Below are 323,204 nucleotides of genomic sequence, written 5' to 3'. Positions count from 1 at the left end.
AAAAGGATGTGCTCGCGGGTCTGCGGCATCGGGCCGTCGGCGGCCGACACAACCAGGATCGCGCCGTCCATCTGCGCGGCACCGGTGATCATGTTCTTCACATAGTCGGCGTGGCCGGGGCAGTCGACGTGGGCGTAGTGGCGGTTCTCCGTCTCGTACTCGACGTGAGCCGTCGAAATCGTGATGCCGCGCGCCTTCTCTTCCGGCGCCGCGTCAATCTGGTCATAGCGCTTGTATTCGCCAAAATACTTGGTGATCGCTGCCGTCAAAGACGTCTTGCCATGATCAACGTGGCCAATCGTGCCGATGTTCACATGCGGCTTGGTGCGCTCGAATTTACCTTTTGCCATAGTCTCTTTCCTTGGACGGCCTGGACCTTCAGTTCAGTCGAATGCGGGGCGATTAGCGACAAAGGCCAAAAAACACAAGCGTCTTTTGCCCGGGCGCCTTCTCACTCGGTCCGAACCCGTGATCCGATTGCGGGGATATGGCGCTGATATAGGAACGTGCCGCATGAAATGGAATGGCCTAAACCCCTGCGCAATCGCGCCGGCCTCCCGCGCCCCGCTCATCGGTCGCTGTCGGATTTGTCGGCGCTTCATGGCCCATTGCGGCGGTGTTCCCGCTCTGATTTGCTGCACCGATGCATTTCATCCCGACAACCGTTCGCGGCCCCCTGTTCATGATCGTCTCGACCGGGTCGTATCTCGTCAACGATACGATGATGAAGCTCGCCACGGCGGGCCTGCCGTCCTATGAAGTGCTGTTCCTGCGCGGCGCAGCGGCAGCGCTCTGGGGCTTTCCGCTGCTGCTTGCGCTTGGTTATGGCAAACAGATCCCGCTGATCTTCGACAAGCGCGTGCTGCACCGCAACCTGCTCGAACTGGCCGCCATCCTTTGTTACGTCGTGGCGCTCGCCAACATGCAGATCGCCGATTCCACCGCCCTCGGACAGGTCACGCCGCTCTTGATGCTGGTCGGCTCCTCCATCCTGTTCGGCGAGCGGATCGGCGGCCAGCGCATGGCGCTGATCGGTCTCGGCTTCATCGGCGCGCTGATGGTGGCGCAACCGACCATGCAGGGCATCTCGGTCTACGCCTTGCTGGCGCTCGGCAATGCGGCATTGTCGGCCGCGCGCGATCTCACCGGCAGGCGGGTTCCGGCCGAGGTGCCGGGAATGATCGTGGCGATTTCCGCCGTCGTCGTGGTGCTGATCGGCGCCGGTGCGGCACACCTGGTTTCAGAGCGCTGGATCATGCCCGGAGCACATCATTTGCTGCTCATGGCCGGAGCCGGGTTTTTCCTGATCTTCGGCCATTTCTTCATCTTCATGGCCTATCGCGTCGGGCCGACCAGCGCGGTGGCGCCGTTCTACTACTGCTTCACCGTCTGGGCGATGATTTCGGGCCTGCTGGTGTTCGGACAATTCCCGAACGCGCTGGCGATCTGCGGCATCCTTCTGGTTGTCGGCAGCGGACTGGCCATCGTCTCGCTCGACCAGCGCAGGCGCCGGCTGACTGTCGTCGCCTAAGTCGGCTCCAGCGGTCCCGATAGCGGCCGTCCTTGCCCGCTTGTTGGCACTCTTGCCGCACCGGAAGAGATCAAATATGCGGCAAACGCCATGGTCAAACAGCCAAAGGAGCTTGCGCATGACTGATTTTGACCAGAACAAGCGTTCCGACGCCGAGCACAAAGCCGCCATCCGCAAGTCGCTGGTCGGCTGGGCCGTGTTCATCGCTGGAACGCTGATCTTCTTTGCCGCCGCCGATGCTATTTTCATGCCATGACCGGCGCCTGATGCTGTCCGCGCATCGGTTGCCACGAACTCCCGTGGAAACAAACGCTCGATCAGTTGCGGCCGTTCATCGCCAGGGCTCTCGCCGCAGGGCTCAACACGCTGGTCCGCGAGATCCTCAAGAGGGTCGGATAGGGGCTGGACAGCGCTCCGCGGTGGCAAACACCGCCGATGATGGACAGACGACCGCGCATGACCCGAAAGGCGGGATCCGGTTTCGGGAAAGGTCATGGACAAGCGAACGGATAAAATCCCATCCCGAACCTTCGGAATGGGACTGGTGCTAAATAGTCCGCTTGCCGGCGAACTGGTGGTAAGCCCACAACACGACCACGGCGCCCACCACCGCGACGATCAGGCTGTATATGTTGAGACCGGTCACGCCCGACGCGCCGAAAGCGCTGAAGATCAGGCCGCCGACAATGGCGCCGACAATGCCGAGCACGATATCCATGATCATGCCCTGGCCGCTCTTGTTGACGATCTTGCTGCCAAGAAAGCCGGCGATGACTCCCAGAATAATCCAGCTGATGATTGACATTTTTCCTCTCCAATCCCCTGCCGCGTCCATCATTTTCATATGATTGTCAAAAGCTCAAGCCAGCTTGAAATTCCGCCCGATTGCGTCATTGTGACGATGGGACGGGCTTGGTTGACAAGGAGATCCACGATGGGACTGTTTGACAATGCCGTTCCGGGCGGCAACATCACCAAACCCCTGATGATCGCGCTCGGCGCGCTGCTGGTCGGAAAGATGCTCAGCGGCAGGAGTGCCGAACAGCCGGAGCAACCCCAAGCTCCCGTACCGGCCGAGCCCAGTGAAACCACTGCCGGCGATGGCGGCCTGCTTGGCGGACTGGGCGGCCTGCTCGACAAATTGAAGAACTCCGGCCACGGCAACGTCGCCGATTCCTGGGTCGGCACCGGCCAGAACCAACCGATCAACGCCAACGACCTGGGCAACGCGATCGGACCGCAGGTCATCCACGAGATCGCGCAACGGACGGGGCTCGACGAGCAGGAACTGCTCAAGCAATTGTCCGCAGCCTTGCCTGGCATCGTCGACAAGCTGACGCCGAACGGCCAGGTGCCGCAGCAACATCAGGTCGCGTCGGCCTTCAACAGCTGAAGCCAGTGGACAGCCATCCTCTGGAGCGCTGCGCGACTTGGCCGCGCAGCGTTTCAGCTTACCGATGGCATGGGGTTGGAAATCTGGAGCGGGTAGCGGGAATCGAACCCGCATATTCAGCTTGGAAGGCTGCTGCTCTACCACTGAGCTATACCCGCGCCGTGCACTGAAGTACCGGATTCCACGGAAAAGCGCCATGCGCTTTTCGCCTCCGATGCTTTCACGTTTCAGGGCTTCCGGGCCGGCAGTGGTGGAGAGGGTTGGATTCGAACCAACGTAGGCTAAGCCAACGGATTTACAGTCCGTCCCCTTTAACCACTCGGGCACCTCTCCAGTCTGCCGCCGGAGCCATGCAACGAGGCATTCTTGCCGATCCGGACCCGAGTATCACTTCTCCGAAATCAGCGAAGCGCCTTATGGCGGCAAGGCCAGTGGGTGTCAACCGCGTGGGAAGGGTTTTTCGATGTTGTTCGCCGGCTGCGGCGACGGGCCATATCCCTGGCCGCCGGAGACCGCTATAGAAGCCGGCCATGAGCAACAAGACCGGCACCCCGAAAGACACCCACTACGCCAAGCTGCGTCGTGCACACCGCGACGAAAAGAGCGGCGGCGCGCCGGCATTCCGGCCGCGCCAGCCCATGCCGCCGGGCGAGAACGCAGCCGACGGGCTGGTGCGGCTCTATGGCCTGCATACGGTGCGCGCGGCACTCGACAATCCGCGCCGCAAGATCCGGAAAATGCTGGTGACGCGCAATGCCGCCGAGCGGCTGGGACTGGCCGACTTCGCGGCCCTGCCCTTCAAGGCGGAGCTGGTCGAACCCAGGGACATCGACAAGATCACGGGTTCGGATGCCGTGCATCAAGGCGTGCTGATCGAGGCCGAGCCGCTGAAGCCCAAGCGCCTCGACGCTCTTGGCGACACAAAGCTGGTGCTGGTGCTCGACCAGATCACCGATCCGCACAATGTCGGCGCCATCCTGCGCTCGGCGGTCGCCTTCGATGCCGGCGCGCTGATCACCACGGCGCGCCACAGCCCGCAGGAATCGGGCGTGCTGGCGAAATCAGCCTCCGGCGCGCTCGAACATATCGACCAGATCGAGGTGAAGAACCTGGCCGACGCGCTCGCGCAACTGCACGAGGCCGGCTTCCAGACAATCGGTCTCGATTCGGACGGCCCGGCCGAACTCGAAACGAGCTTTGCCGGCGACAAGCTTGCCCTGGTGCTGGGCGCGGAAGGCAAGGGCCTGCGCCAGAAGACGCGCGAGACGGTGACGACACTGGCTCGCCTCGACATGCCCGGCGCCATCCGCTCGCTCAACGTGTCGAACGCGGCGGCGGTAAGCCTTTATGCGGCACGGAAATTCTTGAGGCAGTAGGGCAGTACGGCAATAAGGCAGTAGGTTTTCCTAAGCGGCCCCAGAGGGGCGTGCCCTACTGCCCTACTGCCCTACTGCCCTACTGCCCTACTGCCCTACTGCCCTACTGCCCTACCTCATGCCCGGCCATCCGCTCCAGCGCCCTGACCAGGGCCGAGTGATCCTCCCTGGCGCCGCCATTGGCGGTGCAGGAATTGAACAGTTGCTGGGTGGTCGACGTGTTGGGCAGGGAGACGCCGAGCGCCCTTGCGCCTTCCAGGGCGAGGTTGAGATCCTTCTGGTGCAGTTCGATGCGGAAACCCGGCGCGAAGGTGCGCCTGACCATGCGCTCACCATGGACTTCGAGGATGCGCGAGGCGGCCAACCCGCCCATCAGCGCCTGCCTGACCTTGGCGGGGTCGGCGCCGGCTTTCGAAGCAAAAACAAGCGCTTCGGCGACGGCTTCAATGGTCAGCGCGACGACGATCTGGTTGGCGACCTTGGTGATCTGGCCGACGCCGTTCGGTCCGACCAGGGTGATGTTCTTGCCCATCTTCTCGAAAACGGGCCTGGCGCGCTCGAAGGCCTTCTCCTCGCCGCCGACCATGATGGTCAGCGATGCGGCCTTGGCTCCCACCTCGCCGCCCGAGACCGGCGCATCGAGATAGTCGCAGCCCAGTTCGTTGATTTTTTTGGCGAAGACCTTGGTCTCGATCGGTGAGATCGAGCTCATGTCGATGGCCAATTTGCCTTTGGAAAGACCTGATGCGACGCCGTTGTCGCCGAACAGCACCTCGGCCACCTGCGGTGTGTCGGGCACCATGGTGATGATGATATCGGCGGCCTTCGCCACGGCGGCATCGCCGGTGACAGTTTTCAGTCCCTTGGCCACCAGTTCGGCCTGTGGCCTGGAGCGGTGGTCGCTGGCGATCACCGTGTAGCCGGCGTCCAGCAAATGTCCCGCCATCGGCGCGCCCATGATGCCAAGGCCGATGAAGCCGATGGTTTCCACTGTGGTTCTCCGTCTTGTTGAGGTTGCGTTCCTTCACGCCCCCCTCTGGCCTGCCGGCCATCTCCCCCACAGGTGGGGAGATTGGCAGTTTCGGCGCTGGCCCCAACTTTCCCGGTTCAAAATTTGGCGAAGCCGCCGGTGACATCCAACCTCCGCCCTTGGTGGGGGAGATGGCCGACAGGCCAGAGGAGGGCGTGAAGGAACGCGAGTTCGATTTCGACAGCTAAGCCGCCGCGCTTCCCTGCCCGGCCAGTTCCCGGAACCACCCCAACCCTTGCTCAGTTCCGGCCTTCGGCTTGTATTCCGCGCCGACCCAGCCGGAATAACCAATGCGGTCGATATGCTCGTACAGGAAGGGATAGTTGATCTCGCCCGTCCCCGGCTCGTGACGGCCGGGATTGTCCGCAAGCTGGATATGCGCGATGCGGCCGAGGTTTGCCTCGATGGTACGGGCGAGATCCCCCTCCATGATCTGCATGTGGTAGATGTCGTATTGCAGGAACAGGTTCTTCGAGCTGACGCGGTCGATCAGCGCCAGCGCCTGGTCGGAATAGTTGAGGAAGAAGCCTGGAATGTCGCGCGTGTTGATCGGCTCGATCAGCAGCCTGATGCCGGCCTGCTCCAGTTTCTCCGCCGCGAAGGCGAGGTTCTCGGCAAACACATCCTCGAGCACCTTGCGGTCGACGCCGGCGGGCGCGATGCCTGCCAGGCAATTGACCTGTGAGCAGCCGAGCGCCTGCGCGTAGGCGATCGCCTTGGCGATGCCCTGGCGGAATTCCGGCACTCGGTCCGGCAGCACTGCGATACCGCGCTCGCCCTTGCCCCAGTCGCCGGCCGGCAGGTTGAACAGCACCTGCGTCAGACCGTTCTTCTTCAGCCGCGCGGCCACCACCTCGGGCGCATGGTCGTAGGGGCCTATATATTCAACGCCTTTGAAGCCCGCGCGGGCAGCTGCGTCAAAACGTTCGAGGAAGTCATGCTCGCCAAAGAGCATCGAAAGATTGGCTGAAAAACGCGGCATTCTTTTTGTCCTTCTTCCGTCCTAGTCGAGCATGACGATCGCTGTCGGGGCATCCTCTTGATGTTCGGCAAGGTCTTCGAATTCGGTGATCTTGTCGATCTCGGTGCCCATCGAAATATTGGTGACGCGTTCGAGGATGAATTCGAGCACTACGGGAACCTGATGCTCCTTCATCAGCCGCTGCGCCTCCATGAAGGCACCGGCGAATTCTTCCGGTTTGCGCACCCTGACCGCCTTGCAACCCATCGCCTCGGCAACAGCGACGTGGTCGACGCCGTAGCCGGCCTCGGGATCGTCCGATCGGTTGATATTCTCGAAAGCAAGGCTGACCTCGTAATCCATCGAGAAGCCGCGCTGCGCCTGGCGGATCAGGCCGAGATAGGCATTGTTCACGACGACGTGGATGTAGGGCAGCCTGTGCTGCGCGCCGACCGCCAGTTCTTCGATCATGAACTGGAAGTCATAGTCGCCCGACAGCGCCACGATGGTGCGGTCGGGATCGGCGGCGCGCACGCCAAGGGCTGCCGGCAGTGTCCAGCCGAGCGGGCCGGCCTGGCCGCAATTGATCCAGTTGCGCGGCTTGTAGACATGCAGGAACTGCGCGCCGGCGATCTGCGACAGGCCGATCGTGGTGACGTAGGTGACATCGCGCCCGAACGCCTTGTTCATCTCTTCATAGACGCGCTGCGGCTTCAGCGGCACCTGGTCGAAATGCGTCTTGCGCTTCATGGTCTTCTTGCGGCCCTGGCATTCCTTCGCCCAGCCCGACCAGTCGCGCAGTCTTCCGGCCGTTTTCCACTCGGTGGCGACGTCGAGCAGCATCTTCAGCGCGGCCCCCGCGTCTGAGACAACGCCGAGATCGGGTGCGAACACACGGCCGATCTGCGTCGGCTCGATATCGACATGGATGAACTTTTTTCCCTTGGTGTAGACATCGACCGAACCGGTGTGGCGGTTTGCCCAGCGGTTGCCGATGCCGAACACGAAGTCGGCCTCGAGCATCGTCGCGTTGCCGTAGCGGTGCGATGTCTGCAGGCCGCACATGCCGGCCATCAGCCGGTGGTCGTCGGGGATCGCGCCCCAGCCCATCAGCGTCGGGATGACCGGCACGCCCGTGATTTCGGCGAACTCGATCAACAGGTCCGACGCGTCGGCATTGATGACGCCGCCGCCGGCGACGATCAGCGGCTTTTCGGCGGTGTTGAGCATCGCCAGCGCCTTCTCGGCCTGGAGGCGCGTCATTGCCGGCTTGAACGGCGCCAGCGGCTCATAGGCGTCGATGTCGAACTCGATCTCGGCCAATTGGACGTCGACCGGCAGGTCGATCAGCACCGGTCCCGGGCGCGAAGACCTCATCAGGTGGAATGCCTTCTGAAGCGCCATCGGCACGAGATAAGGCTCCATGACCGTGACCGCCCATTTGGCGACGGGCGACGCGATGGCGGCGATGTCGACGGCCTGGAAATCCTCCTTGTTCAGCCGCGCCCGCGGCGCCTGGCCGGTGATGCAGAGGATCGGGATGGAATCGGCTGATGCCGAATAGAGCCCGGTGATCATGTCGGTGCCGGCCGGGCCTGACGTGCCGATGCAGAGCCCGGTATTGCCTGCCTTGGCCCTGGTAAAACCTTCGGCCATGTGCGACGCGCCCTCGACATGACGGGCCAGCACATGGCGGATCGTGCCCCTCGCCTTCAGGGCCGAGTAGAGCGGATTGATCGCCGCTCCCGGCACGCCGAAGGCGCAGGCGATGCCTTCCTTTTCGAGAACGAGAACCGCAGCATCGACAGCGCGCATCCTGGCCATTGTTCCGACCCTCCACAGGGTTGTGATTGTTGGATGACCGAGAATGTCAGCAAGCCCGCTATTTTTCAATTTTTTCAGAATATTTTTTCATTTCCAGGAAGCTGCCGTTGCCAATTGATTTCCTTTCTCTTTTTGTTTTCCAAAAAATGGCAATGCAGAAGGCGTGAAAAACTTTTTCATTGTCCATTCGGGAAAATCGGGCATGATGGCGTAAATGGAAACCGCTGAAAAACGCCAGCGCGGCCGGCCGCGCGCCTTCAACGGCCCCTCGGAAGCGGCTTCGGTGCAGTCGTTGGACCGGGCCTTGCGCATCCTGGCCATCGTTGCCGAAGGCAGCGGCCTATCGCTGAGCGAGATATCGGCTCACAGCGGCCTGGCTGCCTCCACCGCCTACCGTATGCTGACGACGCTCGAAAACCACGGCATGGTCGAGTTCGATAGTTCGGACCAGCTTTGGTCGATCGGCGTCGAGACCTATCGGATGGGCGCGGCGTTCCTGCGCCGCCGCAAGCTGGTCGACCGCGCGCGCATCGTCATGCAGGAGCTGATGGAGAAAACCGGCGAGACCGCCAATCTCGGCGTCGCCGAGGACGATTGCGTGGTGTTCGTCAGCCAGGTCGAGACGCACCAGGCAATTCGCGCCTTCTTCCGACCGGGCACGCGCAGCCCTTTTCACGCATCCGGCATCGGCAAGGCGGTGCTGGCCCATCTCGAGCCGGAGCGCGTCGGAGCCATCCTGCGCAAGGCCGGCCTGCAGCGCTTTACCGACAGGACGCTGTCCGACATCCCTGCCCTCGCGCATGATCTCGCGACGATCAAGCTGCGCGGCTGGTCGGTCGACGACGAGGAACGGCACCCAGGCATGCGCTGCGTGGCATCAGCCATCTTCAACGAATTCGGCGAGCCGATCGGCGGTGTCTCGGTGTCGGGGCCGACCGTTCGGGTGACGCCTGAGAGGCTGGCCGAGATCGGCCCGCTGGTGCACAGCGCCGCGGCCGAGGTCACAAAGATGATCGGCGGCGTGCAAACCGGATGATCAACCTGCTCCGGGCAGCGCGCTTCTGCTCGCAAGATCGAAGAAATCGAGCAGGATCGCCATGCCGACACCGCAGGCGGTGAAGACGAGGCCGGTGATGAAGATGCGGTTGGCGCGTTCATAGGCGCTCAGCCGCAGGCACTTTGTGTCGAGCAGAAGCGACAGTGCCCGCATCTGTAAGGCGATGCCGGCCAGGATGGGCAGCACGGCGACGAGATGATAGGTCTGCCACGGGATCGGATTGGCGGCCCAATGCGTGATGAATCCCAGCGAAAACGCCAGCAGGATGCCGACGGCCGTGACCGTGCCGTTGCGGAAAATAATCTCGATCTGTTCCTCTTTCGGGTCCTGCTCGTCCAAGGATCACCCTCCCCCATATCGCCCGCAGATTATCGCCAAGCAGATTAGGCCTTCGGGAAATGCCTGTACATTGCCGATCGCATCGACAAAAGCCGATGACCGAGGGTTCAGGCGTCTCCGTGAAAGTCGGCTAATCCAACAGGTGTGCCGCCATCCAAGCGTAGAAAAGGGGCTCGCCTGAGCCCCTCTTCTGGTGCTGAACGGTGCTCCTCCTCTCAGAGACGGCAGTAATGGCGATAGCCGTCGTAACCGATGTAGGTGTCGGAGTCCGGATCGTAGCTCGAATAGCGATCGAAGCAGCGGCGGACGTGCCACGAGCCGCCGTCCTCATCCACATAGACAGCGCGGGGCTGGGCAAGCAGGCTGCCCAGGACAAAACCCCCGACGCCGGCGGCGATGCCGATGCCGAGGCCATGGTGGTGGTGATGCGAATGAGCCGCCGAGGGCTGAACGGTGCCGACCAGAGCGGTGGCGGCGACAGTGGTGGCGATGAGGCTGGAAACGAGTGCGCGCTTGAACATGATGATCTCCTTGCTTCGTTTGGAGAGGCGACCCATCCGCCTCTTGATCTTCTGTCGTTCGGCACAAGAAAAAGGTTCGAATCTTTTTTTTGGGCGTGAACCGAGGAGGTCGCGCTGACGGCGACCTGCAAGAGCCTGGCTAGACATTGATGACCGGTCCCATTTCGCCCAACGAAAAAGGACGGCCGAAGCCGCCCTTTCGGGAGAATTGGGTCCCTCCATCAAAGGAAGATGATCACCCTGCCGTGCTTGTGGTGATGATGGTTGTGGTGCTTCCACCAGAACTTCTTGAAGTGCTTCTTGTGATGATTGTGGTGGTGGTGATGATGGCTGTGCATGGCGTGGGCTGACGACGTGCCGACGGTGCCGACGAGCGCGCCGGTGGCGACGAAGATGGCAATGAGGCCTGAGGTGAGAGTGCGCTTGAACATGATGATCTCCTGGATCTTTTGATCGAGGCGACCCATTCGCCTCTGACCATCAGTCGGCGCGGCGCGGGAAAAGGTTCGAAAGGTGGAGGAGATTTTTTTCGGCAAGGCCGGAGACGGGATGAATCGTGAGTAGTGAGTAGTGAGTAGTGAGTAGTGAGTAGTGAGTAGTGAGTAGTGAGTAGTAGGCTATGAGCAGCAGGCTGACTACTGACTACTGACTACTGACTACTGACTACTGACTACTATTCACCACCCCATGCCCGTGACATGGCGCAGCCAGAAGGCGAGCGCGATGAAGCCGATGATGGTGGTAACGCCGGTCCAGTCGATATTGGCGTTCTTGAGGTTCCTGATGAGCTTCACCAGCAGCATCCAGGCTATGACGACGATCGGCAGGATGATGACAAATCTGATCATGCGACGGCCTCGCCCGAGCGATTGCACCTGCCGTAGGATATAGGAAGCGAATTGGCCGTTTTCAGGATGCCGTGTCTGTTGCTTCGCAGCGGCAGGAGCACCTCAAAACGGACATTTGTCTTTACTGGCGCCGCAAATATGGCTAACCGGTGCCGCATGCCCTTGTAGCTCAGCTGGTAGAGCAGCGGTTTTGTAAACCGAAGGTCGCGGGTTCGATTCCTGCCGGGGGCACCACCCTTCGCTCTTCGAGCTTCGGGTGGCAGGCCACCCAGAGCCCGTTATAAGAACACCAGATCTCGCGAAACGAAGAAGTGTCCTCCGAAACCCAGCGGACTCTCGCTAGGCGGCCGTCGCGACCTGGCCGGCTGCCACTTCGCCGCAGAACATGTTCTTCACCCTGACGGATTTGTAGACGTAGGCGACCCAGGCTCCGGTGAGGATGAACGACAGAACGGGTGTCATCAGCGCATCTCCAGCAAAGATTTGGCTCACCGGGACGCCTAGAGTTGATGAGATCAAGATCGTGTCCAGGACGAGCACAACCGGTATCGCAATCCACTGAAACAGAAACAATTGTGGAAAGCGTCGGCTTCGCCGCAGCATCGAAATGAGCACAACCAGTTGAAGCGCCAGAAATGCCAGATTTAGGGCAACCTCGCTATACACCGCAACCAGTCCATTTGGCAGGGACATGAGTTGCCGGTAACCCTCGGCCGAATTGGCCAAGTCGGCGAGCGTGCGCAGCGGCGGCAACACCTGACCGATCGCCAGCAGCATAAGCCAGCCACCGAATCCTATAAGAGCCGCCGGGCCCTGTGACGGCTTCACGGCTGAGCGAACCGCAAAGAAAACAGACACGCCGATGATCAGCAGTACGATCGCCCAATGCCAGATTGAAAACGTCCCCATTTACCATCTCTCCCCTTCGTTTGCCCCTATAAGTTGTATCAGATTTTAAACTCAACTCAAGAGGTGAACTCGCGTACAATGAGGTCGATGCCGAAGCGGCGACTTTCTCCTGCCTGTTCCTGGCTCTCGAGCCGGTAACCCGGAACCAAACCCGACCGGAGGCGGTTAACAATCGAAGGGACCGCAAACTCTGTAGCGGAACAATGATCGAACTCTTGGACATGGAACTGGCCCAAGCCAGGCAGCGAATTGGCCGAGCTGAACTTGCCCTCAAACGCGCGGAAGAAATGTTGGACCGAGACTGTGGCGTCGGCATCAATCTCGCGCTTTGCAGCAGGATAAGGTCCGCGCAGCGGCGCGTCACCGAAGCGCGAGAGCGCCTGACGAAGATCGATCCGACCGATCACTGATTTTACCTGCGTCACTGCGGCCGCGCGTCTGCTTTCCCTTCGGTCGATGCTTCGAAGGGATCGCTGGTTAGGCCAGCGGCTACGCTGTCAATCCCCGCAACGTCAAGCCGCTAGGACGCGAGCCCTGCGGTGTAGACGGGCGCCGCCGTTGGCACTCATCGTCAGTCACACTGGCAGCGGAAGCTGGTTTCATGCCGCGGTCGCTTCCATCCTCACATCCCGATCGCCGCCACCAGGATCCGGTTCTGCCGTCGGATCGCCGCGCGCAGTTCCGCTATCCTTGCCTCGTCGCGCTTCACGAACTCGATGAACATCATGTTCATGTTGTTGAAGACCAGCTCACCCACCGCCTGCCCGTCGATGTCGCGCCGCACCAGGCCGATCTCCTGCAGCCTTGCGATCAGGGCGCGGATCTGTTGCGTCAGAGCGCGGTCGAGCGCCGTGTAGGCCTGGCCGAACGGGCTGTCGGGCAGTTGCGTCGAGATCGCCATCGCCTGGCGCCACATCTCCTTGCTGAGATAGTGCAAGGAGTGCTCGATATAGATGCCGATCAGCGTGTCCAGCGCATCGCCGACATTGGCCGGTGGGCTGTCGACCACGCCTCGCCCGGCATTCAGCACCTCGTTGACCTCCATGGAGACGATGGCGCCGAGGATGTCGCCCTTATTCTGGTAGTAATTGTAAATCGTCCCGATCGACACTTCGGCCTGGGCCGCGATCACCTCGATCTTGGCGCCTTCATAGCCGGCCTCGCGGAAAAGCTCGGCCGCCGCCTCGATGATGCGGCGGTGCCGGTCGGCCTTTTGCCTTGCCCTCAATCCATTCATACCGGCTGTCTGCCACAAAAACAGAATTGACTCAATTTTAGAATTGGTTCAACTTTTTGCAAGAAGCCACAAAGGCAAGGGAGAACACTCGATGTCCGCACGATCCGCAGCCAACAATCCGCTTTCAATCCTGAAGAGACATCTGGGCGCCGCTTGCGGCGCCACGGCACTGATGCTCTCACCAGCCGGCGCCAGCCAGGCCGCCGATCTCAACGCCCTGATCTGGTGCGATCACGCCGATCCGGCGCTGCTGCAGCCCTTCGAAGAGGCCAACAACATCAAGGTCAACGTCAAGGAATTCGAGGGCACCGGCGCAGGGCTCGCCATCGTCGAGCAGTCGCAACCCGGCGACTGGGACGTGATGGTGATCGACAGCATCGACGTGCCGCGCGGCGTGGAAAAAGGCCTGTTCGAGCCGCTGCCGGAGGACAAGCTGCCGTTGGGCGACCTCTTTCCGCAGGTGAAGATGGACAACTCCACCGTGGTCGGCGGCAAGCGCTACGGCATCACCGAAAAGTTCGGCTACAACACGATCGGCTTCAACAAGACCAAGGTCGACCCGGCCGACATGCAATCCTTGGCGTCGCTGACAAGCGACAAGTACAAGCGCAAGGTCGCCATCTACGATTATTACCTGCCGGTCATCGGCATGGCGGCACTCGCCATCGGCAAGAAAACGGCTGAACTCACCGAGGCCGATCTTCCCGCCCTCAAGGCCGAACTGCTCAAGATGAAGGCCAACGCCAAGCTGGTCGGCGAGGTGACCGCCAGCCAGACAGCGCTCGCCACCGGTGAAGTCGATATTCTGGTCGGCGGCGGCGAATGGGTGACGGCGGGCCTGGCCAAGGAGAACCCGGCGCTGGACTTCTCGATCCCCAAGGAGGGAGCGGTGCTGTGGTCGCAGTCGCTGGCCATGTTCAAGGACTCCAAGAACAAGGACGTGGCGCTGAAATTCATCCAGTACATCATGAGCCCGGAAGGCCAGGCGCGGCTTGCCACCTCGTCCTGCTATTGGGGCATGCCGGCGAACAGCAAGGCGGAACTCACCGACGACCAGAAGAAGATCCTGCGCTTCGACGAGCAGCCCGAATTCCTTGCCCGCGCCCAGGCCTATCCGGCGCCGAACGCCGACCTCGACAAGAAGATGCAGGACATGTGGACCGAGATGCTGCAGGCGCAGTAGACGGGCGTCGTGAGCAGCACCGCAAACAAGGCCCTGCCCTGGGCGCTGGTTACGCCGGCGCTCGGCTGGACCTTGCTGTTCTTCGTGTTGCCTTTCATTGCCATGGGGCTTTCCAGCCTGACGTCGCATGAGGGCGGCGGCTTCACATCAGCCAATTACAGCCAGTTCTTCACCAATCCTGCCTATTGGCAAGCGATGGTGAATTCGCTGGAGGTGACGGCGATCGTCACCGTGGTCTCGGTGCTGCTCGCCTATCCTTTCGCGTGGATCCTGGCCGAACAGGTGCCGGAACGCTGGCAGCGGCAGGCGCTGATGCTGGCCGTGCTGCCGTTCTGGACGTCCTATGTCGTGCGCTCCTATTCCTGGCTTCTGGTGCTGGCGCAGAACGGCGTCATCAACCGGACGCTGACCGGCATCGGCTTGACCAGCGAACCGCTGCAGCTCGCCAATACGCGCTTCGCCACCGTGACCGGCTTCGTGCATTTCTTCGTCATGCTTTTGACGCTGACGATCTTCGCCAATTTGAAGCAGCTCAGTCCGAGCTACCGCAAGGCCGCCGCTGATCTCGGCGCCGGGCCGGTGCGCACCTTCCTGCATGTCATCCTGCCGCTGACCTTGCCCGGCATCATGGTCGGCGCCTTCCTGACCTTCGTGCTGTGCATCGGCGACTACATCACGCCGCAGATCCTCGGCGGCAACAACGAGCTGGTCATGCCGCAGCTGGTGATGATGCAGATCGGCCGGCGCGGCGATTTTCCGCTGGCCTCCGCCCTGTCGATTATCCTGATGGCGGTCGTGACCATCGCCTATCTCGCCTGCGCCCGCTGGCTGAAGATCGAGCGGGCCTGAGATGCGCCTGATCGTCCGAACCGCTTCCTGTCTCTACGCGATCGCCATCTATGCCTTCATTTTCCTGCCGGTGATCGTGCTCGTGCTGTTCTCGCTGCAGGCAACCTCTTTCCCCATCCCGCCCTTCACCGGCCCGTCGCTGCGCTGGTACCAGGCCGTCCTGTCCGATACGCGGCTGACCTCGGCGCTGGTGAACTCGCTGCTGGTGGCCGTCCTTTCGTCGCTCGCGGCCGTCACGCTCGGCTTCCTCAGCGCCTGGGCGTTCGCGCGCTTCGTGCTGCCGGGCTCGGCCCTGCTGCGAGGGTTGATCACGCTACCGCTTACCGTCAGCTATCTCATCATCGGCATGGGGCTGCTGGTGCTGTTCAACTGGGCCGGCGTGCCGAAATCGCTGATGGCCGCCGGCATCGGCCATGTCGTGATCAACCTGCCGCTCTGCTTCGCCATCGTCTACAGCCAGATGGGCGACCACCAGATCAACATCGAGCGCGCCGCGCGCGATCTCGGCGCGCCGGAAAGGAAAGTGCTGCTCTTGATTACTGTGCCTGTCATGGCGCCGGCCATCTTCGCCGGCTTCTTCCTGTCGATGACCTTTTCCTGGGACGAATTCGTGATCTCCTTCCTGCTGACACGCTTCGAAACCACGCTGCCGGTCGAAATCTGGAACCTCTTACGCTCCGGCCTCAACCCCAAGACCAACGCAATCGGCTCGCTGGTGTTCGCCGTCTCCATCGTGCTGGTCGTGCTGTTCGAACTGACATTGCTGCGGAGAAAGCCGGCATGAGCGCGCCCCTGGTCGACATCCGCGGGATCTCGCACCGTTTCGGCCAGCTGACGGTGCTGAAAGACGTATCGCTGCGGATAGAGCCCGGTAGCTACACCATCCTGCTCGGACCGTCGGGCTCCGGCAAGACGACGCTTTTGTCGATTTTGGGCGGCTTCGTCACACCGAGCGAAGGCAAGGTGTTCATCCGAGGCGAGGACTGCACCGCCGTTCCGCCGGCAAAGCGCCCGACAACGACGGTGTTCCAGGATTATGCGCTGTTTCCGCATATGAGCGTCGGCGGCAATGTCGGTTTTGGCCTGCGCATGCAAGGCGTCGATGGCGCGACACGCGCCGCGCGGGCGCGTGAGACGCTGGCGCTGGTCGGGCTGGATGCCGCCTTCGACAAGAAGCCGCACCAGCTCTCCGGCGGCCAGCGGCAGCGCGTAGCGCTGGCGCGCGCACTGGTGATCGAGCCCGCCGTGCTGCTGCTCGACGAGCCGCTCGGCGCGCTCGACCTCAAGCTGCGCCGGCAGATGCAGGACGAATTGAAAGCGATCCAGAAGCGCGTCGGCACCGCCTTCATCCATGTCACCCACGACCAGGAAGAAGCGATGGCGCTGGCCGACCACTGCGTGGTGATGAGTGACGGCCGCATCGAGGACGAAGGGCCGCCCGAACGCGTCTATGCGCGCCCAAAGACACGCTTTTCGGCGACTTTCATGGGCGAGAGCACCATTCTTCGCGGAACGGTGGCGGAGATGATGGACAGGACAAGCACTGTCGCAACACAGGTCGGGCCGGTCTCGGCGTCCGGAGCGTTGCCGGTGGGATCGGCGGTTGCCTTGGCCATCCGGCCGGAGCACCTTGCCCTGGGCGCGACCTCAGGCGCCACAAAGCTGGGCAAGGCGCAGGTCAGCGATGTCGTTTTCCAGGGCAGCTTCAAGCGCGTGCTCGCGGTCTCCACTGAAGACGCCACGCTGCAATTCATCGCCAAACTGCCCGCGACGTCCGTCGTGCAGCCGGGCGACACGGTCTCGGTTTCCTGCGATACAGACAAGATCATCCTGCTGACGGATTGAACATGGGCATGCTTGCGGTCGTCGACGCACCTGACTGGTACGAAACCATCCGCATGGGCGACGGTGTCACGCTGATCCACGAGCCATGGATCAAACCGTTCTTCCGCTGTAATATGTGGCATGTGCGCGGTCGCGACCGCGACCTGCTGTTCGATACCGGGCTTGGCCATTTCAGCCTCAGGCGCCATGTGCCGCTGGTCAGCGAGCGCAAGCTCACCTGCGTCGCCAGCCACACGCATTTCGATCATATAGGCTGCCACCATGAATTTCCCGACCGCTGCGTGCACCGCGCCGAGGCGGAGATTCTGACCGATCCGCGCAACGAATGGACGGTGGCTGACCGCTACGCCAATGAAGAGATGTTCGATCGCCAGCCACAAGGTTGGGATACGGCGCGCTATCGCATCATGCCCGCCCCGGCGGACCGCCTGCTCGAACATGGCGATATCGTCGACCTCGGCGATCGCGCCTTCGAGGTGATCCACACGCCCGGCCATTCGCCAGGCGGTATCGCTCTGTACGAGAAGAAGACCCGCATCCTGCTTTCCGGCGACATCATCTATGACGGCCCGCTGATCGACGACGTCTACCATTCCGATATCGATGATTATTTGCAGACGCTGCTTGCCATGCGCGACCTCGACGTCTCGGTCGTGCATGGCGGCCATTTCCCGAGTTTCGGCAAGATGCGCTATCGCCAGCTGATCGACGAGTATCTGGCACAGAAACGCCAGGCCGGCTGCCATCTGCAACCACGCTCCTAGCAATCAGCTTGTTTTGATCTACAGCGCCCTTTGCGGACAAGGCATTCCGGCAGCATCGCCGCAGCGCGAGGCCGTGGGCAAGGGCCTGAGGCTTGTTTCTTCCGAGCGGCGCACCAGTTCGGCGAAGACAAGCGCGAAGCTTCCCAGCACGACGGAGATGATGATCAGGCGTGTTACCAGCAATATGTTGGTCCCGGCTGGCGCGTGTCCCCGGAATCGGGCTCGACTCTCGAAGGATTCACGCACGATCAAAAGTGCCACAGCGTCTTTCGTATCCTGAAAGGCATAAAATCGCTGTGGGCGCCCCCACGCCACCATGCCGGCTAACATGATCGATGCGGCTTTACGAGAGTTTAAGCCCGGCCTTAACCATCACATTGGCTCGTTCCCTGATATGATTCGCGACTGCCGGTTCGAACCGCACGTCTGTGGGCTCTCTTTGCACACAGGCCCGCCCATGCTACCCCGGCCCAGCCGCCAACCGGTCACCGTCGGGGAGCCATGAGCAAAGCCGCCAACAGCATCGCCTTCGTCTCGTCCGGCACGCCTGACGCCAAAGCGGCGCTGGAAAGCCTGTCGGCGCGCTATGGCCAGCATTCGGTCGCGGAAGCCGATATCGTCGTGGCCCTGGGCGGCGACGGTTTCCTGCTGCAAACTTTGCGCGATACAATGGGAACCGGCAAAAAGGTCTACGGCATGAACCGTGGCACCATCGGCTTCCTGATGAACGAATATCGTTCCGGAGGTCTCGCCGAGCGCATCGCGGCCGCGGTCGCCGAAACGATCCGTCCGCTGGAGATGCAGGCCGTTACCTCGGATGGCGAAACCGTCTCGGCGCTGGCCATCAACGAAGTGGCGTTATGGCGCCAGTCCTATCAGACGGCCAAGATCCGCATCACCATAGATGACCAGGTACGGCTCGAGGAACTGAATTGCGACGGCGTGATGATCGCCACGCCGGCTGGCTCCACCGCCTACAATCTTTCGGCGCATGGGCCCATCCTGCCGCTCGACGCGCCGCTGCTGGCGCTTACCCCCGTCAGCCCGTTTCGCCCGCGCCGCTGGCGCGGCGCTTTGCTTTCCAACAAGGCGACCGTGCGCTTCGACATATTAGAGGCGGAAAAGCGGCCGGTGAACGCCGCCGCCGACCATACGGAGGTCAAGGCCGTAGCTTCCGTGACGGTGAGGGAATCTGCGACGGCGACCGCAACTTTGCTGTTCGATCCCAATCACTCGTGGAACGAACGCATACTGGCGGAACAGTTCCGTTATTGAGCCGATATTGAGCCGGCGCGCGGATAAGCGGCCGGATCACACATAGTAATTAAGGTTACGACTTCACAATCGAGCCATTGCCGGCCGTTTGTGTTGACAAATCGCGGGCTTGCGCCTAGTTGCAGTGATGATCTTGCGGGCGCGCGGCGCCTGCCGCGACGGATGCCGTTGCGCTTCCCCGAACAGCCAAAGACAGCCAGAACTTGTCCTCAGACACCCAGACCGCTCAAGAAGCGTTGACTTTCGCGGACCTCGGCCTATCGCCGAAGGTCCTTTCCGCAGTCACCGACGCCGGCTACCTCAAGCCGACGCCGATCCAGGCCGGCGCCATTCCGCACGCGCTTCTGGGCAAGGATGTGCTTGGCATAGCACAGACCGGTACCGGCAAGACGGCCTCCTTCGTGCTGCCGATGCTGACACGACTGGAAAAGGGCCGCGCCCGCGCCCGCATGCCCCGCACGCTGATCCTGGAGCCGACCCGCGAGCTTGCGGCGCAGGTCGAGGAAAACTTCATCAAATACGGCAAGAACCACAAGCTCAACATCGCACTGCTGATCGGCGGCGTGTCGTTCGACGAACAGGACAAGAAACTGGAGCGTGGCGCCGACGTGCTCATCGCGACGCCCGGCCGCATGCTCGACCACCGCGAGCGCGGCAAGCTCTTGCTCAACGGCGTCGAGATCCTCGTCATCGACGAAGCCGATCGCATGCTCGACATGGGCTTCATTCCCGATATCGAGCGTATCTGCGAGATGATCCCCTTCACCCGGCAGACGCTGTTCTTCTCGGCGACGATGCCGCCCGAGATCACCAAGCTGACCGAAAAGTTCCTGCACGCGCCGGTGCGCGTCGAGGTTTCAAAGGCCGCCTCCGCCGCGACCAACATCATCCAGCGGCTGGTGAAGTCCGGTTCCAAACCCTGGGACAAGCGCGAGACGCTGCGCAACCTGATCAAGGCCGAGGATGCGGAGCTGAAGAACGCCATCATCTTCTGCAACCGCAAGATCGAGGTGTCGGAGCTGTTCCGCTCGCTGCTGAAATATGACTTCGACGCCGGCGCGCTGCATGGCGACATGGACCAGCGCGCGCGCATGCAGATGCTGGCCAATTTCCGCGACGGCAAGCTGCGGTATCTGGTCGCCTCCGACGTGGCCGCGCGCGGCCTCGACATTCCCGATGTCAGCCACGTCTTCAACTATGACGTCCCGATCCATGCCGAGGATTACGTCCACCGAATCGGCCGTACCGGCCGCGCCGGGCGCTCCGGAAAATCCTTCACCATCGCGACCAAGTCCGACACCAAGTACATCGACGCCATCGAACGGCTGATCGGCACCAAGATCGAGTGGCATGACGGTGACCTGTCGACGGTGGTGGCCAGCGAAGGCGAGGACGAAGCACCGCGCCGTGGCCGCGGTGCGCCGCGGCGCGCCGGCCGCAAGGACGACGACCGCAAGGACAGGGGCGAGCGCAAGAGAGGCGGACGCCAGGCCAAGCACGGCGAAGACGCGGCACCGGAAACCGTGCGCGAGGAACAGCCGGTCGCGACCGAGGAAACGGTCGCCGGCACTGGTGAGCGGCGCACGCGCAAGGACGCTATCCGCTCGGAAAATTCCGAGCGCAAGAGCTCCGCGGCGCGCAGCGAGCGACGTGCACCGGAGCGCGGCGACACCAGGCCGCAGCGCGATGACCGTCGCCCTGCCCGCAACCGAGAAGACGAAAACGACGCCACCGTTGGCTTCGGCGACGACATGCCGGCCTTCATGCGCATCGTCGCCAAGGGCTGACCGACGAGTGGTTCCAAGACAAGACGGCCATCCGGCTTGCCCTCCCGGCAAGCTCCTGGCTGGGCTGGCCGTTACATCGGCCCAGGCATCATCTTGGTCGGTTTCTCCAACATCGGAAACTCGGCCTTGTTGCATTTCACGTTCGGGTTCGTCGGACTGAACATGCCGTTCGGATTATCACCCAGCCAGGCGTGAAGATCGTAGTGGACGAACTCCCTCGGGATGAGCGGATAGTGTCCCTCCATCGGACCCATGAAGGTTTGGCCAAACAGCTTCGGTGGCTCTTTGACGTCCGGCGTCAGCGGCACAAGCCATTCCGCCCCGACCAGGCGCAGACCGTTTTTCGTCGGCTCGTAGATCAGCACATTGGGGCGCATCGGGTCGAGTTTTTGGCCGACACTTGGGACGTTGACGAAATGGATGCCCATGGCGCCTTTCGGGTAGTACATCGCTCCGGATATCTTTTCTCCGCTATAGTAGACGCAGCCGACCGTCGACAGATAAAGGTCGCGGACGGCCGCAGTGTAGTCCTCATATTTGGCGAGCGACTTTTTCAAGGCGCCGATGTCAGCTTTGTTGGCATCCTCGGCCCGAGCCGCCGCGACGCCCAACCATGCGCTTACAAGACCTGTTAAAACGAGGACGCCGCAGCGCCCGAGGCTGGCTGTTCTTGTCATGCATTCCTCCCAGATTTTTTTGATCTGGCCGTGCAAGACCGAGGCTGAAAAAGAAATGCTTATTGCGCGGCCAGGTGTACCGCCTCATCCCCTCCGGAACAGCGACGATGCTATTCCTTTCCATGGCTGCGGGAAAGCGGTTATTTAGGACTGGCTAATTCTCTGGCGCGCCAATCTCAATCTGAGAGCGGCGGGTCGCGGCCGGTGAAGCTGTTGCCGTCATCGCCGAGCGACGCCACCGTTGGCTTCGGCGACGACACACCGGCATTCATACGCATTGTCGCCAAGGTCTGATATCGTCGTGTGTTGCAAGGACGCACGGCCTCGCCGAAGATGGCGTGATGAAGCGTCTGGTGGAAGATTGGGTCTATGGTGGCGTGCTCGCCGGCCTCACTCTGTGCGTGGTGGCGATCGGGCTGGCCGCTCAATTGGAGACAGCCGAGCTCACCGTCTTCCTGCTGATTCCGATTTACATGCTCCACCAATACGAGGAGCATGCCGAGGACCGGTTCCGGCTTTTCGTCAACAAGATGCTCGGCGGTGGGGCGCCGCTGCTTACCCGCTTCGATGTCTTTGTGATCAACGTACCGGGTGTATGGGGCATCTATTCCCTGGTTTTCACCCTCGCTGTCACGGTCAATGCCGGGATAGGGCTGATCGCCGCCTACACCACCCTGATCAACGCTTTGGTTCACGTCGCGCAGGCCATCAGGATGCGCAGCTACAACCCCGGGCTCATCACCGCAATTGTCTTGTTCGTACCCGCATCCATCTGGTCGATCCTGACGCTTTCCGGTTCGGGAACGGGCTTCCATATCCTTGGACTTGCGGTCGGGCTGCTCATTCATGGACTGATCGTTGCCCATGTCGTCCGGCGGCAGCGCCTGACCCAACGAGCGACGGTCGATAAGCCGACCTCACCGTAAGATCATGGAAGAACCCGGGGGCCGCAGGCCTGGCCGTCGGTCGCATTTTGCAAACAAAAACGGCCCCTTGCGAGGCCGTTTTTGCATTCTGATCGATGCTGCTCAGGTGAGCGGCGAAAGCTGGATCTCGACGCGACGGTTTTGAGCGCGACCCTCGGCGGTGGCATTGGACGCTACCGGACGGGTCTTGCCGAATCCCGTGACGGCGAAGCGGCGCGAATCGACGCCCTGGCCAGCCAGGTAGTTGGCGACCGCCAGCGCGCGGCGCTGCGACAGATCGAAATTATGCTGGTCGCCGCCGGTCGAATCGGTATGGCCGAACACGTCGACCGTGGTCTGCTTGAACTTCTTCAGCACCAGCGCGACCGAATTCAGCACCTGGTAGAAGCCGGGCTTCACCGCATCCTGATCGACGTTGAAGGTGATATCGGACGGCATATTGAGGATGATCTGGTCGCCGGAGCGGGTGACGCTGACGCCTGTGCCCTCCAACTGCCGGCGCAGTTCGGCTTCGTTCTGGTCCATGGTGGCGCCGATGGCGCCGCCGGCCAGCGCCCCGATGCCGGCGCCGATCAGCGCGTTGCGACGATCATTGCCGCCCGCAAGCAGGCCAAGGCTGGCGCCGGCCAAGGCGCCGAGGCCGGCACCGGCCGCCGTGTTGGAAATTTTCTGGTCGCCGGTATACGGATCGGTGGTGGTGCAGGCGCTCACCAGCACAGCCGTCGCCACGACGACGAGCACGGTCTTCTTCATAGGATTGTCCCTCTCCAAGTCACGCCTTGCGATGGCGCCAAATCAGCCCTTCGCGCGACTTGTACCATGAAATGCGGCGAAAAGCGGAACGGGAAAACACCGGCAACGGCTTTTCCCCGGGGCACGATTTTCCCGATTGGGCGTCCAGGAATCTACCAGAGATTCTTGCCGTCGATGGCCACCACTTCGACCTTGTCCAGGTCGAAATCGTCGAACAACCGCGAGTTGACGCTGATCTTGGGATTGTCGAAATCCGGCTCTCCGCTCGACCAGTCCGGTGTTTCGGTGAAGGTCCCGCAGCCGCAGGTGTCGCAAAAACCGTGCTTAACGGTCTTCGATCCCCACTGATAGAAGGAAACATTCTTCTGCGGCGTGAGGAGTTTGAACTGCGCAGGAGTGTAGTAGGCCCAAAGCGAGCCGCGTTTCGAGCAGAACGAACAAGTGCACTGCGTCAGCGTCTGCGGCGCTTGCGAAACCTCGAATATCGTCGCCTTGCAGTGGCAGCTTCCCTTGATGGTCATGGACGTCACCTCTCCCTTGTCCGCCGCCCGCAGGCAACGCAACACAAAGGAGCGGTCCTGGCAACCGTCCGTCAGCAGGCCCCCGCCCATCGCGGTCCGGGCCGGTCGCCGCTGCGCCTTTGGGGCTTAGTAGGAACGCGGCGGCACGAACAGGCAGATCGTCTTACCCGCGTCGAGACCCGCTTGATGCGCGCACCAGTGGAATTCGCCGTCCGGGCTGTCCTTCACACGCTTATCGGTCATGGGGACAACTTCCCCCGTGCCGGCGATCACATAACCCTCGGGTTTTTCCAAAACCTCGCCCGTATGGGCCGTGCGGCAATCGTAGTTAGCGCAGCATGCGAATGGATAGCTCCAACCCAGCGGCTTCGCCGCTGTAGGCTTGGCGTCGTGGGCGAAGGCAGGCGCCATCGGCAACGCAATCGCTGCGATTGCAAGCAGGCAGAGCATGAGTCGGCCCACCGCGGCCCGAGCCGATTTTGATGGGGCAGCAGACATGGAAGCGCTCCTTTCGACGAGCATCAAGCGTTTCGCTTGCCCGTTCCTGAAACGTGTCTTCCCAGCGGCCGGATCGTCAGCAGGCATTTCTGCCGCGCCCGGCCATAGATGCTTTTGTCTCCCCTCGACCATGGATGGTGGGCCGATTTGTGAGTCGGCGCAAGAAACCACTGCATGCCGATGTCGCAGGCTGAATGCCGCGCATCGGCAACAGAAAACAGGCGCCGTCTCTCGATTGGATAGGCAGGCACAACCATGCCCAGCAGACGGGATCGCAGATAACGAGATTCAGCGAGAGAAGTTCCGGCCTATTCGCCAGCAGGTCCTGTGATCACGTGTTCGTCATACTGCGGCAGGCCGTCGCTGATCGTGTACCACGGCGCCTTGGAACCGACGAAGATATGCTCGGTCGGGCGGATGCTCGGGTTGTCGACGAGCGTTCCCATCGCGACATGGACGAAGGCGCCCTGGCGCACGACCGAATAGAGCAGCGAACCGCACCGCTTGCAGTGCGCGTCATGGCCGTTGTCGTCGCCGAAGACCAGCAACATGTCGTGGCCCTTGGTCAGGACAAACTTGGCGCGTTCGATGCCCGCGAAGGGCTTGAAAGCCGAACCTGTCGTGCGCCGGCAGTTCGAGCAATGGCAATTCGCCGCGTACAGGAACTCGTCAGCGACCGCATAGTGCACCGCGCCGCAGAAGCACTTTCCAACAAGCTTGCGAGCCATCATCCAATCCAAATGTGTGGCACTGTAGGCGCCGGCCCTAATCCAGGTCCGCCACCGCTTCCCCAGCACCACCCTCGATGCGTTGCGACAGCGAGGCTTCCATGAAGTCATCGAGGTCGCCATCGAGCACGCTCGACGGGCTGGTGCTTTCGACGCCAGTACGCAGATCCTTCACCAGCTGATAGGGCTGCAGCACGTAGGAGCGGATCTGGTGACCCCAGCCAATGTCGCTCTTCGATGCTTCGGTGGCGTTGGCGACGGCTTCGCGCTTCTTCAGCTCTTCCTCGTAAAGCCGCGAGCGCAGCATCTCCCAGGCCTTTGCCCGATTTTTGTGCTGCGAACGTTCAGCCTGGCAGGCGACCGCTATACCGGTGGCGAGATGGGTAATGCGCACCGCCGAATCGGTGGTGTTGACGTGCTGGCCGCCTGAACCGGACGAACGATAGGTGTCGATGCGCACGTCGGATTCGGAAACGTCGATCTCGATCGTATCGTCGATGACGGGATAGACCCAGACGCTGGCGAAGGACGTGTGCCGGCGCGCGTTGCTGTCATAAGGTGAAATGCGCACCAGCCGGTGGACGCCGGACTCCGTCTTCAGCCAGCCATAGGCATTGTGGCCCTTGATCAGCAGCGTCGCAGACTTGATGCCGGCCTCTTCGCCGTCATGCACTTCCAGCACCTCGACCTTGAAGCGGCGGCGCTCGGCCCAGCGCGTGTACATGCGCAGCAACATCGAGGCCCAGTCCTGGCTTTCGGTGCCGCCGGCGCCTGCGTGGATTTCGAGATAGGTGTCGTTGGCGTCGGCTTCGCCCGACAGCAGCGTCTCGACCTGGCGGGCCTTCGCCTCGCCTTGCATTGAGCGGATCGCTGCCTCAGCCTCGGCAACGACGCTCTCGTCGCCCTCTTCCTCGCCGAGTTCGATCAGGCCGATATTGTCTTCCAGCGCCTGGGTCAGGCCCCTGACCGCCGCGATGCCTTCCTCGAGGCCCTGGCGCTCGCGCATCAGCTTCTGCGCTTCCAGCGGTTCGTTCCAGAGGCTGGCGTCCTCGGCGCGGACGTTGAGATATTCAAGCCGCTTTATGGCCTGATCCCAGTCAAAGATGCCTCCTCAGCAGGGTAATCGCCTGCCTGATCTCGTCGACAATATTCTGCGTTTCCGCGCGCATGGCCTGATGTTTTATCCTGTTGCTGAAAGTGACGCCTGGTCGGCGCGATACATAGGGACGCCGCCGCCGCCTGTAAAGCAAATTGGACCGGCCCAGGGCCGGCCCAATCCTGCATGCATACCCGTCAGTAGAGGCCGCCGCCGCCCGACTGGATGGCCTGGTTGGCCTGAGGCGACAGCGCGCCGCCGGAGGCATTGGACCCGTCGGCGCCCATGCCGATCACCCAATAGCTGTCGGCTGGCCCGGTGCCCGGCTTGAAGGCCTCGATGATGGTGCCGGGATCGCCCGAATTGGCCCGCATGCCGGTCTTGCGGTTGATGGCGACCAGATTCATGCCTTCGGGAACCTTGAAGTCGACATTGGGCGTGCCATCCAGCGCCACGCGCATGAAATCCTTGAAGATAGGAGCGGCGAGGCCGCCGCCGGTGGCGCCATGGCCAAGGCCGCGCGGCGTGTCGTAGCCCATATAGAGGCCGACGACGAGGTTTGGCGTGTAACCGATGAACCAGGCGTCCTTTTCGTCGTTAGTGGTGCCGGTCTTGCCGGCGATGTGGCGTCCGAGCTCGGCGATGGTGGCGCCGGTGCCGCGCTGGACGACGCCTTCCATCATCGAGGTGATCTGGTAGGCGGTCATCGGATCGAGAACCTGTTCGGAATTATCGACAAGCTCAGGTTCGGGCTGGTTCTGCCATTCGGCCGCGTTGCAGCCTTCGCAGCCGCGTTCGTCCTGCTTGAAGACGGTCTTGCCGTAGCGGTCCTGGATACGGTCGATCAATGTCGGCTTGATCGACTTGCCGCCATTGGCCATGATCGAATAGGCCGAAACCATGCGCATCACCGTCGTCTCGCCGGAGCCCAGCGCCATCGGCAAATACGGCGCCAGATGGTCATAGACGCCGAAACGCTCGGCATATTCGACGACCAGCTTCATGCCCATGTCGTTGGCGAGGCGCACAGTCATCAGGTTGCGCGACTTTTCGATGCCGGAGCGCAGGGTTGCCGGACCAGCGACCGTGCCGTCGTAGTTCTTCGGCGTCCAGGTCGTGTTGCCGCTCTGGATGGTAATCGGCCCGTCCATGATCACCGACGCCGGCGTATAGCCATTGTCGAGCGCCGCGGAATAGACGATCGGCTTGAACGAAGAGCCGGGCTGGCGCATGGCCTGGGTGGCGCGGTTGAACTCCGACTGCGCGTAGGAGAAGCCGCCGACCATGGCCAGCACGCGGCCGGTGTGTGGATCCATGGCGATCAGGCCGCCTTCCACTTCGGGGACCTGGCGCAGGCTGTAGGCGTCGTCGGAGCCTTCGTTCTTCTGGACGAAGACGACGTCGCCCGGCTTCAGCACATCGGCCGGCGACTTGGCCCTGACCGTCTTGCCGCCGACCACATGGCGCATGGCAAAGCCCATGTCTTCCTTGCTGATGGTGCCTTCGACGCGCTCCTTGACGATGTCGCCCGACGCCTGGCGTGCCGGCTGCAAGCCAATCGACAGGCCGGATGCCGAACTGTCGAGCACGACCGCGAGCTTCCATTCGGGAACGTCTTCCAGTCCCTTCACATTGCCCAGCGGCACACCCCAGTCGCCGGACACGTCGATCGTCTTTAGCGGCCCGCGGTAGCCGCGCAGCGTGTCGTATTTGATCAAGCCGTTCTGCATCGCCTTGCGGGCGATGAGCTGGATCTTCGGGTCGAGCGTGGTGCGGACGGACAGGCCGCCTTCATAGAGCGCGTTCTCGCCGTAGCGGGCGATGATCTGGCGGCGCACCTCCTCGGTGAAGTATTCGCCGGCGAACAGATAGGTGCCGTTGCGGCGCGGCGTGACGCCGAGGGGCTCCGCCTTGGCCTTGTCGCCTTCCTCGCGCGTAACGTAGCCGTTCTCGACCATCTGGTCGATGACCCAGTTGCGGCGCTCAAGCGCGCGGTCGGCATGCTTGAAGGGGTGATAATTGTTCGGCCCCTTGGGCAGCGAGGCCAGATAGGCGGCCTCGGCCACGGTCAGCTCGTTCACCGACTTGTCGAAATAAGTGAGCGCGGCACCCGCCACGCCATAGGCGCCGAAACCGAAGAAGATTTCGTTGAGGTAGAGTTCGAGAATGCGGTCCTTGGAATAGGCCTGCTCGATGCGGAAGGCGAGGATCATTTCCTTGATCTTGCGCTCGTAGGTCTGGTCCGAGGTCAGCAGAAAATTTTTCGCCACCTGCTGGGTAATCGTCGAGGCGCCAACCTGACGCCTGCCCGAGCCGAAATTCTGCAGGTTGACGATGATAGCGCGGCCCAGGCCGGTCACGTCAATGCCGGGGTGGTTGTAGAAATTCTTGTCCTCGGCCGACAGGAAGGCCGCCTTGACGCGGTCGGGGATGGCCTGGATCGGCAAATACAGGCGCCGTTCGCGCGCGTACTCGGCCATCAGCGCGCCGTCCGAGGCATGGATTCGGGTGGTCACCGGCGGCTCGTACTTGGCCAGCACCTCATAGTCGGGCAGATCCTTGGACAAATGCCCGATATAGATGGCAACCCCCGCCGCGACCAGCAGGGCCAGCGTCGTGCCGATACCGAAGAAATAGCCAATGAGACGAATCATGCCCGCTCCAGTCCTTGGTTCGGGAATTTCCTAAACGAAGCCGCCTTCCGCGCAAGCATTCGAGCCGGTCCCAACCCGTAATCGAAAACCCATGTCGCTACCATGTGGGCAAAATACGGCAAGGCCGGATTTCGCGGCCGTGAGTCGGAAATAAAAGCGTCGGGTGTTGTCGCCGCGCAACGCTGCCTGTGGTTGCAGGCGTCGTCAGGCATTTCAGCCCCCGGTTCCCGTTCCGGCACGCGCGGAAGCGAACAGCGCGACGGCGTTGGTGATACTTTGCGCCGCCTTGCCGCGCCAGTCGGCGTCGAGCAGTTGCGCCTCGTCCTTGGCATTCGAGAGATAGCCTAGTTCGACCAGCACGGAGGGGACGTCAGGCGCTTTCAGCACCTTGAATCCCGCGGAACGCTGCGGATTGTTGATGAGGCCGACGCTGGTCGACAACTGGCCGACCAGCGTGTGGGCGAAACTCATCGAAAAGGTGTGGGTCTCGCGGCGGATCAGGTCGATCAGGATATCGGTGACTTCCTTGTTGTCGTCCTTGATCACCATGCCGGCGAACTGGTCCGAGAGATTTTCACGGTCGGCAAGCGCCTGCGCTTCCGGATCCGAAGCCTTGTCGGAAACGGTATAGACGGTCGCGCCACGGATGCCCTTGAGGCTGATGGTGTCGGCATGAATGGAGATGAGCAGGTCGGCCTCATGCTGGCGAGCGATGCGCACGCGGTCGTCCAGCCGCAAATATTCGTCGGTGTCGCGCGTCATGAAGACATCGTATCTGCCGACGGCGGCGAGCTTGTCGCGCAGTTCCGTGGCGAAAGCCAGCGTGACGTTCTTTTCGACGGTGCCGTTCAGGCCCTCGGCACCGCCATCGACGCCGCCATGGCCCGGATCGATGACGACGGTGAAGCGATGGCCCGGATTGGAGACCGGCCCGGTGCCGACCCGCCCGCCCTTGTCGGTCGAAACCGTGGAACCGGTGGTCAGCGCCTGATTGGCAAGGGCAGTGTCGAACTCGCGTTCGGAGGCCGCCGACATGTCGATGGCGATGCGGTAGCCCGCGCCGTCCTCGTTCTTGAGAACATCGAGCTTGTCGACCGCGAACGGCCCCTTCCCGGTGAGAACCAGCCGCGACACGCCTGCCTCCAACTCACCCAGGCGCACGCCCTTGACCAGCCCGCGAGGCTTCAAATCCTTGGCATCGATGGCTAACTTCGTATTCGCCAGATCGATGACCAGACGATTGGGCCCGCGCAAAAGGAACCATTTGACGTCGGGCTCGCGGTCGAAATCCATGACGATGCGCATCTTGGTGGCATCGCCCGCCATCTTGTAACCGGTTGCCGTGAGCGGGGCATCGGCGGCGTTGGCGACCAACGAGATGGTCATCGACAGCAGGAGGCAGAAGATCGCGAGCAAACGGCCGCCGGCACGACTGCCCTTGTCTGTGAAGCCTGCCAGTCCCATCTCTTTGCAGTCGCTCCCGGTTTGGCGCCAAGGCGCCCGGTCATGTAGTCGAAGTGCCGGTTAGGCCGCGAACTCGATTAACGATTGGTATCCAGAGAAGGTTAACCAAGCCTTTTCACGCGAGGCCCGGACCCGTGCTTACGTCGCGGAACCGCTTTTGCCGGCGTCGGAAATCGGGGTTGCCTTCCAACCCGCCAAATCATAAAAGCGATAGTGGATCACTGCAATCCTGGAACCGCCCTCCTCCGCAGCTTCCCGCTACAGGTGAGACGAAAGGCGGCTCCTTTCGCTTCATGCGAGAAAGGTTCAGGTGATCGCGACGAATTTCGCAGGTGTGCGCCCGTGGCGGGGGAATCGCCTGCGTGAGGAAAACGGCCGGGTTTGTCCCGCGCCGGCTCTGTATGAGCAAACAAGCTGGTCCGGTTTCCGGGCTTTGGTTCAAAAGGTTCTGCTGGTGACGATGGCTTCAAGCGCAATCATGGAAAGGTCCGCATCAAACCGCGCCAATATGGCTGCGGGCGGCACCGCCATGGCGCGCAGGCACCGTCCGGCGGACATTCAGACATCCGGCACCCACATTCATCCAGACACACAGCAGCGGCCCTTGCGCCGCAAGCTGCGGCTGACGGCTGCCGGGGGGAAACGAAATAATGCCCAACAAAATGCTGATAGACGCCTCCCACCCGGAGGAAACACGCGTTGTCGTCGTACGCGGTAATCGTATCGAAGAATTCGACTTTGAATCACAGGACAAGAAGCAGCTCAAAGGAAACATCTATCTCGCCCGCGTAACGCGCGTCGAACCCTCCCTTCAGGCAGCCTTTGTCGAATATGGCGGCAACCGTCACGGTTTCCTCGCCTTCAGTGAAATACACCCCGACTACTACCAGATCCCCGTCGCCGACCGTCAGGCGCTGCTGCGCGCCGAAGCGCAGGAAGCCGAGGACGAGGACGATGAGGACGGCGAAGGCGACGACCGCCAGAGCCGCGATCGCGGCCGGCGCGGGCGCCGGCGCGGCGGCAAGGGCCGCGACCGCGCAGAACACAAGCGCGATGCGAGCGGGGCCGATGCCGACGAGGCAACCGAAACGGCCGGCGAGGCAGGCGACGCCGACAATGGCAACGACGCCGTCTCGGAGAACACTTCCCACGGTTCGGAAACCATCGAACATGCGGCCGATATCTCGGAACAGGCCGCGGATGCATCCAATCGTGGCGAAGCCTCCCCCGAGCAGGGCGACGAATCTTCTGGGCAGAACGAAGGCGAGACCCGCGAGGGCGGCCCGACGTCGATCGCCGCCTCCGTCGACGCCGATGTGATTTCCGAACCCGTCCCGCTGACGGAACAGGGCAGCGAATCCAGCGACGATGATCGCGGCATGCTGGAAGAGGTTCAGTCTTCGCATCCGGACGATCACGAGGTTGAATCGGTCGGTGCCGAGGATGCCCTGGAGGAAGCGCGCAACCGCCGTAAGCCGATGCGCCGCCAGTACAAGATCCAGGAAGTGATCAAGCGCCGCCAGATCCTGCTGGTGCAGGTCGTCAAGGAAGAGCGCGGCAACAAGGGCGCAGCGCTCACCACCTATCTGTCGCTTGCCGGCCGCTATTCCGTGCTGATGCCGAACACGGCGCGCGGCGGCGGAATTTCGCGCAAGATCACCAGTGCTGTCGACCGCAAGCGCCTCAAGGAAGTGGTCGCCGATCTCGAAGTGCCGCAAGGCATGGGCGTCATCCTGCGCACCGCCGGCGAGAGCCGCACCAAGGCCGAGATCAAGCGCGATTACGAATATCTGATGCGGCTTTGGGAGAACGTGCGCAATCTCACGCTCCAGTCCACGGCCCCTGCCCTCGTCTACGAGGAAGGCAGCCTGATCAAGCGTTCGGTGCGCGACCTCTACAACAAGGACATCGACGAGATCCTCGTCTCCGGCGAAGAGGGCTACCGCGAGGCCAAGGACTTCATGCGCATGCTGATGCCGAGCCACGCCAAGGTGGTTCAGCCGTTCCGCGATACGACGCCGATCTTCGTACGCAACGGTATCGAGGCGCAGCTTGACCGCATGCTGCAGCCGCAAGTGACGCTCAAGAGCGGCGGCTACATCATCATCAACCAGACCGAGGCGCTGGTCGCCATCGACGTCAATTCGGGCCGCTCGACCAAGGAGCACTCGATCGAGGACACCGCGCTCCACACCAATCTAGAAGCGGCGGAGGAAGTCGCCCGCCAGCTCAGGCTGCGCGACCTTGCCGGCCTGATCGTCATCGACTTCATCGACATGGAGGAGAACCGCAACAACCGTGCCGTCGAGAAGCGGTTGAAGGATCATCTCAAGAACGACCGCGCGCGCATCCAGGTCGGCCGCATCTCGCATTTCGGCCTGATGGAGATGTCGCGCCAGCGCATCCGCGCCAGCGTGCTGGAATCGACCATGAAGCCTTGCCCGCATTGCGGCGGCACCGGCCATGTGCGCTCCGATTCGTCTGTCGCGCTGATGGTGGTCAGGGCGATCGAGGAGTTCCTGCTCAAGGATTCGCGCAGCCACATCACAGTTCGCACGCCCGCGGCGACCGCGCTCTATGTGCTCAACCACAAGCGCGGCACGCTGGTGGAACTGGAAAGCCGCTTCGGCCTGACCATCACGCTTGAGGCCGACGACACGGTCGGTTCGCAGCATTATGCGATCTTCCGCGGCGCGCTGGCCGAAAAGCCTGAAGGCTTCGTCGAGGCACGCACCCTGCCGGCCTATGTCGAACCGGAAGAGCTCGAGGATGAGACCATCGTCGAGGAGGAAGACGAAGCACCGGCCCAGGCCGAACAGCCGCGTCAGCCGCAGCAAGGTCAGCACCAGCAGAGGCCCGGCGAAGAGGGCGAAGGCCGCGACCGCAAGCGCCGCAAGCGTCGCAGACGCCGCGGCGGCAAGGATCGCGATCGAGAACATGGCCACACCGACGGTGCTTCCGTGTTGGCGCAGGCCGACGAGTTGTCCACATCGGAAAACCTGTTGAGCCGTGACGAGGCGGAAGCCGGCGACGAGGCTCCGGTCCCCGCGGCCGGAACTGCCGAAACGGCGGAAGCATCCGACGAGGGCCAGGGCAAGAAGCGTCGCCGCGGCAAGCGCGGCGGCAAGCGCAACCGGCGCGAGGACGGCGAAGGCGAGGCCGAGGCAAGCGCCGATGAAGCGACCGAACCTTCCGGGGTCGATGCTTCCGAAAGCGAGCCTGCGATCGAGCCGGTAACCGTCGTGGCTGCGGAAGAGCCGGTGGCTCCAGTGAGCGACGAGGCGACGACCGCCGAGAAGCCCAAGAAGCCGCGGCGCGCAGCCAAGCCGAAGAAGGCAGCCGCCGAGGCTGTCGCCGAGGAGCCGATCGCTGAACTGGCCGTTCCGGCACCCGCCGAGACGCCAGCCACGGCATCGGACGAGGCAGCGGCAGCGACCGCCGAGGAAACACCGAAGGCCCGTCCGTCACGACGCAAGCCGGCGGCCATCGATGCGCCGGTCGTGCCGGTGGTTTCCTCGACCGTCGCCGAAGAGCCGGAAACCAAGACCGAAGAGAAGCCGAAGCGCGCCGGCTGGTGGCAGCGGAAAGGCTTCTTCTGAGATTTCAGCCCGTTGAACTGACTTCCTGAACAAAAAATCCCGCGCCGGTCGAAAGACGGTGCGGGATTTTTCATATCCAGCTTTTCCGACAGAGCGTTACGGCGCGAAGATCGACCAGTTCATCATCCTGGCGAGCTTCTCCAGGGCGATCGAGCCCAGCTTGGAATTGCCGTTGGCGTTGAGGCCGGGCGACCAGACGGCGAGCGAGGCGACGCCGGGCACGATGCCCAATATGCCGCCGCCGACGCCGCTCTTGCCCGGAATGCCGACGCGGAAGGCAAAATCGCCGGAGCCGTCATAGTGGCCGCAGGTCAGCATCATGGCGCCGATGCGGCGTGCCCGCTCGACCGACACCACGGAATGTCCGGTCGCCGGATTTTTGCCGCCATTGGCGAGGAACCGGCCGGCCATCGCCAGCTGCCGGCAGCTCATGGCGATGGCGCAATGATGGAAATAGACGCCGAGCGCCAGCTCCGGCGCATGATGAAGATTCCCGAAGGATTTCATGTAGTTGGCGAGCGCGAAGTTGCGATAGCCGGTGGCGCGCTCCGACGCCGCCACCTCGCGGTCGATGATGATGGTCTCGTCGTCAGCGAGGAACTGGATGAAGCGCAGGATCTCGCCGATCGCCTCGCGCGGCTGGTGGCCGGCAAGCAGGATGTCGGAAATGACAATGGCGCCGGCATTGATGAAGGGATTGCGCGGAATGCCGTTCTCATGCTCGAGTTGCACGATCGAGTTGAACGGATTGCCCGAAGGCTCGCGCCCTACCCGCTTCCACAGCGCGTCGCCGACATTGCCCAGCGCCAGCGTCAAGGTGAACACTTTCGAGATGCTCTGGATCGAAAAGGGCTGGTCGGCGTCGCCCGCCATCAGCACACGGCCGTCATTGGTGACGGCTGCGATGCCGAATTTCTTCGGATCAACCTTGCCGAGCTGCGGGATATAGGTGGCGACCTCGCCGCGATCGGTGCGTTCGGCCATTTCGACCGCGACTTCGGCCAGGGCCTGCTCGAGTTCCGGCATGGATCTACCTCAGCCAGCGTTCGATGCGCGCCAATGCCTCGACCATGTCGTCATGGCTGCCGGCATAGGAGAACCGCATGGTGCGGTGCCCGGCCTGGGTGTCGAAATCACGGCCGGGCGTGGCCGCGACATGCGCCTCGGCCAGCATCTTGCGGGCGAAAGCCATGCTGTCATTGCTGTGCCGGGTGACGTCGCAAAAGGCATAGAAGGCGCCATCCATCGGTGCGGCCAGCGGAAAGCCGAGCTCCGGCAGACGCTTCATCAGGAGCTCGCGGTTCCAGGCATAGCGACCCTTGACCGCTTCCAGCTCCTCGGTAGCGGCAAAGGCCTCGATTGCGGCGACCTGCGACAGTTCCGGCGGCGAGATGTAGAGGCTCTGCGCAATGCGCTCGATGGGCCGCACCAGCGCTTCCGGCAGCACCATCCAGCCGATGCGCCAGCCGGTCATGCAATAGTATTTCGAGAAGGAGTTGATCGCCGTGACACCGGTGCCAAAGGCGAGTGCCGTGGTGTCGGGCGCCGCATAGGCCAGCCGGTGGTAGATCTCGTCGGAGATGACGGCAATGCCGAGCGCCTCCGCCGTCCGGACCAGGTCCGCGAGATCATCGGCCGGAATGACCGCGCCGGTCGGGTTGGCGGGACTTGCGAACAGCACGCCCTTCAGCGGTTTTTCGCGATGCGCGGTCTCCAGGTGAGCGGCATGAAGATAGGCCGCGTCGCCGAGCTCTATCTCGATCACTTCGATGCCGAGCGCCGCCATGATGTTGCGATAGGCGGGGTAGCCCGGCGCTGCGATGGCGACCCGGTCACCAGGATCGAACATTGCCAGGAAGGCGAGATTGAAGGCGGCCGAGGATCCCGTGGTGACCGCGATCCGGTCGGGCGCGACATCAAGCCCATAGTGATCCCCATAGTGTTCCGCGATCGCCTTGCGCAATCCAGCCAGGCCCAGCGCATCGGTATAGCCAATGCGCCCGTCCTGCAAAGCCCTGGCCGCCGCGGCACGAACGCGGGCCGGAGCCGGATCGGACGGCTGGCCGACGGCCATGGAAATGACCGGCGCGCCCGTCGCTCTCAGCCGGTTCGCCTCGGCCAGCACATCCATGGCGTGGAAGGGTTCGACATTGCCACGGCGTGAGAGCGAAACGACCATTTTGACCTCGATCCGACGATTGAGCGCGCCACATCCTGGCGCATGCGCCGCACAAATGCCCGATTGGTGTGAGGATCACAAGTTGAGGAAGTTTTTCCGGTGCCGACTTTTCATCTTTCGCCCGCTCGTCTACCAGTGGACACGTCATGTTGAGCCGACCCAAATCGATGGTTGCCCGGGCAGCGCGCGTCGTTGCGACGCTTTCGCTTGGCGTCGCCGTCGCGGTGTCTGGTTCCATCAGCGCCTTCGCCCAGAACGTGCCGGTGGTGCGCGATGCCGAGATCGAGGCGCTGGTGCGCGACTACGCCCGCCCGATCTTCAAGGCCGCCGGTCTGGCGAATGACGGCATCGACATCGTCCTGGTCAACGACCAGAGCTTCAATGCCTTCGTCACCGGACGCCGGCTGTTCATCAACACGGGCGCCTTGATGGAAGCCGAAACGCCCAACGAGATCATCGGCGTCATCGCCCACGAGGCCGGCCACATCGCCGGCGGCCACCAGCAGAAACTGCGTGACCAGCTCGAGCGCGCCAAGACGATGGCCATCATCGCAACCTTGCTGGGCGCTGGCGCCATGGTCGCCGGGGCGACCACCAACAGCCGCGGGCTTGCCGGCGCCGGCGTGGGCGTGGCGGCTGGCGGCGGCGAGATGGCGCAGCGCAGCATTCTCGCCTATCAGCGCACCGAGGAGATGACGGCCGACCGCTCGGCGATCACCTATCTCAACGCCACCGGCCAGTCCGGCATGGGCATGCTGAAGACGTTTCAGCGTTTCCAGACGGCCTTGTCGCTGTCGGGCGCGCAGGTCGATCCCTACCGGATCAGCCATCCAATGCCGCGCGATCGAATCTCCAACCTCGAAGTGCTGGTCAAGCAGAGCCCCTATCTCGACAAGGTCGATGCGCCGGCACTGCAATTGCGCCACGACATGATGCGGGTGAAGATCGCTGTCTACATGGAAGGCCAGGCCGCCGCGTCGCGGCTGATGCGAAAGATGCAGGGCAGCCTTGCCGCGCAGTATGGCGAGGCCCAATCGGCCTATCTTTTCGGCAACATCGCCACCGCACTCGCCAAGACCAACGCCTTGATCAAGGCCCAGCCCGGCAACGCCTATTTCCAGGAATTGCGCGGCGATATATTGATGAAGGCGAACAAGCCCAAGGAAGCTGCCGATGCCTACGCCAAGGCGGTCAGCCTCGACAAGGCGCGATCCGGATTGCTGCCGGTTTCGCTCGGCCAGGCGTTGATGGCGACGGGCACCCCAGACGCTCTGAAAAAGGCCGTGGTGCAGATCAACAACGGCTTGCGACGCGACAAGGAAAATTCCGTGGGATACCGCTATCTGGCGCAGGCCTATGGCGAACTGGGAGACATACCAGGCGCCGAGCTTGCCACGGCCGAGGGTCATTTCTATTCCGGTAACTACAAGGATGCGAAGATCTTCGCCATGCGAGCGCAGCAGCAACTCAAACGCGGCGAGCCGCGATGGATTCGCGCCCAGGACATCATAAACTACAAGCCGTCGGGCAAGGTATAATGAACCTTCCGGCCGTGCGCTGCGACGCAGCCAGGCCAGAAAACAGGCAAAGGAACGGAACGATGAAAAAGGCACTGCTGCTGGGCACCACGGGAGTTGCGATAGCCCTTGCCATGCTGGCGTTCGGTTTCGTGGCCGGCAGCCCGCAAATCGCGGAAGCCGGTGCGGCGCAACCGCTTCAGACGGCAGCGGACGATACCAAGATCGACCGCACCGAGGTCGAAGGTATCATCCGCGATTATCTCCTGAAGAATCCGGAAGTGCTGCTGGAAGTCCAGGATGCGCTCGAGGCCAAGCAGAAGGAAGAGCAGCGCATTGCCCATCTCGGCGTCATCAAGGGCGCCAAGGAGCAGATCTTCAACTCCTCCTTCGACGGCGTGGTCGGGAACCCGAACGGCAAGGTCACGATCGTCGAGTTCTACGACTACAATTGCGGCTTCTGCAAACGCGCCATCGAAGACATGCAGGCGCTGACCAAGGCCGATCCGGACCTGCGTTTCGTGCTCAAGGAGTTCCCGATCCTCGGCCCGGATTCGCAGAAGGCCAGCGTCGTTTCGATGGCCTTCCACCTGATGATGCCGCAGAAGTACGGCGAGTTCCACAATGCGCTGCTCGGCGGCCAGGGTCGCGCCACCGAGGCGGCGGCGATCAAGGTCGCGCTTTCGCTCGGCGCCGATGAAGCGACGCTGCGTGAAAAGATGAAGGACCCGTCCATCACCGAAGCCTTCTCCAAGACCTACGATCTCGCCAACAAGCTGGCGATCACCGGAACGCCGTCCTATGTCGTCGGCAACGAGGTCGTGTTCGGGGCGCTCGGACAGGAAGTCCTGGCGGAGAAGATCGAGGCGGCGAAAGCCGCGCTTTGATCGGCCGCGGGTTTTCTTCACGGGCGCATTTCCGCCTGTTGTGGACAGTGAAAGAACGCACTTGCGCTCTTTCCGCGGGCGTCTATGCCCATTATAGAGGGCCCAGCGCCGGTTTGACGCCGGTGCCGGAAAAGGTCGGCATTTTTTGAAAACGGTTTTCGTCCTGAACGGTCCCAATCTCAACGCGCTCGGCAAGCGCGAGCCTGGCATCTATGGCGGCAAGACGCTTGCCGCCATCGCGGAGGACTGCAGAGAGGCGGGCGCGGCGCTCGGGCTCGAAATCGATTTCCGCCAGTCGAACCACGAGGGCGACCTCGTCGACTGGATCCAGGAAGCCGGCGACAAGGCCGTCGGCATCGTCATCAATCCCGGCGCCTATAGCCACACGTCGATCGCGATTCACGACGCCATCCGTTCCGTGGCGCCGCTGCCGGTCGCCGAGGTCCATCTTTCCAATATCCATGCGCGGGAACCATTCCGCCACGTCTCCATGGTCGCGCCGGTCGCTGTCGGCATGATCTGTGGCTTTGGGCCGCTCGGCTACACGCTGGCGCTGCAGGCGCTGGCCGCACGCCTATGACCGGCCAACAAACAGAAGGCTCGAAAATGTCGATAAAGAAGACCGGTGTTGACCAGCAGCTGATCCGCGACCTCGCGGGCATACTGAACGACACCAATCTCACGGAGATCGAAGTCGAGCTGGGTGACCTGAAGGTGCGCGTATCGCGGCAGGCGCCGGCGGTTCACGCGATAGCCGCGCCGCAGCCGGCCTTTGCGCCGGCGCCGGCGGCGCAATCTGCCACCGCAGCCGTTCCGGCCGCGGCCGACGTGTCGAAAAACGCCGTGGCCTCCCCCATGGTCGGCACTGCCTATCTAGCGCCCTCGCCGGATGCCAAGCCGTTCATCGAGATCGGCCAGAACGTCAAGGAAGGGCAGACGCTGCTGATCATCGAAGCGATGAAGACGATGAACCAGATCCCCTCGCCACGCGCCGGCACGGTGACGGCGATCCTGTTCGAGGACGCACAGCCGGTCGAATACGGCATGCCGCTCGTCGTGATCGAGTAGAGCGGCCCTAATGTTCCAGAAGATTCTCATCGCCAATCGCGGCGAAATCGCGCTTCGGGTGCTGCGTGCCTGCAAGGAGCTTGGCATCCAGACGGTGGTGGTGCACTCGACCGCCGACGCCGACGCCATGCATGTTCGGCTCGCCGACGAGAGCGTATGCATCGGGCCACCGCCATCGCGCGACAGCTACCTCAATATCCACCAGATCGTCGCCGCCTGCGAGATCACCGGCGCCGACGCCGTGCATCCCGGCTACGGTTTCCTGTCGGAGAACGCCAAGTTTTCAGACATATTGGCCGCGCACAACATTACCTTTATCGGTCCGACCGGCGACCATATCCGCATCATGGGCGACAAGATCGAAGCCAAGCGCACCGCCAAGCGCCTCGGCATTCCGGTGGTTCCCGGCTCCGATGGTGCGGTGACCGAGGAAAAGGAGGCCAAGCGCATCGCCGCAGAGATCGGCTATCCCGTGATCATCAAGGCGTCGGCCGGCGGCGGCGGACGCGGCATGAAAGTGGCGCATACCGAGGCCGACCTCGAAGTCGCCTTGCAGACGGCCCGCTCGGAAGCGGGCGCGGCCTTCGGCGATGACGCCGTCTATATTGAAAAGTACCTGCAAAAGCCGCGTCATATCGAGGTTCAGGTGTTCGGCGACGGCTTTGGCCGGGGCGTGCATTTCGGCGAGCGCGACTGCTCCTTGCAGCGCCGCCACCAGAAAGTCTGGGAAGAGGCCAACTCACCCGCCCTCAACGCCGAGGAACGCTCGCGCATCGGCGATATCTGCGCCAACGCCATCGCCGACCTCGGCTATTCCGGCGCCGGCACGATCGAGTTCCTCTACGAGAATGGCGAGTTCTATTTCATCGAGATGAACACGCGCCTGCAAGTCGAGCATCCGGTGACGGAGGCTATCACTGGCATCGATCTGGTGCATGAGCAGATCCGTGTCGCCTCGGGCGGCGGTCTTTCGGTCAAGCAGGAAGACATCCGCTTCCAGGGCCATGCCATCGAGTGCCGCATCAATGCAGAGGATCCGCGCACCTTCACGCCCTCGCCCGGCACGATCACCCATTTCCACACGCCAGGCGGCCTTGGCATCCGTGTCGATTCCGGCGTCTATTCAGGGTACAAGATCCCGCCTTACTACGACAGCCTGATCGGCAAGCTGATCGTGCACGGGCGCAACCGCGTCGAATGCATGATGCGGCTGCGCCGGGCGCTGGACGAATTCGTCGTCGACGGAATCAAGACGACGTTGCCTCTGTTTCGCGACCTCGTCGGCAACGCCGACATCGCCAATGGCGACTATGACATCCACTGGCTGGAAAAATATCTGGCCAAAGGCGAATAGCCCCGGACTTGCCGCTATAATGAAGCGATGACTCGCCCCTACGCGCCAGGCTATCGTATCCCGACCGACCTTCTGCTCAAGGCCTACGCCTCGGGCGTCTTCCCGATGGCCGAAAGCGCCGCCGATCCGGAAGTGTTCTGGGTGCGGCCGGAGACGCGCGGCATCATTCCGCTCGACCGCTTCCACACGCCGAAAAGTCTGAAGAAGGCGCTTCGGCGAAACCTCTTCGACATCCGTTTCGACTTCGATTTCGAGGCGACGATCGATGGCTGCGCCGAAAGGCGCGAGGAGCGCCGTTCCACCTGGATCAACGCGCCGATCCGCGAGGCCTATGTGCAGTTGCATCGCATCGGCCATTGCCATTCTGTCGAGGCCTGGCGCGAGGAGCGGCTGGTCGGCGGCCTCTACGGTGTCTCCCTGGGGAGGGTGTTCTTCGGCGAAAGCATGTTTTCCCGGGAAACGGATGCTTCGAAGATCTGCCTTGTGCATCTCGTCGAACGCCTGCAGGCGCGCGGTTTCGCGCTGCTCGACACGCAGTTCACCACCGAACACCTCAAGCGCTTCGGCGCAATCGACGTGCCGCGCGGCAAATACGAGAAGATGCTGGCCGACGCGCTGAAGGGTGAAGCGGTGTTTTTCCCCTGATGATCCAGCCCGTCAGCGGACCTTCGTTTCCAGCGGAGCCTGCGAATGGAACATCATCTTCCAGCCGTTGACGCGATGGACATAGCCGGTGCTGACCAGCGCCGCGTAGGCTTCGCCATTGCCCCTCACGGCATGCGCCTCATAGGCCAGGATGACGATGTCGCTGCCTGGTTCGACCACGCCTTTGAGATCGATCTCGAGATCACGCCATCGCTTGGGATCGGCGGCGGTTTCGGCGAGATCGGCATTGCTCATGGTCTGGGCCATCTGCGGAAATGCTACGAGGCACTCGGTGTCGGCATTGGCCGCGAAAAATGCCGAATCGCCTGTCCAGAAGCCCTTTTCGAGCTCAAGCAGTTCCTTGATGCTGGCGGTGATCCGCTTTCTGGCAGACATCGGAAAATCCTCCCGGCGCGCATCGTATGGCCGTCAGGGCCCCAACGCGTTGCCGTCAGGGCGGTTCCGAAGGATCAGTTGGTGCTGGTCGTAGGCGGTTCCGTTGCTTCCGGCTCGGTCGCAGCCGGAGCGGTCGTGGCATTCGGCTGGGCGGTATCGGACTTGGCCGCGTCGGTCTTGGCCGCATCGGGCGCTGGCACATCCGACTTCTGCTTGCAGGCCTTCAGCCAGACGTCATAGACGGCATGCTCGACGGCATTGAGACCAGGGCTTTCGGCAAACATCCAGCCGGTGAAGATGCGGCGGATCTTGCGGTCGAGCGTGATCTCGTCGACTTCGACAAAAGAATCGGTCTTCGGTTCCTCGTTCTGCGGCCGGGAGTAGCAGACGCGCGGCGTCACCTGCAAAGCACCGAACTGCACCGTCTCGTCGATATAGACGTCGAAGGTGATGATGCGGCCGGTGATCTTGTCGATGCCGGCGAATTCGGCGACCGGGTTGGTGATTCGGTCCGATCCCGGCGCCGGCGCGGGTGCGGCCGGCGTTGGCGAAGCGGCAAGTGCCGCGGTGCCAACGGTGAGCCCGGCGGCTACTATCAGTGCGCCCATCGATGTCAGGCTGAAAATGCTCATGCAGGGATACCGGTGGTTAGCGCCCGGGTGATTCTCTCTATCACAAAGGCTAGTCGCCGTTTTCTGATGAGCAAGCTGCTAGACACCAATTGTGGCGATAAAGGACCGACGCCCGCTTATGATCCGGGCGTCCAGGCGTCGTAGTCGCCGGTGACCTGCGGGCGGTGCTGGTTGGTCAGCACCGAGCCCTTCGGACGATAGGCTGAGGGCGAGCCGGTCAGGTTCGGTTGATGTGGCTTCTGCCAGTCGCGCGGCTTGTAATCGTCGCTCGGCGGCGCGACGTCGACGCGGTGATGAATCCAGCCGTGCCAGCCGGGCGGGATAGAAGAAGCCTCGGAATAATCGCGATAGATGACCCAGCGGCGCGTGCGTCCTTCGGAATCGACACCGCCTTCGTAGTAGACGTTGCCCACCTCGTCCTGCCCGACCTTCCTGCCGTGCCGCCAGGTGTGCAGGCGCGTGCCAAGCGTCTGGCCGTTCCACCAGGTGAAAAACTGCGTAAGGAAAGTCTTCATCTTCAAACCCTCGCGCCGATGGCGTCCGTTTCCTGCTTATGGCGTCAGCCCTTCGTGAAGGCAAGGGGCTTGCCGCCAAGAGGGCGCAAATGGCGCGCCGGTAAGGCGACACAAGCCGGTGATGCATTGCCGGCGCCGTATGGTGCTTGCCAACCACCCTCAGCCTTTCTAAAGCTCTGCGCGCGCGCCCCGTGCGGGTATCCGGCCGACCGTTGGCCGAGGGAGGTGACGATTGGCCAGGAAATCGCCGACCGCCGACATTCGCATCGGTGCCGACGCCATTCGCCGCCGAAAGCGTGACGTGCCGATCGTCTGTCTCACCGCCTATACCTACCCCATCGCCCGCCTGCTCGACGAGCATGTCGATCTGCTCCTCGTCGGCGACAGCGTCGCAATGGTCCTGCATGGCCACAAAACGACGCTGGGCGCCTCGCTGGAGATGATGATCGCGCATGGGCAAGCGGTGATGCGCGGCTCGGCCAGGGCTTGCGTCGTCGTCGACATGCCAGCCGGCAGCTATGAGGATTCGGCTGCCCAAGCGGTTGCCTCGGCGCGGCGTATCGTTGGCGAAACCGGCTGCCAGGCTGTGAAACTCGAGGGCGGCGTCGGTATGGCCCGGCAGATCGCCGCGGTCGTCGATGCCGGCATCGCGGTCATGGGCCATATCGGCCTGCTGCCGCAATCCGTCGAGAAGGATGGCGGCTACAGGATCAAGGGCCGGACCGACGAGAATGCGGCAGCGCTGTTTGCCGATGCGCGCGCCGTCGAAGAAGCCGGCGCCTTTTCGATGGTCATCGAGGGCACGGTCGAAGCGGTCGCGGCCGAAATCACCCGCCGCATCGCCATTCCGACTATCGGCATCGGCGCGAGTGGCGTTTGCGACGGCCAGATCCTGGTCATAGACGACATGGTCGGGCTCACCGTCGACCGCGTGCCGAAATTCGTCAGGGAGTACGCCGATTTGCGCAGCGTGGTCTCGCAGGCGGCCGCACGTTACGCCAGCGAGGTACGAGACCGGACATTCCCCGGTTCCGAAAATGTGTTTTCGGCCACCTTGGGCAAGGACAACCGATGAGCCGGCCCCTCGTCGTCGACACGGTCGCCGGCCTTCGCGCGCGGATCCGCGACTGGCGGCGCGACGGCCTTCGCGTCGCCATGGTGCCGACAATGGGCGCCTTGCACGAAGGGCACCTATCGCTGGTCAGGATCGCGCTTGAAAGAGCCGAGCGCTGCATCGTCTCGATCTTTGTCAACCCGACGCAGTTCGCGCCGAGCGAGGATCTCGACAAATATCCACGTCAGCTCGCCCGCGATCTCGACCAGCTGGCTTTGGCCGGAGCCGATCTTGCCTACACGCCTGGGGTTGGTGAGATGTATCCTGCCGGCTTTGCCACCAAAATCTCGGTCGGCGGTCCCTCCGCCGGGCTCGAATCGGATTTTCGACCGACTTTTTTCGAAGGCGTCGCCACCGTCGTGGCGAAGCTGTTCCAGCAGGCGTCGCCCGACGTCGCGGTCTTTGGCGAAAAGGATTATCAGCAATTGTGCGTCGTCAGGCAGCTCTGCCGCGACCTCGACCTGCCCGTCGAAATCATCGGCGCGCCGACGATCCGCGACGCGCATGGCCTCGCCATGTCATCGCGTAACGCCTATCTCGGCGAGGCCGAACTCCAGATCGCCCGCCGGCTCAACGTGATCCTCCGCAAGGCAGCCGCGGCGCTGGCGGCCGGCGCCGACCAGAACGGCGCGACAGGCGAAGCCAGCCGCGCCCTACTCGCGGCCGGCTTCCACAAGATCGATTATGTCGAAGCTCGCGAGAGCCGGACGCTGACGCCGTGGCGCCGCGGGCACGAGGGCCGCCTGCTCGCCGCCGCCTGGCTGGGCAAGACCAGGCTGATCGACAATGTGGACGTCTCCACCAGTTAGGCTGCGGCTCGATCGCTGAATTCGACCGCCGGATTGCGCACCCGAAAGGTCCGCCGCTATGCGGCAAGCGGCCTTTCATAGACGAGCGCCGGGATAGCGGATTGGGCCGAACCGCAATTGTCGGTGCGGCCGGTCTGGACGAAGCCGTTCGCCTGGTAGAAGGCAATTGCGCGCGTGTTCTTCTCTTCCACTTCCAGCCGGATGGCGCGGGCCTCAGGGAAGCTTTCGATGATCTCGTCGAGAAGCATGCCGCCGATGCCCCGGCCCTGCAGGCCGGGCTGCACGTAAAGCTGCTTCAGCATGACCACGCCGCCGCCATCGAGCGCTTCGGCAAATGCCATGCCGCCAATGCGCTGGCCATCGTCGGCGACGAGGAACTCGCTGTTTGGCTTCGCCAGCCGCGCCTTGAGCGAGGCGATCGAATGCCACGCATCGGTGATCTCTGTCACCCGTTCGGCGCCATAGATGGCGTCGTAAGTCGCATGCCAGGTCTCGACCAGCAGCGCCCGGATGGCGGCGAGGTCGCGATCCCCGGCGGTGCGCACGAACATAGCCTACTCGATGCCCAGCCTGGCCTTGACCAGGTCATTGACGGCCTGTGGGTTGGCCTTGCCGCCGGTCGCCTTCATCACCTGGCCGACGAACCAGCCGGCCATGGTCGGCTTGGCGCGCGCCTGCTCGACCTTGTCCGGGTTGGCCGCGATCACCTCGTCCACCGCTTTTTCGATAGCGCCGGTGTCGGTAACCTGTTTCATGCCGCGGCTCTCGACCAGTTGGCGCGGGTCGCCGCCCTCGTTCCAGACGATCTCGAACAGGTCCTTGGCGATCTTGCCGGAGATGGTGCCGTCCTTGATCAGATCGATGATGGCACCGATCTGATCCGGCGAAACCGGAGCATTTTCAATGTCCTTTCCAGCTTTGTTCAATTGCCCAAGCAGGTCGTTGATAACCCAGTTGGCGGCGAGCTTGCCGTCGCGGCCGGCGGCCACCTTCTCGAAATAGTCGGCGATCGGCTTTTCCGACACCAGGATCGAAGCATCGTAAGTCGAGAGGCCGAGCGAGGAGATCAATCGCGCCTTCTTGTCGTCGGGCAGTTCCGGCAGTTCCTTGGCCAGCGCTTCGACATAGGCCTGGTCGAACTCCAGCGGCAACAGATCGGGATCGGGAAAATAGCGGTAGTCGTGCGCCTCTTCCTTGGTGCGCATCGAACGGGTTTCGCCCTTGACGGCGTCGAACAGCCGCGTTTCCTGGTCGATCGTGCCGCCATCCTCGATGATGGCGATCTGCCGGCGCGCCTCGAAATCGATCGCCTGGCCGATGAAGCGGATCGAATTGACGTTCTTGATCTCGCAGCGCGTGCCGAATTCGCCGCCCGGCCGGCGCACCGAAACATTGACGTCGGCGCGCATGGAGCCTTCGTCCATGTTGCCGTCGCAGGTGCCGAGATAGCGGACGATGGTGCGCAGCTTGGTAACATAGGCCTTGGCTTCGTCGGCCGAACGCATGTCCGGTTTCGACACGATTTCCATCAGCGCCACGCCGGAGCGGTTGAGATCGACATAGGACATGGTCGGATGCTGGTCGTGCATCGATTTGCCGGCATCCTGCTCCAGATGCAGGCGCTCGATGCCGACCTCGATGTCCTCGAACTCGCCCTGGCGGTCGGGCCCTACGGAGACGATCACCGTGCCCTCGCCGACGATCGGCTGCTTGAACTGCGAAATCTGGTAGCCCTGCGGCAGGTCCGGGTAGAAGTAGTTCTTCCGGTCGAAGACGGACTTGTGGTTGATCTGCGCCTTTAGCCCGAGGCCGGTCCGGATCGCCTGCTTGACGCATTCCTCGTTGATGACGGGCAGCATGCCGGGCATTGCGGCATCGACCAGGCTGACATTGGCGTTGGGGGCGGCACCGAACGACGTCGAAGCGCCGGAAAACAGTTTTGCTTCCGATGTCACCTGCGCATGGACCTCGAGCCCGATGATGATTTCCCAGTCGCCGGTGGCGCCGGGGATCAGGCGTTTCGCGTCGGGCGTGCGGGTATCGATGATGCTCATGGTGGCCTGCGTAGTAGAACGATGGAAACGTGCGTTTTGCACATCCTGATTTGCAACTTCGCTAGTGCAAACCGCCTCCCGAGACAAGCGTAAAGCCGCCCGCTGGCCTTTTCCGCCGCTTTCGCCTATAGGCCATCCATCCCAATGGAGAGTGGATGTCCACTTACGCTCAGTCCCGGTAAGGCCCTGACCTCATAGCGAGGCAGGGCAGAAAACCTGAAACCCCGCGCCGCGAAGCTTCGCGGCGGCGGCTTTTGTTGTTTTCCCGGATACTCTCCCATGGATATTTCGCGTATTGAACAACGCGTTCTGCACCTGCTCGCGCAGGGCGGACGCATTGAGATCGAAAAAAGTGAGAAGAAACGGATCGCCTCCGTCAAATGCCTGACCCGCGACGGCTGGCACTACCCCGACGTCGATCTCGACCTGTTTCGGAAGCTGAAGCGCAAGAAGGCGGTTTCGTCGTCGGGCGGCGGCCCCTACCGCATCACGCGGCGCGGGCTCCAACTCGTCCGCTCCGAACTCGACAACAGGTAACTATCGCCCCGCCGACCGTTTGCGCGGCCGGCGGTTGCTTGCCGCTCAGGCGGTAGCGATATAGGCGCGGATTTCCTCAGCCTCGCGCTCGACATCCTCGATACGACGCTTGACCACGTCACCGATCGACACGATGCCGTCGAGCATGCCGTCCTTTTCCACCGGAAGATGGCGGAAGCGGCCCCGGGTCATGATCTCCATCACCTCGTTGACGGTGTGGTTCTCGTTGCAGATCTTCACTTTCGGCGTCATCGCGGAACGAACGGCTATGTCGAGCGCGGCAGCGCCTTCCCTGGCGACGACGCGCACGATGTCGCGCTCGGACAGGATGCCGACGATCTTGCGGTCTCCATTGGTGATGACCAACGCCCCGATCCTGTGTTCGGCAAGGATACGGATGGCTTCGCTCAGTTTTTCGTTCGGCCCGAGCGTCAACACGTCGTGGCCTTTTTGCTCGAGAATGGCCTTAACCGTCATGGCGTCCTCCTCTACTCTGCCAACCGGTTCCTGCCGTGACCGGCTTTCACGTAAGAGTGAACATCGTGCGCCGCGATCGGTTGCATTTCAAGTGCGGTGGTCGGTCGTCTCCCAGTCGAGCGGCTGCCAGCGCCTGTCGAACCAGCGCAAGCTGAAGAAGCCGGCGACAAAGCCGCCAATGTGAGCCTCCCAGGCGATCTGGCTGTCGACCCCGGGGGCGAAGCCGACAAGGCCGGTGACAAGGTTGATCACCATCCAAACGGCAAGGAAGATCATCACGCCACGCGAGCGCAGCACCATTGCGATCGGCAGCACGGGGCCGGCGAAAGCGGCTTTGCCCGCCGAACGATCCGTACGGAAGCCAAAGCGTGCCGCCGCTCCCATCATGCCCGATATCGCACCGGAAGCGCCGACCAGCGGCGCTTCGCCATATGGATGCATGGCCCAGAAAAGCGCCACTGAAGCCAGTCCCGTCGCGGCGAAGAACAACGCGAACCAGAAGGCTCCGAGCCGATTGGCCAGCGGCGAGCCAAAGGCAGCGAGCCAGACCATGTTGATGGCGATATGGGCAAATCCACCATGCATGAAGGCATAGGTGAAGGGCCGCGTGAACAGGAACCAGTCGAAGCCGTATTGGCCAGTGTAGAGGACAGGGATGAAGGCTCCGTCGTAAAGCAGTGTCATTTGCTGAGCATCACTCAGCACGTATTGCTGCAACAGGTAGATGGCCACGCAAATGGCGATCACCGCCAGCACGATCGGCGGCAGGTTGAAGATCGGCTCGCGACGCGGCTCGGGCTCGCGATCCGCCTGTTCTATTTCCGGTGGGCTTACAGGTTCACTCATGTGCACTAGCACTCGGTCCAGGATTCGTTGTTGCGAGCATCTAGACCACTGCCCGCCGGACCACAAAGGGCGAATCGCCGAGCGCGAATCAAAAGTGCCGAATCAAAAGAAAGCCGTCCAAGGTTTCCCTTGAACGGCTGTCGAGTCCCCTGTTCCCCCGAACTCTTGACTGAAGTGCTGCCGATCGTCGCGAAACGACCGCTTCTGGAGTGGTTTTTGTGTGCCACGCGGCTCGACCGGGCGCAACGTAAACCACTTGTTAACCTTAACGGCCCCGACCCGTGAACAAGTGTTAACGACGCTGGCACGCTTCCTGCTCCGCAACGCATGTAGGTCATCGGAGGGCGCCCTTCTGTTCACCGATGGGACATCAGACGACAGAATGCGCGGAGCTGCTTAGCATGAACCAGAACGGATCGATCACGCTGTTCCAGTATTGGAACCGCTTGCGTGATGGACGCCCTGCCCCGAAGCGCTCGGAAGTGGAGCCGGCCGATATCAAGTCGCTGCTGGCCGACACCTTCATCCTGGAAAGGGACACGCGCGGGCAAGCGGTGTTCCGGCTGGCCGGCACAAGGCTCTGCGCCTCCTATGGCCGCGAACTCAAGGGGTTCTCCTTTCCCTCGCTGTGGCGCGAGAAGGACCAGCGGCTGGTCTCGAAGCTGATCCATGGCGTGTTCGACCAGAAATCCGTCGTGCTGATCATGTTCGAGGGCTTCAGCCGCAACGGCCGTTCCAACAAGTTCGAACTGCTTGCCTTGCCGCTGGATGGCGGCGTCGAAAACCCGCGTTGCCTTGGCGTGATCAGCGCTGTGGAGAAGCCGTTCTGGCTGGGCGCCGACCCGCTCACGGACGCGTTGATCGATTCGATCCGTGTCATCGATCCCGAAAAAGAGTTGCTGGCGAGCCGGCCGGCGATCGACGTTCCCTCGCTTGTTCCCGCCGAACTGGAGGCGCCCGACACCATCTCCGCGCTCGGCCGAGCGCGCCGCATCCGCCACCTCGTCGTCTTCGATGGCGGGCGCGAGGAATAGTTGACGATCCTACAGCCCCGCCTGCCCGTTTTTCCCCTTTGTTAACCCGCTTTGCTGTAGTTCTGGGATGAAGTCCCTGACATCGGCGCACGGGGATGCCAAATGGGGTGTAGGCAGTCATGAGGTTAGCGGCGGTCGACTACGCGCCGTCCCAAGCTGAGAGACGTAACTTTCAGCGCGTCCGGGTCAAGATATACGGGCGCTTCATGCTGGAAGACCGCACCGAACATCCTTGCCAGGTCGTCGATATGTCGCCGGGTAACGTCGCGTTTCGCACTGACCGCATCGGCATGCCCGGTGAAAAGGTCATCGCCTATATCGACCATATCGGCCGCATAGAAGGCGTCGTCACCCGCACCTTGCAGGACGGTTTCGCAATGACGGTGATTGCGTCGGACCGCAAGAAGGACAAGCTCGCCGCGCAATTGACGTGGCTCGCCAACAAGCACGAGCTCGATCTGCCGGAAGACCGCCGCCACGAGCGCGTCGCCCCCCGCAACCCGACCAGCATCCTGCAGCTCACCGACGGGCGTCAGTACCAGTGCCGCATCATCGACCTGTCGCTCTCCGGCGCCGCGATCGAGATCGATGTCAAGCCGGCGATCGGCGTCCAGGTCATGCTCGGCACCATGCGCGGACAGATCGTGCGGCATTTCGAGGATGGCGTCGCCATCGAATTCGCCGTCATCCAGCGGCCTGAGACGCTCGATTCGGAATTCAACACGCCGCGCGCCTGACAAGGCCCAACAGCGTCCAGATCAAAACCGGCCGCGCGGCCGGTTTTTTGTATTTTACGACAACGATTGACCACTCAAAAGTTTCAAATTTGATACCTATTCTAGGGACGTTTTACTCAATATCTACTGCGCGCTTTTGCGTCGAATAAATCCACCTGTGGCAATGTCTCCCTCGAACGGGGAGACAAAAACAATGAAGAAAACGAGAGGCAAGCTGTTGCTGATGGCAATGGCGATGCAGCTTTCCGCTTGGGGATCAGCATATGCCGCGGGACCGGCCTATATGCACACCGGCGGCCGCACCACACAGCCTGTCGGACACTATGAATTCTGCCAGCGCATACCGGGCGAATGCAGCGAGCGGACACCCAAGGGGGCGCCGGTCGAACTGACCCGCAAGCTGTGGGCGACGATCCTCAGCATCAACAATTCGGTCAATACCCGCGTCAAGCCGCGCACCGACATGGAAAACAACGGCGTCGAGGAATATTGGGCCTATCCCGACAACGGCTATGGCGATTGCGAGGACTACGCGCTGGAAAAGCGCCGCGAGCTGATGGACGCCGGCGTTCCGGCCGGCAACCTGTTGATGACGGTCGCGCGCCAGCCGAACGGTGACGGCCACGCGGTGCTGACCGTGCGCACCAGCCTCGGCGAATTCATCCTCGACAATCTGGAAACCAAGGTCCTGTCCTGGACGGACACCGACTACACCTACCTCAAGCGACAGTCGGATACCAATTCCGGCGTCTGGGTGACGATCAACGACGGCCGCGCCGACGCGGTCGCCAGCGTCCGCTGACGGCGTCGATCCGGCACGCGTGAACCAGAGACCAGGCGCTACGCATCAACGCGATGCGCCTAAGGAGAAACCCGGTCGAGTCCCCACCCTCCCCGTCCCAACGACCGGGTCTAAGGAGCCGGCCCCGTCCCCGGGCCGGCTCCGCCATTTCTGGCGGAGGCCTAGACCTTCTCCAAACCCGCCTTGAAGCGCCTGCCGTTGGCGACATAGTGCGCGGCCGAGGCCCGCAACCTTGCAATCGCAGCCTCGTCCAGAACCCTGATCGCCTTGGCCGGCGAGCCGACGATCAGCGAATTGTCCGGGAATTCCTTGCCTTCGGTGACCAGCGCGCCGGCGCCGACCAGCGAATTCTTGCCGATCCTGGCGCCGTTGAGCACGATTGCGCCCATGCCGATCAGGCTGTTATCGCCGATGGTGCAGCCATGCAGCATGGCGCGGTGGCCGATCGTGCAGCCTTCGCCAATGGTCAGCGGGAAGCCGGGATCGGTGTGCATGACCGTGTGCTCCTGCACGTTGGTGTCGGCGCCGATCACGACAGGCTCATTGTCGCCGCGAATGACGACGCCGAACCAGAAGCCGGCATTGCGGCCGATGCTGATGTCGCCGATCAGCGTCGCATCGGGCGCGATCCAGTTTGAGCCCGCATCCGCGAAGTTCGGTTCGGTGCCATCGATCGCATAAAGCGGCATTTCTGGTCTCCGATTCGTCTCAAGCCTGGAAGTCGAACGACCCTAGGTTGGCACCTCCCAACACGCAACGGCCACAAGAACTATGCCGAGCGCCAGCGTCCAGGCGACCGCCGTGCAGCCACAGGAAATCAGCGCCACCGACGAAATGCGACCGTCGCGGCGGGCGTCCAAGGCATCGTTGAGCAGCATGAACGGCCCGGCGCACGCGGTGGCGGCGAGCGAACGCAGTACGTGCGCGGAGGACACATAAGGCTCGGTGAACGCGACCTTGCGCCCGACAACCAACTCCATCGCCGATCCGACCAGCCCGCAAGCCGTCAACCCGACAAGAAAAGCGAACGCAGTTAGCTCAACCGGGCCCATCTTTACCTTCCGTTTACCATGAAATCGCACAGTCGCTGGAAGGACTGCAAGAGCCGTGCCGTGCGATGCGTGCCGTCACGGGACAGGAATCCGGGGACAGAGATGAAGCAGGCAGCGATCGCCGACGACCCCCAATTCACCGTGGTCGATTCCACGCTGATGAAGCGGGTGTTCTACGCCTTCGCAGCACTCGCCCTGCTGTCGGTCGCAATCAGCCTGGGCGGCAAATGGTTCGGCCATTCGATCGCCATGGCCGGCTACACGGATGATGCGACGATGCGCAAGGTGGTGATCGGCAACAATGTCATCGCCGTGCCTGCCAACTTTATCCGTTTCGAACAGGCGCGGCGCGACGGCATCGCCTCGCGGCTCGACCTCTACCTGCGCTATCCCCAGATGGATGGCTACAGCGAAGCTGCCCGCGGCGATTTCAATCACACGGGGCCAGCCAAAAGCATCGTCTTCCTGTCCTTCGAACAGCAGATGATGTCTCGCGACATGAGCGGACGTTTCGGGCCGATCTACAGCGCGTTGATCGTGCAGCCCGGCACGGCAGGTCCGGGCGGCACGACGATTTACGGTTTCAACGCGAAATCAGGTTACCTCAACGAGGTGCTCGTTGTCGGCAACCGGCCCGGCAAGGACCCGTTCGTGGCCCGCTGCCTGAGTGGGCCGGCAGCCGAACAATCGCTGGCGCCTTGCGAGCGCGACATCCATGTCGGCGAGGATCTCAGCCTCACCTATCGCTTCCCGAAGGAATTTCTGGGGGATTGGCAGGCGCTTGACGCGGCAATCACCGCCGAGGCCGGGCGTGTCCTGAAGGCGGGACAGTGACGGGAAGGCCGGCCGCGTTTGCGTCCGGCATCGCCATGGGCGTGGGATCAGCCCAGATCGATGTCGAGGATCGCCATCGAGAAATTGTAGTCGCCGTCATCCTCGTCTTTGAAGACGATGCCGAGGAATTCGTCGCCGACGTAGACTTCGGCCGAATCCTCCTTGCGCGGCCGTGCCTTGACCTCGAGCTTGGGGTTCTGGAAGACGCGCTTGAAATAGGCGTCCAGCTTTCTGATTTCGTCAGGCTTCAACAGTCTTCTCCGATCATCGGGCTTGCTCGTTTGAACGGCGCTTCTGACACGTCGACGATGGCCATGTAAAGGCAAGCTCGCCGTATTGCACGGCAATCGAAGCCGCCGGCGCGAGCAGTGCGAAACTCCGCGACGCCCCTCAGTAAAACTAGATGTCGAAGCTGACGACCTGGTCCATCGTCTGCGACGGCAGAAGCTGGTCCATCTGGCGCGACGGCTGGTCGCAGCCGGTCTCGCCGACGACGCGAGCCGGCACGCCTGCGACCGTCTTGTTATGCGGCACCGGCGACAGCACCACCGAACCGGCGGCGATCTTGGAGCAATGGCCGATTTCGATGTTGCCGAGAATCTTGGCGCCGGCACCGATCAAGACGCCACGACGAATCTTGGGGTGACGGTCTCCGCCGGCCTTGCCGGTGCCGCCGAGCGTGACACCGTGCAGGATCGACACGTCGTCCTCGATGACCGCTGTCTCGCCGACGACCAGACCGGTGGCGTGGTCGATGAAGATGCCCTTGCCGATGCGGGCCGCCGGATTGATATCGGTCTGGAAAACCGAGGACGAACGGCTTTGCAGATAGAGCGCGAAATCCTTGCGCCCCTGGTTCCACAGCCAATGCGCCAGCCTGTGGGTCTGGATGGCGTGAAATCCCTTGAAGTAGAGCACCGGCATGATGAAGCGGTCGCAGGCCGGATCGCGGTCGTAATAGGCCTGGATATCGACACGCACGGTGGTCGGCCAATCCTTGTCGTCGGCCAGCATCGACTTGAAGGTCTGGCGGATGAGATCGGAACCTATGTCCTGGTGCGCCAACCGCTCGGCCAGCCGGTGGATGACCGCCTCCTCCAGGCTCTCCTGGTTGAGGATGGTCGAATAGAGGAAGGCGGCGAGCAGCGGGTCGCGATTGACCGCGTCCATCGCTTCGTCACGGATCGAGCGCCAGATCGGATCGACCGGCTGCAACGCGCTGTGTCGGGAAATGCTGATGCTGTTCATCGACGTCGTCCTGCCGCCTTGCCTAATATCGGGCCGCACATATAAGCCAGATCATAGCACGATTGAACTCAATTTTCCTTAGTGCTCTGTCAAATGGATTTGGTTCGCGGGAATTCAAGCCGCCATGGAAAATGAACTCTTGCTCGACAATGCCCTCAAACGCGAGCTTTCCGCCCACTATAAGGGACAGGATCGCCACTACCACAACCTTGCCCATATCGAGGCGATGCTGGCGCTCGCCGGCGAGTACCAGAAGCTGCTCGGCGATCCCGAGGCCGTCGAGGCGGCGATCTGGTTCCACGACGCCGTCTATGACAGCCGGGCCAAGGACAACGAGGCGCAAAGCGCAGCGCTCGCGGAAAAAAAGCTCGCGGGCCGCATCGACGCCCAGCGCCTCGGCTGCATCTGCGCCATGATCCTTGCCACCGCAACACACCAGTTGCCGGACTTCGAAGACACGGCCGCGGTGCGTGACGCCGCTCTTTTCCTGGACATGGACCTGTCGATCCTCGGCGCAGCGCCGGATGCATTCGATGCCTATGAGCGCGCGATCCGCGCCGAATATCAATGGGTGGAGGAGCCGATATGGCGGGCCGGACGTGGCGCGGTGCTGAACAGCTTCCTGACACGCCCGCACATCTTCCACAGCGAGGAATTCCGCCGGCGCTTCGAGCAGCAGGCTAGGCTGAATCTCACCCGGTCGCTCGAAGCGCTGCAAAAACCGGCGTGATATCGGGCTTGTGCCTTTCGGTTTATCGGGCTCTTACGCCGGGTCAAAGCGGATTTTCGGCGTAGAATTCCAGCACACGCCGCTTGAAGGTCTTGTCGCCGACGGCCAGCATATGGTCACGGCCTTCGATGTGGAAAGCCTTGGCGTTGGGCATCAGTGCGGCAAGTTCGTCGGGCGAGCCGCCAATGTCATCGGTGGTGCCGACGGCGATCAGCGTCGGCTGGGCGATCCGGGCAATTTCATCCTCGCTCAGCAACTCGCGGGAGGTGGCGATGCAGGCCGCGAGCGCCCGGCGGTCGCTGCGAGTCTGGTCGGCGAAGGCGCGAAACGAACGGCCGCGGGGATGAGTGGTCTTGGCCGGATCGTCGGCAAGAAGGGCTGCCGCGATCGGATCCCAATCGCCGACGCCGTCGATCATGCCGATGCCGAGACCGCCGAAGACCAGCGTCGCCACCTTGTCGGGATCCGACAGCGCCAGGAATGCCGCTATCCTCGCGCCCATCGAATAGCCCATGACATGGGCGCGCCCGATGCCGAGATGATCGAGCAAAGCAGCCGCGTCCGAGGCCATCCGGGCCGGGGTGTAATCTGCCTCTTCGTAGCTTTTCGATGACGAGCCGTGGCCGCGATTGTCCAGCGCAATGGCGCGGTAGCCGTCATCGTTCAGCGTCTTGAACCAGCCGGGCGAAACCCAGTTGACGTAATGGCTGGAGGCAAAGCCATGGATCATCAGCACAGGATCGCCCCGGCCCGATTCCGGCTGGCGGTCGAGGAAGGCGATATCGAACCCGTCATGGGAAAAAAACTGCATCGGCTATACTGCCCGCGTCCTCAACCGCCACCGCCGTTCGGCGCATCGCCATTGTCCGATGGCGGCACCTCGGGGCCTGATATGGTGCCAACGGCCGGATGGCGCACCAGGTCGCCATAATCGATACCGTTCCTGGCGGCGGTGCCCGCCTTGAGCTCAAGCACGAAGCGCACCGGCACGCCGGGCGAAATCAGCGCCTGGGATTGCGGCTCGCCGTGCTTGACCGCCCGGATCTTGCCATCCTGGCCGATAAAAACCAGGTCAAGCGGCATCGGCGTGTTCTGCATCCAGAAGTTGACCTGCTGCTGCATGTCGAAGACGAACAACATGCCGTGATCGTCCGCCATGTCCTGGCGATACATCAAGCCGGCCTCGCGTTCAGCATCGGTGTCGGCGATTTCGATGGAAAAGGAGCGATCTCCGCCTTTCGTCGCCACGACCAGCGGCGTCGGGTCCACCGGCAGGGTCATCACCCGGCTGTCGGCCGCCGTCGGTGCAGGCAAATAGAAATAGGCGCCCGCGGCGACGATGACGGCAGCCAGGACGCACATTGCGCCCGCCGTCAGCCAGTTCCTATGTGTCATGCGAAAATCCTCGGCAACCGCCCTAATGCGCGACCGGCAAGGTTCCCATATCGGGGTGGATTTCGGCAGCCATAAGGCCTTTGTCGCCGCGCCCGAAGCGGACAAGCACGACCTGCCCCGGCCGAAGCTCGGTGATGCCGTAGCGACGCAAGGTTTCCATATGGACGAAGATGTCCTCGGTGCCCTCGCCCCGGGTCAGGAAACCAAACCCCTTGGTGCGGTTGAACCACTTCACCAAGGCACGTTCCAGCCCGCTTTCGGGTGTCACCGAGACATGGGTGCGCTGTTCCTGCATTTCCGCGGGATGGACCGCTGTGGTGACATCCATCGAGAGAACCCGGAAAGCCTGCAATCCGCGCTCGCCCTGCTTGACGAGGCAGACAACGCGCGCTCCCTCCAGAGCAGTCTGGAAACCATCCCGTCTAAGGCATGTCACATGGAGGAGGATGTCGCCTGAAACGCCGTCATCCGGGAGGATGAAGCCATAGCCCTTGGCTACATCGAACCACTTGATGGCGCCGGATATTTCGGTCAGATCGACGGCATCGCCGCCTTCGTCGCGCTTCATGGCGTCGCCAAGGGTTTCGGACCGCCCCGTCAAAGAGGCTTTTTCCCCCATAAGAATGCCCCCTTTTTTCAAGAACACCGCAACTGATTCTTGACACCAGATTAACACTGCGGCTTCCGGTGAGTGCAAGACCTGACGTGCCTTTTTTCACGGTTCATTATGCGAATACCGGATTTGTTCTTGGGCGGCGCCGGCAGCCGCCTGGGATTTGCCCTTTGGACGGCCCACCCCTATGTTGCGCCGCAACCCAACAAGTCGAGGAAATCACATGCGCTATCTGCACACCATGGTTCGCGTCGCCGACATCGATGCTTCGCTCGATTTCTACTGCAACAAGCTCGGCCTGAAGGAAGTGCGCCGCTACGAGAACGAGCAGGGCCGCTATACGCTGATCTTCCTGGCCGCGCCGGAAGACGAGCAAAGCGGCATCGACGAGAAAGCACCGCTGGTCGAGCTCACCTACAATTGGGACCCGGAAGACTACAAGGGCGGCCGCAATTTCGGCCACCTCGCCTATGAAGTCGACGACATATACGCCACCTGCCAGCGGCTGATGGACAGCGGTGTCACCATCCACCGGCCGCCGCGCGACGGCAACATGGCTTTCGTCAAGTCGCCGGACGGAATCTCGATCGAACTTCTGCAGAAAGGTCCGGCGAAGGCAAAGGCCGAACCGTGGGCGTCGATGCCGAACACCGGAAGCTGGTGATCGATCACCTTTTCGAGCGGTCGGCAGCCGGCCTATGGCGGCGGGCGAGCTTGCGCCTATCTATGCGGCGATAGCGCCCGCCTCGAAAGCGGGCACCGTTTCGTGCGTTTCACCCTCGGAGATCCCTTCATGACGATCAGCCATGCCGATGTCACCACCGCACATGCAAGCCGTTATCTGCAGCAATTGTGCAAACATTGGGCGCACAAATTCCCCGTGGAATTCGATCCCAATCATGGCGCCATCGACCTTTCGCTCGGCCGCACCATCATGGATGCCGATGGAGCTGCGCTGCACATCACCGTATCGAGCGACGACCCCGGCTCTATCGAACGCCTCGAAAGCGTCGTCGCCGACCACATCAAACGCTTTGCGTTTCGCGAGGAGCTGACGTTCGACTGGAAACGCGCCGAGGCGGCGTAGGCTCTTGTCCGCGCATTACGGCAGGCATTAATCAGCCGCCGCCGGGCTTGCCGGCCATCTCCAGCAGCGCCAGCACCGAGCGCCAGTTGCGCGCAGTGCCAGGTACCTTCAGTACGCGTGGAATGAGATTGGCAAACACCGATTTGCCCAGTCCGTCGGGTGCATGCAGGTAAAGCACGTCGCCCTTGATCTCGAACCGCTCCGGACCCGTACATCTTTCGGCCAGCCGTGCCGCCTCCTCGGCGGTAGGCGCGCGCTCCAGCGCATACGCGTGCAGCTTTGTCGGCTCCTCGGCAATCTCCGGATAGGGATTTTCCCTGACCAGCCGTTCGACCCAGCCGAGATCGCGCACCATGATGCGCGAATGAAAACCCCATTTCTCCTCGAAAGCCGCTTCGATCTGTTTGGTTAGCGTGGCGGCGTCTCCCTCCTTCGCCCGGAACACCGCGTTGCCGCTCTGCACGTAGGTAGCGACATCGCAAAACCCGAGATCCTCGAAGAACGCCCGCAACTCGGCCATCCTGACGATGCGGTTGCCGCCGACATTGATGCCTGAAAACAGGGCGATGAAGACGTTTCCGCTCATATGATGAACCCGGCCAATGTCTCGTTGTCGGTGATATCCTGATACTGGACGCCTTCGGCCTCGAAATTCGCTTTCAGCAGGTCGAAATTGCGGCGATCCTTGGTTTCGATGCCGATCAGAACCGAGCCGAAATTGCGTGCCGACTTCTTCAGATATTCGAACCGGGCGATGTCGTCGTCAGGCCCCAGCATTTCAAGGAAGTCGCGCAGCGCGCCCGGCCGCTGCGGAAAGCGGATGATGAAGTATTTCTTCAGGCCCTCGAAGCGCAGTGCCCGTTCCTTGACGTCCGGCAGCCGTTCGAAATCGAAATTGCCGCCCGAAACCACGGCCACGATGGTCTTGCCGCGGATTTCCTTCCTGGAAAAATCCTTCAGCGCATCGATAGCCAGCGCGCCGGCCGGCTCCAGCACCACGCCCTCGACATTGAGCATCTCGATCATGGTCGCGCAGAGCCGGTTTTCCGGGATCAACCGCACCGTGTCGGCGGCGAAGTCCTTGAGGTGACGCAGGGGCTCACGGCCGATCTCGGCGACCGCCGCGCCGTCGACGAAATTATCGACCTTGGCGAGTTTGAGCCGTTTTCCCGCCGCAAGGCTCTCGCGCAGGCTTGGCGCCCCTGCCGGTTCGCAAAAGACGAAGCGCGCCTCACGCCCCTGATCGGCGAAGTAGTGCGTCACCCCCGCGGCCAGACCTCCGCCGCCGACCGGCAGCATGACGATGTCGGGCATGCCCGCGCCGGGCATCTGGTGGGCGATCTCATAGGCGACCGTCGCCTGTCCCTCGATGATGTCCTTGTGGTCGAAGGGCGGCACCATATGAGCGCCGGCGCTTTCGGTGAATTCGATGGCGGCGCGATAGCAATCGTCGAAGAAATCGCCGACGAGCCTGATCTCGACGAAGTCGCCGCCGAACAGCCGCGTCTTGTCGATCTTCTGCTGCGGCGTCGTCACCGGCATGAATACAACGCCCTTTTTACCGAAATGACGGCAGACGAAGGCGAAACCCTGCGCATGATTGCCGGCGGAAGCGCAGACGAACAGTTCGGCCTGATTGCCTTCGCCAAGTGCCTTGCGGAAGAAGTTGAAGGCGCCGCGGATCTTGTAGGAGCGCACCGGGCTCAGGTCCTCGCGCTTCAAAAGCACCCGCGCGCCGGTCTTCTTCGACAGATAGTCGTTCTCCTGCAGCGGCGTTTCCGGAAAGATCCGGCGGATCGCGGAAGCAGCGGTGGCAACACGGGAAGAGAAGCTGGTCATCGGAAAGCCACCTTGAACGCATGTCGTTTGAAAACGTCTATCATCGATTGGCTGCGGAACGCCCTTTTGTCGCGAGCCTTGCCGCCAAGCAACCCGATTCCGTCTATTGCACAGGCGACCCCGTGAAACCATTGCCCCGTCACTCATGTTCCCAAGCGGTCGGCATTTAGTGACGCATTTGCCGTTAGTTGGAGGCGATTGTTAATGTAATTCTTGAAATTCATGCGGGTGCCAAGCCCCGAAAGGGCCCGCCCTGATGCAGTCTGGCTTTCGTGCAACACTGCGGCGGCGGTCGCGAGACGCCGACCGCTTTTCGGCTGGGCACGACTTACTTCCGCCGCACTTGCGCTGTCGGGGGAGACTTGCGGAGGCGATTGGCCTTTTCGGGCCGGAGTGGAATTTCAGACGTGCCGTTGAAGACGATTTTTGCCATTGGCCTAGCCTTGCTTGTCGCGGGCTGCGCGGGACAGCAGACCCAGGAACTGCTCGGCAGCGCCATCGTGGCAGCGCCGGTGACCGAGATCGCCGGCAATCACAGCATCTTCATCGCCACCACGCGCAAGAAATCCGACGATCCGAACAAGGTCTTCGACGGCGAGCGATCGGCCACGCTGAACTACGCCCGCGTCAACGTCACCGTGCCCGGCATCCACCAGACCGGGCAGATCGAACGCCGCTCGCGCGGCAAGTCGAACGATCCGGCCAAGTATTTCATGGCCTCCGAGGTCGTCGGCTACGACACCCAGCCGAAATTCGCCAATGCGCTAAGTGCTGACATCGCGGCGCGCGGCGACCGCGTCATGGTCTTCGTCCATGGCTACAACACCGGCTTTGACGACGCCGTTTACCGCCTGACCCAGATCGTCCACGATTCCGGCTATCCCGGCACACCCGTGCTGTTTTCCTGGGCATCCGGCGCCAAGACCACCGACTATGTCTACGACAAGGAAAGCGCCAGCGCCGCGCGCGACCAGCTCGAGGTGACGTTGCGCATGCTGGCGCAGACCGGCGCGCGGCGCATCGACATCGTCGCCCATTCAATGGGAACCTGGGTGACCATGGAGACGCTGCGCCAGCTCGCCATCACCGGCGACCGTGATCTCGGCGGCAAGCTCGGCGACGTCGTGCTCGCATCGCCCGACATCGATGTCGACGTGTTCAAGAGCCAGATGCGCCGCTATGGCAAACCCAACAAGCCGTTCATCCTGTTGTTGTCCGATGATGACCGCGCGCTCCGGCTCTCCGGTCTGATTGCCGGCGCGCGGCCGCGCGTCGGCGACTACAAGGACGCCGCCGACCTTGCATCCTACGGCGTAACGGTCGTCGACCTCTCCAAGATCAAGGGAGCGGACAGTTTCAACCATACGAAATTCGCCGACAATCCCGCGCTGGTGAAGATGATCGGCCAACGGCTGCGCGAAGACGATGGATTTGCCAGCGACCGCGACGTGACCGACCGCATCAGCCTGCTCGGCCAATAGATGCATCGCCGCGGGTTCGCGTGGCCCGCTCGGCCTTGCGACAGAGTCGACCAACTTTGAACTGGACCGCGCCGGCCTCTGGCCTTATCGAAATATCCAGCGACGTCACGCGTTTGACGTCCTCCTTTGCGGGAGCCGGCGTGTGACGGTGCATTCGAAGAGTTTCGTCGTCATTGCGTTCACGCTGCTGGTCGCAGGCTGCGCCGGCCGAAACACGCACGATCTGCTGAACAGGACGACGGTTGCCGTACCCGCGTCCGACATCGCGGCCACCCACGAGATATTCGTCGCCACCACCCGCCAGAAGGCGACCAAGGACCCGCGGCAGGTGTTCGACGGCGATCGCTCCTTGACCACCAGCTTCGCCCGGGTCGACGTCACCGTGCCGAAAAGTCACAAGGTCGGCATGATCGAGCGTGTCCGGGGGTCTGCCAACAGCAATCCAGCCAAGGATTTCACCGCCAAGGATGTCGCGTTCTATGCGGATGCGCCGCAATTCGCCAAGGCGGTCGGTGCCGACATCGCCATGCGCGGCGACCGTGCGCTGGTTTTCGTGCACGGGTTCAACAATGGTTTCGACGACGGCATCTACCGGCTGACGCAGATCGCGCACGACACGAAATATCCGGGCACGCCGGTGCTGTTCTCCTGGGCCTCGAGCGGCAAGACGACGGGCTACATCTATGACAAGGAGAGCGCCAACGCGGCGCGTGACGACCTCGAGGCAACGCTCAGGATGCTGGCCAAGACGCGGGCCAAGAGTATCGACATCGTTGCCCATTCGATGGGAACATGGGTGACCATGGAGGCGCTGCGCCAGCTTGCCATCACCGGCGACCGCGATCTCGACGGCAAGCTCGGTTATGTCGTCCTGGCCTCGCCCGACATCGACGTCGACGTGTTCAAGAAACAGATGATCCGCTACGGCAAGCCGGACAAACCGTTCGCCATCCTGCTTTCAGCGGACGACCGGGCGCTCAAACTGTCTTCCCTGATCTCGGGCGACAAGCCCCGCGTCGGCGACTATGGCGACGCGGCCGATCTGGCCAGCTATGGCGTGTCTGTGGTCGATCTCAGCCAGACCAAGGGTGGCGACCGGCTGAACCACGCCAAATTCGCCGACAATCCGATCCTGGTTCAGTTGCTCGGCGACCGGCTGCGGGCCCCGGCCGGCCTGGCGTCGGACGAACCTCCAGTGCAGCTCAACAATCTCGGCCAAGGCCTCGGCAAGGCCGTCGGCTCGGTTGCCGAGATCGTCATCACCACGCCGTTCAAGGTGCTGACGATCGCCACCGGCGGATGAGCGAAGCGACCGCAACTGCTCTTATACGAAGAGGTCGACCTTCTGGAAGGTCGTCACGTCGATCAGGCCGACATCGGAAATCCTGAGCTCCGGAATGACGACCAGCGCCAGCAGCGAGTGCTGCATGTAGGCGTTGTTCAGCGAGCAGCCCATCTGGCGCATGGCCTCGGTCAGTTTGTCGGCCTTGGCCGCGACGATTTCGGCCCGCTCGTCCGACATCAGCCCGGCGATCGGCATTTCGACCAGTGCCAGTTCCTTACCCTTGGAAAACAGCACGACGCCGCCACCGACCTCGCCCAGTCGGTTGACCGCCAGCGCCATATCCCGCTTGTTGGTGCCGACGACGATGATGTGGTGGGCATCATGCGCCACGCTCGACGCCATCGCGCAATCGCCGATGTAACCGAAGCCGGAGACAAAGGCATTGGTGACGCCGCCGGTACCCCTGTGGCGCTCGACCAGCGCGATCTGGCAGACGTCGTTGCGGCGATCCATGGCGACCAGCCCGTCCTCGACGGCGAGATCCGCTTCCAGCGCCCGCGTCGGTGCCTGATTTTCGATGACCCCGATGACCCGGACCCGGACTTCGTTCGCGCCGTTGGGTGCCGTGATGTCGAAATCGTGGGCCTTCAGCTTCTTGCCGAGCTTGACGGTGTTCTTCGCCGCCTTGGGATAGTCGTAGACCGGAATGTCGATGTCGAGCTTGCCGGCCTTGGCCAGCCTGACGCCACGCGCATAGACCTCGTCGATGGTCATTTCGGCGAGATCCGAGACGATTAAAAGGTCAGCCAGCCGCCCCGGCGCGATCGATCCGATCTCGCGCTCCAGCCGGAAATGCTGAGCGGTGTTGAGCGTCGCCATCTGGATCGCGGTCACCGGTTTCAAGCCCTGGCTGATGGCGTGGCGGACCACGCGGTCCATATGCCCCTGGTGAACCAAGGTGCCGGAATGGCTGTCGTCGGTGCACAGGATGAAATTGCGCGGATCGATGCCGCCCTCGGTAACCGCCTTGATCTGCGAGGCGACGTCGTACCAGGCCGAGCCCAGCCGAAGCATCGCCTTCATACCCTGGCGCACGCGGGCGATGGCATCTTCGGCGCGCGTGCCCTCATGGTCGTCCTCCGGGCCGCCGGCGACATAGCCATGGAACGGCAAGCCGAGATCGCGCGAGGCATAGTGCCCGCCGACGGTCTTGCCGGCTTTCACGGTCGCGGCGATCTCGCCCGACATCACAGGATCGTTGGCGGCTACGCCAGGGAAATTCATCACCTCGCCCAGCCCGATGATATTTTCCCAGCCCATCGCCTCGGCGACGTCGGCGACCGTCAGTTCGGCGCCGGCATGTTCGAGCCCGGGGGCCGAGGGCACGCAGGACGGCATCTGGACATGCACGTTGATCGGCATGGCGACGGCCTCGTCATGCATCAGCCGCACGCCGGGCAGGCCGAGCACATTGGCGATCTCGTGCGGATCGATAAACATCGAAGTCGTGCCGTGCGGGATCACCGCGCGGCAGAATTCGGTCACCGTCACCATGCCGCTCTCGACATGCATGTGCGCGTCGCAAAGACCGGGCACCAGATAGCGCCCGCCGGCATCGACCACCTTGGTGCCCTGCCCGATGGCATGGCCGGCATTCGGGCCGCAATAGGCGAAGCGGCCGCCGGCAATGGCGATGTCGGTGCCGGCTACGATCTCGCCGGAGTGGACATTGACCCAGCGCCCGTTGCGGATGACGAGATCCGCGGGTTTCCTGCCCATGGCGACATCGACCAGATGTGTCGCCATTTCAGTCCATGGTCTGGGTTTGCTGCCCGACGGCGTGTTCGCCATGAAGCGACTCCTGTTTGCCCGACTGTGCCAAGCCGCCACGGTTTTGACCAGCCTCACACTTTCTCCCGATTGTTCCAAGACCGACGGAGAGCGTAAATCGGCCGCACAGAAATGCGATTCCGTTTTGCCGCAAATCGGGTTACCGTGCCTGCCAGGATCTTCCAGCTCTTCGTTCGGGCAGTTCGATGCGTCGCCTAATGCTTGCAAGTGTCGGTTTTCTTGCCGCTCTGGCCGCACCGGCTTTCGCAGCCGAACCTGTGGCCGATGTGCCGATGACCGCGCCCGGTTTCGACTGGACCGGCCACTATGCCGGCCTGCAAGGCGGTTATGGCTGGGGCAGTTCCGACATCTCGGGAACCGAGGGCGAGCCGTTTGCCGCCTCGCCAGACCTCGACGGCGGTTTCGTCGGTGGCCATGTCGCCGGTCTGTGGCAATTCGACCAGGCTGTGCTCGGCGCCGAAGCAGAGCTTAACTATTCCTCGGCAAAGGGCGCCGAAGAACTGGGTGCGGGAAATCTGCTCGGCACGGATGTCAAGTGGTTCGGTTCCATCAATGCCAAGGCCGGCTATGCGATGGATCGGTTCCTGATCTACGGCATCGGCGGCGTCGCCTTTGCCGGCATCGAAACCTCGCAAGATGCCGGTACCTCGTTCGACAACACGCGAACCAGCATAGGCTGGACGGTTGGCGCCGGCATCGACTATGCGCTGACCGACAGGTTCGTCGTCGGGGCGCAGTATCGCTACTATGATTTCAGCAAGGAGCATTTCGATGCGCCGGACGATTTTCTCGATCGCGACCAGAATGTGAAGCTGAATACGGTCGGCATCAATCTGAGCTACAAGTTCTGAGCCCCATCGCCGCGCCCGGTCACCGGGCAGGATCATGCTCGATCTCGCATGGTCCGTGACGGCAATTCTACGGCAATTCCAAGGACTGAGGGGCCGGCGTCCCCAGTGGGCGGGGGGATGGGTTGGGCCTGGTAGACGCCGGCCTCGACGGATCAGATCCGCCGCGCAGACACCGTATCATTGCCTGCGGCGCGCGGAATTGCGTGATCGCACCAGTATCACCATGCCCGCTTGTCTGAACGTCACCGGCGCAGAACTTGATGCCGCGTGCCGTTTATGATCCTGCCCTCGCACGCAGGCGCGCGTCCGCCATCGCAGTACCCGCGCCCGATCGCGCAGTGAACACTCAAAGAATTGCATCGAGAAAAGAGCCATCGAACCGCAAGTGCGGACGAAGGTCCAAGAACATCAGCAAGACCTTGGTCCGAATACCTACAGCAGAGGTCCGATCAGCTCTCCTGCAAGGAACGTACTCGCATTCCTTTCATTTGTTGAACGGGTGCAGCAATGGTCCTTCATGTGCCCACGAGAGCAGGGTTGCCATCATTGCACCCTCAACCCCCTGCTCATTTCGCAGGCAGAAAGCTCAAATCGAGACCTCGTGCGGCTTGAGCTGTCGTGAAACTACCCCCGAGGGATCTGGAATGGAGAAACACTTATGAAAGCGATTTTTCTGACAAGTGCCATGGCGCTCGTTTTCGTTGCAATGCCGGTTGTCGCTTCGGCGGCAGAAGCCGACGTCGTCATCAAAACCCATCGCCATCATCACCGTCACGTGGCAGTGATCAACGATCAGGGCCATCGCCTCCATCATCGGCGCCATGGCACGGTGGCTTTCTATGACCAAGGTCGCCGGCATCATCGCCGCGACACCGTCGTCATAACGGGCTCAACTGAACGCCGTCACCACCGGCGTCACCCAGTGGTGATCTACGACAGCAACGACTAATATTGTGCAATCCGGCCCGGCTGATCGCCAACCCTGCCGGGCCGTGCCCGCGAGCGGCGGACCGACAACAAGGGAAGTGGAGGCTGAGGAAGCCAGGCGGGTCTTCCCTGTTGAAAATGAGTGCTTAATCGCAGCCCGGGTATGAGAGGCCGGTCGTGCTCTCCAGCTTGAGCTTCTGGTCCCTCAAGAGGGCGCCAGTAAAAAATAAACGCCGGCGACCAGTGTCGATGTCAAACAAATCGCCATTGCCACGACCACCTTGGTCGCGAACCGCTCGGCTCTCGCGCAAAGCGCGTCAGCAAAATCGTCGCTCTGGATACTTTTCAAGAGCGGCTTGGTGTCGACGCCAGCCATGTGATTGTCGTTGTCGGGGATTGTGACACGGTCACGGCCATCAGTTTTGATGGAACCAGGGGGCATGCTTTGCCTCACGAAGCGTCGGATTGACATCAGCCACCGTTCGACGGAGCTGCCGGATTCGCCGATGCGGACGGCACTTTGGCTTTGGGAGCGTCAATCTTGACGCCAAATATTTTTTCCGCCTGCCAGAACAATGGCCACGGCAGCGCTGCCGCCAGAATTTACCACAGCGGGGCCGGCTGCCATGATCGGCCTCCAGTTGAAGATCATTAGCAAACGCAACGCACGCTTCCTACCGGCGGTTCCACTGCTGGGGCTTGGGTCCTATTGAACATGCGACCAAAGTCAGATCGTGGCGCGCAAAAGGCCCAAACCCACGGTTGTTTGGAACCCACGCGTCTAAGAGCGATTGCCTGACAGGCCATTGAACGATGGTTCCCCTGATCGATGGCCAGCATTGGGAGCCCTTGCCAACCCTGGCAATCCTTCGGGCGCCACCGCGCTTCGCGTCAAGCCCAACGAGAGAGAAAGGAAGCAACAATGAGAACCGATCTTAGAACCGTCGTAGCGGGATTCCTGCTGCTTGCCGGCATCGGTGCCGCCGCCGCACAGGATGTGGTCATTCAGCCGCAGGACGAAACCGTCATACAAGAATACGTAAAGAAACAGCCTCTGGCCTCAGTCAAGATTCCCGGCGTCGAGCTCAACGTCGGGACCGCCCTGCCCGACACGGTCGAGCTTCATGAAATTCCCAACGTCAAATATCGCTACGTCGTCGTGGACAATCACACCGTCGTCGTGGATCCCGGCACACGCAAGATCGTAAAGATTATCCAGTGAGCGCTTGAACGCCACGATCCGCCGTTTCAGGTCGGCGGATCGTGGCAACGTTCGCCGAGGGCCCATAGCCGACGGCGTGCCTCGGCGCACGGTCGCCGAGCCGCCGCTAGAAGACCCGGGTGGCACCCGTTGGTGGCGGCTAGGCTCTGCAGAGCATTGAAGTAGAGTTAAGGTGGTGCGGACGACGGGAATCGAACCCGTACGATCAGAGATCGAGGGATTTTAAGTCCCTTGCGTCTACCAATTCCGCCACGTCCGCGCGCCTTTCGTTTCAACTACCTAGGCGATCTCGTCAATTAGGGCCATGCAGTCCCAAAAAAGCGTTGTGCAAAACACGTTCGTTTTCATTCGCCCCGCACCGATTCTTCGTCCCGCAGGGGCGACCGGTATCGGTCAAACAGCGATCGGATGGAGCTTCAGATGCTGGATCAGGATGATGGTCTTGGCGTCGATGATGCGGCCATCGGCAATGCCGGCCAGAGCCTCGTCGAGCGGCATTTCCAGCACCTCGATGTCCTCGCCTTCGTCCGCTGCGCCGCCACCGGCCGAAATGCGGTCGGCGGGCGAATAGAGGGCGGTGAAGAACCAGAGCCGCTCGGTGACGCTGCCCGGGCTCATATAGGGCGAAAACAGCCGCTCCACATGGTTCAGCCGATAGCCGAGCTCTTCCTCCGCCTCCTTGCGGATGCAGGTCTCCGGATCGTTTTCGTCGAGCAGTCCCGCGCAGGCCTCGACCAGCGGTTCGCGGTGGCCGGTGACATAGGCGGGATAGCGGAACTGGCGCACCAGGAGCACGGTTGAACGCTGGGGATCATAGGGCAGGATCACCGCGCCATCGCCGCGATCGTAAGTCTGGCGGATTTGTGTCTCCCATTGTCCGTCGCGGCGACGGTAGTCGAGGACGGTCTTCTTCAGAACAGCCCAGTCGTCGGATAGGATTTCTTCAGAACGGATGCGGATACGATCTTCCATCGGCTGCCTCCACGTTACCCGGGAGGCGTAGCCGCGAACCGGCGTTCACGCAATCGGGGCAGCGGTTGGTCCAGTAAGCATTTCACTCTCTCGTGTGTGGCATGGCGGCGATCGATCGCCTAAATAGCGCATCCTATTCCCGGAGTGTCGTTCATGACCACATCGCTTTTCCAGCCGATCACGCTCGATGGCTTGAGCTTTCCCAACCGCATCGCCGTTGCGCCGATGTGCCAGTATTCGGCCGAGGACGGCTCGGCGAGCGACTGGCATCTCCACCACTGGATGAACCTGGCAATGTCCGGCGCCGGCATGGTCACGGTCGAGATGACCGATGTCGAGCGGCGTGGCCGCATCAGCCATGGCTGCCTCGGCCTCTATTCCGAAGACAATGAAGCCGCTGCGCGCCGCGCCCTGGACGCAGCAAGGCGCGTGGCCGCACCCGGCACCAAATTCGGCACTCAGCTTGCCCATGCCGGCCGCAAGGCCTCGAACCGCAAGCCCTGGGAGGGGGGCGGACCGCTGCAGCCGAACGAGGATCCCTGGCAGACCGTCTCGGCCTCGGCAATCGCCTACGATACCGGCTGGAACGTGCCGCGAGCGCTGGAGGAAGAGGAGATCCTCCAGCTCATCGAGCGGTTCGCCGAGGCGGCGAGGCGGGCCGAACGCGCGGGCTTCGACTTCATCGAGCTGCACGCGGCGCACGGCTACCTGATCTTCCAGTTCCTGTCGCCGCTCTCCAACCAACGCACGGACAGTTGGGGCGGCTCGCTGGAAAATCGCATGCGTCTTGTCGTCGAGATCGCCAAGGCGGTGAAAAAGGCAGCGCCAAAACTGATGCTGGGCGCCCGGCTGTCGGTCAAGGATTGGGTCGATGGCGGTTTCGACGTCGAGGATGCGATCGAAGTGGCGAAAGCGCTGAAGGCCGAAGGCGTCGCTTATCTCTGTTGCTCGAGCGGCGGCAATTCGCCCTTGCAGAAACTGCCCTCCGGCCCCGGCTATCAGGTACATCTGGCGGAAGCCGTGCGCAGGGGCGCCGGCATCCCTACCCGCGCGGTCGGTCTGATCGACGATCCCAAGCAGGCAGAGGCGATCATCGCCGAAGGCCGCGCCGATATGGTTGCGCTGGCGCGCGCCTTCCTCGCCGACCCGCGCTGGGGGTGGCGAGCGGCCGCCACGTTCAGCGAGACGATCCATCCCGCGCCGCAGCTCGCGCGCTCGGTGACGACGATGCAGCACTGGATGAAGGCGGCGGGCTGAGCGGCCCTTCCGAGAAGGCGGAACGCGTCGTCGGACGACCGCCGCAATAGAGCTTCCAAGGAGGTCTGGGACGTTTGGGCGCAGGCTGAAGACACGGTTGCAACCAAATTGACTGCTTTGCGTTGCGGCCATGATGGACAACAAGCCTTTTGAAACACCGGTCGTGGTCGAACTCGGCCATGTCGGCAAATATCGCCACATCCGCAGTACCCAGGAGGCGGCGGAGTGCCTGATGACGGTTTGGCCGCTCAATCGCGGCCCCCGTCATCGTGATGCTCTCGACACTTGCCTCAAAGTGCTGGAAGGTTATCGTTCGACAGCGGATGCGCGCCGGGCCCTTATCGAAGCCGCCAGGGAATCGGAAGTGCTGGTGCCAGACGACAAGCTGTCCGACGACCGCCTGCATTGAGCGGACGGACCTTTAAACCGGAGGTTTTTGATGGCGAAGCTGACTTACAAGATAGTCGAGCATGACGGCGGCTGGGCCTACAAGGTCGGAGCGACCTTCTCGGAGACGTTTCCCACGCATCAGGACGCGTTGCGGGCCGCCGAGATCGCTTCAGCCGAGCAGCAGGTCGCGGGGTCGACGGACGGCATCCAGTACGAGGATGCCGACGGCAAATGGCATGAGGAACTGGCTGATGGACGCGACCGGCCGCAGACCGAGGTTTCCGACTGATCTTTCAGCCCAAAGCCCCGATCGCCCCAAAGGCCGGCCGCCCCGGAGCGCCGACCGCGGACGTCGGGAGAGAAAACGTCCTACGGTCAGCAGGGAGCTTACGGCTGATTATTTGCCGCAGTACTGGTCATTGACGTTGCCTTGAGCATTGGCGTCCGGACCTGGAGTGTTGTGAGCACATGGGCCCATCCCACCGGTATTGCCTTGGGTGCTCAACCCGGAGCCGTATGCGTTGATGCTCCCGGTGGTGCTCTGGTCGATGGCTGATGAATCCTCATTGCCGAACAGCGACCAATTGTTCCACCAACTGTCATGGTTGTAATACCTGCCGTCAGTCGACTGCGCCATCGCCGATGTGGCAAGACCGGCCGTCAGAACGAATGCCGCGAAAAGTTTTTTGTACATTGGATCACTCCGTTTTGTCTTCGTCGCCTTGGGTGCGACACGGGGCAAACCAGTCATCAGCCGAATGGTTCCTTGAATTCCTTGTGAAGCGTCGGTGAAGCGACGATCCACGGCGTGGACCACAAGCATCGCCAGCAGGAGCAACGCCGGCAGGCACCGGCGGCACAACGATCAGCCGTGCAGCTTCGCGGCGATTTCGGCGACGCGCCCGCCCTGGAACTTCGCGCCTTCGAGTTCCTGCGCCGAAGGCTGGCGCGAACCGTCGCTGTCGCTTGTGGTGGTGATGCCGTAGGGCGCCCCCCCACGCACGACATCTTTGCCCATCTGAGCCTGATAGGCATAGGACAGGGGAACGATGATCATGCCGTGGTGCTGAAGCATGGCCTGGGTGCTGATCAGGGCCAGTTCCGCGCCGCCGTGCTGGGTCGCGGTCGAAGACATCACCGAGCCGATCTTGTTGATCAGCGCGCCCTTGACCCACAGCGGGCCGGTCTGGTCGAAGAAGTTCTTCAGTTGCGCGCACATCATTCCGTAACGCGTCGAGGCGCCGACGATGATCGCGTCATAGTCGCTCAGTTCCAGCGGGCTGGCGATCGCCGCTTCCTGGTCGAGCTTGTAGTGGGCGGCCTTGGCGACCGCTTCGGGCACGAGTTCGGCGACGCGCTTGATGGTCACCTCGGCACCGGCTTCGCGAGCGCCTTCGGCTGCGGCCTTGGCCATCTGCTCCATGTGACCCCAGCTCGAATAGTAGAGAACAAGTACTTTGACCATTTGCGTCTCCTTGACGTGATGATCCTCGCCCGCCCAGCCACGCCAGGGTACTTAGGGCGCCAATATTCGGGGAATACCGCGTATGCGGGCACAGTTTGTTCACCGGTCGGATGGCATTGCCGCTGGCCGCGTGCCGCGCTATTTCAGGCGACCCGTTTTTGCCGGAGCCGTCGATGTCCGAAATCATTACCGCCGCCATGCTCGTCATCGGCGATGAGATCCTGTCCGGCCGCACCAAGGACAGAAATATCGGCCATCTGGCTGACATCATGACGGCCATCGGCATCGACCTGAAGGAGGTGCGCATCGTTCTCGATGAGGAAGACGAGATTGTCGCCGCGGTAAATGCGGTGCGGGCTCGCTATACCTATGTGTTCACAACCGGCGGCATCGGCCCGACCCATGACGACATCACAGCCGATTCGATTGCCAAGGCCTTCGGCGTGCCGTGCGAATACGATGCCAAGGCCTATGCCCTGCTGGAAGCAAGCTATGCCGCTCGCGGCATCGAATACACCGAGGCCCGCAAGCGCATGGCCCGAATGCCGCGCGGCGCCGACCATATCGACAATCCGGTGTCGGTCGCGCCCGGATTCCGCATCGGAAATGTCCACGTGATGGCGGGCGTGCCCTCGATCTTCCAGGCCATGCTCGACAATGTCGTGCCGACGCTGAAAGCCGGCACGAAAATGCTGTCGGCAGCGGTGCATTGCCCGTTCGGCGAAGGTCTCGTCGGCGGGCCGCTGGGCGAGATCCAGAAAGCGCATCCGGACACGATCATCGGCTCCTATCCGAAATACGGCGACGGCAAGTTCTGGACCGAACTGGTGGTCCGTGCCCGCAGCCAGCAGGCCCTGGACGCCGCGCGCGCCGATGTCGAGGCGATGGTGGCCGGCTTTGCCAGCAGCGCGAGCTGATCCGGTCCAGGCCGGAACCAAGCACAACGCGGCGACGTTTCCTTGCCGCGGGCGGATCGCTCGCAAAATGAGGGGATCACCATGCGCTTCAAGACCATCGTCGCCATTCTGCAGAACGAGCAGGACGCGGAGCGCGTGCTCGACTTCGCCATTCCGCTTGCCGGCCGCTTCCAGAGCCATCTGATCGGCATCCACGCCGAAGCGCTTCCGGTGCCCTACACGTCGGCCACCGGCTTTCCCGACACCGAGTTCCTGCAGGTTTCGGCCGACATGAACCGCGAACGGGCCGAAAAGCTGCGGGCCGCGTTTCTCAGGCATATCGAGAATTCCGGCCTGTCCTTCGAATGGCACAGCCTGGAGAGTTTTTCCGGCGACAGCGCCCTGACCGGCATTTCAAGCGTGCGTGCCGCCGACCTGATCATCGCCGCGCAGCGCGAGACGGGCGGCGATGCGAGCGCCGACGTCGACACACTGGTCTACGACGCCGGACGGCCGGTGCTGGTAGTGCCGCACCTGGGTCCGCTGATCACCACCTTCAAGCGTGTGCTGCTTGCCTGGAACGGCAGCAAGGAGGCCGCACGCGCCGCTTTCGATGCGCTGCCCTTCATCATCGAGGCCGACAAAACCGACATTCTGGTCATCGATCCGCCGGACACGCTCGATGAACGCCCCGAGGCCGCCGGAGCGGAAATCGCTTCCGCCTTGTCGCGTCATGGCGCCAGCGTGAGTGTCTCGGTGCAGAGATCGGGCGGCACCTCGGTCGACGAGGTGATCCAGACCAGGATCGCGGAGACCGGCGCCGATTTGCTGGTGCTTGGCGCCTACAGCCACTCGTGGCTGCGCCAGCTCCTGTTCGGCGGAGTGACGCGCTCCGTGCTGCGCACCGCGCCGGTGGCGGCTTTCCTGTCGCGGTAAGTTCACAGTGTCGTTTGCGGCCGCTCTTGCCAAGCGCGAGGTTTTCCAGTTACTTCCGCGCGCATTCCCCTGTTTTCTGCGCGCGACCGCGCGTGCTGCGGAGTGCGCGAAAGATGTCCCTTCCCGAAAAAGCCTTTCCGGTCTCCTGGGACCAGTTCCACCGCGATGCGCGCGCGCTCGCCTGGCGGCTTGCCGGCACCAACAAGGCGCAATGGAAAGCGATCGTCTGCATCACGCGCGGCGGCCTCGTGCCGGCGGCGATCATCTCGCGGGAGCTTGGCATACGCGTTATCGAGACCGTCTGCGTCGCCTCCTATCATGACTACAGCAGCCAGGGTCAGCTGCAGGTGCTGAAGGAGGTCACGCCGGCCCTGCTTGCCGACGACGGCGCGGGCGTGCTGATTATCGACGACCTGACCGACACCGGCAAGACGGCTGGCATCGTGCGCGCCATGATGCCGAAGGCGCATTTCGCCACCGTCTACGCCAAACCGAAGGGGCGGCCGCTGGTCGATACTTTCGTCACCGAGGTCAGTCAGGATACCTGGATCTATTTTCCCTGGGACATGGGCTTCACCTACCAGAAGCCGATCGCCGACGATCACGCCGGCTGATTCGCGGCAAGCAACCTGCTGCAAATCGAGCCGCAGGGAAGTCTCATCCACTAGGCAAAGGGTCTCGCGAGGCTGGCTGGCGCGCGGAAATCGGCGTCTATTGGCGAAAATCGGCCATCCTGATGAAAGTTTTTACTTTTATTGCCGATAATTAGCCGTAAGATTCGTGAGACGGCAAACGATTCTGGAGGCTGGGGCTAGCTTCTCCGATGCTGACGAGGCCAACGACGCACAACCATCTGGCCGAAAGGGTCCGGCGACTCTTCGGCACCGCGCCGTGCCGTCTGCAGGTAGCCGCCCTGCCCTGGCGCGAAACCGGAAACAGCGTCGAGATCATGCTGATTACCAGCCGCGATACCGGCCGCTGGGTGCTTCCGAAGGGCTGGCCTGAAGCCAGGGAGCCGCTTTGCGAAGCCGCGGCGCGCGAGGCTGTCGAGGAAGCCGGACTGCGCGGGACGATCTCGCATCTCGAGGCCGGCCGCTACTTCTACGCCAAGGCCCTGGCCTCCGGCGAGGAAGTGCCGTGCGAGGTATTGGTGTTCCCGCTGCATGTCAACAAGGTCGCCGACCATTGGAAGGAAAAACGCTCCCGCACCCGCAAATGGGTCAGTTCGAGCGAAGCGGTGCGCATGGTCAACGAACCGGATCTTTGCCAGATCATCGCCTATTTCTGCGCCGACCCGCGTCGGTTTGCCTGAACCGGGACCGGCCGCGCCACCAAGCAGCTCGGACGGGGGCGCCTGCGGCGTGAATGCTTTTCTAATGAAGACGTAATAGGATCTGATCCGATCCTGGCGTTTTACCGATGACAAATCCCGCAAATCCCAATCCAGAGAGATCCGACGAGCACAAGCGCGAGCATCGCCAGCGCGTGCTCAAGGGCGGCACGATCATCACGGGCATCTCGAATTCGGAAGTTGGCTGCACGCTGCGCAATCAAAATGAAGGTGGCGCCGAACTCAAGGTTCCGCCCGAAGCAACGATTCCGGATCATTTCCTTCTCTATGTGCCCGTCGACGGCATCGGCTATCGATGCGAGGTCCGCTGGCGCCGCAACGGCCGGATCGGGGTGCACTTCACCGGAACCGAGCCGAAGCCCAGGACGCATTACGGCTGATCCGCGACGTCGGATGCGCCAGATGGTCTGTGCCTGGATCACGCCCCGGAGCCGTCGCGAAGCCTGACAAGCGCGTCTTTGTCCCCTCGGCCGGGGGCTACCGCGGCAGCTCCATTCTATCCCCGTTATCCACATGTGTGACACACAAGATGTTGAGGTCACAAAAGCTACGCAAACGAATCCTTGACGGCGCAAAACGAGTCGCCTTTTATAGGCCATGCGCTCCTGTTGAGAGCGCGACCGGAAAGTTCTGAGCCCGGTCTTTTTCCCGGATTATGTGCGTTTTTCCCCACATTTCCGCCTGTTTACGAGGCTGGCGGAAGCGTTGGGATTGTGGGGCGTGGGCGATAAAAGGGAGAATTGTCGGACTGGAATAAATTGTCTGTTAACACTATATTTAGTGTTTGCAGGCAGGTTCGACGCTAGATAATGTGAATTTCCCTCGAGTGAGGGAATCGGAAAAAATCAGTTTTGAGGGACCCGCGGGTTCGTCGGTGAGTTGGACAGGCGCTTCGCAAGAAGTTTGACCAGCAAGGCGGACGAAGACCGCGAAAATGGAGAGCCGGCCGTTTTCGAACGCCGGCAGACGGCGGACATGCGCGTTTCGCATTGGGAGCAGAAATCTCCTGACGAAAGCGCTATATATAGACAAAAGGGACCGGACCAATGCGCATCGAGCGTCGTTTCACCAGACAGGGACAATCGGCTTACGCGGAGATCGAATTCCGCAAGGCGCTCTCCGAGATCAAGAATCCGGATGGCTCGGTGGTGTTCCGCTTGGACAATATCGACGTGCCGGCGCAATTCTCCCAGGTCGCCGCCGACATCCTGGCGCAGAAATATTTCCGCAAGGCCGGCGTCCCCGCGCGGCTGAAGAAGGTCGAGGAGAACGATGTTCCCTCCTTCCTGTGGCGCTCAGTCGCCGACGAGGCCGAACTTGCCAAGTTGCCGGAAGCCGAGCGCTACGGGTCCGAGATCGACGCCCGCCAGGTCTTCGACCGGTTGGCCGGCACCTGGACCTATTGGGGCTGGAAGGGCGGCTATTTCAAGTCGGAGGAAGACGCGCGCGCCTTCCGCGACGAGCTTGCCTACATGCTGGCCACCCAGCGCGTGGCGCCGAACTCGCCGCAATGGTTCAACACCGGCCTGCACTGGGCCTATGGCATAGACGGCCCGAGCCAGGGCCACTTCTATGTCGACCCGTTCACCGGCAAGCTGACGAAGTCGAAATCCTCCTACGAGCACCCGCAGCCGCATGCCTGCTTCATCCAGGGCGTGCAGGACGACCTCGTCAATGAGGGCGGCATCATGGATCTGTGGGTGCGCGAGGCGCGCCTGTTCAAATACGGCTCGGGCACCGGCTCCAATTTCTCGCTGCTGCGCGGCGAGGGCGAAAAGCTGTCCGGCGGCGGCCGTTCGTCCGGCCTGATGAGCTTCCTCAAGATCGGCGACCGCGCCGCGGGCGCCATCAAGTCGGGCGGCACGACGCGCCGCGCCGCCAAGATGGTCATCGTCGACGCCGATCACCCCGACATCGAGGAATTCATCGACTGGAAGGTCAATGAAGAGCAGAAGGTCGCCTCGCTGGTGACCGGCTCCAAGATCGTCAAGAAGCATCTCGAAGCGATCATGAAGGCCTGCGTCAACTGCGAAGGCCATGACGACGACTGCTTCGACCCCGCCATCAACACGGCGCTGAAGCGCGAGATCAAGGCGGCCAAGAAGGACGCGGTGCCGGAGAACTACATCTACCGCGTCATCCAGTTCGCCAAGCAGGGCTACACCTCGATGTCGTTCAAGACCTACGACACCGACTGGGATTCCGACGCCTACCTCACCGTCTCCGGCCAGAACTCCAACAATTCGGTGTCGCTGAAGGACAATTTCCTGCGCGCCGTCGAGGATGATGCCGACTGGCATCTCACCGCCCGCAAGGACGGCAAGGTGCTGAAGACGCTGAAGGCCAGGGATCTCTGGGAAAAGATCGGCTACGCCGCCTGGGCGTCGGCCGATCCGGGCCTGCATTTCAACACGACGATGAACGACTGGCACACCTGCGCATCCGCCGGTGCGATCCGGGCCTCCAACCCGTGTTCGGAATACATGTTCCTCGACGACACGGCCTGCAATCTCGCCTCGATCAATCTGCTCCCCTACCGCAATGCCGACGGCACGATCGACATCGCTGCCTATGAGCATACGGTGCGGCTATGGACCATCGTGCTGGAAATCTCGGTCATGATGGCGCAGTTCCCGTCGAAGGAGATCGCCAAGCTCTCCTACGACTACCGCACGCTGGGCCTCGGCTATGCCAATATTGGCGGCCTGTTGATGACCTCGGGCATTCCCTACGATTCCGATGAGGGCCGCGCCATCTGCGCCGCGCTCACCGCCGTCATGACCGGCACCGCCTACGCCACCTCGGCGGAGATGGCGTCCGAGCTCGGCGCCTTCCCCGATTACGACCGCAATGCGCAGAACATGCTGCGCGTCATGCGCAATCATCGCCGCGCCGCCTATGGCGACAAGGACGGCTACGAGAAGCTGGCCGTCAACCCGGTGCCGCTGGTCGCTTCCGACCTCAAGCAGCAGGAGTTGGCGACGCACGCCAAGGCTGCTTGGGACCGCGCCATCGAACTCGGCGAGGAGCACGGCTATCGCAACGCGCAGGCGACCGTCATCGCGCCGACCGGCACGATCGGGCTGGTCATGGATTGCGACACAACAGGCATCGAACCCGACTTCGCGCTGGTGAAGTTCAAGAAGCTCGCCGGCGGCGGCTATTTCAAGATCATCAACCGCGCCGTGCCGGAAGCGCTGCGCACGCTGGGCTATTCGGAAAGCCAGATCGCCGAGATCGAGGCTTACGCCGTCGGCCATGGCAATCTCAACCAGGCGCCCGGCATCAACCCCGGCTCGCTCAAGGCCAAGGGCTTCACCGACGACAAGATCGCGGCGCTCAACGCGGCGCTGAAGTCGGCCTTCGACATCAAGTTCGTCTTCAACCAGTGGACGCTGGGCGCCGACTGGGTGAAGGAGACCTTTGGCTTCACCGACGAGCAGCTCAACGACTTCTCGTTCGAGATGCTGCCGGCGCTGGGCTTCTCCAGGAAGGACATCGAAGCCGCCAACATCCATGTCTGCGGTGCGATGACGCTTGAGGGAGCGCCCTTCCTAAAGGCCGAACACCTCCCCGTGTTCGACTGCGCCAGCCCCTGCGGCAAGATCGGCAAGCGCTCGCTGTCGATCAACAGCCACATCCAGATGATGGCGGCGGCACAGCCCTTCATTTCCGGCGCCATCTCCAAGACCATCAACATGCCGAACGACGCCACGGTGGAGGACGCCAAGAACGCCTACATGCTGTCGTGGAAGCTGGCGCTGAAGGCCAACGCGCTCTACCGCGACGGCTCGAAGCTCTCGCAGCCGCTCAATGCCTCGCTGCTCGCCGATGGCGAGGAGGACGAGGACGAGGCGATCGAACAGCTGGTCGCCGCGCCCGCCGCGCAGCGTGCGGTGCAGGTTACCGAAAAGATCGTCGAGCGCGTCGTGGAGCGTCTCTACCGCGACCGCGAAAAGCTGCCGAACCGCCGCAAGGGTTACACGCAGAAGGCAGTCGTCGGCGGCCACAAGGTCTATCTGCGTACCGGCGAGTTCGACGACGGGCGTCTCGGCGAGATTTTTATCGACATGCACAAGGAAGGCGCGGCCTTCCGGGCGATGATGAACAATTTTGCCATCGCCATCTCGCTCGGCCTGCAATATGGCGTGCCGCTCGAGGAATTTGTCGAAGCCTTCACCTTCACCAAGTTCGAGCCGGCCGGCATGGTGCAGGGCAATGACGCGATCAAGAACGCGACGTCGATCCTCGATTACGTGTTCCGCGAACTTGCCGTGTCCTATCTCAACCGCCACGATCTCGCCCATGTCGACCAGTCGGATTTCGACAAGACGGCACTTGGGCGCGGCATCACCGAAGGCAAGGCCACGCCCTTCTCCAAGGGCCTCTACCGCGGTGCCTCGCCGGTCAAGCTGGTGTCGGGCGCCGAACCCAAGGGATTCGGCGGTTCCGCCCCGGCCACGGCCCCTGCCCGCGTGGCGCCGACGGCCTTCTCCGGCTCCAACGTACTGGCGCTGAAGCCGGCGAGCGACGAGGCCATCGCCTACAAGCGCGACTATGAGGAACGCGCCAGGGAACTGGTCGAGGACATCGCCGAGGAGGAAACCGAGGCTTCGGGTGCCGAGGGGCTATTCTCCGACGCCGCCGCGCACGAGGCCGCCGAGGCCAAGGCACTCGCCGCCACCCGGCGCCAGCAATCGCTGATGCAGGGCTACACCGGCAACGAATGCTCGGAATGCCACAACTTCACCATGGTGCGGAACGGCACCTGCGAGAAGTGCGATACGTGTGGAAGCACGAGCGGGTGCAGCTGAGAATCTGAAGCGCTGGTGCCACACCCAAAGTTGGGTACCTGAAAGCCAATGTTGTGTACTTGGAGCGGCCAAACGGCCGCTCCCGAGGAAGCCGGAGGGACTAGCAACCAAAACAAACTGTCGTCCGGACGCATGGCGTCCGAAAAATGCTTTTCAGAACAAATCAGGAATTAAACGTATTCCGAGCGATTAGAAGATCGTACAACCAACCGCGTCGTCGCCGTCCGACCTCCCGGTCATCTCACCTGATTCATTGCGAAGTAGCTGGGCGATCCCAAGCGCCCTTTGTCGATAGGAGTAGGTAGGTATGTCGAACAACTGGAAATATGATCGCGCCAAGGACGCGATCGACTCCCGCATTAAGGAAGTCGAGTCCGTGACCGTCGTGGACTACAAGCGGGACACGTCGCTGAAATCGATACCGACAAACAAGGCGTACCGCATGGATGCGGTTCACCTCTATGTCGACATCCTGAACCTGAAAGGCATGCTGGAAAGCACGCAATCTGAAGGCGAAACCTGCCATAAGCGAACGCTGCGCTTCCTCAATCTGCATTATCGGGCCGTCCATCGCATCTTGGCCGCATCCGACGCAATTCGCGTAGACTTCCATAACCAGCGGCTCCACGCCGTCGTCGCCAAGCCTTATGGCGGCGACGCGGAAGGAGATCGCGTCAACCGTGCTGTCGCCATCGCGCAGCTGATCAGCGACGTCCTGCTCGAGACTGGCGATGACGACGAGAACATTCCGGCAGCTGAGGTTCGAATTGGCATCGACAGTGGCCGGGCGCTAGCCGTTAACAATGGTCGGAGCGGCAACCGCGAACCGCTGTTCCTGGGGCGCCCCGCCAACATGGCAGCGAAGATCGCATCGAACGGGAGCGACATCGGCATATATCTGAGCAACGAGGCGAGGAAGGCAATCGGGCTTGAGGAGCTTGACGACGAAGACGTCCCGCTCACACCGCTCACCGAGGCCGAGATCGAGGATTGCCAGAACACCGCCAACCTTGGACTGAGCAAAGACTCCGTGGTGTCCGACTGGCGTGTTGACAACAAGAATAACCCGATCGGCGCCTTCGCGTTCACCCGGGCGACTCCTCCTTTGCGCGACCTTGATATTTCGGCTCTTACGCCTGGAAACTCGAAGCGGATGGACACGGTTTCGGTGTACGCCGATATTGACAATTTCACGGCGTATGTCGACGCGCATATCGATGACGATCCGGAAGACGTCGTCCGCTGTCTCCACGTCATCCGTTCGGAACTCGACCGGGTCCTTTCCTCCGATTTCTCTGGGCGGCGTATTCGCTTCATCGGCGATTGCATCCACGGCCACGTGATGGAGGGAACGGCCTACCACACGTACACCGAGGATACGGTCTCTACCTCGGCCCTGTGTGCCGGAGGATTGCGCAGCAGCTTCGATCTGGCGCTCGAAAGGCTTGGAGCTAATGACGTCGACACCGACGATCTCGGGCTAGCCATAGGCTTCGAATTCGGCCCGACAGCGATTACACGACTTGGCATACAGGGCGAACGTGTTCGCTGCTCCACAGGTCGCGCCGTTCTCGATTCAGAAGCCGAGCAGAAGCGCTGCAATGGCGAGCAAACCGCGATCGGAAAGGCAGCGTATGATGCTGGCCCGGAATCTGTACGGACACTCTTCGGGACAACGCGCCGGAAATCCGGGCTGACCTACGACGTGGTGCTTGAGGCGCTCACGGCCGAAGGCGACAAGGTGGCCAAAGCAGCGCATGCCGCCGCTTATGCCGCGAAGAGCCCGGCGATTGCCAGGGCTGCCGAGGAACCGTTCCGCCCACACTCGGAGGGGCGCTGACGGCAATGTCGGCCCTCGCCCTTCTGACCGAAACTGCGCGCGACAATCACTCGGATCTGTTGAGCCTGAACGACAATGTTGCGATCTTTGCCGTTCAGCCGGTCAACGCGTCCGGCGCACCCGCAACCCGGTTTCTTATCAAGGTCATCGATACCGGAGACAAGATAGTCGCAAAGGAGGCAAAAAACGAACACCTCCCGTCCTTCTGTCCGGAGCGCCACATCAACTTTGACGGCACGTTCTGTCTCTATTGGGCGGAGGCAGAGCCGCATGAAATCAGCGACGCGGAGGCCGCCGGGCGATGGTGGGGGAAGCTGCTCATCTTTCTTCTGAGGCAACGCACGGCGGCAGCGCTTCGCAGTTGGCCCGGAAAAGGCGAGGCACGCGCTCACGGACCCGAAGCCGCGAAGTACCAAGCGGTGGCTGAAGCAAGCACCTTAAGGTTCGGTGGGGCTTTCGAGAAGGCATTGAAGGAAGGGCGCCTAACGACATTGCGAAGGAGGCTTGGCGGCCAAGATCGATTGCGGCTACTGCTCGACGGCAGGAAGCTGCTTACAGTCGACATGGAGAGCGGCCGAGTGATGACTCGGCGCCAGAGGTGCAAGTGTGACCGAGGAAACACCCGCGGATTGCCGCTGTTGGCATGCTCCGACCATGCGCAGGTGTTTGCCGACCTCGCGGCGGCGCTTGAAGGCTGGCGCCTAGCCGAGGCAAGATTCTTCGACAGTTTCAAGGATACACCCTTCAAGTGCTGCGGAACGATGGACGAGTGTCCCCTCCGGGACCTCGTCGGCAATGAACTGGCAGAAGCCGCATAGGATTGCGATGGCTAAGAACGATCAGCAGGAAAGCTATGAAAAGGCCTTAGCTGCCAACCACGGACGAATGATGGACCTCGTAAAATTCGCGGAAGCCAAGAACGCCGCACTGCTGACGTTTTGCTCCGTTTGGATGGGATCCATTATCGGAATCCTTCGTTCCACGGATGAGCCCCCAATGGGGTTTCGGACTGCCTTCATGGTGGCGTTACCGCTGCTGGCAGTGGCAGCGGTGGTGACGCTCACGTCCTTCCTTCCACGATTGCTGCATCATCTTCACCCTGAACGGAAGGAAACTAGCAACCTTCTTTATTTCGGCGACATCGCATCCTTGGGGATAGAGGATTTCGGTCCGGCCGCCAGACAACGGTACTACCCTGCAGAAGGCCAATCCGTCACCGAGGAATATCTGGATGACCTCGCGGTTCAGGCAGCAGTGCAAGCACGCATCGCTAATCGCAAATTTAACACCTTCAACGCAGCCGGCCGCTTGGTCCTGGCTTCGTTTATCTGCATGGCAGTTCCCCCGGTTGTCTGGGCTGTCGAGGTCGTGTGGGAAGCCGGCCGGAACTGGGTGTCCTTTCTCCACTAAGCTACGGGCTCGTCAGCGCTTGTGTCGAAGCCGCAGCCCTGGGTAGTTTCGATGGGTCTTGGTCGGAAAGCCCCTGGCAAAGCTGCAAAGAAGTCGACACGCCCAAGGCTCGCCGATAACTTGAGACTTGAGGCAATGGAGGGAGGACATCGGTGGAAAGGGCTTCACGCTTATTTGCCGCAGCTTTCCGTGGTTTTGCGCTAGCCGCCATCCTTCCCGTGACGGTGGCTCGCGCCGATTGGCAATTCACCAGATGGGGGCAGTCGCCAGACGAGGTTTTGAAATCGAGCAAGATCGCATTGAGCCAATCGACGCCGGAGGACCAAGCTGGGCACGCTATCTCGCTAATCCGCGGCGCCGCGCTTCTGAATGGCATCTACGCGGCTCCGGAATTCAAGGCCCCGTTCTGGCTATACTTTGCCGACAACAAGTTAAGCGGTGTCTACCTTGAGATTGCCGATGGCGAAACCGCTTCGCTCATCGGAGGCCGACTTTCGAATCAATACGGAGCGCCAGCCGAGAAGAACAGTGGCTCCCAAGGTGACTGCAAGTATTCAGCCAAGACATGGAACGACGCGGACCGAGGAAACCGGGTGCATTTCTCGCGGGACGTTTGCGACAGCGGCTTCCATAATTTCGTACTGATCTACACCCCAATCGAACAACCAGACAGCAGACTCTAGAACAGCGATCAAGCCGATGCAGCCGTCAGCATCGCCATCTACGGCCGCTTCCTGGGCTTCAGCTGCCTGATGTCGCTCATGCACGGTGCGTCAAACAGCATAACTTTACGTCAAACCTCAAAGAGAAGATGGCGACTGTTCTCCCTTGGACCCGGAACACGGCAACAGAATAATCGGCCTGCCCTGACGGCAGCCGTTTACGGAAGACGTCGACCAGGTTCTCGTTGTGATCGCTGCCTCCACCTCGATCAACAAGATCAAGGACCATCAGCGCGCAGAACCTCACGCTTGTCCCCTGATAGGAAACCGTCCGGGTGGCGCAGCCAGACGTCGATCGCGAGTGCGCGCTTCTCGCCCAAAAAACTCGGTCCCAGCCGTCCTGTGGCGTCTCCATTGGAATGCTGCCGAGCACGAGAACGAACAGCAGCCGCAACGCCTGTGGCGACTTCTTCGCGAGGCTTAGATTGACGCTCTATCTCCCCGGGTGGAAGCATCAAGGTCATGCGCAAATGCAGACGAGAGACTGTTTTATCCGGCTGAGGCGAAATACCCGGACCCCATTCCGACGACCAACGACTTTCGAGTGCCGAGCCGGCTGGGAACGGGCTCTGGATCAATACTTCTGAGAGGTAACTCAGGCGCCCATGCCCCGAAGGCGACCTTCGCAGACCTAATCCTGAATGGCTGCTTTACGCCTGATATCGGCCGTAGCGGGTACCTTTTGCAGTTGCCTGAAACCTGACGTTCCAATCGCTGTGAGCGAAACGGTGACCTAGCGACGCGGTGGAGCGGTCGTGCCGCGGACCACCAGACGCGGGCCATCAAGCCGTTCTCGTGGCCTGTCTCAGATGCCGCCCGGACTGGCGGAAGCGGATTCGTGTTCAGCGCCCTCGTGCTGTTCATCGAACGCCTTCAACAGGGCCAAGGCCTCCGCAAATGGCATGGGCCCGTTAACTACCAGACTCTCGTTTATGGCGATTGCCACCTTTCGGTGGCGGTCTTCCAGATAGGCTTCTTCGCGTAACTTCATTCGCGCGCGAACCTCCGCCATTGGTTGCCGCGCATTGCTCATCTGCTGCCACGTCCCATATCGTGATCGTCAAGCATATTGAGCATGGAAAGATGAACACCCGGTTCCGGGGCGGCCGCTGCTGAGTCAGCTCGCCTGGACTGTTCATCCGTATGGCCATCGAAGCGAATTTAAGAGAAAACCAATGACCTGTCGGTAAGCGTCGCTCCGAAAGGAACCCGCTTGCCTCATACCACCTACGCCATCGGCGACGTCCACGGTCGGACCGATCTCCTAGAATCCCTGCTTGCTGCGATCGCTGGAGACGCAGATGCGTCCGGTGTCGAACCTCGGGTGCTGTTCCTCGGCGATATCGTCGATCGCGGCCCTTGCAGCCGTGAAGCGATGGATCTCGTCTGCGACACCCTCGCTCGGTGGCCACTGTCACGGCTGATCCGGGGCAACCACGACGCCTATTTCCTGGACTTCATGACCGCCGACCATGTTGACGAGCAGAGGTTCGAGAGATGGCTGATGCGGATCGGCGGCTACCAGACGATGGAGTCCTATGGCCTCCTGTCCGTTGGTAGGATCCGGGATGCCGCGACGATCTTTCGCGCCAACCATCCGCATCACCTGCAGGCGCTGACGGATGCTTCACCGATCGTCGTCGACGATCGCTTCGCTTATGTTCATGCAGGAATCGATCCTTCCCGTTCCATCGGAGACCAGGCTCCAAAGGACTTGATGATGATCCGGGACAGGTTCCTCGATCATGAGGGGCAGCTGTCGCACATCATCGTGCACGGCCACACCCCGACGTCGGACAGCATGCCGGACTCGAGGCCATACCGGATCGCCATAGACACGGGTGCCTATGCCTCTGGCCGGCTGACCTGTCTGGCGATATCCGCCGATGAACGGAACCTTCACTTCCTGTTTGCTACGGCTTCGGGCGCAAGCATCGAGGTCACGTTGGACAGGCAGACGAATGACCGATTTTATCCGGCTGAAAGCGAAATATCCGGACCTCATTCCGAGGACGATGACATTCCAGTGCGGTGTCGGCTGGGAACGGGTTCTGGATCAATATTTCGGTGAGATAGCCCAGGCATTGCCTGTGGGCACTCGACTGAACCTCGATCGGGTTTTTGAGAAGTACGGGAGCTTGAGGATCGAAGCTACGGCAGCGGGCATTGTCACCCCCGAGATTAGGCTGGCGCTGGACAAGGCAGAGGTACTCGCAGACTCGCGCTCCTATCGATTCTGCGAGTCTTGCGGCAAGCCGGGAAGTCTTCGCGACAAGCAAATGCTATACGTCGCATGTGAAGACCATGCTGACGGAGCGGCGGCCCTGCCGCCAGACGAGGGCGGGGTCAAGCTGGACGGAATTGCCTACGAGTACGATGAAGAGGCCGACGATCTGGTCGTCGTCAAGGTGGAGCGCGAAGGCGACTAGGGCCATCCGGACTGTTGGCATCTCCCCCGAGAGGCATCCGGCCTTTCGGCCCGTCTGCAATGCGACCGACAAATTAAAATACTGTCCGAAGGTTCCCCATCAATCGTCTGCAGCCGGCGCTGAAGGGGTGACTTGCACCATTCGGTGATTTCCCTGATGCTCCTGCGCGGGGGACCAGATTATGCAGCTACCAGAGCGCCTGCTGTTCGTTGATGTAGAGACGACAGGGTTTTTCAGCTCCGATCGTGTTGTCAGCCTCGGTCTAGTGCAGCTTAGAACGGCCTCGTTACCTTCCGGAAAACTCGATCTACAGCTGGGGCACTATATCTTCGATCCCGGCAGGAAAAGTCATCCTCGCGCCGAAGAGGTTCACGGTTATTCCGATTGGCTTCTAAGACATCAAGATCCCTTCGACATGCACGCTGCCGACATTAGGCAGCTATTTGAGGAGAGCGGAGTGATCGCTGCTCACAATGCCAGTTTTGATCAACGTTTTGTCGAAGCCGAATTTGAGCTTGCCGGAGCGCCGCTCTCCAGGCGGCCATTCTTCTGCACCATGCAGGATTTTCGCCAGAAGATCGGCGGGCGCTCCGGGCTCAACGCCGTGCTGGCCCAAATCGGTCTGGCTCGGGCGGACAAGACGCATGGAGCGTTTGAGGACGCATGGATGGCCATGGAGGTCTTCCTGTGGCTCCAGGGCCTTCCCCGGCCATCCGCCGGCGCAATGCCAGCCTATATGCCGACAAACCTCAGAGAGGCCCCTCCCTTGCCGGATGGTGCCCTGCCGCGCCGAAAGCGAAGAACTACACCAACGCCTAGTGCGACAATCATACTGGAGAAGCCAATCCCTGCTCCAGTCATTTCAGTCGAGATCAGATCGAAGCTGATGACCGCCACGCGTGCGACAGCCGTGTTGATGATGTGGATCGCAAGATCGGATGGGATCGTCGATCCCGAGATCGATGCACTTGCGGCCATGGTTGGAGCGACAATGGACCGGCTGGCGATTCCTCCCGATCCTATCCTTCAGAATGACACAGCCGCGGCGCTTTCCGAGATTGAGCCGTCCCCGGAGATGGTTGACGTTGCCGCCAGGCAGATTGTCGGCGACGCGTCGGCGCTTGACAGCCTCGGGTATTGGCTGAAGTTCGTAACCTATGCCGACGGAAAAGGTACAGAGCATGAGAGGCTCGCTATCGCCCGGATCACCGAAGCCTTCTTGAGAGCCAGGCGCTGAAGGCCTGCGTCCAGGGAATAGAAAGACACCTGCCAGGAAAACAGCGCGAGCGTTATTGCTTTCGTCGAGCCCGCAGGGAAACGGGCCTATAGCAGCGGTAAAGGCCGTCAACATACCGGCGAAAAGTTCGCCTCGCTAAGTGCCAACGAACACCATGGATTGACCCGCTACGGTGATCGGAGGACTTATGACCGCACGGCAGAAATGCGCCTCATGTCAGCCGTAGAAGCAAATTTTGCTTCCACCTGGAAGCTGACATCAGTAGGCCGAAGGTCGCGCTAGGCACAATTGCCGCAATTTCTTTCGCGGCCAGGCGACGGCAAAGTCTCGAGAGCGGCCGTTCCTAGCGGCGCTTCGTTCAGCTCCTTAGCTGCGGGTGTAAGGTGCGGTCAAATGACGTGGACGGCAGGAGATCATCAGGGCTTCACGCAGGGACATCTACGACAACGGAAATCTCTTCAGGCGGTGCTGTTCGGCCCTCAATCCGATCAAGCTGGTAGGTACTCTCGTCGAGAATCTGGGCGACATATTCATCATGTGCGGGAAGAAACCCGACCGGAATTGAATGTTTAGCTCCGGGATTGTGAACTGCGACCATCTTTGCAGGCCGATCCAGAAGTGTGAATTCATCAATGTCGGTTGCCCAAATCGCGCTGATCGGAGCGAATTTCGCATCGAGGAAGGTATCCGCCGGAACAGGTAGTCCTTTGGGCTTGTGAATTTCATAGCGGCGCTGGTGTTCCGGCTCTGAGGCTTCAAGCGTCTCACGGTCAAAGCGTACTTGAAGTGGGCCGACAGCCAAGGTCGCCTCCACCGCAAACGGGAATTGGCTGATTCCGTAAAGCGCATCGAACGCGCCATCATACCCCCTCATGAGCCGGCCATTGACCGCGATCACGTAACAGTCTTCTGGCGCTACAACGCCACTTGCCACATAACCGGCATTACCGAGCAACACGTCGGCCTTCGCCTTGATCGCTGCAGTCCAGCGCAGAAGGATTTCTTGATGAGGAAAATCGCGCACGCCATTATCCGCCGGGGCGAGCCACGCCGCGGGGACATTTGCGGGCGTCGGCGTGACAACCTCGATCCAGATTCGTCGACCATTATCGTCGATCCGGAAGTCTGGTCCTGCGGCTTGGTGTGAGAATTTGATGCCAGCCACCGTTAGCTGTTGGGCAAGCAAAACCTCAGAAAGTTGTTGCCAATAAATATGGAGATCGGCTGAGCTAAGCCGCTGTTCGGCGTTTCCGTCGCCATAGCCGTTCGCCAGATACTCTTCACACACGCTGATAAGCCGCTCGCGCATGGCGGGAACGAGTCCGCCGGTATGGGGATAGCGCTGCTCAATGGCGTCTCGTAGTGGCATAGCGATCACCCCGCGGTAGCGATTAACAATACACTTGAGCCGGTTAGCCGGCGTTCCGCTTATCAAAAGATCTGTTTTCCAAGGCTTTGCGAACCCGGAAACTGCCAACCCATATGGCTCACAGAATTTATTACAGCGCAGGCGAGTTCAACGACGTGCTGGCGAACCTGATCGAGATAGGCAACATCGATCGGCGTTTCGAAGACACGATTCTTGCGGTCAACGTAGTGTGGGATTGATCGGCCTACGGCGTCCGGCACGCGCCACGACCCATGGCACAGCACATTGCGCAGCTCGGCGGCTTTCCGCAGATCGTCGAGAAGATCCTGAAGGTTGCTAAGTGTCGCATCAGGATGCTGGCGCACGGCCTTGCCGTAAACGTCAATTAGACCTCCCAAGGGATCGCTGAGCGCCTTTTGCAAGGTTGACAGCCACTTCTCGAACTCCGCCTCGATCTTGTCCGCAGGAATCTCGCGGGTGCCCGTGAACGCGAAAATCGCTTTAGCGATCGTCTCCTCGAGAAAGCCAAAAGTCGCGACAGTGCGCCCTAGTGCCTCCCAGAAGGCTCCTGCATGACGATTCGTGGGGAAGTTTTTGGGGAGTACGTCCTGATTGATGATTGAGCGTCTTACGTCAGAGGGCATGCTGTGGACCTTAGTTGAGAATTATGAGCTTGGCGCCTTTCGGCAATCGAAAGTGTCCGGGGCTGCGGCTCAGGTTTTACGGCCATCCGGCAGCAGACCGCTCCCAACCTGTGACCTCAGCCGTCCCAATTCCGTTTGCTCGCCGACGATCCAGCGTCGCGAGCGGGCGGCGCTCTCGAGATTAAGATTTGTGACGTCATGATCTGCCGCCGAGACCGACAAAATGTCCGGCTTCGGGCTGTCGGATGGCGTGAGATACAAGGCCGCGCCGCGAGACAGGGGCGCCGAAAGGCTTTGCACGTCTCCTCTGTTGTAAAGCACCCCTGCGTCACCCAGGATGAAACGATCCGAAGGGTCTGTTTTCAGAGTCCAGTCGAGGCCCAGCAGCTTGTCGCGAATGATTGTGCGACCATCGGGGCTTCGCACTGCATCGGTGAACGGAAGCTCGGGCAAACCTTCGGTCGCATCAAGTGCGATAATGATGAGTTCCAGCGCATCCTCGGCGCCCCGCAGGCCTAGGGAGCGAATATGCTCGAATTCGTCCTTAGTGACGAAGGTGCCAGGATATTTGGCCTCCCACCACTGACGGAACGCATCAAAGTCGGGGACGTCGAACACCTCTAACAAGCTCAAGGTCAGGTCTTGGGCCCTCGGATTATATGACGTTACGACATCCGGGTCGCGCAGAACCTGGGTGGCGAGAAACGAGGCAAGCTCTTCCTTTGCGGACTGTGAACGATCGCCTTTTAGTACGCGGTCGAATATTGAGCTGCCCTCGGAGTCGATCCTGTTGAGGTCGACGGTCTCCAGGGTCGTATCGTCGGCACCCGACGGTTGCAGCGTGTACAGATTGAAGATCTGCATCAGTTGTTTCGAGGAGCGCTCGCTGATCCGCCCGGTGTCGTGATCATAGGCCCAGAGCCTGCCGTCAGCGCCAGCGAAGCGACGTATCCAGAATTGTGGGACAAAGTGATGCTTGCGCGGCTTGTCGGTCACGGTCTTTCCTCAGGGAAGGAGATGGCACGGTTGGATTTCAGGCGTCATGATGGTCACTGCGCGCCGAGCGCGGGTGGCGGCGACGTGGAGGTTGAAGCGGGCAGACCGCTCGCCATCGGCGCCGGGTCGTTGGACGTAGCGCGAGAACAGGCCTTCGAAGACGATCACCTCGTCGAATTCCTTTCCTTTAGCCTTGTGGATGGTCATCACGGTGACGCCCTGTTGTGGGCGGGTGGTCGCCGCGAATTGGTCGTCAACAACGGCCGCGGCGAGCAAGGCGCGGGCGTTGTTGTAGCTCCCATGGGTACGCCAAGCCTCCGCGAACTTCGATTCGATTTGGGCTCCGCGCCTTAGAAGCCGCATATGGCGGGCTTCCTTCGCGATGGCCTTGAACTCAGCTCGGTCGCTCGCATCGAGCTGGGTGCGGATGGCGCGCCAATCCGTCATGGGATCTCCGGTCAGCTGGACGGCCGCAACGTTGGTCAAGAGGCTTCGAACGCCCGGACCGATACCGCGAGCCCCGAGCGCGTCCAGACCCCGGGCACGAGCGGCCTGGGCCATTTCCCCGTACCGGCGCGCCTTTCGAATCGCCGTCGCAGAAGCCTCGTCGGTACGCCCGAGTTCGAATGCGGCCAAGCCGTCCAGTATCGCGGCGGCATGGTTTTGATCGCTTGGGCGCGGCTCCATTAGAAGAGCAATCAAGTCCGCGGCGAGCATTGGACCCTCGGCCGCGACCAGAATGTCCACCGGATATGCAGGAAGGCCATTGGCTGCATCGGCCATGTAATCGAATACGCTCACCGCCAGGACGTTCGCTGGCACGAGAACCGCAAGAGACCAATCGGCGTTACGGCGTAGCCGGCCGACGCCTCTGAGGATTTCTTGTTTCAGCGGCCGAAGGCTGCGGCCGCGATATCGGGAGACGGCGACACCTGTATAGGCGGCAGCCGTGTATTCACCCGCGATGATGTCATTGGCGAACTGCGCGATCGCCGTGCCTGGACTTCGATTGTTCTCGCCGGCGAAATCAAAGAGCGTGGGGTTGAAGGTCTCGATGAATTCATCGAACCGGCGCGGGTGTGCGCCCTTGAAGTCGTAAATCCTCTGCTTGGGATCCCCTAGCGCGATGAGGCGGCTGTGCTGTCCGAGTTGGCTGATCATCTGCCACTCTTCGGTATTTGTGTCCTGAAATTCGTCGACGATGATCAGGGGATAGGCTCTAGCGTAAGCCCTCGCTAGCGTCGGAACTGCCCGGAATAGCTCGGTCAGTAGGGTCGGGAAGAGATCGAAGGCAACCAAGCCGTTAGTGCTGAACAGCTCTCGTTGCCGAGCTGGTCGGGCATTGGCATCCAGACCCGCGAGGTGCGCCCGGGCCTGCGCCGGGAGAAGCAGAGACACTCCCTGTTTGGCGCATAAGAGATAGCCGTGGCTCTTCAATATCGTCCAGGCGAAGCCGTGATAAGTGTTGATCTCGATGCGTGACATTAGTCCGCGGGGCAGCGTGGCGGTCGCCTGTTCGGCAACGCGTGCCACAGTCGCTCTCGCGAAGCTGAGGAAAAGAGCCTTTCCCCACGGCCCCATTCGAGCTCCATCGAGATCAGCACATGCCTTGGCAAGCGCGATGGTGGTTTTGCCCGATCCAGCGCCACCCCGAACCAGAATGTTGCCCTCTGTGCGGAGCAGACGTTGTCTCTGTTCGCATAGGACCAACGCCACTGCGATCACCCGAAGATATTGGCTGGTGCTGGCGGCATTGGCGGAGGGGGCGCGGCCAGATTCTTCAGCGCCGTGATGACACCCAACATTGTTTGCGGAAAATGCCAGACCTGACACTGATCGAAGAAGACGGTCAGATAGTCGTCCCCCTTCTTATGCTTGAACAAGGCCATGAAGGCTGCGCGGTAGGTCTCATCTGGCGATCCTTGGGGCGGCACGAGATTATTTAGAGCCTGGGGCCATTCACCGGCGCCGACGAAGAAGCGCACGAACCAGGCTTGCATCTGAACCGATACTTCGGCTGCAAGAAGGTGTTCAAAGCCCGCATAAGGCTGTTCGAATGCCGCGTCACAGGACGCGACGATCGCTTGGCGTTCGGCTTGGGCTTGCTGATCGAAGATAGTGGCAACGGTCTTTCCCAGGCTTCGGAAGAACGCGGCGAATGAGGGAACCGCTGTCTGACCACCCGCGTCGAACGGAACCCACCCGAGCGTGTCCAGCCGCTGGTAGTTCGCTGGCGCAAGTTCAGCGGCTCGACGGGCGACTGCGCTGTAGGCGACGAGTTCGGTCTTACCCTCGACGACGATGACGCGACGTGCAAGGAGAGCCTCGCAAAAACGCGTACGAAAACCATCGCGGAACGTCTTGAGCTTCAGATTGTCGGGAAGCGCGATATTTGACGCGGTGAGAACCCCTGCTGCATTGCGGGTCATCACCATCATCTGTTCCGGCTGGAACTGCTCGATCACGTAGGGCGAGTGTGAAGTGAAGAGGGCTTGAGCGGCGATGCCTCTGACCTTGTCGACAACACGTTTTTGCACGTGGGGCGGAAGCGAGAGTTCGGGCTCCTCCATCGCAAAGATGACGCGACCGTTGCGACGCTCCGCGATGAGCCCCAGCATTGCTAACACCAGCGCATTGATTGTTCCTGACCCCTGATGCTGGAAGGGGGCTGCATAACCGGGTACGCCCGTCGCAAGGAAGGATTTCAGGACGCGCCGGAGATCCTCGCGCGTCAGTTCTGAGACGCGAAGATGAGGAGCATCGGCCCATTCACCCGGAACGATATCGCGCATGGCGTCGCGTATGGCGGTCAGGATGCGGCCGAATTCGGGGTCGTTGGCGCCTACGACATCGAGGTCGCGGAGCTGCCGTAGCAGCCCTTCCCACATGCGGGTACGGACCTCGTAGGTTTTGAGAATGATGTCCAGGAGCGAGCCACGCTCCATCGACAGCGCACGATTTCCGGTTCGTAGTGCGCGAAGGTGAAGAAACCCGAACTCACGTTTGTCACTGGATCGGCACTCGTTGATGGGCGCGCCGTCTTCGTGCCGCGGCACTGCGAACCATGTCTTGGCGGTGAAATCATCATTCTCGGGGTCGTAGTCACCTTCGAAGCGGATACGGACCGCGGGTTCTATCCCTGGCTGACCTAGGTTTGCGCCCTGGCCGGGCCCGAGGAGCGAGCGGTCGGCCTGCCGCCAGAACTCGAGATTGTTGCGGAACTTTGTGCAGTGCTGCTCATCGAGGTCCGCGATGACAACCTCAACCACGATGTGCTTTGGCGGCGCTCCTTCCACAGGCAGATAGTCACCGCCATAAAAGTCGTGCTCGTCGATGGCTTGAGTACGCGCCAATCGGTCGGGACCAATGGCGAGTTCTATCCCCTCGAATACTGTTGATTTACCCGTATTATTGTCACCAAGCAGGACAGATGTTCCAGAAAAATGGACCTCGGCCCGCTTAATTCCCCGAAAATTCTCGATATGAACGCGAGCGATTCGCACAATACCCCCCGAGGCCCCGCTTATTGTTCATCACACGCATAGCATCCTGCGCAAGCCATGTCTGCCGAAGCAAAGCCATCGAGCCGGCAATCACGCTCAATGGAACTCTCCATCTTGACGCCTCCGGGAAATAACTGTCTTGCCTCCCCAATATGCTGCCTTGGTCGGCGCCTCGCAGGTCCTTTTTTCGGGAGCGCTCACCCGTATCTGAATGTCTGAGATGAGGTCGTCCGCTGAACGACGGCTATCCGATAAGCGCTCGCCCGATTGCGGAAGGGCCGCTTGAACGAGCAGCAGCATTTCGACCATTGCGGACCTTAAGCCAGTAGTCAAAAGCGGCGTTCTCAGAGGACGACCGCCAGTGGACTGGTCTGGCTCTTTCAAGGACATCGAGGCGCATGTCCTTGACGGGCAAAGCCGCTCCAAACGGTCGTTCAGAACTGGATCGTCCGCTGAAAGAACCGTTCTAGAGGCCAAGCGCCTTTCGGAAAGTAAGCTCTTCCACGAAATGTATGCGGCCGCCACTCTCGCGAAGCTTCCGGGCTTCGATGATCTTAGTTCCCTGATGACTGTGAAGCCAATCGCGCGAAGCGATGGCGGCTACGATCAGGTAGTCGGTGCTGCGAGAGACGCTCCTGGAGACCATTCCTCCCCGCTCCACGATCCATCCTTCGATAATTTTTCTAGGCCCCAGGCTGAAGGTACCAGTCACTACAAATCCCGCGTTCTCGAACACCAACAAGCTCGCGTCTCTCAGAACTCCGTCTATGGATGGCGTGCTCCCGTACGTTGGTAGCCCGGTGTCTGCGCAGCTATCGCCGACCAATCGAACTATCCATTCGCCGATGTCTTCTTCTTCTTCCATCGACAGGTGCCCATCTGATATCGCCGCGACGGCCACCGCCTTCAAAGCCGCAATCCTGGCGTCCTCGAGGAGTTGGAAGTTCTGGTCGATGCGGTCGATCAGCTTTTCGACCTCCTTGATTTTCAGGCGATTGTCGCAGGCGATCCCAGCACAGAAGCCGAAGAACCTGTTGCAGCAGTCATTTGGGCTGCTCTCGGAGAACGGTCTCAACCGATAGTCGACGATTCCGGAGATGATTCCGAAAATTTCCCCGTGGTAGTCACTATATGCAGTGTCCAGGTCCTGGATAAGATCGGCAGCGTCGGCGTCACCAAAAAGCTGGAGGAACTGCTCAGCTTCTGCGCGGATCGAAGCGACCTCTAAGCTCTCAATGGATTCGCTGGCAAGAACCCCTTCAAGAAAACCCAGCCAGTATGCCTCGACCTTCCGGCGGTTGCTCTTGGCGTTTATTCGCCCAAGCTCAGATCCGCCGTACTTCAACTCTACCATCATCCCCTCCCTGAACAGCAGTTGAAACATATTGGCGACTGGCCCTCGGCGCAATGACATCAGTTCACAAGACCTAACTTGTCTCCAGATAGACATCGGGAAAGGCGACAGCATTCAGCCCGACCTGAACTCGCGCAAGCCAAGTCGTTCCTTTGCCATCGACGATGCGCAAAGGAACGACAATTGTGCAAGACATCTGCGGCCGGCTATGGCGTACTCAGGAACCGGGAACAGCTCGTTCGCGGCTCGATCGCAGACAAGGTCGATGATGGTCTTCATCGAACTGGACCCGGTCCGCACCTGACGGCCACGAAAATGAACTGGCAGCGTACGCAGCCCGGCCGTGGAGGCTTTGACGAACGCGCAGCAAGCGAATGGCTCAGCGGTCCGAAGCCGACTGAATCGGACCTGACAAACATGCCAGATATAGGACCCGCAGCGAGAACTGAACGCCTGATCGGCCGCCTAAACCACAGCCCATGCAGCAAGGGACAGACGCCCAATGTCTGCCACGGCGAGCCCCTGAAGCGAAAGCCCGGGAGTATCTTCTGCCTTAGGTGATACTGTCACCTTGAGTAAGCTGATCTTCCCGTCCATGAACGTGAAGGCGTGGTTGCCTGTAACCTCGAACCCGCGTTTGTCCCCGGTTCCGATCACCGTCGTCCAACCCACGGCCACGCGTTGACCACGGCTGTTCGTCCTGCTCTTCGATGTAGGCCGCCCTGGCACAAGTGTTCGCATGCGATTGACCTTCGTATCCACGACGCCGAGCGCGATCTCGGCAGCGAGAGCCGACGCCGAGGAGCTATCACCGACTAGGGATAGCGGCATTCCACAGGCTGCAACTCGATTTTTGTAGAGGACGTGGATCGCGTTCTTGCCCTTATAGGTGCCGGTGACGGGCGGTGCGCCCGCGAACTCGAATACTCCCTCGTCATCCCAGAGATCGACAAGCTTGTCGACAGCCTCTCGTTGTCCGTTGCGCAACTCCCGGATGTACTCAAAGTAGCGTGTGACAACGTCCTCTGGGTCGAATGTCATTTCCTGTACCATATTCCTCTCCTCCTCAGTGTTGAACGCAGCCGACGGCCCGGCGATCGGGTAGCCAGCAGCGTGGGTCGGCGGCGAAAAGCCGGCGGGTCTTGGCGAACGCGACAGCTCGGCAACCACCGCAGCGGGACCGCACCGCGCAGGAACCGCAGCGGCCCTCAAGATTGTCTCGGTCCTGGAGCGACCGAATGATCGGAGACGTGCTCCAGATCGAGGCAAAGGTGGCCTGCCGGACGTTCCCGACCGCTACTGGTAGTAAGACGCAGGGAAGCACGGTGCCATTCGCAGTAATGCATCCCTGTCCGCGACCAGCTTGGCAGCCGATGAAGCCCGGCATTTCGGTGACCTCGTCGTCAACAAGAATTTGCTGAGCAAGATGGCTGACGATTTCGAGCCGGCCTTTGTAGTGGGCCTTCAGCCGGCTAGTCGTTTCGATCACAAAGCGCCACTCGTCATCGGTAAGATCCAGCGAGTCTGTCCCGCGACCGGTAGGCACGTAGCGCGAGAAGTTCAGACGCTGAACGTCGAAGCCAGCGAGACGCTCGACGAACGCTTCGAGGTGATCCACGTTGAGCCGGTTGATCGTGCAGCAGACATGCACGCGCAAGCCGACTTGGCGGGCCGTTGCGATGCTGATCAGCACCCGATCGAAAAGTCCGGGCCAGAGGCGTAAAGCATCGTGGGCGTGCGGGAGACCGTCGAGGCTCACCTGAAGCCGATTCAGGCCGAGATCGGCAAGCTTGCGGGCGACGCGCTCGGGCAGCTTCGCCCCGTTGCTGGCCACGCCAACCGACATCCCGCGTAATTTCGCATGCGCGATGATCTCGAATAGGTCGCGACGTATAAGAGGCTCGCCGCCGGAGATACCGAAGTCGACCACACCGGCCGCCGCAAGCTGATCAATCAGGTCGATGACCTCCGGAGTTGCGAGTTCGTCCGATTTTCGCTTCGCCGAATTGGACGAGCAATGTAGGCAGCGGGCGGTGCATGCGTCAGTGGCGAGCCACACCATATGGAAAGGCATGTCAGGTCGGAATCCGCCGCCTGTCGTCAGGTCACTGCGCATGGACCGGCTCCACAATGCCGCGGGTCACTAGCTTGTCGAGGAACTCAGTCAATGCGCCGTGAACAGCGACGCGATCGCTATCAAGCGCGCCGGCCAACTCGTCTTCGATCTCGTTAACACTGCGCAACCCATCACAGAGGTGGAAAACGAGCACGCCAGTTGGCGGCACCAGGTGCATCTCGTCGGTTCGAGAGTTGTAAAAGAGATGACCATCCTTCTGCGGCCGCGCCACGCACCATTCAGTGGGCTGCAGGACAGTGTCGGGTTCGACCTTTTTCATAGCGGCCTCCTTAAATCGGCAAGCCTTCGCCGGCGGCTATGCCGGCGACCTCGTCAATTTGCATGGTGTTGACCCAGCAGTGCGGGTCGCCGGCGAGCGGGTCGCCGTCACTATATGCATAGGCGACGGCTCGGCAGCCACCACATGTCTTTAAGTGACTGCACGTTCCGCAATTGCCGCTGACGTGGCCCTGTCGATCACGAAACTGGGCCAGCAGGAACGAGCGATCCCAGAGGTTTCGGAAGCCGTCCCGCGGGATGTTGCCGATCGTAGTTGGAAGAAATACACAGGGCGTGACCGTTCCATCGGGCATAATGCGCGCGATCAATCGTCCGGCGCCACATCCGACGTATTTGCGCTGCTCCTCTTCGGTGACGAGGAGGCCAACGCGGCAGTCGTGCCACATTATCTCAAGGCGGCCCTTGTACTCTTCCCGAGCAGCGACCCATTCGCGCAGAACGGCGTGAAGTTGATCCGGCGCGAGCGCCAGGTCACGCGTCCCGCGGCCTGCCGGCACATACTCGGAGAGATTCACCGCATCCGCTCCGAGGTTCTCCGCCAGCGCGATAACACGGCGACCATGCTCCCAGTTGATCCGGGTTGGCGTGAAGCCAACGACGACCCGCACGTCCCGGGTGATGAGCCGCTCGATGGCGCCCACTGCCTTGTCGAAACACCCGGGAAGTTGGCGAAAATAATCGTGCGTCGCGGGATCATGACTGTCGAGACTGATGGTAACGCTCTTGACACCAAGTTCCTTCAGTAGATCTGCATTACGATCGTTGATGCATGACCCGTTGCTGCCGACGTTGACATTGAGCCCGCGTCCAACCGCGTGGCCGACAAGCTCGCGCCAATGCCGATGCATGAGTGGCTCTCCGCCAGAAAAAGCCAGCACTAGCACCCCTGCATCCGCCAACTGGTCGATGAGGTCGAGGGCATCTGGCAGCGGCAATTCACGCGACGGGACCTCGGGTCCGGACGCAGAATAGCAATGGAGGCAGCGAGCATTGCAGTGGTGGGTTATTTCCCACGCGACGTACAGCGGAGCCGCAAATTCTGTCACTGCAGGCTGATTCATCCCCATCTGGGTTCCCCCTTGTTTAGATCAGGCTTGTCATGTCCTCATAGGTTTCGATTTCCGCGCCCTCGGCGAGAAGTGACCGCCACTCTCGGAGCAGAATCTGCATTTGCGGATCGTCTCGAACGCGGGCTTCGTCACTCCGGAACGCCTCAATCGTTTTGTATTCGATCACCTCAATGAAGCAGCGAGGATCATTGATGTTTCGGAGCAATCGCACCCGAACACCTGGCAATGACTCATAAAAGGGGATCGCGTGCTTGAGAAAAGCGATGAGTTCGCTGCCATCCTCGGTTCGAGTCGCTATCTTGAGATGCAGTGTGCGCTTCGTGATAGCCTCCCATTTTGAGCGCGATTCATGAAACCATCGTCCGCCTGTGAGGAACTTGATCTAGATCAACCTGATCTGGTCTGTTTGTGACGGCTCATCACACGCTGATGTGGGTCCGCTCTCAGACTCCGCTCGGACGTTGTTTTCGCGACAACGCGGGAGCCAGCGCGACTTCGTACATATCTCATTTCTCGAAGGTGGGTAGCGGGAGAGCCAGTGGCTTGAATAACATCACATCATTCGCCACGGACGAAAGCAGAGGTGAGCCGTTGAGCGGCACCTTTCCCAGCCGCGAATCCAAGGGGTAGTCGCCTGCTTTGTGCGGCTCCGGAGCCGACAGGATAGCCATAAATTGAAACCAAGAACGGCCAGAGAGACTTGGAACAGCACAGGCAGGACTCTCAGTGAGAAGAGATAGCTCGTTCCGCGGGCCAACTTCTTGCGCCATCCGTCTTTCCCCAATACGAATGCGGAACAGAAACTGGAGTTTCATACATTGAGCGAACAAACTGATCGCCCGAACGTGGACCTGATAGGACTGACCGCCGATATTGTTTCAGCGTTTGTCCAAAACAACGCTGTGCCAGTGGCTGGTCTGCCGGATCTAATATCGTCAGTGAACGCCACTCTCAAAAATCTTGGTCGGCCGGATATCGTTGAACAGCCGCCACAAACACCAGCGGTCAATCCGAAAAGATCGGTGTTTCCCGATTACATCGTCTGCCTAGAGGATGGAAAAAAGTTCAAGTCGCTGAAGCGGCACCTCAGAACGGACTTTGGGCTCACCGCTGACGAATATCGCGCGAAATGGGGGCTTCCGCGTGATTATCCAATGGTGGCTCCGAGCTATTCCGCAACCCGCTCTGTGCTCGCAAAATCATCGGGCCTAGGCCGCAAACCGTCGGCACGTGTCAAGAAATCGACGGCGAAGCGAAAGGCGAAAGCTTAACTACTTCGCCAGTTCTGCGGTTGTTACAGTCCTCCTCTAGTGCCGCGACAAGCTTTCTGTCGGGAAGTTCGGTCTGTTGCCGGTTGAACTGCCGTGTCCACGCACAGGCTCGCCGGATGTCTCCAAACTGTTGCCGTCGTGCATATTCCGGTGATGCAAGTTCCCGCGTATGGCTGGGCTCCGCGTAATCTGGTTTGCGCCCGCGCAAAGATCGCGCGCCATTTGTCGGGTACGGATGGCCACGATCGTTTCGACATGGGCGCAAGAACAGCAGGTCCAATTCTGCAGCACAGATTGGAAAACCGTTCCTGCCCGCAAGCGGGGACTGGCAAATGGAACACCGAGAGCACGATAGGCACGGCCTCCATGAGGATGCCTTTGCAATGTTCCTGGGGACGCTCTTTGTCGCACTCGGCACGGTGATCTACGCCAAAGCGACGCTTCTGGTCGGCGGAATGGCCGGAATGGCCCTCCTACTGCAATACGCCACCGGCATGCAGTTCTGGGTAGCATTTTCTCTTATCAACCTACCCTTCTACTATCTCGCGATGAAGCGAATGGGCTGGCGTTTCACAGTCAGGACGTTTCTCGCCGTCAGCCTCGTTTCCCTGTTGTCGCGATTATCGGCACGCTGGGTCGAATTTTCCCTGCTAGACCCCACCTACGCAGCCGTGGTGGGCGGTGGCCTATGCGGGACGGGGCTTTTGATTCTCTTTCGCCACCGTACTGGTCTTGGCGGCATCAATATCCTGGCCATCTTTCTCCAGGAGACCTTGGGGATTAGGGCTGGCTACTTCCAGCTTGCCGTTGATCTCGGAATCCTCGGCGCCGCCTTGTTCGTCCTGACACCCGATCATCTGGTGCTGTCGATCCTTGGCGCGGCGATCTTCAACATGATCATTGCCATCAATCACAAGCCTGATCGCTATCTTGGCGTCACCTAAGGTTCGGAAGGGCAGACCGCGGGCAAACGCCCCAGCCAAACCGAAGTCATTAAGTACGTGTTGGGCGTAAGCCAGCGTGAGGCTCTCACTTCGCACCAAGCCCCGACCGAAGCACCGCATTGCCATCGGATGGAAGCGGCGGTAGGCATTGGGAACTCGCTGACGCGGAATTCATGCAACCTCTATCTTCGTTTCGCTCATCGGCGACCAATGCGACAGCAGACGTTCCGCTGCCGTAAGCGGATTGGATACGATCTCGGACAGGTCCATTTCTCGTGCCAGCCCAGCAGAGAATTCACGGAACGGCGATAGGTTGATGAGGGGAACACCGATCAGGACGGGAACGGAAAATTCGAGCGCCCTGGCGATCAAAGCTCTGAAGCCGCCGCCTTCGACCTCGGTCTTTCCGAATTTGCAGAGGACCAGAAGGTCGGTCTGGTTAGACAACTCTGCTTCGGCAGCCGTGCAGGCGCGGAGCAGCCGATCGGCATTCAAAACGCAGCCTCGTGCTTGAGGACCTCGATCATCTGATATCCCGTGAAGCTCACCTGTTGCGAGGTCGCGCAGATACATATCGCATTTCAGGCGACCTGGTTTCGGCTCACTGCGCTGGATAAGGCCGGCCAGTTGCACGCCTTGTTCGGCCATGGCGCTGGTGAATTCCTGCAAGAAAGCTTCGAACTGGGAACCGTTTGAATAGACGATTGCGGTGATTGGATAACCAGGTCTACCGATCTGCATGCGAGAGTTCCTTCCGATAGGAATTTGCGTCAGTTAACCGCGAATCGCGGCTGGTCGAACGGAAGAACTTCCAGGAGCGAGCCAACTTCGACGGGCGTTGATGCGCCAGGCACAACAGCAACGGCGTCGGCGCACACCATCGGCATTATTCTGTGCGAGCCATCCGGCCCGCTGCGATGTGCGGTCAATCGACCCTGGTCGACTTTCAAGCGGACCGGCAGCAGTTCCGTGCGATCCGGCTTGCGGGGATGTGTGAAATTTATCTCGGCCGTGATGCGGTTCGCTGGAGCTTGGCCGAGAAGAGCTTTCATCATCGGGCGCACGAAGGCGAGCGCGCCGAACGCTGCAGCTTGTGGGTTGCCGGGCAGTCCTATGAAATACGCGCCTGCAAGCGTGCCGAAAGCCAGCGGCTTTCCGGGCTTCATCGCCACCTTGACGACGTCGAGGCCACCCCCGGCACGTACGACGGCATTGCGCACATGATCTTCTTCGCCGACCGACATACCGGCGGTGACGATAACGAGGTCGGCCGTTCCCGCGATGGTTTCGAGTGCTTGCGTGATGGCAGCCAGGTCGTCACGAACGGTTAGGGACGTGACATGCGCGCTCGGCTCCGCCAGCAGCGCGCCAAGCATGGGTCCGTTGCTGTCGTAAACGGCGCCAGGGGGAAGCGGTTCGCCTGCATTGCGAAGCTCGCTTCCGGTCGCGAGAACCGCGACCCGCAGGGGACGGGCAACCGAAACCGTTGCAATGCCAAGCGCGCTTAGCAGCGCAACTTCTGTCCAGCCGATAACGCGGCCTGGCCGAAGGATAGCCGTGCCCTTTGTTACGTCCTCGCCAACCCGTCGAATGTGGGCACCGGCTTCGACGTCGAGCCCGAACTGCACGATATCGCCCCTGCGGGTTGCATGCTCCTGCATAACGACTGTATCCGCGCCGCCTGGCAATGCGGCACCAGTCATAACGCGACGGGCTGTCCCCGGTGCCAACACGTCCGGTTTGTCGCCAGCACACGTGCGCCCGGAAATAGGCAGGACCAAAGGCACGCCCTTCTTGCCCGACAGGCGGAAGGCATATCCATCCATCGCCGCCTGATCGAATGGCGGAAGGGCGCAGGGAGCTTCGATCGTCGCTGCCAGGATGCGTCCGACCGCCCGCACCAACGGCACGTCTTCCTGCCTGTTGAGCGGTTCAGCAAGCGCGACGGCGACGGCTCGAGCGGTTTCAAACGACATTGTCTGGGCGCCTGAGCGGAAGCAGTCGTTGCGCAGCGCACCCATCGTCAGACAGCCTTCGCCGCTGGCAGGGACTTTTCGAGAATTGCGCGCATGGCCGCCAGGCCGGGATCTTCCGCTCGATTCATGATACCGATGAGCTGTGTCCAATAATCATCGGTCGCGGTGTCCACAAAATTGCGAACGGCCGAGCCGACGATCTCGGCTGGCAAACGACCAGACGCATCAGCCGCCGCAGCCAAACGGGTCAGCAAGGCGGGCTCGTCGAACGCTGCGACGAGACCCATGGCGACTTTCGGATCGTCCAGCGAGGCAATGAGGTTTCCGAGCATCGCATCGTCCTCACTGCACCAACGGCGAAGATGGGCCGCCGATCTCAATGCCGCTGATATCCGCCCGACCGACAAGCAGGGAGACGTATTGCGCCGTAGCTTGCCGAGTGACGTGCTCGGTCAAGTAAGCGGCGATGCGCTCCCGCACGACGTCAAACGGGAGCTGGCGGCCGTCGATCCTTCGCGTCAGGCGAATGAGGTGGACTCCGTACCGTGTCTCCACTGGCGGCGAGATGTCACCTGGGGCGAGTTGAATCAGGGCGGCTTCGAATTCCGGAGTCGTGTCGCCTGGCCCGATCTGGCCGAGGCTGCCGCCAAGCGCTCTCGATGGACAATCCGAACAGTCCTGCGCCAGCGCTGCGAAACGCTCCGGCGCAGTTGCCAGCGCCGATCTGAGCGACAGCGCCTTTTCTCGCGCTACGGCGAAAGCTTTGTCTTCGTCGCGGCGTGCGCCGATGAGGATGTGATCGGCTTCGTAGAGCGATGGCGTCACGAAGCGGCGAAGGTTGTTCTCATAGAAGCGACCCAGCACCTCCTCGTCCGCCTCCGGCACACAGACTTCGCGTTCGATGAGGCCGCGCACCAGCGCATCCTCAATGGTCTCCCGGCGTCCGTCTTGGTCGGTCTTTTGTTCCGCGGCGATATCGAGACGCCGTGCTTCCTGCAGCAGCAATTCGCGAATGACCAGCGCTCGGGTTGCCGCCCTCCAGCCCTCGCCGGGGTTGCGCGCAGGAAAGTTCTGCACCTCGGCGGCAATCGCCTTACGCGAAACCGTCACACCATTCACTGTTACTGGCGGCATCGCCACGCGCTCGCGCGACGGAGTCGTGTCAGGTGTCGCCGGCCGGTGCTCGTGCGGATGTTCGGAGGACGGTGCGCGGCTGGCCGCGTGATCGATGATAAGAGCGGTCATGACTTACTCCGCAGGCTGGGGGGCAGGAATTGCAACAGGCCGCACCGGCGCAGGCGACGGGACCGTTGACACAGGCGCAGGTGATCGGCGGGTCGCCAGGCGGGTGCGCACCACCTGGTAGCCGGGGCGACCGAGATACCAGATCGGGGCACTCCAGACGTGGACCAGCCTTGTGAACGGAAACACCAGAAAGATCGTCATTCCAAGCAGGAGATGCGCCTTGAAGATCGGGTTGACGTCGGCGACATAGTCTGCGGCCGCTGGCTGCAAGGTGAGAATTCGCTGCGCCCAGTTCATGAATTTCACCATCTCGTGGCCATCCATGTGACCGAGCGAGACGAAGATCGTCGAAAGGCCAAGAGCAAGTTGCAGCCAGAGCAGCAACAGAATGGCGATGTCGCCGGGAGCGGACGTATTGCGAATGCGGGCATCGAATAGCCGACGATGGGCGAGAAGCGCGATACCGACGAAGCAGGCAACGCCGGCGATGCCGCCGACGGTGATGGCGAGCCCCTGCTTGAAACTGTGAGAGATGCCGAGCGCATCAAACACCCAGATCGGCGTCAACAGGCCGACGAAATGCCCGCCGAAGATCGCCAGGATACCCACATGGAAGAGATTGGAACCCCAGCGGAGCTGCCGCCGTCGCAAAAGCTGGGAGGAACCTGTCTTCCAGGTGTACTGCTCGCGGTCGAAACGGATCAGGCTCCCAAGCAGGAAGACGGTCAGGCAGAAATAGGGATACCAACCAAAGAGCACGTCGTTAATTGCGTTGGACATCGCTTGCCTCCCGGTCAGGCCACGTTATGCCGCGCGTCGCGGTTCGCCGCGCGCATCTGGATTCTCAACCGATCGACGGAACAGCCATCGGTCGCATTTCCTGGACCGAAAGTGACGGCGGTTTCTTCCCAGGCGGCATCGATGGAAGCCAGGTCGTCGGGCTCGTCATTGATCTCGACCGTGTCGGCGATCACAGCGGTTTCGTTTATGATCGAGAGCGCGGCCGTGAACACGGCGGCATAACCTCCGGTTCGCTTGGCCAGCCTTTCCTCAAGCAGCGAGAAGATATGGGCGGTTTCCTTGAGCAGGCCACGCGCCTCCTCGAGCGGGCGAGCGGACAGAAACTCAAGGAAAAGCGGGATGAAATCGGGCAACTCGTTTGCCGCGATAAGAAGTCCGCCGCGTTGATAGTGCTCGAGCAGATCGACCATCGCCTGTCCACGGTCACGGCTTTCGCCGTGGATGTGCTCGAAGAGATGCAGCGAGTGGCGACGCGTCTTGTCGAACAACTCCACATAGCGCTCCTGGAGATCGTACAGATCCAATGTGCCCAGATCGGCAAGCAGAGGGCGCAGTTGCTCCCTTGCTTCGACCGATATCAGCCCCTCGGCCTCGATAGCCGCGATAATTTCCGGAATTGCCGGGGAAAGATCCTCCGTCGGATAGGCAAGGAGTGCAGAGAGCGCTCTGAACGTCCTGTTCGAGACCGGGTTGATCATCATGCGATCTCCATCGGATTGGTTGGTCGCTTGGTCTGCTTGGTGCCAAAGAGGTTCGTCTCGGTGGAGCCGCTCGAGCAGCCGTTTCCAAAGGAGAAGCCGCAGGAGCCTCGCATGTCCTGCGCGTCCTCACTCCATTCGCGGTGCGCCGTCGGGATGACGAAACGGTCCTCGTAATTCGCGATCGCCATCACCTTGTACATTTCGTCGATCGCCGTTCCCGTCAGGCCGACCCGTGTCGCGATCGACTCGTCGAGGCGACCGTCGATCGTTTTTGCCCGCATGTAGCTGCGCATCGCGAGCATGCGTTCGAGCGCGAGAGCAACAGGCTCCTCCTTGCCCGCCGTCAGCAGATTGGCGAGATACTGGAGCGGGATGCGCAGGCTGCGCACATCAGGCATGTCGCCGTCGACGCCCATCTTGCCTGCGGCGGCCGCTGACTGGATGGGCGAGAGCGGCGGCACATACCAGACCATCGGCAAGGTGCGGTATTCCGGGTGCAGCGGGAAGGCTATTTTCCACTCCATCGCCATCTTCCAGACGGGCGACAATTTCGCCGCTTCCAGCCAATTGTCAGGAATCCCGTCAGCGCGGGCTTGGGCGATGACGGCCGGGTCGTTCGGATTGAGGAAAATGTCGAGCTGCGCCTGATAGAGATCCTTCTCGTCGGGAGTGCTGGCAGCCGCCTCGATACGGTCCGCATCGTAGAGGATCACGCCGAGATAGCGGATACGCCCGACGCAGGTTTCCGAGCAGACCGTCGGCTGCCCCGCCTCGATGCGGGGGTAGCAGAAGATGCACTTCTCCGATTTACCCGACGACCAGTTGTAGTAAATCTTCTTGTAAGGGCAGCCAGAGACGCACATGCGCCAGCCCCGGCATTTGTCCTGGTCGATCAGGACGATACCGTCCTCTTCGCGTTTATAGATCGCTCCCGATGGGCACACCGCCGCGCAGGTCGGGTTGAGGCAGTGCTCGCACAATCGCGGCAGATACATCATGAACGTGTTTTCGAACTGACCATAGATGTCCTTCTGGACACCCTCGAAATTCACGTCCTTGGAGCGCTTCTCGAACTCGCCGCCGAGGATCTCCTCCCAGTTGGGACCCCACTCGATCTTTTCCATGCGCTCGCCGGTGATGGCCGAACGTGGACGGGCCGTAGGGAATGCCTTCGATTCCTTTGCCGTGTGCAGATGTTGGTAGTCGAACGTGAACGGCTCATAGTAGTCGTCGATCTCCGGCAGGTCGGGGTTGGCGAAGATGTTGGCAAGGATGCGCCATTTGGCGCCCATCTTCGGCTCGATGCGGCCGTTCTTCTTGCGCCGCCATCCGCCATTCCATTTCTTCTGGTTTTCCCATTCTTTTGGGTAGCCCACCCCAGGCTTGGTCTCGACATTGTTGAACCAGGCGTATTCGACGCCTTCCCGGTTGGTCCAGACGTTCTTGCAGGTGACGGAGCAGGTGTGGCACCCGATGCACTTGTCGAGATTCAGCACCATCGCGATCTGAGCACGGATTTTCATTCTGCAGCCTCCTTCGGCGCTTCGGACGCGAGCGGCCCTTCGAGCCAATCGACATTGGCCATCTTGCGGACGACGATGAATTCGTCGCGGTTGGAACCCACCGTGCCGTAATAGTTGAATCCATAGGCCTGCTGGGCGTAGCCACCGATCATGTGGGTAGGTTTCAACACCGTTCGGGTAACCGAGTTGTGGATGCCGCCGCGGTGGCCGGTCATCTCCGATCCCGGCGTGTTCACGATCTTCTCCTGGGCGTGATACATCATCATCATACCCGGCTTGACCCGCTGGGAGACGACAGCACGCGCGGTGAGCGCGCCGTTGATGTTGAAGACCTCGACCCAGTCATTGTCGACCAGGCCGGCCGTCTTGGCGTCGGTCTCGGAGATCCACACCACCGGGCCGCCGCGGTTGAGCGTCAGCATTAGAAGATTGTCCGAGTAGGTGGAATGGATGCCCCATTTCTGGTGGGGCGTGATGAAGTTGAGGACGATTTCCTTGTGCCCGTTGGGACGGACATCCTTGATACCCGGGATCGTCTTGAGATCGACTGGCGGCTTCCAGGTGACGAGCCCCTCGCCGAAGGCCCTCATCCACAGGTGATCCTGGTAGAGCTGCTGGCGGCCGGTCAATGTCCGCCACGGGATCAATTCGTGGACGTTGGTATAGCCGGCGTTGTAACAGACCTTCTCGCTTTCGATGCCGGACCATGTCGGCGAAGAGATGATCTTGCGCGGCTGTGCCTGGATATCGCGGAAGCGGATCTTCTCGTCTTCCTTCGGCAAGGCAAGGTGTGCATGTTCACGGCCGGTGATTTCCGACAAGGCCTCCCAGGCCTTGATCGCGACCTCGCCATTGGTCTCCGGCGCCAGCATGAGAATGACCTCGCAAGCGTCGATGTCGGTCTCGATCTTCGGCAAGCCCTTGCCCGCACCATCGAGATGGACGCCGTTCAGCGCTCCGAGCGCCTCGACTTCGTGCTTGGTGTTCCAGGCGATGCCTTTGCCCCCGTTGCCGATTTTTGTCATCAACGGCCCCAGCGCCGTGAACTGGGCGTAGAGATTGGGGTAATCGCGGGTTACGAGCATCACCGACGGCATTGTCTTGCCCGGGATTGGCTCGACTTCGCCGAGCTTCCAGTCCTTCACGTCGAGGGCCTGGGCCATCTCGGCCGGGCTGTCATGCTGGATCGGAGTGAGAACCACATCCTGCTCAACGCCTAACACCTCGCGGGATACTTCCGAGAAGGCCTTGGCGAGGCTCTTGTAAATCTCCCAGTCGGAGCGCGACTCCCAGGCAGGATCCACCGCCGCCGACAGCGGATGGATGAAGGGATGCATGTCGGACGTGTTGAGGTCGTTTTTCTCGTACCAAGTGGCAGTTGGCAGTACAATGTCGGAATAGACGCAGGTGGTCGACATGCGGAAGTCGAGCGTGACCAGGAGGTCGAGTTTTCCCTGCGGCGCCGTCTCGTGCCAGACGACTTCGGTGTTGCGGACCGCCCCTTCCGCGCCGAGGTCCTTACCCATCACACCATGGGTGGTGCCGAGCAAATGCTTGAGGAAATATTCGTGACCCTTGCCGGATGAGCCGAGGAGATTTGAGCGCCAGACGAACATGTTGCGCGGCCAGTTGTCGGGATCGTCGGGATCATGGCAGGAGAGTTCCAGTTCACCGGATTTCAGCGCCTTGACGACATAGTCCTTCGGCTCAAGGCCGGCGGCTTTGGCCTTGGCAGCGATCGTCAGCGGATTCTGCTTCAACTGGGGCGCCGAGGGGAGCCAGCCCATACGCTCGGCGCGAACATTGTAGTCGATGAAACTCTTGTTCCAATCACCCTCGGGCGCGGTCGGCGACAGTATTTCGGCAGCCGTCAGGGTCTCGTAGCGCCACTGGTCGGTCTGCGCGTAGAAGAAGGACGTCGAGTTCATGTGCCGGGGTGGCCGGCTCCAATCGAGCGCGAAAGCAAGCGGTGTCCAGCCTGTCTGCGGCCGCAGTTTCTCCTGTCCGACATAGTGCGACCAGCCGCCGCCCGACTGGCCGATGGCGCCACAGAAGACCAGGAGATTGATGATCCCCCGGTAGGTCATGTCCATGTGGTACCAGTGGTTCACGCCGGCGCCGAGGATCACCATCGAACGGCCGTCGGTTTTCTCCGCGTTGGTGGCAAACTCACGGGCAACGGTGATGATCGCGTCGCGCTTTACCCCGGTAATGCGCTCCGCCCAGGCGGGCGTGAACGGCACGTCTTCGTCATAGCTCTTGGCCACGTGATCGCCGCCGAAACCCCGGTCGAGGCCGTAATTGGCCATCATCAGGTCGTGGACGGTGGCGACTGCGACCTGGGAGCCGTCGCTCAGCTTGATCCGCCGGACCGGAAGGTTGCGGGTGAGAATTTCACCGTGATCGGTCGACACGAAATGCTCGGTGGCGCGTCCGCCAAAATACGGAAAATCGACAGGCACGATCTTGGATTTCTTGCCAGCAAGCGTCAGCCTGAGCCGAATGCTCCGGCCTTCGCCATCCTTCTCCTCAAGGTTCCATTTGGCGCCCTCGCCCCAGCGATAGCCGATCGAACCGCGCGGCGAGACGAGTTTATCCGTAGTCTCGTCGATCGCGACTGTCTTCCATTCCGGATTGTTGCTCTCGCCCAGACCACCAGCGATCTCGGAAGCCCGTAGGAGCCGTTCCGGAACGAACCGACCATCGCGTTCCGTGAGGCGAACCAGGAACGGCAAGTCGGTGTACTTGCGGGCGTAGTCGTCGAAATACGGAACCGTGCGATCGAGGTAATATTCGCGAAGAATGACGTGGCCCATGGCCAGAGCCAGTGCAGCGTCAGTCCCCTGCTTCGGGTTGAGCCAGATATCGGCAAATTTGGTCGCCTCGGCGTAGTCTGGGCTGACGACCGCACTTTTCGTGCCCTTGTAACGCACTTCGGTATAGAAGTGCGCATCGGGGGTGCGTGTTTGCGGGACGTTGGAGCCCCAGACGATGATGAAGCCTGCATTGTACCAGTCGGCGCTTTCAGGAACGTCGGTCTGCTCGCCCCAGGTCTGGGGGCTCGCCGGCGGCAGATCGCAATACCAGTCGTAGAATGACATGCATACGCCACCCATCAGCGACAGGTAGCGGGAGCCTGCTGCATACGAGACCATCGACATGGCCGGGATCGGCGAGAAGCCAATGACACGGTCGGGACCATGAGCCTTTACTGTATAGGCATTGGCCGCCGCGATGAGTTCGTTCACCTCGTCCCAAGTGGCGCGCACGAACCCACCGTGGCCGCGGATGGAGATGTAGGATTGCCGCTTGTCAGCATCCTTGACGATCGAGGCCCATGCAGCAACGGGCGGCATCGTGGAACGAGCGGCCCGCCACAGCTTTAGCAGCCGACCGCGGATCATCGGGTATTTCACCCGCGCGCCGGAATAGAGGTACCAGCTATATGAGGCACCACGCGCGCAGCCGCGCGGTTCATGGTTGGGAAGATCGGGCCGCGTGCGTGGATAGTCGGTCTGCTGTGTCTCCCAGGTGACGATGCCGCCTTTGACGTAAATCTTCCACGAGCAGGAGCCGGTGCAGTTTACGCCATGGGTGGAGCGCACGATCTTGTCGTGCTGCCAGCGCTTGCGGTAGCCGTCCTCCCATGAGCGATCCTCGTTGGTGACGATGCCGTGGCCGTCGGAGAAACTGTCGACGGTCTTCCGGAAGAAGGTTAGCCGGTCGAGAAAATGCGACATTGCTTTTGCCTTTGATTATTCGGCTGCGGCCGGTTGGACGGATGCGCCACGCTTGGCACGCTCGATGTCGTGAAGAAGGCCGCCCTTGCGGGTGTAGACGGCCCAAGTGATGACGAGGCAGCTGACGTAGAAGATCAAGAACCCCCAGAGCGCGGCGCTCGGCCCGCCCGTCAAGGCGATCGAACTGCCATAGCTCTTCGGGATGAAGAAGGCGCCGAAGGCTGCGATCGCTGACGTAAAGCCGGTGATGGCGGCGGACTCCTTCTCCGCCTGCCGACGGCGCGTCTCTGCATCTGCCGTGGGCATTAAGCGGCCCATCTCCTTGGCCATGATCACCGGGATCATCTGGAAGGTGGAGGCATTGCCGACACCGGTGGCGAAGAACAGCAGCAGGAACGCAGCGAAGAAGCCAAGGAATGCGCCAGGTTGATCCTTGATGCCAATGAACCACAAAACCCCTGCTGCACCCGCGATCATTAGGACGAAGACCCAGAATGTGACTCGCGCGCCGCCATATTTGTCTGCCAGCCACCCGGTGCCCGAGCGCGACAGGGCGCCGACAAGCGGGCCAAGAAAGGCGAACTGAAGCGCGTTGACGTCTGGGAACAACATTTTCGTGAGCAGCGGGAATCCGGCCGAATAGCCGATGAAAGACCCAAAAGTTCCAGTGTAGAGCCAGCACATGATCCAATTGTGCCGGCGCTGGAAGATCACAGCCTGTTCCGTGAAGGATGCCTTGGCCGAAGCGATGTCGTTCATGCCGAACCAGGCTGCAAAAGCCGAGATCGCAATAAACGGCACGAAGACGAAGCCGGCATTCTGCAGCCATAAGGGCGCCTCGCCCGTCGGTCCCTTGACCATGGCCGGATCGCCACCGAACCAGCCGAATATCCCGGCGGTGATAGCGAGCGGCACGACGAACTGGACGACGCTGACGCCGAGATTGCCAAGGCCAGCATTGAGCGCAAGCGCATTGCCTTTTTCCGCCTTCGGGAAGAAGAAGGAGATATTGGCCATGGACGAGGCGAAGTTGCCGCCGCCAAGGCCGCAAAGCAACGCCAGCATCAACAGCACGACATAGGGCGTGTCAGGATTCTGCACTGCATAACCTATCCCGACCGCCGGGATGAGGAGCGACCATGTCGTTAGGGTCGTCCAGAGCCTGCCGCCGAAAATCGGCACCATGAAGGAATAGAAGATGCGCAGCGTCGCGCCCGAGATTCCGGGCAGAGCTGCAAGCCAGAAGAGCTGGTCGGTGGTGAAGGTGAAGCCCACAAGCGGAAGCTTGGCGACGACGACGGACCATACCTGCCAGATGGCAAAAGAAAGGAGAAGCGCCGGGATCGAAAGCCATAGGTTGCGGCGTGCGATGCGGTGGCCGCTTTCAGCCCAGAATACCTTGTCCTCCGGACGCCAGTCCGTGAGAGCATCACCCGATCGGGCTCCTGTCACGGGCTTGGGCATGCCCTGCATTTCGGGGAACGGCGGGAGCTTGGCGAGGGCTTCACCGGCGACTCCACGTTCCATCTGGCGGATGGCCACGTGCATCCACAGGAGTGCACCAGTGACCAGCACAAAGAGCGCCATGAAGCAGCTCGTCCACAGGCCGGTGAGGTCAAGCAGCAAACCGAACAGGATCGGCAGCAGGAAGCCGCCCAGGCCGCCGATCATCCCGACGAGGCCGCCGACCGAGCCCACATGCTCGGGATAGTAGACCGGGATGTGCTTGTAGACCGCAGCCTTGCCGAGAGCCATGAAGAAGCCCAGCACAAAGATCGTGATGACGAAGCCGACGAGACTCATCTCCAGGTGGAAGGACGTCGCACCCTTGAGGCCATGAATCACGTAGTCCGTCGGCGGATAGGACAGGATGAACGTCGCCACGACCGAGACCAGGAAGGTCCAATAGAGCACGCGGCGCGCGCCAAAGCTGTCGGACAGGTGTCCACCATAGGCCCGAAAGAGACTCGCCGGCACCGAGAAGAAAGCTGCAATCATGCCGGCCGTCTTGATGTCGAGGCCGTAGACGTTGATGAGATATTGCGGCAGCCAGAGCGCGAGCGCGACGAAGGCGCCGAAGACGAAGAAATAGTAGAGCGCGAAGCGCCAGATCTGCACGTTCTTCAGGGGTTCAAGTTCGAGCCAGGCACTTTTTGGCTTTATGCCGGACTGCCGCCGCTCGACGATAATGGGGTCGTCCTCCGTCGTTAGCCAGAAGATGACGGCCATGACAACGAGGGCTGCGGCCCAGACTTGCGCCACGACCTGCCATCCGAAGGCTACGAGCACGAAAGGGGCAAGGAACTTGGTGACCGCGGCACCGACATTGCCCGCGCCAAAGATGCCAAGCGCTGTCCCTTGCCTTTCCGGCGGGAACCAGCGCGACACATAAGCAACGCCAACGGCAAAAGAGCCGCCGGCTATGCCGACGCCGAGGGCAGCCAACAGCATTTGCGGATAGGTGTGAGCATAGGACAGCAGAAAGGTCGCGACAGCGGCGGCGAGCATGTTCGCCGTGAAGACGATCCGGCCGCCATAGCGGTCCGTCCAGATACCCAGCACGACCCTAATGAGAGAGCCCGTAAGAATTGGCGTGCCGACAAGCAAGCCGAATTGCGTTTCGCTGAGGCCAAGTTCCTGGCGCATGCGAATGCCGATGATGGAGAAGATGGTCCAGACGGCGAAGCAGACCGTGAATGCTGCCGTGCTCGCACCCAGGATTTGACCGGACTTCGGATACACAGTCGTTTGCATCGTCGACGGCCCCTTTGACAGTTGGTCCATGGGAGCGGAAACATGTCCGCCCAAAGCCAAAATGGCCAAACTGGCGCCCTGCGACATTGATCTAGGTCAAGGACTGCTGTGACTTCTGTCACGAATGATGCGGCAGTGTGGGAGAGCCGCGATCGAGGGGACAATCTGTTGCATGGAATGACGGATGAGGAAGTGGCACCGGAAGCGCTGCGGCTGTTTCGGGCGCTGTCCGTAGCCATGCGCACCGACCTGCTACGAAACGCCGTGGTGCACAGTGTAGCCTCAGGCACCGTTTTGTTCGAGCAAGGCGATGTGCCGACCTTCCAGCTGATCGTGCTGGCAGGATCCGTGCAATTGTTTGGACGATCAGCCGACGGTCGAGAAGTGCTGATCGAGGCCGTTCGGTCCCAGGACCTCGTTATCCCTGCCGCTGTCTTGACCGGGGCGCCCTACCTCATGCAGGCCCGGGTGCCTGAGCCTTCGCGCCTTCTGTTGATTCATGCGGCGGCGTTTCGGGCGGCCGTGGAGACGAACCCCCTGCTGGCACAGGCGGTGATCGGAAGCCTCGCACAACAGTTTCGACGTATGGTTCGGCAGATCAAAAGTCTCAAGTTGAGGACCGCGATACAGCGTGTCGGGTGTTACCTCTTGGCCCTGTCACAGAAGCAGCGTACTCCAGACAAAGCGGTCCTGCCGTTTGAGAAGATGCTGATTGCCTCCGAACTTGGCATAACTCGAGAATCCTTTTCGCGTGCGTTGTCCAGCCTGAGCAACTCAGGCATTCAAGTCCATGGCCAAATTGTCGTAATTCATGACGCTCTTCGGCTGGCTGCCGAATGCGGATACGACCCCGTTACCGACGGGCCAGATACCGATGACTTCGTCGTCTGATTGACCAAAGTTGCGGCAATCACCGCTTTCGGTTGATCCAAGTCAACGCCTGTCCGTCACTCTTGCCGTCACCTCAACCAGTTGAGGGAGGAGAACAGGTGTGCCAACGGACAGCTCGACGATCACCATCTTAGTGTTGGATGTCTTTGCCTTCCTCGCGGTGCTGGCGTACGCCTCTTTCGAATCGCGTCATAAGTCACGCAAACAGCGCCGTGCGACGATCAAAACGGATTTGGACAAAGAACCTCGCCAGAATTCAATCAAGCCGAAAGTCTGAAGCGCCAAAGATGAGATGGCGACCTGTTATCAGGGGAACCTTAAGGATAGGTCCTTGCTCATCCCACTCCTGCACCGGTGGCCCTGCAACGTACGGATGCATCTTCAACACGGTCTGCCAGATGGTGGGAAAGTCCGCACCTTTGCTGCGCGTAAAGTTGCACTCCCTGACTAGCCTGGAAACGACATCGGCCATTGGGCGCGACCTCTTCGATAAACTGCTGAATCTTCGAAGACACTTTGATCTCGGTCACCGCATTGATCTCGATCAAAATGAGCCGACATTTCTCGCCCGAGCGGCCTAACTTCACTCGCGTCTTTGATGCGCATCAAAGACGCGACTGTCATCGGCTGCCACTGTTTCGGCGATGAAGCGGAGCTCCATCCTATCGAAAGAACTCGAGATTGCAGGCGACACATGACTACGAACAGCAACGGCACTCTTTCCACACGCACAGGATTTCGCTTCGAGATACGCCGCGCACGGCCCGAAGACGAGCCTGCTTTGGCAGAGTTCTTCTCCCATGTGACGCCGGATGATTTGCGGTTTCGCTTTCTCGGCGGGCTGAAGGTGGTCTCGCATGAGCGGCTCGTCGCGATGACGCGTTCGGACGATGCGGATATACACAACTTCCTTGCCTTTTCGATGAACGGGTTGCTGATCGCCGTTGCGATGTTGGCATGCGATCAGCCTCGTCGGCACGGAGAAGTCGCGATCTGCACTCGCGAAGATCACAAGCACCTGGGCGTCAGCTGGGAGTTGCTCTCATACATCGCGAAATATGCCGAGGGGCTAGGCCTCGACGCTATCGAGTCGATCGAGAGCCGCGAAAACCGCGCCGCGATCGAACTCGAGCGCGATATGGGCTTCACCGTGACGGCCTACCCCGATGATCCGACGCTTGTTCTGGTTCGGCGACAGCTGGGTTGCGCGGCACCTTGTTGAAGCAACGGCCAGCAGAATACCCGTCGAGTTGGGGATGAAACATGGGGCCATTTCGCAACCGGCGCGATCGGCTGACATCAGAGGCGGCCCCCAGTTTCAACAAAACGTTGTGTTCTTTGCGCTGGCGCAAAGAAGCGGCTGATCCCGCAAATAAGTAGACAACTCCGATCATGTTTGTCGGTTCACCTGACCCGGTTCCGGGATATGTCGGAACCCGTTTCGTTGCCGATCCGGAAATATCAGCCGAAGGCAAGGATCGTCGCCGTCGATAGCAAGGAGCAGTCAATGTCTCGTCAGTTGATCATATTTTCATCCATCGCAGCTCTGCTGGTGGCCGCTTCAGGAGCTTGCGCGCTGGAATACCCCATCGGCCAACCTAACCTGATGAACGGCATGGAGGTTGCCGCCGTCTATCTGCAGCCGATCGAGATGGAGCCAGCTCACATCATGAGGCCCGCGGCCGATTCCGATATGCATCTGGAGGCCGATATCCATGCCACGCGTGACAATGCCAATGGCTTTGCCGAAGGCGATTGGATCCCCAACCTTAGAATCGAATATCTGCTGACCAAGCTCGATGGCAATCAGAAGGTGGGCGGCGTTTTCATGCCCATGGTGGCCAGCGACGGTCCGCATTATGGCGATAACGTGAAGCTGATGGGACCAGGCAAATACAGCCTTCAACTTAGCGTTACCTCTGAAGGGTCCGACGCGTCCTCGCATTTCGGAAGACATGTCGACAAGGAGACGGGTGTCGGAGTTTGGCCCGAGACCTTTCACGTCGAATACGAATTCACCTATGCCGGCGTCGGCAAGAAGGGCGGTTACTAGACCCTGGGTCAGCTGCCCGCTTCGAAATTTGTAGCTCCTTCTGCATTGCAATCTTCCGGCTCCTTGAGCGCAACGCAGAGCGACAAAACAGGACAGACAGCCGAAAATGACCGCCTTCCTCCATTCGACGCTGGTCGCCATTGCGATCTGCCTTCTGGCAACCGCGCACCCCGCATCCGCTGATGAATATCCGAGCTTCGTCGTCGAACTCAGCGATGGCGCGATCACGCCGCGATCAATCGAGGTGCCGGCCAACGCACGCTTCAAACTGGAGCTTCGCAATACCGGCTCCAGTCCTGCCGAATTCGAAAGCGTTGAGCTGCGCAAGGAGAAGGTGCTGGGACCCGGCGTCACATCCTTCGTCGTCATCCAGCGTCTTGATCCCGGCGAGTATCGCTTCTTCGACGATTTTCATCCCGGCATGCCGCCCGCCATACTCATCGCCAAGGAGCCTGCGATCCAATGACCGCTCTCTTCGGACAGGTCGCCTTCGTGGTTTGGCGCGAGAGCATGGAGGCACTTCTGGTCGTCGGCATCCTGCAGGGATGGCTGACGCATCACGCTGGCGCGAGAGCCACAACCGGACGATATTTCCTTTGGGCCGGCGTCGCCGCAGGCATCGCCGGGGCCGCCCTTCTGGCTTTGGTCATCCTGTCCTTGGCGAGCCTGCTCGAAGGAGACCGAGAAGATTATTTTCAGATCGCCATGGCCGGACTGGCCGCCCTGCTCATACTGCAGATGGTCGTCTGGATGCACAGGCAAGGCAGGGGACTGAAGCAGGAACTTGAACGCGGCGCAGAGCGCGCGCTGACTGGCCGCAACTGGTTGGGGCTTTTCTTCCTGGCTGCTATCGCTGTGATGCGGGAAGGCAGTGAAACGGTTGTTTTCCTCTACGGCCTTTTGGCATCGGCGAGCGAAACGACATTGCCCGGGACACTTATGGCCATCGTCGCGGGGTTCGCTTTTGCTGCCGCGCTCTATTGGCTGATTCAAGTGGCCGCCAGGCGCTTCCCCTGGTCTATATTCTTCCGCGCCACGGAGATCCTTCTGTTGGCGCTGGCCGCATCATTAATGATGGCTGCTCTTGACCGCGCCATGGGGCTGGAACTCATCCCGCCGCTATCCGGATCTCTGTGGGACACGTCCTGGCTTCTGGACGATACGGGTAGGCTCGGCGGCATTGTTGCCGCCATGACAGGCTATCGCGCTCGGCCCGAACTGATGACGGTCCTGGTTTACGCGCTTTACTGGATCGCCACCGTCGCACTGCTGCGATCAGCGCGGCCTCATCCCGCAGAACGCGCGCCATGACGATACGGGTCGCGCCGCAACGACACGTTCAGCCCGTCCCGCCGAGCGACGTCTGGCAGAGGCTTGCGGATTGGCTGCGTCGCAATCAACGGTCGATCCGGGTCGCACAATGGTCCGTCGTGCTGATCTACGCGATCCTGCTCGTCGTTCCCGTCTTCCTGCCTCTTCCGGACGACATGGCCTATTTGTGGACCAATTTCACCCGCTTTGCGCAGTTTGCCTTCTGGGGTGTCTGGTGGCCGCTCGTGCTCTTGAGCACCGCGCTCGTCGGGCGGATGTGGTGCGGCATTCTCTGTCCGGAAGGAGCGATAACCGAATTCGTCAGCGGACGTGGGCTTGGGAGAGCGATCCCGCGCTGGATGATGTGGCCCGGCTGGCCCACGATCGCCTTCGCCTGCACAACGTTGTACGGCCAGATGACGAGCGTCTACCAGTACCCCGGTCCAACGCTCCTGATTCTCGGCGGCTCGACTTTGGCGGCCGCCGTGATCGGTTATCTCTACGGGCGCAACAAGCGCGTGTGGTGCCGCTATCTCTGTCCGGTCAGCGGTGTCTTTGGCCTACTGGCTAAGCTGGCTCCGCTGCATTTCCGTGTAGATCCGCAGCTCTGGCAACAGTCCCAGCTCTCCGGGATCAAGCCCGGGGCTGTCAATTGCGCGCCGCTGGTGCCGTTCCGTACCATGCGCGGTGCCGCCGACTGTCACATGTGCGGACGGTGCAGCGGTTTTCGCGGGGCAATCCGTCTGGCTCGCCGTTCGCCGAACCATGAGATTGTTCATGTTGCCGGGAACGCAGCCAAACCCTGGGAGACGGTACTGATCGTCTTCGGCCTTATGGGTCTGGCCGTTGGCGCATTTCAATGGTCTGTCAGTCCTTGGTTCGTTACCGCCAAGCAGTGGATAGCGGGGTGGTTGGTCGATAGCGGGGTGATCTGGCCGCTCGAAGCCACGGCGCCTTGGTGGATGCTCACCAACTATCCTCAGAGGAGCGATGTGATGACGCTCCTCGACGGGGCGCTGCTCGTCGGCTACGTGCTTGCGACGGCTATCGCCTGCGGCACGTTGACGGCATCGATGCTGGCATTTGCCACACGTAGCCTCGGTCCATGGCAGCCAGCCCGATTTCATCACCTTGCCCAAGCACTGATACCCTTGGCCGGCGCTGGGGTCTTTCTCGGCCTGTCCGCGCTAACGGTCAGCCAGCTTCGTTCGGACGGCATCGGACTTTCATTCGTCGGCCCCCTGCGCGCCACGATGCTCGCGCTGGCGACTATCTGGTCCGGAGTGCTTTGTTGGCAGGTGACGGGTCTCTACAACCGGGAACCTGGCCGACGAGTGCTCGCGATATTCTTCATCGGGTTGACCATGATCGTCACCGACGTCGGCTGGCTTCTGCTTTTCTGGGTCTGGTGAGCCGGCATCATCTCACATGTGCGGTATGAGCACTCCACGAAAGGCCACCAGAAACAGACCGAAGGCGATAACCCAAAAGGTGCTTGAAAGGCTGGTTAAAGCGGCGCCATAGCTGGGCAGCAAGTCGACCAGAAGGCGCGACAGGCAGCAAATCGTCATCGCCACGAACGCACCGGTCGCCAGCGCCGAAGCCGCGAAGGCGCGGCGGCTGTGCTTGCGGATCATGCTCGCCATGACAGCGAGGGCCATCGTGCCGATGGCACCGATTGTCCATGCATGAACCGCAGCCGCCTGTCCCAGCCATTCCGGTGCTAGAATGTGGATCGCCAGAAGTCCGAAACCCACGATGATCCAGCCATATCCTATATGAAGGGCAAGAACCGTCGCCGAGGCTGCGCTTCGCCAGCCGTTCCATTGGGCGGCTCGCATGGTCTGACCGCAGGCGGCAAGCGCACACGCAACGCCGGTGAGTTGTGCCTGCGGCGCAACAATCCACAAACCAAAGGCGCACGCTGCCACGACCGCCACCGCGCACTCCAAAACGGCGGACCGATCGATGAATATCCGGCCGCCGGCGCTCTCGACATAGGCCACCGTCAAAGCCGGCACCACCCGTCCTCCGATGATCATGATGAGGCCGATGATCGAAGCCAAGGCCAACCGCAGCGCGAATTCTACTTGATAGGACGCTGCTACAAGCGTGTTGCCACCGCAAAAGACAAGCAGCAGAAACAGTATCTTCAGGTTGCGGCGGTCGCGGCTCGCGATCACCCGTCCCGCCGCGATCAAGAGGAGCGTCAGCACCAAAAACGCAGAGAGGGCAAGGCCGGCCGAATGCGACAGAAACAGGAAAGTCCCCCGGCTGCACAGCCATAGAGCAACCAGCAAACGCGTGGTAAGTGGGGAGACTGCGCGTCGTCCTGTCCATCGGGGCAGCGCCGTCAACAAAAAGCCAGTCAAAATGGCTGGAACCATTCCAAAAAAAAGCACGTCGCGATGCCAATCGCCGGGAGATATCCCGGTCGGGCCGATGGCCTGTATTCCGAACGCTGACGGCAGCCAGACCGCCGCGCCTACAATCGCGTCCAACCCCGCGATTAGAAAAAATGGCCGAAACGGCGCCGACATCTGCCTCTGCTTCGCGTCGAAAGCAAGCACACTCCCGTCGGCAACCATGCAACAATTCCTCTACGGGGATGACTGACACGACACCCTCGTGCCGCTTCTCAACTCACAAGATCGGCGGTCGGAAAAAACTCAATCCGAAGGCAATACCGTCGATGATCGGTCTGCGTGTTTGCTCCAGCGCAAACAGGCTGCAAAATGGTCGATTATAATCAAAACAATTTTCGAGACCGCGTCTGCCCACTGACAAGGCGCACGGCGTCCGGTCGCGTTGCGACCGGCTGCGAAATGTCTGCCCTAGGAGCGAAGAAGATGAGACAAAACGTTCCATTGAGTAGTATTGACGACGGTTCCCGGCGCTTTGCCGACATGGCCGTTGTCGGCAGGCTGGCAAATTTGATCAAGGACGCCCGGCTCGATTGTGAGTGCCGTTCCAGGCTCGACGAAACGCTGGCGCGATTTACGGCTCTGGAAGTCCGGCGCGCGGCACGCGAGCATCTTGCCAACGCCCGCAGTCAGCGCGAGCGCATCGAAGCCATTCTCTTCTTCCTGCAGGATCTCGATGAAATGGGCGCAGCCGAACGGGATCGCAGCGTCTACATGGATCTCGCTCTCCTGTTTGACGATATCGCGAGCACCGCAAAGGAGGGTGCATTTTCGATGCGGCAACTCAGTTTATCTCCGGTGCAGACGGGCCATAGGTGATCAGCGGCAAGAACTGGTGAAGGCTTGAGGCGGCCCTGCCAACCCGGTTCCGCCGATCGCGGTCCAAAACAGGGCCCGCGGCCACCTCCGGCATGGGTGAAACTCAACACATTTCACAAAGGAGAAATCGCGTGAAGAAATGCATGATGCCAACAGTCGCCATGGTCCTCTTCGCCGCACCGGCGCTTGCGACGGGAATGCATTCCGGCACTCATGACGGCCATGAAATGATGATTATCGGTCAGCCGGGCATGGCGGCCAAAGCAGACCGTACCATCGCGATCAGCATGGTCGAGAACGAAGATGGATCGATGGCGTTCGATCCGGTCTCAGTCACAGTGAAACAGGGCGAGACGGTGCGCCTGGCCTTCACCAATGAAGGCGAATACGACCACGAATTTGTCATGGACACGCATGAGCAGGTGATGGAGCATAAGGCCGGGATGGAGAGGCTTCCCGACATGGAACACGCCGACCTCAATGCGATCCGCATCGGTCCCCAAGGAAAAGGCGAGATCGTCTGGGCCTTCACCAGCGTTGGCAAGTTCGAGTTCGCCTGCCTGATGCCGGGTCATTTTGAGCTTGGAATGAAGGGGGCCCTCACGGTCACTGCCAACTGAGTCTTGAGGTGACAAGATCGGTCGATCGACGTGTGCGACCTCTTTTCGTAGAGCTCGACATCACTGCGCAGGTTGAGGTCTTCCTATCTCGATCAGCCATTCTGGTGGCCCCGTTCTAAGGCAAACCCAGATGTGTTCGCCAGCAAAGAACGCTTCGAACTGACGCCTGAGTCTATCAGGATCGAAATCGAGAACGACCACAAATGTCTGACCGGGTTTGAGTCCGTCGAACATTGACAATACAGCGGACTGCTTCCTTTCAGGTGGAAGTTTCCGTACGTCATATGTCGCGCCTTTCGACGTCTGCAAATTCATTGCTATCCTTGCACGTTGAGCCAATCCATCAGGATGATCACGCGGCGGCGACTTTCTTTTCGCCCCAACGCGTAAGCTTGTCGCCCGGGTCAACGCCCGCCCAGCCAATCAATCGGGCAGCCATCTCGACCACCATTTCCTCGATCGAGGCAAGCTTGACATAGAACGGCGGTACTGGCGGTGCGATGACTGCGCCCATCCGTGCTAGTCTCAGCATCGCGTCGAGGTGCCCTTCATGGAGCGGCGCCTCGCGTGGAACAATGACCAGCCGGCGCTTTTCCTTCAGGACGACATCGGCGGCCCTGGTGAGAAGATTGTCGCCTAAACCGTGCGCCATAGCCGCCAAGGTCCGCATCGAACAGGGAACGACGATCATGCCATCCGTTCTGAAAGAGCCGCTGGCGATTGGTGCGGCCAGGTCCTGATAGGAATACGCGTGGTTGGCGAGGGAGGTCAGTTGGGCAAGGCCGTCGGTGCCGAGCTCATGTGGGATGGCCAATCGCGCGCCCTTGGAGACGACGAGATGCGTCTCCACCCCGGCCCTGACCAGCTGACGTATGGTCTCCAGCGCGAGCACGGAGCCGGATGCACCAGTGACACCGACTATCAACCGTTTGGTCATTGTTGCCCCTGAGCGATTGTCTGCGAAAAAAACTCGTTCCATCGTTGGGATACCTGCTCCTCGATATGAGTTGACATCGTCAGCTCCTTTCCCCATTCGCGAGAGGTCTCGGACCCAATCTTGCGCGTCGCATCGAACCCGATCTTTCCCCCAAGCCCTTCGAGCGGCGACGCGAAATCGAGCTGATCGATAGGGGTTCGATCCACCTGCATCAGATCGCGCGAGGGATCCATCCGGGTGGCGACCGCCCACATCACGTCCGGCCATGATCGAATGTCGATATCGTCATCCACCACGATGACCATCTTGGTCATCGAAAACTGCGGCAGCAGGGACCAGAATCCCATCATCACGCGCCTGGCCTGTCCGGCATACTTCTTGGCGATCGAGATGACCGCAATCCTGTAGGAGCAGGCTTCCGGCGGAAGCCACACATCAACGATTTCCGGTATCTGCTGGCGCAGGAGCGGCTTGTACACATCGAGCAGTGCCTCGCCGAGAACCGAGGGCTCGTCGGGCGCGCGCCCGGTGAACGTGGTCAGGTAATTTGCCCCGTCGCGAACGCGAACGCGCTTGAGGTTGAATACGGGGTATCGCTCCGGCGCGTTGTAATATCCCGTGTGATCGCCGAAAGGGCCCTCCAGCGCAGTTTCCGTTGAAGAGACGGCACCTTCAAGCACGATTTCCGCACTGGTTGGCACGTGAAGCATGATGCTCTTGCAGGGCGCCAATCCGACTCGGCGATTATTGATCATTCCGGACAGTGCCAGCTCCGACACGCCTTCAGGCGCCGGCATCACCGAGGCGATCAACGTCGCGGGATCTGCCCCGATGACGACCGCCACCGGCGTCTCTAGGCCCCTCGCCTGCCATATCCGATGGTGGGCTGCTCCGCCTCGCATGGGAAGCCATCTTATGATCGCACGATCACGGGCTAGCACCTGCATCCGATATATGCCCAGATTGTATGTGCTCGGGTCGTCCTCGCCAGGCGGGCGAGTAATGACCACTGGCCATGTTATTAGGGGGCCGGCGTCTCCCGGCCAACAAGTCTGGACGGGAAGAAGCGAAAAATCCGGATCGGCATCTCGCCACTCTCTAGGCGGGGAGACTATCTTCGGCCGCGCCACAAGTGCACCGCGCGCTGCAGGCAACATCTGTCGAGCCTGACGAAGGTTCTGTGGGGCCTGAGGCGATCTCATCCACGCAAGGAGAGCGCCCAGGGTCTCCAGACCGTGGAGGTCGGTGCCAAGGCCCCAGGCTACACGTTCCCGGGTGCCGAAAAGATTTGCGACGACGGGGAAGGCTGACCTGACGCCGCGATCGTCGACAGGCGCCGTCAGGCGGAGCGCCGGGCCTTTCGAGGCAATCACCCGCTTGTGTATCTCGGTCAGTTCGAGTCGGGTCGAAACAGGCACGCCAACCTCACGAAGCTGTCCGTTCCGATCGAGGAACGAAAGGAATGAGCCGAGATCTGAAAACAAGGGAAGGCAGCGGTGATGCATGGCGAGATCCGGCCCGACCGGTTCGTCGGCGAACAATTCTGGCATCAGGTCTGACGAAGAACTTTGCGCTAGCGCAAAGAGCGAACGATCCGTCCACGCTATTTTCCCTCTCACAACGTTCCGAGGAAGGCGATCGAGGCAAAGGATTTCACATGGCAGGCAATCTCATCAGCGGAACTGTCGAAGCTTGGCGGTCCGTAATTTCCCTTCTCACGGATCGCCGGCGGAGCAGAGCAGCGACAAGAGAATTTTGGGCAATGGGTTTGGATGAGTGCACAGGCATCTTGAATGACATCGGTCTATCGCGAAGCGAATTCGACGAAGCCATGCGGCTACCTTACGCTTCGCAAGACCTGCTTTCTTCCGCGATGCGTTCGATTGACATCGATCCTGACAGCTTTCAATCGCTGGAAGCTGCGCACCGTTTCATGTCACGCATCTGCATCACCTGCCAGCATCGCCGCCAGTGTCATGGCCACCTGGCCGCCTTCGATTTCGAAAGTCACTATCAGGATTTCTGTCCCAACAGTGTGAATTTCGCGGACTTGCAGGCAGACGGACGCAGCCAGTCGATGGCCGGAAAGACCTGCTGAACGGTCTCATGTGGATAGGATGTACTGAATGGTGACGATTAGCACGGAACCGACATTGCCAGCGGTCATTCGTCATCTTTTCCCACCTTTTGCCGGACTTCCCCTCGGGCCGTTGCTGACGCTATCGTTGCGCTCGATGGCTAGGCGACAGCCCCGATTGTTCGACCGCCTGGGCGAACATCGAACAGCTTGCTATTTCATCAACCCGGTCGACCTCGCCTTCGCATTTGCCGTCGTACCGGACGCAGAGCGTTCGATCGTTCGTGTCGTCAGGAAAAGTGAGGCTGCGACATCAAGCGTCCAGATCAGGGGACCTATTCTAACACTGTTGAGCCTGCTCGACGGCACGCTGGATGGCGATGCGCTTTTCTTCAGCCGGATCATCTCGATCAGCGGCCGCACGGAGGCGGTGCTCGCGCTGAGGAACACAATCGAGGACGCCGAGCTTCGCCCCGCGGACCTACTCGGCCTGCGTGGCTTCCTAGCTCGTCTCGCCGATACGGGCATTCTCGGCGCATTGAGCGTTGCACGCCAAATGGCCAATCGAAATTCCAGACGCGAGGCGCCGGAGGCATGACAAGCGAACGCATGGAACTTGTCTGCCCGGCCGGAACCCCCGCTACATTGAGGGCAGCCGTCCAGGCAGGCGCGGACGCAGTCTATTGCGGATTTCGCGACGAAACGAATGCCCGGAATTTCCCGGGGCTCAACTTCTCCGGGGAAGAACTGGCCGAGGGCGTCCGCTTCGCGCATGACCACGGCAGCAAGGTTCTCGTCGCCATCAACACATTCGCGCGTGTCAACGATGTCGACCTGTGGAAAAAGGCCGCGGATACCGCGGCCGAATGCGGCGCAAATGCCATCATCGCGGCGGACATAGCCGTCCTTGATCATGTCGCCAAGAACCATAAACAAATTCGTCTTCATCTGTCGGTACAGGCTGCGGCAGCAACGCCGGAAGCAATCGGATTCTACGCGAAAAGTTTCGGAGTTCGTCGCGTCGTGCTGCCGCGGGTCCTTTCGGTTCAGGAGATCGCGGCGCTCAACTGCGCGATCGACGTGGAGACGGAAGCATTCGTGTTCGGCGGCCTTTGCGTGATGATCGAAGGCCGATGCTATCTCTCTTCATACGCGACGGGAAAATCGCCAAATCTGAATGGCGTCTGTTCGCCACCCGAAATGGTGAGTTACGACGACGAGCCGAACGGCACGGCGGCACGGCTTTCAGGGTTCACGATCGACCGCTGCGAGCCCGGCGAGCCAGTAGGCTATCCCACTTTGTGCAAGGGCAAATTCAAGGCCGGCGGCAAAACCTCCTATTTGTTCGAGGATCCCGTCAGCCTGAACGCTGGCGGGATGATTGCCGGGCTGAAGGCCGCCGGCGTAACCGCCTTGAAGATCGAAGGACGCCAGCGCGGCAAAGGTTATGTGACGGAAGTGGTCCGCGCCTTCCGGAAGGCCGTTGACGCGGTCGAGCAAGGCGGCGACGCCATCGAGATCGATCGGATTCTTGCTGGCCAGTCGGAAGGTTCCCGGCAGACGGCAGGAGCGTACAGCAAGAAGTGGAGATAGCACCTTGTCCGCAATTGCGTTGACGCTTGGGCCGGTCTTCTTCCACTGGTCGCCCAACCGCCTCTCGGACTTCTATCGCAGGATAGCAGACGAGGCTCCGATCGATCGGGTCCATATCGGCGAAGTCGTCTGCGGCAAGCGGATGCCGTTTTCCGACCCCGTCTGGCCTGAGATCATCGAACGCCTCGAGCGTGCCGGAAAGGAAGTGGTGCTGTCTACACTGGCAGCACCGGCGACCGTTCGGGAGCGCAGAAGCATCGAGGACCTCTGTGGCGACGATCGGCTGATCGAGATCAACGACGTCACCGCCCTGCCGTCACGCTCCGGCAAGCCCTTCGTGACAGGCCCGTTCCTGAACGTTTATAATGAGGCTTCCGCGCAATTCCTCATTCATCGCGGTGCCAAAACGATATGCCCGCCAGTGGAATTGTCGCTCGCCGCCATCGGCGCCATGGCCGGCGCATGTCCCGAGGCGGAATTCGAGATTTTCGTCTTCGGTCGGTTGCCGCTCGCGCTTTCCGGCCGATGCTACCACGCGCGCATCCACGGCCTTCACAAGGACTCCTGCCAGTTTACCTGCGAGAAAGACCCGGACGGTCTCGCTGTCGACACGCTCGACGAGCAGCAGTTCCTCGCGATCAATGGCGTGCAGACGCTCTCCAACCAGGTGCAGGCCTTCTGCCCCGCACCCGCGGATCTCATCTCCAGAGGCGTCCGGCGCATCCGCCTGTCTCCGCACACGTGCGACATGATCGAGGTGTCGAGCACCTATAGAGCGCTTGTCGACGAGGCGGAGGATCCCAAGGCTGCTCGCTTCATCCTCTCGTGCCTCGATCTGCCCGGCACGCTCGTCGATGGATACGCCCATGCCAGGCCCGGATGGCAAGCGACCGCTTCGATCTGAAGTTGGATCTCGAACGGAAAAAATGACCCAGATTGCAATCGTTACGGTGTCAGACCGTGCAAGCCGCGGCGACTATGAAGATCTTGGCGGGCCTGCCATTGAGCGCTGGCTTCGACGTGTCGTGGCGTCGCCGTGCATCTTCATCCGTCGCATAGTCCCTGACGGCGTGGAAAGTGTCCGGAATGTGCTCATCGAGCTTTGCGACCAATGCGGCGCCGATCTTGTCCTGACGACAGGAGGGACCGGTCCATCTCCGAGGGATCTTACCCCAGAGGCGATGCAGCAGGTCATCACCAAGGAACTTCCCGGTTTTGGCGAACTCATGCGGCAGGCCAGCTTGCGGCAAGTCCACACTGCCATTCTTTCGCGTCAGACTGCGGGAGTGCGCGGCCGTTCGCTGATCATTAACCTGCCAGGCAAGCCGGCTTCGATCGACGTGTGCCTGAACGCCGTCTTTCCTGCCGTGCCTTACTGTCTCGAACTGATCGGCGCAGCGCCAATCATACCCAAGCGATGTTCGGATGATCCCGCGTCGACAGCGCCTTTAGATTAGGAGCTGCGGCCAATCACCTGATCCATGGATCGTAGCTGCGAGAGGGCGACAACGAGAGAGTTCCTGACTGTTTTCTCAAGCGAGTTGCGATGCGTCACACCTGTTAGAGCTTTGAGACGCAACATGCGAGCAGGGCGGCTTGGCATGGCACGGCGTCTTTGCGATCACATGGCGCAGGCGATCGGCATCGTCGGCCATTGCGGCTTTGGCTGGCCGCCGATCAGGGCATAAGCCTGCGGCCTGTGCGCGACGGCCGGATGAAGCGCACCGGACACCCTTATGCCTCCTGCGGCTGAAACAGCGGAAAACTCTGTTCAATCGCCGAAGACATCGGGCCTTATCACGCTAGGCGATCAGGTGCGCACCCCTGCCCGGACACGCAGGATCCGAACTTGAGAAATTGGTATGTTCTTTGAGCCAAATGCCCTGAACTCAGCCGCGCCGCACGCACTCAGGCTTCCCGCTGGGAGGCTGACGGCGATAGCTTGGTGATCTGCTCCTCTTTGTTCCAGCGCAAAGACGCGGACCTTTATCTGGGCAATTCATGGTCCAACGGTTGGCACGATTTCGTCCTCGAGACATTGCGTCGCGTCGAATGGACCCGCTTGGAGTTTCAAAGCCGTTGTGTCGAAAATGCATGGAGCTTCGTCATGAACACTCAATTCCCAGTTCCAGAACTATGGGAACGCACCGTCGGCGACATAGCCGCAACGCTGCCTGGCGCCACCGCCGTTTTCCGCAAATTCAAGATCGACTTCTGCTGCAATGGCGATCTCACCCTCGATGGCGCCGCGCACCGGCGCGGAGTCGATCCCGACGACCTTGAGCGCGCGTTGGAGGCGCTTGGTACCGACACTGCGGGGACAGCGGCGCCGGCTGCGATGGACAGCGACGAACTGATCAACCACATCGAAGCCTGCTACCACGAAGCGCACCGGCGCGCTCTGCCCGAGCTCATTGCACTGTCGCGTAAGGTTGAGGCGGTGCATCGCGAACATCCGAAGGCGCCAGCCGGCCTTTCGGATGCGTTACGGCAGATGCAGAGCGAACTGGAGCAACACATGGCCAAGGAAGAGGCCATTCTGTTTCCGGCAATGCGGCAATGGGGCAAAGGCAAGTTCGATATCCCGATTTCGGAACTGCGGCACGAGCATGACGACCAGGGCACCTTGCTTCGGCTTCTCGAAAGCCTCACCGGTGACTTTGCCACGCCCGACGGAGCCTGCCGCTCCTGGCAGGCGCTCTACGTCGGCACGGCTCAGTTTGCCGAAGACCTGATGGAACACATCCATCTGGAGAACAACATCCTGTTCCCACGGTTCGCGGCAACGGGAAGCCGCGTCTAGCCGCCTAACGTCGACGACGACTGCAGCTATGCGGATCTCTTAGCGAATCCTGGGCTTGGTGCTGGGTGAGGTAGCGACTGTGTTGTCGTCAACACCAACTCGCTATGGACCGACGCGCCTTTCCAGTTCGTCCAGCCTGTCCCTGATGTCGTTGGCATCGGCCAGGTCTTCGCCCTGCCCTATCCTCGTTTGGGCTGATCTCACAACGGCCAATGGCGTGGCGGAAAAACCTAGTGGCGGTCGCTAAAATAGCTACGGGCTCGCGATAACACTTCCTCAGCGGTGACCGCATCGACGAATTCCACGCCAACGACACGACCTTCGGTCTTCTGACGGCATATGCGCTCGAGCAAGCCGACACAGCTCGATCTATTTCCGATTATAACCCATTTCTTCCTAGCTTCCAGAAAGCCAAGAATCTCCCCGAAGAAATCATCGTCTCGACGTTGGCCTTTCTGACCATCATGCATCAGCCGCTTGTCACCAATGAATTCAGGTTCTCCAGCGACTGACGGCGTTGCAGCGTCTTCAAAAAGAAACACTTTTGCTGTTCGGAATTCCAGCCACACAACAGCGTGATCGATTGACATGCCTACCCCAGCTATCCTGCGAGATATCCGGTGTGGGCGTTTGCCGCGCATTTGATATCGTTCGGCGGCATCGGCAGTGCACAGGCATGGAAGGGATGCACGGCCGGAAAGCGCAGGCGCACCCTAGGCTTCGGACCGAGTGCAATACCACAGTGGCTTAGATGTACCTCCATGACCATTGTCCCTCAACTCAATCCAGCGAGGACTCGCTCGGGTATTAGCGGCAAATCTGTCAGTTCGGTGCCCAGGGCATCATTGACGGCGTTGACCACGGCCGCCGCGACCGGGATTGTCGCGATCTCTCCGACGGCTTTGGCGCCGAAGGGGCCGGTCGGCTCATCCTCTTCGATGAGCAGGACACGCATCGGCGGCATCTCGGAGGCATTGGCCAATGTATAGCGGCTGAAGCTGTCGCCACGCATTCGGCCAGTGACAGGGTCGATCGCAACATCCTCGTAAAGGGCATATCCGATACCGATCTGGATTCCCCCATGGATTTGGCCTTCCACCAGCATGGGGTTGATCGCTCGGCCGACGTCATGGGCGGCTAGATAATCTGTCACGCGTACGCGACCGGTGAGTCCGTCGACCTCCACCTCAGCAAAATGCGCTGCGTATGAGCCTGGATTGGCCTGGGCGCGATAGGTCTCGGTCGCCGTGGGCAGTTCCAGCCCGCGGACCGTCAAGCGGGCAGCGAGTTCTGAAAGCGCCAGGCCCGAGCCGTCCGGGCGGCGCACTGCGCCCGCCTCCAGCCTCAATTCATCAACTTCTGTATTCAATTCCAGGACCGCCGCAGCCCGGATCACTTCCGAGAGTGCCACGCCTGCAAGTCGGATTGCTTCGCCGCAGATATAGGTCATGCGACTGGCCCGTGTGCCGAGATCATATGGACAGCTATCGGTGTCGGCGGGAACGATGGCTATGTCGCACGCCCTGAGACCCAACGTCTCGCCCGCGATCTGCGCAAGCGTGGTGTCGGCCCCACAGCCGAGGTCGTGGAGCGCGCAGACGAGTTCCGCTCGCCCGTCGGGCAAGAGGCTCAACCTCGCCGTCGTTTCCTCGTGGAAACCGGGATAGCAGCCGTTGATGTGAGTGGCCGAGGCTACCCCCACTCCTCGCCGCCACCGGCCTCGTCCGGCATCCGTCTGCCTACGCGCCTGCCAGCCGAATGCATCGGCCCCGCGTAGCAGACATTCTCTCCCCCGAGCGTTGCCAACGCTGAGCCCTTGCCAAGGTTCAATCGCATTAGGCTCAACCAGATTCCTCAGCCGCATCGCCACCGGATCCACCCCCAGCCGCCGCGCGGATATATCAAGCGTGATCTCGGCTATCGTGTGAATCTGGGGGGAGCCGTAACCGCGAAAAGCGCCTGCCGGGGCGGTGTTGGTGTAGACTGCGCGGCCCGTGTAGCGCTCGGCGGGAATGTCATAAAGCCGAACCAGTCTCTGAAGCATCGAACTGGGCAGATAGTTGCCGCCGGTGCAATAAGCGCCGATGTCCACCAGCGTCTCGGTGTCGCGCGCCAGGATTCGGCCGTCGGAGCTAAGCGCGATCCGCATCCGGCCGACAACGCTCGACCGCGTGCGGGTCGCGGTGAAGGTTTCATGCCGGTCGTAGCGGATCATCACAGGCCGCCCTAGCACCAGCGCAAAGAATGCACACAACGGATCGAGAATCGGCTCGGCCTTGCCGCCGAAGGAGCCGCCTATGGGAGTCTTCACTACGCGTATCTGATCTTGTGGCACTCCCAATGCCTGGACAACGACAGCCTGCACGGCAAAAACGCTCTGACACGGCGAAAGGATCAAGATTCGGCCATCGGGTTCAGGTTTGGCAATGCAGGCGTGAGGCTCAATCGCACAGTGATGGCTGCGCGGAGTCGTGACATGTGTTTCCACCACCAGGTCAGCCGCAGCAAATCCGGCATCAAGATCGCCATGCGTGAAGCTCTCGTCGGCCACCGGGTTCATGAAAGCGGGAATGCCATCGTCGCGCATCACTGGTCCGGCGTGAACGAGCGCGGCTTCAGGATCAAATATAGCGGGGAGATCTACGTATTCGACTACGACCAGCCGTGCCGCGTGCCGCGCAATCTCCTCCGTATCCGCAACCACAGCCGCAACCCGATCGCCAATATGGCGCACCACCGCCGGGAACATTCGCTCGTCTGCCAGCGCCTCTTGTCCGGCGAACCAGATCGAGCTGTTGTAGTATCGTGCGGGCGTGTTTTCATGCCAGAAGACAGCGTGTACGCCCTCAACCGCCAATGCGGATGCAGCATCGACACAGGCGACGCGGGCATGTGGATGCGGGCTGAAAACGAGCGCGCAGTGCAGCAATCCTTCGACATGCAAATCGGCCGCGAAGCGCAATGCGCCCGTGACCTTTGCCACGCCGTCAACGAGCGGCACCCGATGGGAGATTTGGTTCATCCCGCTGCTTCCTCGAAGAGCCGATCACGTGGGCTGAGCCCCAGGGCCTGCGCGATCAGGTCGAGCCCGAGCCCGGTGATCGCGCGGCGCTTGTATATCTGCGAATTCCGGCCGGGAATGGCCGTATCGACCTCGTCGATCAACGCAGCAATGAAGTCGCGTAACGTGGCGGCGCCGAGCTTACAGCCCGCGAGCGCCACTTCTGCCCGGTGTAGTCTGCTAGAAACGGGACCAAGCGCTCCGGCTGCGATCCGCACGACGCCGAAATGGTTGCTCTGAAACTCAGCCAGCATCGCGAGATTGAGGCGCGAGATGGTCATGTCCTGCCGAGATCCGAGCTTGACGAAGGCGCTTCGCGGCAGAAGGCCGCTCGCTGGCAAGATCACTTCCGTAATCAGATGACCGGAGTTTGGAAGGTATTCGCAGAGCGCGGCCTCGTATTGTGTCCCGTTGTGTTTGAGCAGCACCAGTCTTGTTCCCGCGGCGACCAACACGGGCATCAAATCGGCGGCTGGGGCGGCATTGGCGATGTTGCCACCGATGGTGGCCCGGTTGCGGATCTGGACAGACCCGCACTGTGCGGCAGCCTCGCAAAGGGCCGGAATCCGTACTCGCAGCCTGCAATCCGCGGCAAGCGCCGCGACAGTGGTGGCACCTCCGATGCGAACATCCGAGCCATCTGTGGAAATGAAGGCCATGCCCGCCACACGGGCGAGATCAACCAGCAGTCCGGTTTCAGGGAGCGGGCGGCCCGCGATCAGCATGTCCGTCCCTCCGGCGACGAAATGCACCGGCCCCGCTTCCGCGGCGAGCGTCGCCCGCAACTCGGCCATATCGACAGGCGCTGAGACCGTGAGCGCATTCATCGCCCTGCCCCCTGGCGCGCGGCAGCTGCGGTAGCGACCGCCTGCACGATGGTCTCGAAGCCGGTGCAGCGGCAGATATTGCCTGCTAGTGCATGGCGGATTTCGGCTTCGCCTGGGCTGGGATTGGCATGCAAGAGCCCCTCGGCGGCCAGCACCATCCCCGGCGTGCAGTAGCCGCATTGCACGGCACCCATCTTCAAGAAGGCCTGCTGCAGATCGTTGATGCCGCTCCCACAGAGTCCCTCGATGGTGGTGATCTCGCGCCCTGCGGCTTGAAAGGCCAGCATCAAGCAGGAATCAACCGGCTGGCCATCCAGCAGCACCGTGCATGCGCCACACTCGCCCTCGCAACAGCCTTCCTTGACACCCGTCAGGCCAAGGACGTCGCGAAGAAACCCGCTCAATCGGGAGATTGGCGAAATCTCCGTCTCGATCGCCTGACCGTTAACCTTCAGCGACATTCTCATGGCGAGGAACCCTCCTCGCGTTTGATGTTTCGAAGGTTTGACCTAGGCGGTGGCCAGACCAGTCGGTGGCGACGAAAAAGAATGCTTGCAAAGTGCCGCCGGACGTTGGGCTGGTCATCAGCTGCCGCAGCAACAATCGCAGCCAGACGATTGCGGTCTGCTGATTTCGACGCGCCAGACCTCCGGCCCTCGCTCAAGGTATTCCCAGGCGAATACGCCGGGGTATCTGGCCTCGATCTGATAGTGCAGAGGTCGTGGGTCGTGGTCGTTGACGATGATGAAAGAAGAACCCTCGGCCAACGCGGTCGCTACCCCGAAGATTCGCGGGTGCCGATCTATCGGGGCGATGGTCCGCACGTCGATCAAGAGTGTCGATGCAAGTTCTGGGTCTGCCATGTCGATTGAATTCCCGGCCGCCAGAAACGTTGGAGCCAGGAGACGGCGGCGATGGTCGATCCCGGCGCGAAAATTTACCCCGTGGTCAGTCGGCCTATTTGTCGAAACGCAAACAATTCCGAGAATCCTGGAGGAACTGGGAAATTGCCGTTTGTCGGCATTCCGCAAAGAGCCGTACAGGCGAACGGCTAGCATGACTGACGCTCCGTCCGTCCTGAGAAAATAGATGCCCGTCCTTCGCGGTTGTACCAGTGACCCAGCGGCTCCGCGTTCTCGCCCGCGGTGGGAAGCCAGGTACCGGTGCCGACTGGCTGGCGATTTCTAAAGGTGAGCCAGTATCCCTTTATCCCCACATCCCGTTCTGCCGATTGGTGTGGTTGGTATTGCCGTCGCCACACCACGATCACGAGAAAGGACGAGCCTATTCTCGATTATCTCGCAGTCTGGCGGGAGGAGACTCACTTGGTAACCGATCGTGGCAGAGCCGCCTGACAACGCGGGCAATTGGGCTTGTTCCTTTGCCGCCTATCCGCGCTCCCCGATTTAAGACTTGACGTGCGTCCATAGAGCGTCTTGCGACAGAACATACGCGTCTACGCCATCGAGGCGTCGGACCGCACCGGCAATTGTCTCCATGTCCATCAGGCTGAAGGCGGTCGACAGTGCATCCGCAATCGTGGCAGTCAGCGCGACGACGCTCAGGCTCGCATGGCGTTGTGGAGTGGATCCGGTTCGCGGATCAATAATATGGGTGAACCGGCCGTCTTCATCGAACTGAAAGCCGGCCGGGCTCGAGGTGGCGACGGCGCTGTCCGTCAGCGGCAAGACTTTCAGAATCGAATCGGGATTAGAGGGATCAGTTATGCCAATGCGCCAAGGCCGGTCCTCTGGCGCCGATCCGATCGCACGGCCCTCGCCCATGTCGACGAGTGCGTGCTCAACGCCGCCGGCGCGCAGCAGATCGACAACCTTATCCGTTACGTAACCCTGCGCGATGCCGTTGAGCGTCAGCGCCGATCCGGCTGCTGGCAGTTCGATGCGGTCTTCCGAGTAAGCCATCTTGTCAAACCCGACCCGATCAAGGGCCTCCTGTATGATCTGGCGCGAAGGCCCGGCGGCAGTGGCTCGGGGATCGGAAAAGTGGCGTTTGTAGGCTAGCCACAATGGTTGCACCGTAGGATCGAAGGCGCGCTCGGTGAGACGCCAGACGTCGTAGCAACGGCGAAGGATTTCGACGAGATCCGTTGACGGCGAGACCAGGAATCCTTGGCGATTCAATCTCGAAAGGTCCGAATCCTCGCGATAGAGGCTGAAAATCCTTTCCAAGCGGCGAACTTCGGCGGCAACTTGGTCAACGAGCCTCAAGGCCAAGGCTCGGTCGGGATGGTTGATGAGCAGTGTTGCCTGGGCGCCCATAGCTTCTCCGCGCCACGAGACGGCCGACGGTGTCGCCAGAGCTTTGCCACCGAGCGGAAGCAGGGCCATTCCGGCAGCAGCAGCGGTTATGCCAATGAACCGACGGCGAGACATATGGGAGATCATAGCGCCCTCAATTTGCGTTGTCGGGATCAAGCGATTGCGGGTCCGAGCTGCCATAGGAAGCCGTCTCGGACTCCTGCCCCAGAACGTAACCACGCGGCAGGTCGGCGAAGTCCAAGACCTGACCACCATGCTCTTTGGCAAAAGCCCGCGCGGATTCGCTGGAGGAGAAAGGCACCGCTTCCGCCGTTCCCATGCCACCTTTCCTGTCACTGCCGATGACGAAAAATGCGTCCTTGGCATTCACCCAGTTGTCGATACCTGGATTATCCCAGTTGGGTGCCTTCGCCATGTCGGACACGTAGACCGCCCGTATGTCCTTGGGTTCCTCCGGCAGCATGGTAAAGGCGATCGCGTCGCGGGCCGAGGAGAACCAGATGGGCTCGTCATACTTGGCAAGGATAACCTGCCCTTTCGGACCCGGATGTTCGAGGATGTTCATACCGCAATAGCGGCCCATCGCATCTTCGGTCATGGCGAACGGCGCCGGCATCTTGTCCGGGCCTCGCTGACAGCCGGCTATGGCTATGAGGCTTCCGGCGAGGAGGGTCAGTCCCAAGCGCATCCTCACAGCTCCCTCCTCGAAAACATGAAAGCGGCGGCGGCCATCGGCGCGACCGTCCACGCTGCTAATGCCGCCACGAGCGAAAAAGAACCGAGCGCGACACTCTGGACGGTTCCAGCCATGCCGGATGCCGAACTGATGTCGGCAGTACCCATAAGGTTCAGCAACCTGTACGCATCTGTCGGATTGAGAAGAAGCAGTGCATTTAGCATGCCGGCGGTCACGAACCGCCCCTGATCGGCTACCAGCAATCCCAGCAACCCCATGTCGTAGATCAGCACGAACAGGAGCCAGATACCGATCGCGATCCCACTCGCGGTTCCGTGGTCGCGTGAGACCGCGCTGACCAGATAGCCGATCGCCACGAACACGGCTCCGAGCAGCACCGACGAGGCCGTCATTGTTGCGAAGGCGAACCAACTGGCGCCGCCGATCGACTTTCCAGTCGCCGCCAGCGCAATCGCGGCAACGCCATACCCAATGAGGGTCGCAAATGCCAGGATCGCAAGATGGCCAAGGAACTTGCCGAGAAGCACTTGCCAACGCCGGACGGGATAGCTCAGCAACAACGTCATCGTGCCGCGCTCGATCTCGCCGACAATCGCATCATAGGAGATCAGTAAGGCGATGAGCGGAACGATGAATATGGTGAGACTGGCCAGGCTCACCACGACCACATCAAGAGCGCTGGCCCCGACATTGCCAGTTGGCGCACTGCCTAGAAACGTCAAGGTTAGCGCGAGCGCCGCCAACAGTGCTGTCGCTGCCACCACCCAGCGGTTTCGCAGCCCTTCGCGGATTTCCTTGACGGCCAGAAGCGCGATCGTACTCATGCTGATGGTCTCCCGCCGAGGAAATGGGCATAAAGTTCATCGAGGCCGGGCGGCACCATCTCGATGTCGTCGAACGGCACTTCGGCGCCAGCTGTCCGGCGCAGGAACGCGATCTTGCTATCGGGGGACGCGTCCAATTCGATGGTATGGCCGTTCACCTGTCGGAGATCCGGCCGATTTCCCATCCAGTCCCTGATGCGCTGGACGCCGCCGTCGGTAGCCCTCATCCGAATGACCGTCGGCAGGCGAGCGATCCGCCGCAATTCTTCGAGTGACCCGTCCGCGATCTTCTTGCCTTCGTTCATTATAATGACGCGCGTGGCGTTTCCTTCGAGCTCGTTGAGCGCGTGCGACGACAGAAGGATCGTTGTCCCCGCATCCCGCATTTCACGCACGATCCGATAGAATTGCTGGCGCAGTTCTGGATCGAGGCCTGTGGTCGGCTCATCCAGCAGAAGAACCCGCGGTGTTCCGATCAGCGCTTGCGCCAATCCCAGCCGCTGCCGCATGCCCTTCGAGTAGGTTCCAATGCGTCGGTCCGCAGCATGCGCGAGACCGATTCGATCCATCAGCTCGTTCACGGAGCGCAGGCTCTCGCCCTTCAATCCAACGTAGAAACGAAGCATTTCGCGGCCGGTCAGAACCGGATTGAATGAAACGTTCTCCGGCAGATAGCCAAGATGTCTGCGAACGGCGGAATTTCCGGCTGAAGTATCCTCCCCCAGCACGGTCACGGAACCTGATGTGGGGCGGCTCAGCCCAAGCATGAGCTTGATCAGGGTCGTCTTGCCCGCACCGTTATGTCCAACGAGGGCGACGGTTTCAGCATCGCTCAGTGCGAATGAAACTTCATCGACGGCCCTGACTCCGCCAAAGTGCTTGGCAACGGAGTTCAATTGAATGTTGACGCTCATGGGCTCTCCTCCGTGGCGGCCGGCTTCATCAGTGGATGGCTGTCGACGACGCCGCCGGGAAAGACTGCGGGAAATCGGGCCTGCGCCCAGCGGATCACCTGCACCGCGGGGCTGTTGACGAGAACCTTCGCCGCCGGCGCTGTCCAGAGGACTTTGTCGATCATATCGTTCGGTCGGTAGGAGTTATCGCCGATGCCGTCGCCGTTCAGGTCGAAAGCCGGGTTGTCGCTCCAATAGTTACCTCGGCCGCCGCTCGACCAATCGAGGTCGCGCGTACCGACATATTTCACCTGGTTTCGATTGCGGATGAAGGCGTTTCCGGCCATCTCGTTGCCTTCCGAACCGGCCGTAAAATGCACGCCGATCTCGCAACCCTCGAATCGATTGCCGCGAAAGCGGTTCTTGTTCGCATTGTAGATGAACACGCATTTCTCGGGGCCTAGGCGGGCAATGGCCCCTGTCGGAGTCACCACCCCGTCCGCGTCGCCCACAGGAAGTCCGTCCGTGTCGGCGAAACGCTGTCCGTTGCTCGCCCATCTGCCGATCGGCTGCCTTCGGCCGCGAACCACGTTGCCGCTTATCTCTGAGCCATTGGCATAATTGAACAGTAGCCCGTTGTCGCGGTCGCCATCGGACAAATTGCCTGTGACCCGCAGCCTACTGGAATACATGATGGCATAGCCAACGACATTGCCGACTGAAACGTTGTCGCTGATCACGCTGTCGTTTGTGTACATGTAATGGATCGCGAACCGCACATCGTGGAATATGTTCGCGCTGAATTCATTGTGTTTGCTGGCAGTCGCAAAAATGCCATCGCGTCCAAAGCTGATCTGGTTGCCGACGACCTTGGCGCCAGGCGCGTTCCAGACGGAGACGCCATTTCCAGCCTGGTTCGTCCGCCCTGTGCGCATACCCTCTATGCGGTTCCCCCTAGCGACCGCGCCCGCAGCGCCATGGAGATATATTCCGTAGAGGTTGCCGAGGATCGCGTTCCCCTCGACGATTGCGCCCTTGGCCGTCTCTTTCACGAACACGCCGGCGTCCATCGAATCCAAGTCGGACCCGGAACCAACAATCTCCAGACCGAGCACGGCGGCATTTGCGGCCTCGACGGTGATTACGCTCCCTTGGCCATCACCCTCGACGATTGCGCCTGCCTGGCCTTGCAGAGTCATCCGTTTGGTGATGGATACCGGACCGCGGTGCCTGCCGGTTGCGAGCAACAGCACGTCGCCTGGGGCGGCGGTATCGACGATCGTTTGAAGGCGCGTCTCATCGGCCGGCACGGCGATTTCCGCCGCCCCGGCATTGTTACCGGGAATGGCGACAAGAAACGCCGCCATTCCCAAAGTTGCGAGGGTGGCCAATCGAGCCATGCCGTCACGCAGCCTGCGGCTCGACGAACATGCGGCCCTGCATCTCCATGTGCATGGCATGACAGAACCAGGAGCAGTAATACCAGTAGACGCCTGCCCGGTCCGCCGTAAACGTCACCGAAGCTGTCGCCTGGGACGCAACCTCCATGTTGATCCCGTAGTTGACGATGGCGAAGCCATGGGTGAGGTCTTCCACCTCATCGATGTTGGTGACGTAGACCGTTACCTCGTCGCCTTGCTTGACGGAGAAGCTCTCTAGTCCGAACGCCGGTGCAGCCGACGTCATGTAGACGCGAACCTTGTTCCCGTCGCGGATGACTTCGCTATCCGCCAGCAGGTCGATGCCGTCAGCAGCTGCCTGTTTTACGGCGTCAGCGAAGAACGGGTCCGCTCGATCCCATGCGCTGACGGGATTTATTTTTGACCGGTGGACCAGGGTTGCGTCATGCGGTTCGGCAAAGCTTGGCCCGTCATGGACGAGCGCCATGGTATCGCCCGAGATATCGATGAGCTGGTCGTTCTCCGGCTTGAGCGGGCCAACGTTGAGGAATCGATCCTTGGAGAACTTGTTGAGGGAGATGAGCCATTTCCCGTCCGCCTCCTTGGTCTGTCCCATCGAGGAATGGTTGTGGCCGGGCTGATAATGGACGTCGAGCTTCTGACGGATCGGATCGACCTTCTCGCCGGCGAAGGAGCGCTTGGCGTCGTCGATATTCCATTTGCAGATCTGGCTGTCGATGAACAGGGTGGTGTAGGCATTGCCTCGGCCATCGAAAGCTGTGTGCAACGGTCCAAGACCGAGCTGGGGTTCCGCCACGACGGCATCGCGGGGCTGGATCTTGTCGTCGAAGAGGTCGTCGAACTTGCGCACATCGAAAACCGTGCAGGTGGGCGACAGCTTGCCGTTGGCCACCACATGGATTCCGTCTGGCGCGGTATTGATGCCATGCGGGCTGTTCGGAACGGGAACGTAGCGCGTATAGGGCGAACCGTGGCGCCCGTCGATGACCGGCACGCCGCCGATTTCCTTGAAATCCCCCTTGGCGACGGCTTGCTCGATGCGCTTGAGATTGAAGATGACGACCCAATCCTGCTCTTTCGCCATCGTCTCGGCCAAATTGACGCCTTCTTCGGAATTGTAGCAGGTGGCATAGCAATATTTGCCCTGGTAGTCGGCATCGACGTTGTCGAGATTGCCGTCGACCATCACCTGCCATGCGACCTTCATTGTCTCCCCGTCAACGGCGGTGAAGATGGCGTGGTACTTCGTCTTGTCGTCGAGGACTTTGCCGTCGTTCGGGATCGGCACCCGGTCCTCGCCATTGCAGAAGACGTAGCCTGTCTTCGGATATTTCTGGACGCGCAGCCCGTGCACGGTGTGCTGGTTCGGCAGCTGGATGATCTTGTCGCATTTCATTACGTCGAGGCGGATTCGGGCCACGCGGGTATTGGCCTTGTCATTCGCGAACAGGTAGCGGCCGTCATAGGTGCCGTCCGTAAACGAGAGGTGCGGGTGATGAAGATCGCCGTTGAGGTAGATGCCGCCCTTGTCCTTCAGGAATTCCTTGGTTTCCGGCAGCAGCCCTTCGGTCAGCACCTTGCGGCTTTCGTTGGTCAGGCCCCATCCGGTCGCGCTGCAGCGGTTGAAGACGGGGACCCGCATCAGTTCGCGCATCGAAGGTGCGCCAACAATGCGGACTTCGCCGCTTTGGCCGCTCGAAAAGAAAACATAATATTCGTCGAGCTCGCCTGGCATGACCTCGAACTTTTGCCCTCCCGTCGCAGCGCTCTGTGCCGCTGCCGGCGACACCATGCTTCCGCCCAAAGTCAGCGTGCCGCCAATGCCCGACGCGCCGGCGGCCGCCACGATTGCCGACGTACCCAGCAGCTGGCGCCTGCTCAGGGTTCTCTTGCGGTCTTCTTCCGACATATTCCTTCTCCTTCTGATTGAGTCTTAGGTCGTTGAACTGGGAACCGGGCTGGTTTGCTCGATTGGCTTGCCTTTGAAGGCGATCACCGGCTTGGCCGGCCCCTTTCCCCGGCTCGACGGCGACGAGAGCGCCTCGAATTTTTCGCGCTTCAAGCGCACCTGGATCATGTGCGGGCAGCGATGGTCGTCGTGGTAGAGTTCCTGGCAATGCATGCAGTAAATGCATTCATTGACGTTGATCTGACCTTCGGGATGGATTGCCTGAACGGGGCATTCCTTTGCGCATCGCTGGCAGGGCGAGCCGCATTCGGGGTAGCGCTTCAGCCACTCGAACATGCGGATGCGCCCTGGTATGGCGAGGGCGGCGCCGAGCGGGCAGAGATAGCGACAATAAAAGCGTTCGATGAACAGGCCTGCGACAAGAAGCGCCAGCGCGAAGATCACGAACGGCCATTCGCGGGCGAACTTCAGGATGATCGCGGTTTTGAACGGCTCGACCTCGGCGTAGGTCTCGGCCATGCCCGCCGAATAGAGCGAAAGGCCAAAGAGGCCGAGGAAGATGATGTACTTGATTGGCCACAGCCGCTCGTGCAGGCCGAAGGGCAACGTGATCTGGGGCACTTTCAGCCACTGCGCCAGATTATTGGTCAGCTCCTGGAGCGCGCCGAACGGGCAAAGCCAGCCGCAAAACGGCCCACGGCCCCAGAAGAGCAGCCCGGCCGCAACGGCACCCCAAAGGATGAAGATGAGAGGTGCAGACAGAAAGAATTCCCAGCTGAAGCCGCTGACCAACGAGTTGAAAAATGTCAGCACATTGACCACGGAGAGCTGGGCATTGGCGTACCATCCAAGCCAGACCAGTGTGAAAAGGAGATAGCCGCGTCGCACCCAACCGAACAGGCGCGGCCGCCGAACCAGCCAGTTCTGGAAGAAGAAGATGGCGGTGAGGACAAGGAGCGCGGCCACGGTGATGGCGACCGAAGCCGTGTCCATCCTCCAAATTTTCATCCAGAGCGGTTCCTGGTCGGGGAAAGTCGCGCCTGGCTCTTCAGCCGACGCAGGTGCCGGCGCGACCGCTTCCGAAACCGATTTGACGGCCTCCTGCACCGGTGGCCCTTCGATCGTCAGGTAACGGTCGGGAAGAGTATAGCCGACATTGAACGGAAGCACCGCCTTGTCCCGCGCACCATAGCTGCGCTGAGCTAGCAGCTGCAGTTCCCAAGGCTGCGTGAGATCGAGCGAAAATTCCTCCGGTACGGAAAACAATGCTATTTCGCGCAGGCTCGGCGCGCCCTTCGCCGCCAGATCGCCGAGTCTGGTGTGGTTTCGATCGCGAAACCTGACGCCTTGGCCGTCTTGCAGCAGTTCGATCCGGTCAAAAATCCCGCCCCGCACATAGCCTGAACCCTTGAAGGAATAAGTGCCGTCACCGGCAACAACGATTGCCTGCTGCCCGGGCTTGAGCTTCCTTTGCAGCCGCTCATAGGCGGCATCTCCCAGAAGGCTTCGACCAATCGTCGGCACACTGACCGCAGCCACATACAAGTCGATGAAGCGATCGCTTGGATTGGCTGTCTCTGGCTTGGCGGAAGCTTCAGGATGGCCGGCTTGAGTGAAAGCGTCGGAGACCTCGCCGACGCTGAGGCGAAGGCTGCGAATTGAGCCATCGCCCAGGAGCGAAGCCCAATCGCGGATTTCAGATTTGGACAAGTCCGGTTTCTTGATCAGCCCTTGGGCGACTGGTGAGGTGGTCGAACTGGTTGCACCAAGACGGTTGCTCCGGATTAGTTTGACGGCGGAGCGGACGACGCTGTCGCTCATCACCAGAACTGTCACGGTGGCACCGCTGACGATGTCGACCTGCGGGAGTTGTTCTGCCCCGGCAGCAACGCGGCTGAGGTCCTTGCCGATCAATGAGTTGAGCGCCGCGACGACCTTTGCCTGCGGTATGCCTATGAGGACGATCGGTTCCTTGTGCTCGACCAGCTTGATCCCACGGATAATCCCCGCAGCATCAATGCCGACAAGGATCCTGATCGGTTTTCCCGAATATCCAACCGCGCTGGAAAAGTCGGTGTTGAGGTAGGCGTACCCGATTTTTCGGGTTCCCGAGTAGATTGGCGCCAGCGGAGGGACGCCTTCGAATTCCCCGTATCGATCGCCACCCTGGATCAGCTCCCCCGGCTTCGTGCTTGCCAAGTAGTCCTGGAGTGTTCCGGCATGGGTGGGTGCCGACCAGACAGCTAGGATTGCCAGCGTTGCAATTGCCCACGCAGCAAGACGGCGCCAGTTCCTCGAGAGTCGTAAGGAAGCGGTTGACGTATATCGTTTGGAAATGCTCCCCGGCATCGGCTTCCTTCATTGCGTTCTCAGGCTGGGAGCTAGCTGGTTTCGTCCGCCAGCGGCCTCTGGCGTGTGTGTCGGCGGTTTTGGAGGAGAGTTCTTTGACGCAGCGCAAATAACTTCCAGGCAGTCGGCCTAGTGTTGAAAAAACTGGCATAGGAGGAACGTCATGTCTCGTTTGGGAGCAGAGCCGGCGGCGCCGGTAAGATCGATGGCCGAACTTCTGGCAATCGCTTTCGCGATGGAGAAGGAAGCTGCTCAACGGTACGCAGAACTGGCGCAGCGAATGCGCGATAAGGGTCAGGCGAGATTGGCCGAGGTCTTCGAGCGCCTGGTCAAGGAGGAAACGGGCCATATCGAAAACGTCACTCGCTGGTCCCGACAATCCAGTAGCAATGATCCGGATCTGAGGCAGCTCCGATGGACACCGAAAGGTGTTTTCGATGACGAGAACACGGCCGTGGTCTCGCCGGAACTTGTGGACCCTTACCATTCGTTTGCGATGGCAGTGAGAAACGAAGAGCGCGCTTTTGCCTTTTGGTCCTATGTGGCTTCGAGCGCACCTTCAACCGAGATCCGATCCGCTGCCGAGCAGATGGCCAGGGAGGAACTGGAACATGCCCGTGTTCTGCGGATCGAACGCCGGCGTGCATTCTCTTCGCGTCGTGAGGCCAACGCGACATTTGCCAGCGCTGGCGATCTTGCAATGATGGAAGAACAGGTCGCGATCCGGCTGAAAGCATTTGCTGCGTTTCGCGGGGAACATGACAAGACCGCGCTTAGCGATCTGGCGGCAGAGGCGCGAGACCTTGCGCAACAACTCACTGCCAGTCCGCTCGGAACGAACACTTCAATCAGCGACCGATCGCCGGAATCCTTGGATGCTCTCTGCGAGCTGCTGGCCGAATCCTACCTCAACGCGGGGGAAAAACTTCCCCTCCAGGCCGACCGCGACCGAGCTCAAATCCTAGCAACGACTGCCATCAAGCGCTTGGCTACCTTGAGATATCTCGACGAACAGCCGATATGATTGTTGGCGCGATTAGTGTGTGGGTTCAACGCCGAAATTTTGCCCATTGCACTGCTCCAATGTGATGCGAAGTTCGGATTCGCCACACCAGCCGGGGCCGACGGCACTCCGTTTGCTGGATCGAAGCGGTCCTGATCCGCGCGTCAAGACGGCGCCTTGTTCGGCTGCCGCAGCCGTAATTTGGGCCGAACGAGCATGCCGCCGAAGAGAGCCGCGTAGCCGAGGAAGGCCGCCACCCACAACATCGCCGATATGTGGAGAAGCATTGCTTGCGCAGGTAGGAACGCGGCGCCGATGCGCATGACGGCCGCAAGCACGATCGCGACAAAGACCACGCGCGTGCCAATGTTCGCCTGCAATTCGCGCCCTGTGTGCCCAAGCGTGGCGCGGGTCATGACGGCGAGCGTCATGCATGCCACCGCTCCTACGCTGAACGCGTGAATGCCCGCCGCGGAAGGGACAGTCTCCGGCAGGACGACGGCAAGTCCGGCGAGCAGAAGACCGATCGGCACAAAGGCAAACGCGATGTGCAGGATCACCACCAGCGGATCACGAAACGTGCGATCACCCGCCCAGCGCACAAGCCGGATAGCGTTGAGAGCCGATCCGGCGATCAGCATTGCGCCTGTCGCGCTGCTTTCAGGAACGAAGGCCCAAGCCGCCAATGCGGCCGCGGACAGCGCGATCGTTGCTACGTCGAAATGGCTGAACGGGGCAGGCAGGCGGCCCTGATTTTCGCGAGCCAACCAATTGCGGGTGAAACTGGGAACAATGCGTCCGCCTATGGTCATGATGAGAACGACGGCAGCCCCGAGGCCGAGCCGGCGGCTGATATCCGAGACGCCCTGGTAGTGTGCTTCGACATGAAACATCACGTTGGCCGCCAGAAGCGCGGCGACCGGCAACAGCACCTTGAGGTTCCACCAGTTTCGGCCCGCGATGATTTCGGTCGCGGCGGCGGCCGCTACCGCCAGGAGAAAGGCGCAGTCGACTGCGGCTCCGACGAGCCAGCCGGTCTCCACCGAAAAGAACACCGCAACCCGCCCCGCAAGCCACAGCAGGACGAGCGCCAGCAGCGGCAGGCCTTGCACCGGCAGACGTCCGGTCCAATTCGGGATCGCGGTCAGCAGGAATCCCGTGACGATCGCCGCGAGATAGCCAAACAGCATCTCGTGGACATGCCAGTCTACGGGCAGGAAGGCGCTCCAGGTTTCGAGCCGGCCGTAAAACAACGGCAGCCAGAACAGGATCGCCCCTCCGGCATACAGCGAGCCAAGCAGGAAGAACGGCCGGAAACCGTAAGAGAGAACCGCCGGATATGCGCCCGGCCGTGTGCGTGGAATTGCCATGGGATGCATTTTCCAAAACGAGGAACCCCAGGCGGACTCATGTCCGTCCCGAGGATCCTGCCGGTTATCTGAATAATATATGCTATGCCTTCAATTGCCCGCTGGAACTTCAGCCAACAGGGTTTCGAACACTTTCTTCGCCTTTCCTGACTGTTTAACCGCGGCTGCCTTCGCCAGATTGACCGGCTTGCCGACCACGATCAGCGCCACCATGCCCATCCCGTAGTGGGGCGCGCACTTCACGCCGTAGACACCTTCCTTGTCGAGTGTAACGGTGATTTGTTCGCCCGGCTTGCCCTTGAAAGTCTTCGCGCCGTCCGGGATCATGCCGTTGATCGTCTCGGCATCGTGGCCCTTATCGGTTGGCACGAACGTGACAGTGTCACCAGGCGCTGCCTGGACAAAGTCAGGCTGGAAGACCATCACGCCTTTCTCGCCCTTGTTGAGCATCTGGACCTCATGGTCGGCGGCGTGCGCCGCTCCAGCCAACACCGACGCCGCGAGCGCGGCGGCGATTACGATTGCATTTTTCATGATCTTACCTTTCTGGTCAATTATGCTCGACGGCGTTTACCGCTTTGGCTTTTCTAAGCTGTGTCCGGCCTGAGAACTTTGCTGCAGCGCAAACAAAGTTGGGAAATGAGGAAAAAGGCCGCGGTGTGTGCCACTTGCCGCCCGTCGGTGGCCTATGACATTGTGTGGCTCGACAGATACGGAATGCCTTTCATGGTCACAGTAAAGTTTCGGAAGGGGCGCTGCAGTTGAGCCGCCTCGATCGCTCATTGATTGCCGGGCTATCTGCCTTTCAGGGTATGGCCCCCACGGATCTCGACTACATGATCGGTCAAGCCCGGTCGTTGCGGATTGCCAAAGACCAGCCCGTGTTCGAGCAGGAGCAGGAAGCGCAGTCTTTTTTCTTGCTGCTCGACGGACATGTCCGCGTCGTCAAAACAACGCCCGATGGCCAAGAGGTGACGGTACGATATATCAGCCCCGGCGAACTGCTGGGCATCGCCCACGCGATAGGCCGCACCACCTATCCAGCCAGCGCGATCGCCGCCGCCGACTGCGTTGTGCTTGCATGGCCGGGCCACCTTTGGCCAAAATTTGCGGAAGCTTTCCCCAATTTTGGTGCCAACACCTATAAGACCGTAGGCAGCAGGTTGCAGGACGCTCACACGCGCGTCGTCGAAATGTCCACCGAACAGGTGGATCAACGGGTCGCCCATGCGCTGCTTAAGCTGGTCAAGCAGACGGGCCGGAAGACCGATGAAGGAATAATGATCGACTTCCCGATCTCACGGCAGGACATTGCCGAGATGACAGGAACGACGCTGCACACGGTGAGCCGGCTGCTCTCATCTTGGGAGGAGAAGGGGCTCGTCAAAAGCGGGCGGGAGAAGGTGACCGTGGTTGAACCTCACCGCCTACTTGTGCTGGCTGAAGGGCGGACTGGGAAGAACTAATCCGCTCCGGTTCGCTCGATAGCGGCATCCAGATCGAAGCGAAGTGATTCCTCGCTAAGCCCGTGCTCCCGCGCAGCCTCGGAAATGGTGTGGAACGGAGCAATAGGGCAGCCTACGCAAAGCATGCCGTTCTGTAGAACGACGCGGATGGTTGCCGGCCACTCGCGCATGATTGCGTCCATCGTAACATCGTCACTGTATCGAGGTTTCATGCCTTTTGTCCGCGTTTGCAATGCGAACATCATGCTACCGTCTTACAAGATGATCGTTGCGTTGAAGCAAAGAGGAAGGCGGCTAGTCCCCGCAGCCTGCTGCAAGACGGACGGGGTGGAGAGCCTTGTCAGTCGCATGAAGGACCGATCTCCCAGATGGTCAAATCGGCATTGCGATCACTCCGAAGCTCTGTCTGAGCAAAGGCTTTCCTCGAGGATTGGTTTGACGTGAATGGTGTCTTCCCCGCGGTTGAAAGCGACTGCAAGACGGAAGCTGTGGGCAATGCGCAGCGCCCGGGACATGAACAGTGCCGCGGCTTCGGGCGGGCAAACGCGCTTCACGGTCGCTCGAAACAGCGTCAGCCAGCGCCGGAAATGCGCCTCGCCAAGGCCCGATATCGTCAGGTGCGGCGGCAGCGGCCGGCCCTCATAGCGGGAGGTCCGCAGCAGCGTTGCGGACCAGAAGTCGCACATCTTCGCCAAATGACGCGGCCATGCCTCAGGTGGGATCGCGGCGTTGAAGATCGGGCCCAGGAGGTGATCGCGACGGATTTCTTCGTAAAAGCCGTGGACGACCCGGTGGATCATCGTCTCATCAAGCGCGCTCGACAACGGCATGCCGTCGACGACGATCGTTGGCTTGTTTCGCTGCTTCCCGTTCATGCATTGCTTCCTGTTTCGACCAGGCCAAGACTGCGCTTGGCGTCGGCATTCATCATCTCGGGCGTCCACGGCGGTTCGTAGGTGAGCCGGATCTCGACGTCGTGGATTCCGTTCACGATCCAAGCCGCCGACTGTACGGCGTCCTTGAGATAGCCTGTGGCTGGACATGCACGTGTCGTGGTCGTCATTTGGATCTGCGCCGTCCCGTCATGTCCCACTGAAACCTGGTAGATCAGTCCGAGATCGACGACATTTTCTCCAAGCTCGGGATCAATGACCATGCGTAGCGCTTCGCGCACACCAGCCGCCAGTGTCTCGTCCTCTTCGTCGCTCATGACCGTGGTCCCCCCGGTCCACCAGAGCGGATAACGATGCGATAATGCCCTTCCGGTTCGAAGCCGCCGCGCCAGCGGTGGCCTCGCGCCTGTAGTTCCTCGAACAGGAACACCGGTTCGCGCGGCAGCAGCACGACTATCGTTCGGCCGGGCGCCAAGGATTCGACTCCTTCCAAGGCCTTGACCATCGGTTCCGGTGGCTCGAGGTCGCGGTTGTCGAGTTCCATGACTGGCTCAGGCCAGTCGTCTCCCCAGGCAGAGCGCGAGGACCGTTCGGTTTGTTCCGGCGCTGGCGGCACAGCATTGACGGGTGTGAAGATCACTTCCCAATCGCCGTTGCCTATCTCACGGGCCGAAGGCTCGAACCCCCTCGCACCAAGCACCTGGAACAGGGGAATCGGCTTGAAGGAAGCGAGCAAGCGCAGGCTTTGACCGGGGGCGAGCGCGGCCACGGCTTCCATGATAGCGCCGAAGGGCTCGCCGCCTTCGCTGAGGATCGGCCGAACGTCGAGGTCGTAATGCGGGGAATTCATTTGAATCTCCTTTGTATCTAACGCCAGGAAGGCAGGAAAAGACGCGGGCGCGAAGCTCCCTCGGGCAGGCGCAGGGCAGCTGCAACATTGACAAGGCGGCGCGCCAGAACGAGTTCCACGACGATTGCCGTGGTGGCAAACAACGTCACAGCCGTCGCCATCCGGAACAGGACCGCCACCTCGGCCAGAAGCGCGCCGGTTCCGGCCAGTACGCCGACGTAATAGAGTGCGAACCAGAACCTGTCGCGCGTTTCGACGACAAGATCCTGGACGCGGGGCGTCGGTTTCCTGCCCATCACCGGTCCGTAGCATTCGAGCCAGGTCAGGAACGGCACGATCTTGTAGAGTTGTGAAAGCCCCAGCCCCGTCAGCCAGCCGAAGGCGACGAGATAGACAATCGCGCCTACATGCTGCGCAAGCGTTCCGCTCGCCAACAGCGCGAGCAGAAGCAGGACCGAAAGATAGAGGGCCGCGAATGCACCGATCGCCGACCTGCTGTTCAGCTCGATCTTGCGCCGCTTGCGGTTGCGATAGAAGAACACGAGATCGATGCCGTAGAAGACGGTCGCACCGAGCCCCGTCAAGCCAGCAAGAACAGTAGGCAACATGATTGTCCCTGAAAGAACCTCCAGCGGCTCTGCCAGGACGATCAGTCCCAAGGCCATCGCCCCAGTCCACAGCGCCAAATGGCCTGTGGTGCGTTCATTGTCCGGGGAAAGCATGAACATCGGCAGCAAGCGGTAGCTGACACCGATTGCCGTGAAACCCAGCCAGCCACCTAGCCCGACCGTCACATGGATCGGAAGAGCCAGTGTTCGCAGGTCGAAATTAGCCCATCCTGGCGCCTGGCCTGAAAGCACAAATGCAAACGAAGCACCCAACGCGGCGGTGACCGCGATGCAGGCGAGTCCTCCGGCTACGAAACGTGCAGGTAGCGGCAGGCTGGATGGCCGGATGCTCCACAACGTCCGCCCGAGTACCCATACGATCAATGAGAAACCAGCCGGAAGAGAGAGGCCCGCCAACGCGAGAACGGGGATATTGACGTCGATCGCGCCTGAAAGCTGGAGGAAACCGGTGAGCAAGCAGAACAGCCCGATAAGCAAACAGATCAACGCCGGCAAAGCCAGGGACTCGTCGCGAAGGGGCTGCGCAACGAGCACTGGTACGAACTGGAGCAACGCTCCGCACATCAATAGGCTGAGCCAGCCGATCGTAATCATGTGGACGATCACAAGCGTTTCTGGAGCTTCCACGCCAACGGTCGGAAAACCGTAGCCGGCGATCATCAGCGCTTGTGCCGCGATCAAGAAGGCCAGCGCCACGGCAAAGTATGCCATAGTCCATCGAGAGAGGGCTGACCCGTTCATCGCCAGTCATCTATATGACGATATCTGCAAGTTTCGGACATACCAGAACTCATCGCAATCGCTGCAAGGGGATGTCGCCAAGAGACGGCGTTAAACTTCTTTTTTCTACACGAAGGCCATCACCACCACGCCACCCAGGACAATTAGGACGAGGCCAGCGATAAGCATGGGAAGCAAGGTATTGTCCGCTTTTGCGCCGCTTGCTGCTTCGATGGTGAACACAAGGCTTGGCCATTCCTCGATCACTTTTTCACTCTCCGAATCCATTTTCATTTTCGTCTCGCTTCTCTCAGTTCCGCGACCATTGAGGTTCCAGCAAAGCACATCCCATTTTGCTCAGTGGCCGATGGCCTTTCCCAGCAGCTTGATGCCGGGAGCGGGCAATTCGAGGTCATCGTCTGATTGCCCAACGGCGGGGATTTCTATCCAGCGCTGCACCTTGCCTTCTGCGCATTCCTGGACAATTGGGAAGTACATTGTTTTACCAACCTCGAGAACAGGGGTCAGATAGCTGCGGAAGATGAACTCGTCATATTCGTCATCGCCGAGATTTCCGCCACTCCAGACTATCTCTTTCACGCCTTCGCTGGCCGGCGCGCCGTAGTAGTCGTAGGACTTGGAATAGGCGGCCCTGATCTTTTCCAGCTTCCATCCGGCTTTCGGCTGCGGCTTGACTGCGATGACGCCTTCGGGGACCTGGACCCGCACCGTATTGGTGGGCGTGCCTTCGCAGCCATGTGGGACACGCAAAACCGCTTTGTAGGCGGACCCCACCGAGGCCTCTCCGTTTTCTAATGTGATATGGGCAAACGCCGTCCCGGTTGCCAGCACGCAAACCGCGCCCGCCGTGATTAATCTCTGCAACAATGGTTTCTCCTTTCAAGATGCCTACATGCCAACGGCAGGCGTGAGCGGACTTCACTTCGGGGTTTCGACCCCGTCTCAGGATGCTGGCTTGCCTGGCACCGCGAAGGCAGCAGTGCCAATCGCTTCTCTGAAGAGGGTCGCGATCATCTTCGATGGAGAGAAGCTACTGGATACGGAACGTCAGTTCTTTGCGCTCGCGCAAATTGAACCGCGATGCGTTCATTGGGCGGGCTGGTCACTGAACCCTCGGAGTATGAACCTCCAATGCCTGGAAATGGATTCTGCTTGCGTCAAAGCAAAGAACGATCCGAATGCAGCAGTAAGGTTGGGCCGCCGTGAAACGCGTGGTTCAGAAATCCGTGGCGATCCCGACGATGCAGAACTGGTGACCAAAGTCTCGCTTTACCGATGGAGCCGGATGGTGATCAGCTACTCGAATCAGAAGGCTTGCGACAACATGCGGGACAAAGGTCTGGCAGGGATTCCTTCTGGAGGTTTGAATGATTTCGGTTAGATGGGCGGATGGTGCGCCTGAGATCGATGCCGCAGTGGCCGCTCGGGCGATGAAGTTCGCTGTCGAATATTTCATGAGGCAGATGCAGCGCGGTAGCATTAAGGGGCGGGTCGAGCGTGGGATCGGTGAGGACGAGGGCAGATACCGCCTATCCTTGCGTTATCATGATCGGGAGTTGACGATGATTGTCGGTCCAGGCGGCGAGATCATCAGCCAGGAACTGATTATGGTGGCGCCGAAGTTTCGGTGGAAGCGGGCATGAACCCTGCGCAGCACAATTTGGGGCACTCGGCGAATGCATGAAATGGTCTGCCGGTTGGCGGCGCCGAAGCTAAAGTACCATGCCACCGCCCCTGTAATCGGCATGCCGAGAATGAACAGGTAGAGCGAAATAGGTTGCCGCAGCTAGCCGAACAGCATCTCGTGAATGTGCCCGTCGACGGCAACGAACGCACTGTGGGCATCGAGTTCGCCAGCATACATCGGCAGCCAAAGCAGAATGGAGAGCGCGGCATATAGCGACCCGAGGAAGAAGAAGGGCCTGAATCCGTAGGAAAGAAATGCGGGTCCCGTCCCCATGATTTGCGTCTCCAAATGAACAGGGCCGGATGAACCGCCGCCCTCGGTCCGTCCGGCCCTCGCCTGCCCTTCATGCGGCAGGCATGGCTGTATCGATTGCCGGTCAGTTGGCCGGAACCTGGGTGAACAGGTCGGCGAACACCGTCTTTGCCTTCCCGGGGTGCTTGACCGCTTTGGCGGCATCGAGATTGACCGGCTTTCCGACAACGATCAGGGCGACCATGCCCATGCCGTAGTGAGGCGCGCATTTGACGCCGTAAACGCCCTCCTTTGTCAGCGTAACGGTGATCTCCTCGCTGGGCTTTCCCTTGAAAGCCTCGGCGCCATCCGGAAGCATGCCCTTGATAGACTCGGCATCATGCGTCTTGTCAGTCGGCACGAACTTGACGGTGTCGCCGGGAGCTGCCTTGACGAAGGCCGGCTGGAAAACCATGGCGCCCTTTTCGCCCTTGTTGAGCATCTGCACCACATGCTCTTCGGCGCTTGCACCGCCGGCGAGCGCCACGAGGGAGACTGCGACGGCGAGGATAGAGAGTTTCATCAATTTGTCCTTTGTTACGTCTTCGCGGCACTGCGCCGTTCCATGCCATTTAGCCCGATGCGGCCGAGGACAATTTGCGCTGGCGCAAACTCAAGATAAGAAAGATCTCCCGCACGACTGATGCAGAACCCTAAGGCCGTGGGATTCCGCTTGGCTGCGCTGGACCGATCGCTGATTTCGCGACTACCGCCCTTCACACCGTCAGCCGGCTGCTCAGCAAGTGGGAAGACAATGGGATAATCGTCAGCGGACGCCAGAAAGTCACGGTCAAGGATGCGCATCGCCTTGTGGTTCTCGCGGAAAACCGGGACAAGCGCTGATCCTCACCGTTCTCCTCGAACAGCCGCTTCGAGTTCGACAAGAAAGTCGCCCTCGTTGATCCGATGTTCCCGGCACGCTTCAGCCACGGTATGGAATGTGCCGATCGGGCAGCCGACGCACAGCATCTTGTATCTCAGCACCACAGCCACCGTTGCCGGCCATTTCCTCATGATTTCGTCAACGACCATGTCGGGGTTGATCGAACTGGGTTGCTTCACGATGAAGTCTCCGCAATTTGCGAAGCCTCTTCATAAATCGCGTTCGGACCGCTCTCGTTGCGCTTTCGCAATCTGAAAATGATTCAGATCAAGACACGGCGCGCGTGACCTCGATAAGCAAAGGGATAAAGTGTCTGAGGAGGTTGGCATGCAAGCCAAAACCATGATGACCACGCCGGTCGTTGCAATAGATCCGTCTGCGACGATCGCCGATGCAGCCGGATTGATGCTCTCCAGCAAGATCAGCGGGCTTCCCGTCATTCGCAGCGACGGCGCGCTGGTGGGCATTACCAGCGAGGGTGATTTCCTGCGCCGCGGAGAGCTGGGCACTCAGCGCAAGCGCCCACGCTGGCTGGAGTTTCTTGTCAGCCCGGGAAGAGTTGCCGAAGAATATGTCCTGGCCAACGGACGGCGGGTCGAGGACGTGATGACCGACAGCGTTGTCACGGCATCCCCCAATGCATCGCTTGCCGAGGTCGTCGAGTTGATGACGCATCACCGCATCAAACGCGTCCCGATCGTCGACGGCGATAAAGTTGTCGGAATGATCGCCCGCTCCGATCTTCTTCGTGCGCTGCTCCACACGCGGCCGGTCTCGAGCCCGACGGCCATTGACGACGAACAGATACGCCAGAGCATCGTCGCGGAGCTTGCAGCGCAGAAGTGGGCTGGAAATGATCTGATCAATGTCAGTGTCGACAAAGGGAGCGTAAAACTGAGCGGCGCCATCTTCGACGAACGCGAGCGCCGGGCAGCCATCGTCGCGGCCGAAAACGTCGCCGGCGTCAAAGGCGTTGAGGACAATCTATTTTGCGCCGAGCCGTTGTCCGTCATCCTGGTCTCGTAGCCAAGGGCTACTACCACCATTTTCCCAAGGCGAACTGCGTGCGTAGCCGCTCGACGACTAACGCTGGCCGGCCGCATGCTGCAGCCGTGCGATCAGGTCGCGGTTGCGACAATAGTCTGGCGGAGCATCGGCTTGCTCGTGTTGATCGAGCCAAGTCGAGCATTCGTCCTGATGGCCGCAGGATCGGCAACGGTTGACCGCCCGATCGGTTACTGCTGCATGGTCCGGCACCACTTTCAACTCCCTGTCGACACCCCCCGTCCGCATCATGCGACCCATCAACGCTGCCCTGGCGTCGACTGAAATCAGGTAATCGAGGAAGCTCATCTTGGACACTCCTACCTTTGAGACTCATAGCCATGCAGACAGCCGATGACTTGATCTCGATCAACAGACGGAGCCGTTGCCACACCAAGGCGGCGAAGGGGGTAGATTGAAGTTCCTGAACCCACCGCCGCGCATTCGGCTGCTGGGACGTCGACCCATCAATACGACATGAAGCGGTTGATGCCGCTTTCCTCGATCAGCGAGCGCGTCACCCCGCCGAACGCCCATTCCCGCAGACGGCTGTGCCCATAGGCCCCCGAGACGATCAGGTCCGCATGGATCAACCGCGCAAATGTCAGCAACTTATCGCCGTCAGCCTCGCCGGCAATGAGTTCGGTTCGCGCCAATATGCCGTGATGTTCCAGAAAAACCGCGACATCGGCGAGACTGTCGCGAATGCTTTCGTCGCGATCGGTATCGATTGTGGCAACGACGACTTCGTTGGCCTTGGCCAGGAATGGCAATGCATCTGTTATCGCCCGTCGCGCTTCCCTGGTGTCCTTCCAGGCAACAAGAGCGGTTTTTGCCATGACATGTTCGACATTGCTCGCGGCAACCAGGACCGGCCGACCAGAACCGAGTACCAGGCTGCCGACATCCACTGCGCGAAAGACATTTTCCCCTGTTCCGCTGCCGGTAACGATAAGATCGGCCGCTCTGGCAGAAACACTGAGGAAACGGGTTGGGCTGCAGACGGCTTGCCCCCATTCGCTGAAGATCGAAGCCGGAACCAATCTCTCGAATTCGGCGCGCAGTTCGGCAAGCCGTTTTTCGATTTCCGTGCGCTGAACCTGCATGATCTCGCCTTCGTAGACCATGCCGTCGCCTGTCGCGACCAGTGGCGGGACATCCGCTGCCGCCAGACCGATAAGACGGGCTCCAAATCGCTCCGCAAGCTCGATCCCCAGCTTTACAATAGGTGCGGGAGGCGCATCGATGGCGAGGTTGACGATGATTGACTTATAAGACATTGCGGGCGCCTTTCACTGAACGATGGAATGCGTGATGAATTGCATTCGACAGCGTCCAATGCCTTGATGCGCATCAAAGGCCCGACAACTGCATCTGCGTTCGAAAACCTCGGCTCGATTCGTTTTGCGTGTGCAGCGAGAAGTGATAGTTAGCCCCGGTAGCACCGTCTCGAAGCTAGGAACTTCAGGTGATCAAAGACGAAGCGCTCAGTTTGTCACCCGGCGGGACGACACTGAAATCATTGTTGTCTCAAATGTTCGATCAGGCTCCAGGCTTTATAGCGCTGCTGCGCGAGCCAGGTCACATTTTCGAGCTGACCAATGCCGCCTACCAGCGATTGACTGGCCACAGGCAAGTGATTGGAAAGTCAGTGCGGGACGCCTTTCCCGAGCTCGAAGGGAATGAGTTTTTCGAACATCTGGACTATGTGTACACGACCGGCGAGCCCTACATTGGCCACGGGGTCAAGGTTGGCCTTCGCAACATAGCCGACGGCCCGGTCGAAGAGCGCATCCTCGATTTTGTCTACCAACCAGTCAAGGCTGACGATGGCCGTATCACCGCGATCTTCATTGAAGGTACTGATGTCAGCGAACTCTCCTTTGCAAACGCAGCACTTCGGCTGCGTGAGGACCATTTGCGGTCGATCCTCGCAACAGTGCCGGACGCGATGGTCGTCATCGACGAGCAGGGTGGGATTCAATCCTTCAGCACCGCTGCCGAAACCCTGTTCGGCTACCAGTCAGGCGAAGTCATCGGTCAAAACGTGAAAATGCTGATGCCCTCGCCCTACCGCGACGAGCATGACGCCTATTTGCTTCGCTACCTGACGACGGGAGAGCGCCGGATCATCGGGCTCGGCCGCACCGTGACCGGGGCACGCAAGGATGGCACGACTTTCCCGATGGAGCTTTCCGTTGGCGAGATGCATCCGGGGACCGGACGTTTCTTTACCGGCTTCTGCCGCGACTTGACCGAACGCCACCGGGCAGAAGCAAGAATCCAGGAGCAGCAGCAGGAGCTGCTGCACATGGCGCGGTTCACCGCACTCGGCGAGATGGCCTCGACGCTTGCTCATGAGATCAACCAGCCGCTTACCGCCATCACGAACTACCTCAAAGGCAGTCGTCGGCTGCTTGAGAAGAGCCGGGACGAGAATGCGCCCATGCTTCGCGATGCCGTGGAAAAGGCAGCTGAGCAGGCCTTGCGGGCAGGCGACGTCATCCGTCACCTGAGGGATTTTGTAGCCAGGGGCGAAAGCGAGCGCCAGGTCGAACGACTGCCAATGCTGATCGAGGAAGCCGCATCCCTAGCCTTGGTTGGTGCGAGAGAGATAAATCTCCTCGTCAGCTACAAGCTTGACCCAGTCGCCGAACTGGTCTTGACCGACCGCATCCAGATTCAGCAGGTTTTGCTCAACCTGATGCGCAATGCGGTGGAGGCTATGCAGGACTCGCCGCGCCGCGAATTGAAAGTCGCAACAATTGCCCGGGATGATGGGATGGCCGAAGTAAGCGTGATCGATACCGGCCCGGGTCTCGCTCCGGAAGTCTCGGCTCAACTCTTCCAGCCGTTTGTAACCACCAAGAAGCAAGGCATGGGTGTCGGTCTCTCCATTTGCCGCACCATCGTGGAATCGCACGGTGGTCACATATGGGCCGAGGCGATGCCGACTGGCGGGACCGCCTTCCGATTCACCTTGCGCATTGTGGAGCAGGAAGAGGTCACAAATGGCCGGCAGTGATCTGGTGCACGTGGTTGACGACGACATGGACGTGCGCAAGTCGCTCGGTTTTCTTCTGGCGACTGCAGATTTTGCAGTACGCCTGCACGAATCGGCCACAGCTTTTCTCTCGACGGCAAAGGGCGACCTCGACGGCTGCATCGTCACCGACGTGCGCATGCCGGGCATAGACGGCATCGAGTTCCTGCGCCAACTGAGATCCGGCGGGCATACAATTCCAGTTATTGTCATGACGGGCCATGCCGATGTGGCGCTCGCCGTTCAGGCAATGAAGGAAGGCGCTTCCGATTTCATTGAAAAGCCGTTCGATGACGAGATGCTCATCGACGCGATCCGCTCCACGTTGGCCAACCGCAACCAGGCGAATGCAACGCATCCACAATCCGCTGAAATCCACGGGCGCCTGGCTACACTTTCGGAGCGGGAGCGGCAGGTTCTGGACGGGCTCGTGTCGGGTTTGCCGAACAAGACGATCGCCTATGATCTGGGTATCAGTCCGCGCACCGTCGAGATTCATCGTGCCAATGTGATGAGCAAGATGGCCGCGGGCAGCCTGTCGCATCTCGTGCGCATGGCGTTGATCGTGGAATCCAAACCCTAGCAAGCGTCCCCGAGAGACTTGCCGTCGTCTGTCGGCACTATCTTCGACTGCCAGTAGCGCCAATGGGTCGGGCGGATATCGACGCGCACGCCAGTCCCGGCGTGCTTCCAACCCTGCCGGCCTTTTATACAGGGAAATACGAGCGCATGTTCGCCGTCCTCGTCGAAGACGGCGAGTTCGAGTTCGCGACCAAACGGAGCGCTGAGGATCGGCTTCCACATCTCCCCATGATTGGGGAAAGCGGCGAGCAGCGCCTTGATTTAAATCATTTTCCGAAATTGCCGCTTATGCCGCTGCGGGCGAGCGGCAAGCCTGCCTTGATCGCGATCAATGACAGCCCAGGCGGCTGGGCCAACAGTCTGTGGGACGATCAATAAACTCAGGAGATCACACATGCTGATCCGCACATTATCCGCCCTGGAATGCACGAAATTGCTGACCGCCAACCGTGTCGGTCATCTGGCATGCGCGAAGGATGGGCAGCCCTACGTGGTGCCGGTGCACTATGCACACGCCGACAATCATCTCTACGCGTTTTCCATGCCCGGCAAGAAGATCGACTGGATGCGTGCCAATCCCCTGGTGTCCGTCCAGGTGAGTGAACGCGGCCAGGGCCGAGGCTGGAGAAGCGTCGTCGTCGATGGCCGATATGAGGAACTGCCGGACCGGATTGGCCACAAGCTCGAGCGCGACCATGCATGGTCGGTGTTGAGCAAGCATGCCGATTGGTGGGAGCCCGGCGCCCTCAAGCCAGTCATGCCTCCGGTGTCGGACAGCGCACCCCACGTTTTCTTCCGTATCTCGATCGAACAGGTGTCGGGCCGCGAAGCAAGTGAATAGCTGTCTTCACTGCGGCGACCAGCGCTGGACCGATTCAGGAGGAGCGGCTCTAGGTAGTTTCCCGTAGGGACATAACCGAATTTCGCGCCTCGCGGATTTGCGCGATTGCTGTGTCACGGATCAACCGGGAAAACAGCCATGCACGCCTACGCCGCCTCCAGAATTTCGCTGCCGTCACGGTCTACCCTGCCCAACCTGCCGGAGGCTTTCGAGCCCGCACCGCTGCAACCACTCAGCTTCTATCCCGCAGGCGCGGAAATCTACGCCCAGGGCGAAAAGGCCGGAGCCTTCTACCAGGTGGAATTCGGCGCCGTCCGCGTCTACCGCCTGCTTGCTGACGGCCGCCGGCAGATCAGTGCCTTTCACCTCGCCGGAGAGACATTCGGCTTCGAAGCCGACACAACGCACCATTTCTTTGCTGAAGCGATCAATTCCACCGGTGTCCGCGTCTTCCGCCTCACAGCTGGAGCGGACATGTCCCATCAGTTGCTGCCCCTGGCGCTCAAGGGGTTGACCAGAGCCCAGGAACACCTGCTGGTCCTCGGTCGCCAGAGCGCCATCGAACGCGTCGCCGCGTTCCTGATCGACCTGGCGGAGCGCCAGGGCGGATTGCGGCAGGTCGAACTTCCGATGTCGCGCATGGACATCGGCGATTATCTCGGCCTCACCATCGAGACGGTATCGCGGATCTTCACCCGGCTGAAGGACAAGGGCGTCATCCGCCTGCTCAGCCTACGCAGCATTGAAATCGTCAGGCATGATGCGCTTCATGCGATGAACGAATGAGTTGCGCTCCGGCTCCTAGATGGTTCTAGCACTTCAGACCAATTGACAGCGGGGCACCAAGACCAAGATAGCTGCGCGGAGGACATCTATTTTTTTGCCGCTGGAGGACTGAGGAAACAGCGGGCAAGTCTATCGGCGTTCAGGCTTCGGGAGGAAGGCATGGACCGGCACATGGCCACTTTGCATGCGGACCGTGTTCAAGCATCGATCGCATCGGATGCCGCTGCAAAATCGGCGCTGGTCGCTTCGTGGCGGCGCTCGGCCTCGTTGCACAGGCTTGATCCTGCAGGCCAGAAATCACCCCGGCGGTTGACGGACATCGAATTGAGCGTCGCCCGGCAGAAGGTCGAGCCTCTGCTCGCTGCCGCCCAGTCCAGTCTCGACAGGCTCTATCTTGCCGTCGGCGGTGTCGGCTGCTGCGTGTTGCTGGCTGATCGCGATGGTGTCCCGGTCGATCGCCGTGGCGCACCGGTCGACGACGAGACCTTTCATTCCTGGGGCCTGTGGACCGGCTCGGTGTGGAGTGAACACAGCGAGGGCACCAACGGCATCGGAACGTGCCTGGTTGAGCAGCGCGCACTCACCATCCACCGTGATCAGCATTTCTTCACCCGCAACACGCTGCTCAGTTGCACCACGGCACCAGTCTACGATCATCTGGGCAACCTCGTCGCCGCGCTCGACGTGTCGTCCTGCCGGGCCGACCTGACGGAGAGCTTCGTCAATCTCATCGCAATGGCCGTCAATGAAGCAACCCGCCGTATCGAGGCCGACAATTTCCGCATGGCGTTTCCGAAGGCGCGCATCCTGCTGGCGCCGGTTGCCGACAGGAGCACGGGCGCGCTGGTGGCGGTCGATGCCGACGATCTCGTGGTCGGGGCGACCCGCGCCGCGCGGCTGGCGCTTGGCATCACGCCGGATTGCCTGGCGAAGCCGTTGCCCGCCGCCGACCTCCTGGGCGACGCGCCGGCGGCATCGGAAGACTTGACGGAAGCCGAGCGTTCCGCCATCCAGCGCGCGCTTGCCCGGTCAGAAGGCAACGTTTCCGCAGCCGCGCAGAACCTCGGCATCTCTCGCGCCACGCTGCATCGCAAACTCGCCCGGTTCGGCATCCGCCGCCCACATTGATGTTCGCGCCCCAACCTGTAGCAGTTTTGCGACAGGTCGGCCTGGTCCGGCGCCCGGACGGGGCTGACATTGCGGCATCCATCCTGCAACGCTTTCAACCAGAACGTCCGCATCTCGCGGCGTCGCTTCGGGAGGAAGACATGAACAAGGTAGAATTTTCGCGCGCGGTCAAGGTCCCCTTTGCCAAGCGCTATGGCAACTTCATCGGCGGCAAATGGGCCGAGCCTCGCGCCGGCCGGTACTTTGACAATCATTCGCCGGTGAACGGCCAGCTGTTGTGCGAAGTCGCTCGTTCCGACGCCGCCGATATCGAAGCCGCGCTCGATGCCGCGCATGCCGCCAAGAACGCCTGGGGCCGCACCAGCGTTGCCGAGCGTGCGCTGATCCTCAACCGCATCGCCGACCGCATGGAGGACAATCTAGACCTCCTCGCCCTCGCCGAGACTTGGGACAATGGCAAGCCGATCCGCGAAACGACCGCCGCCGATGTGCCGCTCGCCGTCGATCATTTCCGCTATTTCGCCGGCGCACTGCGCAGCCAGGAGGGCAGCCTCTCCCAGATCGACGACGACACCGTTGCCTATCACTTTCACGAGCCTCTCGGCGTGGTTGGCCAGATCATTCCCTGGAACTTCCCGCTGCTGATGGCGTGCTGGAAGCTGGCGCCCGCGATTGCCGCCGGCAACTGCGTGGTGCTGAAGCCGGCCGAGCAGACGCCGGCCTCGATCCTTCTCTGGGCCGATCTGATCGGCGATCTTCTGCCGCCAGGGGTCCTGAACATCGTCAACGGCCTCGGCCTTGAAGCCGGCAAGCCGCTGGCGTCGTCGCCGCGCATCGCCAAGATTGCCTTCACCGGTGAGACGAGCACGGGCCGGCTGATCATGCAATATGCCGGCCAGAACCTTATCCCGGTAACCCTCGAACTCGGTGGCAAGTCGCCCAACATCTTCTTCCAGGATGTGCTCGCGGAAGACGACGAATTCTTCGACAAGGCAGTCGAGGGCTTCGTCATGTTCGCGTTCAACCAGGGTGAGGTCTGCACTTGCCCGAGCCGTGCACTGATCCACGAGTCGATCTACGACCGCTTCATGGAGACGGCGCTGAAGCGCGTCCAGGCGATCGTGCAGGGCGATCCGCTCGATCCGGCCACCATGCTCGGCGCGCAGGCGTCCTCAGAGCAGCTCGAAAAGATCTTGAGCTACTTCGACATCGGCCGCCAGGAAGGTGCCGAGGTGCTGACCGGCGGCGGCCGCGCCGAACTGCCGGGTGACCTTGCCGGCGGCTATTACGTACAGCCGACCGTGTTCAAGGGCCACAACAAGATGCGCGTGTTCCAGGAGGAAATCTTTGGGCCAGTGGTCTCCGTCACCACCTTCAAGGAAGACGAAGAGGCGCTGTCGATCGCCAACGACACCCTCTACGGCCTCGGCGCCGGTATCTGGAGCCGTGATGCAAATCGCTGCTACCGCTTCGGTCGCGCCATCCAGGCGGGCCGCGTCTGGACCAACTGCTACCACGCCTATCCGGCGCACGCCGCGTTTGGCGGTTACAAGCAGTCCGGCATTGGCCGCGAGACCCACAAGATGATGCTCGACCACTATCAGCAGACCAAGAATATGCTGGTCAGCTACAGCCCGAAGAAACTCGGCTTCTTCTGATCACTCCAGCGCTCTGTCACAGCGGCGAGGTCCGTCTGGACCGCGCTGCTGTGCAGATCTTCTTTAGCGTTGTGCCAGATGGCCGCAGGTTTAGGAAGAAGCTCAGCCGTCAGGAATCACGGCCGTTCGCATGGTCCCGAGGATTACACGAACATTATGAGCCCAAGGCGCACTCGGTCTCGCCGGCGCAGATGATGCATGTGATCGCGCGGCGCACCCGAGAGACAGAGTCGCGAAGCGAGGGGGCAGCAGGCGTTCCGACTACTTCTTCGCCCGAAGACACCACGCTTCATCCTGAGCGCTTCATCCCCTTCGTCAGCTCCTTGGCGCGCTCCGTTTGATGGTCAATTGCCAGCCAAGCACGGATGGGCGGGGTGTACCGTCGCGGTACTGGTGAGCGGTGCCGGCCCATCGCAAGAACGGAGATGGGGGCAATCCCCAGCTTTTTCTACATGCATATGACACGCACATTCAACGGTCGCGGTTTGCAGCATACCATGAAGGATTTGATCTCGCACAAGGACCAAGGCTTCTGGATGGCTACGTTCCGCGCATGGTCCTCAATCTGCTCATCGGCACCATCGTCATAAGTCTGACGGTCTTGGTCCATACGTTTGGTCTGATCGCCGTCACGCATGCGATGGGATACCTGGTCGCCCGGTTTCGCATGCATGGGCGCCGCAGCCGGATCGTTGCGATGATCAGTGTGGTGATGGGGCTCTTCGCTGTCATGACAGCGGAGGTATGGCTGTGGGCAGGGCTATACCGGTTGCTCGATATCTTCGCCGACTTCGAGACTGCACTCTATTTTTCGACCATCACCTTTTCGACGGTCGGCTACGGCGACATCGTGCCCGCTCACGCATGGCGCGTGCTGGCGGCGCTCGAGGGCGTGAACGGATTTCTTCTTATCGGCTGGTCGACCGCCTACCTGATCGCAGCGGGAACGCGCATCGGTCCATTCGAGGTGGGCAAGCATTTCTGAGCCGGACAGGACTCACACCGCCACCGAATGCCTGGCTTTGCCGGTTTCGAGATATCTGTCGAACTTCGCCGCGATGCTTCTGACAAAGGGGCGGCTTTGCGGCGGCACGACGAAGCGGTCGCAATCAAGCTCGAGCAACCCGTCGGGATCGCGAAGCGCGATGGAACTTGCCTTCAGCAGAAGCCGTTGGCCGGCATCGCCAAAACGTTCAACCAGGTCGAGCGCGGAGAAGCCGAAATCACACATCAAACGCTCGATGATCCAGCCGCGGACACGATCATCTTCGGAAAGCGCGATACCGCGCACGGCGGCCAGGCCGCCCGCCTTGACCATGCGGCCGTATTCGGCGGTCGCCGGCATGTTTTGCAAATAGCCCTGCCGGAACCGGCTGATCGACGACGGGCCAAGTCCGATCAGCGTCTCGCAGCTATCCTCGGTGTAGCCCTGGAAGTTACGATGCAAGGCGCCCGTTCGGGCCGCGATCGCCAGTGCGTCGCCGGGTTTGGCAAAATGATCGAAGCCCACGGCTTCATATCCCGCCCGCAGCATCAGGCCAGCGGCGATCCGCGACTGGGCGAACCGTTCGACCGAATCCGGCAGCCAGGCTTCATCGATCATCGTCTGATGCTTCTTGAACCAGGGCACGTGCGCGTAGCCGAACAATGCAATCCGGTCCGGTTCCAGCGTCAGTGCCTGCGCGACGGTGGACGAGACGCTCTGCCTGGTCTGGTGCGGCAGGCCGTAGAGCAGATCCAGGTTCACGGAGCCGACGCCGCGCGAGCGGACTCCGTCGACGACTGTCTTGGTCAGCAGAAAGCTCTGCTCGCGGTTGATCGCCTGCTGTACCTTCGGATCGAAATCCTGGACGCCAAGGCTTGCCCGCGTCATGCCGATCTCGGCGAGTGCGTCGAGACGGGCATCGTCCATGTCGTTGGGTTCGATTTCGACGCTGATCATGGCATCCGGAAGAAAGTCGAAGCTGCCTCGCAATGCCGCACCCAGCGCCACCAGGTCCTGGGGCTTCAGCATCGTCGGAGAGCCGCCGCCGAAATGGACGGCGCGCACGCCGGCCTTGCCGCCGACGATACGCGCAATCGTGGCGATCTCGGCGTGCAACGAGCGCAGATAGGCGGTCACCGGTTCATAGTGACGTGTCTGCTTGGTGTGACAGGCGCAGAACCAGCAGAGCCTGTCGCAATAGGGGATATGCAAATAGAGCGAAATCTCGTCGCCGTTTTCGAGCGCCTCCAGCCAGCTTCGGCCGACAGCGGCATCGATCCCCGGATGGAAATGCGGCGCGGTCGGATAGCTGGTGTAGCGCGGTACGTTCTCGCCAAGCCTGGCAGCCAGTTCCGGTCGCATGTCGCCATCCGTTAGGTTTTGCATGGTCAAGAAAATGACCGTAACGGCACGCCAATGCCTTGATTTCGGTCAAAGCCCTTGCACCGGACAAACTGCCACAAGGCTTTTTCCATGGCTGATGCTATCTTGCCGGTACACTGGATCCTCGGAAGATCGATGACAGCACGTCAGGATATTCATAGCGCCGGCATTCCCGTGCTTTGCCAATCTTGCGAGGCAAGGCATCGCGGGGTCTGCGGTGCGCTTGCTCCCGACCAATTGGTCGGGCTGGCCAAGACCTCGTCGAAGCACACGATCGGACCGGGGGTGGAACTGATTGGCGACGCCGAGACCGTTGACAGCTATTCCAACGTGCTTTCCGGCGTGGTGAAGCTAACCAAAAGCCTTTCGGACGGACGCCAGCAGATTGTCGGGCTTCAGTTTGCCCCCGATTTTCTGGGGCGGCCGTTCAAGGTGGAAAGTGCGATCAACGCGGAAGCGGCAACGGCCGTCTCGCTGTGTTCGTTTCCAAGAGCGTCCATCGAAAGGATGATGGGGGAATCGCCGGAACTCGAGCATCGCCTGCTCAAACAGACACTGAACGAACTCGACGAGGCGCGCGACTGGATGGTGACGCTGGGGCGCAAGAGCGCCGCGGAGAAGGTGGCGAGCTTCCTGCTGATGATTGCCAGGAATATCGATCCGACGCTTGATCCAAACACCAATTCGACGAGTTTCGAGCTGCCGCTGACGCGCGCCGACATCGCCGATTTCCTCGGCCTGACGATCGAGACGGTGAGCCGCCAACTGACACGGCTGCGGACAGACGGCGTGATCCGGATCGAGAACAACCGGCATGTGAGCGTGGACAGCCTTGCCCGGTTGGCGAGCCGCTCCGGCGCCTAGGCACTTTCTTCCCTGAATTGCTCAGTCAACGATCCCGATCATCGGCAGGACGTGCTCACGCTCAAACGCGATGTGCCGGCGCAGGTTCTCGAACAGGCCGCGCAACATGAAACCGATGGCTTCGGGGTTCTGGACCGTTTCGCCGTGACCGATAGCCAACAGAATTTCGGTCACCTCACCGGCAAAGCATTCGTCCTCCATATGTTCGGCCCGCAATCGCCGGGTTGAGGCCGGGTTCGCATTGCCGCCGGACAAGGCCTCCTCGTAGGCCGGAAAAATGACCGTCTCTTCATATCGATGAATGTCGCGCAGCAGCGGAACGATCGCGTTGGCGGTCCCGAGACACTTCAGGCGATCGACGCTGGGCAAGGCGTCGGCTATCCCTTCCAGGGCGTCGCAGAGTTGCAGCTTTTCCCTGTGCGCGCGCTTCATCACCGCAGCCGGGAGCGCTTCCCTGCTGGATCGATCAGCCGGTGCGGGATTTTCATCGCCTGCTTCGAACAGCGACGATCCCGGCCCTTGCTTCCGGTTCAATGGCGGCCTCCGTCCGTTTGCAGACCACGTTGCCCAATCAGAAAGGGCTGAGCTTTGACATGGATCAAGGCGGCGGCCTGCCGGCTGCGGAATTGGTGTTGCCGCGGATTGGCGTCCGCGCATCGGAATCCGAAGTCGGGGGCATGTCATGAAGTTCGGCACACAAATCTTCGCCTTGGGGCTTTGTGCATTCGCGGCCCTGGTGGCCGCGGGCTTCGGCGTCGACGCGCCTTTCCGGCAGCATATGTGGGTGCTGTTCCTAGTGCTGCTCGGTTTTGTCGCCATCCTCATCCGCAACACGAATTTCGAAGTGGCCGCTCCGATCGACCCATCCGCCTACATGGATGGTCCAATCCGCTATGGCGCCATCGCCACCATGTTCTGGGGTGTCGTCGGCATGCTGGTCGGGGTGGTCATCGCGCTGCAGCTAGCCTACCCCGATCTCAACATCCAGCCCTGGTTCAATTTCGGCCGTTTGCGGCCGCTGCACACGTCGGGCGTCGTCTTCGCTTTCGGCGGCAACGCGCTGCTGTGCACGTCATTGTACGTCGTGCAACGTACCTGCCGCGCCCGCCTGTTCGGCGGTGATCTCGCCTGGTTCGTCTTCTGGGGCTACCAGCTTTTCATCGTAATGGCCGCGACAGGTTACCTGCTCGGCATCACCGAGAGCCGCGAATACGCCGAACCCGAATGGTATGTGGACATCTGGCTGACCATCGTCTGGGTCGCTTACCTCATCCTGTTCCTTGGCACGATCCTGAAGCGCAAGGAACCGCACATCTACGTCGCCAACTGGTTCTACCTGTCCTTCATCGTGACCATCGCGATGCTGCATGTGGTCAACAACCTTTCGATGCCGGCCTCTCTCCTCGGCTCCAAGAGCTACTCCGCCTTTTCCGGGGTCCAGGACGCGCTGACGCAATGGTGGTACGGCCACAACGCGGTCGGCTTCTTTCTCACGGCCGGCTTCCTTGGCATGATGTATTATTTCGTGCCCAAGCAGGCGAACCGTCCAGTCTATTCCTACCGGCTTTCGATCATCCATTTCTGGGCGATCATCTTTCTCTACATCTGGGCCGGGCCGCATCACCTGCACTATACCGCCCTGCCCGACTGGGCGCAGACGCTCGGCATGGTGTTCTCGATCATGCTGTGGATGCCGTCCTGGGGCGGCATGATCAATGGCCTGATGACGCTGTCCGGCGCCTGGGACAAGCTTCGCACCGACCCGATCATCCGCATGATGGTGATGGCCATCGCCTTCTACGGCATGTCGACCTTCGAAGGCCCGATGATGTCGATCAAGGCGGTCAACTCGCTATCGCATTATACCGACTGGACCATTGGTCACGTGCACTCCGGCGCGCTCGGCTGGGTCGGCATGATCTCGTTCGGCGCGATCTACTACATGGTGCCGAAGCTCTGGAACCGTAACCGGCTCTATTCGTTGCGGCTGGTTACCTGGCACTTCTGGCTGGCGACACTGGGGATCGTCGTCTACGCCGCCGTGATGTGGGTTTCCGGCGTCATGCAGGGCCTGATGTGGCGTGAATACGACGAGCAGGGCTTCCTGGTCTACTCCTTCGCCGAGACCGTCGCTGCCATGCACCCCTACTATGTCATGCGCGCCATCGGTGGAGCCATGTATCTCTCCGGCGCCATGATCATGGCCTGGAACATCGCCATGACGATCCTCGGATATCAGCGCGAGGAGCAGCCAATGCCCGGCTCCGTTCCCACCCTTCAGCCTGCCGAATAAGGAGCCAGAACATGGGCTTGATGGACAGACACGCAATCATCGAGAAGAATGCCACGCTTCTTCTCGTTGGCTCTCTTCTTGTGGTGACCGTCGGCGGCATCGTCGAGATCGCACCGCTCTTCTATCTCGACAACACGATCGAGAAGGTGGAAGGCATGCGCCCCTACTCGCCGCTCGAGCTTGTCGGGCGCAACATCTATGTGCGCGAGGGCTGCTACCTCTGCCACAGCCAGATGATCAGGCCGTTCCGCGACGAGGTCGAGCGCTACGGCCACTACAGCCTGGCGGCCGAGTCGATGTACGATCATCCTTTCCAGTGGGGATCGAAGCGCACCGGGCCGGACCTCGCCCGGGTTGGCGACCGCTACTCGAATGTATGGCACGTCGAGCACCTCACGGATCCGCGTTCGGTGGTGCCGGAATCGATCATGCCGAGCTACGCGTTCCTGAAGGACACGCCGATCGAGGTGAAGGATTTCTCGACGCATCTGGTCGCCAACAGGCGTGTCGGTGTTCCCTACAACGATGACATGATTGCGCATGCCAATGCAGATTTGATGACGCAGGCTGATCCCAACGCCGACACATCCGGCCTCGAGGCCCGCTACCCCAAAGCCAAGATCGGCGACTTCGACGGCACCCCGCAGCAGGTCACCGAGATGGATGCCCTCGTCGCCTATCTTCAGATGCTCGGCACGCTGGTCGATTTCAAGAACTATGACGAGGCCGCCGGCTACCGCTGAGGAGTTTTATCCATGGATTACAATTTGATGCGAGAATTTGCGGACAGCTGGGGTCTGGTCGCCATGGCGCTGTTCTTTGTTGGCGCAATTGCCTTCGCGCTCCGCCCCGGCAGCCGCAAACTGGCCGATGAAGCTGCCCGGATTCCCCTTGAGGACGAGTGATCATGAGCGACGAGCACATCGATGAAATCTCTGGCGTCTCGACCACCGGCCACGAATGGGACGGCATCCGGGAGCTGAACAACCCGCTTCCGCGCTGGTGGGTCGTAACGTTCTACGTCACCATTGTCTGGGCAATCGGCTACACCATCGCCTATCCGGCATGGCCGCTGCTGCACTCGGCGACAACGGGTGTTCTCGGCTATTCGAGCCGCAACGACGTCAAGAACGAGCTAGCGGCGGCGGAAGCAGCGAAGGACAAATACGTCGCGGCTGTGGAGTCGAAAAGCGTCTCCGAAATCGGCGCGGACGATGCCTTGCGGGAATTCGCAGTCGCGGCCGGCGGCGCCGCATTCAAGGTCAACTGCACGCAGTGCCACGGCTCCGGCGCCCAGGGTTCCAAGGGATTTCCCAACCTCAACGACGACGACTGGCTGTGGGGCGGCAAGGCCGAACAGATCCAGCAGACGATCACGCACGGCATCCGCTTCGCTTCAGATCCGGACACGCGCCTGTCGGAAATGCCGGCCTTCGGTGACATCATCACCGCCGACCAGATCGCCCAGGTCAGCGCCTACGTTGCCAGCCTGTCCGGCAAGGTCCGCGATGCAACTCTTATTCAACCCGGCGCCAAGGTCTTCGCCGAAAACTGCGTCGCCTGTCACGGCGACAATGCGAAAGGCAACAGGGAACTCGGCGCGCCCGACCTGACCGACGCGATCTGGCTTTACGGGTCGGGCGAGACGGCAATCGGCGACCAGGTTCGCGCACCGAAGCAGGGCGTGATGCCTGCATGGGGCGCGCGTCTCGGCGAGACCAAGGTCAAGGAGTTAGCGGTCTACATCCATTCGCTCGGCGGTGGGGAATAGGTCGGGGGCCCTATTTCCTGCCCTTCACCGCCTGAGGGACGAGGCCCGGCCAGTCCGGGCCTCGATCTTTTCGGCATTCGCCGATTGACCTGCATCAACGCGGGTCGGTCCATGCGGCGGCAATGTTGCCCGGCGCGCTCAAAATCACAGTCTGCGCGCAAGTGGAGATAGTCGTGCTGGACAAGACGCAGGTAGAACGGCTGGAAGCCGAGGCGGTCAATTCCGCCAAGACCCGTCAGCCCCTCTACGCCGCGCGCAAGAAGATCTTCCCAAAGCGCGCCTCGGGCAGCTTTCGGCGCTTCAAATGGCTGGTGATGGCGATCACGCTTGGCATCTACTACCTGACGCCGTGGCTGCGTTGGGATCGCGGTCCATTTGCTCCGGACCAGGCCGTGCTGCTCGATGTTGCCAATCGGCGCTTCTACTTCTTCTTCATCGAGATATGGCCCCAGGAATTCTTCTACGTGGCCGGTCTCCTGGTCATGGCCGGCGTTGGACTTTTCCTGATTACCTCGACTGTCGGCCGTGCCTGGTGCGGCTATGCATGTCCGCAAACCGTATGGGTCGATCTGTTCCTTGTCGTCGAACGTGCGGTCGAGGGGGACCGCAACGCCCGCATGAAACTTGACGCTGGTCCCTGGACCGCCCGCAAGCTGATGCTGCGCGTATCGAAGCACGCCGTCTGGCTGGTCATCGGTGCAGCGACCGGCGGCGCCTGGATTTTCTATTTCGCTGATGCACCGACACTTGTGGGCGAGCTTTTCACCGGTGCCGCCGCGCCTGTCGCCTATATCACCGTCGCCGTGTTGACGGCGACCACCTACACGTTCGGCGGCCTGATGCGCGAACAGGTCTGCACCTACATGTGCCCATGGCCGCGCATCCAGGCAGCCATGCTCGACGAGAATTCGCTCACCGTCACCTACAATGACTGGCGCGGCGAACCGCGCTCGCGTCACGCCAAGAAGGTGCAAGCCGCAGGGCAGTCCGTCGGCGACTGCGTCGACTGCAATGCCTGCGTTGCGGTCTGCCCAATGGGGATCGACATTCGCGACGGCCAGCAGCTCGAATGCATTACCTGCGCGCTGTGTATCGACGCCTGCGACGGCGTCATGGACAAGCTCGGCAAGGAGCGCGGGCTGATCTCCTACGCGACGCTCTCCGACTACAACGCCAACATGATGCTGGCGACCGCAGGCGGCTCCAGTTCAATCGATCCGTCGCTGGTCAGGACTGCCGTCGGCACATTCTCCGATCAGGTGGCGCATTTTCACATTCGCAAGATCTTCCGGCCGCGCACCTACGTCTACATGGGCCTGTGGTCGCTGATCGGGCTGGGCCTGCTCTATTCGCTGCTGACGCGCGATCGGCTCGAACTGAACGTGCTGCATGACCGCAATCCGCAATTCGTCACGCTATCCGATGGCTCCATCCGCAACGGCTATACCGTCAAGCTGCTCAACATGATCCCCGAGCCGAGGACGATCGTCGTCACCATGCAGGGCCTTGAAGGCGCTGACATGGTCGTCGTCGGCGACGACATCCCGGCCGGCCGGTCTTTCGCCGTCCCGGTCGAACCCGACCGCCTGAAAACGTTGAAGGTCTTCGTTCGCCAGCCGGCGGACCAGATCCACGCCCCGGCACAGACCTTCAAGTTCCGTGTCGAGGACAGAGCCAGCTTCGAGTCGAACGAGTACACCGCCACATTCAACGCGCCAGAGGCCGCCAAATGACCGCCAATGCCCAAAAGCCTCGCGAATTCACCGGCAGGCACATGCTGGCCGTCATTCTCACCTTTTTCGGGGTGGTCATCGCGGTCAACCTGACCATGGCCACGCTTGCCAATACGAGTTGGACCGGCCTCGTCGTCGAAAACACCTATGTGGCCAGCCAGCAATTCAACAAGGAGGCCGAGGCCGGCCGCGCCCAAGCAGCGCTCGGTTGGACCGGCAAGCTGACCATCGCATGGGGCGAAGTCCGCTACGGCCTCTCCGACGCAGCCGGCAAGCCGGTTCCTCTGCACGGCGTCAAGGTGCTGTTTCGTCATCCCGCCTACGAGAAAGAGGACGAGTCCGTCACGCTCGCCCTCGCCTCAGGCCAGGAATTCGCAGCGCAGCATATGCCGAAGGACGGCGTCTGGATCGTCGAAGTCGACGCCGATGCCGGCCTGGCACGACCCTATCGCGACGTCCGCAGGATGATGATTTCTCATGGAGCGCTGCAGTGAGCTGTTGTGCACCGGGCGCTGAAATGGCGCTGGATCTGAACGGCGCCACATCGGTCCTGCCATCCAGCCAGGAGATCAGGTTGGCGAGCCGATCGCTTGGCGACGATCTTCGGCAGACCGACCTTTCAGTGCCGACGGTTCATTGCGCCGCCTGCATCCGGACGATCGAAGCGGCACTTGGAAGGCTCGATCACGTCGAAAGCGCGCGCGTCAACCTGTCGACGAAACGGGTCGCGGTCCGGTGGCGTGGAGACGAGGTGCCACCCTTCGTCGTCGCGCTTGGCAGGCTGGGCTACGAGGCGCATCTGTTCGCACCCGAGATCGACGACAAGGACAAGACGCTTGCCGAACTGATCCGCGCCGTCGCTGTTGCCGGCTTTGCGGCGGGCAACATCATGCTGCTTTCGGTTTCGGTCTGGTCCGGCGCCGAAGGTGCTACCCGCGACCTGTTTCACTGGGTCTCGGCGCTGATCGCCATTCCTGCCCTCGCCTTCGCCGGCGGCATCTTCTTCCGCTCGGCCTGGAATGCCTTGCGTCATGGCCGCATGAATATGGACGTGCCCATCGCGGTCGGTGTTTCGCTCGCCTACGCCATGAGCCTTTATGAGACGATCAATCATGGCGACCACGCCTATTTCGACGCGTCGGTATCATTGCTGTTCTTCCTCTTGATCGGACGCACGCTGGATCATGTGATGCGGGAGCGTGCCCGGACCGCCGTGAAGGGCCTGTCTCAGCTGGCCGCGCGTGGCGCCATGGTGCTGCGCGGCGATGGCGCGCGCGACTATCTGCCGGTCGGCGAGATCGAACCAGGCATGCGGTTGTTGATCGCGGCCGGTGAGAGGATCCCCGTCGACGGCAAGATCATCCAGGGAACGTCGGATCTCGACTGCTCGCTGGCCTCAGGCGAAAGCACGCCGAAAAACGTGGCGCCGGGCGAAGCGGTACAGGCCGGCGTGCTCAATCTTACCGGCCCGCTGACGATTGAGGCGACAGCCGCCGCAAAGGATTCGTTCCTGGCGGAAATGGTCCGGTTGATGGAGGCCGCCGAGGGCGGCCGCGCGCAATATCGCCGTATCGCCGACCGCGTTTCAGCGCTTTATGCCCCGGTGGTCCATCTCACGGCGTTTGTGACATTCCTGGGCTGGATAGCGGCGACCGGCGACTGGCATCGGGCGATGACGATCGCCATCGCCGTCCTCATCATCACATGCCCGTGCGCGCTTGGCCTCGCGGTGCCGATCGTGCAGGTGGTCGCCGCAAGGCGCCTGTTCGAGAACGGCATCATGGTCAAGGACGGCTCCGCCATGGAACGCCTGGCAAGTGTGGACATTGCGGTGTTCGACAAGACCGGAACGCTGACGCTTGGCCAGCCCCGGCTCGTCAACGCGCCGTCGATCGATCCCGCCATGCTGGCAGTCGCAGCCGACCTGGCGGCGCACTCGCGTCATCCATTTTCAAAGGCCATAGCCGGCTATGCCATTCCTGGCGGGCAGCTCACGTTCGATGCCGTCACCGAGCATCCGGGATTCGGAATCGAGGCCACCGACGCGGGAAGTACCTGGCGTGCGGGAAGTACCTGGCGACTGGGCCGACGCGGATGGGCTGGCTGGAAGGCTCGAACCGGCGGTGAAGGCAAACACGGCTACGGCGGAACGGTCCTGACGAGAAACGGGATGATTGCCGCATCCTTCGTTTTCGAGGATGCATTGCGCGCCGACGCCAGAGCGGCCATCGATCAATTGAGCGACGCCGGGGTTCCCGTGGAAATGCTGTCAGGCGATACCGCGGCAGCCTGTGCCGAGGTTGCGAAGTCACTCGGAGTAGACGACTTCGTCCCGTGCCTGCTGCCATCCGGCAAGCTCGAACGCATCGAAACCCTCGCAAAAGTTGGGCACAAGGTTCTGATGGTTGGCGACGGCCTCAACGACACGCCTGCGCTGAGCGCAGCGCATGTCTCCATCGCACCGGCCACCGCCGCCGATGTTGGCCGCAACGCCGCGGATTTCGTCTTCCTGCGTGAAAGCCTCGTGGCGGTGCCGCTCGCGCTGGACGTCTCGCGCAAGGCAGGAAGCCTGATCCGGCAGAACATCGCAATCGCAATCGTCTACAATACGGTGGCAGTACCGATCGCCATACTTGGGCACGTCACGCCCTTGATAGCGGCAATTGCCATGTCCGCTTCATCACTGCTTGTCATCGGAAATGCGTTGCGACTACGAACCGCCGAGCCCATTTCACAGGCAAAAAATGTTCGCCGTGACAGGCCGTCCGACTTCAACGAACTGGCCCGGTCGTCATGACCACCCTCACCTATCTCATACCCGTCGCTCTCTTTCTTGGCGCGCTTGGCTTGGGCGGCTTCCTGTGGGCGTTGAAAAGTGGCCAGTATGAAGATCTCGACGGTGCAGCCGAGCGAATTCTCATCGATCCAGAAGAGAAAAAGCGTCCACTGATCTAAGATAATCGTTGGTGACAGCTCTCCTTTGGAGAAGACCGAGACACCAACCTCTCCACCTCAATCTTGGTGCGCGAGATCGTTGTATTCCAGGCTGTTATTTCTCCGATTAATGCCCATCAATTTGCGCCAGCGCAAAGAAACCCTGCGTCAGGTCCTGTAGCTTTCTTCTCATCCGCAACGGTCGAGACACAGGAGATTGACATGATCACGCGACGCGAAGCCCTCTTCGGAGCAGCGCTCGGCGCTGCCGCCGTTGCGGCACTGCCGGCATTGTCGGCAACGGTCACAAAGGCGGAGATCCGCGGGCTGCCGCGTGAAAAGATCACGCTCGTGGCACCGCCTTTTGTGCATCCGCATGACCAGATCGCCAAGGGCGAGCCGAAGATCGTCGAGTTCACCATGACGATCGAGGAAAAACCTGTCGTCATCGATGCCGACGGCACAAAGCTCAACGCGATGACCTACAACGGCTCGATCCCGGGCCCGCTAATGATCGTGCACCAGGACGACTACCTCGAGCTGACGCTCATCAATCCCGACACCAACTCGCTGGCCCACAACATCGATTTCCACGCCGCGACCGGCGGCCTGGGTGGCGGCGGCCTGACCTTGGTCAATCCGGGCGAACAGGTGACCCTGCGCTTCAAGGCGACGCGGACGGGAACGTTTGTCTATCACTGCGCCCCTGGCGGCGCGATGATCCCTTGGCACGTCGTGTCCGGCATGAACGGTGCCGTCATGGTGCTGCCGCGCGACGGGCTGAGGAACGACAAGGGCGAACCGGTCAAGTACGACAAGATCTTCTACATCGGCGAGAGTGACTTCTACATTCCGCGCGACGAGAAGGGCAATTTCAAAAGCTACGAATCCGCCGGCGACGGCTACGATGACACGGTCAAGGTGATGCGTGGGCTTATTCCGACCCATGTGGTGTTCAACGGCAAGGTCGGATCCCTGACCGGCGACAACGCCATGAAGTCTAAGGTCGGCGAAACGGTGCTCATCGTCCATTCTCAGGCCAATCGCGATACGCGGCCGCATTTGATCGGCGGCCATGGCGATTATGTCTGGGAGCTAGGCAAATTCGCCAACCCGCCGGCCAAGGATTTGGAAACCTGGTTCATCCGCGGCGGCTCGGCGGGCTCGGCGCTCTATACGTTCCTGCAGCCGGGTGTCTACGCCTACGTCAATCACAATCTGATTGAGGCTGTGGAACTCGGAGCGACCGCTCACTTCATGGTCGAAGGCGAGTGGGATGACGACCTGATGACGCAGGTCGAGGCGCCCAAGCCCATAGCCACCAACTGACGGCACTCCAATTTGCCCGGACAGCGTCGCTGTCCGGGCATGGACAAAAGCCATGTCTCTTTTCATCCTGAAGGTACTGCCGGTCGCCCTGGCCGCCGCTGCTGTTCCGGTAGGGCTCTCGCTGCAGGCGGTCTTCGGGGATCGACAACCCCACCCCATCGCGATGACTGTTGTCTTGCTTTCCGGTTCGATCATCTATCCGACTCCGGGCGAGTTCCTGAAAGAGGGACGCCCGCAAGGCAATCCCCGCCTCAAGCGGCAACTCGACAGACCTCTCGAAATCATGGCCTACCAAGTCGGCGCGGCCGACTATGCGGACTGCGTATCGGCTGGAAGCTGTCAGCCGGCTCAGGAGACGCGCGCGATCCCGAGCAATGCTCCCGTCACTGGAATAAGCTATCTCGATGCGAATGCCTACGCCCGGTGGTATTCGCAAGTGACCGGCGACCAATGGCGGCTGCCATCCGACGAAGAGTGGGCCTTTGCCGCTGCTGAGCGGTTCGCAGGCGAATTCGAGGGTGTCGAAAACGATGACAACAACCCCGCCAGACGTTGGCTCACCAGCTACCAGGCAGAGCTTGACCTCAATCGCAAACCGGACCCGTTGCCGAGGAGCCGTGGTTCTTTCGGTTTCAATTCCCTGGGCCTCGCCGACCTTTCCGGCAATGTCTGGGAGTGGACTTCGACCTGCTATATCCGCACCACGTTGGCTGCGGATGGAAGCGGTGTTGCGAGTTCGGTCGACAATTGCGGCGTCCACGTCCTTGAAGGGCTTCACAGAGCCTACATGTCGAACTTCGTCAGTGACGGGAAAAGCGGAGGCTGTGCCGTTGGTATGCCTCCCGACAATCTGGGATTCAGATTGGTCCGGGACCATTCGGGGTGGGCTAGCCGGATCCTTGGCTGGCTTGGCATCGTCTGAAAGCAGGAATAGCGGGCCACCCCTTCTCGACCGACGCGGGTCCGCCCTACCCTCACCGTGCCTTGGGGCGCCAGCAGCGGCAGGCCTTGCACAGGTGCATGACGCTGTGGGGCTTCGCTTTGACGAACCGCTTGTCCTGAAGCGCAGATCCTGACCGTCCCAGCCCTCGGGATTGAACCTGGGGCAGCAGCCGGTCGTGTTGACGTCGTCGTCGTATCGGGGCGTTGCATTCGTCTGCATGGTCGTCCCCTGGTTGGATCGACCCACCCAACAGGCGACGCCCCCATCGATTCTTGTCAACATGCCCGGGATTGCGGTTGATGCGCATCAAGGCGGATCGAGGGGTGCCTGTTAGCTAAAACCATCTAACGAGCGGACGGCGTGCCAAATTCTCAAACGAGCACACGAAGCTCTACCACTACGCGCCCTACGAGCCTGGGGCTCTGAAGCGGCTGATGGGTCGCTATGCAACGCGCGAAGAAGAATTCGACAGCATGCTGCGGTCGAAGCTGTTCGTCGATCTTTAAGGGACAGCCCTCGCCGTCCGATTGAGGTTCGGCATTCCTACTGGTTGAAGAAAAGCACTGCCGCGATCGCGATCGAAACGAGGATCGCGGATGCTGTGCTGACCGATGGAAAGCCCAATGACATCGATCACTATGAAGGTCGGTTCGCGCTAGAAGATAGCCGCCGCGCCGTCATCGAGGCGCGCCGCAGCGGCCTTGGCGTCTTCGGCGTAACAGTCGACAGGGAGGCCAAATCCTACGTTCCGGCGCTGTTCGGGCAGAACGGCTACGCCGTGGTCGGCAACATTGCAAAGCTGCCGGCCGCGCTTCCCGCCATCTACCGCAGTCTTGCCGGTTAGAGTTGAGGTGGGGGGCTCAAAATGTCCGGCGCCACGGCACCGGACATTTTTTGGTCGTCCGTGCGGTTCGGCGGATTACGCCGCCTTGCTGTGTGTGCGGTTCGACTGCTCGATATAGGCATCGAAAGCCGCTGCAACCGCCCTGATGACGAAGCGATGGTTCTGGCTGACGCGGACCACGCCGTCCCTAACGTCGAGCACGCCGTCGCGCTCGAGTTCCGCCAGCTTGTCATTGCCGCCGAGAAGTTGTGACGGCTCGAAGCCGTGAGCCTTACAGATCGCCGGGATATCGGCGCCGAAATCGCACATCAGCCGTTCGATGATCTCGGCTCGCACCCTGTCCTCTTCGGTCAGCCGGTAACCCTTGGCCGTCGCCAGACGCCCGGAGGCGATCTGCTGGGCGTAGAGGCCCGGCGCGACCTCGTTCTGCGCATAGCCTTTTTTCATGTGGCCGATTGCCGAAGCGCCGAAACCTATCAACGTATCGCAATTGTCGGCGGTATAGCCTTGGAAGTCGCGTCTCAGCCTGCCCGCTTCCTGCGCCTGCACGAGGTCGTCTCCGGGCAGCGCGAAGTGGTCGAGGCCGATCTGCCTGTAGCCTGCGGTAACCAACGTCTCGGCAATCGCTCCGGCCTGCTCGTTGCGCGCAACCGCATCGGGTAGGACGGTTTCATCAATCATCCGCTGGTGCTTCTTGAACGTTGGAATGTGCGCGTAGCCGAACACGGCGAAGCGACCCGGCAGCATGGCGATTGCCGCATAGGCTGTATCGACGCAGGACTGCACCGTCTGGTGTGGCAGGCCGTAGATCAGATCGAAATTAATGCCGCCGACACCGGCACTGCGGAGACGGTCGGCGGCCTCGGCCGTCTGCTTCTCGCTCTGGATGCGATTGATGGCCTTCTGCACCACCGGATCGAAGCTCTGGACGCCGAGACTCGCGCGGCTGACACCCGCAGCACCCAAGGCATGGGCCATCTCGGCCGTAAGCCCGCGCGGGTCGATCTCAACGGCGACCCCGGTCATGTCGGAGAAAGCAAAGTGCTTCCGCATGAGTGCCATCAGCGCAAGGAACTCGGCCGGGGAAATGATGGTTGGCGTGCCGCCGCCGAAATGCACTTCGCCCACCGGCAAGCGGTCCGGAACTCGCGCGGCAACCATGCTGATTTCCTCGCGCAGCACGCTAAGATAGTCGCGAATTGGGCGGTCCTGTCGGGTTATCGTCGTATGGCAGCCGCAATACCAGCACATCGACCGACAGAACGGAATGTGCAGATATAGCGAGACGGGATCGCTTTGTGGCAAGTTGTCGAGCCAGTCTCGATACGCATCGGCATCAACCGCAGCGGAGAACCGCGGCGCTGTTGGGTAGCTGGTGTAGCGCGGCAGGCGTGCTTCGCCATATTTAGCCAGAATTGAAGTCTGCAACGGAGTTCTCCTGACAATTCATGTGGCCACTCCTAGCCGTAGTCAGGTCGCTGTTCTTTGTTCTATGCCAAATTCGCACCAAACATTGCACGAGGGGTGCCGTCACCCGTGAACGCCTCGGACTGCAGCTTGTCTCCCTCCGCTAATGAGGCTATCTGTCAATTATGGCGGAAAGCACCGACTATCACAAAGACTTAACTGCGACACTCGCCTTTGTCTTTGGCGCGATCGTGATGGTTGCCAGCATCAGTTCGTTGTTGCTGACTCTTTTAGCCATCGCCGGCATCCATCTCATTTGATCTTTTGGTGAGGACGAGCGCGCGCAAGTGCGTGCGTTGACGGACGCGAAGGCTGCTGTTGTTCTCGGCCATTGACCGCCTGTCCCGGCCCGAATGCAATGAAAGGCCCTTCAGGAGACTCGAAATACCGTGCGCAAGACACGGGTCCGACCAAGCGAAAGCACTTCTTGATAATGCCTGCCTGAACTGCAATCCTGACGGCGAGGCGGCTTGCATCGAATAATCATTCTCCGAGGAGGCATCGACTTTGGTCACGCAGCTAACCTCAAGCGAACGCCAATACTCGGCAGGCATACTTCTTCTCGTCGGACTGATGGGCTTGACGATGGCCGCGCTCGGCAAATCTGACCCGATCGGCGTGCACGGTGTCATCGTCATGGTGTTCAGCGGCGCGCTCCTCTATCTGGTGCTGTCGGCATTTTACGCACCGGAACCGCAGATAGACCGGCTGGCGAGCTACTATGACGATCCGATCAAGGTAGGCATCGTGTTGTCGATGGCCTGGGCCGTATTCGGGATGTTCATGGGGGTTTGGATCGCCGCCCAACTCGCGTGGCCGAATCTCGCCTTCGATGCAGCCTGGTCGACCTTTGGGCGGATGCGGCCGACCCACACGACCGGCGTGATCTTCGGATTCGGCGGCAACGCGTTGATCGCCACTTCCTTCCATGTCGTCCAGCGGACCTCGCGAGCCCGGCTGGCAGGCCAGATCAGTCCTTGGTTCGTCCTCTTCGGATTCAACCTTTTTTGCGTCATTGCGGTCACCGGCTACTTCATGGGAGTGACACAGTCGAAGGAGTATGCCGAGCCAGAATGGTACGCCGACCTGTGGCTGGTCATCGTTTGGGTGACTTATTTTCTGCTCTATGTCCGCACGCTCGCGCGGCGCAAGGAGCCACACATTTACGTCGCCAACTGGTACTATATGGCCTTCATAGTGGTCGTAGCGGTCCTGCACATCGTCAACAACCTAGCCGTGCCTGTCTCGCTCGGGCACGCCAAGAGCTACACCATCTGGTCAGGGGTGCAGGACGCAATGGTCCAGTGGTGGTATGGCCACAACGCCGTTGCTTTCTTTCTCACTGCCGGCTTCCTGGGTATGATGTATTACTACCTGCCGAAGCGTGCAGGACGGCCGATCTTCTCCTACAGGCTATCGATTCTCAGCTTCTGGGGCATCACATTCTTCTACATGTGGGCAGGCTCCCACCACCTCCATTATACGGCCTTGCCGCACTGGGTTCAGAACCTCGGAATGACGTTCTCCGTCATGCTTCTGGTTCCTTCCTGGGCCTCCGCTGGAAATGCACTACTTACCCTGAACGGTGCCTGGCACAAGGTTCGCGACGACGCGACGCTGCGCTTCATGATGGTTGCCGCCGTTTTCTACGGGCTTTCGACCTTCGAAGGCTCCTTCCTGGCTATTCGTCCAGTCAATTCGTTGTCGCACTATACGGACTGGACCGTTGGCCATGTGCATGCTGGAGCGCTCGGCTGGGTGGCGCTGATCACCTTTGGCTCGCTCTACACACTTGTACCCGCACTCTGGAAGCGGGAGCAGATGTATTCCGCCGCGCTGGTCGAGGTTCATTTTTGGCTCGCGCTGGCGGGCACCCTCATCTACGTCTTTGCCATGTGGAACTCGGGGATCATACAGGGCCTCATGTGGCGCACTTATACGGCGGACGGCTCGCTGGCTTATTCATTCGTCGATTCATTGGTGGCGATGTATCCCTACTACATCGCGCGTGCCTTTGGCGGTCTTCTGTTTCTGCTTGGCACGATGGTAGGCTGCTACAACATGTGGATGACCGCGACGGCTGCGCCGTTCATGACAGAAAGACAAGCTGATCTTCCCGATCCCGGGACCGCCTCCGGCATTGCCCCGAGGCCAGCGGAGTGACCCGATATGCCTGAACTGTTCCATCGAAAGATTGAGCGGACGGCCGTTGGATTCCTTCTGGCCATCATCGCCGCCGCCAGCGTAGGCGGCATTGTCGAAATCGCGCCTCTGTTCACCATTCACGAGACGGTTGAAGATGCACCGGACATGCGTCTGTATACGCCGCTCGAGGTGGCGGGCCGCGACATTTACGTTCGCGAAGGCTGCTATGCGTGCCACAGCCAGATGATCCGTACTCTGAGCGACGAGGTCGACCGCTACGGGCCGTACTCGCTCGCTGTGGAATCGAGGTACGACCACCCTATGCTATGGGGATCAAAGCGCACAGGTCCGGACCTAGCGCGCATCGGCGGCAAATATTCCGACATCTGGCACGTGACCCATCTTTCAAATCCTCGCGCGGTAGTTCCAGAATCTAACATGCCGGCCTACGCATTCCTGGCGCGCACGCCATTGGAGGTGGACGATCTGGGCCTGCATCTTGCGACTCTGAAGGAAGTCGGCGTGCCTTATACAGACGACATGATCGACAACGCCGCGAGAGATGCCTTCGGACAGGCAACTCCCGATACCGATTTTGCCGCAGGCGTGACGAAGCGCTATGGCGACAAAACACAGGTAAGTGCTTTCGACGGCGTCACGACGGAGGTGACTGAAATGGATGCGTTGGTTGCATACCTGCAGGTGCTCGGGCGACTGACGGATGCCGCCTACAAGCAAACCGCGGCGCCGGAAAAGGCACCCGACACGCAGAACTGACGAAACTGACAGGTAACACATCATGGAGCTGAACCACGACACGCTCGTCGCGTTTTCGAAGAGTTGGGGTTTGTTCTACCTGATCGCATTCGCCATCGGCGTATGCGTTTATACGTTTTGGCCATCGAACAAGAAGCGGTTTCGCGAAGCCAAAAAGAACATTCTCGATCGGGACGATACACCATGGCAGTAGAGGAACTGGATCCCCTAACGGGTCGCGTGACGACCGGCCATGAATGGAATGGCATCAAGGAACTTGACACCCCGGTGCCGAGGGGCGTGCTTATCTTCTTGATCGTCACACACATCTTTGCGGTCATCTGGTGGTTTGTCATGCCGACATGGCCCCTCGGGACGACCTACACCAAGGGCCTGCTCGATACGGACCAGCGCAAGATCGTCGAAGAGAAGCTTGTTGAAGCGAATGCAGCGAGAGCGCCGTGGGTGGACGCGATCGAAAAATCGAGCTTTGACGAGATCCTGGCAAATCCTCGGCTCATGGAGGTTGTCAAAGAAACGGGTCATCGGCTTTTCGGCGACAACTGCGCGGCCTGCCACGGCCGCGACGGCAAGGGTGGCCAGAATTATCCCAACCTCACCGATCACGACTGGATATGGGGCGGTGGACCGGAAACGATCGCGGAGACAATGCGGATCGGCGTCAATTCCAGCAATCCGCAAAGCCGGGTATCGCAGATGCCTTCATTCGGGCGCGATGAGATGTTGGACCCTGTGCAGGTCAGGAACGTAGCCACCTACGTGCACTCACTCAGCAACCCCTCGGATTCCACGCCCGACAGCATCGCCACGATAGAGGCAGGCCGACAGGTCTTCCTCACCACCTGCGCTGCCTGCCATGGCGAAGATGCCAAAGGCAAAAAGGACATGGGGGCGCCAAATCTGACCGACCAGTACTGGATCTACGGTGGGGACCTGGAAACGATCGTCATGACTGTCCACGGTGGCCGCCAGGGACACATGCCCACCTGGGACGAGCGCTTGACCCCGGCCGAGATCAAGATTCTAGCGCTCTACGTCTATCAGCTCGGCGTCGAGAACCCCTGACGGGATGAACATGAAGGAACCATCTGCACAGAAGCGTCCACGCATTCCGCTACTACTATGGCTGCTGATCCCGGCCGCAGCGCTGCTTTTTTGTGGGGCGAACGCGCACCTGATCTATGTGGCATTCGCGTCGCAGCCGGAATGCGTAAGCCATCTGAAAGCGCCAGACCCAAGTACGGGTCGATTCAGGGCGGCGAATTCTGACTGCTGACAGCAACGGATGCAATCGTGAGGTAGAAAAATGAGCGATGCCAACAAGCCCTACGGATTGCTGAACCAATTGTCAGGCATCGAGGAGACTCGCAGTCCCGAGCGTCAGCGTCACTTGCCGGCCAGCACGGCATTTGCCTGGCTCGCAGCGGGCTGGCGTGACCTCATGGTCGCGCCAGGACTGAGCCTCGCCTATGGGCTGTCGGTGTTCATCGTTTCCATCGGTTCCGTCTGGACAATGTTCGCTCTTGGTTGGGACTATATTCTATTTCCGGCCCTCGCCGGCTTCATGATCGTGGCGCCAGCCGTGGCGGTCGGGCTCTACGCGAAGAGCCGAGCCATCGAAGAGGGCGAAGTGCCGACGCTGGGTGGGATGCTGCGCGTCAAGCCTAGTGCCGGTGCCCAGATCTTCTTCACCGGGGTTCTCCTTTGCCTGCTCATGCTTTTGTGGATGCGCGCGGCGGTCTTGCTCTATGCGCTGTTCTTCGGCGTGCGGCCATTTCCTGGGTTGGACCATATAGTGGGAATGCTTTTCACGACCCCGATGGGCCTCGCCATGCTTGTCGTCGGAACGCTCGTCGGCGGGCTGTTCGCCGCCTTCGGCTTCGCAATCAGCGTCTTTTCCGTTCCCATGCTGCTAGACCAGCGCACCGATGCGCTTACGGCGATGGCATCCAGCATGGCTATCGTATGGAACAATCTTCAACCAATGATCCTGTGGGGAGCTGTCGTGCTCGCCCTGTTCGCAGTGAGCGTGGCAACGGCCCTGGTCGGGTTGATCGTCATCTTCCCGCTGCTTGGCCATGCCACCTGGCATGCCTACAAGTCGATGCGGTGAGAGTGGCTGAGCACAATGTCCTGCTGCACACCGGCTGACGCCAGACTCGAAATCGAAGCCTCGCGCTCAGTCGCGCTAGAGGAGGTCATTCTCGCCAGCCGCGATCTCGGCGACGGCACGCGCCAGTCGGACCTTTCAGTACCGGGCATGCACTGTGGGGCTTGCATTGCGGCCGTCGAAAAGACGCTGTCAGCGCTCGAAGGCGTGGCCAACGCGCGCGTTAATCTTTCCACGAGGCGGGTCGCCGTCCGGTGGCGTACGGTCGACGGCGCCGCTCCGGACCTGATCGGCACGTTGGGAAAGATCGGCTACCCGGCGCACCTGTTTTCTTTCGACGCCGACGCAAAGGACCCGGAACTGTCGCGCCTCCTCAAGGCGTTGGCCGTGGCGGGCTTCTGCGCCATGAACATCATGCTGTTGTCGGTGTCGGTATGGTCCGGCGCCACCGGACAGACACGGCAGGCGTTCCATTTCCTCTCGGCGGCTCTGGCGCTTCCAGCCATTCTCTATTCCGGCCGTATTTTCTATGCCTCCGCCTGGTCGGCGGTTCGTCACTTCCATACGAACATGGACGTGCCAATCTCGATCGGGGTGATGCTCGCTTTCGCTCTGAGCTTTTACGATACCATTCACGACGCGCCCTACGCCTATTTCGACGCAGCGACGACCCTCCTGTTCTTCCTTCTGATCGGGCGCACACTCGATCATATGATGCGCGAGAAGGCGCGATCCGCAGTCGCTGGACTTGCCCGGCTTGCGCCCATCGGGGTCACAGTCGTTGCGACGGATGGAACGAGACATTACGTCGCGACGACGATGATCGAACCCGGAACGACCCTCTTCATCGCTCCCGGGGATCGCATCCCGGTCGACGGGGTCGTGGAGACCGGAAACTCCGAGCTCGACTGCTCTCTGGTTTCGGGCGAAAGCGCGCCTCTTACGGCGTCAACGGGGACCGCGCTCCGGGCTGGCCTGATGAACCTCACTGGCCCGCTCACGATGAAGGCTACCGCGCGGGCGGAAGACTCCTTCCTGGCCGAAATGGTCCGGATGATGGAAGCTGCCGAAGGCGGACGGGCCCGTTACCGCCGGCTGGCGGATCGGGCTGCTGCGCTCTATTCGCCTGTCGTCCATACGATCGCCCTGCTATCGCTGGTCGGCTGGCTCTTCGCCACCGGCGACTGGCATCGCTCGATAGCCGTCGCCATCTCTGTTCTCATCATAACCTGCCCCTGCGCGCTCGGTCTTGCCGTTCCCATCGTTCAAGTCGTTGCCGCACGGCGCCTCTTTGAACTGGGTATCATGGTGAAGGATGGCTCCGCACTCGAGCGTCTTGCCGAGGCTGACACCGTCCTGTTCGACAAGACCGGAGTGCTCACTGTCGGAAAGCCAATTCTCGCCAATGCAGCCGAGATCGCGCCGGCTGCCCTTGGCATTGCCGCCGCCATCGCAGCCGGGTCCCGACACCCATCTGCCACGGCGATCGCGGCTGCCGGAGTGGGCCGGCCGGCACAATCCTTTGCTTTCGATTGCGTACAGGAGATACCGGGCCTCGGCCTGGAAGCCAACGCACAAGGCACCGTCTATCGTCTTGGTCGCCATGATTGGGCGACTGGCCGCAGCGCGCAAGATGAACAAAACTCAGCATCGGTCGCTGTATTGACGAAAGGCGAGCAGTGGTTGGCGACGTTCTTGATCGAGGACGATGTCCGCCCTGGTGCAGAACAGGCAGTCCGCGCTCTCAAGAGTGCTGGATTGCAAGTGGGTATCGTTTCTGGCGACCGACGGCAGCCGGTACAGATGCTGGCGAGGCGGTTAGATATCGACCAAGTCGAGGCCGAGTTGCTTCCGGCCGAAAAACTCGCCCGCATCGAAGAGCTTGCTGGTTGCGGCAGCCGGGTTCTGATGGTCGGAGACGGGTTGAACGATGGGCCAGCGCTGGCCGCCGCCCACGTCTCCATGGCGCCAAGCACGGCGGTCGACATTGGCCGAAACGCCGCTGACTTCGTTTTCCTTACCGAGAGTCTTTCGGCCGTGACTCAGGCTCTCGGTATCTCAAAAAGGGCCGAGAAATTGATCCGGCAGAACTTTGCGCTTGCCGTCGCCTATAATGCCTTGGCAGTGCCGATAGCCGTTGCGGGCTACGTGACTCCGCTCTTGGCAGCTCTTGCAATGTCGATGTCGTCGCTGCTGGTGGTGGCGAATGCAATGCGACTGCGGCCCAATGTTCCAACCGCACCCGTGACGCGCCCTCGCCTCTCGATGCACGTGGCTGCCGGCCGATGAATTACCTCGTCGTCCTCGTTCCCGTCGCCATCCTACTGGGCTTAGCCGGGCTCGCGGCTTTCCTTTGGTCGCTGCGGGCTGGGCAGTACGAAGATTTGGATGGCGCGGCGGAGCGAATCCTCCACGACGATGAGGACAACCCATAGGAGCTTGATCGCTTGATCGCTTGATCGCTTGATCACTCGATGACGCGGGACCGTCCGCATCAGCCCTAAACGTTGCCTTGGCAATTGTGCCTGCCGCTTGGTGGGCAATCGCTTGTTGCCGCGGAAAGGTCGGCCCACTCGATGGCGTAGCCCGCCAGTTCGACCAAGGTCTCCTTGGTGCCGAGGGCGGCAACCTCACCGCTCGCCGCATCGGCCCAGCATTCGTCTGCGAGGTAGCTGATCGGCGCATTCATGCAGGAATAGTTGGCCCCGCTCGGCCGTTGGTCGGCATCAACAGAGCGAACGGCGCGACCCAGTCAATGCGATCTCTGCAAGCAGGCAATATTCTCAAAGGGCATCTAGAGCCTTTCACGTTTTGACGGAAGCGTAGCCGGCTTTTGCGAAGTAGTTCTTGCATTCGGCGGCCTCGATTGTTTCGACGAGGTGGCCGATGTGGCGCCACGTGTCCTCGACGGTGCGTTTCTGAGCTTGGCGCATCCAGTGTTTGATCTTGGCGAAGGCCTGCTCGATCGGATTGAGGTCGGGCGAGTAGGGCGGCAGATACCAAAGCCTGGCGCCGGCAGCTTTGATCATCTGCCTGATGGCCGCTGACTTATGGCTTCCCAGGTTATCCATGACCACGATGTCGCCGGGCTTCAGCACGGTGATGAGCTGCTGCTCGACATAAGCACGGAAGCACTGGCCGTTAATTGGTCCGTCGAAGACGCAAGGTGCAGTGAGCCGATCGCAGCGCAGCGCGCCGAGGAAGGTCAGCGTGCGCCAGTGGCCGTGCGGAGCCAGGCCGCGCAGCCGCTTGCCCTTCGGCCCCCAACCGCGCAGTGGAGCCATGTTGGTCTTGATCCAGGTCTCGTCGATGAAGACCAGGCACTGCGGATCGAGACCGGCCTGCCAGGACCGCCATCGTTGGCGCCTGCGGGTAACATCGGCGCGTGCCTGCTCAAGGGCGAACAGCGTTTTTTTTGAAGCTCAGGCCCTCGCGGCGCAGGAACAACCACACCGCGTTGTGCGAGACCTTGACCCCGCGACCGGCCAACTCATCCTTCAGGCCGTGTAGCGTCAGATGCGGCGTCTCACGTATACGTGCCTCGATGAAGGCACGGTGCGGCTCCAGCACCCTCTTGCGATGTCCACCCATCTTGCCAGGCGCAACCGAACCAGTCGCCCGATGGCGCTGCAACAACTTTACCGCAGCGGAAATCGAAATGCCAAACCGTTTGGCGGCCGAGCGGCGGCTCTCGCCGCCCAAAACCGCCGCCACCACCCGCTCGCGAAGATCATCGGAAAAAGGTCGCGTCATCAGATGCTGGCCTCCACTCCAGCCAGCATCTTGAATCACAAAACCCACAAATCGGGAATCCCCTTCGATTCCATCAAGCCGTGAACCGCTCTAGAAATTTGGCCTGCATTCCCTGAAGAACCCGGCGTTCGGGCAGAATTCGGCGAGGCCGGCAAGATCGCTGCCACGTTCCAGCCAATCGCGGCAGTCGCGGTGAAAAGAGCAGCCCAGGCACGTGTTTCGCGCGTCCGCCATCACCGTTCCGCCGCATTTGCGGGCCGCCACGAGCGGATCGACGCGCATCCGCTCCATGATGAGCTCCATGAGCGCGAATTGCCGCCAAACCCTCTCGGACTGCGACCACTGTCGTTGACCAGACCGCATGATGATCTTCCCCTGCCGGAGCGACCGCTTGTCCCTACCCTATCCGCAAACGCCCCGCAGTTCGATGTGTCGCGTCGCCGCGCCCGCCAAAGCCGGGGGCGCTGCCTTCCAATATCGTGGCGTCCTCGCGCATCCATTCGACAGCAGCGGCCGCACCGGCCTCACGCCGCCGCGCTTCCAGCAATTCGCTCCGTCAAACTCGAGCGCGATGGCAGACACTGCATTCGTGTCTCTGGCCAAAGTGGCCTCATGGTTCTTGCGCACCCACAGGAGCATCGGCTCATAGAGGCTTGCAGGCCAACCGAGAAAAGCGCACTGGATTTGCAATGTGAATAGCTGGGCAAGCTGCGTCACTAGATCGATCCCCACGCCTCATTCCAGCCCTGATACGAGTCCGGCTAAAATTGTTCGGCAAGACGGTTCGAAATCTTCCACGCCTTCGAGCTCGAAATGGCGCTCGACCAGCTGCCGGTATGCAGTGTACTGAGGCGGGTCCATGCCGCTTGGCACCGACAGATGGCTGGAACTTGAGCGTCTCGGCTCGCGCTTTAGAGGAAGTCTAAAGTCGCACACTGGCTCAGATGGCGGCAGTACCAACGACGGCACCGATGCCGGCCGTCAGAGCCATGGCAAGCGCACCCCAGAATGTAACACGGACTGTTGCCCTCAGCACATTGGCGCCGCCGGCCTTGGCCCCAATGGCACCCAGCACTGCCAGGAACAGGAGCGAGGCAACAGACACCGTCGCGACAAGCCAGGCGGCCGGCGAAACAAGCGCCATCGCCAATGGCATGGCCGCGCCAACCGAAAATGCCGCCGCAGAGGTCAGCGCGGCCTGGATCGGTCTGGCTGTCGTCACCTCCGAAATACCGAGTTCGTCACGCGCGTGGGCGCCAAGCGCCTCCTTCGCCATCAATTGGTCGGCGACCTGCAACGCCAGCGTTGGCTCGACGCCACGTTTGACATAGATGTCCGCAAGTTCCTGTCGCTCGAAATCTGGCTGCGTCGCCAGTTCCCCTTTCTCACGCGCAAGGTCGGCTTGTTCGGTATCGGACTGCGAACTGACCGAGACATACTCGCCGGCCGCCATCGACATCGCGCCGGCGACCAGTCCGGCTACGCCGGCAACCAAAACGTTGGAGGCCGCAGCGTTGGCTGCCGCCACGCCAACGATGAGGCTAGCCGTCGACACAATGCCGTCATTGGCGCCAAGCACTGCGGCGCGCAGCCAGCCGACGCGGGATACAAGATGGTTTTCCGTGTGAAGGCGGCTCATGACGTCACCGCGCGCGCCGACCCGCAGGTCGCAGCATTCTGACGAACACGTCCGATTTGACAAAGAAATGCTGCCACAAGGCCGCTGCCGCATGGAGGCCGACGACTATGATGATCACCGGCTTGGCGAGTTCATGGAGCGTCCCCATGGCTCCGAAGCCGAAGTACCATGCCATGACCCCGGTGATCGGCATGCCGAAAATGAAAAGGTACAGCAGGAAATGGGCGGCAGCCGCAATGCGCTTCTGCAGGACGCTTTCTTCGGCCGGCGCCGCCGGCACACCATGCCTCAGGCGGATCGCGATCCGCCAGGTTGCCAGCACCAAGACCGCCAAACCGACATAGACATGAACATTCGCGTTGAAGATGTCAGGGGCTGCCGGCTCGGTGCCGCGCGAAAACGCCCGATAAGCCGGTTTGATGTCCTCACCTATTACCAGTTGCAGGACGACTAGCACCGCGATTGTCCAATGCAGCAGTATCTGGGTCACGGTGTATCTGGTCGGCTCGTTGGCAACAGTCATAGGCAGCACTCTCGCTTCAGAGAACCTTCCTACCCCGCTGCTTATGCGACAATCTTGATCTGGGACAAGTCAATTTGCAGCAGCCCCTTGAGCTTTTTCGCGGCCTTTCGCAGCTCGACCTCGGCTGACAGCCAGTTGTCAGCTTGGTCGTGGGATATTGCATGACGCGAGCCAGATGGATCGCCCCTGCAAGGCTCAATGTGGAAACATATTTTCGATGAAGCAGATCGCGCTGTCGCTTTTCGTGGTCGCCGCCTCCGGCGCCTATGTCTGGGATCAGGCTGGCAAACGCCCCGCCGATGACGTGCTCGGTTCGGTGCTGCCGGCCGACGCGGCAGAGGCGCCCGCCGCGAAGCCGGCCGAGCCGGCACTCGCCAGGGTCGCGCCGATATTTCAGATCCAGCCGGAGCCCTTTGGATCCCAAGTCACAACGAGGCTCCCGAATACCCGAGAAACGACGGCTGGCGTTGGAGTTGTCGCCGAGAGGCCAAACGGTCCGGTGATGCAAACGGTGGATCCGGCCACCTCGCTGCCACCGTCAGCGCCGCCCAAACAGGCGGCTGCGCTGGTTGTCAACGCGCCCGCGCAGAAAGCGCCGTCCTTCGCTGTCACGCCTGCCGTCTACATACCCATCCCTCAGCCGCGACCGGCATACACGGACGGGTCAGCGCGCGTTGTTCGGGTCGGCATGAAGCTCGCCGTCCAGGGCTATGCCGACGGCGTCTATATCGGACCCGCCGCCGATGCCTACTACGGCATCATCCAGGTCCAGGCCCTCGTAAAAGGCGGGCAGCTTACAGCACTGAAAGTGCTGAAATACCCCTCCGACCGGCGCACCTCCATTAGCATCAACAGGCAGGCTCTACCCATGCTGCGTGACGAAGCGATCAGCGCCCAAAGCGCCAATGTCGACATTATTTCGGGCGCGACGCTAACCAGCAGGGCTTTCATCCAGTCGCTGCGCGGCGCGCTGAAGAAAGCGTCGTCCTAGTTCCATGCGCGAAACGCGAATTTTGATGGGCATGCCCATTACGGTCGACGTCGGCGGCGCGTCTAACGCGGAGCTGATCGACACGGTCTTCGGCTATTTCAAGCACATCGACCGGCGCTTCAGCACATACCGGGCCGACAGCGAGATCACGGCCATCAATCGCGGCGACGTTCCGGTCGTCGACTGGAGCGGCGAGATGATTGAGGTCTTTGCTCTTGCCCGACAGACGAAAGACGAGACGGACGGATATTTCGATATTCGCAAGGCCGATGGGTCGCTCGATCCTTCCGGCATCGTCAAGGGCTGGGCCATCCGCAATGCGGCCGGGATTGTTCAGCGAGCCGGCGTCAGTGATTTCTTCATCGAGGCCGGCGGCGATGTTCAGTCCTGCGGCAAGAATGCTTCGGGTAAGGACTGGAGCGTCGGCATCCGCAATCCCTTCAATACCGACGAGGTCATAAAGGTCGTCTACCCCCGCGGTCGCGGTGTGGCGACCTCCGGCACCTATGTCCGCGGTCAACACATCTACAACCCGCACGGGATTGGGAATTCTATCCAGGACGTCGTCAGCCTGACCGTCATCGCCGCCGATGTGCTCGAAGCCGATCGCTTCGCCACTGCTGCCTTCGCGATGGGCAGGGACGGCATTCTATTCATCGAGCGGACGACAGGCCTCGAGGGCTATGTCGTCGACGCCAATGGCCGTGCCACACCGACAAGCGGGTTTGGAGCCCTTTGCCTGCCATGATCAAGGCCATCGACCGATTTCTCGATCACCTGACCATGTATCGGCTGGTCTTCTACTATCTGATAGCGCTGGTCAGCGCGGCGTTCGGGCTCGGCTTCGTCAAGCTGGTGCCACATGATCCTATCGCACTCGCCTTCACGACAGCGCTGGCGCTGGCGGCCTGCTGGATCACCAACAAGATCTTTGCGCGGGTCTTCGAGGTTCCGGCCAACAACGAGTCCGTCTACATCACAGCCCTCATCCTGGTTCTCATCCTCGACCCAGTGGCCGTTAGCGACCTCAAGGGGATCGCGGCGGTGGCATTCACGTCCGTCTGGGCGATTTCATCCAAATTCATTCTCGCGGTCGGCAGGAAGCATCTCTTCAATCCGGCGGCGTTGGGGGTGGCACTGTCCGCGCTGCTGCTCGACCAACCGGCCACCTGGTGGGTCGGGGGCACTCTGCCGTTGCTCCCCCTTGTGCTCATCGGCGGCATGCTAATTGTGCGGAAATTACGCAGGCTTGACCTTGTCTCGACCTTCATTGCCATGGCGCTGGCGACCATTATGGCGACCTCCGACCCGTCGCAGTATTGGACGGCGCTTGCGGAGACGCTGGGTTCGTCGCCGCTGCTGTTCTTCGCCTTCGTGATGCTGACCGAGCCGCTGACCGCGCCGACGATGCGTTGGCCGCGCATCGCCTTTGCCGCCATCACCGGCTTTCTGTTTGCTCCCGACATCCATATCGGCTCGTTCTATTTCACGCCGGAACTGGCGCTGCTCGCCGGCAACCTGTTTGCCTATGCAGCGGGCCCCAAAGGACGGTTCGTGCTGACCTTGGAACGCATCGAGCATTCGGCTGCGGACAGTTTTGACTTCATCTTCCGCTCACCGCGCAAGCTTGCCTTCGAGGCCGGCCAGTATCTCGAATGGACGCTTGGCCTCGATCATGCCGACAATCGCGGTAATCGCCGTTATTTTACGGTTGCCTCAGCGCCGACGGAGGAAACCGTCCGTCTCGGCGTCAAGTTCTATCCGCAATCAAGCGCCTTCAAGCGCGAATTGATGACCATGAAGCCAGGCAGCACGATCCACGCCGCCCAACTGGCTGGCAATTTCACGCTGCCCGCCAAGCGTGAAACCAAGATCGCTTTCCTGGCCGGAGGGATCGGCATCACGCCGTTCCGCTCGATGCTGCAATATCTGCTCGACCGCAAGGAGCGGCGACCGATCGTCATCCTCTACGGAACCGAAAGCCAACAGGACATCGCTTATCGCGACGTACTCGACGCCGCCAGGCAGGAACTTGGAATCAAGACGATCCACGCCGTAGCGCGCGGTTGCGAGCGCGGCCAATATCCCGGGTACATCGACGAGCGCCTGATACGTCTGGCTATACCCGACTTCCCCGATCGGACGTTTTACATTTCCGGCCCGCAGGCCATGGTCAAGACCTTGCGCCAGACGCTGCTGGCCATGGGCGTTCGCCGTTCGAGAATAAAGGTCGACTACTTCCCAGGCTTTGCTTGAAGTACGCTCAACTGTGTCGCGGCAAGGAAATGGTCACGACCAGACCCGGATCGGCGTTGGTCATGGCGAGGCATCCGCCATAGGCTTCGACGATGTCCGAAACGATGGCAAGGCCAAGGCCGCTGCTGCCGCCCTTGCTGTCGAGTTGGACGCCGCGCGACAAAGCGGATTCGCGATCCGCATCCGGTATTCCGGGTCCGTCATCGGTGACAGCGATGATCGCCTCGCCAGCGGCGTCGGATGCATCGACTCGGACCGACGACTTTGCGTAGCGTGCGGCATTCTCGACCAGATTCCCCAGGATTTCAGAAAGATCGCCTTCGTCGATTGGCGCCGTCAGATTCTCCGTGACGTCCAGAGTGAATGAAAGTTGCTTGCCGCTTGGCGTTCGTTTGACGACGGCAATGACGCCGGTTGCGACGTCCGACACCCGGCAGGATGCCTTGCCGGAAACGCCGGGCGCGAGGCGGGCGCGTGCGAGCTCCCGTTCGACATGGCGCCGGATGGCCGCGGCACTCTTCTCGATCTCGTCGGCCAGCTCCGCCTCGCCTTTTTTTCTCAACGCACGAATATCGGCCGACAGGACCTGCAGCGGCGTCTTGAGCCCGTGCGCCAGATCGGTGGAACGCGAACGGGCTCGCGCAAGTGCCTTTTCCTGGGCATCAAGAAGACGATTGATTTCGTCGGCGAGCGGCTGCACCTCGCTCGGTGCCGCCTCCTCCAGCCGCGCCGTCCGTTGCGCGATCACGTTTCTGACGGCTACCCTCAAGGTCTCCAGCGGAGCAAGGCCGACGGTGATCTGGATGAAAAACGCAGCCATAAGAGCCCCAGCAAGCATCAGGAGGGCCGGAGCAAGATCGCGAACATATTCGCTGACAGACACTTCCACGGTTCGATGATCTTCCGCCACGATAGCGCGAAACGACCGGCCGCCGGCGTCGATGATCGTGCGCTCGACCGCAATGCTGAGTTCCCCACCAGGACCCTTGAATTCTTCGATTTTCCGTAGCTTGCCGCCCGTGCTCTGGGCAGGCAGGACGAGCTTGGCATCCCACAACGATCGCGAGCGCTCGATAACGCCAGTGGCGACATTCTCGACCTGCCAATAGTAACCGGACAAAGGATTGGCAAAGCGCGGATCGGTCAGAACCGGGGTCACTACAAGGCTGCCGTCGCTTGCGAAGGTCGTCGCGCCGATCAGCTCATTGAGGTCGATCGTCAGCTCGCCCACCACGCGCCGCTCGACGTGAAGTTCGAACAGATAGCGCAGGCCGGCGCCGGCGATGGCGAGCGCGACAAGAACCGAGATGGTTGCGGCCAACCACAGCCTGAAGCGGATCGAGTTGCCCATCAGGCGAGATCATCGGGCATTAGATACCCGAACCCGCGTCGCGTTTCGATGACATCCCTGCCAAGCTTCCGTCGCAGCCGCGCGACAATGACCTCGATTGTGTTCGGATCGCGGTCGTTTCCTGAATCGTACAAATGCTCGGCAAGTTCCGTCGGCGCCACCACCCGCCCGGCGTGATGCATCAGAAACGCCAGAAGCCGGTACTCCAGCGGCGATAGGGAAACGGGAATGCCGCGAAGCGATATCCGCATCTGGCGCGTATCCAGAAGCAACGGGCCAGACTTCAACACGGGTGCCGCCTGCCCTGCTGAGCGACGCAGGATTGCGCGTAGCCGGGCGAGCAGTTCTTCCATTTCAAAAGGCTTGGGAAGATAGTCGTCAGCACCAGAGTTTATGCCCTCGACACGCTCCGTCCACATGCCCCTGGCGGTGAGGATGAGAACCGGAAACCGTCGGGCGTTGGCTCGCCAACGTTTCAGGATCGTTAGGCCATCGAGCTTCGGCAATCCGAGATCCAGGATCGCGGCATCATAATTCTCAACATCGCCTGCAAACCATGCAGCTTCGCCATCCTTTACGACATCGACCGCCATTCCGGACGCCTTGAGGGCGGTCGCGATATCGGCAGCGATACGGGGCTCGTCCTCGGCCAGGAGAATCTTCATCAGTCGCCCTCGCCGTCGCGCATGATGACACCGGCACCAGCGTCGACATCGACAGTCTTTCGCCGGCCATCGGTGTCGACGACCTGGAACCGGTAAACCCATTTGTTGGCCTTGCGGATGAGATCGACTGCGACGATATCGCCTGGGGCCTGCACGCGAACGATATCGAGGATATTGGCCAGGCCCCTTATTTCGCCGTGCTCGTAGAGGTCTCGCGCCCGGTCGTGGTCGCCATCGTCGTCCTCGTCGGCGCGCGCGGCCAGGGGCTGGGCCAGGACGAGCCCGGCCAAGCCTGCCATCGCCAGGCGCTTTAGAATGGCTCTCATGAACGGTGCCTGTCGCACGTCGAAGCTTTCAATCTGCTGACAATCGCCGTCAGCCGACAGCAAGCAGAGGTTCTCTATCAGGATCGTGGCGTCCAATCATGGCCGCGCCAAGAAAGGTATCGAAACCATGCGCAATTCAATGCTTCTGCTAGCTGTATTCGCGGGCCTGGCGAGCTTTGCCCTGCCGGCGGCTGCTCAATCCGACGAGGGGTCATGTGGAGCGTCGTCCTCGGTAGCGCCCTCCGGGCCGATCGACCTCGAGGCCATACCGATGCAGAACACGACCACCCCGAAGGCCATCAAAGGTGTTGGCGATGATGAATGCAGTGACAACCTCGTCCTCGGCAGAGCCGCTCTCGGCGGCGAGGGCAAGGGCGAAGCTCCTGGAGACGATGACTGAACCTTCCAACGGCTGTTCGCTACCTTCATCGATGTCGCCGCGCCGCGGACGCTGCCCGCCCACCGAACGCCTCATCCTGCACGGCCATGTGCTTCTAGTCCGACCTCCGGAGATTCTCGTACCATGATACCAGTCCAGCATATTCATCCCATGCTCGTGCATTTTCCCATTGTCCTCATCTACACACTGGCGGTGATCGACCTTGTGGCGCTCGCCCGCGGCAACGCGGTAACAAGGCGTTCTGGCGCGGGGACGATTTCTACTTTTGTCGCGCTCGCAGCCGGGGTTTTCGCCATTGGAACCTGGTTCTATGGCGGACTCGCTCTCGATCATGCCGAAGCGGCCGGCTTCAGCAGCGACATAGCGGAGATTCACGAGAGTCTTGGCGGCATCACGGCCTTCGCCTTTCTGATTTGGGGCATCGTCAGGCTCGCCTTGTGGGTCCGCAATCGCGAGCTGGGGCCAGCGGCTATCGCCGTTCCTGTGATCGAAATCGCAGGGGCAGTGCTTGTGACCACTACAGCATACTACGGTGGCCTGCTGGTCTACGATCTCGGCGTGAATGTCTCCAGGGCCGCAATCGGCGGCTAACGTGTCGGATTGACTTGCGGACCGTCGATGGGCTGGTCTCACGGCCTTTCGATGGCCCGCAGTGGGCTGTATGGCTGCATTTCTTGCCATGCCTGAAGTCTCACTCATGAGCAACTCTTTGGGCATGGGTCGGACGGGGTACGGTTCTATTGGCGTGGGTCCGCCCTGATCCCGATCGATGCGAGTGTCTGCTCTCACGATCAAAGAACCAGCGCTTGGTTACCTCCGAGGCCAACAGATAGAGCGTGGTGATCGAAACGAGTCCAACAAGCACGGGCAGCGGCAGCGGCACAAAGCCGAAGCGCACTGTTGCGGGCACGTAAGGTATGATGACCGCAACAGCCGCCACTGCGAGCGTAAGCCATGCAAGCAGAAGGCTAGGACGGCTCGCCCAGAACGCCTTGTGCGTGCGCACGATGAGCACGATGGCGAGCTCTGTCAGCAGTGACTCGACGAACCATCCAGTCTGGAAGGCAGCCGCTGTCGCATGTGCAACAAACAGCAAAAAAGCGAAGGTTGCGAAGTCAAATAGCGAACTGACCAAACCAAAGCCGATCATGAATCGCCTGACAAAGCCGATGTCCCAGCGATGCGGTCTGCGCAGTTGGTCTGCGTCGACATTGTCGCCGGCGATAGCCAACGAGGGAATGTCCGACAGGAAGTTGTTGAGCAGGATCTGCGCTGCCAGCAGCGGCAGGAAGGGCAGGAACAGCGAGGCGACGGCCATGCTGATCATGTTCCCGAAATTGGCGCTGGTCGTGATGGAGATATATTTCATCGTGTTGGCGAAGGTCTTGCGGCCGTCGTCAACACCGCGCACCAGTACGCCCAAATCCTGTTTGAGAAGGATAATGTCGGCAGCCTCGCGGGCGACATCGACTGCCGAGTCGACCGAGATGCCGATGTCGGCCTCGTGCAAAGCGGGCGCATCGTTGATGCCATCGCCCAGATAGCCGACGACATGGCCCCGGCTCCGGAATGCCTGAACGATGCGCTCCTTCTGGTTGGGATCGATTTCGACGAAGAGATCGGTGTGCTGCACGCTTGCGAAAAGCGCGCTCTTCGTCAGCTTCGACAGGTTCTCACCGGTCATGATCTTGTCAGCTCGCAAGCCGACCGCGTCGGCGAGATGCGCGGCGACGTAACGGTTGTCGCCCGAAATGACCTTTACCGCGACGCCACGGCGGGCGAGTGCTGCAAGTGTCTCCCCAACGCCTTCCTTTGGCGGGTCGAGGAAAAGCAGGAAGCCCGCGAAGGAGAGATCGATCTCATCTTTTCTGCTAAATGCATTCTGGCTTTCAAATCGACGGATTGCCACGCCTAGAACGCGGTAGCCGTCCGCGCTCCAGCGCCGGAATTTCTCATCGATTGCCGCACGGTGCGTCTCATCGAGGGGCTCCAGCCCTCTCACCGTACAGACAAAGCTGCAGGTTTCGAGGACATTTTGTACGGCGCCCTTCGTGATCAGGAGATCGTCGGCATCCTTGATCCGGACAACAACGGATAGCCGCTTGCGGATGAAATCGTAAGGGATCTCGTCGACCTTCGTGACGACGACCGATGATGCGCCCTGATCCGGTGCACCAGCGATCGCTTCGTCCAGCGGGTTCTTCAGTCCGGTCTGCATGGTCGCATTGAGACGTGCCCAAAGCAGGATATCCGTCGACGGATTGCCGTCGACATCGAGCCATCCATCGAGGTGGATGACGCCTTCGGTCAGTGTTCCGGTCTTGTCGGTGCAAAGCAGATCCATGCTGCCCAAATTCTCGATGGCATCGAGACGGCGCACGATGACGCCATTGGCCGCCATCGCCCGGGCACCTCGAGCAAGCGTCACGCTGATGATCGCCGGAAGAAGCTCCGGCGTGAGGCCAACCGCGAGTGCAAGCGAAAACAGCAGTGATTCAATCAGCGGTCGATGGAGCATCAGGTTGGCGAAGAACACCAGGATGACAATCGCCAGCATGATCTCGGTCATCAGATAGCCGAACAGCCTGATACCCTGGGCAAACCCTGTTTCGGGAATTTGTCGCTCCAAGGCCGCAGCGATGGATGCAAATTCGGTGCTGGTGCCGGTGGCTACCGCAAGCACGGTTGCAGTGCCACTGCGGACCGATGTGCCGGTGAAGACCGCATTGGTGCGCTGTGCGAGGGAAGCCTCTGGCAACGCCCGTCCTGGTGCCTTCACGACAGGAAAGGTTTCACCCGTCAGCACGGCCTCGCTGACATTGAAATCGCGTGCGCCCAGGATGATACCGTCCGCGGGAATGAGGTTTCCGGCGGAAAGCCGGATCACATCGCCCGGCACGATATCTTCGGCAGCAAGCGAGCACTCAATACCATCACGCAGCACGACAGCCTTGCGCGAAATGCGCTGTCTCAGCGCTTCCGTGGCACGCGACGCGCCGTACTCCTGGGTAAAGCTGAGGATGCAGCTTGCCAGCACAATCGCACCAATGATTGTAGCCTCCTGCCCCTCGCCGACGAAAGCCGACACGGTGGCCGCGAAAATAAGGATCAGGACCAGTGGGCTGCGGAATTGCCGGACAAAGACGGTCAACGCCGACGTGCCGGACCGCGAAGCCGGCGTGTTTCGGCCGAACTTTGCAAGCCTGGATGCGGCCTCGGAAGTGGCAAGGCCCAAGGCAGACGTCTCGAGGCGTCGCAGGAGGTCATTGGTCTCGATCGACCAATAGGCACCGCCGTCGGGAATGGATTGCTGGTCAACTTCGCCGGGTACGGTACGGGAGATCATCAATAGCCGTCGCCAGTCGCGACCAGTGGCGGGACATCCGCTGCCGCCAGACCGATAAGACGGGCTCCAAATCGCTCCGCAAGCTCGATCCCCAATTTCACCATGGCCGCGGGAGGTGCATCCACGGCAAGGTTCACGATAATCGACTTGTAGGACATAGCCGGCGCCTTTCGATGATGCGGTCGAATGCATGATGAAGTGCACCCGCTGGCACTCGACGCCTTGATGCCGGTCAAACACGTGCCGATTGCGGGCCACCTTCGAGAGGGCTCGCATCCTGTTTGCTCATTGATCGTGATCAAGGACCGCCGTGGCGACGGGAATATCATTCGACCGCATAAGGAGAATTGCGATGCAGTATATCAAGGTCGACGAAGCGCTATGGGCGTCCAGCATGTTGCCCGAGGGCATTCTGGAGCGTTGGTTCATTGACAGCGGTGACGATATCGAGGCCGGTGAGCGAATAGCCGAAGTTCGAATTGAGGACGCGCTGCACGAGATTGTCGCGCCGGCAGCTGGCCGCGCGACGATCGTTGCCACAGCGAATGCCGTCATCGAACCCGGCTCGATCCTGGCAACGCTGGAGTCTCAGTCCGCGTGAGGCAAGCGGTGCCTCACCGCGTCGATTGCGCGCATCCCCCAACAAAAAACTCAAGGATCCATAGACATGCAGACCAACATGCCGTCGCCTGGCTGGACCATCGCGAAGCCAAGGTGTTTTTCTTCAATCGTGAGGCAGCCGAGAGCCTGAGGCTTGCCACCACGCTTGCGCATCACCAGACCCACAACAAGGCAGGCACCGTCGACGGCAAGCGTGCACCGGAAAACCAGTCCTTCTACCACGACGTCGTCGACGCCCTGCAGCCTGCGAGGGAATGGTTGATCGTGGGGCCGGGATCGGCAAAGGATGAACTGGCCAAGCATATCCGCGACCACCATCCCCACTTGAACGATCGCATTGTCGGCATCGAACCGGCGGATCATCCAACGGAGGCCCAGATCGTGGCGCATGCGCGAACGTTCTTCCGTGCCGCCGACCGAATGTTGCCCTAGTTCGGTCTGGGGCTGCTCTGCTGGGGCCGCGATCGGCCCGCAGAGCCGTCAGGCTCGGGCGCCTGCCGTCTCAGTGGCCTCGATCACGGTTGCTGCAAGCTGCTGATATAGGCGATGATTGCCTCGATCTGGTCGGGGCTGGCAACCCACTCAGGCATGTCCGGATGGCCGGTCGAAATGCCTTCGGCGAGTGCTTCCTCGAGATCCGCAATCGGATAGCGCTTCGACAGGGCGCGAAAGGCGGGCGCGTCGGGATGGCTGCTCTTGTCGGTTTCTCCAATGGCGTGGCAGCGAGCGCAATTGACTTCCACCAACGCCTTTCCATGTTCCGTTACGCCATCGGCCAGGGCTGGCAGTAGGGAGCCAAATAACGCCGCCGCCAGCGCGGAAACCCGTAGACGACCTTCACCAGCACTGCTCATACAGGCGTTCATGGTTGCTGGCCTCCGCATTTCCAATCTACGCGACTGTCTTCGCCGCCACGTCCTCGATAGCGGTTCTAGTTTCCTTGCGCACGCGCCTAGCCGTTTCCGAAGCGAGCTTGGAGGTCAGTGCCGCAACCTTGCCGGCTTCCGTGGCGTATTCCGATGCTGCATTCTGCAGGAAGGTGGAGAAGATGTCGAAGGCGTCGTTGAACTCGGAACCGTCGATGAGATCCTCGGCAAGCTTAACATCCTGCTCGTAACGATGTTTCAGAAACGCGAGCGTTTCAATCTGATAGCGCATCATCGCCTTGAAGGTGTGAGCCTGAAGAGACGCGGCAGCGAGAATGAGCTTCTGGCCATTTTCCGCTATCGGCAAGGGTTGCATGCCGAATTGCGACGGCTCTGGATGGGTCTGCATCATTGGTTACTCCATTGTGAGGCGGCAAACAAAATGCCCACCAGACAACGCTACCGCCATTCGCCGTCAGGTCGTTGATCAGGATCAACAGGCGCATGACCTTTGCCGGAATGCACGGGCAATCGAGCGCCGTCTGGTCTCGTTGCCGTGTTTGACGCGCATCAAGGCCCTTGCCCCTTCTTCGTGGCTAGGTCGCTTCAACCGCAAAAGGGCTGCCGCGATGACTTTCAGACGATCATGGTTCAACTGGACGTGGACGCAATCGCCGCACCGCTCATCTCGATGGCGTGGGATCTCGCTCAACGGCATGAGGCCGATTTGATCGGCTTCTGTGCGGCCGACGCGGGCGAGAAGCCTTGTCTGGGGCGCACCATTCAAGGATTTGATCCTGCTCAATGCTCTTGGCTTTCTGCTGCCTAAAAATAGAACTCAAATCTTAGGAGCATCGCCATGGGGCATTGTTCTCACACATCCTTTGCCGGCTTCACCCACGCTGCCCAGCAGGCGCAGCAGTGGGTCAACGAGCTTGCCAGGGATCTTTGCTGGAGCGAACCGAGCGCGTGCCGCCTCCTGAGGTCAGTTTTGCATACAGTGCGAGACTGGCTGTCGCTAGCGGAAACGGCCGATCTCTCGCCGCAATTGCCTGTTTTGATTCGTGGCATCTACTTCGAAGGCTGGAATCCATCGGGGCCTGCGTGCGAGCGCAAGAAAAGTGATTTTGTCCTCAGCGTCAGAACCAGTTTCGGCTATGATGACGACGTCGATTTCGATGTCGCTATCAACGCGGTGTTCAAGCTTCTCGACCGTCATATTTCGCGCGGCGAAATTGTACAGGTCAGAAACTCGATGAAGAAGTCGCTTCGAAAATTGTGGCCGGTGGATTGACCGATGTTCCGCGACCGGGAAGAGGCTGGAGCGAAGCTTGGCATGGAGCTGAGCAAGCTTCAACTGCACCAGCCTGTCGTGCTGGCATTGCCGCGAGGTGGGGCTCCTGTCGCAGTGGAGGTGGCCAAGGCTCTCAACGCTCCTCTCGATCTGCTCATCGTCCGCAGGGTCGGCGCCCCAGGCAATTCCGAACTGGCCGTTGCTGCAATCGTCGACGGCCAGCCTGGGGACGTCGTGTTGAACCGTGAGATCGTCGAGGCTTACGCGCTCGACGATGACGAGCTTCGTGTCTTGATCGCCAAAGAACGTCCTGAACTTGAACGCAGGTGCCTTGCGTATCGAGGCAACCGGCGGCCCCTGTCGATCGCCGGCAAGACAGCGATCATAGTGGATGACGGTGCAGTGACCGGTACAACAATGAAAGTCGCGCGCTCTTAGGCGCCGGTCACCGCGGGAAATCATCGTGGCTCTTCCTGTTTCACCGCAGGAGACAGTAGCCGAACTGGCACAGGAAGCGGATCGTGTGGTTTGCCTCAGTCAGCCAGAACAGTTCCATGCCCTGAATTACCATTACCTTCGGTTTCCTCAACTCTCCGACAGCGATGTCGCCGCTGCGATGGACGAGGCTGTTCGGTCGCAAAAAGCCGGACAGCACCGAAGTGCACAACACGCCGTTGGCGATGGTTCAAAGACACGGGACAACCGCGAGAAATAGGAGATCACGTCATGCTGATCCGCACGCTTTCTGCCTTGGAGTGCACCAAGATACCGACAGCCAATCGTCTTGGCCGACTGGCATGCGCTAACGACGGGCAGCCCTACGTCGTGCCCTTCTACTACGCCCATGCGGATGCTCATCTTTACGCATTTTCCATGCCGGGCAAGAAGATCGAATGGATGCGCGCCAATTCGTTGGTGTCCGTCCAGGTCGACGAACATGGCCAAGGGCGAGGATGGAGAAGCGTCGTCGTCGACGGCTGATACGAAGAGTTGCCTGATCGGATCGGCCACAAGCTTCAGCGGGATCATGCCTGGTCGGTATTGAGCAAGCATACGGACTGGTGGGAGCCGGGTGCACTCAAGCCGGTCGCTCCTCCCACGGCCGACAGTGCACCGCATGTCTTCTTCCGTATCCTCATCGAGCACGTGTCCGGACGAGAAGCAAGCGAGTAGGTCGCTCGACCAATCGATTGCGGGAAATGGGATGGGCCGGCGCAATCAGCGCCGGCCCGTTTTTCGGTGACGTGGATTTGTTATCGTGCCATCAGGATCGGCAGCGATTGATCGTCAAGCATCGACTTCGTGACGCCGCCGAAAATGCGCTCGCGCAACCGGGAATGGCCATAGGCGCCCATGACCATCAGCTCGGCCCCAACGTCGCCGGCATGTTGGCGAAGCACGTCGGCAACCGAATGGTTCGCGCTCGGCAGTCGTTCGACCGTAACCTTCACGCCGTGTCGGGCGAGATAGGCGGCAGCATCGGCGCCTGGCTCCTCGCCATGATGGAACTCATTTTCAACTGGATCGACGATGACTAGGTGAACCCCTTCGGCATCTTTCAACATATCGAGCGACTCGCGGACGGCGCGCGATGACTCAAGGCGGGAGTCCCAGGCAACCAGGATGCGTTTCGGCTTCAACGTCGGGCGCGAGCCATCGGGAACGAGCAGAATGGGCTTTCCCGATGAAAACAGTGTTCCCTCGATGACTTTGTCCTTCAGCGCATGGCTTGCCAGCAGATCCGGTCCCAGAATGGTCAGGTCGGCGTAGCGGGCGCGCCTTCCGATGACGTCGTCTGCCCATCCCATGTCGGGATAGTCGTCACTCAGATCAGCAGACACGGCGCTCTGGGCGAGAAACCCTGCGACGTTCGCAATTCGTTTCTCAAGCCTTTTCAACTCCGCCTGCCGATCCTCAAGCCAGGCGGGCGAGACAATAGCGGCATACTCACCGCCCGAGGGCGGTGCGGCCAGTTCGAGCACCAGCACGGAGAGATGAGCGCCGACCTGTTCGCAAAGGTTGGCGGCGAGCTTCAGATCGCCCTCGCCCTGGTTCGGTCCGGTAACCGTAAGCAATGTCTTGAACGCCATGATTGCAACTCCTCGCTCGAGTGAAGGTTCACTCGGTGTCGAAGCCATAGCCGATGGGGCCACCGCGTTCATTGCGCTGAATCAAACACCTTATGCGCGGTGTTTGATCCGCATCAACGTCGTGGCAAATCAGAACTGTAGGGTTCAACCGATCAATCGGGTCAACGCCAATGAAACTCCTGGTCGCGGCGGCTCTCGCAGGCATGACCTTCCATACGGCCTGTGCCCAGGATCTCGGCGATGGCAAGGCCGAATACATGAGTTCGTGCGCCGTCTGCCATGGGTCGGACGGCAAGGGCGATGGACCTTTGGGTGACGAACTGGTGAAGCGGCCGAGCGACTTGACGCGCCTCTCCAGGCGCAATGGCGGCGAATTCCCCTACTGGCGCGTCTATGCCGTGATCGACGGCCGCGCCACGGTGCCGGCGCATGGCGAGCGCGACATGCCCGTGTGGGGCAGCCAGTTCCTGCCTGCCGACATGAAGAAATACGGCCCAAACGCCGGCGAAATCGTCACCAGGGAACGGATCCAAGAATTGGCAGGTTATGTCCAGACACTGCAGCAATGAGCGTAGATGGCGGAACGAATTTCGGAATACACTGGGAAGGCCGGCCATGATCGTCGACGATCAGCAAGCCGCCGTCGCGTTTCTGCTTGATCCTGCTTCCTATCGCGCCACCGGGCCGGTCGAGGCGATTGAGACCCATATCTCGCATATTTTTTTAATCGATGAACGCGCCTACAAGATGAAGCGGGCGGTCAAGCTGCCCTATGTCGATTTCTCAACGCCAGCCCTCAGGCTGGCCGCTTGCGAGAAAGAGGTGGAACTCAACTCGAAGACCGCATCCGGCCTTTACCTGGGGGTGCGTCAAATCACACGCGAAGCCGATGGCAAAATGGCTTTTGACGGCGCGGGGCAAGTGGTCGACGCGACGATCGAGATGATCCGCTTCGATCAGTCCAAGCTTCTCGATCGCATGGCCACCACCGGAGAATTGACGCCGGCGCTAATGACTGCAGTCGCGCGCATGATCGTCGGCTACCATCGTGCCGCGCCGACGATCCGCAATGGCAGTGGTTCATCCAATCTCGCCGGCGTGCTTGACATAAACGAGGCCGGCTTTGCCACCAGTCATGTCTTCAAAAAAGCAGAGAGCGGGACCTTTGCCGAGGCCTTTCGCGCGGTCCTCGCCCGACACTCCGGATTGCTCGACAACCGCGAAGCCGCGGGCAAGATCCGCCGCTGCCATGGCGACCTGCATTTGCGCAACATCTGCCTTTTCGACGGCGAGCCACGCCTCTTCGATTGCATCGAATTCAACGACCAGATCGCCAGTATCGACGTCCTCTACGATCTTGCCTTCCTGCTGATGGACCTTTGGCATCGCGGTTTTCCGCAGCTCGCCAACCTTGTGATGAACCGCTATCTCGACGAAACCGACGACGAGGACGGGTTCATCCTGCTGCCCTTTTTCATGGCGGTGCGCGCTGCCGTGCGCGCCCACGTCACAGCAACCCAGGTCGAGGAGGGGAGTGCTGGTTCCAACAAATTGACTGCCGAGGCCAGATCCTATTTCGACCTTGCCCAAGCATTGCTCCAGAAAACGCCTCCGCGGCTCGTCGCTATCGGTGGCCTGAGTGGCTCCGGCAAGACGACCATTGCCGAGGCGCTCGCTGCCCATATCGGCGCGCCGCCCGGCGCCCGCATTGTCGAAAGCGATCGCATACGCAAGGCCATGTATGGCGTCCCGGCCGAGACCAGGCTGCCGGACAGAGCCTATCGACTGGAGGTTTCCAACCACGTTTACAGCGAAATGGCATGGCGCGCCGGCCTGATCCTTTCGCAGGGCGGCTCGGTCATCGCCGATGCCGTCTTCGACAGGTACACCGACCGGAAGCGGATCGAGAAGGCGGCGCGCAGCCGGGCTATCAGATTCTTCGGATTTTGGTTGGAGGCAGACCCACTTGTCCTTTTGCAGCGGGTTGGTGAACGCAAGGGCGGTCCTTCAGACGCCACCATGGATATTCTCTCGCGGCAATTGCAGCGAAATGCCACCGCTTCTAGCTGGCAGAAGATCAACGCCGATCGAAAGCTCGCCGACACTGTCGCGGAATTGAGAGAGGTTTCCGAGGGCAATAGTTCCAAAGCCATGCGCACAGGCTCCTGACCGCGGCCGGGCGATCGGCCTCAACGCAGTTCGAGAATTGCCTCGACAAGGCCGGGTTCACTCGGATGATGCCTTATCGAGAAGCCGAACTCGCGGCACATGACCAGCATTCTCGTGTTCTCACCGAGCATTATCCCTTCGATTCGATCAATCCCATCGGCCTTCGCATAATTGACGAGATGCCGGAGCAATTCCCAACCCAGACCATGACTTTGCAGATCCGTACGCACCAGCAAGGCGTACTCGGCGACAATGTGGTCCGGATCGCAAGACAGGCGGCTGATACCCGCCGGTGCGCCAGTGCTCGTCTCCAGAGCCACGAAAGCCATGTTGCGATCGTAGTCGAGCTGGGTGAGACGCTTCAACATCTGGTCGGAGAAGCTCTTGTGCGGCGACAGAAAACGCAGGCGCAGATCGTCAGGCGAAATCCTGGCAAGGAATTCGGGATAGAGCGCGATGTCGGCAGGCTTGATCGGGCGGACCTTATAGTGCGTGTCGCCCGCCGAAAACGTCTTTTCCCAACCTGAAGGATAAGGCCTGATGGCAAGTGCCGGGTTAGGCCCCGCGTCTTCCACGCGTTCCGGCTCGATCTCGATGCGGGCGTCAAGCGCAATCACGCCCTCGGCGTCGGCCAGCAGCGGATTGATGTCCAACGAAACCAGGCACGGAAAGTCGATGATCATCTGCGACAAGCTGTTGAGTGCAGCAATGATCGATTGCCTGTCTGCCGGCTTGCGATCGCGGAACCCGGCGAGCAGGCGGCCGATCCGCGTTTGCCTGATCAGGTCACCGGAAAGAACGTCGTCGAGCGGCGGCAGCGCGATCGCGGTATCGTCCATCACCTCGACCGCAACGCCACCGGCTCCAAACAGAATGGTCGGGCCGAAAATCGGATCGCGGCTGATACCAAGGATCAATTCCTGCGCCTGTTTCCGCACCACCATGGGCTGGACAGCATAGCCTTCAATATCAGCCTGCGGTTCGGACTTGCGCACGCGCGCCTCGATTGAGCGTGCGGCGTCCCCAGCGGCAGCAGAGGTAGCAATGCCAAGCATGACCCCGCCAATGTCCGACTTGTGCGAGATCGCCTTGGACAACAGCTTGACGACGACCTGCTCGGACGTCTTGAGGAGCCGGCCGGCAGCCGCTTCCACTGCGACAGGAGATCTGGCGACGATCGTCTCGGGCACCGGAATGCCATAGGCGGAAATCGCTGCCTTGGCTTCGGGCTCGGTCAGCATTCGCCGCCCCTCGCTTGCGACCTGCCTGAATATGGCAAGCACGGCTTCCCGATCGCTCGCGACGTCCTCACTGCGGCTCGACGGCGTGCGCATCAATGCCCGCTGGGCACGCGACCAATCGCTAAGGTAGGAGACAGCCATTGCCGCGTCGGCCGGCGTTTCGAAACTGGCGAGGCCGGCATCCTGAAGGGTTAGCCGCCCTTCGCGCGCCGTGTGCTCGCCGAGCCAGCAGGTCAGGATCGGTTTGCCGGCGATCATCCCTTCCCTTGTGAGTCCCGCAACCGCGCTCGCCGCGGCAAGCGGCGAACTCAGCCCCGTCGGACAATTCATCACCAGGACGACGTCCGTTTCAGGGTCGGCCGCCACGGCTTCGACAGCGGCCCTGTAGCGCTTCGGCGGGGCGTCACCGATGATGTCAACCGGATTGGCGTGCGACCAAGTTTGCGGCAACATGGCATTCAGGCGTTCGATCGTGGCCGCCGAAAACGCGGCCAATTCGCCTTTGCAGTCCACGAGTTGATCGATGGCCAATACCCCTGCTCCGCCGCCATTGGTGACGATGCCGACACGGGCTCGTTTGAGTGGCGCAAAGCGGGCTATCGTCTCAGCGGCATCAAAGAGCTCTGTCAGGCCTTTGACGCGCAGTATGCCAGCGCGCAGCAATGCCGCATCGACGACGCGATCGGCGCCCGATAGCGCGCCGGTATGGGTCGCGGCCGCTTTGGCCGATTGCTCGTGCCGGCCCGACTTGATCGCGATCACCGGCTTGATGCGTGCTGCCGCACGGGCAGCCGAGATGAACTTGCGCGGATTGGGAATGGTTTCGAGATACATCACGATGGCGCGCGTGTGCATGTCGCCCGCCAGCATGTCGAGACAGTCTCCCACGTCGACATCCGCCATGTCGCCCAGAGAGACGATCTGCGAGAAACCGACATGGTTGTCCGCCGCCCAGTCTATCAGCGATGTGGCGATGGCGCCGGATTGCGACAGCAGTGCGATGTTGCCGGGTCTGGCGGCCATATGCGCAAATCCGGCATTGAGCCGTAATGGCGGGATCATCAGCCCGACCGTGTTCGGCCCGATGATGCGAAAAAGAGTGGGCTTGGCAGCGTCGAGCATCGCCTGACGCAAGCCGTTCTCGCGCGTCAGCCCGGCGGTGATGACGACCGCCGCCCGCGTGCCCTTTTCAGCAAGATCGCGCACGATGCCGGGAACTGTTTCCGGCGGCGTCACGATGACACCCAGGTCGGGAATCCCTGGCAGGTCGGCCGCCTTCGCGTAGCAGCGTCGACCAGCCACCTGCGAATATTTCGGGTTGACCGGCCAGATATCGCCTTCGAAGCCGCCATTGACGATGTTGTCGAAGACGACACGCCCGACAGAGCCGGCGCGCAGCGATGCCCCGAACACGGCAACCGATTTCGGGGCGAACGCATGTTCGAGATTTCGGATCGTCACCCTCATGTCTCCTGTTCGTGGCGATGATCGTCCATCGATCTTGCCCGTTCATTGCGTTGGATCAAAGCCTTGCCCGGTCATCGCGAGTAACTGTTGCGCGAACTCCCGCGAAGATCAGGCGGCCATCGTTCAGATCGGAAAGCATCGCATGAACGAGTCGGTCCTGCGCCGCGTCTTGTTGGTCATCGCCGTCCTTGGCTTGGCCATCGGGGCCGTTGTTTGGCGGACCGGGCCGTGGCGCATCGAGGCGGACACGATCTGGATGGTGGCAACCCTGCCCGTGGTTGTGGCTCTCGCCATCTCCATTCTGCGCGATTTCTGGATCGGCCGCTTCGGAGTCGATGCAATTGCGTTGGTGTCGATGTCCGCCGCACTGCTACTCGGCCAACCACTGGCGGCAGTGGTGGTCGCCATCATGTATGCCGGCGGTACCGTGCTTGAGGATTTTGCCCGCGGCCGCGCCGAGCGGAACCTCAGGGCACTCACAGACCGGTCGCCGCGTGTCGCACATCGCAAGTCGACACATGGGACAGAAATGATCCCGGTCGAAGAAGTGGCCGTCGGTGACAACCTGCTGGTGCGTGCCGGCGAACTGCTTCCCGTCGACGGCATCCTGCTCGATGCTTCGGCCTCGCTCGACGAGTCGGCGGTGACCGGTGAGCCGCTGCCGGAACGGCGGAAAGCGGGCGACATGCTGCGCAGCGGCACCATCAATGCGGGCGAGACCTTCAGCATGCAGGCTTCTGCCTTGGCAGAGCACAGCACCTACGCCGCGATCGTACGCATGGTGGCTGCGGCGCAGACGGCGAAATCCCCGTTCATCCGCATGGCCGACCGCTTCGCGCTGTTCCTGCTGCCAGCCACTTTGCTGATTTCCGGTGCCGCCTGGTACATCTCCGGCGATCCAATCCGGGCGCTTGCCGTGCTGGTTGTCGCGACACCTTGCCCGCTCATCCTCGCTGCTCCTGTTGCCTTCATCGGCGGCGTATCGCGCGCCGCGCGTGCCGGCATCCTGATGAAAGGCTCAGCGGCGCTGGAAGCCCTCGCGCAGGTTCGGACCGCGATCTTCGACAAGACCGGCACCTTGACCATCGGAGGCGCCGAGCTCCTCGAAATCGAAGCTGCACCCGGCCGAGATGCCAACCATCTGTTGCAACTTCTGGCATCATTGGAACAGGCCTCGCACCATGTCCTTGCCGACTCGATCATCCGGGCGGCGCGCGAAAGCCAGCTGACGCTTTCGCATCCGCATGACGTCCGCGAATATCGCGGTGCGGGCCTGAAGGGCCAAGTCGAAAACATCTCGATCGCGGCGGGATCGCGGGCTCTCGTGCTCGCCGACAAGCCGCTGCCCGAATGGGCGAAAAACGGTGAGGACCGATACCGGGACGAACCGGTGTTGAGGGTTTTTGTCACGCTCGGCAAACACCTTGCCGGCATTTTCACCTTTGGCGATGCGTTGCGTCCCGATGCACGCGACTCGCTCGCCAATCTGCGCTCGGCTGGCATCGCGCGCATGGTCATGCTGACAGGTGATGACGGTGCAGCAGCAAAGCGTGTTTCCTCCAGGCTCGATCTGGATGTCATCGTCGCCGACGCCGTTCCTGCGGATAAGGTCACGACGGTCGTGGCCGAGAAAGCAGCAGCGCCAACAATGATGGTTGGCGATGGCATCAACGATGCGCCTGCCCTTGCCGCCGCGACGGTTGGCGTCGCCATGGGGGCGCGCGGGGCGACGGCCTCTTCCGAAGCAGCGGATGTCATCATTCTCGTCGACCGGCTGGAGTCTGTCGCCGAGGCTGTGCGGATTGCCCAGCGGACGCGTGCGATTGCCCTGCAAAGCATCGTTGTCGGGTTGGCGCTCTCGGCGATAGCAATGATTGCGGCGGCCATGGGGCAGATCACGCCGGTGGCAGGTGCATTGCTTCAGGAAGGGATCGACGTGGCGGTCATCCTCAACGCTCTGCGCACTCTTGGCGACGGACGTCTAGGGCGCGCATAGTGGTCGAGAGCAAAATCGGTGAAGGGCCATGGCACAGCAGAATCTGGTGGTTTGCAGCAAATGTGGTGGGGTCAACCGCCTGCCGCCGGCCCGCAATGCCAGGGAGGCGAAATGCGGAAAGTGCGGGATCAGGCTGTTTTCGGGGCATCCCGAAGACGTCGACGCCGCGACTTTCGATCATCAGATCGCGCGCAGCAGCTTGCCCGTTGTCGTCGATATCTGGGCACCATGGTGCGGCCCCTGCAAGATGATGGCGCCGGCGTATGAAGCGGCAGCAAATGAACTGGAGCCGCATGTTCGCCTGATCAAGCTCAATTCGGACAATGAGCAGGCCATCGCGGCAAGGCTCGACATTCGCGGCATCCCGACAATGATCCTCTTCCATGGTGGGCGCGAAATCGCGCGTACATCCGGCGCAATGACGGCAGGCCAGATCGTCAGGTGGGTTCGTGACCGCCTGCCGACGGTCACCGCCTGAAAGTCGCCGCGCCATGGATCCGCTCATCGCCCGGCTCGGACTGGCCCTGGCAATTGGCCTGCTCGTCGGTTTGGAGCGTGGCTGGCAAGAGCGGGATGCACCCGATCGCAGCCGCACGGCTGGCATTCGCACGTTCGGCATATCCGGCCTGCTCGGCGGCATTCTGGCCGCACTCGCCGAAGCGCTCGATGCGGTATCGGTGCTGGTCGGCGGATTCATCGCTTTTGCCGCTGTCTTCGCCTGGTACAAGGCGCGCGAGGCTGCCCATGACGAAGATTTCAGCGTCACGAGCGTGATCGCTGGCCTCGGCGTTTTCGCGCTTGGCGCGCTTTCCGTCGCCGGTGATTATGGAGCGGCTGCTGCCGGTGGGGCGGCATTGGCGGCAATCCTGGCCAGCCGCGAGGTCCTGCACGGTCTTTTGAAGCGACTGACCTGGGTCGAACTTCGTTCCGCGCTGATCCTGGCGGTGATGACGGCGATCGTGCTGCCCTTACTGCCGAACCGGACGATGGACCCGTGGGGCGGTTTCAATCCGTGGGAGGTCTGGTTCCTGACGGTGCTGATGGCCTCGATTTCGTTCGCCGGCTATGTGGCTGTTCGCATTCTGGGAAATACGCGTGGTCTGCTGGTCAGTTCGCTCGCCGGCGCGATCGTCTCTTCCACCGCCGTGACCTTAGCGCTTGCCCGCAACGCCATGTCGGCAAGCAACCCTCTGCCGCTTGCCGGGGCGGCTTCGCTGGCGGCCATGGTTTCAGTGCTCCGCGTCTGCGCCGTGGTTCTGATCGTCGAGCCAAGCGTGCTCGCATCGGTCGCCATTCCGGCGATTGCCGCAGCGCTCGCCTTCGCTGTCTGCGGCGCGTTGCTGCTGACCCGCGACAAAGGAAGCGGCGAAGGCAGCGCGATTGCGCGCAATCCATTCGAACTGGGCCCTTTGCTGCTCTTTGCCTTGTTCTTTGCGATCGTGGCGACCGCGAGTGCCGGGCTGGCCGCTCAATTCGGCGGGCGCGGTCTGCTGGCGAGTTCGGTGCTGGCAGGCACGTTCGATGTCGACGTCTCGGTGCTCAGTGCCTTGCGGCTGGTCAAGCATTCGGCCCCTGTCGAGACTATCGGCCAAGCGGTGCTGGCGGCACTGGCCGCAAATGCGATCGGTCGCCTGTCATTGGCGGTATTTGCCGGGCCGATTGGGTTCTGGTTGCCGCTGGCCGGCGCAACCTTCGCCGCTGCGACCGCCGGCTACGGCGCCACGTTGTTGCTTGGTCCTGGGTAGAAGCGGGGCGATCGAGTCCTTCTTTGATGCGGATCAAGGGCCAGGTCCGTCCGCCGCTCTATGAAACTCCGTGAAAGGAGTTCGCCATGACCAGTTTGAAGGACCTCACCCCGAAATTCCGCAATGTCCGGCTGTTGCTGGCCCGTGAAAAGGGCCACCCGGAAGGCGACCGCGACGAGGGCTACGACGTGCTGGCCCCGTTGACTGGCGAAGGGCGGATCGATGCGGAAGAGTGGAAATCGCACAGGGCCTCTTGCCGCGTGCGCCGCTTTCGCACCGGCGAGGAGGATTTGATTGGCCGGCTGAGGCGCAAACCTGGTGGACAGTGGTTCTTCGACTACGCCGACGGGGATCGCGACGACGAGATCGGATTTCATCTCGGCGACGAACGGTTCGTGACCGGCGAGTACGTGTCGATTGAGCGCAACGGCGCCATGCACACCTACCAGGTGGCAAGGGTCGAGCGGCCCTGACGGGGCAACGCCAAGCTCTCTGGGAGTAGACGATGTCACGACGCATCCTCATTGTGGTCGGTCATCCCGACCCGTCCCCGGACCGGCTCTGCCGCAATCTCGCCAAGGCCTATGGCGAGGGCGCGGAGAAGGCGGGGCACGCGGTTCGCCGGGTCGATCTGGCAGCGCTTGATTTTCCGATGCTGCGGACGATGCAGGAGTTCGAACATGGTACGGTTCCCGACGAACTGAAGGATGCAGCCGAGGCGATCGTGTGGGCCGAGCACATCGTCTTCGTGTTTCCGCTGTGGCTCGGAACCATGCCGGCTCTGCTCAAGGCATTCCTGGAACAGGTGATGCGGCCAGGGACGGCCTTCGCCTACCCGGACACGGGCGGCGGCTTCACCAAGACACTGCTTCGAGGTCGCTCCGCGCGCGTCGTGGTGACGATGGGTATGCCTTCCGTTCTTTACCGAGTATGGTTCCTTGGACACGGCATCGCCGGCATGAAGCGAAGCATTCTGCATTTTGTCGGCATCAGTCCGGTGCGTGAGACCTTGTTCGGCATGGTCGCCGGCGCCAGCGATGCGACCCGCGCGAACTGGATCAGCCGGATGCGAGATCTCGGCGAGCAGGCCAGATAATCCTCAACTGCTAATCACGGCACCAGAACGGCGGTGCCGCTCAATCTGCCTTGCCTCAGATCGTCCAGTGCCTGATTGGCCTGTTCCAGCGGGTAGACCTTGGTGTGGGTGCGTACCTGCGCGCGCTTGGCAATGGGGAAGAACTCTTCGGCATCGCGGCGCGTCAGGTTTGCCACCGACACCAGTTCACGCTCTCCCCAGAGCAACTCGTAGGCCATGGCCGGAATGTCGCTCATGTGGATGCCGCCACAAACCACCCGGCCGCCCTTGCGGACCGCACCAAGCGATCGGCACCAGGTCACCCACAGGAGCGAAGATGATCGCGGCATCGAGCTGCCTGGGCGGAAGTTGATCCGAACCGCCTGCCCAGGTCGCTCCGAGCGAGCGAGCGAAATCCTGTGCTTGCTCGTCACCGGGCCGGGTAACAGCGAAAATCTCACGGCCTTGCCAGATCGCGATCTGAGCGACGATATGCGCGGCGGCGCCGAAGCCGTAAATCCCAAGCCGCTTGCCATCACCGGCCTTCTTCAGGCATCGCCAGCCGATCAGGCCGGCGCACAGCAACGGCGCCAGCGATACGGGATCGGCATCCCGGTCCGGATCGAAGGCAAATTGCGCGTCGGCAATGACATGGCTGGCGAAGCCGCCATCGCGTGTGTAGCCCGTGAAATCTGGCTGATCGCAAAGATTTTCATGTCCTGTGGCGCAGTAGGGACAATGCCCGCAAGTGTGCCCGAGCCATGGTACGCCAACTCGGCGTCCCACCCTCGACCGCGCGACACCCTTGCCGACAGAATCGATTATGCCAACAATCTCGTGACCCGGAATCAGCGGCAGTTTTGGACAACGCAGATCACCGTCAGTGACGTGCAGGTCGGTGCGACAGACGGCGCATGCCTCAACCTTCAACCTGATTTCACCGGGTCCAGCTACGGGATTGGGTCTTTCAATCAGCTTCAAGGGCATGCCGATGCTTTCGAGCACCATCGCTCTCATGACAACTCCTGGAGTTCGCCGCAAGAAACAAGTGCGCGGATCACGCTCGCTTCCCTTTGACGTTCCGAGGCATCAAGCGATTGTAATGTGGTCTTCGACCATACGCACTCCGGGCACAGCCCAGGCGGCGCGCTCTGTTGTGCGACGTTCGGCCCAGCTGTTGACCTTGCCCTTCAACGTGACCTTGCCGTCGGATACGTTGACTTCTATCGCCTTCGACTCGACTTCAGCGCTGCGTTTCAACGCGTCCTCGATGCGTTTCTTCACATCCGACGCCGATGCGTGCGGTAGCACCTCGATGCTGTTGTGCACCCCGAGCACGCCCGCCAAGTATCGAATGGCAGCGAACGCGGCGGATCTCTGGTACTGCCACTCCACCTTGCCGGTCAGCGTCACCCAGCCATTCTGGACTCTTACCTGTACCGCTCCGTCTGGAACGACGGTATTCCAGCTGATCGAGTGCAAAGCGCGCTTGGCAATCTCGTCGTCGGCTGTCAGATTGCAGCCGACTGGTCGCACTTCGATCTCCTGCGCGATACCCTTCACACCCTTGACGCGGCGTACCGCGTCTTCCGCGGTTGCCTTTTGCGCATAGGTCGACACATGGCCGGTCAGCGTGACCACGCCGTTGTCCACGGCGACGCCGATATTGGCCGCGTCGATGCTTGGCTGGAACTCCAATTCATCGATGATGTCCTGCCTCAAGATATTGTTGTTCATGGTTGCATCTCTTCTTGTGGGCGGGCCACGCTCGCCCGGTTAAACGAACTGACTATGCAGTGCCGAGTTCGTGTCGACGTTGATGAGGATCAAACGATCGCCGATTGAGCGCGGTGCGTGACCTCAACGCGCAGCTTTGGAAATCACCTTTTGATTGACCCGCATCAAAGATGGCAGTGCGGAACTCCTGTCTATTGCCTCCCATCAGGGCTTCAAATTTGGGAGAGCATCATGACTACGGCGGACATCAACATTCGTGTTCGGAAAGTCGCGACCGCGTTGCCGTCAAAACTTCGATTGGGTTCCCTGACCGCACTGGTGATCGGCTCGATGGTCGGCTCTGGAGTGTTCAGCCTACCGCAGAACATGGCGGCGGGTGCTGGCCCGCTTGCAATCCTGATTGGTTGGGCCATCACTGCGGTCGGGATGCTGGCGTTGGTCTTCGTCTATCAATCGCTCGCCACCCGCAAATCCGAACTCGACGCCGGGCCCTACGCTTACGCCAAGGCCGGCTTCGGTCCTTTCATCGGCTTCAACAGCGCCTGGGGCTATTGGATCAGCGCCTGGGTCGGCAATGTCTCGTATGCGGTGATCGTATTCAGCGCCCTGTCCTACTTCTTCCCCGCCTTCGGCGATGGGAATACCTGGCAGGCGGTGCTCGGCGCATCGATCCTGCTGTGGCTCATTCACTTCCTCGTTCTCTCAGGCATCCGGCAGGCCGCGGTCGTCAACACCGTCGTGACCGTGGCGAAGATTGCTCCGGTCATCCTCTTCGTCGGGGTCATCGCCGTCGCCTTTAAACTGCAGGTCTGGTCGCTCGATTTCAACGGGCTTGGCAACGCCTCTCTCGGCACCATCGCCGCGCAGGTCAAGAGCACGATGCTGGTGACGCTGTGGGTCTTCATCGGCATCGAAGGCGCCAGCGTGTTTTCCGGCCGTGCCGAGCGCCGCAAGGACATCGCAACGGCGACGGTTCTCGGCTTCTTCACCTGTCTCGCGCTCTATGCCCTGGTTTCACTGCTGTCGCTCGGCATCCTCGGCCAGCCTGAACTCGCCGCGCTGAAGAACCCTTCCATGGCGGGCGTGCTGGAGGCGGTGGTCGGTCCCTGGGGCGCCGTTATCATCAATCTTGCACTCGTTGTCTCGGTCATCGGGGCCTTCCTGAGCTGGACCTTGCTCGCCGCCGAAATACCGCATGTCGCCGGCAAGGACGGGACGATGCCGAGGTTCTTCGGCCGGGAAAGCGAGCGCGGCGTTCCCTCGACATCGCTGCTGATCACCAACGTGCTCGTCCAGGCCTTCCTCGTGATCACGCTCTTTGCGCAGGGCACCTACCAGGCGCTGTTCTATATCGCATCGGCCGCTATCCTGGTGCCTTACATCTTTTCGGGAGCCTACGCGGCCAAGCTGGCCCTGACCGGGGAAAGCTATGAAAGCGGCGAACAGCGCGCAGGACCACTCGTAGCCGGTGTGCTGGCGACAATCTATGGACTGTGGCTCGTCTATGCGGCCGGACCTGCGTACCTGTTCATGTGCGCGATCCTCTATGCGCCGGGAATCATCTTCTACATCTGGGCGCGCCGCGAAACCAACCAGCGCGTGTTCCACCCTGTCGAAGCAGCGCTCGCCGCAGCGATTGTCGTCGCGGGTATCGCTGCCGCCTACCTCATCTGGAACGGGAGCATTAGCCCATTATGAACGCACCTGTCACAACGGTCAGACTCGGCGCCTTTTCTGAAATCGGCCGGCTCCGCGAGGTGCTGGTGCACCGCCCCGATCTTAGCCTGCAAAGGCTGACGCCGGACAATTGCAAGGCGTTGCTCTTCGACGATGTCCTTTGGGTCAAGAAGGCCCGGCAGGAGCATGATGTCTTTGTCGACGCACTGCGCGAGCGCGGCGTGCTGGTGCATTCGTTCGGGAGACTGCTGGCCGAGACCGTCAACCTGACCGAGGCTCGCGACTGGCTTCTCGACCGCCGGATTCATCCCGGCGTCGTCGGGCTCGACATGGTCAACGAGATGCGCGGGTGGCTCGACGAAATGCCATCCGAACAGCTGGCGGCCTATCTTGTCGGCGGCATCGCCCGTGCAGAGCTTCCGTTCGAACCCAAGGGATTGACCGGAAGGACGCTCGCGCCCCAGGATTTCGTGCTTCCGCCGCTGCCGAACCAGCTTTTCACCAGGGACAGCTCCTGCTGGATCTACGGCTCGGTCTCGGTCAACGCCATGTACTGGCCCGCAAGGCGGCCAGAAGCGGCCAATGTCGAAGCGGTGTACCGCTACCATCCCCGCTTTAGTGACAGCGGCATCCCTTTCGTTTCGCCCGACCTGGGAACAGGCACCAGCCTGGAGGGCGGTGACGTCATGCCGATCGGCGACGGAACGGTTATCGTCGGCATGGGAGAACGCACGACGCCGCAGGCGGTAGGCGACCTCGCGCGCAAGCTGTTCGCGGCCGGTGAAGCGACTCGCGTGATCGCTGCGCTGATGCCGCGGGATCGCAGTTTCATGCATCTCGACACCGTCTTCACCTTCTGCGACCGCGATCTGGTCACCATGTATCCGCCCGTGGTCGAGCGGCTGCGCAGCTTCTCGCTTCGACCAGGAGACGGAGAGGCAGCAGTCGAAGTTACAGAAGAAACCAAGCCGTTCACGGCGGTGGTTACCGAAGCGCTCGGATTGAAATCGCTGCGGATCATCGCCACCGGCGGGGACCGCTACGAGGCCGAACGCGAGCAATGGGATGACGGCAATAACGTCGTTGCGGTCGAGCCTGGCGTGGTCATCGGCTACGACCGCAATGTCTACACCAACACCCTTTTGCGCCGGGCAGGAATTGAAGTGATCACAGTCGAGGGCGCTGAACTCAGCCGCGGGCGCGGCGGCGGGCACTGCATGACCTGCCCGATTGCCCGCGACCCGATCTGACCCGAAAGGAAGTTCCCATGTCGATCAATCTTCACGGCCGCTCCGTCCTCACGCTCGACGATCTCGCGGCCGATGAGATCCGCTTTCTTCTGAAGCTGGCCGCGGATCTCAAGGCGGCCAAGCTCGCCGGTCATGAGATACCGCGTCTTGTCAGAAAGAACATCGCGCTGATCTTCGAGAAGGATTCGACGCGCACGCGGACCGGGTTCGAGGTGGCGGCCTATGACCAGGGCGCCCATGTCACCTATTTCGGACCGAGCGGCAGTCATATCGGCCACAAGGAATCCATGAAGGACACGGCCCGTGTGCTCGGCCGCATGTATGACGCGATCGAGTATCGCGGCTTTGGCCAGCATCAAGCCGAACTGCTTGCAATGCACGCTGGCGTGCCGGTCTACAACGGCCTCACCGACGAGGCGCATCCGACGCAGATCCTCGCCGATCTGATGACCATGCGCGAGTTCACCCACAGGCACCTGTCGGACATGACCGTCACCTTCGTCGGCGAGGGTCGCGACAATGTCGCTTTGTCGCTGGCGCTGGGCGCAGCCAAGGTCGGTATCGACATGCGCATCGCCTCGCCGAGAGAACTCTGGCCAGATGAAGAATTCTGCGCCCATGTCAGGGAACTGGCGCAACGCAGCGGTGGCCGCTTCAGGCTGGACGAGGACGTAGAGGGCTGCGTCCGGGATGCCGATTTCATCTATACCGACGTTTGGATGTCGATGGGCGAGGACAAATCAGGCTGGGCAGAGCGCATTCGCCTTCTGACGCCATACCGCGTCACCAGCGAGGTTATGGCCGCCGCCGGCAACCCTCACGTCAAATTCATGCATTGCCTGCCAGCCTTCCACGACACCAATACCGAGATCGGCGCGTTCATCGCGAAGGAATACGGCATCGACTGCATGGAAGTCACCGACGAGGTGTTCGAGTCGGCTGCGTCCATCGTTTTCGACCAGGCCGAAAATCGAATGCACACGATCAAAGCCCTGCTCGTCGCCACGATCGGCAACTGAGATGCTGATCGTCGTCGCGTTGGGCGGAAACGCACTGCTACGCCGTGGCGAACCGATGACGGCCGGGAACCAGCGCGCCAACATCAAACGCGCCGCATCAGTGCTCGTGGAACTCATCGGCGAAGGACACTCGGTTGTAGTTACGCACGGCAACGGCCCGCAGGTCGGCCTGCTCGCCCTCCAGGCCGCAGCCAGCCCGGGCGATGGGACGTTTCCCCTCGACGTGCTTGGGGCGGAGAGCGCCGGCATGATCGGATATGTGATCGAGCAGGAGCTCGGCAACCTCCTCAAGCAGAGGCTGTTCGCAACCCTGCTGACACAGGTGAAGGTGAACCCGAACGATCCGGCCTTCGGCCACCCGACGAAGCCGATAGGGCCGGTCTACGATGAGGTGACGGCTCGCAGGCTTGCGGCGGAGCGTGGCTGGCAGATAGCGCCCGATGGCGACAAATGGCGCCGCGTCGTGCCTTCGCCCAAGCCGCTGGTGATCCTGGAAGCATCGGTGATCTCGTTCCTGGTCGAGCGCGGCGTGATCGTCATCTGCACCGGCGGCGGCGGGGTTCCAGTAATAACCCGTGATGACGGCAGTCTTTGCGGTGTGGAAGCAGTTATCGACAAGGATCTGGCAAGCTCGCTTCTCGCTCGCGAGTTGAAGGCAGACATGCTGCTGATGCTGACGGATGTCGACGCCGTCTACGTCGACTACGGAACAGCGGCCGCTCGGGCGCTCCGGCGCGTGAGCCCCAAGGAGCTATCGGGCAGGACTTTTCCGGCCGGCTCCATGGGACCAAAGGTCAGCGCTGCAATCGAATTCATTGAAGCGACAGGCAAGTCTGCTGCAATCGGCAAGCTCGAGGACGCCGTTGAAATTGTCAGAGGGGAATGCGGCACCTGGTTCGAGGCCAGCGCTCTATTCCCCCCGAAACCTTGGGCCACCGGCACGACACCGATGACTTAATTGGTGCCATGGCCTTTGGCGCATTTCGGGCACATCGTACGGGAGAAATACCGCGCGGCTCCTCTCGCCACCCACAGCGGTATTTGACTGCATCGGCGCCGCCCCGACAGCACGCTGACGATCAGGTTGGCGGTCGAGACGATGCCGTCATTGGCCCACAAGCGGCGCACTGCCAGCTGATCGGGGACAGATTGTCATGCGGCTGCTCATGTTTTTCTGCGGATCGTGCCCGCGAGTTTCGTAGCCGCAGCGACAGTATTGGAAATCGTGCCGTACTTGCGGACATTCTTGTGCAGCAGTTCCAGCCGCTGGTCGGTTTCCTCGGTGTCGACCACAAGTTCATAGTCGATCGAGGCAATTCCCGGCGGGCTGTCTCGCCGAACGGCATGCAACGCAACCTTGACGCCGCGTAGCTTGAAACCGAGCATCGGCGTGACGCGCTCGATGCCCTTGATCATGCAGGCTGCGATGGCCGCCAGAAGCAATTCGGCTGGATTGAAGGCATCGGCCCGGCCCTTGAGACAGGTGTCGAGAACAAGGGCGGCGTTCTTGGTCGTGGCCACGCTGCCTCGTGCATCGGTCCGTCTGGCCTCAACGCTATATTCGAACATGGTGCCACCTGCTTCGCCGCCGGCCTGGCGGGCGACGTTCTGGCGTTTCTAGCCTCTTTTCAGGAGCCCGGTGTTGATCCAGGTCAGGGTCCCGGCCACTCTGTTCCCGTTCACGTGCGCAGCACCCGATAGATCGCGGGGATGACCAGCACGGTCAGCAGGGTCGAGGAGGCGAGACCAAACAACAGCGAGATCGCCAGTCCCTGGAAGATCGGATCGCTCAGGATCACCGCCGCGCCTATCATGGCGGCAAGTGCCGTCAGCAGGATCGGCTTGAACCTAATCGCGCCGGCCTTAATCAAAATGTCAGCCAGCGGCCTATCCGGCGACGCCGCGTGCCGAATGAAGTCGACCAGCAGGATCGAATTGCGCACGATGATGCCTGCCAACGCGATGAAGCCGATCATCGAGGTGGCCGTGAAAGGCGCGCCGAACAGCCAATGCCCACCGAGGATGCCGATGAAGGTCAGCGGGATCGGCGTCAGGATGACCAGCGGCACCTTGAACGAACCGAACTGGGCGACGACCAATATGTAGATGCCGAGCAGCGCGACGCCGAAGGCCGCTCCCATGTCGCGGAAGGTCACCCAGGTGACTTCCCATTCCCCGTCCCAAAGCAGCGTCGGCTTGCTTTCGTCCTCCGGCTGGCCATGCAGCGAGATTGCGGGCTTCTGCAGTCTGGTCCAGTCCTGCGCGTCGATTGCCTTGCCGACGGCGAGCATGCCGTAAAGCGGCGCCTCGAAGCTACCGGCAAGCTCGGCCGTCACCATCTCGGCGGCGTGGCCATTGTGCCGGAACACCGGGAAAGAGGCGCGTTCCGGCACTATGCGCACGACGTCGCCCAACTCGACCACACCGCGATCGCCGGGCAGCACATTCGCCGGAATGGGCGTGGTGAGGAAGCGTTCGTCGAGCGTCCTCTCGCCCTTCGGCCGCTCGATGCGGATCGGAATTGGCTGGCGGCCGCCGCCGCGATGCGAGTAGCCGACGGTCTCGCCGCCATTGAGAACGGCAATAGTGTTAAACACATCGCTGTCCTCGACATGGAAAAACTCGGCATCGTCGGTGGAAATTGTGGCGCGCAGCCGGCGCGCCGGCTGGCCCCAGGAATTATCGACGTCGACGATGAAGGGCACCGACCGGAACGCCGCTTCGACCTTGGCTGCAACCTTGCGACGCGTCTCGCCGTCTGGCCCGTAGATTTCTGTCAGCAATGTCGCCATGACCGGCGGCCCGGGCGGCGGCTCGACGACCTTCAAGCTGCTGCCTGCGGGAACGGCAAGCGCGGTGATGCGACGGCGAATTTCCAGCGCGATGTCATGGCTCGAACGGCTACGTTGCGACTTCGGCGAGAGATTGATCGCGACATCTCCCTGCTGCGGCTCGCTGCGCAAGAAGGAATGCCGGACAAGGCCGTTGAAATTGAATGGCGCCGCGGTTCCGGCATGTGTCTGGACCGACCGAACCTCGTTCAGCTCGAGAACCTTGGCCGCAACAGCCTGCGCCACCGCGTCGGTGGCCTCGACGGAAGACCCTTCAGGCAGGTCGATGGTCACCGAAAGTTCGGACTTATTGTCGAAGGGCAGGAGCTTGACGGTCACGTGCTCAGTGTAGAACAGCGCGAGCGAGCCGAGCGTCAGCACGCCAACGGCAAGCAGGAAGACCCAGCTCGCCTTCTTCGAGGCCAGGATAGGCCGCGCGACCACGGTGTAGACATGGCCGAGCAGCCCTCCGCCACCATGATCGCGATGGGCGTCGACCGGTGCCCGTCCGGCGAGCTTCAACATCAGCCACGGCGTCACCATCACCGCGACGAAGAAGGAGAAGATCATGGCCGCCGAGGCATTGGCCGGGATCGGGCTCATATACGGGCCCATCATTCCCGAGACGAATAGCATCGGCAGCAGCGCGGCGACCACGGTCAAGGTGGCGACGATGGTCGGGTTGCCGACTTCCGCCACCGCCTCGATCGCCGCCTGCCGGCGATCGCGCGTATCGCCCATGGCCCAATGGCGCGAGATGTTCTCGATGACCACGATGGCGTCGTCGACGAGAATGCCGATGGAGAAGATCAGCGCGAACAGGGAGACGCGGTTCAGCGTGTAGCCCATGACGCGCGAGGCAAACAGCGTGAGCAGGATGGTCACCGGAATGACGACGGCCACGACCATGGCTTCGCGGCGGCCGATGGCGACCCAGACCAGCAGGATGATCGAGATCGTCGCCAGGCCGAGGTGATAGAGGAGCTCGTTGGCCTTGTCGTTGGCAGTCTCGCCATAGTTGCGCGTCACGTCGATCGAGACATCACTAGGGATCAGGCCGCCCTGGAGCAGGACGACCCGGTGCAGGATCGCGTCGGCGACGGAGACCGCGTTCGATCCGGCGCGCTTGGAAATGGCGAGCGTGACCGACGGCACGCGCTCGATGCCAGCGCCGGCCCTGGTGACCGTGGACACCAGCGCATCTCCAGTGTCGGTGGCGAAGGCGACGTCGGCGACGTCGCGGACATAGACGGGGCGGTTGTCGCGCGAGGTCAAGAGCAGGTTGCCGATTTGGTCGGGCGAGGCCAGCGTCTCGCCGGCGACGATGTCGATCTGCTCGCCCTGATCGCGCACGCGCCCGGCCGGAAAGGCCTTGTTCGCTCCAGAGACTTTGGCCGCGAGCTGCTGCAGAGTCACGCCGTAAAGGGCGAGCTTTTGCGGGTTGGGGTCGACTCGGATGATCTCACCAGCATCCCCGACCAGATAGGTCAGGCCGACATTGTCGATCTTGGCGATCTCGGTGCGCAGCTCGCGCGCGATGCGGGTGAGGTCGTTGGCCGTCATGCGCGCGGCCGCCTCCGGCTTCGGCGACAGCGTCAGCGTGACGATGGCGACGTCGTCGATGCCACGGCCGACAATCAGCGGCTCGGGCACACCGACGGGGATGCGACCCATATTGGCGCGCACCTTGTCGTGGACGCGCAGCACAGCGGCGTCGGACGAGGTGCCGACAACGAAGCGGGCGGTGACCATCACCTGGTCGTCGCGGCTTTGCGAATAGACGTGCTCGACCCCGTCGATGCCCTTGACGATCGTCTCCAGTGGCTCAGTGACCAGCTTGACGGCGTCATCGGCCTTCAGCCCGTCGGCGCGCACGAAGATATCGACCATCGGCACCGAAATCTGTGGCTCCTCTTCGCGCGGCAGCGTGAGTAGCGCCACCAGGCCGAAGGCGAAAGCGGCAATCAGGAACAACGGCGTCAGCGGCGAGGCGATGAAGGCCCGCGTCAGGGCGCCAGCGATGCCGAAGGAGGCAGGACCCTTCACGGCGCGACCACGACGTCGCCGGCCGCAAGTCCGGTCAGGATCTCGACATAGTCGCCGTCGGTGCGCGTCGTCCGCTCTCCGGTGACCACCGCCCGCTCGGTTTCCGCACCGTCCGCAGCGACGTGCACGAAATCGATTCCCGAACGGGTCATGATCGCCGCTGTGGGCACTAGCAGCGCGGCGCGCTCGCCGACCGGCAATTCAACAAGCACGCGGGCGTCGATGAAATCGGTATCGAGATCGTCGACCTCGACGTCGGCGATGACGCGACCGTTGTCGATTTGCGGATAGATCTTGGCGAGGCGGCCGGCGGACTCCTTGCCATTGGTATTGATCCGGATGGCGGCACCCTGCTTCAGTGTCGCCGCATACCGCTCGGGCACGGCCAGCCGAAGAAACACGCCGCCGCCGCCGATGGTCGCCACCACTTCACCGGCCATGATCACTCCGCCGCGCGTGACCGGCACTGTCAGCACACGGCCATCGCCCGGGGCAAAGATGTCGCCTTCGGCGCCCTGCTGCACGATCACCGATCGCTGGGCCCCGGTTGCGGCAAGCTGGTTGCGCGCGACGTCGACCTCAGTACGCAGCTGATCGAGGCGCTGCACGGTCATGACGCCCTTGTCGACCAGCGTCTGGCCGCGGGCCAGTTCGGACTGCGCCGTACCCATCTGTGCCTTCAGGGCGCGAAGTTGCGCGTCCAGCGCCGCGACCTGAAAGGCAATTTTGTCGTCCTGGACAGTGGCGATCTTCTGCCCCGCCTTGACCATCTCGCCCTCAGTGACGGCGAGATCGACGATGAGGCCGCCGATGCGCGCACGTGCGGGGATAGCGTTGCGCGCTTCTACGCGTCCATAAACTGCCTTCCATTCAGTTATCGTCGTCGGGGCGAGCGTCAGCATGCCGGCCACCGCCGGCGAGCATGCCAGCAGCGCGCCGAGGAAGAAGAGCCTGCGCATTGCGTGCTCCTAGAACGCGCATCCCGGCTTGACGCCGAGCTTGCGGAAAACAATGGCCACCGGACAGAAACCGGTGAACGCCGACTGCAGCAGGTTGAGCCCAACAAAGACCGTCAGCCAGACAAATAGCGGGGAGACAAAGGCGGTGAGAATGACCGACAGAAGCACCATGATGCCGGCAAAGACGAGAACGGAACGGTCAAGCGACATAGCCATCTCCATTTGTATATGTTCATATCTAAATATATTAATGTTATCGTTGACCGCAAGAGGCGGCGTTGAATTTGCTGCTGGCGGTTGCGGACAATCGGAACGCCCGCCAGCCGCTATCCGCAGAAATGCCAGCCGAGCCGGCTTGTCCTGGTCAGGCGGCCGGCGCATCCGCAGACGTCTCGATCTTGATCTGCTTCAGCTTGTCAATGCCCAGTGCCTGCAGCGCCAGGCGCTCGTAGAAGGGTTCGGACTTTCCATTCCTGATCTTGTGCAGGAAATACTTCTCGAAACCGACCTTGGCGGTATGCACCCATTTGCCGGAGGATGACCAGTTGACGTTGCGTGGTGGGATCTGCGGCTGCGCCACGAAGGCGACGCCGGAATCGCCGAAATCGGCGAGGCAGACCGCATTCCACGTGCCTTGGGCATCGGGCTCGTCCCCCCTCACCAGCCGGCCAATGTTGCGGGCCGTCGCCGTGACCATGGATTCGATCATGAAGCCGGTTTTGGGGACACCCACCGGCACCGGTGTCTTGCCGATCGGCGGGATGGCGACGCAGACGCCGACGGCGAAGATTTCGGGAAAGGCCGGGTTGCGCTGGTGTTTATCTACTAGGATGAAGCCGCGTGGATTGGTGAGGCCTTCGATGCCGCGCACCGCTGCCACGCCGCGGAACGCCGGCAGCATCATGGCATAGACATGCGGCAATTCATGCGCCTGCCTGACCGAACCATCTTCGGCGATCTCCTGGACGAACATTTTGCCTGGCTCGACCTTGTCGACCTTGGCGTTGCAGATCCACTTAATGTGATGCTGGCGCATCTCGCTCTCGAGCAGGCCCTTGGTGTCGCCGACGCCATCGAGGCCGAGATGGCCGATATAGGGTTCCGAGGTGACGAAGGTCATGGGGACGCGATCGCGCACCTTGGCGTCACGCAGCGCCTTGTCGACGATGAAGGTGAATTCATAGGCCGGTCCGAAGCAGGACGCGCCCTGGACCGCGCCGATGACGACCGGGCCCGGCCTGGCGACGAGCGCGTCGAAGGCCGTTCTCGCCTTGATGGCATGATCGATGTGGCAGACTGACTGTGTGTTGTGCTCCGGCCCGAGACCTTCGATCTCGTCGAAGGCAAGCTCGGGACCTGTGGCGATAACCAGATAGTCGTAGGCGACCCTGCCCCCGTCATTGAGTTCGATGGAACGTTCAGCCGGATGAATGCGCCTCGCTCCTTGCGGATGGAAGCCGATGCCTCGCCGCGCCAGAACCGGAGCGAGGTCGACCTCGACCGCTGGCCTGTCGCGCCAGCCGACGGCAACCCAAGGATTGGACGGCACGAATGAATAGCGGCCGCCATTGTTGACCACGGAAACCCTGTGTTCCCTGGCCAGTTCGTCGCGAAGCTCGTAGGCCATGATGGTGCCTCCCAATCCGGCACCCAGGACGACAACATGCGCCATGCTCTTTCCTCCCTTGCGGCTCCGCTTGCAGCGATGCCGACGTTTTCGGTCTCCAAAGCTCACGGGCAACATTGGCCAGTCTGCGCCATTGCGGTCGGCCGCGACTTGATGCGGATCAATAAGGCTGCTTGGACCGGATTGCCGTTCGCATCGATCCGCTGGCTTGACAGGCGCCAGCGTCAAATTATTATTATTTGTAACTCTTAATATGATAATGTGTTCATATGCGCAATATAAAAATTATCGAATTGGGCAAGATGGCGCGGGAAGCGTCCGAGCTGCTCGCGGCCATGGCCAACGAGAAGCGCCTGATGATCCTGTGTCACCTGCTCGATGGCGAGACGAGCGTCAACGAACTGGCCGAGCTTGTCGATATGAACCAGTCGGCACTCTCGCAGCAGCTTTCAAAATTGCGAGCGCTCAAACTTGTGGACACAAGGCGTGATGCCCAGCAGGTCTATTACCGGCTGGCTTCGTCCAAAGTCGAACGTATCCTGCAAACGCTCTACGGCATCTATTGCGATCCCGAGGCCAAAACGGCCAAGACAAGGTGACGGCGGCGGCGTCAAACGCCTCTTAAATCGGCGGATTTATGCCTAGCCATCTCGTAGACAAGGTTAGCGCGGCAACACTGCGACCCCTGCCGCCAGCGTCACCGAGAGGTCGTCAGGGTCCAGCGGTCCGAACTGGAAGAGACCACTCGCGAGTGGTCAGAGAAGTGTCCCGCCCAGGCGCTGCAGCAACCACCACGACGACAAGAGCAAGCGATCGATTGGGCAGGAACAACGCAATCAGCGGGTCTTCACCCGCCTGAAGGACAGAGGCGTCATTCGCCTGCTCGGCCTCCGCAGCATCGAAATCCTCAAGCAGGATCTGCTGCTCGACATGGGCGAATAGCGCGCGCTTACCGCTCCAAACGAAGCCAGACGCAACGCCCAAAGGCGACTTAAAGGGACCCTACGGCGATGAACACCACACTTACCACCCATGCCGAATTGCCGGCTCTCGCGGTGTGCGCCTGATCGTGCCAACGGCACTCGTTTGTCGACTGTCAGCGCTCCTTACCCTGCTCACGCCGCTGAAGGCGTTCAAGCTCCAAACAAATCCTTTTAAACACTGCAAAATACCTGTGTTTATGGACGGGAACTAGTCTAGCCCGCATCGACAATCCCGATCATCGGCAAGACATGCTCGCGTTCAAACGCGATATGTCGGCGCACGCTTTCGAAGAAGCCACGCAGCATGAAGCCGACGGCTTCGGCATTCTTGACCGTCTCGCTACGGCCAATCGCCAGCAGAATTTCGGTCACCTCGCCCGCAAAGCATTCGTCTTCGACGTGTTCGGCGCGCAATCGCCGGGTTGAGGCAAGGTTGGCATTGCTGCCGGCCGCAGCGACCTCATAGGTAGGAAAAATGATCCTCTCTTCATATTGATGAATGCTGCGCAACAACGGGACGATTGCGTTGGCTGTGCTGAGGCACTTCAGGCGATCGACCCAAGGTAAGGAGTCGGCGATCTTTTCCAGGGCATCACAGAGCTGCAGCTTTTCCCCATGTGCGCACTTCATAACCGCGTTTGGGGTCGCCCCTCTGCCTGATGGGCCAGCAAATGTCGAATTTTCAAGACCTGCTTCAAACAGCGATGATCCACGTTCTCTGGCTCCGTTCAATGGCAGCCTCCCGATATTTGCTTGATTGACGCTGCCTAATCCAAAGGCACGAGGCTCTGACATGGATCAAGGCAGTGGCGTGTCGGCTGCCGAATTGGTGTCCCTGCGGATTGGTGTCCGCGCGTCCAAATTCGCGGTCGGGGACTATCTCTTGAAGACTGGCACACGGCGCTGTTAGCTGCCGACTTCATGTCAACATTGGGATGGCGATGGAGGGCATGCCATCCCAATGCTTCAGCTCTATCCCGCGAATGCGTGTGACGTCCTTAGCAATCGGGAACGGTATCCAGTTGATTACTCACCCGGGCAAGCATGTTGAGCTTCAGCCTGCCGTTGTGCTTGCCAGGCAGCGGTGATCGCAGGGCCTGTGCGTAGTCAAAGTTCACTCCGGTGAGGGCACTGTAAATCGCCAGGCCGACAGCCCGTGCCATTACAGGCGGCAGAGCGTTGCCGATTTGACGTTTTTGCGGGTGTTGCGTGCCGCAGAATAGCCAGTCGTCAGGAAAACCTTGAAGCCGAGCGCCCATTTTCATCGTGAATTGGAAAGGCGCATCTTTCGGATGGTTCGCCGAGGGGGGGCTCTTTGCGATTCCCAAGGGATTGATCCCGAGAGCCAGCCATTTCTCAAGGCCCAGTTTGGCACTGAACGCCAGCCTTCCGGATTGCTCGGACCCACCGAGGATTGTCGGGCCGATCTTGTTCGCCGTGCTCCTGGCCCACCCCTCCGCGCCTTCCCATCCGTTAGCGGCTACGAGATCGATTAGAGCTTCGCCGACGGTCGTTCTCCATTCGGGGAATCTCGGCGGCATACGGAAGCGGCCGATGGGAACATCCCGAAATCCCACGAACGCTACCCTTGGCCGATTTTGAGCCAATCCGTAGTCGCTGCCAAAGAAGCTGAATACCTGCGTGTCGTAACCAAGCTCCTTGAACTTCCGATGAAGTTCCGCACGATAAGCTGAGTTTGCCCTGAAGGCGAACCCCTCGACGTTTTCGAAGAAAAAGGCTTTTGGAGCGACCTCGCCGACAATCCGCACAGCTTCCATAAAGAGATCGCGGTCATCCGCGTGGCCCCTCTGCAAGCCCATGCTTGAGTGAGGCTGGCAAGGGACGCCGCCGGCGACCAGGTCGATTTTTCCGCGGTATGAAGTAAAATCCACTTTTGCAATGTCGCCCTGCCGGACCGGACCGAGCGTCCGGTTGGCCTTCAGGGTCGCGACCGCATTCTTGTTTTGCTCGTAGATGCAGACGGCGTCGAAACCTGCGGCGTGGAGTCCGAGTGCTTGGCCTCCCGCACCAGCGCAAATCTCAATCGAGTTGAGCCGATAGGGAGGGTCGATCACCGTTTGTGCGACTGCGGCAGACAATTTCCTATGCTTCAACTGCTCTTTCGAAATACCACTGTCGTTGAAAAGCCAGATCACGCTTTCCACCACAGCGCGGTCGAGGAAGTCGTGGCTGGTGTCGTATGGGTTGCCGCTGTCCGGATCGACCGACTGGAATTCTCCCAGGGCCAAGCTCTTCAGGCTGTCGTGCGCCCGAGCAAGCCAAACAGCCTCGTCGGAATTGCCCTGGTAGTTGTATTCCCATGGGGCCGGCAGCGCTGCTGTATCGAAAAGCAGCTCGAAGCGCGCAAGGCAATCGCCAGCTTCTTGCATCAAGGAAGAGCGCTTTGCGACCAAAGATTCGCGTGTGGTATCGTCGTAACCGCCATTGTAGAAATCAACGAGTGCTTGCGCGAACGGCAGAAACTGCCCGCCGAAGGATTCGACTTCCGACTGCGCTTTCATCTCCGCCGCTGAACGCAGCGCCTTCCGGCGTCGGAGTTCCTGCTCGACACCAGGGTCCTTTGCATCGTTGACATGGCGGCGCCTGATTGCCGCCACGTCGTTTGAGTGCACGAAACTTCCTAGCGCGATCCTTTCAACGACTTCGTCCCTGACAGCTGTCGGGGCCGCGACCAGGGCTTTGACGGTGGCGAAGGAAACCGCCCCCTTCATGATCGTCTCGCGATGAGTCCCTAGGGTTTCAGAGAATTTCAGATAGGTTCGGAGATCGCTTCTATGCAGGCCGCACTCGGAAACGAGAAACGCCTTTAGCTTGGATTCCGGCAGTTCGTTGCGAGCGGCGTCGAGCTCCGACGCGATATCGAGAAACGCTTTAGTCATCGCCTTCTGGCGGGCGCGTACACGCTCTTTGATTGCGTGCAGCCTGTCGCTCTGGGTATCAGCTGGCACCACCTTGGCGCCTTCCGGCCGGTCGGCCACGTTTTCGTATGACTGAGTTTCGTTGAAGTCCACTTTGCTCTCCCCGGTTGCGAGCGGACTTGTGGATGCCAATCCCCTTCGGTGGCATCAAAAACGTCGATAAAATTTGAAGGATTTATCGATTTTATCGAGAGCAATCAAATAATCCGAGAGTGTTCTTCGCCCGGTTTCCCACTTGCTACATTTGGATCCGTGCAAGTTGTCTTGCCAGGATAGCGAACTATTCCCGCGCCTCCTGTTGGAATGGAACCAAATGTTTCTCTCAGTCAGTCCGGTCCGTAGTTCAGCAGCGGCTTCAAAAACGCGGCCGCAATGACCCGACCTGACTCACAATGGAGAACTCAATCTTCCAGAACGTCCGTTGTTTCCAGAGGCCCGCCTTTCGTCAGAAGGCCTTTCGCAATAGGCGACGACCCGGCGCGCTCAAGGGTGACTTTGAACACTCGCCGATTGTCGCGGACCGTCTGGGGGCCGCTTTGCGCCGCCGCCGCGAGAAGGTCATCAAACCGTTCGCGGGCTTCGCGCACGTTCCAGACCCTGGTCCTCTTGCTCGATCCAGCCAGATCGCGGGGAGCACGCCCCATTCGAAACCTCCTGCCGTCCGGCTCATTAACGGATTGCCGGTGACTCTTAAATATGAGTCCCATCACCTTAACACTGCGGACAGTTTCTGTGAGCCCACGATCGACAATGTACGTGCTCGACACGAACGTGCTGAGCGCATTGGCCCACAAGCGGCCCAATCCCAAGGTCGTTGACTGGGTTGGCAATCTTCGCGCCCCTATCGCCATTCCCTTCAGCGCTGTATTTGAAATACAGAGGGGAATTTCCATGCTCAAGCCTAAGGATGCACCACGGGCCGCTAGCCTTGCGAAATGGCTGAAATCAATGCTCGAGTCCGATGTAATCTTTCTTGCGATGGATGCCCCCGTTGCCCAACTCTATGCAGACATGACTCTGGTCCCTGCTTTGCAGGACCTTTGGGTTCCTTGCAAGAACGCTAAGAAGCCTGGGCAAGACCTCGCGATCGCAGCAACCGCGATCGCCCACCGCGCCGTTGTCGCCTCCATGAATACTAAGGACTTTGTCCGTATCGACCGCTATTTCCGGCTCCGCGGTTTGTTCAACCCCGACTGCGGTAAGTGGGACATTCCCCTTGTAAGTGCCCGGAGGTCATCAGCGACCCACACACATGAAAGGGAGCAGCAGCGGTGGCACCATCGCCCCCTGCCCCGGCAACGAAGCAGGCTCTTTCCTGTGTGCCCGCGGTTTCCATTTTCCCTGGCGTCGCGGGCAACAACCGAGAACTTGGCAGTCATATGATGACAACCGCAGAAATCAATGTCGGACCCTTCTTTTCGTTTGATCGAAGCGCCGATTTCTCTGAGCTCGCGTCATGAGACGGTCGGGGCACGGAATCCAATTAAGTGCGACCGACTTGGTCGGCCATCTGAATTGCCGCCATCTCACGAGCCTAGACTTGGCAGTCGCTCAGGGCACGCTTGCCAAGCCAGCTTCTTACGATCCCTTTCTTGAAATCCTTCGGGAACGAGGTGCGCTTCACGAGCAAGCGTATATCGACCATCTGAAAACTTCGGGCCTGGATGCCGTGCGCATTGAAGGCATCGATATCACGGCGACAACGGCTGGACAGACACTCGATGCGATGCGCGCTGGAACACCCGTTATCGTCCAAGGAGCCCTGTTGAACGGACGGTGGAGCGGCCGAACAGATGTGCTTCTCCGCGTTGAGACACCATCAGCGCTTGGATCCTGGTCCTATGAGGCAGTCGACACCAAGTTGGCTCGCGAGACAAAGGGAGGTACCGTCCTCCAGCTTTGCCTCTATTCCGATCTGCTCGCCGACGCTCAGGGGCTGGCACCTGAACTCATGCACGTGGTTCCGCCATGGGCGGATTTTAAGCCACAGCAGTATCGCTTCGCCGATTACGGCGCGTTCTATCGCAGGGCTAAATCGGGGCTTGAGCTGACTGTCGATTCAGCAGCCGGCTCCGCCACTTATCCCGACCCCAACAGTCATTGCGACGTTTGTCGCTGGAGCACGCAATGCGATAATCGACGTCGAGTTGACGATCATCTCTGTCTCGTTGCTGGGATATCCAAGGTGCAGATCAACGAGCTGAAAACCCGCGACGTCGGCGCAATGGAATCGCTAGCCGCTATGCCCCTGCCCCTGCAATGGAAGCCCGAGCGCGGCTCGGCTCATTCCTACGAGCGTATCCGCGAGCAAGCACGGTTGCAGGTGGAGGCGAGAGCCAGTGGCAGCCTCGGCTTCGAACTCCTTCCCGTAGTAGCAGGCTTCGGGCTAACCTGCCTTCCCGAGCCATCGCATGGCGATGTCTTCCTCGATCTGGAAGGCGATCCGTTCGTCGGCGAGCACGGGCTTGAGTATCTCTTTGGATATCATTTCAGAAATGAATCGGGCGAATGGAGTTACGTCGGAGACTGGGCGTTCACCCGTGCCGACGAAAAGCTGGCATTCGAAGCCTTCATCGACTTCGTGACGAAGCGTCGGGAGGCGTATCCGGAACTGCACGTCTACCACTACGCACCCTACGAGCCTGGTGCGCTGAAACGGCTGATGGGCCGATACGCGACGCGTGAAGAAGAATTCGACAACATGCTACGGTCGAAGCTGTTCGTCGATCTTTACGGCGTTGTCCGCAACGGCCTTCGCGCAAGCGTTGAAAGCTATTCGATCAAAAGGCTGGAACCGTTTTATCGGTACGCGCGCGAAACAGCACTTCAGGATGCAAACGTTGCACTGCTCAGTCTCCAGTCGAGCCTGGAACTCGGACATCCGGACAGAATTCGCGAAGAAGACCGATCGGTGGTCGAGAGCTACAACCGCGACGATTGCATATCGACGCAGTTTCTTCGTGACTGGCTGGAAATGCTTCGCTCACAGGCGATCGCTGCTGGTGAAATCATTGTCCGGCCGCAGCCTGGCGACGAAACAGCGAGCGAAAATGTCACGGCATGGCTCGCGAAGATCGGGCCGCTGATCGAGCGGCTAACCGCGGACGTGCCGGCCGACCCGGAAGAGCGCGACGCCGAGCAGCACGCTCGATGGATACTCGCCAACATTCTCGATTGGCATCGGCGCGAAGCAAAGGCGACGTGGTGGGAGTTCTTTCGCCTTCGCGATCTCTCGGCAGAAGAGCTGATGGATGAACGCAGCGGCCTGTCGGGCCTCACCTTCCTCGGCGAAGTCCCTGGGGCTGGAAAGCTTCCGACGCACCGCTATTCATTTATCCCGCAGGAAACAGACATTCGCGTGGAGGACGACCTGCACAATGTCGGTGGCGACAAGATTGGAACCACGGTTGCGGTATCGCAGCAGAACCGTACGATCGACATCAAGAAGGCAGGCAAGTCCGTCGGTGTTCATCCCCAGGCGATCTACGGCTCCAAGAATTTCGGTTCTGATGAACAGGCCAATTCCCTCGTGCGTATCGGCGAATACGTGGCGGACTATGGGTTAGCTGGCGAAGGGTCATATTGCGCGGCGCGCGATCTACTGCTGCGCCTGGCGCCGCGTCTGGGGGGTGAGCCGATCAAGACCGATGGGGAGACTACCTTGGCCGCGGCGATGCGGGTTGCCACGCTGTTCGACGGCGGCATCTTCCCCATACAAGGCCCCCCGGGCACCGGGAAATCGTTCACTGGCGCGCGGATGGTATGCGCGCTTGTTCGCGAAGGTAAGACCGTCGGGATCACCGCAAACAGCCACAAAGTCATCAGGAACCTGATCGACAAGGTCATCGAGGCAGCAGACGAATTAGACGTCGACCTGACGTGCATCGTGAAGCCGAAAGAGGTGGAGGCCAATCAGCACCGCTTGCTCTTCGCGAAGAACAATGTCGACGTGTATGGAGCGTTGAGCGGGCCATGCAAGGTCGCCGGAGGAACGAGCTTTCTCTGGTCACGGGCCGATGCGTTTGCATCTGTCGACGTTCTCGTCGTGGACGAAGCGGCACAGATGTCCCTCGCAAACGTGCTGGCGGTTTCGCAGGCAGCACACACGGTTGTTTTGCTTGGCGATCCTCAGCAGTTGGATCAACCGATGCAGGGAAGTCATCCGGACGGAACCGACGTGTCGGCGCTGAATCACATTCTCGCCGGCGGGAAAACGATCGCCGCCGGGCAAGGGCTGTTTCTCGAAGAGACCTGGCGGCTCCACCCCGATATATGCGCTTTCACATCGGAGCTGTTCTATGAGGGCAAACTGAAATCAAAGGACGGCCTTGACGGCCAGATCGTATCAAGCGGTCCGATACAAAGGTCCGGCCTGCGGCACATCCCGGTAAGCCACAGCGGAAATCAGAACTCATCCCCGGAAGAGGCTGTCGTCATCCGCGACCTCGTGAACCACATCCTGCAGTCGAATACGCATTGGGTCGATCGGGACGGGAAAAAGACTCCGATCACGCCAGATGATATTCTAATCATCACGCCATACAACGCGCAGGTCTTTGAAATCCAACAGCGCCTGCCCAGCGCCAGGGTCGGTACGGTGGACAAGTTTCAGGGTCAGGAGGCGCCGATTGCGATTTATTCGATGGCGACTTCAACTCACGCAGACGCTCCGCGAGGCATGGATTTCCTTTACAGCCTTAATCGCTTCAACGTCGCAACGTCACGGGCCAAATGCCTGTCGATTCTCGTAGCTTCACCCCAGGTGTTCGAAGCGGAATGCAGGACGCCGCGTCAGATGCAGCTTGCCAATGCGTTCTGCCGATATCTCGAGATGTGCTCGGCAATCCAACTGCCTATAACGCACTGACCCAGAAGGCCACGGCTTCGCGGTTAAGACTTGGACCGAAGTATGAATGAACACTGACCGTCTCTCGACATGAGTTTTGATAAGGAGTTGCAGGGTATGGGCGAGATCAATCTTACGGACAGTGAAAAACATGCCCTGCAGGCCATCGATGAACGCGAGTTGGACAACCTGATCGATCAAGCGGTGAAAGAAGAGCATTTAGGAGTCATGCATCGTCTACCTCTCTCCAGCTGCGGAATCTATGCCGGAACAAAGCTCCATTACTTCGAAGCGGCTTTGCGGGAATACCGTGAGTCCAAGTCAGCCAAAAAGCGCGAGGAGAAGCATTATCAGGCCACGCGTGCCGGGAGTGATCTGTCCTTCGCCTTTAGATCCATGAAGCAACGTATGGAAACCGAAGAGCGGGAGGGACAGCTTTTCCATGTCGATGATAATATCTCTGCGCCTTACCGCTTTAGCAAGAACCTGGAGGTCAGGATCTCCTATCGGTGGCGCCGCACCGTTGAGGACGCTTGGACGCCCGGCAGCATAACGTTCCATCATGAGGTCTATCCGCGCCCTGTCTATACGTTGCCACGTCCCAAGCGAAAGCCGAGCGTCGCAAAACAAGCCCAGGATCTACAGGATGAACTGCATCAGACATGGGTGCACTTTATGAGAATAGCGCTTTACACTGTCAGGGATTACTTCAGGGAGGGAGGCGCGGAAGCAAAGTCCCTGAAACGTTCCAATCCACAACCGATTCTCACACTCGGGGGCTGAACAACCACAGCGCCAAGTTCTGGCACGAACAGCCCTAGGCTTTGGCCTGACGCGCGAGTGCGGCCCGCCAATCCAGTCGGTCGCTGCGACGTGACCGTTGCCTCGACGGTCGCGTGACAGAGCGGCGAGAGCTTCAAAGTTTGGACGCGAGCACTTCCCTTGCCACCATCCCAAGGTCTTGTCCGATTCTTGAATGCGCCCTTGCCCACAGCCGTCTCAGCAAGGTTTCCGGCACCATCTCGTCGAATTTCGCTGTCCGAAGGTTCTCCACGAAACCCGCGATCGATTGAATGTCCGGCGGCCGCTCGGCAACCTGCCGAAGGATTGCAACAGCTTCATCTGGCGTCGTCTCGATGACGGTGACCCCGACGTCGAGAACCACGCATTCCAATCCAGCCGAAACCAGAGCGAAGGCCAAGACCGAATTCGCGTCCGTTCCTCTCCACGTGAGGATATGGGTGTCCTTGCCTGCGCGCAGAAACCGTGATTGATCCAGCCCCAACAGCTTGTATGCTGCCCTTCCCTGCTCAAGGAAATCGGTTGCGGCTCCATCGAGATAGGCAGGGATTTCCGTCGACGACAGAACCGTCTGCATCTCGGTCGCAAGCCGGTCGTGAATCGGTTCGTTCATTAGGGCGTCGAATTTCGGAATCTTTCCGGATCGGTGCCTTTCGACTTCAATCACTTTTCCCCGGTCGTCCACGGCGACGATGCGCCACCGCTGGCCCGCGAACGAAATTACAGCGCCGACTCCCACTGGATTGGAGACAGGGATCGTCCCTAACGTGCGCCCTCCAGAGACCAGTCGCCACTCCTCGTCCGTCGAGAAAATGGCGTAGAAATCACGTGCGCTCGTGAGCTGTTCGCCGATCTCGCCAAGCATGATCGTCCCGTCTGGCGCCTGCTCGATCAGCCTTTGTTCCGGCGACGCCATTGTCCGGAGAAGCTCCACGTAGTCAGTCTTGTCGAGCGCGGACAACGGCCCGGCACCGCATAGCAATCGGTACAACCGGTCAGCACGCGCGCCGCCTTCCTGGACAATCACTGAAAGCGTCTGGTGAAGCACCACCGTTGCGGTAGCGCTGTCCGTCGACGGGGGCTCGACGAACCGTTCAATCAGGAGACGGACTGAGGCGGTCGCTCGCACTGTCTCCAACCTCAGCCGATCTAGAGGATCGGAATCCGCGGCGAGGCTTCGCTCGCGCACATAGATCCGGAGAACGGCCGGGATGCCACGCCGGCGTCCGCTGCGTCCAAGCCTCTGGCGCAATGACGCCAACGACCGCGGGGCGCCGATCTGTGCCACCGATTTGACCGAACCGATGTCGATACCGAGTTCGAGCGTCGTCGTCGCCACGCCCGTGGTGGGAACATCGCCTTTCTTCAGCCGATCCTCAAGCTCCTCTCTAAGTTCCCTCGACAAGCTCCCGTGATGCGGGAAGAATTCGTTGGGCACGGCGGCTTTTTCGGACCGGATGCGGAGTCGGTCGGCCAACGCCTCGACACGCTTTCTCGATCCGGCGAAAGCAAGGTTGTTGGATCCCCGCAGGTTCGCAAAGACATGGTCGGCAATGAGATCGAGGGCGGTTGGGGGGCCTTCTTCGTTCTCAAGGCCATCGGAGTCTTCGACTTCCTCGGAATCGGCGTACGCCCTAACCTGAAGACGGAGCTCCGGTGAATCGGCTGCAGATTCGACGATCGCTACATAAGAAGGGTTCTCAGGCCGGAGCCAGAGCGCGGCGACGGCAAGGTCGCCGATCGTGGCCGAGAGGCCGATACGCCTCGCCGGCTTCACAGCCAAATCGTCCAGCCGACGGAGAAGGCTCGCGAGGTGCAGCCCCCGAGGTCCATCGAGGAAAGCATGCAATTCATCGACGACAATGAAGTCCAGCGAAGCCAACATCGCCTTAGCGTCGCCCGGACGGCGGAGCAGCATGGCCTCAATGGATTCCGGAGTGATCAGGACGAGACCGCGCGGATCGCGCCTCGCTCGCTGCTTCGCGGACTGCGGAGCGTCTCCATGCCAGCGGACTACGTCGATCTCCATCCGCTCGCATAGGTCATCGAGGCGGCGGAACTGATCGTTGATGAGGGCCTTGAGCGGGCTGACATATAGGACGGAAAAGCCGCTTTCTTTCCGATCAGCAACCTTCGTAAGGATCGGCAGGAAAGCCGCTTCCGTTTTTCCGGCTGCCGTGGCGGCAGCGATCAGGACGTCGTTCTCGCCGTTCAGGATCGCGGCGATCGCCTTGTCCTGGACGTCGCGCAGTTCCTCCCACTTCCGTTCCCAGATCCAGCGCCGGATGGTCTCATGTAGCTTGTCAAAGCCGGAACGTTCCTCAGAGCCTGATGCTGGCAAGATTATCATCCCCGCCCTCGGCGCTACCTTCGCTTTCGTCGGCTGACGGGTTCTCGACGTCAGGCGCGACGTCGACCCGCCCGAGAAGGCTTTCCCACCCTGTTCCAGGGTTCTGTTCAAGGACCGCCAAGAACTGGACGAACGCCTTGATCGTGTTGCGAGGCGTCCTGAAATAAGCCTCGCCGACGTGTTTGCTGCAATGTTCCATAAACGCCGGAAGCGCCTCATCCGGTACCAGATGCGTTGCCGGATCGCCATGTGCGAACACAGACCGGATATTGGACAAGAGAATAAGGAGATCCTCGGGCGTAAGGCTCTGCAAGCGAAGCACAGGGCCGGACAGGTCGACGAGGCCGTTCGTCGCGAAGGCGTTCTCCGCGAGACGCGACTGCAGTGCGGCGTAACTGTAAAGGCCCCGGCGAGTGTCCATAAGGAATTCGGGGGTGCCACCGAACACGAAGCCGATGCCGCCGAAATTCCCCTGAAGGACGTCGTTGAGCATGCGCAGAATTTGCTCAAAGTTCTGGTTGCGTGCCTGCGCGCTCTGGAGCTTGTACAAGTTCACCATTTCATCGAAGACAATGAGCAGGCCGGCGTACCCGGCGAGCTTGACGAATGCCGCGAGCAATTTCAGCGCGTCATAAATGTCATTGTCATCGATGATGGTCCTGACGCCCAGCGCCTGCCTTGCTTCTGTCTTCGTTGAATACTCGCCGCGCAGCCACCGTAGCGCTGATGTCTTGAGGACCTCGTCACCCTCCTCGCTGCCTCGCCAGTAGGCTTTCAACACGGTCGCATAGTCATAGCCGCCGACCTCCTCCTGAAGATGGGCTAGGCGTTCGTCTATGACGCGCTCGACAGGGACGCTTTTCCTTCCCGCTTCGTTCATGCAGTCAGTCACGAAACGCTCGACAACGCTCGGCAGCGCGCCTCCCTCGGGCTTCGTCCTGGTAGCCATGTTCCGGACAGCCTCGGCATAGAGTCCCCTCGCCTGGCCGGCGGACGCATGAATCCTCCGATCGGGCCCAAGGTCGGCATGGATAGTCACGCATTTCCGTTCGAGGAGTTGCGCGGGCACCGCGCGGAACGGCGAAATACTTCACCGCGGAATCGCCCAGTCTATACGGGACGGCGCTATAGTAGGCGCTCGCAAGTGGGGACAACGGACTCTTGCCTATGAAGCCGCGAATTCTCAACAAGAGACGCGGTCGGAGCAGCAAGCAAAGCCAAGCTCGGAGCCGCTCCATCGTCGAGTTTGCTATCGTTGCACGATTCACCAACTCGTAGTCCCCAGGGTCGCCAGTGAAAAAGGTCTCGCTGTCGACAAGAATGAAATCTTGCGCGAGATCCTCCTCGTGACCCGGATTGAGTTTGCGACCTGGAACATCAAGCAGCTTGATCGCCATACCGTGCGCATCGGCATCACGGTCGTCCTGAACACGACCATTGGAGAAGCGCACGAGCGCGGAATAGTCGCGAGCCTCGGCGAAAACACCGCGACGCAGCGATGCCGGGCAATCGTCGCGCACGCGGAAGGTCGCGGCAACACAGCCGTGGTGTTTCCTATGCTGTCCCCGCCGCGCTGCGCCCGGCTTGTGTGGGACAGAGCTGAGGTTGAGCTGCGACAGCCGCTCGATCGCGCTCCGCTCGTCACCCGGTTTCAAGGTGAAAGCCACGAGATGCGCAGTTCCTCCCCGCAAAATCGGGAACAAACGCGGCTGCGCAAATGTCCTAGTCCAGAACAACGACTGGTCAATACTTCCCCCCGGCGAGCGAGCACCCGAGGATCACCATATACACCGAATCCAAAATTGAAATCTAAAGTTTAGTCAAAACTGATAGAAACCTCCGCGAGGGACACCTCTCTGAGAGATTTGAACGCGTTTTGGGGCGCTGGCTCGGGAATCTCCTGATGTACGTCGTCGCTCACTCCTAATTCCTATCGACTAAGTAGATCGGTGACATAATTGCGAACTGATCCCGTTCTATAGGTGCCGGACGACTGCGAGGAAATCCTTGAAGCTTGCAATGCCGTCGGCGATCAGCTGATTGATTGTGCTGCACCTAGTATTTGGATGATAAGGGCCTTGCACCCCGTGCTTTGCAAGGTGCCGTCCCACTATGGGACGAACGCGGCGCCATAGGAAACGGGCGTCCTAACGACCAATAATCGGGCCAGGTAAAAGGTGCGCTTGCCAGCAGGAAGCAATTCTGAGAAAGGCTTGGTTGCAACACTGAATTTCTATGAATAATGCCCTCCCGACCCTACCAATCGAAAAGAATCGATGAACTCGAACGCATTTTCAAAGAGATGCGATCCGATGGACCTACGCTCGAGCTGTTGTGGCGAGAACTAGAGCACCGCTCGACGCATCGAGCCGGGCAACTCCAGAGAAATGTGGCAGCAGCCCGTAAAGTGGCCGGACGAGCAAAGTCCGGTCGGACGCCGGATTGGCGCGACGCCATGCAAACGCAATTGCAGCTCACCGGAACTGATCTAGCATCTTCGCAGTGTGAAACGAGGAATCCGGGGTCACTTCCCAATCGCATGTGTGATACCAACGTATCCGGGGTGGACGTCGTCCGTCAGGCGGAAATGAACGACAGGTTTGGGATGCTTGATCGCGGCGAATTGGACTGGCTTGGCAATATCTACGAGCAGCTCCGACTAAAGCTTCTGGATTTGACCAAGAAAAATCGGATGCTGAATTACGCGATCAGCGCCCGTTCAAAACGCCAGCTGCAAATCGTCGATGAGGTTCTTGAGGAAGCGTACTCGAAACTCGTCGACGACGATGGTTCGTTCAGGATTGCCCATCTCGATGAGCCGGAGGGCCTTCCGCCAGAAGAAAAGACCGAAGAGTTTGTTGACGCGTTGGAACACGCAAAGGTTTCCGACATCGATTACCTGACCGCGCTGGATAATTTGGTCGCCAGCGCAACCGATGACGAAATGACTGTCGAGCGGCTCGACAGAACCCTTCGCGATCGCGTGCGTGCCCAACTTGGACTCCCCCCGCGACCAAAGCGCGCGGACGTCAATCGCAACGAACACGCGCGTTCGCTCGGCATAGACCCCAATCCCGAGCTTCAACCGGCGGGCACGAAGAAGACGCACTCCGACCGCTTTCTCCAGACGTTGAAATATCCTGACGAACTCGAGGCCTTAATGGAGAAAATCTCCGCTGAGGCCCGGCTCGCCGAACAGGAAGCGGGCCTGTCCACGCTCTTTTTGGCTTTCGGCTTCCTCGAATGGTATGACAGTGATGCCTCCGACAAGCCGATCTACGCGCCCCTCCTCCTTCTCCCTGTCAAGATCGAACGGCAGAAGGTGCGAGGAAAGCACGTCTACGAGGTGGCGGCCCGCGAAGGCGCGGCGGAAACCAACATCAGCCTTCAGAAATTCCTGGAGACAAAATTTGGCAGAGACCTTCCAGATTTCGGCGACGCCGATGAAGGGGGATCCGTCGAGAACTATCTGGCCAAGGTCGAGGCAAGCATCGAGGGATTGAAAAGATGGCGGATTCGGCGTTGGCTGGTGCTCGGCCATTTCGCCTTCAGCCGCATAGCAATCTACGAGGACACTAAGCCGGAGAAGTGGCAGAACCACCCTGCCGCACATCCACTTGTCGGCTCGCTCCTCAGCGGCTTCGAGCAGGGCGCCGATGGTGACGGGCCCTCGTTCCATTCTCCCGAAGATTACCCTATCGACGATCCGGAGATCGAGAAGTCCGCCCCGATCCTGATCCAAGACGCCGACGCCTCGCAACACAGCGCCCTCGTGGACGTGATGCGGCAAAAGAATTTGGTGATCCAGGGGCCACCGGGGACTGGGAAGTCCCAGACCATCACGAACATCATCGCGAATGCCCTGGCTGCTGGGAAGACCGTGCTTTTCCTGGCCGAGAAACAGGCAGCCCTCGACGTTGTCAAACGGCGGCTCGACAAGTCCGGAGTTGGCGAGTTCTGCCTGGAGCTGCACTCCGACAGATCGTCTCCCAAAGCTGTAGTCCAAAGCCTCGCCCGCAGATACGAAATCGGCGTCGGGAGGTCCGCCAGGGCAGCTACACCGCAAGAGGACACGACGTGGGCCTTCGCACGGGCCCAGATCTCCGAATACCTGAACGATCTGCACTCCGAAGCCGAAGATGGAGCGACTCCGTTCGACCTGATTTGGAAGTCGATCCGAGGACGTTCGGTAAACGCCGATCTTGGAGACTTTTTCAACGACGTCCATATGCCGGACGATCTGCTAGGCGACCCACGCAACCTGCGGGACGTCAGAGGTAAATTAGAGATCTTCGCGGCGAGCGCGCAGGCGTTCCATGATTCCTATGGACACCCGTCGGCGTCACCATGGAGTGCGACCCCTCCGGGGCACCTGCCGGCGTACGAGCGCGATCAGTTTCTTGCGGCGATCCAAAGCCTTCGAGATGCAGCGGCGGAATTGGCGAAATTCATGGATCGCCACGAGGGTCTCGGCATTCTTTCCGACGAAGATGGAGATGCGGTGTCGGCCGCCGACAAGATCATACCGGAGCCATCGAGCCCTTCGAAGATAGCCACCATCGCCGCCATCGATCTGGATGGCCTGCAGCATGGGTTGTCCCTTCAATCCTCGTACCTTTCGGCAGTTCGAGCAGTCGACGACTTGCCGTCAGCAGGAGATCTCGACGCGCCGACTCTTGATCGGGCCCGGGCGATCGTGTCAGCGCTGCCGGCTCAAGGCCTTGCCGAGCTTAGCCCCGTCGGCCTGCGGGCGCATGCCTACCGCACGATCCATCGGAACAAGGGGTTCCTCGACGCGCTTGAATCGATGGGCCAAGCAATGGAATTGCTAGGCTTGGGAGGCTCCGCCCCCGCTCACGCTCTCGACGCTGTTGCCGCTGCTCTCGAGATCACCGAGAGCGCTCACCCTGAGGATCTGCAATGGGTCGGCGCTGTCCAAATTGATACCTCTCTTTTCGGCCAGCTATTTGATCAATGGAATGCACTTTCTCGCGAAGAGCTGGAACTTCGCCAAGCGGTGAGGGGGTTCACCGAACCCAAATGGCCGGACGCACGGGAACTTGACGAAACCGGCGCTGCATTGCGAAAGACCGGGATCGGGAGGCTCTTCAGTGCGATGCGCGGAGACGTCAAAGCCGCGAGCGCAATGTTGGCGCGGCTCCAGCTTCCGGCAGAACCGAACTCCGTCGACATGCTTGTCCGAATCTCGAAACATGTCCGGTCGGTCGAGGCGTTCGCGTCCCATCGCGACGCAGGAGCCGCGATTGGCAAAGCCTGGGCCGGGATGGCAACGCCGTTCGTGGCTATCGATCAAGGGATCAAGCTGCGCGAAGCCGTGGAGCATAGGCTCACGGGGCTTTCCGACGGAAACAGCGTTGCCAAAGCCATAGTCGGATTGACCGTAGGTTCTATCTCCGCATTCGCAAAGCTTTCGCGGTCGGCAGATTCGTACAGAGCCGGACGCGCACGGTTCGATGAATTGATTGACGGGCACCGGATCGGGCACGCTGCGGAACAGTGCACCAAGGATCTGGAGGCTTTCGAACGCATTCTCGGACTGGACCCGGATGACCGGCTCTCATCTTCCACGCTTTCGCTCTCGACCCTTGCCGAGATCGATGCCGCCAGGACACGCTTGTCGCAAGCGCTGATCGCGGTCGACAGATCCCCATTCGCCGTCGCGGTGCGCTCGCTGGCGCCTGACAACGACGGGGTCGCGCAAACTAAAGACGCCATTGGATATGTCCGGTCGGTCAAGTCCGCGCGACTGCCCGGGCTGATCCTTCAAGGACTTCTCTCCGCGGATGCCCGGGCGTGGCGCGACCGACTTCGCGGGATGGCGGAGTCATATGACCGCGTTACAGGGCAGCTCAACCAGTCGGCGAAGCGTCTTGACGAATTCGGGGTTCGTGGCATGGAAGCCTTCGATGTGCGGTCCATGATCCCGCATCTTGAAAGCCTCCTGGAACATAGAGAGGAGCTTTCGGAATTCATCTCCCTCCGCAGCTCCCGAGCCGAACTCGAGGGAGCAGGCCTCGTCGAATTCCTTTTCAAGACAGATGGGCTGCTGGTCCCTCCTTCGCGGCTTCCGGCGGTATTTGATGCGGTCGTTTCCCGACTTCGTGCCAAGGCTGCCCGGCGTCTCTCTTCGTCATTGGCTAACCGGACTGGCAACGAACTCGATGCGAAGCGAAAGACGTTTGCCGAGCGTGACAGGCAGAAGATCCTTGGTGACCGAGAAACTGTCCGGGCGCGTTTGCTCACAAGGCAGCCGCCGAACGGCCTCCGCAACGGATCGGTGAAGACATGGACGCAAATGAGCCTTCTGGCGAACGAGTTTCCGAAACAGAAGCGCTTCACGCCAGTTCGCGGTCTGATGGGAAGGGCTGGCGAAGCTGTCAGGGCTCTGAAGCCATGTTTCATGATGTCGCCCCTCTCGCTTTCAAAGTTTCTCCCGCAAGGCAGATTTGAATTTGACCTGCTCGTCATTGACGAGGCGTCCCAAATGAAGCCGGAGGATGCATTGGGCGCCATGTTGCGTGCGCGGCAGATCGTAGTGGTCGGCGACCCGAAACAGCTTCCGCCGACGAGCTTTTTTGAACGATCGAGCGACAATCCGGCCACTGATGACGAAGATGCGGACGAGATCGATGACGAGTCGATCCTTGAACGATGCCAGAAGGTATTCGGCGAGGTCAGGCGTCTGAAATGGCATTATCGCAGCCGTTGCGAGAGCCTGATCCGGTTCTCAAACGACAACTTTTACGAGGGCAGCCTCGTCACGTTCCCTGCCGCAAAACCTGGCTCTTTCTCTATCGACATGCTTCGCGTCAATGGGGATTACAAGGCCAGGCGGAATGTCGCCGAAGCCGAGCGCGTCGCTGAAGAGGCGATAGAGTTCATGCGGCACTTCTCGAACAGCGATGAGGATTCGCTTCCCACCTTGGGCATTGTCGCGCTCAACACGGACCAGAGAGATCTCATTGAGGAAACCCTGCGACGGATGTCGGGCGATGACGAACTTGTCGAGACGTATAGGGAGAAAGCCGGGAAGAAGGGCGAACCTTTGTTCGTGAAGAACTTGGAGAACGTTCAGGGCGACGAACGCGACTTCATCTTCATATCGATGACCTACGGCAAGGAGGCAGGCGCGTCCGTCATGCGGCAGCGCTTCGGCCCGATTAACAGCAAGCAGGGGCATCGTCGTCTCAACGTACTTTTTTCCCGGGCCCGGATCCGCATCGGTCTTTTCGCTTCGTTTGGCTCCGAAGACGTTAAACCGACGGAAACCAGCAAAGAGGGCGTCCATGTTTTGAAGCGATACCTTGAATACACCGAATCCGAGGGACGTGCTGCAGTTCAGCTGATCGGCGGAGAGGCGGACAGTGAATTTGAAACCGAGGTGGCCAATCGTCTTCGCGCTCGTGGCCATTCCGTAGACATGCAGGTGGGAGTTTCGGGATTCAAGATAGACCTGGGAGTAAGACATCCGGACCATCCGGAAATGTTCCTCGCAGGCATTGAATGCGACGGAGCTCAGTACCACTCGAGCAAGAGTGCGCGTGACCGCGACAGATTGCGCGAAGAGGTTCTGCGGGGCCTAGGCTGGAACATCCTTCGGGTCTGGTCGACCGATTGGTTTGACAACCCGGACGCCCAGACGGAAAAGCTCCTCAAGCGGCTGGAGGAACTGCGGACTAAGCCAATGTCAGCGTTCGAGGACTATCGATTTGGCCCCATTTATTTGCCAACGATTGACGTCGTGATCTCTGAGCCGCCAGACACAGAAACCGAAGGTGCGATGGATGGACAGGCTCTGTTTGACTCAATAGCGGAGCACGCGATTTCCGACGTGCGGGCCGAAACTGAAGACGGTCTCGAGCTGTTTGAGGGGGGCGATAACTTGACCGTAGACCAGGCATATGAAGCCTTGACGGCATTCAGGGAAAAGGTCATCCGACCGTCGGCTTCCAATTGGGAGCCCCATCGTTCCATCCTTCGCGAAGCCATGATCGAAACGTTCGTCCGCCAGAGGATCACCGATCCCGACGACTGGTTCACTCGTGTCCCTCACTACCAGAGGTCCGGCACCGACGCCTCGGAAAAGAGGCTGTATCTGGATCGCATCTGCAGCGCCGTAGATCGCATCAGCGCGGAGATCGGGCAGAAGCCGTCGAGACAGCCCTCGCCCTTCTCCCCGGCGCTATCCCGTGATGCGAAGGCTGCTACCTCCAAGTCATTCGGCAATCAGGTGCCCGGGTCCTACGTCGTCACCGATTTCGGTGTCGCTGAACTGACGCCGGATCGCGATCGCTTTTATGACGAAAGCTATCGTCCGACGCTTCGACAGTTGATTGCGCATGTCATTCAGACGGAGGGTCCGATGTACGGCGATATTCTTGCCGTCCGGATCGCGAGGGCACATGGCATGGAGCGGACAGGCTCAACCATACAGAAGATGGTGACCGACGCCGTAGACCCGCGCTTTCCCCAATCTCGTGAGGAGGAACGGGACGTGTTCTGGCCGGAAGGATCGGCGACGGATCGCCCGGTGCCATTCCGGGTGTCGGCTGATGGAAGCCGATCCCATGCCGACACGCCGCTCGCCGAACTTGCCAGCTTGGCGTCGCCGTATTTGCGCGTAAGGCTTTCCGATGATCAGATCATAGAAAAGCTCGCGGAGCAGTTCGACCTGCAGCGCGTGAGGGCGGCCACTCGAACGCGATTTGGATTGGCGATCGTGATCGCTAGAATGTCCGCCTCGACCTGAAGGACAATGGGTAGAGTCCTTGCCGCGCCGTCTTTGCCTGCAGCCGGTGCCAGCCCGCCCGAATAATGAGTTCTGCACATTCCTGCGACGTTGCGCTGGTCCTAGTTTCTGTAACTTTCATTATTTGAACATGAATCGTGACCCAGATGCCCCATTTGCCCTTGATGCTGTTCACCGAGAGCCAGATGGCCACGATCATTTTCTTGAATCGACGTAGCGACAGTTATGCAAGATAACAAGACGTTCGTTTAGATAACAAAACATACGTTTTGATATCCCACGCTGACCGTGCTGTCTGTTCCAGAACAGGAGGAACCAGTGTCATGGCACGCTCGACCGCTCAAAGCGCCTTGCGCTATCCACTGACCATCATTCTCGGCACCGACGCAAACGTCAGGCTGCTCCGAGAGCTGTCGGGCCATGGCGGCTTGCTTTCATCTCCACTGCTTGCAGATCGCAGTGGGCTTGCAAGGGCAAGCGTCTGGTCTGCTCTCGGGACCTTGGAAGGGATCGGCATCGTATCTTCAGAGGGGACGGGCAGGACCCGCCTCTATCGGTTCAACGACAAACATCCACTGGCGGCAACACTGGAAGCCCTCTTTGAGCAGGAGGCGCTCCGGCATTCCAACATTCGCGACGTAATCGCTGACGTGGTCTCCGCAGTTCGGCCGAACGTACTCGCGGCCTGGATTTACGGCAGCGTGGCGAGCGGCGAGGACCGTCCAGACAGATCTCGACATCGCTGTGGTTTCATCTACCGAAAAGCTGGAAAGCGCGCTCCAAGAAATCCGGGAGGCGCTGCGGTCCCATGGTGAAGCGCTTGGCTTCAATCCTTCGCTGGTGGGGCTCACGCCGGAGGACGTGGCAAGGCTGTCGAGCACGGGAGACCCGTGGTGGAAGGGGGTCGAAGCCGATGCCTCTGCCGTCTTCGGTTCACGCCCAGACGAACTTGCAGCGAAAACTCGTCGGAAGGCATCGGCATGACCAGAAAAGGCACAACGAAAGCAGTCGAAAAAGGCTTCGGAGACGGGCGATTGGAGGTGGCGATGTCTGAAACGGGTGACATCGGAAATCCGGCTATGTCGCAGATCGTGAACGCGGCAATCGCATTCATGATGCCGTAGTTTCGCTCCCGCATCCGTCGCGCAGTTTGAGCCGTGGCTGGCGCGAAATTAGCTCCTCGACCGTTTCTGCCGACAGACGTCGATCACGAAGCAGTGCCGCCGAAATGTTTTCAAGCTCAGGTCTCATCCCCTCGACGAGCGCCTTCGCGCGGCGGAATTCCGCTGAAAGGACGTTTTCCACTCGGGCCTGCAGGCCGCCGTTCATGTGCAGCGTCACGAGCAGTTCCTCCTCGCTTGCCCCCGACAGGAACGTGAAGCCCGCACCCAGCCCATAGGCGGCTTCCACCTGCAGGGCGGTCACCGTGGCAACGTGAAGGTCGGACCCTTTCCTTCCCCCTCCTCCAGCAGACCTCGAACCGAACACAACCTCCTCGGCTGCTAGGCCTGCAAGCGCGACGGCAATCCGGTCGAGGAAGCCGGCCTTGGTCCGCTCAGGAAAGACCCGCTCGTCGAAAAGCGCCCCGCCTCCCCGTTGTGTGGTTTCCCCTGTGGGGTCGAAGGTGTCGATGATCTCCACGCTCCTGAAATCGCCGACGCCCAGCGTCACGCCGACGACCACGTGACCGGCCTCGTGGATCGCGTTTCGCCACAGCATAGCTTCAGGGAGAGGTACCAGCCCGGGCAACTCGGCGAGCAAATCCACGGTTTCGAGGTCGCGGCGCGCCCGGCGTGCACGGCGACGCGCCTGCCGAGCAAGCCGTTCCAGGGCTGCCCCTGTCCAGCCGTCCGTGCGAGCGGCGACGGAAGTCAGGTCCAGTGCCGACGACGCCTCGGCTAGGTGCCAACCGAGAATTCCTTGTCGTCCCGCCATATCCGGCAGCGGAATGTTCACATGCCTGTCGAGGCGGCCCGGACGGGTCAGCGCCGCATCCAGCAGATGGGGAAAGTTCGTCGCCCCGACCACGACGACGCCTTCCCTGCCACCGGATCCATCGAGGCACTCCAGCAGGCCATTGACGACCTCGCGGCTATATTGCGCGTTGTGCCCGGAGAAGGTCTGCCTGTCCCCAACGGAGTCGATTTCATCAATGAGCACGATCGAGGGCGCATTCTTGATGCCTTCCGCGAACGCGCCTCTCATCGCCTTCAAAAGATCTCCCAAGTGGCCCATTGCTTGCCAGCGAGCCAGCGAACCCAAGACAAGATGGACTCCACAGGTTCGCGCGAGAGCCGCGGCGAACATCGTCTTGCCCGACCCCGGTTGCCCGCTGAGCAGGATCCCCCTGTCGACTTCCGACCACCCGATCTTGCCCGCGCGCCAGTCCTTCAAGTCGACGGCAAGCTCCCTCCCCCAGTCAGCAGCGGCGCCCAGTCCATGGAGATCGTCCAGTGTCGGTCCCTGTACCAACCTCGACTTCGGAGCGGTCACGGTGGCGCGAGCGGCTTGCAGGACCTTGTCTAGCGGCCTGCCCTTGCGCCAGATCGCGCCGAGAACGTGCAGCGGGACCATCGCCAAGAATGAGGCATCCTCGTCCGTCAGGATCTGTCTGCGACAGAAACGGGCGGCCGCCTTCAGATATCGGGGCTGAATGACCGGAAGCACCAGCACGGCATCCGCAACCGCGTCAACGTTTTCCGCGAGAAGGTCGCGGGAATGCGTGACGACGATAATGCGGTCGTTGGAACCCGTGATCCCAAGGAGGTCGAACCGTTCGGACTTTTTCCGGCCCTCCGGTTTGACTGTCATGACGAGCGTCCGTTCGCGATCGTACACGCTTCTGCTGATGAGCGATTCCCCCTGCGCCGGGAATTTGCACGCGCCCTCGTAAATCTCCACGTCCTCTTCCCCCGGTGCGATCAGGACGATCACGGCCGGTCCTCCCGACAGGAAGTCCCGTTGATGCCGGAGTGCCCGCATTACCGAGCAATAAGCGGCGAACCGCGTTGCGTTCGAGGCGAGCTTGATGCTCAGCGCTTTCGACATGCGTTTCATTGGATGTCCTGACTTGATGGTTCCGGGCGCTCGGCGGCGCGGCAGCGATGGTGTTCGGAAGCCGCGGTCAGCCGCGAATGCGGCGAACGGCTGTCTCGGGCCCGATCCTGGCTTCGTCCAGATCAATCTCAACGAAACGTCGTAGGACCAGCGACGAAAGCCCAGCTATCGGGACCGTTTCATGGAAGGCGGTCAGGCATTCGGCGACGGTGAGGGAGCCGTGTTCGTCCAACGCCGCCAGCACGCGGACTCGATCGCCCAGGGGGCACTGCCAACGTGCGTACCGAAGCAGGTCCATGGAATTGGCCAGCCTGTGCCCTGCAATGATCGTCGATTGGAGATCATATCGATAGCCCGCCTCAGCGGCAGCATCCTCGATCCATGGCTCCAGACGACTGCTTTCCGACACTGCATCGATGATCGAAGTCCCCTCCTCCCAGACGACAAGGAAATCCGGAACGTGGCTGTCGCCCTGTCGATGCAGGACGAGCGGGAGGCATGACCATTCGACCACCGCCGGATCGAGATCGAGCAGGCATCCAAGGTCTCTCGCTCTCTGGCTCCTGAATAGAGGCGCGCCGACGCAACGAACGGTTCCACGTGGATGAAAATGAAAACGCGCGGCATCGGCGCGGACTGACGCGAGTTGGTCGGTTTCGATTTCGGGGTGGGCGGTCACGGGACGCTCCTACGCATACGCAAGAATGATCGGCCGCTGCGAAGTGCAGCGTCGGGGTGCGATCAGCGTATGAGGAGCGATGCCTGTTTCATGGTGGCGGGAACAAATATAGAACAGAAACGACGGCGTCAACTGCCGCAATTGCCTGAAACATCATGCTCGCGGGGGGCATGATGGCAGCGTCCAGACGACGGTGAATCAACGAGACAAGCGACAGCAAGTCCTCCGCATCCTCCTTTGACATCGTCCAGTTTATCCGTGCCTCGTGTGCGGTGGGATTGCGGAACATCCCGAACGTCCCTTTCAGCAGATTACCGAAGCCTTTCTGCTCGTCTTGCTCGCTCTTGGTGGCGAGGGCGTTGATCGCCAGCATCGGAGGCGTCCCCGAAAACGCCCTGTCGACGAGCACGGCGCCGTCGTCATCGAGCCCGGTGCGGGACCGCACCTTGGCGGCGATGCTCTTCACCGCTTCGAGCACGGCGTGGAAATAGTTGTCCTGCAGCAGTTCTTGCCGACAGAACTTCATCACGTCCGGATGCACGCCTCGTGACGCGAGGTCTTCGCGCAGCTCCCGCGCCCGCCGCTCTGCTTGCCCGAGCGTCTCGACCTTTTCTGCCTTCGACAGCTCGCCAGAGGCGGCGACCGAAAGCCCCGTGAACGCGAGCGCCCGGTTGACGTTCGCACGCATCGGTTCGAAGCGTTCAGGTTCGCGTGCGAACCGCGCCGGCTTCATGGCCTTACGAATGGACCCCATGATGCGAGTGCGATCGCGGCGCGTATTCTGCTCACGGGCGAAAGCGTTGTAGAGACGATGTCTCTTCGTGATGGCGGGATCAGTATCCTTGATATGACAGCTCGTCAGCAGGTGACCAATCTCAGGGCCTCTCAATCCCTCCGAAGTATCCGCGAGCGCATCCGCAATGGCCTGCAGCTGTTCTTGGGAAAACGAAGCCATAGAACCCCCGTGTCGTTCTGAGGTGGTAGCGTATCGGCTCCAAGTTGTCACAGGGCATGTAGAAGCCTGCTCGATAACGAACCGGCGGCTGGTTCGAAGCGGACAAGCATACCGCCCTTGACGATGTCAGCCAGCCGATTTGGGCACTTCACCCGCAATCTTTCGAAGGTCGTGTTTCCAAAGCAATTGCCGACGCTGTCTTCGTGAAGCTCCATCACGGCACCGGGCCCGAAACGCCTCCTGCATCCGTTTTACCATCCTGACGAATGAACACCCTTGCTTCCATGCGCATTCCAAGCTCCCTGCGCGAGAACTGTTTGCAGTCAGCCGTCCGCGTAGCAGAGCGATCGAGTTTTTCAGATCTGAACAATTTTACCAGTCCTGTTCATTATATCGCAGGACCTTCCGCGTTAATGCCGCATTCCCCGACGAACGTCGGGCACAGAGGACTGAACGAGAATGACAATGATGTGCATATCGATAGCTGTGCGGGAAGTCCGCGAAGCTCAGGGCTGAAGCCCCGGTATGTGCCGCCGGGGAATCAAACCCGGCTCTTTGACCCTTCCCTGATCGATGGATGACGTGGCGGTTACCCGCGACGGCACGTTTGGACGAGTCCGCGACCGAAAGGTTGGCTTCGTTCCCGCCTGCTGTCCGAAACCTTCCCGTCTCCTGCTCGGCCTATCGATGCATTTCATCGCCTGTCGGCGGTGCGCTGCAGTTGTCGCAAGGGAAACGAATATGCGCTGCCACAACCTCCTGCTCGCCGAAGCTTTGAAGACGTCCGTCCACGGGTTCAGCTTCCGTTCTGACGCGCTCGCCAATCATCAGGTGGCCGAAATCCGTAGCTCGTCCGGGGGCTGGTCTATACCGATGCCGCTCCACGTGAATGGGGCCGGGATGCCCCTGCGGTAGACGTCGAGGACAGCGTAGCCAACCGGGTGCCGCGGCCAAGGAAGCGCGGCTCCAAGGTCGGCGCCGTGGTCGATCCGTTCCGTCGCAGGAGCATCTGGTTCGAAAGCGATCTGGAAGAGTCCGCACTTGTAGTCCTCCTCACCCTTACCGAAACCTTGGAGATCCGTGAACAGCAGAAGGCGGAGTACATCCAACACGGCAAGAAGCGAAAACACTATTTCGACTTCGTCCAGCGACAGGCCTCATGCAGGGTCGCCTACGCGGTCAAGTATGAGGAGGACGTGGATGACGACCTTCTAGAGACACTTCGGCGTATTTCTGAGCAACAGGGCGATCGGTTCGCCGACGAGTTCCGGATCCTGACCGAGAAGGACCTGACGCTGACGCAGATCGAGAACGCCAAGGACATCCTGGCGTACGCGTCCGACTTTGACTTCGAGGGCCAGGCGATCGTGACCGCCGCCCTGTACAGGCTTCCGGCGCGAGTCCTGCTCTCCGACGTCGTCCGCGAAACAGGCCTGGGCGAACGCGGACGGCGCGCTACCGTGGCCCTGATTCAGAAAGGACTCCTGAAGGTTCCAACAAACGTCCGGTTGGCCGATAACGCCGTCCTCGTCAATCGCGCAGTACGGGAAGGACGCCGTTAATTCAATCCTTACGGGAACCCCATAAAGCCGAAGGAAAACAAGAGAGTGGGGGGGTACGTGAACATGATGAATCCAGCGGCGTTGGCGGGGAGCCACGAAAGATCTCACTTGTTCGGCCGCCACGACAGGCTAGTCATCGACGGGCAGTCCTTCAGGGTCGAACGTAAGGTCAAGGACTCGCACGTGTTGCAGCCAGTCACTGGCGACTTGATCGCCGAGGACTTCTTTGTCGTGAAGACGGACAAGGAGATCAACGGGCTGATCCGCTCGAAGCGAATCCGTATCGACGAAGGCTACTATTCGAAGGCCCTCGGCATCCTACGGGTGCGGTTCGACGACTCCGACCTCAGCGACCTTTCGGAAGAGGATCTGAGGACGGTCGCCTGGAAGAAGGAATGGTGCGTTCGTTTTCTGGACGCCGCGGTGAATGTCGAACTGCACTGGCGCCCGCGCCGCACAGTTGACGACTGCGCGCGTTTCATTGAGGAGAACGCGGACCGCATGGATCGCTGGTATCTCGACACATTCGGAGAGCGGCGGCGGCCGGGCCGGCGACTCCCTGGCGAGGTGCGGAAGGCGTTCGATTACCCAAGTCCTCCCGCGTTAAAGAAATGGCTTGCGAAGTTCATCGCCGGGAACTGCCGCATGGACAGCTTCCGTCCGCGGTATTCGAACTGCGGAAACCGCAGCCAGCTCGATCAGCGTGTTGCGGCAGTGATCGCGGTCGAAGTCCAAAAGTTCGCTAGCATCCTCCAACCCAAGATGGCGGACATCTGTGAGAACGTTGAGCTGGCCCTCTACGAAATTAACAAAACGCTGCCGCAGCACCAGCACGTCTACGCCAGCCCCAACGCCGTTCGCCGCAGGATTCATGCGCTTGACCCCTTCATGGTCGACGCCGGCCGCGAGGACAGCGACTACGCTCTTCGGAAGTACACTCCGGTCGGTAAGGGACTCTCGATCACGACGGCGTTGGGCCGGGTCGAGATGGACGACTGGGAAGTCGACCTCCATACGCTCATCGAGCGCTCCGCAATCTGGAAGGCCTTGACGCCCGAGCAACGAAAGCTCGTGCCCCGCGTCCGGATGGCGTTTACGGCAGGCATCTGCTGCGCGTCTCGATGCATCGTCGGCTTCAACCTCTCCATCAACAGCCCCTCGACTGCCACGACGAAGCCCGCGCTCAGGTCAGTAATGGTCGACAAGACCGAATTAGCGGCTGCGGCGGGAGCGCAGGCCTCTTGGCATATGCATGGCCGCCCCACCTACGTGGCGACTGACGGAGGACCGGCGTACGGCAGAGAATTCGATGACGCAGCGATGCGCGCCAACGTCAGTCGTGTGATCCCGGAGCAAGACCCCCGCATGCGCGGCACGGTCGAAGCCTTTTTCCGCTACATGAAGCGCCTCTGCCGCTACTTCGCCGGACGGGCGTTCGCGAACGTTGTCGAACGGGGAGACTATCCGGCGGAACAGCTCGCGGCGCTGACGGTCGGAGAATTCTACAAGACCGTCATCGTATTCATTGTCGACTACTACCATCTCCGCCCCCACCGTGGCCTCGAGGGCCGGACGCCGTACGGCAAATGGATGGAGCTTGAAAAGGCTGGCCTGCCGCCTGCCCCTTCCGAGCAGCAGCTGGCCGTTGCCTTCGGGCTGCGGCGCAAAGACCGCAGCATCAGCAAGCACGGCGTCGAATTCCTAGGGATTTCATACAACTCGCTGGAACTCGCCCGCCTCTACGCTCTCTTGGGTCAGAAGAAGGTCGACGTCATCGTCGAGCCTGAGGACCTCGGCTACGTATTCGTCCGGATTCCCAAGCAGTTCAGGGGGCGGATCAAAGAAGTCCCCGAAGACCATGCCTTCCTCACGGTTCCCAGCGTGGATGGCACAGGCAACGGGAAGACGCTCGCTGAAACGCTCCTGGCGAAGCGAGCAGTGCGCGAGTTCGTTAAGGCCGAACAGCAAGCGGGCCGAACAATCCGCATCGATGCCCATCGGCACTTTCTTGATCTGGCCGAAAACGTCCGCAAGAGGGCCGCCATCGCGACCCACGAAATCACGGAAAAGACGATGGACCTGATCGAGGCTCGGATCGTGTTCTCCGGTAGGGCAGGACTTGGGTCTGTTGAACATGCGGCCGAGGAACCCGAGGGCGACGGTTTGGGTACAGTCGTCGCGCTCTCGACGCGACGCCGTGTCGATACCGGGCAGAAGTCCCTCCCGTCTCCGGAATCGCCCCTCGAAGAAAGTTCACCGAAGCCGACGCCATTCGGCGGAAGCATGAACCTCTATGATGGAGAAGACGAATGACGCGTCAACTTGCCGATCAAGGACTCCGCGCAGATCACGAGCGTGCCGAGGGTACGCTCCCGACGGGCTGGACCGATGCCATGTCCGACGACGACTTCCTCGATACGATCGAGGACCGCCTCAGCGAGAAAGAGAAGCGCGTCAAGGACGTGCTGGAACGCGCGAAAAGTGTGTACGTGCGCTGTGGACGGGACGACGTCGCCAAAGGCGTCCTATCCCGCTTCGTGACGATGATGCTGGCTAAGAAAAACCTTCGGCGCGATGACGGCCGAATCCTGTTCGTAACCGGCGAAAGCGGCGCGGGAAAGACCACTTTGGTGGATCGGATGCTTGAGGAAAACCCCACGCTAGCCCCGATCCAGAAATCATACGGTACCATCGAGCCCGTGATCTCTCTCACGCTGATGGGGCCTTCTACCCTCAAGTTCCTAGGTCTGAATATCCTGCAAAAAGCTGGGTACAAGATCACCCGCAAGTACGAACAGGGCGAAGTGTGGGACATCCTTCCCGAGCAGTTGCATCTGCGAAAAGTCCTGCTCATTCACATTGACGAGACGCAGCACCTGCTGAAACTTACCGAATCCGACAGGGAGCGAGACTCCGTCAGAAAGGCGCTGAAGGGCGTAATGAACTACAAGCCCTGGCCTGTCAGCTTCGTCATGTCCGGGATGCCGAGCATCACATCTCTCGCCAAGCTTGACGAGCAGATCGAGCGGCGCGCACGGCACCTTCCCCTTCCGGATGTCATTCTTCCGGAAGAGCGCATTCTCATCCTCAATATCGTGGCCGCTATGTGCGAAGCGGCCGGGCTGAACTCCGGCAAGGTTTTGGAAAGCGATCTCCCGGACCGAGTCGCGCATGCGGCCAGATATCGGTACGGACGCATCGCTCAGGTGATTCTCGCCGCGATTGAGCAGGCGGCGTCGAAAAACGCTGCGGCTCTGACGCGCGACCATTTCGCGCTCGCCTATATCGAGCATTCGCAGGCCCGGGGACATGACGAAATGAACCCCTTCCTCGTGGATGACTGGATTCGTTTGGAGCCTGGTCTGTTCATGATCGAGGAGTACTGATCGTGAGGACCAACGGGCGGGCGCTGGAGCCGCTTGCGTTTGCCTATCAGCTCGAGGAGCAGGAGCCGGCAGCGGGATTCGCGTCCCGCCTCGCCGCTTTGAACGGCCGTTCGCTCAGGGATCTCTTGCGCGACATGTGCATCCAACAACGGAGTCTCGATAAAGGCATTGCGTCTGCCGTACGTGCCATTGCAACGCTTGGGCGCGCAGACCCTGAAAAGCTGCTGAAGTACACGCCGGTCCCCAAGAGTGGGAAGCTCTACGAGGTAGCTGACGAGACGTTCGTCCGGCTTGCGATCAACCGGACGTATTTCCGGTTCTGCGCCCACTGCGTGCGAGAAGATATGGACCGCTACGATGGTCCATTGTTCAGCAGGCCATGGCTCCGGCTTGAATGGACCCTCTCTCATTTTCGTTCCTGTAGCCGCCACGAGATCTATCTGACGGCGACGAAGCCGATCCGTACACCCTTCGCTCCTTTCGATTTCAGCGACACGATTCGCACGTTGGTGCCGAGCCTTTCGCAAGTGGCGGATGCGGCCGCTGCCTCGGGTGCATCCCCTTTCCAGGCATGGCTTCAGGATCGGCTCCGCGGAGTGCGGTCGCCGGAGAACTGGCTCGATGACCTACCGCTGTACGTGGCGGCACCATTCTGCGAGGCCCTTGGCGTTTCCTCGCTGCATGAGCCGAAGGTCAAGGTCGCGCAGTTCATTGCCTCCGACTGGGCCGCGGCTTCCGACGAAGGATTCCGCATCGCCAGCGCCGGTGAGGAATCTCTTCGCACGTTTCTCGGAAGGCTCAACGATGCGCAGTCTTCGATGCGTGGTTTCTGGGGTCCGCGCGACACCTACGGCTATGCATATGGGCTGCTCCAAAAGACGGTGGACGATCCGGCCTACGCCAAGCTGCGTGACGTCGTGCGCCACTTCGCCCTGGAAACCATGCCAATCGAACCGGGGACCCACGTGCTCGGAGAACCAGCGGGCGACCGCAAGGTCCACACGGTTCGCACCGCGGCCCGTGACTCCGGCGTGCATGCCCTCACCATCCGTCGGCTTTTCAAACGGATGGGCGTCGACGACGCGGGAGAGCGATCCGGGGTCATGGACCATCGCATCCTCGTCAAGTCCGGCGAGGTCCATCGAGTCGTTTCGGAGCTCAAGGATGCGATCACCGCTCCGGAGGTCGAGAAGCTTCTCGGCGTTCCACGCCTTCACCTGAAGGCGTTGGTCGCTGGCGGGTACCTTTCCGCATTGGCAGGCACAGGCTCTCGAAGGAATGCGAAGCGGCGCTTCTCAAAAGAAGCGGTCGAGCAGCTTCGGCTCCGCCTTTTCGACGGCGCCAGCGAAATCTCGGAGCCAACCGAGCGCCAGGTCGATGTTGTCGGCGCTCGGCGTGCGTCCTCCTGCAGCATTCCAGATCTTCTCAACATGGTCTTCACGGGGAAGTTGAGTTGGAAAGGCAGGCTTGTTGGCAGGACGGACTACATGGCACTGCTGCTGGACGCCGACGAGATGACGCGGATCGTGCGCTCGCGCGAAACGCGCACAAACCTTACCAAGGAGGAGACCGAAGCTTTTCTTCCAGGGACGCATGATACCGTCGTGAACGCGTTGATCGCATCCGGCTATCTGACGCTGGTTGAGGAATTCAGCCCTGACGCGAGGCGGATGATCCCGGTCGTTTCACTAGAGAGCGCGGAAACGTTCAGGGCGCGCTTCGTTTCGCTCGGCGAACTCTGCCAGAAAACTTGCTTGCACCACAAGCAGGTCCGCACCCTTCTCCGGTTGGCCGGAATCATGCCGACGCTGCTCCCGGAAACGGTCGGGGCATTCTTCTATACCAGGCAGTCGGTCGAGTGTTTTGAGGCCCAAAGCGCGAGCGCTTGGATCTACTACAAAGCATCCGTTCTGAAAATGACTAGGAAGGAAAATGGGGAAGCGCGGAGGGCTACTTCTGCACTCCTCTCTAGAAAAGCAGAACCCCCGGCCGACGCGTCGTCAGGTCCGAGGGTTTCCTAGTGCTCACCACAGCGCATAACCGCTAGTCACGGACAGAGGCGGCAGGGATACGCAATTAAAAGGATAATGTAGGACCGATGGCTGAAAGTCAATCCGCATTCGACTATGCCCACCCTCAAGAGGCCGCGATCCGGAAATCGCTCACTGAGCCTCGGCTGGGGAAATATCTGAACCGAAGCGGACACCAGTTCCACTTTACGATGCAGTGGTACCTCTGGAATGCCCGCTTAGCAAAGGCTTTTCAGTACCCGCTCCAGGTTCTCGAGGTCACCCTCAGAAACGCGGTGGTCGAGCACCTACACCTGGGAGGCGCTCCTGAGGAGTGGGCATTCGATCAACCAACCATTGACCGGCTTGAAAAGTCCGACCCCGGAATCAGGGAACTTCTTAACAAAAGCAAGCGGCAGCTCCTCTCCAAAACGCTGCCTCGGCGGGAGGTCACGCAGCTTAGGGCAATCCCAGACGCGCAGGACATCGCATCCTACGGACGCATAACTACCAACGACGTGATCGCGAACATGTCCTTTGAATTCTGGGCTCGCCTGCTGGGTCCTCAGTTTGAATCAGAGTGGCATAGTACCGTTCATACCGTTTTTTCAAATGATTCCAAGGTCACTCGCCGCTCAATCTGGAGCGGCGTCATGCGGATCAAGGACTTTCGGAATCGGGTCGCCCACCATGAACCGATCTTCCAGCTCGCCGACCTCCAGGACATCCATGCCGAGATACTGAAACTCACGGGGCTCCGGTGCACGACAACGAAAACCTGGCTTCAGCACTTCTCCACCTTCCAAAGTGTGTTCAAGCAGATGCCAGGAACCTGGAAGGCGCCGGGCGACCACCCCATCGACCGCATGCTGCATCCAGTGTTGGAAGCGACAGATCCATCAGTCGCGATCAAGGAGATTCTTGGGCCGCTTTCAAACTCAGACACTTGGGGCATCGTGAGGCAGAACGGCGAGATTGCCCTCTTCGGGCACGCCGACATCACGCGATGGGTGGCGAGTTGGGCAGATCAAGGAATCGTCGACCTGGACGCACCATTGTCGGAGATGCTCGAGCGTTCGGCGCCACGTCACCGCACAATCGCCGTCACTTCAGGCATGACGGTTTCGGAAGCCGGTGCCAAGTTCTTCGAGAGAAATGTCCCGTCGAAAAGCAAGCCCACGGCAATGCTCGTGACATCCGACGGAACAGCGACCGGAGACCCCATCGGCATCTTGTTAAAGGAAGACCTTCGCGCACGACGTTAAGCGTGTGAGTGCAGTTTTCCAGGAGAAGAGCGCTGTCTTCATTTGCACCCAATGTGGGGCAAGTTGGGCGTTTGATCCTTGCTTAATCTACTCCGATCCTCCCTAGCAGATTGGGGGGAGAGCATGCGACGTAGAAAGAACCCGAACTTCCCTGAGGGCCGAGACCTCACCCCGGAGTTAGTCGGCGACGAGGGGCTCCGGCGCTGCCCGAACTATGTTGTCCACTTCCGGCGCCTACCGCATCACGACGTGGGTATTCCGCCCTTCTGGGAGCTGCACGTCCAGAACTCCCGGACCTTCTACACGGTCAACGTCGGCATTCCAGCCGACGAACTGGACCTTGTCATCCAGCGACTGCCCGAGCCCTCCTCGGAAAACGAAGGGGTCGTGTTCGTACGGGCGCGAGACGAACTGATCCTTCCAGAGGACATCAGGCGGCTCTGCGGCGAAACACTTCTCCCGTTCCTGATCTACAAGGTCGTATCCGCTCCGCCAGGGTCACCCTTCAAGAATGGTCAGCGCTATAACGACGCCGACTTAACACGTCCGATCAGGCCAACCGAAGCAGACAAGGTGGCTAACGAGAAGCGAAAACAGGCTCTCCTAGACAGGTTTGCCCACGAGACAGAGCAAGGTTACTCGCCCTCCCCTCGCTTCTGACACGGCTATCCGGAAACAGCCCTCCCCTGCGGCTGCTTCACGCGGTGGCTGCCCGTTGGTCCCAGGCGTAGCGGCGCTCATCACGGAGACGTCGACCGGTCCTTCTGGCAGCAATGCTTGACATCAGGCGGTGAATCCTTGACTGCCGACTGTAGCCGGATCGCACTAACCAGCAGAACGGCAAGGATTCGAAAACTGCCTGAGCCGAAGCCAAAGAAGGAACGAGACTTTGTCTGTGGAACACCCCGACGACATTGACCCGGAGATCGAAGAACGTCCGGTTGACAGCAGTGACGATGGCGAAATCGTCGAGCAGTGGAAAGACGGAGGGCATTATGCCTACGTCGTGATTCCGGCAAAGACGAAGAAGCGACACACCGTTGATGGTGATTTGGATGTAGCCTACGAGACACTCGGACTGCTGAATTCCGGCAAGGAAGAGTGAGCTGCGGCATATGCCTCCGCGTTGCGGATGATATCCGGATTCAACTGCCCTTTCGAACGCAAGTCCACGAACACCGGATCGTCGAGCTTCAGGAGGGCGCCCTCGCCCCATTCCGCCTCGATGGCCAGCCACTTCTTTGTGACTTCCTGCCATCGCGCATACTTCGCCCTGACATCTTCCGACGCCGAGGTGGCCAAGTCCGAGAAGTTACCTTTTAGGACGTTGGCCATCATCCTGACGCTGCCGGATCGTTCGAGCCCGTCGAGGACGAAAAGCTTCTCATCCTCGGTCAACCTGCAGAAATACCGCTTCTCGTTTTCCATCGCCGTCACCTTTATGCTCCTGTTGAAGGAAGGGTCAGGCGCCGGCTTGCTGGCGTCAATCGGTGCCACGATTCTTTCTGGCTTAGTCCCAGGCCAAGACGTGACGACGTTTAGCGGTGAGGAAGAAGCCTGAGCGGTGGAACCTCGCCACAGGTGCCGAAGATGCCGCCGCAGCCCGCAAAAATCTTAGGCAGGCATCATCAATGCTTCCTGCACCCAAACTTGCCCTCTGGCATTACTTTGAGCCGCCTGGGGAGGCCCAGGAGGAGCCGGAAAACTTTTACAAGGGCTAGAGAGGCGCCGACGCTGGTTTTGAAAGCCGAAAACGACCACGTGAACCCTCGATAGGCACTTCAGGATACAACTTTGGGTGTGCCAGGTACCTAACTTTGGGTGTGGAATATTTTCCTAAAAAATAAGCCTGCAATTTCAATTAGATCCGAAGGGGCTTGGATACAACTTTGCGTCTCGCACCAAGCGCTAGTAAAACGCAGCATTTTGGCCCGATCGTACGATCGGGCCGAAATGGCAAAGGGAACAAAAAGGGTACATCGTATAAGGAAGTCTTTATGTGACATCCCCGAAACACCAAAGGCCAATCCTTCCGGATCGGCCTTTGGTGCCGCGAATAAGCCGAAGCCCACGCGGGGCGACGAGATCAGAATCCCATCTCCTATGACAAGGTTACTATATGGAGATTCTGATCTAAGAGTCGAGAAGGCATCGGCAGCTAGTGTGACTTTAACGGCTCCCGGAAAGGGCTTTTTCGTTATGAAAATTGAACCCAGAATTAGCGCTAGTAAATTGGTTGAGTATTGTTTCGCTCGCTCCACTCGGCGAACTGCGATCATTGAAGACATCATCAGACCTAAGAACTTCCTCCTCGACACCCGCTACAACGAGATTGAACGTGCAATGATGCATTTCATTGAAACTCACGGGCAGGATGACAGCCGACTGTTCCAGCTCGACAGGGCCTTGTTGTCGCGCCAACCTGCCACCTCGCACGATGAACAAAGGCTTCTCACAGCTCACGATGCTATCGAACTTTGCCGTACTATGAGCTTGGCCAAGCTACCTACTGCTGCCAAATTAACCGGCGTTTCCGATAGCCAGCCAAAATTCCTTCTTGCCGGTGTCTCTATTAGCGTTCGACCGACAAACTCGGTCAAGATACCACAGGCAGGAAGGAGGGAATTTGGCTTCGGCTTGATCAAACCTTATCTCTCCAAAACACTACCATTGTCGACAGAAACTTCGGCGCTGCATGGAGCGCTTCTCCATTGGTACGCGGAGAAATGTTTCGGGGATGCCGGAGAACCACGCGCCGAACTTTGTTTTGTGGTTGATGTGTTTGCCCAAAAGACTTTCGCTGCACCCGGTAGCTTCAACCAACGCAGGAAGCTGCTGGCAGCTTCCTGCCAAGAGATCGCGGACAGGTGGCAGTCAATTCGGGCGAGACTAATTACTGACGAAGAAGCTAGCCGGAAACGCCATTAATAGCCTTGGTGCTGCAGTAGTTCTTGGTGCTGCTCGCCTTCGCCCCTTGATGTGGCAAAGGGTGAGCAGCGCCAGGAACAGCATGAAACTTTTAGGCAGCTTTGAACGAGGACTGTATGCGCTACGCCGTAGCGATTGAAAAAGCAGGCGATAATTTCTCAGCTTATGTGCCGGATTTGCCCGGCTGCATCGCGACGGGTACGAGCGTATCTGAGGTGAAAAACGAGATTCACACCGCAATACCCTTCCACATCGAGGGTTTGCAAGCCGACGGGCTGGACGTGCCGAAGGCGTCAGCTTTGCGGAATATGTAGAGGCATAGTCGATATCCAGGCACTGCTCAACACGGCGCTTAAAGACCTTCTTGCGAGCGAGGAGCAACTGGCCGGAGCAAGTAGATTAAAAAGGCACCAGGAAGGGGTGAACGATCGGCGCGCGTTTCAATCCGCGTCGGCCACCGTCTGCCGGCCGCCGGCCCAGGCGCGCCATTGGCGCTCGTCGCCGTGGAAGACGTTGAGGTCGATGCGGCCGGTGACGCCATGCGATAGGCCGGAGCCGGAATATTGCCAGAACAGCCATTTGCGGCCGGGATAGACCTTTGAGGGGTGCTGCGCCACGGCGCGCAGCCAGAATGAATAGTCGAGGAATTCGCCCCGAAGATTGTCGCGGTAGAAATCGGGCGCGGTGTAGATGATGGGCCGCTGGCCGTAGTGGCGTTCAAGCTTGTCCATGAACACCTGCATCTTCTCCAGCACCTTCTCGCGCGACGGGCGCCGCTTGCAGCTGGATTCGCCGTTCCATTCGACATCGATCACCGGCGGCAGGGCGCCCTCGACCCTGGGCACGTTGCGGATGAACCAGTCGGCCTGCTCGCCGGCGGTGCGGCACCAGTAGAAGAAGTGATAGGCGCCGCGCTTCAGCCCTGCGGCGTCGGCGTTGCGCCAATTCCTGGTGAACATCGGATCGAGATGGTCGCCGCCGTCGGTCGCCTTGATGTAGGCGAAGTTGGCGCCTTGGGCGCGCAGCTTCTCCCAGTTGACGTTGCCTTGCCAGCGCGACACGTCGACGCCATGCACGGCAAGGTGGCGGGGCGAGGAGCGGCCGAAATTGATCGGCTTGGCATCGCGAAAGCCGTAGCGTGTGACAGGCCCGGCCAGCATCGGCGGTGCTGCCCGCGACAAGAGCTTCGGCGGCGATACCAGCGCCGCCGGCTCGACGACCGGCGGCTCGACGCTGTCCGGCAGGTCGGGCGCCGGAAACGCCACCGTCTCTTCCTCCGCCAGGCCATAGGGCCGGACATTCTCGTCCGCCGGTGTGGCGTCCGCCACCCTCCGTTCGGCTGCCATTCTCCGTTCGGCCTTGGTCACTGGGGCGGATGCGATCGGCGCGCTTGGTCGCACCACCGAACTGGTGATCTCGTTCGACGGCTTCTGGATGTCCAGCGCGTCCATGCCGGATGTCGATGAGCAGCCGGCAAGGCACAGCGTTGCGATCACGAAACTGACGGCGCCTGGTAACCGCATCTGGACCTGTACTCAAACACAACAGACCGAAGGCAACGGCCGACGGACAAACCAGGTCTAGTTATGAACGAGAAATTACCAATAAAGATTGAATCAAGTTTTTAAGCATGTTCGGCACGGTTGCGGGTGTGGGCCGTGCGCGACGACAAGCGCAATCTACGCCTGCCCATCCTATCGCCTGAAGACGCCGATCATCGGCCCCAGGTTCCAGTAGTCGTCATTGCGGCCGATGGCCGGCGCGAGCAGGCTCGATATCGACCCGTCGAGGAACAGCGCATTGTCGCAGCCGAGCCCGTCGCGAAACAGGCGTGCGAATGTATGGAATGTCACCGTGCCATTCGAAATGGCGAAGACGACGACGCCGTCCTTTCGCACCCCGACACCGTCGCGCGTCTTGCGCGAGGTGCTGTCGGCCCGGAATTTCTGGTGCAACTTGCCGTTGATCACCAGCATCGGCCCGGACTGCGTGGCATAATCGGTGGGCGAACGCTTCTTTAGGAAATCCCTTGTCGCGCGGACCGCGGCCTTGCCGTCGCTGATGTAGAAGATGCCATTGGGCTGGAGCGAAAAATTGCCTCTTCCCGACCCGACCTTCGCCGAGGCCAGTTCCTGCCCGCGCTCGACATACAGGCCGACCGGCGCGAGGTTTGGATGGTACATTCCGGCATTGATGGCGAACAGCATCGTGCGCCCGGCCCGCCGCTGGGCATCGTCGAGATTGTGCAGCGATTGATAGGGCTTGCCGGCCGGATCCTTCCAGAACAATTCGATCCGATATTGCCTGGGATCGACCTCGCAGACCAGGTAGCTGGTGGCCTCGAAGACGAGGTCGCGGCACGGCGGCAACGAGGCGAACCATTGGCCGACCCCCATGCCGATCGCCGCCGCCGACGGCAGCGCGATCTTGATCAGCGCGAGCAGCAATGGCGCGGATTGGAGGACAGTCAAAAGATCCATGCGCGCACCGGATTGCCAGTTCCAACGAGCCGCCGCCAGCATTCGCCGGCACGACGCAAGAACGGTCCCAAGCAGGAATGGATCAAACGGCCAAGGTCGAAGTGCGGCTGCCGACGCAAGAAATCGGCGACATCATTGAACAGAGCTGACGAGCCGCTCGTCGCCGCCAAGGATGGAAACCCAGCGACCGCTGTTGTCGCTCGCCTGTCTCTTCAGATAGCGATAGCCTGTCTGGTTCCAGAGGCGAACCTTGTCGCTGAGATTGTCGAGGACGAAATCGCCCTTGTCGGTGCGCACCGTAAGCACGGCGTGGCCTTCGCCGTCCGGCTTGCGCACCACCGTCATCAGCAGATTGGCGATCGCAATGCCGGCGGCCTGGAGCTCGCGCTGCTTTTCAAGCGCGTAGTCTTCGCAGTCGCCAAACCCGTTATCGGGGTAGGCCCACCACTCATCCTTGCCGTAATTGTCCATGTCGCTCATCGGCTTGACGCGAGTGTTGACCGAGAGATTTACGGCGGAAATTTCCCGCAACAGCTGGCCGGTCATGCTCTCCGGAGCGTTGGCGGGCGAGCGGATGGAGCATTCGGCAGAATGGACCTTGCAAAAATCATAGTGCCCGATCGGCTGGGAGGTTTGCCCGCCGATGGTCATGGAAAGCGGTCCCGCATTCGCCAAACCCGCGGCCGAACAAAAAGCCGTCAGCGCAAACGCAAACCCCAAACCCCTCGCCTTGCGGCGCCAACCCACCGAGGATGCCATACGGCCCCACCCATCTATTTTTGTTAACAGAACGTTAAAGATGGATTTTGCCTGGAGTCAATGAAGGCGGCCGATCACATCTTTGGCGATCGACTCATGCCCGACCGGGGTTGCGCCGAAGCAACACCGGCTCGCACGTTCCTGGAGTTGCCTTTTACTCCCTTGTCTGACGCCGGCGGAAAACCGCTGCGCGCTTTTCCGGGATTGCTTCAGGCAAGCCATCCCATCGCCAGGCCCAGCAGCAAAGCGATGCCGAGCACGCCGCGATAAATGACGAAAGGCCAGGCCGAGAAGCGTTCCAGCACACGCATCAGGCTCCATATAGCAAAGAAGGCGGATAGCGAGGCAACCACTAGGCCGACCGCGAGGATCGACCAGCCATGGGCATCGAGATGGGCCTTGTGCAGTTCCCAAAGCTCCTTGAGACCGGCGAGTGCGATGGCCGGCAGCCCAAGCAGGAATGAAAAGCGCGCCGCTTCTTCCCGCTTGAAGCCGAGCCCCAGTGCCGCCGTCAAGGTCGAACCGGACCGCGAGACGCCCGGGATCAATGCGCCGATTTGGGCGATGCCAACGAGCAGCGCATCGGCCATGGAAGCCTGGCCCATGGTGCGCGCATGGCGGGCACGGAGTTCGGCCAGCGCCAGCAGGAGTGCCATCACGATGCAGGCCCAGCCGATCACCCCGAGGCCGCGCAGCGGCGAATTGCAGGCGTTGAGAAGGCCAGACAGAGCCACGCCGGCGATGACGATCGGGATCGTCGCCAGCACGATCCAGAGCGCCAGCCGGAAATGTCGGTCGGCCAAATCGCGCCGTTTCAAGGCACTGACCGAACCGGACAGGATGTCCCTGACATCGTTCCAGAAGTAGCTGATCACCGCGGCGAGGGCCGCAAGCTGCATGGCGGCGGAGAAAGCGGAGCCGGGATCCTGCCAGCCCAGCATCGCCGGGACGACGCGCATGTGGGCGGTCGAGGAAATCGGCAGCAGTTCGGTGATGCCTTGCACCAAGCCGAGAAATGCGACCTTGGCGTAGCCCAGGCCGACAAAGCCCATGTCCATGCCTTGCATGCAGCTGTCGGCCATGTCGAATTCCATGTCAGAGAGATCGGAGTTGCGCGGGGAACGACTGGGGCGATCGGCCCCTGGGCAAGCCATACCGCCATGGGACGGAAAATCAATTTACGGATCTGTGAACTGGCACCCGGGAATGGGCGTCAGCGAGTGCGGAAGGCGCGTTCGAATATCAACACCGCGCCGCCTCGGCGCGTTGGCAGCGCCAGGCAGTGGCCAGACCGGCCCGTTGGGTCGGCCTGTAAAAACTGGAGGAAATCACGATGCGATCAGGGGCACAACCAGAGCTTCTGGCACGCCCTGGCGATCACGTGCGCCGGCGGCACAACCGGCTCCTCGACGGAAGGCCGACGCGCCCGTTCGAGCAGCATGCGCACCTGTTCCGGGCGCACACGATCGCGCTCCATCACAAGCAGGACCATCGGATCGCTCAAAAGCTCGTCCAGGGTACTGATGCTGTCGTTCATCCGTCGTCTCCTCGAATGCCGGCCCGCACCGGTTAAATAGGGAGACAATGATGGCTCGCCAATGACGCTTTGCCGGCTTTCGCGTGACTGTTTCGGTTATTTCGTGACTGTTTCGTCATAGTCGCGTAACTTCACCCTTCTGTTGGCCCACTTCATCCGGCACAGCTCATCGGTTACGGCGCTCAAGCGCAGATCCACCTTCTTTCATAAGTCGAGAAGGGAGGCCGGAGGCCTCAGGCAGGCGGCGCGCGTTCGTGCTGCGGCAAGCCGTCATCGAGCGCCACCCAGGGCTGCTTGGAGGCGGTCCAGATGTGCATCTGCGGCTTGAAGACGGACGGATCGTCGAGTGACCCGGTGGTGATGCCTATGATTCCGGCGGCATCGCGCCGCGAAAACATCGTCGTACCGCAGCTTGGGCAAAAGCCGCGCTTAATATCCGGCGAGCTGTTCACGATCGCGAACGGCCCTTCGACCGTCACATCGTCGATGCGAAACAGCACACGCGCATTGAAGGCGGCGCCGATCGCCTTTTGACAAAGCCGACAATGGCAGATGCGTTCGTTGACGGGCTCGACGTCGGCGCGATAACGCACCGCCCCGCACAGGCATCCGCCCTGATAGTTAGCCATTGCCGTATCCATTCCCGAGAAGATTTGATGCGAGACTATCGAGGCCGGATATCGGGTCAATTCAAAAGCATTGATGCGATCCCATCGACTGCAGCGATAAAACTGCCGGCCGCCTCGAGGGAGACCGCCGGCAGCCAATGCCGGCAAGCTATTCGGTTTCGCCGACCACCTCGTCCCAGCTCTTCACCTTGGTCTCGCCGTTGAGGAACGGCAGCGCGGCGGCCGTCAGCTCTGGAGCGAAGAAGACGTCGTAGTGGGTGCGATTGGGCAGGATCGCCAGGCGGTTCCGCGACAGGTTTTCACGCATCCAGCCCGCGTCCTTCAAACCGCCGCCGAGCATCTGGTAGAACTTGATCTCGTGCTCGGGCTTGTACATGTCGCTGTCCCCGTAGGCCAGCATGACCGGCATCTTCAGCTTGGGAACATCGGCCGAGTAGTCGTAGTTCTGGCGCATGAAGTTGCCGAGCGTGTCGAGCAGCTTCGGGAACTCCTCGGGATGCGGCGCCACGGCGACGTAGGATTTGTACATCGGCGTGTCCTTCATGAAATCGGCCGCTGCCGCGCTCACTTGCGCCTGCTGCGGGCGCATCTCGTCATAGAAACCGTCGGCGGCATAGCCGGTCGAGACCAGCACAAGCCGGCGCACCGTTTCGGGGTGCTGGACGGCCATCCGGAATGCGACACCGCCGCCCAGAGAATAACCCATGACGTCGACCTCGCCGTAACCAAGCCGTTTGACGATATCAGCCATGTCGTCGCCCATCGCCTCCAGCGTGAACGGCCGGTCGCCAAGCGCGGTGCGGCCATGGCCTTGCAGGTCGACGGTGATGACAGTGCGATGTTCGGCAAGCTTCGGCAGAATGGGGGCGAACATGTCCGCTGTGCCGAGACCGCCATGCAGCAGAAGCAGCGGCTCGCCTTTGCCGTGGACGGCATAATAGTAATTCAGGCCGTTGATCGGCAGCAGGCCGGATTTTTCAGGCTTCGGCGGTGTCTTCGCTTCGGTCGTCATGGCAGATTTTACCTCGTTTGCGTTGGCGATGCCCGGACAGGCGAGAAGCGCCGCGGCCGAAGCAAGAATGGCGAAAAGCAAGGCTTTGGACATATCGATCTCCTCCAGTCTGTCCGTGTGTCGGTGCGTTCTTGAGCTGGCTGGTGCATCGGCCCCAACCCGCGCGAAAACCGATCGAAAATATTGGTCTGACCGGCTTCCGTCCCAAGGACGAACCAGCGAAATGCAAACCGACATCATCAAGGAGAAATTCCGGGGCTTTCCCGTGGATGAGGACCAACGGCGAAATCGAGGACGCGTCAGTGGCGCTTGGCTTGCACCAGATAGGCATCGATCTCGGTCTCGCCGAGCCACTTGGCCGCTTCCAGCCGATGCAGGCCTTCTACCAGGATATGACGCTTGCCGTCGTGACGGACCTGGATCGGCATCTTCATGCCATTTTCCAGAATGTCCTCGGCGAGATGACGGACCGTCTCGGGATGCAGCGTCTTCTTACGCGCCGTCGGCACGTAGATGTCGTCGACCTTGACCTTCTGCACTCTGAGCATGTCGACCCCCCGGGCGGAACGCCGCCTTATCCTGAGATAGTCGCTTTGTTGACGAGGGCCAAGGGCGTGGCGACGAATAGGGCGGAGGCAACCGGGTTTGTCTGCCGCCGCGCAGTCGATATTGCGTATCAGCCTTTGTAGATACGGTCCTCGAGCGGCGTCTCGGCAATCAGCGCCTGCAGCCCTGACAGCAACGCCTTCTCGGCGCGGTTCATCGCCTTGTCCGGATTGACCAGCAGGAAGATATCGATGGCCGGCGGCGCATCATAGGGCGGCAGCCGCCACAGCGCGCCGTCGGCCACATCGCGCCGCGCCACATGCAGCGGCAGCGGGCCGATGCCGAGCCCGGCGACGATCATGCGCCGCACCTCCTCCAGGCTCGACGAAACGCCCACGACATCGGCGTTCAGCCGTGCTTCGCTACGCAATAGTGCGACCGGCCGCAGCGCATCCGAAATATGGTCGGTCTGGAACGATACTGACGGCTCGTCGCGGAGATCGGCGAGCGTCAGTCCGGTTTGCCCATAGAGCCTGTGCCGCGGCCCGCAAAAGAAGCCGAAGAACTCGCGATAGACCATGTCGTATTGCAGCGCCGGATCGCGCTGGCTGACCAGGCAGACGCCAAACGAAGCACGGCGCTCCCTCACCTGCTTGGCCACTTCGGTGCTTGCCGCGACCGAAATGGTGATGCTGGCGCGCGGATAGTTGCGGTGGAATTCCGACAGCGCCCGATCGAACAGCGGCGAGACCACATGGCTGGCGGTCGCGATCATGACGTGGCCGGTGACATCGTCGCTGATGCCGCGCATCAAGAGCGGCAGCTGCGATATGGTGCCGAACACCTCGATGCTCTGCTCGTAGAGAAGCCGTCCAACCTCGGTGAGCTCGAAGCGCGTCGCATCGCGTTCGACCAGCCGCCGGCCGACCCGGTCTTCCAGCCGCCGCAGCGCATTGCTGACGCTTGGCTGCTTGAGGTTCAGCCTCTCGGCGGCACGCGTGATGCTCTTCACCTCCGCGATGACGACGAATGTCCGCAAAAGGTTCCAGTCCAGATCCCAGACCAGCCGTTCGGGGCGCGGCAATGCCATTCCTGATATCTATGCTCCCTATTTCCATTATCTATTTGCGCAATGCTACCGCAAAGGCAATCATTGCCGTCAGGAGTGCGCCCCAACGCCTCCCAAGAACAAGCCTTCGCGCTCCATCCAGAGGACAGGTTTCAAATGAACAAGGTATTTTCCGGCATTGCCGTCGCGGCGCTGCTGTTTGCGTCTTCCTTCGCTAACGTCTCGGCCAGGGCCGATGACCTCGAGAAGGTCAAGGCGGCGGGCGAATTGAAGATTTCCATGAGCGGGCAGTATCCCCCCTTCAACTTCGTCAACGACCAGAACGAGGTCGTCGGCTTCGACGCCGATATCGGCAAGGCCATCGCCGAGCGTATCGGCGTCAAGGGCACCATCATCACGACCGCCTGGGACGGCATCATCGCCGGCCTGCTCGCCAACAAATACGACACCGTGGTCGGCTCGATGACGATCACGCCGGAGCGTGAGAAGGTGGTCGATTTCGTCGGCCCCTACTATCACGCCGGCCGTGCGGTTTTCGTCAACCAGGATTCCAAGGTGCAGAGCCTCGACGAACTCAAGGGCAAGACCCTTGGCGTGACGCTCGGCGAAACGCATGAGAAATGGGCGCGCCAACAGGGCGGCTGGGACATCCGCACCTATAAGGGGCTGCCGGAATTGCTGCTGGAATTGAAGGCGGGCCGCGTCGACGCCATCGTCGTCGACAACATTCCGGTCATGGTCGCCGTCAAGGAGACCGGCGAGAAGGTACGCAAGCTCGACACGCCGGGTATCGAAGGCGGCAGCGTCGCCATCGGCATCGCCATCCGCAAGGACAATCCCGAGCTCAAGGCCGCCATGCAGAAGGCGCTGGACGGCATGATGGCCGATGGTACCTACGAGAAGATATCGATGCACTGGGTCGGCAGCGACATCCGCTAACTTCGCCAGGCTTCGGCGGTCCAGGCCGCCTGAAGCCGAAAGCCACTGCGCCGGGCCATTCCATGGATTTCTCCTTGATGCAGCGCGTCTTCCCGTTCTTCGTGGAAGCCGCCTTGGTGACGCTGGAACTGACAGCGCTGGCCCTGGTTCTGGGGCTGGCCGTGGCAGCACTTGCCGCGACCGCAAGAATGTCGAGATCGGCGATCCTGCGGGCCGTCGGCACGCTCTATGTGAGCCTGTTTCGCGGCACACCGTGCCTGATCCAGCTCTTCGTGCTCTATTTCGGCGGCCCGCAGATCGGCATCAATCTGGATCCGTTCGCGGCCGGCGTGATCGGCCTCGGCCTCAATATCGGCGCGTACATGGCGGAATCAATCCGGGGCGCGGTGGTTGCGGTCGACCGGGGCCAGACGGAGGCGGCCCGCACAATCGGATTCGGCCGGTTCCAGACCTTGCGCAAGGTCGTGCTGCCGCAAGCCGCCCGGCTGATGATCCGCCCGCTTGGCGTCAACACGGTCGCGCTGTTGAAAGGCTCGGCCCTGGTGTCCACCATCTCGGTCGTGGAATTGACCTACACCGCGCAGCGCTTCATCGGCTCCACCTACAAGCCGTTCGAAATCTTCGGCGTCGCGGCCCTGCTCTACATGATCATGGTCTATGCCGTCGCCCGCATAGTCGACATGCTCGACAAACGCTTCGCGATCGTCTGAGGCAGAACACGATGCAAGGCCTGGATTTCACAGTCATCGCGCCCTACTGGGATCTTCTGCTGACCGGCGCCTGGTGGACATCAGTGCTGACGGTCTCGGCGGGAGCGCTCAGCTTCGTCGGCGGCATCTTCTTTGCCGTGATCGTACTTTACGCGCCGGCAATCCTGGCCTACCCCGTACGCGCCTTCATGTGGGTATTCATGGGCACGCCGCTGCTATTGCAGCTCTTCCTGATCTATTTTGGCCTGGTGCAGGTCGGCATCGACATCCCTGCGCTTGCGGCCGGCATTGTCGGCCTTGGACTGCATTTTGCCGTCTACAATGCCGATGTCATCCGCGCAGGCATCGTGGCCGTCGATGTCGGCCAGACGGAAGGCGCGCGCAGCATCGGCTTCGGCAAGTGGCAGACGCTGCGCCACGTCGTGATACCGCAAGCCATCCGCAACACGGCGCCACCGATCGGCAGCAATTTGATCGCGCTGTTGAAGGAATCCTCCATCGTCTCGGTCATCGGCATTGCCGAACTGGTTCACTCGGCGCAACTGGCGATCAGCGAAACGTTTCGCCCTTTCGAATTCTACATCACTGCCGCCGCGCTCTACTACATTCTCAACCTCGTGCTCGAAGCGGCCCTGCATCGGTTCGAAAGACATGTGGAGGTTTCCCGATGAGCACGCAGCGGCCAATGGTCGAGGTCCGCGGCGCACGCAAATCGTTTGGCGCCGTCGAGGTCCTCAGAGGTATCGACCTGTCGGTCGAACGTGGGCAGATCGTCGCCATCATCGGCCCGAGCGGCTCCGGCAAGAGCACGCTGCTGCGTTCCATCAACCATCTCGAGGGTTTGAACAGCGGTGAGGTCTGGCTGGACGGCCTGCAAGTGAACCAGAAGCTGCATGGCCAGGCGTTCGAAAGGCACATCAACAAGGTGCGCCAGCAGATGGGCATGGTGTTCCAGCACTTTAACCTGTTCCCGCATTTGACCGTGATCGAGAACATCACGATGGGGCCGGTGATCCTGAAAAGCATGCCGAAAGCCGAAGCTCGTGCGCTGGCGCTTGAACTGTTGTCCAAGGTCGGGCTCTCCGACAAGATCGACGCCTATCCCTCGCGTCTTTCGGGCGGGCAGAAGCAGCGTGTGGCGATTGCCCGCGCGCTGGCCATGCAGCCCAAGGTGATGCTGTTCGACGAGGCCACCTCGGCGCTCGATCCGGAGCTGGTCGACGAGGTCAACGCGGTGATGAAGCAGCTTGCCGCCGAGCACATGACCATGCTCATCGTAACGCACGAAATGCGCTTTGCCGGCGAAGTGGCCGACAGGGTGCTGTTCATGGATGGCGGCGTGGTAGTGGAAGAAGGCCCGCCGGGCGACATCTTCCGCGCCCCGCAAAAGGAACGCACCCGCACCTTCCTCAAGAAATACCTTTCAGCCTGAGCATGACAATGACCAGATTGACCACTGAATTCCCCGATTTCGGATTGACGCCAGAGCAACGCCGGCACGCGGTGCGCGGACACTACTACGAATGGCCAGGTATGGATGGCGAGCGCGGTGAAATCTGGTGCTACAGCGACCGGTTTTCCTATCGCGCCGGCGAGACAGTGACGCTGCATGTCAGTTCGACGGCTCCGTCCTTCATCATGACGATCGTCCGCGACGGTGGCACCGAGACAAAGGTATTCGAGAAGTCCGGCATTCCGGCGCGTTGGCAGGAAAGTCCAGACCAGTGCTCGGCCGAAGGCTGCGGCTGGGAAGCCTCGTTCGAATTCAGCGTCGGCAGCGACTGGCCGTCCGGCGCTTACCGGGTGACGCTGACTGCTGAAGGCCGCGACGGCAAGCCGATCCAATCCCATCATCTTTTCATCGTCGCGCCCCTGCCCGGCAAGAAGCCAGGCCGTGTACTGCAGGTGGCGGCGACAGGCACCTGGCTCGCCTACAACACCTGGGGCGGCTCCAATCACTACCAGGGCATCACCGGGCCGGACCGTAACGAATATTCTCCGATCGTCTCGACGCAGCGCCCCTGGTGCCGCGGCTTCGTCGTGCTGCCCAAGGAGGCGCCGCGTGTGCCGTTGAAAGTCGCGGTGCCGCCGAAGACAGTGCCGCGCTATCCACACATGGAATGGGCGCTCGCCACCGGCCATTCGAAGAAATACGCCTCGTCGGGCTGGGCGAGCTATGACAGCCACTTCTTCCGCTTCGCCGAACGGGCGGGCTACGCCGTCGATCTCGCCAGCCAGCACGATCTGCATTTCTCGCCCGACATTCTCGATGGCTACGACTGCGCCGTCTTTGTCGGCCATGACGAGTACTGGACCTGGGAAATGCGCGATGCGGTCGACAGCTACGTCGAACGTGGCGGCCATGCGGCGCGCTTCGCCGGCAACTTCATGTGGCAGACGCGGCTGGAGGATGAAGGCCGGCGGCAGGTCTGCTACAAATACCGCGCCCGAGCCGAGGACCCCGCCTATCGCGGCGGCGACGTCACCCGCGCCACCAATTCCTGGGAGGCGCCCGAGATCGGCCGGCCGGGTTCGGCGACCTTCGGGCTCAACGCCACACGCGGCCTCTATGCCGGATGGGGCGGCTGCGCGCCACGCGGCGTGCGCGGCTTTCCCGTGTATCGGCCCGAGCACTGGGCCTTTGCCGGAACCGGCATCTACTATGGCGACCTGCTTGGCGCCGACAGCCATGTCTATGGCTATGAGGTCGACGGGCTGGATTTCGAAATCCGCGGCGGCCTTCCCTACCCGACCGCGACCAGCGGCGCACCGGACGGCTTGCAGGTTCTCGCCGTCGGCATGGCCAGCCAGGTCGAGGAAAGCGCCGATATCCCGATCGAGGATCAGTTTCTCACCGACGAGGATGGTCGCTTCAGCGCCGAGACGCTGTTCGGCGATCGGAGCGACGCCAATCTGGAAAAAGTCAAACGCGGCAACGGCATGATCGTCAATTTCCCGCGCGGCAAGGGCGAGGTCTTCCACGCCGGAAGCTGCGAATGGGTCGCCGGCCTGCTGAGGCAGGACCCGATGGTCGAACGCGTTACCCAAAATGTCCTCGATCGTTATCTCGGAAAGTCCTGACATGTCGAAAGCCCAGACCGCCGCCCCGGACACCGAAGCCCGGCGCCAATCGCATCTGTTCTATCTCTCCAGCCTGCGCCGGCCGCTGATCGACCGTGCCGAGGGCATCTATATGTGGACGCAGGACGGCCGCCGCTTCATCGACGGATCAAGCGGCCCGATGGTCGCCAATATCGGTCATTCCAACCGCAATGTGCTCGACGCCATGAAGCGGCAGATGGACCGCGCCACCTTCGCCTACCGGCTGCATTTCGAGAACGAACCGGCAGAAGAGCTGGCGCGTGAGCTGGCCGGCAAGCTGCCCGAAGGCATGGATCGCATCTTCTTCGTCTCAGGCGGCTCGGAAGCGACCGAATCCTGCATCAAGCTGGCGCGGCAGTGGGCGGTGGCCACCGGCCAGGCCAGCCGCTGGAAGGTGATCACGCGCTTCCCCTCCTATCACGGCGGCACGCTGGGTTCACTGTCGATCACCGGCGACTACGCGCTGGCCGAGACCTTCACGCCAATGATGCGGGTGATGCCGACCGTGCCGGCACCGGCGGCCTGGCGCGACCGCGACAATCTCTCGATGGAACAGCGCGGTCTCCGCTATGCCGACATGCTGGAGGAGAAGATCCTGGCCGAGGGGCCGGAGAGCGTGGTCGCCTTCATCATGGAACCGATCGGCGGCGCGGCGACAGCGGCGCTTGTCGCGCCGGACAGTTATTATGGGCGCATCCGCGAAATCTGCGACCGCTACGGCATCCTGCTCATCCATGACGAAGTGATGAGCGGCGCCGGCCGCACGGGAAAATTCCTCGGCGGCGACCATTGGAACTGCAAGCCGGACATCGTCGCGCTATCAAAAGGCCTGGGATCGGGTTACGCGCCGCTCGGCGCGCTGGCGGCGCCGATGCGGCTGGTGCAGCCGCTGCTCGCCTCCGGCGGCTTCCAGCACGGCCATACCTATGCCGGCAATCCGCTCGCCTGCGCCGCAGGGCTGGCCGTGCTCGGCGAAATGGACCGCCTCGACCTGATCGCCAATGCCGCCGCCATGGGCGATGTGCTGATGGACGGATTGCGAGAGCTAGCCAAGCGCTTCCCGTTCATCGCCGACGTGCGCGGCAAGGGCCTGCTCACCGGCGCCGAGATGCTTGCCGATCCCGAAACGCTGCGGCCGATCGACCAGAGCAGGAAGGCGACGCAGCGCCTGCTCGACCTCGCCTATGAGCGCGGGCTGATCATCTATGGCCGCAAGGTCAAGGGCGGTGTCGACGGCGACAATTTCATGGTCGCACCACCGATGATCGTCACCAGCGAGCAGGTCGGCGAGATCATCTCCATCATCGGCGACTCGCTCGAAGTTCTGGCTGCCGAACTCGACCTTCCGGTCGAAGGCCGGGGATAAAACAATGGCGCCGAGAAAGGTCATCATCACCTGCGCCGTCACCGGCTCGGTGCATACACCGTCCATGTCGCCTTATCTGCCGGTAACGCCGGACCAGATCGCGGCGGATGCCATCGCCGCGGCCGAGGCCGGCGCCTCGATCCTGCACTTGCATGCCCGCGACCCAAAAAACGGACGGCCTACGGCCGATCCGGACGTGTTCATGCAGTTCCTGCCGCGCATCAAGCAGGCGACGTCGGCGGTGATCAACATCACAACCGGCGGCTCCTCCCTGATGACGCTGGACCAGCGGCTGGCGGCACCTTTGCGGGCCGAGCCCGAAATGTGTTCGCTCAACATGGGCTCGATGAATTTCGCGCTGTTCCCGATGCTCGACAAGCCAAGGGAATGGCAACACGAATGGGAACCGAAGTTGCTGGAAGCCACACGCGACACGATCTTCAAGAATACCTTCGCCGACATGGAGGGCGTTCTCGAGAGACTGGGCAAGGGTTGTGGCACGCGTTTCGAATTCGAGTGCTACGATGTCGGCCACCTCTATTCGCTGGCGCATTTCCGCGACCGTGGGCTGGTGTCGGGGCCGCTGTTCATCCAGTTCGTGCTGGGCATTCTTGGCGGCATCGGCGCCGACCCGGACAATCTCATCCACATGAAGCGCGTCGCCGACAAGCTGTTCGGCGACAGCTACCAGTTCTCGGTGCTGGCCGCAGGCCGCCACCAGATGCCGCTGATCTCGATCGCCGCGGCGATGGGCGGCAACGTCCGTGTCGGGCTCGAAGACAGTCTCTACGACGGCCGCCAGCTGGCGAAATCCAATGCCGATCAGGTGCGCCGTATCCGTGGCATTCTCGATGGACTGTCGCTGGAGGTTGCCACCCCGGCCGAAGCACGCGACATGCTGGCGCTGAAGGGTGGCGACAGGGTAGCGTTTTAATGCGACTGGCTGAGATGATAGTGCTCCGTCACACCTTGGCTCCCTGCTTGCCATGACAAGTCCGGAAAAAATCCTCCTCCGCCCCGGACGAATCGAAGACGTCGAAACCATCCATGGCGCAATTCTGAAGCTCGGCACCCATATCGGCGCGCCCGAAGAAATCGTCTCAACGCCAGACGATCTCAGGACCTGGGGCTTTGGCGAAAGACCTGCCTTCTCGACCCTGATCGCCGAAGTCGATGGCGAATTCGCCGGACTGTGCCTCTATTTCCCGATCTTCTCGACCTGGATGGGGCGGCCCGGCGTCTATGTGCAGGACCTCTATGTCGAGGACCGGTTTCGCGGTCGCAGGATCGGCGAGCGCCTGCTGCGGCGCGTCGCGACCGAGTGCCGCAAGCAAGGCGGCGCTTATCTCAGATTGTCCGTCGATACCGACAATGAGAGCGCAAAGGCCTTTTATGAAAGGCTGGGCATCGCCTGGTCGAGCTACGAGCAGACGCAGAAGATCATCGGCGACGCTTTCTTCGCCTTTGCCGACGCGCCGGAGGAAAAAGAATGAAAGCCTTCTACGCGCAGGAGCAGAAGCGCCACGACCCCAAGGCTTTCCTTTCCAGCGGCGCCCCGCAGCCCAATCCCGAAAAGCCGGAGCGCGTCGAGAGATTGTTAGCAGGCGCAAAATCGGCCGGCTGCACGATCGAGCGGCCGCGCAATCACGGACTTGGTCCGGTCGCGGCGGTGCACACGCCCGAATATCTCGATTTCCTGGAGCATATCTACACGCGTTGGCAACGCATCGAGGGTGCCTCGGCTGAAGTGATCCCCAACATTCACCCGATCGCGCGCAACGGCTCCTATCCGGCCTCCGCGGTCGGCCAGGCTGGGTACCACATGGCCGACACGGCCTGCCCGATCTCTGGCGAGACCTGGCAAAGCGCGCTGTGGAGCGCCTGGAGCGCGGTCGAGGCGGCGGAAGCGGTGATGGCGGGCGCGCCGGCCACCTATGCGCTTTGCCGCCCCCCCGGTCACCATGCGTTCGCCGACGTCGCCGGCGGCTTCTGCTTCATCAACAATTCGGCCGTCGCAGCACAGGTACTGCGCCGCCAAGCGGCACGGGTTGCGATCCTCGATGTCGATCTGCATCACGGCAACGGCACGCAAGGCATCTTCTATGCGCGGCCCGACGTGCTCACCGTGTCGCTGCATGCCGACCCGGTGCGCTTCTATCCGTTCTTCTGGGGACATGCCGACGAGCGCGGCGAAGGCCCCGGTCTCGGCTATAATTTCAACCTGCCCTTGCCACGCAAATCCGCCGACGCGGCGTTTCTGGAAGCGCTTCAGGTGGCGTTCCAGCGTATCCGCGCCTTCGCGCCCGACGCGCTGGTCGTGGCGCTCGGGCTCGACGCGTTCGAGGGTGATCCGTTCGGCGGGCTTTCGGTGACGACGCCAGGTTTCTCGCGCATCGGCGAAGCCATCGCCAAGCTCGGCCTGCCGACGGCAATCGTCCAGGAAGGCGGCTATCTCTGCGACGAACTCTGTGACAACCTCACCGCTTTCCTGACCGGGTTCGGCACCAAGGCACGCTGACAGGTCGAGCTGCGCCTGAGACCTCCATCGGTCAGAGCGAGAGCGGGAAATTTTCCACGCAATGTTTCGATCGGAAAATCCACCATCGTCTCCATCCCGCTGTTATTCCCAGACAATTCAACTTCCGAGTCGATCAAGGACAGGGATTGCCGACCCGCTGATGAATGGCGTCCACTGCCTTCTGCATCTCTTCGGTCCAGACAACCTCCACTGAAGACAGCGCCATTTCCAGCTGCGAAATGGTCGTGGCACCAATGATGTTCGACGTGACAAAGGGCCGGCTCGATACATAGGCGTTGGCGAACAGCGCCGGCTCCAGGCCGAAGGAGCGCGCCAGCTCGTTGTATTCAAGCTGCGCCTCGGCGGCATTGGGGGTCTCGTAACGCTGGCCGCGGTTGAAGAGCTGCGAGCGCGACCCCTGCGGGCGCGCGCCGTGATCGTATTTGCCCGAGAGATAGCCCTGCGCGAGCGGCGAATAGGCAAGCAGCGAGACCTCTTCGCGATCGCAGACTTCGGCGAGGTTCACCTCGAAGGTCCGGTTGACCAGATTATAGGCGTTCTGGATCGAGGCGACCCGTGGACCAATGGCTTTGTCAGCCTCTGCAATGAAGCGCATGACGCCCCAGGAACTCTCGTTGGACAGGCCGAAATGGCGGATCTTTCCGGCCTTCACCAGGTCATCGAAGACGGCAAGCGTCTCCGCGATCGGCGTTTCTCCGGTCGGCGCCCCGACGGAATCAGCGCGGCGCGCCACGGCCCCGACGCGCGTCGGATTGGCGCCCCAGGGTATGTCCCGCTCCGGCCAGTGGATCTGGTAGAGATCGACATAGTCCGTGCCGAGCCTGGCCAGGGACTTGTCGACGGCATCGAAGATATCGGCGCGCACCAGCTGCGACGGCCTGTCGCCGCGAAACCAGCTGTTTGCGGTGCGACCGACGACCTTGGAGGCGAGTATCACCTTGTCGCGGTTGCCCTTTGCCTTCATCCAGCTGCCGATGATCTTCTCGGTCCGCCCTTGCGTCTCCGCCTTGGGCGGGATCGGGTAGAGCTCGGCAGTGTCGATGAAATTCACCCCGCGCGAAAAGGCCAGGTCCATCTGGGCGTGGCCGTCGGCTTCGGTGTTCTGCTGGCCCCAGGTCATCGAACCGAGGCAGATCTGGGTAACAAGAAGATCGGTCCGACCGAGACGGCGTTTGTGCATGGAAGTGTGCTCCGGCGGGAAAAGCTTGCGCGGCTGCGCGGGGAAGGAATTTTCATCCTACAAGAAAGCAGAGGCGCTCTCCAAGCCTCGGCAAACCGACTTTTGCGTGAACCAGACTGCGCTAGCGGCGAGCCCCTGCCAGGGCGCGCCGCTTGGCCTCGTCGATCAGCATGTTGGCCACCTGCATGCGGATCATGGCGCGCTGGCGCAGGTGCGGCGCGACGCGATCGGGATGGTTGGAAAAGGCGAAACTGCGGCGCATGCGACCAAAGTCGGCGACAGCCTTAGGCGTGTCCAATCCCAATTCCACGGCAATCGATTCGGGATCGATCGGAGGCAGTTTTTCTTCGGGCCTTGTCTCTTCGCCCGCAAGTGCCAGCTTCGCATGATCGAGCAGGGCCGCGAACTCTGCGGCGAGATCCGCGCCTGCCTCGCGATATTCCGTGGCAAATCCGCTGCCAGAAACCTTGATGCGGCCCGAATGGAGCTCGTCGGCGACGGAAAGATAGTCAAACGGAATGGATGGGCGAGTGGCCGCCTCTTCGCCTCCCCCGTCCTTGTCGGAGGCGACGAAGAGGTCATCGAGCAACGAAGCGAAATCCCGCTTGGCGCTGGTAACGATGTCAGCCTCCCCAGTCTCACGGTGTGTTCGAGACATCCACCTTAGGGTCGGCTCGTTAAAAATGCATGCCGCCGATTTTAACAATTGAAGGTTTACGGGGCCGGACCACGCCGGTCAGTCACAAAAAGCCGGACTGCGGTTGGTGCAGTCCGGAATTCGCCAGAAGCGGCGAGGAAAAACCGGCCATCTGCCAGCGAGAGGGATACGATTCGCGATCTGCGAAAGTTTCAGGCGATGCAGGATCATGGCAGAAAAATTTTGCAGAGCATGGCAGGCATGCAAATGCTGCACTGCACAATCGTCACGAATCCCCTATACTCGGACGCTGGGAGGTCCAACAGGGGCCTGGATTATGGGGTTCTTCACTGAAATGTTCGCGCGGCCACGGCCGCAGGAACATCTGCGTTATCGTGCCGCGCTCGCGCTGCTGCATTCCATGAGCAATGCGGACCGCGCCGACATCGGCATCAAGCCCGCCGATTTCCCGCGCATCGCCCGCGAAATGTCCGTTCGCTAGTTCGGCCAGCCAGGGATATTCCGGCTCCGGACGGGCAACGCCTTGACGACGTGATCCGTCAACGCGAGCCCAGGAACGTTGCCTTGCCCAGCGGCACGCCATTATGGCGAAGAATGTCGTAGGCGGTGGTGAGGTGGAAATAGAAGTTGGGCATGGCCAGATGCAGGAGATACTGCAAACCGGCCATCGAGACCTCGCGCCCGCCGAGCCTGACCTCGACAATCCGCTCGTCCGAACCTTCCAGATCGGCCGCGGAGAACGTCGCCAGATGGTCAAGCGTCTTGGCGATGCGCGCATGCAATTCGGCAAAGCTCGCCTCATTGTCCTCGTATTTGGGAACCTCCCGGCCGGCGAGCCGCGATGGGGCTCCCTTGGCGTGGTCGGTGGCGATCTGCACCTGCCTGGTCAAGGCGAACATGTCGGGCGCCAGCCGCGCCGTCAGGAACACCTGCGGGTCGATCTTGCGCTCGCCGGCGTTTTGTTCGGCCGTGGACAGCACGCTGGACAGCGCTTTCAACCGGGCCGAAAACACAGCCACCGATACTTCATACATGGATAGGGTCACGCAATTATCTCCCGGGGCAGTTGAAGCGCCGCGAGCGCGAACTAGCGCCTTCCCGGGCGATTCTTCAAGCGATACCCGCAAGGCGTCACCACGTCGCCGCAATCACCGTGGTAGAATCTCCGTTACCGCGTGGAGATTCCCGATGAGACACGCTTTTCTCGCAGCGACTGCCTTGTTCTCCCTTGCCTCGATCGCCCAGTCGGCACCTGCCGACGAGGCGCCCTACGTCGATGACAGGTCGAGCGCCGAGGCAGTTGTCCGCTCGCTCTACAGTGCCATCAACCGGCATGAATTCGCACGTGCCTGGGGTTATTATGGCGATACCAAGCCGGCCAAGGACTTCGACAGCTTCGTCAAGGGCTATGACGGTACCGACAAGGTGGATGTCAGGACCGGCGCCGTATCCAACGAGGGCGCGGCAGGCAGCATCTACTACAGCGTGCCGGTCGCCATCCAGGCAACCGACAAGAAGGGCGAGGCGAAGGTCTTTGCCGGCTGCTACACGCTGCGCCAGGTCAATGCCCAGATTCAGGCGCCGCCATTCCAGCCGATCTTCATCGACAGCGGAGCGCTGAAGCCGTCGAGCGCGGACTTCGAGGAGGCTGTGCCGGCTAGCTGTGGCGACGGCCCGCCGCCGCCGAAGAGGGATGCAGCGCTGGAGCAGGCCAAGAAGGCTTTCCTGGCCAGCTATAGCGACCAATGCGACAAGGATCTCGCGGCCAAGGAGCCGGAGATTTTTTCCATCAAATACAGGGACAAGGATGCGGCGGCCGGCGATCCCGACAAGGAAACGCGCCTGTTCCATTTTTCCTGCTCGGCGGCCGCCTACAATGAAAGCTCGATCTACTACATGACCGACGAGGCGAACGGCGTCAGGCAACTGCAGTTCACCGAACCGGAGATGGACATCCGCTACGTGAACAACGACAGCGAAGGCAAGGTCGAATCCATGCACATCGTCGGCTTCCGGACCACCGGCTGGGCGACCAATTCCAGCTACGACCAGGACGCCCACACGATAACCACCTTCAACAAGTGGCGCGGCGCCGGCGATGCCTCGTCAGCAGGCACCTATCTGTTCCGCAACGGCGATTTTTCACTCGTCCAGTACGACGTCGACGCCTCCTATGACGGCGAGGAAAACCCGCAAACGGTTGTCGACTACAACACCGCTCCCTGAGCCCCGCGAGGTCCGATCACGGCGCCTTCGACAGCATCCAGTTCAACGCGCCGCGCCAGTCGACCATGCGGATGGGGGTGCCGTGCGTGCCGGTCTCGAAGCGCACGAAGCGGGTCGGATAGGCTTTCGACTTGGCGATGATGGACCGGAAGAAGGATTCCTGGTTTGCCACGGGAAAGACCACGTCATGGCTGCCTTGACCGAAGAAAACCGGCACGTGGCGTCTGAAGGCAAGGCTGGAGAAGAAACTCTCATCCCACAGCGAGCCAAGCAGCAAAAGCCCGTCGATTTGCCTGCCTGTGTCCGTGCGGGCGGCAAGCTTCCAGCACAATGCGCCGCCCATCGAGCCGCAGGCGACGAAGATCTTCGCGCCCGGCGACTGTTGCGCATAGTGATCGATCAGCGCCGCGACCTGCGCCGCCCCCTTGTCGCCGAAATCTGGGAAGTCAGGGCTGAGATAAAGGCCGCCATTGCCTGCCATCAGGTTTTTGATGCGGTTGAAATTGCCGCCGAAGGTGAAGTCATCGATACCTTGCTTGCGGCTGCCGCCCTGCCCGTGCAGGTAGAGCACGATGACGGAAGCCCCTTGCGTCTTGCCTACGGCGATGTGCCGGACGTCGCCGGCATCGGTTTTCAACAGCAGATCCTGCTGCACCTTGCGCACACCGGTATCGGTATACTGCGCATGCACGCGCTTTTCCGGCACCTCGTCGCGCTGGTTGATGTCGCGCATCTCGCGGTAGTCGATCACCGTGTAGTCACCGTTGGTGTCTGACGAGAGCGTCGCGGGATAGGCGAACAGATCGTCCTTGAAGGGTTTTAGTTGGAGAGCAGAGGCCTGGGCAGCAGAAAACAGGAAAAATATCGAAATCAGAAAGGCAGGGAGCGTGAGCACCCCCCTCTGGCATGCCGGCCATCTCCCCCTCAAGGGGGGAGATTGGCAGTTTCGGTGGCTGCGCCCTTCTGCCGGCCTTCGAGATTGGCGAAAGCCGAAATGATGTCCAATCTCCCCCCTTGAGGGGGAGATGGCCGGCAGGCCAGAGGGGGGTGCGACGGTACGATTAGCCATGCCCAAGGCATGCGTTTTTCGACTTCGCTTTGTCAATCCTGCAGCACGCCGCCGGCGCCCTCAAGCGCCTCGCGAGTGTCAACATCGACGGATGCGCCCTCGCCGATCTCTACATCGACGACGTCAAGTCCTCCGGCTTCGACAAGGTGGCGTGCGCCGGTATCACCTTCGAGATGGGCGACAGCCGGGAACAGCGAGCGCGGCAGGAGGACCGGATTGCCGCGTTTGCCAAGGTGCGAGGCGCGGACGACCAAATTGCCTCCCGCCCCGCGAAACGCATCGATCAGCCGGTCGAGATCGCCGGTCGAGACACCCGGCATGTCTCCGAGGACGATCATCGCACCGGCGGCATCTCCCGGCAGATAGGCCATACCGGCTTTCAGGGAGGTGGAGAGCCCATCGGCAAAATCGGGATTGTCGGCGAAAGTCACGTCCAGGCCCGATAACGCGCCGCGCACCCGCTCACGCTGGTGGCCGGTAACGACGATCGTGCCCGAAGCTTTTGAGGCGAGCGCACGCTCTGCTGTACGGCGGACCAACGGTTGGCCGTCGAAAAGCGCCATAAGTTTGTTCGGCCCGCCCATGCGGCTCGAACGGCCTGCCGCCAAAAGCACGATCCCGACCTTGAGCCGGCTTACGGCCGGCAGCGGTTCGCGCGGCTGCGGGCGTGTCGGGATTTCCATCAGCAGGCCGCCGACGCCCATGCCGGCGATGTCGGTCGCCGTTACGTCGAGGCCGGCGATCAGCCGGTCGAGCACCCAGTCGAAGCCGTTCTCCTTGGGGCTGCGGGCGCAGCCCGGCGCGCCGATGATCTGCTTGCCGGCGACCCTGCCGAGCACCAGCAGATTGCCGGGGTCGACCGGCATGCCGGCGCGGATGACAGTACCGCCCGCTTCCTCGATCGCGGCCGGAACGACGTCGGCGAAATCGCTCATGGCCGAAGCGCCGAAGATCACGACCATGTCGTTATCGCGCGCCAGCGAGGCGGCCGCCTCGGCAACCGGCGCAACCTCGTGCGGCGTGCGGCGCTCGGCCGTCAGCCGCCCGCCCGAACGCGCCAGCCGTGCCTCGGTGACGCGCAGCGTCTTGTCGAGCACGCTCGGCTTGACGCCCGGCAAGACGGTCTGGATAACACCGACACGAATGGGCCGATAGGCATTGACGGCAAAGATCTCGCCGCCGGCGCAGATTTCCATGACCGCATCGACCAGCGCCGACCCAACGGCGAAGGGAATGATCTTCACGGTTGCCACCATCTGGCCCTTTTCGACCGGCGCATGCTGGCCAAGCGTGGCGATGGTGATGGTTGGATCGACGGCATTGATGGCGTCGATCATCGCGCTGTTGACGGTGAAGACGCCAGCGGCTTGGGCATGGAGGTTGACCCGCCCGGTCGCGGCAGGCTTGGCCTCTACGTTGCGGTGGCGCATACCGGTCGCGATCCGTTCGGCGGCGGCGTCTTCGCCCAGATCGCCGGGAGAAAGCACGGCCGCGACGACTTCGCTGATGCCCGCCGCTTTCAGCACCCCGACATCCTCTGCACTCAGCCGATGCGCTTTGCGGAAACGTCGCTCGCCGACCGTCGTCGCGTGCGCAAGCACGGCGCCTTCGGCCTGTTCGATAGGAACCGGGCCGAATTTCACGCTGCGGCTTCCCTGGCTTCAAGGCCGCGCGAGCGAAACGCGTGAATGACCTGCGCCAGCACGGCGACGGCGATCTCGGCGGGGCTGGCCGCGCCGATATCGAGACCGATCGGCGCCTGGATGCGACCGATCTGCTCGGAACTGGCGCCCAGCGCCAACAGGCGCTCGACACGCTTGGCATGGGTTTTCCTGCTGCCGAGTGCCCCGACATAGAAGCACCTGGCGTCGAGCGCCGCCTTCAGCGCGAAATCGTCGATCTTGGGATCGTGGGTGACGGCGGCGACCGCCGTATAGCTGTCGAGTGGCTGTCGTTGCAGCACCTCCTCAGGCCATTCGGCGTGCAACGCGACGTCGGGAAAGCGGTCCGACGTGGCAAAAGCCGTGCGCGGATCGATGATCTCGACTGGATAGCCGGCGATCCTGGCCATCGGCGCCAGCGCCTGGCTGATGTGCACGGCGCCGATCACCACCAGGCGCGGATGCGGCAGATGCGCGTTGAGAAAAAAGGTGCGCCCTTCCGCTTCGACCGAGCCGGAATTCCCGGTGCGGAACGCCTTGCTGATCGCGGCACCGAGATCGCCGGCGACCGGATCGCCTTCGCGCACGATACGGTCGCGGCCGTCACCAAGATCGGTGACCAGGATCGCGGCGCGGCGGGCGCGGCGCTCGGCGTTGAGTGTTTTCAGCGCATAGGGATCCATTGAAGATCAGCCTAGCCTTTCCACATATACTTTGATGCGGCCGCCGCAGGAAAGGCCCACCTGCCAGGCGGTCTCGTCGGCGACGCCGAATTCCAGCATTCTGGGCTTGCCGGTGCCGATGACGTCCATGGCCTCCGTCACCACGGCGCCTTCGACACAGCCGCCCGAAACCGAGCCGTGGAAATTGCCGTCGGCGTCGATGACCAGATGGCTGCCGGCCGGGCGTGGCGCGGAACCCCAGGTCTCGACAACGGTCGCGATGGCGACATCCTTGCCTTCCTTCATCCAGCCTTCCGCGATGATCAGCGGGTCACGGGCCTCGTCGAGATAAATGCTGTCGCTCATCGTTGCTTCTCTCAGGGTCTGTTTTTCCCGGAAATATGTGTGTTCAGCAGCATATGGCTACGCGGCGCGCCTCGCGCCACCCTCCATCCATCGCCGCGGATCGACGGCATATCCAGGCTTCCGGTCCAGCGAGGCGCAGAGATCGGCGAGCGCGTGGAGATTGTGCACGGCACGGAATTCGTCGACATGCGGCAGCATCGCCCTGACGCCGCGGGCGCGCGCCTGGAAACCGTCAAAGCGCAGCAAGGGGTTCAGCCAGATCAGCCGCCGGCAGGATTTGTGCAGACGCTCCATTTCCTCCGACAGGCCGTCGACCTCGTCTCGCTCCAGCCCGTCGGTGATCAAAAGCACCACCGCGCCCTGTCCCAGCACGCGACGCGACCACATCAGGTTGAACTCGGCCAGCGTGTCGCCGATGCGCGTGCCGCCCGACCAGTCCTTGACCGCGGTGGAACAGTCGGCCAGGGCGGCGTCGGGATCGCGATGGCGCATCTGTCGGCTCAGATTGGTGAGCCTGGTGCCGAAAACGAAAGTGTGCACGCGCCGGCGCTTTTCCGTCAGAGCATGCAGGAAATGCAGGAAGATGCGCGTGTACTGGCTCATCGAACCGGAAATGTCGGCAAGCACGACCAACGGCGGATACACTTCGCGGAGCGAGCGGAATTTCGGCAGGATCAGTTCGCCCCCAGTGCGTGCGGCCGAGCGCATCATGGCACGCGGATCGATGCGGCGACCGTGCGAATCGGCCTTGAAACGGCGCGTCCGCACCATATCGAAGGGCAACCGCAGTTCGGCGATCGCTTTCCTGGCGTCGGCCATCTCGGCGGCATTCATCTGAGCGAAATCCTTGGCCCTCAGCACCTCGTTGCCGGAGAAAGTAAAGCGCGCGTCGACCTCGATCTCGGGGATTTCCTGCGCCGGCTGATTCCTGCTGTGGCCTGCGAACATGGCCTGGCTGACACGGCTTTCGGCCGCGCGTGGCTTCTGCTTCTCCCTGGTATCGGGCGCCACCGGCGAAAGCATCGCCAGCATCTTTTCGATCAGCTCACGCGACTTCCAGAATAGCCGGAAGGCCTCGTCAAAGATGGCATGGTCCTCATGCCGCGACACCAGCACGGCATGCAGCGTCCAGTAGAAATCGTCGCGCGCGCCGATGCCGGTGGCAAGTACCGCCTCGATGGCATCCTTAACCGAGGCCGGACCGACGCGCATGCCTGATTTGCGCAAGACACGGGCGAAATAGACGATGTTGTCGGCGATGTGACCGTCGACAGTCGCCTCCCTGGGTTCCGCGCGAGGCATGGCCATGAGCCCTACTCCGCCGCCGAAAGCTCGGCCTTCACCTCGTCGAGGATACGCCGGCCTTCGCCCTCGCCGATGCGGGCAATGTCGTCCTGGTATTTCAGCAGCACGCCGATCGTGTCGGAGACGGTTTCCGGGTCGAGCGCGACCTTGTCGAGTTCGGTCAACGCGCCGGCCCAGTCGATGGTCTCGGCAACGCCCGGCATCTTGAACAATTCGATCTGGCGGAGCTTCTGAATGAAGGAGACCACCTCGGCCGAAAGCCGGCTGTTCGCCTGCGGCACCTTGCGGCGCACAATCTCCAACTCCCGCTCGGCGCTGGGATAATCGACCCAGTGATAGAGGCAGCGCCGCTTCAGCGCGTCATGGATTTCGCGGGTGCGGTTGGTGGTGATGATGACGATCGGCGGCTCCTCCGCCCTGATCGTGCCGAGTTCGGGCACCGTCACCTGGAAATCGGAAAGGATCTCGAGCAGGAACGCCTCGAACGCCTCGTCGGTACGGTCGAGCTCGTCAATCAGGAAAACCGGGGCGGCGCCGGCCTTGCCGGTCAGCGCATCGAGCACCGGACGGCGTATCAGGTATTTTTCCGAGAAAACGTTGCGCTCCATGTCGGAGCGGTCAACCTTGCCGGCCGCCTCCTCCATGCGGATCTCGATCATCTGCGCGGCATAATTCCACTCATAGACGGCGGACGAGACGTCGAGACCCTCATAGCATTGCAGACGGATCAGCCGGCGGCCGAGCGCCTCTGCCAACACCTTGGCGATCTCGGTTTTGCCGACGCCGGCCTCGCCCTCGAGGAACAGCGGCCGCTTCATGCGCAGCGACAGGAAAAGCACGGTGGCCAACGACCGGTCCGCCACATAGTCCGCGCCGGTCAAGAGATCGAGCGTCTCGTCGATCGTCCGCGGCACGGGGCGCGGTTTTAGCTCGGTCATTCCTTCTCCGTGGACGCCTCTGCCCCGCTTTCCAAAACGTGGTAGCCGCGGGCGTGATAGATCAGCGGCCGCAAATTATCGCCCATGCGCAGGCCTGTCACCTTGCCAAAAAGCACACGATGGGTGGCCAGGTCCTTCGTGTCGATCAGTTCGCAGTCGAACACGGCGAGCGCGCCCTTCAAGGTCGGCGCGCCGGTGGAGATCACATCCCACTCGCCGAGCGCGAAACGTTCCTCGACCGGCAGGCCGGTGATGCCGGAAAAGCCGATCGACAGCGGCTCCTGGTGCGAGGCAAGCGTGTTCAAGGCAAACCTGCCGTTTTTCACGAACGGCTCGTTCTTGGGATTTTCACGGTTCAGGCAGACCAAAATGGTCGGCGGCGTATCGGAAACCGAACAGGCGGCGATGACCGTCGCGCCACGCTTGCCGGCCGGCCCGTCGGTGGTCACCACATGGACGTGACCGGCAAAATGGCTCATCGCGTCGCGATAGGCCTGCGGTCCTATGTCGTTCTTCTTCAACACCGGAGATTTTCCATAGCCTGAACCCTACCGCTATATATGGCTAGATATGACATCCCACAAGCGAAGTGCTTGGCCCATATCCCGAAATTCGCGTGTTGCGCCAAGACCGGGCAGCCTTTAGGTCTTGGCGGGAGTGGCGCCGGGACCATCCGGGCTCGCTTGGAGGAAGTCTTCGACAGGATGCGACCCGGGGCAACGATATCTGCCGCGCTGGCCTGGCTGCTGCTGACCGGCGCCGCCAACGCCCAGACGCTGCTCGTCGGTGTTGCCGCGCCGCTCTCCGGACCTTCGGCGATCCTTGGCAGGCAGATCGAAGCCGGCGCCGAAGTGGCGGCCCAGGCGAACGGCATCGAGCTCAAGACCATCGACGATGCCTGCACGGCCGATGGGGGTGCCGCGGCAGCCCGGGAATTCGCGACCGCCAAGGTCAATGTCGTCGTGGGATTTCTCTGTACGGAAGCGATCGAGGCGGCGATGCCGATCTTGAAGGACGCAGGCATCGCCGTCATCACCGTTGGCGTGCGAACCGAAAGCCTGACTGACCGTCGTCCCAAGACCGGCTGGCCGGTCTACCGGCTCGGACCGAGGGGCGACGACGAGCGCTATGCCGTCGCCACCACCCTTACCCGGCTTTGGCAGAACGAACTGTTCGCCGTCATCGATGACGGCACCATCTACGGCCGTGAGATCGCCGAGACGTTGCGGGCGGCGGCCGAACAGGCGGCGCTGAAGCCGGTGTTCGTCGATACGTTCCGGCCGCAGCTCGACAACCAGATCGGTCTGATTGGCCGGCTGAAGAAGGCCGGCGCAACCCATGTCTTTGCCGGTGGCGATGGCGACGACATCGCCATCATGGGTCGCGACGCCGCGCAACTCGACGCCGGCATCGTATTCGCCGGCGGCGAGAACCTGCGCACGCCGCCCGGAGCGGTGCCCTACGCCACGGGAACGCTGATGATCGCTCCCCCGGAATGGGCCGATGTCGCCAATCCCAAGGTGCTCGAGGTGTTTGCCTCGCAGAAGATCGTGCCGGACGGCTACACGCTGCCGGCCTATGCGGCGGTAGAAACCGCCAAGGCGGCGATGGCGGAAGCCGCAAGCTCCGGCAGGCCGCTTGCGGAAGCGCTCATCGGGCATGATTTCACCACGGCGATCGGGCCGGTGCGCTTTGATGCGAAGGGCGACCTCAGCCGGAATCCGTACCGCGTCTTCCGGTTCGATGGCGCCCGCTTCGTACCGTTGGAAAGCAACTGATGTTTCGCACCGGCCCGCGCAACCTGATCACCGATGTCGCCGGTCTCAGCGTCGGCAATGCCTCCGATGCCCGACTGAAATCCGGCGTGACGACAGTCCTTTGCGACGAACCGGCTGTAGCCGGCGTCCAGATCCTGGGCGGTGCGCCGGGTACCCGCGAGACGGACCTGCTCGAACCCCACAATTCGGTTGAGACGGTCCATGCCGTGGTGCTGTCGGGCGGGTCGGCTTTCGGCCTCGACGCAGCGTCCGGCGTACAGGCAGCACTGCGCGAACGTGGCATCGGTTTCGAGGTCGGCGGCTTTCGCGTGCCGATCGTGCCGGCGGCGATCCTGTTCGACCTGCGCAATGGCGGCGACAAGGACTGGGGCCGCTATCCGCCATACCGCGACCTCGGCTACGAGACGGTGCAGGCCGCCGGTTCGGATTTCCAGATCGGCACGACCGGCGCCGGCACCGGCGCGCTGACCTCCGATCTCAAGAGCGGGCTTGGCTCGGCTTCGACGCTGCTTGACAATGGCGTCACCATCGGCGCGCTGGCGGCGGTCAATCCGATCGGCTCGGTGACCATCAGCCGAAGCCGCCATTTCTGGGCGGCTCCGTTCGAGATCGGCGATGAATTCGGCGCGCTTGGCTATCCCTCGCCAATGCCGGACGACGCCAAAAGCATCCTCTTGAAGTTTCGCGACAAGACGTTCACGGGCAAGGCGGATGCCGGCGGCAACACCACCATCGCCGTTATCGCCACCGATGCCGTTCTCACAAAGGCCGCCGCAAAGCGCCTGGCCATGTCAGCGCATGACGGTTTCGTGCGGGCCATATGGCCGACGCACACGCCGGCCGATGGCGATCTGGTCTTCGCGCTGGCGACCGGCAGGAGCGGTATCCGGCTCGAAGCCGACGCGGCAATCGACCTTTATGCCGCGGCAGGCGCCACGATGGCGCGCGCCATCACGCGCGGCGTTTTCGCCGCGACGCCCGCCGAGGGCGATCTGTTTCCGGTCTGGTCGTCGCGCTGACTTATACGCGATCAGGTGGGGTCGGACTTTTCTTCCTCGAAAGTGACCGCGACGTCGGAATTCGCCGACAGCCAGACCTTCTTTCCCTCGACCTCCGCAACAAGGCTCAGGGGAATGAAATGATGGTGCCCCTTATGCGTGCCCATGCCGCTGTCGGACTTGGTCAGCTTGATCCGCTGCCCCTCGACTTTGTCGACCGTGCCGACATGAACGCCATCGGCACCGATCACTTCCATATGCTCACGAATTTTGCTGGTGTCGGTCATGGTGGTTCTCCATTGGGACTGCCGACAATAACAGACGAGGCCGCGATTGGATGCATGGCGCTTGCTTTATCGGGCAGCGCGACGCCGGTATCTTGTCGTGATAGGGAATGGCGATATCGTTGGCCGGCGGAAAACCTCATGCAAAACCTTCTTCTGTTTGCCGTTTGCCTGCTTGCGCAGTTTTGCGCAGTCGTCGCCGCCCGGGCCGGGGATGTCGCCGAGCTTGAAATCCTGGGCTTCACCAAGGACGGCGGCATCTTCGCGTTCGAAGAATATGGCGTGCAGGATGGATCGGGATTTCCCTACGCCAATCGCTATTATATCGACACCAGCAACGACAGCTTTCTCCAGGGAACGCCTATTCGCGTCCGGCTCGACGACGAGAACGCCACGTTGACGGCGGCTCGTATTCAGGCCCGCGAGAAGGGCGAAGCGGTCGTCAGCCAGGCGGAGTTGGCCGCGAACAAGGGCATCACCGCAGGCTTCAACCCGGTAACGGAGATGTCCGCCGACCCGCATCGGATGGCGGTCAATCCGCGTCCGATCTTCTCGCCAGTCGACCAGCCGCTCGAGTTCCGGCTGGACGAGATCGGCATGAACGAGACTAAGGGCTGCGAGAGCCAGGGTGAGATCAATGGCTTTCGGCTGCTGCGCGTCGAGGCGCAAGCCGGCGGTACGACGAAGCTGTTGCACGAGGACAAATCGATCCCCAAGAGCCGGGGTTGCCCGAACGGCTACCGCATCGGAGCCGTGCAGACATTTTCGATGGACAATCCCAGCGCCTATGCGGTGCTGATCGCGGTGCGCCAATATGGCTTCGAAGGCCCGGACTATCGCTGGATCGCGGTGACCGGCCGCCTGTGACACCGCTCGTCCACCCCGCCAGGCGTCATCGCGCCCTGGGCCGCCTCCGCGGCGCCATACCAACGCCGGGCACGGCGCTGCTCGGCGCGCTGCTTTGGGCCGCCACGATGGGCGCCAGCGCGCTCCTCAACCTGTTGCTGGAAAGTTGGGTGACGCCAGATAAAATCCGCACCGTGACGCTGCTGTTTGCAGGCGGCGGCGCTCTGGCCTTTCCTGTTGGCCTGTTCGCGGCACGGCTGGTCTCGCGCGGAAGGAGCTGGGAAGTCGCCTTCGCGGCGGCATTCGTGGGTCTCGCCGCCGCGACGATCGGCCTGACCGCCGGGCTGTATGCCTTGCAATACCGGTCCTACTATGCCGCATGGCATGCACCCACCTTCACCCTCACTTGGGGGCTTCAGTTCGTCTTCACGATGGCGGTGGCGCTCTACCAGTTCGTGGTGCTGGGCATCAGGCTCTATTTCCCGATCGGGTTCCTCGCCTTGTTTGCCGCCAGCCTCTGGTTTGCGCGGCGGCGGCGTTGAGCATTTTGTCCGCCTCTGTTAGGACGCGGGCAAATTTCTCGACACGTCAGGACTGACCGATGATCCCTCGCTACTCCCGGCCGGAAATGGTGGCCATATGGTCGCCCGAAACCCGGTTCCGCATCTGGTTCGAGATCGAGGCTCATGCCTGCGACGCGCTGGCCGAACTCGGCGTCATCCCGAAACAGGCGGCGAAGACCATCTGGGAAAAAGGCAATGCCGCGAAGTTCGACGTCGATGCGATCGACGAGATCGAGCGCGTCACCAAGCACGACGTCATCGCTTTTCTCACCCATCTCGCCGAATTCGTCGGACCCGACGCCCGCTTCATCCATCAGGGCATGACATCCTCGGACGTTCTCGACACGTGTTTCGCGGTGCAGCTCACGCGTGCCAGCGACATGCTGCTGGCCGACATCGACGCGCTGCTTGCGGCGCTGAAGCGCCGCGCCTTCGAGCACAAGGATACCGTCACCATCGGCCGCAGCCACGGCATCCATGCCGAGCCGACCACCTTCGGCGTCAAGCTGGCGCAAGCCTATGCCGAATTTTCGCGCTGCCGCGAGCGGCTCGTGCATGCTCGCGAGGACATAGCCACCTGCGCCATTTCGGGAGCGGTCGGCACCTTCGCCAATATCGAGCCTTATGTCGAAGAGCATGTCGCGGCAAAGCTCGGGTTGAAGCCGGAGCCGGTATCGACGCAGGTGATCCCGCGCGACCGCCATGCCATGTTCTTTGCCACGCTCGGCGTCATCGCATCGTCGGTGGAGCGGCTGGCGATCGAGATCCGGCATCTGCAGCGCACCGAGGTGCTGGAAGCCGAAGAGTATTTTTCGCCTGGCCAGAAAGGTTCGTCGGCGATGCCGCACAAGCGCAACCCGGTGTTGACCGAGAACCTAACCGGCCTTGCCCGCATGGTGCGCTCCTTCGCGCTGCCGGCGATGGAGAATGTGGCGCTCTGGCACGAGCGCGACATTTCGCATTCCTCCGTCGAGCGCATGATCGGGCCGGATGCGACGGTGACGCTGGATTTCGCGCTGGCGCGGCTGACCAGCGTCATCGACAAACTGCTCGTCTATCCCGGCAACATGCTGAAGAACATGAACAAGTTCCGCGGCCTGGTGCATTCACAGCGCGTGCTGCTGGCATTGACGCAAGCCGGCGTCTCCCGTGAGGATGCCTACCGGCTGGTGCAGCGCAATGCCATGAAGGTGTGGGAGCAAGGCGCTGATTTTCTTGAAGAACTACTGGCCGACAAGGACGTCACCGCCGCCTTGCCGGAAGCCGAGATCCGCGAGAAATTCGACCTGGGCTATCACACCAAGCATGTCGACACGATCTTCCGGCGGGTGTTCGGAGAGGCGTGAGCGGCTTTCCTTCTCCCCGTCGCTATACGAGGAGAAGGTACCGCAGGACGTAACTGCCGATCACGCTTTGCCGGGAACGGTCCTGATCACCGTGCCCCACGGATCTTCGCGAGTCGTTTCACTGGCCACGTTGTCGGAACGCATCTCGACCCAGGCAAGGCCTGACCGGGCCGGGTCGCGGCGGCCGGCGCCGGCGCTCTGCCACGCATTGGCGCCTATATGATGATGGTAGTGGCCTGACGACAGGAACACAGCCTGGCCGCCATACTTCGCCACCGTGTCGAAGCCGAATTCCTGGTTCCACCAGGCTTCCGCCTCTTCCGGACGGCCGACGCGCAGGTGGACGTGGCCGACAATGCTGTTTTCGGGCGCTCCCTGCCAGCCCGCATCGCCCGCCGGCACTTCGGCGACGACCGAAGGAATATTCAGCCGTTCGGTCGCCATCGCGATCTTGTCGCGGTTCCACGTCCAGTCCTGCGGACGGCGATCGGCATAGATCTCGATCCCATTGCCCTCGGGATCGGTGAGGTACAGCGCTTCGCTGACCAGATGGTCCGAAGCACCCTCTATGGCGATCTTGTCTGATATGGCGTGGTTGATCCAGCGGCCGAGATCGGCACGGCTGGGCAGCAGGAAAGCCGTGTGGAACAGGCCGGCGCTGCGCGGATCGTCAGGCTTGGCCGAGGCGTCCGGCTCCAGCACCAACAGCGGACGGTTGGCGGCGCCCAGGGTGATCGCGCCATCGGCGCGGCTCAATTCCTGCAAGCCGACAACAGCGCGATAGTAGGCCGCTAGGCTTTCGGCGTCGCGCGCCTTCAGCCCGACCCGGGCAACGCTCACCGGCGTGGTGGCGGCAAAGGGCAGTTCGCTCATGATTGTCTCCGTTGTGGCGACGCTTTGGCATAAACCCCGAGGTCAGGAGCCCGGCGCCGGCGATCATTGTACATCGTGTCAGCACCAAATGCGGTCCTTCACGGCTGTTTCTTTCCAGAGGACAAATCGGCGATCGTGATCGTTCACACAAGACAGCGAAAAGCGAACATGGTGTTCACCATTGCAAGCAGGAGCGCGTCCATCGACGGTTGCATGAGGCAATCACGCTCGCTATCTCAGCGCCATGAAAGTCAAAGACGCAGATATTCTCATCATCCCGGGCTACACTAACTCCGGACCCGAGCACTGGCAGACCCGCTGGCAGTCAAAGCTGTCGACCGCGCGGCGCGTCGAGCAGGCGGAATGGTCGAAGCCCGTGCGCGATGACTGGACGGCGAGCGTGGCAAAAGCGGTCAATGAAGCCGAGAAGCCCGTCGTCCTCGTCGCGCATTCCCTTGGCGTTGCCGCGGCGGTGCAAGCCGTCCCGCAGTTTCGCAAGCCGGTCGCCGGCGCATTCTTCGTGGCGCCGCCCGATGTCGCCAATCCGGAGGTACGGCCAAGGCACCTGATGACGTTCGGCCCCTACTCGCGCGAGCCGTTGCCCTTCCCGTCCATGGTGATTGCCAGCCGCAACGATCCGTTCTGCGCCTTCCACGTCGCCGAGGACATTGCCGGCGCCTGGGGATCTCTGTTCATCGATGCCGGTGAAGCCGGTCACCTCAACACCGATTCAGGCTTCGGCCCATGGCCCGAAGGTTCGATGACCTTCGCCAAATTTCTCACCGAACTGAAGGCCTGACGACCCCGACCGGATCGCGGCTCTCAGCCGCCGATCGAATCCTTGATGCCTTTCAACAGCGTCTTCGCCCCTAGTGAAATCAGCGCGTGCTCGGACCCTGTGGCCAGCAGGCGGTAGCCCATCGCCACGACGCGGCCGGCGATGGCCGGTTCGATGACGTAGATCGCCGCATGTTTGCCGGCCTTGCGGGTACGCTCGGCGATCGAACCCACCGTTTCCATCATGCTTTCGAGCGTCGAATTGACGGTCGTGCCGTTCGACCAGGCAATCGAGAAGTCCGATGGCCCCAGGAAAATGCCGTCGATACCGGGTGTATCGAGGATGCCGTCCAGCGCATCGAGCGCCGCCCGCGTCTCGACCATGGCGAAGGCCATGGTGCGCTGGTTGCTGTCGCGCAGCCATTCGGCATGATCACCCTTGCCATGGCGTGGGAAGGCATAGGTGGGGCCCCAGGAGCGCTCGCCCACCGGCGGGTATTTCATCGCCGCAGCGAACAGTTTTGCATCCGCCACCGAGTTGACCATCGGCGCAATCACCGCCTCGGCGCCGAAATCGAGCGCCCGGCTGGCCATGTCGAAACGGCCGACGGGAATACGCACCAATGCCGGCTTGCCGGTGGCAAGCACGGGCGCCAGGCCGCGCAACACGCTGTCTTCATGATGGCCGCCATGCTGCATGTCGAGCGTGACCGCATCGAAGCCCTGCCTGGCAAGGATTTCGACGGTCAGCGCGTCCGGCACGCCTGACCATGCGGTGACCAGCGTTTCATCGGCCGCAAGGCGGGATTTCAGGGACATCGGCTCTTTCCTCGCTAAGGATCGCAGTTTCAGCCGGAAACGACGGGAAACGCAAAGAAAAACCGCCCGGCTGGGCCGGGCGGTCGATTGGTCCAGTCATTCTTTTGCCGCAGGTTCCGTCGCAAAATTGTGGGACATTTTTGCGGAACCTGCTTCGGCCGGATCAGGTGTTCTTGATCTGCTCGATGGCCTGCGCCATCAATTCGTCCATGGTGCGGCGGATCTGATGGTCCGACTGGCTGACGCCGGCAGCGTCGAAATCCTTGCGGATCTTGCGGAAGACGTCGTGATCGCCGGCTTCCTCGATATCGGAAACAACCACTTCCTTGGCGTAGGCATCGGCCTCGGCGCCGGATTTCCCGAGCTTTTCCGCGGCCCACAGGCCGAGAGCCTTGTTGCGGCGCGCCGACGCCTTGAACCGAAGCTCCTCGTCGAACACGAATTTGCGCTCAAAACCCTCTTCGCGATCCTTCATGTTGCTCATGGCGTCCCTCCGATGGAAATCGATTCGCTGGCATTGATGAATATGTGATGGCGAAGCACAAACCAAAAGGCTGGCGGCCGGTCAATACGCTTCGTGGCTTGCTGCGCTGCGGCATTTCGGTCCCGAAAGCAGTTGATTGAAAGGATTTGCCGATTGAGCAAACAAGGCGATTACGATAGACACCGGCATTGAACGCCACCGTCGCCACACTAATTTAGGCAGACGGACAGGAACTGGTCGCTTGCCGCCTGCCCGCAAATCCAGAGAAAAATCAAATGAAAAATCGCCGCCGCATTTATGAAGGCAAGGCCAAGATACTTTATGAAGGCCCTGAGCCCGGGACGCTGATCCAGTTCTTCAAGGATGACGCAACCGCGTTCAACAAGAAAAAACACGAAGTCGTCGATGGCAAGGGCGTGCTTAACAATCGCATTTCCGAGCACATCTTCAATCATCTCAACCGGATGGGCATTCCGACCCACTTCATCCGCCGGCTCAACATGCGCGAGCAGCTGATCAAGGAGGTCGAGATCATCCCGCTCGAAGTGGTGGTGCGCAATGTCGCCGCCGGTTCGCTGTCCAAGCGCCTTGGCATCGAGGAAGGCACGGTCCTGCCCCGCTCGATCATCGAATTCTATTACAAGGCCGATGCGCTCGACGACCCGATGGTCTCTGAAGAGCACATCACTGCCTTCGGCTGGGCGAGCCCGCAGGAAATCGACGACGTCATGGCGCTGGCCATTCGCGTCAACGACTTCCTGTCCGGCCTGTTCATGGGCGTCGGCATCCAGCTCGTCGATTTCAAGATCGAATGCGGACGCCTGTTCGAGGGCGACATGATGCGCATCGTCGTAGCCGACGAGATCTCGCCCGATTCCTGCCGGCTGTGGGACGTGGCGACGCAGGACAAGCTCGACAAGGACCGTTTCCGCCGCGACATGGGCGGCCTCGTGGAGGCCTACCAGGAAGTCGCCCGCCGTCTCGGTATCATGAACGAGAACGAGCCGCCGCGTCCAACCGGACCGGTGCTCGTCGCGTCGAGCGAGCCGCCGAAGGGCATGAAGCACTAATTGCCAGCAACGGGCTTGCCGGAAACGGCAGGTCCGGCGCAGACCGATACCGATCATTCAGGAGCATCGATGAAAGCCCGTATCACCGTAACCCTCAAAAACGGCGTGCTGGACCCGCAAGGCAAGGCGATCGAGCATGCGCTGTCGGGGCTAGGTTTTGACGGCATCGGCTCGGTGCGGCAAGGCAAGGTGTTCGACGTCGAGCTCGCCGGGACCGACAAGGCCAAGGCCGAGGCCGATCTCAAGGCCATGTGCGACAGACTGCTGGCGAACACGGTGATTGAGAACTATAGTGTGACGCTTACCTGAGGTTGTGCCGGAGGCACGGATGCCCCAACTTGCCGAAACCCAGAGGCCTTACGAACCAAAATGAAATCAGCCGTCGTCCTCCTGCCTGGCCTTAACCGCGACCGCGATATGATCGCGGCGCTGACCAAGATTTCCGGCAAAGCGCCAGCCACGGTCTGGCAAACCGACACCGAAATCCCGGATGTCGACCTGATCGCCATTCCCGGCGGCTTCTCCTTCGGCGACTATCTGCGCTGCGGCGCGATCGCGGCGCGCATGCCGGCGATGCGGGCGGTCGCTGAAAAGGCGGCCAAGGGCGTCATGGTCATCGGCGTCTGCAACGGTTTCCAGATTCTGGTCGAGGCCGGCCTGCTGCCGGGAGCGCTCATGCGCAACTCCTCGCTCAAATTCGTCTGCCGGCAGGTGAAGCTCGAGATCGCCAACGCCAACACCATGTTCACCCGCCGCTACCAGCCGGGCCAGATCATCCGCTCGCCGGTGGCGCATCACGACGGCAACTACTTCGCCGATGCCGAGACGCTTGCACGCCTGGAAGGCGAAGGCCAGGTGGTGTTCCGCTATGCGGACGGCACCAATCCCAACGGCTCGATCAACGACATCGCCGGCGTCATCAGCAGCCAGGGCAATGTGCTGGGCCTGATGCCGCATCCCGAGAACCTGATCGAAGCGGCACATGGCGGCAATGACGGGCGGGCGTTGTTCGAAGGCGCGCTCGGCATCGCCGCCTGATATCTTCCGAAATTCTTTCAGAACCTGGGGGCGGCCTGACGATGAGACTGACGATTGCTCGCTTTGCTCTCCTGGCTGCCGCCGGCCTTGCGCTGGCATCCTGCCAGTCGGGTCCGAAGAGCGCTCCGCCGCCTTCCGGCAAGAGCGCGGCGCTGCTGGCCATGGAACAGGTGGCGATCTCCGCCCATAAATGCTGGATCGCCAGCAAGGACCCGGCCTTCAAATCCTACCAGATGGCCAATGAGCTGAATTCGTTCAGCGGCACGCCGCGCTTCCTGCTGGTGCCGGCCAAGCATTATGGCGGCAAGCCGCTGCTGGTGGTGCAGGCGCAAGGCAATTCGAGCCGTGTAGACGTGTTCGGTCCGCTGATGGCCGAGCCGCTCGGCGCGCGCATCGGCTCCGACATCGCCCGCTGGCAGGCCGGCAATCCGGCCTGCGCCGCCGCCGCGTAAGATGGGCCGGCTGCTGCAGGTCGCGGGTCTGGTCGCAGGGCTGGCCGGTCTTTTCCTGCAGTTCTCGATCACCATTCCGGCCTCGATGGAAGCCGGCCGCGGCCTGATCGGTTCGGTCGTCTTCTACTTCAGCTTCTTTACCATCCTGACCAATATCGGTGCGGTGCTCGTCCATGCGTCGCTGCTGTCGCCCGCCGGCCATGCCTGGTTTCCGGCCTTTGCCGGAGCGCGGATGCGGACAGGCGTCGCCGTCGCCATCACCGTGGTCTTCATGGTCTACGCCACCGTGCTGGCACGCCTCTGGCAGCCGCAGGACCTGTTCCTGCTGTGCGACGTGCTGCTGCACTATGTGACGCCTGCACTGTTCGTGCTGTGGTGGCTGGCCGCCGGTGCCGACGGCAAGACGCGATGGCGAGACGTTTCCTGGTGGATGCTCTATCCGCTCGCCTATCTGGCCTATGCGCTGGCGCGGGCGTCCATAACAGGCGAAGTGCCCTACCCCTTCCTCGATGTCGCCAGGAACGGCATCGCCAGCGTCGCCATCGCCTCGCTGGCCATCACCGCCCTTTTCCTGGCGCTATGCGTTGGCGCCGTGCTTGCGGACCGCGGCCTGTCACGGATCAGGGCGCCAGTTGTGCAGCCACGCAAGCAGGATTGAACACAGCATCCCGCCTGTTCATTTCCAGAATGGCCTGATCCCTTCGCGATGGGCGTCGCAGCGGGAAATGCCGATGTCCTTCAACTGATCATCGGTCATGTCCAGCAAGGCGAGCCGGCTGCGCCTGCGCTCCAGCAGGCCGTCGATCCAGCGCCCCAGCGATTTGACCATACGCACGATGCGGCTGACAAAGCCGCCGCGGTCCACAGGTCGCGCGGCGAACAATCCTGCGGCTGTCTGGCTGATTGTCTCGATTGTATCCATCTTCGCTCTACCAAAGCTGCAAATTGCACTCTTTTATTCCACACAACGCATGTGAATTGACTCATCGTTCGACGCAATATACAAAATTGTCACCATGACAAATTGGCTTCCCGACCTCACGGCCAGCTCCGGCCCGCTTTATCAGCGCCTTGCTGACAGCATTGAGTCAGATATCGACCGCGGCGTGATCGACGCCGGGGCAAAGCTGCCACCGCAGCGGGATCTCGCCTATGACATCGGCGCAACCGTCGGCACGGTCGGCAGGGCCTATCAATTGCTGCGCGAGCGCGGGCTGGTCAGCGGCGAGGTCGGGCGCGGCACCTATGTCCTCGGCCGGCAGAACGCGAAGCCCGACTTCATAGCGCCGGACGCGCAAGGCACGCGCGACATCGATGCGCCGCGCGGCAAGCTGCGCTTCGACAGCACCGCGGCGCCCGATGTCGGCCAGGGCGCCATCGTCACCGAAGTGCTGTCGCGCACGGCTTCGGATCATGCGCATGAGATTTCGAGCTACACGCGGGATTTTCCCGAGCGCTGGTTCGAGGCCGGCGCCAGTTGGCTGTCGCGCAACTCGTTTCGACCGAGCGCCGATACGATCGTGCCGACGCTCGGTACCCATGCCGCTGTCATGGCGGCGATCGCCGCACTGACCACGCCCGGCGATTACGTCGCCTTCGAGCACCTGACCTATTCGCAGATTTCGCGCAGCGCCGGCCTGATCGGTCGTCGCACGGCGCTGGTGGCATCGGACCATCAGGGTCTCAACGCCGACGATTTCGAGCGCGTCTGCGCGCAAAAGCACCCGAAGATGATCTTTCTGATGCCTACGGTGCAGAATCCGACGCTGGCGATCCTGCCGGCAGCGCGACGTGAGGCAATCGCGCGGATCGCGCGTGAATACAATGTCGTCATTATCGAGGACGATCTTTACGGCGGCCTGACCGAAGATCCGACGCCAATGCTGGCCGACTATGCACCCGAGCGCACCATCGTCGCAGGCGGCCTGTCGAAATCGGTAGCGGCCGGCGTTCGCGGCGGCTGGCTTTCCTGCCCGCCCGCTTATCGCCATCGCATCCGCGTTGCCCATAAGATGATGACCGGAGGCATGCCTTTCCTGCTGGCCGAGGTGAATGCCCGGCTGGTGCTGTCGGGCCAGGCCGCGGACATACGCAAACGGGCCATCGCCGAAATCAACGCCCGCACCGCCATCGTGCGCGAGACTTTGGCCGGCTTCGAATTCAAGTCGCGGGACAATATACCCTTTGTCTGGCTGACCTTGCCCGACCCCTGGCTTTCCGGCACGTTCAAGAACGCCTGCCTCGAGCACGGCGTGCTAATCGACGACGAAGACGAGTTCAAGGCGGGCCGTTCCGAGCAGGTCTTCCACGCTGTGCGCTTCGGCATTTCGCAGCCGAGGCAGCGCAAGGACATCGCGGACGGCGTTGCGGCAATCCGGCGGCTCCTCGATGAGGGCCGTGCAGGCTACGACAGTTTTTCCTGATCCGCATCGCCTTGGAGCGCCGGCGGTTCAGGATGCCTCCAGGCAAGACCCGAGGCGCATCGGTTGAGTCCGGTCCGGTGGGACGCGCGTTCAAGGCGCCGCGGCTTTCTCCGGATTCAGCCACTTTTCGTCGGTCCATGGGTGTATCGGCCGCAAAGCTTGCGATAAGAGGAGACTCAAAATCCCAAGCTCCCACGGATAAAAACCGCCGCCCATGACCATTTCCAATTCCGTGCCGATCACGCCCGAGCTCATTGCCGCGCACGGGCTGAAGCCAGACGAATACCAGCGCATCCTCGACCTCGTCGGGCGCGAGCCGAGCTTCACCGAACTTGGCATCTTCTCGGCGATGTGGAACGAGCATTGCTCGTATAAATCCTCGAAGAAATGGCTGCGCACGCTGCCGACGACCGGCCCGCGGGTCATCCAGGGACCGGGCGAGAATGCCGGCGTGGTCGATATCGGCGACGGCGACTGCGTCGTCTTCAAGATGGAGAGCCACAACCACCCCTCCTTTATCGAGCCCTACCAAGGGGCGGCGACGGGCGTCGGCGGCATATTGCGCGATGTCTTCACCATGGGCGCGCGGCCGATCGCGGCGATGAACGCCTTGCGCTTCGGTGCTCCCGATCATCCCAAGACCAAGCACCTGGTGGCGGGAGTGGTTTCCGGCGTCGGCGGCTACGGCAACTCCTTCGGCGTGCCGACGGTCGGCGGCGAGGTCAATTTCGACGCCCGCTACAACGGCAATATCCTGGTCAACGCTTTTGCCGCGGGTCTTGCCAAGACGGACGCGATTTTCCTGTCGGAGGCCAAGGGCGTCGGCCTGCCGGTCGTCTATCTCGGCGCCAAGACCGGTCGCGACGGCGTCGGCGGCGCCACCATGGCCTCGGCCGAATTCGACGACAAGATCGACGAAAAGCGCCCGACCGTGCAGGTCGGCGATCCCTTCACCGAAAAGTGCCTGCTGGAAGCCTGTCTCGAACTGATGGCGTCCGGTGCGGTCATCGCCATCCAGGACATGGGTGCTGCCGGCCTTACCTGCTCGGCGGTCGAGATGGGTGCCAAGGGGGATCTCGGCATCGAGCTCGAGCTCGACAAGGTGCCGGTGCGCGAGGAGCGCATGAGCGCCTACGAGATGATGCTGTCGGAAAGCCAGGAGCGCATGCTGATGGTGCTGCGCCCCGAAAAGGAAAAGGAGGCCGAGGCGATCTTCCACAAATGGGGGCTCGACTTCGCCATAGTCGGCAAGACGACCGACGATCTGCGCTTTCGCGTCCTGCATCAGGGTGATCAGGTTGCGGACCTGCCGATCAAGGATCTCGGCGACAAGGCACCGGAATATGACCGTCCGTGGGTCGAGCCGAAGAAGCCGGCGCCGCTTGCGGCCAATGACATTCCGCAGGCCGATGTCGCCGAAGCACTGCTGAAGCTGCTCGGCGGCCCTGACCTGTCGTCGCGCCGCTGGGTGTGGGAACAGTACGACACGCTGATCCAGGGCAATTCGCTGCAGCTTCCCGGTGGCGATGCCGGCGTGGTGCGGGTCGAAGGCCATCCGACCAAAGCGCTGGCTTTCTCGTCGGACGTGACGCCGCGCTATTGCGAGGCCGATCCCTATGAGGGCGGCAAGCAGGCGGTGGCCGAATGCTGGCGCAACCTGACCGCCACCGGCGCGCTGCCGCTGGCCGCCACCGACAATCTCAATTTCGGCAATCCGGAACGGCCGGAGATCATGGGTCAGTTGGTCGGCGCGGTGAAGGGCATTGGCGATGCCTGCCGCGCGCTCGGCTTCCCGATCGTTTCGGGCAATGTCTCGCTCTACAACGAAACCAATGGCCAGGGCATCCTGCCGACGCCGACCATCGGCGGCGTCGGGCTGATCGCCGACTGGTCGAAGATGGTGCGGGCCGGCTTCGCTGCGCAAGGCCAGATGATCCTGCTGGTCGGCGCGCCGGCCTCATGGGGCACGCATCTCGGCCAATCGGTCTACTTGCGCGACATCCACGGCCGCAGCGACGGCCCGCCGCCGCCGGTCGACCTCGACCATGAAAAGCGTGTCGGCGACCATGTGCGCGCCCTCATCGCGTCCGGCATCGTCACCGCGGCTCACGACGTTTCCGACGGCGGCATTGCGGTCGCGCTGGCTGAGATGGCGATGGCATCAGGCATCGGCGCGACGGTCCCCGGACTGGCCGGCACCGATCCTATTCCGGTCTGGTTCGGCGAGGACCAGGGCCGCTATCTCCTCACGCTGTCAATCGATCCAGACAGTGAGGACTGGGACGCGATCCGCAAACAGCAAGGCGAACTCGGTATTTTCGCGCCCTGGATCGGCTCGACCGGCGGCAACACGCTGAAACTCGGCGAGGCACGGGCGATCCCGCTCGGCGAATTGACCGCCGCGCACGAAGGCTGGTTCCCGCGCTTCATGGATCAGGCCATTTGAGCAGAGCGTGATCCCGAAAAGTGGGAACCGATTTTTTCGGAAAAATCATGCTCAACCACAGGAAACTGGCCGTCCGGGCACTGCTTGCAGTCGTCTTCTGGCCATCGCTGTTCTTCTTCTGGTTTCTCGGCCCGTTCGTCTTTTTCCTGCTGTCGACGACATCGAGCGAGGTCTGCGCCCGGTTGGATACACGCGCGGAGTTCCTCGCCGCGGCCAACGACACGCTTCCGATGCTTGGCCTGCAAAACCTTTTCTATGCAGTTCCGCTTGTCTGCCTGGTGCTTTGGAGCCGGCTTCTGCCGGACCGGGCACGGACAAGGCACATCTTCACCTGCATAAAACTTTTCGCCGTCGCGGCCGCATTGGGGGCACTGTGGGAGTATGGCTCCTCGCTGGCCTGCGATGGCTACGGCCAGCCGTTCTTCTCGCCCGTCTGGCGGATGACCGCCTACCTGCCGATTGCCAACCTGGCGATCAACCTTCCCCTCTATGTGCTGACCTTCAGCCTTGGGCGGACCTTCTCGACGCCCGAGGACGACCCCGCGGACGACGCCGGCGGTCAGAGCGAGAACGCGTCGTGAGCCACAATCGCGCTGGGGCTGGACGGAACGGCTTCAATCCCGGCCGGAAAGGCTTTAGGTTCATCCCGACTCTCATCGCACGGGCAGCCATGCCGCAGCCCGCCCGAAAAACAGGAACTTGCCATGGCAATGGATGCCCGCGACATCGAAAAACTGATCAAGGAGGGCATCCCGGATGCCAGGGTGACCATCCGTGACCTTGCCGGCGACGGCGATCACTATGCGGCCGAAGTCGTGGCCGAGAGCTTTCGCGGAAAAAGCCGCGTGCAGCAGCACCAGATGGTCTATGACGCGCTGAAGGGCAATATGGGCGGCGTGCTGCACGCGCTGGCGCTGCAGACCAGCGTGCCGGACTAGGGGCTTCCAACGCCAAAGTCGCTTGGCCCAAAACGCCGCATCTTTTGCGCCATTCAGGCCACCACGCGGCTAAAGTCTTGTTTCGGGCAACCTATGGGTTTATCTGATGGAAAAGCTTCGAGCCTGACTCCCACAGGCGGGAAAGGATATTCCATGAGCGGCATCAACGACTACATCGACAACGAAGTGAAGGGCAACGACGTCGTGCTTTTCATGAAGGGCACGCCCGGTTTCCCGCAATGCGGATTTTCCGGCCAGGTTGTCCAGATCCTCGACTATATCGGCGCCGACTACAAAGGCGTGAACGTGCTGGATTCGGCCGAGCTGCGCCAGGGCATCAAGGAATACTCCAACTGGCCGACGATCCCTCAGCTCTACGTCAAGGGCGAATTCGTCGGTGGCTGCGACATCGTGCGCGAAATGTTCCAGGCGGGCGAGTTGCAGACATTCCTTGTCGAGAAGGGCGTGAGCGTCAAAGGCGCCGCCTGATTTCGGTTGGGCATGTCGCCGTCGACATGCCCTGAGCACCGGGGCAGCCCCGCCTCGGCAATTTTGCGTCCGGGACCCGGACCAGGACGAGCCAATGCGCCGGGCCACCGGCGCGTTTTCGTTTGAGAGATCGGACTTGCCGTGGACCAGCAGACGTCAGCACCGCAATCGGCAAGCAAATTGCCCATTCCGCGCTGGGAGTTCATCGCGCTGTGCGCAGCGCTGATGGCGCTCAATTCGTTGGCCATCGACATCATGCTGCCGGCGCTGCAGCAGATCGGCGCCTCGCTTGGCGTCGAGAACGAAAACCACCGGCAATATGTCATCACCGCCTATATTCTGGGTTTTGGCGGCGGACAGCTGTTTTTCGGACCGCTCTCGGACCGATTCGGGCGCCGTGCGCCGCTTGTCGCCGGCCTGATCATTTATGTGGCGGCGGCCGCCGCGGCCGCCATATCGCCAAGCTTTGAAACGCTTCTACTTTGCCGGGCCGTGCAAGGCATCGGTGCGGCCGCGACCCGCGTCATCGCCGTCTCGATCGTGCGCGACACGTTCGATGGCCGGCGCATGGCCGAGGTGATGTCGCTGATCTTCATGGTGTTCATGGCGATCCCGGTGATTGCTCCCGGCATCGGCCAGTTCATCATGCTGTTCGCGACCTGGCATTTGATCTTCGTCACCATGGCCGTCGGCGCGCTTGTCGTCTCGGCCTGGTCGCTGCTGCGCCTGCCCGAGACGCTACATCCGGAATATCGCCGGCCATTGACCGTCAATGCCATTGTCGGCGGGTTCCGCATCGTGCTGACCAACCGCGTCGCGATCTGCTATGCCTTCGCCAGTACGTTCATCTTCGGCGCCATGTTCGGCTTCATCGCCTCGGCGCAGCAGATTTATGTCGACATATTCAATGTCGGCGAATTGTTTCCGGTCATCTTTGCCGGCGTTGCCGGCGTGCTCGCCTTCTCCAACTATCTGAACTCGCGTCTTGTCGGCCGCATCGGCATGCGCCGCCTGTCGCAGAGCGCGCTGCTGTTGTTTCTGGTCATCAGCCTGGCCTGGCTGGTCGTTTCGCTGGAAATGAAGATGCCGCTCTGGCTGTTCGTCACCTTCTTTGCCTGCGCCATGCTCCCTTTCGGTGCGCTCGGCGCGAATTTCAATGCCTTGGCTATGGAGCCGCTTGGTCAGCTGGCCGGCACGGCCTCGTCCATCCTGGGCTTCATGCAGACGTTTCTCGGCGGCATTCTCGGCACGCTGATCGGCCAGGCTTTCAACGGCACGGTGACGCCATTGGCCGCCGGCTTCTGCAGCGTCTCGGTCGCAGCCCTGCTGATGATCTTCATCGCCGAACGCGGCAAGATGTTCCAGCCGCAGAATCAACCCGTCTCGGGGCACATTGCCGATCTGCATTGAATTGTCGCCTTTGCGGCGCTCGGCTGGGTAATCGAATTGGCAGCCGGCTATTGCGCCCAGAGTTCGCTGCGCAACTCGCGCCAGCTTTCCCGGTCGGGTGCGACAAGCAGGCCGCCGCCGACATGCGACGGTAGGTAGGCACTGGCGTCGAAACGCGCGGCGTGGCCGCCGGCCTCGGCATGAATCAGGACACCGGGCAGATGGTCCCACGGCATCAGCTTGTTGTAGACGACGAAATGGGCATGGCCGCTGGCCAGCAGGCGATATTCATGCGCGGCGCAGCGATAGGCGAATTGCGACAGGATTTTCGTCTGGTTGCGCGCCAGCCGCGACCGCTCTGGTTCGGCCATGTACTGCCAGGAGACGGAGCCGGTCATTCCCGAGATCGGCACGGGCGCCGCGACACGCACTTTTTCCAGGTTGCCATGCGCGTGCCTGATATGGCTGCCGGCGCCCCTGGCGCCGATCAGCCAGTCCTTGCCGACCGGATCGTGGATGATGCCTGCGACGGTCTCACCCCGGACCACGACACCCAGCATGACGCCGAACAACGGCACGCCGGAAGCGAAATTGAAAGTGCCGTCCACCGGGTCGATGGTGAAAGCCAGATCGGCATCGCCAAGACCGTCGAGCAGCGCCGGATTGTCGGAACAGGCTTCCTCGCCGACAATCATGGCCGTCGGGTAGCGCTCACGCAGCTTGGCGGTGATCAGCCGCTCGGCACTGACGTCGGCTTCCGTCACCAGGTCGGCGGCCGACGTCTTCTGGCGGACGTCGCCGCCGCCCAACCGGCGAAAGCGCGGCATGATTTCGGCTTCGGCTGCTTCGGCCAGGGTGCTGGCCAGCCAGTCGATCGCGGTATCGTCAAATGTCATCGGAAATGTCTTGCCTGCTGGAGAGCGTTTCATCGAGTGCGGCGAAATCGAACAGTTTCCTGTCGAGCAGATGCGACGGCCTGGTGTTGGACAACGCACGCAGCATCGTGTCCTTGCGCCCGGGCATGCGCTTTTCGATATCGTCGAGCATGGCCTTCATGGCGTTGCGCTGGAGACCTTCCTGGCTGCCGCAGAGATCGCAAGGGATGATCGGGAACCGCATCGCCGCGGCGAGCTTTTCCAGATCGATTTCGGCGCAATAGCTCAGCGGCCGCAGCACCATGACGTCGCCCTCGTCGTTGAGCAGCTTTGGCGGCATGGCGGCGAGACGGCCGCCGTGGAACAGGTTCATGAAGAAGGTTTCGAGAATGTCCTCGCGATGATGGCCGAGCACCAGCGCCGAGCACCCCTCCTCTCGGGCTACGCGATAGAGATGACCACGCCGCAGGCGTGAACAGAGCGAGCAATAGGTGCTGCCCTGCGGCAGCTTGTCGGTGACGACGGAGTAGGTGTCCTGGTATTCGATGCGGTGTGCAATGCCGTGGGCATTGAGGTAATCGGGCAGGATGTGCTTGGGAAAGTTCGGCTGGCCCTGGTCGAGATTGCAGGCCAGCAGCTCCACCGGCAGCAGGCCGCGCCATTTGAGGTCCAGCAGCATGGCAAGCAGGCCGTAGGAATCCTTGCCGCCCGACAGGGCCACCAGCCAGCGCTCGCCTGGCCTGACCATCGAAAAATCCTCGATCGCCTGGCGGGTCAGCCGCAGCAGCCGCTTGCGCAATTTGTTGAACTCGACCGAAGACGGCACATCGGCGAACAGCGGGTGAAAACCGCCTTCGATGGCGGCGGCCTGCTCAAGCGATTGAGCGTCTGGCAGCATGTTCATGGCGTCGGTTCCAAATCCTGGAGCAACGAACGTTCGGAGCTTCGTTGCCGCCCGGATTAGCGGACATGGCCGACAAAGAAAAGGCCGCCTCGATGGGCGGCCCCTTCCGGTCTCGCAAAAAGCCTTCGCTTAACGCGAATAGAATTCGACGACGAGGTTCGGTTCCATCTGGACGGCGAACGGAACGTCCGCCAGGCCCGGGATGCGCGAGAAGGTCGCGGTCATCTTGTTGTGATCGGCTTCGATGTAGTCCGGCACGTCGCGCTCGGCGAGGCCGACCGATTCCAGGACGATCACCAGCTGCTTCGACTTTTCACGCACTTCGACGACGTCGCCCGGCTTGCAGCGGTACGAGCCGATGTTGACGCGCCTGCCGTTGACATTGACGTGGCCGTGGTTGACGAACTGGCGGGCGGCGAAAATGGTCGGAACGAACTTGGCGCGATAGACGACAGCGTCCAGACGCGACTCGAGCAGGCCGATCAGGTTCTCCGAGGTGTCGCCCTTGCGGCGGTCGGCCTCCTCATAGACCTTGCGGAACTGCTTTTCCGAAACGTCGCCATAGTGGCCCTTCAGCTTCTGCTTGGCGCGCAGCTGCAGGCCGAAATCGGAAAGCTTGCCCTTGCGGCGCTGGCCGTGCTGGCCGGGGCCGTATTCACGCTTGTTGACCGGGGACTTCGGGCGGCCCCAGATGTTTTCGCCGAGACGGCGGTCGATCTTGTACTTCGCGGATTCGCGCTTGCTCATCGCATTCCCTTTCAAAACAACATAACCCGGAGCCTCATGGTCCGGGTGAAGGAAACGCGCCCTCCTCTGGCCTCCGTTTTCGAGACCTGACAGGGTTTTTCCACGCAACGCGGCGAAAAACCCACGGGACACGTCAGTTCAAACAAGACCTTGGAAAACAGACTGGCTTCCGTCGAGGTCTTGCGCATGCAAAACAAACCACCGGGCGTTGCGGCCCGGTGTTGGGAGCGCTGTTAAACAGAGATTTAACCGCTGTCAAGGTTCCAACTGGCGCCGCCCGCGCTATTAGAACAATTCCCGGAAAGCGCTAGCGGTTTCTACCCGGGATTGTGTAAAAAACCGGAGCGGGGCGGCGATTCCCTGAAGCTGAACCGCTCCAGGAAGGGACTTGAGCAGAGGAGCCTGAATTCGGATGAAGAAGTTCTTTCTAAGCCTGACTGGTGCGGCGGTGTTGGCCGGATCGATGGCCGTCATTACTCCTGAGCCGGCGATGGCAAGGCATTGGCAAGGCCACCGGCCTCATCAGGTATGCCGGATTGTGGTCAGGAAGCGCGTCGTCTGGCGCCATGGTCACCGCCATGTCATTCGCCAAAAAGTGCGACGCTGCCACTGGCGCTAACAGCTGCCACTGGCGCTAACAGCCGCCACTGGCGCTAACAGCCGCCACTGGCGCTGATTACGTCGGCCATTGACCAGACAATAACATCAAGGCCTGCGACCCCGTCGCGGGCCTATTTCTTGCCATTGGACGAGCCCTTCACAAAGGGCGTGCCAAATAGCGCTTCCCTCAGTGCTTCTTTTTCTCCGGCAGATCCTTGCGCTTGGTTTCGGCGAATTCCTCGAGCTGCTTTTCGCTCATGGATTCGTACATCCCTTTGGAAGCGCCTTTGAGCTCGCTCTTCTTGGTCTCGCCGCGCTTGGCCGACAATGCGGCGCCGGCGGCCTTCTGCTGGGCTTTCGAGGTGGCAGGCATGGTTTTTCTCCCTTCATTGCCTGGGAGAAAACGAAACGGCCTCGCCAATGTTCCGGAAATCAGGCGACCGTCAGTCCAAAGCCCTGCATCAAACGGCTGGTGGCAAAATCCGCCTTGCCGGACGTGAAGACCGCGATGTCCGGCTCACCATGCGGCAACGGCCCATTGACCGGCGACAGCAGCGACATCGCCCGCCGGGCGATCGCTTCGGCAGGATCGATCCAGTCGACCGGCCAGGGTGCGGTCTTGCGCATGCGGTTGACCAGAAAAGGATAGTGCGTACAGGCGAGCACGGCGATGTCGGTGCGCATGCCGTCGCGCTCGATGAAACATGGGGCGATCTCGGCGCGCACGGCTTCCTCGTCGACGAAGCCTTCGCGCATATAGGCTTCGGCCAGCCCCGCCAGACGGTCGCTGCCGACCAGCCGGACATGGCACTTCTGCGCCCATTTGCTGATCAGGTCGCGCGTGTATTGCCGTTTCACCGTGCCCGGCGTCGCCAGCACGGAGACGAGGCCGGAGCGGGTACGCTCCGCCGCCGGCTTGATGGCAGGCACGGTGCCGACAAAGGGATGGCCGGGAAACCTCTCGCGCAACGCGTCGATCACCAGCGTCGAGGCGGTGTTGCAGGCGATGACCGAGATGGCCGGGGAGAACCGGTCCAGCAATTTGCCGAACAGGTCGAGAATATGGATCCGCAGCGCCGGTTCCTCCCAGGCGCCAAAGGGGAAGGCGGCGTCGTCGGCGATGTAGACGAAGCGGCGGTCGGGCATCAGCACGCGCGCCTCGCGCAGCACAGTCAGCCCGCCAATGCCGGAATCGAACATCAGGATCGGCTGATCAGTCATTGTCGGTTCCCTTGCCGCCGAGCGGCGGCGCGGCGTTGTCGTCGTCATCGGCCACCTGACGATCCGCATTGGTCTTGCGGCCGGGACCGCCGGCGCGCGCCGCTGCCGGAAGCCGCCTTGGATCATCTCCCGGAGAGCCGTCGCCGCGCGGCATCGCCGGCGAGAACCTGTCCAGCGACGAGATGATGCCGCGCAGCACCTTGAGCTCCGGCTCGGCAAATCCCGCCCGGGTCAATACGGCGCGCAGATTGTCAACCATCTTCGGCTTCTTCGGCGCCGGCCGGAAATAGCCGCGCGCTTCGAGTGCGCCTTCGAGATAGGCGAACAATCCGTGCAGTTCTTCCTTGCTGGCCGGCTTCATGTCCGGACCCGTAAAGTTGGTCTTGGTCTCGTCCTCGAGGCCGGATTTCATCCACTCGTAGGACATGAGAAGCGCGGCCTGGGCGATGTTAAGCGAGGAGAAATCGGGATCGACCGGAAAAGTGACGATCTCGTCGGCGAGGCCAACCTCGTCATTATAGAGGCCGAAACGCTCGCGGCCGAACAGGATGCCGGTTCGCTGACCCATGCCATGGCGAGCCCGGAGCACCCTGCCCGCCTCGACCGGCCCGCGCACGGGCTTGAAGCCGTCGCGTTGCCTTGCGGTGGTCGCGAAAACGAAATTCAGGTCGGCCATCGCCGTGGCGAGATCGTCGAAAACCTTGACGGCATCGATGACATGGTCGGCGCGGCTGGCCGCCGCCCGCGCCTTCTCGTTCGGCCAGCCGTCGCGCGGGTTGACGAGGCGAAGTTCGACCAGGCCGAAATTGGCCATGGCGCGCGCAACCATGCCGATATTCTCGCCGAGCTGCGGCTCCACGAGGATGATGGCGGGGCTGGCGACTGAAGCGGTATCGGAATCTTTGGTGACGGGCATGATTGTCAATGAACTGCTGTTTGCGGCATTTCAGCGTCCCCTGCCATATTCGGCCGCGAAAATGAACCATTCGCAAATGGCGGGGCGATCGCTTCGCTTTCGTGACCGATCGTCGTTTGCGCGGCCAAAAACGCTTTGATATAGGGGCGCATCCCCGGCCGAACGCCACGCGGGCAAGGCCGTCCCATTTCCCAGCAACGAGGCATTCTTTCCATGGCGAAGATCAAGGTGGCGAACCCGGTCGTCGAACTCGACGGCGACGAGATGACCCGCATCATCTGGCAGTTCATCAAGGACAAGCTGATCCACCCTTATCTCGACCTCAAGCTTGAATATTACGACCTCGGCATCGAGCATCGCGACGCCACCAACGACCAGGTGACCGTCGATTCGGCCAACGCCATCAAAAAATACGGCGTCGGCGTGAAATGCGCGACCATCACGCCCGACGAGCAGCGCGTCGAGGAATTCAAGCTGAAGAAGATGTGGAAGTCGCCGAACGGCACCATCCGCAACATTCTCGGCGGCACCATCTTCCGCGAGCCGATCATCATGAAGAACGTGCCGCGGCTGGTGCCCGGCTGGACCAAGCCGATCATCGTCGGCCGCCACGCCTATGGCGACCAGTACCGCGCCACCGATTTCCGTTTTCCCGGCAAGGGCAAGCTGACGATCAAGTTCGTCGGCGAGGATGGCCAGGTGATCGAGCACGACGTGTTCGACGCGCCCGGCGCCGGCGTCGCCATGGCCATGTACAACCTAGACGAATCGATCCGCGAATTCGCCCGCGCTTCGCTGAACTACGGCCTGCTGCGCAACTACCCGGTCTATCTCTCGACCAAGAACACCATCCTCAAGGCCTATGACGGCCGCTTCAAGGATATTTTCCAGGAGGTCTACGAGGCTGAGTTCGAGGCCGAGTTCAAGTCCAAGAAGCTGTGGTACGAGCACCGCCTGATCGACGACATGGTGGCCTCCAGCCTGAAATGGTCGGGTGGCTATGTCTGGGCCTGCAAGAACTATGACGGCGACGTACAGTCCGACACGGTGGCGCAGGGGTTCGGCTCGCTCGGCCTGATGACCTCGGTGCTGATGACGCCGGACGGCAAGACGGTGGAAGCGGAAGCCGCGCACGGCACCGTGACGCGCCACTATCGCCAGCACCAGAAGGGCGAGGAAACCTCGACCAATTCGATCGCCTCGATCTTCGCCTGGACCCGGGGCCTCGCCCATCGCGCCAAGCTCGACGACAATGCTGAATTGAAACGCTTCGCGGAGACACTCGAAAAGGTCTGCATCCAGACCGTCGAATCCGGCTTCATGACCAAGGACCTGTCGCTGCTGATCGGCCCCGACCAGCCCTGGCTTTCGACCACTGGTTTCCTGGACAAGATCGACGAGAATTTGCAGAAGGCGATGGCGTAGGCACCCGCGGGTTCAACATGCCGAAGGCTCCGGAAGGAGCCTTCGCTTTTTTGGGCCAACGAAAATCGAAAGCAAAGGACTGGCAACATGGCCAAACCGGTCCTCTACGGCGCCGACTACAGCGTTTACGTGCGCATAGCGCGCATGGCGCTGGAGGAGAAGGGCGTCGACTACGAGCTTGTGCCGGTCGATGTGTTCGCCGCCGAGGGCATCCCCGGCTGGTATTTCGAGCACCACCCGTTCGGCCGCATCCCGGCCTTCGAGCATGACGGTTTTCGCCTGTTCGAGGCCAGCGCGATTGCGCGCTATGTCGACGAGGCGTTCGACGGGCCGCCTTTGCAGCCGAAGGATCCGCGCGGCCGCGCGCGGATGAACCAGATCATCGGCATGCTCGACGCTTATGGCTATCGGGCCATGGTCTGGGACGTCGCCGTGGAGCGGCTGGAGAAGGCGTCGCCTGACGAAGCGCTGATTGTCAGCGGATTACGACAAGCAGGAACGGTCCTTCAGGCGCTCTCATCATTGAGATCCCCGGGGCCGTGGTTGCTCGGCAATCAACTGACGCTCGCCGACCTGCATGCGGCACCGATCATCGGCTATTTCGTCAAGGTGGCGGAAGGGCGCAAACTGCTGGCTCGCTTTGCCGACATACAGGACTGGTGGGATTGTATTGCTAAACAGGCAAGCTTTGCCAGGACTGAAAAGGCCGGCTGATCTGCGACAGCGCAGCGCAGCGATATTCGATTCAGGTCAACGATTTCGCGGACAGCCGATCATTGATGTCGCGCCGCCCATCATGAGGGGCCGCGCGACCTCGAAGGGAAGCAACCGGCCTGGAGCGTTGCCCCCCAATTCTGCAATGAATCACGCCGCCTCCAGCGCCGCCCTCACCGCAGCAATCGCGTCGTCGGCCTTCGAGGCATCGGGGCCACCGGCCTGCGCCATGTCGGGCCGGCCGCCGCCGCCCTGCCCGCCGAGGGCGGCGGAGGCGACACGCACCAGGTCGACGGCGCTGAAACGGCCGACGAGATCATCGGTGACGGCGACCACGACGCTCGCTTTGTTGTCCTCGCCCGCACCGACGAATACGACCACGCCGGAGCCGAGCGAGCTTTTGCCGGCGTCGGCGAGCGGCTTCAGATCCTTCGGCGAGACACCGGAAACCGACTTGCCGAGGAAGCCGACGCCCGCGACGGTCTCGTTGGCGGCCGGCGCGTCAGCGGGCGACCCGCCGCCCAGCGCCAGCTTCTTGCGCGCTTCGGTGAGCTCCTTCTCGAGCTTCTTGCGCTCTTCGAGCAGGGCTTCAACACGCGCCGGCACGTCGGCCGGCGAGATTTTCAGTGTTGCCGCGGCCGCCTTCAGCCGCCGGTCCTGTTCGTCGAGATGCTTGCGCGCGGCCTCGCCCGTCAGCGCCTCGATGCGGCGCACGCCTGCGGCGACGGCGCTGTCGGACACGACGCGCACCAGGCCGATGTCACCGGTTGCCCTGACATGCGTGCCGCCGCAAAGCTCGACCGAATAGGGGCGGTTGGCCTTGGCGCCATGTAGGCCCGTGCCCATAGACACGACGCGCACCTCATCGCCGTATTTCTCGCCGAACAGCGCCATGGCGCCTTCGGCAATGGCATCGTCGACCGACATCAGGCGCGTGATCACCGGGCTGTTCTGCACCACGATCTCGTTGGCCATGCGCTCGACCTCCTCGAGTTCCGAGGGCGAGATGGGCTTGTTGTGCGAGATGTCGAAGCGCAGGCGCTCGGGCGCGACCAGCGAGCCCTTCTGTGCGACATGGGTGCCCAGCACCTCGCGCAGCGCCTCATGGATCAGATGCGTCGCGGAATGGTTCGCGCGCAGCCTGGAGCGCCTCGCATGGTCAACCTTCAGCTCGACGGCGGCACCCGTCCTGGCAGTGCCGCTGACCACCTTGCCGAGATGCACGAACAGCCCGTCGGCCTTCTTCTGCGTATCGGAAATCTCGATCGAGAAGCCTTCGCCTGAAATGGTTCCGGTGTCGCCCATCTGGCCGCCGGATTCGGCATAGAACGGCGTCTGGTTGACGACCACGGCTACCGCTTCGCCCTTGCCGGCGCTGTCGACGGTCTTGCCGTCGCGGACAACCGCCTGGATGATGCCTTCCGCCTGCTCGGTCTCGTAGCCGAGGAATTCGGTGGCACCGGCTTTTTCGCGCACCGGGAACCAGACCGCTTCCGTCGCCGCCTCGCCGGAACCTGCCCAGTGCTTACGCGCCTCGGCCTTCTGCTGCTCCATCGCATTGGTGAAGCCGGCAAGATCGACCGAGATGTTGCGCTGGCGCAGCGCATCCTGCGTCAGGTCGAGCGGGAAGCCATAGGTGTCGTAAAGCTTGAAGGCCGTCTCGCCGTCCAGCATGTCGCCGGCGCCGAGCTTTTCCGTCGCCTCCGACAGCAAACCGAGGCCACGCACCAGTGTCTTGCGGAACCTGGTCTCCTCAAGCTTCAGCGTCTCGGTGATCAGCTGTTCGCCGCGCACCAGTTCCGGATAGGCCTGACCCATCTCGCGAACCAGCGCCGGCACCAGCTGCCACACCAGCGGCTCGTTCGCACCGAGCAATTGCGCATGCCGCATGGCGCGGCGCATGATGCGGCGCAGCACATAGCCGCGGCCTTCGTTCGATGGCAGCACGCCGTCTGCGACCAGGAACGAGGACGAGCGCAGGTGATCGGCTATGACGCGATAGGATGCGACGGTCTCGGCGTCGGGACCGCGGCCGAGCGCGGACGACGCCGCATCGATCAGATGGCGGAACAGGTCGGTCTCAAACACGCTTTCCACGCCTTGCAGGATGGAGGCCATGCGCTCCAGCCCCATGCCGGTGTCGATCGACGGGCGCGGCAGGTCAATGCGCTCGTCCTTCGTCACTTGCTCGTACTGCATGAACACCAGGTTCCAGAATTCCAGGAACCGGTCGCCATCCTCCTCCGGGGTGCCGGGCGGACCGCCCCAGATGTGCTCGCCGCGATCGATGAAAATTTCCGAGCATGGCCCGCACGGCCCGGTGTCGCCCATCGCCCAGAAATTGTCGGAGGTTGGGATGCGGATGATGCGATCATCGGAAAAGCCGGCGATCTTCTTCCAGAAGCCGGCCGCCTCGTCGTCGGTGTGGTAGACGGTGACGAGCAGCTTGTCCTTCTTAAGCCCGAACTCCCTGGTAATGAGGTTCCAGGCCAACTCGATGGCGCGCTCCTTGAAATAGTCGCCGAAGGAGAAATTGCCGAGCATCTCGAAGAAGGTCAGGTGGCGCGCGGTGTAGCCGACATTGTCGAGGTCGTTGTGCTTGCCGCCGGCGCGAACGCTTTTCTGGGCGGTCGTGGCACGCGAATAGGGCCGCTTCTCCAGGCCGGTGAAGACGTTCTTGAACTGCACCATGCCGGCATTGGTGAACATCAGCGTCGGATCGTTGCGCGGTACAAGCGGGCTCGACGCCACGACCTCGTGACCCTCCTTGCGGAAATAGTCGAGAAATGTCGACCGGATCTCGTTCACGCCACTCATGAATGCTGCCTTTTCGAGAGAGCCGCCGGCCGGACCGGCGGAAAATGGGCTCTGCTTTAGAAGATGGAGCTGGCCTTTTAGCCGCCGCTTGGCACCCTGTCCAGAAACACGCAAGCCGGCCAATTCGCGGTTCACCAGCCACCCAAAACGCAAACCGCCGGCACGGGGCCGGCGGTTCGAAACGCAATACTACAGAACTCGATTACATAAGCTCAAATTGATGAACCGGGATTATGGCCGAACTCGGGCCATAAACCGAACGCTAGATCGCGCCGGCGAACGCTTGAATTGCGCCGGCGAACGCTTACATCGCGCCGGCTTCATCCTCGAACCCATCATCGCCACCTTCGGAGCCGCCATTCTCAAGGAATTTCTCGGCGATCAGTCCGGCGTTCTGCCTGAGCGCAAGTTCGATCTCGCGCGCCGTATCGGGATTGTCGCGCAGGAACAGCTTCGCGTTCTCGCGGCCCTGGCCGAGACGCTGCGAATTGTAGGAGAACCAGGCGCCCGACTTCTCGACCACGCCGGCCTTGACGCCGAGATCGACCAGCTCGCCTGTCTTCGACACGCCTTCGCCGTACATGATGTCGAACTCGACCACCTTGAAGGGCGGCGCCAGCTTGTTCTTGACCACCTTGACGCGGGTCTGGTTGCCGACGACCTCGTCGCGGTCCTTGACCGAGCCGATGCGGCGGATATCGAGACGCACCGAGGCGTAAAATTTCAGCGCATTGCCGCCGGTGGTGGTTTCGGGCGAGCCGAACATGACGCCGATCTTCATGCGGATCTGGTTGATGAAGATGACCATGGTGTTGGAGCGCGAGATCGAGGCGGTCAGCTTGCGCAGCGCCTGGCTCATCAGGCGGGCCTGCAGGCCGGGCAGCGAATCGCCCATCTCGCCCTCGATTTCGGCGCGCGGCGTCAGCGCCGCGACCGAATCGACCACCAGCACATCGATGGCGCCGGAGCGCACCAGCGTATCGCAGATCTCAAGCGCCTGCTCGCCAGTGTCAGGCTGCGAGATCAGGAGGTTTTCGAGATCGACGCCGAGCTTGCGGGCATAGACCGGATCGAGCGCATGCTCGGCATCGACGAAGGCGCAGATGCCGCCCTTCTTCTGGGCTTCCGCCACCGTGTGCAGCGCCAGCGTCGTCTTACCCGAGCTTTCCGGCCCGTAGATCTCGATGATGCGGCCGCGCGGCAGGCCGCCGACGCCAAGCGCGATGTCGAGGCCGAGCGAGCCGGTCGGCACGGTTTCGATCTCGACGACCTGCTCGTTCGCGCCGAGCCGCATGATCGAGCCCTTGCCGAAAGCCCGCTCGATTTGCGACAGCGCCGCATCCAGAGCCTTTGATTTGTCCACTGCCTTATCCTCTACAAGCCGCAAGCTGTTCTGAGCCATGATACATCACCCCGTAGTCGTCAATGAAGGCCGGACAATCCGTAATCCTTGGTTATTTGTACCTTTTTTGTTCTCATTTGGCAAGAGGGATCAAGCATTTGAAAAATAAGCAACATCCTGATTTGTTCTTTTTTTGTCTCACGATTCGGCTCCAGCATGACCCGAATATTAGGCCAGGCTGGTTCGCCGTGCCGGCCTCACGAATCGCTGGTTGTTGCCTGCGAAGCTCCGTCGCACAGCATGGCGCTTGTGCGTGACCGCCAACAAAGGTCATATCGGCGCATGGTGAGATCTCCAAGAGTCCTGGCGGTGGGCGGCGCCCATATCGACAGGCGCGGCCAGGTGTCCGGCGCTTACGTGCCGGCTGCCTCCAACCCGGGCACGATGCGCGAGGACGTTGGCGGCGGCGTCTTCAACGCATTGCGCAGCACGGTGCGGCGAGGCGTCTCGGGCTCGTTGCTGTCGGTGCGCGGCGGCGATGCCGCCGCCGACACGGTTTCGCGCGCCATCGCCGAAGCAGGCATTGCCGACCTGTCCGCGGTGTTCCTCGACCGCACGACGCCGAGCTATACGGCGCTGATCGACCGCGAGGGCGAACTGCTCGTCGGCTTTGCCGACATGGCGCTTTATGAGCTGGCATTTGCAAAGCAGATCCGCCGCTCCAGGGTGCGGGAGGAGATCGCCGCCGCCGATGCCGTCCTGTGCGACGCCAACCTGCCATCGGCGGCTCTGGAGCGGCTGGTGTCGCTTGCCGCCGGCAAGCCCGTGTTCGCCATTGCCATTTCACCGGCCAAGGTCGTGCGCTTGACACCGGTGCTCGGCGGCCTGGCCGTCGCCTTCATGAACAGGCGCGAGGCGGTGGCGCTTGCCGGACTTGACGATGCCGCCTCTCAAAAAACTATCCTCGACGGGCTGAGAAGCGCCGGCCTCGACAGCGCGGTGGTCACGGCGGGCGGCGGCCCGGTGCTGGGCTTCGACCGCGACGGCAGCTTTGCCGTCGTCCCGCCCCCTCCAAGAAAGGTCGTGGACGTCACCGGCGCCGGCGATGCGCTTGCCGGCGCGACGGTCGCCGCCCTGCTGCGCGGCATGCCCTTGCGCGCGGCGTTGCGCGAGGGCGTCGCCGCCGCGACGCTGGCTATTGAAAGCGCGGGCGCCGTTCCCGATTTCACCACGGCGACTTTCGCGCAAGCGCTGGCTCTTGTGCCCGAAGAGCAGGAAATGGCATGAGACCGGCCAGTTCACAGTGCCGCAGTGCCGATCGAGCGTCCAAAAAGATGCGCCGCACTCCGGATTGGAGATCAAGATGACCCCAGACACCGCCCGCCCCTTCATCGATGTCCACGCGCCGGTGGCGCAGGCCCTGTCGGCCGGGAAGCCCGTGGTGGCGCTGGAAAGCACCATCATAACCCACGGCATGCCCTACCCCGACAATGGCGCCATGGCGGCCGACGTGGAAAGGATCATTGCGGACGGCGGCGCGGTGCCGGCGACGATCGCCGTGGTGGCGGGCCGCATCAAGATCGGCCTCTCCGACGGAGAACGCGAATCGCTCGCCATGACCGGCGACGCCATGAAGCTCTCTCGCGCCGATCTCGGCTTCGCCGTCGCGCAAGGGCGCACCGGCGGCACCACGGTTGCCGCCACAATGATCGCCGCGCATATGGTTGGGATAAAGGTGTTCGCCACCGGCGGCATCGGCGGCGTGCACAAGGGCGCCGAAAAAAGCTTCGACATTTCCGCCGACCTCGATGAGCTGGCGCGCACGCCCGTCATCGTCGTCTCGGCTGGGGCCAAGGCCATCCTCGACATCGAAAAGACGCTGGAGGTGCTGGAGACCCGCGGCGTGCCCGTGATCGGCCATGCCTGCGAGACCATGCCGGCCTTCTGGTCGCGGCAGTCGCCGTTCCGCGCGCCGCTGACCTTGCACGCGCCGGAAGAGATCGCGCATTTTTACAAGACGCGACAGGCGCTGGGCCTGAGCGGCGGCATGCTGATCGCCAATCCGGTGCCGGAGGATCACGAAATCCCGGCCGGCGAGATGGCCGGCTACATCGAGGCCGCCCAGAAGGCCGCCGAGGCGCTCAACGTTACCGGCAAGGCGGTGACGCCGTTCCTGCTCTCCAAAATCCTCGAACTCACCGGCGGCCGGAGCCTGAAGACCAACATCGCGCTGGTCGAAAACAATGCTCGGCTGGCAGCGCGAATTGCCGGGGCGCTGTAGGACGCCGGAAATACGAGCGGCGGCACCACGGCTACTCGCGACCACCGAGTTCCGTCACGCCCTCCTCTGTCCTGCTGGACGTCTCCGAAAAAGTCTGCACTGCCTCATCGCCCCGAGGTCCTAGCGTTATTTTCCCGCCCGCCGCCCCGCCTCATTG

Annotated in this window: 330 protein-coding genes, 4 tRNA genes and 7 pseudogenes; 176 read left to right on the top strand and 165 right to left on the bottom strand. The window is 61.2% G+C overall.

All coding sequences use genetic code 11. The features are described from left to right. A partial coding sequence (locus tag FJ426_RS08235) for a GTP-binding protein (RefSeq protein ID WP_181169896.1) occupies window positions 1-350 on the bottom strand: 350 nt, incomplete at its 3' end. A gap of 293 nt (window positions 351-643) precedes the next feature. Here FJ426_RS08235 and FJ426_RS08230 point away from each other — a divergent pair. Then, window positions 644-1,531 carry a DMT family transporter gene (locus tag FJ426_RS08230; protein WP_140561038.1) on the top strand — a complete coding sequence of 296 codons (888 nt, stop codon included), beginning with the start codon at window positions 644-646 and terminating at the stop codon, window positions 1,529-1,531. A 118-nt stretch (window positions 1,532-1,649) separates the two neighbouring features. Beyond that, window positions 1,650-1,787, top strand: coding sequence for a hypothetical protein (locus tag FJ426_RS08225; protein ID WP_246675511.1), 138 nt, complete (start codon window positions 1,650-1,652; stop codon window positions 1,785-1,787). A gap of 291 nt (window positions 1,788-2,078) precedes the next feature. Here the strand turns inward: FJ426_RS08225 and FJ426_RS08220 are convergent, their stop codons facing one another. Beyond that, the gene (locus FJ426_RS08220; RefSeq protein WP_140493554.1) at window positions 2,079-2,336 is read right to left on the bottom strand and encodes a GlsB/YeaQ/YmgE family stress response membrane protein; all 258 of its coding nucleotides are present in this window, start codon (window positions 2,334-2,336) and stop codon (window positions 2,079-2,081) included. A gap of 129 nt (window positions 2,337-2,465) precedes the next feature. On the opposite strand from FJ426_RS08220, the gene FJ426_RS08215 reads away from it, so the two are divergent. Further along, entirely contained in the window at window positions 2,466-2,924 is a 459-nt protein-coding gene (locus FJ426_RS08215; RefSeq protein WP_140517618.1) for a YidB family protein, read from the top strand. A gap of 84 nt (window positions 2,925-3,008) precedes the next feature. On the opposite strand, the gene FJ426_RS08210 is transcribed toward FJ426_RS08215, so the two are convergent. Both FJ426_RS08210 and FJ426_RS08205 read right to left on the bottom strand, forming a co-directional pair. Continuing rightward, a tRNA-Gly gene (locus FJ426_RS08210) sits at window positions 3,009-3,082 on the bottom strand. 90 nt (window positions 3,083-3,172) lie between these two features. Beyond that, window positions 3,173-3,257, bottom strand: a tRNA-Tyr gene (locus tag FJ426_RS08205). A 197-nt stretch (window positions 3,258-3,454) separates the two neighbouring features. Between FJ426_RS08205 and FJ426_RS08200 the strand changes: the two genes are divergently transcribed. Then, entirely contained in the window at window positions 3,455-4,300 is an 846-nt protein-coding gene (locus FJ426_RS08200; RefSeq protein ID WP_140558705.1) for an RNA methyltransferase, read from the top strand. 103 nt (window positions 4,301-4,403) lie between these two features. Here the strand turns inward: FJ426_RS08200 and FJ426_RS08195 are convergent, their stop codons facing one another. The 4 genes from FJ426_RS08195 to FJ426_RS31305 all read right to left on the bottom strand — a co-directional run bounded on the left by FJ426_RS08195 (window position 4,404) and on the right by FJ426_RS31305 (window position 8,427). Beyond that, window positions 4,404-5,291 (bottom strand): 2-hydroxy-3-oxopropionate reductase, encoded by an 888-nt coding sequence (locus tag FJ426_RS08195; protein WP_140561036.1) that lies wholly within the window; start codon window positions 5,289-5,291, stop codon window positions 4,404-4,406. A 223-nt stretch (window positions 5,292-5,514) separates the two neighbouring features. Beyond that, the gene (otnI, locus tag FJ426_RS08185) at window positions 5,515-6,312 is read right to left on the bottom strand and encodes a 2-oxo-tetronate isomerase (protein WP_140561035.1); all 798 of its coding nucleotides are present in this window, start codon (window positions 6,310-6,312) and stop codon (window positions 5,515-5,517) included. A 21-nt stretch (window positions 6,313-6,333) separates the two neighbouring features. Next, complete coding sequence (gene gcl, locus FJ426_RS08180) at window positions 6,334-8,115, bottom strand: glyoxylate carboligase (RefSeq protein WP_140561034.1); 1,782 nt, start codon at window positions 8,113-8,115, stop codon at window positions 6,334-6,336. An 87-nt stretch (window positions 8,116-8,202) separates the two neighbouring features. Further along, window positions 8,203-8,427 carry a hypothetical protein gene (locus tag FJ426_RS31305; RefSeq protein ID WP_181172779.1) on the bottom strand — a complete coding sequence of 75 codons (225 nt, stop codon included), beginning with the start codon at window positions 8,425-8,427 and terminating at the stop codon, window positions 8,203-8,205. Between FJ426_RS31305 and bhcR the strand changes: the two genes are divergently transcribed. Further along, window positions 8,330-9,151, top strand: coding sequence for an HTH-type transcriptional regulator BhcR (bhcR, locus tag FJ426_RS08175; RefSeq protein ID WP_140493574.1), 822 nt, complete (start codon window positions 8,330-8,332; stop codon window positions 9,149-9,151). The genes FJ426_RS31305 and bhcR overlap by 98 nt on opposite strands. Here the strand turns inward: bhcR and FJ426_RS08170 are convergent, their stop codons facing one another. From FJ426_RS08170 to FJ426_RS08155, 4 genes are all read right to left on the bottom strand, one after another. Next, a complete protein-coding gene (locus tag FJ426_RS08170; RefSeq protein ID WP_140825142.1) occupies window positions 9,152-9,511 on the bottom strand; it encodes a hypothetical protein in 360 nt (119 codons plus the stop codon). A gap of 215 nt (window positions 9,512-9,726) precedes the next feature. Further along, window positions 9,727-10,032, bottom strand: coding sequence for a BA14K family protein (locus FJ426_RS08165; RefSeq protein WP_140493582.1), 306 nt, complete (start codon window positions 10,030-10,032; stop codon window positions 9,727-9,729). Between the two features lie 221 nt (window positions 10,033-10,253). Further along, the gene (locus tag FJ426_RS08160) at window positions 10,254-10,463 is read right to left on the bottom strand and encodes a hypothetical protein (protein WP_140517625.1); all 210 of its coding nucleotides are present in this window, start codon (window positions 10,461-10,463) and stop codon (window positions 10,254-10,256) included. A 246-nt stretch (window positions 10,464-10,709) separates the two neighbouring features. Next, entirely contained in the window at window positions 10,710-10,880 is a 171-nt protein-coding gene (locus FJ426_RS08155; RefSeq protein ID WP_140517626.1) for a hypothetical protein, read from the bottom strand. A 158-nt stretch (window positions 10,881-11,038) separates the two neighbouring features. Here FJ426_RS08155 and FJ426_RS08150 point away from each other — a divergent pair. Further along, window positions 11,039-11,114 (top strand) — tRNA-Thr (locus tag FJ426_RS08150). A gap of 105 nt (window positions 11,115-11,219) precedes the next feature. Here the strand turns inward: FJ426_RS08150 and FJ426_RS08145 are convergent. The 3 genes from FJ426_RS08145 to FJ426_RS08135 all read right to left on the bottom strand — a co-directional run bounded on the left by FJ426_RS08145 (window position 11,220) and on the right by FJ426_RS08135 (window position 13,026). Further along, window positions 11,220-11,789 carry a DUF2569 family protein gene (locus FJ426_RS08145; RefSeq protein ID WP_140561033.1) on the bottom strand — a complete coding sequence of 190 codons (570 nt, stop codon included), beginning with the start codon at window positions 11,787-11,789 and terminating at the stop codon, window positions 11,220-11,222. Between the two features lie 56 nt (window positions 11,790-11,845). Then, window positions 11,846-12,214 carry a hypothetical protein gene (locus FJ426_RS31300; RefSeq protein WP_181172777.1) on the bottom strand — a complete coding sequence of 123 codons (369 nt, stop codon included), beginning with the start codon at window positions 12,212-12,214 and terminating at the stop codon, window positions 11,846-11,848. A gap of 197 nt (window positions 12,215-12,411) precedes the next feature. Continuing rightward, window positions 12,412-13,026, bottom strand: coding sequence for a TetR/AcrR family transcriptional regulator (locus tag FJ426_RS08135; protein WP_140561031.1), 615 nt, complete (start codon window positions 13,024-13,026; stop codon window positions 12,412-12,414). 91 nt (window positions 13,027-13,117) lie between these two features. On the opposite strand from FJ426_RS08135, the gene FJ426_RS08130 reads away from it, so the two are divergent. Genes FJ426_RS08130 through FJ426_RS08110 form a run of 5 tightly spaced genes read left to right on the top strand, consistent with a single transcriptional unit; the run spans window position 13,118 to window position 17,667 of the window. Beyond that, window positions 13,118-14,209, top strand: coding sequence for a spermidine/putrescine ABC transporter substrate-binding protein (locus FJ426_RS08130; protein ID WP_140561030.1), 1,092 nt, complete (start codon window positions 13,118-13,120; stop codon window positions 14,207-14,209). A gap of 9 nt (window positions 14,210-14,218) precedes the next feature. Next, window positions 14,219-15,058 carry an ABC transporter permease gene (locus FJ426_RS08125; RefSeq protein WP_140728306.1) on the top strand — a complete coding sequence of 280 codons (840 nt, stop codon included), beginning with the start codon at window positions 14,219-14,221 and terminating at the stop codon, window positions 15,056-15,058. Window position 15,059: 1 nt separating this feature from the next. Beyond that, window positions 15,060-15,842: an ABC transporter permease gene (locus FJ426_RS08120; RefSeq protein ID WP_140825141.1), complete on the top strand. Its 783-nt coding sequence runs from the start codon at window positions 15,060-15,062 to the stop codon at window positions 15,840-15,842. Then, entirely contained in the window at window positions 15,839-16,903 is a 1,065-nt protein-coding gene (locus tag FJ426_RS08115; RefSeq protein ID WP_140561029.1) for an ABC transporter ATP-binding protein, read from the top strand. The genes FJ426_RS08120 and FJ426_RS08115 overlap by 4 nt, the downstream gene beginning before the upstream one ends. Window positions 16,904-16,905: 2 nt before the next feature. Then, on the top strand, window positions 16,906-17,667 hold the full coding sequence (locus FJ426_RS08110) for an MBL fold metallo-hydrolase (protein ID WP_140558696.1): 762 nt from the start codon (window positions 16,906-16,908) through the stop codon (window positions 17,665-17,667). A gap of 18 nt (window positions 17,668-17,685) precedes the next feature. Here the strand turns inward: FJ426_RS08110 and FJ426_RS31295 are convergent, their stop codons facing one another. Further along, on the bottom strand, window positions 17,686-17,850 hold the full coding sequence (locus FJ426_RS31295) for a hypothetical protein (protein ID WP_181167386.1): 165 nt from the start codon (window positions 17,848-17,850) through the stop codon (window positions 17,686-17,688). A gap of 318 nt (window positions 17,851-18,168) precedes the next feature. On the opposite strand from FJ426_RS31295, the gene FJ426_RS08105 reads away from it, so the two are divergent. Together FJ426_RS08105 and FJ426_RS08100 are read left to right on the top strand one after the other, a co-directional pair. Continuing rightward, window positions 18,169-18,942, top strand: coding sequence for an NAD kinase (locus FJ426_RS08105; RefSeq protein WP_140558695.1), 774 nt, complete (start codon window positions 18,169-18,171; stop codon window positions 18,940-18,942). A 203-nt stretch (window positions 18,943-19,145) separates the two neighbouring features. After that, complete coding sequence (locus tag FJ426_RS08100; RefSeq protein ID WP_181167385.1) at window positions 19,146-20,729, top strand: DEAD/DEAH box helicase; 1,584 nt, start codon at window positions 19,146-19,148, stop codon at window positions 20,727-20,729. Between the two features lie 71 nt (window positions 20,730-20,800). Here FJ426_RS08100 and FJ426_RS08095 read toward each other — a convergent pair whose 3' ends face one another. After that, entirely contained in the window at window positions 20,801-21,406 is a 606-nt protein-coding gene (locus tag FJ426_RS08095) for a hypothetical protein (RefSeq protein ID WP_140522198.1), read from the bottom strand. 341 nt (window positions 21,407-21,747) lie between these two features. On the opposite strand from FJ426_RS08095, the gene FJ426_RS08090 reads away from it, so the two are divergent. Then, the gene (locus FJ426_RS08090) at window positions 21,748-22,332 is read left to right on the top strand and encodes an HXXEE domain-containing protein (protein WP_210242326.1); all 585 of its coding nucleotides are present in this window, start codon (window positions 21,748-21,750) and stop codon (window positions 22,330-22,332) included. A gap of 102 nt (window positions 22,333-22,434) precedes the next feature. On the opposite strand, the gene FJ426_RS08085 is transcribed toward FJ426_RS08090, so the two are convergent. The 7 genes from FJ426_RS08085 to FJ426_RS08055 all read right to left on the bottom strand — a co-directional run bounded on the left by FJ426_RS08085 (window position 22,435) and on the right by FJ426_RS08055 (window position 30,046). Then, window positions 22,435-23,085 carry an OmpA family protein gene (locus FJ426_RS08085; protein ID WP_140493627.1) on the bottom strand — a complete coding sequence of 217 codons (651 nt, stop codon included), beginning with the start codon at window positions 23,083-23,085 and terminating at the stop codon, window positions 22,435-22,437. A gap of 152 nt (window positions 23,086-23,237) precedes the next feature. After that, entirely contained in the window at window positions 23,238-23,606 is a 369-nt protein-coding gene (locus FJ426_RS08080; RefSeq protein ID WP_140493629.1) for a GFA family protein, read from the bottom strand. Window positions 23,607-23,732: 126 nt separating this feature from the next. Then, on the bottom strand, window positions 23,733-24,104 hold the full coding sequence (locus FJ426_RS08075; protein ID WP_140493631.1) for a hypothetical protein: 372 nt from the start codon (window positions 24,102-24,104) through the stop codon (window positions 23,733-23,735). 308 nt (window positions 24,105-24,412) lie between these two features. Next, on the bottom strand, window positions 24,413-24,832 hold the full coding sequence (locus tag FJ426_RS08070; RefSeq protein ID WP_140517633.1) for a GFA family protein: 420 nt from the start codon (window positions 24,830-24,832) through the stop codon (window positions 24,413-24,415). A 37-nt stretch (window positions 24,833-24,869) separates the two neighbouring features. Beyond that, window positions 24,870-26,001, bottom strand: a protein-coding gene (prfB, locus tag FJ426_RS08065) for a peptide chain release factor 2 (RefSeq protein ID WP_140493636.1) whose coding sequence is annotated in 2 segments (ribosomal slippage) — window positions 24,870-25,934 and window positions 25,936-26,001 — 1,131 coding nt in all. Because the reading frame shifts where the segments join, the coding sequence is not laid out codon by codon here. Window positions 26,002-26,125: 124 nt separating this feature from the next. Next, the gene (locus tag FJ426_RS08060; RefSeq protein WP_140561027.1) at window positions 26,126-28,582 is read right to left on the bottom strand and encodes a penicillin-binding protein 1A; all 2,457 of its coding nucleotides are present in this window, start codon (window positions 28,580-28,582) and stop codon (window positions 26,126-26,128) included. Window positions 28,583-28,795: 213 nt separating this feature from the next. Continuing rightward, window positions 28,796-30,046 (bottom strand): N-acetylmuramoyl-L-alanine amidase, encoded by a 1,251-nt coding sequence (locus FJ426_RS08055; RefSeq protein WP_140493640.1) that lies wholly within the window; start codon window positions 30,044-30,046, stop codon window positions 28,796-28,798. A gap of 650 nt (window positions 30,047-30,696) precedes the next feature. Between FJ426_RS08055 and FJ426_RS08050 the strand changes: the two genes are divergently transcribed. After that, on the top strand, window positions 30,697-33,645 hold the full coding sequence (locus tag FJ426_RS08050; protein WP_140561026.1) for a ribonuclease E/G: 2,949 nt from the start codon (window positions 30,697-30,699) through the stop codon (window positions 33,643-33,645). Window positions 33,646-33,741: 96 nt separating this feature from the next. Here FJ426_RS08050 and FJ426_RS08045 read toward each other — a convergent pair whose 3' ends face one another. Together FJ426_RS08045 and FJ426_RS08040 are read right to left on the bottom strand one after the other, a co-directional pair. Beyond that, window positions 33,742-34,671 carry a glutaminase gene (locus FJ426_RS08045; protein ID WP_140517635.1) on the bottom strand — a complete coding sequence of 310 codons (930 nt, stop codon included), beginning with the start codon at window positions 34,669-34,671 and terminating at the stop codon, window positions 33,742-33,744. A 4-nt stretch (window positions 34,672-34,675) separates the two neighbouring features. Further along, window positions 34,676-35,824 carry an aminotransferase class I/II-fold pyridoxal phosphate-dependent enzyme gene (locus FJ426_RS08040; RefSeq protein ID WP_140558692.1) on the bottom strand — a complete coding sequence of 383 codons (1,149 nt, stop codon included), beginning with the start codon at window positions 35,822-35,824 and terminating at the stop codon, window positions 34,676-34,678. Between the two features lie 146 nt (window positions 35,825-35,970). Here FJ426_RS08040 and FJ426_RS08035 point away from each other — a divergent pair, with 146 nt between their 5' ends. From FJ426_RS08035 to aat, 6 genes are all read left to right on the top strand, one after another. Then, on the top strand, window positions 35,971-37,362 hold the full coding sequence (locus FJ426_RS08035; RefSeq protein ID WP_140522130.1) for a M48 family metalloprotease: 1,392 nt from the start codon (window positions 35,971-35,973) through the stop codon (window positions 37,360-37,362). A 62-nt stretch (window positions 37,363-37,424) separates the two neighbouring features. Continuing rightward, complete coding sequence (locus FJ426_RS08030) at window positions 37,425-38,228, top strand: DsbA family protein (RefSeq protein WP_140522128.1); 804 nt, start codon at window positions 37,425-37,427, stop codon at window positions 38,226-38,228. A 145-nt stretch (window positions 38,229-38,373) separates the two neighbouring features. Beyond that, window positions 38,374-38,808 (top strand): type II 3-dehydroquinate dehydratase, encoded by a 435-nt coding sequence (aroQ, locus tag FJ426_RS08025; RefSeq protein ID WP_140522126.1) that lies wholly within the window; start codon window positions 38,374-38,376, stop codon window positions 38,806-38,808. Window positions 38,809-38,834: 26 nt separating this feature from the next. Beyond that, window positions 38,835-39,296 carry an acetyl-CoA carboxylase biotin carboxyl carrier protein gene (accB, locus tag FJ426_RS08020; protein ID WP_140561025.1) on the top strand — a complete coding sequence of 154 codons (462 nt, stop codon included), beginning with the start codon at window positions 38,835-38,837 and terminating at the stop codon, window positions 39,294-39,296. Window positions 39,297-39,306: 10 nt separating this feature from the next. Next, complete coding sequence (gene accC, locus FJ426_RS08015) at window positions 39,307-40,650, top strand: acetyl-CoA carboxylase biotin carboxylase subunit (RefSeq protein ID WP_140493663.1); 1,344 nt, start codon at window positions 39,307-39,309, stop codon at window positions 40,648-40,650. A gap of 27 nt (window positions 40,651-40,677) precedes the next feature. Continuing rightward, window positions 40,678-41,295 (top strand): leucyl/phenylalanyl-tRNA--protein transferase, encoded by a 618-nt coding sequence (aat, locus tag FJ426_RS08010; protein WP_140517639.1) that lies wholly within the window; start codon window positions 40,678-40,680, stop codon window positions 41,293-41,295. Between the two features lie 12 nt (window positions 41,296-41,307). Here aat and FJ426_RS08005 read toward each other — a convergent pair whose 3' ends face one another. From FJ426_RS08005 to FJ426_RS07995, 3 genes are all read right to left on the bottom strand, one after another. After that, the gene (locus FJ426_RS08005) at window positions 41,308-41,691 is read right to left on the bottom strand and encodes a hypothetical protein (protein WP_140561024.1); all 384 of its coding nucleotides are present in this window, start codon (window positions 41,689-41,691) and stop codon (window positions 41,308-41,310) included. Between the two features lie 74 nt (window positions 41,692-41,765). Beyond that, window positions 41,766-42,323 carry a DUF2155 domain-containing protein gene (locus tag FJ426_RS08000; RefSeq protein ID WP_140561023.1) on the bottom strand — a complete coding sequence of 186 codons (558 nt, stop codon included), beginning with the start codon at window positions 42,321-42,323 and terminating at the stop codon, window positions 41,766-41,768. 116 nt (window positions 42,324-42,439) lie between these two features. Then, window positions 42,440-42,838, bottom strand: a complete 399-nt coding sequence (locus FJ426_RS07995) for an NADH:ubiquinone oxidoreductase subunit NDUFA12 (protein ID WP_140493670.1) — start codon at window positions 42,836-42,838, stop codon at window positions 42,440-42,442. A 232-nt stretch (window positions 42,839-43,070) separates the two neighbouring features. On the opposite strand from FJ426_RS07995, the gene panB reads away from it, so the two are divergent. Then, window positions 43,071-43,913, top strand: coding sequence for a 3-methyl-2-oxobutanoate hydroxymethyltransferase (gene panB / locus FJ426_RS07990; protein ID WP_140561022.1), 843 nt, complete (start codon window positions 43,071-43,073; stop codon window positions 43,911-43,913). Next, on the top strand, window positions 43,910-44,761 hold the full coding sequence (gene panC, locus FJ426_RS07985) for a pantoate--beta-alanine ligase (protein WP_140561021.1): 852 nt from the start codon (window positions 43,910-43,912) through the stop codon (window positions 44,759-44,761). Before panB ends, panC begins: the two co-directional genes overlap by 4 nt. A gap of 56 nt (window positions 44,762-44,817) precedes the next feature. On the opposite strand, the gene FJ426_RS07980 is transcribed toward panC, so the two are convergent. Beyond that, a complete protein-coding gene (locus tag FJ426_RS07980; protein WP_140561020.1) occupies window positions 44,818-45,312 on the bottom strand; it encodes a GNAT family N-acetyltransferase in 495 nt (164 codons plus the stop codon). Between the two features lie 3 nt (window positions 45,313-45,315). Further along, entirely contained in the window at window positions 45,316-46,815 is a 1,500-nt protein-coding gene (gene gatB / locus FJ426_RS07975) for an Asp-tRNA(Asn)/Glu-tRNA(Gln) amidotransferase subunit GatB (protein ID WP_140561019.1), read from the bottom strand. Between the two features lie 279 nt (window positions 46,816-47,094). Between gatB and FJ426_RS07965 the strand changes: the two genes are divergently transcribed. Next, complete coding sequence (locus tag FJ426_RS07965) at window positions 47,095-47,352, top strand: YjhX family toxin (protein WP_140561018.1); 258 nt, start codon at window positions 47,095-47,097, stop codon at window positions 47,350-47,352. Between the two features lie 45 nt (window positions 47,353-47,397). On the opposite strand, the gene FJ426_RS07960 is transcribed toward FJ426_RS07965, so the two are convergent. Beyond that, entirely contained in the window at window positions 47,398-47,829 is a 432-nt protein-coding gene (locus FJ426_RS07960) for a CBS domain-containing protein (protein WP_140493682.1), read from the bottom strand. 87 nt (window positions 47,830-47,916) lie between these two features. Beyond that, the gene (locus tag FJ426_RS07955) at window positions 47,917-48,675 is read right to left on the bottom strand and encodes a rhomboid family intramembrane serine protease (RefSeq protein WP_140561017.1); all 759 of its coding nucleotides are present in this window, start codon (window positions 48,673-48,675) and stop codon (window positions 47,917-47,919) included. Between the two features lie 401 nt (window positions 48,676-49,076). On the opposite strand from FJ426_RS07955, the gene FJ426_RS07950 reads away from it, so the two are divergent. From FJ426_RS07950 to FJ426_RS07940, 3 genes are all read left to right on the top strand, one after another. Further along, window positions 49,077-49,709, top strand: a complete 633-nt coding sequence (locus FJ426_RS07950) for a PAS domain-containing protein (RefSeq protein ID WP_140561016.1) — start codon at window positions 49,077-49,079, stop codon at window positions 49,707-49,709. Window positions 49,710-49,828: 119 nt separating this feature from the next. Next, window positions 49,829-50,446, top strand: a complete 618-nt coding sequence (locus FJ426_RS07945; protein WP_140674826.1) for a PilZ domain-containing protein — start codon at window positions 49,829-49,831, stop codon at window positions 50,444-50,446. Window positions 50,447-50,639: 193 nt separating this feature from the next. Next, window positions 50,640-51,248 (top strand): transglutaminase-like cysteine peptidase, encoded by a 609-nt coding sequence (locus FJ426_RS07940; protein ID WP_140517647.1) that lies wholly within the window; start codon window positions 50,640-50,642, stop codon window positions 51,246-51,248. Window positions 51,249-51,409: 161 nt separating this feature from the next. Here FJ426_RS07940 and FJ426_RS07935 read toward each other — a convergent pair whose 3' ends face one another. Together FJ426_RS07935 and FJ426_RS07930 are read right to left on the bottom strand one after the other, a co-directional pair. Then, a complete protein-coding gene (locus tag FJ426_RS07935; protein ID WP_140493693.1) occupies window positions 51,410-51,937 on the bottom strand; it encodes a gamma carbonic anhydrase family protein in 528 nt (175 codons plus the stop codon). Window positions 51,938-51,979: 42 nt separating this feature from the next. Beyond that, window positions 51,980-52,300 carry a hypothetical protein gene (locus tag FJ426_RS07930; RefSeq protein ID WP_140561014.1) on the bottom strand — a complete coding sequence of 107 codons (321 nt, stop codon included), beginning with the start codon at window positions 52,298-52,300 and terminating at the stop codon, window positions 51,980-51,982. A 102-nt stretch (window positions 52,301-52,402) separates the two neighbouring features. Between FJ426_RS07930 and FJ426_RS07925 the strand changes: the two genes are divergently transcribed. After that, window positions 52,403-53,134: a hypothetical protein gene (locus FJ426_RS07925; RefSeq protein ID WP_140558491.1), complete on the top strand. Its 732-nt coding sequence runs from the start codon at window positions 52,403-52,405 to the stop codon at window positions 53,132-53,134. 47 nt (window positions 53,135-53,181) lie between these two features. Here the strand turns inward: FJ426_RS07925 and FJ426_RS07920 are convergent, their stop codons facing one another. Beyond that, a complete protein-coding gene (locus FJ426_RS07920; RefSeq protein ID WP_019857879.1) occupies window positions 53,182-53,385 on the bottom strand; it encodes a DUF3126 family protein in 204 nt (67 codons plus the stop codon). A gap of 148 nt (window positions 53,386-53,533) precedes the next feature. Beyond that, window positions 53,534-54,382: a serine O-acetyltransferase gene (gene cysE / locus FJ426_RS07915; protein WP_140493699.1), complete on the bottom strand. Its 849-nt coding sequence runs from the start codon at window positions 54,380-54,382 to the stop codon at window positions 53,534-53,536. A gap of 124 nt (window positions 54,383-54,506) precedes the next feature. On the opposite strand from cysE, the gene FJ426_RS07910 reads away from it, so the two are divergent. Next, the gene (locus FJ426_RS07910) at window positions 54,507-55,112 is read left to right on the top strand and encodes a hypothetical protein (protein ID WP_140558493.1); all 606 of its coding nucleotides are present in this window, start codon (window positions 54,507-54,509) and stop codon (window positions 55,110-55,112) included. 43 nt (window positions 55,113-55,155) lie between these two features. Here the strand turns inward: FJ426_RS07910 and FJ426_RS07905 are convergent, their stop codons facing one another. Genes FJ426_RS07905 through FJ426_RS07895 form a run of 3 tightly spaced genes read right to left on the bottom strand, consistent with a single transcriptional unit; the run spans window position 55,156 to window position 57,075 of the window. Further along, window positions 55,156-55,923, bottom strand: a complete 768-nt coding sequence (locus tag FJ426_RS07905) for an alpha/beta hydrolase (RefSeq protein ID WP_140558495.1) — start codon at window positions 55,921-55,923, stop codon at window positions 55,156-55,158. Window positions 55,924-55,943: 20 nt separating this feature from the next. Then, window positions 55,944-56,507, bottom strand: coding sequence for a DUF192 domain-containing protein (locus tag FJ426_RS07900; RefSeq protein ID WP_140522103.1), 564 nt, complete (start codon window positions 56,505-56,507; stop codon window positions 55,944-55,946). A gap of 22 nt (window positions 56,508-56,529) precedes the next feature. Continuing rightward, entirely contained in the window at window positions 56,530-57,075 is a 546-nt protein-coding gene (locus tag FJ426_RS07895) for a cold-shock protein (RefSeq protein WP_181165163.1), read from the bottom strand. Between the two features lie 268 nt (window positions 57,076-57,343). Here FJ426_RS07895 and gloA point away from each other — a divergent pair, with 268 nt between their 5' ends. Then, complete coding sequence (gene gloA / locus FJ426_RS07890) at window positions 57,344-57,784, top strand: lactoylglutathione lyase (RefSeq protein ID WP_140558496.1); 441 nt, start codon at window positions 57,344-57,346, stop codon at window positions 57,782-57,784. 129 nt (window positions 57,785-57,913) lie between these two features. Next, window positions 57,914-58,207 (top strand): DUF2218 domain-containing protein, encoded by a 294-nt coding sequence (locus FJ426_RS07885; protein WP_140522099.1) that lies wholly within the window; start codon window positions 57,914-57,916, stop codon window positions 58,205-58,207. Between the two features lie 31 nt (window positions 58,208-58,238). On the opposite strand, the gene FJ426_RS07880 is transcribed toward FJ426_RS07885, so the two are convergent. Together FJ426_RS07880 and ilvA are read right to left on the bottom strand one after the other, a co-directional pair. Next, window positions 58,239-58,793, bottom strand: coding sequence for a DUF1697 domain-containing protein (locus tag FJ426_RS07880; protein WP_140561013.1), 555 nt, complete (start codon window positions 58,791-58,793; stop codon window positions 58,239-58,241). Next, window positions 58,790-60,046 (bottom strand): threonine ammonia-lyase IlvA, encoded by a 1,257-nt coding sequence (gene ilvA / locus FJ426_RS07875; RefSeq protein ID WP_140493713.1) that lies wholly within the window; start codon window positions 60,044-60,046, stop codon window positions 58,790-58,792. The genes FJ426_RS07880 and ilvA overlap by 4 nt, the downstream gene beginning before the upstream one ends. Window positions 60,047-60,453: 407 nt before the next feature. Here ilvA and FJ426_RS07870 point away from each other — a divergent pair, with 407 nt between their 5' ends. Both FJ426_RS07870 and FJ426_RS07865 read left to right on the top strand, forming a co-directional pair. Further along, on the top strand, window positions 60,454-61,527 hold the full coding sequence (locus FJ426_RS07870; protein ID WP_140493715.1) for an alpha/beta hydrolase: 1,074 nt from the start codon (window positions 60,454-60,456) through the stop codon (window positions 61,525-61,527). A gap of 142 nt (window positions 61,528-61,669) precedes the next feature. Next, window positions 61,670-62,830, top strand: coding sequence for an alpha/beta hydrolase (locus tag FJ426_RS07865; protein ID WP_140493717.1), 1,161 nt, complete (start codon window positions 61,670-61,672; stop codon window positions 62,828-62,830). Window positions 62,831-62,851: 21 nt separating this feature from the next. Here the strand turns inward: FJ426_RS07865 and ade are convergent, their stop codons facing one another. After that, entirely contained in the window at window positions 62,852-64,663 is a 1,812-nt protein-coding gene (ade, locus tag FJ426_RS07860; protein ID WP_140493720.1) for an adenine deaminase, read from the bottom strand. Between the two features lie 185 nt (window positions 64,664-64,848). Here ade and FJ426_RS07855 point away from each other — a divergent pair, with 185 nt between their 5' ends. Both FJ426_RS07855 and FJ426_RS07850 read left to right on the top strand, forming a co-directional pair. Beyond that, the gene (locus tag FJ426_RS07855; protein WP_140561012.1) at window positions 64,849-65,514 is read left to right on the top strand and encodes an outer membrane protein; all 666 of its coding nucleotides are present in this window, start codon (window positions 64,849-64,851) and stop codon (window positions 65,512-65,514) included. 658 nt (window positions 65,515-66,172) lie between these two features. Continuing rightward, a complete protein-coding gene (locus FJ426_RS07850) occupies window positions 66,173-66,463 on the top strand; it encodes a hypothetical protein (protein WP_140558505.1) in 291 nt (96 codons plus the stop codon). A gap of 183 nt (window positions 66,464-66,646) precedes the next feature. On the opposite strand, the gene FJ426_RS31290 is transcribed toward FJ426_RS07850, so the two are convergent. Beyond that, the gene (locus FJ426_RS31290; RefSeq protein ID WP_181172776.1) at window positions 66,647-66,817 is read right to left on the bottom strand and encodes a hypothetical protein; all 171 of its coding nucleotides are present in this window, start codon (window positions 66,815-66,817) and stop codon (window positions 66,647-66,649) included. 546 nt (window positions 66,818-67,363) lie between these two features. Here FJ426_RS31290 and FJ426_RS07845 point away from each other — a divergent pair. Beyond that, window positions 67,364-67,663, top strand: coding sequence for a DUF1236 domain-containing protein (locus tag FJ426_RS07845; RefSeq protein ID WP_140561011.1), 300 nt, complete (start codon window positions 67,364-67,366; stop codon window positions 67,661-67,663). A 173-nt stretch (window positions 67,664-67,836) separates the two neighbouring features. On the opposite strand, the gene FJ426_RS07840 is transcribed toward FJ426_RS07845, so the two are convergent. Then, window positions 67,837-67,922 (bottom strand) — tRNA-Leu (locus FJ426_RS07840). A 134-nt stretch (window positions 67,923-68,056) separates the two neighbouring features. Then, window positions 68,057-68,635 (bottom strand): NUDIX domain-containing protein, encoded by a 579-nt coding sequence (locus tag FJ426_RS07835; RefSeq protein ID WP_140493728.1) that lies wholly within the window; start codon window positions 68,633-68,635, stop codon window positions 68,057-68,059. A gap of 153 nt (window positions 68,636-68,788) precedes the next feature. On the opposite strand from FJ426_RS07835, the gene FJ426_RS07830 reads away from it, so the two are divergent. From FJ426_RS07830 to FJ426_RS07820, 3 genes are all read left to right on the top strand, one after another. Next, on the top strand, window positions 68,789-69,892 hold the full coding sequence (locus FJ426_RS07830) for an NADH:flavin oxidoreductase/NADH oxidase (RefSeq protein WP_140561010.1): 1,104 nt from the start codon (window positions 68,789-68,791) through the stop codon (window positions 69,890-69,892). A gap of 130 nt (window positions 69,893-70,022) precedes the next feature. After that, window positions 70,023-70,301 carry a DUF982 domain-containing protein gene (locus tag FJ426_RS07825; RefSeq protein WP_032920128.1) on the top strand — a complete coding sequence of 93 codons (279 nt, stop codon included), beginning with the start codon at window positions 70,023-70,025 and terminating at the stop codon, window positions 70,299-70,301. A 30-nt stretch (window positions 70,302-70,331) separates the two neighbouring features. After that, window positions 70,332-70,571 (top strand): DUF2188 domain-containing protein, encoded by a 240-nt coding sequence (locus FJ426_RS07820; RefSeq protein ID WP_140493732.1) that lies wholly within the window; start codon window positions 70,332-70,334, stop codon window positions 70,569-70,571. Between the two features lie 108 nt (window positions 70,572-70,679). Here FJ426_RS07820 and FJ426_RS07815 read toward each other — a convergent pair whose 3' ends face one another. Together FJ426_RS07815 and wrbA are read right to left on the bottom strand one after the other, a co-directional pair. Beyond that, the gene (locus FJ426_RS07815; RefSeq protein ID WP_140494988.1) at window positions 70,680-70,976 is read right to left on the bottom strand and encodes a hypothetical protein; all 297 of its coding nucleotides are present in this window, start codon (window positions 70,974-70,976) and stop codon (window positions 70,680-70,682) included. 171 nt (window positions 70,977-71,147) lie between these two features. Continuing rightward, window positions 71,148-71,747 carry an NAD(P)H:quinone oxidoreductase type IV gene (gene wrbA, locus FJ426_RS07810; RefSeq protein WP_140825139.1) on the bottom strand — a complete coding sequence of 200 codons (600 nt, stop codon included), beginning with the start codon at window positions 71,745-71,747 and terminating at the stop codon, window positions 71,148-71,150. Between the two features lie 173 nt (window positions 71,748-71,920). On the opposite strand from wrbA, the gene FJ426_RS07805 reads away from it, so the two are divergent. From FJ426_RS07805 to FJ426_RS07760, 10 genes are all read left to right on the top strand, one after another. Continuing rightward, complete coding sequence (locus FJ426_RS07805) at window positions 71,921-72,664, top strand: competence/damage-inducible protein A (RefSeq protein ID WP_140561008.1); 744 nt, start codon at window positions 71,921-71,923, stop codon at window positions 72,662-72,664. Window positions 72,665-72,745: 81 nt separating this feature from the next. After that, complete coding sequence (locus FJ426_RS07800; protein ID WP_140493736.1) at window positions 72,746-73,579, top strand: universal stress protein; 834 nt, start codon at window positions 72,746-72,748, stop codon at window positions 73,577-73,579. Between the two features lie 113 nt (window positions 73,580-73,692). Then, window positions 73,693-74,193 carry a xanthine phosphoribosyltransferase gene (gene gpt / locus FJ426_RS07795; protein ID WP_140493737.1) on the top strand — a complete coding sequence of 167 codons (501 nt, stop codon included), beginning with the start codon at window positions 73,693-73,695 and terminating at the stop codon, window positions 74,191-74,193. Between the two features lie 209 nt (window positions 74,194-74,402). Continuing rightward, window positions 74,403-74,891 carry an NUDIX hydrolase gene (locus tag FJ426_RS07790; RefSeq protein WP_140825138.1) on the top strand — a complete coding sequence of 163 codons (489 nt, stop codon included), beginning with the start codon at window positions 74,403-74,405 and terminating at the stop codon, window positions 74,889-74,891. A 107-nt stretch (window positions 74,892-74,998) separates the two neighbouring features. Continuing rightward, complete coding sequence (locus FJ426_RS07785; RefSeq protein WP_140493741.1) at window positions 74,999-75,310, top strand: PilZ domain-containing protein; 312 nt, start codon at window positions 74,999-75,001, stop codon at window positions 75,308-75,310. A gap of 666 nt (window positions 75,311-75,976) precedes the next feature. Further along, entirely contained in the window at window positions 75,977-79,744 is a 3,768-nt protein-coding gene (locus FJ426_RS07780) for a vitamin B12-dependent ribonucleotide reductase (RefSeq protein WP_140561007.1), read from the top strand. A 307-nt stretch (window positions 79,745-80,051) separates the two neighbouring features. Continuing rightward, on the top strand, window positions 80,052-81,584 hold the full coding sequence (locus FJ426_RS07775) for an adenylate/guanylate cyclase domain-containing protein (RefSeq protein WP_140825137.1): 1,533 nt from the start codon (window positions 80,052-80,054) through the stop codon (window positions 81,582-81,584). A gap of 5 nt (window positions 81,585-81,589) precedes the next feature. Next, window positions 81,590-82,402, top strand: coding sequence for an E2 domain-associated cysteine-rich protein (locus tag FJ426_RS07770; protein ID WP_140825136.1), 813 nt, complete (start codon window positions 81,590-81,592; stop codon window positions 82,400-82,402). Continuing rightward, window positions 82,380-82,994: a Pycsar system effector family protein gene (locus FJ426_RS07765; protein WP_140825135.1), complete on the top strand. Its 615-nt coding sequence runs from the start codon at window positions 82,380-82,382 to the stop codon at window positions 82,992-82,994. Before FJ426_RS07770 ends, FJ426_RS07765 begins: the two co-directional genes overlap by 23 nt. 152 nt (window positions 82,995-83,146) lie before the next feature. Further along, complete coding sequence (locus FJ426_RS07760) at window positions 83,147-83,677, top strand: nucleoside phosphorylase (RefSeq protein WP_140825134.1); 531 nt, start codon at window positions 83,147-83,149, stop codon at window positions 83,675-83,677. A gap of 844 nt (window positions 83,678-84,521) precedes the next feature. Here FJ426_RS07760 and FJ426_RS07755 read toward each other — a convergent pair. After that, a complete protein-coding gene (locus tag FJ426_RS07755) occupies window positions 84,522-84,707 on the bottom strand; it encodes a hypothetical protein (protein WP_140825133.1) in 186 nt (61 codons plus the stop codon). Between the two features lie 222 nt (window positions 84,708-84,929). On the opposite strand from FJ426_RS07755, the gene FJ426_RS07750 reads away from it, so the two are divergent. The 3 genes from FJ426_RS07750 to FJ426_RS07740 all read left to right on the top strand — a co-directional run bounded on the left by FJ426_RS07750 (window position 84,930) and on the right by FJ426_RS07740 (window position 87,382). Continuing rightward, window positions 84,930-85,787 (top strand): metallophosphoesterase, encoded by an 858-nt coding sequence (locus FJ426_RS07750; RefSeq protein ID WP_181176930.1) that lies wholly within the window; start codon window positions 84,930-84,932, stop codon window positions 85,785-85,787. A gap of 208 nt (window positions 85,788-85,995) precedes the next feature. After that, window positions 85,996-86,145 carry a hypothetical protein gene (locus tag FJ426_RS31285; RefSeq protein WP_181176929.1) on the top strand — a complete coding sequence of 50 codons (150 nt, stop codon included), beginning with the start codon at window positions 85,996-85,998 and terminating at the stop codon, window positions 86,143-86,145. Between the two features lie 181 nt (window positions 86,146-86,326). After that, window positions 86,327-87,382: a 3'-5' exonuclease gene (locus FJ426_RS07740; RefSeq protein WP_140825130.1), complete on the top strand. Its 1,056-nt coding sequence runs from the start codon at window positions 86,327-86,329 to the stop codon at window positions 87,380-87,382. 424 nt (window positions 87,383-87,806) lie between these two features. Here FJ426_RS07740 and FJ426_RS07735 read toward each other — a convergent pair whose 3' ends face one another. From FJ426_RS07735 to FJ426_RS07690, 10 genes are all read right to left on the bottom strand, one after another. Continuing rightward, window positions 87,807-88,751 carry a hypothetical protein gene (locus tag FJ426_RS07735; protein WP_140825129.1) on the bottom strand — a complete coding sequence of 315 codons (945 nt, stop codon included), beginning with the start codon at window positions 88,749-88,751 and terminating at the stop codon, window positions 87,807-87,809. Between the two features lie 62 nt (window positions 88,752-88,813). Continuing rightward, the gene (locus tag FJ426_RS07730) at window positions 88,814-89,395 is read right to left on the bottom strand and encodes a hypothetical protein (RefSeq protein WP_140825128.1); all 582 of its coding nucleotides are present in this window, start codon (window positions 89,393-89,395) and stop codon (window positions 88,814-88,816) included. A gap of 69 nt (window positions 89,396-89,464) precedes the next feature. Then, entirely contained in the window at window positions 89,465-90,391 is a 927-nt protein-coding gene (locus FJ426_RS07725) for a DUF4238 domain-containing protein (protein WP_140825127.1), read from the bottom strand. Between the two features lie 9 nt (window positions 90,392-90,400). After that, window positions 90,401-92,107 carry a UvrD-helicase domain-containing protein gene (locus FJ426_RS07720; RefSeq protein WP_140825126.1) on the bottom strand — a complete coding sequence of 569 codons (1,707 nt, stop codon included), beginning with the start codon at window positions 92,105-92,107 and terminating at the stop codon, window positions 90,401-90,403. A 5-nt stretch (window positions 92,108-92,112) separates the two neighbouring features. Beyond that, complete coding sequence (locus FJ426_RS07715; protein ID WP_140825125.1) at window positions 92,113-93,894, bottom strand: AAA family ATPase; 1,782 nt, start codon at window positions 93,892-93,894, stop codon at window positions 92,113-92,115. A 466-nt stretch (window positions 93,895-94,360) separates the two neighbouring features. Next, complete coding sequence (locus FJ426_RS07710; RefSeq protein ID WP_181176928.1) at window positions 94,361-95,248, bottom strand: BRCT domain-containing protein; 888 nt, start codon at window positions 95,246-95,248, stop codon at window positions 94,361-94,363. Between the two features lie 465 nt (window positions 95,249-95,713). After that, on the bottom strand, window positions 95,714-96,301 hold the full coding sequence (locus FJ426_RS07705) for a hypothetical protein (protein ID WP_140825123.1): 588 nt from the start codon (window positions 96,299-96,301) through the stop codon (window positions 95,714-95,716). Between the two features lie 13 nt (window positions 96,302-96,314). Next, a complete protein-coding gene (locus FJ426_RS07700; RefSeq protein ID WP_140825122.1) occupies window positions 96,315-97,364 on the bottom strand; it encodes a radical SAM protein in 1,050 nt (349 codons plus the stop codon). Beyond that, on the bottom strand, window positions 97,354-97,644 hold the full coding sequence (locus tag FJ426_RS07695; RefSeq protein ID WP_140825121.1) for a PqqD family protein: 291 nt from the start codon (window positions 97,642-97,644) through the stop codon (window positions 97,354-97,356). The genes FJ426_RS07700 and FJ426_RS07695 overlap by 11 nt, the downstream gene beginning before the upstream one ends. Before the next feature lie 10 nt (window positions 97,645-97,654). Next, window positions 97,655-98,731: a radical SAM protein gene (locus tag FJ426_RS07690; protein ID WP_140825120.1), complete on the bottom strand. Its 1,077-nt coding sequence runs from the start codon at window positions 98,729-98,731 to the stop codon at window positions 97,655-97,657. Between the two features lie 821 nt (window positions 98,732-99,552). Between FJ426_RS07690 and FJ426_RS07685 the strand changes: the two genes are divergently transcribed. Continuing rightward, complete coding sequence (locus tag FJ426_RS07685; protein ID WP_140825119.1) at window positions 99,553-100,005, top strand: MucR family transcriptional regulator; 453 nt, start codon at window positions 99,553-99,555, stop codon at window positions 100,003-100,005. 383 nt (window positions 100,006-100,388) lie between these two features. Further along, window positions 100,389-100,949, top strand: coding sequence for a YitT family protein (locus FJ426_RS07680; RefSeq protein ID WP_246675510.1), 561 nt, complete (start codon window positions 100,389-100,391; stop codon window positions 100,947-100,949). 171 nt (window positions 100,950-101,120) lie between these two features. Here the strand turns inward: FJ426_RS07680 and FJ426_RS07675 are convergent, their stop codons facing one another. Genes FJ426_RS07675 through FJ426_RS07635 form a run of 9 tightly spaced genes read right to left on the bottom strand, consistent with a single transcriptional unit; the run spans window position 101,121 to window position 113,689 of the window. After that, window positions 101,121-101,690 carry a DUF2478 domain-containing protein gene (locus tag FJ426_RS07675; protein ID WP_140825117.1) on the bottom strand — a complete coding sequence of 190 codons (570 nt, stop codon included), beginning with the start codon at window positions 101,688-101,690 and terminating at the stop codon, window positions 101,121-101,123. Between the two features lie 29 nt (window positions 101,691-101,719). Next, window positions 101,720-102,970, bottom strand: a complete 1,251-nt coding sequence (glp, locus tag FJ426_RS07670) for a gephyrin-like molybdotransferase Glp (protein ID WP_140825116.1) — start codon at window positions 102,968-102,970, stop codon at window positions 101,720-101,722. A 2-nt stretch (window positions 102,971-102,972) separates the two neighbouring features. Then, window positions 102,973-103,257, bottom strand: a complete 285-nt coding sequence (locus FJ426_RS07665) for a hypothetical protein (RefSeq protein WP_140825115.1) — start codon at window positions 103,255-103,257, stop codon at window positions 102,973-102,975. Window positions 103,258-103,267: 10 nt separating this feature from the next. Then, window positions 103,268-104,170, bottom strand: coding sequence for a peptidylprolyl isomerase (locus tag FJ426_RS07660; protein ID WP_140825114.1), 903 nt, complete (start codon window positions 104,168-104,170; stop codon window positions 103,268-103,270). Between the two features lie 3 nt (window positions 104,171-104,173). Further along, complete coding sequence (narI, locus tag FJ426_RS07655; protein ID WP_140825113.1) at window positions 104,174-104,950, bottom strand: respiratory nitrate reductase subunit gamma; 777 nt, start codon at window positions 104,948-104,950, stop codon at window positions 104,174-104,176. Window positions 104,951-104,964: 14 nt separating this feature from the next. Next, window positions 104,965-105,672: a nitrate reductase molybdenum cofactor assembly chaperone gene (gene narJ, locus FJ426_RS07650; protein WP_246675509.1), complete on the bottom strand. Its 708-nt coding sequence runs from the start codon at window positions 105,670-105,672 to the stop codon at window positions 104,965-104,967. Further along, a complete protein-coding gene (gene narH, locus FJ426_RS07645; RefSeq protein WP_140825111.1) occupies window positions 105,669-107,195 on the bottom strand; it encodes a nitrate reductase subunit beta in 1,527 nt (508 codons plus the stop codon). The genes narJ and narH overlap by 4 nt, the downstream gene beginning before the upstream one ends. Continuing rightward, window positions 107,192-110,935 (bottom strand): nitrate reductase subunit alpha, encoded by a 3,744-nt coding sequence (locus FJ426_RS07640; RefSeq protein WP_140825110.1) that lies wholly within the window; start codon window positions 110,933-110,935, stop codon window positions 107,192-107,194. The genes narH and FJ426_RS07640 overlap by 4 nt, the downstream gene beginning before the upstream one ends. 15 nt (window positions 110,936-110,950) lie before the next feature. Next, window positions 110,951-113,689, bottom strand: coding sequence for an MFS transporter (locus tag FJ426_RS07635; RefSeq protein ID WP_140825109.1), 2,739 nt, complete (start codon window positions 113,687-113,689; stop codon window positions 110,951-110,953). A gap of 177 nt (window positions 113,690-113,866) precedes the next feature. Here FJ426_RS07635 and FJ426_RS07630 point away from each other — a divergent pair, with 177 nt between their 5' ends. From FJ426_RS07630 to FJ426_RS07605, 7 genes are all read left to right on the top strand, one after another. Next, window positions 113,867-114,580 (top strand): cyclic nucleotide-binding domain-containing protein, encoded by a 714-nt coding sequence (locus FJ426_RS07630; protein ID WP_140825156.1) that lies wholly within the window; start codon window positions 113,867-113,869, stop codon window positions 114,578-114,580. Window positions 114,581-114,680: 100 nt separating this feature from the next. Then, window positions 114,681-114,857: a hypothetical protein gene (locus FJ426_RS31280; protein WP_181176927.1), complete on the top strand. Its 177-nt coding sequence runs from the start codon at window positions 114,681-114,683 to the stop codon at window positions 114,855-114,857. A 417-nt stretch (window positions 114,858-115,274) separates the two neighbouring features. Further along, window positions 115,275-115,802: a GNAT family N-acetyltransferase gene (locus tag FJ426_RS07625; RefSeq protein ID WP_140825108.1), complete on the top strand. Its 528-nt coding sequence runs from the start codon at window positions 115,275-115,277 to the stop codon at window positions 115,800-115,802. Between the two features lie 285 nt (window positions 115,803-116,087). After that, window positions 116,088-116,633 (top strand): iron transporter, encoded by a 546-nt coding sequence (locus tag FJ426_RS07620; RefSeq protein WP_140825107.1) that lies wholly within the window; start codon window positions 116,088-116,090, stop codon window positions 116,631-116,633. 106 nt (window positions 116,634-116,739) lie between these two features. Next, window positions 116,740-117,099 (top strand): cupredoxin domain-containing protein, encoded by a 360-nt coding sequence (locus FJ426_RS07615; protein WP_140825106.1) that lies wholly within the window; start codon window positions 116,740-116,742, stop codon window positions 117,097-117,099. Beyond that, window positions 117,096-117,944: an FTR1 family protein gene (locus FJ426_RS07610; protein ID WP_140825105.1), complete on the top strand. Its 849-nt coding sequence runs from the start codon at window positions 117,096-117,098 to the stop codon at window positions 117,942-117,944. Before FJ426_RS07615 ends, FJ426_RS07610 begins: the two co-directional genes overlap by 4 nt. Then, window positions 117,941-119,356: a 4Fe-4S binding protein gene (locus tag FJ426_RS07605; protein ID WP_140825104.1), complete on the top strand. Its 1,416-nt coding sequence runs from the start codon at window positions 117,941-117,943 to the stop codon at window positions 119,354-119,356. Before FJ426_RS07610 ends, FJ426_RS07605 begins: the two co-directional genes overlap by 4 nt. A 12-nt stretch (window positions 119,357-119,368) precedes the next feature. Here the strand turns inward: FJ426_RS07605 and FJ426_RS07600 are convergent, their stop codons facing one another. After that, on the bottom strand, window positions 119,369-120,532 hold the full coding sequence (locus tag FJ426_RS07600) for an NnrS family protein (RefSeq protein ID WP_140825103.1): 1,164 nt from the start codon (window positions 120,530-120,532) through the stop codon (window positions 119,369-119,371). Window positions 120,533-120,793: 261 nt separating this feature from the next. Here FJ426_RS07600 and FJ426_RS07595 point away from each other — a divergent pair, with 261 nt between their 5' ends. Further along, on the top strand, window positions 120,794-121,186 hold the full coding sequence (locus FJ426_RS07595; protein ID WP_140825102.1) for a hypothetical protein: 393 nt from the start codon (window positions 120,794-120,796) through the stop codon (window positions 121,184-121,186). A 143-nt stretch (window positions 121,187-121,329) separates the two neighbouring features. Beyond that, entirely contained in the window at window positions 121,330-121,806 is a 477-nt protein-coding gene (locus tag FJ426_RS07590) for a plastocyanin/azurin family copper-binding protein (protein ID WP_140825155.1), read from the top strand. 60 nt (window positions 121,807-121,866) lie between these two features. On the opposite strand, the gene FJ426_RS07585 is transcribed toward FJ426_RS07590, so the two are convergent. Genes FJ426_RS07585 through FJ426_RS07575 form a run of 3 tightly spaced genes read right to left on the bottom strand, consistent with a single transcriptional unit; the run spans window position 121,867 to window position 124,248 of the window. Next, a complete protein-coding gene (locus FJ426_RS07585; protein ID WP_140825101.1) occupies window positions 121,867-122,121 on the bottom strand; it encodes a DUF2249 domain-containing protein in 255 nt (84 codons plus the stop codon). Between the two features lie 37 nt (window positions 122,122-122,158). After that, window positions 122,159-122,743, bottom strand: a complete 585-nt coding sequence (locus tag FJ426_RS07580; protein ID WP_140825100.1) for a UbiX family flavin prenyltransferase — start codon at window positions 122,741-122,743, stop codon at window positions 122,159-122,161. Next, window positions 122,740-124,248: a UbiD family decarboxylase gene (locus FJ426_RS07575; protein ID WP_140825154.1), complete on the bottom strand. Its 1,509-nt coding sequence runs from the start codon at window positions 124,246-124,248 to the stop codon at window positions 122,740-122,742. The genes FJ426_RS07580 and FJ426_RS07575 overlap by 4 nt, the downstream gene beginning before the upstream one ends. On the opposite strand from FJ426_RS07575, the gene FJ426_RS07570 reads away from it, so the two are divergent. From FJ426_RS07570 to ric, 6 genes are all read left to right on the top strand, one after another. Further along, the gene (locus FJ426_RS07570) at window positions 124,206-124,841 is read left to right on the top strand and encodes a hypothetical protein (RefSeq protein ID WP_246675516.1); all 636 of its coding nucleotides are present in this window, start codon (window positions 124,206-124,208) and stop codon (window positions 124,839-124,841) included. The genes FJ426_RS07575 and FJ426_RS07570 overlap by 43 nt on opposite strands. A gap of 157 nt (window positions 124,842-124,998) precedes the next feature. Continuing rightward, window positions 124,999-125,418 (top strand): SCP2 sterol-binding domain-containing protein, encoded by a 420-nt coding sequence (locus FJ426_RS07565; RefSeq protein WP_246675508.1) that lies wholly within the window; start codon window positions 124,999-125,001, stop codon window positions 125,416-125,418. Beyond that, on the top strand, window positions 125,415-126,413 hold the full coding sequence (locus FJ426_RS07560; RefSeq protein WP_140825097.1) for a peptidase U32 family protein: 999 nt from the start codon (window positions 125,415-125,417) through the stop codon (window positions 126,411-126,413). The genes FJ426_RS07565 and FJ426_RS07560 overlap by 4 nt, the downstream gene beginning before the upstream one ends. A gap of 4 nt (window positions 126,414-126,417) precedes the next feature. After that, window positions 126,418-127,317 carry a U32 family peptidase gene (locus tag FJ426_RS07555; protein ID WP_140825096.1) on the top strand — a complete coding sequence of 300 codons (900 nt, stop codon included), beginning with the start codon at window positions 126,418-126,420 and terminating at the stop codon, window positions 127,315-127,317. A gap of 22 nt (window positions 127,318-127,339) precedes the next feature. Continuing rightward, entirely contained in the window at window positions 127,340-127,870 is a 531-nt protein-coding gene (gene mog, locus FJ426_RS07550) for a molybdopterin adenylyltransferase (protein ID WP_140825095.1), read from the top strand. A gap of 650 nt (window positions 127,871-128,520) precedes the next feature. Continuing rightward, complete coding sequence (ric, locus tag FJ426_RS07545; RefSeq protein ID WP_140825094.1) at window positions 128,521-129,216, top strand: iron-sulfur cluster repair di-iron protein; 696 nt, start codon at window positions 128,521-128,523, stop codon at window positions 129,214-129,216. Window positions 129,217-129,446: 230 nt separating this feature from the next. Here ric and FJ426_RS07540 read toward each other — a convergent pair whose 3' ends face one another. The 12 genes from FJ426_RS07540 to FJ426_RS07485 form a co-directional block, all read right to left on the bottom strand. Next, window positions 129,447-129,806 carry a hypothetical protein gene (locus FJ426_RS07540; RefSeq protein WP_140825093.1) on the bottom strand — a complete coding sequence of 120 codons (360 nt, stop codon included), beginning with the start codon at window positions 129,804-129,806 and terminating at the stop codon, window positions 129,447-129,449. Between the two features lie 185 nt (window positions 129,807-129,991). Further along, window positions 129,992-132,238: a molybdopterin cofactor-binding domain-containing protein gene (locus tag FJ426_RS07535; protein ID WP_140825092.1), complete on the bottom strand. Its 2,247-nt coding sequence runs from the start codon at window positions 132,236-132,238 to the stop codon at window positions 129,992-129,994. Next, the gene (locus FJ426_RS07530; protein ID WP_140825091.1) at window positions 132,235-133,104 is read right to left on the bottom strand and encodes an FAD binding domain-containing protein; all 870 of its coding nucleotides are present in this window, start codon (window positions 133,102-133,104) and stop codon (window positions 132,235-132,237) included. Before FJ426_RS07530 ends, FJ426_RS07535 begins: the two co-directional genes overlap by 4 nt. Then, the gene (locus FJ426_RS07525) at window positions 133,101-133,565 is read right to left on the bottom strand and encodes a (2Fe-2S)-binding protein (protein WP_246675507.1); all 465 of its coding nucleotides are present in this window, start codon (window positions 133,563-133,565) and stop codon (window positions 133,101-133,103) included. The genes FJ426_RS07530 and FJ426_RS07525 overlap by 4 nt, the downstream gene beginning before the upstream one ends. 123 nt (window positions 133,566-133,688) lie before the next feature. Then, the gene (locus FJ426_RS07520; protein ID WP_135900601.1) at window positions 133,689-133,967 is read right to left on the bottom strand and encodes a DUF2249 domain-containing protein; all 279 of its coding nucleotides are present in this window, start codon (window positions 133,965-133,967) and stop codon (window positions 133,689-133,691) included. Window positions 133,968-134,510: 543 nt separating this feature from the next. Further along, entirely contained in the window at window positions 134,511-135,383 is an 873-nt protein-coding gene (locus FJ426_RS07515) for an FAD:protein FMN transferase (protein WP_246675506.1), read from the bottom strand. Between the two features lie 133 nt (window positions 135,384-135,516). Further along, on the bottom strand, window positions 135,517-136,071 hold the full coding sequence (locus FJ426_RS07510; RefSeq protein ID WP_140825089.1) for a nitrous oxide reductase accessory protein NosL: 555 nt from the start codon (window positions 136,069-136,071) through the stop codon (window positions 135,517-135,519). Window positions 136,072-136,073: 2 nt separating this feature from the next. After that, entirely contained in the window at window positions 136,074-136,904 is an 831-nt protein-coding gene (locus FJ426_RS07505; RefSeq protein ID WP_140825088.1) for an ABC transporter permease subunit, read from the bottom strand. Then, window positions 136,901-137,818 (bottom strand): ABC transporter ATP-binding protein, encoded by a 918-nt coding sequence (locus FJ426_RS07500; RefSeq protein WP_140825087.1) that lies wholly within the window; start codon window positions 137,816-137,818, stop codon window positions 136,901-136,903. Before FJ426_RS07500 ends, FJ426_RS07505 begins: the two co-directional genes overlap by 4 nt. Then, window positions 137,815-139,197 carry a nitrous oxide reductase family maturation protein NosD gene (locus FJ426_RS07495; protein ID WP_140825086.1) on the bottom strand — a complete coding sequence of 461 codons (1,383 nt, stop codon included), beginning with the start codon at window positions 139,195-139,197 and terminating at the stop codon, window positions 137,815-137,817. Before FJ426_RS07495 ends, FJ426_RS07500 begins: the two co-directional genes overlap by 4 nt. A 4-nt stretch (window positions 139,198-139,201) precedes the next feature. Next, the gene (gene nosZ / locus FJ426_RS07490) at window positions 139,202-141,127 is read right to left on the bottom strand and encodes a TAT-dependent nitrous-oxide reductase (RefSeq protein ID WP_140825085.1); all 1,926 of its coding nucleotides are present in this window, start codon (window positions 141,125-141,127) and stop codon (window positions 139,202-139,204) included. Between the two features lie 24 nt (window positions 141,128-141,151). Next, window positions 141,152-143,476 (bottom strand): NosR/NirI family protein, encoded by a 2,325-nt coding sequence (locus FJ426_RS07485; protein ID WP_140825084.1) that lies wholly within the window; start codon window positions 143,474-143,476, stop codon window positions 141,152-141,154. A 205-nt stretch (window positions 143,477-143,681) separates the two neighbouring features. Between FJ426_RS07485 and FJ426_RS07480 the strand changes: the two genes are divergently transcribed. Next, on the top strand, window positions 143,682-144,500 hold the full coding sequence (locus tag FJ426_RS07480) for a ferritin family protein (RefSeq protein WP_181176926.1): 819 nt from the start codon (window positions 143,682-143,684) through the stop codon (window positions 144,498-144,500). Between the two features lie 143 nt (window positions 144,501-144,643). Here FJ426_RS07480 and FJ426_RS07475 read toward each other — a convergent pair whose 3' ends face one another. After that, the gene (locus FJ426_RS07475; protein ID WP_140825082.1) at window positions 144,644-145,849 is read right to left on the bottom strand and encodes an NnrS family protein; all 1,206 of its coding nucleotides are present in this window, start codon (window positions 145,847-145,849) and stop codon (window positions 144,644-144,646) included. 90 nt (window positions 145,850-145,939) lie between these two features. Then, window positions 145,940-146,383, bottom strand: coding sequence for a pseudoazurin (locus FJ426_RS07470; protein WP_140825081.1), 444 nt, complete (start codon window positions 146,381-146,383; stop codon window positions 145,940-145,942). 227 nt (window positions 146,384-146,610) lie between these two features. Here FJ426_RS07470 and FJ426_RS07465 point away from each other — a divergent pair, with 227 nt between their 5' ends. Next, window positions 146,611-147,315, top strand: coding sequence for a Crp/Fnr family transcriptional regulator (locus tag FJ426_RS07465; RefSeq protein WP_140825077.1), 705 nt, complete (start codon window positions 146,611-146,613; stop codon window positions 147,313-147,315). On the opposite strand, the gene FJ426_RS07460 is transcribed toward FJ426_RS07465, so the two are convergent. From FJ426_RS07460 to FJ426_RS07435, 7 genes are all read right to left on the bottom strand, one after another. Beyond that, window positions 147,312-147,560, bottom strand: a complete 249-nt coding sequence (locus FJ426_RS07460; protein ID WP_246675505.1) for a DUF1858 domain-containing protein — start codon at window positions 147,558-147,560, stop codon at window positions 147,312-147,314. The genes FJ426_RS07465 and FJ426_RS07460 overlap by 4 nt on opposite strands. Window positions 147,561-147,704: 144 nt before the next feature. Continuing rightward, complete coding sequence (locus tag FJ426_RS07455) at window positions 147,705-148,190, bottom strand: group III truncated hemoglobin (RefSeq protein WP_140825073.1); 486 nt, start codon at window positions 148,188-148,190, stop codon at window positions 147,705-147,707. Next, window positions 148,187-148,525, bottom strand: a complete 339-nt coding sequence (locus FJ426_RS07450; protein ID WP_140825068.1) for a metal-sulfur cluster assembly factor — start codon at window positions 148,523-148,525, stop codon at window positions 148,187-148,189. The genes FJ426_RS07455 and FJ426_RS07450 overlap by 4 nt, the downstream gene beginning before the upstream one ends. Further along, complete coding sequence (locus tag FJ426_RS07445; RefSeq protein ID WP_140825065.1) at window positions 148,522-149,058, bottom strand: DUF2249 domain-containing protein; 537 nt, start codon at window positions 149,056-149,058, stop codon at window positions 148,522-148,524. Before FJ426_RS07445 ends, FJ426_RS07450 begins: the two co-directional genes overlap by 4 nt. Before the next feature lie 17 nt (window positions 149,059-149,075). Further along, the gene (locus FJ426_RS07440; protein ID WP_140825064.1) at window positions 149,076-150,428 is read right to left on the bottom strand and encodes a hypothetical protein; all 1,353 of its coding nucleotides are present in this window, start codon (window positions 150,426-150,428) and stop codon (window positions 149,076-149,078) included. A 105-nt stretch (window positions 150,429-150,533) separates the two neighbouring features. Further along, window positions 150,534-150,701, bottom strand: a complete 168-nt coding sequence (locus tag FJ426_RS31275; RefSeq protein ID WP_181176932.1) for a hypothetical protein — start codon at window positions 150,699-150,701, stop codon at window positions 150,534-150,536. A 63-nt stretch (window positions 150,702-150,764) separates the two neighbouring features. Beyond that, complete coding sequence (locus FJ426_RS07435) at window positions 150,765-151,295, bottom strand: YcnI family protein (RefSeq protein ID WP_140825062.1); 531 nt, start codon at window positions 151,293-151,295, stop codon at window positions 150,765-150,767. 88 nt (window positions 151,296-151,383) lie between these two features. Here FJ426_RS07435 and FJ426_RS07430 point away from each other — a divergent pair, with 88 nt between their 5' ends. Then, entirely contained in the window at window positions 151,384-151,809 is a 426-nt protein-coding gene (locus FJ426_RS07430) for a hypothetical protein (RefSeq protein WP_140825061.1), read from the top strand. Continuing rightward, entirely contained in the window at window positions 151,796-152,071 is a 276-nt protein-coding gene (locus FJ426_RS07425; RefSeq protein ID WP_140825059.1) for a DUF6522 family protein, read from the top strand. The genes FJ426_RS07430 and FJ426_RS07425 overlap by 14 nt, the downstream gene beginning before the upstream one ends. A 143-nt stretch (window positions 152,072-152,214) precedes the next feature. Here FJ426_RS07425 and FJ426_RS07420 read toward each other — a convergent pair whose 3' ends face one another. From FJ426_RS07420 to FJ426_RS07405, 4 genes are all read right to left on the bottom strand, one after another. Continuing rightward, a complete protein-coding gene (locus tag FJ426_RS07420) occupies window positions 152,215-152,388 on the bottom strand; it encodes an NnrS family protein (protein ID WP_246675504.1) in 174 nt (57 codons plus the stop codon). 103 nt (window positions 152,389-152,491) lie between these two features. Next, complete coding sequence (locus FJ426_RS07415) at window positions 152,492-152,929, bottom strand: pseudoazurin (protein WP_140825058.1); 438 nt, start codon at window positions 152,927-152,929, stop codon at window positions 152,492-152,494. 14 nt (window positions 152,930-152,943) lie between these two features. Beyond that, window positions 152,944-153,210 carry a hypothetical protein gene (locus FJ426_RS32155; protein ID WP_348643698.1) on the bottom strand — a complete coding sequence of 89 codons (267 nt, stop codon included), beginning with the start codon at window positions 153,208-153,210 and terminating at the stop codon, window positions 152,944-152,946. 42 nt (window positions 153,211-153,252) lie between these two features. Continuing rightward, complete coding sequence (locus FJ426_RS07405; protein ID WP_140825057.1) at window positions 153,253-153,468, bottom strand: DUF1858 domain-containing protein; 216 nt, start codon at window positions 153,466-153,468, stop codon at window positions 153,253-153,255. Window positions 153,469-153,616: 148 nt separating this feature from the next. On the opposite strand from FJ426_RS07405, the gene FJ426_RS07400 reads away from it, so the two are divergent. Then, window positions 153,617-154,315, top strand: coding sequence for a CBS domain-containing protein (locus FJ426_RS07400; RefSeq protein ID WP_140825056.1), 699 nt, complete (start codon window positions 153,617-153,619; stop codon window positions 154,313-154,315). 57 nt (window positions 154,316-154,372) lie between these two features. Here FJ426_RS07400 and FJ426_RS07395 read toward each other — a convergent pair whose 3' ends face one another. Together FJ426_RS07395 and FJ426_RS07390 are read right to left on the bottom strand one after the other, a co-directional pair. Beyond that, window positions 154,373-154,642 carry a DUF6455 family protein gene (locus FJ426_RS07395; protein ID WP_140825054.1) on the bottom strand — a complete coding sequence of 90 codons (270 nt, stop codon included), beginning with the start codon at window positions 154,640-154,642 and terminating at the stop codon, window positions 154,373-154,375. A gap of 158 nt (window positions 154,643-154,800) precedes the next feature. Further along, entirely contained in the window at window positions 154,801-155,613 is an 813-nt protein-coding gene (locus FJ426_RS07390; protein WP_140825053.1) for a universal stress protein, read from the bottom strand. Between the two features lie 188 nt (window positions 155,614-155,801). On the opposite strand from FJ426_RS07390, the gene FJ426_RS07385 reads away from it, so the two are divergent. The 8 genes from FJ426_RS07385 to FJ426_RS07350 all read left to right on the top strand — a co-directional run bounded on the left by FJ426_RS07385 (window position 155,802) and on the right by FJ426_RS07350 (window position 163,356). Beyond that, window positions 155,802-157,358 (top strand): PAS domain S-box protein, encoded by a 1,557-nt coding sequence (locus FJ426_RS07385; protein ID WP_140825052.1) that lies wholly within the window; start codon window positions 155,802-155,804, stop codon window positions 157,356-157,358. Further along, a complete protein-coding gene (gene fixJ, locus FJ426_RS07380) occupies window positions 157,345-157,959 on the top strand; it encodes a response regulator FixJ (protein ID WP_140825051.1) in 615 nt (204 codons plus the stop codon). Before FJ426_RS07385 ends, fixJ begins: the two co-directional genes overlap by 14 nt. A gap of 146 nt (window positions 157,960-158,105) precedes the next feature. After that, window positions 158,106-158,336, top strand: a complete 231-nt coding sequence (locus FJ426_RS31270) for a hypothetical protein (protein ID WP_181176925.1) — start codon at window positions 158,106-158,108, stop codon at window positions 158,334-158,336. A gap of 16 nt (window positions 158,337-158,352) precedes the next feature. After that, the gene (locus FJ426_RS07370; RefSeq protein ID WP_140825048.1) at window positions 158,353-158,799 is read left to right on the top strand and encodes a pyridoxamine 5'-phosphate oxidase family protein; all 447 of its coding nucleotides are present in this window, start codon (window positions 158,353-158,355) and stop codon (window positions 158,797-158,799) included. A 138-nt stretch (window positions 158,800-158,937) separates the two neighbouring features. Continuing rightward, complete coding sequence (locus tag FJ426_RS07365) at window positions 158,938-159,585, top strand: helix-turn-helix domain-containing protein (protein ID WP_140825046.1); 648 nt, start codon at window positions 158,938-158,940, stop codon at window positions 159,583-159,585. 159 nt (window positions 159,586-159,744) lie between these two features. Beyond that, window positions 159,745-160,713, top strand: a complete 969-nt coding sequence (locus FJ426_RS07360) for a helix-turn-helix domain-containing protein (RefSeq protein WP_140825045.1) — start codon at window positions 159,745-159,747, stop codon at window positions 160,711-160,713. A 140-nt stretch (window positions 160,714-160,853) separates the two neighbouring features. Continuing rightward, window positions 160,854-162,371: an aldehyde dehydrogenase gene (adh, locus tag FJ426_RS07355; protein WP_140825043.1), complete on the top strand. Its 1,518-nt coding sequence runs from the start codon at window positions 160,854-160,856 to the stop codon at window positions 162,369-162,371. A 553-nt stretch (window positions 162,372-162,924) separates the two neighbouring features. Further along, window positions 162,925-163,356 carry a potassium channel family protein gene (locus FJ426_RS07350; RefSeq protein WP_140825042.1) on the top strand — a complete coding sequence of 144 codons (432 nt, stop codon included), beginning with the start codon at window positions 162,925-162,927 and terminating at the stop codon, window positions 163,354-163,356. Window positions 163,357-163,368: 12 nt separating this feature from the next. Here the strand turns inward: FJ426_RS07350 and hemN (FJ426_RS07345) are convergent, their stop codons facing one another. Further along, window positions 163,369-164,718 carry an oxygen-independent coproporphyrinogen III oxidase gene (gene hemN, locus FJ426_RS07345; protein ID WP_140825038.1) on the bottom strand — a complete coding sequence of 450 codons (1,350 nt, stop codon included), beginning with the start codon at window positions 164,716-164,718 and terminating at the stop codon, window positions 163,369-163,371. Between the two features lie 156 nt (window positions 164,719-164,874). Between hemN (FJ426_RS07345) and FJ426_RS07340 the strand changes: the two genes are divergently transcribed. Continuing rightward, window positions 164,875-165,603 carry a Crp/Fnr family transcriptional regulator gene (locus FJ426_RS07340; protein ID WP_140825034.1) on the top strand — a complete coding sequence of 243 codons (729 nt, stop codon included), beginning with the start codon at window positions 164,875-164,877 and terminating at the stop codon, window positions 165,601-165,603. A 21-nt stretch (window positions 165,604-165,624) separates the two neighbouring features. Here the strand turns inward: FJ426_RS07340 and FJ426_RS07335 are convergent, their stop codons facing one another. Further along, window positions 165,625-166,035, bottom strand: coding sequence for a hemerythrin domain-containing protein (locus FJ426_RS07335; RefSeq protein ID WP_140825151.1), 411 nt, complete (start codon window positions 166,033-166,035; stop codon window positions 165,625-165,627). A gap of 250 nt (window positions 166,036-166,285) precedes the next feature. On the opposite strand from FJ426_RS07335, the gene ccoN (FJ426_RS07330) reads away from it, so the two are divergent. From ccoN (FJ426_RS07330) to FJ426_RS07280, 11 genes and pseudogenes are all read left to right on the top strand, one after another. Further along, window positions 166,286-167,896, top strand: coding sequence for a cytochrome-c oxidase, cbb3-type subunit I (gene ccoN, locus FJ426_RS07330; protein WP_140825030.1), 1,611 nt, complete (start codon window positions 166,286-166,288; stop codon window positions 167,894-167,896). An 11-nt stretch (window positions 167,897-167,907) separates the two neighbouring features. Further along, complete coding sequence (gene ccoO / locus FJ426_RS07325; RefSeq protein ID WP_140825024.1) at window positions 167,908-168,639, top strand: cytochrome-c oxidase, cbb3-type subunit II; 732 nt, start codon at window positions 167,908-167,910, stop codon at window positions 168,637-168,639. A gap of 12 nt (window positions 168,640-168,651) precedes the next feature. Then, a complete protein-coding gene (locus tag FJ426_RS07320) occupies window positions 168,652-168,801 on the top strand; it encodes a CcoQ/FixQ family Cbb3-type cytochrome c oxidase assembly chaperone (protein ID WP_023759205.1) in 150 nt (49 codons plus the stop codon). 2 nt (window positions 168,802-168,803) lie between these two features. Further along, a complete protein-coding gene (ccoP, locus tag FJ426_RS07315) occupies window positions 168,804-169,667 on the top strand; it encodes a cytochrome-c oxidase, cbb3-type subunit III (RefSeq protein ID WP_140825021.1) in 864 nt (287 codons plus the stop codon). 173 nt (window positions 169,668-169,840) lie between these two features. Continuing rightward, window positions 169,841-171,400, top strand: coding sequence for a cytochrome c oxidase accessory protein CcoG (gene ccoG / locus FJ426_RS07310; RefSeq protein ID WP_140825018.1), 1,560 nt, complete (start codon window positions 169,841-169,843; stop codon window positions 171,398-171,400). Then, a complete protein-coding gene (locus tag FJ426_RS07305) occupies window positions 171,397-171,894 on the top strand; it encodes a FixH family protein (RefSeq protein ID WP_140825014.1) in 498 nt (165 codons plus the stop codon). The genes ccoG and FJ426_RS07305 overlap by 4 nt, the downstream gene beginning before the upstream one ends. Continuing rightward, on the top strand, window positions 171,891-174,197 hold the full coding sequence (locus tag FJ426_RS07300) for a cation-translocating P-type ATPase (protein ID WP_140825009.1): 2,307 nt from the start codon (window positions 171,891-171,893) through the stop codon (window positions 174,195-174,197). Before FJ426_RS07305 ends, FJ426_RS07300 begins: the two co-directional genes overlap by 4 nt. Continuing rightward, the gene (gene ccoS, locus FJ426_RS07295) at window positions 174,194-174,355 is read left to right on the top strand and encodes a cbb3-type cytochrome oxidase assembly protein CcoS (RefSeq protein ID WP_013897073.1); all 162 of its coding nucleotides are present in this window, start codon (window positions 174,194-174,196) and stop codon (window positions 174,353-174,355) included. The genes FJ426_RS07300 and ccoS (FJ426_RS07295) overlap by 4 nt, the downstream gene beginning before the upstream one ends. Window positions 174,356-174,556: 201 nt before the next feature. Continuing rightward, window positions 174,557-175,663 (top strand): copper-containing nitrite reductase, encoded by a 1,107-nt coding sequence (gene nirK / locus FJ426_RS07290; protein WP_140825005.1) that lies wholly within the window; start codon window positions 174,557-174,559, stop codon window positions 175,661-175,663. Window positions 175,664-175,715: 52 nt separating this feature from the next. Beyond that, window positions 175,716-176,585, top strand: a complete 870-nt coding sequence (locus FJ426_RS07285) for an SUMF1/EgtB/PvdO family nonheme iron enzyme (protein WP_140825001.1) — start codon at window positions 175,716-175,718, stop codon at window positions 176,583-176,585. Between the two features lie 622 nt (window positions 176,586-177,207). Further along, a pseudogene (locus tag FJ426_RS07280) lies at window positions 177,208-177,450 on the top strand (protein norD); the annotation flags it as partial. Between the two features lie 75 nt (window positions 177,451-177,525). Here the strand turns inward: FJ426_RS07280 and hemN (FJ426_RS07275) are convergent. Then, on the bottom strand, window positions 177,526-178,878 hold the full coding sequence (gene hemN, locus FJ426_RS07275) for an oxygen-independent coproporphyrinogen III oxidase (protein ID WP_140824997.1): 1,353 nt from the start codon (window positions 178,876-178,878) through the stop codon (window positions 177,526-177,528). A 164-nt stretch (window positions 178,879-179,042) separates the two neighbouring features. Here hemN (FJ426_RS07275) and FJ426_RS32000 point away from each other — a divergent pair, with 164 nt between their 5' ends. From FJ426_RS32000 to ccoS (FJ426_RS07235), 8 genes are all read left to right on the top strand, one after another. Next, window positions 179,043-179,177, top strand: coding sequence for a hypothetical protein (locus tag FJ426_RS32000; protein ID WP_281405483.1), 135 nt, complete (start codon window positions 179,043-179,045; stop codon window positions 179,175-179,177). A gap of 247 nt (window positions 179,178-179,424) precedes the next feature. Then, entirely contained in the window at window positions 179,425-181,080 is a 1,656-nt protein-coding gene (ccoN, locus tag FJ426_RS07270; RefSeq protein WP_140824993.1) for a cytochrome-c oxidase, cbb3-type subunit I, read from the top strand. 6 nt (window positions 181,081-181,086) lie between these two features. Further along, window positions 181,087-181,839 (top strand): cytochrome-c oxidase, cbb3-type subunit II, encoded by a 753-nt coding sequence (gene ccoO / locus FJ426_RS07265; RefSeq protein ID WP_140824989.1) that lies wholly within the window; start codon window positions 181,087-181,089, stop codon window positions 181,837-181,839. Window positions 181,840-181,861: 22 nt separating this feature from the next. Next, the gene (locus FJ426_RS07260; protein WP_140824985.1) at window positions 181,862-182,032 is read left to right on the top strand and encodes a cbb3-type cytochrome c oxidase subunit 3; all 171 of its coding nucleotides are present in this window, start codon (window positions 181,862-181,864) and stop codon (window positions 182,030-182,032) included. Beyond that, entirely contained in the window at window positions 182,023-182,904 is an 882-nt protein-coding gene (ccoP, locus tag FJ426_RS07255) for a cytochrome-c oxidase, cbb3-type subunit III (RefSeq protein WP_140824981.1), read from the top strand. The genes FJ426_RS07260 and ccoP (FJ426_RS07255) overlap by 10 nt, the downstream gene beginning before the upstream one ends. A 241-nt stretch (window positions 182,905-183,145) precedes the next feature. Beyond that, window positions 183,146-183,952 carry a DUF2189 domain-containing protein gene (locus FJ426_RS07245; protein WP_140824977.1) on the top strand — a complete coding sequence of 269 codons (807 nt, stop codon included), beginning with the start codon at window positions 183,146-183,148 and terminating at the stop codon, window positions 183,950-183,952. Window positions 183,953-183,967: 15 nt separating this feature from the next. Beyond that, on the top strand, window positions 183,968-186,238 hold the full coding sequence (locus FJ426_RS07240; protein ID WP_140824973.1) for a heavy metal translocating P-type ATPase: 2,271 nt from the start codon (window positions 183,968-183,970) through the stop codon (window positions 186,236-186,238). Then, complete coding sequence (gene ccoS, locus FJ426_RS07235) at window positions 186,235-186,384, top strand: cbb3-type cytochrome oxidase assembly protein CcoS (protein WP_140824970.1); 150 nt, start codon at window positions 186,235-186,237, stop codon at window positions 186,382-186,384. The genes FJ426_RS07240 and ccoS (FJ426_RS07235) overlap by 4 nt, the downstream gene beginning before the upstream one ends. A 65-nt stretch (window positions 186,385-186,449) precedes the next feature. Here the strand turns inward: ccoS (FJ426_RS07235) and FJ426_RS07230 are convergent, their stop codons facing one another. From FJ426_RS07230 to FJ426_RS07205, 6 genes and pseudogenes are all read right to left on the bottom strand, one after another. Continuing rightward, window positions 186,450-186,638 carry a hypothetical protein gene (locus FJ426_RS07230; RefSeq protein WP_140824967.1) on the bottom strand — a complete coding sequence of 63 codons (189 nt, stop codon included), beginning with the start codon at window positions 186,636-186,638 and terminating at the stop codon, window positions 186,450-186,452. Between the two features lie 115 nt (window positions 186,639-186,753). Beyond that, window positions 186,754-187,702, bottom strand: a protein-coding gene (locus tag FJ426_RS07225; protein ID WP_140825149.1) for an IS630 family transposase whose coding sequence is annotated in 2 segments (ribosomal slippage) — window positions 186,754-187,365 and window positions 187,367-187,702 — 948 coding nt in all. Because the reading frame shifts where the segments join, the coding sequence is not laid out codon by codon here. A 90-nt stretch (window positions 187,703-187,792) separates the two neighbouring features. After that, window positions 187,793-188,065, bottom strand: a complete 273-nt coding sequence (locus FJ426_RS07220) for a DUF6455 family protein (protein ID WP_281405482.1) — start codon at window positions 188,063-188,065, stop codon at window positions 187,793-187,795. A gap of 192 nt (window positions 188,066-188,257) precedes the next feature. Beyond that, window positions 188,258-188,590 (bottom strand): annotated as a pseudogene (locus tag FJ426_RS31725) (cytochrome P450); the annotation flags it as partial. Between the two features lie 52 nt (window positions 188,591-188,642). Continuing rightward, the gene (locus FJ426_RS07210; protein ID WP_140824961.1) at window positions 188,643-189,341 is read right to left on the bottom strand and encodes a VIT family protein; all 699 of its coding nucleotides are present in this window, start codon (window positions 189,339-189,341) and stop codon (window positions 188,643-188,645) included. Window positions 189,342-189,345: 4 nt separating this feature from the next. After that, window positions 189,346-189,864 (bottom strand): cytochrome b, encoded by a 519-nt coding sequence (locus FJ426_RS07205; protein ID WP_140824957.1) that lies wholly within the window; start codon window positions 189,862-189,864, stop codon window positions 189,346-189,348. Window positions 189,865-190,081: 217 nt separating this feature from the next. Between FJ426_RS07205 and FJ426_RS07200 the strand changes: the two genes are divergently transcribed. Genes FJ426_RS07200 through FJ426_RS07190 form a run of 3 tightly spaced genes read left to right on the top strand, consistent with a single transcriptional unit; the run spans window position 190,082 to window position 193,111 of the window. Next, window positions 190,082-190,855 carry an FMN-binding protein gene (locus tag FJ426_RS07200; RefSeq protein ID WP_140824954.1) on the top strand — a complete coding sequence of 258 codons (774 nt, stop codon included), beginning with the start codon at window positions 190,082-190,084 and terminating at the stop codon, window positions 190,853-190,855. 25 nt (window positions 190,856-190,880) lie between these two features. Further along, window positions 190,881-191,603 (top strand): FAD:protein FMN transferase, encoded by a 723-nt coding sequence (locus FJ426_RS07195; RefSeq protein WP_246675502.1) that lies wholly within the window; start codon window positions 190,881-190,883, stop codon window positions 191,601-191,603. Continuing rightward, window positions 191,600-193,111 (top strand): RnfABCDGE type electron transport complex subunit D, encoded by a 1,512-nt coding sequence (locus FJ426_RS07190; RefSeq protein WP_140824950.1) that lies wholly within the window; start codon window positions 191,600-191,602, stop codon window positions 193,109-193,111. Before FJ426_RS07195 ends, FJ426_RS07190 begins: the two co-directional genes overlap by 4 nt. A gap of 7 nt (window positions 193,112-193,118) precedes the next feature. On the opposite strand, the gene FJ426_RS07185 is transcribed toward FJ426_RS07190, so the two are convergent. Genes FJ426_RS07185 through FJ426_RS07175 form a run of 3 tightly spaced genes read right to left on the bottom strand, consistent with a single transcriptional unit; the run spans window position 193,119 to window position 195,453 of the window. Then, complete coding sequence (locus FJ426_RS07185; protein WP_140824949.1) at window positions 193,119-194,462, bottom strand: HAMP domain-containing sensor histidine kinase; 1,344 nt, start codon at window positions 194,460-194,462, stop codon at window positions 193,119-193,121. Then, the gene (locus FJ426_RS07180; protein ID WP_140824948.1) at window positions 194,462-195,127 is read right to left on the bottom strand and encodes a response regulator transcription factor; all 666 of its coding nucleotides are present in this window, start codon (window positions 195,125-195,127) and stop codon (window positions 194,462-194,464) included. The genes FJ426_RS07185 and FJ426_RS07180 overlap by 1 nt, the downstream gene beginning before the upstream one ends. After that, window positions 195,127-195,453: a PepSY domain-containing protein gene (locus FJ426_RS07175; RefSeq protein ID WP_140824946.1), complete on the bottom strand. Its 327-nt coding sequence runs from the start codon at window positions 195,451-195,453 to the stop codon at window positions 195,127-195,129. Before FJ426_RS07175 ends, FJ426_RS07180 begins: the two co-directional genes overlap by 1 nt. A gap of 271 nt (window positions 195,454-195,724) precedes the next feature. On the opposite strand from FJ426_RS07175, the gene FJ426_RS31995 reads away from it, so the two are divergent. Further along, window positions 195,725-195,853 (top strand): hypothetical protein, encoded by a 129-nt coding sequence (locus FJ426_RS31995; protein ID WP_281405481.1) that lies wholly within the window; start codon window positions 195,725-195,727, stop codon window positions 195,851-195,853. Window positions 195,854-195,976: 123 nt separating this feature from the next. Further along, a complete protein-coding gene (locus FJ426_RS07170; RefSeq protein WP_140824945.1) occupies window positions 195,977-196,444 on the top strand; it encodes a DUF2231 domain-containing protein in 468 nt (155 codons plus the stop codon). Between the two features lie 100 nt (window positions 196,445-196,544). On the opposite strand, the gene mgtA is transcribed toward FJ426_RS07170, so the two are convergent. Both mgtA and FJ426_RS07160 read right to left on the bottom strand, forming a co-directional pair. Then, a complete protein-coding gene (mgtA, locus tag FJ426_RS07165; protein ID WP_140825148.1) occupies window positions 196,545-199,199 on the bottom strand; it encodes a magnesium-translocating P-type ATPase in 2,655 nt (884 codons plus the stop codon). 5 nt (window positions 199,200-199,204) lie between these two features. Further along, a pseudogene (locus FJ426_RS07160) lies at window positions 199,205-199,357 on the bottom strand (universal stress protein); the annotation flags it as partial. 194 nt (window positions 199,358-199,551) lie between these two features. Here FJ426_RS07160 and FJ426_RS07155 point away from each other — a divergent pair. Both FJ426_RS07155 and FJ426_RS07150 read left to right on the top strand, forming a co-directional pair. After that, entirely contained in the window at window positions 199,552-199,800 is a 249-nt protein-coding gene (locus tag FJ426_RS07155; protein ID WP_140824944.1) for a lipoyl domain-containing protein, read from the top strand. 8 nt (window positions 199,801-199,808) lie between these two features. Continuing rightward, on the top strand, window positions 199,809-200,252 hold the full coding sequence (locus tag FJ426_RS07150; protein WP_140824943.1) for a translational machinery protein: 444 nt from the start codon (window positions 199,809-199,811) through the stop codon (window positions 200,250-200,252). 83 nt (window positions 200,253-200,335) lie between these two features. Here FJ426_RS07150 and FJ426_RS07145 read toward each other — a convergent pair whose 3' ends face one another. Both FJ426_RS07145 and FJ426_RS07140 read right to left on the bottom strand, forming a co-directional pair. Further along, window positions 200,336-200,686: a cytochrome c gene (locus FJ426_RS07145; RefSeq protein WP_246675501.1), complete on the bottom strand. Its 351-nt coding sequence runs from the start codon at window positions 200,684-200,686 to the stop codon at window positions 200,336-200,338. Between the two features lie 25 nt (window positions 200,687-200,711). Beyond that, on the bottom strand, window positions 200,712-201,098 hold the full coding sequence (locus FJ426_RS07140) for a phasin family protein (RefSeq protein WP_140824941.1): 387 nt from the start codon (window positions 201,096-201,098) through the stop codon (window positions 200,712-200,714). 234 nt (window positions 201,099-201,332) lie between these two features. Between FJ426_RS07140 and FJ426_RS07135 the strand changes: the two genes are divergently transcribed. The 5 genes and pseudogenes from FJ426_RS07135 (at window position 201,333) to FJ426_RS07120 (ending at window position 203,153) form a co-directional block, all read left to right on the top strand. Continuing rightward, window positions 201,333-201,515, top strand: a complete 183-nt coding sequence (locus FJ426_RS07135) for a hypothetical protein (protein ID WP_140824940.1) — start codon at window positions 201,333-201,335, stop codon at window positions 201,513-201,515. 30 nt (window positions 201,516-201,545) lie between these two features. Next, complete coding sequence (locus FJ426_RS07130) at window positions 201,546-201,980, top strand: DUF2267 domain-containing protein (RefSeq protein ID WP_140824937.1); 435 nt, start codon at window positions 201,546-201,548, stop codon at window positions 201,978-201,980. 3 nt (window positions 201,981-201,983) lie between these two features. Next, entirely contained in the window at window positions 201,984-202,418 is a 435-nt protein-coding gene (locus tag FJ426_RS32150) for a phosphoribosyltransferase family protein (RefSeq protein ID WP_348643697.1), read from the top strand. Window positions 202,419-202,443: 25 nt separating this feature from the next. After that, a complete protein-coding gene (locus FJ426_RS32145; protein ID WP_348643696.1) occupies window positions 202,444-202,695 on the top strand; it encodes a hypothetical protein in 252 nt (83 codons plus the stop codon). Window positions 202,696-202,706: 11 nt separating this feature from the next. After that, a pseudogene (locus FJ426_RS07120) lies at window positions 202,707-203,153 on the top strand (pyridoxamine 5'-phosphate oxidase family protein). 80 nt (window positions 203,154-203,233) lie between these two features. Here the strand turns inward: FJ426_RS07120 and FJ426_RS07115 are convergent. After that, window positions 203,234-204,070, bottom strand: coding sequence for a universal stress protein (locus FJ426_RS07115; protein WP_140825146.1), 837 nt, complete (start codon window positions 204,068-204,070; stop codon window positions 203,234-203,236). Between the two features lie 170 nt (window positions 204,071-204,240). Between FJ426_RS07115 and FJ426_RS07110 the strand changes: the two genes are divergently transcribed. Continuing rightward, window positions 204,241-204,639, top strand: a complete 399-nt coding sequence (locus FJ426_RS07110) for a c-type cytochrome (RefSeq protein ID WP_140824934.1) — start codon at window positions 204,241-204,243, stop codon at window positions 204,637-204,639. A 46-nt stretch (window positions 204,640-204,685) separates the two neighbouring features. Next, a complete protein-coding gene (locus FJ426_RS07105) occupies window positions 204,686-206,239 on the top strand; it encodes a bifunctional aminoglycoside phosphotransferase/ATP-binding protein (RefSeq protein ID WP_140824930.1) in 1,554 nt (517 codons plus the stop codon). A 20-nt stretch (window positions 206,240-206,259) separates the two neighbouring features. On the opposite strand, the gene FJ426_RS07100 is transcribed toward FJ426_RS07105, so the two are convergent. Next, window positions 206,260-208,941, bottom strand: coding sequence for a bifunctional acetate--CoA ligase family protein/GNAT family N-acetyltransferase (locus FJ426_RS07100; RefSeq protein ID WP_140824928.1), 2,682 nt, complete (start codon window positions 208,939-208,941; stop codon window positions 206,260-206,262). A gap of 148 nt (window positions 208,942-209,089) precedes the next feature. Here FJ426_RS07100 and FJ426_RS07095 point away from each other — a divergent pair, with 148 nt between their 5' ends. The 5 genes from FJ426_RS07095 to FJ426_RS07075 all read left to right on the top strand — a co-directional run bounded on the left by FJ426_RS07095 (window position 209,090) and on the right by FJ426_RS07075 (window position 213,784). Beyond that, window positions 209,090-210,943 (top strand): heavy metal translocating P-type ATPase, encoded by a 1,854-nt coding sequence (locus FJ426_RS07095; RefSeq protein ID WP_140825145.1) that lies wholly within the window; start codon window positions 209,090-209,092, stop codon window positions 210,941-210,943. Between the two features lie 28 nt (window positions 210,944-210,971). Beyond that, entirely contained in the window at window positions 210,972-211,421 is a 450-nt protein-coding gene (trxC, locus tag FJ426_RS07090; RefSeq protein WP_140824926.1) for a thioredoxin TrxC, read from the top strand. A gap of 13 nt (window positions 211,422-211,434) precedes the next feature. Continuing rightward, window positions 211,435-212,688: an MgtC/SapB family protein gene (locus FJ426_RS07085; RefSeq protein WP_140824925.1), complete on the top strand. Its 1,254-nt coding sequence runs from the start codon at window positions 211,435-211,437 to the stop codon at window positions 212,686-212,688. 86 nt (window positions 212,689-212,774) lie between these two features. Further along, window positions 212,775-213,161: a hypothetical protein gene (locus FJ426_RS07080; RefSeq protein ID WP_140824924.1), complete on the top strand. Its 387-nt coding sequence runs from the start codon at window positions 212,775-212,777 to the stop codon at window positions 213,159-213,161. 32 nt (window positions 213,162-213,193) lie between these two features. After that, the gene (locus tag FJ426_RS07075) at window positions 213,194-213,784 is read left to right on the top strand and encodes an NAD(P)H-dependent oxidoreductase (RefSeq protein ID WP_140824922.1); all 591 of its coding nucleotides are present in this window, start codon (window positions 213,194-213,196) and stop codon (window positions 213,782-213,784) included. A 14-nt stretch (window positions 213,785-213,798) separates the two neighbouring features. On the opposite strand, the pseudogene FJ426_RS07070 reads toward FJ426_RS07075, so the two are convergent. Together FJ426_RS07070 and FJ426_RS07065 are read right to left on the bottom strand one after the other, a co-directional pair. Continuing rightward, window positions 213,799-214,780 (bottom strand): annotated as a pseudogene (locus tag FJ426_RS07070) (zinc-dependent alcohol dehydrogenase family protein). A 72-nt stretch (window positions 214,781-214,852) separates the two neighbouring features. Beyond that, window positions 214,853-215,500, bottom strand: coding sequence for a BON domain-containing protein (locus tag FJ426_RS07065; protein WP_140824921.1), 648 nt, complete (start codon window positions 215,498-215,500; stop codon window positions 214,853-214,855). Window positions 215,501-215,731: 231 nt separating this feature from the next. On the opposite strand from FJ426_RS07065, the gene arcD reads away from it, so the two are divergent. From arcD to arcC, 4 genes are read left to right on the top strand one after another with little or no spacing between them, the layout of a single operon-like run. Further along, window positions 215,732-217,198 carry an arginine-ornithine antiporter gene (gene arcD / locus FJ426_RS07060; protein ID WP_140824919.1) on the top strand — a complete coding sequence of 489 codons (1,467 nt, stop codon included), beginning with the start codon at window positions 215,732-215,734 and terminating at the stop codon, window positions 217,196-217,198. Further along, complete coding sequence (locus FJ426_RS07055) at window positions 217,195-218,427, top strand: arginine deiminase (RefSeq protein ID WP_140824917.1); 1,233 nt, start codon at window positions 217,195-217,197, stop codon at window positions 218,425-218,427. Before arcD ends, FJ426_RS07055 begins: the two co-directional genes overlap by 4 nt. A gap of 17 nt (window positions 218,428-218,444) precedes the next feature. Then, a complete protein-coding gene (argF, locus tag FJ426_RS07050) occupies window positions 218,445-219,446 on the top strand; it encodes an ornithine carbamoyltransferase (RefSeq protein ID WP_140824914.1) in 1,002 nt (333 codons plus the stop codon). A 1-nt stretch (window position 219,447) separates the two neighbouring features. Beyond that, window positions 219,448-220,404, top strand: coding sequence for a carbamate kinase (gene arcC / locus FJ426_RS07045; protein ID WP_140824911.1), 957 nt, complete (start codon window positions 219,448-219,450; stop codon window positions 220,402-220,404). Window positions 220,405-220,610: 206 nt separating this feature from the next. On the opposite strand, the gene FJ426_RS07040 is transcribed toward arcC, so the two are convergent. The 5 genes from FJ426_RS07040 to FJ426_RS07020 form a co-directional block, all read right to left on the bottom strand. Continuing rightward, window positions 220,611-221,015, bottom strand: coding sequence for an OsmC family protein (locus FJ426_RS07040; protein ID WP_140824907.1), 405 nt, complete (start codon window positions 221,013-221,015; stop codon window positions 220,611-220,613). Between the two features lie 110 nt (window positions 221,016-221,125). Then, window positions 221,126-224,323: an efflux RND transporter permease subunit gene (locus tag FJ426_RS07035; protein WP_140824904.1), complete on the bottom strand. Its 3,198-nt coding sequence runs from the start codon at window positions 224,321-224,323 to the stop codon at window positions 221,126-221,128. Then, the gene (locus FJ426_RS07030) at window positions 224,320-225,225 is read right to left on the bottom strand and encodes an efflux RND transporter periplasmic adaptor subunit (RefSeq protein WP_246675500.1); all 906 of its coding nucleotides are present in this window, start codon (window positions 225,223-225,225) and stop codon (window positions 224,320-224,322) included. Before FJ426_RS07030 ends, FJ426_RS07035 begins: the two co-directional genes overlap by 4 nt. A 66-nt stretch (window positions 225,226-225,291) precedes the next feature. Beyond that, on the bottom strand, window positions 225,292-225,492 hold the full coding sequence (locus FJ426_RS07025; protein ID WP_140824896.1) for a DUF2892 domain-containing protein: 201 nt from the start codon (window positions 225,490-225,492) through the stop codon (window positions 225,292-225,294). A 154-nt stretch (window positions 225,493-225,646) separates the two neighbouring features. After that, entirely contained in the window at window positions 225,647-226,954 is a 1,308-nt protein-coding gene (locus tag FJ426_RS07020; RefSeq protein WP_140824893.1) for an FAD/NAD(P)-binding oxidoreductase, read from the bottom strand. Window positions 226,955-227,178: 224 nt separating this feature from the next. On the opposite strand from FJ426_RS07020, the gene FJ426_RS07015 reads away from it, so the two are divergent. Both FJ426_RS07015 and FJ426_RS31720 read left to right on the top strand, forming a co-directional pair. Then, window positions 227,179-227,508 carry a metalloregulator ArsR/SmtB family transcription factor gene (locus FJ426_RS07015; protein ID WP_140824889.1) on the top strand — a complete coding sequence of 110 codons (330 nt, stop codon included), beginning with the start codon at window positions 227,179-227,181 and terminating at the stop codon, window positions 227,506-227,508. Window positions 227,509-227,749: 241 nt separating this feature from the next. Beyond that, window positions 227,750-227,851 (top strand): annotated as a pseudogene (locus FJ426_RS31720) (transcriptional regulator); the annotation flags it as partial. 254 nt (window positions 227,852-228,105) lie between these two features. Here the strand turns inward: FJ426_RS31720 and FJ426_RS07005 are convergent. From FJ426_RS07005 to FJ426_RS06995, 3 genes are all read right to left on the bottom strand, one after another. Continuing rightward, a complete protein-coding gene (locus FJ426_RS07005; protein ID WP_140825144.1) occupies window positions 228,106-228,522 on the bottom strand; it encodes a hemerythrin domain-containing protein in 417 nt (138 codons plus the stop codon). A 368-nt stretch (window positions 228,523-228,890) separates the two neighbouring features. Further along, window positions 228,891-230,924 (bottom strand): DNA (cytosine-5-)-methyltransferase, encoded by a 2,034-nt coding sequence (gene dcm / locus FJ426_RS07000; protein WP_140824885.1) that lies wholly within the window; start codon window positions 230,922-230,924, stop codon window positions 228,891-228,893. Window positions 230,925-231,232: 308 nt separating this feature from the next. Next, on the bottom strand, window positions 231,233-231,475 hold the full coding sequence (locus tag FJ426_RS06995; RefSeq protein WP_140824882.1) for a hypothetical protein: 243 nt from the start codon (window positions 231,473-231,475) through the stop codon (window positions 231,233-231,235). A gap of 106 nt (window positions 231,476-231,581) precedes the next feature. Here FJ426_RS06995 and FJ426_RS06990 point away from each other — a divergent pair, with 106 nt between their 5' ends. From FJ426_RS06990 to FJ426_RS06980, 3 genes are all read left to right on the top strand, one after another. Continuing rightward, window positions 231,582-232,214 carry a PIN domain-containing protein gene (locus FJ426_RS06990; RefSeq protein WP_181176924.1) on the top strand — a complete coding sequence of 211 codons (633 nt, stop codon included), beginning with the start codon at window positions 231,582-231,584 and terminating at the stop codon, window positions 232,212-232,214. Between the two features lie 73 nt (window positions 232,215-232,287). Next, window positions 232,288-235,698, top strand: a complete 3,411-nt coding sequence (locus FJ426_RS06985) for a TM0106 family RecB-like putative nuclease (protein WP_140824875.1) — start codon at window positions 232,288-232,290, stop codon at window positions 235,696-235,698. 96 nt (window positions 235,699-235,794) lie between these two features. Beyond that, window positions 235,795-236,460: a hypothetical protein gene (locus tag FJ426_RS06980; RefSeq protein WP_246675499.1), complete on the top strand. Its 666-nt coding sequence runs from the start codon at window positions 235,795-235,797 to the stop codon at window positions 236,458-236,460. A gap of 133 nt (window positions 236,461-236,593) precedes the next feature. Here the strand turns inward: FJ426_RS06980 and FJ426_RS06975 are convergent, their stop codons facing one another. Both FJ426_RS06975 and FJ426_RS06970 read right to left on the bottom strand, forming a co-directional pair. Beyond that, window positions 236,594-238,828, bottom strand: coding sequence for a DEAD/DEAH box helicase (locus FJ426_RS06975; RefSeq protein WP_140824871.1), 2,235 nt, complete (start codon window positions 238,826-238,828; stop codon window positions 236,594-236,596). Beyond that, a pseudogene (locus FJ426_RS06970) lies at window positions 238,800-239,882 on the bottom strand (ATP-binding protein); the annotation flags it as partial. The gene FJ426_RS06975 and the pseudogene FJ426_RS06970, both read right to left, overlap by 29 nt. A 274-nt stretch (window positions 239,883-240,156) precedes the next feature. On the opposite strand from FJ426_RS06970, the gene FJ426_RS06965 reads away from it, so the two are divergent. The 4 genes from FJ426_RS06965 to FJ426_RS31260 all read left to right on the top strand — a co-directional run bounded on the left by FJ426_RS06965 (window position 240,157) and on the right by FJ426_RS31260 (window position 248,722). After that, a complete protein-coding gene (locus tag FJ426_RS06965) occupies window positions 240,157-240,648 on the top strand; it encodes a hypothetical protein (RefSeq protein ID WP_140824865.1) in 492 nt (163 codons plus the stop codon). A 767-nt stretch (window positions 240,649-241,415) separates the two neighbouring features. Beyond that, complete coding sequence (locus FJ426_RS06960) at window positions 241,416-247,598, top strand: DUF3320 domain-containing protein (protein WP_181176923.1); 6,183 nt, start codon at window positions 241,416-241,418, stop codon at window positions 247,596-247,598. A 323-nt stretch (window positions 247,599-247,921) separates the two neighbouring features. Further along, complete coding sequence (locus FJ426_RS31265; protein ID WP_181176922.1) at window positions 247,922-248,413, top strand: winged helix-turn-helix domain-containing protein; 492 nt, start codon at window positions 247,922-247,924, stop codon at window positions 248,411-248,413. A 165-nt stretch (window positions 248,414-248,578) separates the two neighbouring features. Continuing rightward, complete coding sequence (locus FJ426_RS31260; protein WP_181176921.1) at window positions 248,579-248,722, top strand: hypothetical protein; 144 nt, start codon at window positions 248,579-248,581, stop codon at window positions 248,720-248,722. Here the strand turns inward: FJ426_RS31260 and FJ426_RS06950 are convergent. The 3 genes from FJ426_RS06950 to FJ426_RS06940 form a co-directional block, all read right to left on the bottom strand. Then, window positions 248,709-250,655 (bottom strand): AAA family ATPase, encoded by a 1,947-nt coding sequence (locus FJ426_RS06950; protein ID WP_140824860.1) that lies wholly within the window; start codon window positions 250,653-250,655, stop codon window positions 248,709-248,711. The two genes, FJ426_RS31260 and FJ426_RS06950, sit on opposite strands and share 14 nt — an antisense overlap. Before the next feature lie 67 nt (window positions 250,656-250,722). Then, on the bottom strand, window positions 250,723-251,334 hold the full coding sequence (locus FJ426_RS06945) for a hypothetical protein (RefSeq protein ID WP_246675498.1): 612 nt from the start codon (window positions 251,332-251,334) through the stop codon (window positions 250,723-250,725). Between the two features lie 88 nt (window positions 251,335-251,422). Then, window positions 251,423-252,289: a TIGR02391 family protein gene (locus FJ426_RS06940; protein WP_246675497.1), complete on the bottom strand. Its 867-nt coding sequence runs from the start codon at window positions 252,287-252,289 to the stop codon at window positions 251,423-251,425. A 980-nt stretch (window positions 252,290-253,269) separates the two neighbouring features. Here FJ426_RS06940 and FJ426_RS06935 point away from each other — a divergent pair. From FJ426_RS06935 to FJ426_RS06905, 7 genes are all read left to right on the top strand, one after another. Then, a complete protein-coding gene (locus FJ426_RS06935; protein WP_140824858.1) occupies window positions 253,270-253,851 on the top strand; it encodes a hypothetical protein in 582 nt (193 codons plus the stop codon). Between the two features lie 63 nt (window positions 253,852-253,914). Continuing rightward, the gene (locus tag FJ426_RS06930; protein WP_246675512.1) at window positions 253,915-256,164 is read left to right on the top strand and encodes a Mu transposase C-terminal domain-containing protein; all 2,250 of its coding nucleotides are present in this window, start codon (window positions 253,915-253,917) and stop codon (window positions 256,162-256,164) included. Next, window positions 256,161-257,237 carry an ATP-binding protein gene (locus FJ426_RS06925; protein ID WP_140824856.1) on the top strand — a complete coding sequence of 359 codons (1,077 nt, stop codon included), beginning with the start codon at window positions 256,161-256,163 and terminating at the stop codon, window positions 257,235-257,237. The genes FJ426_RS06930 and FJ426_RS06925 overlap by 4 nt, the downstream gene beginning before the upstream one ends. Before the next feature lie 2 nt (window positions 257,238-257,239). Further along, window positions 257,240-259,258 carry a TniQ family protein gene (locus tag FJ426_RS06920; RefSeq protein ID WP_181176920.1) on the top strand — a complete coding sequence of 673 codons (2,019 nt, stop codon included), beginning with the start codon at window positions 257,240-257,242 and terminating at the stop codon, window positions 259,256-259,258. 77 nt (window positions 259,259-259,335) lie between these two features. Next, complete coding sequence (locus FJ426_RS06915; RefSeq protein WP_140824853.1) at window positions 259,336-260,511, top strand: Abi family protein; 1,176 nt, start codon at window positions 259,336-259,338, stop codon at window positions 260,509-260,511. Between the two features lie 123 nt (window positions 260,512-260,634). Further along, window positions 260,635-261,171, top strand: coding sequence for a hypothetical protein (locus FJ426_RS06910; RefSeq protein WP_140824851.1), 537 nt, complete (start codon window positions 260,635-260,637; stop codon window positions 261,169-261,171). A gap of 229 nt (window positions 261,172-261,400) precedes the next feature. Then, window positions 261,401-261,616, top strand: coding sequence for a hypothetical protein (locus FJ426_RS06905; RefSeq protein ID WP_140824847.1), 216 nt, complete (start codon window positions 261,401-261,403; stop codon window positions 261,614-261,616). On the opposite strand, the gene FJ426_RS06900 is transcribed toward FJ426_RS06905, so the two are convergent. Further along, entirely contained in the window at window positions 261,574-261,948 is a 375-nt protein-coding gene (locus FJ426_RS06900; protein WP_140824843.1) for a hypothetical protein, read from the bottom strand. The genes FJ426_RS06905 and FJ426_RS06900 overlap by 43 nt on opposite strands. 762 nt (window positions 261,949-262,710) lie before the next feature. Between FJ426_RS06900 and FJ426_RS06895 the strand changes: the two genes are divergently transcribed. Together FJ426_RS06895 and FJ426_RS06890 are read left to right on the top strand one after the other, a co-directional pair. After that, on the top strand, window positions 262,711-263,439 hold the full coding sequence (locus FJ426_RS06895; protein WP_140561006.1) for a hypothetical protein: 729 nt from the start codon (window positions 262,711-262,713) through the stop codon (window positions 263,437-263,439). Between the two features lie 116 nt (window positions 263,440-263,555). Continuing rightward, entirely contained in the window at window positions 263,556-263,753 is a 198-nt protein-coding gene (locus FJ426_RS06890; protein WP_140561005.1) for a type II toxin-antitoxin system HicB family antitoxin, read from the top strand. Window positions 263,754-263,879: 126 nt separating this feature from the next. On the opposite strand, the gene FJ426_RS06885 is transcribed toward FJ426_RS06890, so the two are convergent. From FJ426_RS06885 to FJ426_RS06845, 9 genes are all read right to left on the bottom strand, one after another. Continuing rightward, window positions 263,880-264,962 (bottom strand): GH25 family lysozyme, encoded by a 1,083-nt coding sequence (locus FJ426_RS06885; RefSeq protein ID WP_140561004.1) that lies wholly within the window; start codon window positions 264,960-264,962, stop codon window positions 263,880-263,882. A gap of 171 nt (window positions 264,963-265,133) precedes the next feature. Next, on the bottom strand, window positions 265,134-265,919 hold the full coding sequence (locus FJ426_RS06880; protein WP_140561003.1) for a phosphodiester glycosidase family protein: 786 nt from the start codon (window positions 265,917-265,919) through the stop codon (window positions 265,134-265,136). Window positions 265,920-266,051: 132 nt separating this feature from the next. After that, a complete protein-coding gene (locus tag FJ426_RS06875) occupies window positions 266,052-266,678 on the bottom strand; it encodes a transglutaminase-like cysteine peptidase (RefSeq protein WP_140561002.1) in 627 nt (208 codons plus the stop codon). A 209-nt stretch (window positions 266,679-266,887) separates the two neighbouring features. Continuing rightward, window positions 266,888-267,760: an undecaprenyl-diphosphate phosphatase gene (locus tag FJ426_RS06870; RefSeq protein ID WP_140558518.1), complete on the bottom strand. Its 873-nt coding sequence runs from the start codon at window positions 267,758-267,760 to the stop codon at window positions 266,888-266,890. A gap of 257 nt (window positions 267,761-268,017) precedes the next feature. After that, entirely contained in the window at window positions 268,018-268,215 is a 198-nt protein-coding gene (locus FJ426_RS06865; protein WP_140493757.1) for a hypothetical protein, read from the bottom strand. Window positions 268,216-268,448: 233 nt separating this feature from the next. Beyond that, window positions 268,449-268,844, bottom strand: coding sequence for a GFA family protein (locus tag FJ426_RS06860; protein WP_140561047.1), 396 nt, complete (start codon window positions 268,842-268,844; stop codon window positions 268,449-268,451). 148 nt (window positions 268,845-268,992) lie between these two features. Then, window positions 268,993-269,949: an alpha/beta hydrolase gene (locus tag FJ426_RS06855; RefSeq protein ID WP_140561001.1), complete on the bottom strand. Its 957-nt coding sequence runs from the start codon at window positions 269,947-269,949 to the stop codon at window positions 268,993-268,995. A 206-nt stretch (window positions 269,950-270,155) separates the two neighbouring features. Then, window positions 270,156-270,404: a ParB N-terminal domain-containing protein gene (locus FJ426_RS06850; protein WP_006206067.1), complete on the bottom strand. Its 249-nt coding sequence runs from the start codon at window positions 270,402-270,404 to the stop codon at window positions 270,156-270,158. Window positions 270,405-270,532: 128 nt separating this feature from the next. Further along, the gene (locus FJ426_RS06845) at window positions 270,533-271,492 is read right to left on the bottom strand and encodes a LysR family transcriptional regulator (protein WP_140493763.1); all 960 of its coding nucleotides are present in this window, start codon (window positions 271,490-271,492) and stop codon (window positions 270,533-270,535) included. 135 nt (window positions 271,493-271,627) lie between these two features. On the opposite strand from FJ426_RS06845, the gene FJ426_RS06840 reads away from it, so the two are divergent. The 9 genes from FJ426_RS06840 (at window position 271,628) to FJ426_RS06800 (ending at window position 280,106) form a co-directional block, all read left to right on the top strand. Continuing rightward, entirely contained in the window at window positions 271,628-272,410 is a 783-nt protein-coding gene (locus FJ426_RS06840; RefSeq protein WP_140493765.1) for an ABC transporter substrate-binding protein, read from the top strand. Window positions 272,411-272,472: 62 nt separating this feature from the next. Continuing rightward, a complete protein-coding gene (locus tag FJ426_RS06835) occupies window positions 272,473-273,120 on the top strand; it encodes an amino acid ABC transporter permease (protein ID WP_140493767.1) in 648 nt (215 codons plus the stop codon). An 11-nt stretch (window positions 273,121-273,131) separates the two neighbouring features. Further along, window positions 273,132-273,791, top strand: a complete 660-nt coding sequence (locus tag FJ426_RS06830; protein WP_140561000.1) for an amino acid ABC transporter permease — start codon at window positions 273,132-273,134, stop codon at window positions 273,789-273,791. Then, a complete protein-coding gene (locus tag FJ426_RS06825; RefSeq protein WP_140560999.1) occupies window positions 273,788-274,552 on the top strand; it encodes an amino acid ABC transporter ATP-binding protein in 765 nt (254 codons plus the stop codon). Before FJ426_RS06830 ends, FJ426_RS06825 begins: the two co-directional genes overlap by 4 nt. A gap of 8 nt (window positions 274,553-274,560) precedes the next feature. Continuing rightward, window positions 274,561-276,201 (top strand): N,N-dimethylformamidase beta subunit family domain-containing protein, encoded by a 1,641-nt coding sequence (locus tag FJ426_RS06820; RefSeq protein WP_140560998.1) that lies wholly within the window; start codon window positions 274,561-274,563, stop codon window positions 276,199-276,201. 1 nt (window position 276,202) lies between these two features. Next, window positions 276,203-277,588 (top strand): aspartate aminotransferase family protein, encoded by a 1,386-nt coding sequence (locus tag FJ426_RS06815; protein WP_140560997.1) that lies wholly within the window; start codon window positions 276,203-276,205, stop codon window positions 277,586-277,588. A gap of 4 nt (window positions 277,589-277,592) precedes the next feature. After that, window positions 277,593-278,522: a 3-keto-5-aminohexanoate cleavage protein gene (locus tag FJ426_RS06810; protein ID WP_140560996.1), complete on the top strand. Its 930-nt coding sequence runs from the start codon at window positions 277,593-277,595 to the stop codon at window positions 278,520-278,522. Window positions 278,523-278,574: 52 nt separating this feature from the next. Then, window positions 278,575-279,081: a GNAT family N-acetyltransferase gene (locus FJ426_RS06805; RefSeq protein WP_140560995.1), complete on the top strand. Its 507-nt coding sequence runs from the start codon at window positions 278,575-278,577 to the stop codon at window positions 279,079-279,081. Then, the gene (locus tag FJ426_RS06800; RefSeq protein WP_140560994.1) at window positions 279,078-280,106 is read left to right on the top strand and encodes a histone deacetylase family protein; all 1,029 of its coding nucleotides are present in this window, start codon (window positions 279,078-279,080) and stop codon (window positions 280,104-280,106) included. Before FJ426_RS06805 ends, FJ426_RS06800 begins: the two co-directional genes overlap by 4 nt. A gap of 133 nt (window positions 280,107-280,239) precedes the next feature. Here FJ426_RS06800 and FJ426_RS06795 read toward each other — a convergent pair whose 3' ends face one another. After that, window positions 280,240-281,307: an aldo/keto reductase gene (locus FJ426_RS06795; RefSeq protein ID WP_140517684.1), complete on the bottom strand. Its 1,068-nt coding sequence runs from the start codon at window positions 281,305-281,307 to the stop codon at window positions 280,240-280,242. A gap of 121 nt (window positions 281,308-281,428) precedes the next feature. Further along, a complete protein-coding gene (locus FJ426_RS06790) occupies window positions 281,429-281,896 on the bottom strand; it encodes a hypothetical protein (RefSeq protein ID WP_140494990.1) in 468 nt (155 codons plus the stop codon). Window positions 281,897-282,281: 385 nt separating this feature from the next. Between FJ426_RS06790 and FJ426_RS06785 the strand changes: the two genes are divergently transcribed. Continuing rightward, window positions 282,282-282,446 carry a hypothetical protein gene (locus FJ426_RS06785; protein ID WP_140493788.1) on the top strand — a complete coding sequence of 55 codons (165 nt, stop codon included), beginning with the start codon at window positions 282,282-282,284 and terminating at the stop codon, window positions 282,444-282,446. Between the two features lie 58 nt (window positions 282,447-282,504). Here the strand turns inward: FJ426_RS06785 and FJ426_RS06780 are convergent, their stop codons facing one another. Continuing rightward, window positions 282,505-283,011, bottom strand: coding sequence for a DUF1993 family protein (locus tag FJ426_RS06780; RefSeq protein WP_140517685.1), 507 nt, complete (start codon window positions 283,009-283,011; stop codon window positions 282,505-282,507). A gap of 142 nt (window positions 283,012-283,153) precedes the next feature. Between FJ426_RS06780 and FJ426_RS06775 the strand changes: the two genes are divergently transcribed. Then, a complete protein-coding gene (locus tag FJ426_RS06775) occupies window positions 283,154-284,191 on the top strand; it encodes a DUF1176 domain-containing protein (RefSeq protein WP_140493792.1) in 1,038 nt (345 codons plus the stop codon). A gap of 16 nt (window positions 284,192-284,207) precedes the next feature. On the opposite strand, the gene FJ426_RS06770 is transcribed toward FJ426_RS06775, so the two are convergent. The 7 genes from FJ426_RS06770 to FJ426_RS06735 all read right to left on the bottom strand — a co-directional run bounded on the left by FJ426_RS06770 (window position 284,208) and on the right by FJ426_RS06735 (window position 290,716). Then, a complete protein-coding gene (locus FJ426_RS06770) occupies window positions 284,208-285,056 on the bottom strand; it encodes an alpha/beta hydrolase (protein WP_140558562.1) in 849 nt (282 codons plus the stop codon). Between the two features lie 236 nt (window positions 285,057-285,292). Next, window positions 285,293-286,903, bottom strand: coding sequence for a molybdopterin-binding/glycosyltransferase family 2 protein (locus FJ426_RS06760; protein ID WP_140560993.1), 1,611 nt, complete (start codon window positions 286,901-286,903; stop codon window positions 285,293-285,295). Beyond that, window positions 286,900-287,604: an XdhC family protein gene (locus FJ426_RS06755; protein WP_140560992.1), complete on the bottom strand. Its 705-nt coding sequence runs from the start codon at window positions 287,602-287,604 to the stop codon at window positions 286,900-286,902. Before FJ426_RS06755 ends, FJ426_RS06760 begins: the two co-directional genes overlap by 4 nt. Before the next feature lie 6 nt (window positions 287,605-287,610). Continuing rightward, window positions 287,611-287,949, bottom strand: a complete 339-nt coding sequence (locus FJ426_RS06750; protein ID WP_140560991.1) for an XdhC family protein — start codon at window positions 287,947-287,949, stop codon at window positions 287,611-287,613. 57 nt (window positions 287,950-288,006) lie between these two features. Beyond that, the gene (locus FJ426_RS06745) at window positions 288,007-289,257 is read right to left on the bottom strand and encodes a VWA domain-containing protein (RefSeq protein ID WP_181172775.1); all 1,251 of its coding nucleotides are present in this window, start codon (window positions 289,255-289,257) and stop codon (window positions 288,007-288,009) included. 5 nt (window positions 289,258-289,262) lie between these two features. Then, the gene (locus tag FJ426_RS06740; RefSeq protein ID WP_140493800.1) at window positions 289,263-290,192 is read right to left on the bottom strand and encodes a MoxR family ATPase; all 930 of its coding nucleotides are present in this window, start codon (window positions 290,190-290,192) and stop codon (window positions 289,263-289,265) included. Continuing rightward, window positions 290,189-290,716 carry a flavin reductase gene (locus FJ426_RS06735; protein WP_140493802.1) on the bottom strand — a complete coding sequence of 176 codons (528 nt, stop codon included), beginning with the start codon at window positions 290,714-290,716 and terminating at the stop codon, window positions 290,189-290,191. Before FJ426_RS06735 ends, FJ426_RS06740 begins: the two co-directional genes overlap by 4 nt. A 180-nt stretch (window positions 290,717-290,896) precedes the next feature. On the opposite strand from FJ426_RS06735, the gene FJ426_RS06730 reads away from it, so the two are divergent. Beyond that, the gene (locus FJ426_RS06730; RefSeq protein WP_140560990.1) at window positions 290,897-291,970 is read left to right on the top strand and encodes a branched-chain amino acid ABC transporter substrate-binding protein; all 1,074 of its coding nucleotides are present in this window, start codon (window positions 290,897-290,899) and stop codon (window positions 291,968-291,970) included. Beyond that, the gene (locus tag FJ426_RS06725) at window positions 291,970-292,989 is read left to right on the top strand and encodes a P1 family peptidase (RefSeq protein ID WP_140560989.1); all 1,020 of its coding nucleotides are present in this window, start codon (window positions 291,970-291,972) and stop codon (window positions 292,987-292,989) included. The genes FJ426_RS06730 and FJ426_RS06725 overlap by 1 nt, the downstream gene beginning before the upstream one ends. An 11-nt stretch (window positions 292,990-293,000) precedes the next feature. Here the strand turns inward: FJ426_RS06725 and FJ426_RS06720 are convergent, their stop codons facing one another. After that, window positions 293,001-293,255 carry a DUF2171 domain-containing protein gene (locus tag FJ426_RS06720; RefSeq protein ID WP_140493808.1) on the bottom strand — a complete coding sequence of 85 codons (255 nt, stop codon included), beginning with the start codon at window positions 293,253-293,255 and terminating at the stop codon, window positions 293,001-293,003. 138 nt (window positions 293,256-293,393) lie between these two features. Between FJ426_RS06720 and FJ426_RS06715 the strand changes: the two genes are divergently transcribed. Genes FJ426_RS06715 through purB form a run of 3 tightly spaced genes read left to right on the top strand, consistent with a single transcriptional unit; the run spans window position 293,394 to window position 296,007 of the window. Further along, window positions 293,394-294,119 carry a DUF2259 domain-containing protein gene (locus tag FJ426_RS06715; protein WP_140493810.1) on the top strand — a complete coding sequence of 242 codons (726 nt, stop codon included), beginning with the start codon at window positions 293,394-293,396 and terminating at the stop codon, window positions 294,117-294,119. Further along, window positions 294,116-294,640: a hypothetical protein gene (locus FJ426_RS06710; RefSeq protein ID WP_224519150.1), complete on the top strand. Its 525-nt coding sequence runs from the start codon at window positions 294,116-294,118 to the stop codon at window positions 294,638-294,640. The genes FJ426_RS06715 and FJ426_RS06710 overlap by 4 nt, the downstream gene beginning before the upstream one ends. A gap of 59 nt (window positions 294,641-294,699) precedes the next feature. Continuing rightward, complete coding sequence (purB, locus tag FJ426_RS06705) at window positions 294,700-296,007, top strand: adenylosuccinate lyase (RefSeq protein ID WP_140560988.1); 1,308 nt, start codon at window positions 294,700-294,702, stop codon at window positions 296,005-296,007. A 60-nt stretch (window positions 296,008-296,067) separates the two neighbouring features. On the opposite strand, the gene FJ426_RS06700 is transcribed toward purB, so the two are convergent. Beyond that, window positions 296,068-296,880, bottom strand: coding sequence for a VOC family protein (locus tag FJ426_RS06700; RefSeq protein ID WP_140560987.1), 813 nt, complete (start codon window positions 296,878-296,880; stop codon window positions 296,068-296,070). A gap of 244 nt (window positions 296,881-297,124) precedes the next feature. Here FJ426_RS06700 and FJ426_RS06695 point away from each other — a divergent pair, with 244 nt between their 5' ends. After that, entirely contained in the window at window positions 297,125-297,679 is a 555-nt protein-coding gene (locus tag FJ426_RS06695; RefSeq protein WP_140517696.1) for an alpha/beta hydrolase, read from the top strand. Window positions 297,680-297,702: 23 nt separating this feature from the next. Here the strand turns inward: FJ426_RS06695 and FJ426_RS06690 are convergent, their stop codons facing one another. Together FJ426_RS06690 and FJ426_RS06685 are read right to left on the bottom strand one after the other, a co-directional pair. Further along, complete coding sequence (locus FJ426_RS06690) at window positions 297,703-298,476, bottom strand: HpcH/HpaI aldolase/citrate lyase family protein (protein ID WP_140493818.1); 774 nt, start codon at window positions 298,474-298,476, stop codon at window positions 297,703-297,705. 163 nt (window positions 298,477-298,639) lie between these two features. Then, on the bottom strand, window positions 298,640-298,960 hold the full coding sequence (locus FJ426_RS06685) for a DUF1476 domain-containing protein (RefSeq protein WP_140493820.1): 321 nt from the start codon (window positions 298,958-298,960) through the stop codon (window positions 298,640-298,642). A gap of 275 nt (window positions 298,961-299,235) precedes the next feature. On the opposite strand from FJ426_RS06685, the gene purC reads away from it, so the two are divergent. From purC to FJ426_RS06660, 5 genes are all read left to right on the top strand, one after another. After that, a complete protein-coding gene (gene purC, locus FJ426_RS06680; RefSeq protein ID WP_127282327.1) occupies window positions 299,236-300,030 on the top strand; it encodes a phosphoribosylaminoimidazolesuccinocarboxamide synthase in 795 nt (264 codons plus the stop codon). 69 nt (window positions 300,031-300,099) lie between these two features. Continuing rightward, window positions 300,100-300,339, top strand: coding sequence for a phosphoribosylformylglycinamidine synthase subunit PurS (gene purS / locus FJ426_RS06675; protein ID WP_140517697.1), 240 nt, complete (start codon window positions 300,100-300,102; stop codon window positions 300,337-300,339). A 60-nt stretch (window positions 300,340-300,399) separates the two neighbouring features. Continuing rightward, entirely contained in the window at window positions 300,400-301,068 is a 669-nt protein-coding gene (gene purQ, locus FJ426_RS06670) for a phosphoribosylformylglycinamidine synthase subunit PurQ (protein WP_140560986.1), read from the top strand. 41 nt (window positions 301,069-301,109) lie between these two features. Continuing rightward, a complete protein-coding gene (locus FJ426_RS06665; RefSeq protein WP_140517698.1) occupies window positions 301,110-301,520 on the top strand; it encodes a hypothetical protein in 411 nt (136 codons plus the stop codon). 1 nt (window position 301,521) lies between these two features. Then, window positions 301,522-302,178 carry a Pr6Pr family membrane protein gene (locus FJ426_RS06660; RefSeq protein WP_140560985.1) on the top strand — a complete coding sequence of 219 codons (657 nt, stop codon included), beginning with the start codon at window positions 301,522-301,524 and terminating at the stop codon, window positions 302,176-302,178. An 18-nt stretch (window positions 302,179-302,196) separates the two neighbouring features. Here the strand turns inward: FJ426_RS06660 and FJ426_RS06655 are convergent, their stop codons facing one another. Then, window positions 302,197-302,442, bottom strand: a complete 246-nt coding sequence (locus FJ426_RS06655) for a DUF1127 domain-containing protein (protein WP_140560984.1) — start codon at window positions 302,440-302,442, stop codon at window positions 302,197-302,199. A 94-nt stretch (window positions 302,443-302,536) separates the two neighbouring features. Between FJ426_RS06655 and FJ426_RS06650 the strand changes: the two genes are divergently transcribed. The 6 genes from FJ426_RS06650 to FJ426_RS06625 all read left to right on the top strand — a co-directional run bounded on the left by FJ426_RS06650 (window position 302,537) and on the right by FJ426_RS06625 (window position 309,226). Further along, window positions 302,537-303,943, top strand: a complete 1,407-nt coding sequence (locus FJ426_RS06650) for a PLP-dependent aminotransferase family protein (RefSeq protein ID WP_140493832.1) — start codon at window positions 302,537-302,539, stop codon at window positions 303,941-303,943. A gap of 214 nt (window positions 303,944-304,157) precedes the next feature. After that, window positions 304,158-306,389: a phosphoribosylformylglycinamidine synthase subunit PurL gene (gene purL, locus FJ426_RS06645; RefSeq protein ID WP_140560983.1), complete on the top strand. Its 2,232-nt coding sequence runs from the start codon at window positions 304,158-304,160 to the stop codon at window positions 306,387-306,389. A gap of 47 nt (window positions 306,390-306,436) precedes the next feature. Further along, the gene (locus tag FJ426_RS06640) at window positions 306,437-306,970 is read left to right on the top strand and encodes a hypothetical protein (RefSeq protein ID WP_140560982.1); all 534 of its coding nucleotides are present in this window, start codon (window positions 306,437-306,439) and stop codon (window positions 306,968-306,970) included. Between the two features lie 123 nt (window positions 306,971-307,093). Further along, the gene (locus FJ426_RS06635) at window positions 307,094-307,327 is read left to right on the top strand and encodes a BolA family transcriptional regulator (protein WP_140493839.1); all 234 of its coding nucleotides are present in this window, start codon (window positions 307,094-307,096) and stop codon (window positions 307,325-307,327) included. 153 nt (window positions 307,328-307,480) lie between these two features. Then, entirely contained in the window at window positions 307,481-307,816 is a 336-nt protein-coding gene (grxD, locus tag FJ426_RS06630; RefSeq protein ID WP_013532137.1) for a Grx4 family monothiol glutaredoxin, read from the top strand. A 141-nt stretch (window positions 307,817-307,957) separates the two neighbouring features. Further along, a complete protein-coding gene (locus tag FJ426_RS06625; protein WP_140493841.1) occupies window positions 307,958-309,226 on the top strand; it encodes a multidrug effflux MFS transporter in 1,269 nt (422 codons plus the stop codon). Between the two features lie 47 nt (window positions 309,227-309,273). Here FJ426_RS06625 and FJ426_RS06620 read toward each other — a convergent pair whose 3' ends face one another. The 3 genes from FJ426_RS06620 to rpsD all read right to left on the bottom strand — a co-directional run bounded on the left by FJ426_RS06620 (window position 309,274) and on the right by rpsD (window position 311,731). After that, window positions 309,274-310,101 (bottom strand): inositol monophosphatase family protein, encoded by an 828-nt coding sequence (locus FJ426_RS06620; protein ID WP_140522050.1) that lies wholly within the window; start codon window positions 310,099-310,101, stop codon window positions 309,274-309,276. Then, window positions 310,091-310,984: a tRNA 2-thiocytidine(32) synthetase TtcA gene (gene ttcA, locus FJ426_RS06615; protein ID WP_140560981.1), complete on the bottom strand. Its 894-nt coding sequence runs from the start codon at window positions 310,982-310,984 to the stop codon at window positions 310,091-310,093. Before ttcA ends, FJ426_RS06620 begins: the two co-directional genes overlap by 11 nt. 129 nt (window positions 310,985-311,113) lie before the next feature. Further along, window positions 311,114-311,731: a 30S ribosomal protein S4 gene (gene rpsD, locus FJ426_RS06610; protein ID WP_140560980.1), complete on the bottom strand. Its 618-nt coding sequence runs from the start codon at window positions 311,729-311,731 to the stop codon at window positions 311,114-311,116. 412 nt (window positions 311,732-312,143) lie between these two features. Here rpsD and FJ426_RS06605 point away from each other — a divergent pair, with 412 nt between their 5' ends. After that, a complete protein-coding gene (locus FJ426_RS06605) occupies window positions 312,144-312,350 on the top strand; it encodes a hypothetical protein (protein WP_140493849.1) in 207 nt (68 codons plus the stop codon). A 168-nt stretch (window positions 312,351-312,518) separates the two neighbouring features. On the opposite strand, the gene FJ426_RS06600 is transcribed toward FJ426_RS06605, so the two are convergent. Genes FJ426_RS06600 through FJ426_RS06590 form a run of 3 tightly spaced genes read right to left on the bottom strand, consistent with a single transcriptional unit; the run spans window position 312,519 to window position 314,468 of the window. Continuing rightward, window positions 312,519-312,704: a DUF3008 family protein gene (locus FJ426_RS06600; RefSeq protein ID WP_140493851.1), complete on the bottom strand. Its 186-nt coding sequence runs from the start codon at window positions 312,702-312,704 to the stop codon at window positions 312,519-312,521. Between the two features lie 59 nt (window positions 312,705-312,763). Continuing rightward, window positions 312,764-313,552: a glutamate racemase gene (murI, locus tag FJ426_RS06595; RefSeq protein ID WP_140558550.1), complete on the bottom strand. Its 789-nt coding sequence runs from the start codon at window positions 313,550-313,552 to the stop codon at window positions 312,764-312,766. After that, the gene (locus FJ426_RS06590) at window positions 313,545-314,468 is read right to left on the bottom strand and encodes an RNA methyltransferase (protein WP_140493855.1); all 924 of its coding nucleotides are present in this window, start codon (window positions 314,466-314,468) and stop codon (window positions 313,545-313,547) included. The genes murI and FJ426_RS06590 overlap by 8 nt, the downstream gene beginning before the upstream one ends. Before the next feature lie 213 nt (window positions 314,469-314,681). Here FJ426_RS06590 and FJ426_RS06585 point away from each other — a divergent pair, with 213 nt between their 5' ends. Together FJ426_RS06585 and FJ426_RS06580 are read left to right on the top strand one after the other, a co-directional pair. Then, the gene (locus FJ426_RS06585; RefSeq protein WP_140493857.1) at window positions 314,682-315,893 is read left to right on the top strand and encodes an NADP-dependent isocitrate dehydrogenase; all 1,212 of its coding nucleotides are present in this window, start codon (window positions 314,682-314,684) and stop codon (window positions 315,891-315,893) included. An 87-nt stretch (window positions 315,894-315,980) separates the two neighbouring features. Beyond that, window positions 315,981-316,607: a glutathione S-transferase N-terminal domain-containing protein gene (locus tag FJ426_RS06580; RefSeq protein WP_140518328.1), complete on the top strand. Its 627-nt coding sequence runs from the start codon at window positions 315,981-315,983 to the stop codon at window positions 316,605-316,607. A 150-nt stretch (window positions 316,608-316,757) separates the two neighbouring features. On the opposite strand, the gene alaS is transcribed toward FJ426_RS06580, so the two are convergent. Then, window positions 316,758-319,424 carry an alanine--tRNA ligase gene (gene alaS / locus FJ426_RS06575; RefSeq protein WP_140518329.1) on the bottom strand — a complete coding sequence of 889 codons (2,667 nt, stop codon included), beginning with the start codon at window positions 319,422-319,424 and terminating at the stop codon, window positions 316,758-316,760. A 304-nt stretch (window positions 319,425-319,728) separates the two neighbouring features. Beyond that, on the bottom strand, window positions 319,729-320,826 hold the full coding sequence (gene recA / locus FJ426_RS06570; protein ID WP_010909075.1) for a recombinase RecA: 1,098 nt from the start codon (window positions 320,824-320,826) through the stop codon (window positions 319,729-319,731). 282 nt (window positions 320,827-321,108) lie between these two features. Between recA and FJ426_RS06565 the strand changes: the two genes are divergently transcribed. Together FJ426_RS06565 and FJ426_RS06560 are read left to right on the top strand one after the other, a co-directional pair. Further along, on the top strand, window positions 321,109-322,053 hold the full coding sequence (locus tag FJ426_RS06565; RefSeq protein ID WP_140560979.1) for a carbohydrate kinase family protein: 945 nt from the start codon (window positions 321,109-321,111) through the stop codon (window positions 322,051-322,053). 76 nt (window positions 322,054-322,129) lie between these two features. Further along, window positions 322,130-323,047 carry a pseudouridine-5'-phosphate glycosidase gene (locus tag FJ426_RS06560; protein ID WP_140824839.1) on the top strand — a complete coding sequence of 306 codons (918 nt, stop codon included), beginning with the start codon at window positions 322,130-322,132 and terminating at the stop codon, window positions 323,045-323,047. Window positions 323,048-323,204 lie beyond the last annotated feature (157 nt).

Source organism: Mesorhizobium sp. B2-6-4, assembly GCF_006441495.1.
GTDB lineage: Bacteria > Pseudomonadota > Alphaproteobacteria > Rhizobiales > Rhizobiaceae > Mesorhizobium.
Note: the sequence above shows the minus strand (reverse complement) of the source record. Positions and strands in the feature narration are given on the sequence as shown.

Bases quoted from the DNA above. Each gene is read 5' to 3' on its own strand.
- FJ426_RS08045 (WP_140517635.1), bottom strand. From the start codon at position 34,671: ATGCCGGAACTCGAGCAGGCCCTGGCCGAAGTCGCGGTCGAAATGGCC.
- purC (WP_127282327.1), top strand. From the start codon at position 299,236: ATGAAAAATCGCCGCCGCATTTATGAAGGCAAGGCCAAGATACTTTAT.
- FJ426_RS07960 (WP_140493682.1), bottom strand. From the start codon at position 47,829: ATGACGGTTAAGGCCATTCTCGAGCAAAAAGGCCACGACGTGTTGACG.
- FJ426_RS06940 (WP_246675497.1), bottom strand. From the start codon at position 252,289: ATGGCTTCGTTTTCCCAAGAACAGCTGCAGGCCATTGCGGATGCGCTC.
- FJ426_RS07660 (WP_140825114.1), bottom strand. From the start codon at position 104,170: ATGACCGCTCTTATCATCGATCACGCGGCCAGCCGCGCACCGTCCTCC.
- FJ426_RS07620 (WP_140825107.1), top strand. From the start codon at position 116,088: ATGTCTCGTCAGTTGATCATATTTTCATCCATCGCAGCTCTGCTGGTG.
- FJ426_RS07835 (WP_140493728.1), bottom strand. From the start codon at position 68,635: ATGGAAGATCGTATCCGCATCCGTTCTGAAGAAATCCTATCCGACGAC.
- FJ426_RS07735 (WP_140825129.1), bottom strand. From the start codon at position 88,751: ATGCCACTACGAGACGCCATTGAGCAGCGCTATCCCCATACCGGCGGA.
- FJ426_RS07675 (WP_140825117.1), bottom strand. From the start codon at position 101,690: ATGCAGATCGGTAGACCTGGTTATCCAATCACCGCAATCGTCTATTCA.
- FJ426_RS07335 (WP_140825151.1), bottom strand. From the start codon at position 166,035: ATGAAGCGCGCGCACAGGGAAAAGCTGCAACTCTGCGACGCCCTGGAA.
- FJ426_RS07485 (WP_140825084.1), bottom strand. From the start codon at position 143,476: ATGCCGGGGAGCATTTCCAAACGATATACGTCAACCGCTTCCTTACGA.
- FJ426_RS08035 (WP_140522130.1), top strand. From the start codon at position 35,971: ATGTTGAGCCGACCCAAATCGATGGTTGCCCGGGCAGCGCGCGTCGTT.
- FJ426_RS06560 (WP_140824839.1), top strand. From the start codon at position 322,130: ATGACCCCAGACACCGCCCGCCCCTTCATCGATGTCCACGCGCCGGTG.
- FJ426_RS07955 (WP_140561017.1), bottom strand. From the start codon at position 48,675: ATGAGTGAACCTGTAAGCCCACCGGAAATAGAACAGGCGGATCGCGAG.
- FJ426_RS07850 (WP_140558505.1), top strand. From the start codon at position 66,173: ATGAAAGCGATTTTTCTGACAAGTGCCATGGCGCTCGTTTTCGTTGCA.
- FJ426_RS07210 (WP_140824961.1), bottom strand. From the start codon at position 189,341: ATGAGCCGCCTTCACACGGAAAACCATCTTGTATCCCGCGTCGGCTGG.
- FJ426_RS06840 (WP_140493765.1), top strand. From the start codon at position 271,628: ATGAACAAGGTATTTTCCGGCATTGCCGTCGCGGCGCTGCTGTTTGCG.
- FJ426_RS08105 (WP_140558695.1), top strand. From the start codon at position 18,169: ATGAGCAAAGCCGCCAACAGCATCGCCTTCGTCTCGTCCGGCACGCCT.
- FJ426_RS07780 (WP_140561007.1), top strand. From the start codon at position 75,977: ATGCGCATCGAGCGTCGTTTCACCAGACAGGGACAATCGGCTTACGCG.
- FJ426_RS06820 (WP_140560998.1), top strand. From the start codon at position 274,561: ATGACCAGATTGACCACTGAATTCCCCGATTTCGGATTGACGCCAGAG.
- FJ426_RS07400 (WP_140825056.1), top strand. From the start codon at position 153,617: ATGCAAGCCAAAACCATGATGACCACGCCGGTCGTTGCAATAGATCCG.
- FJ426_RS07625 (WP_140825108.1), top strand. From the start codon at position 115,275: ATGACTACGAACAGCAACGGCACTCTTTCCACACGCACAGGATTTCGC.
- purL (WP_140560983.1), top strand. From the start codon at position 304,158: ATGACCATTTCCAATTCCGTGCCGATCACGCCCGAGCTCATTGCCGCG.
- FJ426_RS31265 (WP_181176922.1), top strand. From the start codon at position 247,922: ATGGCACGCTCGACCGCTCAAAGCGCCTTGCGCTATCCACTGACCATC.
- FJ426_RS06590 (WP_140493855.1), bottom strand. From the start codon at position 314,468: ATGCCCGTCACCAAAGATTCCGATACCGCTTCAGTCGCCAGCCCCGCC.
- FJ426_RS06825 (WP_140560999.1), top strand. From the start codon at position 273,788: ATGAGCACGCAGCGGCCAATGGTCGAGGTCCGCGGCGCACGCAAATCG.
- FJ426_RS07640 (WP_140825110.1), bottom strand. From the start codon at position 110,935: ATGTCGCATTTTCTCGACCGGCTAACCTTCTTCCGGAAGACCGTCGAC.
- FJ426_RS31305 (WP_181172779.1), bottom strand. From the start codon at position 8,427: ATGCGCAAGGCCCGGTCCAACGACTGCACCGAAGCCGCTTCCGAGGGG.
- FJ426_RS07585 (WP_140825101.1), bottom strand. From the start codon at position 122,121: ATGAATTTGCAGACGTCGAAAGGCGCGACATATGACGTACGGAAACTT.
- narI (WP_140825113.1), bottom strand. From the start codon at position 104,950: ATGTCCAACGCAATTAACGACGTGCTCTTTGGTTGGTATCCCTATTTC.
- otnI (WP_140561035.1), bottom strand. From the start codon at position 6,312: ATGCCGCGTTTTTCAGCCAATCTTTCGATGCTCTTTGGCGAGCATGAC.
- FJ426_RS07690 (WP_140825120.1), bottom strand. From the start codon at position 98,731: ATGGGGATGAATCAGCCTGCAGTGACAGAATTTGCGGCTCCGCTGTAC.
- FJ426_RS07830 (WP_140561010.1), top strand. From the start codon at position 68,789: ATGACCACATCGCTTTTCCAGCCGATCACGCTCGATGGCTTGAGCTTT.
- hemN (WP_140825038.1), bottom strand. From the start codon at position 164,718: ATGCGACCGGAACTGGCTGCCAGGCTTGGCGAGAACGTACCGCGCTAC.
- FJ426_RS07805 (WP_140561008.1), top strand. From the start codon at position 71,921: ATGTCCGAAATCATTACCGCCGCCATGCTCGTCATCGGCGATGAGATC.
- FJ426_RS07370 (WP_140825048.1), top strand. From the start codon at position 158,353: ATGCTGATCCGCACATTATCCGCCCTGGAATGCACGAAATTGCTGACC.
- purQ (WP_140560986.1), top strand. From the start codon at position 300,400: ATGAAATCAGCCGTCGTCCTCCTGCCTGGCCTTAACCGCGACCGCGAT.
- FJ426_RS06660 (WP_140560985.1), top strand. From the start codon at position 301,522: ATGGGCCGGCTGCTGCAGGTCGCGGGTCTGGTCGCAGGGCTGGCCGGT.
- FJ426_RS07190 (WP_140824950.1), top strand. From the start codon at position 191,600: ATGATCAAGGCCATCGACCGATTTCTCGATCACCTGACCATGTATCGG.
- adh (WP_140825043.1), top strand. From the start codon at position 160,854: ATGAACAAGGTAGAATTTTCGCGCGCGGTCAAGGTCCCCTTTGCCAAG.
- FJ426_RS07800 (WP_140493736.1), top strand. From the start codon at position 72,746: ATGCGCTTCAAGACCATCGTCGCCATTCTGCAGAACGAGCAGGACGCG.
- FJ426_RS06640 (WP_140560982.1), top strand. From the start codon at position 306,437: ATGCTCAACCACAGGAAACTGGCCGTCCGGGCACTGCTTGCAGTCGTC.
- FJ426_RS06800 (WP_140560994.1), top strand. From the start codon at position 279,078: ATGAAAGCCTTCTACGCGCAGGAGCAGAAGCGCCACGACCCCAAGGCT.
- FJ426_RS07530 (WP_140825091.1), bottom strand. From the start codon at position 133,104: ATGAATGCGCTCACGGTCTCAGCGCCTGTCGATATGGCCGAGTTGCGG.
- FJ426_RS07855 (WP_140561012.1), top strand. From the start codon at position 64,849: ATGCGTCGCCTAATGCTTGCAAGTGTCGGTTTTCTTGCCGCTCTGGCC.
- FJ426_RS07980 (WP_140561020.1), bottom strand. From the start codon at position 45,312: ATGTTCGTGCGCACCGCCGGGGATCGCGACCTCGCCGCCATCCGGGCG.
- FJ426_RS06565 (WP_140560979.1), top strand. From the start codon at position 321,109: ATGGTGAGATCTCCAAGAGTCCTGGCGGTGGGCGGCGCCCATATCGAC.
- FJ426_RS06655 (WP_140560984.1), bottom strand. From the start codon at position 302,442: ATGGATACAATCGAGACAATCAGCCAGACAGCCGCAGGATTGTTCGCC.
- FJ426_RS08225 (WP_246675511.1), top strand. From the start codon at position 1,650: ATGACTGATTTTGACCAGAACAAGCGTTCCGACGCCGAGCACAAAGCC.
- FJ426_RS07500 (WP_140825087.1), bottom strand. From the start codon at position 137,818: ATGAGCGTCAACATTCAATTGAACTCCGTTGCCAAGCACTTTGGCGGA.
- FJ426_RS07420 (WP_246675504.1), bottom strand. From the start codon at position 152,388: ATGGGGACGGGACCCGCATTTCTTTCCTACGGATTCAGGCCCTTCTTC.
- FJ426_RS08155 (WP_140517626.1), bottom strand. From the start codon at position 10,880: ATGATCAGATTTGTCATCATCCTGCCGATCGTCGTCATAGCCTGGATG.
- FJ426_RS07910 (WP_140558493.1), top strand. From the start codon at position 54,507: ATGGAAAATGAACTCTTGCTCGACAATGCCCTCAAACGCGAGCTTTCC.
- FJ426_RS06870 (WP_140558518.1), bottom strand. From the start codon at position 267,760: ATGGCCGACAGCTGCATGCAAGGCATGGACATGGGCTTTGTCGGCCTG.
- FJ426_RS08145 (WP_140561033.1), bottom strand. From the start codon at position 11,789: ATGGGGACGTTTTCAATCTGGCATTGGGCGATCGTACTGCTGATCATC.
- FJ426_RS08200 (WP_140558705.1), top strand. From the start codon at position 3,455: ATGAGCAACAAGACCGGCACCCCGAAAGACACCCACTACGCCAAGCTG.
- glp (WP_140825116.1), bottom strand. From the start codon at position 102,970: ATGGGTGCGCTGCGCAACGACTGCTTCCGCTCAGGCGCCCAGACAATG.
- FJ426_RS07075 (WP_140824922.1), top strand. From the start codon at position 213,194: ATGTCACGACGCATCCTCATTGTGGTCGGTCATCCCGACCCGTCCCCG.
- FJ426_RS07785 (WP_140493741.1), top strand. From the start codon at position 74,999: ATGACAAATCCCGCAAATCCCAATCCAGAGAGATCCGACGAGCACAAG.
- FJ426_RS08075 (WP_140493631.1), bottom strand. From the start codon at position 24,104: ATGTCTGCTGCCCCATCAAAATCGGCTCGGGCCGCGGTGGGCCGACTC.
- FJ426_RS06650 (WP_140493832.1), top strand. From the start codon at position 302,537: ATGACAAATTGGCTTCCCGACCTCACGGCCAGCTCCGGCCCGCTTTAT.
- FJ426_RS08070 (WP_140517633.1), bottom strand. From the start codon at position 24,832: ATGGCTCGCAAGCTTGTTGGAAAGTGCTTCTGCGGCGCGGTGCACTAT.
- FJ426_RS06875 (WP_140561002.1), bottom strand. From the start codon at position 266,678: ATGGCATCCTCGGTGGGTTGGCGCCGCAAGGCGAGGGGTTTGGGGTTT.
- FJ426_RS07535 (WP_140825092.1), bottom strand. From the start codon at position 132,238: ATGAACCAAATCTCCCATCGGGTGCCGCTCGTTGACGGCGTGGCAAAG.
- FJ426_RS08130 (WP_140561030.1), top strand. From the start codon at position 13,118: ATGTCCGCACGATCCGCAGCCAACAATCCGCTTTCAATCCTGAAGAGA.
- FJ426_RS08120 (WP_140825141.1), top strand. From the start codon at position 15,060: ATGCGCCTGATCGTCCGAACCGCTTCCTGTCTCTACGCGATCGCCATC.
- FJ426_RS08220 (WP_140493554.1), bottom strand. From the start codon at position 2,336: ATGTCAATCATCAGCTGGATTATTCTGGGAGTCATCGCCGGCTTTCTT.
- FJ426_RS07110 (WP_140824934.1), top strand. From the start codon at position 204,241: ATGAAACTCCTGGTCGCGGCGGCTCTCGCAGGCATGACCTTCCATACG.
- ccoP (WP_140825021.1), top strand. From the start codon at position 168,804: ATGAGCGACGAGCACATCGATGAAATCTCTGGCGTCTCGACCACCGGC.
- FJ426_RS06740 (WP_140493800.1), bottom strand. From the start codon at position 290,192: ATGACCGAGCTAAAACCGCGCCCCGTGCCGCGGACGATCGACGAGACG.
- FJ426_RS07230 (WP_140824967.1), bottom strand. From the start codon at position 186,638: ATGAATGCGCCGATCAGCTACCTCGCAGACGAATGCTGGGCCGATGCG.
- FJ426_RS07905 (WP_140558495.1), bottom strand. From the start codon at position 55,923: ATGCAGTTTTTTTCCCATGACGGGTTCGATATCGCCTTCCTCGACCGC.
- FJ426_RS06950 (WP_140824860.1), bottom strand. From the start codon at position 250,655: ATGAAACGCATGTCGAAAGCGCTGAGCATCAAGCTCGCCTCGAACGCA.
- FJ426_RS07020 (WP_140824893.1), bottom strand. From the start codon at position 226,954: ATGGCGCATGTTGTCGTCCTGGGTGCCGGATTGGGAGGCACCATCATG.
- bhcR (WP_140493574.1), top strand. From the start codon at position 8,330: ATGGAAACCGCTGAAAAACGCCAGCGCGGCCGGCCGCGCGCCTTCAAC.
- FJ426_RS07495 (WP_140825086.1), bottom strand. From the start codon at position 139,197: ATGGCTCGATTGGCCACCCTCGCAACTTTGGGAATGGCGGCGTTTCTT.
- aat (WP_140517639.1), top strand. From the start codon at position 40,678: ATGACTCGCCCCTACGCGCCAGGCTATCGTATCCCGACCGACCTTCTG.
- FJ426_RS07815 (WP_140494988.1), bottom strand. From the start codon at position 70,976: ATGTACAAAAAACTTTTCGCGGCATTCGTTCTGACGGCCGGTCTTGCC.
- FJ426_RS06810 (WP_140560996.1), top strand. From the start codon at position 277,593: ATGGCGCCGAGAAAGGTCATCATCACCTGCGCCGTCACCGGCTCGGTG.
- FJ426_RS07360 (WP_140825045.1), top strand. From the start codon at position 159,745: ATGGACCGGCACATGGCCACTTTGCATGCGGACCGTGTTCAAGCATCG.
- accB (WP_140561025.1), top strand. From the start codon at position 38,835: ATGTCGATAAAGAAGACCGGTGTTGACCAGCAGCTGATCCGCGACCTC.
- FJ426_RS08165 (WP_140493582.1), bottom strand. From the start codon at position 10,032: ATGTTCAAGCGCGCACTCGTTTCCAGCCTCATCGCCACCACTGTCGCC.
- FJ426_RS06635 (WP_140493839.1), top strand. From the start codon at position 307,094: ATGGCAATGGATGCCCGCGACATCGAAAAACTGATCAAGGAGGGCATC.
- ccoP (WP_140824981.1), top strand. From the start codon at position 182,023: ATGGCAGTAGAGGAACTGGATCCCCTAACGGGTCGCGTGACGACCGGC.
- FJ426_RS07705 (WP_140825123.1), bottom strand. From the start codon at position 96,301: ATGGTACAGGAAATGACATTCGACCCAGAGGACGTTGTCACACGCTAC.
- FJ426_RS07130 (WP_140824937.1), top strand. From the start codon at position 201,546: ATGGGGCATTGTTCTCACACATCCTTTGCCGGCTTCACCCACGCTGCC.
- FJ426_RS07775 (WP_140825137.1), top strand. From the start codon at position 80,052: ATGTCGAACAACTGGAAATATGATCGCGCCAAGGACGCGATCGACTCC.
- FJ426_RS07755 (WP_140825133.1), bottom strand. From the start codon at position 84,707: ATGAAGTTACGCGAAGAAGCCTATCTGGAAGACCGCCACCGAAAGGTG.
- FJ426_RS07595 (WP_140825102.1), top strand. From the start codon at position 120,794: ATGAGACAAAACGTTCCATTGAGTAGTATTGACGACGGTTCCCGGCGC.
- FJ426_RS06980 (WP_246675499.1), top strand. From the start codon at position 235,795: ATGGGCGAGATCAATCTTACGGACAGTGAAAAACATGCCCTGCAGGCC.
- FJ426_RS07245 (WP_140824977.1), top strand. From the start codon at position 183,146: ATGAGCGATGCCAACAAGCCCTACGGATTGCTGAACCAATTGTCAGGC.
- FJ426_RS07285 (WP_140825001.1), top strand. From the start codon at position 175,716: ATGTCTCTTTTCATCCTGAAGGTACTGCCGGTCGCCCTGGCCGCCGCT.
- FJ426_RS08230 (WP_140561038.1), top strand. From the start codon at position 644: ATGCATTTCATCCCGACAACCGTTCGCGGCCCCCTGTTCATGATCGTC.
- FJ426_RS07340 (WP_140825034.1), top strand. From the start codon at position 164,875: ATGACAGCACGTCAGGATATTCATAGCGCCGGCATTCCCGTGCTTTGC.
- FJ426_RS07710 (WP_181176928.1), bottom strand. From the start codon at position 95,248: ATGGTAGAGTTGAAGTACGGCGGATCTGAGCTTGGGCGAATAAACGCC.
- FJ426_RS06785 (WP_140493788.1), top strand. From the start codon at position 282,282: ATGGGGTTCTTCACTGAAATGTTCGCGCGGCCACGGCCGCAGGAACAT.
- FJ426_RS07700 (WP_140825122.1), bottom strand. From the start codon at position 97,364: ATGCGCAGTGACCTGACGACAGGCGGCGGATTCCGACCTGACATGCCT.
- gcl (WP_140561034.1), bottom strand. From the start codon at position 8,115: ATGGCCAGGATGCGCGCTGTCGATGCTGCGGTTCTCGTTCTCGAAAAG.
- gloA (WP_140558496.1), top strand. From the start codon at position 57,344: ATGCGCTATCTGCACACCATGGTTCGCGTCGCCGACATCGATGCTTCG.
- FJ426_RS07790 (WP_140825138.1), top strand. From the start codon at position 74,403: ATGCTGACGAGGCCAACGACGCACAACCATCTGGCCGAAAGGGTCCGG.
- narH (WP_140825111.1), bottom strand. From the start codon at position 107,195: ATGAAAATCCGTGCTCAGATCGCGATGGTGCTGAATCTCGACAAGTGC.
- FJ426_RS06910 (WP_140824851.1), top strand. From the start codon at position 260,635: ATGCGACGTAGAAAGAACCCGAACTTCCCTGAGGGCCGAGACCTCACC.
- FJ426_RS31285 (WP_181176929.1), top strand. From the start codon at position 85,996: ATGCTATACGTCGCATGTGAAGACCATGCTGACGGAGCGGCGGCCCTG.
- FJ426_RS07770 (WP_140825136.1), top strand. From the start codon at position 81,590: ATGTCGGCCCTCGCCCTTCTGACCGAAACTGCGCGCGACAATCACTCG.
- FJ426_RS07145 (WP_246675501.1), bottom strand. From the start codon at position 200,686: ATGAACGCCTGTATGAGCAGTGCTGGTGAAGGTCGTCTACGGGTTTCC.
- FJ426_RS07560 (WP_140825097.1), top strand. From the start codon at position 125,415: ATGACAAGCGAACGCATGGAACTTGTCTGCCCGGCCGGAACCCCCGCT.
- FJ426_RS06985 (WP_140824875.1), top strand. From the start codon at position 232,288: ATGAGACGGTCGGGGCACGGAATCCAATTAAGTGCGACCGACTTGGTC.
- FJ426_RS08110 (WP_140558696.1), top strand. From the start codon at position 16,906: ATGGGCATGCTTGCGGTCGTCGACGCACCTGACTGGTACGAAACCATC.
- FJ426_RS07885 (WP_140522099.1), top strand. From the start codon at position 57,914: ATGACGATCAGCCATGCCGATGTCACCACCGCACATGCAAGCCGTTAT.
- recA (WP_010909075.1), bottom strand. From the start codon at position 320,826: ATGGCTCAGAACAGCTTGCGGCTTGTAGAGGATAAGGCAGTGGACAAA.
- FJ426_RS07305 (WP_140825014.1), top strand. From the start codon at position 171,397: ATGACCGCCAATGCCCAAAAGCCTCGCGAATTCACCGGCAGGCACATG.
- mog (WP_140825095.1), top strand. From the start codon at position 127,340: ATGACCCAGATTGCAATCGTTACGGTGTCAGACCGTGCAAGCCGCGGC.
- FJ426_RS08005 (WP_140561024.1), bottom strand. From the start codon at position 41,691: ATGTCTGCCAGAAAGCGGATCACCGCCAGCATCAAGGAACTGCTTGAG.
- FJ426_RS07820 (WP_140493732.1), top strand. From the start codon at position 70,332: ATGGCGAAGCTGACTTACAAGATAGTCGAGCATGACGGCGGCTGGGCC.
- FJ426_RS07240 (WP_140824973.1), top strand. From the start codon at position 183,968: ATGTCCTGCTGCACACCGGCTGACGCCAGACTCGAAATCGAAGCCTCG.
- FJ426_RS06890 (WP_140561005.1), top strand. From the start codon at position 263,556: ATGCGCTACGCCGTAGCGATTGAAAAAGCAGGCGATAATTTCTCAGCT.
- FJ426_RS07525 (WP_246675507.1), bottom strand. From the start codon at position 133,565: ATGTCGCTGAAGGTTAACGGTCAGGCGATCGAGACGGAGATTTCGCCA.
- FJ426_RS06725 (WP_140560989.1), top strand. From the start codon at position 291,970: ATGTTTCGCACCGGCCCGCGCAACCTGATCACCGATGTCGCCGGTCTC.
- FJ426_RS06925 (WP_140824856.1), top strand. From the start codon at position 256,161: ATGACGCGTCAACTTGCCGATCAAGGACTCCGCGCAGATCACGAGCGT.
- FJ426_RS08095 (WP_140522198.1), bottom strand. From the start codon at position 21,406: ATGACAAGAACAGCCAGCCTCGGGCGCTGCGGCGTCCTCGTTTTAACA.
- FJ426_RS07460 (WP_246675505.1), bottom strand. From the start codon at position 147,560: ATGATGTTCGCATTGCAAACGCGGACAAAAGGCATGAAACCTCGATAC.
- FJ426_RS06960 (WP_181176923.1), top strand. From the start codon at position 241,416: ATGAACGACAGGTTTGGGATGCTTGATCGCGGCGAATTGGACTGGCTT.
- FJ426_RS06830 (WP_140561000.1), top strand. From the start codon at position 273,132: ATGCAAGGCCTGGATTTCACAGTCATCGCGCCCTACTGGGATCTTCTG.
- FJ426_RS06860 (WP_140561047.1), bottom strand. From the start codon at position 268,844: ATGGCTAACTATCAGGGCGGATGCCTGTGCGGGGCGGTGCGTTATCGC.
- FJ426_RS07845 (WP_140561011.1), top strand. From the start codon at position 67,364: ATGAGAACCGATCTTAGAACCGTCGTAGCGGGATTCCTGCTGCTTGCC.
- FJ426_RS06690 (WP_140493818.1), bottom strand. From the start codon at position 298,476: ATGTCCCTGAAATCCCGCCTTGCGGCCGATGAAACGCTGGTCACCGCA.
- FJ426_RS08115 (WP_140561029.1), top strand. From the start codon at position 15,839: ATGAGCGCGCCCCTGGTCGACATCCGCGGGATCTCGCACCGTTTCGGC.
- murI (WP_140558550.1), bottom strand. From the start codon at position 313,552: ATGACTGATCAGCCGATCCTGATGTTCGATTCCGGCATTGGCGGGCTG.
- FJ426_RS06815 (WP_140560997.1), top strand. From the start codon at position 276,203: ATGTCGAAAGCCCAGACCGCCGCCCCGGACACCGAAGCCCGGCGCCAA.
- FJ426_RS08135 (WP_140561031.1), bottom strand. From the start codon at position 13,026: ATGAATGGATTGAGGGCAAGGCAAAAGGCCGACCGGCACCGCCGCATC.
- ccoS (WP_140824970.1), top strand. From the start codon at position 186,235: ATGAATTACCTCGTCGTCCTCGTTCCCGTCGCCATCCTACTGGGCTTA.
- gpt (WP_140493737.1), top strand. From the start codon at position 73,693: ATGTCCCTTCCCGAAAAAGCCTTTCCGGTCTCCTGGGACCAGTTCCAC.
- FJ426_RS07155 (WP_140824944.1), top strand. From the start codon at position 199,552: ATGCAGTATATCAAGGTCGACGAAGCGCTATGGGCGTCCAGCATGTTG.
- narJ (WP_246675509.1), bottom strand. From the start codon at position 105,672: ATGATGATCAACCCGGTCTCGAACAGGACGTTCAGAGCGCTCTCTGCA.
- FJ426_RS08000 (WP_140561023.1), bottom strand. From the start codon at position 42,323: ATGAGCATTTTCAGCCTGACATCGATGGGCGCACTGATAGTAGCCGCC.
- FJ426_RS07015 (WP_140824889.1), top strand. From the start codon at position 227,179: ATGCGCAATATAAAAATTATCGAATTGGGCAAGATGGCGCGGGAAGCG.
- nirK (WP_140825005.1), top strand. From the start codon at position 174,557: ATGATCACGCGACGCGAAGCCCTCTTCGGAGCAGCGCTCGGCGCTGCC.
- FJ426_RS31995 (WP_281405481.1), top strand. From the start codon at position 195,725: ATGCAGAACACGACCACCCCGAAGGCCATCAAAGGTGTTGGCGATGAT.
- argF (WP_140824914.1), top strand. From the start codon at position 218,445: ATGTCGATCAATCTTCACGGCCGCTCCGTCCTCACGCTCGACGATCTC.
- FJ426_RS06845 (WP_140493763.1), bottom strand. From the start codon at position 271,492: ATGGCATTGCCGCGCCCCGAACGGCTGGTCTGGGATCTGGACTGGAAC.
- arcC (WP_140824911.1), top strand. From the start codon at position 219,448: ATGCTGATCGTCGTCGCGTTGGGCGGAAACGCACTGCTACGCCGTGGC.
- FJ426_RS06865 (WP_140493757.1), bottom strand. From the start codon at position 268,215: ATGAACGACAGCATCAGTACCCTGGACGAGCTTTTGAGCGATCCGATG.
- wrbA (WP_140825139.1), bottom strand. From the start codon at position 71,747: ATGGTCAAAGTACTTGTTCTCTACTATTCGAGCTGGGGTCACATGGAG.
- FJ426_RS07195 (WP_246675502.1), top strand. From the start codon at position 190,881: ATGGGCATGCCCATTACGGTCGACGTCGGCGGCGCGTCTAACGCGGAG.
- mgtA (WP_140825148.1), bottom strand. From the start codon at position 199,199: ATGATCTCCCGTACCGTACCCGGCGAAGTTGACCAGCAATCCATTCCC.
- FJ426_RS06720 (WP_140493808.1), bottom strand. From the start codon at position 293,255: ATGACCGACACCAGCAAAATTCGTGAGCATATGGAAGTGATCGGTGCC.
- FJ426_RS07115 (WP_140825146.1), bottom strand. From the start codon at position 204,070: ATGGCGTTCAAGACATTGCTTACGGTTACCGGACCGAACCAGGGCGAG.
- FJ426_RS07605 (WP_140825104.1), top strand. From the start codon at position 117,941: ATGACGATACGGGTCGCGCCGCAACGACACGTTCAGCCCGTCCCGCCG.
- FJ426_RS07320 (WP_023759205.1), top strand. From the start codon at position 168,652: ATGGATTACAATTTGATGCGAGAATTTGCGGACAGCTGGGGTCTGGTC.
- FJ426_RS07025 (WP_140824896.1), bottom strand. From the start codon at position 225,492: ATGTCGCTTGACCGTTCCGTTCTCGTCTTTGCCGGCATCATGGTGCTT.
- FJ426_RS07065 (WP_140824921.1), bottom strand. From the start codon at position 215,500: ATGAACAACAATATCTTGAGGCAGGACATCATCGATGAATTGGAGTTC.
- FJ426_RS07415 (WP_140825058.1), bottom strand. From the start codon at position 152,929: ATGAAACTCTCTATCCTCGCCGTCGCAGTCTCCCTCGTGGCGCTCGCC.
- FJ426_RS06775 (WP_140493792.1), top strand. From the start codon at position 283,154: ATGAGACACGCTTTTCTCGCAGCGACTGCCTTGTTCTCCCTTGCCTCG.
- FJ426_RS06835 (WP_140493767.1), top strand. From the start codon at position 272,473: ATGGATTTCTCCTTGATGCAGCGCGTCTTCCCGTTCTTCGTGGAAGCC.
- FJ426_RS07880 (WP_140561013.1), bottom strand. From the start codon at position 58,793: ATGAGCGGAAACGTCTTCATCGCCCTGTTTTCAGGCATCAATGTCGGC.
- FJ426_RS07520 (WP_135900601.1), bottom strand. From the start codon at position 133,967: ATGGCAGACCCAGAACTTGCATCGACACTCTTGATCGACGTGCGGACC.
- FJ426_RS31260 (WP_181176921.1), top strand. From the start codon at position 248,579: ATGACCAGAAAAGGCACAACGAAAGCAGTCGAAAAAGGCTTCGGAGAC.
- FJ426_RS08080 (WP_140493629.1), bottom strand. From the start codon at position 23,606: ATGACCATCAAGGGAAGCTGCCACTGCAAGGCGACGATATTCGAGGTT.
- FJ426_RS07350 (WP_140825042.1), top strand. From the start codon at position 162,925: ATGGTCCTCAATCTGCTCATCGGCACCATCGTCATAAGTCTGACGGTC.
- ttcA (WP_140560981.1), bottom strand. From the start codon at position 310,984: ATGAACATGCTGCCAGACGCTCAATCGCTTGAGCAGGCCGCCGCCATC.
- FJ426_RS07475 (WP_140825082.1), bottom strand. From the start codon at position 145,849: ATGGCAATTCCACGCACACGGCCGGGCGCATATCCGGCGGTTCTCTCT.
- FJ426_RS06805 (WP_140560995.1), top strand. From the start codon at position 278,575: ATGACAAGTCCGGAAAAAATCCTCCTCCGCCCCGGACGAATCGAAGAC.
- FJ426_RS32155 (WP_348643698.1), bottom strand. From the start codon at position 153,210: ATGCGCATCCTTGACCGTGACTTTCTGGCGTCCGCTGACGATTATCCC.
- FJ426_RS07590 (WP_140825155.1), top strand. From the start codon at position 121,330: ATGATGCCAACAGTCGCCATGGTCCTCTTCGCCGCACCGGCGCTTGCG.
- FJ426_RS07695 (WP_140825121.1), bottom strand. From the start codon at position 97,644: ATGAAAAAGGTCGAACCCGACACTGTCCTGCAGCCCACTGAATGGTGC.
- FJ426_RS07680 (WP_246675510.1), top strand. From the start codon at position 100,389: ATGTTCCTGGGGACGCTCTTTGTCGCACTCGGCACGGTGATCTACGCC.
- FJ426_RS07570 (WP_246675516.1), top strand. From the start codon at position 124,206: ATGAGCCGAGATCTGAAAACAAGGGAAGGCAGCGGTGATGCATGGCGA.
- FJ426_RS07455 (WP_140825073.1), bottom strand. From the start codon at position 148,190: ATGAACGGGAAGCAGCGAAACAAGCCAACGATCGTCGTCGACGGCATG.
- FJ426_RS07030 (WP_246675500.1), bottom strand. From the start codon at position 225,225: ATGCTGACGCTCGCCCCGACGACGATAACTGAATGGAAGGCAGTTTAT.
- FJ426_RS06665 (WP_140517698.1), top strand. From the start codon at position 301,110: ATGAGACTGACGATTGCTCGCTTTGCTCTCCTGGCTGCCGCCGGCCTT.
- FJ426_RS07965 (WP_140561018.1), top strand. From the start codon at position 47,095: ATGGATATTTCGCGTATTGAACAACGCGTTCTGCACCTGCTCGCGCAG.
- FJ426_RS06850 (WP_006206067.1), bottom strand. From the start codon at position 270,404: ATGCTCAGAGTGCAGAAGGTCAAGGTCGACGACATCTACGTGCCGACG.
- FJ426_RS06880 (WP_140561003.1), bottom strand. From the start codon at position 265,919: ATGGATCTTTTGACTGTCCTCCAATCCGCGCCATTGCTGCTCGCGCTG.
- FJ426_RS07515 (WP_246675506.1), bottom strand. From the start codon at position 135,383: ATGGGCGCCCAGGCAACACTGCTCATCAACCATCCCGACCGAGCCTTG.
- purB (WP_140560988.1), top strand. From the start codon at position 294,700: ATGATCCCTCGCTACTCCCGGCCGGAAATGGTGGCCATATGGTCGCCC.
- FJ426_RS31270 (WP_181176925.1), top strand. From the start codon at position 158,106: ATGTTCGCCGTCCTCGTCGAAGACGGCGAGTTCGAGTTCGCGACCAAA.
- accC (WP_140493663.1), top strand. From the start codon at position 39,307: ATGTTCCAGAAGATTCTCATCGCCAATCGCGGCGAAATCGCGCTTCGG.
- FJ426_RS07940 (WP_140517647.1), top strand. From the start codon at position 50,640: ATGAAGAAAACGAGAGGCAAGCTGTTGCTGATGGCAATGGCGATGCAG.
- FJ426_RS07610 (WP_140825105.1), top strand. From the start codon at position 117,096: ATGACCGCTCTCTTCGGACAGGTCGCCTTCGTGGTTTGGCGCGAGAGC.
- FJ426_RS07935 (WP_140493693.1), bottom strand. From the start codon at position 51,937: ATGCCGCTTTATGCGATCGATGGCACCGAACCGAACTTCGCGGATGCG.
- grxD (WP_013532137.1), top strand. From the start codon at position 307,481: ATGAGCGGCATCAACGACTACATCGACAACGAAGTGAAGGGCAACGAC.
- FJ426_RS07180 (WP_140824948.1), bottom strand. From the start codon at position 195,127: ATGAAGATTCTCCTGGCCGAGGACGAGCCCCGTATCGCTGCCGATATC.
- FJ426_RS07445 (WP_140825065.1), bottom strand. From the start codon at position 149,058: ATGAATTCCCCGCATTACGACCTCGACGTTCGGCCGATCCTCAGCGAA.
- FJ426_RS07200 (WP_140824954.1), top strand. From the start codon at position 190,082: ATGAAGCAGATCGCGCTGTCGCTTTTCGTGGTCGCCGCCTCCGGCGCC.
- FJ426_RS07635 (WP_140825109.1), bottom strand. From the start codon at position 113,689: ATGCAAACGACTGTGTATCCGAAGTCCGGTCAAATCCTGGGTGCGAGC.
- FJ426_RS07440 (WP_140825064.1), bottom strand. From the start codon at position 150,428: ATGAACGGGTCAGCCCTCTCTCGATGGACTATGGCATACTTTGCCGTG.
- FJ426_RS06795 (WP_140517684.1), bottom strand. From the start codon at position 281,307: ATGCACAAACGCCGTCTCGGTCGGACCGATCTTCTTGTTACCCAGATC.
- FJ426_RS07825 (WP_032920128.1), top strand. From the start codon at position 70,023: ATGATGGACAACAAGCCTTTTGAAACACCGGTCGTGGTCGAACTCGGC.
- FJ426_RS06730 (WP_140560990.1), top strand. From the start codon at position 290,897: ATGCGACCCGGGGCAACGATATCTGCCGCGCTGGCCTGGCTGCTGCTG.
- gatB (WP_140561019.1), bottom strand. From the start codon at position 46,815: ATGAGCATCATCGATACCCGCACGCCCGACGCGAAACGCCTGATCCCC.
- FJ426_RS32000 (WP_281405483.1), top strand. From the start codon at position 179,043: ATGGCGGAAAGCACCGACTATCACAAAGACTTAACTGCGACACTCGCC.
- FJ426_RS06995 (WP_140824882.1), bottom strand. From the start codon at position 231,475: ATGGGGCGTGCTCCCCGCGATCTGGCTGGATCGAGCAAGAGGACCAGG.
- FJ426_RS07040 (WP_140824907.1), bottom strand. From the start codon at position 221,015: ATGTTCGAATATAGCGTTGAGGCCAGACGGACCGATGCACGAGGCAGC.
- FJ426_RS07900 (WP_140522103.1), bottom strand. From the start codon at position 56,507: ATGACACATAGGAACTGGCTGACGGCGGGCGCAATGTGCGTCCTGGCT.
- ric (WP_140825094.1), top strand. From the start codon at position 128,521: ATGAACACTCAATTCCCAGTTCCAGAACTATGGGAACGCACCGTCGGC.
- FJ426_RS06855 (WP_140561001.1), bottom strand. From the start codon at position 269,949: ATGTCCAAAGCCTTGCTTTTCGCCATTCTTGCTTCGGCCGCGGCGCTT.
- FJ426_RS06620 (WP_140522050.1), bottom strand. From the start codon at position 310,101: ATGACATTTGACGATACCGCGATCGACTGGCTGGCCAGCACCCTGGCC.
- FJ426_RS07575 (WP_140825154.1), bottom strand. From the start codon at position 124,248: ATGCATCACCGCTGCCTTCCCTTGTTTTCAGATCTCGGCTCATTCCTT.
- FJ426_RS07095 (WP_140825145.1), top strand. From the start codon at position 209,090: ATGAACGAGTCGGTCCTGCGCCGCGTCTTGTTGGTCATCGCCGTCCTT.
- arcD (WP_140824919.1), top strand. From the start codon at position 215,732: ATGACTACGGCGGACATCAACATTCGTGTTCGGAAAGTCGCGACCGCG.
- FJ426_RS07480 (WP_181176926.1), top strand. From the start codon at position 143,682: ATGGCCGAACTTCTGGCAATCGCTTTCGCGATGGAGAAGGAAGCTGCT.
- FJ426_RS07205 (WP_140824957.1), bottom strand. From the start codon at position 189,864: ATGACTGTTGCCAACGAGCCGACCAGATACACCGTGACCCAGATACTG.
- FJ426_RS07925 (WP_140558491.1), top strand. From the start codon at position 52,403: ATGAAGCAGGCAGCGATCGCCGACGACCCCCAATTCACCGTGGTCGAT.
- FJ426_RS07005 (WP_140825144.1), bottom strand. From the start codon at position 228,522: ATGAAGTGCGCACATGGGGAAAAGCTGCAGCTCTGTGATGCCCTGGAA.
- FJ426_RS06885 (WP_140561004.1), bottom strand. From the start codon at position 264,962: ATGCGGTTACCAGGCGCCGTCAGTTTCGTGATCGCAACGCTGTGCCTT.
- FJ426_RS06975 (WP_140824871.1), bottom strand. From the start codon at position 238,828: ATGATAATCTTGCCAGCATCAGGCTCTGAGGAACGTTCCGGCTTTGAC.
- FJ426_RS07450 (WP_140825068.1), bottom strand. From the start codon at position 148,525: ATGAGCGACGAAGAGGACGAGACACTGGCGGCTGGTGTGCGCGAAGCG.
- FJ426_RS07740 (WP_140825130.1), top strand. From the start codon at position 86,327: ATGCAGCTACCAGAGCGCCTGCTGTTCGTTGATGTAGAGACGACAGGG.
- FJ426_RS07365 (WP_140825046.1), top strand. From the start codon at position 158,938: ATGCACGCCTACGCCGCCTCCAGAATTTCGCTGCCGTCACGGTCTACC.
- FJ426_RS07930 (WP_140561014.1), bottom strand. From the start codon at position 52,300: ATGGGCCCGGTTGAGCTAACTGCGTTCGCTTTTCTTGTCGGGTTGACG.
- FJ426_RS06755 (WP_140560992.1), bottom strand. From the start codon at position 287,604: ATGGATCCCTATGCGCTGAAAACACTCAACGCCGAGCGCCGCGCCCGC.
- fixJ (WP_140825051.1), top strand. From the start codon at position 157,345: ATGGCCGGCAGTGATCTGGTGCACGTGGTTGACGACGACATGGACGTG.
- alaS (WP_140518329.1), bottom strand. From the start codon at position 319,424: ATGAGTGGCGTGAACGAGATCCGGTCGACATTTCTCGACTATTTCCGC.
- FJ426_RS07630 (WP_140825156.1), top strand. From the start codon at position 113,867: ATGACGGATGAGGAAGTGGCACCGGAAGCGCTGCGGCTGTTTCGGGCG.
- panC (WP_140561021.1), top strand. From the start codon at position 43,910: ATGAGCCGGCCCCTCGTCGTCGACACGGTCGCCGGCCTTCGCGCGCGG.
- rpsD (WP_140560980.1), bottom strand. From the start codon at position 311,731: ATGAGCAAGCGCGAATCCGCGAAGTACAAGATCGACCGCCGTCTCGGC.
- FJ426_RS08160 (WP_140517625.1), bottom strand. From the start codon at position 10,463: ATGTTCAAGCGCACTCTCACCTCAGGCCTCATTGCCATCTTCGTCGCC.
- FJ426_RS07765 (WP_140825135.1), top strand. From the start codon at position 82,380: ATGAACTGGCAGAAGCCGCATAGGATTGCGATGGCTAAGAACGATCAG.
- FJ426_RS06685 (WP_140493820.1), bottom strand. From the start codon at position 298,960: ATGAGCAACATGAAGGATCGCGAAGAGGGTTTTGAGCGCAAATTCGTG.
- ilvA (WP_140493713.1), bottom strand. From the start codon at position 60,046: ATGACCAGCTTCTCTTCCCGTGTTGCCACCGCTGCTTCCGCGATCCGC.
- FJ426_RS07135 (WP_140824940.1), top strand. From the start codon at position 201,333: ATGGTTCAACTGGACGTGGACGCAATCGCCGCACCGCTCATCTCGATG.
- FJ426_RS06695 (WP_140517696.1), top strand. From the start codon at position 297,125: ATGAAAGTCAAAGACGCAGATATTCTCATCATCCCGGGCTACACTAAC.
- FJ426_RS07080 (WP_140824924.1), top strand. From the start codon at position 212,775: ATGACCAGTTTGAAGGACCTCACCCCGAAATTCCGCAATGTCCGGCTG.
- FJ426_RS07665 (WP_140825115.1), bottom strand. From the start codon at position 103,257: ATGCTCGGAAACCTCATTGCCTCGCTGGACGATCCGAAAGTCGCCATG.
- FJ426_RS08050 (WP_140561026.1), top strand. From the start codon at position 30,697: ATGCCCAACAAAATGCTGATAGACGCCTCCCACCCGGAGGAAACACGC.
- FJ426_RS06745 (WP_181172775.1), bottom strand. From the start codon at position 289,257: ATGGCCATGCCTCGCGCGGAACCCAGGGAGGCGACTGTCGACGGTCAC.
- FJ426_RS06600 (WP_140493851.1), bottom strand. From the start codon at position 312,704: ATGCCTGCCACCTCGAAAGCCCAGCAGAAGGCCGCCGGCGCCGCATTG.
- FJ426_RS07175 (WP_140824946.1), bottom strand. From the start codon at position 195,453: ATGAGAGCCATTCTAAAGCGCCTGGCGATGGCAGGCTTGGCCGGGCTC.
- FJ426_RS07260 (WP_140824985.1), top strand. From the start codon at position 181,862: ATGGAGCTGAACCACGACACGCTCGTCGCGTTTTCGAAGAGTTGGGGT.
- FJ426_RS08040 (WP_140558692.1), bottom strand. From the start codon at position 35,824: ATGGTCGTTTCGCTCTCACGCCGTGGCAATGTCGAACCCTTCCACGCC.
- trxC (WP_140824926.1), top strand. From the start codon at position 210,972: ATGGCACAGCAGAATCTGGTGGTTTGCAGCAAATGTGGTGGGGTCAAC.
- FJ426_RS06715 (WP_140493810.1), top strand. From the start codon at position 293,394: ATGCAAAACCTTCTTCTGTTTGCCGTTTGCCTGCTTGCGCAGTTTTGC.
- ade (WP_140493720.1), bottom strand. From the start codon at position 64,663: ATGGCGAACACGCCGTCGGGCAGCAAACCCAGACCATGGACTGAAATG.
- FJ426_RS07425 (WP_140825059.1), top strand. From the start codon at position 151,796: ATGATTTCGGTTAGATGGGCGGATGGTGCGCCTGAGATCGATGCCGCA.
- FJ426_RS07085 (WP_140824925.1), top strand. From the start codon at position 211,435: ATGGATCCGCTCATCGCCCGGCTCGGACTGGCCCTGGCAATTGGCCTG.
- FJ426_RS08030 (WP_140522128.1), top strand. From the start codon at position 37,425: ATGAAAAAGGCACTGCTGCTGGGCACCACGGGAGTTGCGATAGCCCTT.
- FJ426_RS31290 (WP_181172776.1), bottom strand. From the start codon at position 66,817: ATGGCTGGCGTCGACACCAAGCCGCTCTTGAAAAGTATCCAGAGCGAC.
- FJ426_RS06700 (WP_140560987.1), bottom strand. From the start codon at position 296,880: ATGAGCGAACTGCCCTTTGCCGCCACCACGCCGGTGAGCGTTGCCCGG.
- FJ426_RS07055 (WP_140824917.1), top strand. From the start codon at position 217,195: ATGAACGCACCTGTCACAACGGTCAGACTCGGCGCCTTTTCTGAAATC.
- FJ426_RS08090 (WP_210242326.1), top strand. From the start codon at position 21,748: ATGAAGCGTCTGGTGGAAGATTGGGTCTATGGTGGCGTGCTCGCCGGC.
- FJ426_RS07505 (WP_140825088.1), bottom strand. From the start codon at position 136,904: ATGAGTACGATCGCGCTTCTGGCCGTCAAGGAAATCCGCGAAGGGCTG.
- FJ426_RS07540 (WP_140825093.1), bottom strand. From the start codon at position 129,806: ATGTCAATCGATCACGCTGTTGTGTGGCTGGAATTCCGAACAGCAAAA.
- FJ426_RS06915 (WP_140824853.1), top strand. From the start codon at position 259,336: ATGGCTGAAAGTCAATCCGCATTCGACTATGCCCACCCTCAAGAGGCC.
- FJ426_RS07950 (WP_140561016.1), top strand. From the start codon at position 49,077: ATGAACCAGAACGGATCGATCACGCTGTTCCAGTATTGGAACCGCTTG.
- purS (WP_140517697.1), top strand. From the start codon at position 300,100: ATGAAAGCCCGTATCACCGTAACCCTCAAAAACGGCGTGCTGGACCCG.
- FJ426_RS32150 (WP_348643697.1), top strand. From the start codon at position 201,984: ATGTTCCGCGACCGGGAAGAGGCTGGAGCGAAGCTTGGCATGGAGCTG.
- FJ426_RS06585 (WP_140493857.1), top strand. From the start codon at position 314,682: ATGGCGAAGATCAAGGTGGCGAACCCGGTCGTCGAACTCGACGGCGAC.
- FJ426_RS06990 (WP_181176924.1), top strand. From the start codon at position 231,582: ATGTACGTGCTCGACACGAACGTGCTGAGCGCATTGGCCCACAAGCGG.
- FJ426_RS07945 (WP_140674826.1), top strand. From the start codon at position 49,829: ATGAGGTTAGCGGCGGTCGACTACGCGCCGTCCCAAGCTGAGAGACGT.
- FJ426_RS06930 (WP_246675512.1), top strand. From the start codon at position 253,915: ATGATGAATCCAGCGGCGTTGGCGGGGAGCCACGAAAGATCTCACTTG.
- FJ426_RS08055 (WP_140493640.1), bottom strand. From the start codon at position 30,046: ATGGGACTGGCAGGCTTCACAGACAAGGGCAGTCGTGCCGGCGGCCGT.
- FJ426_RS07470 (WP_140825081.1), bottom strand. From the start codon at position 146,383: ATGAAAAATGCAATCGTAATCGCCGCCGCGCTCGCGGCGTCGGTGTTG.
- FJ426_RS06895 (WP_140561006.1), top strand. From the start codon at position 262,711: ATGAAAATTGAACCCAGAATTAGCGCTAGTAAATTGGTTGAGTATTGT.
- nosZ (WP_140825085.1), bottom strand. From the start codon at position 141,127: ATGTCGGAAGAAGACCGCAAGAGAACCCTGAGCAGGCGCCAGCTGCTG.
- FJ426_RS06750 (WP_140560991.1), bottom strand. From the start codon at position 287,949: ATGAGCGACAGCATTTATCTCGACGAGGCCCGTGACCCGCTGATCATC.
- FJ426_RS08060 (WP_140561027.1), bottom strand. From the start codon at position 28,582: ATGATTCGTCTCATTGGCTATTTCTTCGGTATCGGCACGACGCTGGCC.
- ccoS (WP_013897073.1), top strand. From the start codon at position 174,194: ATGACCACCCTCACCTATCTCATACCCGTCGCTCTCTTTCTTGGCGCG.
- FJ426_RS07105 (WP_140824930.1), top strand. From the start codon at position 204,686: ATGATCGTCGACGATCAGCAAGCCGCCGTCGCGTTTCTGCTTGATCCT.
- FJ426_RS31275 (WP_181176932.1), bottom strand. From the start codon at position 150,701: ATGAAAATGGATTCGGAGAGTGAAAAAGTGATCGAGGAATGGCCAAGC.
- FJ426_RS07895 (WP_181165163.1), bottom strand. From the start codon at position 57,075: ATGAAGCGCGACGAAGGCGGCGATGCCGTCGATCTGACCGAAATATCC.
- cysE (WP_140493699.1), bottom strand. From the start codon at position 54,382: ATGAACAGCATCAGCATTTCCCGACACAGCGCGTTGCAGCCGGTCGAT.
- ccoO (WP_140824989.1), top strand. From the start codon at position 181,087: ATGCCTGAACTGTTCCATCGAAAGATTGAGCGGACGGCCGTTGGATTC.
- FJ426_RS07185 (WP_140824949.1), bottom strand. From the start codon at position 194,462: ATGGGCAACTCGATCCGCTTCAGGCTGTGGTTGGCCGCAACCATCTCG.
- FJ426_RS07995 (WP_140493670.1), bottom strand. From the start codon at position 42,838: ATGAAGACTTTCCTTACGCAGTTTTTCACCTGGTGGAACGGCCAGACG.
- FJ426_RS07140 (WP_140824941.1), bottom strand. From the start codon at position 201,098: ATGATGCAGACCCATCCAGAGCCGTCGCAATTCGGCATGCAACCCTTG.
- FJ426_RS06580 (WP_140518328.1), top strand. From the start codon at position 315,981: ATGGCCAAACCGGTCCTCTACGGCGCCGACTACAGCGTTTACGTGCGC.
- FJ426_RS07390 (WP_140825053.1), bottom strand. From the start codon at position 155,613: ATGTCTTATAAGTCAATCATCGTCAACCTCGCCATCGATGCGCCTCCC.
- ccoO (WP_140825024.1), top strand. From the start codon at position 167,908: ATGGGCTTGATGGACAGACACGCAATCATCGAGAAGAATGCCACGCTT.
- FJ426_RS07730 (WP_140825128.1), bottom strand. From the start codon at position 89,395: ATGCCCTCTGACGTAAGACGCTCAATCATCAATCAGGACGTACTCCCC.
- FJ426_RS06605 (WP_140493849.1), top strand. From the start codon at position 312,144: ATGAAGAAGTTCTTTCTAAGCCTGACTGGTGCGGCGGTGTTGGCCGGA.
- FJ426_RS07395 (WP_140825054.1), bottom strand. From the start codon at position 154,642: ATGAGCTTCCTCGATTACCTGATTTCAGTCGACGCCAGGGCAGCGTTG.
- FJ426_RS07580 (WP_140825100.1), bottom strand. From the start codon at position 122,743: ATGACCAAACGGTTGATAGTCGGTGTCACTGGTGCATCCGGCTCCGTG.
- FJ426_RS07220 (WP_281405482.1), bottom strand. From the start codon at position 188,065: ATGCGGTCTGGTCAACGACAGTGGTCGCAGTCCGAGAGGGTTTGGCGG.
- FJ426_RS07170 (WP_140824945.1), top strand. From the start codon at position 195,977: ATGATACCAGTCCAGCATATTCATCCCATGCTCGTGCATTTTCCCATT.
- ccoN (WP_140825030.1), top strand. From the start codon at position 166,286: ATGAAGTTCGGCACACAAATCTTCGCCTTGGGGCTTTGTGCATTCGCG.
- FJ426_RS08215 (WP_140517618.1), top strand. From the start codon at position 2,466: ATGGGACTGTTTGACAATGCCGTTCCGGGCGGCAACATCACCAAACCC.
- FJ426_RS08085 (WP_140493627.1), bottom strand. From the start codon at position 23,085: ATGAAGAAGACCGTGCTCGTCGTCGTGGCGACGGCTGTGCTGGTGAGC.
- FJ426_RS07615 (WP_140825106.1), top strand. From the start codon at position 116,740: ATGACCGCCTTCCTCCATTCGACGCTGGTCGCCATTGCGATCTGCCTT.
- FJ426_RS07510 (WP_140825089.1), bottom strand. From the start codon at position 136,071: ATGCGCTTGGGACTGACCCTCCTCGCCGGAAGCCTCATAGCCATAGCC.
- FJ426_RS07600 (WP_140825103.1), bottom strand. From the start codon at position 120,532: ATGGTTGCCGACGGGAGTGTGCTTGCTTTCGACGCGAAGCAGAGGCAG.